The following is a 461,373-nucleotide window of genomic DNA, read 5'->3' as shown; positions in this document are numbered from 1 at the left end:
CACGGATTCGCGGCGACCATCACGCTTTATGACATACATAGACATAGTAATGTGGTGTTTGATAGAACGTTAGTGATGTATATTGTTGGGAGAACAGTCGGAAATGACCTTCAAAAATCTCTTGAAATAACACTAAAGAAATCAGATTCGCAATCGGGATTCTGCTATAAAACCGGGCCTTATCAGCATAGTCCAAATTACTAAATTGTTAAGAAACTAATAACTAGTTGTTTACGGAAAGCTTACACTAAATTGTTTCAAAGAAAAATTTTTAAGAAAAATGTGTTTCAATTTTTGCAAACTTTTTTGGAAGAAAATTTCTAATCAAACTAATGCCACAAAAACGGTATCCCCTGCAAATCAATGCATTAATTCGATTTTCATTATTTATAGTCTTTCTAAACTCGAAAACTTTATAGCGCCTAACCTGTTTCATTTCAACACAAAATATCAATCATTAGCAAATAAAAATTCTCGGATATGAGCACGATTATCGAACAGGCCGACCGCCGGACATTCCTCAAAACGACCTCAGGGCTGGCAGCCGGCCTTGCACTGGGCGGGTCGCTAACAGACGCCGTGGCCAAAGTCGTCGGAAATGCAGCTTACAGCATCCCGCTGGGTGTGTATGCGGCCTACGACAAAGCCGACTTTTTACGCAAATCGGGGTGCGCGTATATCGAAGAGTCCGTGGCAGGCTTCCTGATCCCCGAGGGCGGCGATGCCGGTTACGAAAAGAACCTTCAGCAACTCAAAAGCGAACATTTTCCCATCAGATCGTATGTGATCCTGTTGCCCGCAAGCCTGAAAACGCTTGGTCCCGACGCAAACCATGAAGCAATCCTTCAACGGACCGACACAGTCCTGAAACGTGCCAAAGAATGCGGCTCCCAGTTTATCGTATTCGGTAGCGGTGCTTCAAGAATCATACCCGAGGGCTTCGACCGCGCGAAAGCAAAGGCGCAGCACATCGAACTGACACAAAAAATGGCGCCTCTTGCCGAAAAATACGGGGTTACCATTGCGGTGGAGCCGCTCAACCGCGGAGAAACGAACTTTATTAACAGCCTGGCAGAAGGCGTCGAGATTGTGGATGCCGTAAAAAGCCCCCGTGTGAAGCTGCTTTGCGACATATATCATATGTTAAAGGAAGACGAGCCGGCTTCGGAGATCGTCAAATACGGCAAACACATCGTGCATTGCCACATTGCCGAGAAGGAAAAGCGCACGCCGCCAGGCGTGGCAGGCGACGATTTCAGGGCATACCTGGCCGCTTTGAAGAAAATCGGGTATAAAGGCGGGCTCTCCATCGAATGCTTCGTATACAACGACTTTGAGAAAGAAGCCAGACGTGGCGTGGAGGTGCTCAAACAGCAACTCAGTGAAGTTTAGGCCATTAATTTTCGCCGTATTGTATTAATATTAAAAAAAGATAGCGTTCCGATGCTTGATTTACTAATCAGGATTTTTTACTTTTGCAATCCTTTTGAAAATCGTATCGAAACAAATAATACATATACCGATGAAAAAAGATATTCATCCCAATTACAGAGAAGTAGTTTTCTGGGATCTATCAAGTGACTTTAAATTCCTTACGCGTTCAACCATAGACACTAACGAGACCATTACCTGGGAAGACGGCAAAACCTATCCTGTGTACAAAGTCGAAGTTTCGTCTCAGTCGCACCCTTTCTATACCGGCAAAAACGTACTTGTTGACACAGCCGGCCGCGTCGACAAGTTCAGAAAGCGTTACGGAAAATAAGCGACGCTTGCGGCGGTTACCTGCGTGGTCGAACACAGCAGAGAACGCGAAAAATACAGTGGCAGTCTCCCGACAAATATGCTCGGGAGACTGCTTCTTTTTTTGCCGTAACCAATAAAATGCCCGAACTTTGGTGCGCACATACGTTTTAAAACATGCCAGATATCATTCTGTTCGACGATCCAACGCTTAGAGTTCAACTTTTACCTTTTACATACACAAGACCTGTCGCAGGCATCCGCTGCGGCATTCATACGCTGGCCGAGAAGTGGGCCGACAGGTGCCATTCCCCGGTTTCGTTTCAAACCGAAACCTATCTTTCAGAGAAATATCCGCAACACACCTCCGACGACAACCTGTACATCAACGGCGCATTATGTCCGGATGAGCATCTTACCGGCATTGTCAAAGGATTGCCCTATGGTACGGCCCTTGTTTCGAAACAGGACGAAATCCTGGCCGTCAGAACCCATGCCGCCTGGAATGTATTGAAGGGCACAAGCGGTCTTTCAGTGGTGACCTATGAAGAGCCGTTTACGATGATCCGCCGGCTATGGGATATATTCGGCCAGAATGGGGCACAAATCAAAGCCGATTACGAACGCATTGTTTCCCTTCGGAAATCGGCGGGCATTAATGACCCCTTTACGCATTGCTACGAGCCGGAGCGGATATTCGTGGAAGAGGGCGCGGTAATCAAAGCCTCGGTATTGAATGCGGAAAACGGCCCGATTTATATCGGCAAGAATGCATTGATCCAGGAAGGGTCCATGATTCAGGGGCCATTTGCGATCGGCGAAAACGGCGTTTTGGCGCAGAGCACTAAGATCCGCCCGAATACGACTGTCGGGCCGTTCTCGAAAGTCGGCGGGGAAGTGAGCAACTGTGTGGTCTTCGGTTACAGCAACAAGGGCCACGATGGTTACCTCGGCAACTCGGTGCTGGGGGAATGGTGCAATCTCGGGGCCAACACTAATAATTCGAACCTCAAAAACGACCATACGAACGTTAAACTTCATAGCTACGTCACCAATGCGCTGGCCGACACCGGGCTGCTGTTCTGCGGGCTCATGATGGGCGACTATTCCAAAGCGGGTATTTCGACCATGTTTAACACCGGGACGGTGGTGGGCGTGAGCGTGAATGTGTTTGGCGGAGGATTTCAGGCGAAACATGTGCCTTCGTTCACTTGGGGAGGAGCGGCCGAGGGATATCGCGAATACCGTTTCCCAAAGGCGGTTTCCGTAGCAAAAGATACTGTGAGCCGTCGCGGCGCAACATTCGGAGAAACAGAAGAAGATATTATGCGGGCGGTTTTTGAAAATACGCAAACCCAGCGCGGCCAGTAGGCATTTTTCACCCATTTATCAATTGATTTAAACCGTGCTTTTCAGAGATATTCCGGGACTTGACCATATCAAATCGACGCTCAGGCGCTCGGTCCGGAACAGCCATTTAGCCCATGCGCAGCTATTCGACTACTCCGCCGGAGGCGCTGGTCTGGCGATGGCGCTGGCATTCTCTACCTATATTAATTGTGAAAACCGGGGCGAGGAAGACGCCTGCGGCACGTGCGCGTCGTGCGTGAAGATGGGCAAGCTCGCCCACCCCGATTTCCATTTCATATTTCCCATTGCCACCTCCAAAAAAGTGGATGGCAAAACCAGCGAGGCATTCCTGCCGCTCTGGCGCTCCTTTTTACTCGAAAACCCCTACCGCGTCCTACCCGACTGGCTCGACCACATCGGTGCAGATAACAAGCAGGGCAACATTTCGGTGGAGGAAGCACGCGGGATTTTGCGAAAATTATCCGTTAAAGCGTACGAAGGCGAGTACAAGATTTTGCTGATATGGAAGGCCGACATCATGAATGCGGCTTCTTCCAACGCTATTTTGAAAATTCTCGAAGAGCCCCCTGAAAAAACCTTGTTCATTCTGGTAAGCGATCAGTCGGATAAGTTACTGACCACCATCATTTCGCGGACCCAGCGCATCACGATTCCCGCATTCACCGATCCGGAAATCAAAGCATACCTGAAACAGCAGGACGTGACGGACGCCGCCGCCAGCCAGATAGCCTACCTGTGCGACGGAAATATGGCCGAAGCGTTGAAACTTGTTCAGGAAGAGCAGGATGACCGTTCGGCATGGTTCGCCGACTGGATGCGCTCTTCATACAAATTCGATGTGGCGCATCTGGTAAAACTGGCGGATTCCTACGACGTCATGAGCAAGGAAAAGCAGAAAGGCCTGCTCGAATATGCGTTGCGGTTGTTCAGGGATATGCTCGTGTGGAGTCATGGCGCCGGTGAACTTTTGCGCGTTCCGCAGGAAGAACTTACATTCGTGCAGAATTTTTCCAAAACCGTCAATTTCGATTCGCTGGAAAGAATGATCGGGGAAGTGAACACGGCCTATTACCATATCGAGCGGAATGTACGGGCCAAAATGGTTTTTCTGGACCTGTCGCTGACGGTCGCACAGTTTTTCCAGCGCAGATGAAGCGGCCGCTGGAAACCATAGGCGCAACCGATATAGCGGATTTGCCGGAACTGGGCTGGTACAATGTGCCCGTCAGGATCGATTCCGGTGCCGCAACTTCGGCCATCCATTGTTCCCGCGTGAAACTGGTTGAAGCGGCGGGACGCAAAGAGCTCCACGTTTACCTCGACGCCAAACGCGGAGCGCCTCAACATTTCTTTATAGTAACCGATTTCAAACAAACCGTAATCCGAAACTCGTTCGGAGAAGAAGAGAAGCGATTTGTGATCAAGACACCAATCAGGCTGTTTGGCAGGAAAATACGTACCGAATTTTCGCTGGCCAACCGGCAAAAAATGAATTACCCCATTCTACTCGGACGCAAATTGCTCAAAAACAGGTTCATTGTCGATGTTTCGAAAAAGAACCTGTCGGCTGCAAGGCATTCGCTGACACCAACCCGTTCCCAAAATTAACCAGGACCGAATCCGGGTGCGAATCCCGGGACCAACCTCCATTTTTCTGAAACATTTATGAAAATCGCCGTATTATCCACCAATCCGGATCTGTATTCGACCCGGCGGCTTGTGGAGGCTATCAATCAAAAGGGACACGAAGCGGTTGTAATCGATCATGTCAAATGCTCGGTCATGATCGAGGGCGGCAAGCCGTCCGTTATCTACAAAGGCAAATCCGTGATAGGCATCGATGCCGCCATTCCGCGCATCGGGACGTCAGTGAATGCCTTCGGCTGCGCCGTGGTGCGGCAATTTGAGCTCCTGAAAGTCTTTACCACCGTGAAATCACAGGCCATCCTGCGCTCGCGCGACAAGCTGCGCAGCATGCAGGTGCTTGCGAAGGCCGGTATCGACATTCCGAAAACGGTTATTGCCAAAAACCCCGCCCAGGTCAACGAGCTCATTCACCTCGTAGGCGGCCCACCGGTGGTAATCAAACTGCTCGAAGGAACACAGGGGGTAGGCGTGGTCTTGGCCGAAACGATCAAGGCTGCCAAATCGACCATCGAGGCATTCTACGGACTGAAAGCGAACTTCCTGATCCAGGAATACATCGCCGAATCCAAAGGGGCGGATATTCGTGCATTCGTCATCGGCAATAAGGTGATCGCCGCTATGAAACGGCAAGGCGCCGAAGGCGATTTCCGCTCCAATCTCCACAGGGGCGGCTCGGGTTGCATGATCGAACTTTCGCCCGAAGAAGAGCACACGGCCATTGCGGCAGCGAAGGCATTAGGTGTAAAAATCGCAGGCGTGGATATGCTGCAATCCGCCCGCGGGCCGCTTGTGATGGAAGTGAATTCTTCGCCCGGCCTGCGAGGCATTGAAGAAGTTAGCGGAATCGATATCGCATCGCTGATCGTGTCCTACATCGAAGACAAAATCGTGACCGATGAGGGCGACACGGTTGGCGTTTGAAGGAATAGTGAGCGAATGAGTGAATTGGCCGCGGTGGAACAGAAATGGGTTTGATTGTTTAAAAGTCAATGGGTAACGTGATTTCCGGGAGCAGTTTTTCCAGATTGGCCAGTGATTTTCCGAATTCGGCTTCCATTTTATCTTTTTTGAAGAACCTGAATGAAAGTTGTTTCAACGGGTCTTTTTTGAGATAATATTCCAAACTGAGACGTGTCCGGTTTTCGGCCAGCTTATCCAGCACAAAATAGCACACGCCGGTAAATTTCTCGTCCGATTCGCTAAAAATGACCCGTGATTCGGGATCGTACGAGAATCCGCTGGCATACATGATCGTTTCCGAATCCTCGCGTACGCACTTGTGACGCGACCCGATACCGGGGAGAAAGTGGTCCAGCTCTTCGATGGATTTCACGCCGTCCTGCCAGCGGGGCCGCAGTTCGAGGTGGCCCGAGGTGAAGAATACCTTTTTAATATCCACGTCATATTCCCTTGAAACAGACACCATTTTGACCTTTTCTTTCGGTTCGAGCAATGGCGGTTTATAGGGCGGAATGCTGTTCTTCAACGGGCCTATCTGGGTGTATTGAAAAGGGATCTGATCGTTTTCCGTCGTTTTCGAGCCGGGGTGCCATTGCATCCAATCCGTAAAACCGTTGGGGGCCTGCCCATTCAACAGGTTTTGGGTTACCAGCCAGTATTCGTGCTGCTCGATATCGTTTTTGAGCAACTGATGCGCAACGATAATGTCTTTTCCAATCAGTTTTCTAAAATTCTTGACCTGATAGGTCGTAAACTCGCCGTAATGCGCCACCACTTTCAATGTGAGATTTACGGCCGAAATACAGGATTTACATTGACAAAACCGGCGGTTATCGTAGGCGATCAGGTATTTGTGAAAATCACAAAACATCCGCTCTACCTGCCGGTACAGCGTTTCCAGCTCCGGCGCTTGTCCGAATTTGAAGAAAAGGATCGCATCTCCCTCTATTTCCGAAATCTCCAAGCCGATCTGGTTCGCATTCACGAGCGTTTCCAGCAACTCCTGGATAATCTGCCGGCCATGCTGAATTTCGATTTCATGCATAAACTGCGTAAAACCGCTGATATCGGGAATGAAGATGAGGCCTTTATTTTCCATGGTGCTGAGTTTGATCGGTTAATTTACGGGTAATTTTTAGTCATTGTATCAGATGTCTGTCTCAAATAATTAGTACAATTGTCAAAATCGGGCTGGCTCGTCTTGGCATAAACCAGTAACTTCGCCGCCTGAAAAAGAAGCACTTTAATTACTGCAACGATCGACGTTCATGGACATACCCCAAAGCGGAATAATCGCCGCTTACCTGGGACCAGGAGGCCGAATCCGCCGAATGGAATTCTCCGAGTGAAATGAAAGAGCAATACCCGAAATGCGTCGGTGCTCAGCCGGAAACGGGTGGTGTTCAACATCCACGGGAACCTTTACCGGCTGATTGTGGGTATTGAATATAGATCAAAAAGCCGGAGGTGCTTTCTATTCTCGGTTACCGGTCGCGCTAAGTCTGAAATTCTTTCAGGCAAACGAAAATTGAGTTTAAGTACGATCCGCAGGCTGAATGAGAAACTTCATATTCCGGCGGTGATTTTAATACAGGCCTATTAAAACAAAATCCGGCCTTACATTATAGAAATAATCATGCATATCAAAATAGGGACCCGCGGAAGCAAGCTGGCGCTTTGGCAAGCGTATTACGTCGAAGAGCTTTTGCAGCAAGGCGGGATTGAAACGGAAATCGTCATTATCGAAACAAAGGGCGACAAAATCCTCGACCGCTCGCTGTCCAAGATCGGAAGCAAGGGGGTGTTCACCGAAGAGCTGGAAGACCAGCTCCGGAGCGGCGATATCGATATTGCCGTCCATAGCGCCAAAGACCTGCAATCCCAGCTCGACGACGCATTTGAAATCATCGCGTTCACCGAGCGCGAACATGCCAACGATGTGCTCGTAAGCCACGATACCAGCTTATCGCTGAAGAGCGGCGAGTCATTTACCGTAGGAACGTCGTCCACGCGCCGGGTAGCGGTTTTGAAGCACTATTATCCGCATATCAAAACCGTGGACATGCGAGGCAACCTCCAGACGCGCCTGCGTAAACTCGAAGAAGGCCATTGCGATGCGCTCCTGCTTGCATATGCGGGCGTGCACCGCATGGAGTACGACGATAAAATTGCGGAACATTTGCTACTCGACGAATTCACTCCGGCTGTGGGGCAAGGCAGTGTGGCCATCGAATGCGCGGTTTCCCTTCCTTCCGAAAAGAAAAACAAACTCAGGGAATTGCTCAACCACGAACCAACCGAGATTTGCCTGCTGGCCGAAAGGGCATTCCTGAAACGCCTTCAGGGTGGTTGCAGTATTCCGGTTTTCGGTATGGCGACGCTGCACGACGACGAAATCCGCATGACCGGCGGCATTATCAGTCTCGACGGCACCGAACTGATCCGAAAAACGGGAAACGGCGCGCCGGCATTTCCTCATGAACTGGGAACAGCATTGGCGGAAGAACTGCTGGAAGCGGGAGCCGATCGCATTCTGGCTAACATCAGGCAACAGAACGCTTCGCTATAAAATCCTGGAAAAACAAAAGAAGCCCGGTTGATGCTAACCGGGCTTCTATAATTTATGTTCTCTGCTAATTTTTTCGGGTGGAGTCAGCCGGGGTAACCGGTTTCGCCGGAGATGCGGTGGAATCCGCAGGAACTGCCGGGCGGCCGGTACTGTCGGGCTTCACCGTGCTGCTATCCGGACGAATGCGGGTAGAATCCGGCCTGAATTGCGTTGAATCACGCTTCATGGTCGAATCGGGGCGTGTTCCGGGCTGGCCTGGGAAGCCTCCCACGCGGGCCGGACGTGCGGTACTATCCGCAGCTGCCGGTCGCACACCTTGCGAACGACCCTGCCCGCCGTTGTCGCGTCCGCCCGCTGCCGGCGTAATAGCTGGAGTAACAGCAGGCACCTGCGCACCTCCGCCGGCATCCATACCGCCGCCGTCGCTCTTCTGGTCGTCGTTATTTACCGACTTTCTTCGGCGTGGCTTTTGCTCCACGAAAGTCATCTTACCGAAGCGATAAGAGAAATTTACGCGGAAACCGCGGTTATACAGATAATTGGTATTGTTTTGTGTAAATGTCTTCGATTCCAGACTGGTCTTCATTTTGAAAGACGGCGCGAGGAAGTTTTCCATTCCAAAACCAATGCTTCCGCGTTTGTTCTTGAAGTCTTTGCGGATACCGAAGTCGTACATCCGGAAACCTGCCTGCGTACCTTGCAACTGCACATCGCGGCCGCGCATGAAGCCACCCGCCTGCAAGCCCCAGCCATCTTTGATGTTGAGGCTCGTGCGGAAACGGCCGCTCAAAACAAAGCCGCTATTCGAGTTCTTCAATGCGGGATCGGGGCTGTTATTGGAAAGATCGGCATAGTAGAAGTCAAATCCACCGCCCAATTGCCATCTTTTAAAGAATGTCACGTTTCCGAAAATGTTGGCACCATAGTTCTTTTTTGAACCGATGTTGCCATAAGTAGTCGTGATCACCCCGTCGGCGCTGGTTGTACGGATGCTTTCAATGGAGCTATTGGTGAAACGGGCGAATGTGGACACGTTGATGTACATCGTGTTTTTGAAGAAACTCGTCCCCAACTCGATCTGATCCGTGAGTTCCGGTTTCAGGTTCGGGTTACCCACTGTTACGTTTTGCGGGTTGGCGGCATTCAGGTTAGGGTTCAGGAACTGGATTCCCGGGCGCTGCAGACGGCGGTTGTAGGCCAGTTTAATGGTTTGCCCCTTCCCGAACGTCTGCGAGAGGTTAATGCTCGGCACGAGGTTGCCATATGCAGGCAATTTGAGATCTCCCGATTCTCCCTGCGTGGCATCGATACTCGTATACTCGTAGCGCGTGCCGGCTTTTACGGTAAATCGGCTCTTGGTGGTGAATGTATAGGACAAATATCCCGCCGCCACATTCTGGTCGTAATTCAGATTGCTGGCTGGTTGTGCCTGTCCGATCTCGCTGTAATAATCAAAATTACTCACAACCTGCCGGAAAATGCCCTTACCACCGATTTCCAGCATCTGGTTGTCCCTGATAGGCGTTTGATAGTCGACCTGTACGGTGCTCTCCTGGTTATGGCTGCTATTGTTGTTGCCCAGCGCGCCGAGTAGTTCTTTCAGTTGGGAATTGCTCAAAGCATAAACATCGGCGTCGTAATCGTTCGTGCGGTTATTCCGGCTGTATTGCGTCGAAATACTCAGTTCCTGGCCCGGTTTAGCCAACGTCTTCATATAATCCACATTCACGTCCCACGTACCTGAAAGGTCTTTGCTGCTCACGTCGCGGAAACTGGTCCGGGTGGTATCGTTTACGGTATTAAACGTGTAAAGTTCCTGGTCGGCTTTGTTGTTACGCATTCCGTAGCGTACGCCGGCCGACAATGACGTTTTAGAGTCGATTTCCCAGTCCCAGCCGAAGTTGTACGAACCGAATGCCATTTTGTTCTTGGAATCGCTTTTCTGCTGAACCGAGAAATCACTCAGCTTACCCACCTGCAAATTCTCCGATTTACCCGGCATATTATAGTTGAACCGGCCGAAACCGCCTAGACTGAAACCCATCTTGCCTACACGGTAGTTGCCCCGCAAACCCAGGTTGGAACCACGGTTACCGATACCCGTATCGAGATTGAGCGTACCGCCCTGGATAGTGCTTTTTTTAGTAATGATATTGATAATACCCGCCGAACCTTCCGCATCGTAACGCGCCGACGGCGAGGTGATCACCTCCACCGACTTGATCATATCCGCGGGAATCTGCTTCAATGCGTCGGCCACACTGGTTGCAATGATAGTCGAAGGTTTATTGTTAATCAGAACGCGCACATTGGAACTACCGCGAAGCGAAACGTTGCCATCGAGGTCGACGGTCAGCATCGGCACTTTCTTCATCACGTCCGAAGCGTCACCGCCTCTGCTGGTAATGTCTTTTTCGGCATTATAAACGAGCCGGTCGACCTTCTCTTCTACCATCTGCGCCATGCCTACCACCTCGACTTCATTAAGCTGGACCACATCCGGTACGAGTGTGACCGTCCCCAGGTTCAGCTCCGTCCTGCGGTCGATTTTGACATTATCGATGGTCTTGGTTTTATAGCCAATAAAAGAAATCAGGATCTTGAAATTACCCGACGCGACTTTCGTCAGGGTAAATTCCCCCTTCTCGTCGGTGGTCGTACCGTCGATAGGGTTATTGGTTTTGGTATCGACCAGAGATAATGCTGCAAATTCTACCGGTTTTTTGGAAGTCGAATCCACGAGCACGCCGGTGATTTTTCCGTTACCTTTAGGAGTATCTTCTGCCGTTCCCGGAATGACCGTCTGTCGCTGCTGCCTGTTGCCACCACGGAAATCTCCGCCACCACCGCCGCGAAAACCGCCCCCACCGCCTCCTCCGCCCGGAAACTGGGCGAAAGCCGATGTAAGCCCCGAAAACACAGCCAGGAATGTTAGTTGTAAAACAAGTTTCATGGTTTGGGTTTTAAAAGTGTACTATTCGAATTTCAAAATAACAACCTAACTATTTGCGATAAAAAAGGAATAGATGGATAGGTTAGATGTACCGATCAAAGGGCATTTTCGGACGATATATTCCTGGAAATGACAGGCCAGGCGTTCGATCGCGGCAAAGTCACGGGGTATCCGGAGTTGACACCGGGGGCACGTGTCGCTTGTTGGTAGATTGCAGCGCGGTATCGGTCGGTATTCGGGGTACTTTGATCGATTGAAATAGGGGATTTGCCAAATTCCCCGTAAGATTGCAGCGATGTGATGCGTTCAATGCACATTGAAACTAACTAATTGTTAAATGGATACGCGTGCTGCACGGAAATATCCTCCGTTATTCCTCCATTTGTTGGGATGGAGTTTTCTGGCCCTGTTCTTAATGTGGCAACCGCTGAGCTGGCAAATCCAGTTTCCCGTGAGTTTCTGGATCAAACAGGCGGTGCTGTTTTCGTTGCTCATTATCATATTTTACCTCAATTATTATTACTGGTTCCCCCGTTTCCTTGCCAGGAACAGATATTCGCGATTTATTCTTTTCAACATCGTGTCGGTGGTAATGCTGGCGGTGATCACCGAGCAGGTGAAAATCGCGATCAACCATGGCGAGCAGATGGACCGGGCTTTCAAACTCGCCCGTGAAGCAAATGGCGACAAGAAGCGCCACGACAGGCTGGATTACTTCGCGTTATTAACCGCCCTGATGATCATCGGGTTGAGTACCAGTGTGGCAGCCGTGCGCACTGCACAACTCGATAAACAATACCGCCAGAACCTCGAAAAGGAGAAAATCAACTCCGAACTGTCGTTCCTGAAAGCGCAGATCAACCCGCATTTCTTTTTCAATACCCTAAATAACATTTATGCACTCACTGTGATCGACGTGGAGGCTGCGCGGGAGGCATTGCATAAGCTCTCCCGCATGATGCGTTATGTCCTGTACGAAACGCAGCACGGCACGGTGATGCTGAGCCAGGAAATCGCATTCGCACAGGATTATATTCAGCTTATGCAACTGCGCCTGACCGACAAGGTTACGGTACACCTCGACCCGCCTAACCCGCTCCACGACGTTTCCATTGCCCCAATGCTATTCCTGCCCTTTATCGAAAACGCATTCAAACACGGTGTAAGCGCCGTGCAGCCCAGCCGGATCGACATCCAGATCCGCCAGGAAGGGCACAAGATATTTGTAGAAGTGAAAAATACCCTGTTTACCGACAAGCGCGCCATTCTCGACGAGAGCAACGGCATCGGCCTGGCCAACACCCAGCGTCGCCTCGATCTTCTTTACCCCGGCAAATACCAGCTGGAAGTAACGGAGAACAAGGAGGAAAGGGAGTTTGAAGTGCACCTTGAACTGGAAACGGCATGAGCATAACATTGGAATGCATTGCCGTAGACGACGAGCCGCTCGCCCTCGGGCTGGTGTGCGCATTTATTGAAAAAACACCTTTTCTGAACCTTGCAGGACGGTATTCCAATGCCGTGGAGGCGTTGCAGGTGATCAATACCAGGCCCGTCGACGTTATTTTTCTGGATATTCAAATGCCGGACCTGACGGGTATCGAACTCGCAAGAGTGCTTGAAAAAGCGGGAAACAAAGCGCCAAGGATCATTTTTACAACCGCATTTAACCAATACGCGCTCGATGGCTTTCGCGTGGACGCTATTGACTATCTCCTGAAACCCTTTAACTATGAAGAGTTCCTCCGTGCCGCGTCGAAGGCGCAGGCTTATGTAGAGCTGGTGCAAAAGGCCTCGTCGGTCGGTTCTACGGAACCAAAAGATGAGTACCTGTTCCTGAAAGTGGAATACCAGCTGGTACGCATCGCCTACGACGACATTTTGTACACGGAGGGACTCAAAGATTACGTGAAGGTCCATCTCAAATCGGATCCGAAGCCTGTTCTCTCGCTCACGAGCCTGAAAGCACTGGAGGAGAAATTACCAGCCTCGAAATTCATGCGGGTACACCGTTCGTTCATTGTTAATCTCGACAAGATCAGTGCCGTAACGCGCAATACGATCCAAATAGGTGCAATTTCGATCCCTGTAAGCGATCAATACAAAGACGCGTTCAATCAGTTCCTGAGCAAGTGGATGTAAACGAAAAACGCCCGGTATAATTCCCCGCCACAGAAAGTCTTGATCGACCCGGTTCCGTTTTGAGTGAAATAGAAGTCCGTTAAATACAAAATGCCCCGCATTCGCTGGAATGCAGGGCATTTCAATATATAAGGCATCCTACTTCAATTCTTCCTGTAAAAAGTAGCCGGTAAAGCTGCCCTTCACTTTTGCCACTTTCTCGGGGGGTACCTTCAGCGATAATGCGCCCGCCCTGAGCTCCACCTTCGGGGCCGACGTCGATGATATAGTCGGCGACCTTGATCACATCGAGGTTATGCTCGATAATCAAGACGGTATTTCCCTTTTCAACCAGTTTGTTCAGGACATTGAGCAAATGGCGGATGTCCTGGAAATGCAGGCCGGTGGTAGGCTCGTCGAGAATGTACAGCGTCTTGCCGGTGTCCCTTTTCGACAGTTCTTCGGAAAGCTTTACACGCTGTGCTTCGCCCCCCCGACAATGTGGTGGCATGCTGGCCGAGGGTGATATACCCCAAACCTACATCGTTCAATGTCTGCACCTTACGAAGCAACCGCGGCTGGTTTTCAAAGAACTCCAAAGCCGATTCTACGGTCATATCCAACACGTCGGCGATCGATTTCCCTTTGAAACGAACTTCCAGCGTCTCGCGGTTGAAACGCTTGCCTTTACAGGTCTCGCAATTGATATGCACGTCGGGCAGGAAATCCATTTCGATCTTCTTCATTCCCGCGCCTTCACAATCCTCGCAGCGGCCGCCTTTGACATTGAACGAGAACCGGCCCGGTTTGTAACCCCGGATTTTCGCTTCGGGCAATTCGGCAAAAAGTGTCCTGATATCGGTAAACAGATTGGTATAGGTCGCCGGGTTCGAGCGCGGCGTGCGGCCGATAGGCGATTGGTCCACTTCGATTACCTTATCGATATGCTCAAGCCCTTCTATGGACTTATACGGAAGCGGCTCCCTTCTCGATTTATAGAAATGCTGGTTCAAAAGCGGGAACAGCGTCTCGTGGATCAGCGACGATTTACCGCTGCCGCTGACGCCCGTCACGCAGATCATCGTTCCCAATGGAATCGAAACCGAGACGTTTTTCAGGTTATGCCCTGTACAGCCTTTCAGCACGATCGATTTCCCCGTGCCTTTCCGGCGCTTTTTGGGCACCTCGATCGTCTCTCTTCCGGCCAGATAATCGGCCGTCAGCGAACCGTTATTCAAAAATTTCTCCGGCGTCCCGGCCCCAACCACACTTCCACCATGGCGCCCTGCCCCGGGGCCAATGTCGAGAATATAGTCCGAAGCCAGCATCATATCCTTGTCGTGCTCTACAACCAAAACGGTATTGCCCAGGTCCCGGAGGCTTTTGAGGGAATTGATGAGCCGAACGTTGTCGCGCTGATGCAACCCGATGCTCGGTTCATCCATAATGTAAAGTACGCCCGTAAGTTGCGTGCCGATCTGCGTTGCGAGGCGGATGCGCTGCGCCTCCCCGCCCGACAATGTTCTCAGCGAGCGGTTCAACGTCAGATAATCCAGTCCTACATCCAGCATAAACCCGACGCGCTTCCGGATTTCCTTCAACACCTCATGCCCGATGACGCGCTGTTTTTCTTCCAGGCGATCTTCGAGGCCCACGAGCCATCCGGCCAGGTCGCGTATGTCGCTGTCCGCGAGTTCGGCGATGTCTTTATTATCAATTTTGAAATGCAATGATTCCTTCCGAAGTCGCTTACCTTTGCATTCGGGGCAGGTTTGCGTCACCATAAAGTCTTTGAGCCAGTCCTGGATCTTCTCGTTCCCCGACTCCTGCTGGCGTTTCAAGAAATTGATAATCCCGTCGAATTTGGTCTCCCACTCCGTTCCCGGATATTTCTTCGAAGGCACGGGAACCGCCTCTTCGCTTCCATAAAGCACGAGCTTCAATGCCTCCTCGGGGAATTTTTCAAGCGGCGTCGTGAGCGTGATCTTGTATTTTTTCAACAAGACCTCCAACTGCTTGAAAATCCACGCTTCGCGGTATTCGCCCATTGGCGCAATGCCCCCCCCGACTAATGCTCAGGGATTTATCCGGCATAATGGAATCTTCGGTGATTTCTTCGATGATGCCCAAACCCTGGCAGGTAGGGCACCAACCGTAGGGCGAGTTAAAGGAGAATGCGTTCGGCGCCGGGTCGTCGTAGCTGATCCCCGACTCCGGGTCCATCAGGTTTTGGGAAAAATAATGCGTATTCCCTTTGGCGTCCAGCACCATTAATGCGCCCTTACCCTGCTTGATGGCCGTCGCCACCGACTGGCTCAGCCGGTACCTCGACTGCGGGTCTTCTTCTTCTTTTTTAGGCACTACCCGGTCGATTACAATCTCGATGTCGTGCACCTTATAGCGATCGAGCTGCATTTTCGGAGTAATGTCCTGCACCTCGCCATCGACCCGCACTTTGGTATAACCCAGCCGTGCGATTTGGACGAAAAGCTCCCGGTAATGTCCTTTACGGCCTTTTACCGCCGGCGCGAGCAATATGATCTTTTGCCCGGAAAACTGCGTCATGAGCTGGTTCACGATCTGGTCCTGCGATTGTTTGATCATCCGCCTGCCCGTCACGTACGAGTACGCCTCGCCTGCCCGCGCGTAGAGCAGCCGCAGGAAGTCGTAAATCTCGGTAACCGTCCCCACCGTCGAGCGCGGATTGCGCGACGTGGTTTTCTGCTCGATGCTGATCACGGGCGACAGGCCGCTGATCTTGTCGACATCGGGGCGTTCCATCTCGCCGATAAAACCCCGGGCATAGGAGGAAAAACTTTCCATATACCGTCGCTGTCCTTCTGCGTAGATCGTGTCGAATGCGAGCGACGATTTCCCGCTTCCGCTGATACCTGTCACCACCACGAGCTTGTTGCGCGGAATGGCTATGTCGATGTTTTTGAGATTGTGTTCGCGGGCGCCCTGTACCTCGATGAGGTCCTGTTCCGCCACTTCGAGGCCATTTAAGTATTCCAAAGTCCTGTGATAGTTTGTGAGTTAGTCTGTATGATGATAAAGCGTAATCAGATAACCGCAAAAATAAGGTTTGAGTTGCAAATATTTTTGATGCCGGCACATTACGTATAGCATTGTGGGGATTGATTCTTTCCAAGTTTTGACTCTGGATGCAATCGTTTGCACAGTTATACTTTTCAAAGAAGCAATAATTAGTAACCAACAGTTCATTAATATTTATTCTCAAAATCATACCAAAACAAGTCATACTTGTCACCATATTTTGTAATTTCATATCAAAAACCATCAAAATACAGTCAAATTCTATCAATCCACTTTTACCATTTGTTTTTATGCGCAAACATCTACTGCGAAAGCTTTTACGTGCTTTTGTAATGGTTCTTGGTGTAGCCGGGGCCTTTACTGCACAAGCCCAGGATCGCCGGGTTACCGGCAAGGTCGTTGCAGCTGCCGATGGCCAGGGGCTACCGGGTGTCAACGTTCAGGTGAAAAACACCACCACCGGGACCGTGACCGACGCGAACGGAAGCTACACCATCGACGTCAAGTCCGGTGATGCGGTCCTGGTTTTCTCCTCCATCGGTTTCGCCAAACAGGAAGTCACTGTCGGCTCTCAATCCATTATCAACGTTTCGCTTGGCGATGACGTCAAAAGCCTGAGCGAAGTGGTCGTGACGGGTTATGGTACCCAGTCCAAGCGCGACATTACGGGAGCGGTGGCTTCCCTGGATGCCAAGCAACTGCTCACGACGCCATCCACCAATATCGGCCAGGCTTTGCAGGGCAAGGTAGCCGGTGTGACGGTCGGCAACGAGAACAGCCCCGGAGGCGGCGTGATGGTCCGCATCCGCGGGTTCGGTACGATCAACGACAACTCTCCCCTTTATGTCGTGGACGGCGTTCCCACCAAAGGCAACCTGAACACCCTTAATCTGAACGATGTGGAAAATATGCAGATACTCAAAGATGCATCGGCAGCTTCCATCTACGGTTCAAGGGCGGGTAACGGCGTGGTGATCATCACGACCCGCCGGGGCAAGGTCGGCAAACCGGTATTTACCTACGATATGTACTTCGGCACCCAGCGTCCGGGCAAAATGCTGGACCTGGTGGGTACCGAAGACTGGGCGAACATCTACTGGAAGTCGAAAATCAACTCGGGCGACCTGAAAGACGGCAACCCGAGCAGTGCCCAGTACGGCAACGGGCCTAAACCCGAAATCCCCGATTACATTTTCCCGACCGGCGTTAAGGAGAACGATCCCAGGGTAGCCAAGGACGCCAACGGCAACTACGTGAATTACAGCAAGGACATCGACGCCGCTACATTTAACTCTACGAAATGGCTTATTACGAAGGCCAATAAAGAGGGTACCAAATGGCTGGACGAAATCTTCGATCCCGCACCCATCCAGAATCACCAGCTGGGCGTTTCGGGCGGCAATGAGAATGGTCGCTACGCCATGACGCTCAACATGTTCGATCAGAAGGGTATCATGATTTACACCAAATACAAGCGTTACAGCCTGCGCGCCAATACCGAATTCGATATCAACAAGCGCATCCGGGTCGGTGAGAACTTTCAGATTGCATACGGGCAACGCGTGAACCAGCCCGAGGGTAACAACCACGAAAGTAACCCCACCACTTTTGCCTACCGCATGCAACCTATCATTCCGGTTTATGATGTAACAGGAACCCAGTTTGCGGGCGGACGCGGTTCGGAGCTGGGTAACAGCCGTAACCCGGTGGGCGACCTGTGGCGCAATAAAGACAATGTACAGAAGGAAATGCGCCTGTTCGGGAACGCCTATGCCGAGGTGGATATCTTGAAGAACCTGACAGCCAAGACCAGCTTTGGTATCGATTATAACAACTATATCTTCCGGAACTTCACGATCCGGGATATCGAATCGCCGGAAGCCAGGGGTTCCAATTCCATGACGACTACGAATAATAACGAGCTGACATGGACCTGGTATAACACCCTGACTTACAACCTAAATCTGGCGGACAATCACCGTTTGAACATTCTACTTGGTACGGAGTCCATCAAGAGCCAATTCGAAAACTTCGACGCGAGCCGCACACGGTTCCTGATCGAGGACCTCGAAAACCGCTATCTGAGCGCAGGTACAGCCGGCCAGACCAATAACGGTTCCGGTGGCGGCTGGGCACTGGCTTCGGAATTTGGAAAGATCAATTATGCATTCAAGAACAAATACCTGATCGATGCGACTTTGCGCCGCGACCGCTCTTCGCGTTTCGCACCTGCCTACCGCGTAGCGTATTTCCCGGCTGCGAGCGCGGGCTGGATTGCCTCCGATGAAGAGTTCATGAAGGGCGTCAACTGGCTTTCTTATCTGAAATTACGCGCGGGATGGGGACAAACCGGTAACCAGGAAATCGGTAATTACAACTCCTACACGCTTTTCAGCCTGAACCCCATCACCTCGTTCTATGACCTGAACGGCTCGCGGAGCTCCGCCCAGCCGGGTTATGAGCTTACTCAGTTCGGTAACATAAAGGCAAAATGGGAAACTACGACGTCTACCAACCTCGGTTTCGACGCCCGCGTCCTGAATAACAAGCTGGACGTAGTGTTCGATATTTACCAGCGTATTACGACGGACATGTTGTTTCCGGTCCAGCCGCAATACTCGCTGGGTGTCGCTACCGCGCCGTTCCAGAATATCGGTAAAATGCGTAACCGCGGTTTCGACCTGGGCCTCAGCTACGACAGCAAGCTCACTTCGGATTTCTCATTCACCGTCGGCGCGAATATCAGCCTTTACCGAAACCAGGTGTTGAAAACAACCGGTAACAAGGAATCCAAATACTTCGGGATCAACGACGAACGGATCACCGATTTCGTCGTGACACAGGAAGGCCATCCGCTTTCCTCGTTCTATGGATATATTATCGACGGCATTTTCCAGAGTGACGAAGAGGGTAAGGCGGCGCCATTGCAATTCGGAAGCGTTAACGAGAACAAGGCGGGACGCTATCATTTCCGCGACGTAAACGGCGACAAGAAGATCGACCAGAACGACCGCACTTTTATTGGCAACCCGCACCCGGATTTCTCATATGGTTTTAATTTAACACTGAATTACAAAGCATTCACCCTCGCGTTCTTCGGGCAGGGAGTACAGGGTAATGATATTTTCAATTACACCAAATACTTCACCGACTTCCCCACCTTCCTCGGTGCGAAGAGCCGCCGTGTTTTGGAACAATCGTGGGAACCCGGAAAAACGGACGCGATTCTGCCGCAGCTGAAAACCTCAGATCAGGTAAGTATCCAGCCATCGACCTACTACATCGAAAACGGCTCCTATTTCCGTGCGAAGAACATCCAGCTGACATACAACCTGCCTAAGGTAGTTACCTCGAAGCTCGGCCTGGGCGCCAGCCGGATTTACGTGCAGACCCAGAACCTTTTCACTATCACGAAGTATTCGGGAATGGATCCGGAAGTTAACCTGCGCAACTATAACACAGGTAGCGACCGCCAGATCGGCGTAGACGGAGGCGCTTATCCGGTGGCGAAACAATTCATCGTCGGTGTAAATCTGAGCTTCTAATCCAAACAAAAGCCATTAAAATTCTGAATCAATGAAAAAGATTGTCACTCTAACCATACTTCTTTCCGTTGGGCTGATCAGCTCTTGCAGCGACTCGTTCCTGGACGTCAAACCACAGGGATCGCTGGGTGAAGCCACTCTCACCAACAAAGCCGGTGTCAACTCCCTGCTCGTGGGGGTATACTCCCTGCTCGATGGCTGGGCAACCTCCGGTGGCCAGTTCCGGTCGTACCAGGTAGGTGCCGATAACTGGGTTTACGGCAGCGTAGCGTCGGATGATGCCTATAAAGGCACCAATGCCGGTGACCAGCCCGCTATTTCGCTGATCGAGCAACACCAGATCCTGCCGGCCAATATTTACTTTCTCGGAAAATGGCGGGGAATGTACGATGGTATCGCCCGTGCGAACGATGTGCTGCACGTGCTGGCAAAGGTGACCGACGCAAGCGATGCCGAAAAAGCGCAAATCACAGCCGAAGCACGGTTCCTGCGCGGACATTTCCATTTCGAGCTGAAAAAGATGTTCAATATGGTGCCTTACATCGACGAAAAAATATATAATCCGAACGACCTTGAAAGCACCAAAATCCCCAATGACAGGGACATCTGGCCGAACATCATCGACGATCTGAAGGCTGCTTACGACGTACTTCCCGTCAACCAGGCTCAGCCGGGACGCCCTACCAAGTATGCAGCGGGCGCAACGCTGGCCAAAGCATATATTTTTCAGAAAAAATACGAAGAGGCAAGGCCATTCCTCGAAGAGATTGTCAAAAGCGGTAAATACAAGCTTATGGACAAATACCATGACAATTTCAAAGCTGTGACGAACAACAATGCAGAGTCGATTTTCGAAGTACAATATTCTGTTAACGATGGCGCCTCCGGCGGCGAAAACGGCAATATCGGTTCCACATTGAACTACCCTTACGGCGGAGGTGGTGTGACTACCTGCTGTGGCTTCTTCCAACCATCGCAAAACCTGGTAAATGCATTCAAAACCAAAGACGGCTTCCCGATGCTGGATGATTTCAATAAAGTCGACGTAGTCAACGATCAGGGCATTCCTTCCAACAATCCTAATTTCACCCCGGAAACCGGACCGCTCGACCCTCGTCTGGACTGGACCGTGGGACGCCGCGGCATCCCTTATCTGGACTGGGGCGTGCATCCGGGCAGCAACTACATTCGCGACCAAGCCTACGCCGGCCCTTACTCGCCCAAGAAACACGTAATGTATCGTTCGGATGTCGGCTCCAACACATTCAGCGGCAACCCCCGTCTGAATGCGAACAACTATCGTATGATCCGCTATTCGCATGTTTTGCTATGGCTGGCCGAAGTGGAGGCGCAGGCAAACAATCTGGAGAAAGCCCGTGAGTACGTGAATATGATCCGGAAAAGGGCCGCCAATCCCGACGGTTTCGTAAAAACGGCTACGGGACAGGCAGCAGCCAATTACTCGATTAAGGAATATCCGGCAGGACATCCCTACTTCGCTTCGAAGGATATGGCTATGAAAGCAATCCAGTTTGAACACCGGCTTGAATTTGCGATGGAAGGACACCGCCGTTTCGATCTGGTTCGCTGGGGCATTGCGGCGCAAACGTTGAACGCCTATTACGCCGTGGAAGGTAACAAGCGTACCTACCTGAAAGGCGTTCAGTTCGAAGCCAACAAGCACGAGTACTTTCCGATTCCTTCGGACGAAATCACTTACAGTCAGAAAAACGGGCAGAATGTTCTGATCCAAAATCCGAACTATTAAGCGCTTCGAACCCGGATAAAGCACAAAACCAGCCAGGCAGGCTGGTTTTGTGCTTTATTACATAATCGGTAATTTTACCCGCTAACGGATCATAATATGAAAATTACGAACGAAACCGAATACGAAAAGGCCGCCGAACGGGCCGATGCCTTGGAAGGTGCGAAGAAGGGATCTCCGGAAGAAAAGGAGCTGAAAGAGCTATTGAAAGCCATGAAGGAATACGAAGACGATTTCGTAAGAATGCTTCGTGACAACAACTAACCGAGAAGTTTCGCCTCCAGTCCGTCGACTTTTCCCACGCGCGCCACAAAGCGCTCCACGAGCGTAGTTCGCACTTCCACCACCATTTCACATTCCATTTCAAAAGATTGCTCCCTCACCGGCATTTCCATTTCTTTTACAATCCGCATTACGTCGTTCATCAGCACATATTGAAAGGTCAGCCGGTAAAGATTCATATAGTGCCGCGTAACGATTTCCGCAGAATCCAATGCAGCTTCCGTTGCGGTTTTATACGCGTTGATCAGCCCGGGCACGCCCAGCAAAGTTCCGCCGAAATAACGCACAACTGCAACGAGCACATTCGTCACGTTTCTCGAATATAATGTATTAAGAATTGGCCGCCCGGCTGTTCCTGACGGTTCGCCGTCGTCGCTCATGCGGTAGCTCATTCTGTCGGCACCGAGGCGGTAGGCATAACAATGGTGGACCGCTTTCGGATGCAGCTCATACAAGTCGGCGAGGTGCGATCTGGCTTGCGAATCGTTTTCGACGGGAAATGCGTAAGCAAGAAATTTACTGCCCTTATCCTTGAAAATTCCTTCCGCCGGGCTCGCGATGGTTTGATAGGTATCGTCAAATAACACGGGCGCGGCGCTTTTTAAACTGATAGATTATTGTTGTATAGGCAAGCGCCGCCAGGGCGAATGCGGCCATGCAGGAAAACACCAGCGGGAGATTCTGACGTTGGTTCCCAAAAAGTTCGGCTGAAAGGAATGCCCCCAGCCCGATACCGGCTTCGAGCGAAATAAACATCGTCGCAATTGCCCGGCCACGGTTGTCGTCGCCGCTCAAATCGACCGTCCACGCGGAAAGTACCGGCGAGAGAATGCCCATTGCGACGCCAAAAAACGCGGCGCCGGTCAGAAACATCGTCACCGATTCGGCGAAGCCCGTGATGACCATCGCGATGATCAGAACGACGCATCCTACGATCGTCACGGGCATCCGGCCATGACGGTCGGATATTTTCCCTGCGAAAAGGCGGACCATGATCGACGATATCGTGAACATCATAAAATACAACCCACGATTCTGCAGGCCCAGGTACCGGCTGAAATCCGGGGTGATAGTGGCCACTGCGCCGAAACCGAAGTAACAAAGAAATGTGACAAGCGCCGGACTGAACACATTGGGCTCGAAAATGTCCCGCCAGGTAATTTGAAACGACTTTAAAGACAGCCGCTGCTTTTCCTGCAAAGTTTCCTTCATATTTAAAAGAATACCGATGGAGAGAAATGCGAGAAGCGACGAAGTATAGAAAAGTGCGTTCAATGAGAATGCCTGGCTGATCATGCTTCCTATCGCCGGCCCGAACGCCGAGCCCACGCTCATGCACATCCCGTGGATGCCCATTGCCTCGCCCCGCCTGTTGGCCGGCACGATATCCGCCACGTAGGCGGCTGTGCCGGTAGGTTTAAAGCCGGTCGAAAAGCCGTGTACGAGCCTGAGCAGCAGAAAGGGCATTATAGTGGTGAAAATCGGGTATAAAAACCCGCATACAAAACACACCAGCGATCCGAACGCCATTACCGGAACGCGGCCAACACGGTCGGTAAGCCGGCCGCTGAATGGCCGGGAAAGTCCAGCCGTCAAAGTAAACAAACCGATGATTGCGCCCTTGTATTCGTCACCGCCCATGCTGGAAAGGTACGCCGGGAGCTCGGGAATCAGCATATTGTAGCTGGAAGAGAATAAAAACGAGCTAAGGCCCAGCAACCAGAACTGCGTCGTCAATATTCCCGAAGAAGCTGTATTTTGCATTACACAAAAATACGACACTTTACAGAAAGACCGGAATTTACTTTGAGTTATCGTCGAGTATGGCTTTTTTTCCCAACTTTAACCCATGGTACGCATATTCTACAGAGACGGCAAAGTCATTAAACGCGAGAACGATATTCGCGAGCTTGGAAAGATTCAGAACCTGGTTTGGGTGGATTTGCAGTCGCCAAGTGCAGAGGAAGAGGAATGGGTCGAGAATAAATGCAATATCAGCTTCCAGACACCGCAGGAAATCGTGGAGATCGAAAGCAGTTCGCGTTTTTTCGAGCAGAACGAAACGATCAATGCCAACTCCAACTTTCTTAAAATCGAACGCGAAGGCTACGAAACTTACCCCGTATCGTTCATACTCCACCAGAATGTGCTTTTCACCTATCGCCGCGGCGACTCGAAAACTTTTGCCGATACGGTCAAGAAGATGAAGGTAAGCCCCGAAGGCATTCAGGGAGGCGTCGATTTTATGCTACTCCTGCTCGAAACGCGCATAGAAGCCGACGCGGACGCGCTGGAAGGCATTTCCAGGGACATTTCCGCAATCAGCAGAGACCTGACACACGAACAGAAAACACGGCAGGAAACGCTGATCCGGATCAGCGGCTTGCAGGAAATTACGATGATGCTCAGGGAAACCAGCATCGACAAGCAGCGTGTGCTTTCGGGTATCCTGAGGAGCCAGTATTTTCCCGAAGACCGCAAAGAGCACCTTCGCATTATTCTGAAAGATATCAACTCCCTCCTCGAATACACCACATTCAATTTCGAACGGCTCGAATACCTTCAGAACACATTCATGGGCCTGATCAACCTCGAACAAAGCCAGGTGATCAAAATTTTTACGGTGGTAACGATTATCTTCATGCCTCCGACGCTCATAGCGGGGATCTTCGGCATGAATTACGACCATATACCCTCTACCGGAGAACCATGGGGGTTCTGGCTGTCGCTGTTCCTGATGATCTTCTCATCCCTGGTTGTTCTTTGGTTTTTCAGGAGAAAAAAATGGATTTAGCGAAGAATATCGCGGTATACATACCTTTTTCTTAACATTATACGTCACGGGCATAACTTTAATACAGCCATTTATGTTATGAGGAAATACAATAAAAAATTCATCGTAGTGTTAGTATAGAAGTTATATTTCGGCAGCCAGGTTCATATCTGGAACAATCGACCCTCTTCCAACCATTTCCCTAACAATAGAGTCATAAGTCCAGGCAGCGGAGCTCGACAAACGCTGGCTTGATATTTGTACAGAACGTATCCGCAACGGGTATTGGAAATGAGCTATATAATTTCACCAAAGGAGAAGACCATGAACGCCATCCTGTTAAAAGGAAGTATTAAAGAATCGGGTATTGAAAAACTCTCAACTAAATTGATAACCGATTGTCTATGAAAAGTATATCAGTAGTAATCCCCAATTATAACGGGAAACACCTGTTCGAGAAATATTTTGAGCATAATTATAAGGTCCTTCAAAAACTTGAAACCAGTGTTCAGATTATTGTAATTGATGATGCATCCACAGATGATTCCGTGGCATATTTACAGGAACATTACGGCGACAAAATCACTCTGATCCGCAAAGAAACCAATTCCGGATTTTCAGATACCTGCAACATCGGCATCCAGAATGCCACAAACGATTTGATCTTTCTCCTAAATACCGATGTAACCCTTGAACCCGGTTACATGGAAAAGCTTTATAAGTATTTTGAACTCGAAGATACATTTGGCGTAATGGGACGGGTTATCGGCATGAATGATGATCTGATCCGTGAAGCAGCGAGAGAACCCAAAATTTTGGGAAGAAAAATAAAATCTTCGGATTTCTTTCATTTGCAAAACATTAATGCCTTTACACCGACATTTTATTTATCGGGCGCGATTGCATTAATGGATACCCAAAAGTTAAAGGCGATCAACGGATTTAACGAAATGTTCAATCCGTATTATGGCGAAGATCAGGAGCTTTCGATCCGTGCCTGGCGATTGGGATGGAAATGCTATTACGAACATGATGCCGTTTGCCGTCATGAAGTTTCGGCCAGCACCAAAAATCATAATCATAAGAAAGCAATTAAAAGAATCCATTTCAGAAACCGGTACTATGTCCATTACCTACACTTGCAAGGTATCGACCTGAAATTGTGGCATTTGCAAATCCTGCTTTGCGACGTATTGATAGGTTTGCTGACGTTGCAGTTCTTCAAGGTAGAAGCCTATTGGGATTTCCTTAAAAATCGCGGAAACCTGCAAGCGAAGAAGGTAGCTTTTAACCGCGAAATGAAAAAGCACCAATCGGATATCGGCATTATCGATGTGATCAATAACTTCCGGATGATGCTGAAATACCAGCAGGTAATTAAACTGAATTAAACCAGGCTACGATATAACGTCAGATATTCGGAAGCTGCCCTGTCCCAGGAAAAGAATCTTGCCCGCTCTTGGATTCTTTCCCTGGGTTTTGTTTGGTTATAGTGTTCGAGGCTTTCTTTCAGGACGCGGCGCATGTGATCCGGCTCGAAACTATCGAAATAATAAGCGCAATCCCCCCCGATTTCCGGCAACGACGTACAGCGCGACAAAATCACCGGTTTCCCGTAATACATCGCTTCGATTACAGGTAACCCGAAGCCTTCCGCAATGGACGGAAAAACAAAGGCCGTACAGTTACTGAGGTACCATTTCTTGTCATTTTCCGATACAGGTCCCGTGAAAATAACCCTGTCCAGCACGTTATTTTTTTGCGCTTCCCTAATTATTATCTTCTTATATTCCTGGCTAGTTTCAACGCCGGCAATAACGAGTCGAAAGTCATTGTCCTTCAATAATGCGGGCAACACGTGAAAGTTCTTTTTCCCGGCTATCGTACCGATCGTAAAAAGGAACGGTTGTTCGATGGCCCGTTCCGGCGGGGTTATCACACCGCTTTCGTCAATATTACAGCCATTATAGATCACCGACGTGGGTTTCTCTCCCAGGTTTAGGTGCCGTTTCAAATCTTCCAGAACAAAAAATGAAATGGCAACGATGTGATCTGCCCTGTCTATTTTTTGCTGCAACTTGTTCAGATATCTGTTGATACGTTTTTCGGACCTGCCGCCGTCATAAAGAAAATTAAGGTCATGAACCGTCAAAACCACGGAAACTTTTTTTCCGAAGGGATAATATTTTGATCCCTGATACGTGCAATGCCAGATATCGACCGATTTTGTATCGGGAAAAAACAGTTTATGAATAAAATGCTGGGATACGTAATTGGCCTTCTCCCCAAAAACATGCTCCGCCGAGTTAGGTAAATAGAAGGCAATTTTTTCCTGATCTTCGCCGGCATTTTTCAGAATTGAATTTCCGAGTTGAAAACAATAATGATAAAGCCCGGTATGAGGATGCCTCATTCTTTCACAATCAATCAGAACCCTTTTTAACATAAACTGACCATTCATTTTTTGTACGCTTCCAGGGCATAACAAAAACCATTTATGGGACTATAATTCACATCGTATCCCAATTCGCAAAGATATCGGCCAAGCTTCCGGACATTATATTGATTGTCAACATGATGTACTTCAATCCGCATGGTTTCTATCCTACGAATCATATCTGGCGGCGTATTTAAGATAATTTCATACTCGCTTCCCTCACAATCCATTTTCAATAAATCGATTTTTTCCCGTGGCATTCCGGCCATGATTTCCGACAAAGAAATCGCCGGGACCCACAGCTCTTTTGTATTGTCATTATTAAATTCCTTTAACGAAGAAGCGACGACCTGATTATCCTCCGTGTCCTGTGCGTATATCCGTAACATTTCGCACGCCGCGCCGGTCACGGCAAAGGGATTGATGATCACGCTTTTATCAAATATGCGATTGGAGGAGGCTATGGAACGCATTCGTTCGACATTACTGCTCAGCGGCTCATACGCATAAATTTGGGCATTCTTTATCTTAGATAAAAGCAATATATCAAAAAAACCGGCGTTCGCCCCGACATCGATCACAAGAGCGTCGTCAGGCAGTACGCTTTTCAGGCCCCGGATGTTGTACACATCGGCCATGAATATTTCCTTGAACACCTGAAAGAGGCTCGCCGGGACTTCAAAATCCAGCTTGTTGGGTTTCGTAACAAAATGTAGCGTTCTGCTACGGGCATAAAGCTTGTCCAGGACGTATTCCAACGGATTGCCGATGTTACGAAACAAATTGAGGTACCTACTCGGGCCGGTGGCGGGCATAAGCGCTGATTTTACAAGATACGAATGAAATATTCTCGGGGTAGTCAGCCAAAGAAACACCTCCGCCCTATTATACCCGGATCGCCGTTCGCTCACCGACTATAATTACCTAACGGACAAAATCATCGTCTTTTTTCGACAGCCGCAACCCTCAACTTTATTTGAATTCTAGCCCAAAGCATGTAGCTTTGTTTTCTTCCGTCCCGGCCTTCAAAGCCATCGGCAAGTACTAACGTTATATCATTCAGATCCCCGTAAAATACTCAAGTTAACTATGTCACAAGAACTTACCAGACAGGAGCCCTTGCTGATCGAAGATCCATTGCGGTTTGTTTTGTTCCCCATCAAACATTCCGACATATGGGAAATGTACAAACGCCATGAAGCTTCTTTCTGGACAGCCGAGGAAATCGACCTGTCGCAGGATATGAAGGATTGGGAAAACCTCAATGACGGTGAAAGGCATTTTATTTCCCACGTACTGGCATTCTTCGCGGCATCCGACGGCATCGTCAACGAAAACCTGGCGGTTAACTTTCTTAGTGAAGTGCAATATGCGGAAGCTAAATGCTTCTACGGCTTCCAGGTGGCGATGGAAAACATCCATTCCGAAACCTATTCGCTGCTGATCGATACTTATATCAAGGACCCGATTGAAAAGGACAGGCTGCTGCGCGCGATAGAAACCATTCCCTGCGTGCAGAAGAAGGCCGAATGGGCCTTGAGGTGGATCAACAGTCCCGTTTTTGCCGAGCGCATCATCGCGTTTGCGGCGGTGGAAGGGATTTTCTTCTCCGGGTCCTTCTGCTCGATCTTCTGGCTGAAAAAACGCGGCCTCATGCCCGGGCTCTCGTTCTCGAATGAGCTGATCTCCCGCGATGAGGGCTTGCATTGCGAATTCGCATGCCTGCTTTATACCAAGCATATCGTGAATCAACTTCCGAAAGAGCGCGTGATCGAAATTATGCTCGACGCCGTGGCCATCGAAAAAGAATTCGTGAGCGAGGCGCTTCCGGTGTCGCTGATCGGTATGAATGCCGACCTGATGAAACAATACATCGAATACATCGCCGATTTCTGGCTCGAAAGGCTTGGCTGCCCGAAACAGTTCGGTTCAGCTAACCCATTCGATTTCATGGAGCTGATTTCGCTTCCCGGCAAAACCAACTTCTTCGAGAAACGCGTGGGAGAATATCAGAAAGCAGGCGTCATGAGTGGTGTAAAGGACAAAGAATCCGCGCATAAGATTTCGTTCGATTCTGATTTCTAACGGTTTGTCGCCCCGGGGCGGAGTTGAAGCACTTGCGCTACGCAATTACCCTTCGACTTTGCTCGGGGGGCGACACCCCTCATAGTTCCCCCAACTCCTTCCACACCAATTCGCTCTCATACCCTTTTCCGAGCGCGAACCTTACCAGTTTTTGTTTTAATCTGAATGTATCCGTTTCTGTTTTCGAAAGCAAGGCTTTCTTTTTTGCCAGAAGCTCCCGTAACCCGGTAATGTAATCCTCGTCACCGATTTCGTCCATTCCCTTTTCGATACTGTATGCGCCCAGTCCGCGGCGGTTTAGCTCCTGCCGGATTTTCATACGCCCCCAGTTTTTGACCCTGAACTTGCCTCCGGCATATGTTTTCGCAAACCGTTCCTCACTCAGATAGTTCATGGAAATCAGCTCGGCAATGATCTCATCGGCTTCATCGCCCCACACGTTCCATTTTTTCAGACGTTGCTTCACCTCATCCTGCGTCCGTTCCTGATAGGCACAATACGAAGCCGCTTTTTGCAGAATCAGCCGGTCCATATATTCCGTTTTTTATTAAATTATTCTTAACAACGTGCAAGATTAAGGAAAATATCACGGATGAATAACTATTTTTGAAATAACAAGAAACCCCTGTTCCCGTTCATCCAAACCCATTAACTTATGACTTTCCAGCGTCGGTCTTTTTTAAAACTTCTACCTGCATTATCCGGAATTCCCTACTTGTCCGAAACGGCCAAAACGCAGCCTGCCGCGAATATCGCATTGCGGTTCATCGTCGCGTCGGACGGGCATTACGGACAGCCCGGCACAGAATTCAAGACCTTCCATTCGGATCTGGTGAGTTGGGTAAATCGCGAGAAACTGCAAAAGGGTGTAGATTTTCTGTTTCTCAACGGCGATCTTATCCACGACGATCCCACTTTGCTGTACGATTTCAAAAACACGATCTCGAACCTCAGCGTGCCTTATTACGTAAGCCGGGGCAACCACGATAAAGTAGGGCTCGACGTGTGGCAAAGCACTTGGGGTTACCCGACCAATCACAGCTTTGCGAAGGGCGAATATGCATTCGTGGTGGGCGATACGTCAAATGAGAAAGGCGAATATGTGTGTCCCGATGTAGCCTGGCTGCGCACGGAACTCGCCAAATACAAGGATAAAAAAGGCATTTTCGTATTCCTGCACATCACGCCGGCCAAATGGACTGTAAACGGCATCGACTGTAAGGAAGTAATCGAGCTTTTAGAAAACACCCCGAATGTGAAAGCCATTTTCAACGGGCACGACCACGATCAGGACAGCACGAAGATCTACGGAAAAAAGCCCTATTTCTTCGACGGCCATTTCGGCGGCAATTGGGGCACGGCTTACAAGGGCTACCGTATCGTGGAAATCTACAATGACCATTCATGGCAATCGTACCAATACAACCCCACGGCCGCACCGGTTCTGAATACTTTTTCGGGAAAGGGCTGATTTAATCGAGAAGGTTTTCCAGGTCGCGCAAATCCTGTGGGCGGCCTGCCGCTCTTTTGTGTAGCCATGTCTGAACATTACTTTCAATAATTTCTCAGCATTCTCGTCGGTAGGATTCACAAAAATGTCGACGTCGCCGGTAGTCCGCAAGTAGCCATGCGCTATCACCGCATGCCCTCCCAATACGACATATTCAATGTTTTCCTCGTTCAATAGGCGTATCAGATTAAATATTCCTTTTCCATGATTTAATGGCGGATTGAGCGGGTTGGCATTGTAAATTGCCCTGGCACGCAGGATGAGCTGCAAAGCGGCATCTAAACGCTCTTGTGGCGTTTTTGATCGCCAATATGCCTTTTCCCTGGCATTTGCTTCTCCGAATATTGCCGATTTAATTATCATGTATTAAATATATGATATTAAAGATGAAGCTCAGACCGGTGTACAGAATTTTAACCATCCAATTCATCAAACCAGCTTAAACTCGCGATGGATCTCCTCAGTGGCCAGCCTCATTGGTTTTATAAAAACGGGGCATTGCATGCTTACCCCGCTTTGTCAGAGAACCTAAAAGCGGAAATCGTGATCATGGGCGGCGGCATTACCGGCGCATTGCTGGCCTGGTACCTCACACAAGCCGGTTTTCCGGTAGTTGTCCTGGAAAAACGGCACATCGGAATGGGGAGCACTTCCGGTTCCACGGCATTGCTCCAATACGAGATCGATACCATGCTGACCGATTTAATAGGACTCGTCGGCGAAAAACATGCCGTGCGCAGCTACTTGCTTTGTGTCGAAGCGATTCACAAAGCAGGTGCAATTGCGGATTCACTGAGTGCCAAAACAGATTTCTCGTTTGCAAAAAGCATATACTATGCCTCCAAAAAGGAAGATTTACCCCTGCTGGAAAAAGAATTTGAAATACGGCGAAAGATAGGCATCGATGTGGAATGGTGGGACCGCGCCACTTTGCGTTCACATTTTCCGGGTATTCATAAAAGCGGAGCGGTCCTCTCGCACGATGCCGCGCAGGTAGACGCCTACATGCTCGCGCACGCACTTTTCCAGGCGTGCATAGCCAGGGGCGCACGTGTATACGACACCGTCGAAATCACCGACATACGACATGAGCGCAAAGGTGTGTCGCTCGTCCTGGACAATGGGAGCGTTGTCAGGACAAAAAAGCTGATCGTGGCCGCAGGTTACGAATCCCAGAAACTGATTTCGCATAATTTCGTGCGCCTGCATTCGTCGTATGCGATCGTCAGCAAACCGATTCCCGGAAGAAAGGAATTATGGTACCGGAATGCACTGCTTTGGGAAAGCGCCCGGCCATATTTGTACCTCCGCACTACGGAGGACCACCGCGTACTGATCGGCGGCAAGGACGAAATGTTCCAAAGCGCCGTCAAAAGGGACAGGCTGCTTTACCGCAAATCCAAAGAGCTGGAAACGATTGCGCGCAGGATGTTTCCGGATTTGCCTTTTGTTACCGATTATGCCTGGTGCGGCACCTTCGCCGAAACGAAGGACGGCCTTCCTTTTATCGGTGGGGTAAAGGAGCATCCCAACACTTATTTCGCGCTGGGATTTGGCGGGAACGGCATTCTTTTCAGCATAATCGCCGCAGGTATAATCACGGATCTTATCGCCGGAAAAAAGAATAAAGACGCCGCGATTTTCAGTTTTGACAGGCTTAACAAAGCATAATTCCCCGCTAAACCTGTCAAATAATATCAAATTACCTTAATCAAATGGTTCTTCTTCCCTTTCGAAATCAGCAGAAACCTATTTTGCAGCAATGCGAAATCCCCCAACGGCTGCTCGGCGGAAGTTACCTTCGATTTGTTCACACTCACGGCGTTCTGCTGGATTGCCCGGCGCGCCTCGCCTTTGGAGGTATACACTTCCGATCGGGTCACCGTCGAAATCAGGTCCGTAATATTGGCGCACTCGTCCCATTCCCGGCGGCTGATTTCCGTTTGCGGCACTCCGTCGAACACCGTCTCAAACTCGTCCTCCGCAATGCTTTGGAGCGTCTCGAGCGTCGCCTTACCGTACAAAACCTCGGATGCCTTCAGCACCAGGTCATATGCTTTTTGTGAATGAATGCGGATCGTCAACTCGGATGCGAGGGCCTTTTGCATAATGCGCAAATGTGGCTCGGCGGCGTGGCTTTTCTCCAGTGCCTCGATTTCCTCGCGGCCTTTCAACGAGAATACGCGCAGATAGCGCGGCATATCCTCGTCGCTTTGGTTGAGCCAGAACTGGTAGAACTGGTAGGGCGACGTACGCTCGGGATCAAGCCAGATATTCCCGCCCTCGCTTTTACCGAATTTGGAACCGTCGGCTTTCGTAACGAGCGGAGTGGTCAATGCATACGCTTTAAAGTAGCCTTCCTCGTCGCCCTCCTTCCGGCGGATGATTTCAGTACCGGTCGTAATATTCCCCCATTGGTCCGAGCCGCCCATTTGCAGCCGGACGTTTTTGGTTTTATATAAATGGTAAAAATCATAGCCCTGCAAAAGCTGGTACGAGAATTCGGTAAATGAAATCCCGGTTTCGAGACGCTTTTTCACCGAATCTTTGGACATCATATAATTGACGCTCAAAAACTTGCCCGCATCGCGCAGGAACTGCAAAAAGCCAATGTCCTTAAACCAGTCGTAATTGTTCACCATTTCAGCGGAGTTCTCGCCCGAATCGAAATCCAGGAACGATTCCAGCTGCTTGCGGATACCTTCCTGGTTGATACGCAACGTCTCCTCGTCGAGGAATGAACGCTCCGCTGCCTTGAACGAAGGGTCGCCGATCATCCCGGTGGCACCGCCTACCAGCGCGATGGGTTTATGGCCGGCACGCTGGAAATGCACCAGCAGCATAATCGTGGCCAGGTTACCGATGTGTAGCGAAGGTGCCGTGGGGTCGAAGCCAATATAGCCGCATGTCATCTCCTTCTGAAGTTGTTCATGTGTTCCCGGCATCATGTCGTGCAGCATGCCCCGCCAGCGCAGTTCCTCTATAAAATCAATCGCCATTCTAAAAACTGTTGCTTATTTCAAATCGACCGCAAAGGTAAAGGTTATCAGGTTGAAAACGCCTTAAAGACGCGATGGTTTTACGGAAGGAAAAGATAATTAAGGCAAAAACAGGTAATTTTGCATGATTACAGGATTAACAAAACCCCTACCATCAACAAAATCATGTCGTTAAGCCCAATCCGGATTTTTTTTGGAATAATACTCCTGCTGAACTCGCTGGTGGCATCCGCACAAACCACCTATTGTAATCCGATGGACATCGATTACAAATACAATTTCGAGCAGCTCAACGAAAACATCAGCTACCGTTCCGGCGCCGATCCGGTGATTATCAACCATAAAGGCGAGTACTTTCTTTTCGTGACCATTTCGGGCGGTTACTGGCATTCCAAAGACATGCTGAACTGGAAATACCTCACCGCCAACCGCTGGCCTTTCGAGGACATGTGCGCGCCGGCGGCAGTATCTGTCCGCGATACATTGTTTTTGTTCCAATCCACCTTCGAATCACGCCCGATACTCTACTCCGTTGCGCCCGAGAAAGGCATTTGGGAGTTCTACAACCGCTGGACACCACGGTTGCCCAAAGACATAGGCCCCTGGGACCCCGCATTGTTCCACGACCCGGATACCGATAAATGGTATATGTACTGGGGCTCTTCCAATGTCTACCCCATTTTCGGTTCCGAGCTGGATTATTCCAAACGGCTTGCATTCAAGGGACAGTACCAGGCCATGTTGTGGCTCAACCAGTACGAGCATGGCTGGGAACGCTTCGGGCCGAACCACTCCGATCCGTTCAAGCCGTTCACGGAGGGTGCCTGGATGACGAAACATAAAGGAAAATACTACCTGCAATACGGCGCGCCGGGTACCGAGTATAATGTGTATGCCAATGGGACCTATGTCGGTGATGATCCGCTTGGGCCATTTACCTATGCGCCTTACAACCCCGTTTCGTACAAACCGGGCGGCTTCGCGACCGGTGCAGGGCATGGCAACACATTTCAGGACAATTTCGGCAACTACTGGAACACCGGAACCTCCTGGATTGGCCTGAACTGGGCCATGGAGCGGCGTATCGTACGCTTCCCGGCCGGTTTCGACAAAGATGGGCAAATGTTCGCCAACACCCGTTTCGGCGATTTTCCTCATAAACTTCCCACCAAGACCTGGACAGGCAAAGGCGACGAGCTATTCACCGGCTGGATGCTGCTATCCTACAAAAAGCCCGCAACCGCCTCGTCGACGCTGGATAGTATGGCCGTGCAAAAGATAACCGACGAAAATCCGCGGACATTCTGGGCCGCAAAACAAAACAAGCCAGGCGAGACGTTGACGATCGATTTACAGGCGGAGCAGGAAGTAAAAGCGGTGCAAGTCAATTACTCCGATTACAAATCGGATATTTTCGACAACAAACCGGAAAAAGTCTACACACAGTTCAAAATCTGGGTATCGAAGGATGGCAAAAAATGGGATCTGGTCAGCGATCTTACCAAAGGCCCCAGACGCGACCGCCCCTGTGCCTATATAGAGCTTCCCGCGCCCGTCCGTGCCCGCTATGTGCGTTACGAGCACGTCTATGTGGCGTCGCCTGTATTGGCGATCAGTGAATTCAGAATTTTTGGAAACGGCTTCGGGAAGGCCCCCGAAACGCCCGCAGGTTTCACGGCCGTACGCCAGAAAGACACGCGTAACGCCGATCTGAAATGGGAAAAAGTACCCGGGGCGGTTGGCTATAATGTACTATGGGGAATCGCTCCCGACAAACTTTACCAGACCTACCAGTTCTGGAACGACGAGCCCAATACCTTTGAACTACGCGCATTGAATGTAGGCGTGCCTTATTATTTTGCGATCGAGGCGTTTAATGAGAATGGGGTATCAGTAGCAAGCAAGGTAATTTCGGTAAAGTAGGAATTTTTTATTGTACGATCTCCGGCTCAAATGTGATGTCTTCATAAAAAGCTTTAAGGCTTATCTCAAAACTAAATGCTTCAAAGCGAATTACATCCTCTACATTCTCAAATGAACAATAGGTCCAGAGGTTACTGCCTGCCTTCGAGTCACGAATATAACTCGACACTGCACTCAAGCTGAGAAACAAGCATATAATACTGTAAGGATGGTATGGTCTTGTATTGCTTGAGCTTAAAACCCCGATCTTTCACATCGGAGTTTTTTGACGTCACCTCCACCAAAATACTGGAGTGTTCCACAACATAAGTTCCGGAAACATCCTTTAGTGCGCAAGTAACAATCACATCGGGATATAGATAACAGCTATCCGATACTTTTAACTTGATATTCTCGAAAAAGACACGGAGACCCCGCGACCGTAAAATGCCCTTGAAAGCGGCCCACACATTCCCCACAATATTATTGTGATTCAAAGTGGTGCCAGCCATAGCGTAAATCTCGCCATTGTTATACTCGTGGCGAATTTCGCTTGCCTTCTCCGATTCGAAGTATTCTTCGACGGTCATTCCCTGTTCAACCAATTGTAACTGCCCCATAGATTGTCTATTAATTATATAAACAATTTTATGGGAAAACATATTAAAAGATATTCTCATTCAACACCATTGAGCCAAAGGAGCGACGAATCACCATAACTTAGAAAACGGTAGCCGTTCTTTAACGCCTCGGAATAGATCGTTTTCCAGTCATTTCCCACGAATGCGGCTACCAGCAGGATCAGTGTAGAGCCGGGTTGGTGGTAGTTAGTAATTACCCCGCGGCAAAGACGAAAACGGTATCCGGGGAAGATAAAGATTTCAGTTTCTCCTACGACCTCTTCCAACCGCGCCTTATCCATATAATCGGCAACAGCCCGGAGCGATTGCTCGGCCGAGGGCAGCTCTTCTTCCTTCCAGGGATAGGGGTAGAGTTTTTCGATATTGAAAACGGTGGCCTCACCTTTGAAAAGCTTTACACCAAACCAGTACAAACTCTCCAGAGAACGCAGCGAGGTGGTTCCTACGGGCACGATACTTCCAACCGACCGCAGCAATTCGTCGATCAACGCCCTTGTGAATACTACCTGCTCGGAATGCATCCGGTGCTCGGTGACCTTTTCCACTTTAATAGGCTGAAAAGTACCGGCGCCGACGTGCAACGTCAGGAACGATCTTCGGATACCCTTCCTTTCCAGAGCTTCGAATACACGCGGCGTGAAATGCAATCCCGCCGTAGGTGCGGCGACGGCACCGTCGTGGTGAGCGTAAACAGTTTGATAACTTTCTTTGTCGGGCTCCTCGGTGCCGCGGTTGAGATAAGGCGGCAGCGGGATCTCTCCTAACGCCTTCAACAGATCCAGGAATGTCACATCTGCGTCCCATGCGAGCGTTACCATATTACGCTCGTAATCGTGGAAGGAAGCCTGTAAATGCACTTCCAATCCATTTACCGGAACGACGTTCGATAACGTGTCACCTGTTTTCCAACGTTTTTTATTACCGATCATGCATTCCCACACGCAGGAATGCTTCACCAGCATCGCGTCGTTAATCACGCGGGTAGGCAGCTCGGGGTGCAACAACAGCAGCTCTATCACCGCCCCAGTTTCCTTTCTGAAATACGCGCGCGCCGGAATGACTTTGGTGTCGTTAAAAACGAGCAACGTATTTTCAGGTAACTGCGAAGCAATATCGGTAAACCGCAAATGACGGATACCACCATTTTTATACACCATCAGCTTCGACTGGTCCCGGATTTCCATCGGGTACCTGGCAATCCGCTCATCAGGCAGGTCGTAGATGTAGTCCTGCAAATCGATCGCCTCAGCTTCTCTCCGCCACAATGCATCCACATCCTCCACGGCCGTTCTTTTACCTTCCATACCTTGTCAGGTTACAGTTTATCGTCGTGCAAAGGCGGCCAAAGCAGGCGCAGGGGAAGCAGAAATACGAACAAAACCAAGACAAGACTTGCGTAGTAAAGCCACGAAAAATCGAAAACGTCCAACTTGTAGTTGGTACTGTTGATCGTCGCGAGTGCGAGCAAACTGAAACCCATAATGGTATTGATTACCGCTACGAGACAGAAAAGCCAGTTGGTGAGATGCTCATTCAGCTCGGCACGATGCTGAGACCATTCCCTGCGTTTCAGAATCGGCAGGTTCATCGGGTCCACATTCGGAATGTGGCGGGCGATGCCGGTAATCACCACGTTGTTCAGCAGGAAAAGACCCATTACAATGTAAAAAATATGTCCTTTTTCGACATACCTCTCCGCCAGGCCGCTGTCAGCGAAGTCGACGGCGACCATTTCCGGGAACAGCGAGTATGTCCAGACCAGCGCCCCGATAACGAATAATAAAGATGCCCAACGCCAGATCTTTATTGCAAATGTTGTAACTTTCATGAATTAGTAACCCAAATAGAGGTCGTTTCGCCATATAAAATCAGGGTGCAAAATTAGGTCGGGGAGTTTCCAAAACCTAATTGGGAGCCAACGATCTCGATGGCGGCAAACTTCATAAGCTGCTAAGGGTTGTCCGAAGACGCCGTAATTCGCCTGGTTTGGCATCACACACACGTTAATAAAACTTAAAATGCAATTTGAATGGGATTCAAATAACATTAAACATGTAAGTCAGGACGATCCCGAAAGAGAAAACACATTGCAAGAGGTTGAAAGTATCTTCAATGATCCTAACCTGATTATTAAGACCGGCAGAACAAGCGGTAAAGAACAGCGGTTCGACGCAAATTGGCATGGGAAACTCGCAGAAAGTAAAAGTCGTTATATTCACGATCCATAATGGCCGCATCAGACCAATCAGCTGCTGGCCAGCTAACAAACAGACTATCCGGTACTACCATGAAAACATACAAGGCCAGTAAGGTAGCTGTCATTAAAAACAGTCATACCTCCGAAGAGAAGCGTGAAATTGAGGAACAATTGACCCAAGCGGACACTTTGAAATTCTCCTTGAAAGACCTTCTCCAATCCCAGCCCGCGAAAAAAGCGAAGGCATAAATCCATTATGAAAATCTACACCAAAACCGGTGACAAAGGCACCACTGCCCTCATCGGGGGTACACGCATGAGCAAGGCGCATGCGCGCATCGAAGCCTATGGGACAGTCGATGAGCTCAACAGCTACGTCGGCATGCTCCGCGACCAGCCGGTGAACGAAAGCCGTAGAGGCCTGCTCAAAGAAATCCAGGACCGGCTTTTCACAATCGGCTCGCATCTCGCTTCGGAGCCCGACCAGAAAAAAGAATTTTACCCGATCTGTACGACGAGGACGTTGCGCAACTCGAAACGGAAATGGACCTGATCGACGCAAAGATCCCACCATTGCGGGCGTTCGTTCTGCCGGGCGGGCACCCTTCGGTTTCATTCGGGCACATCGCCCGGACCGTCTGCCGCCGCGCGGAGCGTGCGGTGGTCCATTTGCAGCAAAGCGAGGAAGTTGAACCCATCGTGATCCGCTATCTCAACCGCCTTTCGGATTATCTGTTCATGCTGTGCCGCGCCATGACGTACGAGCTCGGAATCGAAGAAGTTACGTGGCAACCAAGGGTCGCGGGGAGAAAATAATTGTTATACTAAATATCCGCTTTTTATAGATTAAATTCTTTAAATTGCGGGACTTACGGAAGAACGCGCGGGAAGCTTCAAATCCGGCCTTCTTTCAAAGTGTAAGCTTCGGAAAGCGTTTGAAAAATTAAATTTTTGGCATCATGACAGCCGACACAGTACAAATCGAAGTTCAGCAAACCACCAAATCCCGTTTGCAGGAGGTTGACTTTAATAACCTCGTTTTTGGACGGAACATCTCCGACCATATGTTTATCGCCGAATATAAGAATGGCCAATGGCAAGACCTCCGCATTGTCCCTTACGGCGACCTATCGCTTAGCCCTGCAACCGCCGCGCTGCATTACGGTCAGGCTATTTTCGAGGGAATGAAAGCTTACAAAAATGACGCCGGCGAAGTGTTGCTTTTCCGCGCCATCGATAACTGGAAACGTCTTAACAAATCGGCGGAACGTCTTTGCATGCCGACGATCCCCGAGGAAATTTTCATGAATGGCCTCACCGAGCTGCTCCGTCTGGACGCCGGTTGGGTGCCGTCACAGCCCGGCTGTTCGCTTTATATTCGTCCATACATGTTTGCCACCGACCCCTATATCGGCGTAAAAGCATCGGATTCATACTATTTTGTCATTTTCACAAGCCCGGTAGGTACTTATTATGCCAAGCCGCCGCGCGTGAAGGTGGAAACGCATTTCATCCGTGCCGCAGAGGGCGGCGTAGGAGCGACCAAATGCGCTGGTAACTACGCAGGCTCGCTTTATCCCGCAAAATTAGCCCAGCAGGAAGGTTACGATCAACTGATCTGGACCGACGCCCGCGATCATGCTTACATCGAGGAATCGGGAACCATGAATATCATGTTCATGCTGGACGGCAAATTACTTACGCCGCATGTTTCTGAAACAACGCTCGACGGTATTACGCGTAAAAGCATCGTGGCAATCGCGCAACATTGGGGTATTCCCGTGGAAGAACGCCGCATCAGCGTAGCCGAAATCATCGACGCATTGAAAGCCGGTAAACTCGAAGCCGCATTCGGCGCGGGAACAGCGGTAGTAATCTCTCCGTTCGCAACCATCGCTTATGAAGGTGTAGATTACGCATTGCCTGAAATCAAGGAAGATTCATTCGTAAACAAGGTCAAAACGTACCTCACCGACCTCCGCACCGGCAAGGAGGAAGACATCTTTGGCTGGATGTTGAAAGTTTAATGATTGACTGACTGACTGAATGAATGAGCCGCCGTGGAACGGCTCGTTCATTCAGTCAGTCAGTCCCTCTCACACAAACGTCCGCGTACCCGAATAGTTGTCACGGAATTCTTTTGGCGTGCATCCGTTCCTGCTTTTAAAAATACGGTTGAAATACGACAGGTTATTGAATCCGCATTTATAGGCGATCTCTGAAATTGTATTGGTAGTATTGATAAGCGATCGCGACGCATGCCCGAGGCGGATTTCATTCAAACTTTCAACGAATGTCTTGCCTGTACGCTTCTTGATAAACCTGCTGAATGACACTTCCGACATTCCGGCCAGCTTCGCGACGCCGGCAAGGTTCACATCCTTGTCATAATTATCACGCAGGTAGGAGAACACCTTTTCGATACGCCTGCTGTTATAGTGAAAATTCTCGTCCGTGAATGTACTGTTTGATAGCATGCGCATATCGCGCGACACCGACAGATCGTGCAGGATCGACATTAGTTCGAGCATGGAATCAAATCCGCTTTTCTGTGCCAGGGTGGTAAGCCTGGGCTTGATCCGCTCGATCGTTTCCCGCGAGAATGCAATACCTTTGGACGACTTTTCGAGCAGGGAACGGACGAAAAACAACTGATTGCGTTTGAGGAACTTATCATCGAACAGATCCTTATGGAATTGCACGGTCACTTCGTTGATCTCCGGCATTCCTTCCTCCCATTTGTAGGTGTGGGTGAGCCAGCCATGCGGCAGGTTATTACCCACCAGAACCAGCTCCGCGTCGTCTATTACCTCGGTATGGTCACCAACTACCCGCTTTACGCCTTTTCCCGACAGGATCAGATTTAACTCGAACTCCTCGTGGCTGTGGAGCGGGAAATCGAAGATTGTCTTTCTGCGGTCGAAAACGGTAAAACAGTCGTACTGGGTCAACGGGGTAATTTCTCGGTAGATTTCACTCATAGGCTAAATCGGGATTTTAAATTAATTTGAAAATAAACTGATCAGTCAAACTCACTGGTGCTATATTCAGGTAACAATTTAAAGATTAATTATCAATATTTCCATCCCACATTCTTCCAGGAATCTCACAAACTGTTAGTATTGGCCTAATCATGGTTAAAAAAGTATTATATCCTGCGGCAGTTTTGTCAATAAGTTTGTACCATACGCGGATCGATTTGCAGGGCCACCGATGAAAATCAAAGCGATCGACCTCCTCGTCATATTCATTTACCTGCTAGCGGTCCTTCTGATCGGATTTTACCTCAAGCGGCAGGCTGCGAAAAGCAAAAACGACTACCTGCTGGGTGGGAAATCCATGCCGTTCTGGATGCTCGGCATTTCCAACGCATCGGGCATGTTCGATCTCTCCGGCACGGCCTGGATGGTCGCGATAATGGTCGTGTACGGTGTAAAAAGCATTTGGCTACCCTGGCTGTGGCCGGTATTTAACCAGATATTTATGATGGTCTATCTCTCAATGTGGCTCAGGCGCTCCAATGCGGCTACCGGTGCGGAATGGATGCTGTTCCGTTTCGGCGACCGGCGCGGCGCTGACCTTTCGCACAAGATCATCATCATTTTCGCGCTATTGAGCTGTCTGAGCTTTATGGCTTACGGCTTTATCGGCCTGGGCAAATTCATCGGGATATTCATACCCTGGCATGTCGTGAAGCCTTTCCTGCCCTTTGATCTGCCGGCCGGCTATTCGGCACACTTCTATGGGATACTTTTTACTGTTTTCACAGCCTGCTATGCACTGCTTGGAGGCATGAAAAGCATCGTATGGGCCGATGTCCTGCATTATCTGATCATGGTGATCGTGTGTGTATCCGTCGCCGCCATGGCATATCCGGCATTGTCGGATGTGAGGCAACTGGGCGTACCTTCTGGCTGGACCGATCTGTTTTTCGGTAAATATCTGGATCTCGACTGGTCGACACGCCTGCCAGCCGCCGCCGATAAGCTGAAAAGCGACAATTTCGCCCCATTTGGCTACTTTTTTGCCTGGATGACCGCCAAGGGTATTCTCGCGAGCCTCGCCGGCCCGGCCCCCAATTACGACATGCAGAAGATCCTGTCGACCCGCTCGCCCCGGGAAGCCGCGTTAATGAGCATGATCGTCAATATTGTGCTGTTACCAACCAGGTATCTTTTCATCACCGGCATTGCGGTTCTGGGATTGCTGTATTTCCGCCATGCGGGCACCGCCGCAGCCATCGGCACCGATTTTGAAAAAGTGCTTCCCGCAGTGCTCAACACGCACGTCCCGTCAGGGCTGCTCGGACTGATGCTGATAGGGTTGATGGGAGCATTTATGGGCACCTTTGCAGGTACATTCAATGCAGCCCAGGCCTACTTTGTGAACGATATTTATCTCAGATCGGTCAACCCCGACGCCGACAGCCGTGAGATAAGCCGCGTAAACTATCTGTCAGGCATTGTCATCGTTTTGATCAGTGTCGTCCTCGGCCTGCTGGCAAGGGACGTGAACAGCATTTTGCAATGGATCGTATCGGCGCTATACGGGGGCTATATCGCTTCCAACGTGCTCAAATGGTATTGGTGGCGGTTCAACAGCGCCGGTTTTTTCTGGGGAATGCTGGCCGGGATTGTCTGCGCGCTGGTTTGCCCGCATTTGTTCCAAAACACATTGCCGCTGCGTTATTTCCCGCTCATACTCGTCATTTCGCTAATCGGGGCCGTTGCCGGTTCGTTGGCTACGGCCCCAACCGACATGGAGGTTCTGAAAACATTCTGCCGGACGGTCAATCCCTGGGGCTTTTGGGGGCCTGTCCGCCAGGAGATCCGGAAAAGCGACCCATTGTTTGTCCCTAATAAACAGTTTTCGAGGGATTTGTTCAATGTCATAACCGGCATTGTCGCACAAACAGCCATTACAGCCATTCCCGTTTTCGGAATACTGAAAATGCCCGCCGAAACGCTTATTGCGACCGCCATATTCCTGGCCACCTCGGCCATTCTGTGGAAAACGTGGTATAAACACCTTCCCTTTCACTAAGCATTCAACAAACCTGCAAATACGCAATGACGATCTTCGAAGAGCGTTTTCAGCTGATTAAAAGCGAGAAACAGCGGCTTATCGGGACTCCGAACGAAAAGCTCGCCGCCGGCGACGGCGTCTGCGACCGTTACAAATTTCCAGTACTTACCGCTTCACACGTGCCACTGTTCTGGGAATACGACCTGAATCCCGAAAGCAATCCGTTCTTTATGAAGAGATTCGGAATCAATGCTGTTTTCAATGCAGGCGCGATCAAGCTTGGAAAGAAATACCTGCTCGTCGCGCGTGTGGAAGGCTATGATCGTAAGTCGTTTTTTGCCATTGCGGAAAGCACCAGCGGCATCGACCGGTTCGAGTTCCGGAAGTACCCCATGGCAATACCTGAAACGTCGGAGCCGGATGTCAATATTTACGACATGCGCCTTACGGCTCACGAGGACGGCTGGATTTACGGACTGTTCTGCACCGAACGCAAAGACCCCTCCGCTGCGGCCGGAAACGAATCCCAGGCCATCGCGCAATGCGCCATCGTACGTACCCGGGACATGTGCCGTTGGGAAAGGCTTCCGGATCTGAAAACCCGATCGCCCCAACAGCGAAATGTCGTTTTGCATCCCGAATACATTAATGGCCAGTACGCATTTTATACACGCCCGCAGGACTCATTTATCGAAACGGGCCTGGGAGGCGGCATCGGGCTGGGACTCGCGCCATACATCGAAAATGCGCAGATAACAAGCGAAGTCATTGTCGACCCCAAAAAATATCACACCGTTTATGAATCCAAAAATGGTCAGGGCCCGGCGCCTATCAGGACACACCTGGGCTGGCTTCACCTCGCGCACGGCGTACGACAAACCGCGGCCGGCCTGCGTTATGTGCTGTATCTTTTCATGACGGACATTCGGGACCCTTCCAAGGTCATTTACAAACCGGCCGGCTATTTTCTGGCGCCGGGGGAAAGTGAGCGGGTTGGCGATGTATCCAACGTCGTATTCTCCAACGGCTGGATACTTGACGACGACGGTTCGGTGTTCATTTACTACGGCTCCTCCGACACCCGGCTGCATGTGGCAACAACGTCGATAGAACGGCTTCTCGATTATATTACCCACACCGCTCCCGACGGATTTACATCGGCTTCTTCCCGAAAAACACTTACCGGCATTATCGACCGTAACCTTTCTTTCATGGAAGCCGCGGCAACTATGGAAAGCCCATTACCAGGACGAATCAGGTAGACACGTATATATCATACCGTAGTCGTCTGCCGGTCATCCTTCCTTCCAATACTAGAATTTATATTACAGGACCGTAGCCAACATTTGTAATTATCGAAAGCAATAGAATAATCCATTTTTATATTGGAATAATTTTAACATACTATTAAAAACCTGTTAAAAATGTGTTATTTTTAGATAAAAAAGCACTATGTAGATATGGAGTCAACCACGGTATATTTGGCCTGATTTTTAGCTTTCAATGCCTCTATTTAAGTATCCAGTTTAACCTATCAGAAGTACGGACTGTATGAAAAAAAATCTACTAGTTAAGATGCTGATACTGTTCTCTGTGCTCTCCCTCAAAGGGGTATGCGCAGGAAATGACGGTATCCGGGAAAGTAAGCGACGCCACCGGCGGTGACATTGCCGGTGTAAACGTAGTCGTGAAGGGTACCACCAGGGGTACCACCACTAATGATAAGGGCGAATACAGCATTACCGCCGAAAAAGGTAAAACCCTGACATTTAGCTATATCGGTTATGTAACAAAAGAGGTGGTAGTAGGCAACGCTACCGTTATCAACATCTCGTTGACCGCCGAAGCCACCGCGCTGAGCGAAGTGGTGGTTACGGCATTGGGTATCAGCCGTGAAAAAAGGTCTCTCGCTTACTCCATTACGGAGGTAGCCGGCAGTAATATGACCGCCGCGCGCGAGGCCAACCTGGGTAATGCGCTCGCCGGGCGCGTAGCAGGGGTTAACGTGAGCAAAATCGCATCGGGCCCTGCCGGCTCTTCCCGGGTGATTATTCGTGGTAACAAGTCTCTTCAGGGCAACAACCAGCCGTTGTACGTGATCGACGGTATCCCGATGGATAATAACAACTTCGGCCAAGCCGGCCTCTGGGGCGGCTCCGACGAAGGCGACGGTCTGTCGAGCATCAACCCGGACGATATTGAATCGGTAACAGTATTGAAAGGTGCTAATGCAGCGGCTTTATATGGCTCCCGTGCGTCGAATGGCGTTATTAATGTAACCACCAAGCGCGGCTCGAGAAGAAAGGGTATTGGCATCGAGTTTGGTTCCAACTATGTGGTTGAGAAACTGAACGATCTGTCCGATCTGCAACATTCTTACGGCAGCGGTTCCTATGTGAACGGCGTGGCCTCCAAGCCAACCACACAACAGCAAGCCTACGAATGGGGCGATGACTCCTGGGGACCCAAATACGACAACAGTCAGGTGATCGGCTTCGATGGTAAAATGAGGCCTTACGCCTATCAAGGCGACAATTTTTCACGATTCTACAAAACAGGGCACGCATTTACCAACAACCTGGCACTCTCGGGAGGCAATGAGACCCAAAACTTCCGGGCTTCGGTGACCAACCTGAACAGTACCACCATTGTTCCCAACTCGGGCTACGACCGGATCAACCTCTCGCTTTCGACCAACGCCAAATTCGGTAAACGTATTACGTTGGATGCCAAGGTGTTGTATTCGGAAGAAAAGGCTAAAAATCGCCCGAACGTATCCGACTCCCCCGGCAACGCAATCCAATCCGTGTGGAGGACACCCGGCAACTACAACATCCTTGATTATTATGGCGATCCCGCCAAGCCCGGCGCAATTCCGGCGGGAACCGATACTACCAGCCTCAGTATATTTGGTAAACAGGTGGGCGAAGAATTCCAGCAGGCCAACAACAACTGGGGACAAAATCCCTACTGGGTTTCTTATCAGTTCATCAAAACCGACAAAAAGAACCGGATCATCACGTCGGGCGCATTGAAATACCAGTTCACAGACTGGCTCTATATCCAGGGACGCGTCGGTCTCGATAAATATACGCGCCGCGCCGAGGCCCTCACACCGGAAGGTACCGGTTATCAGCGCGGCGGAGCACGCAGCATGGGAACATGGAATGTCTCCGAGTTGAATGCGGAATATACGATCGGCGTCAATAAGGACTTTGGCAAAATCGGCATCAACGCATTTGCCGGTGGAAACCGTATGAGAAGGAAATATGATTACGTCAATATTTATGGTAATGGTTTCAATGTCCAGTTCTTCCCTGCGATCAACAATGTAAAGGGCAAATCATGGGATTATAATTACTGGGAAACCGGCATCAATTCGCTGTTTGGATCCATGGAGCTCTCCTGGGATGGTTACCTTTACTTGAATGCTACCGCGCGCAACGACTGGTTTTCGGTATTGAATCCGGCTACTAACAGTACGCTTTATCCGTCGGTCGGCGTCAGCTTTGTTTTCTCGGACGCATTCAAGGGGCTGCCGTCGTGGTTGTCGTACGGAAAAATCAGAGCTTCCTGGGCACAGGTGGGCAATGCTACAAACGGGGCTTACACGACCGATTTGACCTACTCTTTGAACGGCAACCCGCACCTGGGCATTCCCATGGCATCTTTCTCACAGGCGATGGGTAATGGAGGTAACATCCCCAACCGGAAGCTGAAACCGTTGACCGTAACAGAGACAGAATTCGGTATCGACTTCCGTGTGTTCAATAACAAGCTAGGTGTCGATTTCACCTACTATGACCAGCAGACGACTGACGATATCCTGGATGCTACAATCTCGCGCGCAAGCGGCTTTGCCACCACTTCGGTAAACCTCGGCAAAATGCAAAACAGAGGCATTGAACTGCTTCTCACCACTACTCCACTCAAAACCAGCAATTTGAATTGGGATGTAACATTGAACCTCGCGAAAAACAATAACAAAGTAAAAGCCCTGATCGAAGGTTCGACCGAGTTGGTAATGGAAGAGCCACGTACTCGCAACTCGTTCATTAAGAATATCGTAGGGCATCCCTATGGCATGATCACCGGCCGCGTTCAGAAACTGTCGCCGGACGGGCAACCCGTATTTTACAGCGACGGCCGCCCGGTGGGATCCGCAGGATATGAGATCATCGGTAACGGTGTTGCCAAATTGACCGGAGGGTTGACCAACGCATTCAATTACAAGGGCATCGACCTCTCCTTCCTTGTCGACTTCAAATGGGGCGGTGACATTCTGTCGGGGACCAACATGCGCCTTACCCAATGGGGATTGAGCAAGAAATCGCTGCAAGGACGCGAAGGAGAAGCCCCTCTGACGGTAACCGGCGTAACGCAGGAAGGAACAGAATACAAACCATTTACCAAAACGCTGACGCCCCGTGAGGCCTTCGACTACTGGAACTCTGTTGGCGGTGAAGCCGACGCGGTAACGCCCATGTTCCTTTACGATGCCTCCTTTATCAAACTGAGGCAGTTGACTCTCGGCTATACTTTCCCGAAAAAGCTTCTCGAAAAAACCCCGCTGCAAAACCTTAGCATCTCTTTTGTTGGGCGTAACCTGGCCATCCTGTTCAAGAACATCGATAACGTGGACCCGGAATCGACCTATTCCAACGGGAACTCGCAAGGTTTCGACTACTTCGGTTTCCCATCCACACGCAGTTACGGTTTCAATCTGAGAGCAACATTCTAATTATCGAGACATGAAAAATTTCACCAAATATTTGAAATACGGATTGGCGGGCCTGCTCGCGGCGGCGTGCGACACCAAAGAACTGCACGACCTGAATATTAATCCGCAGGCCCTGAATCAGGTGAACCTCAACTTCATATTCACTTCGGTGGAGTTGGGCATCGCTTCCAATGGTTCAGCCGGCGACAACCGCTACATCGACTGGCGTACCAACATCGGCTGGTGTGCCTATGCAATCCAGCAGCTTGCCAATGCGGGTGGTGGTATTGCACCGGGCGATAAGTATACGGTAAACGCCGAAACCAATGCCGCGCCGTTTGAATTTACTTACAACGACCAGCTCAAAAACATCGCGGAGATCCTGAAACAATCGGGGCCGGGCGGTTTTGCGGAAGGGAAATATGTGAATATGCGTAACGCAGCCCGCATCTTAAGAGCTTTCAGCTTTGCGCGCCTCACCGACTTTTACGGTAATGTCCCGTATACAGAGGCCAACAAGGGGACGGAAGGCATATTCTTCCCGAAATATGATACTCAGGATGCGATTTACGCCGACCTGCTGAAAGAACTCGACGAGGCATCGGGGGCGTTAAGCACAAGTAATCCGGATGAAGGTTTCGCCGCAGCCGACTTCATTTATAAGGGTAATATTGCCAGATGGAAGAAATTTGGTTACTCACTCATGCTGCGCCTGGCCATGCGTATTTCCAATGTAGACCCAGCGAAGGCAGCTACTTATGTAACCAAGGCCGCCGCGGGGGGAGTATTTACGAGCAATGCAGACAATGTCTGGGTGGCTATGGCTGACGGACCGAGCGAATGGGTAAACCAAAATGGTATTTCCCGTGCATTTGACCCCGGCGATGGAGGACAACCGTCGTACATGAGTGCCACTTTAATTAATTTCCTTAAAGGTACGAATCCGAACAGTGTCGCCGATGACGACCCCCGCCTGATGATCCTTAGCGGCGGTATCGGCGAATGGACAGCCACAGGTTTCACGCCTATTACCGTCGACCCATTGAAACAGAAGGGCATGCCTAACGGTTACGATCAGGCCATGCTCGACAAACTGGAAGGCACGGCTGTGAACCTCGCCAAAACCTACTCCCGCATCAACGTCAAGATGTTACAGGATTCCGATCCCTACATGATCATGAATTACGGCGAGGTGGAACTCTTGTTGGCCGAAGCCATCGAGCGGAAGATCGGAAGCGGTATTACCGGAACGGCGAAATCACATTACGAAGCCGGTGTGAAAGCTTCCATGCAAATGTACACACCGTATGATGCCTCACTGACCGTTTCGGATGCCGCGGTAGCCACTTATCTCACCACTTACCCTTACAGCACCGCCAAGCCGGCACTCGAAATGATCGGCGAACAAATGTGGGTGAACAAGTTTTTCAACTGGTGGGAAGCTTGGAACGATTGGCGCAGGACCGGCTATCCCAAGCTGACGCCAACCAACTACCCCGGCAATGTCACCAACGGAACGATCCCGGTAAGACTCAAATATCCGACTGGCGAAGTGGCAGGCAACCCGAACTATCAGACAGGCGCTACCCTGCCCGACGATTTCACCACCAAAGTATGGTGGGACAAATAGTATAAATTAGTAGATATAATTCAAAAGGTGCCCTGAATATTTTGGGGCATCTTTTTGTTTTTTATCCTAATTTTGAAACTCACCCGATTCACAAATTATTCCCGGTTATGATACAATCGTTTGCGGCTGATGCCGATAAAAGTGAGGTTTTTGCAAAAGTACAGCAGTTTATAGATGAGCAAGGTTTCACCGTTGTCGCGAAAGACCACTCACGTCCGTGGGGCGGTTTTTTTGTGCTCGATGAAAGCCAGGCCCCCAAATTCATCTCCACATTTTTCCCGCATTTGTCATTGGCCGACTTCGCCGGTTACGAAAAGCTGAGCCCTAAAATCCTCGTGGTAGCGCCCAACAAACGCCTTTCATGGCAGTATCACCACCGCCGGGCCGAAATCTGGAAAGTAATCGGCGGAAGCGCAGGCATCGTAATCAGCGATACGGACGAAGAAACCGAATTGCGGCAACTGCCGATCGGTACGGTTGTAAACCTCAAAAAAGGGGAGCGTCACCGCCTGGTTGGAGTAAACGAATGGGGATTTGTAGCGGAAATATGGCAGCACACCGATCCTTCCAATCCTTCGGACGAAGACGACATCGTGCGTGTTCAGGACGATTTCGGAAGATAATCCGCTCCTTTCGGTAACCTGGCAAGTCGCGACGGCTTGCCGGATTTATATTTGTTCATTCTAATCCCGCCAGTCATGAAATTCGGAAAAGTTGAAAATCCCGATGATATCGATTTCACCTTGCCAGCCGATGCGCCCGCCAACAAAGCGCTGCTGAATGCCACCAAAACAGCCGGAAAGCCGGAAGTCTATATCGGTTGCGCCAAATGGAACAAGACCGACCTGAAAGGATTTTATCCAAAAGGTACAAAGGATGAATTGGCGTATTATGCGACGCAATTCAACAGCATTGAACTGAATGCAACTTTTTACAATAACTTTCCCGTCGAAACGATCGAAACCTGGTACACCAAAACGCCGGCGGGTTTTAAATTTTTCCCCAAACTCCACCAGGGGATCAGTCACTGGAAACGACTGAAAGACGCAAAGGAACAGACGGATATCTACCTCGACGGTATTGCGCATTTGCAAGACAAACTCGGCATGCTTTTCCTGCAAATGCCCGATAATTTCGGCCCTAAAAATTGGGATGTGTTGAAGGCCTACCTCGAAGAGTGGCCTTCCGGCTTCCCTCTGGCGTTGGAGTTGCGCCACACGGGCTGGTACGACGGCTCGTTCAACAGCGAAGATCTTTACAGCCTTCTGGAAAGGAAGAATATCACGCATATCGTAACCGATTCGGCCGGCCGCCGCGACCTGCTGCATATGCGGCTCACCACACCGACGGCGTTCATCCGTTACAACGGCGCCAACGTCGATTCGGATTACACCCGCCTCGATGACTGGTTCGAAAGGCTCAAACTATGGACCGAAGAAGGCATTCAGAAAATATTCTTCTTTGTACACCAGAACCATGAGGAAGCATCGCCATTGCTGTCATCCTACCTTATCCAGAAAATGAACAAGGAATTGGGTATGGAACTGAAAGTGCCCTACGATCCCAGGGTAGCAAGCGGGCAAGTGACTTTGTTCAAATAGCAAAGACGGGCCGGTGCCCGTCTTTTGTGTTTCTATTTCAGATCGAATTTTACGCCTTGCTCAGGGAAGATGAGACGCAAGCCGAGGGCATTTCCGGCTTTCAGCTCACTCCGAATCGTTTCTTCGTTATTGCCTGTCGGTTTAATGTGCGTAACAACTACTTGCAGGTTCCGCAAATGCTTTTTCCCCGCCAATTCCGCCAGCGTTTCAAATTCCTTCATAAACCATTTCGGCGTCAGGTGCCCGTACAAATGTCGGTCGGGCTGTGCATTGGGATAGGAAACTTCCAGAAATATCCCCTTCAATTCGCCCGATTTCACCAGCGGTGCCACAGCCGTCCAGACACGCTTCATGTGCCCGGTCTGCTCCACTTCGTCGGGGCCGGTATCTCCGAAATACAGCGCATACGCTCCTCCGGATTTCACCAGAAAAGCGGTGCTCGAATAAGGTTTAGAATGGCTGAGCGGGAAAGCACGAACGGACATTTCGGTACCTGTGAGAGCTGTCTCAACGCCTTCTTTCAATAGTTGATAGCGATATTTATTTAATGCGGGGGCATTTCCTTCGCTGGCGAGATTCGGCCAGCTTTGCCAATTGAAATAATGTGCTTTCATTGTGTTGATGCAGTGCTCCATGGCATATACCCGCTTCACCGTATCGTCTACCGAATTGATGATCATTCCGGAAATATGATCCAGATGCGGGTGAGAAATAAGGTAGCCCTTGATGTAGTTCTTCAGAACCGTTTCGGTGCCAACATCGAATGCCCGCTCGGAAATAGCCCTTCCGATTCCGTTGCTGACGGTTCCCGCATCCAGGCACACGTAGGCATCTGAGCCAGCCGGCGCGAGCATGTATGCTGAAAGGTTTCCGTCAGTTGTACCTCCTTTTACGCCCAGGGGAACGACCTTGAAACCCGTTTGCGCGAACCCGTGCCCGACGCACCCCAAAATAAAAACAAGCAGGCAATAAGTATACTTCATACAGCAAAGGAAGGTTACCAGGTGCAAAGGTACCCGATGTGAAACAAGAACATAGGCAGGGATCAAGCTGCTGCGACGTTCACTGATTACAACAACGAACCGAAATGGCAATGTCGGCAAATTAAATGGTTCCGTCCGTTAGTTATCGCTACAAGGTGATTCCTATTTTCAAAGGACAAAGCGTACCTTCGCAAAAATCATCAACCATTGCACATGTTTCAACTCATTCGCACCACCAGCGACAATCCCGATTTTCAAAACCTCACCACCGAGCTCGACGACGAGCTTTGCCGCATTTATAACACCAACAAGGAAGATTACGAAGAATACAACCGCATCACCGGCCTGCCGACGGTCGTCCTGGCCTATGAAGACGGTATCGCCATCGCCTGCGGGTGTTTCAAGCCATACGACCCGCAAAGCATCGAACTGAAACGAATGTTCGTAAAACCCGGATTCCGGGGCAGGGGCATAGCTTCCATCATGGTTTCGGAGCTCGAACAATGGGCCCGCGGGCTCGGCTATCGGGCCGCGATTCTTGAAACCGGCAAAAGTCAGCCGGAGGCCATCGCATTGTACCGGAAGCTTGGTTATTCGGACATCCCGCATTTCGGTGAATTCCCTGAAGAGTCGCGGAGCGTTTGCTTGGGGAAAGATTTAATTTAACGGTAAAACCAATCTGTTCCGTTTCGTCGACTTGGGAAGGCGGGACGCAAAGAAGAAACCAGCCGTGAAAAGTTTCACGACCGGTTATTGGTGTCAGCTTACAAATTGCTTGGTCTCCACAACCGCTTTCAAGTCATGCAGCAGGCTGAAAAGCCCGAAGAATGTGCGGTTGATATAGATAAAATGCTTGGAGCCGCGGTTCATGTTCATTTTGCGCAACTCTTTGTCGTTGGCATATTTCTCGCCCAGTGCGGCCAGTTTCTGAAAAAACACTTCGTCGGAAAAATCGAAAGTTTCGGCCTGGAACGGCTGCGTAAGCAATGCGAGTATCTCCCGGAAAAGGTTCGAGAAATAAACGGTTTCTGCCTTTGAGTCCTTGTCGGTAAGGATTTCGAGTTCGGTTAGTTTGGCGTGGAAAATCGCGGGATTGTTCAGATTTTCCGGTTCTGCGAGTTCGAAATAAGGAACATAAAAATCCTCCGGTATTTCCTTGATACAACCAAAATCGATGGCGATCAGGTTGTCATCTTCGTCGATCAGGAAATTGCCGGGATGCGGATCGGCGTGGACTTTGCGAAGCTGGTGCACCTGGAACATATAAAAATCCCACAACGCCTGACCGATCCTGTTGGCCACATTTTGATCGGGACCGGCTTTGCAGAATTCGGAAAGGTGCTTGCCGTCCATCCAGTCCATCGTGATCACACGCTCGCAGGAGAACTGCGGGTAGTATCTGGGAAAACGGAGGTTCGGAATATGCTCGCAAGCTGCCGCGATTTCGGTGCTCTGGGCTATTTCAAGAATGTAGTTCGTTTCCTCGGTCAGTTTCGTCTCGACTTCCTTGAAATATTTATCCGAATCCTTGGCCTGAATATTGAACATTTTCATGGCAATGGGCTTTACCAGCGCCAGATCCGACGAAATGCTCTCAGCCACGCCGGGATACTGGATCTTCACCGCCAGCTCCTTCCCCTGAAATGTCGCCTTATGTACCTGCCCGATGCTCGCCGCATTGATCGCGTTCGGATTGAATGTATCGAAAAGTTCGAGCGGCGATTTCCCGAAGTATTTCCGGAACGTCTTCACGACGAGCGGCGCCGAAAGCGGCGGTACCGAAAACTGCGAAAGCGAAAACTTCTCCACATAAGCCTGCGGCAGGAAGTTTTTCTCCATACTCAGCATTTGCGCGAGTTTCAAGGCACTACCTTTCAAGCTTTTGAGGCTATCGTAAATATCCTCCGCATTGTTACTATTGAGATTGTCCCGCGCCGTTTCCGGGTTGGTGATCTTCTCTCCATAGTATTTCAGGTAATTTCCACCAATCTTGACCCCCGTCGAAATAAGCCGGGTGGCACGCCGTATTTTGGAAGTAGGGATACTGTCAATTGTCTCCATTCCTACCTCAATTTTTCTTTAATCAAAAATTTCCCGAAGTCGATCACGCTTTCCAGTGGCGTAGTATCGATCAGGTCGAACGTGGCGCGAATCGACTTTTCGATGAACAGGTCTGTTTTTTCAAAACCTACGGATTCATCGTCGATCCAGAATTTCAATGTAAGTAACAACTGAATCCATGCGCCTTCTTCCAAAGCGTCCTGCTGTGCCTTGCGGATGCGTTCGCTTTTCGCTTTCAGGTAGCCGTCGCTGATCTCATGGATGAATTCCTTGAAACTGCTCCGGAACTCTTTCAGTTTCAGGATGCCGTTCAGCTTGTTCTTTTCTTCCTTCAATGCAAAAATCACATAGCTGCGGTTGGCCGTCAGAATTTCGAAAAGGGTGAAGTAATAGGTCAGCAGTTTGTCACGGAAGCCCAGTCCGTCGACCTCTCCGCTCTGGTTTATCAAGTTCACGGCCAGGTTATGAAAGCTCACAAAAACGCGCTTTTCAAGCGAATCGATGGAAGTAAAGAACTTGTAAAAATCCTTTTCCACGAAACCGTGCGCTTTCGAAAACAAGTACACCGATTCCGGTTTCCTATGGTTTTCCAGGCAGTAATGCATATATAATTCGGTAATCTTGTCGGCAGTGAGCTCCACGCCCGCAGGTGGTAATGCCTTCGTTTTGGTAGCCATCAGAAGTATCGGTTTACTTATGGAAGATGAGTCACTTTCAGGTAAACGCTCCGGGCATCCATTTAATTCCGTCGGGACGGGAGGAAGCTCTTGCCTCAAACGCTCTATTTATTTATTTTTTAAACACATTCAAATTCAAAAATGCATTGCGGAATTTTCCTTTCGGGTCCATTTGCGCAGCCAGCTCCCTGAACTCGGGCAGTTTTTCATACCGCTTTTCCAACAAGCCCGGCGAAACGGTGAACAACTTGCCCCAATGCGGCCGCGGATCGAATGGGGCCAGTTCTTTTTCGATCACCGGCAACAACTTGCTCACCGCCGGCCAGTCCTGCTTCCAGGTGAAATGGATCGCCACCGAATCCTGCCTGTAACACGGGCTCAGCCACAAATTATCCGCCGCGATTGTCCTGATTTCGGATGTGAATAAATGCTGGCTGATCCGGCTACCCATTTTTGAAATGGCTAGAATAGCTTCCACCGCATTTTTCCTCGGCACAAAATACTCCGATTGCAATTCCTTCCCGCTGCTGGGGGTGAAACCCATTTTGAAATGCGGCATCCGCTCGTACCACGGCCCCGGAACACCCATTTGCTCCGTGCAATTTTCAGCCGAAAGCTCGGGAATCGGATGCATGTTTTTAGTGGCGAGCTTGGCACCGAATAATTCCTTATCCGGCATTGCTTTCAAAGGTTTACCGCTATTCGTTTTGAACTTGATCCACACTTCGGTGATATCGTCGGTAGCCCAGTTGGTAAAAAGGCTTACACTATAACCTCTCGATTCAATTTCATCGAAATGCTCCCTCAACTGGCTTAACGGGAGGTTTTCATAGACAACCTGGCCCATGAAAAACGTTGGCTGCACATCGAGCGTCACCTTCGTTACCACACCCAATGCACCCAGATGCACCGCTGCCGCATTGAATTTCTCCCCGTCTTTTTCCCTGTTCAATTTCACCACTTCCCCATCCGCCGCTACAATTTCCATCCCCGAAACGGCCGTCGCCAGGTTCCCGTTCTTATCGCCCGAGCCATGCGTGGCCGTAGCGCACGCTCCCGCAACGGAGATGTGCGGCAGCGAAGCCAGGTTATGCAGTGCAAATCCTTTTCCGTGCAGGTAAGGCGCCAGCTGACCGTATTTCAAGCCGCCATTCACAGTCACGGTTTTGTTTTTTGTGTCCAAATCCATGAAGTCCTCCGCTCCCACGACGGAAATGAACTGATCTGCCGTATCCGCAATGTCGTTGAAGCAATGTCTGGTACCAAGCACTTTCAGCTTTGGATATTGTTTCACGATTGCCTGCACCTGCTTCAAATCTTTACCGAGAGCCAGCTTGTCGGTGCTGTATTCGAGGTTGCCTGCCCAGTTGCGAAGCTTGTCGCCATTGGCCCAGCCTGCGAGCGGGGAAAGTAAAGGAGCCGTCATCAATGCGGATGAAAGTTTAATGAAAGTACGTTTGTTCATGCGGCAGTCAGGTTGAAATGCACGAAATTGGAATTTATCCCAAATTAATTGAATAAATCAGCATTCCAACCGCCTTCGGTGCCTCAGGCGGTCTTTTCCAGGGCTGTTTTCAAAATGGAGGTTGCTTCCCGCAGCTCCTTTTCGTCCAGGTTACCGAAGCCGAGCCGCATGGCGCTGAGGCGGCCGGTCTGGAAGAGTAACGTTTGCGGCAAATGCAGGTTTTCGCGCAGACATTCCTTGCTTACACGCATGAGGTTAATGTCACGCCGCCATTCGGTCCAGATCGCCAGTCCGCCGGGTGGCGCTTTGAACGATAAACAGGAGCCGAGCTCCGTTTCCAGCAATCCGGTAAACAAATCCCTGCGCTGGTGGTAAACTTTCCGGGCTTTCTTGATATGCCGCTGGATTTCCCCTTCGTCGAGCAGTTCCGCCAGCGCCTGCTCCATCATCAAATCGCCCTGACGATCGATGATACGGCGCATTTTACCCAGCTCGCGGATCAGATTCTGCGGCGCAACCACATACCCCGACCGCAACCCAGGGGCCAGTGCCTTGCAAAACGATCCCACATAAACGACCATCCCCGCCCCGTCGGCACTCGCCAGCGGTAACACCGGACTGCTGTTATAGTGGAAATCGTAATCGTGATCGTCTTCCAGGATGATAAACCCGTATTGCACCGACAGATTCAGCAACTCCATCCGGCGCTCGGCGCTCAGTGTTACGGTGGTAGGGTAATGGTGGTGCGGCGTAATGTACAGCATGCGGATAGCCGTACGTTCGCAAAGCTGCCGAATGGCCTCTACTGAAATACCCTGGTCATCCACCGGCACGGAAAGGATATTCGCACCGGCCTGCTGGAAAATCATATTGGCGACATAGTAGCTCAGGTCACCGACAACTACATTATCACCTTTTTTTAGCAACAACGTCGATGCAAGGTAAATGCCCATTTGGATGCCCCGGGTCGTAATGATATTCCCGGCGCCGATATGCAGCCCGCGCGTATTGTTCAGATACGCCGCCAGGCGCTCGCGGAACCAGATATTGCCCTCCACATGCGAATAGGTCAGGTATTTCCGGTTGTTGTTTCTTCGCAAAACACCGGAATAGGCCTTCGCCAGCTTGTCCATAGGCGCGAGGCGCACATCCGGAAGGCCATCGGTGAATTCCAGGTCCACACGTGAAAGCGAAACGGGCCTGTCGAGCAGCATACTTTCCTCGAATGCAAAGCCGGTCCGCTGTGGGTATTGTTTCAGATCGCTCACACTTGCCGGCAATGCGCTCCCCCGGACTACCGGATTTTTTCTCGTCACGAACGTTCCGCGGTTCGGCAGCATTTCAATCCAGCCCTGGGCGTCGAGCTCGCCGTACGCGGCGACGACGGTTTTGCGGTGCACGTCGAGCATATCCGCAAGCACCCGTGTACCAGGCAGTTGCACACCCGACACGAGTACGCCACGCTGAATGGCGTTGATCATCTGGTGTGCGATTTGTAAATAAACAGGCGTGCCGGACGCACGGTCCAGCAGGATTACATTTTTAAAAGGTATTTCAACCGGACTACTCATTAGATTCAAACCGGAGCATATAAACGGTCCGGCAAGATAATAGTTTTGTAATCGATACCAATAACCCCCAAATGAAAGTACATTACTTAGGCACAGCGCTTTTATCATTGATCGCCGGCGGGGCGCTCGGCCAGGAAATATCCCTGGACCCGGTCACGGTTACCTCTTCGCTCGTCGAGAAACGCGCATCCCAAACCGGTCGCAACATCGCCGTCATCAAAGGCGAATATTTTCAGCAGCTGCCGGTGCACAGCATCGACGACCTGCTACGCTATGTTCCCGGCGTCGAAATCCAGGCGCGCGGGCCGCAGGGTTCGCAAAGCGATATCGTTCTGCGCGGCGGCACGTTCCAGCAAGTGCTGGTAATCCTCGACGGCCTCCGGCTCAACGACCCCAATACGGGACATTTTAACAGCTACATTCCTATTTCACCCGCTGAAATCGATCGGATCGAGGTTTTGAAAGGCGCTTCTTCCGCATTATACGGCTCCGACGCCGTGGGCGGGGTTATCCACGTAATTTCCAGGACATTCGCCGCGCGGCTCGCCGGCAATGCGGAGGACAACCCGAAAAAAACACAAGTGAACGGTGGCATCAGCACCGGCGAATATGGCCTGTTCAATGCCAATATCGGTGCATTTGTCCAGCGCAACAGACTCGCCGTTTCAGGTGGATTTCTTTCCAACAATGCGTCGGGCGTCCGGCAACGCGGCATCAAAGGCTATTTCCATAACAATACCGCTTCGCTGTCGCTCAGTTATGCGATTTCCCCAAACTGGAACCTGGCCGTCCGCAGCGCTTACGACCATCGTGATTTCGCCGCGCAGAACTTCTACACCGTTTTGAAATCCGATACGGCGAGCGAAAAGGTAAAAATGTCATGGAACCAGGTAAGGCTGAGCTATCAGAAAAACAAAACCGCGTTTTCGATCGACGGCGGGTTCAAATCTGTACAGGACACCTATTTGTTTAACCCGCATTCTATCGCGAACAGCAGCAAGTCGCGATTGTGGCAAGGGCTTGCCATATTACAGCAAGGCATTACACAGGGCACCAACCTGATCGCGGGCGTCAATTTCCAGCAGCGGAATATCGAGTCGAACGACCGCGGTAACCATACATTGAACCAGCTCGCGCCGTTCGTCTCGGTGGTGCAGAATATTGGCGGGCATTTCACTGTAACGCCCTCGGTCCGTATGGATTGGCGCGAGAACATAGGCACTGAAGTTTCGCCGCAAATCAATTTGTCATACAAAAAATCAGGCTGGCAGTTGCGGGCAAGCGCCGGCAAGACCATTCGCGACGCCGATTTTACCGAACGCTTTAACAACTACGCCAAAACGCTCGTCACCGGCGGCAGCGTGGGTAACCCCGACCTGAAAGCCGAGCGTTCGTTCAGCTACGAAGCCGGCGCCGACTGGTTCCTCACCGGCAATGCGAATTCCCAACTTAAAGTATCGGGCACATTCTTCCAGCGCCGTCAGAAAGACCTGATCGATTACGTGACCACGCCGTATGCGCAAATGCCGCGCAAAGAGAACCTCTCACCGACGGGCACATTCGGCCTCGCGCTTAATATCGCGGAGGTGAATACGACCGGCTTCGAACTGGATATCCAATCCGCCAGCGCGATCTCCGACAACCAGAAATTACTCCTCAATGCAGGCCTTACCTGGCTCGACAGCGACAACAAAAGCAATATCCAGTCGTTTTACCTGTCATCGCATGCCCGGTTTCTGACTAATTTCTCCGCTATTTACCAGATAGGCGCCTTTTCCGTTAGCTTGAACGGATTGTATAAAAAGCGGGCGGAGCGCGAAGCATCGGCCATCGAGGCATCCATTTCAAAAAACTACTTTATCCTGAACGCCCGCGCCGAATACAGCTTCCTGAAACGGCAACTCGGCGTGTTTATTCAGGCGGATAACACATTCGACAGGGAATACAGCGATATATTGGGCTCGGTAATGCCCGGCCGTTGGGTGATGGGCGGCGTGCGCTTCAATTTTACCAAATAACACGGCATTATTTTTGCAGGAGTTCGTATATCCGAAGTGAAAGCACCCGTTTATGTTTTCGAAAATACGTAACTCCTGTTTCCTTTTGACAATCCTTTCATTTTCCGCCCCCCGGGCCATGAGCGCAACCGACAGTTCCGCGGTAGATCCCTCTGTAAAGAAAATGAACGTCTACTTTATCAGCGGCCTGGGCGCCGACGAGCGCGTGTTCACCAAGCTGAAACTCGACCCGCGGCTGAATGTGAAGTATATCAAGTGGGTAAGGCCTTTAAAAAAGGAAACATTGCAACATTACGCAGCCCGCCTGAGCAAGCAAATCGATACTTCGCAGCCTTTCCAGCTGGTGGGCCTTTCTTTCGGGGGGAGTGGTTGCGTCGGAAATCGCGGATGTGGCTTGTCCGCAACAAGTTACGCTCATTTCGAGCATGTCGACGGGTGTCCCGCTTTCGAAATTTTATCAGTTAATGATACGGTTTTTACTCATGTCGCCTCTGTCGGCTCCGTTGCTGAAATCCGCTAACCGGATTACCTACGGATATTTCGGGGCCGACACGCCGGAATTGAAGACGTTGCTAAAAAAAATCCTGCACGACACCGATAGTAAATTCCTGAAATGGGCACTGATACGCATGAGCGGCTGGGACCGTAAAGAGAAGGTCGAAAACCTGTTCCATATCCATGGCTCCGCCGACAAGCTGATTCCCATCGTGATCGTAAAGCCGGACATTGTAATCGAAGGCGGCGGGCACTTGATGGTGTACGCGCAAGCCGATCAAATCTCGAAGATCCTCAACGACCGGCTCACGACCATTCATTCAGCAGAATAATTTTGCCGATATGATCGCTGCTCTCCATTAATGCATGTGCTTTCGCGGCATCGGCAAGGGGAAAAGTGGCGGCAATTACGGCTTTGAACTGCCTTCTTTCCAAAACCGGCCACACATGTCGGTATATTTCCGATGCCAGCGCGGTTTTAAATGCATGGTCACGGTTCCGCAATGTGCTTCCTGTAACCGTCAAACGCTTGCGCATAATCAGGCCAAAATCCGCAGCATCCGGCCCAGGGACCTTTCCTCCTTTCATCGTATTGATGAAAACCAGCCTGCCTTCCTCGCGCAGCAAACGGAGGTTTTTGGGAATGTAATCGCCACCGACCATGTCGAGGATCACATCTACGCCTAATTTTCCCAGCGCTCCTTCGAAATCGGAAGTTTTATAATTAATGCTAATATCGGCGCCCAATGCATTACAAGCCGCGCATTTTTCATCCGACCCAGCCGTGGTAATGACTTCCGCACCGAATGCTTTGGCAAGCTGAATGGCGGTAATGCCAATACCGCTGCTGCCTCCGTGTACCAAAAAGCGCTCGCCTGCCTGCAACCGGCCCCTTTGGAACACATTATGCCAAACGGTAAATACAGTTTCGGGCAGCGAAGCCGCCTGTGCAAAATCGAAACCCTCGGGTACCGGCAGGCAATGCCCCGCCTGTGCAAGTGCATATTCCGCGTACCCCCCGCCCACGAGCAATGCGCATACGCGATCCCCCGGCTTCCACCGGGCCGCATCCGCTCCGACTTTTTCTATTATCCCGGCTACTTCGAGTCCGGGAATGTCCTGCGGCGCACCGGGTGGCGGCGGATAATTGCCTTTTCTCTGAAAAACATCCGGCCTGTTAATACCCGCGGCGTAAATCCTGATCAATACTTCCGAACTGGTGGGCTGCGGGATTTCGCGTTCCTGCGGCTGCAAAACTTCCGGTGCGCCGGGATGGGCTATCACAATGGCTTTCATGAATAGATCTCCTTACCGAAAGGTGCAAACGAAAGGCTCATCAATTTAAAATGCTGTTTCGCAAACGGCAGGCCGATAATGGTGATGGCAAGCAAAATGCCAAAAACCAAATGCGTCAGCGCGATCCAGATGCCGCCCAGAAAAATCCAGATAATGTTGAAAACGGTCGACAAACAGCCCGAATCGCCGGGCACCTCCCGCACATGCTGCCCGAACGGAAAAAGCGTCATGATACCTATTTTAAAGCATTGGATACCGAAGGGAATGCCGACGATCGTCAGACAAAGTGCGAGCCCCGCGGCCATGTATTCGATAAAAACGACAAATCCGCCGAAAATAAGCCAGATAATGTTCCCAATGAGGTTCATGACGCGATCGGTTTGATGTAAGCAACAGGTTAAAACTAATTCCGGCAGCAACTAATGTGCCGGATTTTAGATAAGCGGCTCTTCTACAAAACGGTCGGCCGAAATCGCTGACTTCCAGTTGTCTATTTTCAACAACCTGAAAAACTCCTCTTCTTCGATTTCCTTCACCCCGCCGGGCGGCAGGTCGCCCAGTTCCAGGTCCTCGATACTGGCCCGAACCAGGCGTTTGCAACGATGGTTGGCTTCCCGCACCATCTTACGCACCTGGTGATATTTCCCCTCCGTAAGCGTAATGCTCAGCCAGGTATTCGGCACATCCGGCTGCGTTTCATTTTTATGTCTGGTCAAAATCGCCGGTCGTTCGATGATTTCCACTTCGCAGGGTGCTGTGGTGTAATACCCGCCCCCTTTTACACGAATGGGAATGCCCGTGCGTAGCAACTCCACGGTTTCAGGCGCCACGACGTGGCCAACATTCACCCAGTAGGTACGCTTGTGTGGCACTTCGCCGAGAAACAGCAAATTGGTAACTCTCTTGTTGGTGGTGAGGATCAGCAGCCCTTCCGAAAGGCTGTCAAGTCGGCCTACTGCATGCGTTCCTTCCGGAAATGCAAAATCCAGTTCCCCCAGCAAACGCACATCGTGCGAGCTGACGAACTGGGAAACCATGTTGGGTGGCTTGTTGATAATGAAGTAGCGGTGCGAAGTCATCGGTCGTTAAAATCCCACTCCAAATTTTCCGGATTCTGATTACTATTCCAAATCGTCAGAATATGTATTTCTGATTCGGTTTCCTTATAATCAGAAAATAATCCCGTACGATCTTGATACCGACATGGTCGACGCTTGTTCGTTTTCCTATATTGGGGAACATAGATATTAATTACGCTGCGTCCTTAAAAAGCCGGTTCAGTCTCCGGCTATAAGCTTTGGATTTGTTTCTTCGAATCCAGTATTCCAATATTTCCTTTCTATCAGTGTGCTCTGGCGGACCAGATTACTTGTTTAGCCATTCGTCTATTTCTTTATCCGCCTCATGATTGGTTAGATATGCACCACTTTTGATTTGTTGTCTTGCTTCTGCTATTGCCTCCGTCTGTTCCCGATTCAAATCGTAAGGCTCCTCGATATCGGTTTCGGCTCCCAGCAGCCGGTAAGCCTCCGCCGGAATATCCTCATTATCGATGCTCCTGATTTTATCGATCAACCGTTCTTTCAATCCTGTTGTAGCCATTTCCCTGATTTTTGGTTATCCGAATATACGGGTTTTTACTCCTATTCCCTCACTTCTTATGTCCCGCCTCATAATGCGCCTGCAACAGGTCTTCCCCGAAATCGCTGGTCAGATCGCGTACTACCGAGTGAATATGGTTGCCGCCGTTCTGCGTGTTGTCGAATTCGATCAGGAATGTAGGGCCGTGGATGCGATAGTAATGCCCGTGGCCGGTACCGATTTCGGGTTGCTGGTCGCCGAGCCAGGCAAAATGGATTTTGTCGAGACCGTTCTTTTCAAGCTCGGCCCACTGTTGGTTCTTTAACGTAACATGATAGCGCTGAAGGTAAGCCATAACCAGTTTTTTGAATATCGCCTTCTGTCCGCATCGAGTTCCCCCATGGCAATGCCTTCCATTTTTGCCAGTGAGGCCTTTCTTGCATTGGAAGTAAATATTTCGTTCGGTGCTTTAGGCCCAAGATTCGCTTTCGCCAGTTGGGAGGCGTCTAAGCTATGAAGCAGCTCGAAAGCCATATCCTGTTCGGCTTTGAGAATACGCCTGCCCTTTTGGGGCACGTCGGCCATTACCACGCCTGGGTTACTGCCCATAAAACTGGGTGTATAGGTGATCTGGTTGTCTATCGACGAAAAATGCAGCGACAAATGGTGCCCTTCGACGCGCCAGCCCCACGGTCCATTGCCTGGTTCGCCAAAAACGAGGAATGCATAGTTCCCGGGATCGCGGTAAGTATCGTTGGCCGGGCGGGATTCCACCACGCGAAGCACATTTTCGAGGTCGATGATCTGCTCGGCTTTGTTGTACCCTTCCTGGCTAAGCACTACGCGGATCATCTCCATGGCGGCTTTGCGCTGGGCGGCGTTCATCGTTTTAAAAGTGATCCCTTTGCGGGCGCGGGGTGTAAAATTCCAGTCAAAACGGGCCAGGTCCGCGTAGGGAAGCTCCGTTTCTTTTCGCTGCCCGGCCGAAAGCGTTTTCAGAAACCCCGTTACTGCCGCCTGCATTTCCCGGGCAAGCTTTTCATCATTCGGGCCATTCCCGGCCGGCGACTTGCTTCCAACAGCCGGATTGCCGGTTTGTGCTAGCATTAATCCGAAAACCAGACACCAGACTAACTTTTTCATATCGTTTCGGTTGAAATAAATCTTTGGTTGTTACCCCTTAAAAGCCGCCGGCGCATTCGTTTCTACCTGGAAACGACCATTGCTTCTTTCCCGCGTATTTTCCCGCGAAAGGCGTTAGTTTTGCGGTTTATCAGAAGAAACAATATGATGCAGTGGGAAAAATTGCTGTCCGCTAAACGCTGGGGCAGTGAAGACAAATACAACTCCGACCCGACCGAAGCGCGCTCGGAATTCCAGCGCGATTACGACAGGCTGATCTTTTCATCGCCGTTCCGCCGTTTGCAGAACAAAACACAGGTTTTCCCGCTCCCAGGCAGCATTTTCGTTCATAACCGGCTCACCCACAGCCTGGAAGTAGCGAGCGTGGGCAAATCGCTCGGACGGATGTTTTACAATCATCTGCAAAGCCACGATCCCCGGGTTGACGAGACTTTACCGCTCATCAGCGAAATCGGGAACATCGTATCGGCGGCATGCCTGGCCCACGACCTCGGGAACCCCGCTTTCGGACATTCGGGGGAGGCGGCGATTTCGCATTACTTCACCGACGGCGAAGGCTCGAAATACCAAAATGACGTGACCGAAGCACAATGGGCCGATCTGACACATTTTGAAGGTAACGCCAACGCCATCCGAATTCTGACACATCCGTATGCGGGTAAGGGCTACGGCAGTTTCGCGCTGACTTATTCTACCCTCGCCGCCATCGCCAAATATCCATGCGAATCACTCGCCGGGCATCGTAAGGCGAATATTTATACCAAAAAATACGGCTTTTTCCAATCAGAACAACCTGGTTTCCAAAAGATCGCCGCGGAGCTCGGGCTTTCGCAGGTTTCGGAATCCCCGCTGGTTTACAAAAGGCATCCCCTGGTATATCTGGTGGAAGCGGCGGACGACATTTGTTACAATATCATCGATCTCGAGGATGCGCACCGTTTGAAAATCCTTTCCTACCAGGAAGTCGAAGCATTGCTGCTCGCGCTTTGCAACGATCCGCGAATGGAAGCCAGGCTTGCCGGCATCGAAGACGATGACGCGAAAATAGGCTTGCTGCGTGCGAAATCGATCAGCACGCTCATAGGCGTCTGCTCGGAGCTGTTTATCAATGAACAGGAAGCAATTTTGAATGGCGATTTCAATGCAAGCCTCATCGACCGCATTCCAGAACCACACCGGTCTGCGATGAAAGAAATCGAGCGTATTTCCGTTCAGAAAATTTACAACTATTCCTCGGTGGTCCAGATAGAGGTGGCTGGCTACAAAGTAATGGGCGGGCTGCTCGAAGAGTTCGTGCCGGCATACCTTTACAACAACTCGCATTATACCCGCAAACTGGTCGATCTGATCCCGAAACAGTTTATCACCACACGAACAGACACTTATTCCAAAATCCAGACGGTCCTCGACTTTGTTTCAGGGATGACCGACCTTTATGCAGTAGAATTGTTCCGTAAAATCAAGGGGATCTCATTCCCGTCTATTTCGTAGGCGGGCACGGTTTTGCTATCACGGCCGGAGAAGCAGCGCATTATCAGGCAATCAGCCGAGCTTTTTCCAGTCGATTTTGTCGGGACGAAGCGGAAGTTCACGTAAACGGCTGCCCGTTGCATGGAAAATCGCATTGGCAATGGCGGCTGCGGTGGGTCCCTGCGCAGCTTCGCCGGCCCCCATGGGTTCCAGTTCCGGCCGATCGATCATAAAAACTTCCGTATCAGGCACATCTTCAAAACGAAGGATCGGATATTTATCCCAGGAGGTACTGGTGATACCATTTCGATCGTAAAGCACCTCTTCCAGCATCGTCCAACTCGCCGCCTGGATCATCCCCCCGGCAGTCTGATTGACTATTCCTGTACTGTTAATAGCCTGTCCGGCGTCGATTGCGCCGCTCAGCTTCGTAATCCTGTAAGTTTTGCGCTGAGGATCGATCGAGACCTCCGCTTTCACCGCACAATAAGCCGCATTGTTTTTATACCGCGCAAATGCAAGTCCCTCTCCTATATGCTCTCTCTTCCTTTTTCTCCATCCTCCTTTCTCCACCAGCAACTCGATCACAGCCCGTGCCCGCGGGTCCTTCAAATGCATTAGCCTGAATGTCACGGGATCTTTTCCGGCTTTAATAGCCAGTTCATCCATAAAGGATTCCAGTGCAAAAATATTGGCGTAGGCACCCAGGCTTCGGAGTGCCGAAGTCCGTAGCGGGCCCTTATAATCATGCAGAGTAATTTTTTGGGAAGCAAAATCGTATAAAGGCACCGAATTCCGGTGGCTACCGCCCGAAAAGCCGCCTGCTTTAAAACTGAATGGCTTTTCAAGATCGCGCGCCGCCAGCAAATACCCGGCATTACCACCCGGGCGCGTGGAATGCGTGTCGGACCAGATTTCCGTTTGCCAGGCATTCACACGACCGTCCCGGTCAATCCCTCCCTTAATTTTCAGGATCATTGCCGAACCATAAGGCTCCCATTGATGCTCGTCTTCCCGCATCCATTGCACACGCACAGGCCTACCCGGCACCCGCATGGCGATCAAAGCAGCGTCGCCGGCCACATCGTCGGCACCATTATGTCCATAGCAGCCGGAGCCTGGTGTACCGATAATGCGGATTTTATTCTCCGGAAGGCCCAAAAGATGGGAAATTGTCCTCCTCAACGGATACACGCCCTGGCTATGCGACCAGATCGTCAGCAAGCCATCCTTCCATTCGGCAATGGCGCACGAAGGCCCGATGGAGCCATGCATATGATAGGGCCGTTTATAGACCGCCTCCCATGTTACCGTCGCCTCCGCCAGTTCTTTTTCCACATTGTTCTTTTCTTCCACCATTTCGGCGGCTGTCCCCTTCCTCAAAATATCGTCGTAAATTCCGGCAGGCTCCGGCGATATCGCCGGAATATCCCATTTAGCCTTTTCCCGCAACAGCCTCCATGCTTCGATGCTCTGAAACTCATCGTCCGCCACCACCGCTATGAAGCTGCCGTTTCTCACCACCCGAGTCACGTGTGGCAATTTCATAACTTCCTCTTCGGGGACAGAAAGCAGCTTTGCGGAATAGGCAGGCGGACGTAACACCCGCGCGTGGACCATTCCGGGCAATCGCATATCCTGGATGTAATAAGGTTTAGCGGCCGCAATTTGCGCAATATCCAACCGGGTAACCGGCTTTCCGATCAATCGAAATTCGGAGGGCTTTTTCAATGGCGCATTGCCAGTCACTTCCGCTTCGAGCTGCTTACCTTTGATCAAATCCCGGTAGGCGGTCTTTTGTGCCCCATAACTTACAACACCATTCGCAACCGTAAGCTTTTCGACGCTGGTATCGAACCTGTCGGCGGCCAGTTTAAGCAAATAACGCCTCGCTTCGGCGGCAGCCTGGCGGATCGAATTGCCGCTGCCTTCAATGGAACCGCTACCGGCGGTGTATCGCTCGTCCTGCGTCTGCGCCGTATCCGCAATGACGATGCGCACATACTCCATCGGCAAGTCCAGTTCCTCGGCTGCCATTTGCATCAGGGCCGTCCGAATACCCTGCCCGAGCTCCATTTTGCCGGTAATGACCGTTAATAAGCCTTCCGAATCGAATTGCAACCAGGAATCGATCGTCTTTCCATTGCCTGCAACCGGGTGGGAGGCGGCATTATCCGAGCCTGGGAGGTCGAGGAACGGCAACATCTGAAACCCGATCAGCAACCGTCCCGAATTCCGGAGAAACGCTCTGCGGCCCGTTCCAGGTATTTTGCCCGGGTTATTTGCTTCGAATGCGTTCATGATTTCCGGGCATTTGGGTTACCATTCATTTGTGCGGCCGCTTTTTTAACTGCATTGATGATCCGCGTATGCGTGCCGCACCGGCACAAAACGCCATTAAGCGCCTGCCGTATTTCCGCATCCGAAGGTTTCGGGTTATCGGCCAACAGCGCCTTGGCGGATATGATCATCCCGTTCATACAATAACCACACTGTGCCGCCTGCTCATCCACGAATGCCTCCTGCACAATGTCCAATTTTCCGTCTTTCACCAGTCCGTCCAGAGTAGTAATCTCGTAAGCCGCCACCGCCGAACCGGGGACGGCGCAGGAAGGCGTCGCTTTCCCGTTCAGCAGCACCATACAGCTTCCACACTGTCCGATCCCGCACCCATATTTCGGCCCGTTCAGTTCCAGTTTGTTACGAAGCAAATACAGAAGCGGCATGCCCTGCTCCGCTTCCACGCGGTGCTGTTTGCCGTTTACTTTGATGTCGATGATGTCCGCCATGGTTTTCGTGCCCGGTTTGTTGGGATTAATTATAAAACCGCTCCAGAGGGCGAGTCTAATGGTTTGGTCGTGAAAGAATTGAATGGAACTCATCCGATTTAAACCTCCAAATCTGCGAGTATGAAAATCAGGGTGGCTGGAAGGTTAATTAAGCCGATAGATAAATGTAAACTGGTATATTTGTCGTAACTACAAATCAGCTTTTTACCTAACCATTTACAATTTGTAGAATACTCCACAAACCGTATATTTGTAACGATGAAGAAATTCTCTTCAATTCCGGAAGCTTTCGATTGGTGGTTGAAAAATGAATATCCGAAGCTCCCCGCCGATTTGAAGAAAGGAAAACCGGTTTCGGCATGGCGTGACTACACCCATGGCGGGGGTGTTTCCGAAAAACGGATGAGAGAGATATTGACCGAGTTCGGCAAATTCAAGATTGAGACAATCATTACTTTTGAACCTTAGGAGGCTTTTTATTTGGCCTGAATTTGTAGATTACTCTACAAATCGTTTGAACTGATACTTTCAATTAAACCGCATTCAGATATGAACACACCCATTGACGATTCGGATGAAATCGAGAAAAGAACATATGAAATCGTCAAGGCATTCTTCCAAACAGACAGCGCCAGCGAAATAATCGGTTCGCTGCATTTCATGGTCGAGAGCCTTCTTTTTACTGAAAATCTGGTAAATGTAGGGCCGGAAATGCGGGTTCATATCGCCAATCAGCTCCGTGTCGCCAACCTCATTTCCCAACTGGGCGAATGTTACCGGCTCCATGCCGGTAAATAAGTGTCAATTCCGGAGGATGCACGGTTACAGCGTTGCGATAACTTCCCGTTCAGGCTCGCGAAGAGCCTCCTTCCCCCCAAACGTCGTTCTAAATACCTCGTGCCAGCAATTCAAACCAATTCAGGACATGAATGCCGCTAGAACGTTCCTCAACCCGATTGCCCGCGTAAGCTATGTAGCCGGTTGTTGCTCCGCTCAATTTGTTCCAATAAGATATGTTGCCAAAAAACTCGTTGTTGACGGTTTGACCGGCCTTGATCTCCACCGGGATCATTGATAGCCCATTGTCGATGATAATATCAACCTCATGTCCCGTTTTATCCCGCCAATAGTAAAGATTGACCGGTTTTCCCGCATTCGTCCGCTGCTTGACAAGCTCCGTTACCACCAGAGATTCAAAAAGCGCCCCGCGTAGAGGGTGCAGCGCGAGTTGGTCGCTGTTGGAAATACCCAGCAATGAACAAACCAGGCCCGTATCGTAGAAATACACCTTGGGCCGCTTGACAAGTGTTTTGTTGAAATTTTTGAAATGCGGACGAAGCAGGTAAATGATAAAGCTGCTTTCCAGAATACCGACCCATGACTGCACGGTTCTCGTATCTACGCCGGTATCAACCGCAAGCGAGGTAAGGTTCAGTTCCTGGCCATTCCGCCCGGCAAGGAGCCGTAGGAATTTTTCGAAAACGATCAGGTCAGTGATGTTTTTAATTTGCCTGACGTCGCGGTCGATGTAGGTTCGCAGATAATTGGGGAACCAGTCCTCAGGCGGGATTCCCGGTTCGTAAATCGGCGGGTACAGGCCTTTAAAGATAATCTGATCTTCCGCAGGCAAATTTTTGGTCCCGCCATAAAGTTCCTCCGTGCTGAACGGCAGCAAGTTCAGGAATGCAACCCGGCCGGCGAGTGTCTGGGAAATATTTTGTTGCAGCAGAAGTTATTGGACCCGGTTAATATGAATCGGCCCGGTTCCGGCGATTCGTCGAGGATTTCCTGCAAGTATGAAAATAGCTCCGGAGCCCGCTGAACTTCGTCAAAAATTGCCCCGGATTGGTATCTCGACAAAAAACCGCGTGGATCTTCCAGGGCAAATCTACGCGTGTCGGGATTTTCGAGCGATAAATAGGCCTTATCGGAACAGCGATTTCGCCAACGTGGTGTTGCCGGACTGGCGCGGCCCGGTTATCGCCACAGACTTGAATACTTTGGCCAGTTGCCGGATTTTTGATGCAGCTATTCTTTCGATCATTTACCAAAAATAGTCAAACCGGAAAAATATGGAATCAGATTCCACATTTTTCCAGTTTTGACATAAAATCTCTTAGAATCAACGTCTAACAAACAGAAAAAATCCGCGTTTCGGTCGTAATGTATATTTTCCGGTCGTCCGCCAGTCCCATTTGGTAACCGCCCGTGAATACGCCAAAACTCGGCAGGATCGCCTGGTATTTGTCAACTACAAAACATGGTAGTCGCACACTCTGCCGGCCTTTACCGTAAGAGGTAAACACCGGATGGACATGCCCGGCAAAGACAAATTTTGAGATGTCGAATTCCAGTTTCGGGTGATGGGTGAAGACGAAACCGGCTTCCTCGTAATCATTCGCGTACACCCGCAGGTCGCATTCGAGAAGCAGGCTTACGGGCAGGATATCGTGATTGCCCATCACGATGATCATTTCGATGTAGTGATGCCCGGCACGCCATTCACGGAAGGTTTCCCATTCCGAATTATACTGGCTGTGAAAGAGGTCTCCGAGGAATATAATGCGGGTTGCACCGGTTTGCCTGACTATTTCATTCAGCCGCTGAAAATTGTTGGCGGCAGCATTGTTCGGAATGGCGATGCCCTCTTTTCTGAAATGCGTCACTTTGCCCAAATGCAGGTCTCCGATCAGTAATGTCTGCGCCTCCTCCCAAAAAACTGCCCTCTGTGTCAATAATAAAAAATGGTTGCCTCTGATCTCAATCTGCATTACCGTACTGTTTGATCATTTTCTGGATCCTGTCGTCCAGTTTTTCCGAAGTTAATTGCTCCCGGAGCCTGTCGACCATGATCGGGAATGAAAATGGCGTCGGCCTGTCGGTGTGTTGTATGACTATTTTCTGATGTTCGATCCGGGCGAGCGCTTCGCGCATCCGGACTTCTTCAAGCTGGTAGGTGAAAACCTCCTGGTATGCCTGTTTGATAAGCAAATTATTATCCTCATACTTGCTCATCACATTGAACAGCAGCGAAGTGGATGCCTGCAATTGCCTCGTTTTGACATATTTACCCGGATACCCCTGAAACATAAGTCCGGCGATGGCCGCGATCTCCCGGAATTTCCGCTTGGCCATTTCCGTCGCGTTCACACTCTGGTAAATATCGTCCACAAGGTGTTTAGTCGAGAAAAGGTCCGTCTCCGCCAGGATTTCGCCTATATCCACGAACTGATCGCTTAGCAACTCGAAGCCGTAATCGTTCATCGCCACCGAGAATGTGATCGGGCGCAGCTGGCTGATCCGGTAGGCGAGTAAAATCGACATCCCTTCATGCACCAGCCGACCTTCAAACGGGAATATAAAGATATGATATCCCTCTCGGGTTTCGCATTGTTCGATCAGCAGTTCATTGGTTTTCGGAATAACGGAACGCTTTTCCTGCAATTCGAGCAGGGGTTGCATTTTGGCAAGTTCCACTTCCTTATGCGGGTTTTCGATCGCATCGGCCAGGCGCTCGCGGATGAATGCGGAAAGTTGCGAAGACAACGGCATACGTCCTCCGGCCCAACGTACGAGGTAGCCCTTTTTACCTTCGGCCTTTTTCACGGTCACGGTCAATTCATGGATACGCACAAATTCCACACTCATTCCCGCGAAGAAAAATACGTCCCCTGCCTTCATCCACGTCACAAACGATTCCTCCACCGACCCAAGGTATCGGCCGCTCTGCAACTTCACTTTCAGCGAAACTTCCGATACAATCGTACCCATGCTCAGCAGGTGCCGGTGTGCGATGCGCCGGCTCGTCACCAGGTAACGCCCGTTCACACGCTCTACTTTCCTGTATTCGTCATAAACCGTGAGTGACGGGCTGCCCGTGGTAATATATCCCAAAAGCCACTCCCATTCCCCGCGGTTGAGATATTGGTAACCATACGCATTCCGAACCTCCTCGAATAGCTGTGCCTCATCAAAACCTTCCCCTACCGCCAGGGTAATCATCCATTGCGCCAGCACATCGAAAGCGTGCGCCACCGGCGGTCTGTCCTCGATCATATTTTTGATTACGCCCTCACGCAACGACACCGCTTCTATGAGCTCCAGTGCATTGGTTGGACAAAAATAAATCTTGCTATCCACACCGGGGCGATGTCCGCTCCGGCCCGCTCGCTGCACAAAACGTGCAATGCTTTTGGGGCTTCCTACCTGAATAACTGTGTCTACGGGCCGGAAGTCGACGCCCAGGTCAAGGCTCGCCGTGCAGATCACCAATTTCAGACGCTCGTCGTGCAACGCTTCCTCCACCCAATCGCGGATCTCGCGGTCGAGCGATGCGTGGTGCAATGCCATTATACCGGCGAATTCGGGGTATTTTTCAATGATCGTCCGGTACCATATTTCCGTTCCCGACCTCGTATTGGTAAAAAGCAACGTCGTACGGCTCCGGTTCACGACTTCAACCACCTTGTCGACCAACCTGATACCCATATACCCTGACCATGGCAGGGTTTCGACCCTTTCCGGCATAATGCTCTCAACCAGTATCTTTTTATCGGTGTTGGCACGGATGGTTATCGCTTTTTCCTGCGGGAAATGCATGCCCAGCAGCACCTGCCTGGCCTCGTCGAGGTTACCGATCGTAGCCGAAATGCCCCAGGTCTGAAGATCGGGGTTAATCGTGCGAAGCCGGGCCAATGCGAGCTCCGTCTGGGTTCCCCGTTTGCTGCCCATAAGTTCGTGCCACTCGTCTACCACTACGGTGTGCAGGTTTTTGAAAAGCGCGGAAGCGTCCTTTTGCGTAAAAAGCATATGCAGGCTTTCGGGCGTAATGATGAGCGCATCGGGCATTTGCTTTTTCTGTTCATTACGCTCCCGTGCACCCGTATCGCCTGTGCGTATGCTCACACGCCATGTGAGGTTCATTTCCAGCGCCGCCATTTCCATATTCCGGAAAAGGTCCTTCGAAAGCGCCCGGAGCGGTGTGATCCAAAGAACTTGCAGGCCTTTTTTCGTTTTTAACGGTTTTCCAGGAAGCGAATCGATATGCCGGATCAATATCGGCAACCACAGCGAGTATGTCTTTCCGCTACCTGTGGGAGCATTCACCAATCCGCTTTTCCCCGCCAGATATGCCTTAGCCGCCTCTTTCTGAAAGGCCGCCCACTTCCATTTTTTATCTTTAAACCATTGCTCAACAATGCTATGTCCGCGGGATTTGGTCAAGGGATAATTTGGTTATATTTGTTAAACGGGATCAACTACTTAAAGTTATGCTGACAACTGTTGAAGGTGTTTATGAAAACGGAAAAGTGATTTTAAAAGAATCGCCGCCCGTCAAGACGGCCAGTAAAGTCTTGGTAACCTTTATGACCGAAGACAAACCAACATCTTCTGTCCGGAAACGTAAGCTCGGTACCATGAGCGGAACAATTAAGATGGCTGACGATTTCAATGATGATATGAGTGATTTAGATGAATATATTTAATTAATGGCCTACTTGTTAGATACACACACTATACTTTGGAGCCTTGGACAACATCATAATCTTTCTAAGACCGCCAAAACTATCATCGAAGATATCAACTCCGTTTGCTACGCGAGCACCCTCTCCTTTTTCGAAATGTCTATTAAAAAGAAAACCGGCAAGCTTGAACTGTCAGCCAATTTCACGGTACTATGAGGAAATACAAAAAATTGGCGTTCAGATCATCTCTATGAAACCGGAATTTTGATTGTTACGATCAATTACCCTTGTTCGAGAATCACCGTGATCCATTTGACAGAATGCTGATAGCAACCGCCATCACCGAAACTCTGTATGTTATCACGATCGATCAGAAATTTAAGTTTTACGACACTCTAAAAGTAATATGGTGAACAACAGGCAGGCAGATTTAACATTTGATGTCATTTATTTGAGATAAAATCAAAATTATCATAGCAAACACCAGGTCATTTATAATTACCCAAAATCTTCCGCAAGCTGTCCAAACTATCCGCCTCCTCCGCCTTTTTATCCTTCCGCCATCGCAAAATGCGCGGGAAACGGACGGCGATGCCCGACTTGTGCCTCGACGATTCGTTAATTCCCTCAAAACCAATTTCAAAAACCAGCTCCGGCTTTACCGTACGCACAGGGCCAAACTTTTCGAGGATATTGCGTTTGATGAAATAGTCGACCTGCCCGATTTCAGCGTCGGTTAGGCCCGAATACGCTTTGGCAAAAGGCACCAGCTTCCCATCGTCGCCCCATACGGCGAAGGTGTAGTCGGTGAATAGCTCAGCGCGGCGGCCGGAACCTTTCTGCGCATAAATCAACACCGCATCGACGCTCAGCGGGTCGATTTTCCATTTCCACCAGTCGCCCTTTTTCCTGCCTACTAGGTACGTGCCCGTTCTGCGCTTGATCATAAACCCTTCGGCGATGTTTTCGCGGGATGAAGGGTGAAGGTCGCGCAGCTGTTGCCAGTCTTTAAAATCGATCAATGGCGATAAATTAAAATAGGATTGAGCAGGCACGCTCGCATGAATCGCTTCCAGTTGGGCCCGGCGTTGTTCCTGTGTGAGCCCGCGGATATCTACGCCGTTCGCTTCCAGGATATCATAAGCCAGAAAGGCTACGGGCGCCTCTTCCAGTATTTTTTTGGAAAGATTTTTGCGGCCAATACGGGTTTGCAGGACATTGAACGGCATCGGCCGACCATTGGAATAGGTTACGATTTCACCATCGAGCACGGTTCCGCCCGGAAGAACGTCGTTAAGAAAATGCAATTCCGGAAATTTTTCGGTGGATAACTCCTCGCCTCTGGTCCAGATGAAAAGTTCTCTGTTCCGGTGAATAATCTGCGATCGGATGCCGTCCCATTTCCACTCCGCAAACCAGTCGGCTGCGTCGCCAAGGTCGGCCACGTCGCCCTCGATCGGATAAGCGAGGAAAAACGGATAAGGTCTCGACGCATTGTCGTTTTCGCCTTTATCTAATATCAGTCGTTCAAAAGTAGTCTCAATCGGATCCCACTGGCCCATTACGCGATGGGCTATTACGTTGGAATCTGTTTCCGTCGCCTCCGCGAGCGCGCGGATAACGAGCGTCTGCGACACGCCGATACGAAAGCTGCCCATCAGCAGTTTGTTGAATACGAATGTCTCATGTTGCGAGAGCTGTTTCCAGGCCCGGACAATATGATCCCGCTTTTCATCGTCGGCCATACGGGGAAGCATACCGAGGTAACCAAACCATTCGGCCAGCGATTTATCGGAACCGCCTAAACCGGTGCGCGGCAAAAGCAGCGAAATGGTTTCCCCCAGATCGCCTACGCTGTGATAACTTTCCTGGAAAAGCCACATCGGAATTCCCGCCTCTTCCGCCGCCCATTCTTTCACCTGCGTCCGGTTGACTTTAAAGGATGGCCTGCGTCCCGTAAACAACGTCAATGCCCATAATTTGTCATTATCCGGCGCTGAGATGAAATAGTTTTTCAGCAACTCGACTTTCGCATTGGTTTTGTTCGTACGGTCGAGGTTCATGAAAAGCTCGGCAAACTGCTTCATAGCCCGACACTGTTTTTATCCGTATTCGCACCTTCGTCGAGCTCTTGCTTATGCTCTTCATAAGCTTCCAGCCCGGCAGCGGCGTCCTGCACCATCTCTTCTTCCTCATTTTCGTCTTCATTGCCATACATTGTGCTCACTTCCGCGGCTTCGATGCCGTTCTCGTTCAGCCAGCGGGAGAAAATACTGGTATAGCCGTGCGTCACAAATACTTTTTCCGCCTCCGTTTCCCTCACGGCGCGGTTCAGGTCCGGCCAGTCGACGTGGTCGCTCAACACAAAACCCTGATCCACCGCGCGGCGGTTCTTGGCTCCCCTCAGCGCCATCCAGCCCGAGCAATAACCGACCGAGTAAGGGGCGAACTTTTTTATCCAGGTTGTCCCGTCTGCCGACGGCGGGGCAAGTACCAATGCGCCCCGGAACAACTTCCGGTCGGTATCCTTGGTAACCAACGTAAGTTCAGGCAAATCGAAACCTGCTTCACGCAGTCGTTCATTCACCGTGTAAATAGCCCCGTGTGCGTAAAGCATCGAATCCTGCAACCGGATATTTCTTAAAATCCGCTGCATTTTACCCAGCGAATAGCCCATCAGCACGCTGGCTTTGCCCTCCGTACGGTTTTGGGCCCACCATTCGTCGATCTCCGAAATGACCTGTTGCTGGGGCTGCCATTTATAAATGGGCAATCCGAATGTGGATTCTGTAATGAACACGTGACATTTGACCGGCTCGAACGGCGCCGCGAAATGGTCGTCCTCCAATTTGTAATCCCCGCTCGCCACCCATACTTCCCCCTGATATTCGACCCGCACCTGCGCCGAACCGATGATATGGCCGGCAGGATGCAGCGAGAACTTTACGCCGTTGATCATAAATTTTTCCCCGTAGCGCACCGTCTGCAGGTTGATATCCTGTCCTAACCGCAGCCGCAAAATCGGCGCACTGTCGTGATGCGCAAGGTAATGCCGGCTTCCCCAACGCGCATGATCGCTATGCGCGTGCGTAATGATCGCACGGCCGACGGGCATCCAGGGATCGATATGGACATCGGCGACGGCACAGTATATACTTTTGCCGGTAAACTGTAAAAGAGGCTGTTTTGGCATAATCGGGAATTTATCAAAAGTATGCCAAACGTCCCAACCTGTTGCCTCCAAATGCTTTAACCAGCCGGTTGAAAGCAACTTATATTCCAAATGCGCCAGAATTACACATCGCTTTACGAACTAAATTCAAAATTTATCGCCAACTTGAATGTTACCTTATCTGAAAATGTTCGCATAAAGGTTCAACACATCACTATGGCACAGCCGAAACAACACGAACTATCCCTTACGCCTACACAGGAAGCAGAGCGGTATCTTGAAAATGCCCGTCAGCTGCTGAGCGAGAAAGCAGGTAAGAAAGATGGCCTTTATAAGGATGTGACGAATATCTCAGGCAGAAAGAAGGCATTCATTTTACCAAACCGAAGAGTATCGAGGATTATATGACACGAATAAGAATGCACGATAAAAAACTATTGCGGCTTCTTGCCAGTGCATACGACGAGCTTCATTTGGCTGGTTATTATCATGGTACCCGTTCAGTAGATACCATGCAAAATGGTATGAATGGTGTCAGACAAATGCTGAATTACATTTAAAACCCAGTGTCTGCTTATGCTGTTATCCGCGGATTGAACGATCGGTTTGCTACAAAGCCGTCAGGAAATAACTAATTTTGGCCGGGTCGCCGAAACAATGAACGGGCCGCCCGATTACGGATTCACCGATTATCAGTTATGCCCAGAATATCCAGCCTGCTCATTTTCCTGGCCTTTCTCATTCAAACTTGTACCACGTCGAACGAGCAACGGGAACAACAGACGACGCCCGCCGACACGGCCACACAATTTACCCGAACCGGCATTCACCACGCAAAGGGGTTTACTATCCGGTATTTCAATGACTTCAAACTTGTCAATATTATCAATCCTTTCGGTGGGCAGGGCGATACTTTGCGATATATTCTCCAGAGAAAAGGGGCAATAACCCCTACCGGTTATCCGAACGCCCAACACATTGAAATACCCGTAAAAAGTCTCGTGGCAACGTCTTCCATGCATGTGGGCCTGCTCGGATTTTTGGGCACGGAAGATGTGTTGACCGGCCTCGGAAACCTGCAATATGTGTATTCCCCGAAAGTGGTGGACATGATCAAAGCGGAAAAAATCGTTGAAGTGGGCCGCGATGGGGGGGCTCAACGACGAAAAATTAATCGAAATGCAGCCGGATGTGGTAATGACGATCGGCAATCCCGGGGCAAAAATGGACCACTATCGCATGCTGAAAGAAGCGGGCATTCCGGTATTGATCAACTCCGAATGGGTGGAACGAACGCCGCTGGCGCGGGCGGAATGGGTGAAGCTGATGGCGGCATTGCTGGACAAGGAGGAACTGGTAAACGAAAAATTCGCGCAGGTCGAATCGGAATATGCACGGCTCGCTTCACTGGCAGGAAAGGCGGCCACAAAACCGACGGTATTATCCGGCCTGAACACCAAAGATGCCTGGTTCGTCCCCGGCGGCAACAGTTACATGGCGCGGTTTTTCAAGGACGCGGGCGCTTTTTATCCCTGGCAAAACGACTCCGCTACCGGAAGCCTTCCCCTGAGCTTCGAAGCGGTATCGACAATCGCCCTCCAAGCGGACTATTGGCTCAATGTCGGCTTCGGCGGCCACGACACCCGAAAAAGCATCATTGCCATGGATACCCGTTACGCCAATTTTAAAGCGGCGAAAACAGGCGATTTATACAGCTATAACCGCCTTGTTAACGACCAGGGCTCCAATGACTTCTTCGAATCGGGTAGCGTGAACCCGCATACTGTGCTGGCCGATATGATCCGGATTTTTCACCCTGAGCTCCTTCCGAATCATCAGCTCGTGTATTACAAAAAGCTTCCCTAATGATGCAGACGGGTCACAACAAAAACTGGATATTCAGTTTGCTAGGAATATTTGCCGTCGCCTTTTTCTGCCTCGACATCATGCTCGGTTCTGTGGCGATACCTTTTAAAGAGGTTTTCCGCATCGTGACAACCGGCGAGTCGGAGAACCGTGCGTGGCTTTTCATCATTGAAAAAATACGTTTACCCAAATCCATCACCGCGATCCTGGCCGGCTGCGGACTGTCGGTCAGCGGCTTGCAAATGCAAACGTTGTTCCGAAACCCGTTGGCGGGGCCGTCGGAGCTGGGCATTACCGCCGGGGCGGGGCTCGGCGTGGCGGCTGTCATGCTCGCGGGCGGGAGCAGCGCGAGCATGTACGCGATCAGCCAGTTGGGCATTTCGGGCAGTTGGCTCGTTATCGGCATGGCTTCCCTGGGATCAGCTCTGGTTTTAGCACTTATACTCCTGATCGCCGGAAGGATACGCGACAATGTGATCCTGCTGATCGTCGGCGTCATGATCGGCACCATTACCCTTTCGATCATCAGCATCTGGCAGTATTTCAGCCAGCCCGAGCAATTGCAGGAATACATTATGTGGACGTTCGGGTCACTGGGGGGTGTTACCGGTTACCATTTATATGTATTGTCCGGGGTAGTTGTCGCAGGCCTATTGCTGGCGTTCGCTTCCTCAAAATCCCTTAACGCATTATTACTCGGAGAAAATTATGCGAGAAGCATGGGACTTACCGTCGGGCGGACGCGCCTGCTGATCATGCTCAGCACCAGCTTACTCACCGGCAGCGTTACCGCATTCTGCGGGCCGATCGGCTTTGTGGGCATAGCCATTCCGCACATTACCCGTTCGCTTTTCGGCACATCCAATCACCGCGTACTCATTCCGGCAACCTGCCTCACCGGGACGGTATTACTTTTATTGTGTGACATCATTGCGCAGCTCCCGGGCACACAAACCGTGATCCCTATCAATATAGTCACGTCGTTGCTTGGAGCGCCCGTGGTGATCTGGATCATTATCCGGCGCAACAACTTACGTTCAGCATTCTCATGAAAACCCCGGCAGCCATACTCGAAACCCATTCGCTGACCATCGGCTACCGGTCGGCCGGTAATGAACGGACGGTTGCGTCGGACCTCAATGTCACGCTCCGGTCGGGTAGCCTGGTATGTCTGCTGGGATCGAACGGAGCGGGAAAATCGACGTTGATGCGTACTCTAAGCGGTTTACAGCCAGCGTTGGAAGGCCAAATCGTCATCGACGGACGGAGACTCGGCACGTTGAAACCCGCAGAACTGGCACAAAAGCTAAGCCTAGTGCTTACCGACAGGATCGACGCAGGTAACCTCAGTACCCGCGAAGTGGTGGCACTGGGACGCACACCATACACAGGGTGGCTGGGAACACTTGGCCGGGAGGATCATTTCAAAATCGCGCAAAGCATTGAACAGGCCGGTATTACCCCATTGCTCGACCGCCGGATGAGCCAATTGAGCGACGGTGAAAGACAAAAGGTAATGCTTGCACGCGCCCTGGCGCAGGACACGCCGTTGATCCTCCTCGATGAGCCCACTGCCCATCTCGACCTGCCCAACCGGGTGGAAATGATGCGTTTGCTGCACAAGCTCGCGCGCAACACCCGCAAGGCGATCCTGCTGAGCACGCACGAGCTGGACCTTGCGTTACAGACCGCCGACGAACTCTGGCTTATGCGACCCAACGGTCTGCTCACGACAGGGTTACCCGAAGATCTGGTGTTAAATGGTGCTTTTGAGGCCACATTTTCCCAAAACGGTTTCGCTTTCGACCGCTCCACCGGCATGTTTATCATTCATCAGCCTGTCGGGAACGCCCACGTTTATCTCGAAGGCCCTGAAAGACCCGTTTTCTGGGCTAAACGTGCCCTTCAAAGGGAAGGGCTGGGGATAAGCAGGTACCGCGACGCACCATGCCGTATCACCGCCAGCGAAACAGAGAACGGATTTGAAGCTGAAATAAATTTTGAAAACCGGCTGTGCAGGGTTACCTCTGTGCAAGAGCTTGTCGGCCAAATGCGGTTATATTTTTCAAATGACTTATCCAATTGATTTATATGCTTTTAAAAAACAAGAAAAACCTGTTGTTGCTCATGCTGGCGATCATTATCGGCTATATCGTTTATGATTCGACATCCCAGCCGACCGTTGACGATCTCCAGGGCGGATTCCGGGAAGTGGCGATGTACCGGAACGAAAACAATACCGGACCGATCGTCCGGGTGTATGCCGTGACGGTCGAAGATACGCTTTCAAAGGACATGGCCCGATACGGAGACCTTATGCCTTACACAAAATACGGCACCACGACAGTCTATTTTTTCGACGCGGGAAAACCGTTTCCTAATTCGCTGACGGCTACCGAGCCGCATTTTGACAAAAAATTTGCGCCCAACTGCCTGGCTGTGTACCGGAAAGACGCGAACGGACAGGTTTCACTGGACAAAAGGCCGCATAAGAGCGAATAGCCCATTATTTTTGTCCAATTAATTTTTTGAATAAATACTGAAAACAATGACTGCACTGGAAACCGTCCGGCAATACTACGAAGCCTTCAATGCAAAAAACTGGCAGGGCATGCTCGCTTTGCTCCATCCCGAAGTAAGGCATGAAGCGAATCAGGGCGATGTCCGTATCGGAGTGAAGAAATTCACGGAATTCCTTAAAAAAATGGATGAAGCCTACGAAGAGACGCTGACCGACATGGTATTCTTCAGCGAGCCGCAGGACAGACGCGTTGCTGTTGAATTTACCGTGAACGGCATTTACAAAAAAGCAGAAGAAGGACTTCCCGAAGCACACGGGCAGTCCTATGTGCTACCCGCCGGGGCGTTTCTGGAAGTGACCGATGGCAAGATCAGCCGTGTAACCACTTATTACAACCTTCCGCTCTGGATCGAGCTGGTTTCGAAACCATGACCGGGGAACTGACATTTGTGCGCAAGACCGGCGCAGGGATCGCCGAAGTTTTCGACGACCTCGCCGGGCTTCGCATCGTCGTTTTCAGAGAATATCCCTATCTGTATGAAGGAAGTGTGGAATACGAAAAAGGTTATTTGCAAACCTATCTGCAATCCGAACGCTCGTTTTTATTTGCCGTTTACGCGGGTGGAACGATGGTTGGCGCCACCACCTGCATTCCGCTGGCAGATGAAACCGCCGAAATCAGGAAGCCATTTCAAGACGCCGGTTTCGACGTCGGATCGGTCTTCTACTTCGGGGAAAGCATTCTTCTGCCCGCCTATCGCGGTATTGGCCTTGGGCACCGCTTCTTCGACGAGCGCGAAGCACACGCACGAAGTTTTAACCATTTCACGACCTGCTGTTTCTGTTCCGTCGATCGTGGCGACAGCCACCCGCTGAAACCCGCCCATTACCGTTCCAACGACGCATTCTGGCTGAAACGCGGTTATAAAAAGGAGCATGTATTGCAAAGTACCATGGAATGGCCCGATCTCGGGCAGCCGGTTTCGACCCCAAAAACCATGATTTTCTGGACCAAACTACTCAACGACCAGCCATGCAAGTAACCATTGCCTCGGCACAATATCCTATTACCGAACACGTCGATTTCGCTTCCTGGCAGCAGCACACCGAAAAATGGGTAGCCGATGCCGCGATCCGGGGTGCGGAATTGTTGCTGTTCCCGGAGTATGGGGCCATGGAGCTCGTTAGTATTTTCGATGCTGAAATCCGCAATGACATCCGGCGGCAGATCCACGAGCTAAACGCATTGAAGGATAACTTTTGCAAAACTTTTGAAATGCTTGCCGCGAAATACGGCGTCATCATCGTCGCTCCAAGCATCCCGGTGATCGAAGAGGACAGGAATCTGAACCGGGCTTTTGTATTTTCCTCGGATGGCCTTGCAGGGTACCAGGATAAATTCTTCATGACACGCTTCGAAGACGAGCACTGGGGTATCGAAAGTGCGCCTAAACAACTGACGGTTTTCGAAGCGTCCTGGGGTAAATTCGGCATTCAGATCTGTTACGACGTCGAATTCCCGTTAGGCGCACATAAAATGTGCGAAGCCGGCGCCCAGCTGATTCTTGCCCCAAGCTGCACCGAAACCATTCGCGGCGCCACACGTGTGCATGTGGGCGCCCGTGCCCGCGCACTCGAAAACCAGGCATTCACAGTAGTATCCCAAACCGTCGGCGAGGCATTATGGTCTCCGGCCGTCGATCTCAACTACGGCTATGCCGCATTTTACACCACACCCGACAAAGACATGCCCGAAGAAGGCATTATCGCCAAAATGCCCGCACAGAAGGAAGGCTGGCTGGTGCAAACCCTCCATTTCGGATTATTGGAGGAGGTAAGAAAGGACGGACATGTATTCAATTTCAGGGACCAGGTACAGCTGGCTATCGGGCTGGCGGAAAATAAGGTTTCTATCGTTTTGAAATCCATCTAAAGACAAAATAGCGGCATTCAAATTAAATGCCGCTATAAAACGTCGCCTTCAAAGTTCTATTTTGCAGTCCTGTCCGGGGAAGTTTTCAATAGCTGATCAAGTTTTGATTCGAGACTTGTCAACTGATCCCGGAATACCTTGTTATCAACTTTAAAGCTCGCGTTTTCCGCTTCCAATCTCGCATTTTGTTTCGCCAACTCCTTCACGGATTCGATCAGATGCGGGATCAGGCCCATGTAGTTGAGCGATTTGAAACCCTTTTCATCGGTTCGGACCAGCTCCGGGAACAATACTTCCACATCCTGGGCGATCAGACCTGTTTGCAATGATTGGTCGCGCTCTTTGTCCTTCCAGTAATAATGATAGCCGTTCAGACCGGTCAGTCTTCCCAAACTGGCGGAAAGCGGAGTAATGTCACGTTTAAGCCGGCGATCGGAACCTTGCGACAATGTACCTCCCAGGGTTCCGTTACCGGCATTGTCGATCCAGAAACGCCATGCATTATTGATCCAGAAGCCGATCTGGGCATCCGTTTTCATACCCATAAAGCCATCGACTACATTTTGAGAGTTGTTAAAATGAATCCCTGACGTCGTCGCGCCGTCATGTCTTGTACGAATGCGCCCACCAACATCAAGAGGGTATCCGGGAGAATCAATGTCCAGCTTTATGCCGGTATTTCCGTTCCGCAATACTGATACCGCATTCGATTTATTGTTACCGGCGGTTCCGTTCCCCACCTGAAAAATCGCATCGTCCGCGGAAGGCGCGTTACTTCCTCCCGATCCTTGAGGTGCGTTGAACATTCCGACAACGAAACTACCCTTGTAGTTGGATTGTGTTTCAAATCCAAATGCGGTCGAAGTATGTCCTGTTGCAAAGGCATCAAAGCCTATCGCCGCAGAGAAGCTGCCCGCCGCAGAAGAACCAACTCCGGAGGCAATGCTCGCTAATCCTTTTGCCGAATTATCACTCCCAAATGCCGCAGAATACTCACCCATCTCTGACCCCTCCCATTTACCGTTCACGGAACTCCCCGCACGGAAAGCCCCTTTCAGCGGGTACCATATTAATCTGTTTCCTTCATCGATCGAGGGCAATAAATACTTAACAAGATCCGGGTCATTTACCACATCCGGATCATTGATATCTATGTCGGGCCCGAACTGCATCTTTTGTACCACTGGATAACCGTCATGCCATTTGGTTGCTTCCTTTGCCTGCGTTGCATAGGGAACACTCAGTAGCTGAGTAGTACCCATGTCGATATACGTGGTACCTCCCTCCGGATCCATTTCCAACTGTAAGAAATGAGGGAATGATTGCCAGGAAATATTGCCAAATGCGCCGCTCACCACCGTTCCCCCACCGATGGGAATATTGAAAATTCCCGCGGCATTCGTCTGCACTGTGTGCGTTTCCTGATAAACGACTGTCCCCGATGAATTTTCCGAGCGAATGGTAACCCGAATACCCACATTGGCATTACTCGCCAATTTACCATCCGCCTTTCGGGCTACTCCCTGGAAGCTGAATTGCTCGGGAACCTGCGCCAGGGCAAGCATATGCCACAACACGAGCATCATGCAAAACGAAAGCATTTTCATAGTCTGCATTTTTAAAGAACCATTGATGGGAAGAATCATCCGGAACTTCCGGAGCCGGCCACAAAAACAGACGTTTGTAAAACGATTGTCAAAAGCAATGATCGAATGGCCTATATAAGTTAGCTAATGGTCAAACACTTACTGTGTCTCAACAGACCTGTAATAGGGAAATTCAACCTACGCGGCAATCGGGGCACTTTTGTACCCATCGCGGTAGCCGAATTGTACTTTTCTAATAAACACCCCCCCCCCCCATTCAACTTATCTGCTTTGCCTTCCATGTCGATTCCCAAATCCACTACCAACAAAATTGCAAGCAAAAAACAAACACTTCAACAATAGCACAAACTACTTATATTCACTTTAATAAAAGTAAATTGCGCTTATTTAAGGAACGTTTTCTACGTATATAGCCAACAAATTTCCGCTGTTTAATATTAGTTATACAAAAGCAAATTTGCAGATACAGTATAGTAAAAAATACTATCTCCACTTTTCGAAATTTTAATTATTTCAAGATATTAGACGTATATTGACCCGTCATTTTTCAGTCACTAAACGTCCTCTATCATGAAAGCCTTTACCTCTGGGCCTGCATATTGTTTGCAGCCACGGCAGTTCCTTTCAAGTCCTCCGCGCAATGCACGCTGGTAGATCCGGCAATTGAATTAAACAGTGTTTCCGATATCGGCGGAAGTTGCATGGTAAACATCAACCTTTCCTTCACGATCGACAAGAACAACGGAAACAAATTCACTTACGTACACCTCTGGAAACCAAGCGGCTACCCAAGCATTTCCTATGAATCCAAAGGCCCGAAAGTTACCCAACTGGGAAGCGGTTTACTTGCCACACTTGCAATCGACACCGACGGAGACGTGTCGCTGCTGTCGACATACAGCGCCGACCCAGCCAATGTGATCCCGCTTTCCGCCGGTCTTAACATTAATGAAGAACCTCTGAGCGGCACTTTGTCCCGGATCACGATCGACAACGTCCAGTTCCCGGTGCCGGGCGCATGTAATGCGCTCCCTATTCTGAAAGGGTATGTGTGGTCGACGCAGGCAGCGAGCGCCAATCCGAACATTCATTGCTACAACAAAGGCTTCAATCTCCGGATCAACGACCCGGTCATAACCGGCAAGATCAACTGTAACGAACCCGAAGGCCCCCGGACATACGACCTCGACATTATTTCGACCAGCCCATCGGCATTCCAGGTTACCTATAAACTGTATCTGGACGACGGCGTGTTGGTAGACGGCCAAACGTCTTTCGGCGCAGGAGACGATCTTTTTTACACAAGCCCGGCTACCAACCTGTCGTCATCGGAACCGATCCGTAGCAAAGACGAGAATTATCCGTACGCATTCCTCGAAGATAAACGCTCGATCTGGGTGGAATTGACAGGCCCGAGTCTGCCCAATGCCATTATCGCCGAGCTCAAAAACGGTTGCACCATCACTTTACCGGTTGTATTGGCGCGCTTCAACGGGTCCCTGCTCGACAATGCGGTGAGCCTTTCATGGACCACCACCGAAGAGGCGGGTGCCAGTCATTTCGATATCGAGAGAAGTGCGGATAGCCGGGAGTTCATCCAGCTCGGCCGCGTGCGGGCGAAAGGTAACTCGTCGGTAAAGCAGCAATACGGTTTTGTGGATAACAAGCCCCTGAACGGCAATAATTATTACCGCCTCCGGATGGTCGACGCAGACGGCAGCTCGGACTATTCGAGGATAATCGCGGTCGATAATGGCGCTAACAGCATTGCATTCGAGCTTTTGGGAAATCCGGTAGCTAACCGCGAGATCAGATTCCTGCTCAAAAATGAGAACGCGTCGCATATCGGCCTTTTCGATCTGTCGGGAAAAGCAATTCGGTTCTCGCTCAGCCAGTCGGGCAACGAGTTTGTACTGAAACCCAAAAATACGTTGCCGTCGGGCCTCTACGTACTTTCGCTGAAACGCGGCAAAGCCGGCGCCATCACAAAAAAGGTATTGGTACCGTAAGCGGAACCCTTTCAAAAAGAGACCGCCGGAACAGATCCGGCGGTCTCTTTTTCATTTACCCAATACCTGTCGTACGTCACTCGCCGACACCGCATCCGCATCGTTTCCAAAGTTCTTTCTGATATAGGTAAGCACCTGGGCTATTTCCTCCGGTTTGAGGAAATCATGCTTCGGCATCAGGTCGTTATAAGGCTTACCTGCCACCTGAATGGGTCCTTCCAGCCCGTTGGCAACTACTTCAATGAGGCGCTTTTTATTGCCTGTCACCCATTCCGAGCCGCCGAGTGGCGGAAAACGGCTGCCATCGCCCAGCCCGTTGCGCTGGTGGCAGGGGGTGCAGTAGGTATTATAAATGCGCTGCCCCGATTCTTTGGTTTTGATATCCAGATTATCCGCAACTTCGTCGGGGGTGCGTATGTGTGCGAGCTGTTTATGCTTTTCCATCGCCGCCAGCTGCGCCGCACCGAAACGGCGTTTATCCCCCTTGAACATGATACGCCACACTTTTCCCTTGCGCGAATCGGTGATGTAAAGCGAGCCGTCGGGGCCTTCGGCTAGACCCATCGGCCTGAATTTGGCATCGCTGACGTTGATGATCGGATCCACTCCCGCAAAACCGTCCGCAAACACCTCCCAGTCGCCGGACGGCTTTCCATCCCTGAACGGTACGAAACATACGAAATATCCGGCCTGCGGGTAAGGTGCGCGGTTTGTAGAGCCATGAAAGGCAATGAATGCGCCGTTTTTGTATCGCTCTGGAAACTGGCTACCCTGATAAAACAGCATGTCGTTCGGTGCCCAATGCCCCGGGAACCCGATAAGCGGCTTCTGGTACCTGGCCCCATCGCCCTCTTTTTTACCGTCGCCGCCATATTCCGGATTGAGCATTTTCTTGCCTTTCATCTGGTCATAGTAATAATACGGCCATCCGACGTTGGTTCCCTGCGTCACCTTCACAAACTCCTCCGAAGGCAACACCGCGCTTTGCCAGGATGTAAAAAGGCCGGGAAAAAGACGATGCAGATTATCGCGGCCATGAACGACGGCATAAAGGCTTTTATCAGCAGGATTCCAGCGCATTCCTACAATGCTTCTTAAACCGGTGGCATACAGCGTACCATCGGCCTGCGTCTGACCGGGCTTGTCGGCACTGAACTTCCATATTCCCCCGTGCTTTTCCAGATCGGGGCATGGATTTATACCCGGACTCCCCGGCTTCCCGCCCGGCGAGTTAACCATATCTTGGCAGGCATCCGACGGCGCCCCGAACGGGACATACATATTTCCCCGGTCGTCGAAAGCCATGGGTTTGGTAATATGCCAATGGGCACCATGCTCGTGGTCGTCCCGGAGAATGAGCTCCGTCTTTTCCTCGGGTAGCAACTGGCCGGGAATGAGCTTGCTGCGGTACACGGCCAGGGAGGAACTATAATAAAGATACCCGTTTCGAATGGTGATCCCGTTGGCGAGGCTGCTATGGTCCCGGTAATTGCCGAAGTTTTGAATAATATCCGCCTTTCCATCGCCGGTGGTATCCCTGAGCGCCACGGTACCGCCGCCCTGGCCTTTACCGAAGTAGCGCAACTTGATGTAAATATCGCCGTTGTCGTTAACCACGATATGGCGGGCCAAACCGGTGCTGTCGGCCACAACGAGCGTTTCGAAGCCGCCGGGCGTGGAGAGGCCGCCATTGTCCGGATCGCCGGCAGGAAGTCTGTCCTGGGGCGAATAATTTGCCCCGGCGAGTGCGAGCGTAAAGAGTACGAAAATCAGGCATGTGCCGGTCTTTTCGAATTTCTGGTTATAAAAATACATGTCGGGTTCGATTAAAATCCTTTTTTCCTGGCTGCGATACCATTCAGGTCCCATACTACTTTGCCCTGACGTACGGTCAGTTCCACTTCCAGCTTTCGGGCGCCGCCAATGCTGCTTCCTGCCGAATCCATAAAACCGAAAGCGCCTTTGCGTAGGCGGAACAATACGATATCGGCAGGGTTGCCTTCTTTCAGATTACCCAACTCGGGATGGCCTATGGCTTTGGCGGCGTTCCAGGTCGCGATTTTCACGACCTGTTCAAGGGACAACCCCATTGCCATAAACTTCGACATCACGTTGGCCATGTCCTTCATAGCCGAATTCATACTGAAACGGTGCAGGTCCGTTCCGAAAGAATTAGGATAAAACCCTTGTTTCACGGCCGGCATGGCCTGATCGAACCAGAAGCCCGCTCCGCCGTGCCCAAGGTCAAACAAAATACCTCTTTCACGGGCTTCGAGCACAAACGGGTGCACCCGCCCGTTCGCGTCCACGATCGGCATGCGCTCTTTTATGTTCTCGAACGTATGGGTAATCATGTCGCCCGGCCGCATTTTGGAGAGCTGGTCTTCCAGGGAATACTCCGGCAAATGGCATTCCACAAAGAGCGGCTTACCAACCAGCCCAGCCGCCTTCAATGCGTTTTCAAATGGCGTCCACTCCTTTCCATTATAATGGCCGATCTTCACCCCTGCGATTATCCCGGGATATTGCCGTATCACGGCAACAGCGGAATCCACATTCATATCCGCTAAATTTTGCTCGTGACCGGCACCCGTCATGCCCCCTCCGGCAATGTTCAGAAATGCCAGAATGCGGGTTTTGGACTGATCGATTACCTGCTTTTTGAACAGCGGGAAGCTGCGCCAGCCGGAAGTACCGGCGTCCACGACGGTCGTTACTCCCGACCGGAATGTAAAATCATCCGGCGAAACGCTGTTTACGCCGTTCGCAAATAGCCCCGGCAACGGCCCCACGAACACATGCGTATGCGGGTCGATGAAACCGGGTGTGAGATAGAGGCCATCGGCCACGACCACCTGCGACGCGCTGTCGTTGATTACCGGCGCCACTTTGGCGATCTTACCCTGGCCGACGGCAACGTCCATTACCGCATTCAGCGAATTGGCCGGATCGATAACATGCGCCCCTTTGATGACCAGCTCATAGGATTGCGCAAAAGCGGCAGGGGCCGTCAGAGCAGCAAATGCAAGCCATAAGGCGGAAAAAAACGGGCGATGGATTTTAAAGAATTGCTTTTTCATACCTATTTGCCCTGCATTTCAGATTCCCAACCCGGAACGCTGATGCCGTTCAGGTCCCACACCACTTTGCCTGCACGGATCGTAAGCTCGGCTTCCAGTTTCTTGTCCCCTTTCATCCTCAGTCTCCGGGTGTCCATAAAACCGAAGTCGCCCGTCCGAACGTTGAAAACCGTGATATCTGCCTCGTTACCTACCGTGAGGCTCCCCAGGTCGGGACGCCTGATTACCTGCGCGGGGTTCCACGTCACGCGCAGAATGGCGTCGGCAAGCGAAACTCCCATATTCAGGAATTTCGAAATCACATTGTCGAGGCCTTTCATGCCTCCGTTCATACTGTCGGTATGCAAGTCAGTACTGATGACATTCGCAAGAAAACCTTGTTTGACGGACGGGATGGCCTGTCTCCATGCAAACGCGCCACCGCCATGGCCGACATCGAACACCAGCCCTTTCTTTTGCATTTCGAGCACGAAAGGCTTCACTTTACCGTGCTCGTCCACCACCGTCTCGCGGTCGTTGGGCCCGTGGGCGTAAGTATGCGTGAAAATATCGCCCGGCCTGAGGTATTCCCTGAAAAGCTTCTCGATCGACAACGGCGGCCGGTGCTCGCCAAAATCGACCATAACCGGCACATCCGCCAGCTTCCCCGCTTCGACAGCACGCTGTACCTGGCTATAATCACCCCAGTAATGGGCTGATTTGATGCCGACGATCAGATTCGGGTACAGGCGCCTGATCATATTCGCCACCATTACCGGGTTCATGTCGCTCAGATCCTGCTCTTCATAGCGGCTGGCCATCCCGGCACCTACGATATTCAGGAAAGCCAGTACGCGCGTCTGGGAGCGATCGATCGTTTGCGCTTTGAAAAGCTTGAAATTACGCCAGCCCGACGAGCCGGCATCGACAACCGTCGTGACGCCCGCCCGGAAGGTGAAACCATCCGGCGCTACGCTCGTATGCCCGTTGGCAATGTAAGCGTCCGGGCTTGTCCCATTGAAAACATGGACATGCATGTCGATAAAGCCCGGTGCGACGTACAGTCCTTTGGCATCAACCACTTTTTTGGCATCGGATACGGGAATACCGGCGGCTACCTGTGTAATCTTCCCGGCGGTAACAGCCACGTCCATGATCGCATCGATGCGGTTCCCGGGGTCGATGACATGGCCGCCTTTGATGAGCAGGTCGATGGGCTGGCCAAACGACGCACCGGCAAGGAGGGGCACAAGCAGCACCCCTGCCGGAAAGCGGATACCCGCACACTGCGACCGAAGCAGTTTGAAAAAGTTCATGAGATGTTGGTTAGGATTTAGGTATTTAAACACTTTTAGAAAGCATGCTTCTATAAAAATATAGCCATTCATTTCGAAAAAACAGCAAATAGCCAATTATAATATGGTCATTAACCATCATCGCCAACAAATAGGCACCCTCTTACTTTTTTTCGCCAGACTGTCGCTATACTATAAGTTACTTGTAGTATAAACCGGGCTTCCGGCGCCGATGCATTGTGTAATTTTTAAAAGAACATCTTGAAATATCTGGATTACTAAAAATAATATGCATTGATTTACAGCGAGTTAACAATTAGCCGCAATAATTTTATTTTGAAATTGAAATCTAATCCCTTAAACTTGTTGTAGATTTTATTTTACACAAATGAGTTAGACCGTAAAATAACGTCGACAATTGCTAGTGGAATTCTGTTAAAGCGGAAACTCTGTCTGGATAATAACTTACTCAACGTTAAAAGACATGATGGAAAATCGTTATCAATGGCTTTCGCCACGAAGCAGCGTGTGGCCCGTTTCAGGGCAACCGAATTCAGGGCACCCTTACCTAGGGCGACCCAGTGCAGAGCGTCCCCGTTCAGGGCGCGTCGGCAATCCTACCCTATCTGTTGACTATTCTGTTTCAAGGACGTCCGGCCAAGGGATGTCCGGTCATCTTCCTCTTACTGATAATTGCGAAAATTCCTCCTGGGATGAAGGAAAGGCACGTGCGGCGCTGATCATGCTTTGCAGCCAAATGGGTTGTATTATGGCATGACAGATTACATATAGGCGTATCCGTTCGCGCAGGCGGCCGGCATTGTGAAAGCAATACCCCGGCATTACCGTGCGATTGGGGATACCAGACTGTTTACATCCGGTAATCAGCCATCGCTTGGTCAGGCCTTCGCAGGCCCGCTGACCCGGGAAGATAGTGTACTTAGTATAAACCAATTTAATAATCCGCCATAATTCTTTTCACTAAATCTAACTCGTATGAAAACACGTACACTGAGGTTACTCACCCTTCTGACGTTCCTTACATTCTTCCTTTATGATTGTAAGGACAAAGAAGCTGATTCACTCGAACCTGCCAACACAGAGCTTTCCAACCAACTGGACAAGCTGGAACTTGCACCTACCACACTGCAGGAAACACCGGACATCAAACTGGTACCCGGAAAAGTGGAGCCTTCGGCCAAGACTCAGGAGTTAAACAAGTCGCTGAGCACGGTTACAGCCGGCAACATTCCCGCGAGCGTTTCAAAGGCTGCCGAAGAGGTATCTTCTTCGCTTTCACAAGCCGAAATCAAGGCTTTGAACGAAGTTTCGCCATCGCAGGCATCCAAAACAGTACTCAATTCGGACCAGGTGCGTTCGATCCTGAACAAAGTGTCGGCCGATGCGAAACTTCAGGGCTATCTTTCGTTGCTTACCGCTGCGAAGGTAGACGGGCTTCCTGACGGCGGCAGAACCGGTGCCGTAACAGAAAGCACCGCCAAGCCAGGCCCGGCCGTTGAAGCACGCGACGCCGACGACTGTATCGCCCGCGCTAACGAGAAGTTCGAAAGGACCAAAGAACGCCTCGACGAAGGCAAGGCAAGAGAGCTTGCGAAAATCAACGAAGCTTATGCCAAAGACCTGGAACGCATCCAGAAAAACCTTGAAAAATGTACCGGCGAAAACAGCGCCGAGCGTTTCGAGGCACTTCGCCAGGTAGGCATCAAAATCGCCAACGAAGCTTTGGCAGCACTGGAAAAAGCGAAGCCTTTCCTGCGCCCGGGCCAATATGAATACCTGAAAGCGCTGATCAACATCCAGTTGCTCGACTACCTGGATAAAGTGAACCAGCTCGAAGCTGCGAAAACCGGAAGCTGTACAGAGATCGCTGCCATCGCGAAAGCACGTGCAGAAGAAATCAAAAACACCAATACTGCGGCCGTTGAAGCAGGCTATAACGATGCACTTGCCAAAGCGATCGAATTGAGAGACAAAATGATCGAAAACTGCCACAACCAGGGCAGCGGTATCTAATCGTCAGGCGGATGATTCAATTTGTTAGAGGCAGAAGGGGAAATACGTTATTTCCCTTTCTGCTTGCTCTTTGTATGGGCTTTCGCGTACACGCACAAACCAATATTTCCGGTAAGCCGGGGCTGATCTACATTCCGTCCGCTCAACAGACCAGCGATGGGGCATTTCAGTTCGGCTACCATTTCAACCCGATCCGGTACGGTTTCAGATACAACCGCCGGAATTCGGAGGGTATCTATTTCGCCAACCTGACGGTACTGCCAAGGCTGGAAATCAACGTTAACCTGCTGCGCATCAACAACGAGAAGAAACGCGGGCAAAAAGGCATCGGCGACCGGCAGCTCGATATCAAGTATCTCCTCTTCAAAGAAACCGACAAACGCCCTTCGGTGGCGATTATCCTTTCGGCTCCGTTCGGGATCGACAACTCACTATCCACCAACGCACTCGTAGGGAGCAAAACGCTTCGCCTGGGGAACCGGCTTTACGCGGACGTTACCGCCGGATTCGGCAGCCCCGTTTTCATACAGCGCGACGAATCCGAAAAAAACAACTATAATATTTTCGAAAACCTTGAAATCGTCAAGAAAAAGGACCTTGCCTACCGCTACTTGTCGGGGCCGTTCGGCGGTTTCAATTTGCGGTTCGATAACATGGCGGGTTTCATGGCGGAATGGGACAGCCAGCATTTTAATGCGGGCCTTTACGCTACACTTTTCAAACGCTGGACCATACAGGCCGGCGTGCTGAACTTCGATCAGGTTACTTTCGGAACATCCTATGCCGTGAATATGCTGCGGCTGCCGAAAAGAGTCCGCAGTTACCAGGATCCCGAAAAGGCCAAACCGGCACCCGATGCCGAACGGCAAAAACTGCTCAACAATTTTGAAAACCTTAGCATTGATTCTACCGCAGGCAAAGTAGTTTACGAACAGCGGCTTTACCGCAATCCCTATATCGGCATGCTCGAAATCCAGCGCGCATTAGCGGACTCGGCCCCAAAAGAGCTCATACCTATGTTCCAGGGCGTTCCCATTGGCGCCTACCGGATGGGCAAACGGATCAGCTATCGCATACCGGGAAAAGATGAAATACGGACATCCCGTTTTTTACTGAATAAATATAAACTGGATTTCTGGCTGCAACCTGTATTCGCGGCCAATTTCGGTTACCGCGAAAAGACATTACAAAGCAATACCAGTCTGTTGCTCCAAACGCAGTTCTACCTCTGGAAAGGGATGGCGCTCAATGCGGGCGTGCTCTTTCCGATCACCAACGACCTCGACGACCGTCCACGAATCATTCGCCCGGCACCGGTTTTCCTGAACCAGTTCCTGGCATTCGGCAAACATTTTGTTAGCGCGTCGGCGGGTTATTTTTACAATGACCAATACGGCGTGAATGTACAATACCGCCGCCACGACCTGGCCGGGCCATGGTCGTTCGGGCTGGAAGGCGGGCTTACAGGCCTGTATTATTATACGAGAAGCGGCATTTATTACGAAAACATGGATAACCTGCTCCTCATCGCCGATGTTGCCTACCGGCTTCCCCAGCCGGATGTGACGCTGAAATTGTCGGGCGGAAGGTATCTTGCCGGCGACGAAGGCGGACGCCTCGATCTGATCCGGCAGTTCACGAATGTGGAAGTGGGTTTATATGTGATGAAAACCAATAACGGCACCACGGCGGGTTTCAATTTTGCAGTGCCTATTCCGCCCGGCAAAATCGCCCAGGGCAAAAAGCTGCGGTTCCGGACTACAGACGAGTTCCGCTGGGAGTACAGCTATACACGTGGTTTCCGGATCGGAGAACGCTACCGCACAGGCTACCAGCTCGACCAGAAACTGCGACAATATCATACCGATTACCTCAACAGACAAAAACCGTAAAGCAATCGCCCCCGTGAAACCGAAAGCAGTTTGACGGGGCGATTTGCTTTTCCAGAGCACGCTATGGCCCAAAAGTAAAGCTCTTGATATCCCCGTAAGATACCGAGCCGTCGGAGAGCAATGCATAAGCGCGGTAAAAAAAGAAGTACTTGCCCTGAAAAGCATTGCCGGTATAAACGTAGCTGTTAACACCCAAAGCGACCGGCTGGTCGAACTGCATTCGTGCTCCATGCTCGATCCGGGGTGTGTAATCGGTATCGTTTTGTGCCCGGAAAAAACTGAGATGTAAAATTCCGTATTCGGTCACAGGCAAATCACCCAGCGAATCGACCTGTATTTTAAATCGCATTTTGAAATCGTCGGTGTATTCGAATTCGGGTGTACTGAGCTTTATTTTGCGGGGAGCGACATGGTCCTGCATGGTGCAGGCATGCAGGCCAACAACCAGCAAGCAAAGCGCAAAAAAGGTTCGTAAATCACATTTCATGACATCTTTGTTAATGATAAAACAAACTTCCTATCATTACAGACCAGGATGCCGATAAAACCGCTGCGTATGCCGCCTTTCAGGCCAATTTCGCCTTAAAGAAATCGATCGTACGTTTCCACGCCAGCTCGGCAGCCGCCTTATCGTAACGGGGAGTCGTGTCGTTATGAAAACCGTGGTTCACACCAGGATAAATGTACGCTGTGTATTCCTTGTGGTTTTCCTTCAATGCCTTTTCATACGCCGGCCAGCCTTCGTTCACGCGCGTATCCAGGCCCGCATAATGCAAAAGCAGCGGTGCCTTGATTTTCGGAACATCCTCCGTTGCCGGCTGCCCGCCATAAAACGGCACCGAGGCTGCCAGATCCGGAATGCGCACGGCCATCATGTTGGCGATAGCCCCACCAAAACAGAAACCTACCACACCGACTTTGCCATTGCAATCCTTGTGGTTTTTCAAATATTCATATGCTGCGATGAAGTCCTCCTGCATTTCACCGCGGTCGCGCTTGCTTTGTAGCTCACGCCCGGCGTCGTCATTCCCAGGATAACCACCCAATGGCGAAAGCGCGTCGGGCGCAATGGAAATAAAGCCTGCCAATGCAGCACGACGGGCGATATCCTCGATGTGCGGGTTCAATCCCCTGTTTTCATGGACGACCACAATTCCCCCAAGCGTCCCTTCTGCATCCACCGGCCTGGACAATAAAGCTTTGATCGTCTTTCCGCCTTTCGGCGAATCATAATTGACATAATCGGATTGCAAACGCGGGTCGCCTGCCTGCACCTGAACAGCACCCTGATAGTCGGGCATTAAAAAGCTCATCAGTGAAGCTATCGTCACGCCGCCTACCGCATAAGCGGACAAACTCTGCACAAAATTGCGGCGATCGATACGGTCATGCGCATAGTCGTCGTATAGGTCGAATACTTCCTGTTTGATGTCTTCTTTTCTGAGCTGTGCCATTGGTTTGGGGGTTGGGTGAAGTTGACTTTCATAAAGTTCTAAAGTTAATGAAAAAAGGCACAGACAATATTCCAAATGCTTCTTGCATTGGTCATGCCGGGGCCAGCGGTGCTTCGCATACGGGCGAGAAGGGCCGTTAAGCTGAGATGTGCATCGAAAGGTTTTATACCACAACTATCCATCAATAAAGCCATCGTTATTTCTGATTATTCACATCCATTCACCCGATAAAAAAAATAAAATAGGAGAAACAAAACGATCAAATGTATTGAATTACATTTTTTCGTATCATTTATCTTTAGCCAAGGGATTAGCAAGAAACTAAATACCTTTTGATAACTATAAATGTGCTTACAATAAACGCTACATTTATAAAGAGCATTTAGATGGGAGTTTGAGTTATCAAAAGACAAACACACTTACATACACCTGATTATCAATTATTTAACTTCCCGTTAAATAAATCACTTCCGTATTCTACAACTTGCTCAAAATAAAACTTCTACGTTTGCCAAAGTTATAACGCAAAGCACTTTTGTTCACGTCAACTGTATCTGCTCAGCTTCATTTATTACGATTCGACCACCCCGATCCATCTCAAAAAAAAAACAGGGTTGGAATATAGCCCGGGAATAACCATTTGAATGCACATTTCTTAATAAAACCCCGAAACTATTCAAGTTATCTTTTTCTCCACCACTATCTAAGTGTTAAATTTTCGGTATATGAACAACCGTTACAGCCAAAACTCGCCGGCGTTCAAAACATTCAATCAAATTGGCAAACTGCTCCGGGTCCTGATAATCTTTACTGGCTTCGCTTCGACCGCTCAAAACGTCACCTATCAACCTCTATACACGGGGGCCACCTTCGACGGCCGGGCAATTAACCAAAGTCTGCCTGTGGGGAGCATTTCCGGCGGCGGCAATGTTGCGTCGGCAGGTGCGACCTATTCGATAGCACTCGTTATTCCGCCTGGAACCAACGGTATCAGCCCGACCGTCTCGATAAATTACCATTCCATGGGCGGAAATGGGGTCCTGGGCCAGGGCTGGGATATTGGAGGGTTGTCAAAAATCACCCGCACCACGCGGAACATGTATTTTGACAACGAGACAAATCCTGGTGTGATGACCAACAGCGACAGGTTTGTTCTGGATGGCACCAGGCTGATAGCCAAAGCAGGCAGCTACGGAGAACCCAATACCCCTACGGGCCTGAAACTGAAAATTTTGCAACTATCACCTCTAAAAGCACACAAGGGAACGGCCCCGAATGGTTTGAAGTAATTACCAAAGAGGGAATAAAAATGGAGTATGGGAACACCCCGGATTCCAGGCATACCGGCCAGTTCGCCACCGTGCTCACCTGGGCGCTCTCCCGCATCCTGTACCCTGATGGGAATTATATTAATTTTAAATATAAGAGCGTTGGTTTCGCATTGCTGATTGACGAAATCAACTACACCGGTAATGCGGTACAAGGATTAGCCCCTTATAATCAGGTCAAATTCGATTACAAGATCCGCACCATCGATGAAAACGCTGGTTTTGAAAACGATACGCGTATCGAGAGCAAGTATTTGCTGGATAAAGTAACGACCAAAGCCGAGGGGTCGACCGTCAGGACTTACCAATTCAATTACGGGCATGATAACATCAACTCCTATTTGAAGGAGGTCATCGAGGCGGGAACCGATGGCACACAGCTCAATGCCACTATTTTTAAATACGGCGACCCGCCTGCGGAATTCAGCACCGTAACGACAGAGGGGTATGAAGACCCTTCATCCACAACGATCACAGGAGATTTCAACGCAGACGGGTTGACCGATTTTCTGGAAGCAAGCCTTATTCCGAATCCTGCCGTATATAGGATGATCGTTTACGTCAAGTACCCTGCGTACATCGGGCAGCCCAACAGTTTCTTTGCGGATAATGTAACTGACGCACCCGTTACATACAGCGTTGTTAAAAAACAAAGCATCCCCAATTCATTCAATTTTCTGGCCTATGATTTCACCGGCGATGGCGCAGACGATGTTTTGATGACCAACGTTGCCGGATCAGGCAAAAATCGCACTTTAAACAGTCTCCGCATTTATCGCACCGTTCAAAATTACAATGGGCAAACCAATGGACAACTCGCCATCCAATTCGATGAACTGAACATTTCTCCCTACCCTGGCTATTCTAAAATCCATCCAAGTGGGCACTTCATTTTCCCCGGTGATTACGACGGGGATGGTGTTCAGGACATATTGACGATGCTGGGAAACAATGCCGTTAATTACAATTGCCACCTGTACAATGGAAAAGTTCAGCCCGATTTCGGGTCAATTGTAATTTCAGGCGTATTCGCGCTTGCAGTAAGTGACTGGCCGACCGCCGACAAAGTACATATCGCAGATTTCAATGGTGATGGCAAGAGCGATGTAATGTTGATTAAGGGCTCGAATTGTGAAATCTTCACATTTGACGGGTGGACCGCACGCCGCATTCATTACTCTGGCAATTATCTGACCAAAGATCACCTCTGCTATTTCGGTGATTTCAATGGTGACCGGAAAACGGATGTTCTTGCCAAATCAACCACTTCCGGCACATGGAAGATATTGATCTCTAACGGAATTTACTTCTACGAATCGCCTTTTACGTTTAACACACTCCCTAATACAGATCCTTTCACCGGCGACCAGCTCGCCGTTGCCGACATCAATGGCGATGGGAAATCGGATATTTGCCATGGCTGGCAATTATCACAGACAGCGAATTTTGATGTTTACTATGGAAAGGGCTATTCGTGGAGTACCGGGACCAGTTTCTATCGTGTAAACAGCACATATCTCCTATACCTGGGCGCGCCGCCTCCCATGATCGGCGACTTCAACGGTGACCATCGGGCCGATATTATCAACTTCAAGAATATTTCCAATCCAATGGATATATTCTATTTCAAAAAAGAAGGCAGGGAAAATCTTCTTGAGAAGGTAAAAAACGGCTACAACCACGTTACCGAGTGGGTTTACAAAAAGCTGACGGATGAAAACGGGTTCCATATCCGGGGAAACCTCACGGCTTACCCTTTCAATGCGGTCCAGCCACCACTGTATGCCGTCTCCGATTTCAAATTGCAAAATGGGGTTGGTGGCTACAATTCCATTCAATACAATTACGAAGCGACGAAATTGCACCGCGCGGGAAAGGGCTTTCTGGGTTTGGCAAGATAACGGCCAACGACCTGGCTACGGGCATTAAAACTGTCACCGAAAATGAATTCAATACCACTTACTACACAGCCATCCCTTACCGGACGTCGGTCTATCTCGCGTCGACAAGCGCTCTGCTGAGCCAGACGACCCACACTAATGTATTTACTTCCCCGGCTGCCAAACGCTTCTGGGTGCAAACTACCAATATCCTTGAAAACAAGGCATTGGAGGGCAGGACTACGACCACGGTAAATGTGTATGACAATTTCGGCAACGTTACGCAAAGCACGGTCAACAACGGGGTCGAAACCGCGGTAACCAGTACCGTTTACGGCGCCTATCCGGCCGGGATCCTGAACAAACCAACATCAGTGACGGTTTCCAACACCCGGTCCGGCCAGCCTGCGCACACTGTTGCAACCAGTTTTGGATATAACGCCATTGGACAACTTACTTCCAAAACCGACTTTAATGGGTCAGCCAAAAATGTGGTTACAGCCTACGAATACTTTCCGCTCGGAAATTTGAAAAAGACGACCGTTACACCGAATGGCCCGGGCGCTTTCCCTCCACGCAATACGTCGTCCGTATACGATCCGAAAGGCCGCTATGCCGAATCCAGCGTCAACGAGCTTGGCCAGACTTCCAGCGCCACCTATGACCCCAGGTGGGGCAAGCCGCTGACTTCGACGGGCGTCGATGGGCTGGTTACAACTTACCAATATGATGTGTTCGGAAGACCTACGGTTACCGCGCCACCGGCACCGGTTGCATATAACATCACACAAAGCTACGGCTGGGACCTGGCTGGCGGGGCGGTATGGTACAGCCTGGTCTCACATCCCGGCAAGCCTAATGTCAAAATATGGTACGATCTGTTGGGCCGCGAGATCAAAAAAGAAACCGAGGGCTTTGGCAACCAGCCGATCACACAGGTCCAGGCGTATGATGCAAAGGGCAATATTGTTTCGAATACCCAGCCATACAAAGCAGGCGAAACCTATATCACCACCACTACCCAATACGACCAATACAACAGGCCTAATAACATCAATAGCGGCGCGCTGGGTACCAAAACGATCAGCTACTCCTATGCCGGCGGAGAACTTACCACCACCACAGTTACCCCAACAGGCACGACCTCTCAGAAGACGGACGCCAGTGGGAAGGTAATCAGTGCAACCGACGATGGCGGAACATTGGTATACACCTATTTCAGCCACGGCGGGATCAAGGATGTCAAAAATGGCGCTCTTACGCTTGCCAGCAATCAATACGACGCTTACGGCCGTCAGACCCACCTGACCGACGCCAATGCCGGCACGACGCAATATGATTATAACTCGCTGGGCGAGCTGGTGACCCAAACAAATGCCAACGGGGCAACCTACACATTGGCTTACGACGTTGCCGGAAGGATCGTCAGCAGAGCAAAGCAGGAGAGCCCGCAACAACTTACCAGTACCGGGCTTCGGGGAACGGGATCAATCAGATCGAAAAAGTAACTGGCTTTGCAGGTAACCTGGAAGAATATACTTACGATGCCTATGGGCGAATGCTGACGATTAAAGAAACCGTCGACGGCAGCCTGTATACAACCACCTATATTACAATAATTACGGGGATATTGCCTCTGTTCTGTACCCTTCCGGGTTTGGTACCAATCACGCTTATGATGCCAACGGCTATCCGACGACCGTTAAAAATACCAATAGCTCCGTAACCCTTTACACCAATACCGCCATGAACGGGCTGGGGCAAAATACTGCCTACACGCTCGGCAACGGCAAATCATCGGTGATCAACTACGACTACGGCATTCCGAAGCTGTTTTCTACTGCCGGGGTCCAGAACCTGGAACTGACCTAGGATTATCCCAAAGGCAACCTGACCAAACGCAAGGATTACATTAAAAACAAGGAAGAGAGCTTCACTTACGACAACCTCAGCCGCCTGCTCACGGCAACCGTAACAGGCAAGCCCGCACAGACGGTCGCGTATGAACCTTCGGGCAACATTGTTTCGAAAACCGATGCCGGACAGCAGTTCAGTTACCATCCCGCGAAACTCAATGCGCTCACGGGCATCATAGCGCCCACCACCGCACTGCCGCAACTCACCCAGGACATTACCTACACGTCCTTCAACCAGCCCGATAAGATTACCCCGAAAAAGGTTCAGGTCAGCCTTACGAGCTCACCTACACCTACGACGCCGGTTACCAGCGCATCAAAGGCGTTATGAAAAAGAACGGCGTATTGATCAATACGCATTACTATTTCGGCAGTTACGAAAAGGACATCACGCCCGGAGTCGCCGACAAGCACCTGCATTACATACACACGCCCGCAGGCCTTTCCGCCCTCGTCATCCGCGAGAACGGCGCCGACCAATATTACTACACCTATACCGACCACCTGGGCTCGCTGCTGACACTGACCGCCGTCAACGGCACCGTCATTCTCGATCAAAACTTCGACGCATGGGGCCGCCTCCGCCACCCAGCCAACTGGGATTACATCAATGTTCCGGCTCCGACTAGCTACTTGTACCGCGGATTTACGGGACACGAGCATTTGACGAATTTTAATTTGATCAATATGAATGGGCGGATGTATGATCCGGTCGTGGGGAGGGTGTTGAGTGTGGATAATTATGTGCAGAATCCGTATTCGACGCAGGATTATAACAGATATAGTTATGTGATGAATAATCCGTTGAAGAATGTTGATCCGAGTGGGCAATTTCTCGTATCGGGCCTAATGGGCTTTTGGCACGGATTAATTAAAACAGGCGGGCTAAAAGGAGCTTTTGCCGAAGCGACACATAGAGTAAGAATGGAGGGTCGAATCTGGAACGGGTTGTTTCAAACCGATCCGAATAAAAGTAACAAAAAGAGATTCTGGGAATTAGTATCTCGTTTTACCTGGCAAGCGCCCCAGGTTCTCGGTGGTCAATCGGCAGCGCATGTGGTAAACACCATTTTCGGAAATGTAAATTCTGTGGAGTACAAATACGGAGCAACAGTTGTCAGGACCTCCGGAGACTGGGGAGCCCTTACACAAGGTAACTACATTATCGGCGATGCGAGCATAGCACCCGACGCGAACAATCCACTTTTTCAGCATGAGTACGGTCACTATATCCAAAGCCAATCGATGGGGCCAGCCTATTATCCAAGAGTAGGCATAACAAGTGTATTAAGCAGTGGGGAGCACGACTTTCACCCGGTTGAACAAGACGCGAACAGACGGGCATTTCTTTACTTCAATAAGAATATAGCGGGTTTTCAAAATGATGGCACAAGTAGGGATGACTGGACATCCCGAGATCCACGAACAAACTTAGGATGGGACTTCGATCGAAATCCTCTAAACTTTGATGGCTCCAACACGCGATTACAATATGTAAACTATGCAAGCGGGCTAAATGTAAGTCGCCTCGAGAGTTTACATGTAAAGGCAAATTTTTGGGACTACTTTTCTATGCTCAACCCTGGAATGGTAGATCCCGTTGTGCATGGGCTAATTAATGCATGGAGATACAACAGATAACCAGCAAAATACTATGAAACTGAAATTACTTCTATTAATAAGTACAATTGCTCTCTTCGCGAGTGCCTGCCATCGCGAGGGTCCAAACTGCCATCATAACATCATTTTCAAAAAACAATTCGAGTGACACTATAATTTATGCACTTAAAGGAACTAACGGCAGTGGCCTCTGCACTATGGTTTTTTATTCCAACGCGGCCCCTACCGACGAGGTTATTTTAGACTTACCAAGATACTGTTGGGAGCAAGAACTGGGAAACGGAAAAACTGCTGAAATGTACGTAATTGATCCAAGAAAATTTATTTCAGGCGTCGGCTTCTACCATTGTGATTCGATACCGATCAAAAATAAAGTATTGAAGCATTACGAGCTCACTCTTGACGACTTAAAGAGAAATAATTTTATTATAACCTATGACAACTGATCATCCAAGGACGTCCATCAAATTCAAACTATTCCTATTGTTGCTATTGGTCCCACTTTCTTTGGCGAACACCTGTCATCGAGAAGGCCCTGATTGCCATCACGGTATTGTAATCGAAAATGCATCATCTGATTCCATAATTTTTGCTCTAAAATTCTATAATCTAACACACAATAATCTAACACATTGTGGCTTAGACGGAGAGGTTTTGCTATCTAATTCGAGACTAGATTGGCATAATTCTAGGGTTTGCTGGGAAAATAGGCTTTCCAATGGAAAATCGGAGGAAATTTACTTCATTGATTCACACCATTTTTATCAAGGAGGCAGGTTTTATGATTGCGACTCGATAGAGATAAAGAGCAAGGTGTTGAAACATTACGTATTCACTTTGGAGGATCTGAAAAAGAACAATTTTACAATTACCTATAAGTAGACAAATAGAAATTCTCTACGGCGCAAAGCATAGATATTAGCTTCTCTCTATATCCGTTATTGTCCCTTACGTTTCAATAGTGAATGTCCGTCATCCCAAAAAGTTAAATTATGAACAATATCTTTTTCCCTCCTATTAATTTTCAGAAATAAGACATAAACTTTACTTGACTTTATTGGCAATAGCCTGCTGGCATTACTCCTTTGGGCAAGACCAATATTTAAGTTTTAACTTTACTTGCTCTGGCAAGCAAACTCGGAATGGCATGATTTCGATTGACCGAAGAACTAATCACCTGCTATTGGGCTACATGCCCATTAAAGGCTATTCCGGCCTGGCTAACATTAGGTTTAAGGGTGCTCTTGCTGATAGCATTAGCAACTTCTTCACGAGCCAATTCGCTGATCAAAACAGGGAAGGCGTCCTCATCCTGGAGAACTTCTTCTTAAACTGTGGTTCCAGCCCGGCAAAGCTGATATTATCCATGAGATTATACTCCCAAACCGGCGAAGATCAATATGCTCCGATTTGTTCAATTGATACAATCTACCAGCTGAGCAGCGGCGATCCCTTTGGGCGGATAAACGAACTATTCTGCGAGGTATCGAAACAGGTTCATACGGAGATTGCAAAGCCGGCGTATGATACTTTGTTTGTCCGGCGGGTCGACCTAAATCATCTGGATAGCCTGGAAAAACTCAACGTACCTATGTATGTAGCTACCAAGCCTGCTGCTGGCATTTACAGAGACTATACACATTTTAAAATGAATAAACCGGATATCAGCACTGACATATTTATCACTATCACCAAAAAAGGTGTTATTGAAGTAGACAGAACATACAAAGGTAAAAAGAGAAGAGTGAAACTAGATCCCTCAGGAATCTACGCGGTCTCGGATGGCGATCGGATACTGAAAGTTAGTTCCTCTGGCGAGTATTTTCCAATCACTAAACTTGGGTTTGATTTCTATTATGATCGTCCAGGATTTTTCCACGAGCAACCAAATGCCTTTTCGCCGTATTATTTTCCCGGCGGTGGGAGAATCGGAACGACAGGGTCAGGCGATTTGGCAATTCGAATAGGAGGTCCCAAACAGATAGATATAATTCCAATTTATCGATTCAAAATCAACCATAAAAAAGGAAATTCGATGCCTGTTGGTCTCGTCAAATAGCTAGTGTATTTCCGATTGGACATCCATCATGCCATTTTGATCATCGGTTTTGTAAATCAAACATAAAATACCTGAACTTGGTCAAGTTATACTCTCGCCTCGGTTGCGTGTAAAGTAAATTCCATTTTCCGAAAATTCATAACTATTAATATAACTATACCACCATCATCATGAAAATTATATTACCCTTCGTGCTAACGGTTCTTTTGTCCCTTTCGAGCTTAGCTCAGGCTCCTGCCGATTCAATGGCGAACGTGCAAAATCCACAACTGTACACATTAAAACAACCGGAAGATTTGAGCATTAAAGGCCAGATCGACGCAGCCCGGCATTATAAACGATATAAAGGTGCAGCGACCGGCACATTGTTAACCAGTCTCCTTTCACCGGTAATCGGTCTTATTCCCGCCATCTTATGCTCTTCTACTAATCCTAAAATTGAAAACCTGGGATATTCCTAATGAAGAATTATTCAAGCAAGCCTCATACTATAAGGCTTACACTAAAAAGGCAAAGAAAATAAAACAGCGAAAGGTCTGGTCAAATTGGGGTATTGGCCTGGGGGTAAATCTGGTAGTGATCCTGATTTGGGCTAATTAAAGAATGGAATTTTAATTAAACGTTGTAGGAAATTTTCATCTCCTGTCTCATTATCATTATGCAAAAATACTTTCTATTAACTTTTATAACCATCGGGTTGGCACCATTTTCTGGATGCGACAATCCCGTCCAAACTTCTACAATTGAAACAGTTCACGGGGATATTGTGTGGGATAAAAGCTTCGGTGGAGAGGGATCGGAAAAGTTCTCCGCCATAATACCGACGCCGGATGGTGGGTATTTGCTGGGCGGCGATAGTTTCTCGAATATTTCGGGTGACAAGTCTCAAAACCATTTTAGTGGAGGAGATTACTGGGTTATCAAGATAGACGCTAACGGCAATAAAATCTGGGATAAGACATTTGGCGGGTTCAGGAGTGATGTTCTGAAATGCCTTGTAAAAGCTTCCGACGGGGGATTTTTACTTGGAGGATATAGCCAATCCGGGCCAACAGGAAACAAAACTACCGGCAGTAATGCCAAGCCCGACTATGACTACTGGGTTGTGAAAATCGACGATAATGGCAACAAGATTTGGGAAAAAAGCTTTGGAATGGAGGCTAATGATTATTTAAGAGGCGCCGTTGCTACCGAGGATGGTGGATTTTTATTGGCCGGAAATACTATCATTCCGGAGACTGGAACGACAATCGGATCAAGTGACTTTTGGGTTGTAAAAATAAATGCATCAGGCGAAAAAATCTGGGATAAGGTTTTCGGAGGGGCTGGCTGGGAGACTTTGTGGAAGATTATACCTACGAACGACAAAGCGTTTTTACTCGCTGGTAATAGCAGCTCAACATCATCCGGAGACAAATCCCAAGAAACAAACGGAGGTTCGGATTTTTGGGCTATAAAAATCGACGCCAATGGCCATAAAATTTGGGACAGCGCCTTCGGAGGTTACAAGGACGAATCTATATTGGGTATTGCGAACTCACAAAACAGCGGCCATATTTTCGTGGGCATAACTGACACCGACTATTCGCCATCAGGTGATGTTACAGATATTACCAACGGCTTTATGGATTATTGGATAGTCAGAACTGATGAAAAAGGTAGCAAGCTATGGGATAAAACGTTCGGAGGAACCTTAGACGATGTTCCAGACTGCAATCCAGTTTCCTATAATGGGGGATTCCTGGTAGGTGGATACAGCAATTCAGGCAATTCTGGCAGCAAGACCTCGCTTCCCCTTGGCAATACTGGCGACTCGGATTTTTGGCTTATCAATATCGATTCTGATGGGAACAAACTTTGGGACAAGTCTTTCGGAGGGACCAGTACAGATCATTTGTTTTCAATGATACCAGGAACCGATGGCGGATACCTGCTAGCCGGTAGCAGCGCGTCTCCGAAATCGGGGCAAAAAAGTTCTGATACAAATGGCTCTTTTGATTTTTGGATAGTCAAAATTAAGTAATGCCGAAGACTTTACATTTTATCACCAAAACATGCACTTGTATGAAAAGTTCAATTTTACTATTACTTCTGTTCGGAGCTGTCGGCACATCCTTGAACCAGTCTGGCAGGAAGCCCGTGCCCGAAGAATACGAATCCTGCTGCGGCACCCAGCCCGTCGAATTTTCTTATGAAAAGAAGCGGATCTACGTACCAAATGTATTCACTCCCAATAAAGACGGTGTGAATGATTATTTCTACCCTGTCGTCAATGATGTCGTTACAAACGTTTGGGGCTTCGCGGTATACAGTGCAGAGGGAGATACGATGCTCTACCAGAAGCCCTATTTCAATTCCAAAATGCCTGTTCATGAGTATGGTTGGAACGGATTAAGGCCGGATGGATCCCGGTATAAAGGAGCGTTCCGATATAAAATGCGTGTGGACGATATTCGAGCGAAAAAAGACATCGTCGAGGGCCACGCATGCGCCATCATCTGCGGAAGCGGGGCGGAAGTATTCCGAACAAAAAGTGGATGCTACTTCCCCGTTCAAGCCGGTAAAGAGGGCACACTCGACAAATCGGTAATGAACGGAGAAACCGATTGTTTTTAACATGTCACAATATTAACCCTAATCATTTCGCTTATGAGCACACACTTCACGAGAATGATGACTCTCGCCGTCGCAATAACTTTCCCGGTATCATTCAAGCACAGATCAAATTTACCTATGACAATGCCGGCAACCGGATCAAAAGGGAGTTGAATAGCAGCCTCGTTCAGCTCGATACCAAAGTACTGCTCATAGGCGCTTACCGCCAGGGGCAGGCGAACATGGCCAGCAGTCTGCAAACCTATTTTAGCGCGAAGTCGGGCCTACTACCCACCACCGATCCCTACGGAGGAAATGTCGTTTACAACAACATCGGTAATCCGGCGGGAGTAGCCGGTCCCGTGGTAGACTGGATCAAGATCGAAATTCGCGATGCCGCAAACCCTGCGGCAAAACTCCAGTCGAAAAGCCTCCTTCTGAAACCCAACGGGGCCGTTGTCGATGTAGATGGTACGCTCCCTAAATTCGTCGGGCAAAGTTCGCCGGTACGGGTAGCGGTTTTTCATAGAAACCATGTTGCCATTCTGAGTAACCCGATTGCTTCCTTCAATGCAGGCACAGCTATCTACGACTTTACAACAGCCCTTAGCAAGGCCAGCCAGCTGCCTGGCGATCCTGCCCAAATGGGCCTCATCAATGGAAAATGGTACATGTGGGCGGGAGACGTAAATAGCGACGGGGCCGTCGATGCCACGGACATGTCGATCGCTAACAACGATTTTCTGAAAGGCACTTTCGACCAATACCTCTTTTAGCGATCTGAATCTCGACGGTGGCGTGGATGCCACGGACGGGAGCATTATGAATAACGCATTCATGAATGGATATTATTCAACTTTGATAAATTATATGCCTTAAATCGTTCGCCTGTTCATAACATGTGCAACAAAAAAAGTGCCTGATAACTCATTGATTATCAGGCACTTAAAATCAGGTTACTCCCGAAGCTGGGCTCGAACCAGCGACCCTCTGATTAACAGTCCTACTCATACCTTTTATTACTGTTTGTTAGCGCTTATTGATGTTAGTATAATTTACTAATAATCAAACATTTACACTAAAAACAGGCAACAAAATTTTGTACCTTTTAGTTAGCCTTTGTAGCTGCTGTTTGTAAAAACGCTTGCAAATTTTAAACAGTAAATAAAAATGGAACAATCAACAGTCACCGCAAAGGTGGTACTAGACACTCGCCGTATTAAGCAAGACGGCACCTACCCTCTCAAGCTCAGAGTTACCTATCAAAGGACGTTCAAAGACTACCGACTTGGAATCGATCTTACGCCAGAAGACTATCAGCAAATGGTGAATCCCAAGAACCGGAATGAAAAGCTCCGAGAGGCAAAACTCAAAGTGCTTGCACGTGAAAACGAAGCGCATCAAATCATCAGAGCACTTCCAGTATTTTCGTTCAAGGCCTTCGAAAAAGCAATGCTAGGGGATAAAGCCAAGAGGGGCGCGAAAAGTATCTATGAGTTAATGGAAGACTACATTGCCAAACTCCAAGAAGAAGACCGAATATCTACCAGCAGCTCATACCAGACAGCACTTAACTCACTGAGGGAGTTCTCGAAAAAAATCCGGTATGAAGACATCACGCCTGATTTCCTTGAGAAGTTCTGTAAGCATATGCTCCAAGAGGGGCGATCTACTACAACCATTGGGATATACTTGCGCAGTTTTCGCACAATCGTGAATCAGGCAATCGAGCAAGGCTACATGCACCGGGATGACTATCCATTCAAGAGGAACAAATTCCAGATCCCAACAGGCAGGAATATCAAAAAGGATCTCAAAAGCAACCAGATTGAACAGCTCTTCAACTACCAGACTATCCCTGGCACAAATGAAGATAGAGCCAAGGACATATGGTTGTTCTCTTATCTGTGTAACGGCATTAATATCAAGGATATTGACGTGGTTCCGTTTTGGTTTACACTTCTGCGGGTTAGTAAATATTAAAAACTTCAATTCTTATCCGGTTTGCCGATAGTATTCTGCTTCAAAAGCTACCGGATTTAGGTAGTTCAATGATGAATGTAATCTTCTGGTATTGTAATATCCATCAATGTATTCGAACAGAATCGTTTTCAGCTTATCGATACTCTCATATCCGCCTTTTGGTATAGCTAATTCGGCTTTTAGTCTACTCCAAAACGACTCAGCCCAGGCATTGTCATAAGGATCATCAGCGCGTGACATGCTCTGTCTCAATTTGAAAGTCTTGACGACCTTTTTCATTTTGCCGGATAAATATTGTCCGCCACGATCGGAATGTATTACCATGCCGCACTTGACTCGTCGCTTCAAGAGTGCTCGTACCAACGGTTCTCTGACAAGACTTTCCTGCATATTGTCACTGACCTGCCAGCCAACGATTTGCCTGGAATATAAATCCATCCAAGTACACAGATAAGCCCGCAGCGGCGGACCGTCATTTCCCGCCTTTCAGTGGCATGTATGTAATGTCCGATGTCCAAACAGCATTGGGCCGAGTTGGCTTCGGTTGATTAGTTAGCAGGTTGCGACAAACTCGTTTTCCGTGTTTACTATCGGTCGTCCTTGGAATAAACCTTGGCGGCTGAATGGCCCTCAGACCTTCTTTTCGCATGATTTCAGCGATTTTCCGGCGACCAATCCTAATACCTTTTTGTTTCAAGGATTCTTTGATTCGTCTGCTACCGTATCGCTTCAGGTTGCGGATAAACTCGATCCGTATCTCATGCTTTGGGCGGTTATATTTTTTGTCCGCATTATGACTTCCGCCTCTCCGATACCGATAATAAGCTGTTCTGCTCACTTCGAAAAGAGTGCAGAGGTAGCTCACTTTATTCTTCTCGGATAGAGACGATATCAAGTCATAGACGTCCCTCAGTCGGACTTGCTGAAAAGACCTAACGCCTTTTTTAGGATCTCGCGGTCCGTTTTAAGACGTTCGTTTTCCGCTCGAAGCCGCGCATTTTCTGCAGAGAGCTTTCCAGCAGCGCTATCCTCTTTTTGCCCGTCCTTTGTTTTTGTCTTCATAGTTGCCATTCTCTTCCAACGATATAGAAGATTTTCAGCAATTCCAAACGACTCGGAGATTTCCTTGGCGCTTCGACCTGATGTCAGCATTCTGGTTACTTCCTGCTTGAAATCAAGGTCGTAGCTCCTACGAGTCTTTACAGTTTTGGGGTCTTTCATTTTGCATCAAGATGTGCAAAAATGTGTGCCGCTTTTAGGAGCCACCTCATATATGCCGTCTCCGATACAGGGACGTTAAAGATGGTGTCATAACCTTCATCCGTGCAAAGACTGAAAGAACTTCGAGAGGAAACCTAGCACCTGTTGTGGCGAAGCCAACGGAACATGCATTCCAGATAATTGCAAAATGGGGCAACCGCGAAACAACCAAAGACACCTATGTATTCCCATTCCTCAATGAATCAAAGAATGCAGTCGATGAACGGCGGATTGTTCAGAATATCACCCGGAATGTCAACAAGCACATGTCTCAAATCGGAAAAGAGCTTGGCTTTGAAGCGAAATTAACGACGTACGTAGCACGGCACTCATATAGCACGGTTCTCAAACGCAGCAACGAGGTGTCTATTGATTACATATCCGAAAGCTTAGGGCACAAAGATCGCAAGACAACTCAGCACTACCTTGATAGCTTCGAGCACGAAGATTTAGAACGCTATGGCAAGTTACTGGTGGCATTCTGATCACGAGTTTACTGGTAAAAATCGAGGGTATCCGCACATACTTCTTCAAGTATTCGGCTCCTTCGATTTTTACATTACGCGGTATTTACAACATTTTTTTCTAAAAACAAAGCGCTTCAATTGCAAATTGATCGCTATTCCCTTATAGTTACATCAATAGATTTTACTCAACGAAACTGACGATGAAAACTTTCTCCAAGTGGATGCTTGCCCTTATTCTTGGGCTTCTTTACATTAATACTGCAACAGCACAAACCGCTGATCCGATACGCTACTCAATGCAAACGACTGCGTCATTTGTAGGCCTTGGGGAAGAGATCGAGATCAAAGCGGAGCGCATTAAATAAATACCCATCCAAAACAGTCTTCATTTTTAAGGAAGACCACTTTTTGACCTTATATGATTGCGATTTTTTTAACAATTTACTGGCTTCGAGACTTATTTCAATTAGATATATGCCTATCACCCGTAGAGATTCGCCCTGTAATTAAACTCAGGTTTCAGGTTTATCTTTACTTTTGTCATTTTAGTAATATCCTTACACTTTTTGTTTCGTTGTTTGAGTTTGCATCCTGTTTTGCATGAAAGTAATATGTTCCGCGTGGCAGGTCTGCTACGTTGATAATATAAGTCCTAGTACTTTTGATGTTTTCGTGCTTCATCACATCATCTCTTGTCAATGACTTTACTGTTTTTAAAGTAGTTTCGCTTACAAGTGTCATCTGGGATGGAATGTTTTCGTTCTTGTCAACATTGTCGAATATTATTTTTAACTCGGTTGTGGCCGGATTTGGTGCAAGCGTAAAGGATGAGTTTGCTGTGAACGAAAGGGAGCGGTTTGCGGTTCCACAAACGTTGGTAGATGAAACTGGATTGAATACTACCGTAGAGCCAGGATTCAGTGAGAAGTCAAATTGGGAGAATCCCATGCCATAGCCATAGCCAATGTTTGGGTTTGGGTTCCAGTTTGTATTAGTTACGTTAGCTTTTATGACGTTCTGTTGATCCAAATATACTGTATGGTTGGAATAGGGTGAAACATAATTGCCCCGCCAGCCGATATCCCATTGTCGTATTTTATTGTGGACACGTCTGGAGTGCCAACCCAGATTTCCTTGGTTATATCGTAGGTAGTCGAAAGTACTGAATATCTCATCGTAATTGTGACCGGGCCACTTCCGCTTCCTACCCGTGTGGCGACTCCCGTGACGCTATTGATGGTTAGTATAGATGTATTGCTACTATACCAGGTTTTGGGAACATTCGGTTTGAAAGTCAGGTTGAACGTCCCAGAGGTGCAAATTATCGATGGGCCGGTTATGTTACTATTTCTCATTGCAATCAGTGTGTTGTTTACATTTACTCTGCCATAGCCGACCTCATTATTCCAGGCTCCATTATTTTGATTAGGTGTACTGGCATAACTATATGTTCCTAACGAAATTTTGTCGGTAGTAGATTCTAATAGCATCCGCGCTTGGCTAATGGTTAGATTTGGATTTACTGAAAGGAGTAGAGCAAATGCACCTGAAACGGCTGCGCTAGCAAACGATGTGCCGCCTACGGCCGCATAGTCACCGGTATTCGCTCCTGTTGCTCCAGTAAGATCTGTTGTCCAAATGTCGACGCCTGGTGCAACAAGATCCAAGCCTGGGCCATACTGCGAATCCATGAATCGCAAATCCTGATTTGTTGTTCTTCCCACTGATACAACATTTTGGTTTATAGACGGATAACCAGGTGTTGAACCGGCATTGTTACCTGATGCAGCCACCAAAATTACGCCTTTCCCCCCACGACCAGTTGTGACGGCTTGGCTTATTTGTGTGTCAACGGTAGAGGATGGGGCTGCGAGTGTAAACGACATATTTATGATTTCTGCGTTATTTCTCGCATAGTTGATTCCGCTTGCTACCCAGTCGGCGTTAGTTAGGGTTGTTCCTTGAAATACTCTGACTGGAACGATCTTAGAGCCATATGCAACTCCAGTTACACCTACGCCCGTACACCCGACGGCTGCGGCTACGCCTGCAACCCAAGTCCCGTGTGCATCACCTGCGCACCAGTTTGGATTGCCATTCGTGGCTGGGTAGGCACATCCGCCAGAGCCGCCGGTAGCATCTGACCCACCTGTAATATTTGCGGTTAGATCTGGATGGTTTCGTTCAGTACCATTATCGAGAATTGCAATTCTAACAGAAGGGCTTCCGCTAGTGATTGCCCAAGCCTCGGGCGCATCAATATCAGCATCGACAATGCCGCCCGATTGCCCGGTGTTGTTTAGAAGCCATTGCTGTGGGTAGTATTGGTCGTTTGTGCATATAACCAAAGGTCGTTTTTTGTGATCGCTAGCTGTTTCGACAAATAGCCAAAATTTTGGTTCGACATACTCGAATATTTGGCTTTGATACAATTTTTCGGTGAGCTCGAATATTCTATCGGTATCAGCTAAGGACGAAATTAAATAAGTCAAGGAGTCATATTCGGTCTTTCGATCTATTCTTGCGTCATGTTTCCTTATGATGTCCTCAAATGTGGCGACTTGCGTACTCGGTTTTAGTCGGACTATTATTTGTTCGGATAGAAATCCCAGTTCCTTTCCATCAGCGGTGTGCAAGACCGGATTGATACTGTTTATGTCAGTACCGAGATTTACTGCCTGCCGGAGGTCATTGTTTGCTCCATTTTTATTAAATACTAGGTAAAGGTTCTGATCTGGTAGTAGTTCTTTAAGCGAATCAATTAAAGGATTGTTCTTTAATAAAGTTGAGATATTGGCCCCCTTCTTTGTTTGAATAACGGATTTTTTTCCGATTTTATTACCTTAATCTGATTGCCGTTGTGCCGATAGAAAAAGTCCTGTGCGTCGGCAGAAAATTGTATTAAAAGAACAAAAATGGAACTAAATAGAGCGACCGTTTTCATAGGCTATTTATTTTATGTATTTTGGAACAAACTCAATAGTATAAGATTTAAGTTTTGGAACAATAGCAAAAACGCAGTTGACAGCATCTACCGGAATAGATGCACTACGGAGTTCCGCCGTTACTTGGATCCTATTGTTATTGCAATCGGCCACCACAACCTGCGATTCAACGGAGACTGGTGGGTTTGTTTTAAAACTTATTACGACCAAGCTTTTTTTATCAAAATCAATCTTTTTTTTTAGAAAGACAATTTCTAATTTTTTGTATAGCTCGTTTTCATTTTGAATGATCTGCGAATTTATACTACTGGTTCCAACCTCTTTAAGACGTACTTGCGGGTTTAACTCATCATTCAACAATTCAAAATTCAAAACGCCATCTGTACATTCGAACTCAAATGGTTCGTCATCTTTACAAGTGACAAATACACTGCTAAGTAGACAGAGCACTATAATCACATTTTTTTTCATATTATTTAATTTATACAATAGTTTGCAGTATTCTTCCTGCTTGGCGATAGTAAGTACGCAAGTAAATTCTTTGCCCAAATTTGGACATATGCTTCCCCTGGAGCTTGTACTATATTAGTTTCATGTTGAAAATAATATAGTAAACTCAAAGAATATCGTTTGTAATCGAATGAGAAAATAGGGCGCGCAAACCTCCCGCCGAACATTAAAAGTGTTCAGCTGTAAGTTTCATGTTTGATGGGTGCTATGATCTGTCAGATCTTAGTTATTGTAGAACAGAAGGGTTGATACAATTATAGATAAAAATAATTACATAATAAAAAGAGCCGAGATTTTTTTTCTTGAATGTGCTCTGTTATTCTGAGGTACTTTGTCTAAACGATTATTGATGTTGGTACCATGTCCCTAAAACAGTGACATTTGGAAAACATCCCCTCCGTCATTCCCTAGTGGCGGCAAATTATCATATTTCCAAATTCAGACTTAGGCTTGCCGTCCGGTCGCGGTTTTTTTCTTCTGACGCTGAAGACGGTATGAACATTCAGCAGCTCTGAGGGCAGGCAATAGTCAAAAACGGCTTTCATATCATCATCGGAGAAATGCTCGGAAACCCAAACTCTTCCAATTCGGATGTGAGAAACAGCGGCATCCTGTGGCGGAACTCGCCATCGTTGTGAATGTTTGTCATCAGCTCGTTGGCTGGGCGGGTGAGCATCCCAAAGCTGCCAACTTGTATTTTTTCACCAGCTGGCCCGACGGACTCAAAGAGCTGATAAAGTCCAGGCAAGAACTGGATCTTACGGTCTTTGGGCCAGATGTAGTAGGGGACTTTCTGGGCCCAGCCTTGGATGGCGCGGTGCTCATAGGTGCCGGATACAGGGATCAGACAAAGCTCAGACGGTGGAAAGAATGCCGCTAAGATTGAGCTATTTGCATTACCGGGATATGAGGCGTTACCCCGTCCAAAGAACTATCAGTCTGACACAGCGAATATCCGATCTGAAAATTTTTCATTCAGAATCTGGGACAAAAAAAATCTAGAGGATCGATTGAGAATGGGGGTTGATTTGCCGCCAGTGAGTTGCAAGCCTTCATGGGGCTTGTTTGTTTTCCGCGTTAATGGCTTAGGGCTGGTTGATAGCACACGGTACGATGGCAACCTAGCACCAATTACTTCCAGCAAAATTTTGGCGAACATATGTGCTACGGAGGGCAATTGGATAGTAAAACCAGGGACTAAACCCAATCAAGTGGCTTGGTTCGTCTATCCTTTTTTTGACATAAGAGGGATGTATTCAAAACAATTAGAATGCTCCGCAAGTGATAAAGAGCTTTTTAAAGCCATTTCCTTCTTAAGCCACATGTTTGGGGTCGTTTATTACAAAATTCGCCGTGACGGCCAGAAGGCTACACTAATCCAGCCAACTACAATTGATATTCCCAGAATTTACTGATCCGTTCCCATGACCATAAGCGAAGCCTCCGCTTTCCCTTGCACAAAACCAAAAACTTCGTCCACTAGACCACAACCTCTTGTTCTGTGTTTTCTCATTTAACATAAAATGAGTTATCTGAACGGCACCGGCAATTCTAGGTTTGTCTTGAGTCTTCAACACGATCGAAACGATCAATTTGCACTTTTCAAATAGGCTCACTTTATTAACGCTCTTAGCAATTCCCTAACTTAGCAAGAGTTAGTAGTTTAAACGAATTTACTTTATACTTAAAAAGTATCCTGTTTCTCCAAGATCCCTAATTAATACACTTTTATTAGGGATAAATGTAAAACTCGTTGAGAGAACCATAGCCTTGTTATCTGAATTATAATATTTATCTAAATCTTCGATCTCTAATTTTGATACTATACCATTATTAGAATAGATTGTAACCGGGCCTAACGGAAAAACCATTCGTTCTAATTTCAGATTTTCTTCTTCATCCCTTATTTTGAGTATTACTATTTTTCCGTTAGACACATATAATGAATCGCACACATAATCCATTGATCTTCCACCGTTTATGGAAGATTTATAAAAAACTCTTTTGATCGTAAAATCTCCAAGAGTTTCATATTCCACACGACTTGGGAACGTATCCGCATCTATTCCAGGCTGTTCCAGCTCATTTATTAATATTGTATCCTTGGATTGCCAACCGCCCAAACCATAAGGAAATTTTTTACCCGCATTTTCAGCAAAACGTTCTTCCTTTTCTAGTAATCTATACCCTGTAATATCACTTGAAAAAGCCATACCACCATATCTAGCATAGTGGTAAATATAATATCTTTTATCAGGCGTTAATTGTCTTGTCAACTCGTAGTATTCGGATTTATCTAAATACTCCCTATGATTTAAGAAGTAAAATATACCTCCCATAAAAATTAAAATAATAGTAAAGTAGCCAACTCGATTTTTAATTTTTTTCAAAATCATGTCAATTGTCTAATATTTTACATAAAAGAAGTATGGGTTACATTTATTGAAAGCTGGCTACTATATTCCTAATCTCCTATCTAACTTCTTCCCCGTATCCAGCCCCTGCTGACCCAGCTGCTGTCGGTATCCGGCCAGCTCCATTGCATTTTAGCAGTGTGCGTTTCTAGCCATTTCTTAGCATACTCCGCGTCGGTGTCGGCAGGGCACTGTCCTGGACAACGCCCTGGCAGATCTTCCCCAGGCTTTTCAGGTAAGTTGACATTTGCAAAGCACACCCTTTGAAACTAACTAAGATTCCGCTCATCGCTCTGTCAGTCCCCTATATAATCACTTTGGGCGGCTTTCTAGATTAGCCCCTTAAAGCGTGACTTTCTCCCAAACTGTGATTTATTGGATTATTGACGAATATTAATCAAATTTCCCCGGTCGATAATCCTCCTAAGTAATGGCAACCAAATTGTAAGTACCCCGTTTCTCAGACAGTCATTTGTTGGTGAATTTTCTTTTTCGCCAGCGATTCCTTCCATTCAAATGGTGTCAAATTGCCCAGTCCTTCGTGTGGTCGTCGCTGGTTATATTCTTCAATCCATTCCGTTGTTAATTGCCGGACCTGATCCAGGTCGAAGAACAAATAAGCGTCTAATACTGCTTCTCGGTACAGTCGATTAAATCGTTCGATATAGCCGTTTTGCGTTGGCTTGCCTGGCTGTATAAATCTGGTTTCTATCCCTTTCTCCTCACACCAGATTGCGAAATCTTTGGAGCGGCCCGCCGCAGCGGGTGAATTCTGGCCCATTATCCGATCGGATCGCCTTTGGGAACCCTCTGCTTTCGCCGAGCCTATTTAAAGTTCTGATAATTCGCTTTGAAGAGAGTGAAGTATCCACATCTATGGCCAGAGCCTCCCGCGAGCAGTCGTCGATAACATTAAATCCGGGCCGCCGGTGCGGTGCGAAACTTGCGGTTGCCAATCATACTATCGCTCCGCGCGGCGTCCGCATAAAATCGACACTCCATACTTCATTTACCTGTGCAGGCTGTGCTAACGGTTGCCTAACCCGATCGGGTAATCGCCGCTTTCCCTTTCGCCTCTTATTCAGCTTCAAAACTTGATAAATGCGGTGAACTCGTTTATGAGCGCAGCGGCGCACCGCTCCATGGCTTACCTGATCTTCGCAGGTAGGCAAACAGCTTTCTAAACCCGTATGAAGGGTGTTTGAATGCCAAGTCCTGCAACGACTCAATTACCTCAGAATCATCTTTCTTACTGCTGTAATAATATTGAGAGCGAACAAGGCTAACGATTTTACAGGCTCTGCTCACAGCGATGTCGTGCTCGCGAACAATCTCCTCTGTCAATTCCCTTTTTGCGGCAGAGCCCAGCCCTTTTTTGCGAAGATCTCCTTCAAAATCTGGTTATCAAGGCTCAGGTCGGCGAACATCCGCAGCGGCGGCCGCTTTTTCAATCGCGAATTCTCCTCCTCCAAATCCTTCAACCGCTTGACGTCAGACGCTTCCATGCCACCGTAACGGCTTTTCCAATTATAAAATGTGGCCTCGGAAATGCCATGCTGCCGGCAAATCTCCTTGGTCGGGATGCCAGCTTCCTGCTGTTTGAGGATCGAAACGATGGCACGGGCCACCCCGCTGCGTCTCTGTAAATCTCGTCTTTTTCATCAGTTTAAAATTAAGGTTTAATCTCTAATTTCAAACTGTCTGTCGTTTCGGGACACTTACAACTCTTTCACTACAAGTGTCAGGAGTCAGCAGAAAATTCTTAAATTCAATGTACAATCAGCGCCAGAACAAGTATTGCGTTAACAGTAGTCAGCTCAAAGAAAAGGAGCGCCAAGGACTAGAAGGGAGGATGTTTGCGAAATTGTTTGCAAATAAAAAAGCACTTACAAGTTTTATCTCATAAGTGCTTGATTTTCAAGCTCCCGAAGCTGGGCTCGAACCAGCGACCCTCTGATTAACAGTCAGATGCTCTAACCGGCTGAGCTATTCGGGAATCATTATCCGGTTGTTGTACTCGAATTGTGGTGCAAATCTAAGGATTCAATTTATACAGCGCAAGTCTATACTTTAAAAATTTATTACGACTGGACCTTCGCGAGAATTAACTCCTTGACTTTCTTGGCGTCTCCCCTTGTAAAATTGTTGATAATAATTTCCGGACGCATGCGTGGAATGATGCGGATTGTCGAAAAGAAGACGCCGCTCTCGATTTCCACTCCCGAGATATCCGAATAAAACACGAAGTTATCGTTGCTCTTGAAAAGTTTCCTGACTTTGAAAGTTACGCCCTTTTCTCCGAAAGTTACCTCATCGGGAAAAAACGGGTTCATGAGCCCACTGGCGCTGAATCGTTCGTTCATATATGAATAGGTTATTAGTAAAATGCTTCACAAAGGTACGTATACGACTTTCTTAGTTTCAAAGAATTCCTCCATGAAAAAGTCCGAAAGCGCGTAAACCTGCGGCTTTTCCCTGATCTCCGAGAGCTCTTCCGCCAGGTCGCCACCTTTGAGATATAAAATTCCGTTCCTTCGGTTATGGAAGGAGTTGCGGCTGATATTCTTTTTCACCCAGCCCACAAATGGCGCCATGCGGGTCACGGCACGGCTTACTACGAATTCATAGCTCTCGTCCAGCTTTTCCGCACGGACTTGTTCAACACGCACATTCCCCAATTTCAATGCCGTAACGACTTCCTGCACAACACGGATTTTCTTGCCGATACTGTCGACCAGGTGAAACTGCGCTTCGGGGAACATGATAGCCAGCGGGACGCCAGGAAAGCCTCCGCCCGTGCCTACATCGAGAATGCTGGTGCCGGGACGAAATTGCTGCACTTTGGCGATGCCCAGCGAATGCAAAATATGGCGTTCATATAATGTGTCTATATCCTGACGCGAGATCACGTTCACCCGGGCGTTCCAGTATTCGTACAACTCGCCCATCTGCCCGAACTTATCGCGCTGGTCTGCGGTCAGGTCGGGGAAGTATTTATTGATCAATTCCATGATTTACGGGGTTTTCTGCTCGTCATGGTCAAAAATCCGAAAACGAGGTAATAAACAAAAAGCGCAAAGTCCATCAGTAAAAAGCTGAACCATTCCACAGTCTTATCCAGCTTTATATTAATGATGACCAGCAAGAACCATTGAATGGCCCATCTTGCACCGAAAACGATGCCCAGGTATTCGAGCAACAAATAGTCTCTCGTAAGCAGCCCCCACCCCAGCGTAACGAATCCGAGCAGCCACGTCGCAACATGCGCGCCGGAAAGCATCCCAAGCAACACCTTGTTACGCGGCTTGTAATACCGGCTTACGGACATATGCCGGCGCTTTTGGCGAAACCAGTCTTTCCAACTGGTTTTCGGAAACGAATACACAAATGAATCTTCCTCTATGGAGATCGTGGTATTGGAGCTGGTCGAAACCTCGTTCAGAAAAATATCGTCGTCGCCACCGAAGATATGTTTGTGTGTATAAAAACCCTTGTTGGCAAAAAACACCGAGCGCTTATATAATATGTTACGGCCAACGCCCATATAGGTGAGTCCGGCCAATGCAAACGACAGATATTGGACAGCCGTGTAAAAGGTTTCGCAGCGGATAAACCAGTTGAGCAGGCCCTTTCGTTTGAAGTAAGGCGAAAAACCCAGGACTATATCCCTATCTTCACTTATCCGGGAGGTCATAGCAGTGATCCAGTGGTTCGAAGCAGGGCGGCAATCGGCGTCGGTCATAAGCGCGATAGGGTATTTGGCCTGCTTCATACCGACGGTCAATGCATATTTTTTGGGTGTTACATGGTTGAATTGGTCGTTGATGCGGATATAGCGGATATTCTTCCATCCGTTGATATTCTCCCGGATATACTCTTCACTCCCGTCGTCGGAACGATCGTCCAGCAGGATCACCTCGTACTCGGGATATTCCTGCGCATCCAGCAAAGGGATTAGCTCCGTCAGATTCTCCCTCTCGTTCCAGGCACACACCAGAACCGTTACGCCGGGCATTGCATTGCCGTAATTAGCGCCCTTTCCGTAAAATGCCAGCCGTGTAAAAAAGAAGAGATAATAGAATAACTGAACAGCTACAAACGCCCCCAGCGCATAGAGTAAAGAATCGGCCACAACAGAAGAGAGATGTAAAATTTTTCCATATTCATGCAAATATACTGTCATTGACAGGAATGTTCGAGACGTTCCTTCTATTTTTGCACATCAGCAATTTAAAACCTTTTAATGAAGTTTACATTACAAGTCGAGGATCCCCATTCGAAAGCGAGGGCCGGATTGATCGAGACGGATCATGGGGTTATCCAGACGCCCATTTTCATGCCCGTGGGTACCGCGGGAACCGTGAAAGCGGTTCATCAGCGTGAACTTAAGGAAGATGTCAAGGCTCAGATCATTCTGGGAAATACCTATCATTTATATCTCCGTCCCGGACTCGGCATTCTTGAAAAGGCGGGCGGGCTGCATGCATTCAACGGCTGGGACAAGCCGATACTGACCGACAGCGGCGGTTATCAGGTGTATTCGCTGGCTGGGACCGGCCGTAAGATAAATGAAGAGGGTGTGGTATTTAAGTCCCACATTGACGGTGGCGTACACACATTTACACCCGAAAATGTGATGGATATCCAGCGTACGATCGGTGCCGACATCATCATGGCGTTCGACGAATGTACGCCTTACCCGTGCGAATTTACATACGCGCGGAAATCGATGGAGATGACGCACCGTTGGCTAACCCGTTGCTGCCGCAGGTTCGATGCAACCGAGCCGCGTTACGGTCATAGCCAGACGTTATTCCCCATCGTTCAGGGGAGCGTCTACAAAGACCTGCGCAGGCAGTCGGCCGAGTTTATCGCCTCCGCCGGGCGCGAGGGCAATGCCATCGGCGGGCTTTCCGTGGGCGAGCCGGCGGAGATTATGTACGAACTCACCGAAGTGGTCTGTGATATTTTACCGAAGGACAAGCCACGGTACCTGATGGGCGTAGGCACCCCTGCAAACATCCTGGAATGCATTTCGCTGGGTGTGGACATGTTCGATTGCGTGATGCCGACGCGTAATGCACGCAATGGCATGATTTTTACAACGGAGGGAATCGTCAACATCCGCAACGAAAAGTGGCGGGACGATATGTCACCGATAGACGCCGGCCTTGGCGGGTACGTTAGTACATTTTATAGTAAGGCGTACCTGAGGCACCTTGTAAAATCCGGGGAAATGCTGGGCGCGCAGATCGCCAGCATCCACAACCTGACGTTCTATTTGTGGCTGGTAAACAGTGCGAGAAAGAAAATTATCGACGGAACTTTTGCCTCGTGGAAGCGCGAAATGGAAAAAAAATTGAATCAACGGCTTTGAAAGTTCAAAAAAGGAGGTTTCTTTCGGGTAAAATTTGAATTAATTATCAGGAAACTTTTCCATTTGTATCAACTTGCGGTTGATTAAGTGATATTGTTAACCTATTTTTGTGCGCACTAGGCATTTGGTTAATGTTGCGATTAGCCGTGAAATGAATATATAACTTTACTCATAAAATTGGATATAGATCAATCCTAGTTAATCTTAATAACGCTAACTTGAATAGTATGAAAAAAGTATCCCAGTTGATTGGTTCGTTTGCCTTGGGAGCAATGATGGCGCTGCCTTCATTCGCACAACCGCTGGTGCAACCGAATTCTCCGGATTACAATCCCAAAGCGACGTACGATGGCCCCTACAAATTGAACACATGGTCAATTTCAGCACACTTTGGCCCGACGCTCTTTTTTGGCGATTTAAGAGAATATGACTTCTGGCCTGTTACCAAAACCAATTCTGACAGCCACAAGGAATCCGGGACTTTTCAAGGAGGCCTCACACTGAACAAACAACTCTCGTACCTGTTCGGCGCCCGTCTGGACGCATCTCTGGGTAACCTGAGAGGTATGAAGCGTCGCACCTACTTCCGTTACTTCGAGGGCAACTATTTCGATGTCTCAGTTTCAGGAACCGTTAACCTGAAAGGACTTCTGATGGGCCCTAACAAAATGAAGCGCTGGAAAATCGATGCGTATGCAGGTATTGGTCAGGTGTTTTACGACGCTACGGCATACGACCTGACTGGCGGCGTGAAGCTTCGCGAAACCGGCAAAATGAATGACTGGATGGTTCCCACAGGTCTGAATATCAACTACGAAGTGACACCAAGAATCGACATCGGTCTCGACTTCCGTTTGACTCATACCAACTCCGACTTCCTTGACGCTACTTACGGCGGCGACTACGACAGAACCCCGAATACCGTTGAGATCAAAGATCAGCAGAAAACTTCCCGCAAAGGAAACTCTGAGCTCGACAGCTACGGATACGGTGCGATCCAGGTAACGTACAAATTGGGCAAAAAGCCTTTGAAAGTACAAAAAGTGGATGGCAAATGGGACTACAAACCGGAAGAAGGCGGATACTACCACCTGCGTTACACAGATCCACGTGTATTGGTTAAGCCACCGAAAATCCTTACACTCGAAGAAATGGACTCCGTTGCAAAAGCAAACCGTCCGAAAGATATCGACCCGCGTTTGCTGCTTGATACCGACGGTGACGGTGTATCCGACTTCTTCGATAAAGAGCCAAACTCACCCGCAGGAAGCATTGTTGACGGTGCCGGTCGTGTACTCGACTTCGACTCTTACGTGAAAAATGCACTGGCAACCGGTGCTGCTTGTAGCGAAATCTTTGCGAACGTTACATTCGACACTGATAAAAACGTAATCAAACCTGAGTTCCAGGAATTGCTGAAAAACGTAGCAGCATTGATGAACAAAAACGGATGCCGCCTGCAACTGGCTGGTCACACCGACCGTCGTGCATCTGACCGCTACAACATCGCGCTCTCAAAACGCCGTGTTGACGCAGTGAAGAACTTCCTGATCAACGAGGCTGGTCTGCAAGACCCAAGCAAAGTGATCGTCGACTACTTCGGATCTTTCAAACCGATCGCCGACAGCGCAACCCGTACAGGCTTGCAGAAAAACCGTCGCGTAGAATTGAAACTTCTTCCCTGATAGTTGAAGAAACGACTGAAAGAGAAAGGCTCCCGTCGGGAGCCTTTCTCTTTTTTAATATATTCACACGCGAAATCAATTAGCCACATCATAACAACGCAACGGGGAATTAATGAAACAATATGATTATCTGGTAGTGGGTGCAGGTTTGTGGGGATCGGTATTTGCTCACGAGGCAACGAAACGAGGAAAGAAGTGCCTTGTAATCGACCGCCGCGACCATATCGGCGGCAATGTGTATTGCGAGAACATCGAGGGAATTAATGTGCACAAGTACGGCGCACATATATTTCACACAAACGACAAGGAGATCTGGGAGTACGTTAACTCGTTTGTGGAGTTTAACCGGTATACCAACTCTCCGGTAGCCAATTATAACGGCGAGCTTTACAACCTTCCCTTCAATATGAACACTTTCTATCAGCTATGGAAGGTGCGTACACCGGAAGAGGCGAAGGAAAAAATCCGCAGGCAAGTGGAAGAAGCAGGTATCACAGAGCCTAAAAACCTGGAAGAGCAGGCTATCTCACTCGTTGGAACCGACATTTACGAAAAGCTGATCAAAGCATATACCGAGAAGCAATGGGGCAGGAAAGCTACCGAACTGCCTGCATTTATTATCAAACGGCTTCCCGTACGGTTTACATTCGACAATAACTATTTCAACGACCGTTATCAGGGCATTCCGATAGGCGGCTACAACAAGCTGACAGAAGGGCTATTGAACGGTGTAGACGTCCGTCTCGGTGTCGATTTTTTCAAAGACAGAGAAGCCCTTACTGCTCTGGCCAACATAATCGTTTACACCGGCCCCATCGACGAGTATTTCGATTTCCGCTTCGGCCAGCTGGAATACCGCAGTCTGCGTTTTGAAAATCAGCTGCTCGATCAGGAAAATTACCAGGGGAACGCGGTAGTGAATTATACCGACGGCGAAACACCATTCACCCGCATCATCGAGCACAAGCATTTTGAATTCGGCACACAGCCCAAAACTGTGATCACACACGAGTACCCGCAAGAATGGGTGAAGGGTGCCGAGCCCTATTATCCGGTGAATGACGATAAGAATACCGCGGTATTCAACCAATACAGAGCACTTGCTGCCGAGGAGCAAAATGTGATTTTCGGTGGGCGGCTCGCTGAATACCGTTATTACGACATGCACCAGGTCGTCGCCTCGGCTCTCAAAAAAGTGAGAGTGCATTTCGATTCGTAGAAAAAATATTTTTTTACAAAATCCCCGTTTCAGCGCCCTGAGACGGGGATTTTTTATTTTCCATTAAAATTTTGAAAAAAATCTTTGTAGAAGTCGCGTTACCAAAATTACAAGTTGACGTCTAAATGATACGAACCTAAACCGTATCAGATGCCGGCAGCCAAATTTTCGATAGCAGAATTCAGCCCACTTCAGGACTGGGCCGTTAACCCGCTTTGGAGGTCCATCCAATTCAGATGGTACTGGATTCCTCTTTCGACATTCCTGTTCGCCGCGCTGGGGTTCGTGTTTCTGCGATACAAAACGCCACACTATCACATCGCTGCGTCGCTACTTGTACAGGATAATTCACGGGGAAGCGACTTCCGTGAAACCGCCCTGCTGGAAGAGCTTGGACTCCCCGACGCCACCAGCAGTGTGGAAAACGAGATTGAAATACTCAAAAGCCGGACGTTACTGAACCGGGTCGTCAACGACCTGCACCTCACCACGCGATACTTCGCCACCGGCCATCTTAAAACGACTGAGATTTACGAAAAAAAAACCTTTCGCCGTTCGTTTCCTGAAACGGCGGTCCGCCAGGCCGGAAACATATCGCATTGAAAAAGCAAATGGGCAATTATTCACACTCCATACGGCTTCTGCCAGCTACAAAGGCGCATTCGGAAAAATAATAGCGCTTCCTCACGGAATCGCTATCGTGGATACCACTAGTTTCAAACCAGCCGCCGATTGCGATTATACCTTTACGATTTCCTCCAACGAAACCATTCTTGAACATTACACCCGTGCTCTGACCATTCAGGCTTCCAACAAAACAGCCAGCCTGGTAAACATATCGATACAGGATGTGCTGCCCCGCAAAGGCGAGGCTATACTCCGGCAGCTGATTTACAGATACCAAAAAGCGAGTATCGAAGAGAAGAACAAAGTTGCCGACAATACGATCGCTTTTATCGATGTCAATCTGAAACGGGTCTCATTGGAACTGACCAAAGTGGAGACGGATATTGAGCGGTTTCGCAGGAAACACAGATTTATCGATATGGCAGAGGACAGCCGCCTGGCAATTCAAAAACTGGCCGGCAATGCAAGCGAGGAAAAAACACTGACAGTCCGTTTGAAAATTATGCAAAAGCTGGAAGAGCATCTGCGGAAACGACCTGCATCGGTAATCCCTTCGGCGTTGTTCCCTCAGGAAGGCAATTTTTCCGCACTAATTGCCCGATACAACGAAATGCAACTCGACTATGTAAAAGCCCTCGCTTCGCTCTCCGCCAATCACCCCGAAGTCAGGTCCTTATGCAGCCAGATCGAGGCCGTCAGGGCCAGTTTATCCGACGCCATCCGGCATCAGCAACAGGAGCTGGCCATCAGTATAGCGGCTGCCCGAGAATACGCCGGTATTTCCGAAACCGAAATTGCGCATATACCCGGCTACCAGCGCACGTTCCTGGCACGATCGCGGGAACAGGGTATCCAACAGGAGCTCTATTTATTTCTCCTCAAAAAACGGATGGAGACGGCCATTTCCCGTTCCGCAAATATCGCCAACGCGCGAATAATCGACGCGCCCCAAGCCAGCGCGGTGCCGGTATACCCTAACAGGCGGCTAACTTTGCTGCTGGCTTTCCTCACAGGCCTGGCGGCGCCTGTCGTCGTTCTGTATATCCGGCAACTGCTGAACGACAAGATCACGTCGAAGGAAGACATTTTGCAACAATGCAATGTGGCTGTCATTGGAGAAATCAGCCAGCAAACGCGGTCCCCGCTTTTTACAAAGGCGGGTAACAAGGGCCTGATCATGGAACAGCTCCGTTCATTGCGTACGAACATTCAGTTTGCAAGCGGCTCGGAGCTAAATACTGTGATTTTGCTCACCTCTGCGATGGCCAACGAGGGAAAATCATTTATCGCCGCGCATCTCGCACAGTCTCTTGCGCTCGCATGCAAGAAGGTTTTGCTAGTCGATTTCGACCTCCGAAACCCTACCCTCGCGGGATTGCTGAACCTGAAAAACGAGGGAGTTACGGAATCCATAACATCGGGTGGCGAACCCTGCATTCAGCGATGCGGTACAGTGCATTCCTTCGACTTTCTGGCATCCGGAGAGCGTTGCCCGGGAGCGGGCGAAATACTGCTGTCCCCGAAAGTCGGCGAGCTTATTTCGATGCTGAGGAAACGATATGACTACCTGCTGCTGGACAGCCCTCCCGTCGGCCTGGTTGCTGACGCCCGGTGGCTGGGTCATCACGCCGATATGACGCTTTACGTTGTCCGGCAGCACTTTACTTACCTGCATCAGCTTGCGGGCATCCGGGAGCTTCACAGTGAATCGCAACTCCCCAATATGCACGTCGTACTTAACGGCACCCGGGAGCTGCATCGCTATCAATATAATTACTACCAGTAGCACTTTAAATCAAACCACATACACTTATGAAACGACACACCTATATCATTGGCGAAATTGGCCAGGCGCACGAGGGAAGTATCACGCTCGCGCATTCGTACATCGATGCCCTCGCTCGCGCAGGTGCGAACGCAGCCAAGTTCCAGGTACACATCGCCGATGCGGAAAGCAGTGTTTACGAAGACTTCAGGGTGAAAATTCCTTATCAAAACGGCTCCCGCTTCGATTACTGGAAGAAAATGGAGTTTACCCTGGCCGAATGGGAAGAGCTTAAAAAACACTGTGAAACGGTTGGTCTCGACTTTCTGGCAAGCCCGTTTTCGCTGGCAGCGGTGGATTTACTGAACGAAATCGGCGTGTCGGGATTCAAAGTCGGGTCCGGCGAAGTGGATAACCTGCCGATGTTCGACAAGATAAGCGCAAGCGGCAAGCCTGTCATGCTGTCGTCCGGAATGAGTTCGTGGGCGGAGCTTGATCATGCCGTGGCATTTTTGCAATCGCGGGGCGTCATTGTTTCCCTTCTGCAATGTACCACCGCCTACCCAACCAAGCCGCAGCAATGGGGATTGAATGTGATGAAGGAAATGAGCGAACGCTATCATATTCCGGTAGGATTCTCCGACCATTCGGGCGACATTTTCGCGCCGCTTGCCGCCGTTGCATTAGGTGCCCGTATTCTCGAATTTCACATTACGTTCGATAAAAGGATCGCCAATCCCGATGCGTCCTCCTCCTTAAATGTACGGCAGGCAACCACCCTGATCGCGGGTGTCCGCCGGATCGAAACTGCATTGGATTTTCCGGTCGATAAAGACAAACATGGTGCTTTTTCGAGATTAAAGAGCCTGTTCGGGAAATCGCTGGCTGTAAACCGGGACCTGCGCAGCGGTGAAAAGATTCAATGCCACCACCTCGAAACCAAAAAACCGGCCGGCTTTGGCTTACCCGCTTCGCGCTATCGGGAAATACTGGGCAAAACGCTTACCCGCGACATTTCACAATGGGAATTCCTCACCGAAGCTCACCTTCGCCATGCGTAAAATCTGCGTAGTAATCACCGCCAGGGCCAGTTTCAGCCGTGTCAAAACCGTGCTGACCGCCATTGATGCGCATCCGGGGCTCGCATTGCAGATTGTGGTAGCAGCCAGTGCCTTATCCGAACGGTATGGCAATATCCTGCCCCACCTCAAAGAAGAAAATTTGCCGGTTACCGCTGTTATTCCCAATATGCTGGATGTCGAAAATCCGACCGCCTCAGCCAAAACGACCGGACTGGCGGTGATCGAGCTGGCTACATTTTTGGCTAATCACAGTCCCGACGTGGTAGTGACCGTCGCCGACCGTTTCGAGACCATCGCCACCGCCATTGCTGCCGTGAATATGAATATTCCGCTGGCGCACATTCAGGGCGGGGAAATTACGGGAAACATCGACGACCGGATCAGAAACAGCGTCTCACAACTTGCCGATCTCCATTTTACAGCTACGGAAAAAGCGCGTAACCGGCTGATCGCAATGGGACTTCCTCCACACAAAATACATTTCACCGGATGCCCGTCCATTGATCTGATATACCATCACAAGACGATTGAGTTCGATCCCTATAAAATTTACGGCGGGGTAGGATCGCAGCCAGATTTGAATGAGCCGTATCTGGTGGTACTTCAACACCCCGTAACCACCGAAAGCAACCATTCCAAATGGCAGATAGAAAATACATTGAATGCTCTGGCGCCCCTCGACATGCCCGTTATCTGGTTTTGGCCCAATGCGGATGCGGGAACGGCGGGTACAGCGCAGGGTATGCGGGCCTTTCGGGAACGGCATTTCGGGCTCCCGTTTCACTTTTTCAGACATATGGAATCCCGCCATTTTATCCAGCTCCTTAAAAACTGCGCATGCTTTGTAGGCAATTCCAGTGTCGGAATACGCGAATGCGGCGCATTAGGCGTTCCGGCAGTGAACATCGGAACCAGGCAATGCGGCCGTGAACGTAGCCCGAATGCCGTGGATTGCGCTCCCGGGACCACGGCGATCGTATCGGCGGTCAGATATCAGCTCGCTCATGGGCATTACCCGCCTTCGGGCCTTTACGGTAACGGAGGGGCCGGTCAGCGCATTGCCGAACAGCTTGCGACAGTCCCGTTCATTCTCAAAAAACATATTCTATCGGCATGACAACACCTTTTCCCAAAATCCTCGGCCTGATTCCCGCACGAATGGGGTCACAAGGTATTCCTGGCAAGAATATGAAATTACTCGGCGGAAAACCGCTTATTCAATATACCATCGGAGCGGCCCGGAAATCGGAGTTACTGGCGACGGTCGTCGTCTCGACCGACAGCATTGAAATAGCCCGTTTTGCGAGCCAGTTTGACGGAATCCTGGTACCCGGCTTACGTCCTGCCCACCTGGCCACCCATCGGTCGCCTATGATCGACGTCGTCGCCCATGCGTTGGAACACGCTCCGGGCCAATCGCATGCCTTCCAATATGTGGTACTTCTCCAACCAACTTACCCATTTCGCACGCCGGACCTTGTCGATAGGACGATCAGGCATATTATCAGGGAAGAAGCGGACAGCCTGGTTACGGTACGACGAATCCCCGACGCGTTCAACCCGTTCTGGGCATATATCCGGTTAAACAATCACCTTGAAAAAGCTCTCCCCGATTGCGCTGCCATTACCCGGCGGCAGGATCTCCCCCATGCATATTACCGCGACGGGGCGATTTACATTACCCGGACGTCACTCATACACGAAGGGCAGATTACCGGCGGAAAACTGTCCGCATGGCTCCATGAAAATGAATTTGAAGTCAATATCGATACACAGGCCGACTGGATAAAGGCCGAAAACCTTCTCGAAAAATGGAAAAATCAGACAAACAACATCTATTAATACTGGTTACCAACCCCTTCGCGATTCTCAACCTTATTCATTCGGGGCTGGCTGGCGAGCTTGACAAGACCTTCCGGATTTCGATCATGTCGGACCTGCTCACCAAAGTGGATGTGAACCGTTTCAACGAGCATTTTCACCTGGAAATGCAATGGTTGGCAACGCCTGTTCCAACGCTTTCGATATTGGATAAATGGCTGCGCACTTTACAGATGCTGATTTTCGGATACTACTTCGATCTGGCGACGCTTCGTATTAAACTTACGGAATACCCTGCCCTGCATTGGCTGTTTTCTGTAATATGGCAAGCATTGCTCCTCCGGTCGTTCTGTGGCCGGCTCCTGGTTTTCATGAGAACATGGTTAATCCGCCGCACAGGCCGTCCGGCACGCTACGGTTCCCTTCCTGAGCAGGAATTCTGTGCGGTTTTGTCGTCGTCCCCGCTCGACCTCCGCGAGAACAAAATCGTTAACTTCCTCAAAGCAAAAGGCATTCGATGTATTGCAATGATCATAAGCTGGGATAATCTGACCTCCAAGGGCGTTATGAATATGCAACCGGATCTGGTCCTGGTCTGGAACAAGCTGATGTCCCTGGAATATCGCCGGCTCTATTCATTTTGGGGAAATACCGGTTTGGTTCGTATTATCGGCATTCCGAGGTTTGATATTTATTTCAAAGAAGCTGTCTTCACTCAAAAACAATCCGATTTCAAACGGCTGTTAGGTATCAGCTGTGACACGCGTATCATCCTGTATTCTACGGGGGCAGCCAAACACCATATTTGCCAGAATTATATTATCGAAGATCTTCTCACGTACGCACGGGCGAGACAGGACATGATGGTCGTCGTAAGATGTCACCCGCATGATGCGCCCGAGCGGTACCTGCGATACGACGGCATTCAAAATCTCCGCATACTTTGGCCGATGGGCGAAAACGATACGTCCATACCTCCACCCGACTTTCTGGAAATGTTAGCGTCCCAATTGGCCGCCTGCGACGTGTGCGTACAAGTAGCCTCGACAATATTCCTGGAAGCGGCCGCTTGCAACAAACCGACTATCGGCATCGCTTACGACGAAGATCCCGACATTCCGTACATTCGTTCGGTACGACGGTTTTATGACTATTCTCACCAGTTACCGCTCGACGAATTTTTACCAGACCACACTGTCAGGAATAAACGGGATTTGTTCGAAAAGCTGGACGAAATACTGGCCGGCGGCCACTCACGAAAAAATTTACGTGAGGCCATAAAACCATTCATTCATTACGATACTCCGGATTCTGTTCGCTTCACCGCTCAATGCATCAGGGAATGGTTAGATTAGTGGCCGAGGTTGGTGTCAAGGCAGCATTGGCCCTTGGCGGAGCCTGTCTTTTTACGTTGCTTTCGAATCCGTTACGCCATTTTAGCGAAAACAGGACTCAAACTGTTGTCGTCCTGGGGTTTTACATTTATTGTGTACTTACATTGGCAACCCCTTCGCGGCATAAACTGTTCCACGTCCTGAGCATTCCCACCCTGACGCAATTTTTACACCTCTTCCAAAAATACGACTTCCCTCCCGGCGCCAACTCCGTTTGGCGTCTGTTGCCTTTTTTTCTAACTGATTTTTACCTGATAACCATACTGCTCCGCCTCAAATCATCCCGGACCATACGCGAAAAACTGGTTGTCGTTTCATGGGTGGTCCTGAACTATTTTTTCCTACTTATCTCGCCCAATCTGCCCGGTACCGCAGTGGGAGCATTTACCTTATTTCTTATAACCTTACCCGTGTATTTTCTGTATCTAGGTATCCTCTCGAAGAGCCCGTCATTTAAAGCCGATCTGGAACAATACCTTTGCCTGTCATTTGTAATCCTTGCAATGGGCACATTCGGGCTGGTCGTTTTCGGGGCACAATACAAGGGCTCGACTAATCTGCTGGTCACACGCAACATTACAGATACCAATGTAACGATGGCCTACTTTATCCTTCTTTGGCCGTTTGCGCTATTGCACGTTAAAAGATATCGCAGGCCGGTTCTCGCGACGATCTTGCTCATTTTGTTGTTCCTTAGCATCGTCATGCTGTCATTTTCGAGAGGTGCCGTCCTTATTGTCGTCCCTTATCTGATTATTTCCCTTGCAATCAGCGAGGGAATAAAGCGATTTATGTGGGTGACGGCGGCTGTATGCGGGCTGATCCCGGCATCGGGCAATATCGCGGGGTTGGTGAACGAGGAACTGTCCTATTCATGGCATTTGCGTTTTGAGGAATTACACACAGCCGGGACGGTTCTACAAAAATTACGGGAGACGAGCGGAAGAGCGGATATTCACCGGCTCGCATTCAAATTGTTTCTTGAAAGTCCGCTCTTCGGGCATGGTACGGCCAGTTTTGAGATACTTGGCCCGGGTTATCGCGAAGCACACTCGCTATTTTTTACAATCCTGGCCGAACAGGGAATCCTCGGGTTGACATATATGTATGCACTCTTTCTGGGCATGGGTTATTACCTGCTTAAATCCGTGAGGTCGGGGGGGCAAAAATCGGCTGCTTCCGCTCGCATTCTCGGCGTATTTGTTGTTTGTCCACTCGGTAGGGTCCGTTTTCGTGATCATTCCCTCCAAAAGCCTTACCATTAACTGCATTGCCCCGATATTGCTGATGTGCCTTTATTACCATGCCCAAAATGCCGCCCCCGAAAACATCAATGGCTGAGGTCCTGATAATCGGCAGGACATCCCCGCCCGTCGGCGGCGTGACCACACACGTCGGAAGGTTGACCGAGGCACTACGGCAAAACCACTTCGATTTCAGCTTTTGCGATCTGAATAATGAGAAATTGCCCGGCATAATTTATCGGGTATTGAAACACCCGATTATCCATATACACTTCTCAAAACCTCTTTATCAAATTCTTGCCGCTATTTTCTGCCGGTTTACGGGTAAAAAACTAATCATCACCTACCACGGGTGCTGGGGGAGGTACGGTCCGCTCGGGAACGTTATGGTGAAGGCATCCGCGCGTCTTGCGGCTGTGCCTGTCGTACAGGAACATGCGGGCTTGCGGCAGGCACTTGGCTGCAATCCGCGCTCACGACTGATATCCACCTACATTCCCGGTCCGCCGATAGAACCACTTATAGCCACAACGCATTCGGAAATTGTGGCAATACGCAAATCTTACCAGGCTACGTTCTGCACGAACGCCTGGGACCTGACTTTCGACAGGTACGGCAGGGAAATCTACGGGATCTCCGAGCTGGTCAGCCGCTTTGCGGACTATCCCGAATACCTGTTACTGGTCTCCGATCCGTCGGGCAACTACCGGTCGTACATCGAGCGGTGTTTCTTGCACATTCCCGAAAATATATTTTTTATCAACCGCTTACATGATTTCAGAAGCGTGCTCTTGCTTTCCGACGCATTCATCAGAAATACCACCACCGACGGTGTTTCGCTTTCTATCCACGAGGCACGGGAGTCGGGAGTCGCGGTCATCGCCTCTGATGCTGCGGAGCGGCCTTCGTTTTGCAGTATTTTCCGGGACATCGCGAAAGCGGATTTGAAGGAGAAGCTGAAAGAGGCCAAGCGGCACATTGCCTTGCCCGGAGAGCCGGCGAATGCGGCGGGCAAGTTGATAAGTGTGTATCGCGAGTTAGGAAGCCGCACTATAACTAGCTCATAATCAATACATAAAAACAAAGGCATAGAAAAATTTCCATGCCCTGTTTCACACTATACACACACTATATTTTTAATATCTATATATCGCTCAGATAAACTTCAAGTTGAATTTCAATACCGCAAAATAACAAACTAAAGTAATCAGAAAAAAACTTTAGGCTGCGAATTTCTAAATTCTAATGAGAAAATAATGGACATTTCCCTAAAAATTTTTCGGGACATTGCCTGAACATTCAAAATTACGGAAAATTGGCTTAATTATTGTTCAAACTCCTCTCCCTGATTACTTTCGTGCAACTAACGCTCACCAACTCATTACATGGAATCACTTTTTACTACGGATGCACTCATCAGTTTGCTCACGTTGACACTCCTGGAAGTTGTCCTCGGTATAGACAACGTAATTTTCATCACAATTGTTTCCGGAAAACTCCCTGTCGACCAGAGAAAAAAGGCGCAAAACAACGGCTTGCTCATCGCGCTGGTGCTTCGGATAGCGCTGCTTTTCGCAATCTCATGGGTTATAGGCCTTAAACAGGACATTCTGACGCTTTTCGGGCACGGTTTCAGTGGACGCGACCTGATCTTGCTCGGAGGTGGTTTATTCCTGCTTTACAGCACCACGAAAGAAATCCACCACAAGCTGGAAGGCGAACCGGAAAATTTGCCGTCCGGGGACATTTCCGGGAAAAAGTCGATGTCGTTCGGCGCTGCGTTGGTGCAAATCGCCATGCTCAACATCATCTTCTCGTTCGATTCCGTACTCACGGCTGTCGGGCTTGTAAAAGAAGTGCCGATCATGATCGTAGCAGTGATCCTGTCGACCTTCATTATGATTGCCTTTGCGAGCAAAATCGGAGATTTTGTAAATAATCACCCTTCCATTAAAATTTTAGCGCTCTCATTTTTGTTGATGATAGGCACGCTGCTGGTGGCGGAAGCATTCCACTATGAAATTCCTAAGGGCTATGCCTATTTCGCAATGGCCTTCTCGTTCTTTGTGGAGCTACTGAATATGCAACTGGATAAAAAGAAAGATCCGGTGAAGTTGCGCGACCGTGTGAACTGAACTTGCCAGAATTATGCGGATTAATCCCGAAACCGTCGAAAGAATCAAGCACGCCGCAGACATTGTGGAGGTGGTGGGGGATTTTGTGTCCCTGAAAAAAAAGGGGGCTAATTACTCTGCCTGTTGCCCGTTTCACAACGAAAAAACGCCTTCCTTCAACGTTAACCCGTCGCGTCAGATCTACAAATGCTTCGGATGCGGGGCTGCGGGGGATTCCATCAAGTTTGTGATGGATATCGACGGGATCGGATACGGGGAAGCCCTTCGGTACCTCGCGGGCAAATACAATATCGAAATCGAGGAGGAGGAGCTTACCGACGAGGAAACTATCCGGCAGAATGCCCGGGAGAGCCTGTACATTATCCTCAATTTTGCCAAAAACTATTATCAGCACCAGCTCCACCACAGCGAGGAAGGCCAGGCGATCGGCCTGAGCTATTTCAGGGAGCGTGGTTTCTCAAATGAGATCCGCAAGAAATTTGAGCTGGGTTACAGCCTCGATAACTGGGATTCATTTTCCAGGGAAGCATTGGCAAAAGGCTATTCCGCCGAAGTACTGGAAAAGGCGGGACTGCTCATCCACAAGGAAGGCAGCCAGACGGCCGGCTACGACCGTTTCCGCGGGCGGGTGATTTTCCCGATCCACAACATTGCCGGAAAAACGATCGCATTCGGGGCCAGGATATTGAAGTCGGATAAAAACCAGCCGAAGTATCTCAACTCGCCGGAAACGGAAGTTTACCATAAAAGTGAAGTCCTCTACGGCATTTACCAGGCCAAAAACGCGATCCGGCAACTCGAGCATTGCTATCTGGTTGAAGGTTATACGGACGTCATTTCGCTTCATCAGGCAGGCATCGAAAACGTTGTGGCGTCGTCGGGCACATCGCTCACGGTTGAGCAAATAAGGCTTATCGGTCGCTTTACCCCGAACATTACCATTCTCTACGATGGCGATATGGCCGGTATCAAGGCCGCTTTGCGCGGTCTGGATCTCGTTCTGGAAGAGGGACTGAATGTTAATATCGTCCTCTTTCCCGACAACGAGGATCCCGACAGCTATGTTCGAAAAGTAGGTGCGGAGGCCTTTAAGGCACATTTGAAAAAGGCATCCAAGGATTTTATTACTTTCAAAACCGAAATCCTGTTGCAGGATGCCGGCAACGATCCTTTCAGGCTGGCGGCGGTAATCCAGGAGGTGGTTAATAGCATCGTCAAGATCCCCGACGCGATCAAGAGGCAGGTATTTTTCCACCGGATCTCCGAAATGATGCGGGTGGATGAACAAATGCTGATCACGGAAGGCAACAAGCTGCTCAGGAAACAGCAATCCGCCAAACCGGCAGATCGGCAGCCGCGGCAATCGGGTGCGGCGCCGGGGGGGGGGCCAACGACCTGGACGCCTTGTTCAGCGATCGCCCGTTTGCCGGCGAATCCGCCGCCGATCCGCCCGTTCCGGAAGAAGCTGCGCCGGAAACGTTTCAGCGCACGAAACTGCATTACCAGGAAGAGGCATTCGTGCGCCTGCTCGTAGTGCATGGCGCGCGCGAGCTCGAACCCGGCATTACAGTTTGCCAGTATGTGCTGGGCCAGATCGAGGGGATCGATTTGCGCGACCCCGTTTATAACCACCTGTTGACGCTCTTCCGGGAAAATTTTTCGCGGAACCACATCCTCACAACCGACTATTTCCTGCAACATCACGAACCGGAAATCAGGAACCTGACCATCGAATGGCTGACGCAAAAACATGAGCTCAGCGAGTTGTGGAAAGAAAAGTATGAGATTTATGTGCCGTTCGAAACCGACGTCCTCGACAAAACGGCATTTAACAATATTCTGAGACTGAAAAAGGCATTCATCGAGGAGAAAATGAAAATTTGCCTTCAACAGGCCGCCCATGCGCAAACAGAGGAGGAGCAACATGCCATCATGACCGAGTTCATGTTTTACAAAGGCATCAGCATGGCGGCGGCCAGGGAATTGGGAAGCGTCATCGGATAATTAACCTAAATATTCGCTCTTATGAAAAATGTACTGGCGCCGGTTCTTCTGTGCTTCACCATTTTGATTTCTGCGTGCAGCCCTTCCTATAAATTGCTGAAAGTCAAGAAAGAAGACACTTTCAAACTTGCCGACTATCCGACATACGGCTTTTTCGACATCGAGGCGACGGGCGACACTGTCTCCAAAAACTTCGAGAAAAACGTGGGGATAATCAAGGAAGCGATCGCTAAAAACCTGCAAGCCCGTGGCCTCGACGAGGCCCGCGACCCGAGCCTTAAAATCAACATCGCATTGAATGTGCGGGAACAACTGCAAACCCGCCAGACCGATTTCCGCACCGACGGCCTGCCTCGCTATATGGGCCAGCGCCGCTATTCGTGGAAAAGCGAGGAGGTGGTGACCGGCAAATACCGCGAAGGCACGATCGTGATCGATCTCGTTGACGCCGCCAACAACCGTATGGTATGGCAAGGCGGCGCAAGCGGTATCATACCTGAAAAAACGAAGAACTTTACAGAACAGGTGAACCAGGCGATCGCCGAAGTAGTGGCTAAAATCCCTTGAACACTAAAAAAGGGTCGCTTCTTTATCTGAAACAACCCTCTCAATGTCGTGAATATCGGAGTAATTAAGCATTGTTGTTGGCGACGCCGCGAACCTTCTCGCTCACGCTGTCAGCCACGCCATTAGCTTTTTCTTTTGCAGTACCAGCATTTTTCAGGAACCCTTCTTTGAGCCTGTCGGCGAGATGCGACAGTTCTTCAAGGCTTTTTTCATACTTATCCTTTGCACTGCCGCCAAGGTCGTTCGCCTTATTTTTGATCAATTTGCGGGTCTCTTTTCCGTTTTTGGGAGCTACCAAAAGGCCAATCGCGATGCCTGTCAACAGTGCTCCGATCGAGCCAATCAAAAATTTTTGGTTCTTGTTCATATGAATCCCTATTTTGTGTTAATAAACATTAGAACTGAAAATAACAAAATACTGTGCCACTTCGCAAACAAATGTCCCGATTTCCATTAAATGGCCTTTTTGTCCTCCTGCTCGCCATAACCCTCTCGTTGATGACGGCTGAAAGCAAGGCTCAATGGAAGATCATCGATATCAAAACGAAGATCCATATGCGCGCAGTACACGCGGTAACGCCAACAATCTGCTGGATCGGGGGCACACAGGGCACGGTACTGAAAACTGTCGACGGCGGGCACACCTGGACGACCTACAAAGTCGCCGGCGCCGATTCCCTCGACTTTCGCGACATTCATGCATTCGACAAGCAGGTTGCCGTTGCTATGAGCGCCGGAGAATCGGAAAAAGACAAGGCGAAAATTTACAGGACCGAAGACGGCGGAGAAAGCTGGAAGCTTGTGTACCAAACTACACAAAATGGGGTTTTTCTGGATGGAATCGACTTTTGGGATAAAAACAGAGGCATTTGTCTCGGCGATCCGACGCAGGGCAGGCTCTTCATTTTGACAACCTCGGACGGCGGAAATTCCTGGCAGGAGCTGCCGCTCGACAAACGCCCGGTAGCCGAACCCGGCGAGGCATGTTTCGCGGCCAGCGGGACCTCCATTCTGGTAAACGGGAAAGGAACTGTTTTCATCGGCACAGGCGGCGGCAAAATGGCGAGGGTTTTCAGATCGGAAGATTACGGCCAAACGTGGAATGTATCTTCCACTCCCTTACCTGCCGGGCCTACCGCGGGCATTTTCGGGCTCAGGTTTTGGTCTAAAAAGAACGGCATAGCCGTTGGCGGCGACTATAAAAAGACAACAGATTCGACACAAAACGTGCTTTTGACCAACGACGGGGGCATCACGTGGACGTTGTCCGGCATGACCAGGCCCGCCGGCCTGAAAGAAGCCGTGGCGATTTACCACAAAACCAATGCCACCTGGAACGGCGACACTCAAATTCGCTCCGACAACTACGCATTGGTCGCTTCCGGCCCCTCCGGCAACAGCGTTTCGCCCGATCGTGGCAAAAGCTGGTTTTTGCTCGGTAGCGAAGGTTTTCATTCCCTCAGCTTCGCCGGAAACGTAGGTTACGGCGTCGGAGCGAACGGTTTAATTGGCAAAATCGAAAAGATATCCTCTTCTAAAAAGAAAAAGAGGAAGCTGGTGCTGGTCGAGCAATAACTTCTTCGTGTCCATTCACGGTCCGCCTCTGCGGTGTCTTCGTGGCATTAAATCCGATCGATCAGCTCTTTCACCTTCCGGACTTCGCGCCCGGCCAGATGATCAGCGATCGCAGCCGCATGTTCACGGCCATTCTCGATAAATACCTTTTCAGTAAACACACCAGCTAAAACAGTCCCGCACAAATACAATCCGGGCACATTCGTTTCAAAAGTCTCCGAATCATATTCCGGCACCTTCGTGACGGGGTCGAGCGTCACACCGCAGCGTGCCAGTAAATGCTCGTCGGGCAGATAACCCACCAGCAGGAACACAAAGTCCGCCGGCAGCCATTCCTGCGCGCCCGTTTCCGTATGCTCAATCAGCATTCTTCCAGGTTCGATCGCCCGCGTCACGCAGTTAAACCGTGTATGGATCTTTCCCTCTTTCACCCGGTTTTTCACGTCCGGCACCAGCCAATATTTGACCTTCGTGCGGAAATCCGCCTCCTTGTGCACGATCGTCACGTTCGCATCGTGGCGGTATAGCTCAAGAGCTGCTTCCACCGAAGAGTTGGAACCACCTACGAGCACCACATTAGTATACGAGTATTTAAAAGGCTCATCATAATAATGCGAAACATGCGGCAAATTCTCGCCCGACACATTCAGCATGCGCGGCACGTCGAAATAGCCGGTCGCCAGTATCACATTTTTGGATTGAAAAACCTGGCCGTCATTTGAATATGTAAGAAACGTGCCGTCCGCCTGCTTCTCGGTCCTGTCGACATCGACGAACAGCTTAAAATTCAGATGATAATATCCCGCCACCTTCCGGTAATATTGCAGAGCCTCGTTCCTGTTGGCCTTCACATCCGAAATCGCAAACGGAATGCCGCCTATTTCAATATTTTCGGCAGTGGAGAAAAACTTCATCCGCCTGGGATACCGGCGGATCGACTCTGTGAGATTTCCTTTTTCGAGTATCAGGTAGTCGAGACCGCTTTTGGCCAGCTCGATACCCATCGCAAGGCCGCATGGGCCACCTCCGATAATGATTGCGTCGTAAATGTGCATTGTACAGGCAGGCGGTCCCTTTTGCTTATGGCCGCCGTTAGTCTTTTAACCCTCTAATTTAGCTATTGGTTTCTGAACTTTGTAAATTAGCCAACTGTTCAGGAAGTCTGATAATACCACATTTTAGCTTGGAAAACGCGGCCGGGGACTTTACGAAAAAACTGAATGAATGGGGCAAAGCAAAAACCCCGTTCTTTTTTTTGGTGGACTATCAATTCCAAAAACCGCAAGCGTGGAAGCTCGACGAAGTCATCCCGGACGGGATTCTTTTCAGCCTGAATGGTTTTTCCAATTGCAATGCCGGACTTCGCGACGAGTTGCCCGAGCACATCCGATTCGAAAAACATCCGCCTGCATTTGAAGAATACCAACCAAAATTCGACTGCGTACTGGGCCATTTGAATGCCGGCAATTCATTTTTGGTAAACCTTTCGGTGCCGACCCCGATTGAGACCAACCTGACACTCAAACAGATATTCCTGCACAGCGACGCGCCCTACCGGTTGCTTTTCGGCGACCAGTTCGTTTGTTTCTCCCCTGAGATATTCGTCCGCATCCGGGGCAACCGCATTGCTTCGTTTCCGATGAAAGGTACCATCGACGCCTCTGTCCCGGATGCGGAGCAGGTGATCCTCTCCGATTTCAAGGAAGCCGCCGAGCACGCCACAATTGTGGATTTGATAAGGAACGATATCAGTATGGTGGCGGAAAAGGTTTGGGTGGAGCGCTACCGCTATATCGATCGCATTCAGACTTTTGACAAAACGCTTTTACAGGTAAGCTCCGAAATAGCGGGCACCCTGCCGACCACTTTCAACGGCCAATACGGTGATCTTTTGAAAAAACTGTTGCCCGCGGGTTCCATTACCGGCGCTCCGAAACCACGCACCCTGGAAATCATTCAGGATGCCGAACAATATAATCGTGGTTATTACACTGGCGTGATGGGTTATTTCGATGGACAAAACTTTGAAAGCGCAGTAATGATCCGGTTCATCGAGCAGCAGGATAACGGACTGGTTTTCAAAAGCGGCGGCGGCATTACGGCATTGAGCAATGCAAAAAGTGAATATCAGGAAGTGATTGACAAAGTTTATCTCCCATTTAGCTACGTTCCGCATGCTGTGCTTTGAAACGATCTGCGTTGAAAACCGACAATTGAAAAGTTTGCCATATCACAACGCGCGCCTGAACAAAACACGGCGTGAGTTGTGGGGCTATGACGACATCTGGGATTTGAATGCGCTGCTCGAAATACCGGATTGGGTCGATGAAAGCATGCACAAATGCCGTGTAGCTTACAATAAGGGCATCGATAACATCAGATGGGAGCCCTATTACCGCCGCACAATAGGCAAAATCCAGCGGGTGTATCACGATGAAATCGATTACCGATATAAGTACGATAATCGCGATACGCTGAATGCGCTTTACGCGCAGCGCGGCGACGCAGACGAGATATTGATTATTAAAAAGGGATTGGTAACCGATTCCAACTTTTGCAACGTCGCATTCTTCGACGGCAACTACTGGCTCACACCCGCGAGCCCACTCCTGCCGGGCACGCAACGCGCGTTCCTGCTTGATGAGGGCATTATCAGGCCAGCCGAAATCCGTGAAAGCGACATTCCGGCATTCAGCCGGATACGGCTTTTCAATGCGATGGCAGACTGGGCGCACGCCGCTACCCTCGATGTTTCGTTGATTGCTTGACCACAAATTGCGAACTTGCGCCCGAATTAACGCATTGAACCAATGACCTCCTTATTCGAGGAAGAAATCACTCTTTTTGCCGATCTGATCCTGCCCGTACCCATTCCCAGCCTGTTTACGTACCGGGTTCCGAGGGAAATGGCTTCGCTGATCAAAATCGGGGCGCGGGTGATTGTACAGTTCGGCCAAAAGAGGGTCATTACAGCCGTAGTAGCGCAGCTGCACGCGAATCCGCCGGTTAAATACCAGGCAAAATACATTCTCGAACTGCTGGATGAGCAGCCGATCGTTACGCAGCACCAGCTCGAGCTTTTTGCGTGGGTGGCCGAATATTATCTCTGCAATATCGGCGAGGTGATGAACGTCGCATTGCCCGCCGGGTTGAAAATCACCAGCCAGTCGCGCATTCAGTTAAATCCTGAATTTGAATATGAGGAACTTCTGACAGATCAGGAACGCATTATTTTGGACGAGATCAGAAAGCACCAGACGCTTTCTTACGAGGAAGTGGAAAGGCTTTTGCAAAAGTCGAATATAACCTCGATTATAAAATCACTGGTCGGAAAGCGGGCGGTGATTTTGTATGAGGAAGTAAAAGAGCGCTACAAACCCAAGGTTGTAAAGAAAATCAGGCTGACGGCCGCTTACATCACCAACGAAGCGCTTTCAAAACTCGCCAGCGACCTCGACAAAACGCCGAAGCAGCAGGAAATCCTTATGAAATACCTCAGTTTTATTCCGGTTTATAATAATCCGGAGCTGAATTATAAGGGTTTGGATAAATCGGTATTCAGCCAGGACGATACCCTTTCGGATGCTTCTTTGAATACTCTTATTAAAAAAGGCGTCTTCGAGCAGTTCGAGATATTTGTCTCCCGCTTCGACGAAATTCCGACGGGTAATATGGGAGCCATTACGCTCACAGAAACACAAAAAGAAGCGACACGGCAAATCCACGAGCTTTTCAGGGAGAAGGAAGTGGTGCTGTTGCACGGCATTACCGGCAGCGGAAAGACCGAGGTGTATATCGAGCTTGTCAAGCAGGCGCTCGAAAGCGGTTCGCAGGTACTATTCCTGCTTCCGGAAATCGCATTGACAACGCAAATAGTAGTCCGGTTAAGGAAAGTTTTTGGCGATGTAATGGGTATCTACCACTCCAAATTCTCGGATAATGAACGCGTCGAAGTTTGGAAAGGCATTCTGGATGGAAAGTTTCAGTTTGTGGTTGGCGTACGGTCGGCGATTTTCCTGCCATTTGATAACCTTGGTTTAATTATCGTCGACGAGGAGCATGAAACTTCCTACAAGCAGCACGACCCGGCCCCGCGCTACAATGCACGCGACGTGGCGGTAATCATGTCGTACATGCACAAAGGCAAAACGCTGCTCGGCTCGGCGACGCCTTCCCTGGAAAGCTATTTCCATGCGCGAAATGGCCGATATGGGCTGGTGCAGATGAAACAGCGTTTCGGCAATGCGGCATTGCCGCGTTTCGAGCTGATCGATACCAAGAAGGAGAAGCGGCAGAAGCAGATGAAAAACGAGTTTTCTTCCGTGCTGCTCAGCCATTTGGAATACAACCTTAAAAACAAGGAACAAACCATTCTTTTCCAGAACCGCCGCGGCTACTCGCCTTATCTGCAATGCGAGGAATGCAACTGGATTTCGGAATGTGCCAACTGCGACGTGAGCCTTACCTACCACATGAAAGCGCGCGAACTACGCTGCCATTATTGCGGGCATAAGGAGGAAGTTCCGCGGACATGCCCGCATTGCGGCTCGCCCAAAGTGAAAACCATGGGATATGGCACGGAAAAGATTGAAGAGGAAATCAATGTAATGTATCCCGAGGCCCGCGTGCAGCGCATGGACCTCGATACCACCCGTGCGAAGAATGCCTATCAGCAAATCATTTCGGATTTTGAAGAGGGCGGCATCGACATACTGGTGGGGACCCAGATGGTCAGCAAGGGCCTGGACTTTGACAATGTGAGCGTTGTCGGCATTTTCGATGCCGACCGGATGATCCACTTCCCCGAATTCCGCGCTTCGGAACGGGCATTCCAGATGCTCACGCAGGTGAGCGGGCGGGCAGGCAGGCGGGCCGACAAGCCCGGGAAGGTTTTGATACAAACCGCCAACCCTTCACAACCCTTGCTCGAAAAGATCATCAATAACGATTACGAGGGCATGTACGAGACGGAGATCGCCGAGCGGGAGAAGTTCAGCTATCCGCCATTTACCCGGCTCATCAAGGTTACCGTGAAGCATATCGACGAGGGAACGGCCCACCGCGCGGCCAAAGTGCTTGCCGAAAAACTGACCGCTCATTTGGGCGCCAGCAGGGTTCTGGGACCGCAGCCGCCCCTGGTCGAAAGAGTAAGAAATCAGTTTTTGTTCGATATTCTCATCAAACTTGAACGAGAAAAGATTAATTTTAAGGCGGCAAAGTCATTTATACAGGAAAAAGTAATTGACACTCTTACTGACAAGACGCTAAAAAGCATCCAGGTCGTGATCGACGTGGACTGTTTATAAAAACATCATTTACTGCACATTAACTTTATGTCTTCCAAAAAAACCAGAATTGTTGCAACCGTAGGCCCTGCCTCGGAATCGAAAGAAACATTATATGCATTGGCCAAAGCGGGAGTGAACGTGTTCCGCCTCAACTTCTCTCACGGCACCCACGCCGACCACCTGCAAAGACTCACCAATATCCGCGAGATCAACGAAGAGCACGGCCTTAACCTGGCTATTCTTCAGGATTTGCAAGGCCCTAAAATCCGTATTGGTCTCGTTGCCGAAAAAGACGGCGTTCTGCTCGAACCAGGCAAGAAACTGATCCTTTCCAATACCGAAGTGCTGGGTACCGCCGAGAAAGTGAGCACGCCTTATGACGGAATGTACAATGATGTAAAGATCGGTGACCGCGTGTTGATGGACGATGGTAAACTGGAAGTGCTCGTTACCGGCATCGAAGGAACGGATGTGATCACGGAGGTTATCTACGGCGGTTATCTGAAATCCAAAAAAGGTGTTAACCTGCCCAATACGAAGGTTTCGATGCCTTCCGTTACGCCCAAGGACTATGAAGACCTGGACTTCGGCCTGGAAAACAACGTAGAATGGATCGCATTGTCGTTCGTGCGTACGGCCGAAGAAATCGCGAAAGTGAAGGAATACATTGCCAACAAAGGCAAGCATGCCCGTGTAGTCGCCAAAATCGAGAAGCCGGAGGCAATCCTGAATATCGACGAGATCATCGAGGCAACCGACGGTATCATGGTGGCCCGCGGCGACCTTGGCGTTGAGCTTCCTGCGGAAGAAGTTCCGATGATCCAGAAAATGATCGTTGAGAAATGTAACCGTGCCGGCAAGCCCGTCATCGTGGCAACTCAAATGTTGGAGTCGATGATCGAAAGCCCCCGCGCGACCCGCGCCGAACTGAACGACGTAGCCAACTCGGTACTCGACGGCGCCGACGCCGTGATGCTTTCGGCTGAAACCGCATCCGGCAAATATCCGATCCTGGCCGTGGAGAGCATGAGCCGCACAATCGAGAAAGTGGAGGCGTCCAGCAAAAGTATTTATTTTAAACACCACGCGGCTGTTAACGACACGCCGGGCGCTTACAAGCTCAACGACAATGTCGTAATGAGCGCATGCCGTCTGGCCCGCGACACACAAGCTGCGGCTATCATCGGTATCACCCGTTCAGGCTACACCTCGTTCCGCCTGTCGCACCACCGCCCGAAAGCGAACCTGTTGATATTCACGTCAAACAGAATGCTGATGAACCAACTGGCGCTTTATTGGGGAACAAAAGTGTTCTACTATGACCGCGACCAAGGCGTTTCAACCGACGACCTCATCGAGGATATCAAAACTTTCCTCGTTGAAAAAGGCGAATTGCAGAAAGGCGACGTGTTCATCAATACATTGAGCATGCCGGTTTCGAGACAACGCAAAACGAACACCGTGAAGTTGAGCGTGGTAGAGTAACCATCACGAACAAATACAGTTTGGAAAAGCAGCCGGGCAATAGGCTGCTTTTCTGCATTTATACCTTTTGCAAAACAGGTGCTACCAATGGAAGAAAAACAGTTGCAAGCAGCCACCTCTTTTTGTCAACATTAGGAATCTAGTGACAGGCGATATCATGGTTTTCGAAAGCATAAGCTGCCGGTCGATGAAAATATGCTCAAATAACGCTCGAAATAGAGCCCTACGGTATGAATACCTTCGCACGCAGATATAAGTAAAAACACTTTCAACCATTTATCACCAGAAATACCACGCTTCGATGTGGTATTTTTATTTTTTGAAATAACTAATAAAATAGTTTTGAAACTAATAAAATAGTCATACCTTTGAAACAAGCATCATTAATAACCCATTTTAACGAAGAACAACATGGAAGTAAGAAACCTGACAAGGGCCGAGGAAGAGGTCATGAGGATTCTCTGGCAATTGAAAAAAGCATTTGTGAAAGACATCCTTGCCGAAATGCCGGAGCCGAAGCCCGCGTATAATACTGTGTCGACGATCGTCCGCATTCTCGAAAAGAAAGAGGTGGTAGGATACAATGCGTATGGAAAAACGCACGAGTACTATCCGCTCATTTCCGAAGAAGAATACAAGCGCCACGAGATGAAACAGCTTATGGCCAATTATTTCGACAATTCTCTACCTAACCTGGTCTCATTCTTTGTGAAAGATAACAACCTCGATACCAAGGAGCTGGACGAGATCATGAAGCTGATTAACCAACATAAAAACGACCAGTAAACCACTGTTAGTCATGGAAACGCTACTATACATCGGCAAAGTGAGCCTTTACTGGGTGTTGCTATATCTCTGTTATTGGCTGATGCTGCGGAAGCACACGTTCTTCCAATGGAACCGCTGGTACCTGATCGGCTCGCTTTTGATCGCTTTCGCGCTCCCGGAAGTGATCTATCCCGCCTCCGCACCCGAGCTTCCGGCGATATATGAGGTGAACGCCTCTGCATTCGCAGTCATAAAGGAAACTCCCGAAGCCTCCCGGACATGGACGTGGATGGAAATTCTGACGGCGGTCTATGCCGCGGGGTTACTCGTGTCGGTAGCGCAACTGGCCCGTAATATGACGCAACTGGTGAAATACCTCCGCTCGGGCGAACTGATCGAACTGGAAGACTGCTCGGTGATCCTGATCGACTCGAACCGGGTGGGTTCGTTCTCGTTCCTGAAATGGATCGTTATCAACCGCAATGACTACGAAAACCATTTCGACGCTATTTTGCGGCACGAAATGGTCCATACCCGGCAACGGCACAGCCTCGATATCTTGCTGATTGAAATCATACGGACCGTCTTCTGGTTTCACCCGGTGCTGCCATTGTACAAGCGGTCATTGCAGGAAATCCACGAGTATCTGGCCGACGCGCAAGCCGCTAACCGTGAATATTATGCGCGATTTCTCGTCGCATATGCGCTGAATGCACCCGCCGCGTCGCTGACCAACCACTTTTTCAAACCATCTCAATTAAAAAACCGTATTCAGATGATCTACAAGAACCGTACATCCAAATGGATGCTGGGCACCTACGTGGTTGCCGCAACACTGATCGGGGCCAGCGCACTTTTTTGTCGCCGGCTGCGAAAGCCAGGTTTCGAAGGAAAATGAAGTTGTGAAAACCAAATCCGAAACGGCAGGCAACGACCCCGTTTTCACGGAAGTGGAGGTACAACCGGAATACCCCGGCGGGAATACGGAAATGTTCAGGTTTCTGGGCCAGAATATCAAATATCCGACAGCCGCAGTCAAAGCCAATGTACAGGGGAAAGTTTTCGTCAACTTTACGATCACCTCGGATGGCGACATCAAAGATGTAACGATCCTAAAAGGTATCGGCCACGGCTGCGATGAAGAAGCGGCCCGTGTGGTTTCCAAATTTCCGAAATGGACTCCCGGCAAGCAGAACGGAAAAGCCGTCAATGTAAAATACACTGTTCCCATCAACTTCATGCTGGCTGAAGAAGGCGAGGACACAACTACCGGCAAAGAGACAACGGTTGTAGGTTTCAATCCGGTCGCTCAGGCATTTGATCCGCAGCCATCCGATACCAAAATTACAATTCGCGGCACATCAGGGCCTTTTAGCGTGGAAAACCAGCCGCTATATATACTGAATGGCGAAACATTGGAAAACGGCGATTTGATCAAAACAATAGACCCGAACACCATCGAAAGCGTCAACGTTCTGAAAGGAGATGAAGCCACCAAACTCTATGGTTCGAGAGGTGTCAATGGAGTAATTTCCATCAGTACCAAAAGCAAATAGCGCTCTGCTATGTGGCAAAAGTCAATGGCGCTTTCTTTACCCCGCCGTTGGCTTTTGCTTTGAAAGCATTTTACCCACCGCACCCGGGAGCCCTCCCCGACCGGTGATTCGGGCGCACCAAACGAATAATTGCTGATATTTGGAAGTGTAAAACACTTATCCTTCCAAATCCATGGCCATCCTTAAAGCCGCCATTATCGGTGGCGGGCATATTGCCGACAAGAATCACCTCCCGGCATTAGCCAAACTGGCTGACCGCGTCAAAGCCGTTTCCATATGCAGCCGCGATATTCACAAGGCCCAGGCATTGGCCGGCAAGTACGGCGTCCCATTTGCCTACGACAATCCCGATGAAATGTACCGGAGCGAAGGCAAGCCCGACATTGTCATCAACTGCACGGCCAATAACCTGCATTACCCGCTTACCGTGCAGGCGCTGGAAAACGGCTGCCACGTCTTGTGTGAAAAACCACCGGGTATGAATGCCAGCGAAGCGTGTGAAATGGCCGATCTGGCCCAAAAGAAAGGGTTAACGCTCGCATACAATTTTCAGCGTCGACACGCGCCGGAGTACACCACATTGAAAAACTGTCATCGGCTGGGCCATCTCGGGGACATTTACCACATTAAAGCGTACTATCTCCGCCGCCGCGGCATCCCCGGTTGGGGTAATTTTACCAACAAAACCATCCAGGGAGGCGGTGCGATGATCGACCTCGGCATTCATATGCTCGACCTGGCGCTGGGTTTAACCGGCTACCGGCATCCCGACCGCGTTGTAGCCAACATTTACGATTTTATTGGGAGAACCGGCGGGAAGGGCCTTAAAGGCGAATGGGACCCGGTCCGCTTTGAAGTCGAAGACGCGTGCTTTGCCCACTTGTCGTTTCCTGACAATGTGAGTATAATGCTGTCCACGTCGTTTGCGCTGAATATGGAGCAGGAGGAAACGGTCAATCTGGAAGTATTCGGGACAAAAGGCGGTGCAAAACTCTTCCCGTTCTCGGTACACACCGAAATGGCCGGCGAACTCGCCGACATTCGTTTTCCGCATCTGGGCCACGTCGATATCCAGCTGCAAAACACCATCGCATTCCTGGATCTTTGTGAAGGGAAACCTGCCAATATCTGCGATGCGGCGCAGGGCGCCGTTCTACAATCTATCGTAGAACAAATCTACCAAAGCGCCGACAACCGGTAGAAACAGAAAAAGGGTTTGAAGATCAAGACCTTCAAACCCTTTCATCCTTACTCCCTCGCCCTTTCTCTCCAATTATTTAGCCGTAGCCATCACCATTTTAATGTCGTTCTTCGCACCGATTTCGAGCACATCCACGAGGTCCTGCACGGCAAGATTCTTATCCACGCGCAGCACAACGGTGCGTTCTTCCACATTGGCAAAGATATTCTGTAATTCAGCTTCGAGGCGATCAAACGGAATGGGCTCTTTATCGATAAAATAGGCCTTATTCTCATCGACCGACAAGGTGATTTGCTTCTTATACATCTGCTGCGTGGCCGATGCTTTCGGCAGCATCAGTTTGATCACGTTCGGATTGGACATCGTCGAGATGATCAAAAAGAACAACAGCAGGAAGAACATGATATCGTTGAGCGAGTGCGTAAACACCTCCGGGGCAAACCGGCTCTTCCGACGTATTTTCATATTGGAAAATGTAATGGGTTGTCAGGTTCGGCGAGTGTTGAAGCTCCCCAATCCATAAATATCTATTTTGCCGCAACAGGCTTTTGAAGCACATCCAGAAAATCGGATGCCGCCATTTGCAGGCGCAATGCGAAACGGTCGATTTTCATGTTCAGCAAGTGGTAACCCGCATAGGCAATCAAACCGATGATCAGACCGGAACCGGAAGTGATCATTTTTTCATACATACCACCCGCAATGGTGCTGATATTGAAGTCGTTGGAAATCGAAATATCGTAGAAAATACGGATAATACCGGAAATCGTACCCACGAACCCGAGCATCGGCGCGATACCCGCTATCACTCCAAGATACGGCAGGTTGCCTTCCATGCGCTGGATTTCGATCTGGCTGGCATTTTCAATCGTTGTTTCAATGTCTTTAATCGGGTAACCGATGCGGCCGATAGCCCTTTCGAGAATGCGGCCGGCGGCGTTACGCTGGTTTCTGCAAAGCGACTCCGCCGATTTCAGGTTTCCCTGCTGAATAAAATCCTTCACATTATCCACAAATTGCGGCTCGATCTTACCATTGGCGCCGATTCCCAGGAAACGTTCGATAATGAGGAACAACGTGGCCAGGAACAACAATCCGAGCGGCAACATTACCCACCCCCCTTTGGCGAGCAGATCGATTACAGAAAGGCCCTGCTCAGCGACGGGTGCGGCCGCAGTAGAGTCAGTAAGTGCTTGCAGAAGCATCATATCAGAAATAAAAAGTGAATGGTTAAGCGAATGAAACAGAGGTCGATTCTATTCAAAAAACAATTTTGATCTTAAACGGAGCGAAAAGCCCCTTATTGTTCAAAGGGCAAATATAGGAAAATTACTCTTCGGGTGGGGGTAAGAGACTGCTTACATTCTCGGTACCGTCATAAAGGTCGGCCATTTGCAGCGTCGCACCAATGGTTTGATGGTAATTGTTTCGGTTAGGGAGAATGCGTCGTCGGCCAATATCCACTGATTATCGGGCATCCGGCGGAAAACCTGTGCGTCGGCTTTCCGGGAGTCTATCGTCACATATTCCTGTAAGGTTTCGATGTCGCGGTACAATTTGAATTTCAGTCCGCGGTCATACTCGGTAGATGGAGAAAGAATTTCAATAATCACCGATGGGTTAATGATCGTGATACGATCCAGTTTTGAAAACTTGTTCGGCCCGCAAACGATGATAATGTCAGGATAGGTGTAAAGCGAATTGGCAGGTATGTGAATCCGCTGCTCGCTCGAAGAGCTCCGGCAGGATTTGTTCTTTTTCAAAGCCGGATAAATTTCTCCGATTACATTTTCCTTAACCCTGGTGTGATTCGGTGCTGCCCCGGCCATTTTGATAATCTGCCCCTGAAAGTACTCGCTCTTTTCAAAGGCGTCGTTTTCAAGGCGGAGATATTCCTCTTCTGAGTACATGGTCGGTTGTGAAAGTGCCAATGCCTGTGCCAATGCCATAGTGTGTATTTTTCTCAAATATACCTTTATTGATTCAAATCCAATGCGCTAAAAAATGGCGATTATCCTGCGGCGGCAACGTTATGTCAGAAAAATGTGTCTACCGGTTATCTAAACCTCCCGGACCATTTCGATGAAACAACTTCTACCCATTGTCCTTATTTTGTCGATAATCGGTGCCCAAAGCTGCATCGATTGCGGCCCGCAGGCGGAACTGTCGGCAATGGTTTACTTCCAGGGTGATTCGCTGAAACTGGATTCGGTTTATGCTTTGAATGCAGTGAGCCAAGAGGCGATCGATCAGCAATTGAAAGACCTTTCGTCGGGACTCCACTACCCGATTACCCTGCCTATTTCACTCGTCTCCGACACCACCACTTACGTTTTCCGGTTCGCCGAACGCACCGACACGCTCTCCATTTACTATCAGCGCATATTCCGGTATAAGGGCGGCTGCGGTTTTATTACCGATGCGCGAGAACCGGCCACCGCCAGGCAATATTATTCCACTTTCAGCAAAACAAACATTTACTACGACACCTACGTTACGCCCGGCAGGCAATCCTGGACAAATGCCGGACCTGGCGCTGGAATCTCAATCCGGGTCGAGCCATGAAGGGATTGGCTATATTTATCGTTTTTATAAACGCCTGCTTCACCGCACAAGCGCAGGACACACTTGCCAGCAGGGCCTCCTACATTGGCCTCGACGTGATCAACAGCCTGCCCTCATTCGTCTTGCCCAAGGACTATTACATTCGCAATACCACCATTATAGAACCCTATTACCTCCTCGATTTGAAGAAGCCTGGCCGGCGATTGTACCTCGGAGCGGGCTTTGCAAATGGCTCCACGCGCCAACATTCCGATTTCAATCCTTCGCAGTCATTCAGGGGCACATATCTACGCGCCGCATATGAGGTAAGGCGAATGCGAAGCACACGCAGAATCCTCTATGCCGGCTATGGCCCGGTCATTGCCATTGCCGGATACAAAGGCAAGTATCGTTTTAAGGGCCCGACGTTTGGAGATTACGAAGGTGGATTCAGGGAAATAAACAATATCGCATTAGGCTTCGAAGGCTATTTCGGGTTTGATTTCAAATTGGCAAAAGACTGGCTCCTTCGTTTAACTTTCCGAAATATAATGGGCCGGAGAACGGCTGCTGATACCTATGTTCAGTATTTTCCCGGGTTCGGCTACACACCGGAGGGAGTCAACAACCGCTTCTTGTATTCGGGCGGTTTGTCGATGCAAATCCACTACAAAATCCGTTAAAACGCGGGAAAGGTTCAACATTTCGACATTTTTCTACGTATTCATCATTACCTTTGCCCCGAAACACCATTTCCACCGGTTTGTTCGTTTCTGAGATTGTGAGAAATTCTGCAAAACAATGGATATCCCTCAGCCTGCTGGGTCTGATGCTCATCAAAGTATGGGTGATCCCTTTGTTGTATCTGGATTACGAAATCAGACGCGAATACATCGCCGCTAATTTCTGCGAAAATAAAAACCGGCCGCAGATGCATTGCAATGGCAAATGTTACCTCGCCAAACGCATCGCCTCGCTTGACGAGCAGGAAAAACGGCAGGCCGAAAAAAATTACCTGTCCAGGCTGATCGACCAGGCGATGGACCAGCGCGTTGATTTTTTCTTTACTCGACAACCGGTTACCGTCGGGTTATTGCCCCGAACCGGCTTCCCGATTACATCATCCTTCACGCCACGAATCGCGGCGGACGATATTTTTCATCCTCCGCTCGTTTAATTTTAGCATAAATCACCCCGTTTACGTTCTGTCCTTGGTCAGAACAAAATCTCTTTGCAATTTTTGCCGGCTCGATCGTCGGCCAATGGCGGTATGGAGCTGTTATTCTTACAAAACATAGATCATGAAAAGAACATTTTCATTTCTGTCTGCATGGGCGTTCATGTCGGGGTTGCTGATGGTCTCCTGCTCATTTCCGGACGAGAAGGACAATACCGATCCCATTGAAACCGGCACCATTCAACTGCAATTCGATAACATGGTAGGTAGCCAGGATTTGCAGCTCGACAGCGCCAGATACCTCAACGCCGCAGGCGAGGACTTTACGGTCAGCAAGCTGAACTACTATATTTCGAACATCAAATTGATCCGGATGGACGGCAGCGTGTTCACGGTCCCGCAGGATTCGAGCTATTTCCTGATCCGTGAGGCGCATCCGGAATCGCAAAAACTGACAATCCGCAATGTGTTGACCGGCGACTATACCGGCATCGAGTTCGTAGTGGGCGTGGATAGCCTGCGCAGCGTAATGGACCCGTCCGAGCCCGGGCGCAAAGGCATTCTCGACAAGGATAAGGGCCCTACCAATGAGGAAGCCATGTATTGGGACTGGAACCCAGGCTACATTTTTCTGATGCTAGAAGGTTATTCCGATTCGGCAACAACTTCCAACGGCAAGTACTATTACCACATAGGCGGTTTCGGTGGCAGAACGGAAAAAACGCTCAACAACCTCAAAACCATCAAACTGACTTTCCCCGGTCAGAAGGCGATCGTCACGACGAGCATTGTCTCCAATGTGCATATCCAGGCCGATATTCTGAAAATTTTCAATGGCCCTACGCAGTTAAGTATCCGGAAAAGCTCCGGGATTATGTTTTCCGACTCTTCGAAGTATGTCGCCGACAATTACGCCGATATGTTTAGTGTCAAGGAAATCAAAATCAATTAAATATCGCGTTCAGAGGCGAAATGAGGAAGGTTACAGGCATATTGAGCTTTTGGGTGGTATTACTGGCACTGGCGGTTTCCTGCAAGAAAAGCGGCACCGACGAGCCGGAACCCAGGCCGCCGGGCAGTTCGCCTACGCCTCTGCAATGGACAAAACCGTCGTATTTCCCTGATCCGGTTTATGATTTATCCAGAAATCCACTGACGGTCGAAGGCGTCGAGCTCGGAAAGTTTCTGTTTTACGATGGTATACTTTCAAGAACGGACAATATCGGTTGCGGTACATGTCATCAGCAGCAGGCTGCATTCACACATCACGGCCACGACCTGAGCCATGGTGTGGATGACAAGATCGGCACACGAAATGCGCCTTCGGTACAGAATATGGCCTGGAATACTTCCTTCTTTTGGGACGGCGGCGTGCATGAGCTGGACATGGTGCCGCCCGTACCCATTCAAAACAAGGTTGAGATGGACGAGCGGATCGGTAATGTGATCGAAAAGCTAAAAAAAACGCCGGTAGCAGGCGCCGCCAAGCAAGTAGATTACCCTAAGATGTTCAAAGCGGCATTCGGTAGCGACAGCATTACCGCCGACCGGATGATGCAGGCGCTGTCCCAGTTTATGATGACGATGGTTTCGGCCACGTCCAGGTACGATTATTTTGTAAGAGGCGACGCTTCTGCGCTAACCGCTCAGGAGAAGGATGGATTATCGATTTTTAAACAAAAATGCGCCTCCTGCCATGCCGGAGAACTTTTTACGGACCAGAAATTCAGGAATAACGGTCTGACGCCCAACCGAATCAACGACCAGGGCAGATATGCCATTACATTGAACGACGACGACCGGCTGAAATTCAAGGTGCCGAGCCTGCGGAACGTGGGCTTGACGGCCCCCTACATGCACGATGGCCGTTTCACGACACTGGAGCAGGTGCTCGACCATTATGCCAACGATAAGCCGGGCAGCAAGGACAGCATTTATGTTTCACCGACGCTCGACCCGCTGCTGAATGTAGCCGGCCGGAAACGTGGGATCAGCCTGACAAGCGCAGAAAAGCAATCGATCATTGCCTTTCTGAAAACACTGAATGACGACGATTTTATCAAAGACAAACGTTTTTCCGATCCCGGCGTCGGGACATCGTTTTAAAGTACTTCGGCAATCGGCCGTCGGCAGTCAAACCTTCGTTTGAACAAAAAAGCCGACGGCCGACTGTCGAAAGCCGAAGTAAAAAATATGCGCTCCGTTATAGCCTACATACTGCTCGCAGCTATCATGCTTCCTACGCTCAGCCCGTGGGGGACGATCGCGTATTTTAAACTGAACCGGGAATATATCGCCAAGGTGCTTTGTGAAAACAGGAAACGCCCCGAGCTGCATTGCGACGGCAAGTGTTATCTGGCCAAAAAACTCAGGCAGCAGCAGGAAAAACAGGATAAGGAAACTTCCGAAAAAGTGCACAACACTCCTGTAATCCAGCTCTTTACACCGCAACCCTGCTTTTACTATTTTGAACCGCAAGCCACAGAATTCCGCGAACCGGTCCGCTTCTTCCATCAGTTATCTTTCTATTCAGCGCCAACCGGCAAACCGCTGCGCCCGCCCAGGAGATCGAATTCATAATACCTGACTGAATTTCAATCTCTTAAAGCATCACAATGAACCTGAAAATATTTTTACAGGCGCTATTCCTGTATATATGCACGCGTGCGGCCGTCGCGCAGGGCATCGAGGGCAATGTATTTGATTCCCAAACCAAGGAACCCATTCCCGGCGCAACCGTGCAGATCGTCTCCGCCAACCTCGGCACCACTACCGACAATAATGGGCATTTCGCATTCAATAGCCCGGTTCCCAACGCCGTACTCCGCATTTCCAGCGTTGGATTTTCGGCGAAAGAAGTGCATCTCGATGGTGGTAAGAACATTAAAATAGGGCTGGATGCCGCGTCAGAAAACCTGCAATCCGTAGTGGTAACCGGTAACCGGGAGGCCACTTTGCGTACGGAAAGCCCGATCGCCATTTCCAAACTCACACCGCGGATGATCGACGAGGCCAAACCTACCGCCATGTACGAAATCGTGAACAAGGTGCCCGGCGTAATGATGGTGAACCTGGGCAACGAGCAGCATTCGATGGCGATCCGCCAGCCGTTTACGACCAATGCCTATTTCCTTTATATGGAGGATGGCGTTCCCGTCCGTCCGATGGGCGTTTTTAATCACAATTCTATTCTCGAATTCAACCAGTTCGCGGTCAGCTCGGTCGAGGTCGTGAAAGGCCCGGTCTCTTCCATTTACGGTCCGGAGGCTGTGGGCGGCGCGATCAATTTCATTACCCAACGGCCCACGATCTTGCCGACCGCCAAAATTGGCGTCCAGGCCGACCAGTGGGGCTACAAACGCATTCAGTATGGCGCCGGCGGCATGGCTGGCAAGTTCGGCGCGTACGTGGGCGGCTTCGTGGCCAACCAGCGCGATGCCTGGATGAAAAGCTCAGATTATGATAAGAACGCGATCAATGCGCGAATGGAATATCACTTCTCGCCATCGACGAGGCTTATTTATACCCTGGCTTACAGCAAATACGACTCGCAAACCAGCGGTAGCGTGGACAGCCTCGCATTTTACTCCCGCCAATATGTGAGCACCACCGATTTTACCTACCGCAAAGTGAGCTCGCTGCGCAGCCGGCTTACGCTCGAAAAAGACTGGAAAAACGGCTCACAGACTTTCATAACCGCATTTGCAAGAAAAAATGAGCACGGCCAAAATCCGAATTACGGCATCCGCTGGACGACCGGCCAGGAAACTGCCAGGGGCGAGATCAATTCCAGCAACTTCAAAAGCCTCGGCATACTTACCCAGCATAGCCAGAAATTCGATTTCCTGAACTCCAAACTGATCACCGGCGCTGTTTTTGACTTTTCGCCATCCGATTACTGGTCCTATCAGATCGACCTCGCCGCGCAGCTGCGGGCGGATAAAAAGTCGGTGGAAAAGTATACCATCATCAAGGAGCGTCCCGACATCAAAAATGCGGATTATGACGCCGACATCAAAAATACGGCCGCTTATGCACAATATGATTTCGAATTGTTACCGAAGCTCCGCGTTTCGGCTGGCTTGCGTTACGACCGGATGTCATTTACCTACAACAACTTTCTCGATAGCACCTCGGGCGGTAAGTCTTACAGCAAGGTTACCCCGAAAATCGGCGCTACTTATGATTTGGGCAAGGGAAAAGGGATTTATGCCAACTATTCGAGAGGTTTCTCGCCGCCCGGGCTGACGTCGGTATTCCGCAAACGCGCGGTACCGGCTGAAAACGGCGATTTGTTTTACTACAATCTGAAACCGGCGGAATTTAACAATGCGGAAATCGGCGGCTGGGCCTCGTTGCTCGACAACAAAATTTATATCGACCTGGCATTCTATCAAATGAATGGAAGGAACGAGTTGCTGAATGTGAGGCTGCCGGATAATTCCTACGATTATCAGTCGGCTGGAAAGACGTTGCATCGTGGGGCCGAATTCGGAATCACCTATAAACCGACGAAGGAGTTTTTCTTCCGCTTCGGCGGAACCACGGCCATTCACCGATATGAAGAATTCATTTTAAGCAGCCGTGAATCCGATGCTATAAAAAATGTAAACGGCAAGGACATGCCGTCGTCGCCACGCTGGCTGTGGAACACCGAATTCAGCTATTATCCCAAATGGTTTAAAAACTTCCGCTCTTCGGTAGAATGGCAGCACGTGGCTTCCTACTACCAAAATCAGGTCAATACCGTCAGATACGAAGGTTACGATATCCTGAACTTACGGCTTGGTTATAACTGGAAGGGCATCGAGTTGTTCGGCAATGTCATGAACCTGACCGATGTGCTGTATGCCACCAATGCCACACGCGGTAACAATGCCACCGACCGCACCACGTACAATGCGGCCGCACCACGCACGTTCGTTTTCGGCGTTCAGTATACATTCACCGGTAAAAAGTAGCAGATTATGATAGAGGAAATCGCTATTAAACCGAAAGAGTCGTTCAGGGCGAAAGCGAAAAAGACTATCCGCAGGAACATTTACCGCTGGCATCGCTGGCTGGGCTTGCTGGCGCTCGTACCGACGATTTTTTGGACAGCGTCCGGCGTAATGCACCCGTTCATGTCGCATTGGTTTAAAACGGCCATTGCCCACGAATCCTTTAAAGCCGAACCGGTGCAGTCTGCCGCCGTAATATTATCGCCCGGGCAGGTATTAACCCGAAACAGGATCACGGAATTCAAGAATTTCAGGTTGGTCAGATTTCAAGAAAATGCCTGGTATCAGGAAAGGTGTGGATGATAAATTAAGGTATTTCAACACCGCCACTGGCCTTGAACTACCCGACGGCGATCGCATATATGCCGAACACATGGCACGCTATATGCTTGGCGAGCCGGAGTCGATGATCATTTCGAGCACATTACTGACGGAATTCACCGATCAGTACAAATATGTCAATCGCTTTTTACCGGTCTGGAAAATCAGCTTCGACGACGATCGCGAAATGGATATTTACGTTGAAACCGGCCAAAGCCGTTTTGCCACGTTCAACGACAGGGGACGCAAGGCTTTCATCCGGGTGTTCAGCACGTTCCATAACTGGGGCTTTATGGATATGATCGCCAACAACACAGTCCGCATTGCGGTAATGGTCGCGTTTCTGAGTCTCATTATTCTATCGGCCGTCGCCGGTGTAATGGTGTACGGGTTAATGTGGAAAAAATTTAAAACCGGCCGTTCGGGCAACCGGCGCGGCATGCTGCGCAAATACCACCGCTCAATCGGCATCTGGTGCAGCATTTTCACATTCGCATTTGCATTCTCGGGTGCCTACCATGCCGTTCAAAAGCTCGATCCCGACCAGCGGCAGAAATACATTTACGATCCGGTGATCAAAACCGAGGAAATCGCACAGGCGTCGATGATCGACCTCAAAGGCGTTTCCAACATCGGCCTGATCAAATGGGGCAAAAATATTTTCTGGCAAACCGTGCGGAAAGACTGGGAAACCGATAAAACCATCGTGGATTACATAAATATTCGTGACGGCCAAAAGCTCGACGACGGCAACATCCGTTTCGCGAAGTACCTGGCACGCAAGTTTGCCGCGCAGGAAGCACGCAATGCGGAAAGCTGCTGCGACCTGATGGAAGCGCAAATCTCATCGCCTATTTCGGACGCAGAAGTTGAGAAAGCCTCGCTGGTAACCACTTTCGCGGGGGAATACGGCTTTGTGAACAAGCGGCTGCCGGTAGTAAAACTGGCGTACGACACGCCTCAACATACCACTTACTATATTGAAACGACCACAGGCCGCCTTGCGGCGAAGGTGGAAGACCACGATCGGCGCGAAGGTTTCAGTTTCGCATTTTTCCATAAATACAGCGGACTGGATTTTCTCGGCAAAAACGCACGCGACGGTGTGATGACTGCCGCCGCAGCGAGCGTTTTGATTGTAAGTGTGCTGGGACTGCTGGTGTTTTTAAAGATTAAATAGCTGAATGACACATGGCGGAGATGGCTACCGGGGTCGCGGTTTTCGGACAATCGTCACCCCGGCATGCCGCGTACGCCTTTCACGAATTCAGCCATTAAACCTTTATTAAAACCAAGGATTTTTGCGATCCGCGTTGTTTCTTTGCAGGAAATTCAGTTGCAGTCAATACAGTACATATATGCAAAGCGGAGAAAAGAATGCACAGCCCTGGTTGGGCAAAATGCAGGAAAAATGGGGATTGGAAACAACCAGGCAGGTTTTATTGGTACTCGCGGTTTTCAGCTTGTCGGGCTCTACGGTGGTGTGGCTTCGAAAAGGGCTTTTCTACCTCCTGGGTTATGACGACGCGACGCCGATGTGGCTAAAAACCATTACCTACATCCTCTTCATTTTCCCGACTTACCAGAGTTTATTGCTATTGTATGGTTTTCTGCTGGGCCAGTTCTCTTTTTTCTGGGAAAAGGAAAAGAAAATGTTCCGCTGGATTGCCGCCAGGTTCAAAAAATAAACGACTTTCAAAGTATACACAAGAGGGTGAGCAGATGGTAACCAGTCATCGCTCACCCTTTTTTCATGATACTACTATAACATGCCGATGAATTTCTACGAAACATTTTACGCTTTCCGATTGCTAATATCCCGGGAATAAATGACTTTGCAACCGGAAGGCACTCAAATGCCCGTCAACTTTTCACACATCTTACCACCAAAACCTCTGCAACACATGGATTTTGACATTATCAAGGCGCAGATCTGGCCGCTGGTCACGCTCTACGGCGGCAAAATCGTATTAGCCATTGTCGCATTTATCATCGGCAGGCTCATCGTCGGGAAAATCAGTTCGATGCTGAGCAACGTCATGGAAAAACGCAAGGTCGACCGTGATGTACAGCCGTTCCTGAGCTCTCTGATCGTCGTCCTGCTCAATGTTATGCTGCTGCTGAGCATCGCGGGCATTGTAGGTATCGAAACATCCTCTTTTGTGGCAGTACTCGGTGCGGCGGGTCTGGCCGTAGGCCTGGCATTGCAGGGAAGTCTCGCAAATTTTGCGGGCGGTGTCCTGATCCTGATTTTCAAGCCCTATCGCGTGGGCGACCTGATCAGCGCGCAGGGCTTCACCGGCACCGTGGAAGGAGTGCAGATTTTTAACACGATACTTGTAACACCCGACAATAAAACCATTATTCTACCGAACGGCGCACTTTCTACTTCCCCTATTACGAATATCTCCGGAAAAGGCAAAATCCGGGTCGATATGGTTTTCGCAGCGGGAAGCCAGAATGGTGTGGATAAAATCAGGGCTTCCGTGCAAAAAGCGATCGATGCCTGCCCTACTGCCCTGAAAGACGTTCAACACGATATTTTGGTCACCAAGCTGACTGAAAACGCCATTTTCTTCGATGTACGTGTTTGGACGCCCAGCGCGACTTATTGGGAAACTTATTACGACGTACACGAAGGCATCAGCCGCCAGTTCGCACTGGATGGCATCCAGGCCCCGAAGCCAGCCGAGTTAAGCGTTGCCGTAAAGCAATAATACCGCCCGGCGCAATCTAATAGTGAGGAGTATGGGACTTACCTTCCCGTACTCCTCATTTTATTTATACCTTTGTGTTTTATTTCAAATTCAGGTTCAGATTCATAGATATTATTCCATGTTTGAAAACTTACAGGACAAACTCAACAATGCCTTTCGCACACTAAAAGGAAAGGACAGGATATCCGATATAAATGTAGCCGCCACCACCAAGGAAGTACGCAAAGCGCTGGTCGATGCCGACGTTAACTTCAAGGTAGCCAAAGAAATTACCGACCGCATCCGCGACAAGGCCATCGACAGGAAAATTCTGATCTCTGTTGAACCGGGGCAGATGTTCGTCAAAATCGTGCAGGAAGAACTGACCGAGCTCATGGGCGGCCAGGCCGAAGGGATCAATATCAAGGGCGATCCGGCCGTGATCCTGATTGCCGGTTTGCAGGGCTCCGGTAAAACGACTTTCTCCGGAAAACTCGCCTCGTTGCTCAAAAAACAAGGCCGCCAGGTTCTTCTTACCGCCTGCGACGTGTACCGCCCCGCGGCGATCGACCAGCTGAAAGTGCTCGGCGAGCAGATCGGCGTGGAAGTATACGCGGAACCCGAGAATAAGAATGCGGTCAGCATCGCCCAGAATGCGGTTGCGCACGCGAGAAAAGTAGGTAAGAAAATCGTGATCGTCGATACGGCGGGCCGTTTGGCGGTGGACGAAGTAATGATGCAGGAGGTACAGGACATTAAAACCGCCGTAAAACCCTCGGAAATCCTCTTTGTGGTCGACTCCATGACGGGTCAGGACGCGGTGAATACGGCCAAAACGTTTAATGAAAGACTCGATTTCGACGGGGTCGTTCTGACCAAGCTCGACGGTGACGCCCGAGGCGGTGCGGCGCTTTCGATCCGCCAGGTGGTGGAGAAACCGATCAAATACATCAGTACCGGGGAGAAAATGGAGGCGCTCGACTCCTTCTATCCCGATCGTATGGCAAGCCGCATCCTCGGCATGGGCGACGTGATTTCCCTTGTCGAACGTGCCCAGCAGGCGTTCGACGAAGACGAAGCAAAGCGCATCAACGCCAAAATGCGCCAGAACAAATTCGACTTCGACGACTTCCTGGGCCAGTTGCAACAGATCAAAAAGATGGGTAACGTAAAAGATCTCATCGGTATGATTCCCGGTATGGGCGCCGCAGTGAAAAACCTCGATATCGATAATGAGTCGTTCAAACCGATCGAGGCAATTATCCAGTCGATGACCAAAAAGGAACGCGAAAACCCCGATATCATCGACGGAAGCCGTAAAAAGCGCATTGCGGCAGGTAGCGGCACCACCATTCTGCAAGTCAACAACCTGATCAAACAATTTGATGAAATGCGGAAGATGATGAAAAAAATGAATACCATGCAGGCCGCCGGGAAACTCGGTAAAGCAATGCGCCGCTAACAACCATTCCACGATGAAACGTGTTCTTTTTGTACTGATGCTGGTAACCCTCCCCGGCCTTGAAAAAGCGCGGGCACAGGCGTCGGTAGGTTACTATCCGTGGAGCAGTTTACTGACTGTGAGCACCAATGCGAAAAAGGCGATCTGGCTGGATACGCGCTTGCAGACCAACTCGCTGTTCAGCAGCCTGAGCATCGACCTGCTTCCGATGATCAACCTCAAGCGGGGCGAAGTAGCACAATGGTACCTCGGCGGAGGACTACGGCTTAATCCGCTCTACCGCATCGCCGATGCCGATGCCGACCTGATTACAATTGACGGCTACTCGGTCAATTTCGGCGTACGAATAGCACCACTGCCCATGAACCGCCGTATTCAACTGGCCCTGGAACTGAACCCGTATGTCAAGGATAAATTCGATAGCGGTGTCCTCAAAAGCCATTTCGGATTGATTTATGCATTTGGCAAGAAAAAGAAAACGGACGCGGCACCCGAGCAGACGGTAAGTCCATAGAAGACAGAGAAGAAATTACGATTTGATAATAATTTCTTTGTACTGGGAATCCCTCAAATCCGGCGAAATTGCCGTTTATTTGAGGGATTTTTTTATTAAACAGTCATTCAATTTATGAAAACCCGCCTTTCCTTACTGCTATGGCTGATGCTGGCCGCAGGCATTACTCCAAATGCCCTTTCTCAGGCTGCTAAAAACAGAAAAGTCGTCTTTGTGATCGTAGACGGCATTTCCAGCGACAGCAAGGAAAAAATCGCGACGCCGCACCTGGACGCGATCGCACAAGCGGGTGGCTACACACGTGCATACGTAGGCGGCGGCAAAGGCACCTACTCGCAAACACCGACGATCTCCGCCGTGGGTTACAATAGCTTGCTGACCGGCACCTGGGTGAACAAGCACAATGTTTGGGATAATGATATTAAAGACCCGAACTATAACTACTGGACGCTCTTCCGCTTTTTGGAAGAACAATATTCACAAAAACGCACCGCCATTTTTTCCACCTGGCTCGATAATCGTACGAAGCTGGTAGGTACCAACCTCCTACAAACCGATAAACTGCAAATCGATTATTCTTTCGACGGTTTCGAACTGGATACGGTGCATTTCAAGCACGACAAACAGAGCGAATACATTCACAGGATCGATGAAAAAGTGGTGGACGAAGCGGCCACTTACATACACGACAATGGCCCCGATATGTCGTGGGTTTACCTCGAATACACCGACGATATGGGTCATAAATACGGCGACAGCGAGCAGTTTCATAAAGCCATTCGAATAATGGACGACCAAATGGGCCGGATTTGGAAATCCATCGGCTATCGTGAAAAGAATTTCGACGAGGATTGGCTCATGGTAATCACCACCGACCATGGCCGCGACGCCAAAACCGGCAAATGCCACGGCGGCCAAAGCGACCGCGAACGAAGCACCTGGATCGTTACCAATGCGAAGGACTTGAATTCCAACTTTAAGGCTACGCCCGGGATAGTCGACATTTTCCCGACCGTGGCGCGGCATATGGACATTCACATTCCCAAAGAGCAGGCATTCGAAGTAGATGGCGTCGCATTTACAGGCAAACTTTCGGTAATGTCGCCAGTCATGCAGAAATCGGTGGGGAAAGTCACCATTTCCTGGAAAGCCGTTGAAAAAGAAGGCAAGGTGAAGATTTGGCTCGCCACGACAAATCATTTCGAAAAAGGCGGTCGCGACCTGTATTACCTGATGGACGAAGTGGATGTGACCAGCGAAAAAGCCGAAATAGATATTTCGAAATATCCTTCCGGCTTTTTCAAGATTGTTCTCGAAGGAAAATACAACAGTGTGAACCGCTGGATCGTGGAAAAATAGGTTTAGTTGCCTCCCCGGCCGGCCTTGTAGGAGTCATATTCCTCCAAAAGCCGTACAAGGTCGTCTTCCCCGGCAAAATCCAGTTGTTGCTCTTTGATGACGTAATTCAATTTGTTTCGTTCGTCGCCGAGTAGTTTCAGGAAACTGTTGCGATTACTGAGTTGTACAGGGTTCATTTTTCCGTCCTTCAACAAATAGAGTTTCGCGCCGGCGTCCATAGTCCTTGTGGCGCTGGCTTTTTCTGCTTTAATGGGGTTGGCATATCTCTTCAGAAGTTTGGTATTTCCATCGTAAAGCACGCGATAGAAGCTTTTTTCGGTCAGGTTACCCACAGGCGGATAGCCACTTCGGAATGTGTACAAATCGACACCGCTTGGTATCGTAAATTCCTTCACACCCGATGCGACCCGGTAGAGTCCCGAGCCTGCCTTGTATTCGATTTCGTCTTTCTGGTAGTCATACCGGAGCTGGACGCCGTCATGAACGCGATCGTCGCTTGTCCTGACTGCCCCCGTATACCATTCTTTCAGAAGGTACGGAGACTTGTCCCCGGCGGCCAGCTGGGTTTCCTGATAAGGCGTTCCTCCCAGGCCCGTCGAATCCTGTGCATGTGCCTGGATAGTCGCGATACAACATACGAGCGCGAAAATTCTTAGCAGATATTTCATGATTTAAGTTGGTTAATTTGATAAGTTCGAGGTTTGGGAGCCGAAGGACTGGATTCCCTGCCATCTTTCCGTACTTTTGCACAAAAATTGTACCTGCTCTCTTGGACATCAACGATCAGCTTCAACATATACGCCAGAGCCTCGGCGGCACTATCCCCGAGCTATTCCTGGCTGTATTCTTCTGTGTGTTCCTGCTCGCCGAACTGATTTTCGTCAAACGCTTCGGCAAGGAAAAAGCTACGTCCTATCTGTTGAACCTGGCATTCGCGGGCAGCCTGGTATCGTTGGTATTAGTGGCAGGCCAATGGAATGCCGCACCCTCCTACCGGTTCGAGCCGTTGCTTTTTCTCGACAGGCAGGCCGTGTTTTTTAAAATCCTGGTTACTATGGCCTGGGCTTTCACGCTATTACATGTCCGGATTCTAAAATACGATTTCCCCGCCGAATTCCATGCATTGCTGATCGCCGCCGTGGCCGGCCTGCATTTGCTGACGATGGCGACTCATCTGCTGTCGATTTACCTTTCACTCGAACTTATTTCGATCAGCTCCTATCTGCTGGTTGCATTGTCGCCCTACAAAAAGGCAGCGGAAGGCGGCATCAAATACCTCCTCTTCGGAACGGCCAGCTCGGCGGTAATGCTCTACGGCATTTCCCTGATCTACGGCCTCAGCGGTACGCTCGATATTACCGACGACGCCCTGACCGTCGGACTGAGCAATAATTCCGATCTGGTAGTAACGGTCACCATTGTACTAACGCTCGCCGGACTGCTCTTCAAGCTCTCGCTTGTACCGTTCCATATCTGGACGCCCGACGTTTACGAAGCCGCGCCCACGCCTTTGGTATCGTTTCTTTCGGTAGCACCCAAGGCGGCTGTTGTATTGGTACTTATGCGCCTGGCAGGCATTTTACCGGTCCAATTTTTCCCTGTTCTCGGCGGGATCGCACTGATCAGCATGACTGTCGGTAACGTAGCAGCCCTTTGGCAGAAAAATGCGCGGCGCCTCCTGGCTTATTCCTCCATCGCGCAGGCCGGCTATCTGCTGGTCGGGATTGCCGCATACAGCCGTTTTGGCTTCGAGGCAGCTGTTTTCTACACCGCCGCCTATCTCATCATAAACCTGGCTGCTTTCTTTCTGGTTGACCTGCTGCAACCCAGGCAAGAAACCGAACTCAAAGATTACGAAGGCCTCGGGCGCAGTTATGTCTGGATTTCGGGCATTCTCACAATCGTAATGGTGGCTCTCGCTGGCTTACCTCCCACCGGCGGGTTTACCTCCAAGCTGCTTGTTTTTTCGGCTCTCTGGGAAAGCTACCACGACCAGGAACTGACCTGGATGCTGTGGCTGCTTGTAGGCGGGATCTTAAACGCCGCTATTTCCCTTGCATATTATATGCGCTTGCCGTATCTGTTATTTTTCAGGACTGTCAGAGCAGAAGCGGTCAGCACCAACAACAGTGCCTCCGGAAAACTGGTCGCCGGGCTTTTCCTCGTAGCCCTGCTTATGCTATTTTTCAGTCCCGAGTGGCTGACGCGCTGGATTTCGTCGTTTTGAGAGGCTACTTTCCTTCCGCTTTTCTCTGGGTAATAAGTGCTTTGGAATAGGGCTTTTTTCCAGAATGTCCTTCATCATTTTGTCCTTTCTGAGAAGAAACGGGTCATTGGACAAATCAGGCAACGGCCTACTAAATGTTTTCGTTTGATTTTCCAGTGTTTTCGACTAATAAATTCGAATCGGTTACGCTCCTCGTCCGCAATCAGTTCATATCTTTCCTGATCCATATTTTACCAGTGTGTGGAGAGTTTAAAACTCAAATTTATCTCCTACCTCCTAAAATCACGCACTAATACACCATGAGTTTTCAAACGGCTATTGCGAGTACCTGTAACCGAAAATGGCGGCAAATTCACTTCACCGCCCTTACCTTAAACCCCTCTTTCCGCAGCAACGCGATAACACCTTTCTCACCCCCGAGATGCGCCGCTCCAACTGCGAAGAACGTTGGCTTCCCGCCCGCGATCCTGCGTATGCGCGGCACCCACTTCCGGTTACGGGCAAAAAGCATTACTTCTTCGTTACCTTCCATCCCAAATTCGCTTTTCAGCGTCATCCGGTAGAGTTCGTTGATGTCTTGCGCCTTATATAGGGCCACAAGGCTTCTGAACTCTTTTCGTGCGGCGGGCAGGCTGTCGATTAGATTGAGTAGCATTTTCGCCTGGTCTTGATAGGGAATGGTATCAAAAATGGCCATTTGCTCTTCCAGCGTCTCGATACCGATCACCTCCGACTTCTGCTTTCCCGCCAGTTCCATCAGCGCCATTTCATAGGATTGCGGCTGACAATCCAGCACCGTATTAAACAGCGGCCCCATCAAAACGAATGGCTTCGCCCGTTCGAACATGGACAGACCGACGTGCACCGAATCTTTGAAAAACCGGTCAAGCCGGTCGTATTCCTGTGCGGTAACGAGCTTTTTCAACTCGTTACCCGCAGTCATATTCATTGTTTTCATCATCCCGGCCATCATCCCCGGATCGTCCATATCCATTTCCAACGCCACCTGCTCCGTACGTGCGAGGGCAGATTTCAATGAATCGCTTAACCCGAAATCGGTCGGACAAATGAGGTGAATGGTTCCGAACAGATAGGAGGGCTTCGATAATCCCGGTCCTGTGATTTCCCAAAGCAGCGAATGTTCGGCCGGCACCTGCGCTTTCGACAATGCGCAGAAAAGGCAAAACAATAGCGGAGACAATATCTTTTTCATAATCAAGCCTTTAAAGATTTCCTCCCATTCCTCCCCCGCAATTTCCCCAAAACCTAATCCTTATGGCTATCCACCACAATACGCTCGTCACGGTTTACCAATTCCCAGGCGGTGTAAAATACCAGTTTTACAATTTCCGACTGCTTGTCGAAGAGGATTTTTTCGACGTCGTCGCCCGGGCGGTGGTAATCTTCGTGGACGCCTGTAAAATAGAAAATCACCGGAATGCCCATTTTGGCAAAATTGTAATGATCCGAGCGGTAGTAGAAGCGGTTGGGGTCTTTCGGGTCGTTGAAAGTGTAATCGAGTTTGAAATTGACATATTTTTTGTTCGCTTCCTCGCTGATTTCGTGCAGTTTGGAGGAAAGTTTATCCGAACCGATCAGATATACGTACCGATGGTCATTCTTATGGGCTTCGTCCACCCGGCCGATCATGTCGATGTTCAAGTCCGCGATGGTGTTTTTGAGCGGTAACAGCGGATTTTCAGAGTAATATTCCGAACCGAAAAGGCCCTTTTCCTCTCCCGTCACATTCAGAAACAAAATGCTTCTCCGCGGGCCTTTACCGTCCGCTTTCGCTTTGCTGAACGCCTCCGCAAGTTCCAGCAACGAAACCGTTCCCGAACCGTCGTCGTCGGCACCGTTATTGATTTCTCCGTTTTCAGAAATGCCGATATGGTCCAGATGCGCGCTGATCACCAGCACCTCATCCTTCTTGTCGGAGCCTTCCATGAAAGCAGCCACATTCTCGGTATCGATGGTTTCGCTCACACGCCCGACCTTCAGAGAAGCAGTCCCCGTAAATTCCTTTGACACCGGTTTGCCCGATTTATCAATTTCAGCTTTCAATTTGTTGAGTTTCAAAGGGGAAGTGCCCAACATTTCGGCCGCTACGTTGCCCGAAACCACAAACGCCGCTATCCCGGACGGGTTTTCCCGGACCGGCTTCAACGTAGGCGCACTGAACCGCCGGGCCATTACCGCGCGCTGCCGGATCTCCTTGTCGAGGTCTTCGCCGGTTTTGTCGGTAATCAAAAAAACGTATTTGGCGCCTTTTTCCTGCGCGAGTTTTGCCTTCACCTGCCACGAAACCGGCCCGCTCCATTTGGTCTTTTCCGTGTTTCCGCTCAACAGATATTTACCCCCCGAAGATTTCGGTTCTCCGTCAAAAACCACCACCGATTTGCCCTTCACATCCAGGTCGGCATAATCGCTGTAACTGCCTTCTTCGATTCCGTAGCCTGCGGTGACAAGATTTGTAGTTACCTCATCCGGAATATCGAGCAATCCATTGAGATAAAAGTCTTTATTAAATTCATATTTCTTGGCTCCGGCCTTTACATACACTTCGCCCCAGCTACGCTTGTACAGCTTATATTTTTGCAAATAGCTCTTCGAACCGTCGGCGTCGGTCGCAATGGGTTCCAAGCCATATTGTTGGTAGTATTTCGAAACATACTCGGCCGCCTTCTTCTGGCCGGGAGAGCCGGTATCGCGGCCTTCGAGACTGTCCGACGCGATAATCACCAGGTGTTTCTTCAAATCGGAGGGGGTAATGCTTGCCGCATATCGGGCTACATCATCCTGCGGCAGGCGTTCCTGCGGCAGGCGTTCCTGCGGCAGGCGCTCCTGTGCCCATGCCAGGGTGTTAACAGACAGGAGTAATCCAGCCAGTAGGTTCTTATTCATCATGAGGTTTAATGGTATTTCAATCCTTACAAATAAACGAAACGTGGCGGCGAATGCAAAACGGCCTTGCTACCGCATGTCCAAAAAAGCAACTGCTTCTCTCTGATATTCCCTTCCCTTTTGCACTTCTTTTAGTTTAAAGGCTGTTTTTCACAGGATAACAATAAATTAATTGTAAAATACTGTTATTCAGGGAAAAAGTGCGTACATTTGCACCCTGTTTGGCAAATTACACCCAGACGAAAGCCAAATCGGCCCTGACGCGCGATCGGAGCATTCCGCAGCAGTGCCGTAAACAACTGATCTATAAAACAATGCAAGCCATTCGTAACATCGCAATTATTGCGCACGTTGACCACGGCAAAACCACTTTGGTCGACAAAATCATCCACGCGTCAAAGCTGTTTCGCGACAATCAGGAATTCGACGACCTGATTCTCGACAACAACGATCTGGAACGTGAGCGTGGGATTACAATTGTTTCCAAGAACGTATCGGTACGTTACAAAGATGTCAAGATCAATGTAATCGATACACCGGGTCACGCGGACTTCGGTGGCGAGGTAGAACGCGTACTTAAAATGGCGGATGGCGTATTGTTGCTGGTCGATGCATTTGAAGGCCCGATGCCCCAAACCCGTTTCGTGCTGGGCAAAGCCATCACGCTCGGCCTGAAACCGATCGTGGTTGTAAACAAGGTAGATAAGGAAAACTGCCGTCCGGAAGAAGTTCAGGAAAATGTATTCGACCTGATGTTCAACCTCGGTGCTACCGAGGACCAGCTCGACTTCGTGACCGTGTACGGTTCGTCGAAACAAGGCTGGATGGGCCCTGACTGGCAGAAACCGACCGAAGATATTACATTCCTTCTCGACACGATCATCGAGCAGATTCCTGCTCCAAAAGTAACGGAAGGTAACCTGCAAATGCAGATCACTTCACTGGATTATAATGCATTCGTAGGCCGTATCGCCATCGGCCGTGTACATCGTGGAACGATCAAGGAAGGATCAACCGTGACGCTTTGCAAAGCCGGCGGTGTAATGAAGAAGGTGAAAATCAAAGAAGTACAGCTGTTCGAGGGTTTGGGTAAAACCAAGGTAACCGAAGTAAGCGCTGGCGATATCTGCGCGGTAACAGGCATCGAAGATTTCGAAATCGGCGATACGATCGCCGACGCCGAAAATCCCGAAGCATTGCCACGCATCGCGGTGGACGAGCCTACCATGAACATGCTCTTCACGATCAACAATTCGCCGTTCTTTGGCAAGGAAGGCAAATTCGTTACCTCGCGGCATATCCGCGACAGATTGTTAAAAGAAACTGAGAAAAACCTCGCATTGCGCGTGGAACCAACGGATACGGAGGACAAATTCCTCGTTTACGGCCGCGGTATCCTCCATTTGTCGGTATTGATCGAAACTATGCGTCGTGAAGGTTACGAATTGCAGGTAGGGCAACCGCAAGTTCTCTACAAAGAAGACGAAAACGGCCAGCGCCTCGAACCGATCGAGACATTGGTTGTGGACGTACCGGAAGAAACCGCCGGAAAAGTGATCGAACTGGCGACGCAGCGCAAAGGTGAGCTATTGGTCATGGAACCGAAAGGCGATTTGCAACACCTCGAATTCGAAATCCCTTCACGTGGCTTGATCGGGCTGCGCTCGAACGTGCTCACCGCTACCCAAGGCGAAGCCGTAATGACCCACCGTTTCAAGAGCTTCGAGCCATTCCGCGGACCGATTCCCGGCCGTCTGAACGGATCGATTATTTCGAAAAACACAGGCCCGGCAACCGGTTACACCCTCGATAAACTGCAAGATCGCGGACGTTTCTTCGTGGATCCGGGCGATGAGGTTTACGGCGGACAAGTAGTAGGCGAACACAACCGTCCGAACGACATCGTGGTGAACTTGCAGGAAGCGAAAAAGCTGACCAACATGCGTGCTTCCGGCTCGGACGACGGGTTGCGTATTGCCCCGAAAATTAATTTCTCCCTGGAAGAATCAATGGAATACATCCAGAAAGACGAATACCTGGAAGTGACCCCGCAGAGCATGCGCATGCGGAAAATATACCTGGATGAAAACGATCGCAAGCGTTATGCGTCCAAACTGGAAATGGCCTGAGAAAGGTCCGATATTCCAAACCCGAAAAGGAGGCAAATTCTGTCTCCTTTTTTTATTTTTTCTGCATTTCACCTTTTGCCCCGATCCCGCCACAAAATTTGGGATAATCGCTAAATTCCCCGGTATAATTTTAGCGTTTGTCACTCCCCTGAAACATTCTATGCCAGCCATTTTTTATTACTATTTCAAGAAAAACTAGTTTTTTGCTTTTATACCAGCAAATAGCGTAGTTTGTATCGCCAGCTCGGACATACCGAGATAACTAATTTATTATCAACATATTATAAATCAAATAATGTCTTACATAGAACCAGCTCCGATTAAGGATAAAGACAATCCGTTGGAGTCAATGATGCAGCGATTCGATAAGGCCGTAGACTTGCTCGGCATCTCCGAAGAAATGTATTATATCCTCAAAGTCCCCCGCAAACAAGTCACGGTAGGGCTGCCCGTAACGATGGATTCCGGCGAAATCCGGACTTTCGAAGGCTATCGTGTGATCCACTCCACCATTCTCGGCCCGAGCAAGGGTGGGATACGTTTCGATCCCGACGTAAATCTGGACGAAGTACGTGCATTGGCGGCCTGGATGACCTGGAAATGTGCGGTAGTGGACATTCCCTATGGCGGTGCGAAGGGGGGCGTCGCATGTAACCCGCGCGAAATGTCCCCCGGAGAAATCGAACGCCTTATGCGTGCCTACACGACCGCATTACTCGATGTTTTCGGCCCCGACCAGGATATTCCCGCGCCCGACATGGGCACTGGTCCGCGCGAGATGGCGTGGCTGATGGATGAATATTCCAAATCGAAGGGCATGACGATCCCGGCTGTGGTAACGGGCAAACCGCTCGTCCTCGGCGGCTCGCTGGGCCGAACCGAAGCGACCGGCCGCGGTGTAATGGTATCCGCACTGGCCGGGATGGAGAAGCTTCGCATTAACCCCTATCGTGCCACGGCGGCGGTCCAGGGTTTCGGCAACGTAGGCTCGCACGCGGCCCTGCTCCTGCGGGAACGCGGCGTGGCTATTCACGCAATCAGCGACATTTCGGGCGCATATTATAATGCCAAGGGAATCGATGTGGCCGATGCCATCGCCTATCGCGACGCTAACAAAGGATCATTGGAAGGTTATGCCAAAGCGGAACCCATCTCGGGCGACGACCTGTTTACATTGCCCGTCGATGTGCTCGTACCTGCGGCGAAAGAAGATGTCATCACCCGCAAAAATGTGGCCGGTATCCAGGCGCGGCTGATCGTGGAAGGCGCCAATGGGCCTACTTCCGCCAAAGCCGACGACATTATCAATGAAAAAGGCATTATGGTGGTGCCCGACATTCTCGCGAATGCAGGCGGCGTAACCGTTTCCTATTTCGAATGGGTCCAAAACCGTATTGGCTACAAATGGACGCTCGAACGCATTAACCGCCGTACCGACCGCATCATGAAGGACGCCTTCGACAAAGTGTACGAAACGTCGTTGAAATATAAGGTGTCGCTACGCATTGCCGCATACATCGTCGCAATCGATAAAGTAGCAAGCACATACAAGTATCGGGGCGGATTTTAAGGTCGTTCGGCGTCGGATGTAGATTGGATTGTCAGATTTGGTCAAGTTTGGTCAGGTATGGTCATTTATTGTCAGGTATGGTCAAGTATAGTCAGGAATGGTCGGGTGTTGGTCGGGTGTTGGTCAGAGGCAGCTTTAAAATGCTATTAACCACAAATACCAACACCTGGCTATTCCTAACCACACCTGACAATCCATGACTCCCTGACAATAAATGACCACACCTGACTACACCTGACAATAAATGACCACGCTTAACAATTTCTTAACAAGCCACTTCGGAAGCGGAACCGAATCTAAACCGGCTTCAAAGTGTTAACTTTAAGGCTAAAATCTCAATCGACTCGCTGCATGCCGGAGAACACGCCCCGGCGTGCAGCAAGCTTTAAAGTATCATGTCGCTAAGTCCCCGTTTCATTGCCGTCATCCTGGCGTTCCTGATTTCGCTTATTACCACTACATTCCTGGCGTTTGTCGATGGCGTTTCGAAAGGGATGCTCTTCGTTTCGGCTATTTCGTCCTTTATTTCCTCGTTTTTCCTCGTGCTTTACGCCGTCGATATCCTTGTTTTCCGTGAAGTCAACAAGATGTACCGCACGATCCACAAGCTGAAAATGAAGGATTTTAATATGGCTCCGCGCAAAAAACTTATCCGTGAATCGAATCCCTTGAAGACGATCAACGACGAGATCTTTGTTTATGTAACCAAAAAACAAAAGGAGATTGACGAGCTCAAAAAGCTGGAATTGTTTCGCAGGGAATTTCTGGCCGATGTTTCACATGAATTCAAAACGCCGATTTTCGCGGCGCAAGGCTTTATCCACACACTGCTCGACGGTGCGATGGAAGACGAAAACGTACGCGAACGGTTCCTGAGGAAGGCGGCGAAGAATCTCGACAGTCTGGATGTTTTGGTAAAGGACCTGCTCGTGCTCTCGCAGATGGAGACGGGCGACATTAAAATGAACATCGTCCCGATCGATATCCGGCATCTTACGGTCGGCATTTTCAGCAGGCTCGAAAATATCGCCAAAAGCCGAAATGTGGCATTGAAAGTTAAACCAGAAGACATGCCGGAAGTATGGGTAAAGGCCGATGCCGACCGGATGCAGCAGGTCATGCTGAACCTCATCGAGAATGCCATTAAATACGGCAATGAAAACGGCAAAGTAATCGTGCATTTCAGCGAAAGCAAAAAATATATCGAGGTGGAAGTGAAGGACAACGGACCCGGCATTCCCCATGAACATTTGAACCGCATTTTCGAGCGTTTCTACCGGATCGATAAAAGCCGGAGCAAAGAAATTGGCGGCACGGGCTTGGGACTTGCCATTGTAAAACATATATTGAATGCCCATGATACCAAAATTGCCGTCATGTCCAAGCCCGACAAGGGTACCACGTTTTCGTTCAAGCTCGAAAAGGCTTATCACCAGCAGCTCCCGGAAGGAAAAACGGACGATGCCGTCAATCAATCGAATCCATAATTAATTTCTAACACCATAAACCATAATTCATGTTTATCCATAATGTATTCTTCTGGTTGAAGGAAAAGGACAACGAAGAAGCAAGACAAGCCCTGCTGGCCGGCATCAAATCACTCGAAGCAATCGAATCCATCGAATCGGCTTATATCGGTTCTCCGGCTGCGACCCGCAGACCTGTCATCGACGCCACTTATGACTTTGCCGAGATACTGATTTTCAAGGACGAAGCCGCTCATGACGCATACCAGGTACATCCGCTCCACAAAAAATTCGTGGAAGAATGCGCTCACCTCTGGGAACGTGTGCTTATCTACGACGTGGAAGCATAATCCCAATATTTGTTAACAAGTTATCCACAGTCAAAATGTGAATAACTTGTTAACAACTTCAAAATACATTCATTATCAGATAATTGACCGATATTTAAAAGAAATCCACAATGTGGATAACTCGGTAAGCGCTGTCGATTCACTTTCCTTACGGCACTATTCGCCTATTCAATTCGTTCTTTGAACAGTACAAAATGAACCAGAACCGTGAAAAAGAACAGAATTTGGTTGCCGGTCGTCATGACGTTGATCGCAGCTGTTTCCATATCGTCCTGTACTTACCGTTCCTATAGCCCGGGCTATGACTACGGTTACCGGCACGGGTACAGGTATTACCACGTTCCCCCTCCGCCACCACGTGTCGTGGTTGTGAAACCGGCCCCGCGGCGCATCATCTATGCCGACCGCCACAAATACCGCCGGCACGACGACCGTGCTTACCGCAAACAATATCGCCGGAGCGACCGTTACGGACAAAACGGACATCGCCGCGGACCCAGATAATTATTAAGTCTTTCAATAAAAGGCCGGATACTGTGCACAAAGCCACGTTTATCCGGCCTTTTCTTTTTATTTTGCAGTTGTGGATGTATGCCCCGTGGGCCGGCTCCATGCCGGTTATTATCGCGGTACCGAATTCGGAGCCACGGATCATCGGACTTTGAATATCAGGTGCTATACCCGTTAAAATACCATTCTCCACGGCAACGATGCTTGTTACAAAACTTCGACTAAATGAGTAAAACATTTACTGACATCGAATTAAGCCCGTCCATTTTCCGGGAAATAAGTACCGTCAGCGCAGCCACGCAGTGGAGTGCAGAACACCAGAAAGCCTGAAAACATGTTGGCCTTCTCTATCCTGGCATACCTGCTCGCGAACCTGGGAATCGGTCTCTGGGCCTCCGGAAGGATCAATTCCACGCAGGATTTTGTGCTCGCGGGAAGGCAGTTGCCGCTGATCCTGGCGGCTTCCGCTACATTTGCAACCTGGTTCGGGTCGGAGACGATCATGGGGGCGCCCACCGAGTTTGTCGAGCACGGTGTACTGGGGGGTTATCGAAGATCCTTTCGGAGCATCGTTATGCCTTTTCTTGGTGGGGATATTCTTTGCCCGAAGATTTTACAAAATGAATATTATCACATTTTGTGATTTTTTCAGGCTGCGCTACGGACGCCATGCCGAACTGCTTTCCGCTATTCTCATTATCCCGTCCTATTTCAGTTGGATCGCCGCCCAGTTGCTCGCCATGGGTATCGTGCTGAAAGTAGTGCTGGGCTGGTCGCTGCTGGTGTGTATTCTGGCGAGTTCTTTTGTCGTGATTCTTTATACGATCTGGGGCGGTATGTGGTCGATATCAATCACGGATTTTGTGCAAACGGTCATGATCGTCGCAGGCCTGCTCATTGTCGCGGCGGTGTTGTACGTAAAAGTCGGTGGTTTCCAGCCTCTGATCGACGCCGCCCCGAAAGGTTTTTTCCGCTTTTTCCCTGAGAATACTCTCAAAGGGCATCTCGAATATTTCGCGGCCTGGATCACAATCGGGCTGGGGTCGATCCCGCAACAGGATGTTTTTCAGCGGGTAATGTCCGCGAAATCGGCCCGCGTTTCGGTGCAATCGACGCTTCTGTCATCCCTGATGTACCTGACGATCGCATTACTGCCGCTCTTCATCGGACTCTGCGGGCATCATTTGTATCCCGGAGAAGAAGCGGACGGCCAGATGATCATCCCGAATATGGTTTTAAAACATATGAACCTGCCACTTCAAATCCTTTTCTTCGGCGCATTGGTATCGGCCATTCTCAGTACCACCAGCAGCGCAATTATGGCGCCGGCGGTAGTCCTGGGGGAAAATATTTTCAAGTTCTTCAAACCGGACCTGAACGACCGGCAATTGTTGAAAATCATCCGTACAGGCATCGTCGGCATCACAGTGGTGTGCATCTTCATGGCCTCGACGCGGGAAAGTATTTTTGAACTCGTAGCCGAATCGTCGGCATTCAGCCTGGTGTCGTTGTTTGTGCCTTTGGCAGCGGGGCTTTACTGGAAAAGCAGCAATTCGCTCGGCTGTATACTGTCGATGGTGACCGGGTTGGTGGTCTGGCTTGTTTGTGTTTTTATAGAAACCGAATACCCGGCCCTGATTTACGGCCTTCTGGCCAGCCTCTCGGGAATGGCGGCGGGCTGGCTTTGGGAAAAGGCGACGAACGGTACCCGTATGGCTTCCTGAACCCAATCAGGCCGTTTCCGCTTCCGCCTTGCGGTCCCAGCCTGCCAGCGCGTTCAAATGCACCGCTTCCCTGTCGGCTTGCATAATCATTTCCAGCTCTTCCATATGCTGGCGCGCCGCGTGAATATATTCCTCGTCATTCCGGATGCTCGACAGGTGCTTCAATGTCCTTTCGTCATGAATAAAAAATGTTTTGGCCATTCGTGTGGCTTCATGCGCCCGGTGACCGAGCAGTTTCAGCGCGTCGACCCCCAATCTTAAACTCGTGTCGAAAGTTTCCCGGTAAATATGCATCATACCCGCGTTCATAAGGTCATAAGCGTCGTTACGGTTGGTAGAGCGCACCAGCATGTGCAGGTTAGGAAAATGCTTTTTCACGGTTTCGATCAATTCCAGCCGTTTTTCCTCGTCGCTGATCGCAATGATGATCATTTGCGCGCGGCTTGCCCCGGCAATATCCAGCAGCTCGTAGCGCGTAGCGTCACCGTAATATACTTTCAGGCCCATTCTGCGCAGGAAATCCACATTGTCGCTGTCGTTGTCGAGAACCGTCGCTTCTACGCCATTCGCCCGCAAAAAACGTCCGATCGTATTCCCGAAATGTCCATAGCCGGCTATGATCACCGGATTGTCCTCCTCTTCCACATCGCTGGGCCGCTGCGGCGCCTGCAAGCCCGCGCTCACAAGGCAGAAACGGGTCAGTATGAATTTCTCGTTAATAATCATCGCCAGCGGTGTCATGGCCATGCTAATGGCTACAACGGCCGTCATCGTATCGGACAGTTCTTTCCCCAACACCCCATGCTGAACCGAGAAACTGAGCAACACGAACGCAAATTCCCCGATCTGGCTAAGGCCAATGCTGAAAATGAAATTCTGTGCATTCCTTACCTCGAATATTTTACCCAAAACAAAAAGAATGATCATTTTCAGCACCATCAGCCCGGCCACTAACCCAATGATCGCCATGGGCTTTGAAACCACCAGTACGAAGTCGATAGACGAACCGACGGAAATGAAGAACAGCCCCAATAGTAATCCCTTGAACGGGTCGATGGAGCTTTCGAGCTCGTGCCGGTATTCGCTATTGGCGAGTACGACACCCGCCACAAATGCGCCGAGAGCGGGACTTAAACCGACGGAAGTCATCAGCACTGCGATACCCACGACCAGCAGCAACGCTGTGGCGGTAAACATTTCCCGCAATGCGGTGCGCGCCATTGTGCGGAAAACAGGTCGTAAGAGGTATTTCCCGGTTACGACAATCGCCGAAACCGATAATAAAACGACCACCGCCTGCTGCCATGCCGGTAGCGAGCTTACCAGCGATCCGCCATCACCGTGCCCGCCTGCCGGCGCTGCATGTTCTGCCAGCAACGGAAACAACGCGAGCATAGGGATAATCGCGAGGTCCTGGAACAACAGCACTGCAAACGAGCTCTGGCCGGCTACCGTTTTCAGCCAGCCTTTTTCATGCAATGTCTGCATTACAATCGCGGTAGACGACATCGCGACGATCATCCCCAGGGCAAGCGCCTCCTTCCAGCTTACCCCGAAAAGCATGGCGATGCCTGCAACTATCACCGTAGTAACACCCACCTGCAACCCTCCGAGGCCGGCTATGCTCTTGCGCAAGCGCCACAAGCGCGAGGGTTCCAGTTCGAGGCCAATTACAAAAAGCATCATCACGACCCCGAACTCGGCGAAATGCATGATGTCCTGGCCCTCCATTCCAATGAATTTCAAACCAGCCGGACCGATAATCACCCCTGCCACCAGGTACCCGAGCACCGATCCCAGCCCAAGCCGCTTTGCAATAGGCACCATCACGACCGCGGCCGCCAGGTATATCATTGCCTGAAAAAAGAAGGTCTGCTGCATTTCGGTATCGGTTAGTGTGGAAAGAGTTCGTTCATATATTCAACACCGGCGAATTCGTCCGCGGTAACGCGGTCGTTTACCAGCGCTTCCAGAAGGCCGGCATATTGTTCGCCGTAAGCCCTCAGTGTATAATCTTCGATGGTGTATGTTTCGTGCACGGCGAAAGGCGGCAGATAGTCCATCCGGCACAAATAGGCCGTTTGGTTGAAAGGCAAAAGGTATTGGCCGAGCGGAAAACGGTTATACCCTGTTGAAGTATAGGCTTCGCGCCCACCCCCGCATGACACAGCATTGAACATTTTTTTCCTTTCAATGCGTAACCTTTCGGCCCGTAAGCCCAGTTGTATTCCAGCACGAGGTCTTGCCATTGTTTCAGGATCGGCGGACTGCTGTACCAGTAGAACGGATGCTGGAATACGATGATATCATGCTTCGCCAGCAGTTGCTGCTCTCTTTTGATATCAATGAAAAGATCGGGGTAATGTTCATAAAGATCGTTGAAAGTCACCCCTCTCACCGTACGGGCGTACTTTTCCAGCGTTTTCTGGACATTGGATTTGCTCAGCGTCGGATGAGCAAACTGAATAAGGACTTTGGCCATGATGATGAACGGATGCGACTCAGGGTATGAGAATAACGGAGCCTGTCGTCTTCCGTGCTTCGAGATCGGCCTGCGCCTGATTTGCTTTTGATAACGGATAGCGCGTGATAGCCAGTTCGCCGAAAATTCCGCTACGCAGAGCGTCGAAAGTATCCGCCGCATATGCTTCCAGCGTAGCGTGGTCAGTAATGTACGCGCTGAGCGTCGGAGTGGCCATCACGATCGATTTTTCGCGTAATGCTGCGTGATCGATATGCTCCGGCTGCCCCGACGACGACCCGTAAAGTACAATTTTGCCCCCTTTCCGGATCACATCCAGCGAATAGGAGAAAGTGTCCTTACCGACGCCATCAAATACGGCGTCAACTCCCCGTCCCTCTGTAATTTCGAGCACCGAATGCACAAATTGGCTGCATTCGGCGAGAAATACATGGTCGGCGCCGTTGGCCAGCACAACCTCTTTTTTTCCTCCGAACCCGTCGTACCGATCACCGTCGCACCCAGGGCTTTCGCCCATTTCGTAACGAGTGTTCCCACACCGCCCGCGGCGGCATGTACCAGTACTATATCGCCGGGCTTAACCGGACTGACCTCCTTCACCAGCATTCGGGCTGTGAAGCCTTTGACCAGCACCGCAGCCGCCTGCTCGGACGTAACTCCTTCCGGAATGTGGATGAGTTGCTGCGTCGACACGACACGGCTCTCCGCATAAGCACCGGGAATGAAGTGATAACCTACGTGATCACCGACCTTGAATTCGGTAACCCACGGCCCAACCGCCTCGATAACGCCCGCCGCCTCCACGCCCGGCGTGTAGGGGAAGGATTTGACGGGGAACTTGCCGTCGCGGTAATAAGTATCTACAAAATTCAGCCCGATGGCTTCCTGGCGTATCCTCACCTGGCCGGGTCCCGGTTCTGTAATCGACTCTCTTTCGTAACCCAGCACAGAGGGCGCTCCTTGTTTGTAGATTTTTACAATACCTGATTTATTTGCTATTTCTGTAATTAACCCTGACATGTCCGTAACCATTATGGAACGCTCGTTCCACCATTAGACAAAATTTATTTTTTGACAGATTTTATTAAAAATTCGGCTTGCTGCTGAACCAACTCGCTGTCACCATACACCAGGTAAAATTGCCAGAAGCCCGTAAAATTCGAAACGATGAAATTCGCAAGCATTTCCGGGTCCCTCTTACCGTTGATCTCCCCGGCTTTCTGGGCCTTTTTGAGAAGATCTTTCAAAACAGCCACCAGGCGGCTGGTGTTTTCCTTTAATATGGCATGCACTTCACTATCCACCGATGCGAGTTCGAAAGTCGATTTGACACCCAGGCAGGTTTTTTCCTCGTCTATCGTTCTGAGAGCGGCTTTTCTGATGATCTTTTCTACGGCCTTCAAAGGTGATTTCACCTCCTCGGCCAATTTGCGGTAATCTTCAAAGACACTTTCGGTATAACTCCGCAGACACTGCAGAAACAAGCTGTGCTTGTCGCCGTAAGTATCGTATATGCTCCCGCGGTTCAGGCCCATTGTTTCCACCAGATCCTGCATGGAGGTTGCGTTGTAGCCTTTTTGCCAGAAAAGGCATTTCGCCTTTTCCAGCCGCTCTTCCGGTTCGAATGCTTTGTTGCGTGCCATGACTATCAGACAATTATTTCAGAATGAACGTTCCAAAATAGATACATTATCGCTCGGTTTCCATGCAAGCGTGTGGGTGTCAGATGATGAACTTGGCAACCCCGCCGTCGACTTTCAAAGCGGAGCCATTCGTACCCGACGATAACGGGCTCGCCACGTAAGTCACGAGGTTGGCAATTTCCTCTACGGAGGCAAACCGCTGCAATAGCGACGTAGGCCGTGCATTTTTAAAGAAGTCCTTCTCCGCCTGCTCCGCCGACATATTGTGCGCTTCGCCCAGTTGCTTCACAAAATCGGCGACACCCTCCGATTTCGTCGGGCCGGGCATAACTGTGTTCACGGTGACGTTCGTCCCCCTGGTCAATTCTGCCAAACCACGGCTCACAGCCAGCTGGGCCGTTTTGGTCGTGCCATAGTGAATCATTTCTTCGGGGATGTTTACGCCCGATTCGCTGGAAATAAAAATGATACGGCCCCAGTCTTTGGCAAGCATTTTCGGAAAGAAATACCGGGCCAGCCGAACGCCACTCAACACGTTCACTTCAAAAAACCGGAACCACTCTTCGTCCGAGATTTCCGTAAATGGCTTTGGCTCGAAAATTCCGGCATTATTCACGAGAATATCGATGTCAGGCAGCTTTTCCAGCAATGTATTCACTTCTTCCACTTTCGAAAAATCGGCAGCGAAGCCGGCCACATTGCCGGTACCCGGTAATTCTTTCAATTTACGGACCGCCTCCGCCACTTTGCTTTCCGAACGTCCGTTGATGATGACATTGGCTCCTTCCTTCAAAAGGCTTTGCGCGATGGCGAAACCGATCCCCTGCGTAGAACCACTGATGAAGGCGGTTTTCCCGTTGAGCTTTAAATCCATAATAGTTTGATAATAAGAGCGTGACGATAATTTGGACAGGCAGGAACCGGCAACGTTGCAATCATGCCCGGATTCCCTAATTTTATAACACCTCACCTTACAAAATCATCGCATGAGAAACGTTTATCTTTCATTCCTGCTCCTGCTTTCGCTCGCCGCACACGCACAAGGCCCACGCGTACTGATCGTTACCGCCCATCCTGACGATGAAACAATGTTTCCGGTTACTATCTTTAAAATTACCCGCGAACTGAAAGGCGCGGCCGACCTCGCGCTGATCACCGATGCTTCCGGCGGTTATAACGGGCTCGTTGCTTCCAGTTACTACGGCCTGAACCTGGTGGATTCCGCCACGGGCCGGAAACATTTGCCGCTAATACGCAAAAAGGAGCTGATGGCATCGGGGGAGATCATGGGAATCGGTAATTTCTTCTTTCTCGACCAGCTCGACGATTACTATAACCGCAACGAAAAACCTTATTTGCAAGGCAAAAACTGGGATATTGCATATGTGGAAAAGAAGCTCGACAATATCCTCGCCAATGGTAATTACGACTTCATATTCTGCCTCGTTCCGCACGAAGGCCAGCACGCACACCACAAAACAGCGTCCATTAGTGCCATAAGGGCAGTACAGCGCTTCAAAGGGGCCAACAAACCGATTGTTTTGGGAAGCCAATCGCAGGACAAGGGCTATGCATTCCGGTTCAACGGGCTGGGCGGCTATCCCGAAACGGATATCCTGAAAACCGCACCCGTGTTTGAACTGGATCGTTCTTACAGTTTCGGGGAAGATAAAAAACATAGCTACATGATTGTTGCGGACTGGGTGAAGGCGGCCCACAAGTCACAAAGCGGCGATATGAACCAGGCAATGCACCGCGGCGACTTGGAAGTTTTCTGGTATTTTGCGATCAATGGCGAAGCCGGTGTTGCGAAAACCAGGGCATTGTTCGATGCCGTCAATGCATCCGGATATTCCGGAAAATAAAGCGGGAACGGCACCGGGTTAATCCGGGCGCATTGTCATAAAGAGCGAACTGCCAAAAGGAGCACTGCCGAACAGGACGGATTCCGTTTTGGTTACCGCCTTCAAAATCGTATTCACGACGTCGCCAGGGTACCCGACGTCCGAGTCGAGTTCGTTCACATTTACTTTCTGGTTCCTGATCCGGTATTTTTGCCACTGCCGCACGAGCAAGATCGGTAACGAGAGCGCGAACGGCCAGTAAGTGCTGTAATCGATGCGCAGCCCTGCCGCTTTGCTGAACGCCTCAAATTGTCCGAGTCTGAAACGGCGGGAGCTGCCAACCGCCAGGTCGTGGGTACCGGAGAATGCCTCAAATGCATGTATATTAATGATTATCAAACCATTGGGATTAAGCCGATCCTTAAATGCGCTTAGCGCCCGGACGATTTCCGCGTCGGTGAGGAAATAAAGCGCGTCGTTGCAGATTATGACGTCAAATGTTTCGCCCGGTTCAAATGCGTCCACATTCCGGAGATCTCCGGAGACGACATTCAACCCGCGTTCATTGGAGAACCCGATGGCATCTTGCGAATAATCGAAGCCGTGCAGGTTGGAATAACTATTTTCGTTCAAAAAAGAAAGTAATCCGCCCGTTCCACAGGCGGCGTCGAGGATCTTCAACGTGCGCTTTTCACCGCCGAAATGTTTTTGAATCCGGTTCAAAACCTTGCCATGAAGGGCCTGGTACCACCATAGTTTCCGCTCGGTTTCGTACATACGCTGGTATTCGAGCCGGTTGCCGATCATACGGGTTCGGAGCTGTTGTATTTGATCACATATTGCGGCTGGCCACTCTGCGCCATGAAGCTCTTGCCGATATATTCGCCCAAAACACTCAGCAACATGCATTGGATGCCGCCGATGAAAATGAGCGTAGCGGTAACTACCTGCCAACCTTTCGGGTCAGGACCAATGATCCACTGGATGGTAAGAAAAAGCAAAAGGAAAAACCCCAGACTGAACAACCCGACGCCAATGGGTACAAAAAGCCGGATTGGAAGCGATGAATAGCAGAAAAGGATATTCAGAAAAAGCGATACGAGTTTGTGCAATGTATAATTGGAGGCTCCTTCCTCCCGCTTTTGATGCGCTACCTGCACTGTACCGATATTGCGCGTAATGCGAAAAATGAGGCCGTCGATGTAGGGATAAGGGCCGTGGTATTTGATAATCTCCTGCACAACCTCCTGCCTGATCAGCTTGAAACTCGACAGGTACAGGTCTTTGGGTTTATTCAGAAGGTAGCTCGTGATCCAGTTCACGAACCGGCTGCCCAGGTTACGGCCCAGGGAATGCTGTTTCTTGGCATAATAGGTGTAAACCACATCGTAATCGCCCGTTTCGGCGGTTTCTACCAGTTTCAATATCTCTTCCGGCGGGTTCTGGAAATCATCATCGATCATTACGCAATAGGTGCCGTAAGCCCAGTTCAAACCGCACATTACCGCATTGAATTCACCATAGTTCCTTCGCAGGGAAAGAAAACGGACGTTGGGATAGATATCGGACAACTCCCGGCAAACTTCCTCGGAACGGTCGCGGCTACCGTCGTTCACCATCACAATCTCGAATGAAACCTGTGACAAAGTGGCTTGTAGCTTTTCGATCAGCGGCCGGATGGTTTTTTCGCTGTTGTAAACCGGGATAATAACCGATAGCTTCATGAATGATCGAATTGATTGACGGTTTGGATGATATAGCTTACCTCGTCGTCCGTCAGCACCGGATTGAGTGGCAAACTGATCACTTGCCGATGAATTTCCTCTGTTAAAGGCAAATGTAAATCTTTAAATTCTTTGTAGGCTAATTGTTTGTGAATTGGTAGCGGGTAATGAATGTTCGTTTGCACGCCGTGCCTGTCCAGAAAGGCGGTTAAATCCGCGCGACGCGGGTGCCGCACGACAAACAGGTGCCAGGCATCCTCCGCAAGGCGGTCGCCAGGCGGCAAGATGAGGTCACGGCATTCGAGTTCTGCAAGATAACGTCCGGCTATTTCTCTGCGGCGGGTATTCTCTGCATCCAGGTACGGCAGTTTTACGGCGAGAATAGCGGCCTGCAACTCGTCCAACCGGCTGTTAACCCCCCTGGTATTCATTTTGGTAGCGGATCACCGAGCCATAGTTGCGCAAATACCGGATTTTTTCGGCTAAAACGGGATCGTTGGTTGTAATGGCTCCCGCGTCGCCCAACGCGCCGAGGTTTTTCGTGGGATAAAAGCTGAATGCGGTGGCATCGGCCCACGAACCCACTTTCCTGCCCGCGTAGGTAGCGCCATGGGCCTGCGCGGCGTCAGTAATCACTTTCAGGCCGTATTTCCGGGCAATTTCGAGAACAGGACCTATTTCACAGCTTCTTCCGTAAAGGTCCACGGTAATAATAACCTTCGTTCGCGGCGTAATAGCCTGTTCGATCAGCGACGGATCGATCAGCATCGTGCGTGGATCGGGCTCGACGAATACCGGTTTCAAATGGAGGTAGCTGACCGGAAGCACCGAAGCGATATAAGTATTGGCGGGAACGATCACCTCGCTGTTTTCCGGCAAATCCAGCGCCAGCAGAACAAGCGTGATCGCATCCAGGCCGTTTGCGGTACCTACGCAATGCTCCGCCTGGCAATATTCCGCGAAAGCTTTTTCAAACGATTTCAGCTCATTGCCGAGGATATACCAGCCCGAGCGGATTACCCGGCGGGAAGCATCCTCGATCGCCTGCAGGTAAGGAGCATTTACCTGGTTCAAATCCAGAAACGGGATCATTGAGATACGGTGTGATTCAGCTGGTTCAGCGGATACGGCTCATCGATATAATCGGCCCTGTCGTAATATTCGTTCGACAATACCAGCAGAATTGCGTCGTCCGAGAATGAATCCATTATGTGCCAGTCCTTTGGTTCCAGGATAAGGCATGAAACGGGATTGTCGAGAATGAAAACCTCCTCTTTCTCGCCATCATTGGAGTATATACGGCAGCTTCCATGAATACAGATCAGGGCATTCCACGTTTTGTGATGCCTGTGGCCGCCTCTCTGTGTCTCGCCCGCGCCGTAAATGTAAAAAACACGCTTGATGGTTCCCGGGATAATTTTTTCAAAGACTGTGAGGTTACCTGATCCGGTATTAAATGTATCCAGCTCTACTAATAGCGGCATATGGAAATCTTGTTGTTAGGGTGTGTCAGGTCTTTTTCAGAAATGCGATCCTCTCTTCAAAAGTACCGTTTAGTAAATGTCAGACATTTTTTCCTTAAAATACAAAAATACCTTTCATATAAAAAAATCGGTTACTCCGAGGCGCAACTTAATGATCTTTTAACGCATATCCTCCAAATCCGGATCGGCCATTGTTTCCGGTGTGGTTAGCAGAGGACGAAAACATTCGGTACATGCCCCTAACTGAACAATCCCCATTGCATACGGTGATCGATCAGCATGAGCAACTTTACAGGCAGGGGTTCCAGCCAGAGGATTTTGTTATAACCCATGTAAAAAACCTGCGGATGGCACACGCAGATAACCATCGTCAAAAACAGGATAAGACGGATCGTCGCGGTGGAAGAAGTTTCGATGAGAATAAACGCGGCAAGCAAGATGAAGGGGAATCCGTACGATAATGCCCTGTCGATATCGTGTACATAAATACCTGTGGCAACCAGCACCGCGAAACCGGCCATAAGCGCCAGCAGTAACCAGAAGCGCTTGGCCAGATACAGTACGAGGAAAGCGGCGATCAGAATAAGCCAGGTTCCTTCGAATGCGCCCCAAATGCTGCTGCCCAACCCGTTACGGTGCGCATTTGCCAGCAACACGGGCGTACCGATCGTGGAGTAGGTGTGATGCGGGAAGTAGGTCATCTGCACATATTCGCGGATCGTGAAGTAGATCGCCCATGCGACCCACACAACCAGGCTTTCACCGGTAAAAACTGACTTCAACAGCCCGGGAACACTGAAATCGTTGTTTCGAAAGGCTTTCGTACCCATCCACCAAAGCAACAGGTACCCCCCGGCCACCACCGCCCGCTCGTCAGTAAAAAAAGCAATTTGCAACGAAAGAAATATTACCAGCGGGTTTTTGCTCAGCAATGCGAGCAGGAGGAAGAAAAAAGCGTATTCGTCGCCATACCCATGCACGTCCGCGAACGCCCACACGCTTACGAAGATGTTGGCAATGGCCGTCACGAAGAGCGCGGTGACGACTTTGTCACCGGAAACCGAGTACGTATATCGCGCGATTTTGTATAAAAACAACACGCCGAGCACGCCCTGGATGATCAGGATAAGCAGTACGTTGTGACCGGTCAAAAACGATAATAATGGAAGTGTCCAGCGAAAAATCATATTCTCGCGGCGGACATCGTAGTCCATGTCTTTCGGATGCAGCAAATCTTCCGCCTGGTTTCGGATAAAAACCCAGGCATCGAGACTAACCCCATTGTGTGTCAGGTGATTAAAAAGAAGCGAATAAGGCGGGAATGCAAGGAAAAGCGATAATGCCACGGCAAAAAGGGTGAGCTTCCACAACCAGTTCTTTCCTGACAAGTGGGCTTCGATCCAGCGTAGGGACGAACCGTAAAAGTTTTCCAAAAGCATAGGGCGGCTTGGGCAAATAGGCCCAAATATACATTTAATGTGTGATACTCATTTCCAACTGGGTTCGATCCGGCTGCCTTCTTCGCTTTCGGTAATGCGCAGATACATCTGGATTTCCTGTTGCAGGTCCTCCACGTGACTGATTATACCCACGATCCGGTTTTCCCTGCGCAGCGATTTCAAGGTTTCGAAAACGGTTTGCAGCGCATTTTTATCCAGCGAACCAAACCCCTCATCGAGGAAAAAGAAGTTGTGACTCGACTCGTTCCTGACGTGAATATGGTCTGCCAGCGCGAGCGCGAGCGATAATGCCGCCTGAAATTTCTGTCCGCCCGAGAGCGTTTTAAGCAACCGCAGATGTCCGCCGTTCAACAAATCCCTGACCCAGAAACTATTGCCTTCGCCGAGTTCCAGGTGAAGCTGCTGATGTGTCATCTGGTGGAAGCGGTGATTGGCCGTCTGAATGAGATTTTGCAGGTAAATGCTGGATGCATAATCCACGAATCCGCTGGAACGAAATAGCTTCGCGAGGTCGTCGAGATGCTCCTTCCTGAGTTGCAAACGGCCTTTTTCGGCAAGGAGTACCGCTTTTTTTGCCAGGTCTTCCGCCATTTGTTTCAGCCGTCCGCCGATATTGCCCTCTTCCTTTCGCTGAGCGTTCAGGTTTTCGGTCAATGCATTTTTCAATGCGGTTACCTCTTCGTGCCTTGCCGCGTCATATTGCTCGCCGGCATGATCTTCCAGCAGGCTTTTCAGCTCGGCGCCGGTCGTTTCCAGCGCAAGTTTGAACTCGTCGATCGCCTGCCGTTCGGTTTCGATCCGGATCGGCTTTTGCAATATTTCCTTCACTTGTGCCTCCGATTCAAACGCAAAAGCGGCCAGTTGCCCATCGATCTTTTCCTGTACAGCCGCCAACTCGCGCCGGCTGCCGTCCAAGGCGGCCAATAATGTCGTTTGGCTGCCGGAAAGCGTATTTCGATCCTTTTCGAGCACATCAACTTGTTTTTCGGCTTCGGCGAATGCAGCGGAAAGCTGTTGGTAATCGGCTTTCAGTGCGGCGATCTTTTCTGAAATTACATTCTTTTCAACCGTTTCGAAATCCCCGAGATCAACTCTCGATAACTGCCCGGAAAGCGTCTCAACGGTATTTTCCAATCTTAAAATTTCATCCTTCAACACTTGGAGCGGCTTTTCGATCTGCTCGGTCTTTTCCCTGGCAGCGGCCTCGATCTGCTCGGTCAGCGCCTTCAATGCGGCTTCTCCGGCTTTAATTTCAACCTGCAACCGGCTGCTTTCGGCAAATCGCCTTTCGAAACCTTCCCGGTCCGACTTATTGAATGCAGCCCAGATGAAAGCCTCATCATGCGTTTTCAATTTGCCCTGCGCATCGGCATACCGCTGTTTGATCGATGACTTCTGTTTTTCAAGATTTTCGATCTGGCTAAAAACACGTTCAACCGGTGATTGCAACCGTCTTAGCAGCCTTTCCTGCTCATCCAAGGCATTCAACTGCTTTTCAATCGCCGCTATTTCTGCGGACAAAGCGCTGTCGGCGGTCAGGACTTCGGGATGGTGCAGCGAGCCGCAAAGCGGGCAGGGCTCTCCATCTTCAAGATTACCCGCGTACTGGTGCAATGCGACCCGGGTATTCATATGCAGTAACTGGCGGCTCAGCGCTTTCCGGCTTGCATCCCCGGCTTCCAGGTATCCGGCAATGCCCTTTTGAAAGGTTTCCAATGAATGCCCCTCGCCGAACTGAATGCCAAAATCGTTGGTAATCTCTTGTAATCGCTGTCCCAGTCCGTCCGTCAGAGCCTTGATCTCGGCGGCGAGCGTTTCTGCTTCTATTTTAATAGCCTGGCGGTTTTCGGCAAGACTATCCGCCGTTGTAAACCAGGATTTCACGAGCCCCATTTCGAGCACATCCCCCATCCCGGCCTTGCGCCGCTCGTTTGCCACTTCCAGTTCCTGTTTTTGCTGTTTTAGTATTTCAATGGCATTTTCTTTTTCCTTCAACTGCTGTTCGCCGCGTACCAGCGCGTCTTTCCTCTTGCTAACCGCCTGCGAATGTTCGATAATCCGCATGACCTTTTCGAGCTCTTCGGCGGTAGCGAGTAACTCTTCGCGCTTTTCGTAGCGCGGTTTCAGCATTTGCCATGTTTCCCGTTGCTTCGCGAGCAATGTCCCCAGTTCCGCCAGCCGGGCCTGATTCGTCGCTGAAATGCGCCCGTCGCGTGTGATGGCCGCCAACAGGTTGCTTTTCTGGTCGAAAACGGATTTGAAATGCAGCGAGCAAGTCTCAAAAGTCTTTAATGAGGCCTCGCGTTCCTGCATCGCCGCCCGCTGCGAATCGAGCGCCGCAAGCCTGCTTTGCAGCATCTGTATTTTCTCACCGGCGAGTTTGAGCTTCTGAAAATTGCTTTCCAGCTCCGCCTGGACCAGCAGCTCATCCGCTATTTGCTGAATTTGCTTCCGGAGCTGCTCCAACCGCTGTTCCCCCTCCGCGAGCATATCCTGCGTCACTTCGCCGAGACCCATCAACTGGCCGTCCACATTCGATAATGCGAGGTCATTTTGCTTGCTCAGCAATCCTACATTCCGGCTGAGGTCATATTTTTCGAGCTGGAAGAGCTCTTTCATCATCCGCGTTCGCTCGGCGTCCTTCAATTCGATAAATTCCTGGAAACGCCCCTGCGGTATGATGATCGTCCGGCGGAAATTGTCGTAGCTCAGACCGATGATGCTTTCGGTCGATTCGTTTTCAGCCAATGGCACCCAGTCGTTTTCGTGCCAGATATAACCCTTTCTGTCAAAAGTTTTTACGTCCTTGAAATTCTTGCTGTTCCGCTTTCCGCGCACCGTGAACCGGTAACGATCGCCCTTTTTTCCTGCAATGCATTCAAAATCAATCAGCAAATCATCCGACCGGAGGTTCATCATGTTATAAGTCCGGTCGTCCCCCGATTTATTCAGTCGCTCGGTATCGCCGTACAATGCAAATGTGATCGCTTCCAGAATGGAGGACTTCCCGCTACCCACCGCGCCGAATATCCCGAACAACGAAGCGTCGGTCAACGGATCGAAATCGATTTCCTGCTCGGTTTGATAAGAATATAGTCCTTTGATTTTTAATCGTTTGGGAATCATAGGTGGCTGTCGGCTGTCAGCTTTCGGCTACGGGCCATTAGCGTCCGGCTATCAAATACGGTTTCGGTAAAATTATGGCTTTAAAATAAGTCCGACAGCCGGTAGCCGACTGCCGAAGTGTCATAAACTGGTAAGCAAATCATCCAGGTATTCGCGCGTATTGCTCAAACGCGGTACTTTGTTCTGGCCCCCGAGCTTATGTTGTTTGCCAAGCCACGCATAGAACGTTCCCGCGGGAGCGAAATGGACTTGCGGGGGCGTGAGGGCCATGTCTTTGTAACGTTTGGCATCATAGTCGGAGTTGACTTCGCGCAATGCGGTATCCAGCGCCCGCACGAACGCTTCACGGTCCTCGGGCTCTCTGGTAAATTCAATGATCCATTCATGACAGCCCCTTGAGCCGTCGCCCATGTATACCGGTCCAGCCGTGTAGTTTGCCACCAGCGCGTCGGTTTCATGTGCCGCTACCTTAATAGCGTGATCGGCATTCTCTACAATCACTTCTTCCCCGAATGCATTGATAAAATGTTTGGTGCGCCCGCTCACCTTCACGCGGAACGGATAGGTTGAAGTAAATTTCACGGTATCGCCAATCAGATAGCGCCAAAGGCCCGCATTAGTCGAAATCACCATTGCGTAGTTTTTCCCTACCTCCACTTCGTTCAGCAACAATGCTTTGGGATTTTCCTTGCCAAGATCCTCGATCGGCACGAATTCGTAAAAAATGCCGTAATCGAGCATCAACAGCATTTCACCAACGCGGTTGATATCATCCTGTATCGCGAAAAAACCTTCCGACGCGCTGTATGTTTCGAGATATAATACCTGATCCGAGGGGAAATATTTGGTCATGAACAAATCGCGGTAGGGCTCGAATGATACCGCCCCGTGCACGAATACCTCGAAATCGGGCCAGACTTCGAGCATATTCTTCTTACCGGTCCGTTCCAGAATCTGGTCGAGGAGTACGATCGTCCAGGTCGGGACGCCGAGAATGCTCGTCACGTTCTCCTGTGAGCATATCGACGCCATTTTATCCAGCTTGCTTTCCCAATGATCCATCAAAGCCACTTCCAGCGGCGGCGTACGCATAAATTCCGCCCAGGAGGGCAGATTCTGCATAATGACCGCCGATACGTCGCCGATCTGTGTGTAATCATCAAATGGGTTCGCATGCAAAGTCCCTCCGATCGACAGCCCTTTTCCATCGAAAACACGGGTATCAGGCCGGTTATTGATCAGCAACGTCATCATATCCTTGCCACCTTCGTAATGGCACTCTTCCAGTGCCTCGGGCGAAACGGGCAGAAATTTACTCCGCGCATTGGTCGTACCCGACGATTTGGAAAACCATTCGATCTGCGACGGCCAGAGCACGTTCGGTTCGCCTTTCAATACCCGCTCGATATAGGGGTAAAGTTGCTCGTAAGCCGAAATAGGTACCTGCTCCTGAAATTCCCTTACCGATTTGATCTGTCCGTAGTTGTAGCGGCTGCCCCATTCGGTGTAGCGGGCGGTCTCGATCAATTCCGAAAATATACGCTGCTGGGTTTCAATAGGGTACTTCATAAACTGTTCGATCCGTTCGAAGCGCCGCTTCATAAACCAGACAGTCATATCGTTTACCAGCTTCATAAAGGTCAATTAGTTAGAATACGCAAGTCTGTAAAAATAGCAATAAAAAATGGTGCGAGAACAGTCGGATACCGTTCTCACACCATTCAAAAAATTTTATCAACCGGTCGTTATCTGTCGTAGAACATATTGCTGCCGCCGGCCTTCCGGCTGATCGACGACGATAGTTCGGCACTTGCTTCTTCCTGCAACGCGCGCGCGCTACGCAGCTGACGCGTTACATGTGTGCCTGTAATCTGAAATAACGCCTCGCCCAGCAAAGGGTCGCGCGGATCGCCGTAAGGATAGAGGATATTGCCTTCGTTCACTTTCACATCCGGCTCGAAACCAACATGGTAATCCGACTTTTTATCCTTATTCAATGATTTCGACACGATCGGCTGCAAACCTACCCGGATACCGTTTTTCTCATCGCTCAATGTTACCGAGCCGACGTTCTTTCCGACCGTCCTGCCACCCACTAATGTCACGGTCATGAATGGCTTCAAACCATTGATCAGCAGCTCGCTCGCCGAGGCCGTGCGGGACGATACCAGTACCACCAGGTGTTTCAGGTTACTGCCCACATTCTGGCTTTTTTGAATGAACTTATCGTAGAAATAGGACTCGCCGTATTTTTTGAGACTCGTTTCGGTGACCTGTTTGTTGTATTCCTTGTAATAAAATACGTCGTTGGCCGTGACCTTGCCGATGAGGCTTGCCAGGTTCGTCGCAGAGCTGACATAGCCACCGGGGTTGTAGCGCAAGTCGAGTACCAACGCATTGATGTTGCTGTTTTTAAATTCCGAAAAGATCGCGTCCAGCTTTTTATCATATGCCTGGTTATTTGCCTGATAAGGCTCCGGAATAAACTGGTGATAAACCACATAGCCGATTTTACTCGCCCCAACCGTGTATACGGAATCGAAAAATACCGGATCCTCCTGCAACACGACGGGCGTCACGTCTCTGGTAGTTGTGGTCTCCTTCAATGTACCGTCCTCGATATCGGCCAGGGTGTAGGTTAACTTATCCTGCGTGTTCAACAATTTGGAATAATTGGAGTCCGTCAGTTTCTGGCCATTTACGCTGCTGAAAACATCGCCCCGCACAAAGCCGGCCTTCGCGGCAGGTGAGCCAGGGATCACATAGAGTACGATACCGACTATATTACTCGTGTTAGCCGGAAAATATACCAGCTTGTACTCCATGCCGCTGGTTTTCGACTCGCCTCCCAAAGACGCTTCCAATTCCTTGGCATCTTCCTGCATCCACGAAAACCGGTCGCCGTCGGGGCGGGCGGTTGCGTCGTACTTGTAAAGCAACGAATTGAAAAAGTCGCCGGGTGTTTTATTGTAATCGGGCGATGCCGTAATGTGGTCGGTCCAGTAATACCAGTATTTCATATTGGAATAAATCCACTGGTTGGTTTCGGTATCATTCTTGGGGTCTACGTTTTTCTCCTTGCAGGAAAAAACGAAAGCGGCCAGGAAAAGTACAGGCAGGAAAAGTCTCAGTTTCATAGATTTCCGTTCATTTCTAAAAATACCTCTTCGAGAATACGACAAGCCTCCTCCGTTTGTGCCTCATTGATGACCAATGGCGGCGCGAAACGTATTTTGTTACCATGCGTAGGCTTGCACAAGAGCCCTTTCTCCATCATTTTATAACAAAGGTCCATGGCCGTGCCGCTATCCTCCGTGTCGTTGATCACAATCGCGTTGAGCAACCCTTTTCCTCTAACGTTTTCGATCAGAGAACATTGCTTTTGAAGGCGCTGCATTCTTTCGCGAAAAACCCGGCCCATTCGTTCGGCATTTGTGGCGAGATTTTCCTCCTCTACGACCTGCAATGCGGCGATGGTGACCGCACAGGCCAACGGATTACCGCCGTAAGTAGAGCCATGTTCGCCCGGCGCGATGGTGAGCATTACCTCGTCATCGGCCAATGCGGCCGATACTGGCATGGTACCACCGGATAACGCTTTCCCGAGAACGAGAATGTCCGGCTTCACACCTTCCCAGTCACACGCCAGCCGCCTACCCGTGCGGCCGATGCCGGTTTGTACCTCGTCGGCAATGAAGAGGACATTATATTTCGTACACAAATCCCGCACGCCCCTCAGATAACCTTCGTCCGGCACTACTACACCGGCTTCGCCCTGGATAGGTTCCACCATGAACCCGGCAATATTGGGGTCGCTTCTCAGCAGGCCTTCCAGCGTATTCAGGTCATTGTAGGGAATGATTTCGTAGCCGGGCAGGAAAGGGCCGTAGTCATTCGTAGAAGAAGGGTCTGTCGAGGACGAAATCGCCGCCAGTGTACGGCCCCAGAAGTTACCGGCTGCGTACACCGTTTTGGCCTTGCCCGGAGCGATTCCCTTTACTTTATACGCCCATTTACGGGTCAGTTTCAGCGCCGTTTCGCCGCCTTCAACGCCCGAATTCATCATCAGCGCCTTATCATACCCGAAATATTCGCAAAGAAACCTCTCGCATTCGCCGAGGCGGTCGTTATAGAATGCGCGTGACGTGAGCGTCAGCTTTTGAGCCTGTTCGATCATTGCATTCACAATTTTCGGATGGCAGTGCCCCTGGCTCACCGCGCTGTAAGCCGAAAGGAAATCGAAATACTGCTTTCCCTCTACATCCCACAAAAAAACTCCCGAGCCCCGTTCGATCACTACCGGCATTGGTTTGTAGTTGTGCGCTCCGTACCGGTATTCCAGTTCCATCGCATGCTGGGAAGCACTGATATCCGTCGTGTCTGTATAGTTTTTCATTGTAATTCAGGCAATTAATAAGTCAGCATTGAAATATGTAAAAATAAGGAAAACGCCGCTAAAATGCGGATAAGCGCAAAATATGTATTGAATTTAATTGGTTATATTTGTTAGACAGCAAGTGCAAACATTGAAAAAAGAATCGTCATGAAACTCAGATATATTTCAGACAGAAAAGGGATAACCCGGGGCGTATACATTCCTATCGCAGATTGGAATGCGCTTAAATCAAAATATCAGGACATTGGCAAGGCCGAAGAGTGTCCAATTCCTGAATGGCACAAGGAATTGCTGGCAGAAAGATTGGAGGCCTACGAGAACGGGCTGGAAGACGTTTTCGATTTAGAAGAAGCCATCAGGGGATCTGGCACACCAGTCAGGACCCCGATAAAGCAGAGAGGTGGGAACAATAGCAGCCCATTGCTAGTATCTTCCACTCCCAACCCTTAATTTTGCAGCATAATCTCAAGGGGTGCCCTACCGAACGGGCTGAGATCATACCCATTTAACCTGATCCGGGTAATGCCGGCGTAGGGAGAGAAAGCCGGAACCGGCTGTTTTCTGTTAATATTTTATCGAACTTTTGATAGGTGGCCCCTGCCTGTTGTAATTATTGATCGCAATGCGAAAAATTACTACCTATCTGCTGACGCTCTTGCTGAGCGCTTCTTCACTCCTGTCTTTTGCCCAAAAAACAATCTCGGGCCGCGTGACCGACGCGGAAGACGGCAAGCCGCTGCCCGGCGCTACTATTAAGGCCGGCGAAATCCGCGGCACAAGCACCGACAAGGACGGCCATTTTGTTTTAAAAAACATATCCGAGAATATCGATGCGCTGGGCATTTCCTACATCGGCTATCAAACTTCCAAAATTCCGCTCGGCGCTTCAAACCAACTGGAAATCAAGCTCAGCAAAAGCACTTACCAGGCCGACGAGGTGATCATCAACGCCACTCGTGTGAACGATAAGACGGGTATGGCCTATACTAATGTAACGGCCGCGCAAATCGACAAACAAAATCTCGGGCAGGACCTGCCTGTACTCCTCAACTTCTCGCCCTCCCTCGTGAGTACGAGCGACGCGGGCGGGGGCGTGGGCTACACGGGCATGCGCATACGTGGCTCCGACGCGACCCGTATTAACGTGACTGTGAATGGCATTCCTTACAACGACGCTGAAAGTCAAGGCGTTTTCTGGGTAAACATGCCGGATTTTGCCTCGTCGGTAAGCAGCATCCAGATCCAGCGCGGCGTGGGCGCTTCCACGAACGGTGCAGGCGCATTCGGCGCTTCGGTGAATATCAATACCAATGCATTCCGCGAAGCGGCTTATGCGGAGCTGAACAATTCCTACGGCACTTTCAATACATTTAAAAATACATTGAAAGTTGGCTCGGGGCTGATTAAGGATAAGTTTACATTCGACGCGCGGCTGTCGCGGGTGTCTTCGGACGGCTTTGTAGACCGGGCTTCTTCTGAATTGCATTCCTACTACCTTTCAGGCGGGTACTTTGGCAAGAAAAGCTTTGTGCGAGTGAACGTTTTTTCCGGAAAGGAACGCACTTACCAGTCGTGGAACGGTGTGCCGGAAGCGAAATTGCGCGGTGACCGCGAGGGTATTCTGGCCTATATCGACCGGAATGGCCTTGGCGAAAAAGATGCGCAAAATCTGCTCAATTCTAATAATCGGACTTATAATTCTTACACCTATAAAAACGAGGTGGATAACTACCGCCAGGACCATTACCAGGTCGTTTCGTCCCATAATCTTAGTAACAAACTGACATTCAATCTGAACGCATTCCTCGTACGCGGACTGGGTTATTATGAACAATATCGTATGGCAGACGATTACGCCAATTACAATCTTCCCAATGTAGTCATCGGCAAAGACACGCTCACCAGCACCGACTTCATCCGTCGGCGGTGGCTCGACAATTACTTTTACGGGACCACATTTTCCTTCGATTACAACAGTTTCAAAAAGCTGACCGCCAGCTTTGGCGGCGGCTGGAACCGGTACGACGGCGACCATTACGGCCAGATTATCTGGGCACGCAATGCGGGCAACATCGAGAACGAGCACCAATACTATTTCAGCACGGGTAAAAAGAAGGATTTCAACTTGTACGGGAAACTGTATTACGCATTCACCGAGAAGCTCACGGCATTCGCCGACCTCCAATACCGTCGCGTTAGCCACGCGATCCACGGGACCGACAATGATCTCGTTCAACTCGCATTCGACCAGTCCTATTCGTTCTTTAATCCAAAGGCTGGCCTTACTTATCAACTGGCTGAGCAAAGTTCGGTTTATGCATCATATAGCATCGGCAACCGCGAGCCTAACCGCGATGATTTCACTTCATCCACAGCGAACTTGTTCCCAAAAAGCGAACGTTTGCAGAATGTAGAGGCCGGTTTCCGCACGCAACAGGGAAAGTGGGCATTTGCCGCAAATTATTACCTGATGAGCTACAAAAACCAGCTTGTACTTACCGGCCAGATCAACGACGTGGGCGGCTCCGTGCGCGTGAATGTGCCTGAAAGCTACCGCACCGGTATCGAACTGGAAGGCGCAGTGGTTTTCAACAACCATTTGAAATGGAATGCGAACGCGACTTTCAGCCAGAACAAAATCAAAAACTTTACAGAATACATTGTAGACTATGATAACGGTGGTTATAAAACCGTAGATCACGGTAAATCGGATATTTCGTTTTCTCCGAATGTGATTGTCGGGAGTCAGGTGGCTTATACACTGCATAAAAACCTGGAACTGGCATTACTCACCAAATATGTAGGCAAGCAGTATCTCGACAACACCTCGACAGAAACCCGCAAACTCGATGCCTACCTGACCAACGATATCCGCCTTTCCTGGACCATCAAGCCATCCTGGGCGAATGAAATTGGCTTCAATTTACTGATTAACAATGTGCTGGACGAAAAGTATGAGTCGAATGGCTACACGTATGGCTACATTGCGGGCGGCGCGCTTACGCAAGAGAACTTCTATTTCCCGCAAGCGGGAAGGAATTTCCTGGTCGGGGTGAATTTCAGGTTTTGATAACCACTTTCTCCCTACCTTTGCCGCATGAATCTGAAAAATGACCTTTTGCTTCGGGCGGCGCGGGGGGAGAAGACCGAACGCACGCCCGTTTGGATGATGCGCCAGGCCGGACGCATCCTTGCCGAATACCGGGCCGTTCGCGAGAAAGCCGGAAGTTTTATCAAATTGGCCACTACACCCGAAATGGCGGCAGAAGTGACCCTTCAACCTGTTGATTTGCTGGGCGTCGATGCGGCCATTATATTTTCCGACATTCTTGTGATCCCCGAGGCAATGGGCCTGCCCTACGAAATGGCGGAACAGCGCGGGCCGGTTTTCCCGAGCACCGTGCACACCTTGAATGATTTGCAAAAACTGCACATCGCGGAGCCGGAAACGGATTTGAAATATGTGCTGGACGCCATTAAAATCACGAAAGAAGGCCTCGCCGGCCGCGTCCCGCTGATCGGCTTCGCGGGCGCGCCGTTCACGATCTTCTGCTACATGACGGAAGGCAAAGGCTCCAAGACGTTCTCGGTAGCCAAAAAGCATTTATACACCGATCCGGAGTTTTCACATACATTATTGCAACAAATCACCGACAGCACGATCGCCTATCTGAAAGCGCAGATCGCGGCCGGTGCCGATATTGTACAACTTTTCGACTCCTGGGCGGGCATTCTGTCGCCGGAACAATACCGCGTTTTCTCTTTGCCTTATATCAAACAGATTTGCGACACCATTACCGAAGTGCCCGTAACTGTTTTTGCCAAAGGCGCATTTTTCGCCAGAAAAGAAATTGGCGCGCTAAGTTGTTCGGTTGTGGGCCTCGACTGGAATATGGACATCGCCGAATCGCGTGAACTGATCCCGGACAAAACATTGCAGGGCAACCTCGATCCTTGCGTACTCTATTCTTCCTTCGACCAGATCCGGGCGGAGGTCAGGAAAATGCTGGAACAGTTTGGCACACAACGCTACATTGCGAATCTCGGCCATGGCGTCTACCCCGACACTGATCCGGACAAGGTAAGATGCTTCATAGAGGCGGTTAAAGAGTATTCCTCCCTGTAAATATGGTTTTGAATCAAAATAAATGTGTATTCCTCGATCGCGACGGAGTACTGAATGAGGATTGCCCGGATTATTTGTACAAGCTGGAAGAGCTCGTTATACCCGAAGGTGTCGTCGAAGCATTGCAAATGCTGAAAGAGGCGGGTTATCTGCTAATTGTCATCACCAACCAGGCCGGCATTGCCAAAGGACTTTATACGGCGGAGAACGTATATGCCATTCACGAAGCGATGCAAAAGGCCTCCGGTAACGCACTCGACGATTTGTATTTCTCGCCTTACCACCCGGCCTATTCCGGTAACTCATTATCGCGGAAACCGGGCTCGTTGCTGATCGAGAAGGCCATGGCCAAATATGCTATTGATCCAGCACAATCGTGGATGATCGGCGACCGGGACCGGGATATGGAAGCAGGAAAAAATGTAGGCTTAAAAACGGTTCACATCATCCCGAATGCAGAAAAATCGACGGGAGACTACGCCGCTGTGAATTTGCTGGAAGCCGCCAGGCTGATATTGCAGCAGTAAATTAAGCTTTTACTACCGGCGCGGGCTGGGTTTTCTGTACTGATCCGTAAGCAGGACAGGCGTGTTTGGTGCAAGATGATGCTACCGCCAATGTTCCACAAACAGCCAGGAGAAGTAAGATCTTTTTCATTTTCCAGTTCGTATAAGTTTTTGTCACTACAAAAATATAAAATTAAGTTCTTTGAATGAGCGTTTTAGCCTGACTAATAACGAACTCATTCAAAGAACTTTATATCCGGTATCAGATTTTTGTTTCCGCTAATTCTTCCTCCGGTTCCACATGCGGCTTTTCAACAGCCGGCTTGCTATCCTGCGCTCCGAAAGGCTCCTCTTTGAAACCTAAGATCCGCAGCATCGAATCGCTGTTTTGCTCATCGGCGAAGACGCGCGTCGTAATGCGGCCTTCTTCGTCGCGATCCACCAGCACATGTTTCGGTGCAGGGATCAGGCAATGCTGGATGCCGCCATAACCTCCCAGTGATTCCTGATAAGCTCCTGTGTGGAAGAAACCAATGTATTGCGGCTCGTTATCTTCGAAAATAGGCATATACAAATCGGCGCTGTGCATTTCTGAATTATAAAAATCCTGCGAGTCGCACGTCAGGCCACCGAGGTTCACCTTTTGGTAAGGATTATCCCAGTTGTTGATCGGCAGCATAATGTATTTCTGGTTCATTCCCCACGAATCGGGCAGCTGGGTAATAAACGAGCCGTTGATCATGTACCAGAGCTCTTTGTCGTTTTGAAGCTTTTTGTCGATGATTTCATAGATCACCGCGCCGCTTTCACCGACGGTGTAGCTTCCGAACTCCGTGAAAATATGCGGCACCGGAACGTTGTTCTTATTGCAGATCCACTGAATATTCTCGATGATCTCGTCGATCATCTGCTGGTAATCGTAGTTCGATTGCAGTGAAGTCTGGATCGGAAGGCCGCCGCCGATGTCGATCGAGTCGAGATCCGGGCAGATTTTCTTCATTTCGCAGTACTTGAACATAAAGCGGGTCAATTCGCTCCAGTAATAGGCGCTATCCTTGATACCCGTATTAATGAAGAAATGCAGCATTTTGAGCTTGAAACGAGGATTTGGCTCGATCTTCTCCTTATAAAGCTGCTGAACATCATTATAACGGATTCCCAGACGCGAAGTATAGAATGCAAAATTCGGTTCCTCGTCCGTCGCAATGCGCATTCCGAACTGCACCGAATCCGCCGTCACCTGTTGTTCGTACGATTCGATCTCTTTGAGGTTGTCCAGGATAGGCACCACGTTGAAACCTTCGTTGATCAGCTCGCTCAGGTATTGCGTGTAGCGCGGCAGTTTATAGCCATTTGCCAGAATGTAAGTACTCTTATTAACCTTGCCACGGCGGTAAAGCTCCCGGATAATGGGGATATCGAAAGCCGATGAGGTTTCGATATGGATGTTGTGCTTCAAAGCCTCTTCCAGCACAAAGCTGAAATGCGACGATTTCGTGCAATAGCAATAGGTATAGGTGCCTTTGTAGTTGTGTCTTTTGAAGGCATTCCGGAAGAACATGTTCGCATTCTCGATGTGTTCCCCGATCTTGGGCAGATAATTGATCTTTAACGGCGTACCATGTTCCTTGATGATATCCATCAGAGGTACATTGTTGAACAGCAACTCATTATTATCAACGTTGAACTCCATGGTGGGAAACTCGAACGTCTGCTGAATCAGGTCAATGTAGCTTTTCATTGATTTGTTTGTCGCGATGGCAATTAGTGAATTGGGTGTTAAAAAATAGGAACGAAAATGACCCGAAAATTGGTCAGAATATACATCATTTCCAAACACGGATCACCGGCAAATCATTCCCGGCCGAAAGCAATTTATCTCTCTATTTGCCAAGTTCATACCTGAAAATCCCCGCTTAATAATTTTTTAATTGACCAACCGGTTGACTGCTGCCTATTTTCAGGCCGTAATTCGAAAACCGGCCCATGAGGCGCCGGCATAAGTCGCCGCCTTTGCCGCTTGATATCCTGAATAATCATTCTTAATATAATCCTATTATTTCTCAACAACTAAAAACCATTTATTATGATACTCCCCAAAATGGCGGCGCTTGTAAAACGGCTTAGAGCTCGTCAGACCCGCTAAAAATCAACATTTTCGCACCTTTGTTCATTGCTTTTGTGCCTTCTTTCCGGAGAATTGTCACTAATCGGCAGGAAACTTTAAACATTCTTAAAGTTTCCTTAGTTTTTTTCATTCGAAAATTTCAAATTTGCCGCTGTGAAAGAGCGAATTATCAAATCGGCACTGAACCTTTTCTGGCGCTACGGGATACGAAGCGTCACGATGGACGACATTGCCCGTGACCTCGGAATTTCGAAACGTACCATTTACCAGCATTACTCCGACAAGGAGGCCATTCTAGCCCTGGTGATCCAGGAGGAGATCCGGATGCAGAAATGTCAGATGGAAAAACTGGAAGAGCTTGCGGAAAACCCGATCGAAGAAGCAATGTATGCCACAGTGCAGATGCAAGAAACGCTCGCCGACATGAACCCGACGCTCCTGTACGACCTGAAAAAATATTACCCCAATGCGTGGGAGCTTTTTCAGAACTACAAACACGAGTACATCATCCGGAATATTCGTGACAACCTGCTGAAAGGCATCGAAATGGGCCTGTACCGAACCGACATCGACATAGATGTGCTTTCGCTCCTGCGCGTGGAGCAAATCGTGCTCGCTTTCGACCCGACCGTTTATCCCTCAAAGCGATTCAACATGATGCACGTACAAACGCAGTTCCTGCATCATTTCCTGCGGGGCATACTTTCGGAAAAAGGATTTGAATACTACAACACCATAAAAGATAAACCAGCAACTGAATTCAATACCCATGAAAAATGCCAGAACAATACGTAGCTCGTTGATGCTGCTCACGGCACTAATAAGTTTCACTTCGTTGCATGCACAAACCGGTTATTCACTCAAAGAAGCGGTCGATTATGCCGTAAAGCATAATCTGAACGTAAAGAATGCACAGCTGGACGCCGTCTCTGCTGAAGCCCGGATTGGAGAGATTCGTGCGACCGGGTTGCCACAAGTGAATGCAAACCTTTCGTTGGTGGATAATGTGATTATCCAACGATTCTTTCTTCCAGCCAATTTTGCAGATCCTACCGCCCCGGAAAACGCCCCTCCGGTAGCCCTCGAATTCGGTATTCCGTGGCAAGGTTCTGCCTCGGCTACTTTAAACCAGCTCATTTTTAACGGCTCTTATTTTATTGGTCTGAAAGCAGCGGCGACTTATCGCGAGCTAGCACAGAAGAATATCACATCTTCAAAAGTGTCGATTGCGGAGGCGGTAACCAAAGCTTACTATTCCGCTCAAGTCGCGGAAGAGCGGGCTAAATTGTTGGATTTAAACATCGCGCGTGTTGATTCGTCCATGCGTGAAACAAAGGCCATGAATGCAAGTGGTTTTGTAGAGTTGCTTGATGTGAACCGTCTTGAGGTACAGATTAACAATCTGCAAACCGAGCGTCAGAAGGTACAAAACCTGATAGAGCTCAGTTATGCACTACTTAGGTTTCAAATGGGAATGCCGGCAAATGAACCTATTAAATTAACCGATGATATTAATTTGGTCAACCTAGATGAATTGCGGGCGCAATTAGCTAATACAGATGTGAGCTATGAACGACGCATCGAATATTCACTGCTGAATACCCAGGAAAAGCTTGCGAATCTTGACCTACGGAATGTCAGAAGCGGGTATTTACCCAGTATTTCTGCTTCAGTTGGTTACGGACATAACAATGGTACCGACACCTTCGCAAAGTTGTGGACCTCCAAGTGGTTCAACAACTCTGCTGTAACCTTGAATGTCTCCATCCCGATTTTCGACGGCTTTCTGAAAAAATACCAGATCAACCAGAAAAAGATTGCAATCGATAAAGTTAAAAACAGCCAGGCCTTGCTGAAACAGTCGATCGACCTGGAAAACAACCAGGCAGCGATCAATATCAAAAATGCATTTGCCACGCTCGAAACACAGAAACGCAACTTGGCGCTCGCCGAAGAGATCGTGCGTGTTTCGAAAATCAAATACAAGGAAGGCGTAGGCTCCAACATCGAGGTAATCAATGCAGAGTCTTCATTGAAAGAAGCACAGACTAATTATTTCACGGCATTATATGACCTGATGATCGCGAAAGTGGATCTCAGCAAAGCCAGGGGCGAGCTCTATTCCGAATAATACGATTAACACTTAACAAAATTTGAAACAGCTACTTACGAATACCATGAAAAGCAATATTCTGATCATAACCGCCTTCGCCTCGTTGCTGGCTGCCTGCTCGGCCAAAAAAGAAGGCCTGGAAGGAAAGAAAGAAGAGCTTGCGCAACTCAAAGCACAACAGGCCGAGAACGACAAGAAAATCAAAGCGCTGGAAATCGAAATCGGCAAACTGGACCCGAAGAAAACGACGGAAGCCAAAGTAAAACCTGTTTCGATAGATACACTGAATGCGGAGACTTTCAGGCATTATGTGGAATTGCAGGGCACGGTGGATGCTAAAAATAATGTCATGATTACGCCCAAAACTGGCGGTGCCGTCGTGGCGATGTATGTAAAAGAAGGCGACGCGGTTAAAGCGGGAAGCGTTATCGGTAAAATCGACAACAGCATCCTGGTAGAAACCATCGAAGAGCTGAAAACATCGCTGAGCCTGGCTAATACGCTTTATGAAAAGCAGAAAAACCTCTGGGACCAGAAAATCGGCACGGAGCTTCAATACCTGCAGGCGAAAAACAACAAGGAGTCGCTGGAAAAGAAACTGGCCACTCTGAATACCCAACTTTCGCAGACCAACATCGTATCGCCGATGTCCGGTGTTGTGGATATGGTAAATGTAAAAGTAGGTGAAATGGCTTCTCCCGGCGTGGGCGTGGTGCGTGTGGTGAACCTTAGCAACCTGAAAGTTTCAGCCAAAGTATCGGACGTTTACGCTGCCAGCGTGAAAAAAGGCGATGAGGTGATTATCAAATTCCCTGATCTGAAAAAAGAGTACAAGGCCAGAATTTCCTTTGTGAGTACAGCCGTGGACCCATTGTCGCGAACTTTCACAATCGAAGCCAACCTGCCCTCCGACCGCGACATTAAACCCAATATGATGGCACAGGTGCAGATCAACGACGCTACCCGTAAAAACGCTTTGGTAATAGACCAGAATTACGTTCAAAGCACGGAAAAAGGGAATGTGGTTTACGTAGCGGTGACCGAAGGAAACAAGAAAGTAGCCAGGGCGAGGGAAGTAAAGACAGGCCTGAGCTACAATGGTAAAGTCGAAATCCTTTCAGGTTTGTCGGCCGGAGATCATCTGATCACGCTCGGTTACCAGGAAGTTTCCGACGGCCAGCCGATCAGCTATTAACAAGGAGAGTGACGACCGTCGCAGGTCAATTGTAGTCAGGAATTGTCAGGGATTGTCAAGAATGCACAATTTCCCTATTCACTCATTCAGTCATTCAACATTATGAAATTTAACGAATATAAAACCCTTGGATTCACCAACTGGTGCGTAGAGAACAGGACGACGATCTACATCTTTACGTTCATCATCACGTTGGCGGGGTTTATGGTGTACAATAACTTGCCGAAAGAGCAGTTCCCGGACATCAAGATCCCGCAGATTTACATCAACACGGTTTATTTCGGAACTGCACCGGCCGATATCGAAAACACGATCAACAAACCGATCGAGAAACAGCTCAAATCCCTCAACGGGGTTAAAAAGATCAAATCCAATGCATTGCAGGACGTTTCGGTAATCCTGGTGGAATTTACGCCGGATGTGGCCGTCGAAGTGGCTTTGCAGCGGGTGAGGGACGCGGTGGATAAGGCGAAGACCGACTTGCCCCAAAACCTCGACTCCGGCCCCACGGCCCAGGACGTGAATTTCTCGGAGTTCCCGATCATGAACGTCAACATCGCCGGCAATTATTCTCTGAAACAACTGAAAGAATATGCCGAAGATTTGCAGGATGGGATCGAAGCATTGCCTGAAATTACCCGTGTGGACATTCTCGGTGCTTTGAACCGCGAAATCCAGATCAATGTGAACCTGGACCGTATGAAGGCGACCGGTCTCACATTTTATGACATACAAACGGCGGTCCAGGGTGAAAACATCAACGTTTCGGGGGGCGAACTCAACGTGGAAGGGGTACGCCGGACCTTGCGGGTGAAAGGCGAATATACCAACGTAAACGACATGGCGAATATCCGCATCCGCACCGCAACAGGCGCCACCGTCCGCCTTGGCGACATTGCGGAGGTAGTCGACAGCTTTGAAGAGCAACAGGATTTCGCACGGCTGGCCAACAAATCGGTAATCACCCTGAACGTAATCAAACGGTCGGGCGAAAACCTTGTTGACGCGGCGGATAAAATCGAAGATGTAATCGCCGATTTCAAGGAAAACCGCTTTCCTGCCGGTTTGGACATTAAAATCACTGCCGACCAGTCGATCCAGACCCGCGCCGATTTGCATGACCTGATCAACACCGTCGTACTGGGCTTTATTTTCGTGGTCCTTGTACTGATGTTCTTCATGGGCGTGCGCGACGCGATCTTCGTGGGGCTTTCGGTGCCGTTATCCGCGTTGGTTGCATTTGTATTGATGCCGATTATCGGCCCGATGGTCGGAACGGAATTTACATTGAACACCATCGTGCTCTTCGCATTCCTGCTCGGTATCGGGCTTGTTGTGGACGACGCGATCGTGGTAATCGAAAACACGCACCGCTTGTTCAACCAGCACAAGGACTGGACGATCCAGCAAGCGGTAAAAGCGGCGGCTGGCGAGGTGTTTATCCCGGTACTTTCCGGTACATTGACAACCATTGCGCCGTTTTTCCCCCTGCTTTTCTGGTCGGGAATCGTCGGAGAGTTTATGAAATTCATGCCTCTGACGCTCATCATCACACTGGGAGCGTCGCTTTTCGTAGCCTATGTAATGAACCCGGTATTCGCCGTGTCGTTCATGGGCCGCCATGAAGAGGAAAAAGAGGCCCACGATACAAGTTTCAAGGCTATCCGCAGGCCCGTGATCATACTGGTGGTAGCTGCATTGCTGGGCTATCTCATCGACCGTGGTATCGGCAATTTCTTTGTATTCATTCTGATTCTCTGGATTTTCAACCACTACATTCTGACACCGAGAATCCTCGTTCCCTTCCAGGATCACCTCTTACCTGCCTTGAAAAACGGCTATCGGAGGCTCATTGACTGGCTTTTGAGAGGTTGGCGGCCGGTATTCGCGATTATCGGTGTTTTCCTTCTGCTGATTGCCACATTCATAATCACCGGCATTGCCCAACCCAAAGTATTGTTCTTCCCCAGCGGTGACCCCGATTATGTGTATGTTTATAACAAACTGCCTATCGGAACCGACGCCCGCGTAACCGACTCTGTGACCAAGATCATCGAAAAACGTGTTTTTGAAGTGCTGGAAAAAGAAAAGGCGATGGATATGGTCAACTCCGTGATCGCCAACGTAGGTAAAAACGCGGGCGACCCATATAACCCCGATCGTTCGGCTACGCCGCATAAATCGAAAGTGACGGTCGCGTTCGTGTATGGCACCGAACGCGGCGGCCGGTCTTCGGAGGTAATCCTGCGCAAGATCCGGGATGCTGTTTCGGGCATTCCCGGGGCCGAAATTTCCGTGGAGCGCGAAGCGGTAGGTCCTCCTACGGGTAAGCCTATTTCTATCGAAATTTCGGGCGATGAGTTTGAAGTACTTCAAAAACTGGAAAAAGATGTTCTTAAAAAGGTACAGGAATCGGGCATTGAAGGCATTGACCAGCTCCGTTCCGATCTCGTTACGAACAAGCCTGAAATTGTAATTGATATCGACCGGGAGAAAGCGCAGCGTGAAGGCATCAGTTCGCAGCAGATCGCCTTGGCCGTTCGTACCGCGTTGTTTGGTCTGGAAGTTTCCAAATTCCGTGACGACAAGGATGAATATCCGATCATGGTAAGACTTGAAAAAGACGACCGCGAACAAATTGAGAAACTGTTGAGCCTGAATGTGGTTTACCGCGATATGAATATGGGCGGTGCATTGCGCCAGGTACCCATTACTTCGGTGGCGAATATTCATTACTCGACCACATTCAGCCAGATCAACCGTCAGGACCAGCGACGGATCGTTACCTTAGGCTCGGATGTATTACCCGGTTATAACGCCAACGAAATCGTGGCCCAGATTCAGAACCTCGTTGAGGAAATGGAAGTCCCGAATGGCTATACCATCAAAATGGGCGGCGAACAGGAAGAGCAGGCCGAGTCCATGGCGTTCCTCGGGACCGCATTCGGTGCCGCTATTATGCTGATTTACCTCATCCTGGCAACGCAGTTCAACTCGGTTATCAAGCCATTCATTATTTTCTTCACCATCGTGCTTTCACTGATCGGCGTATTGCTGGGCTTTGTGATCTTCCAGAAAGACTTCTCGGTGATCATGTCGGGCGTGGGTATCATCGCATTGGCCGGTATTGTGGTGAAAAACGGAATCCTGCTCATCGAATTCATCGAAGAGCTCCGCGGGCGCGGGTACCCGATGCGCGAAGCCATTATCGAGGGCGGCGCGATCCGTCTGACCCCCGTACTGCTGACAGCCTCCGCGGCGGTACTTGGCCTGGTACCGCTTGCATTGGGGATAACAGTCGACTTCGTGGGCCTCTTCCGTGATCTGGAACCGCACCTGATCGTCGGCGGCCCGAGTTCGGTTTTCTGGAATATTCTGGCCTGGACGATTATTTTCGGTCTTACATTCTCCACCATACTAACTCTCGTAATGGTTCCTTGCATGTATTATGTCAACGAGCGCGTCCGCGATAAGTGGTTCAGGAAAGGAGAACCGGAGGCGGTGAATCCGAATTGGCGGAACGAAACAATCTAAATGCGACAGGGTTATTGTTCATTTCAGGTTATTTCAAATTTTTTCAACCTGAAATGAACAATAATCCAAAACATTCTTAGATTTGCAACCCCAAAGAATTGCTGAAAGGCATTCAGGAGAATCCGGGATGTAGCGCAGTCCGGTAGCGCATCCCGCTTGCAGCGGGAGGGTCGCCATACACACACGGATTTTTGAGCAATGGCCTACGTAGTTTACATCTTGTTTAGCGATGTTTTGAATAAGTACTACGTTGGGCAAACGCAGGATCTGGGAAGTAGGCTGCAAAGGCATAATGAAGGACGCGTTAATTTCACATCAAAGGGAGTCCCTTGGAAATTGATTCAGTCGTTTGAATGCCCGGACCGGTCAGAAGCAGTCCACTTAGAATCGAAAATTAAAAAAAGGGGATAAAAAGATATTTGCAGGATATTAATCTGTAAATCTCGGGATGTAGCGCAGTCCGGTAGCGCACTAGCATGGGGTGCTAGGGGTCGCAAGTTCGAATCTTGTCATCCCGACATTGAAAATCAGCCACTTATGACCGAGAGTTGTAAGTGGCTTTTTCATTAGGTCGAACATAGGTCGAACATTTTTTCTCAGGTTCATTGAGTTTTTCTTGTTGTCGTCGTACTTATCGCGCCTAATTTAAGACTTCGACTTCCATAAAAGGCATCAAAATCTTTGATCGACTAGCTCGACCAGTGTTCGATTATACGGTCGTGGCCGTTGCACAACTAGCAGGAAATTTCTGGTGAGTGAATTTCAATAGGTACTTTACCGAGAATTTCATGAGGTCAAGTCAACGCGATTAAAAGGCACTAGGAACGTAGCATCACAATGCCCTACGGCCTCTTTTGATGCACTCTGCACCCATTTCCTATTAAATGTTTTAAGGTACTTTTTAAGATTGAAGCATATGGCCGACATCAGCATCACCTTGTGAGCGGCAGCTTTTCCTAGAACATTGATTTTGCTTAACCCGTAATGATGAACCAGGCTTCCAAAGACCGGCTCAATTGTACTCTGTCGCAGTCGTTTCATCTGTTTGCCTTGCCTGCTGTGTTGCCTTTCATGAGCTCGATAGTAATAATCTTCATAGGTTGTTGTGAATATTCTTTTAAATAGGGACTTAGGGGTACAAGAATCTTTGAGAACGCAGGGAATGCAATCTTTTTTAGAAGCCCGATAATTCTTTATTGGCTGTCCATCGGAAGTTCGGCCGAAGCCTTTAAATGGAATTTTCTTATTCATTGTGCAGATAAAAACATCCTCTTGCCTGTCGTAGGTGACCCATTCCCTTTCCGGTTTGTACTTTCCAAAAACAGGTATCCAGGCTGTGATGTTTCGTGATTCCAAGTATTCATAATTGTAACCGTTGGAGTAACCGCCATCTGCTAGCAGATCTGTCATGCACAGTTCATTCACCTTTAGCCGGCTTTCGACCTTTTCAGTCATTGCTGGCAAATACTGACTATCTCTCCCATCGGCAAAATCTGCCTGTATATGGCTGATTACCCCTTGGCCTGTATCGACTGCCATACTACAGTGATAATTGAGTTTTCTTGCTTTGCCAGGCTTTACTGAAATCCGTGCATCTGGATCGTGGGGATTGTAATGTGTCTTATTGCTGAACAGCTGTGCTCTTTCGTGAGCAGCGCCGCTAGCACTTACAGGGTTTTCGCGAAGTTTTTCCTGGTGAGATTTCATGCGCCTGAGATGATGTGAGGGCGCAGTTATTAACCCCACGGGCGAAGCTATGCCAGTGCTTATCTGCTGTTGATTTTCAGCATCAACATTCTCAAAGTGGTTCTTGATTGATTGAAATGGCCGTTTCAATTCAAGACTTTCCATTGAGGCATTCGCTTTGACGGGGGCGGAATCCAAGGCTTGAGTATGTCCACTGACCATCCCTTTGTCAACACACATAGCAAAAACCTTATCGAACAGACTTTCAAAAACGGTGGCGGGATATAGTTGCCTGGTTCTGCTGATAGTCGAATGCCAAGGCAGCTGCTCATCAATATCGTAGCCTAAAAAGTAAAGAATGTCCATTCGCATCGAGCAATGCTCGATCAGACGACGATCAGATGTGATGTTCTCCAAATAACCGGTCAGCATTAACTTGAAGAACACAACGGGATCGATCGATGGGTTGCCGGTTTTACCGTAAAGGTTGCTGGTATCTCGGTATAATGAAATACTCCCGGTTTGCTGGACAGCCGACGGATGAAATTAAGTTTAATTAGGATGCTTTTGCATTGATCTGGAAAAACAATTCATCGGGAATGTACCCGGTTCCTGTGTGTTTGCGTCGACGGTTGTAAAATTCCACATATGCTTTTACTCCCCGATACAAATCCATCCCGCCATTTGGAGGATTTAAGTATATGTACTCTTGTTTGAGCGACCTCCAAAATCTTTCGATGAAAACATTGTCTAGGGCCCGTCCTTTTCCGTCCATAGAAATTTGTATCCCTTTCTCTAAGAGCGGCTTAATAAAACCCTGACTTGTGAATTGGCTACCCTGGTCGGTATTGAATATTTCGGGCTTTCCCTGTGTACGGATCGTATCCAAAAGCGTTTCCCGGCACCATTCCATACTCATTGTATTGGAGATACTCCATCCCACAATTCGACGGCTGTAAACGTCAATAATGGCGAACATGTACATAAATCCTCTGAACATTGGAATATAAGATATATCGGCTTGCCAGACCTGATTGGGGCGCTCAATCTTCAACCCCTTCAGCAAATATGGATATTTGTAATCTGTTGGTTTGGATTTGCTTAGATTGCGCTTGGGATAAATTGTGCGCAAATTCATAAGTCTATAAAGTCTTCTCACCCGCTTCACACCAACAGGATATCCCAGTCCGATCAGGTAATCACGCATGCGTTCTACGCCATAAAACGGGCACTCTAGAAACTGGCGATCAATGGCCTTCATCAATCGCTGGTTTAACAGAGACTGACCTCTCGGCCTAAAGTAATAGCTACTACGCTGTAAACCAATCAATTTGCACTGTGCCGAGACGCTTAGCTCAGGGTACTCAGGGGAAACAAGTCCGCGTTTCTCCATAACACTCATTTCCCCAAGACCTTTTTTAAAAAATCGACTTGGACTTGAAGTTCACCGATTTTAGAATACAATTCCTTCTCTTTTGTGTTTTCGGATTCATTACCAGTGGTGGGTGCCTCTTTACTGAAAACTAATTCAGCCTTTTCCAGAAACTCTCGCTTCCAGGCAGCTATCTGTGTTGGATGAATCTCGTACTTGGAGGCCAATTCCTGCACGGTCTGAACCTCTTTAATCGCTTCAATAGCCACTTTGGCTTTGAAGCTCGCACTGAATTTTCTACGTTCCTTTTTCATAGTCAGCTACTAAGTTAGAAATTTAAGCAGCTGTCCAGATTTCTGGGAGTATTATAATAAAAACTGCATGTCGAGTGTTTCACCGATCCTTCGATAAAAGTTTTCCTTCGGAATACGATCTGAAAGTTGGAAGCTGACGAACAGCTTTTCCGAGTAATTTTTCTTTCCTTGCATTCCTGAAGTTACAAATTTTCACGTTGACAATGAAGTATTTAATTTGATTTATTCAACTAAAATGATAGGAAAATCACTTAATAAGAAGGTATATAATTTAATATCAAAGTGCGAGTCCCTAGGGTTAACTGAAAAAGATTGCACCGAGGCACGGTCACTTCTTGAATGCAATGAAGTTGGTTTGGCATTCGATACCATCCTAACACAAATGTATGAATACGACATTTTGATTGATTCAGAACTGTACCGTCAAATAGAAGCCATCGCCTACGGAATGTCATTGAACAGCGAAGGCTACGAATTTATGTCAAAACTCATACGGCCTGCGAAGTAGCATCGCCACCACCCAAACATGATATTTTCCGAGTTGTGCAACAGCCACGGTCGTTAAAGTGTAATTTCAAGCTCGTCCAGAAATCTGGCTGTATATCATTTGGACAAAGATTTGGGTTCACTTAGCGCGGAACAGTACACATTAATCTGTACTTTCCCATTGACTTCGGGAGTACACAAGCAAACGCTCATATGTATGTGGACGAGTCGGCTATTGCAGTGTCTTCGTCGCAAGGTAGGAGCGTTTTGTGAGATCTTATTTTATCCCATCTCAGTAAGCAGAATTCACAGTGATTCTTACATCATTCACAGTCCTTCTAAAAAGTATTCTTCAAATGGGTTCTTTTGTTGTTAAAAATTTTGCAACATGAAAAAAGGGCTCCTGTTATTTGTCGCTGTCATATCTTGCTTGTCTTCTGTGAATGCCCAAGTTAAATGGGACGAGTATTCCCACAGTTTTCTGAACAACGGCACTAAACCATCGGTGCCTGCGTTAATTGTTGCTGTCAGGAAAGAGAATAATTCATTTTGGGAAACACACGAACGAAGTCAGCATTTTGAGACCTTGAAGAAGGATAAAGAATTTCTCCGGTTAAGACCAAAAGAAATGATTGCTCGTACTGTGTTCGATACCGCGTGCGCACAATTTTTCTTGAAAAGCGTTGATCATAGGAATAGGGCTGCATATCAGTTCAGGGTTACAGAATATCCCAGCAAAAAAGTGCTTGTTCCGTGGAATCCGATTCAATCCTTTACTGACTCAATGCAGATGCGGGAGTCCGGCTTGCCCCAAATGGCTTATCTGGGAGGATACCGTACCTCGCTAGGAAATATGCTGATCATAGATGTCAGAATGGTAAGGAGAGAAGCAATCATCGCTACAGCAATGGTGGCTTGGGAGGCAATCAGGCCTGAAATAATGAGCATCCATACTTCCGAAACCCTAGATAAGTTTTTCCAGCAGATACGATCGCCCTGGCTTCCCGACAAACAGTCCGCAAGCAATTTCCCGTTAGGCTTTACCATGTCTTCCAGCAATAAAAACCTGGTTTTCGCATTGCAAGATGGTGTATTTAATAGAAAACAGATACAGTATAAGCTAATCCGGAATGGGCAGCTGCATACGGACTGGCGAGATAATGATTATGACAATTCATTTATCTGGCTGAAAGACTTTTCCCCTGGCCACTACGCGATCCAAATCCGGTACTCAGCTCAGCCGCAGCATATGATTGAATATCCATTTCGGGTTAAGCCTGTATGGTATCAGACAATTTATTTCCGGGTTTTGGCCTGCATGCTGTCGGTACTCCTGGTGAGTTTGCTAGCTATGTTTGGCCGGCAACGGCGTAAAATTAAGCAGGGGCGAATGGACAGATCGCGGTTGCAGCTTGAACTGAAGGCGATTTACGCTCAGTTGAATCCTCATTTTATATTCAATGCGCTCAGCTCGATCCAGGCGCTTATGAATAAACAGGATATGAGGGCAGCAAATGCCTATTTATCCGACTTCGCGCGACTGACCCGGGATTCACTCGTTCATAGCCAAAAGAGCGAAATTTCTCTTTACGAGGAAATTCAGACGTTGGATACATATTTGAAATTAGAGAAGCTGCGGTTTAGTTTTAGCTATCATATCAAGATAGCGCCCGATGTGAACACATCTGAAACGGATATTCCGGCTTTATTGCTACAACCGTTGGTTGAAAATGCGGTGAAGCATGGTGTCGCTTCCATGGGCGAAAAAGGATTAATCCAGCTGTCAATAGCCCGATCTGGTCCTGCAATGATCATAAACCTAACTGATAATGGTATCGGTATGGTCGAAGGGAAACCAATGACAGGTTTCGGTTTAAAGCTTACCAATGATCGGATCAGATTACTGAATCAAATCTACCCTGACCGGTTGATCACAATGGACATCAGCAATGTTCTCCCAGCAGGGTTACGGATTACGCTTACTTTTAATCACTGGTTTGATGAGAGCTTTATTGATAGATGACGAACAGTCAAACCTGGACAATCTCCAGATTTTAATTGAGACCTATTGCCCACAGGTCAACATTTGTAGTGCTGCTGCCGATACCCGATCTGCAACCAAATTGCTTCATACGCACCACCCAGATCTGGTATTTCTCGATATTCAGATGCCAGTACAAAATGGGTTCGATTGGCTACGTAGTCTGTCTCATATCGACTTTGAAGTTATCTTCGTGACAGCTTACGATCAGTACGCAATCCAGGCAATGCGGCTTTCCGCGATCGACTACCTGTTGAAACCCGTTTCAATTGAAGAGCTACAAGCCGCTGTCCAGCGGGCGAACCAGCAACATTCTTTGAAAAAGGAAAATCATCTTCTGCACAACCTGATCCATTTCCTAAAAAATGACGATAAATCTACCGAGCAACGTATTGCATTAGCAACTACTAAAAGAAACGCGCTTTGTAAAATCCAATGAAATTATCCGATGTGAATCGGATAACAATTACACAACCTTTTACCTCGTAGGCGGGGAAAATCTAGTTATTTGCAAGCCGATTTTCTTTTACGATGACTTATTAAAACAATATGGCTTTATTCGTTGTCACCAGTCTCATTTGGTAAACAAAACGTCAATCAAAAGCTGGAAGAGAGAATTTGGCGATTTTTTGTTGCTAACGGATGGATCTGAGATCCCTGTAGCAAGAAGTAAAAAGGAAGAAATAAAACAATTACTAAAAAGTTGAGTGAGTATCGCGTCACAGCTTTACCGCCTTATGAAACGTCTCATTCCTGACTGCCTTGGGACTAATAGCGATCAAACCCAGCAGTTTCGCAATTGGAGGGTTTTGAGAGAATACCTGTTTCCAACGAATCGGACACTGAATAAATCCTTTTGTAGGGATACTCTTGATTCAACATCTCGCGAAACTTTCATGAAGGATATAAACCAAACCGACTTATGAACCGCCTTTTAATCGCTAGCATATGCATGCTAAGTTTACTCAATTGCAAACAAGACAAAATCAGCCCAGTTGGATTAGAATGTTATTCTGGGTTTGAGGGATTATCGCGTGACGAAAATGTGACTGACGCGCCGGTTGTTGTGCAGCTTAGTGGCGGAACGGCTATTGGTAGCCAATTGGTAGCAACTAACGGCGTTGCTTGGGGCGGGTGTAATCTTCCAAAACAATTTATGCAAGACAGTTTAGCCATTTATGTGACAGGCTATTTCGTGACTTCCGAAGCATTGGAAAGAATGAATATAACACCTTTACCATTTGTAGTTACTTCCGCAAAGCTCCGATAATAACGATCAGAATCCATATGAGGGCTGCAGATGGTAGGCAAGGATGTCCGTTAAAACACTGCAAAACAATTCTGAAATGTCAGGTGTTTAAGTTATCCTTGCGAAGCTATAAACCATCAGGCCGATCAGCGCCCGATCCCGCAACCCAATCGGTGGAGATATCAATTGCATCTAGAATCGCCCGCGCTTCGACCGGGTCTAGTATAGGCGTCTTGCCCCGCTGAACCGAGTGACGCGGCCCCTTGACCGATGCCGCCGGGTTATGAGGGATTACCTGGCCAGTCGCCAGCCAATCCAGTAAATGCCGCACGGCCGCCAGCCGCAACTTAACAGTAGGGGAGGATACAGACCGGCAAAGTGTTTCCACCAAGGCTGCCACATGCAGCGGCATGACCTGGTCGATGGAGCCGACGCCGAGCTGCTCACAGTAGCCCAAGAAATCCGTGGCCGACCGCCAGTAGGACCGCCGGGTGTTCGGGTTCCGGATTGGAAAATTCGGTGAAATTGACCACCCCATTTCAGTTTAAACTGACCACCTGTTCCGGCTGAAATTGACCACCCCGTTTCGGAGCAAACTGACCACCTGTTTCGGAGGAAACTGACCACCCTGTCAAGCAGAAAAATGCTGTAGAATCACCCATATTTTTGGCGGATACCAACCGTGGAAAGTATGGCTAATTCGACTATCAGCATGAATAAGATAAGACAGATCCTAAGGATGTACAGTCAAGGGCGCAGCAAGCTTTTTATTGCTGAGCAAACGGGCGTTTCCCGCAATACGGCCAAGAAGTACATGGCTACTTTTGAAGCGAGCGGTCTGACTTTCGAGCAGATCAACGGCCTGAACGATAAAGAGCTGGACGAGTTTTTCGGTGCAGTTAGACAGATGCCGCCGCAGGATAGGCTGTTGAACTTACAGCGCTGTTTTCCCCGGATAGATAAAGAGCTCAAAAAAACCGGCGAGACACGTTATTCGCTCTGGGAGAGCTACAAAAAGGAATTCCCTGACGGTTTTGGCTATACCCAGTTCTGCTTCCACCTGGCTCAGTGGAAGGCCCGGGTAAATCCTGTTATGCACCAGGACCATAAAGCGGGCGATAAATTCTATATCGATTTTGCCGGTGTAAAGCTGAGCTTCGTAAACAGGGAGACTGGCGAAGTAATTGAGGTTGAAGTCTTTATTGCCATCCTGGGCGCCAGCCAGCTCACCTATGTGGAAGCGGTCATGAGCCAGCAAAAAGAAGATCTGATCCTGGCTTGTGAGAATGCTTTTCATTACATCGGTGGCGTTCCGGCAGCCGTAGTCCCGGATAATCTCAAGGCGGCCGTCACCAAAAGCAACCGGTATGAACCTACCCTGAACGAGACTTTTGAGGACTTTGCCAACCATTACGGGACCACCATATTACCCACCAGGGCTTACCGGCCACGCGATAAGGCGTTGGTCGAAGGGGCTGTTAAAATCGTTTACAGCCGGATCTATGCGCCTTTAAGAAAGCAGGTTTTTAACTCACTATCCGAGCTAAACGCAGCCATATGGGCGGCCCTGGAAGTCCATAATAATCAGCTCCTACGCGGTCGCAATTACAGCCGCAGGCTTCAGTTCGAAGAGATCGAGCGAGGCGCACTCTCTCCGCTGCCGCTGCTCCGCTACGAGTTCAAAAAGCAGTCACATGCGACCGTGATGAAAAACGGGCACGTGAACCTGAGCATCGACAAGCACTATTACAGCGTCCCGTACCGGTTCATCGGCAAGAAGGTCAAATTGCTGTTCTCGGGCACGTTGGTCGAGATTTACTACCGTTATGAGCGCATAGCCCTGCATCAGCGTGTCAAAAGCCCCTACAATTACTCGACCGATAAAGAGCACCTGGCCAGCACGCACCGCTTTTTGACCGAATGGACCCCGGATAAGTTCGTCGAATGGGCTTCTTCGATCCACGATGACGTAAGGCTTTATATCCTTAAAATACTGGACCGTAAGCAGCATCCCGAGCAGGCCTACCGCTCTTGCATCGGCATCTTGTCCTTCGCAAAAAAGGCCGGCGAACAACGGCTGATCAGCGCATGCCAGCGCGCGTTGAGCTATGGTATTTATAACTACAAAATCATCCAGATGATATTGGAAAAGAAGATGGACCAGTACGAGGACAGCCTGTTCGCCGACGAGCTGCCGATGCCTAACCACGACAATATCAGGGGTGAAGAATATTATCAGTAACCTTTTAAACAATCTATACAATGAACAATGACACCTTGGAGAAGCTGCGCAAGCTTAAATTTTATGGCATGTTCCATGCCTTCAAAACCAGCCTGGAAAGCGGAAAAACCAATGATTATACGGCAGATGAGCTATTAGGGTACCTTGTGGACGCCGAGTGGGACGATCGCAACAACCGCCGCGTAGAGCGGCAGATCTACCAGGCCCGGTTCCGTTATAAGGCCGTCGTCGAAAATATCCATTACCATGCCGATCGCAGTCTGGACCGTAACCAGGTCATGCGCCTGGCTGATTGCTCTTTTATCACCCGCAATGAGAACCTGCTGATCACCGGCAGCACCGGGATCGGCAAAAGCTATGTGGCAACTGCCATCGGCCATCAAGCCTGCATCCAGGGGTACCGCGTACTTTACGCGAGTACCCCAAAACTGTTCGCCCGCTTGAAAATGGCCAAGGCTGACGGCTCTTATATCAAGGAAATCGCCAGGATCGAACGGCAGCACCTGTTGGTGCTCGATGACTTCGGTATCCAGCCCTTCGATGCACAGAGCAGGGCCGCCCTGATGGAGATCATCGAAGACCGGCACGGAAAAGCATCGTTGATTATTACTTCGCAGTTGCCCGTCAGCAAATGGCATGAAGTGATCGGAGAAAAAACCATTGCCGACGCTATCCTGGACCGCATTGTTCACGACGCGCACCGCATAGAACTGAGAGGGGAATCGATGAGAAGAAAGAAAAAAATAGAGCCCGAAAACAGCTACCAATAATACGACCTTAATTAACTAATTTTGAAACTGCTTCTGCAGCTTTTTTCTGCTACCGGCCGCCAGACAATTAGGTGGTCAATTTGCCACGGAATCAGGTGGTCAACTTCTCCGAAATACCCATCCGGATCGTGGCGGCAAAGAATTCCAGGAAGCGCACCTGTGCCCGGTCGCCGGCGCTGGCCACCAAGCCGACACGGGTAGCGTTGCTACTTCTAAAATCAGTTCACTCATAAATCCATTGTCATCAAACGATTAATAAAGGACGTTGTCATATAAAGTATACAACCTGCTTGTATTAGGTATAGAAAATATCTATCGTAGCATTGCGACTAATTATTCGGTCGTTTAAGTGAAATCTCCATGTGCTGCCGAAACCTATCATACTATCCTTCCAAGGGATGTTTGGTTCATTATAAGTGCTGTACTGCACTTTAATCTGTACTTTCTTCGCCTTCTTTGTCCACATACAAACGGTCGTATGTATCGGGACAAACAAGATCAAGGCGACACCCTTCGTCGAAAAAGCACGTGTTATATCAGGAGTATGATTTTCATTCTAGCGTGTTGGCTGATCTGAACTATTCCGGAATTGCTTGTCTTTGAATACAGACACTACCGCATCAAACAATTCTTCCTTATTGGCCGGTTTAAAAAGATGTTTGTCGAAGCCCGCCAACCTAAATTCAGTTTCCTCAGAGAGCAAGTCTCGACCGGTAAATGCAATAATGGCCAAATCTCTGCCCCATGCTTGGTCTCGAATATGCCTGCACACTTGAAAACCGTCCATCTCCGGCATATCAATGTCCAGCAGGATCACGTCTGGTTTGGCTTGCTCGGCAATCAAAATACCGCCCTTTACGCTATTACAAGTTTGAACTTGGAAGCCTGAGTGACGCAGAAGCGCTCCATTTACAAAGGCTGCATCCTGATTGTCATCCACAACCAAAATCTTAAGTGCCGGAAATCCGATATTATTAGCTGCCATTGCGAATAATTTGATGGGGCTGCGCCGCTTACAAATCCCATGCCGGTCCATCCTTAATCTAAGATGGCGCGCTTCATTGATTCCCGGTTAAATTGAAAATAACCATACGAGCTCGCGTCCAATCTGGAAAATAAATTAGTTACCTTTGTTACAACCCCACTCTCTAAAACAATGTAGCCTGGACGCCTAATAGGGAGCAAACATCCGGACAACCGCCCTGCCGGATGCAGGCAACTCCCAAACAAGTTAGGTGATGACATTTTCTCATAACCCTGACGGAACTGCCGTCAGTAATCTCGCACATTATCTTGTCGTCAGGCGGCCGCAGCTGCTTGATGATTGGCACAATGCTTGCCAGGCCGATCTATCTCTCAATGCTGGCACCAGCCTAAGCAGCAAACAGTTTCGGAACCAAATCCCGCTTATGCTTGATATGCTCGGGCTGCGACTTGAAAGCAGGGATGACGGAGCACAGTTCAATGTTTTAGCGTCAAACCACGGACTCCACCGCTGGCAAAAAGGCTATTCTCTGAGCGAATTGGTGGCTGAAATGCAGCATCTTTGTCGGCTCCTGTTAGCTCAATTTCGCTCGTTCTGGCAATTGCAACCTTCAAGCGATTGCGATGGAATGTCGCACAGCTATGAACAATTATTCGAATTTGGAAATCAGGTAAACACCGGCAGCATTGCCCAGTATGCCGATTTGCAAAAGCAAGCGGCATTCAGGCGGGTGGACGCCTTGCAAAAAGCCCTGGATGAAATTAACGAAATGGCTAAGCAGCGCAGTAATTTACTCCGCCATTCTTCCCACGACCTTCGCGGTAGCTTCGGGGCACTTCTGGGAGCGGCCTCGCTTTTGGAATTAACAGATGTTCCCGAAAGTGACCGCAAAATGGCAGTAAAAATCTTGCACAGTAATCTTTCCAATTGCCGTTCATTGATTACTCAATTGATGGATCTGGCAAGACTAGAGGCCGGCCAAGACGTAGTGGATATTCAGGCGGTAGACGTTGGCCAGCTGCTTACCGGACTGGTGATGGCCTATCAGCCCCTGGCCAATGAGCGCGGAATTTTACTAAAAGGCGAAGGCCCCGCAAGCTTGCCAGTTGAATGTGATCCCGTACAGCTTCAACGCATCATACAAAACTTGGTACTCAATGCACTTAAACACACCACGTCCGGTTGGGTCGCAGTGTGCTGGGAAAAACTAGACAACCATCATTGGATGGTCAGCATCCAGGATACGGGCCCTGGCCTTCCAACTTCCATGCAATCTCATCCGCTGGATCAGGTTCAAGTAATGGAGACCGTTTTCACCCAGAAGGGTGAAGGCATTGGCTTATCCATTGTTAAAGGGTTATGTGAGCTTTTGCGTGCGAATCTGCAAATTGAAAGTAAGCCGGGCGAAGGCACCAAGTTCAACATAAGACTTGCTATTGGCTGGCAGTCGTAAGCAATCGCTTAAGACAAATAAGCAAGTGACGCCATCTTATAATGGACGTTAGCATTTATACTATGTTCAACCTTAAAGTCTGATTTCAAGAAAATAGCGAAACATTATGAAAGATTGAAACAAGACGGGTATTTGCATACAACCTGCTTGTTAGGTATAGAAAATATCTATCAAAAGATTGCGACTAAATATTCGGTCGTTTTTCTGTACTCCGCGGCATGAATTGCATTCGGGTAGTTTTTCGCGAAAACCGGCCTTAAACGGTACAGTTTAGTGGTACATGAAATCTAATTACAGTGTATTGCAGTTACCGACGTTAAACCGTACTTCGTTCATCGTCGTTTCCGCTTGCCACTTTCAGGCTTGCGTGAATTCGCATCCAGCAACTCCCACGCACGCCGAAGTGAATCTACCGAGGGTTCAGCTGCTTGGTCGAAGGCTTTATCAATCATGCTGGTTAGACGAGGAGATAATTGCTGAGCCACTTCATACCTCGCGGCAGTTCGGCTCGCCTGTTCAATTTTCTCATTCGAACATCTAACTGTCGCAAGGGAAGCAGCGGTAGTACAAAGCAGTACCGCTAATGAAACGAAATAGCTTTTAGCCTTGAAGTCGAACGTGACTGGCTTAGGATTTTCCTGAAATACTCCCGGTTTGCTGGACAGCCGACGGATGAAATTAAGTTTAATTAGGATGCTTTTGCATTGATCTGGAAAAACAATTCATCGGGAATGTACCCGGTTCCTGTGTGTTTGCGTCGACGGTTGTAAAATTCCACATATGCTTTTACTCCCCGATACAAATCCATCCCGCCATTTGGAGGATTTAAGTATATGTACTCTTGTTTGAGCGACCTCCAAAATCTTTCGATGAAAACATTGTCTAGGGCCCGTCCTTTTCCGTCCATAGAAATTTGTATCCCTTTCTCTAAGAGCGGCTTAATAAAACCCTGACTTGTGAATTGGCTACCCTGGTCGGTATTGAATATTTCGGGCTTTCCCTGTGTACGGATCGTATCCAAAAGCGTTTCCCGGCACCATTCCATACTCATTGTATTGGAGATACTCCATCCCACAATTCGACGGCTGTAAACGTCAATAATGGCGAACATGTACATAAATCCTCTGAACATTGGAATATAAGATATATCGGCTTGCCAGACCTGATTGGGGCGCTCAATCTTCAACCCCTTCAGCAAATATGGATATTTGTAATCTGTTGGTTTGGATTTGCTTAGATTGCGCTTGGGATAAATTGTGCGCAAATTCATAAGTCTATAAAGTCTTCTCACCCGCTTCACACCAACAGGATATCCCAGTCCGATCAGGTAATCACGCATGCGTTCTACGCCATAAAACGGGCACTCTAGAAACTGGCGATCAATGGCCTTCATCAATCGCTGGTTTAACAGAGACTGACCTCTCGGCCTAAAGTAATAGCTACTACGCTGTAAACCAATCAATTTGCACTGTGCCGAGACGCTTAGCTCAGGGTACTCAGGGGAAACAAGTCCGCGTTTCTCCATAACACTCATTTCCCCAAGACCTTTTTTAAAAAATCGACTTGGACTTGAAGTTCACCGATTTTAGAATACAATTCCTTCTCTTTTGTGTTTTCGGATTCATTACCAGTGGTGGGTGCCTCTTTACTGAAAACTAATTCAGCCTTTTCCAGAAACTCTCGCTTCCAGGCAGCTATCTGTGTTGGATGAATCTCGTACTTGGAGGCCAATTCCTGCACGGTCTGAACCTCTTTAATCGCTTCAATAGCCACTTTGGCTTTGAAGCTCGCACTGAATTTTCTACGTTCCTTTTTCATAGTCAGCTACTAAGTTAGAAATTTAAGCAGCTGTCCAGATTTCTGGGAGTATTATATCCAGAGCAGATGATAATGTGTCAAGACGCTTTCGAATACCAGCAAGCTCAGAAAGCATAATGTTTCCTGACGGCATTTTTGCCATGCTGGCTTGAATATCAGCCAGCATATGGCGTGCTAAATCATCAACCGGAACTTTGGGATCAGTTAATAGGCTTTCCATCACTGAGATCTTTTTTACCAGGATGGCCAGTACCTGCTCGAAGCCATCAAGTTTATCTTCAATATCTTTCATAAATGTAGTCCTCTTGATTTTTTTCGTTTGTGTTTTCTTTTAAGCTCTGGATTAATCGTCTCGTGTTGATGTACCGGATCCATCAAGTCTTTCAGCACGTTTTCTTCCCTGAAGTGCGGCAACCCATATCGGTGAGTAATCATTTTGTTTTGCGCGGGTGGTAGTATCCCCTGATCCAACATCCGACGCCTCACCGCCAGCTGGTGCTGAAAATTTTCCCGCAGCTTTCTATCAAGTGCCAGAAAACTCATGCTTCGGTCCACTTTCGAACCCTTCAACACCGTTCCGTCTTTTTCAAAGCTGATACCCTGCATTTGATTAGTCCCAGACTTATACTTGTAAATGATGCCAATCCCCCTCGATGAAAGCGCGTCCTCCAATTGCTTCCAATTCACTGCCGATCTGCTGGCCATCTTGATCTGATCTGCCAGCTCATAACGCGTTTTATCAACCCCTTTAAGCATGCCCCTGTTAACCAGCGTTTTTCCTTTGCCTATGTAGTAGCCGTGTTTCAGGGTCATCTCTTTGCAAACCTTCTGATTGATTCGCTTCTGAAAGCGGTCCGAAATGGATTTGCCAGCGTTATCAACCCGGTTGTAGAGAATATGAATATGCGGCTGGTTGGTATCGCGATGTTCAACGATGAGATATTGGGTGTTCTGGATTTTCATTTTGGCCATATATTCGGCAGCCCTTTCGACCATAATCTTTTGTGAGAGCTTATCCTTATCGAACGCACTCCAACTCAGCACCAGGTGGCCGACAGCCTTGCCCAGCTCGGGATTCATCTGGCGCTGAGCATTGAAGTCATGGATTGCTGACTTTACATCCTGGGTCCTGACCCCTTCGCCATGAAGCACGATAGCCTGCTCCTTCTGCATGACATATCTGACTGCCCCTCCGAAACTTGATCCTATCATTATCTTACCGATCATCGTTAGTGAGCCTTTTGAGTAAATGATCAATGTCTGATAGAAGCTGCGCGGCTTTTCTGGTCTCGTAAAGCAGACCCTGCATATTCGTAAACCTAAGCAGCTGGTTTAAGTTGTTGGCCAGACCAGCCAGCATTCTTACAAAACCCGCTTCCTCCGCTGAAAGCCGCGCAACAACCCTGGCTTTCCTGGCAGCTTGTCTCAACCAGGTGCTTGGACGCAGGCCTGCTTCCCGGGCTTTGGACTCGATCAAAAACCGCTCGGTCTCTGAAAGTCGGACCATCAGTTGCGCATTTCGTTTAACCTTCTTGGGCGGTCTTCCGCCTCTGGATTTGTGTGATTTTTGCTCCATGCTTTCTACCTCTTTCATTCATTGACAAAATCTGTTGATTACCTTTTGCGACCATCGGGAGTAAAAGCAAGTTTAAGTTCCGGCGCGGCCGGAACGAGTTTTTGCGAAGCGAAAACACAAACTTGCTCCCTTAAAGAAACTTAGAGGCCCAGACCTCGGGACTTCCTGTGACGGTACCGATGTTGTGGCTGTTTTTCCTGATGTTTGCTTGCAACCAGCATCTGGTTCAGATCTTTGTAATCCTGATAAATCCCCGACGTATCAACACCATTAATCCCTGCGCTCTCGAATCTTTCGAGCAACTTTTTCCCAGCTGCATCATGATCCGGATATAGAAAAGCGGTGCTGTAACCTTTGACAATGTCCACACTTCGCTCTGCCAGACTTACCGAATTGAGCACCACAAAGTCGGTCTGGACCTGCTCCTGTTTTCGAAGCGAGAGAAGCGACAAAAAATCCATAAAGCCTTCCAACACGCAGACCGAGCTATGACCATTCTCGATATGGGATATGTCTTTCGGAGATGTCGAGCCCTTGAAGTAGGCACTTCTCAGCTCATAGCCGCCCGACCGGTTTTCGAAGCCAGCAGCGAAATAATTCTTGTCGCCGACCCGGTAGTATACCTCCTGACAATATGATTTAGCAACGGCCAGATCGATACCGCGCGATTCCAGGTACTGGGTAACTGCAGGGTTAGTCCCTAACTCTTTCAAAGCAGTAATTTGGATGGCAGGCTGATCGATTGCTCTGGCTGGTGTAACGGCACTGTCTATATGCAAGCCAGCCGATTTTGGGTCTTGCGGTTGAAATAGAAAAAGACCGGAATCCAATTTCTCCAACAACGCTTTTGTATCGCAACGAAACAGGGCGCGCCCTAAATCAATGATATCTCCTCCCTGACCGCTTCCATGGTCATAATAGAGATTCAACCGCGCATTGACCTTAAAAGAAGGCGTTTTCTCATTCCTGAATGGAGAGAGGTACCAATGGTCTTGTCCCCGGACATATTGGGGGCGGATATGGCATTGTTCCAGCAGGTCTACCATAGATATCTGTTTGGCTTGCTCGCAAGTCATAATTACAGGGTCTTGAAGGTGAAAAAATTGATGAATTGATGCGGAGAGCTTGCAACTGATTGGTTTCTAAACATTTAAGACCGCATCAGAAAAGCATCAAAATGCATCATGGGCCGCATTGCCGTTTGGGGATTGATGCGCGTTGATGCAGATTTTGATGCGCTGTAATTATTTACTAATCAGGCAATTAAATATGATGCGCATCAAAGCATCAAAAAATTAGGGCAATTCGTTGAGCTCATTTATGCGCCCTCGGGATAGGGTATAGAATCTGCCCTTGCCGGTCTGCTCGAAGATTGAACCGTTGGTTAAAAATTTGTATTGCGGGTAAGTCAGTGAATTACTCGCCGGGCTCAACTTCCAGGCATTTTGCAGGATCCGCTTGATCTGTGAGAGGTCTTTGAAACGAATGTGTTTTTTATTGAGCCAGTCCTGGACATCCCCGGTGCAAAACCGGATTTCATCCAGCTCCTTTTCATCTGCGATCGTCAGCAGGATATGGGCGATCTCCACTTCCAGCTTATTCCGATTTTGGTTCAGCAGCTTTTTCAATGCAGGTGTCGCAATTTGATCCGCAGTAAACCACATTCTTGTTTTACTGGGATGGACGAAGTCACGGCTCACCAAAAAATGCAGAAAGTACGGGATCTGCGCCCGAAGCTGGGCAAGCAAGTGGTGATTCTCTGATTTTAGTGGTGGCACCTTTCTCACCCAGTATCGGATTTCCCCTGGCTCTGCGATGATAAAGTGATCTTCGTTGTTACTGCACAAAATGAATTTTCCGAAAAACTCCACTTCCTGCCGGTCATGGCCTTTGGCCTCTACTTTGTAAAATCTAGCCGTGCTCAGATTCTTGATCCGCTCTGAATCCTCCTTTCTATCCAGGAATGTTTCGTCAACGCCGATGACCAGTTTCTGTGCCCATTCGATGTTGAAATTGGAGCGGAAATCCTCATTGCTGTTGATCGTCATGTTTTCGCCGAAGATGGATTTGACAAAATGCAGGAATGTAGTCTTTCCGGTTCCGCGCTCCTCGCTCACCAGGCACAAAATTGGAAGGATTTGGGTCGGACGTTCGAGCAGGATTTTAAAGTAGTCATAACCCATCTCGATCTGCTCACCGAAAATGTGACTCAGGAACTGAAAGATCACAGAGGCATCGCCCTGCCGCGACTCATGTTGGAATGGCTGGTAGCGGTTGTAGAACCCGCCGACCTTCTGTTGGTAGTCCAGATGGCTCGGAACAAAACAAAAGCCGTCGTAACAATCTACCCGGTCCTTCAAGTAGTCACGGCTGTGATCCAGCCGAATGCATTCAGCCGACCAGGGGATCAAAGAGGAAATTGTGTCGCCGGAGGATAATGGCCGGTTGACTTTCTTAAAGTAACTGGTACCAATGCGCAGGTAAACCGGATTATCTTTCATGGCTACCTCCGATTTTCTGCTGACCATTGGCTATCCATTCCAGAAGCTCCTTGCGTGAAAAGAGTAGCTTGCCTTCCATTTTACAGAACGGGATCTTTTTTCTTTTCACCAGCCCATAAATGGAAGTCTCCTTGTATTTGGTAAGGCGCGCGGCCTCCTTGGTGTCCAGCAAAGTGTCACTGGTATCGGCGGCAGCCTCCGGTTTTGACTCTAAAACCCGGCGCAGTGAAGACTCGATCAACTCTGATAACTGCTGATCGTTCATTGAAACTAGAACTGTTGTGCTCATCCCTTTTGCGTTTTGGTGATGGGCAAAGCAAGGCCAGAAAATCGGGGAAAAACAATATGAAGTTGACTAAGTCAGGTCATCGACGCCGTACTCGTTTATTTTCCTTAATGTTTTCAAAACATTTTTAGAATGCGGGCTGTCAGTCAAATTACCAATGCTCTGCACGATGTTGCCACGTGCTTTATTGATGTTACTGCGAAGGCTTTCCAGCTTCGTTTTCGAGTAGCAGGAAAAAGTATCGAGCAGCAATTGACAGTATCTGTCAAGCCCAATATTGTTCCTATGTGTATTCAGCTTGTAGGTGGCATGCATAAGCAGGTTTAAAACCCGCTCGTAGTTTCCCGGAGGCATTTCAAAATACTTGTGTTCAGGTCTGGGCAGTCGGCCTCCTTTTTCTTCGAACATCATCCCTAACAGCTGCAACACTTCCTCTTCTCCGGTAAAAACCTGAATCGAGCCCACTGCCTTGCATTTCCACGCATCAACTAAAATCAACCACATGGATATGATTTCGTCAATGGCATAGTCCAGTGGAATCCGCTCCGGCCCGTTCGATTGCGCTTCGGCCACTGGCAATTCTTGCTTCTTTGAAACAACCTGATGTTGGTACTTAACCAGGCGAAGCGCATTTACTCTATCGCCACACGCTCGCACAAGGTAAGCCTGAATGAATCCGAGCGTGTATATACAGGATGGAACAGCAAATCCCTCGAAGTATAAATGATAGGAGCAAAATTCAATGAATTGCTCCAAATGAGTGATTTTACTTTCACTATCAGGATTACAAAGAATGGAGACTATTTGTTGTGGATATTCCTTCATCGCGTCGAAGTAACCTCTGTCAAATTGCGCTCTCAGTTCGTTGGCATAAGACTCCGAGATTGGGCTATGATGATCTACGATGACATTCTTCCGGTCTTTGTAGTCGAAAATGGCTTTGAGATTCGGTTCACTGAGGAAGACCGGCGGCATTGTCTTGTCAGCAATGTTCTCAAAGTGGAAGTTCTGTGATAAGTAGTCAGCTTCTCTTCTGCGAAAAACGTGATCCACGAATCTCAAATACGGAAACCGCCCCTGATCGTCCAGGTTTATACCAAGATCAGGATCGAAGCCTGGCAAATTGAAAAAGTACATCCGTTCAAAGCGTTGAGTTAATCAGATCATCCAGGACAGGGTCTCCAATGTCTTCCAGATAAATATCAGTGGTCTTCAAGCTATCGTGACCCAATGTTCTCCCGATATTCTCCTTGGATATTCCATTTCGGCGAAGGGTTGTCGCATACGAGTGCCTGGCCACATAGGTCGTTAAAGGCTTCAAAATACCGAGGGATATGCCCAACTCTTTAATTTGCTTGTTAACCCTGGTCAAAATCTTCTTCTTCCGATCCCGAACCGATTGAATCGTTGCGTGACGCTTGTACAGGATTGGGAACACAAAGCCAGCATCGCTGTTACCTTTCAGATCTTTGTAGTAATCCAGTATTTGAGCTGCCCAGGGGTGCAAACGAAACCGGAACTCTTCCTTTGTTTTTGATCTCACATAATGGAGCTCACCATCCACAATGTTCGTCCATTTCAATTCGGCCAAATCTGTAAAGTTCAGGCCTCGGCAATAGAAGCTAAACAGGAAGTAGTTACGCGAGTTGATCAGTGAATCATTTTCCGGATCGATTTCAGCTCCGGCAATCAACTCGATCTGTTCCTTCGTGATCGCCCGCTTCTTTGTGCGAGGGTTATTGTATTTAGAGAACGAGAAGTCTTTGAAGGGATAGTGCGTTTCCGGATAATAGTTTTCCTTGATCCCGACTTTCCACAGTGTACGGAAGGTTCTCAGATAAAAACTTCTCGTGACGATCGTGCAGCCTTTTTCGATCAGCCATTGCTCATAACGGTTGATGAATGGCAAACCGATCGAGAGGATATCCTGATCCTTCTGATTCATAAAGTGTTTAAGGCTTTTTAGGGTCGAGTTATGTGATTCAGCGCTGCCCAGCCGGTTTTGGCTTTTTAGCTTAGCGATGTGTTCTTCAAAAAGTACAAACAGCTTTTTCTTTTCAGGTTCCGTATGCCCGCAGTCAGTTTTTTGACCAGCGCCTTGATCTCGTCAAACGAGGGGCGCTTATTTTGCTTCCCGTAAGAGATGATCATGAAGTCTACCTCCGACTCAATGGTGCGAAGCAGAAGGTTAATTTCCTTGTGCTTCAAATGTGTTTTTGCAACGGATTGAAACTTCGGCTGCCATTGAACTTCCGAACATATCTTCCTCGTACTCACCAGAAGGTTCTTTCTGTCGATAATGATTTGCAGCATTATCGGGAACTGAGTTTCCTCCGAATCACGTTTCTTCCGTAATACAAACTTGGTCGAAATAGCCATAGCACTACATCTTTAGGTCGAACATAGGTCGAACATTTCGTGTCTAACGTAAGTTAACCAAAGTTACTAAAAATAATCAAAATGCTCATTCAGAGCATTTTATGATAATCATGCTCAATAAAACTTCTTGGAATAATACAATAAATATCCAATGGGGTGCTAGGGGTCGCAAGTTCGAATCTTGTCATCCCGACATTGAAAATAAGCCACTTACAGCTTTATGTTGTAGGTGGCTTTTTCGTTATGTCGAACTTTCTAACCAGAATGAGTGAGACTTTCCGAGTAGGCAGGCATCCGTCGAGCCTTGTTTCAGACTCCATTCCATGAAAGACTTCAAACTTCTGCTTCCGCAAAAGGCTTCAAAATCAAGCTATCAATCAAATGGATTCTATTAACCTAGTGTCCCATTATGCGGTCGTTTTTATGTACTGCTCCGACACTAAGTATAACAATCTATATTTCAAGAGATCAATTCGCCTGACAAACGAGTGCCAGCACATGAAGATAAAAAGAGAACGAGGCAAGTGGAATTCGTTTCTGGACAACCAATTAAAGATTTGCAGGCTCGGCTTTTTCTAATTTTCCCCTTCCCGCGGAAACAATTAATTTCCCACTTTATTAAGCTCGTGATCTTACTAAAACTCTTAAAAAAAGTTAATAAGATTAGACAATCCCTTGATTGTGTAATTTTGGCCCCTCACGTTCTTGAAAGAATTTGCATTTCTTAATTTGTATGTTTATCTCTCGTTGATCAACGAGCAATTTTAATTCAACACATGAAGTTCATATACTTTCTACTGTTACTATTTTTAACTGGCTGCAAAGAGACCGATCTTAATATCAATATCCCTTACTCAGGCGATAAGCTCGTTTTGTGGGGAAAACTCAGAGCAGGGTTCCCTGTAAGAATCCAAGTAACCAAATCTTTAATCCCGTCGGAGTTATTCCAATGGATGTTAACATTGCAGATGCTACTGTGCATTTATTAATGAATGGTAAAGAATACATTCAATTATCTCAATCAGGTGAAAGAGGTATTTATGTATCCAATCACGTAGTCCAGGCGGGCGCCTCTTATATAGTAAAAGTCTCGGCACCGACATTGCCTCCAGCCGAATCAGAACTTATATTCGTTCCTTTGGATTTACCGGATGTCAGCGTAATAAGAACGCGCAATGTTCCAGGAGAAATCAACCATCAGACGCCCCAGGACTTAATAAGCCTATATTTTACAAGGAACCAAAGCCAGGTAGAAAAATATTTCGCACTTACATTCTTATCCTACTACGAAAAGGATACTGTATCGGCTAATCCATACGGCGCCTTGAACAATATCCCTGCTAAGGAAAAAGATTGCCATACCTGGGCCAATGAAAAGATATCAACCTATTACAATGAAGTCGCCGGAATTACATTCGATCGCTTCGCATCTATCTTTTTAGTGAAAAGTCTATGTCTACCGGATCCTAAAACACCAATCAAATTCTATATTGAAACCAACAAAGGAACCTTCAATAATCCGCAACCCGCATCCAAGGTTACCATGAGAGTTGAAGTCGTTACAAGAGAAGCATTTGACTATGCCAAAATAGAACACGACCAACCTGAGGGTGTCGATCATCTCATGCTTCCTCCACAAAGAGCTTTGACCAACATTAAAAACGGCTATGGGCTAATTTTTGCTTCCAACGAAAAGACGATAGAAATACCATGACAAAATACCTATTAATGGTCATTTTCGTCGTAATTACGCATGCTACCTTTTCTCAAAGGATGACCATCAGCGGAATCGTCCGCGACGCAACGAACGGAGAACTCTTGGCAGGTGCTATCGTACAAGACAGTCTTTCTCAAACGGGCGTACCAACGAATGCCTATGGATTTTTCAGTTTGGAAATTCCCGCTGGAGATCATCCGCTCAAAATTAGTTTTGTGGGCTATGAGTCTTTGTACATAAACGGCGTTGCTAAACACAAATCCCCCCTGCAAATCAAACTAGTACAGGCCAATCTTCTTAAAGAAGTAACGATCAAAGAAATAAAAAATACGGATGTGCTTATCGGAAGTTTATCTATCCCGATGAACAAATTGAAGTCAATGCCCGCCTTACTGGGTGAGGTCGATGTACTGAAGGCACTAAGCTTTACACCGGGTGTTTCGACAGGCGTCGAGGGTAGTGCAGGGTTGTACATCAGGGGTGGAACACCCGATCAAAATTTGATTTTACTAGATGAGGCCCCCGTTTACAATGTGACGCATCTGGGTGGGTTTCTTTCAGTCTTCAATCCAAGTTCCTTGAAATCGGTTGATTTATACAAGGGAGCGTACCCCGCCCGGTATGGCGGCAGGCTTGCTTCGGTGATCGATCTTACCATGAAAGACGGAAACAACCAAAAGTTTGGTGGCGAAGTGGGTATCGGCATTTTGAACCAAAATTTGACGTTGGAAGGACCCATCATTAAAAACAAGGCTTCATTTATTGTCTCGGGAAGAGTTTCTACGCTGGGGCTTTCATTCTTATTGCAACCAAAGAAATCCAGCGGATATGGAGAAACCCGGAAGTACCGTTTTCACGATCTTAATGCAAAGTTCAACTACCAGATTAATAAAACGGATCAAATTTTCCTCAGTGTTTATAATGGCTTTGACCGCTTTACGTACGGTGAATGGACCGCAAATGACGGGAGAGAAACAGAAACCGCTGTCAGTAATAATTGGGGAAATACCACCGCTACCCTCAGGTACAGCAAGGTCTTTTCTCAAAAGCTTTTTGCCAGGTTCGCTATGCTCTATTCCAAATACACCAGTGAGCTGGCCAATAATTTTGATGATACTAATGAAAATATCGAACCCGTAAGACTTTATCGAAACACCAATGCAGGCGTAACGGATTTGGGTGGTAAAGTCCAGTTCGACTATTTCCTGAACAATCGTATAAATTTGAAGTTTGGTATCGATTTAACCAGGCATTTATTTAGTCCGTTTGTTACCAAAAGCAATTATAATAACTCTCCCGACGATGCAAAGAAGGAAAGGCTTCCAGCAACGCAGGTGGACTTCTATGTCGATGGCTCTATCGCCATAGTGCCGGCGTTACGTTTTAACCCTGGTCTCAGATATAGTTTATATCACGTTGAAAACCGCACATTTTCCAATCCGGAACCACGCCTGGGGTTGAACTGGTCACTTCCAGCGAACTGGACTATTAAAAGTGGATACACGCTTATGAATCAATATGTTCACCTGCTCACCAACAATGGTTTCGGGTTTGGCTATGACGCCTGGGTCCCTTCAACAGAAAAAGTAAGACCTTCACGCAGCTCGCAATTATCCGTCGGACTATCCAAGACTTTTCCTCAACTAGGATTGGATCTGTCAATTGAAGGCTATACCAAAAAAATGAAAAACCTGATAGATTACCCTGACGGCACCAATTTTACAGGCTTGCTTGCTGGCTCATGGGATGATATTGTTATTAAAAAAGGTATGGGCCGTGTGAAAGGAATTGAGTTGATGTTGAATAAAAAAGCGGGCCACTTCAATGGATGGATTTCCTATACCTTGTCAAAATCGGAAAGAAAATTTTCGGAAATCAATAATGCTGCGTGGTATCCTATGAAGTATGACAGGCGACATCATTTAGCGATAACTGTGAACTACGATATTGGCAAAAAATGGACGTTGAGTGCCAGTTTTATTTACCAGACCGGACATGCCGTTACTTTACCGGAAGCTGCCTTTATTACCGACAACAGTAATGGTCCCAGATTTATTTATGACAAGAGAAACAACGGTCGCATGCCTGCGTTTCACCGGCTGGATATTGGCGCAAGCAAATCGCTAACAACTCCTCATAAACGCAATGCAGAATTGCGACTAGGCTTATACAACGCTTATAACAGGAATAATCCTCTATATCTGGATATGAAGACTGATCGGAATCAGGATTTCGTACCAACCGGTATTACATTAAAACAAATTTCATTTTTCCCAATATTGCCATATGTTGGCTATACACTTAGATTTTAGCATATCATCACCAACATTAACCATGAAAAAAATACTCCTTTGTGCTTGCTCTCTGATACTTTCGAACAACCTGATTGCACAGCAAAACAATAATTCTGGTCAAACTGAGGACTCAATAAAAATTCCGGTTTATAAGAATTTAGAAAAGGGAGCTTTTACCTTTTCATTGAATGGTTCCGCAAATAATAGTGATCAAAAAGCGGGCTGGTCTCTGACGCCACAAGCTGGCTATTTGGTCGCTGATCGTCTGGCGGTTGGGCTCCAATTGTCTGTGGCTAATCGGTTTTCTAAGGAAGAAAGTGGCTGGATGAGTCTGAAACGTGGGGGAGTGAGGGAATATGCTTTCACCCCAGAGGTATACGCCCGTTATTATGTACTTCCGTTTCGGTTGACTCCATTTGTACAATTATCATCAGGTTACAATTTTGGTAAATTTAGAGCCAACGATGATTTTTTCGGCAGCAAAGTTTCCGTCAACACCAATAATTACGTCATGTTCGGAGCGCTTGGTTTAAGCCTGCGAGTCGGGAAGTACGTGGGGTTACAGACGCAATATAACTTGCCCATCATCGTCGACTCGAAAATAAACGATATGATTAGAGGCAATCGCTTTCTACTTGGATTTTCTCTGTATTTCAAATAGTTAAAGCATCTTACGCAACCGGTACAATGCCAGTCATAAGCCGGATGGTATGCAATAGACCCTCATTATCCTGGTCGGAGTACTCTTTCCGACAGGCGCAGCCTATTGGGTAGTGGTGGTTTATGACATTCCGGCGAGGAAGTATTTAAGCAACAAATGAACTGGAGGGACCTTACAAACAAAAACAATCGGGCACTCACTTCATCAAAATTACCCTCCCATTAAAAGTTTGTACCACCTTCTCACCATCATCGAGCAACATTACTTTGTACATATACTGATCATGTAACCCATCAGCAGGTTGCCAATACCATTCGGTAATAGACGATAAAGAGTCTGTTGCAAGGGTTTTATCTTCCACCAGCGTCCCCCGCTGACTATAGATTTGATAGCGAACCGATGAAATACCCGCATCTTTGGGCGATTTCAACTCGAATCGTAGATAGGAATTAGCCGGATTCGGACTCACAATCAATTCAGAAGACCCAGTTCTTTGATCGATAATTTTGAAAGGCATCCTATAAGAAGTTGCGGACGAATTGCCCGAGCCGTCTCTCGCACTGATCAATATCTCATATGATCCGGCGGCCCAATCTGTGTCGTAACGCAAGCGAAAAGATTTCGGGCCATCCGGCTCCAAAGAGAGTTTGTCTTGCAGATAAATCAACTTTTCGAAATTGCATTGTTCATCAGGGCAACGTTTGAGGAACACATCAACCAGGGCAGCATCGGGATTCAGTGGTTTATCGTCCGATACCAAGATCGCCAGAACAGGCTCAGGATTCACAATTTCGTCCTTTTTCAGGATTCTGCTATTCAATTTCACACTAATCAGCGGCGGCACAATGTCGCTGACGTGTTGACCAGAGAATGAAGTTTCGTGCTTCACCAGTTCCCAGTCCACATCCAACTCAGCGATATTGTTCTTTTCATCGAGCTCAGTTATAACTCGCCCCGGATCCACTTCGACACGGATGTTCTGAATGTCTTTCGAATTACGGAACGGAACTGTGAGTGTATCTTCATATGGGAATGGCTTTACAAGTTCCTGTCTGGTGGTCACTCCTTGCTTTCCATTCCAGGTTATTTTGACAGAAATTTCCTCGCCAATCCTGAACCTCCCGTAATTCCCCATAACTATCCGCACGCGTAGCGAATCAGAACTCTCCATGGATTGGTCTGGCGACTGAGATAACAACGCTATACTGTTGTCAGGATCAAGGGCATAATCAGGCTTGTCGATGGTGATAACCTTCAATGCCGGATCGCCTTGAAGGATCGACTGATGCGCATTGGCGATGCTGTAAGTATCTTTTTTCAGAATAATATCCCTCGCAACAGCCCACTGGATCTTTCCGATCGGCAGATCGGCCGTAGCAGGATTAGAAAACATATATTGATACAGTTTGGCAAGATAGGCCGATGCAGGGTTTACGAAGCTCTCGAACGAATTCGCGACAATCGCAATTGCACCACGCCTGGCAGCCAGCAACCAATCCAGCGATAACGGGAGCCGGTCACTGGCCCGGGGAGTTTTTGGAGCCGGATTAGAACGGCCGCTAAAAATGTTCCCGACTCCGCAACCATTGAAATACATCATCGGGTAACGATTGACGTTATTATATCCTCTGGCAACATCCGTCGCATACCCTATGTCCGGGTCGGATTCGAGGGGGGAGCCGTGCCCGAAAAATGTGATTAGTCCGCACCCGGCATTTATATCCGTAGTAATGTTCACCGGTTCTACCTCCTTCATCGCTTGCTGCTTTACATATTGCGTCGCACTTCCGCCGACGATCCCATTCCGGACCAACGGCTCCAATGTCTTCAACATGTCTCTGAATTGCGTTATTTCTGCGATATCTCCTCCTCCACTCACATGCAGCACGTTTTTTCGCCAGCGGTAGTCGCCCGCGCTGTTGTGTTCGTAATCCTTTATTTTCTGAACGTAATCGAGTACTTGCTGTTCCGTAAAAGCGGAGAGCCGCCCCACTGGTATGGCGGGCACATCTCTTTCTGCTCCTGCGAGACCCTCAACCAGCAGCAGATCCGATGCAGGATAGCCGATCGTCGGGACCTCATCGGGTAACTCGCGCTTCATTTTCTCGTTTTGACTAATGGAATGTCCAATGAGAAAAAGCATTTTATCGCTCCCTCCCTCAGTAAGCATATAGGCCATAAACTTCTTGATAGCAACCGGACCAGGTTCTCCGTAGTTGAATTGATTATACAAATCCCTTACGTCGACCACTAGAGGTTTATAATTTCCGCCCGGTTCCGAGGCACGGTATTCTGCCAAATGCGTAGCCGCGTTCCATAATCGCTCTGTCGTAACCACGATGTAATTGGGCTCCTTGGCCGGATATTTCCTAAACCTAATTTCCTGTATCTTCGAAGCATTTACTTTCACAATTTCGTTGGTGGCAAGCAAAACCTGACGTTTGCCTGCGTGCCGTGGCACCATTAGATTGTCCGGTTCCGATTCGATGACAACCGAACTGTTTTCATCTGAAATATCAAGGAACATCGCCTTCGGAGGCGCGCCTGTAACCGCGATTCTGCTCCAAGCTTCGTTTACCGGTTCCAGCCTGAACTCCTTGCCCGACTGCCCATCCATACGAAACTCCTGCGCATATTCCAGGGTATAATAAGTGAGTGAAAATCCACTATAACTGTCGGTGCTCGTCGATTTCAACCTCAAAACACCGTTCTGATTGCTATCCAGGTCCCCGGGTTGAATTTCCACGGTACATTTCGCGAAATTAAAACCAACGATGTCGAGCGTTGCCGCCAACCGCAAGCTTTGCGTCGTTTTGCCGATATAAATTCCGACCTTACGATCAGTACCGCTCCTTCCATGTAATAGCAAGTGTAAATAAGCCTTGCCTGCTTCTTTCGCTCTGTATTTCAGGCTGAAATTCCGGGTGTATAACGAATCCGGGTAAACGACTTTGCCTGTGCGGCTCGCTCCCCACTCAAAATAGCTATTAAAGAATTTGGGCCGGTTGAACACCAAAGTAGTCAGCGAATATTCATCTTTCAACAGGATCGCGGTCTTTTCGACGTGTGATGGTAATCGCGGCAGCTTCTGATCGACTGGCTGATGAACTCTCGGAGCCCTCTTGCCCGGCTTATCACCTACCGTCAGAAAATACGCCCCTTCATCCCCATACATACTGAAATACGGGTTCACGCGCGAGCTCATGGGCCGGTACAGCAGCGAATCGCTTGCCCCATCGTTGGGAACAGCATAAAAGATGATTTCCTGATTCGCTGTACTGATGATGGATACCTCTTTACCCCGATGCCAAAGCTGCAATTTTTCCGGGGAGCCAACTGGAAAACCCTTTGGCAAGGAGGAGAATGCAACGCTGTGCAAGCCCTTTTTCAGTATTCCGATCTTTACGTAAGGTCTATTGTAGTCGATCCAGCTGTTGGCATAAGGTGGAGCCCACTGGGCTTGTAGTTGATAACCAATCAGCAAAGCCACCATCAACAGCGGCTGCTTTGTGAAATACCACATATTTTCGAGAATGTCTGATGAATCCTCAATAAAACACTGCTTGACGATTTCATCCGAATCCTTCCAGCGAGCGTGATATATGGGTTAGCCACTGGATTTCGCTGTCGACGCATCGCTGCCGTTATCCTGTTGAAATATTTCTACTCATACACCAACAGAGGTACTACACCCTATGCTGCTCTTGAAAATGTGTAATTTCTGGCACATGATTTGATTTTTCCGCTCCTGAATAAATCAACTCATGACCGATGAATACTTTTAAGTTTATGAAAGACGATTGGGTGAAAGAAAAAAGCGGCAACCAGCTGATGCGGGTTGACGAATACCAGATCGTCGAGGCCGTAGTGAATGCTAGCGGATCGACCTCGCTTCCGGTCACAAAGCGGGTATTCAGTGGCAAGGTCTGGTGTACCTGGGTCAATGAAAACAAGGCGGTGATCACGCAACCATTTTGGGAAGATGACCTGGAACCGGCCGTTTACCAGCAGGGAAATATGGTTTCCCATCCTTCCTTTAACCACGCGCATTGATCCTTAACCCTCTAAGGACACTAAACCAAAGCCCGGAATGTTTCCGGGCTTTGCTATTTTAACACAATATTTCCACTTCAAGGCTTTACCGCCGGGTCGGACTGTGGCTTGGCCGACGTAGTATCATCGGTTTCTGACGTCCCTTTGCGGCTTTTACGGCGCTCCGTACGTTCCTCGCGTTTACGATCGGTAGCCGGCATGAGCGTGTCGTGTATCACGGCACCCGAGCTTCTCTGACCTTTGATTAATGTATCTTCTGACGGGATCTGCGCCGGCCGGGCAGGCGATTGCGGTGAATTAAATTCAGGCTTCGTTTCGGGCCCTGTTGCAGGCACGGGGCTCGTTTGCGGTACTGGCTGTGGTACAGATGGTTCCGGCGTCACCGGGTTCTGTGCAAATGCCCCTGCAATCCCCAGAAGCATTGTGAATATGCATGCGAGGTATTTCATGGTCCATTCTGTTTAGTGAATAAAAGTTTACCAATAAAATGGCACTTGTTTCACTAAAAGCGTTCCAATCCATCGCCACCGCCGGACATAATTTTTTACATAACCATATAATGGCGACAACGCCCCACTTAACGAAATACGAGGATCGACAAGTACATCGAAAGACTACCGGAAATAGCTATCCACAAAATGCGTAGCGATATACCCAAAATGACGATAAGCCGCTGGGTAGGTGCAAGTTCTGAAATATATTTTTTGTACGAAATACTTCGCAAATGATGTATCAACTGTACACCCTCCTCATCCGGATTTTTTCGCTCGGTGTTAATACAAGAGGTACTTTTTCGATCTTCACGGAGCTACTGTCGAGACCAAACCATTTATCCTCCGAAGTTGTAATGCTCTTAATTGCAAAATAGATTTTCATGACCAGTTCTTCCATGAACGGCAGGTTGTTTTCGAGCGACAGATAGCGTTCGAGGACAACGAAGCGGAAATCACCGGTAATGTTCTGGCGGTTCAGCGACTCGTAGCGGCTGGTAATGTCTACTTCCTTATTAAGCACCATATCCTCTACAACCTTTCGGAAAAACAGGTTGATGCGCTGCTCGATCCGGAAACCAAGCCGGAACGTGACCTTGATCACATCGTCCTCCGCCAGGATATTTACGTGATAGTCCATTGTGTAGGGCTCATCGGTAGTTTCCACATGCACGAACCAGTAAATATCCGCACGTTTCGGGCGCTTGTAGAAAATCGAGTAGATGATCTTGCTCTCGATCTCATTCTCCCGCGAAGCGTTCGACATGAATATCAGGTGCGTCGAATATTTGGGAATACTAATGTCGTTACTCAGCTCCTTCAACGGCCCGATGTATTTTTCGAGGTTTTCAAATTCCGTCAGACGCAGTTTGATATAATACGCTTTAAGCCAAACGGTGATTACCAGGCCGATAACCGTGGCAAGTACCAGCGAAACCCAGCCTCCGTGTGTAAATTTCAAAAGGTTAGCGGCCAGAAACGATCCTTCGATAGCCAGGTACACGATCAGAAAAACCGCTACGATCCATTTCGCGACCCTTTTGACGTATAGATAAACCGACATCAGGATCGTCGTCATGATCATCGTCAGCGTGATCGCGAGCCCGTAGGCGGCCTCCATGTGCGAGGATTCTTTGAAATACAGCACAATGCCGACACAACCCGCCCAGAGCAACCAGTTCACGCTCGGCACATAAAGCTGCCCTTTCTGGTCGCTTGGATAAATCAACCGCACTTTCGGCCAGAAATTCAGCCGTATCGCTTCCGAAATAAGTGTAAACGAGCCGCTGATCAAGGCCTGACTGGCGATAATGGCGGCGGTAGTGGCGATACCAATGCCCGGTAAAAGCCACCAGTCGGGCATGATTTCGTAAAACGGCTTCCGTCCGTTCAACAGGTCGCCAGAATGTACGATCAGCCAGGCACCTTGCCCAAAATAGTTGAGTATCAAACAGGTTTTCACAAAAACCCAGCTGATCCGGATATTGCCGCGACCACAATGCCCCAGATCACTGTACAGGGCCTCGGCACCGGTAGTACAAAGGAATACCGCTCCCAGCATCCAGAAGCCTCCTGGATGGTTGGCCAGAAGCTGGTATGCGTAAAACGGACTTAGCGACTTCATAATTTCCGGGTGATCGACCACCTGCGAAACGCCGAGCACAGCCAGCATCAGGAACCAGATCATCATCACCGGACCAAAAGCCCGCCCTACAATGGTCGTTCCGAACACCTGAATAATGAACAGCAGCGTGAGAATGCCTATAACAATGGGAATGGTCTGGATTTCGGGATAAAGAATGCGCAAACCTTCAACAGCCGAGGAAACGGAAATCGGCGGGGTTATGATGCCGTCGGCCAGCAAGGTGCTGGCCCCGATGATCGCCGGGACCGTGAGCCAGGCAGCGCGGCGGCGGACGAGCGCATACAATGCCAGAATACCACCTTCCCCTTTGTTATCGGCCCGGAGGATCAAAACCACATATTTGACCGTCGTTTGCAAAGTAAGGGTCCAGAAAATACACGAAACCGCGCCGTAAACAACATCGTCCGTGATTTGGTTGGTACCGATAACGGCCTGCATTACGTAAAGCGGGGATGTCCCGATATCCCCATAAATAATCCCCAATGCTACCAGTAATCCTGCGGCCGATGCTTTATCGAGGTGTTTGTGCGAACCCATTGGTTAGTTGTTGAATGCGGTGCGAATTTAGAAAATTCTGCTTGCTTATATTAAAAGGTATAAAACTCGTAACTGACTTTCCACCTGATCTCCTCACCGGGTTGGGCAGCGATTTTAATATAAGGTTCGGGGCAGGAGGTAGTGGGGCAGGCCCAGTACACGAGCTTTTCCAATGGCTGGTCGCAGGTAATCCGTACACCTGCCTTCGTCCTTGTATTCTCGATCCGGATATCGTAGTCCTTCGGAGTAGGCCCGAACCCCAGCAAACCGGCGCTGAAAACCTGGTCGCCCTTGGCCACTTCACGCGAGTAGGTCAGCATTTTGCCCTTTGCATTAATAATGGTGCCAAAGCCTTTCCCTTCTCCTTTCACGTCAAATGGGAATACAATGCGGATATTCTCGTTGGATGGCTCATTGTCTATCATGAAGAAATTGTGATTGTAGGTGCTGGCCGAAATCGGTTTTGAACCGGTATTCTTCAACACATGCTCCAAAACAAGCTGTGGTTTTCCTTTTACCAGTTTCAAGGTTTTCTGATAATTGTAACCATAACCCGTTTCGTCTTTCAGCTCATGGGTAAACGCCACCTGGTTCTTACCCTTGGTTACCGACCATTTACCCGGGTTACTGATCTCGTAATTGGTCGCAAATGAATACTTTTTATCATCCGGTTTCGTCAAAACCCCGACACCGATTTTCACGAACTGTTCCCCGGGCTTTGCCTCATCAAAATTCAACGGTGTGAACTCTTCCACCGGCCCCATGATCGCGTCGTGCAGTTTCGGGTCGTAAGGTGCCGGGTTCCATGCGCCGAAATAGGTGTGCCCTTTGTATTCCAGGCTGGGCATCACACCAGCCCAATCGAACCGGACACCTCTGTAATACCCTGCATTTGCGTCCGGCAGGTATAGCTTCGCCTCGATTATGCCATTGGAAATACCGGTTTCAGGAAAATCGGCGATTGTAAATGCGGCTATGCCCAGGCAAAGCAATGCAGACAGGAAAGCGAAAGTTTTTTTCATATGTATTTCAATGGTTCAGGAATAAAAACGGGTCAAGGGCATTACAGCCCTGTTTTGTTCTAAATAAAAAACAGTAAGATAAAAATGTGGTAGCACATTTTTATCTTACTGTTCCGTAATCCGGCATGATTTAATACTTACGAAATACCTTTGAATGCCTGTTCATTAATAAAAGGCTGGTTTCTAAGGCGCTGCTTGGTGGCTTTATAAAACGCATTAGCCACTGCGCCTCCGGCCGGCGGCAATGCCGGTTCTCCCAGACCTGTCGGCGAGATGCCATTGTCCACAAAATGCACCTCGACCTCGGGAATCTCGTTCATGCGGATCAGGCGGAAGCCGTTGAAATTACTTTGATCGGGCACGCCCGCCTTGAAGGTCATGTTACCGAACATCGCATGCCCGATACCGTCTACAATACCGCCACGTACCTGTTGCAGGGAGCCGCTTTTGTTGATCACGATACCGCAGTCGACCGCAGCAATAATATTTTTCAACGCCGGTTTTCCTTTCTCGACCACCACTTCTCCCACCTGCGCCACGTAGGACCGGTGTGAGAAATAGACCGAGAAACCCTGATAAACGCCTTTTTTCTTGCCCCAGTTGCTTTTTTCAGCAGCGAGCTTGATCACCGCAATCATCCGGTCGACATCGTACTTAACTTCGCCTGCCGGCGATTTCTTGGCTTTTTCCAGCAATGCAAGCCTGAATTCAACGGGATCTTTTCCCGCCGCTTCCGCCACCTCGTCGATAAACGACTGCTCGGCATAGGCAAGGAAGTTGGTGATCGGCGCGCGCCACGGACCGGTCGTGATGGCCGATTTATGCTCCACCGAATCAATCAAAAGATTATCCACAGAGCCTGACGGAAAGTTGTCCTCCCGGGTAGGGTTTCCAGAATTAATCCCCACACCACGGAGCTTGTAACCGATCATTTCTCCGTTTTTGTCCAATGCGGCCTCGAACCGGTAGCGCACTGCCGGACGGTAAGTACCACCCGTCATGTCGTCCTCACGTGTCCAGATCACTTTAACGGGTGCTTTCACAAGCTTCGACACATGCACTGCCTCGATCGCAAAATCAGCCGAAAGCCTGCGCCCGAAGCCGCCTCCCTGCCGCGTAATTTCGACCGTGATCTTCTCCGGCGGAAAGCCGGTTATTTTGGCGGCTTCGCCCCGCGCGCGGTCGGGTGTTTGCGTCGGGCCTACGAGCTCCACACCGTCCTCCCGAACGTGCGCGAAGAAGTTCATTGGCTCCAATGGGCTATGGGGCAGGAAAGGACATTGATATTCGGCCTTAACGATCTTCGCCGCGTTTTTGAATGCGGCCTCCACATCGCCATTTTTACGACGCACGGTAGCTTCTCCGTTATCCATCAGATTGGAGAAAATGCGGTTATGGTCTTCCGAGCTTTCCAGATCGGCCGCTTTCTCATATTCGATTTTCAGCGCTTCGCGTGCCTTTTTGCATTGCCAGGTAGACTTGCCGACCACCGCTACACTGTTTTCGAAAGTAACGACGTCCACAATGCCCGGCATTGCCTTGGCCGCGGCGGAATCAACCGATTTCAATTTATATCCGAATGCCTTGGGCCGCTGAATAATGGCGTAAAGCATCCCCTCTCGATAGAAGTCGAGACCAAACAACGGCTTACCTGTGGCTATATTCTTATTATCGACATTTCTGACCGACTGCCCGATCAGTTTGAAGGACTTTTCATCCTTCAATTTAATGTCCGTCGGCGCGGTAAGCTTGCCTGCCGCCTCTGCAAACTCTCCATAACTGGCCGATTTTCCGGAAGCTTTATGAAATAGCTTGCTGTCGGCTGTTGTGATTTCCGAAGCAGGTACGCCCCATTTGGCTGCTGCGGCATTAATGAGTAAATAGCGTGCGGTAGCGCCGGCCTTACGAAGGCGTTCCCAGGAATGCGGCACAGCGCCGCTTCCACCCGTCACCTGCCGCTCGAACTGCGTATTATCCAAATTGCCCTGCACCGTTTTTACCAGTTTCCAGTCGGCATCGAGTTCTTCGGCTACTACCATCGGGAATGCCGTTTTGATACCCTGCCCTATTTCCGGGTTAGGGGAAACGATTGTAATGCTGTTATCAGTGCCTATCGACAAATAACTGTTGAATTTTACCGATCCGGCTGCAATTTGCCTGGCATCTACTACCGCCGGTGCTGCCGTCGAATCCGACCAGTTGAATCCCAGGAACAAACCGCCACCGGCCGCAGCCGCGATCTTCATGAAGTCTCGACGCGATGTCTGATTAAATGTACTCATGGTCAGTTCGTTTTGGTGGCTGCAACTTTTACGGCTTCACGGATGCGGTGGTACGTTCCACAACGGCACAGGTTGCCGCTCATCGCTGCTACTATCTCCTCGTCTGTCGGCTTGGGCTTCTCTTTAAGGAACGCCGCGGCAGTCATGATCTGACCTGCCTGGCAGTAGCCGCATTGCGCCACGTCTACTTCGTCCCAGGCTTTCTGGACCGGATGATCGCCTTTTTCGGACAATCCTTCAATAGTAGTGACTTTCGCTTTACCCACTGCTGAAACCGGCAGCACACACGAGCGGACGGCCTTGCCATCCAGATGAACGGTGCAGGCGCCGCATTGCGCGATACCGCATCCATACTTGGTACCTACGAGGCCGAGATTGTCGCGTAACACCCACAGAAGCGGGGTATCACTATCGACATCGGCGCTGTACGCACGGTTGTTGATTGAAAGTTTGAACAATGCCATGGTGAGAAAATTGAGTTTAGAAATAATCCTGTGAGGGCGGCTGATACCGAAGTTAGTCAAATTGTGGTAAACTTGCTTGTTTTCACCTGATTATCCTCCCAGAAGTTCTGGATTTCAAAAGTTTACTTATAGTTGACGAGCCGTCGCCCGCTGCATTTAATGCGGGTATACCTGCAAAAAACCTGAAATCCCGGTATTATAATGCAACTTGGGTTACTTAGAAAAATATTAGTTACCTCTACGCTGTTTTTCTACACCGCATTCGCTGCCCTCAACTCGTTTTTTCACTGCGATGCCCTCAGAACCCGCCTGTCCGGCAGCCATTTGTCAGATTGACATAATCAGGCCTCTCCTCCGGGCCCGCCGAAGCTGATTGGAAAATTGAATGTAGGCTCGTTGTCCTGTGAACTCTGGATAGTTCCGTATTGGTCCTCATATTTCTGGATGTTATCACGCAACGCGGCCACCAGGCGCTTCGCATGCTCGGGCGTGACGATGATGCGCGCCTTCACTTTCGCACGTGGGACGCCGGGCATAAGGCGGATAAAGTCGAGAATGAATTCGCTGTTGGAATGTGCGATCATGGCCAGATTGGAATAAACCCCCTCTGCCATTTCCTCCGACAGTTCCACATTGATCTGTTGTTCGTTTTCCTTGTTTTCTTTCATTGCTGGTTTTTGAGTAGCGGCGCTATTGATCCGGAATTTACTTTTAATGGGAAAATTACTAAAAATACCCCGCTTGGAAAAGCAAGAAGCCGGTCCTGCATGTGCAGGCCGGCTTCCTGATTACTTATAGTCAGTCGGGTTACGCCAACTCTTTTTTCTTGCGTGATTGTCTCTCGCGGGAATCTGACAGCGCATCGAATTCTTCTTTCGATCCGACGATCAGGTTTTCGTACTGGCGCATACCCGTACCGGCCGGGATCAGGTGACCTACGATCACGTTCTCCTTCAAGCCTTTCAGCTCGTCGCGTTTTCCACGAACAGCCGCTTCGCTCAACACTTTGGTAGTTTCCTGGAACGATGCTGCGGAAACGAAGCTCTCGGTACCCAAAGAAGCCTGTGTGATACCCATCAGGGTTGGTCTTGCCACCGCGGGCTGTGCATCACGGGCGGTAACCAGTTTCAGGTCACGACGTTTCAGGCTCGAATTCTCATCGCGCAGGCGGCGTACCGAAATGATCATCCCCGGCTTCAATGTTTCGGAGCTACCAGCATCCTCAACTACTTTCATATCCAGGATTTTGTCGTTTTCCTCGCGGAATACCACGCGGTCGACTGCCTGCATTTCCAGGAAGTTGGTGTCACCGGCATCGAGGATCTCTACTTTCTGCATCATCTGGCGCACGATACATTCGATATGCTTATCGTTGATCTTCACACCTTGCAGGCGGTATACTTCCTGAATCTCGTTCACCAGGTACTCCTGAACCGCGGTTGGCCCTTTGATAGAAAGGATGTCAGCAGGCGTGATCGCACCGTCGGAAAGCGGGTCACCGGCTCTTACGAAGTCACCATCCTGAACGAGGATGTGTTTCGAAAGAGGTACCATGTAACGGCGTTGTGTTCCGTCTTTCGATTCGATATGGATTTCACGGTTACCGCGTTTTACGCCGCCGTAAGATACCACACCGTCGATCTCGGAAACCGTTGCAGGGTTGGACGGGTTACGTGCTTCGAACAATTCGGTCACACGTGGCAGACCTCCCGTGATATCGCGTGTTTTACCAACAACGCGCGGGATTTTCGCCAGCGGCTGACCAGCCTTGATGCTCGCACCGGCTTTCACAACCAGGCGCGCTCCAACAGGAAGGTTATAGCCTTTTTCAGTCTGATCTTTCAACAAGGTAGACTTCCCTTTCACCACGATCGCCGGGTTTTTGGTTTTGTCGCGTGTTTCGATGATCACCGACTCCTGGAAGCCTGTTTGTTCGTCAAATTCTTCACGGAATGTGATGCCTTCTTCGATCGCGTCGAAGGAAACAGTTCCTGTAAATTCTGAAAGGATTACCGCGTGGTAAGGGTCCCAGGTACAAAGTTCCTGTCCTTTGAATACAGTATCGCCTTCTTTCACTTGCAAATGCGCACCGTAAGGTACGTTGTTCGAGATCAGCAGTTGTTTTGTTTCAGGGTGAACGATTTTCACCTCACCCGAACGACCCATTACTACGGTTACTTCGTCGCCTTCCGAGTTCACGGATTGTACGAGACGAAGATCTTCGAACTGGATCAAACCGTCGAATTTCGCTTTGATATTGGCCTCAACGGAGATGTTGGAAGCCGTACCACCCACGTGGAATGTACGGAGTGTCAGCTGTGTACCCGGCTCACCGATCGACTGGGAAGCGATTACACCTACCGCCTCACCGATATTCACCATCTGGGCAGACGCCAGGCTGCGTCCGTAGCACTTCGCACAAACACCGTCACGGGTTTCGCAAGTCAGCACCGAACGGATTTCAACTGTTTCGATACTTGTTTCATCGATTTTACCTGCGATTTCCTCGGTGATTTCTTCACCGGCCGAGAGGATCAACTCATTGGTCAATGGATCGAACACATCGTGAACGCTTACACGTCCGAGAATACGCTCCGACAATGGTTCAACGATATCCTCATTGTCTTTCAACGCCGAGATCGCAATACCACGTAGCGAGCCGCAGTCTTCTTCTACTACCACCACATCTTGTGCAACGTCGTGCAAACGACGGGTCAGGTAACCCGCATCCGCAGTTTTCAACGCTGTATCGGCGAGACCTTTACGTGCACCGTGGGTAGAGATAAAGTATTCCAGAACGTCGAGACCTTCCTTAAAGTTGGAAAGGATCGGGTTCTCGATGATTTCACCCGCACCACCAGCGATGTTTTTCTGAGGCTTGGCCATAAGCCCCCCTCATACCACCCAACTGACGGATTTGCTCGCGTGAACCGCGGGCTCCGGAGTGCATCATCATATAGATTGAGTTGAATCCGCCTTTATCTGTTTCCAGCTGCTTCATCAACGTTTCTGTAATGCGTGAGTTAACGCGCGTCCAGATATCGATCACCTGGTTGTAACGTTCGTTTTCGGTGATCAGACCCATCAGGTAGTTGTTCCAGACGTTTTCAACATCGCCTTTCGCCTGCTCGATGAGTTTTTCTTTTTCACTTGGAACCATTACATCGTCCAATCCCATCGACAAACCGCCTTTGAAGGCCATTTGGAAACCAAGTTCTTTGATTTCGTCGAGGAATTGAGCGGTACGGGCCACACCAGCCTGTTTGAATACCAAACCGATGATCTGCTGAAGTTTCTTTTTAGTCAACAATTCATTGATATAACCTACTTCCTCAGGAACGGCCTGGTTGAACAGGATACGTCCTGCTACGGTATCAACCAGCTTGGTTTCGAATGTACCGTCGTCGTTGCGCACGCGCAGACGGCATTTGATATTGGCATGTTTCGAAAGCTTGCCTTCGTTAATCGCGATGATTACTTCATCCGGACCGTAGAAGATCTTGCCTTCGCCCTGGATCGGATATTCAGGCGTACTTACGCGGCCTTTGGTCACATAATACAGACCCAAAACCATGTCCTGAGATGGTACCGTGATCGGCGCACCATTGGCAGGGTTGAGAATGTTATGCGAAGAAAGCATCAGCATCGACGCCTCCAATACAGCTTCCTGGCCCAGTGGTACGTGTACCGCCATCTGGTCACCGTCAAAGTCGGCGTTGAATGCCGTACACACCAACGGGTGAAGCTGGATCGCCTTACCTTCGATCAGTTTAGGCTGGAATGCCTGGATACCCAAACGGTGAAGTGTCGGAGCACGGTTAAGCAATACCGGGTGACCTTTCAGTACGTTTTCGAGAATATCCCAGATCACAGGGTCCTTGCGGTCTACGATCTTCTTCGCTGATTTCACCGTCTTAACAATACCCCGCTCGATAAGCTTACGGATAATGAACGGCTTGAAAAGCTCGGCGGCCATATCCTTAGGAAGACCGCATTCGTGCAATTTCAATTCAGGACCAACCACGATAACCGAACGACCGGAATAGTCGACACGCTTACCAAGCAAGTTCTGACGGAAACGGCCTTGTTTACCTTTCAGCATGTCTGAAAGTGATTTCAAAGCACGGTTACCTTCCGAACGTACCGCATTCACTTTACGGCTGTTGTCGAAAAGGGAGTCAACCGCTTCCTGCAACATCCGTTTTTCGTTACGCAAGATCACCTCGGGTGCTTTGATCTCGATGAGGCGTTTCAGACGGTTGTTACGGATAATTACACGACGGTAAAGGTCATTCAAATCCGAAGTCGCGAAACGGCCACCATCCAGAGGTACCAATGGGCGCAATTCTGGTGGAATAACCGGTACCATTTTGATCACCATCCATTCAGGGCGGTTTTCGATACGGGTATTCGCATCACGGAATGCTTCTACCACTTTCAGACGTTTCAAGGCTTCCGCTTTACGTTGCTGGGAAGTGTCGGTAGCAGCCTGGTGACGGAGCTCGTAAGAAAGTTCGTCGAGCTTAATGCGGCTCAACAGCATTTCCAACGCATCGGCACCCATCTTCGCGATGAATTTGTTGGGGTCCGTATCCGGAAGCAACTGGTTCTCGCGTGGGAGTTTGTCGATGATATCGAGGTATTCATCTTCGGTCAGGAAGTCGAGGTAGCTAACGCCGTCCTCTTCTTTGATACCTGGCTGAACTACCGCGTACCGCTCGTAATAAATGATCTGGTCGAGTTTCTTGGTAGAAAGACCCAGCAGGTAACCGATTTTGTTCGGCAAACTGCGGAAGTACCAGATATGTGCAACAGGAACCACGAGTTCAATATGACCCATGCGCTCGCGGCGAACCTTCTTCTCGGTTACCTCCACACCGCAACGGTCGCAGATGATTCCTTTATAGCGAATGCGCTTGTATTTCCCGCAGTGACATTCCCAGTCTTTGACAGGACCAAAAATACGCTCGCAGAACAGACCGCCCATCTCCGGCTTGTAGGTCCGGTAGTTGATGGTCTCAGGCTGGGTTACTTCACCGAAGGAGCTTTCTAGGATAGACTCCGGTGACGCCAGACTGATCGTCATTCTGGAAAAGTCGCTGTTTAATTTTTTATTCTTTTTGAAAGACATAATAAAGAGTCGTTTGTCTGTTAGTCGAAACTAATTCAATTGCATTTCTGGCGCCTTTCGGCGCCACGACTAGAAATTAGTCCAGTGTAATCTCCAATGCTAGTCCACGAAGCTCGTGAACGAGTACGTTGAATGACTCTGGGATATTTGGTTTCGGAAGGTTTTCACCTTTCACGATCGCTTCATACGCTTTCGCACGGCCCACCACATCATCGGATTTCACGGTAAGGATCTCCTGAAGAATGTGCGATGCACCGAACGCTTCAAGCGCCCACACTTCCATCTCACCGAAACGCTGTCCACCAAACTGCGCCTTACCACCCAATGGTTGCTGGGTAATGAGCGAGTATGGCCCGATAGAACGCGCGTGCATTTTATCGTCAACCAAGTGGCCCAATTTCATCATGTACATCAGTCCGACTGTTACCGGCTGGTCGAACTGCTCACCAGTCAAACCATTGTACAGGTAAGTACGTCCCCACGCCGGCAGACCCGCCTCTTCCAGTTCGGCAGCAACTTCCGCTTCTGTCGCACCGTCGAAGATCGGTGTCGCATAACGACGGCCGAGTTTCAGACCAGCCCACGCCAGGATTGTTTCGTAAATCTGACCGATGTTCATACGGGAAGGTACACCCAGCGGGTTCAATACGATATCCACCGGCGTTCCATCTTCCAGGAATGGCATGTCTTCGTCACGTACGATACGGGCAACTACCCCTTTGTTACCGTGGCGACCCGCCATCTTATCACCTACTTTCAGCTTGCGCTTCTTAGCGATGTAAACTTTGGCCAGTTTCACGATACCTGCCGGCAATTCGTCACCTACTTCCAATGCGAAACGATCGCGTTTGAAGCGGCCCATTACTTCACTGCGGGCATTCAGGTAGTTTTTCAATACAAGCGAAATCTGACGGTTCGTGTCCGGATCGTCGGTCCAGGAGTCGGTCAGCACATCCCCGATGAGGTTCACCTCTTCAGGCACCGCGTACTGGCTTTCGTCGCGATACGGGTTGTTGGCAGGGAAGAGGTTCTCGGAGATATTTCTCACGTTGAACTTCATTCCTTTGCTGATCAGCTCGTCACCGAATTTGTGCTTCACACCTGAGCTGGTTTTGCCGTCTGTGAGCGTCACCAGTTTGTCGATCACGCGTCCGCGCAATGCAGTCAGGTCACGGCTGTATTTTTTCATCAACAGACGCAGCTCGTCTTTATGTTTTGCACGTTCTTCTTTGGTTGGGCGGGAAAAAAGTTTGGTATCGATTACCACACCTTTCATCGATGGTGGCGCTTTTTTGGAAGCATCCTTCACATCGCCAGCCTTGTCGCCGAAGATCGCGCGAAGGAGTTTTTCCTCTGGAGTAGGATCAGATTCTCCTTTTGGAGTGATCTTACCGATCAGAATATCGCCTTCTTTTACTTCGGTACCTACTTGTACGATACCATTTTCGTCGAGGTTCTTAACGGTTTCCTCGCTCACGTTCGGAATTTCAGCCGTCAATTCTTCTTCTCCGCGTTTGGTATCACGCACTTCGAGTTCGAATTCTTCGATGTGAATCGAAGTAAAGATATCGTCGCGTACTACTTTCTCGGAGATTACGATCGCATCCTCGAAGTTGTATCCCTGCCAAGGCATGAACGCAACCAAAAGGTTACGGCCCAATGCCAGTTCACCACCTTCTGTGCCATAACCCTGGCAAAGCGGCTCGCCTTTTTTCACTTTCTGACCTTTCAACACCATTGGCTGGAGGTTCAGGCAGGTATCCTGGTTGGTACGACGGAATTTCACCAGATTGTAGGTTACGCTGTCGTCGATAAAGCTTACGAGACGTTCCTCATCGGTTCTGTCGTACTTCACAACGATTTTCTTCGAATCAACAAATTCGATTTCTCCATCGCCTTCCGCTACGACCAACGCCCGCGAGTCCATTGCCACGCGACGTTCCAGACCAGTTCCCACGATAGGCGCCTGCGGGCGCAACAACGGTACCCCCTGGCGCTGCATGTTAGATCCCATCAAGGCACGGTTCGCATCATCGTGTTCAAGGAACGGAATCAGCGAAGCCGCAACGGATACGATCTGGTTGGCAGCAACGTCCATGTATGACGCTTGCGAAGGATCCACCATCGGGAAGTCACCTTCGAAACGTGTTTTGATTTTATCAACAGTAAAGTTTCCTTCCGCATCTACGGAGGCGTTCGCCTGCGCGATGTATTTGGAATCTTCTTCTTCCGCTGTCATGTAAATCAGCTCGTCGGTCAGCTTACCGGAGCTGTCGATCACCCGGTAAGGCGTTTCGATGAAGCCCATGCCATTCACTTTCGCGAATACGCAAAGTGACGAGATCAAACCGATGTTCGGACCTTCCGGAGTTTCAATGGTACAAAGACGTCCATAGTGGGTGTAGTGAACGTCACGGACCTCGAAACCTGCGCGCTCGCGGGAAAGACCACCCGGCCCAAGCGCCGACATACGGCGTTTGTGGGTAATCTCGGCCAGCGGGTTGGTTTGGTCCATAAACTGAGACAGCTGGTTGGTACCGAAGAACGAGTTGATCACAGATGACAATGTACGGGCATTGATCAGGTCAACCGGTTTGAAATCTTCGTTGTCGCGTACGTTCATACGCTCCTTGATGGTACGTGCCATACGTGCGAGCCCCACGCCGAACTGTGCGTAAAGCTGCTCGCCCACGGTACGTACACGACGGTTCGACAAGTGGTCGATATCATCGACTACCGCTTTCGCATTGATCAGGCCGATCAGGTATTTCACAATCGAAACAATATCCCCGGTGGTCAGAACACGAACGTCGAGGCTGGTATCTGATCCCAGTTTCTTGTTGATACGGTAACGGCCTACGTCACCCAGATCGTAGCGCTTATCCGAGAAGAACAAGCTCTGGATCACGTCGCGTGCAGTTTGCTCGTCCGGTGCTTCCGCGTTACGCAACTGGCGGTAAATTTGCTCTACGGCCTCTTTGTCGGAGTTTGAGCTATCTTTTTGAAGCGTGTTATAAATGATGTTATAATCCGCTACGTTCATGTCCTCTTTGTGCAGGATGATCGACTTCTGGCCTGATTCCAGGATCACATCGATATCATCCGCGGAAATGGTAGAATCCCGTTCCAGCAACACTTCGTTACGCTGGATAGAAACTACCTCGCCGGTATCCTCATCCACGAAGTCCTCGGTCCATGTACGGAGAACCCTCGCCGCCAACCGGCGCCCTACTGCCTTTTTCAGGTTAGCAGGTGTTGCGCTGATTTCCTCCGAAAGGCCGAACAGGTCGAGGATATCCTTATCAGATCCGAAACCGATCGCTCTCAAAAGGGTGGTTACCGGGAACTTCTTCTTACGGTCGATGTACGCGTACATCACGTTGTTCACGTCCGTAGAGAATTCGATCCATGATCCCTTGAATGGAATAATCCGCGCGGAATATAACTTGGAACCGTTGGTGTGCTTGCTCATGGAGAAGAACACGCCCGGTGAACGGTGAAGCTGAGAAACGATTACGCGCTCAGCACCATTGATCACGAACGAACCGCGTTCGGTCATGTAAGGAATGTTTCCGAGGAATACTTCCTGCTCAATGGTTTCAAATTCTTCATGATCGGCGTCGTTACAGATCAGACGCAGCTTCGCCTTCAGAGGCACTGCGTAAGTCAGACCGCGATCGATGGATTCGTCGACAGAATACTTCGGAGGCTCAAGCAGGTAATCGATGAACTCGAGAACGAAGTTCTCACGAGAGTCGGCGATGGGGAAGTTTTCAGCGAAAACTTTGTAAAGTCCTTCTCCGGAACGGTCTTCTACCGATGTATCCAGACTAAAGAAATCGCGGAACGACTGCACCTGGATTCCCAATAGATCCGGATAATCGATAATCTGATTAATCCTCGAGAAGTTCTTTCTTGGTGTTTTTGAATTGATTGTAGCCAAGGCTATGTGTGATTTGGGTTAGCAGAAAAACTAATTAGTTTTAACCTAATCTATTGCCTCGTAGAAAAAGGTTAACCGTCCCTGTTCTTCCATTCTACGAGTAAGGAAGTGTTTCGGACAAAGTTAGCCGGAAGGAGATTTTGGCGGTAAACCGGTTACCACCTCTAACCAGAACGATAAAAAAGCATTTTTCGTTTGGTTGGTATAGAAAACAGGAAAAGACCTGACGGTCGTCAGGCCTATTCCCTAAGAATTATCTTCTAATGCTGTGGAGCAAATTACTTCACTTCAACTTCTGCACCAGCTTCTTCTAGTTGCTTTTTCAGAGCATCAGCTTCGTCTTTAGCAACTCCTTCTTTAACTGGTTTTGGAGCACCGTCAACGAGTTCTTTCGCTTCTTTCAGGCCAAGACCGGTAAGGTCTTTAACCAGCTTCACAACAGCAAGTTTACCTGCACCAGCTGATTTCAGGATTACATCGAAAGATGTTTTTTCTTCAACAGCAGGAGCATCAGCGCCACCACCAGCAGCAGGGCCTGCTACCATTACTGCACCAGCAGCTGCTGGTTCGATACCGTACTCGTCTTTAAGAATTGCAGCCAATTCGTTCACTTCTTTAACCGTAAGGTTAACAAGCTGTTCTGCGAAAGCTTTCAAATCTGCCATTTTTATTTTGATTTTTTTGATTATACAATAAGATGATTTAAAAAGGCTCCTTTAATTATCAACCCGGAGAGCTAAGCCTGGCTATTTAGTTAGTCTTCTTTTTCAGATAAAGTTTTCAGAATACCAGCCAGGTTCTGTCCGCCGCTTGTAAGAGCGCCGATAACATTTTTGGCAGGCGATTGCAGCAATCCGATCACTTCGCCGATCAGTTCTTGTTTCGATTTCAATGAAATCAGAACGTCAAGCTGGTTCTCTCCAACGAAAACAGATGAATCAACAGAGGCTCCTTTGAATTTAAGCTTGTCGCTACCTGATTTCTTTTTGAATTCTTTGATCAGTTGTGCAGGTACTTTACCTGACTCCGGGTGAAACATTACTCCGGAAAATCCTTTCAACACTTCGTCGAAAGAAGAATAATCCGTATCAAGTGTTTCGAGCGCTTTTTTAATCAATGTATTCTTCACAACACGATACTCCACGCCACGCTCGAAGCAAAGTCTTCTCAGAGAGTCGACCTCGCTCACAGACATTCCTGCCGCGCTCGTAATGTAGAAGTATGGGGTGTTGGAGAATTTCTGACTTAACTCGTCAATAATTACTGCTTTTTCTTCCCGTGTCATATTACAATCCTGGAATCGTGTTTTTGTCAATAATAACACCCGGGCTCATCGTGCTTGACAAGTGAATGCTTTTTACGTAAGTACCTTTGGCCGATGAAGGCTTCCAGGCGGACCAAGGTATTGATAACCTCCGTTGCGTTTTGCGCAAGCTGTTCTTTTCCGAAAGATACCTTTCCGATGCTGGTGTGAATAATACCGGTTTTGTCAACTTTGAAGTCGATTTTCCCCGCTTTCACTTCCTTCACAGCTTTGCCTACTTCGGGAGTTACAGTTCCAGACTTAGGGTTTGGCATCAGACCGCGAGGACCCAATACTTTACCAAGCCTACCTACTTTTGCCATTACACTCGGCATTGTAATAATCACGTCGATATCAGTCCAGCCTTGCTCGATTTTTGTGATATACTCGTCAAGACCAACGTAATCTGCTCCTGCCTCTTTCGCTTCTGCCTCCTTGTCGGGAGTACACAACACCAATACGCGAACTTCTTTTCCGGTTCCGTGCGGCAATGTTACCACGCCACGCACCATCTGATCCGCTTTACGGGGATCAACGCCCAAACGAACGTCGATATCCACGGAAGCATCAAATTTGGTATAGGAAATCGTCTTCAGAACATCCGCAGCTTGTTCCAGGGTATAAGCCTGGGTTGCGTCGTATTTTGAAAGAGCTTCTTTTTGCTTTTTGGTCAATTTTCCCATGTTCTTTGTTTCTTTGGCGTAACGATTAACCTACGCTCAGTTGTTTTCTTCCCATGGGGCCTTGCCAGCCACGGTGATACCCATACTACGAGCCGTTCCCGCAATCATTTTCATAGCAGACTCTACGGTGAAGCAGTTCAGGTCGGGCATTTTAGTTTCAGCGATCGTTTTAACCTGATCCCATGAAACTGATCCTACCTTCACACGGTTGGGCTGAGCCGAACCTGTCTTTACTTTTGAGGCTTCCAGAAGAAGAATAGCGGCCGGGGGGGTTTTGATGACGAAGTCGAAAGACTTGTCTTTGTAGTATGTAATAACTACCGGCAATACCACACCCATTTTATCCTGGGTACGGCCATTGAATTGCTTGCAAAACTCCATGATATTCAAACCCTTCGATCCTAGTGCAGGACCAATCGGAGGTGATGGGTTGGCTTGGCCACCTTTCACCTGCAGTTTGACGTATCCACCTATTTCTTTTGCCATTGTTTTGGAATTTGTCGGTTCATCGATTGACTAGCGGCTCACATGCAGTTGGAAGCCTACCTGCCCGCTATTCGCTCAACTATCCTTTTCTACTTGTGCGTAACTGAGTTCAACGGGTGTATTACGCCCGAATATTTTTACAACTACATTGAGTTTTTTCTTCTCGTCGAATACTTCTTCCACCAGACCGATAAATCCGCTGAACGGACCATCTACGACTTTCACAGTCTCGCCTTTGATGAAAGACATGCTTGGCGCTTCTTCGTGCTGCTCTGCCTCGTCGACCTTACCGAGGATCCGGTTGATCTCCGACTGACGGAGCGGAATGGGCACTTTGGAATTTCCTTCAGCATTACCAAGGAAACCGATTACGCCGGGAATGCTTGTAATAATGTGCAATACCTCCCCTTTGGACAGATCCGCTGAAATGATAATATAGCCGGGAAAGAAGTTCTTCTCCCGTACACGCTTTTTGCCGTTACGCATTTCGTAGATCTTCTCGGAAGGGATCAGGATCTGCGGAACGTATTCATTCAGTTTCTGGCGTGTGATTTCATTTTCAATGTAGGACTTGATTTTCTTCTCTTGCCCGGACACTGCCCTTAATACAAACCAATTTAGACTACTCATACCTTTCGGGGGGTTATCTTTGATAAAATAGCCTTAGAAAGACTGGTAAAACAGTTTCAGTGCGTTTTCGAAAACGAAATCCATCACACCTACCACAAAGGCAAAAATGAGCGAACCTACAAGCACCAGGGTAGTGTTAGCTTGCAGCTCGTTGAAAGGCGGCCATGTTACATGCTGGGTCATTTCCTCCCAGGACGCTTTCAAAAAAGAAGTAAATTTTTCCATTTCACCTTTTCGATTTATGCACGGGTGGAGAGATTCGAACTCCCATCAACGGTTTTGGAGACCGCTATTCTACCCTTGAACTACACCCGTCTATCGTGCGACCACCCTTTCGGGGCTGCAAAGATACGACTTTTTTTACAAAAAAACAAGTGCATTCCAAAAGAAATGCACTTGTTTTAATATTGCTATCTTGATTAGTCAAGAATTTCAGTTACCTGACCAGCACCTACGGTACGTCCACCTTCACGGATCGCGAAACGAAGACCTTTTTCCATAGCGATTTTGTTGATCAGCTTCACTTCGATAGTGATGTTGTCACCTGGCATAACCATTTCAACACCGGCAGGAAGTGTGATTTCACCTGTCACGTCAGTGGTACGGAAGTAGAACTGAGGACGGTATTTGTTAAAGAATGGAGTGTGACGTCCACCTTCTTCTTTCGACAGTACGTAAACTTCACCTTTGAAGTGTTGGTGAGGCTTAACGGAACCTGGCTTACAGATAACCATACCACGACGGATATCGGTTTTGTCGATACCACGGAGGAGAAGACCTACGTTGTCACCAGCTTCACCGCGGTCGAGGATTTTACGGAACATCTCAACACCGGTTACGGTTGATTTGAGACCTTCTGCACCCATACCAAGGATATCAACAGGATCACCAGAGTTGATCACACCACGTTCGATACGACCAGTTGCAACAGTACCACGACCAGTGATCGAGAATACGTCTTCAACAGGCATCAGGAATGGAAGATCTGTCATACGTGGAGGAATTGGAATCCAGTTGTCAACAGCATCCATCAGGTCTTCGATTGTTTTAACCCACTTAGGATCGCCGTTCAGACCACCCAAAGCAGAACCCTGGATTACAGGAATGTTATCGCCATCGAATTCGTAAAAGCTCAGAAGCTCGCGAATTTCCATCTCAACAAGCTCAAGAAGCTCAGGATCATCAACCATGTCCACTTTGTTCATGAACACAACCAGCTGAGGTACACCTACCTGACGAGCCAAAAGGATGTGCTCGCGGGTTTGTGGCATTGGACCGTCAGTAGCGGCAACCACGATGATCGCGCCGTCCATCTGAGCAGCACCAGTTACCATGTTCTTCACGTAGTCAGCGTGACCTGGACAGTCAACGTGCGCATAGTGACGGTTGGCTGTTTGGTATTCTACGTGAGAGGTGTTGATTGTGATACCACGCTCTTTCTCTTCAGGAGCATTGTCGATCGATGAGAAGTCGCGTTTCTGTGCATAACCTTTTTCAGCCAGCACAGTTGTAATCGCCGCTGTAAGGGTAGTTTTACCGTGGTCAACGTGCCCGATAGTACCAATATTTACGTGGGGTTTCGAGCGGTCAAACGTCTCTTTTGCCATGACTTAAGTACGCTTAAAAATTAAAAGTTATTACGAATTTATTATACACTACTAATTGATCCTCGCTGGCCTGCTGCAATCAAAACACCGCAATCGTTAACCAAACCAGGATCAAAACATTGCAGGAGAACCCGCCTTTTGAATCTCGACGATCCAATTTCTTGAGCCTTTGAGGGGATTTGAACCCCTGACCTCTTCCTTACCAAGGAAGTGCTCTACCCCTGAGCTACAAAGGCGTTATGCCTAATTATCGTTTCACTTCTCTTTTGAGCCTTTGAGGGGATTTGAACGGCACCGGCCGCCCGGCCCTGACCTCTTCCTTACCAAGGAAGTGCTCTACCCCTGAGCTACAAAGGCGTTAATGCCATATTTGTCTTACCTTCTCCGGTTAGTCCCAAATCCTGACCTCTTCCTTACCAAGGAAGTGCTCTACCGCGCGGCGGACCGTCCCTGAGCTACAAAGGCAATCATTATTAGAATCAAAAAGCGACTAGCGAAAAAGTCTCTATTGAATGTTTTCGCTAATCGCTTCGATGATGCTTCTATTGGAGCGGAAGACGAGGTTCGAACTCGCGACCTATAGCTTGGAAGGCTATCGCTCTACCAGCTGAGCTACTTCCGCATTTGTTTTCGTCTTAACCTCAAAAACTGGTCTTAATTGAAGCTTTTTCTCAGACTCAAACTGTGGGGGCGGATGGATTCGAACCACCGAAGACATACGTCAGCAGATTTACAGTCTGCCCCATTTGGCCACTCTGGTACACCCCCAGACAACATTTCAACACAAGCGTGAAAACCGTTTGTTTCACAATTTGGAGTCGCAAAATTATACCCATTTTTTAGATTCTCAAATTCTTTTGAAAATTTTTTGAAAAAAAATACGCCCTGGAACCGAAAACTGCGATTCCAGGACGCACGGGCACTTTTTGGACCTAAAACAATCTTACACCAAAACTAAGCATCCTGACCGACGGGCCCCGGTTAGCCTCGTAAAGATTGTTCAAATCGTAGTTCACAAACAAGTCAGGAAAGTTACGGATACCTATCTCGGCGGCCAGGCCGTAGCGCAGATCTTCGATATAAAAATTCCGCCGGTCGTGGTCGACGTCCTTCGTTCCTACCCGTCGGACTTTGGTATAGCTTCCAAGCCGGTAACCGCCGTAAACTCCCGCACTGATGTACGATATGAACGATCTCGGAAAACTCAGCGTCGGCATGATCGAAAGGTTAACGTACGGTACGACGAGCTTCGACTTCCCGAGTTCCACGTTATTGCCCTGATCGTCTTTCACGTCCGGGAATTCGACCCCGTCGTCTGTTTTGATGATGGTATTATCGCCGTCATACATCATATTGTACCAGGAGAAATCAATACCAAAATCCATGTGCAATCTGGCCCCTTCGCCCCTGATCAGACCGGCGCTCGCGACGTAGCCTAAACTCACATAACGCGAACCGAACGGTTTGAGGTCATATTGAGCCTTGTCGAAACCGGCGGTAGTTTCATTGGTGCCGTAAGTATTGAGCCCCAATGCGACGTTGAATCCCTTTCGCGGGCTCGAACCACCCCATGACCTCCTGTGAAATCGCTTGCCAATACGGCGATAGGCCGAGTCGGAGGCCACCACTTCGTCCCCTTCCTTCACTTCTACGCCCCTTCCGTCGATCGAAACCCGCGTGTCGCCGTCCTTGATATGGATACCACGAAGCCCGATCCTGACATAATCCTTTTCGGCCGGATCGCCCGGATTTTTCAGGTATTTATTGCCATCGAATTCCTCCCGCAAAAACGTCGTGTCGGCCCGGGTGCTATCCAATCTCACTTTCAGGTCTCTCAGCAATGCATTCAAATCATACTTCATGATCTTGTCCAGCTCCTGACGGTTCTCGCCGTAGATGATCAGCCTCGTTTTGTCCCCGAACGTTACGATGATCGAGTCCTTTTCCAGGTCGCCGGACCGTGAAAATTCATCCGATTTCAATGAACCGGCGCGTGCGCCAACGGCAATCGACAGTACCAGCATTGCCATTGCATATATTTTACTTTTCATGGCACAATAGATTACAGTTTTGTCTTCTCTTTAGGGTGATCTCTTTCTGAACTTTTTCCATCCTTGCCACGCAGGCGATCGTCCACACGTGCCACAAGGTTTTTGGGATTGAAGCCTACCTCGTCCCAGTCGACTTTTTCACCTGCCCTCGCATTTTTGAGCTGGCGGAAAACCCTCGCCAAACGGGTATTACGCGGTTTGTCTTCCACTTCATCAGTACCGGTCTCCACGGCCACGACAATCGTTCTTGTCGGTTCCGGCTCCGGTTTGTTCACCCGACTAACAGCTGGCTCATCGGGCAAAATCTTTACTTCCTGCGCAACAGGGATATTTACTGGCTGGATTGCATTGGCAGAAACCGCCGGCTTTTCTATAATGGCCAATGCCGGTGCGTCCTGAGCAGGCTCTTGCCGCATTGTCTCTGCGGGCGCTGTTCGTGGCAGGGCCTTTTGATACCGGGCAATTTTAGCCTGAACAACCTGCGATTGTATGACTTGCGCTTTCCGAATTTCGGATACTTTTGAAGCCAGGCCAGTCGCTGCATGTCCTGTCGGACCATTATCTAGTTTTTCAACTACTGCTAATTGTTCGACGGACTGTTTTGCATTATCGACCGGAGCAACTGCTGAATCAATCCGGGCAGGTTGATTTGCCGCAATCGTCTTTTGCGGCTGAATGGCCTCCGGTGAAGCGCCCTGCTGATTCTGCCAAACCAGGTACCCACCCATCACCGCAGCCGCCACACCGGCCGCCGCAAACCATCCCCACACAACCGGACGTTGTCGGGCCGTGCGACCACTCGCCGATTGCTTTTCCTGAATTCTCAGCCACGCATTTTCCGAAGGCATTCGCTCCAACCCTTCGAGTTTGCGCTTGAAAAGATCATCAACAGGATGCTTTTTCATAGTCTACTTTTTTTATAATCATGCTGCCATTCCGCGACCATTTTCTGCAACAATGCCCGGGCGCGGTGCAATTGTGATTTCGATGTACTTTCAGTGATACCCAGCATCTGAGCGATTTCAATGTGAGCGTAGCCTTCGATCGCGTACAGGTTAAAAACCGTCCGGTAACCGACCGGCAATGCTTCGATCAGGGTCATGAGCTCTTCGGTCTCCAGATTCTGGTCGGCATGGATGTAATCCGGAATATTATTGGCTTCGTCGGAAAGGTTGTCTTCCAAAATGCGCTTTTGCTTCCGCAGATAACCCAGCGCCTCATTCACCATAATCCTTCTGATCCATCCCTCGAAATTCCCTTCACCGCTGAACTGGTTTATTTTTTCAAAAACCTTTAAAAATCCTTCCACCATTACATCTTCGGCCGCCATTTCGTCGCACACATACCGGAAGCACAACGCCAGCATCCGGCGACTGTATTTATCGTAAAGCTGCCGCTGCGCCTTTGGATCTTCCTTCCTGAGGGCTTTGACGAGCTGCGCTTCCTGGCTAAATAGTGCTAAAATTCGACCCATTCTAATCGGTGGTTTCGACAGCAAGATGCGCATTCCTCCGCGTGAGGTTGCACGTGCGGGAAAAGTTTTTTGATATTTTTTTAGCTTTGATGCGAATATCACTTTCTGACCATTTCACAAATGCTCGACTCCTCTGCGCCCATCGGAATTTTTGATAGCGGAATCGGCGGTATGACCGTCGCCAGCGCCGTTACCGGATTACTCCCCCAGGAAAACACGATCTATTTCGGCGACACGGCGCATTTACCCTACGGCGACAAATCCACGGCAGCCATTCAGGCCTATTCGATCAAAATCTGCAATATGCTTTTACAGCAGAACTGCAAACTGATCCTTATCGCCTGCAACTCTGCGTCCGCGGCCGCTTATGAGCTCGTACGCGAGTACGTAGGAAGCAAAGCAAAAGTTTTGAATGTGATCGATCCGGTGGTGGATTACGTGAAGGAACACTATGAGGGAAAAACGATCGGCTTGATCGGTACCAAGCAAACAGTCCTTTCCAATGTTTACAAAAAGAAAGTCGACGCTTTGGACAGGAACATTCACCTGAAATCGCTGGCTACACCATTGCTGGCGCCGATGATCGAGGAAGGTTTTTTTGACAACAACATCAGTGAAAGCGTAATCGCCAATTACCTGTCCGATCCTGCATTGAGTGGTATCGAGGCATTGATACTCGGCTGCACGCATTATCCATTGATCAAAAGCCAGATCCGTAAATTTTACGGCGAAACGGTGGAGACGCTGGACACTTCTGAAATCGTCGCGCGCTCGCTGAAAGCGTGGCTCGAACAGCATTACCTGATTAATGAAAAGGGCGAAGGCAAGCGGCAATTCTATGTTTCGGATTATACGCTGTCGTTCGAGCAATCCACAAAAATATTCTTCGGACGGCAAATTCAGCTGGAACACTACCCATTGTGGGAGTGATGCATCAGTAAACCAGCTTCACCGGCCCGAGCAGCCCTGATGGCATCGGCTTCCATCGGGTAGCATCGAATTTTTTATAGGTAATGTCCACGATGTTGATATCGTAAAATTTCTTCCAGTCGGGCTGCTGCTGATCGCGCAGGCGCATGTAATTGGCGGAGAGGTTGGTTACTTCGATTTCGAGGATATTGCCTTTTGATTTCAATGCATTTCCTATCGGAAGCATAAATGGTATATGCCAAGCTACGCCCAAATCCTTCCCGTTCAGCTTCACGCTCGCAACCTCGCGCACATCTCCCAAATCCAACGCTGCATTTGCATAAGTTGCAAGCGGGCCTTGCACATCGAAAGTAATGCGGTAGCGCGCTTTGCCTGAGAAATAGTCGGCGGAATCCGGTAACATCGTCCAGGAGGTCAGTTCCGTTAGTTGTGCGGGTGCAGGTAACCTGGGTTTACCATTTAAAAATACGAGTTCCCATTTGCCTTTAATATCGAAATGCTTGCCCGAGCTGCCTATTACCGGCGCGTCATGACCATCCGCAGATATCGTCAAAAAACACGATTCTCCCGGGAGGAGCCGGAGGAAAATCTCTTCGCTTCCTTTTTTGCCGCGCGTTTTAGGCATCGACACCTTGTTGAGCGGATCTGACTTGAAGAATTGGCCCCCTTTTCCGATTCTTACCCAGCCCTCGGAGAATGTATTGCCAAGGTTCGTCACGAAATAAAGCGGTAACCCTTCCCCTTGTTTCTTGCGAATAAAAGTCAGGCCTTTCCCAGTCAGTTGCTCCCGCACAACTCCATTCGCGGCAAGGTCTGCATGAAGATCCGTCGAAACTTTCACGTTTTTCAGCTTCGAAATTTGTGTTACAGCCTCGATAAATGCCTGTTGACGCCCATCATGGTTTGCGTAGCCAGTCACCGCAGCAGGTAACTTGTTATCAAAAACGATCTTCGCGCCGCCATTAGCCAAGCGTTCCAACTCTTTCAAAGTTTCTTCGGACAAATAGGTTGCTGACGGGACGAGCAAAGTCTTGTAAGTAGCATTTCCTGAACTCAAAACACCATTTGCATCCACCGTAAATTTCTTCAACTGCAAATCCGACACAAAATCGAATGCGTATCCTTCTTTCCAAAGCCTTTCCGACAATTTCCCAAACGGCAAATCCAGCAACCAGCGATCGACATGGTGAACTTCCAGTAAATGCACCCCTCCGCCAGACCTGGCTTTCGTAGCCCACAAATCATGGATCGGGAAATATACGAGCACGTCGTTATCCGGCTTGCTGTCTTGCAATAATTTCTGACACCACTCCACATATTCGTTCAACAATGGAAAATGCTCCGAGAAATGGGACGTTTTGCCAAAATTGGTCGATGCGTAGAATAGCCAGCCGGGGAAACCCTCCTTTTCGGGAGAATAGGTGGAACCGTGGTAAAAAATGTGGTTGATACCGGCCGTAAAAAGTTCATCGATCTGCGGCTTCACCTGCGAAAGTGAGACCTTGAAATGATTCGCCAACCAGGTGCCGGTTTCCGAACTCACCAGTTTCTTACCCGACAAATGCGCCGCGGAAGATGCAAATTTCATCGCGAGCGGGTTGGGCGTCCCGAATTGTTCAATCGAATAATCCGGATCAACGCGCAAACCGGGAATGCTGAAACGGCTCGTCCCGAACGATTCCGTTTCGGGAATGTCGGCGGCTTCGTAGAGATCAAGCAGGTTACCCGGCGAGCCATGTGCCTGGTAGCGGGTTTTGAAACCGTGCCAGCGGCTCCAGGCGGTCCAGGGCTTTGCGTATCTTTCCAAAAGCATTTCGGAAAGCGTCTGATGATAATCGATTTTGACCAATGTGGCTTCCGGGTTTCCGGTCGAGTCATTGAGTAATGTGAGTTTGCTTAACAAATCGTATTTCCTGCGTGCCTGGAACTGCTCTGCAAAATCCGCCGTCCAGTTCGCGCCGTAGGCTTCATAAGAATCGTTGTACATGGATCTTGGTTTTTCCGGCAATTGAGCCAACGCTGAATCAAACCGCGAGAGATATTGCGACATTCCGCTTGCATTGAATGGATCGAGTACCAATCCTTCCCCTCCGGGTGCAGCGCGTTTTACTTTCTGTCCGGTGGGCTTCACGGAAGGCTTTCCCGCTGAAATTGTCATGCTTTGCGCCGCAATCGCGGGCGTCACGTTCGGCCCGCCGAAGGGCCAGCCGGTGCCTGTGGTCATATCAACACCCAGTCCAAGGCGCTTACCCTCCCGAATGGTATGCTGCATCACTTCCAGCCATTGATGGCTAAGAAATGCGATGTTTGCATTCTCATAACCTTTCACGCCATAAATGGGAATAATATGTACCCCTCCGACGCCCGATTTACTGAAATATTCAAGTTGGGCGGTAATGTCGGCTTTGTTGACGGCGCTGCCCATCCACCACCAGTAAGTCCAGGGCCTGGCCGTGGACACTGCTTGCGCATAGGCATTTGCAAATTGGACTAAAAGAAGGGCAAGACAGATAATGAGCCGGCGCATAACAGGATTGTGTTTTTCTCAAAAGGCACACAATGCATTATCTACGCCATCGCAACGCATTATTTTATCCACAAAAAAGGGCGAAACCGCATCGGCTTCGCCCTTCATATCTTCGTTGGCGGATCAGTTGTCGAATGCCTGCCGCACACGCGCCGCGACGAACTGCCGCTCTTGTTGTGCACGTTTCGAATTGCGGTACCAGAGGTAACCGATCACCGCAACCAGTATGTAAGGGATCACAAACAGGAACATAATGCCGGTATTCAATCCTACTCCTACATTATTCCTTCCATTACCCATAGAACTTTCCACCGTTCCGCGGCACATCGCACATTGCGCGAATGCGCCCGCGCTGTTCAACACGAACATGATTACCAATCCGGATATTGCCAGGAACTTTTTCATACGTAATAAGGACTAATCATCAAATAAACGATCACACCGGTAACACTCACATAAAGCCAGATAGGCATCGCCCATTTCACCGCCTTCCGGTGCTCGGCAATCTGGTTGGTATAACCAAAATACACGGCCCGCAATACAAACCAAACGACCCCGATCGACAACACGATATGCGAAATCAGTAAAAAGTAATAAATCGGCCGGATAAAACCCGTTCCGCCGAATGGCGTCGCCTCGTTCGAAATGTGATAAAGCACATAGCAAACCAGGAACACGGCGCCCAGCACGAACGCGCCCGTCATCATCTGGCGATGTGCAGCGATATTCCTCTGCTTGATAAAATAAAAGCCCATAATTAGCAACATGGATGTCAGGGTATTTATCACGCCGATCACATGGGGAAGGACTTTGGTCCACGAGCCAAGATCGATTTTTTGCCGGATGCCCAGCAACAACGCAACCACTACCGGAATGGCAATGGCCAAAATGTTGATAATACGTTCGTATTTCGGTTTTCTTTCGATTGTTAATGTAGCCATACTCACTTATTTCTCATTCTTCTTTTCATAGTCGAGGATCCTGATTTCGGCCATAAGCCGGTCGGTTTCCTCTGCGTCTCCGGCCTTGTAAAAGCCTCTCACGTGCCTGTCGCGGTCTATCAGTACGATTTGCCCCGCCGGGCCATTCAACACTTCGCTTCCCTTCGCGACGTCCGTTAATTCCTTCGCAAAACAGTCCTCAATCGTCGCACTATCCGCTTTGACCGGCAGCCAGTCGCCCCGTCTTGCCGTGTCCGCCGCAACCGACAGCACCTGCAACTCCGGTATGGCTGTCTTCAAGGCGGCGACCCGTGCCAGTTCATCGCCCGCCTTTCCGCACGGTTCCCCACAATTCGATGGAATACGGGCTACGACTGTTAAACGCCCATCCAGACCTGCGCCGCCAAATATGCCGCAGTTCCCGGATATCCGGTGAAACAGGGTATCGCCGTTTTGCACGACGGCCGCGCCGTTACCATCCTTCTCCGCCACGAAATAGGGGAGGTCGTAATGGTTTGTTCCAAACAGTCTCAGTAAGGCAAAAATCAAAGCCGGAATTACTAATGTGACAATCAGTAACCCGGCTTTGGGGATTTTTTTCATCGTAATCTATTATCCGAAAATCGCCTCGAAAATCGCTTGTCCTTCGAGAAGGAGCGCCAGGATCAACCAGGCCACGAATATCACCGGTACGAGTATGGACCAGATCAGCGATTTTGTTTCATGTTTCAAGTGCATAAACTCCCCGACAATGTAGAACGCCTTCACGATCGTCATCACGATGAAGATCGAAACCTTCAAAACGCCGTGGGGAATGGTAAATGCGATCAAGAACTCGAGTGAGGTAATGATCAAAAGAATCCAAAAGGTCTTCCAGATCGCTTTACGCTGCTCGGCCCCTGCTTCGGGATCCTGGTTATGTACGTGGTGATGATGTACTTCCGCCATTTTACTTCAATTTTAATATTGTCCTATAAATTAAACCAGGTAGAAGAATGTAAATACAAACACCCAAACCAGGTCTACAAAGTGCCAGTAAAGACCCACTTTTTCCACCATTTCATAGCTTCCCCTTTTGTCGTAGAAACCTGTCGCCGCGCGGAAGAATATCAGGATGTTCAGGATCACACCGGAGAATACGTGCGTTCCGTGGAAACCTGTGATGAAGAAGAAGAAATCGGCGAATGCGGGAGGGCCGTACTGGTTCTCGGTCAGGTTCGCCCCGTGAATTGTTTTCTCGACCCAGGTACCGTTTTCGATTACTTTCATCACGGTTCCGGTGTCGGTACCGTGGATAAAGTGCGTCCATTCCCAAGCCTGACAACCAAGGAAGGTAAAACCGCCGAGGATTGTCCAAAGCATATATTTTTCAACATTCGCACGGTCCATGCGGTGACCGGCCTCCACTGCAAGTACCATGGTTACGGAGCTTGCGATGAGGATGAATGTCATGATACCAACGAATACCAACGGCAACGAAACACCGTGAAGGAACGGTACGGCTTCGTAAACCCTTTCAGGTACCGGCCAGTACATATTGGAGAAGGTGAAATCTTCGTGTTTTCCGGTGAATGCTGGGAAACTGAACCGGGCTGTACCGTAGGCCACCAGCAAGGCAGAGAAAGTAAAGGTATCGGAGATGAGGAAGAACCACATCATCAGTTTACCGTAACTTGCTTTCATAGGCTCAATACCCCCCAACCACATTTTGGGTTCTACCGCGCCGGGTGTTGTTACATGTGCCGCCATTGATAAAAGGAATTATTTAATTAAAGGTCAATAAAAAAACAAAAAGGTATAACCAGAGTATATCCAAAAAATGCCAGTAAGTGGCACTGATCTGAATTCTTCTCAGATTTTTGGAATGCATGTTCAGCTTGAATGCTGCTATCAATGCGAATACCAAAACAATCAGGCCGGTGATAATGTGGAAACCATGAAGCCCCGTGAACACGTAAAAGAACGAACCGGACGGGTTTCCAACAAAATAGACATTCATAGCTACCAGCTCTTTCCAGCCCTGAAACTGCATGTAAAGGAAGATCAGGCCGAGTACAAAAGTAATAGAAATTGCTATTTTCAATTGTTGGAACTGATCTTTTTTTGCCGAGAAATAGGCCCATTGCATTGCTACGCTGCTCATTATGAGTACCACCGTGCTGTACCAGAATATCTGCGGCATTTCAAATTCGAGCCAGTTCCCTTCGGCGCGGCGTACGAGGTACGCGCTGCTTTGCGAAGCGAAAAGCATGATGATCGTTACAAGGAACAACCAAAGAATAAACTTCTTCGGGTCCATCGAAAGCGTCTCCTGAGGCTCTCTCTCCAATTTATATTGCTGAACGTTTTCCATTTTCACTCGATTCTATTTCACAATTTATCCAACAAAAAAGCAATTTGCACGATAGGCAGGTAAATGAACGATCCGAACATCAACTGCTTCGCGGTCTTGTCCGTGCAAGTGCGCATCAGGTGGAACGTTTGCGCAAGGAACAGCACCCCGAAAACCGTCGCGATGAATGCGGAATTGATACCTGTCATTCCCAATTCGTACGGCAACCAGCCAATCGGAAGCAGGAACAAGGTATAGATCATAATCTGCAATGTCGTATCCGAATCTTTCAAACCATTGGCTGGCAACAATTTGAAGCCTGCTCTCTTGTAATCTTCGTCCAAAACCCAGGCAATGGCCCAGAAATGCGGGAACTGCCAGAAAAACTGAATCGCAAACAAAATGCCGGGTTCCAGTCCGAAATGGTTCGTTGCCGCCACCCATCCGATCATCGGAGGAAATGCGCCAGGGAATGCCCCTACGAACACGGCAATCGGACCGACGCGCTTCAACGGGGTATAAACAAATCCGTAAAGCACCAACGACAGCAGGGAAATCAACCCTGTTGTCAGGTTAAAAAACATTACAAATATCGCCAGAGACGCTACACCCAGGACCACCGCCCAGGTCGCAGCTTGCTCCACTGTAATTCTTCCGCTAGGCAACGGCCGAGAAGCCGTTCTTTTCATCATTTTGTCCAGGTCCTTTTCGAGAATCTGGTTGATGATGTTCGCCGCACCGGTAATACCGATCGACGCGAAAATAAACAGCACCAGGTCGCCGGTTTTTACATCCCGCGAGCCCAGGCAATATCCCATTGCTCCCGAGAATGCAATCAATGACGCCAGCCGGAACTTTAATAATTCAAATAAAACCCCTAATCTCTCTCTGATCTTCCCAACCCCGCTTGCGCTTTCCTCTACTGAAATCATTATTACAGAAATTGAAAATTCTAAACCCGGCTATCGCCAGACAAGGCTACGCCATTGTATTTTAAGTATTTCCTGCCATTTACGATCAGCCAAACAATAAATTGGAGGCCGATCAGCAGTATCGCGAATGTGAGGTGTATGGGCTGGGCAAATGCCGGCACTCCGAAATATGCCATCACCACCCCCGTTACGATCTCCGCGATCAGGATCCAGAGACAGGCTATTGCAATTTTGCCCGCTACCGTTCCCTTGTTTCCGGTTTTCAACACCCTGTTGATCCAGATTACATTCACCACGAAGACCAGTATCGAAAAGGACCGGTGAATGTAAAAATTGGCGCCCAGTTCATCGATCCACTGCGAACGTGCGCCGTAGCCGAGCTTCATGATCGCCAGATCCATGGCCTCACGCACCTGCGTTCCGAGCAGGATCTGAAACAGCGACAAGGCCATTACCGCGATCCCGATTCCGCTGAGCACCTTTTCGCTGCCTTCCCGCAACGTCAGTACTTTTTCGACGTATCCGGCCCATGTGAACACATAAAGCAGGATAAAAACTATCACGATGGCCAGCAACATATGCAATGTCACGATCACCGGATGCAATTCAAAAGAAACTACCTTGGCTCCGAGCCATCCCTGGAAACCGGTCAACAAAAAAGCTGTAAGGCTTAGAAAAAAAATCCGTTTGTTCCCCGATTTCAAAAACGGAATGGATGCCAGGAGCGTCAGGAAAATCATGATGCCGGTGAATACCCCGACAAGCCTGTTGATATACTCCGTCCAGGTCTTGGATGCATTGAACTCGACCTCCCCTTTCAGTTTGGCACCATAAATTTCCTTGTAATTCGCAGGAAGTTGTGATGCCTCCGTGGGTGGGACCCATCTGCCGAAGCATTTAGGCCAGTCGGGGCAGCCCATTCCCGAGCCCGTACTTCTCACAACGCCGCCGGCTATTACCACCGAATAGAGCGTAATGAGCGTATTTAAAGCCAATCGCCGGAACCGGCGATTGGCTTTAAGATCAATGATGTGTTTTGAACTGGTCATTAAAGTTCTGGGACTCAATCACCTTCTCCAGTGCGATCAGCTCATTCTCATGAGGGAAGTTCGACTCGGGTGTTTGAGAATACGGGATGTTCTGAGGAATGAAATCTTCTTTCGCACCCGGTTTGCTGTAATCATATGACCAACGGTATACCGCAGGAATTTCGCCTTCCCAGTTTCCATGACCCGGATTGATAGGAGCGGTCCATTCCAGCGTATTCGAACGCCAGGGATTTTGCGGCGCTTTTCTTCCTTTGAAAATGCTGTAAAAGAAATTCCAGAGGAATATAAACTGCGCGAGGAACGTGAATATCGCCGCTATGGAGATAAACATGTTCATATCCATGAACTTATGCGTAAAGTCGTAGCTGGTGAACTGATAGTAACGGCGAGGGAAGCCCGCGATACCCACATAGTGCATTGGAATAAACACCATGTAAATCCCGATGAACGTCAACCAGAAGTGTACCTGGCCCAGCGACGTGTTCATCATACGGCCGAACATTTTGGGGAACCAATGGTAAACCCCCGCAAACAGACCGAACGCCGACGCCGCGCCCATTACCAAGTGGAAGTGAGCTACTACGAAGTATGTGTCGTGCAATTGAATGTCCAATGCACTGTTACCAAGAATAATACCTGTTAAACCACCCGATACGAACAGGGAAACCAGACCGATCGAGAACAGCATACCCGGCGTGAATACAATATTACCTCGCCAAAGGGTGGTGATGTAGTTAAAACCTTTTACCGCAGAAGGTACCGCGATAATGAGCGTCAGGAACATGAAGACCGATCCGAGGAATGGGTTCATACCTGTTACGAACATGTGGTGCGCCCATACGATAAACGCCAGGAAGGCGATACCGAGCATGGATGCGATCATCGCACGGTAACCGAAGATCGGTTTGCGAGAATTCGTCGCGATTACCTCGGATGTAATACCCAAAGCAGGCAAGAGTACGATATATACCTCAGGGTGACCTAGGAACCAGAACAAGTGCTGGAACAGGATCGGGCTACCACCCACGTTTGGCAGCGCTTCACCATTGATATAAATGTCGGAAAGATAAAAGCTGGTACCGAAATGACGGTCGAAAATCAGCAGCAATACGGATGAAAGCAATACAGGGAACGAGATCAGACCCAGCACCGCCGTGATCAGGAATGACCAGATCGTCAGAGGCAGCCGGTCGAACGACATACCTCTCGTACGCAGGTTGATAACCGTAGTAATGTAGTTGATACCACCCAATAGCTGCGACACGATAAAGAATGCCATACTAGCCAACCATAACGTCATACCCATGCCTGAGCCAGGGTGTGCCTGTGGTAATGCGCTCAATGGTGGGTAGATTACCCAGCCACCCGCGGCAGGTCCCTGTTGCAGGAACAAAGAGGCGAACATGATAATGCTGGCCAGAAAGAAGAACCAGTACGAAAGCATGTTCATGAAACCCGACGCCATATCGCGCGCTCCCACCTGAAGGGGAATCAGGAAGTTGCTGAAAGTACCGCTCAAACCGGCCGTCAATACAAAGAATACCATGATGGTACCGTGCATTGTTACCAAAGCCAGGTAGAAGTTAGGGTCGAGCTTACCCGCATCGCTGATCCATCCACCCAACACAGGCTTTAACCAGGACAGGTTGGAATCGGGCAAACCGAGCTGGATACGGAAGATCACCGACATGGTAATCCCGATAACAGCCCACACAATACCCGTGATCAGATACTGCTTGGCAATTACCTTGTGGTCTTCACAAAATACATATTTCTGCCAAAAGCTTTGTGCTTCATGGTGGTGGTCATGCTCGTCTGCGTGGTGGTGAGCTGTTTCCAATCCTTCAATAGCTGACATATACTTTTATTGTATTTAATTAATAGAATTATCGTAGACTAGAACTTGCTCCGGCACCGCCGGCAGATGTTGCTGAGCTGTCAGCCGCAGGAGCAGCTGCTTCGGCAGGCACATATTTCATGGCCTTCGCTTTCAGGTTCTCAGGAACTTTCGCAAGATACTCAGGGTATGTTTGCAGGAAAGTCGCCTGCTCTGAAACCCATTTCTGGTATGTAGCCTCGTCGTCTACGATCAATCTCATTTTCATTGAAAAGTGACCTTGTCCACATACCTCCGTACAAGCAATCTCATAGTCAAATTTCGGGTTACCGGTTTCGGCGCGCATATCGGCGGTTGTTTTGTCGGGTACGAACCAGAATTTGGTTGGCAAACCTGGCACCGCATCCATTTTCACACGCATATGAGGAATGAATACGCTGTGCAATACGTCGCGGGCGCGGATTTTCAGCAATACAGGACGGCCCACCGGAATGTGCATTTCGGAAGGATTGGTAAAGTCGTCGAATGAATTCTCGTCCGACAAATCGATACCTACTTCGTTTTGCGCGTCAATCAGTTTATAGTTATAGTCACCAAGCTTGTTATTATCGACACCGCCGTACCGTGCGATCCAGTTGAATTGCTTACCCGTGATTTCGATCACCTCCGCATCGCGTGGTGCTTCCGCGGTAATATCCGACCATGCTTTCCAGCCTGTGAATACCAGCAACGCCATCACTACGGCGGGGATGATAGTCCAGATCAGTTCAAGCTTGTGATTTTCGGGATAGAATGTAGCACGGTTTCCTTTTTTATGTTGGTATTTCCAGGCAAAGAAGAACACCAGGAAGTTAACCAAAATGAAAGGGATCGTCAGGATTCCCATAGAAAACCAGAACAGGTCGTCGGTTCTTCTGCCGTGAACGGATGATGCTTCGGGAAGGAAGAACTCTCGTGAATGCAGGTATGACCAGGTAATTGCCACAGCACCAATCAGCAATGTCACGATAAACATGGCACCGTTGAATTTATTACCAGTCGTTACAACTTCCTCTGAATCGGTTTTGTTGATACTCTTCAAAACACCCTGCAACCTGGCTATCACTACCCCGGTGAGGACAATAAATACAAGAGCAACTAATGCGATAATAATATACATGATGATTTACTGTTTTTGCAATTAGGCGATATCGTGGTGCAATGACTCCTCCAACATCGGGTGATTTCTCGGGATCAGGTTTGCCTTGGTCAATTGCGTTGCGATTGTATAGGTAAATGCACAAAGGAACACCAGGAAGAAACCCCACTCCAAAGGTCCAAGTTCAGCGCTCGCGCCAACAGTTCCCGGCATAATATTCGTGTAGAAATCAAACCAGTGTCCGATAATTACACTCCAGCAAGCCACTTTCAGGATCGAGTGTGTGAACTTCGCATCGCGTGTCATCAACACGAGGAATGGGAAGAAGAAGTTCAGGAACAGGTTGATGAAGAAAGGTGCCTTGAAGAACCCACCGTGTCCGCGGAAACGCTCGATGAAATAGATCGTTTCTTCGGGAAGGTTGGCGTAGTAGATCAAAAGGAACTGCGCGAACCACACGTAAGTCCAGAAAATACTGAACGCAAATACAAACTTACCCAGATCGCGCAGGTGGCTTGAATTAACCGCCCTCAGGTAACCTCTTTCGCGCAGCATTACCACGGTGAGAGTAATTACAGCCAATCCGGCCACGTGCCAGCTAGCCAAAGTATACCAGCCGAACATCGTACTGAACCAGTGTGTATCGATCGACATTACGAAGTCCCATGCAGATGTGGAAGAGGTGACACCAAACACCACCAGAAATGCGGTTCCAATGCGGATAGATTTCTCGTAGAACTCCGTTCCGCCGATTTCGTCCTCCTGCAATGACAGGTTACGGATTACTCTCCATAGATAATACCAGATTACAAAATAGATTACCAGACGTGCCAGGAAAAAAGGCGTATTCAAGTAACCATGTTTACCGGCAATAACTTTGTCGTATTCAGGACCACCCACTTCGTAAAGGCCCTCATGCGTCCAATGGAAAAGATCATGGCCTCCCAAAAGGAATGTAATGATCATTACTGCTCCTGTGAAAGGCAGGAATGCGGGCATAGCCTCGGGTATTCTTTTGAACACTGCCGACCAACCGGCTTGCGCCAGGTAGTTATAAGAAAGGAAGAACATCCCCACAACGGACATTCCGGTAAAATATACACCATTTACCCAAAGGTTAGCCCAAATGCGCGCTACCCAGCTCTTGGCATGGTGACCGCCCTCGGCCGCAGCGCCGTGCGCGTCTGCGCCATGTGCCGCAGCAGCTGCTCCATGCTCGGCAGCCGCGTGGCCTGCCGCTGCAGCGTGCTCCGCTCCGTGCGCAGCCACCTCATGGCCACCACCGCCATTGGCTGCGAGGTATGCTCCTAATAGTACAAGAGCCAGTCCTACACCGCCACCAATGAGCAAACTTCTCTTAGCTCCTGATGTAAATTCAAACCGTTCTTCAATAGAAGGAATCGAATGTGCTGATGCCATTATTTAAATTATTTCTCTGTTTTCAAAATTGTACTTAGGCCCCTTTCTGCAATTTCTGTACGTAGTGTACGATCTTCCAGCGTTCCTCCGGGTTGATCTGCGACCCGTGAGGCCACATGCGTGCTTTTCCGTGTGTGATGACATGAAAAATATGCCCTTCATTCAGGTTTTTGTATGCATCGCTGGCGTAATTGGGAACACCTTTGTACATCGCTCCTACTTTACCGTCACCGGCACCAGTTGCACCATGGCAATGCTGGCAATACCTGTCATATAACACCTTGCCTTCCGCCAGCGTCTTCTCGTTCAGCGGAACGGGGTTTTTCAAAACTTTCTCAGCGATTTCGATGCTGTCGGCGGGAATGTTATAAACCATCAGGTCAACCACAGCGGAATCCGACTCGCCGAATTGGGTATGGTAGTTACGTCTCGCAACGGTACCGGCCACAGGCAGACGCATGGTAAGGCCCTGAGGATTGATAGGATTCGCTTTCTCCTGCTTGTACGGCTCGTAACCTACCGGCAGGTACATATTCGGCGCATATTCTTTCCCCGGGTTGTTCGGATCTCTCTTACAACCAGCAGCAGCGGTAAGCAATACGGCAGCAACCAATAGATATCTATATAAACTTTTAAATTTCATTGCTTTAAACTCCATTAGAATTGCTTAATGTTGACTTCTTCCGCGCCGCTGTCTTTCAACGCTCTCGATATCTCTTCTTCGCTCAGTGAGTTTCTGCTCATGTCGATCGCCATCACAAACTTGTTGTCTGTGGCGCGTACATCGAACCTCGGATGGAAATGCGTACCAGGCCCAAGTCCGTTGGAAATAAAGAATGTGATCACCATACCGAACGCAGTGAAGAGCACCGTCGCTTCGAATGTGATGGGGATATAGTTGGGGATCGAGATCGGGTCCTTACCGCCGATGATCATCGGCCAGTCAAATCCCATTGTCCAGATCATCAAAGTCAATGCGCAGCAGCAACCTGTCACACCGAACATAAAGGCAGCGATACCGATACGTGTCCTCGGGTGGCCCAGTGCCTCGTCCAACCCGTGAATCGGGAATGGAGAATATACTTCCTTGATTTTCACACCGGCTTTTCTCAGTTTAGGTACCGCGTGAAGAACAGTATCGTCATCGTCGTAAACTCCGACCAAATATTTACCAGATAATTCTGCCATACTATTACTTAATTATAATCTCTATAATTCGCTTTTACGCAATGCTTTTATTCCTGATCCTTGTTATAAGCGGGTTCAGCAGTTCCACGCTGTCTTACTTTCGCAACCCCGGCGATCTTGGCAGGCAGCTGCGCAGATGTTGAGCGCAATACCGCTTTTACTTCCGCCATGTTTACTACCGGCAGGTATTTCGAGAACAGGAGGAACAATGTGAAGAACAAACCGAAGGAGAAAATGTAATCCCCAATGTCGTAACGAGTTGGCGAGAACATCGACCAGCTTGAAGGAATATAGTCACGGTGCAGGGAGGTTACGATAATTACGAAACGCTCGAACCACATACCGATGTTTACTACCACAGAGATGAAGAATGTAAAAGTAATGCTGCGACGCAATTTTCTCGACCAGAAAAGCTGCGGAGAAATTACGTTACAGGTCATCATTGCCCAGTACGCCCACCAGTAAGGACCGGTCATACGGTTGAAGAATGCGTAATATTCATATTCGACACCACCGTACCATGCGATGAAGAACTCGGTGATATAGGCCACACCCACGACAGACCCCGTCAGTGTGATTACCTTATTCATTGTTTCGATGTGCTCGAGGGTAATGTAGTCTTCCAGCTTGTAAACCACACGTGTAATGAGCATCAGGTTTTGAACCATCGCAAATCCGGAGAAAATCGCACCCGCAACGAAGTACGGAGGGAAGATCGTCGTGTGCCATCCCGGAATTACCGAGGTAGCAAAGTCCATACTTACAATGGTGTGTACCGAAAGTACGAGTGGGGTTGAAAGACCGGCGAGGATCAGGGAAACATATTCATAACGAGCCCAGGTTTTTGCGGAACCGTCCCAGCCCATTGCAAACGTTCCGTACATGAAACGGGAGATTTTGCTGGTAGCACGGTCGCGGATGGTCGCGAGGTCAGGGATCAGACCGATGTACCAGAAAACCAACGATACGGAGAAGTAAGTACTGATCGCGAATACGTCCCAAACAAGCGGCGAGTTGAAGTTAACCCAGAGTGAACCGAATGCGTTTGGCAATGGAAGAGCCCAGTAAGCCATCCAGGGACGACCCATGTGCATCAAAATAAAAGAAGCAGCACAAATAACGGCGAAGATCGTCATCGCTTCCGCTGCACGGTTGATGGAAGTTCTCCATTTCTGACGGAAAAGCAAGAGGATCGCGGAGATCAGCGTTCCCGCGTGACCGATACCCACCCACCATACGAAGTTGGTGATGTCCCAGGCCCAACCTACTGTTTTATTCAAACCCCAAACTCCGAGGCCTTCCCACCAGGTCCAGGCAAGACACACAGTTCCATACGCCAGAACGATAAGCGAAAGGCCGAAAGCAATCTTCCATTCTTTCGTTGGAGTCGCCTCCACATGGCGGCATATGTCTTCCGTTACGTCCGCGTACGTTTTCCCACCTTGGATCAGCGGTTCTCTTACAGGTGAAGTAACATGCATACTACTATTTATTTATAATGATTGGATCGTCTGTTATTCTAAACTATCAAAATTAAGCGTGCTCTTTCTCAACCTTTTCCGCCTTGGCGGCTGCATCCTTATTACGGATTTTGGTCAGGTAAGAAATTTGCGGACGAACGTTGATTTCTTCCAGCATGTGGAATGCACGTCCCTCTCTTTCCACTTCCAGCAATTTCGAAATGCGGCTTTCAGGATCGTTCATGTCGCCAAAAGTAATCGCGTCTGTCGGGCAGGAAGATGCACAAGCCACGTTTACTTCACCATCGATAATGCGTCTTCTTTCTTTCTTCGCAGTCAGTTTTGCCTCCTGGATTCTGTGAACACACATCGAGCATTTCTCGATTACCCCTCTTGAACGTACTGTCACATCAGGGTTGATGACCATTTTACCGAGGTCATTGTTGAATGCGTAATCGAAGTTGTCGTTATCAAAATATTTGAACCAGTTGAAGCGACGTACTTTATATGGGCAGTTATTTGCACAGTATCTTGTACCTACGCAACGGTTGTAAGTCATCTGGTTCAATCCTTCCGAGCTGTGGGTAGTCGCCAATACGGGGCATACCGTTTCGCACGGAGCGTTGTTACAGTGCTGGCAGAGCATCGGCTGGAACGTAACTTCCGGATTTTCAGAAGCAACTTCCAATCCGCGAAGATCTTCCACGTCGGCATCGCTGCTGTAATAACGGTCGATACGCAGCCAGTGCATTTCGCGCGCGTTAATGATTTCCTGACGGCCAACCACAGGAATGTTGTTCTCGTTCTGGCAGCTGATCACACAAGATCCGCAACCGAAGCAGGTGTTCAGGTCGATCACCATACCCCACGAGTGGTTCTTGTATTTGTGGCCATTCCAGAGCGACAGGTCGGTTGCATCAACTTCTCCTTCCGAAGTCTGGATTTTCGGAACGAAACGTCCGGCCATCGGATCTTTCTGGAAGTGAGAAAGGACTGTTTCCTGCAAAACCGATTTACGGTTCATTACCGTATTGTGCGTCTGAGTCTGAGCGATTTCACGGGTATCGCCTGTCTTTGACAGCGTTACTTCTCCGGGCGTGAAGTTCAGGAAGCCGTCTGTGAATACTGCGAACGGATATACGTTTTTACCAACGCCGTTTGCTGATTTACCGGCTTTCTCGCGGCCGTAGCCGATCGCAACAGCCACGGTACCTTGTGCCAGACCCGGCTGAATGATCACCGGCAATTCCACCGATTTGCCTTTCACATCCACCTTCACCACATCGCCTTGAGCCAGCCCAAGTTCAGTTGCTGTTTTTTGTGAAAGACCGGCGTGGTTGTCCCAGCAAGCTTTTGTGATCGGATCGGGATTTTCCTGCAACCATGGGTTATTCGCCGCAAAACCGGTACCCATGCCTACATTTTCGAAAATTGCGAGTTCGAGGCCCGACGAAGATGCTTTGTATCTTTTGGCAATACCTGCGGCAGCAGCGGCCAGATTTCCGGAGAATGTCGCCCCGGAGCCTGTTGCAGCAGCCGAAGCCACATCGAATACGCCGTCATGCAGGGATTTGATCCAGAATTTCTCGAAATCTCCTGCTCCGCTTTGCGGATAGATATTTTTTCTCCAGTAAGCTTTTACATACTCGTGGTAGTCGGAAGATGCACCTGCCCATTTCAAAAGGCTGGATTGTGCCTGACGGGTATTGAATATCAGGCTGATAGCCGGTTGCATCAGACTGTATGATCCTGCGACGGGCTCTGCATCGCCCCATGATTCGAGGTAGTGAGGTGCAGGGAGGATGTATTTCAAAAGTGAGGAAGTTTCATCCGGTCGATCGTTGAACGACACGCTCAATGAAACCTGTGGCAAAGCTGCCGCCAGTTCCGCACCACGCGGATGATCGTAAACCGGGTTAGCGCCCCACAAAAGCAATGCTGAAACTTTGCCGCCTTTGATCTCGTCGATCAACTGGTTGGTCGCGATATCGTTACCCTGACGGTAATAGGCAGGTTTGTCGAGATTGATGGTGGAACCGTAGCTTCCCAGCAGGCTGTTCAGTGCATTCACGATCACTTGTACCGATGGATCGTTCACACCCGATACAACCAACGCCTGTCCTTTCGCAGCAACGAGGTCCGCGGCGGCTTTGTCCAGATTATCGATGTTCAATGCAGGCGTTGCAACAGGGGCCCCGCCCAATTTCGCCGCTACCTTATTATATAGCGCAGCCGCAATCAGACCGATCTGCGAAGGTTTCACCGCTGTACGGTAATCCGCATTGGCACCTGTCAGCGACAGTGTTGATTCGAACTGATACAGACGGGACATTTCTTTATTACCGTCTTTCTCGCTGCTGACGCGGCGGGTATCGGCGAATTGCTTCGAAAATGTATCGGGAGCAAGCCATGTTCCGAGGAAATCGCCGTCGATACCTACGACAACTTTCGCTTTGCTGAAATCGTAGGATGGAATAACGGCTTTACCGAACGACAACTCATTGCCCTTTACAATAGCGTAAGAAGAGTTGGCATCGTAAACTACGTGGGTAGTGGTCGGATATTTTGCAGTGAAGTCCGCGATTACCGCCTTGGTCGACGGGCTCAATATCGTGGAAGTAAGAATACGGATCGCGCCGCCTTTTGCTGCGATCTGCGCAAGCTGATCGGCGATCTCCTTGTCGACAGTTTCCCAACTTACTTTAGTATCTTCTCCTTTTTTAGGGCCTCTCAGCTTCTCGTTGTCATATAAGCCAAGCAAAGAAGCATGCGCGCGTGAGCTTACGCCGTAAGATACTTTCGAGAGAGAGTTGCTTTCTATTTTAACCGGCCGGCCCTCGCGGGTTTTGACCAGGATACTCGCGTAATCTCCACCTTCCGCGTAAGTGGATGCATACCAGTTAGATATAGTCGGAAATTCGCCTTCCGGCTTGTTAACGTAAGGGATGGCCTTCTTCACCGGCGCTTCGCAAGCTGCCAGGGACACAGCTGCCATTCCAAAGCCCAGTACTTTAAGGAAATCACGACGGTGGGTACCTACGCCGTCCACCAGGCTTTCATACTGACTTTCGGTCGGAGCGCTTGGGAACTCAGAACCTGCATCTTTGACAAACTTTTCGTCATTCCTCAGCTCTTCAAGTCCCCGCCAGTATCTTTTATTAGTATTTTCCATAAAACTATTCAATACAATGAGTTGTATCCGGTATTAATTTCTTGATTAGTAGTGGCACTTAGAACATTCTAAACCACCAATATCCGCTACTTTCAAAGCCTCTTTGCTTTCAGAAGCGTGCAACTGTACCAGCTTATCGTAGTACTGATTGTCTTTGGTATTTACCTCAGTTTTACGGTGACAATCAATACACCATCCCATCGTCAGTGACGAACGTTGCTGTATTACTTCCATTTTCTCCACTTCGCCATGGCAGTTCTGGCATTCCAGGCCGCCCACGTTTACGTGCTGTGCGTGGTTGAAGTAAGCCAGGTCGGGCAGGTTGTGAACGCGCACCCATTCGATAGGCTGGTTGTTCTCTATGGAAGAATAAATCTTTTGAATCTCAGGAGATTCCTTCTTGATCACACCGTGGCAGTTCATACAGATGTTGGCAGAAGGAATGTGTGCCGACTTGCCGCGGTTAACGCCGGTATGGCAGTAGTTACAGTCGATTTTATATTCGCCTGCGTGGAGTTTGTGGGAGAATGAAATAGGTTGCTTAGGAGCATAGCCCTGCTGAACGCCTACATTAAACGCGCCGTCCAGAGTTGACTTCAAAACGAGGAGTACAAAAATCCAGAGTGTCGCAGAACGGATCGCCGGATCAGCGGCGATTCTTTTCAGCAATCCACCAAAGCCTTCACCCGCAGGTGTCTCTGCATCAGCAGCTCCGCCTTTAACAGCTTTCGAAAGAAGCGATACAATAACAAGTAGAACCCCCAGCACCAGTACCATTACAACTACCAATGCAACCAGTACGATCACGAACAAGTCGGAAGGAGCACCACCTTTGGCATCACCCGCAGCAGCAGCGCCACCGGCAGGAGCAGCACCACCTGCAGCAGCGGCAGGAGCAGCAGACGCCTGGTCTACATAAGCGAAGATCGCTTTAATATCGTCGTCTGAAAGGTTCGGGAAGCTCGTCATTTGAGCTTTCGAATATTCGTTGTAAATTTTTACCGCATAAGGGTCGCCCGATGCGATCACGGCTTGCGAGTTGCGTACCCATTTGGCAAGCCATGCAAAATCGTGGCGCGAACTTGCACCTTTCAGGCCCGGGCCAACTACACGCTCGTCGGTAGGCGCGTGGCACTGGGCGCAGTTGTTTTTGAAGATCGATTCACCTTTCGCAACGTCGCCACCTCCGGCAGGTGCAGCAGCGCCGGCAGCGGCGGCAGTGCTATCCTGAGCAGACACTAACGTGGGTACGCTTAATAAGATAGCCAGAAGAACGGCTAAAAAGGTTTTTGAGTAATTAAAGAAGGAACAAAACTTAGCGTCCATTCGGAATGGTATATTCATAATCAACTATTCATTATTCTTCAACAGACAAAACTAGCTCACGATTTTTTATCCACAAAAGTATTTCAGGGATATTTTACCCCACCTTCTTATTTATAATTTGTCTAATTTATAGGCTTAATTTAACATGAGTTACATTTCTATTAAACACTGATTTTCAATCAACTAGCAAAAAAAATACCATTTGGAGCTCCTTCAAAAAGCTTGTTCCAAATGGTATTTTTCAGACATTTAATTGTGCGCTAAAATTGGGGAAAAGCGCCACAAATTCAGGTGAGGTTCCGAGCGGATTCGAACCGCTGTACGAGGTTTTGCAGACCTCTGCCTAGCCACTCGGCCACGGAACCATTTTGAGAGATTAGCTGCCCACGTGAGGGCTGGCAGCTAATCCGGGTGCAAAAGTATTAAAAAATTCTTCCGCACCACATTTTATTTTACTTTTTTCCTTTTTTCTCGCTCTCTTCAAGCTGCTCTTTCAACGCTGACAGAACGCTAAGGTCTCCGAAAGTGGATTTCTCAACCTCTTTGTTCACAGTTTCAGCCGCAGGCGCTTTTGCCGCTTTGGCTTCTTTTTTCTCCTCAGCAGGAGCACCTTTTACTTTAGAGTGAGTCAAAACGATTTTCTTCTCGTCTTTCAGGAATTCGAGAACTGTGAAGTCAAGGCTCTCGCCTACCTCAGCAAATGTTCCGTCTTCTTTCTGAAGGTTTTTGATCGAAGCAACGCCTTCGATTCCGTAAGGAAGCTCAAGGGTAGCGAATTTATCGCCTTTTGCCACGATAGTACATTTATGTACCGAGCCTACTTCGAAGATCGTCTCGAAAGTATCCCATGGGTTTTCTTCAAGCTGCTTGTGACCCAGCGCCAGACGACGGTTTTCCGCGTCCAATTCAAGAACAACTACTTCCAGCTCGTCGTTTACTTTCACGAAGTCGGAAGGATGCTTGATTTTCTTAGTCCATGAAAGGTCGGAAACGTGTACCAGACCGTCGATACCTTCTTCGAGCTCGATGAAGAGACCGAAGTTGGTCAGGTTACGAACAACGCCTTTATGACGGGTACCGATCGCGTATTTCTCTTTCAATGAACCTTGAGTCCAAGGATCTTCGGTGAGTTGTTTGATACCGAGAGACATTTTGCGCTCCTGACGGTCAAGCGTCAATACAACCGCGCTGATCTCGTCGTTCACATTCATGAACTCCTGAGGGTTGCGCAGGTGCTGCGACCATGACATTTCAGAAACGTGGATCAGACCTTCAACACCTGGTTTGATTTCAAGGAAAGCACCGTAGTCAGCAACGTTCACGATGCGACCGGTAACTTTCGATCCAACCTGGATTGATTCGTCCAGAGAATCCCATGGATGAGACTGAAGTTGTTTCAGACCCAAAGAAATGCGTTTTTTCTCTTCGTCGAAGTCGAGAACAACCACGTTCAGTTTCTGATCCAACGAAAGAAGGTCAGACGGATGGTTGATACGGCCCCATGAGATATCGGTAATGTGCAACAGACCGTCAACACCGCCCAGGTCGATGAACACACCGAAGTTGGTCATGTTTTTGATCACGCCTTCCAGTACCTGACCTTTTTCGAGGTTATTCAGGATTTGCTGACGCTGTGCTTCGAGGTCTTTCTCGATGAGGATTTTGTGAGAAACGACTACGTTATCGTTCGCGTAGTTGATTTTCACAACTTTTACTTCCATACGCTTTCCGACGAAAATATCGAAGTCGCGGATTGGTTTCACATCGATTTGTGAACCTGGCAAAAATGCTTCAATGCCGAAAATGTCAACGATCAAACCACCTTTGGTTCTTCTCTTCACATTTGCATCGATCACCACATCCTCATCGAACGATTTCTGGATGTTATCCCATGCAGTGATCACTTTCGCTTTTTTACGTGAAAGCACCAGCTGGCCTTGCGCGTCTTCCTGGTTTTCTACGTAAACTTCCACTTCGTCGCCGATTTTCAAACCTGGCAGGTCGCGGAATTCATTGGATGAAACGATACCATCGGATTTGAAACCGATGTTCAGGATTACCTCGCGGTCTGTAATACCTACTACAACACCTTTAACCACTTCTTTTTCCGAAACGGGAGAAAGCGTAGTCTCATACATTTCTTCCAGACGGGTACGGTCAGCAGATGAATAAGCGGTTCCGAAACCTTTGTCTGATGCTTTATCCCAATCGAATTCGGGAAGCGGTTGATTTTGTTTTTCCTTTGACATAAATAGGAATAATTGCTCTTGAATACATCAGCCGCCGAGCTAATCGGCTGAAAATTAGTTCAACAAGTATTTTTGGAAAATTAGGACGCAAAATTACGCGATTCGAAAGCAATTTCCGAATGGTTGGGCAATTAATTTTACTCAAGGGTGGTATGATGCCGTTTGGGCGTAAAACGGTCAGGGTTAGTCAGGTATAGCCAGGAAATTGTCAAGTGTGGTCAGGAGTAGTCAGGCGTCGTCATGAGGTTGTCAGGTGTGGGTCGGGAAGATAATTGGAGAAGAATTTGATCGGTGATATCATCGAGCACGATTAACAACCATGGCAATCCATGACCACACTTGACCATATCTGACTAACCCTGACATCTCCTTCAACCTCCTACAATACTTGACGATACCTGACTACAAATGACGGTCCGCAAACCGGCACTATAACCGAACGAAGTTAGCAAGACCGCTCCTTCGACCCGAGGTAAGGCAGCCATTCGTCATCGGCCATGCCTGAGAAATCACGAATGAACATTAAAAAAGAAGGCCGGAACGGTCGCTGCTTTAACGGCATATCAACCTCTTCCGGCGTATGGTCTCCTTTGCGGGAGTTGCATCTTTTACATGCGGTGGCCAGGTTATCCCAGGTGGTTTTCCCTCCCCTTGATTTCGGGATCACGTGGTCCAGAGTCAGATTGTCGTGGGTTCCGCAATACTGACACCTATTGCCGTCCCGCTTGAAGAGGTTTTGCCTGGTCATGACTACGCCTCTGTACGGTATGTGTATGTAGCGATGGAGACGTATGACGACCGGCATGGGATACCTGTCGTTGACAGTCCTGAGATGCTCCTGTTGAGACTCTGCGAGCATTTCCGCTTTTTTCATGTAAACCAGCAGAAACGCCTTAGGAACTGTGCAAACACTTAATGCGCTATAATCTTGATTCAGAACCAGTACTTTACCCATGAGCCCTGTGGTAGTTAATTCCCACAATATAAGAATATTTCAGCAGAAAAAACGCTCCGGGTTTTTCAAATATTGTCGAAAAAATTTACCGGAAAAGCCCAAGGATCACCATATTAGCGCATTTTACAAGACAAAGCAGCCGGTTGTTCAATAACCCGCCCGATCGTTCTCGCGTTTCACGTCCCGCTCCTTGATGGTCTCGCGCTTGTCGTAGAGCTTTTTGCCCTTTGCCAATGCGATATGCAGCTTGGCCAAACCACGCTCGCTGGTAAACAGCCGGACCGGTATAATCGTAAGGCCCTGATCCTTCAAGCCCTCTATCAACTTTTTTCGCTCTCGCTTGGTAATCAACAGCTTGCGATCGCGCATAGGCTCGTGGTTATAATGCGTACCCTCTGTGTAAGGCGAAATGTGCAGGCTGCGAATGAAGAGTTCCCCATCCATAAACAAACAGTAAGCATCCTGAAAATTGACTTTGCCCTGCCTGATCGACTTGATTTCCGTGCCTGTGAGCACCATACCGGCTGTGAACTCTTCCAGAAAGAAGTACTCGAATGACGCCCGTTTATTCTTTATATCTACTTTTTTAACTATTTTTTCCGACATATCGATTCCCAAAATTTTGCAAAGGGGCTTAAAATTAAGTTTTTGTTAAAATATACCAATGAAACCTATTAGCCATTTCCTGACGTCCGCACTACTTTTTACCATTGCCGCATCCGCCGCAAATCGTGCATGCGCGCAAGCGGAAGCCACCGCCGCGCGCGACGTCGTCGATAAACTGTTCGATGGAATGCGCAACGGCGATTCGACCGCCGTCAGAAACGTGTTTACCAAACAATGCACACTGACTTCCATTTCCAAAAACGCCGCCGACTCGGTCGTTATCCACAAAGGCAGCGTCGATGGTTTCGTGAAAGCCGTAGGCACGCCGCATAAGGAAAAATGGGACGAACGCATTTACGACGTCAAAATCTCCGTCGACGGGCCGATGGCCCTGTTATGGGCGCCGTATAAATTTTACCTCGGCGAGAAATTCTCGCATTGCGGCGTCAATGTTTTTAACCTCATCAAAACCGGCGCCGGCTGGAAGATCAACGATATCACCGACACGCGCCGGAAAGACGCTTGCCCCTGATCCGCAATGCAAACAGCATTATTATATTAAATGCGAAGCGGCCCGCCAGATAACCTGACGGGCCGCTTCGCTCAATACTATTGCCTATTTCAGCATATTCAGCAGGCTTGTCAATTTATCTTTCAAATCCTTGCGATCGACGATAAAGTCCAGGAAACCATGTTCCAGTAGGAATTCCGCGCTTTGGAAACCTTTCGGCAGGTCCTTACCGATCGTCTCGCGAATTACCCGTGGACCGGCGAAGCCGATCAACGCTTCGGGCTCCGAAATATTGAAGTCGCCGAGCATCGCGTAAGATGCTGTAACACCGCCGGTTGTAGGGTCTGTTAACAGCGAAATATACGGTATCCTGGCCTCCGACAATTGCGCCAGGCGTGCCGAGGTCTTGGCCATCTGCATCAGTGAAAACCCTGCCTCCATCATCCGGGCCCCTCCCGACTTGGAAATCATCAGGAAAGGGATCTTTTTTTCGAGGGAGTAAGAAATCGCACGGGCGATTTTCTCTCCTACTACCGAACCCATCGATCCACCGATAAAGCTGAAATCCATACAGGCGATGACGAGGTCCAGTCCATTCATTTTACCGTGACCGGTACGAACCGCGTCTTTCAACCCTGTTTTTTTCATCGTCGACTTGATCCGGTCCGGATAAGCTTTGGTATCTACGAAACCGAGCGGGTCGCCGGAAACGAGGTTGGCATCGAGCTCGATAAATTCATCGTCATCGAAAAGCAGGTTGAAATACACATCCGACCCGACTTTTTCGTGATAGTTACAATGCGGGCAGGTAAAAGCATTCTGCTTATGTTCCCTGGTAGGAGTGATTTTTTTGCAATTGGGACATTGGTACCACAAACCGTCCGGCGCTTCGCGCTTCATTTCAGTCGGTGTATTGATACCTTTTTCTTTGCGAATAAACCAGGACATATTTGTATGTGGGTTGATTTATGTATAACAATCTGAAAATCAGATAATTACTTTAATTTCACGGTGAATAACGGGCTCAAATATAAGAATAATTGTCGTGTATCATGAAAACTGCCTGGTAACGTGTCGGTTTGGCAGTTAGTTTTGCCTCGCAGAACTGCTCTGTCAGAACAATTTTATCCATTATTTGTTACTAATGACAACCAACATAACCGGCCGTACCCGATAAGCCGTTCATCCGAGTTTTCAAATGACTCCATCTACATCGCCCATAGTCATCATTGTTGGCACCAACCGGCCCAACTCGATGTCCAGGAAAATTGCAGATTATTACCAGGGCGTACTTCAACAGCTCGGAGCCCGGAGCATCATCCTCGATCTGGTAAACCTCCCCGACGATTTTACCGTCTCCGCATTGTATGCCAATACAGGCAAAAACGAGGCCTTCAATAATCTGAAATCCTTACTGGAACAGACCGACAAGTTCGTATTCATCGTTCCCGAATATAATGGCTCTTATCCCGGTGTTTTAAAAGCGTTTATCGACGGCCTGCCGTATCCCAACAGCTTTTCCAATAAGAAAGCCGCATTGGTCGGGCTTTCGTCGAACATGCAGGGGGCAGCCATTGCATTGAGCCATTTGAACGACGTTTTCAGCTACCTGGGCATGAACACCCTCGCACTGCGCGTAAAACTCGCGCACATACGCTCACATTACAGCGATAATGTGATTTCAAACGCATTATACAAGGAACTGCTGGAAATTCAGGCCGGGCAGATCATCCATTTCTAGCCATAAAAAAGGGAGCTCGAAGCTCCCTTTACAGTAATACTATTTCAACCAGTGCTGTTCCATTTCGTGGGCCGGAATGGCGGGCCGCTTCCAAAGCTCTACCCTGCTCCTGCGGAACGCCGGGCCTTCCAGGTCGGAATATTTTACGAGGCCCTCTTTGAAAGAATTGATCATCATCTCCATTTTCAATGCGTCCTCGTCGGTCCATTCGTCCTGTGGTTCCAGTTCGGTCAGCGATATATTGATAGGGTCGAAGCCGCGGGTCACGGGCTCGTCTTCCAGAACAATATCGATCGAGCCGGTCGGCGTATTTTCTTCCAGTTCACCGGTCAAAACCAGTTCTTCTTCCCTTACAGGTTCGGGGACCTCCACTTTTGGTTCTTCCGCCACCACTGCCGGTTTTTCTTCCTGCCTGCCTTTAATTCCTTTCAGCTGAATACCCGGTATCGGCGATTCGATGCTGTCAAAACCAGCTGCGACGATCGTGACGCGCAGCCTGTCATCCAGCGAATCGTCGGTGATAGTGCCGAGTTTGAACATCCGGGCTTCGCCGCCTACCTGCGAGAGCACGTACTGCCAGATTTCGCGCTGCTCCTTCATGGTGGCTTCCTTTTTTTTGCTGGTTGCCAAAGTCACGAGGATGCGTTTTGCGCCACGAATGTCGCGGTCGTTCAGCAATGGCGAGTCTAGCGCCTCTTTGATAGCTTTTTGAGCGCGTTCCGGGCCAATTGCCTCGGCTGTTCCCATAACCGACTGGCCGGCGCTTTTCAACACTTTCTCCACATCCTTGAAGTCGGTGTTGATATTACCGTTCGTGGTAATGATCTCGGAAATACTTTTTACCGCATTGAGAAGAATGCCGTCGGCCTCGGCAAATGCCTGGGTGAGGGTCATATCCTCATAAAGCTCTTCCAGCTTGTCGTTCAAAACGACGAGAACGGTATCGCTGTACTCTTTCAGCTGCTCGATACCTTCGAGCGCCTGCTCTTTCTTGTCGAGTCCTTCCCAGGTATATGGCGCTGTTACGACGGCGACGGTCAGTTTGCCCATTTCCTTCGCCAACTGTGCGATTACCGGAGCGGCTCCTGTACCTGTGCCGCCGCCCATACCGGCAGTGATAAATACCATTTGCGTAGATCCGCCGAGCAATCCCTTGATCTCCTCGATGGTTTCCAGGGCCGCTTCTTTTCCTTTCGTCGCATCAGTACCAGCCCCGAGACCTTGCGTGAGGGTAGCACCCAGCTGGATCTTCACCGGAACCGGACTGTTGGCCAAAGCCTGCCTGTCCGTGTTGCAAACCGCGAATTCTACATCTTTGATTTTCTTTTGAAACATGTAGTTCACAGCATTGCTACCGCCTCCGCCGACACCGATCACCTTGATGATAGCCGGGTCGCCGTGGCCCTCTCCGTCTGGCTGGTCTTTGACGATTTCGTTCACTATATAGTCCTGGTCTAATGCGTGCAACAAGCTTTTGTTCATATTCTTTCCGGGGTTGAGTATGTGATTTGGCTGTTAATAATCTCCAAGACTATCGTCTTTCTTTCCGATAATACCGGTAAAGCTGTCCCAAAACGTACCGTTGCGCTTCGGAGTCTCTTTTACTTCCTTAACCGGCTCTTTCTGAACCACGTTGCCTGTATTGAATGCAGATGCTGGCTTACAGACCGATTTCACGCGCGGATCGACCGATTTCAATCCGGCCCAGGCCAGGCCGATCGCCGTGTTGAAAGAAGAATTGCTCACTGCATCCGCTTTGGCTGTGCGTTCCAGATTTTCGGGATAGCCCACGCGTACCGACATGTCTGTGATTTTCTCAAACAAAACCTCTATATCCGGAATATTGGCAGATCCCCCCCGTAAGTACTAAACCGCCGATCAGCCGGTCGCCATACCCCGATTTGATAATCTCCGCATAAACCATCGCAGCGATTTCTTTCAACCGTTCCTCAATGATCAGCGCTACGTTCTTTTTAAGAACCGGTTTAGGCTGGCGGCCCGCCAGGTAATTGATCAGAATTTCTACATTCAAAGGCACATCGGCCGAAACCGCCGAGCCATATTCTTTTTTCAGTTGTTCGGCATTCTCGAACTGAATACCGCACCCTACTTCAAGGTCGGCGGTAATGTGCCTTCCGCCGATAGGAAACGAAGCGATGTGGCGCACAATACGGTCGTGGTAAATGATCAGGTCCGTGGTATGGTCGCCGATATCTACCATCGCGATGCCCGCCTTCATTTCATTGTCTGTAAGAACCGCCAAGCTGGTTGCCAGAGGTGCCAGTACCAGTTTGTCGCATTTCAGCCCCTGGTCCGCATCCGCCAGGCTTTTCTTCGTACGCAAAATCGACTGGCTGTTTGCCGAAACCACGAGGAAATTTCCGCCGAGCTTAATGCCGGTGCGCCCCACCGGCTCGCGTACGCCCGTCGAGTTATCGACCGTAAAATCCATGGGCAGGACATGCAGCACATCGAAATTCGGCTCGATCTTCGCACGGTACATGTCGTCGACAAGCTGGTCCACATCCCGCTGCGTTACTTCTTCCCCGGATGATGCCGACGGGCGGATCACGCCGTCGCTTTGCGCGCTCACTTTTACGTGCGTGCCGCCGAAGCTTACATTTACGATACCAATATCAAGATCCGAACGCGAAGACGCTTCCGCGAGCGCTTCCTTGATCGCACTGCCAACCTGTTTAATGTTTTCAACGGAGCCGTTCACCACTGCTCCGGCCGGCACGGGGACTTCGCTGAAGCCCAGAATCTCGATATTGTTTCGCCGTGCAGCCGATCCCTGTGCGGCCACCACGGCTATTTTGGTACTTCCAATATCTACCCCAACTACAATCTTATCGTGTGCCATGCTGATGGTGAATTATTATTCACAAACTATTTGATCTTGAAACTTAACACTAATTCTCTTGTACCGACTCCAGTCCTTGCTCAGCACCTTGTCATAAAAGATGCGGAGTTTTTTGAACTTGGACTCGAAATTCTCCGCCGTTCCCAGCTCGACCCGCTGGTCGCCCAGCAACGTCATCAGGTCTATCTCACCATCCTTATCCACATTCAGCTGCGTAACCTGCGCTTTCCAGAACGGGTCGGTGTTCAGAAAGCGCAATAACTCCAAAACCTGAGCGCCCTTTTCGGACCTCAGCTTTTGAGGGTTGTTGAAATACGCCCCTGAAACCAGTAACGTTCTTGCTGAATAACTTTCTGATAGAGGAAAAAAAACGCCCTCGTGGTTGATATAGTATCCCGATGTGTTCCGCATTTCCCCATTTTCCGAAGTGTTAATCCAGCGCGCAAGCGGTTTCTCCTGCTCTACTTCGACTACTATATTGCCCTTGAGGTCACGAAAAACCTGACATTTCTTGATCAGTTTATTGCGCGTAACGCGGTTTTCCAGATCGTGCAAGGCGACATCTTTGAGCCTTGCCCCGATCAGCGGATCGCCGCCGTTCTCGGTGAGCAGCATTTGTACATCCATTGGGTTCAGGAAACGTGTACCCGAATCACCCTGGATCGATATTACGAGATTTGTACAACGCTGTTGTCCCAGCTTGCTTTCTGCCATGCCGATGCCGGCAATTGGCAGAATGAGCCACAAACTACGTTTCAACAAAAGCCATGAATAGTCAAATTTACGTAACATCTTAGTAATATTAAAAATGCTTTGACTAATTATTCGCAACGGTCTTTTGAAGCAAATTCTTAATCGGACCGACCAAAGTATCGATATCCCCGGCACCGATTGTAACCACAATATCCGTATTTAATTCTTTTAAAAGTTGTAAAACTTCTTCTTTTGCAACCAGTTGTTTATCGGCGGCGGTCACTTTATCGAGGATCATCCGGGAATCGACGCCCTCGATCGGCAACTCTCGTGCGGGGTAAATATCCAGCAACAACAGGCGGTCGGCCAGCGACAAACTTTCGGCGAAACCATCTGCAAAATCTCTTGTCCGTGTGAAAAGATGCGGCTGGAAAATGGCCGTCACGTGGCGCCCGGGGTATAGCCCCTTCACCGACGACAGGAATGCCTCGATCTCCGTCGGGTGGTGTGCGTAATCATCGATATACACTTTGCCCTCTTCCTCAACCTGGTATTCGAAGCGACGTTTCACGCCTCCGTAACTTTCCAGCGCTTCCATGATCTTCTCCGGTTCTACACCAATATATAACGCTACCGCGCTGGCGGCAATCGAGTTTTCGATGTTATGGTAACCAGGAATTTTCATCGCAATGCCCCCGATCACCCCGTCCGGATAAATCAAGTCGAATACAAAGCGGGCATTTTCGATGCGGATATTGGCGGAGCGATATGGGCCGCTGTTTAGGGAATAGGTGAATACCTTCGCCTTGCAGCTGTCCGCGATTTCCAGTCCCTCGCGCATAAACAATGCGCCGTGTTCGTCGACCTGACTTACGTAGTCGCGGAAGGACTCGAGTACGGCTTCATGTTTACCGTAAATATCGAGGTGATCGGCATCGGTGGAAGTCACGATCGCTATTTCGGGAAACAATGTCAGGAACGAGCGATCGAATTCGTCGGCCTCCACGACACAGAAAACCTCTTCCAGCCTGTCGGTCGGCTCGTTCAGAAGGAGGTTAGTGCCATAATTCTGCGTAATGCCTCCCAAAAACGCCGTGCTGTTCACATGCGCGTGGCGCAGGATATGCGCAATGAGCGAGGACGTGGTCGTTTTCCCGTGCGTACCCGCAACGCCGATCGTTCTCAGATTCTGGGTCAGGATGCCCAATACCTGCGAGCGTTTCAGGATCATAAAATTCCCGTCCCGGAAATAATGCATCTGCTTGTGCCGGACCGGTACCGCAGGTGTGTAAACAACGAGCGTTTGCTGTGAATCGGCTGTAAATTCGGCGGGGATGGCCGACACTTCGTCTTCCAGCGTTACCGGAATGCCTTCCTCGATGAGCTTGCCTACGAGCGGCGTCATGGTTTTGTCATAACCCGCAACTTCAAATCCATTGGCCTTGAACCATCGTGCGAGCGCACTCATTCCGATCCCGCCTATTCCTACAAAATAGATATATTTCCAGTTCGTCACAGAGGATGACATCATATTTGAATCTTGGGGTTACTGTATCAATTTTAAAACTTCCGCGGCAATGTCGTCCGCCGCGCCGGGCCTTGCCAGTTTGTTGATATTCATTTGTAACTCACGCTGACGCGCCACATCGTCGAGCAAGGCCAATGCCTGGTCTACCAGCTTCTCACGCGCTTCCGGGTCTTTGACGAGGATGGCCGCGTCACCGTCGACCAGGTTCATCGCATTCTTTGTCTGATGATCTTCCGAAGCATACGGAAATGGCACGAGAATGGCCGGCTTGGCGGCCAGGCACAACTCCGAAACTGACAATGCGCCCGCACGTGATACGACCACATCCGCCACCGCGTAGGCGAGGTCCATGGTATAGATAAAGTCGAACGCCTTCACCCGGTCGGTACCGAGCTTTTCGATGACTGCTTTGGCTTTGTCAATATCGTTTTTGCCTGTTTGCCAAAGTACCTGATGACCCGCGTCTACCAACCGGCCGAGGCCTTCGGTAATGCTTTCGTTGATCGAGCGCGCGCCCAGGCTTCCACCCATGACGAAAAGCGTTTTCAAGCCCTCGTTCAGCTCAAAATGTTCCAGCCCTGCGCTCCGCTTTAAATGCACATAAGTGATGTCGCTCCGTACTGGATTGCCCAGTAATGTAATTTTCTCTTTCGGGAAAAATGCTTCCATTCCCGGGTAAGCCACACATATTCTGGCAGCCCTTTTGGCGAGGATTTTATTCGTAATGCCTGCGTAGGAATTCTGCTCCTGAATTAATGTAGGAATGCCGGCCATGGACGCCATCATCAGCAACGGTCCGCTGGCAAAGCCCCCCACTCCCACAGCAACGTCGGGCTTGAATTCCCTGATGACCTCCTTCGCCTTCATCAGGCTGCGCAACATTTTGAACGGCAACGCAAGGTTTTCAAGGGAAAGGCTCCTCTTGATGCCGGCAATAGGCAGGCCTACGATCTTATAACCGGCGCGCGGTACTTTTTCCATTTCCATTTTACCCAACGCACCCACGAATAATATCTCGGTAGCGGGCTCCCGGTGCTGCAATGCATTGGCAATGGCTATCGCCGGGTAAATGTGCCCTCCTGTACCGCCTCCGCTTATAATTACTCTCTTTGCCATGTCTAAATGCGTTTTTCCTCCACGATCTCACCCCGGCTCACGCTCAGGATCATTCCCATCGCAATACCCGTAAAAAGCAGCGACGTTCCACCCTGGCTGAAGAACGGCAACGTCTGCCCAGTAACCGGCACAAGCCCGACAGTAACGGCCATCGCCGAAAATGCCTGACTGACCACAATGAATGTGAGCCCGGCCGACAGCAACCCGCCGAACGGCCGCTTGGTCGCCTCGATTGCTTTGAGGCCGCGGTATAAAAGGATCAGATAAAGGATAATCAATGTAGTGCCGCCCAATGTGCCATATTCCTCCACTGCCACGGCGAAAATGAAGTCCTTCTGCGGCTCGGGCAAAAAGCGGCGCTGGCGGCTTTTGGAAACACCTTCCCCGTAAAGCCCGCCGCGGGCCATGGCCATGTAAGATTGTTGTGACTGATAAACCACCACATCCTTGTCAAAAAACGTAGAAATCCTGCTTTGGGCCGTGCCCGAACGTTGTGTCGAATTGAGCAGGATCGCGATGGTTGCGAAAAATACCAGGCCAAGAGCCGTAAATGCGAGGTAATGCAACGGCACTTTGCCTACGAACATCAGCAAAAAGCAAATGCCTGCCAGCATGACGGCCGTCGATACGTTACTCACGAAAATTAACCCGCACACAACGCCTACGAGCGCGAGTGGTTCCATGAAAAGCTCGCGGGTATTCCAGCCGCCTTTGATGTGCCGCGCCAATATCAGCGACAAATGCGACACCAATGCTACCTTGGCCCATTCCGAGGGCTGGAAACGTTGCCCGATTACCGGAATTTCGATCCAGCGGGCCGCATCGTTCACCGATGTCCCGAAAAACATGGTGAATATCAAAAGCAGAATCGAGCTCCACACGGCCAGGCGCGTCACGTAAACAAACTTGATGTACGGCACGCGGTGTACGAAATACATCACCATGAGCGACAGCACACAAAGCAATGCGTGTTTGTAAAGATAATATTCGGTATTACCGTCCATCTGGCTGTACGCGTCCTTTACGGAAGCGCTATACACGACCACGATGCTCCACATCAGCATGATAATGCATATGCCCCAGATCCAGGGGTCGCCTTTCAGGTTTTTGCTAAACCACGCCTGGGTATCTTCCCTTAATCTATTCAGGAAATCCATATCGTTTGGCGGCTAATGAAATTGTTGTCAGGTATAGTCAATAGTTGTCAGATGTTGTTATCGAACAAGGTCTCTGACGGCAGCTTTGAATTGATCGCCCCGGTCCTCGTAGTTTTTGAACAGGTCAAAACTCGCGCAGGCGGGCGAAAGCAGGACGATATCCCCGGGAACGCCCCATTCCCGTCCTTTGTTCACGGCATCCCGGACATCCTCGGTCGCGTATATCTGCGGGACTTTACCTGAAAAGTAGTTTTGAAGCTTCTCGGGGTCTTTACCCAATATAATAAGCCCCTTCACTTTATCCCTGACCAGGTTTTCGATCTGTGAATAATCATTTCCCTTATCAACACCTCCCGCAATAAGGATCACCGGCTGGTCGAAGCTTCCCAGTGCGTAGAAAACCGAATCCACGTTAGTCGCTTTCGAGTCGTTGATATATGTCACGCCGCCGATCACCTCTACCTGTTCGAGACGGTGCGGCGCATTGGTAAACGACCTCAGGCCTTCGCTGATTTTCTCCGCACGAATGTCCAGCAGTTGCGCCACCGATATCGCCGTCAACGCGTTGATCGCATTGTGCGGGCCTTTAATCGGCAGTTCGCCGAATGCTTGTTCGAATGTGTTTCCATTGATATTCGAAATCAGCTTTCCGTTTTCGAGATACGACCCGGATGCCAGCGGCGTTTCCAGCGAAACTTCGACCCGGCCAACTTCCGGCCTTCTCTTTTCCAACTCCCTGCTAATCACTTCGCTTTCTTTATAATAAATGAAATAATCGTCGGCTGTCTGATTCCGGATAATATTAAACTTGGAATCGACATAATTCTGAAAATCATACCCATAACGATCCAGGTGATCGGGAGTGATATTCAGGAGAACCGAAATATATGGATGGAAATCAACGATATTATCGAGCTGGAAACTGCTGATTTCCAATACATAATAATCATATTGCTTTTCAGCCGCCGCCCAGGCGAAACTGTCGCCGATATTGCCGGCCAAGCCCACATTCAGGCCTGCGTTTTTAAGCAAATGGTAAGTCAGTAACGTGGTGGTCGTTTTGCCGTTGCTGCCGGTAATGGCGATCAATTTTGCATCGGTATAACGGGAGGCAAATTCGATCTCGGAAATAACCGGGGTACCCTTTTCCTTCAATGCGACGATCAGAGATACTTTGTCGGGGATACCGGGGCTTTTTACGACAAGGTCGCTTTCGAGGATGCGCTCCTCCGAATGCCGTCCCTGTTCAAATGGAATGTTTTCACTCTTCAGAATATCGATGTACTTCTGATGCAACTGGCCCTTATCCGATAAAAAAACTTCAAAACCTTTGGATTTCGCAAGAATAGCAGCACCTGTGCCGCTCTCTCCCCCACCCAGAATAGTCACCTTTTTTTGCACAAGAATCGATTTAAAACGTTGAACAATCTGCCTTAACCACGAAGGTAAATCTTTTGCCGAAAACTTCTTTTAATGCCCTCCCAATAACATGGATAAAAAAAGAGGCACATGTAATATGCCTCTCTCTTGTTATTTGCAAACCTTAAAGTAGTTCTACTCTTTCTTCAGCGATTCGGATAATTTCAATCGGTTGGCCGCTTTTACGATCAGGAATATCACCCAGGCGATGAGCAGGAATTGAATGAGGACCTGGATAAAGTTTCCGTATCGGATCGCTACCTCCGGGGTTTCACCGACAGCTTCTTTCAGCACAACTTTAAGCTGTGTAAAATCCACTCCACCGAGAATGAGACCCAGGACCGGGTTGATGATGTCTTCCACCAATGAGGTAGTGATTTTACCGAATGCGGCACCGATCACCACACCGACAGCAAGGTCGAGCACATTCCCTTGTGCAATAAACGTTTTGAATTCCTTGAGCATAACAAGTTGAGGTTAGTTGAACAGATTAAAAAGCAAACAAAAATCCGATGCTGAGGGCCTGGGCAAACTGGATTTTGTCGCTCTGGTCCTCGTCATACACCATAATGGCTCCCAGGTTCACGTTGACATATTTGTTGATCTTCGCCGTAAGCTGGGCGTCGAGACGGTTGTCTATATTCAAAGGATGCTTGAAGCTGGAAAACATCAAGTAACGGAATTTCAGGTTGACATCCTTGGCGATGTCCTTATCGAAGTTCGCCACAAGCTGGATCAAAGCCGCCTCGGTACGCACACGCTTGCCGATGGGCACCCCGTAATTCTTCTGCTCCGGCGTATTTACATACAGATCTTTATCGACAACGATAGTTTGCCGCAACGCACCCGGCGCGAGGTCCACAAAGAAATAAGGAACGGGGCGGTATTCGATACCGATCGCTTCCGTCAGGTAGGCGGGCGAGAATATTCCCGACACTTTCTTTTTCACATTAATGGAATCCGGGTTCGACGAATATTCGTAGCCGTTGCCAAACTGCGACAGGAAGTTGACATTGGCGAAAAGACTCCATTTCGCCGTTAGCTCGCGATTATATTTGGTGTCGAAGAAAATCCGGTCGACGTTCTTGCGGCTTTGCTGGCCTTTGTTCCGGACGATACCGTACTGGCCCTGGAAATCGTTCCGCCATGAGTTTTTGCCCACTTTTTTTTCACTCAATGCATTCAGGAAAAGCCCCAGTGCAATTGAATTCACACCACCGCCCGTCCAGTTGGAGCTGAAAGAGCCCTGGTTCAGGTTAGCGCCGAATTCGATTTTGCGCCAGGCGGTGTCGTTAGCGGTTTTCAACCGGCCGGCGTTGATCGTATTGGAAAGATCAACCTTGTTTTGTGCGAAAGCCGGGAATGTCAGAAGTGCGAGTAGAGAAAGAGCAATAAAGGATGTACGTTGATGTTTTTGGTTCATTGTAAATGTGTTTAGTGGACCATACTCATTGATTTCCTATTTTTTCAAATCAGCGAATGAGGAGGTGTGCGGGTAAAGTAAAGCAATTTTCGAACTTTTAAAAAAAATCGTCTTCTCCCGATAACTTTCGATACCACTGGCGGAGCTTTCTGCGGCTGCGCAACAACCGCATCTTCGCGGCACTTTCCGACGTCCGGAAGATCCGCGCAATGTCGCGGATGCTACGGTTGTCAAGATATTTCAGATAAATCATCGCCTTATCTTCCAATTCCAGCTGATCCAGCGCCTCCTTCAACATTGCGGGCGTCACGTGCTCGTCGAGGACACGGCCCAGGCCGCTTTCCTCGCATTCTTCGAACTCCGGGCTTTCGTCGTGCACGAGGATAACCCTGCGCTTGCTCACGCGCGCCAGATCCATACAATGGTTATGGGTGATGGTAAAAAGCCAGGTGGAGAATTTAGCGCCGGTCTTAAACGTGCTCATCTTATTGATCAGTTTCAGGAAGACATCGTGCGTAATGTCCTCGGCGCGGGCCGCATCCCCGGTCAGCGTTACACAGCGTTGATAGACCTTGACGGCATAGCGCTCGTAAAGCTTTTCAAAATGACGATTGTCCTTTGATTCAATGAAAAGTTTAACTAATTCTTCGTCTGTCGAATTATGATCCGGGTACGAAGCGTTCCCTGTTCCAACCATTCTGCCTGATGAAATGCGCCGATAGTGTGCGAAAAAATAAAATTGCATTTAACTTTCCGTAAATATGAAAAAACAACGCCTGGTATACAAATAGATACCAAGCGTTGTCAATATATTTTGTTACAGATTGGCTTAACCGCCGATCGCTACACGTTTGAATGTGGAAACAGTCAATTCCTTGCCGGTTTTCTCGAGCAGCTGACGGATAGTCAACGAAGAATCCTTAACGAACTCCTGGTTCAGCAGCGTAAATTCCTTGTAGAATTTCTGCAATTTACCCTGAGCGATTTTTTCCAGCATAGCTTCTGGCTTACCTTCCGCGCGGGCCTGCTCTTTACCCACTTCGATTTCGCGCTCGACAGTAGCAGCGTCGACACCGTCTTTATCGACGGCAACCGGCTTCATAGCCGCGATCTGCATCGCTACGTCTTTGCCCAGTTCGGTCACATCCGCACCGTTTACGCCGGTGAATGCTACCAGCACACCCAGTTTACCGTTCGAGTGAATGTAAGGAACCACCTTATCGGCTGTGATATTCTCATAACCGACGATTTCGAGTTTCTCGCCGAGCTTGCCGGTGAGTTCCACCATGTGCTCGCTTACCGGACGGCCGTCAGCCAGAACTGCCGAAAGCAACGCCTCTTTGTCGGAGATATTATCTGCAACCGCTTTGTCGAGAATGCTCTGAGCAAGCGTCTTGAAATCTTCCACGTTTGAAACGGGCTCCGTTTCGCAAGCAAGCGCAACGAGTTTACCGTTGGTACCGTCAGCGCTGATGTTGATCAGCACAGTTCCTTCCGATACGGCGTTGTCGGCACGTTTTGCGGCAACTTTTTGTCCTTGTTTACGGAGAATATCAACGGCTTTGTCGAAATCGCCATCTGCTTCCTGCAGGGCTTTTTTACAATCCATCATGCCCGCGCCGGTCATCTGGCGGAGTTTGTTTACATCTTGTGCGGTAATTGCCATGATCGTGATAAAAATTATATTTTAATGTTAAAAAAATATAGCCCATAGCAAGAGGCTATGGGCTACCGTATGTCAAGTATGGCGAATCATCGAAAATTACGCCATATTGCCCTTTTTACTCTTCGTCACTTTCAGCAACCTCTACTTCGTCAGCGACCTCGGCACGAGGGGCTGCCTCCTCGCCTTTGTCGGCTGCGCGTTTTGCCTCTTCTTCTTCTACCAGGCGCTGATCGTCCTTATCTTGTTTGCGTTCCATCAAACCTTCTTCGATAGCCTTACCGATCGCCAGGGTGATCAACGAAATCGCTTTGTAAGCATCGTCGTTCGACGGGATCGGGAAGTCGACCAGTTCAGGGTTCGAGTTGGTATCGCAGATGGCAAAAATAGGGATATTCAATCTCTTTGCTTCTGCAACCGCAATGTGCTCGCGTTTTACATCAACGATGAAAAGTGCCGCTGGAAGGCGAGTAAGGTCCGCTACACCACCAAGTACTCTTTCCAGTTTTTCCTTTTCACGGGTAAGCATCAGGCGTTCTCTCTTCGCAATATTGTTAACCGTGGCTTCGTCTTTCAGCATCTTCTCGAGAGTCTGCATTTTTTTCAAAGACTTGCGAATCGTGCCAAAGTTTGTGAGCATACCACCCAACCAGCGGTCGGTCACGTAAGGCATTTTAAGGCGTTTCGCCTCTTCCGTTACGATTTCCTGCGCTTGTTTTTTAGTAGCTACAAACATGATCTTACGTCCTGAACGAACGATCTGTTTCAACGCAGCTTCCGCTTCGTTGAGGCAGCTCAGTGTTTTGTTCAGGTCAATGATGTGGATCCCGTTCTTCTCCATGAAGATATACGGAGCCATCCGTGGATCCCACTTGCGGGTAAGGTGACCAAAGTGGACACCTGCATCCAATAGTTCTTTATATTCTATTTGTGCCATTGCCAAATTTGATTTTAAAATATTTTAGACTTGTTACGCAGCACGAAGCATCGGGCACGATAAGCGACGTCTGGACAATTTTTAGTCAGGTATTGTCAGAGATTGTCATATTTAGTCAGGTATTGTTTTAATAAAGCAGAAAACAACACATGACCATTCTTGACTATAAATGACCACATCTGACCACTTATTAACGTTTCGAGAACTGGAATCTTCTGCGGGCCTTGGCGCGTCCGTATTTCTTACGCTCAACCATACGTGGGTCGCGGGTAAGGAATCCTTCTTTTTTCAATGCGCCGCGGAATTCTGCATTGTATTGAACCAGTGCACGTGAAACCGCCATACGGATAGCCTCCGCCTGGCCTGAGATTCCACCACCTCTAACGTTTACTTTGATATCGTAACCATTTCCACCTGAGATTGTTGCGAACGGCTGTTGCAACACGATCTGGTGTACTTCAAATGGGAAATATTCTTTGTAATCACGACCGTTTACTTTAATGTCGCCTTTACCAGGTGTAAGGTAAATACGCGCAACGGCTGTTTTTCTTCTACCTATTGTGTTGATCACTTCCATGAATTACAATTGGATTTGCTTTGGTTGCTGTGCGCTGTGCGGGTGTTCTGCGGCAGCGTAAACAAACAGGTTTGTAAATAAACGACGTCCCAAACGGTTCTTTGGAAGCATGCCTTTTACGGCTTTCTCGATCACACGCTCAGGGTGTTTTTCGAGCAACTCGCGGGGAGTTTGAAAACGTTGACCTCCCGGGTAACCAGTGTGACGAACGTAAATTTTGTCCGACATCTTCTTACCTGTCAACTTGATCTTATCGGCGTTGATAACAATTACGTTATCACCACAATCAACATGCGGAGTGTATCCTGGCTTGTGTTTGCCTCTGATGATTTTCGCAACTTCACTGGCCAGACGACCAAGAATTGCATTTTCAGCATCCACAACAACCCACTCCTTGTTCACTGTGTTTTTGTTCGCCGAGATGGTTTTGTAGCTTAACGTATCCACGATTAACAAAAAATTAAATTGATTTTCAATTATTTACACTGTAACAAGACAGTCCATCGCAAAATGGGAGTGCAAATATAGAGTTTAACAAATTGAATTACAAGTATGTTGAGAAATTCATTTATCGATTCCTCAGCGCGAACGACAATGCGATATAGGGAATGCCGTAAACTTTGGATACATGCCGCTGCTTGTTGTCGAGGTAAACACTCAAATCGTCGACCTTCCTTGTTGTGTACGTAACCCGCCCATAGGTGTAACCGAGCTTGACCCCGAGGGTCCGGGTGGCGAGGAAACGCACGAATGCTTCGGATTGTCCGCTGTTCCTGCGCAATGCGAGCGGCAACGCATTGAATAAGGTAGGTTTGGAAGCAAGCCACTGGTTGTAATACGGCGCACCGGTGCCGCCCGTCGGTACTTCCTTTTCATAATATCCATGCCTGTTCGTGCCGTAGGTCAGCGCGAGTAAATCCGTGTCGACGCCGATATCCAGTTTCCAGAACGTAAGATTAACCCCCGCCAGAAAGCTGATACCGTTGAGTGAAACATCCCGGTATTCGAGATAGTCCTCGATTCCTCCGACCCGCCGGGTATGCAGATTGGTACGGCCGGCATAATAGCCCCACGTTCGGAAACCGAGGCCAAATCGCAGCCAGGGAAGCCGCTGCGGGCCTATTTCTTCGTGATACATCAACGACGGGCTCCATGAATTACTTCCGAAACCCGAACCTACGTCCACACCTGCTGCGATAGGTGACGTGTACTGCGCGTGTGTGAAGGGGGCATTCAGTAATAAAATAACAACCAGTACTTTTAAAATTCTCATGAGATGAACCAGCAGTTTAGATGATGTTTTTTAATCAGCAGATACAATGGATGCAGTCTTTTCTACAATAATAGCTGATACCCGCAAGAAATTAAGCCACAGGTTGCCACAACTGGCAATATTGTTCCTCCTCGTTCTGCCGGTCGACCGGCTTTTAGCCCAGGGTAATGGCCAACTGGCATTCGTCCCGCTGTTCAATGGCAAAAATCTGGATGGCTGGGTGGATGTAAATACCTCCAAAGAAACCTGGAAGGTCAAAAACGGAACCTTGATCTGCTCGGGCAAGCCGATAGGCGTCATGCGCTCCGACCGCCAGTATGAAAACTTCGTCCTGGAAGTGGAATGGAAACATATGGAAGCCGGCGGCAATTCGGGCATCTTTATATGGAGCGAAGGCACTCCTCAGGAACACGACCCGCTCACGAAAGCCATCGAAGTACAAATGCTCGAACTCGACTATGCCCGCCAGCACAACGCCACCGACGACTACGTACACGGCGAGCTCTTCCCTACCATGGGCATGACCGCGATACCCGACAATCCGCGTGGTATCCGCAGCAAATCGCTCGAAAAGCGCTGCAAAGGCAAGGGTGAATGGAACAAATATGTAGTCGTGGCGGTGGACGGCACCGTAAAACTCTCGGTCAATGGCAAATTCGTCAACGGCCTCCGCGCCTCCGAGCGTAAGAAAGGCTACATCTGCCTCGAAGCGGAAGGCGCCGAGATCCACTTCCGGAATATGCGGATTATGGAGCTTCCGGGCGGCATCACCACACCGGAGCAAGTGGCGCCGGTGGTGCATTGATTTGGGAAGTTGCCTTTCTCCGAATATCTTGTTGAAGATTTCAATCATTTGACATGAAAATCTCCTTCATTGGCGCTGGTAACGTTGCCTGGCATCTGGCGCAGGCGTTCGAGGACGCGGGGCATTGGATCTGCGAGGTATACAGCCGCGACACGCAGAAAGCGCGCCAACTGGCTTCGTCGTTGTACGATACCAACATCCAGCCCGACCTCAATTTTTCGGAAAGCGAAGCCGAAGTGATCGTGATCGCCGTCACGGACGACGCCATCGAGAGCATTATCGAACGGGTTGTGCTGCCCGAAGGCGTGATCCTCGTGCACACGTCGGGCACGCGGTCGCTCGCTGAATTTCAGAAACTTGTGGAGATTTACAGCGACGTATATGTCCACACGGGCGTTTTCTATCCCTTGCAAACGTTCACGAAAGGCGTCGAAATGGATTACAGCGAGTTGCCGTTCTGCATCGAGTCGCGTAATGAGCTGATCGAAGGCAAACTCATGCAGCTCGCATCGAGCGTGAGCGGTAATGTGACGCGAATGGATTCCGACGAGCGCTTCATTTTGCACGTGGCTGCGGTATTTGCAAGCAATTTTACCAATTACATGCTCACAATCTCCCACGACCTGCTCGAACGCGAGCAACTCAGTTTCGACCTGCTGAAACCACTCATCCAGACAACGATTTACAAAGCCCTGGCTTCCGACGACCCGTCGATCGGCCAAACCGGCCCCGCACGTCGCGGCGACTGGAAAACCACGGCGCGGCATCTCGAATATTTGCAGGAAACAAACGAGGATTACACGGAAATCTACCGCCTGCTTACCGACAAGATCCGCAACCTCTACATTTCAAAATAATAAGAAGCCGCATCGTCCCGAAAAAAGTTAGGCTATATTTGCAGGATTCACAATTCCGCTATTCATGGATTCGACTTTACGGGAACGTTTCAAGCGCATTACCACCTTTATTTTTGATATTGACGGCGTCATGACCGATGGTAGCGTCATCGCCCTCGAAACCGGCGAGCAACCCCGCATTTTCAATGTACGCGACGGCTACGGTATCAACCGGGCGCTCAGAATGGGCTACCGGGTAGCGATCATCTCCGCGCAAAGCCAGGTGGGCGTTCGCAAACGGCTCGAATACCTGGGCGTTACCGATATCTTCATCGGCACCTCGCCCGACGGTAAGCTGCCCGTTTTTAAAAAATACCTGGCCGAGACCGGTCTCACGGAAGACGAAATCGTATTCATGGGCGACGATTTGCCCGATTATGAGGTCATGCGCACGAGTGTAATGGGTGCCTGCCCAGCCGATTCCGCCGACGAAATCCTCGCTATCGCCGACTATATTTCTCCCAAAAACGGAGGAGGCGGCGCCGTCCGCGATCTGATCGAGCAGGTCATGAAGGTACAGGGAAAATGGATGGCCTGGTTTGAATAAAAAGCTTGGTAGTGGACAAGAAAAAGCGCTATTTCCCGAATCTGAACGGTATCCGTGCCATTGCCGCGTCGCTGGTGGTATTCCATCATCTGGAACAGGCCAAACATGCATTGGGCATCACCAATGTGTACGATATGCCCATTATCCAGCATGCGGGCAGACTTGGTGTGGGGCTTTTCTTTGTTTTAAGCGGGTTCCTGATCACCTATCTGCTCCTGGAAGAGCGTGGACGGTTCGGCAATGTGGATGCAAAAAAAGTTCTACCTCCGCCGCGTGTTCCGCATCTGGCCCATTTACTTTCTGATTATCGGATTATCGTTCTTTGTTTTCCCGCATATTCCCATTTTCGATTATCCGGGTATTGAAGAAAAGCTGACTGTAAATCTGCCTGAGCGCCTTACATTGCTGCTGCTGGTTCTGCCCAACTTTGCGTTCGTTCTCTACGATCTCCCTTATTGGTGCGCGCAAACGTGGTCTATCGGCGTGGAAGAGCAGTTTTACTACCTCTGGCCCTGGCTGATCAAATATCCCAAAAGGCGCATTCCGATATTCGCTTTCTTCCTTTTACTAACCGCCGGCCTGCTTTACCTGGGACTCGAAATGGCTGACCCGCCGGCGGAAGCACGCCAATCGATGATCACGACATTCCTGGGCCAGTTTCGCATTCAGACCATGGCACTGGGCGGCTTGTGCGCGTGGCTGGTTTATAACGACAAGACAAAGTTCCTCGACTTCATTTTCAGGAAAGATGTACAAATCGTCGCCTATACCATTCTGCTGGTGTTATTCTTTTCAGGCGTCCATTTTTTCGGTTTTCTCGAAATTTATGCATTGTTCTTCGCCTTCTTCGTACTGAATGTTTCGTGTAATCCCAACACGATTGTGCGCCTCGGGCACCCGGTAATGGACCACCTGGGCAAGATTTCCTATGGCCTGTACATTTACCACGTAGCGGTGATCGTGGTGATTATCAACCTGTTCGAAATGTATGCGCCCGGCTGGCGTGGGACGGGTTATCAGGTGGTGCTCTATATGTTGAGCTTTGTTGGCTCCGTGGCGGTGGCTACTTTTTCTTTTAATTATATCGAAAAACCGCTCCTCGCGTACAAGGACCGCAAGTTCGGCCGCTAGCTATCTCACTTCCGGCAGTTCCGACATTGTGTAGAATTTCAGTTTCTGCCGGTGTGCCTCTCGCAAAACCGCCGCCAGAAAGCTCACATTGAAACCATATTCACCATTAACCGGAGCGCTGTATAACGGTTCATGCCCGAATATCATTAATGCGGTGCCGTTCTCCTTCGCTTCCCGAACAGCCTCCGCAATTTCTTCTTCCGTCACCTCGTCGTAATCGATCATCAAGGCATCCACTGCCCGCTTTCCGTCGAATGCATAGTAAATGGAACTCATCCACTTCGGCGGCCACGCGTAGAGCTGAAAGCCTTTGTATTTTCTCCTCGAAATAGCCACATCACGTAAAATTGTAAAATCATTCGCCAGCAGCACCGAATCGACGCGGTCGTTATGGTTCCCCCCCCGGGTGCGCGTAGGAGGTGGGCTTAAAACCTGCTGCATTCATATGGTGCAAGCCCGGTTCGAGCTCCGTTTCCATGTATCCTTTCGGTCCGCCCACGGCCATAAGTTCGGTGGATTTGGCATGAACAGTTCCATGAAAGCCGATTTCGTGGCCTTCCTTTTCCAACTGCTTCAACATGGCAACTTCTTCGGCATTCAGGCTGTCGGGGCAGGTGACAAAGAAGGTGGCTTTGGCGTTGTATTTCCGGAAAAGCGGCCGCAATTCGTACCATTCTTTGATAAAATGGTCATCGAATGAAATGGCGATACCACCCGCGCCGGGCTTCCCGGCCGGACTTCCGCAACTGCAAAGCGTTCCGGCTATCACGGTCGCCAGTAATAAAAGAAATCCGCGGGAAGAGGTTTTAATGTATTTCAAAACTTCGGAAATGATCTGTTATTTTCGCTAAATTAACGACACGGATGAAAATACTGCACACCGCCGACTGGCATATCGGCAAAAAGCTCGACAACTTTTCCCGCCTCGACGAGCAACGCCTCGTGCTCGAAGAAATCTGCGAAATAGCGGAGCGCGAGGCCGTCGACGCGATCGTCATCGCCGGCGATCTATTCGACAACTTCAACCCGTCGTCGGAGGCTACCGAGCTTTTGTACAGCACATTACACCGCTTATCGGCCAATGGCACCCGCGCGGTCATCGCCATCGCAGGCAACCACGATTCCCCCGAGCGCATTCAGGTACCCGACGCGCTCGCGAAGGTGTGTGGTATCCTGTTTGTCGGCTTTCCCAACACGGAGGTGAAGCCATTCTGCACGCAGGGCCAGGTGGATATTGTCAGAACCGCGCCGGGTTTTATTGAAATCAAACTGCCTAACGCCCCCTTCCCCCTGCGCGTGCTGCACACGCCTTACGCGAACGAGCAGCGCTTAAAAACCTTTCTGGGCGTAGAAGAATCCGAAGAAGCATTACGCGTGCATTTGCAGGAGCATTGGCAAAATCTCGCTGATCAATACCTTGACAATGAGGGCTTCAATTTGCTGGCCACGCATCTGTTCGTCATGCAAAAAGGCGGCCCCATGCCCGAAGAACCCGACGATGAGCGTCCGATCCTGCACATCGGTGGCGCCCAGGCCATTTACACCGAAAATTTCCCGAAACAGGTGCATTACATTGCGCTGGGTCACTTGCACCGCTTCCAGCAGGTCGACAAGGTACCCGCACCGGCGGTGTATTCGAGCAGCCCGCTGGCTTACAGCTTTTCGGAAGCCAGTCAAAACAAATATGTGATATTAATTGAGGCTGAGGCCGGGAAATTGGTCGGCTACAAGCCCATAGAATTATTGAAAGGTAAAAAGCTCCGCCGCAAAAGTTTTCACAGCATCGATGAAGCGATTGAATGGCTCGGCGAGCATTCCGACGATTTGATTGAACTCACCATTATTTCCGATAACTACCTCGAAGCCTCCGATAAAAAGCGTTTAATGGAAGCGCATACGGGTATTATCCAGATCATTCCGCAGATTAAGAAGAGTGAGGTGGCAGATACCTCGTCGGACGTCGATCTTTCGCTGAGTATGGAGAAGTTGTTTCAGGAATATTTCAAATTCAGAAACAAAGGCCAGGAGCCATCGGAAGAGCTCATGGAGGTTTTTCGGGAAGTATTGGGCACAGACGGAGAATAAAAACCGGAGGCCTTCCCAGACCTCCGGACGTTATCTACTTTGCATTTACCACTTCAATACCAAACTTGTAAGGTGCCTCGCTGACCATACTAATTGTATACAGCTTTCCTCTACGATAAAACACAAATCTGGGTGTGCCTCGCAAGAGAATCTCGTTATCGCGCGTTAACTGCGGATAATGCGCGATCTGGATCGACTTCCGGTTTTGCGTTGCGGCATAAATCGTTTTGCCGTCGTCGCTGAATGCAAAGTCGGAAAACATCAGGCTCCCGCGCTGGATCATGCCTTTGTATTCCATGGCCTTGGTGGTCAGATATACCGCGCCTTCCCCGCCGGTAACCAGGTAATCGCCACTTCTGGAAATCCTGAAAATATTCGGGTTCAGAGGATAATCCCCGTGCTGGGTATCGTCCACATGCAACAGAATTTCCCCCTTGGCATTCAGTTCAAAATACTCCATGTCTATCGGGCTGACGCTACGCGAGATGGAGATGATTTTTTGCTGACCGGGCACAAACCGCAACCGGTCGCCTTCAAAGCCGCCGTTGCCGCCGATATTGATACCCGTTGCTCTGGAATAAGTCCGCACGGGTTGTTCCCACCAGGGAGATGGCGTCACCGAAGCCGCAAGGTAACCGCTGCCGTTAGTCACCACACAGGGTGTCGGCAGCCCGGTGTTAATCGATTTTTTCAACGTCAGCTTGTCCGCGTCATAGACATAAATCCAGCCATCGCTGCTCGGCACGTAAACCTCCATTCCAAAGCCATTATCACCTACATCGATGAAACCAGGTGTGCCTTGCAACGTAATGCTTCCCGTTTCTTCGAATGTATCGATATTAATCATCCGCAATTTCCCGGCCCCTTTATCCACGGCATAGAACCGGTTCAACGTCGGGTGCATAACTACGTCTTCGGGATTGAACAGGAAGACCGATCCGGCCGGGTTGTCCACCTTGATCGAATTACTGTTCCGCGAACTTTCAGTCTTCGTAACCACTCTCAGATAATAGAAAATCTGGGTCGAGAATGGCGCGAGCGAATCCACCATGGTTAACGTGTTGATATTGTCAATCGTAGCGACCAATGTCTCATTCGAGGAATTCTCCGCTTCACTCCGGTAAATTTCATAAGACCTGAAATCATCGCCAACATACTTTGTCCATGCCAACGCGATATTGGATTCCTTTTTGACGGCGCTCGTCAAAGTAACCGGTTTGGGAGCAGTTGTAGAAAGCGCAAAAGTGAATGTCGACGAATATTGATCCTTGTCCGTCGCGGTTACGGTAATGGAATGCTGTCCCTTAGACAACCCTTTGGTGAAGGCCACATTCCCTTTCTGATCGGGCGAGGAAGTGTGAAAAACCCCATCCAGGCTACTTTCCCACTTCACGGTGATATCGTTCGGAGAAGTATCCTGATCAGTAATGTCCGCCGAAAAATTGATCTGATCATTCGGTGAATAGGCCGCGGGGAGCGCTGGTAATATGAGTTTAATCTCCGGTGCAATGGCAGTCGTAACGCCCTTGACAATGTTGATAAAGACCTTCACCAGGGAATCCCTCCGGATTTCCACCACACTTTTGCCCGAACCAAAACCGGATTGGCTGGCAAATACTTCATACGAACCGGGCGTGATGCCTTTCAATAGCACACTTCCGAACTCGTCGGTAACACCCTGAATGCTTTGAGGCTTTGTGAACACATTTACATTCTTGGCCGGCACCTGATTGTAACCTTCGGAGGAATAGACCGTTACGAAAAGGTCGCCAGTAGTAACTTTTGGATCGACTTCCTTTTTACAACTGCCAAGCAACATTACACACGCCGCGAGCATGTGCAGGAGGGGTAATTTTTTAATCATGTATCACTGAAAATCAAGGGTAACAATGGTTACAAATCTATCTATTTTGCTTAAATAGTTACAACTATTTCGTCGTATTTAAATAATAAAAAGACTGCCTGTTTCGCGCGAAGACGATATTGAATGAACGGCTCCGGAGGAGCAACCTGTTTATAGAAACCCCGTTCACCAGCGACGCACGACTCCGGCAGGAGCTCCTAGCGGAGACTACGTTACCGTGTGACGTTGCTTTTGCTATAAACAGCAGGCCACTCCGTGGCCGCATTAAAACAAAAGAGGCTACTCCATCCGGAATAGCCTCTTTTGCGTCCTATTGGTTTTGATAATCTCAGCTGGCTCTTTTCAGCTTCGCTTCAATGGTTTGCTGTGTATGAGGTACGATGCGCAGGCGCTCTTTCGGGATCAGTTTGCCGGTATCGATGCAAATGCCATAGGTACCGTTTTTGATGCGGATCAGCGCGTTTTCGAGCTGTACCGAATATTTCTGAAGGCGCGCCGCCAGCTGGCTCAGATTTTCGCGTTCGCTGGCATCCGCCCCGTCTTCGACAAGCTTGGCCGCACCGGAAGTTACGTCGGTACCGCTATCGTTCTTTTTACTCAATCCTGTTTTAATGTATTCGAGCTCACTTCTTGTCGCTTCCAGCTTCCCACGGATCAGCTCTTCAAACTCCTTTAATTCTTCCTCTGAATATCTTGTTCGTTCTTCTTGCATAATCTGAATTGATTTGTTGGTCTACATCAAGGAGCGTTCAAAGCACAAAAGTACTAGTATTCTGCCTATTTCGGAATAGTATTTAATTAATAACCACTTTCAAATGAGAAACTTACTAACACTGACATTCAGGGAATATAACCAACAAAGCCAAAACCTGGTTCGGTATTGGCTTTGCTTTGAATCTCCGGGGGTTATTTATAAAGCACCGATTTCACGGCGTCCACGGTCCGCTTCACGCTTGGCAGGACCTCTTCGATCAGCGTCGGCGCATATGGAAGCGGCACATCGCGGCTGGTGACGCGGATCACCGGCGCATCCATATAATCAAATGCATGGCGCTGGATGTGGTAGGCGATTTCCGAAGAAATGGAAGCCAATGGCCACGCTTCTTCCACTACGACGCAACGGTTGGTTTTCTTCACCGACTCGATCACCGCGGGGTAGTCGATCGGGCGAACGGTGCGCAAATCCACCACTTCCACGTCGATACCTTCTTTTTCCAGTTGAAGTACCGCCGGCATCACCACGCGAGGCACCATTTTACCGAAAGAAACGATGGTAACGTCCTTGCCCTGGCGCTTGATATCGGCCTTACCCAGCGGAATGAGGTATTCTTCCTCGGGAACCGCCATTTTATCGCCGTACATCAGCTCCGATTCCATGAAGATCACCGGATTGTTGTCGCGGATGGACGATTTCAGCAAGCCTTTCGCGTCGTAAGGGTTGGAAGGAACGACCACTTTGAGGCCGGGCGTGTTGGCAAACCAGTTTTCGAAGTTCTGCGAGTGCTGTGCGCCGAGCTGACCTGCATTACCGGTCGGGCCGCGGAACACGATCGGGCAACCGTACTGGCCGCCTGACATCGAAAGAATCTTAGCCGCGCTGTTGATGATCTGGTCGATCGCCACCAGCGAGAAGTTGAATGTCATGAATTCGACGATCGGGCGAAGGCCGTTTCCGGCAGCGCCCACCGCAATCCCCGCGAAGCCCAGCTCCGCGATAGGCGTATCGATCACGCGCTCAGGGCCGAACTCATCGAGCATTCCCTGACTCGCCTTATAAGCACCGTTGTATTCCGCAACCTCTTCACCCATCAAAAAAATACTCTTGTCAAGGCGCATCTCTTCCGACATAGCGTCGCGAATGGCATCTCTAAATGCTATTTCTTTCATTCGTAATTCTGATAATTATTAATTCTTAGAAGAAACCACCGCAAAATCATTGCTTCTGAAACAGACCGACCTGCGCGGTTACATTAAAAGAGGTTTTGTACACTTATTTCAAAATGATCTGGTAAAATTAGGCAACACCGGTCAATTCTCAAATTCTTTACCGGAACCATTCCGTTAAAAAACATTGTAAATGCGGCGCATTCGGGTATTAAATCGGGATCACATCCACTTCTACCGAAAGTGTGTGTTTCCCGTAACTGAAAATAATGCCTTTCAGCGGCGGCACATCGCTGTAATCGCGGCCCCACGCCGTGACGATATGGCGCTCGCCGGGCACCACATCATTGGTCGGATCAAAGTCGCACCAGCCGTAATCGGGGATAAAAACCGAAATCCACGCATGCGAAGCGTCGGAGCCCTGCAACTTGGGCCTTCCGGGCGGCGGCAGCGTTTCCAGGTACCCGCTCACATAGCGCGCCGCAAAGCCGAAACTACGGATACAGGCAATGGCCAGATGCGAAAAATCCTGGCAAACGCCTTTTCGGGCAGCCAATACTTCTTTGACAGGCGTATTAACCGTCGTGAAATCGGGCACGAACCTGAACCCGGTGTAAATCTTCCGGCAAAGTTTCGCGATGCATTCGTACAAAGGCACATTGTCGTCGAAACAATCGGCCGCAAATGCTTTTATTTCCGCGTCCCATTTCACCAGCGGACTGGGCAATGTGTATTCCAAAACGGAGATTTTCGTCGCGCGGTCGCCCGTGAGCCGCTCCCTGGCCTCACCGCTCGTTACCGACGACGGAATGAATAGCGAGCCCGTACGTTCTTTCAGCCGCTCGACCACCGCCGTAGTGAGCACGGTGAGCGTTTTGTGCGGCGAATGCAGGGAAAAGTAATGCGTAGTATTACCGTAAAAATCGACACGCTCGCTGACCTGCGCCGGCTCCGGGGTAATTTTAATGCTGAAATCCCGGCAAAGCTGATCGGGTAACGTGCGCGGTGTGAGGCATACGAGGCTATGGTAGTTGTTCACGGCCTCGGCGTATTTGTATTCGGTTTTATGGATCAGCTTATACTTCATCCGTATCGTAGTCCATCGGTTCGAAAGAGTGGTGTATCAAAGTGTGGCTGAAATACTGGTTCGTCAGGTAAGTGGATACCGAACTCACCAGCCGCGCTACTTCCGCGAGCAGGTTAAAGAGCTCTTCCCGTTCGTCGTCCGCATTGCATTTCGTCAGGTCCTGAATATTTGAAAGTTTGATCAATGTCGATGCCCTCAATGCAAGCTTTTCCGCTTCGCTTAATCTTTCACCACTTGCCGTCGCAGGTAATGCGGCCAGGTTTTTACCCAGCTCATCGAGCATGTACGCCAGCGAATATGGCAGTCGTGTTTCAAGCAAAATCATATCGAGCATTGTCTCCACGCTCAGATGCGACTTGTAGATCTGCCGGTAATTCACCAGCATATGATGGTTGATCAACGTCGCCTCGATCAGCTCGTTCTCCACCGCCGCATTGCGCCCTACGCCGAAATTCGATTGAATGACACTGATTCTCGACAATATTCGCTCGATCAGTTTGCCCGTTTCCAGCAGCAGATAGCTGTTGTCCCGCGGCATACTTTCCGCGATCACGCCCAGGAACGTGAACATATTGTTGAACAGCCCGTCGAGCGTACGCTGGATATTGCTGCTGTTCATGTGCGACGCATTCCGGATCTCATGGTAACCGTTGTCGATCAAGTCCACGATCCGCCATATTTCCAGTTCCCATTGATTTCGCACCGCCGCTACCGCATTCAGAAACGAGCCGATATTGGCAGCCACGGTGCCTGCCCGGCAATTGTCCGAAATCAATGCGATAATCTCCGGGTAGGGATCATTCAGCTTGTCGTCTCCTTCTAAAAATCCGGGATAAGTAGCCGAAACGTGCGTGAGCGACTGCAAAAGCACTTTAATGTGCTCCTGCTTGGCAGATCCTCCGAAATTTCGGTCGAGATTAAGGACATTAATCGTGATGTTCATGAACTTGATCACCGCCATCGCCCGCTCGCAATATCGTCCCACCCAAAAAAGATTCTCCGCGCTCCTGCTGGGAAGCGACACCTGCTTATTGACCGCCGCGGGCGTGTTCAGTACAATCCGCTCCTGCGGCTCGTCGGATTTGTCGGAAACGATCCAGGTATCTTTCGAAAAACCACCCTGCTGGTTGGAAATTACAAACCGGTCCTTCACCGCCGAGCTGCGTGTGAGCCCGCCCTGCATGACGTGATACCCGTTCTCATCGGCCACCATAAATGCACGCAATGCGGCATAACGCGGCTCGATCGCGCCATTGATCAGCGATGGCGTGGTAGAAAGGCTTACCTCCTGCTGGGCGATAAAATCGTGCGGCCGCTGGATAATCATCGCTTTCAGCTCGGCTTTCTGCGCCTGTGTGAGCGTCCGCCCGTAAATCGACCTGAACCTGGACTTCCGGTTGGCTTTCTTGACGATCAGCTCATCGATATGATCGAGCACATAGGTCAGTTCTTTCTGATGGCCGCACCACCAGGTGGCCACGTTTGGCATAAGCAGCTTTTCACCCAGGAAGTACTGGCAGATATTCTCCATAAATGCGAGAAATGCGTGGTTTTCCAGCACGCCGGAACCCGGCGGGTTCAGCACCTGCACATTTCCGAGGCGGATCGCCTGCAAAAGCCCGGGCACGCCCAGGCGGGAATCTTCGCGCAATTCCAGCGGATCGCACCAGTCGTCGTCGACGCGGCGGACGATCACATCCACTTTCTGTAACCCGTCGATGGATTTCAGCCACACGCTCCCGTTGCGCACGAGCAGGTCGTCGCCCTGCGCGAGTGTGTAACCCAGGTAAGATGCCAGGTATGCGTGTTCGAAGTACGCTTCATTGCCAGGCCCCGGTGTGAGATAGACGATATTCGGGGCATCGCGGCTTTTATCGGCCAGCCTGAGTACGGTGTTTTGAATGCTGTTAAAAAAGGGGGAGAGTTTGCTCACGTACATGCCGTCGGCCAGTTCGGGCAGGAGCTTGCTCATTACAATGCGGTTTTCGAGCGTGTAACCCGAGCCGGACGGCGCTTGCGTGCGGTGGTCGAGTACCCACATTTGCCCGTCGGGGCCACGCGCCATGTCGGCTGCAAACAAGGTCAGTTGCCGGGGCCCGGGGATTTTAATATCGATACAGGGCCTTAAGAATCCCGTATTTTCAAAGACCAGCTCGGCCGGGATAATGGCATCCTTCACAAGGTTTCTCGGCCCGTACAAATCCTTCAAAACCAGATCGAGTATTACCGCCCGCTGCTGCAAACCCTTCGAAATCTGGCCCCATTCCCGGTGTTCGATCAGGAACGGGATCGGATCGAGCTGCCAGGGGCGGTTCATGCCGTCGGGACTGCCATAGACATTGTAGGTCACCCCATTCTCGCGCAGCTTGCTGATAATTTCCTGATTACGGCTTTTCAGCTCCGTAATCCCCAGTTTTTCTAACGTGGCAAAGAGCGCCTGCCAGTGCGGCTTCCATTTTCCGTCGGTATCCAGCACCTCGTCGTAGGAAGTCAGGCTGGCTTGATAAGTTTGTAACAGGTTCAGGGAAGCCTCGGTAAGCATATTCAAAAACAGGGGTTATAATACAAATCTACCGCGATTTCCAGAATTTGCGTAAATCCAGCGTATTCGGGTACTCGGGGTTGATCAGTTCGATGGGTGTGTCGCCGCGCATTTCTTTCTTTGTCTCAGCCACAAACCGGGATACGCCCGAAGACGTTTTCTCCACCACCGGCACCTCGCGGGTAGCCGAGGGCGTGTGCCCGAAGCCTTGAAAGAGGCTGATCTTGCGTGATTCGGCCTCGAAAGCATTGACCGGATAAGTATCGAAACTGCGCCCGCCGGGGTGTGCAACGAAATAGGTACAGCCGCCCAATATACGGTTATTCCAGGTATCCACAATGTCGAACACCAGCGGCGCGTCGGCCCCGATCGTCGGGTGCAATGCCGATGGCGGGTTCCAGGCTTTGTAACGAATACCCGCTACATATTCACCTTTGATGCCCGCACTCCGGAGCGGCACCCGGCAGCCGTTGCAAACCAGAATGTGTCTTCCCTCTACAAAACCACTCACTTTGACCTGCAACCTTTCCAGCGACGAATCCACAAACCGCGCGGTGCCCGCATTCGACAATTCCTCTCCCAAAACATGCCAGGGCTCGATGCCCAGGCGCAGTTCCAGCTGAATGTTGTCGACCGTAATGCCGCCGTAGTGCGGAAAGCGGAATTCAAAGAATGGATCGAACCACGAAATATCAAAGTTATAGCCCGCCGCTTTCAGGTCGTTCACCACGTCCACCATATCCAGGTAAGCGAAATGCGGCAGCAGGAAGCGGTCGTGGAGCTCGGTGCCCCAGCGGATCAGCTTATGCTTGTAAGGTTCTTTCCAAAATTTCGCGATGAGCGCGCGTATGAGCAGCGTCTGAACGAGGTTCATGTGCTTGTGCGGCGGCATATCGAATGCCCGGAATTCGAGGATCCCGAGCCGTCCGCTCGACGAATCGGGCGAATACAATTTATCCATACAAAACTCGGATCGGTGTGTATTCCCCGTAATATCCACCAGCAAATTCCTGAAAATGCGGTCCACCATCCAGAATGGCACTTCGCCTTGCTCGGGAATCTGGTCAAATGCAATTTCCACTTCGTAAAGGCGCTCGTCGCGGCCTTCGTCGATACGCGGCGCCTGGCTGGTGGGACCGATGAACGGCCCCGCGAAGAGGTAGCTCAATGCGGGGTGGTGCTGCCAGTAGGTCAGCAGGCTCCGGAGCAGATCCGGGCGGCGCAATATCGGGCTGTCAGCCGGTTTAGCCCCGCCGATGGTTACGTGGTTGCCGCCACCGGTGCCGGTAGCCCGCCCATCGACCATAAATTTCTCGGTGCCGAGACGTGAAAAGAATGCTTCTTCGTATAATGCGCTGATGTTATCCACCAGCTCCTGCCAGTTTCTGGCCGGATGGATATTCACTTCGATCACACCCGGGTCGGGCGTCACGATCAGTTTCTGCACCCGGTAATCCGAAGGCGCCGGATAACCTTCGATCCGCACGGGCATTTTCAGTTTCTCAGCCGTCGCTTCAATGGATGCCAGCAGGTCCAGATAGTGTTCGAGGTAATCGGTCGGCGGCAGGAAAACGTAGATGATGCCGTCGCGTTCCTCTACGCAAATCGCGGTTTTAATTACAGGAACATCAAAAAGCAAGTTGCTTTGCGGTTCTTCTTCCTTCTTTTTCTTCAAATCTTCTTCCTCATCAACCGGCTGGATATTCAGCGGCAGCTCGTACCCTGGCGCCACCGAGCCGTAGCGTGCCTGCACAATAGGCTGGTAATCGGCCAATGCGGGCAAATCCTCGAACGGACTGCGCTCCACCGGATACTCACGGCGCTCTTTGGCGATTTCAGGGAGCGAATTCAATGGCAAACGGTAACCCATTGCCGAATTGCCGGGGATCAGGAAGCAGTTACCGCGCCGGAATTGCCAGGCGCTGCTTGTCCAATGTTTGCCTTTTTCCTCCCATTTAACGGGTACTACAAAACCGGCAGGATTATTCAAGCCCTTTTCCAGCAATTTGGCCAACGTCCTCCGTTCAACCGGATCTTTCAAATTCACCTTCAACGGATCGACATTAACAGGCAGCTTACCCTCCTCCATGGCCCAGTAGACAGGATCTTCATAGGCCGGGGTGATGTTGTTGGTATCGAGGCCAAGGTATCGGGTTAATTCATTTGTAAAAATCTCCGCGTCGCTGAAAGTGTATTGCGTCTGTCCCTCTTTGGCAACGAGCTCGTCGTTTTTCCACATCGGAACACCGTCATTCCGCCAATACAATGCATATTGCCAGCGGGGGAACAATTCGCCGGGATACCATTTGCCCTGGCCGAAATGCAGCAATCCGCCGTGTGCAAAGCGGTTTTTGAGCCGTAGCGAAAGGTCATAAGCCAGTTGCCGCTTCAAAGGCCCGTCGGCGGCCGTGTTCCATTCCGGCGATTCGTAGTCGTCGATAGAAATGAAAGTCGGCTCGCCGCCCATGGTAAGGCGCACGTCGTTTTCCTGTAAATCTTTTTCCACATCAAAACCCACCTGCATAACCTGCGCCCATTGCTCCTCGGTATAGGGTTTGGTGACACGCGGATCTTCGTGAATACGGAAAACCTTGTTATCAAACTCAAAAGTAACCTCGGCGACGTCCGTAGCCCCCGTTACAGGCGCGGCGCTGGCGTAATCGGGCGTGCAGCAAAGCGGAATATGCCCCTCGCTGGCAAAAAGACCGGAAGTTGGGTCCAGGCCGATCCACCCCGCGCCCGGCACATATGCCTCCGTCCACGCATGCAAGTCCGTAAAATCCGCTTCCGGCCCGGAGGGCCCGTCGAGCGACTTGATATCCGAGGTAAGCTGCACCAGGTATCCCGACACAAACCGTGCCGCAATGCCCAGATGCCGCAATATTTGCACAAGCAACCACGCCGAATCCCGGCACGAACCGCTGCGGATCGTGAGCGTCTGTTCGCAGGTTTGCACGCCCGCTTCCATCCGGATATTGTAATGAATAGCCTTATACAGTTCCTGATTGAGGTACACCAGAAAATCGACCGTCTTGATATCCCGCTGTATTTTCAGATTTTGAATGAAATCCATCAAAAGCGGGCCGGCCTCGCGTGCGTCGAGATACGGGCCGAGTTCCTTTTCTAGGGTCGGTTCGTATTTGAAAGGATATTTCTCCGCATAATCCTCCACAAAAAAATCGAATGGGTTGATGACCTGCATTTTGGCGATCACCTCCACATCGATGCTGAGTTCGGTTGCTTTCTCGGGAAACACGACGCGCGCCTGGTAGTTACCGAACGGGTCCTGCTGCCAGTTGATAAAGTGGTTTTCGGGTGTAATTTTCAATGAATACCCCTCAATGGGCGTGCGTGAATGCGGCGCGGGACGAAGCCTGAAAATATGGGGCGAAAGCGAAACACTCCGGTCGAACTTATATCTTGTTTTGTGCGAAATAGCAACTTTTATAGCCATAATAGGAGTATTATTATAAAATCATATAATTTGGCACGAAGGAAAATACATTACCCTAAACAAATGCTTTACGCTTATTTTTCAAAATATAAGATTGAAGCAAATCTCCAATACAGAATTTTCTTTTAGCACACAAATGGCACCCGCCGGAGCGGCACGGATAATTCCTTAAAAGTTACGTAATTCGCCAAAATCCTTACGATACCATTAGTTTTAGTCCAAAAATGAAAATCGCTATCATCGGCTGCGGCAACATGGGTATGGCCTTCGCCCGCGCCTTCCTGAAATTTGACCTCGTCAAAAACCAGGACTTTTTACTGGTTGAAAAAAGCACCGACCGTATGGAAAGCCTTACGAGCTTCCAGCCGGGCGTGATCACGGGCGTTATCGGCCCGCAGATCGGCGACTATGACCTGATCATCCTTTCGGTGAAGCCGCAGGACTTTCTTTCGGTAGCCGGTGCGCTGAAAGAGGTCATCAAACCCGGTCAGGTCGTGCTGTCGATCATGGCTGGTGTGACGATCGAAGGCATTCAGAACGCCCTGAACCATAAGGCGGTGATCCGCGCGATGCCTAATACGCCCGCCATGCTCGGAATGGGCATCACGGCCTATTCCGCGTCGCCGGAGGTGGATATTCATCAATTGCGCAAAATCGAGAACCTCATCAATGCGACCGGCCGGTCGGTGTTCCTGGAAGACGAGGACCAGCTGAATGCGGTAACGGCGTTGAGCGGCAGCGGCCCGGCTTATTTCTTCTACGTGGTGAAAGCGATGATCGAAGCGGGCAAGCAAATGGGCTTCGAGGAAAATGTAGCCGCATTGCTGGTGAAACAAACAATGCTCGGTTCCTATCACCTCATCAATACGGCCGATAAATCGCTCGACGACCTGATCAAAGCAGTAGCATCCAAAGGTGGGACCACCGAAGCCGCATTGCGTCAATTCGAGGCCGGAGGACTGGATAAGACACTAGAAAAAGGCATTTTCGCGGCGCAGGTACGCTCGACGGAATTGTCGAAAGGATAAAAGGCCTGTCAGCCTGAGCGCAGTCGAAGGCCGTTTCAGTACCGGCCTTCGACTGCGCTCAGGCTGACAGCTGAAATGCGCTCAGGCCGAGAGCTTAAATGCTTTTGAACATCAAAATCACACTTCATTAAATCATCAACCTTTGAAATATGGAAACGTCAACCGGCAGACTCGCAACTCTCGATATTGTTCTGAGCGGATTAATGCGCCGCTACAAGGAGCGCGTCCCCGACGTGGGCATTATCCTGAATGCAATGATGCACGACGGCGTAATTAAAAGCGCCGACGACATCGAAAACGACCATATCGCGTTCCGCACGATGGGCGTTCCGCAGCTGGGTGTGAAGTCGTTCGAGAAAATTTTCCTGCATTACGGCTACGAAAAACGCGACCATTATTTTTTTGAAGGCAAAAAGCTCGACGCCTGGTGGTACGCCCCGCCCCGTGAAACCGATCCGCGCATTTTCGTGAGCGAGCTGCGCGTCGGCGACCTCTCGCCCGAGAGCCAGCGCATTATCCACAGCTACACCGACGAAGTCCTCACAGATCCCGTCGATTCCCTCGACCTCGACAATGGCGAAGCCGTGGACGCATTCCTGCACCAGCCGCTATGGCGCACACCCACCGTAGCCGACTACCAGTCGTTGCTCAAAGAAAGCGAATATGCTGCCTGGGTGATCTACAACCGCTACTACCTCAACCATTTCACGATCAGTGTCCACAATCTGCCGGAAGGGTACAATACCGTTGCTGCGTTCAACGATTTCCTGGAAAAGCACGGCATCAAGCTGAATACATCCGGTGGCAAGATCAAAGTAAGTCCTGATGGAGGTCTGTTGCAAAGCGCTACCGTCGCCGAAATGCTGGACGCCGAGTTCGCAAATGGAGAAAAGCTGCGCATTTCAGGCTCTTATGTGGAATTTGCGGAGCGGAAAGTGCTACCCGAATTCGCGAATCTTCCTGCGAGTGAAGTTAAAAGAAAGCACCGCCGCGATGGTTTCGAAGCCGGGAATGCGGATAAGATTTTTGAGAGTACTTATACGACGCAGACGGGACGTTAGGTCTTCGCTATTTACTCATTAACCAGCAAATGCACAACCCGCAAAGCATTCCCCTCGCTCTTCTCGTTCTTCTCCCCGGCAATCGTCAAATGTAACTTATGTTTCCCGGCCGACAGCTCATCCGCCAGCATTAAATACCACGGCAAATGCAGCTGATTACTCCAGGGCGTGTAGGTATCGAGCGTTTGCGGCTTTTTGCCGTCGATGGTATAGGTAATCTTCCCCGCATCCGGCCCGGAAATGATGGCAATCCCCACGCCACGCCCTTTGAACTCAAAATCGAATGAAGATCCCGCCGTCTCGCTTACCAGCATAGGCACATTCACAAAACCTTCGCGTGTCGGGAACCTGGTTTTCGGTTTCCAATCGGGGTCGAGGGTGAAACCTTTCAGGCTTTTAGCTTCTTCGAGTTTATGGTAGCTGCCTTTGTCGTAAGTGAAACGGTCCATTGTGGCAGGCAGTTTAATGTCCCCGGTCGCAGGCGATTCCATTTTCAGCATTTCCTTGATGGTCTGCGCATAGATTTCCTGTCCGAAGGGCGACGGGTGCAGGTCCTTAAAATCATATTTCCAGGTGAATTCCCCGGCTTTGATGCGGTCGTAGACTTCTTTCGCCAGGTTGATGTAAACGGCGCCGTAATGTTTTGCCACACGCTCATGTACGCCTACTTCGACAGGCTCCTTACCCACGTCATAATCATCATTTTTTTTCGGCTCGGCGAATGCCATCATCACCACATTTGCTTTGGGATTTGCCGCATACATTTGCCTCAAAATGCCATCCAGGGCCCTTATCTGCGCCTTTTCGCTGAACCCGTTGCCCCGGTCGTTCACGGCTGCTTCTACAAAAAGCAGATCGGGCGTGCCCTTTGCGAGCACATCACGGCTGAAACGCATCGAATGCGGCGTGCTGCCGAGCGACGGAATGCCTGCTGCTATGAATGTAAATTCCGTATCGGGAAAATGCTCCCGCAAGTATTGGGACGTTTTATCGCGCCAGCCCGGATTGTGGGTAATGGAGCCCCCGAGAAATGCGACGGTGCCCTTTTTGCTCGTGCGAAACTTCTCAAATGCATTACCCAGGCCCTTATTTAATGCGATATAAGGCGTATGAAGCAGCGGCTGTTGCACTGGCACGCTGTTCTGTTCGATAAAATTGGCGAAGAATTCGGGATGCTCGATCGGGAAATGGTGACCTTCCATCTGCTGCTCGCCACGCGTCATTGGGTACACGCCCGCGGGACCGCCCAATGCGAGATAGTTTTTAATCAGCACGTCCGTATTTTCTGCGGCCGGGACGTGCTCGTCCTTCAAACCTATTACATGCACAACGGGTACTTTGAATGACGCCAGCCCGGCGAGGTCGTTCAATGGGATGTCGGTGAAATTGGCGGCCTGCTCTTCGGTGAGGTTGAAAATCTTTTTCCATGCCTCCCAGTCTTTAGGCGAACCTTTGCCCTTTCCTTTGCCGCCCGGCCAGCTTTTCGGGTCGGCAACGGGCGCTTCGGCGTAAATGCAGCTTACCTTGTCGGGATTACGTTTTGCCCAGCCGTACACGTACAGTCCGCCGCGACTGACGCCTTCCAATGCCACTTTCGGAGCGAAATGCTTTTCCTTCACGAGGTAGTCATAAAATGCATCCCACACCTGCATCGCTTTCGGGTGGGCGAACATGTCGTTCGTGTTGACATACGCCACGTGAAACCCGCGTGAGAGTAAGATGCTGTCCATATCGGTGTGCCAGGTGGGAAAATGTGCCCGCCACACCCACGGGTTGCCGTCAATCGCTTTTTGGGGTTTTATGTACCAGGCATCGCGGTCCCGGAATGTGAATTCAATTTTTTCGAAACCCTTCCATCGGGTTGTTTTTTCGGGGGTTTGAGCAGAAATACAGGGTGCAGATAGCAGTAAAACCGCCAGCCAATGCCATGCGAAGCTTTTCGTTTTCATAGTTCTCAAAAGCATTTCCGCAGCGGATTTTACCGGCAGGCATAGTTGCTTTGGTATGATATTTTAGCCACTCTTATGAAAACAATCTCGAAAAGACCTATGGACAAGATCGAAAAATATAAGACCATGGAGAAGATCCTGCGGGAGATCGAGGATTTGAAAAACAGTGAAACTGCCGTGATCAAGAAAATCGGTCAGATCGAAACCGAAAATATGAACATCAACGTCCAGAACCTCGACAAGTCGTTGAACGAGATTTACGACGGTGTTTATAAAAATCTCCAGAACGTGGAAAATCTTCAAAATTCATTCTCCGAAACCGTGGCCGACTTCAAGGAAAAGAACAAGATTACCGATGAGATGTTACTTGAATTAAGAGAATAAATTACCGTGATATCAACAGACAAAAAACCACTGAAAAGCTCCGGTTCGCATGAATTGGGGCTTTTCTCCTTTTTCCCTACTATCGCAACTTTAATGTAGCCAGCGTTAAAATCGCCAGGATAATACCGACAATCCAGAAGCGCGTCACAATTTTTGCTTCGTGAATTCCCTTTTTCTGGTAATGGTGATGCAGTGGCGACATCAGGAATATCCTTCGGCCTTCGCCGTATTTCTTTTTGGTGTATTTAAAATAGCTGACCTGCAATATCACCGAAGCGTTCTCTACGATAAAAATGCCGCACATCACCGGGATCAGCCATTCTTTCCTGATCGCCAGGGCCACTACTGCAATCACACCTCCGAGCATCAGACTGCCCGTATCGCCCATGAAAACCTGCGCCGGATAGGCGTTGTACCACAAAAACCCGACACAGGCCCCGATAAACGCCGCACAGAATATCACCAGCTCTCCCGAATTGGGAATATACATGATGTTCAGGTATTGCGAGAACTTGGTGTTACCCGACAAATAGGCCAACACGCCGAGCGTCAATGCGATAATACCCGAAACGCCCGCCGCGAGGCCGTCGATACCGTCGGTTATGTTGGCGCCGTTGGAGATGGCGGTAATGATGAAAATCGCGATGATGGTGTAGATTACCCAGGTATATTCTTCCGGCAACCAGCCGAAAAGCAATGTTTTGTAGTCGAATTCATTGTTTTTGATGAACGGGATCGTGGTTACCGTGGGGTGGATGATATCGCGGTAACGCTGCACTTCGCCCAGACTGGAGCTAAGCACCGGCTGGTCGTAAACCCGGATCTTCACATTGTCGTTGAAAGATAAAGTGATGCCGACGATCAAACCCAGACCAACCTGCCCCACGATCTTGAAACGGCCATGCAGCCCGTCCTTATTGTTCCGGAATTTTTTCAGATAATCGTCCAGAAACCCGATGCCGCCCGTCCAGATGGCCGTGATCAGCAGCAAAACGATATAGACATTGCTTAATTTGGCAAACAACAAAACGGGGATCAGCAGCGACGCCAGGATAATGAAACCACCCATGGTAGGCGTTCCGGCCTTCTCCATTTGCCCGGCCAGCCCGAGGTCGCGGATCGACTCGCCCATTTGCTTTCTCCGCAACAGATTAATGATAGACTTTCCATAGGCGGCGGCGATAAATAGTGACAAAACCGTCGCGCCCAACGCCCTGAACGAGATGTACTGGAATACCCCGGCCCCGGGAATGTTGAATTGTTTATCTAAATAATCGAAGAGATAATAGAGCATGAAAAAGCGTATTGGGATGACGGCTGCAAAATTGGTTTTTTTAATAGACTACGCCAAAAGCCTGCTGATTTTTAATTGCCCGCCCGTTTCGCGAACACCTCCATCAATACCTCTTTATCGTCGAAATGATGCTTTACGCCCTTAATATCCTGATAATTCTCGTGACCCTTGCCGGCGATCAGGATAATATCGCCCGGCGCCGCTTCGAGGCCTGCTTTCATAATGGCTTCGTGGCGGTCCTCGATCACCGTTGTTTTTTTGTAATCCAAGGGCGGCACGCCTTTCCGCATTTGATCGAGAATATCCATCGGGTCTTCAAAACGTGGATTATCCGACGTCAGGATCACGCGGTTGCTGTACTGGCAGGCAATTTCCGCCATTTTGGGCCTTTTTTCGGCGTCGCGGTTCCCGCCGCAGCCTACGACGGTAATTACCTGTTCATTGCCATTCCGTAAATGCGTGATTGTTTCCAGCACGTTTTCGAGGGCATCGGGAGTATGGGCATAGTCGACGATCCCCACGACGCGGTCCGCCGAGTGGAATTGCTCGAAGCGGCCCGGAGGGCTTTTCAGGTTCGAAAGTTCCGTTAAAACGGCCTCTTCTTTTTCTCCCAAAAGCACCGCTGCACCATATACCGCGAGCAAATTGTAAGCGTTAAAACGGCCGATCACGCGAAACCACACTTCCCGCTGGTTGATCTCCATGTGCATGCCCGCGAGTGTGTCCGAGATGATTTTGCCTTTAAAACCCGCCAGCGTTTGCAGCGAGTAGGTTTCTACATGCGCCCTCGTGTTCTGCACCATTACGGTCCCCCGGCGGTCGTCGATGTTTACCAATGCGAATGCGGATTTCGGCAATGCGTCGAAAAAGCCTTTCTTAGCTTTGATATAATTGTCGAACGTCTTGTGGAAGTCGAGGTGGTCATGGGTAATGTTGGTGAAAATCGCTCCCGTGAAATGCAGGCCGGTAATGCGGTGCTGCACCACCGAATGCGAACTCACTTCCATAAACACATGGCTGCAATGGCGGGCGGCCATCTGGGCAAGCAGCGCATTCAGCGCCACCGCGTCGGGTGTGGTGTGGGTAGAAGCGATGATTTCGTCCTCGATCTGGTTCTGGACGGTCGACAGCAGGCCGCAGCGATAACCCAGTGCCCTGAACAGCTGAAAAAGGAACGTCGCAACAGAAGTTTTGCCATTGGTACCGGTTACACCAACCAATTTTACTTTTTTCGAAGGATGCCCGTAGAATGCCGCCGCTATCAAACCCATGGCGGCGGCGGAATCGCCTACCTGCACATAGGTAATGTCCTCTCTTACATTTTCAGGCAGCTCTTCACATAAAATGGCCGTCGCGCCCAGCTCCGTGGCCGTTTGGATAAACCGGTGTCCATCTACCTGTGTACCGCGCAAAGCCACGAAAAGGCTTCCCGGCAGCACTTTTCTGGAATCCAGAATGATGTTCCTGACTTTGACGTCGGCATAGCCGTGAATAACTGCTCCTTTTAATTCGCCGAGCAGGCTGCTCAAAATTGGATCGTTTTCCATGAAGGATTATTGTAATGTAAGCAGGATCGTCTTGCTTCCCGATTTATTGGCGCCCGGAGGCAGCGATTGTTCCACAACCTTGCCCGAGCCTTTGAATGTTACCCTGAAACCTTTATTTTCCATTAAATACAAAGCATCCCGCATAGACATTCCCTGCAAATTCGGCACCTCGCGTGACGCCACATCGCGCGGGTTCCACTTGGTTTTCCCCTTTTTATAAAGTGACCCCGCCGCATATTCGCTCTCTTCCGGCACCGGCGTCATATTCAACGATTTGCTGATCACATTCAGGTCGCTTGTCATTCCCGCCCATTTCACATCCACCGACTGTTCGGGGATCGAATCCCTCACCGGTTTTTGAATCGAAACGTCATAGGCATAAATACGGTCGGCGACCTCCTTGAAAACCGGCGCTGCCACGCTACCCGCGTAACGGGTGTAGTCGGCGCCATTGCTTTTGGGATTATCGATAATCACAATGCAACTGTACTTAGGTTTGTCGGCGGGGAAATAGCCGGCAAACGAGGTGTAATTTTTCCCCTCCGTATAAACCCCGTTGATCAGCTTCCGGGCAGTACCGGTTTTTCCGGCAATCTGGTATAGGTCGCTCTTAATATGCTTTGCGAGGCCCGCATTTACCACACCTTCGAGCATTTTTTTCACCTTTCGTATCGTTTCGGGCGAGCAAATCGGCTTTTCTTCCACATAGGGCGGGATTTTGTCTTCTATTTCCTCGGCATTACGGATCTCGCGCACGATCATGGGCCTTACCCAGTATCCGTTATTGGCAACGGCGTTATAAAACGCCAGCGTTTGCAAGGGCGTCATCTGCATTTCGTAGCCGTGCGCCATAAAATACATCGAGTAGCTGCTCCACTGTTTCGACCGGCGGTCACGGATCAACGGCGGTTTCTCGCCTTTCATATGAATGCCCGTGGGTTCAGTAAGATGGAATTGTTTCAGATATTGCAGGTATTTGTCCGGTTTGTTGGCGAAATACCGCTGCATGAGCTGCACAATGCCGATGTTGGATGATTTCTCCAAAACCTGCGAGGCGGTAATGGTACCGAAGCCCCCACGGTGTGCGTCGCGGATCACGTGGTTGCGGAACTTCATTGCCCCGTTGCCCGTATTGACGGTCACCTGATCGGGGTCCATATGCGTTTCTTCGAGTAGGGCCATCATGGTCGCAAGCTTGAAGGTAGAGCCCGGGTCGTTGCTCCCCGCCAGCGCGTAGTTGAAAACTTCCTCGTATTTTCCCGGGCCGCGTTTGGTCAGGTTAGCCATCGCCTTGATTTCCCCGGTAGCCACTTCCATAATAATCACCGAACCGAAGTCGGCGTCCATTTCCAGCAACTTCCTGCGCAAGGCGATCTCGGTGCGCTCCTGGTAATTCATGTCCAGGGTAGTATAAATGTCCCTTCCGGCCTCCGGTTGTACATTAAAAGCGTCGCCTACCGGTATTTTCAGTCCTCCTTCGACCTTTTCGACCCAGCCGATGCCGGGCCTTCCTTCGAGCTGTTTGTCAAAACTCGCTTCCAGGCCGATATAACCGCGGCCGGTTTTGGGATCGATGCCTCCGATCGTCCGGTCGGCCATAGGACTGAATGGCTTGTAGCGTTTATAGATCGTTTCAAACTTGCCGCCCCCGCCTTTGCGGTCTTTGGCGAAAAACGGCCATTTCTTGATCCGTTCGCGTTCCAGATGCGTGATTTCCTTGCTTTTCAAGCGCAGGTACCGCTTGCTTTTGCTTACACGGTAACGCATGATTTTGCTCTTGTAGCCTTCGGCGGTGTTTTCCCTGAAGTTTTTAGCAAGAAGCGCCGCCAGTTCGTCGATATGGTTATAGAAATAGGCCGAATCGGCGACCTTCGTGTCAAAACCTACATAATAATAGGGCAGCGAGGTCGCGAGCAAGCTATTGTCGCTGGCGTAAATATTACCGCGCATCGCCGGGATCGTATCCAGTTTCAGGTCGTTCTTCTCCGAATATTCCGCCCAGGTTTTACCTTTGAATGTATCGTAATATTGTACCCGTATCAGCTTGACGAACACCATGATCGCCAGCAAAAACAGCAGCCAGCCAACCAAACGGGCCCGGTTGATCAGCGCTTTTTTATTGTTCTGACCGCTTTCGACTTCGTTTTTCATGAGGCGTTGAGAAAAAACGGCTTATTCTTCGTCTTCTTTTAAAATGATTTTTTTGGGAGGCGTCAGATTTTCGACCAGACCTTCCGCCTGGACTTTTTCAACAACCACCGACTGCTTTCCCGCCCGCTCGTATTCCGCGTGAATGGAAGTGTATTCGGCTTTCAGGTCGTCGACCTCCTTTTTGAGCTTTATCGTCTTCCGTACATAATCTTCGGACTGGAACCCGATCCGCTCGTAAGCGACGAGCAATATGATCACCCACCCGAAATAATAGAAATATTTAACCGGCAGACGCTCTTCCTGCCCCGGTACCTTTTCCCCGAATACCTTGTCGAGCGGTAAAAATCTGTTCAGCCAGTTGAATAAAGAATATTCCCGTTTCCGCTTCGGCGGTTTTGGCGGCACCGGCTTTGGGCGTTTTCTATTTTCAGCCATCGTATAACGTTACGTTAAATATTTGATCGGGATGCGGTTTTGTCAGGTGTTGTCAAGTAGGGTCATGTGTGGTCAGGTATGGTAATTCTCACTCAATAGATATTAGAAATATTAGTGATTACTTCTACTACACCCGACTTCCTGATCATCCGTGACAACATTGCTACAACCGACCATCCCTGGCAACACCTGACTACGCTTGACAAAACCTGACCACACCTGACTACACCTGACCATCCCGGCACCATCACGCCCTGGCCGCAATGCGCAATTTGGCGCTCCGGGCACGTGGGTTTATGGCTACTTCTTCCGCTGTGGCTTCGATCGGCTTGCGCGTCACGCTTTTCAGCGGCTTGATCTCGTTCCCATAAAAGTCCTTTTCGACTTCTCCGTAAAACTTTCCCTTTTGAATATAATTCTTCACCAGCCTGTCTTCCAGCGAATGGTACGACATCACCACAAGCCTTCCGTCGGGCGCGAGCACCTCGGGAACCTGCGTCAGGAACTCTTCGAGCACCGCCAGTTCATCGTTCACCTCGATCCGCAATGCCTGAAACACCTGCGCGAAATATTTGTTCTCGCGATGTTTGGGCGCATAACGCATGAGAATGCCTTTCAGGTCATTAACGGTTTCGATGGGTGAATTGTATCTGGCAGCAACGATCGCCTCCGCCGCGGTGCGGGCATTGGTTACTTCGCCGTACATACCCAGAATGCGCTGCAATTCCCCTGCCGAGCGCGTTCTGACCACTTCCCCGGCCGTTTTCTCGATATTAGGGTTCATTCGCATGTCCAGGTCAGCGTCAAAACGGGTAGAAAAGCCCCGGTCGGGCGTGTTGATCTGGTGCGACGAAACGCCGAGATCGGCCAGGATACCATTCACCTGTGTCGCCTTGTTCAGTTTCAGATAACGTTTAAGGTGCCTGAAATTGGCTGGAATGAAGGTAAACCGGCTGTCGTTCCCGAATTCCTGTGCATTAACCGCCGCGTCCGGATCCTGATCGAATGCCAGCAGCCGGCCCGTCGTCAGCTTTTCCAGGATAGCCCTCGAATGCCCGCCACCGCCGAAAGTAACGTCGACATAAACCCCATCCGGCTGTATTTGAAGGCCTTCCAAACACTCAGGCAACATGACGGGAACGTGGTAGGTACTAGGTGAATCCATTTGTTAAAAGCAATGTACTAAGGAACTATTTCCGGCTAAGCGGCAGTTACAAACTTAGCAATTTTCAAGCGTAGGAATTACGCCCCCTCGGGGAATTTAATTTTGGCACCACACATCGCCTTCAAGGCCAGTAAATTGTATATGAAACTCCTGTTTTCGTTCGTAATACTTTCATTTTCCATTCTTTCCACGGCTTTCCGGTCTGGCCCCGTAACGGCTCCGAAGAACGGGATCTGGCGTGCGACGCTCAGCCGCGACAACCAGAAACTGCCCATTTTGCTCGATATCTCCAAAAACGCCGACGGCAAGACCTACATGGTCCGGATCGTCAACGGAACCGAGAAGCTGAACATGGACAGCGCCTATTTCCAGAACGACTCGCTGGTAATCCCGATGATGATGTTCGATGCTAAAATCGTCGCCAAATCCACCGGCGACAAGCTGAAAGGTACTTACTACCGCTACGCCAACGGTGCCGTAGCGGGCTCGTTGCCTTTCGAAGCCGAGCAGGGGGGCCGATTATAAGTTTTTCAAAAAAGGCGAGGCCAAAAGCAGCCGTAATGTGGGCGGCAAGTGGGCCACTACATTTAAAAACCCGGCAACAGGCGACGAGACCGTCGCGGTCGGAAACTTTACGCAGCAAGGCACCGACGTTACGGGCTCGTTTTTGACCCCTACCGGCGACTACCGCTTCCTGACCGGCAGCGTAAACGGCGACAGCCTTTATTTATCCACTTTCGACGGTTCCTTCGCAATGCTTTTCAAGGCGGGTTTCCAGCCCGACGGGTCGCTGAGCGGCAACCTGTGGTCGGGTGTAAAGGCATTTAAGACCTGGACGGCCCGGCCCGATCCCCAGGCCAAGCTTCCCGACGCTACCAAATTGACTTTCCTCAAACCAGGCTTTGAAAGCGTGGACTTCTCATTAAAGGATACCAAAGGCAAAACCTGGACATTAAAGGACCCGCGTTTCGCCGGCAAGCCTGTCATTATCCAGATCATGGGTTCGTGGTGCCCCAATTGCATGGATGAAACCAATTACCTCGCGCCCTGGTACAAAAAGAATAGAAGCCGCGGCGTCGAAATTATCGGCCTTTCATTCGAGCGCTCCGATAAACCGGAAATCGCAAATCCCAAAATCGACCGGATGGTAAGCCGGTTCGGCATTGAATATCCCGTGGTACTGGCAGGAACGAGTTCCGAAGAGTCCACAGCCAAAGCCCTGCCGATGCTGAACAAGGTGATGTCGTACCCTACGACCATTTTTATCGATAAACACGGCAAGGTCCGTGAAATCCATACCGGCTTCAACGGCCCGGGTACCGGCCATTATTACGACGAGTTTGTGGCCGATTTCAATACTTTAATGGACAAGCTCATCAGCGAGAAATAACAACGACACACCGCCCCGGAATGAGGCGGTGTGTTTTTTATGGGCATCAATTAGTATGCTTGCATAATACCAACCGCATTGCTTACATTTGTGCTAAGGGCATTACCGACACTAACTGCTTTTGAGACGATGCGCAAGGAAAAAACCGTCGACTTCCAGATCAAATGGGCATGGCATTCGATATCCAGAATGTACAATGCTTATGCCGCGCGTTTTGACACGACCATGGCCGTCGGGTATGTCCTGCTGAATATCGATATCGAAAACGGCACGCCTGCCACCAAAATAGCGCCGTTGCTCGGTATGGAACCCCGCAGCCTCGTGCGGATGCTCAAAAATCTCGAAGAAAAAGGGTTGATCCGCCGCGAAGTCAGCAAAAACGACAAGCGCTTCGTACGCATTGTGCTTACCGAACTCGGCAAGGAAAAGCGCGAACTGGCGCGCGAAGGTGTGATCTCGTTCAACACGATGATCCGCGACAAGATACCGCTCGACAAGCTGGTCGTCTTTTTTGATGTCATTAAAGAAATAAACAGACTGGTGGAAGAAGAAAACCAGAAGCTGAAAGCGGGGGAAATCACCGAAGACTTCTGATCGCCGCCAATCCGATCCTGAAACCAACCTTAGTAGAAATGAATCGTTCCATTCGTAAAGTAGCTGTTCTTGGTTCGGGCATTATGGGCTCACGCATTGCCTGCCATTTTGCCAATATCGGCGTGGAAGTACTCATGCTCGACATTGTGCCCAAAGACCTTACCGACGCCGAAAAAGCAAAAGGCATTACCACCGATCATCCGGCGTTCCGGAACCGGATCGTGTATGATTCGTTCCAAGCTACGCTCAAAGCGACGCCGGCGGCATTGTACAGCCCTGCATTCGCTTCGCGTATCAAGGTCGGCAACTTCGACGACAACCTGGCCGATATTAAAAATTACGACTGGGTGATCGAGGTCGTGGTCGAGAGGCTGGACATTAAAAGAAGTCTTTACGAAAAAGTGGACGCCCTCCGCAAGCCGGGAACACTCGTAACTTCGAATACTTCCGGTATCCCCATTCATTTAATGGCCGAAGGCCGGAGCGAGGACTTCCGCAAGAATTTCGCCGGTACGCACTTTTTCAACCCGCCGCGCTATCTGCGCCTGCTCGAAATCATTCCGACCGCCGATACCGACCAAAGCGTCGTGGATTTCCTGATGCATTACGGCGACCTGTTTTTGGGAAAAACGACGGTTCTCTGCAAGGACACGCCGGGCTTCATTGCCAATAGACTGGGCATTTACGCATTGATACAAACCATCCGCGTGGCCGAAGAAATGGGGCTGAGCGTGGATGAAGTGGATAAACTGACCGGCCCGGTTGCGGGAAGGCCGAAATCGGGCACTTACCGGCTTTCGGACGTAGTAGGGCTCGATACTACGGTGCACGTGGCGAACAACCTGTATGCTTCCGGCGAAGGGAAAGACGAATCGCGCGAGGCATTCGCGTTACCCGGAATCATGCAAAAGTTGTTCGAAAACAAATGGCTGGGCGATAAAACGGGTCAGGGTTTTTATAAAAAGATTAAAGACGAAAAAGGCAAGTCGGTAATTCTCGCGCTGGATTTCAAGACTTTGGAATATGTACCGTCGGGTAAGGTAAAATTTGAAACGCTCGAAGGCACAAAAAACATCAGCGATGTTTACAAACGCTTTGCCGCTCTCGTAGCTGGCAAAGACAAAGCGGGTGATTTTTACAGAAAAACCTTCGCGGACGTTTTTCGCTACGCGACCTTCCGCATTCCCGAAATTTCCGATGAAATATTCCGCATCGACCAGGCCATTACCGCGGGTTTCGGCTGGCAATACGGCCTTTTTGAAACCTGGGACGCGATCGGCTTGAAAAACATGCTGGCAATCATGGAATCGCTGGATTTGAAACCCGCCGATTGGGTTTACGAAATGCTCGCAGCAGGTAACGAGTCGTTCTACAAAGTCGAGAATGGAAAACGGCTGTATTATGATATTCCTTCCAAAACCTACAAACGCATTCCGGGCCAGGACAGCTTTATATTGCTCAGCAACCTTTCCGACAATATCGTATGGAAAAATGCGGGGGCTAACCTGTACGACATCGGCGACGGCATCCTGAACCTCGAATTCAAATCCAAAATGAATACCATGGGTGCCGAAGTGATCGAAGGCATTCAGAAAAGCATTAGCCTCGCGGAAAAGGATTTTCGCGGGCTTGTGATTGGTAATGAGGCGGTGGAAGCATTCTCTGCCGGCGCAAACCTGGCCATGCTGTTCATGTATGCGGTGGAGCAGGAGTTCGACGAGATTAACCTAGTGATTTCGCAGTTCCAGCAAACCATGATGCGGGCCCGGTATTCGTCGGTACCTGTGGTAGTAGCGCCTCACACGCTCGCGCTCGGGGGCGGCTGCGAACTCACATTACATGCCGATAAGGTGGTTGCGCATGCGGAAACTTACATTGGTTTGGTCGAATTTGGCGTGGGGCTCATCCCCGCGGGCGGTGGTACCAAGGAAATGGCGCTCCGCTGCTCGGACATGTATCAGGCCGGCGACCCGGAGCTGAATATCCTGCAAAATGCATTCATGAACATCGCGCAGGCGAAAGTATCCACGTCCGCGCACGAGGCGAAGGCGATGAATTATTTGCAGGACAAAGACCAGATCGTGCTCAACCGCTCAAGGTTGATCGCGGAGGCTAAACAGGCCGCGATAGACCTGGCCGATAACGGGTACACACAGCCCAAACAGCGGAACGATATCAAAGTTCAGGGCAAAACCGGTATCGCATTGTTCCTGGCGGGCATTACCCAAATGCGCCTCGCCAATTACATTACCGACCACGACGCTAAAATCGCGGAGAAACTGGCGTACGTAATCAATGGCGGCGACCTGAGCTACCCGCAACTTGTTTCCGAACAATACCTGATCGACCTGGAAAGGGAGGCGTTTCTGTCGTTATGTGGTGAGAAAAAGACATTGGAGCGAATGCAGGGGCTGCTGAACGGCGGAAAACCTCCCAGAAATTGACGATGGAATTATTGTTTCACCGAATTGTGTTCTGTTGGATAGGATATTTGTTTAAAAATCCGAAATTTAGAACTAGTCAAAGCAGAAATTTGCCAAAACCGGTTCATCTTTACGCTTGCTGACCCCAAATGTACATTTGATCAACAATGATTTCAAAAAAAGCAAAATACGCGCTGAAAGCCCTCAAAGTTCTGGCAGAGCAATACGGAAAAGGACCGGTATTGATCTCTTATATTGCTGAAAAAGAGAAAATTCCGAAAAAATTCCTCGAAGCGATCCTGCTCGATCTGCGGAATAACGGGGTTTTACAAAGCCAGAAAGGGAAAGGCGGCGGCTACCTGCTTCGCGTCCCGCCCGGAGAAGTAAACTTTTCTAAGGTACTGCGGATCATCGATGGCCCCATTGCCCCGGCATTATGCGTTTCCATGTTTTTTTATGGCAAATGCGACGATTGCAAGGACGAAGAAACCTGCAGCCTCCGCACTGTCCTGGAAAGATGGCGGGATGCCAACCTGGCTGTACTGGACAAAACAACCCTGAACGATCTGTTGCAAGCGGAGAATACGGCCGCAACCGACATTGTATCGTAATCAGCGGCGATCGTTGCGAACGTACAGGCGCACGTCGTCGAACTCACCGGCAAGGGTATAACTACTACGAATATATTGATTCAACTCAGGGTAGCTTTCGATGCCCTGAGTTTTTTTGTCCTGCACCCAAAGGCTGTTCTTGCCCACGGCATCCAGGACAAAGGCCGGCTGCGTGCGGGCGAGGTCCGACAGGTAGCGCTTCCGGTAAACTTCCCGCATCGGATGTTCGAAAATCGATCGCTCGGAATGGTTTTCGGCTGTTCCCTCCGCCAGTTGCGCTTCTACATAATAGCTGCAATTCCAACCCCAGACAACCATATAATCTCCGTCCTTCCGTCGTTTCAGGATTTCGGCCACCACCGGACTCTCGTGCAGCTGCGTGTTCCCAACCGAGTCGAATGCGTTCAAGCGGCGCTCTTTTACGAAATGTAGCGCGTCGTAGCCCCCGAACCACAGCACCATCATCGCCGGAAACGCAAGAGACCAGCCCTCGACAGCTGAAAGGCCGTATCCGGCGAGCAACGTCCAGGGAATGATACAAAAATTGAGGTAATGGATAAAATCGTTGCCCGATTTGGTGACTGCGTAAATACAGGCCAGAAGGAAAAAAAGAATTGTAAACGGCACATGAAAACCCATTTTGCCAGGCACATAAAGCCGTACGATCCGCATGAGCCCGATTGCCATCGGCACGGTTAATGCAAAACTGAAAATCTGGAAATCGGTGGACAGCGAGATTATTTTAAGGAATTGTGAAGGAATATCCGTAAATGTGCTGCCACTCGCGTAAATCGCATTTCCGAGAATATAAAAATCGATCAAATCATCGAATACGCCGAAAGAGAGCGTGAATACCAGGAAAAACACGGGGACCGTGAGCCCGCCCAGAATCAATGCGGCCACGGATTTCAGTTCACGATATCGTTGGAAACGTTGAAACAGCACAGCAAACGCCGACAAAACAAGGACGATTGCCAGCGGTGCCGCCTGTAATTTACCGAACGGCACGGCGCCCGCCGCCAGTCCGAGAAAATAAAGTCCGGGAGCCGTGGGAGTTGTCTTAGGGTCAAGGCGGGAAACTTGCCAGGCGCAAAATGCAAGCAGCAATACCGGCAGCTGTTCACTCGAATAATGGACAAAATCAACTTCCTGCGTGAATGCGACAAAAAGCAGCGGGACAATAGAAATACGTCGTGCGATGCTGGCCCCGAACCAGTTCTTTAACGCGGAAAACAGGAAAATCCACGCACCTGCGACACATAGCAGCCCCATAAAGCGGCCGGAACTGTAATCGATCGGGAACCCGAATAACTTCGGAAGAACCAGCAGATAATTATCCAGCGGGCCGATGGTCGTACCGTCCACAGACCGCCAGTAAACAGGGTCCTGGTAGAGCGTCAACGCATGGCTGAGCATCTGGCTTTCATCCGGATTGAGCTCCCGGTTGAAAACGATTACGGGCAAACGCATGAAAACCAGCAGAACGACGCCGGCCGACAGATATGCCCTCGTCGGCAGCGAGTTGTTTTGGGAAGCGAAAACGACAAAACCCGCCAGCACATAGCCGATAAACCAGTATACTGTGGGTGAATTGTCGAAGCTCAACATACGATCAGCTGAAAGACTCTACTTTTTCGACAAAGTCACGATAGTGAACGGCGGGAATAAAATGTTGCTGCGAGCGATATTGCAGCACCATAAACACCAGAAACAGCGAAATCAGGAAGGATTGCAGCATGAGGATCATCAGCGTGCTTCCCAGCGTCGATGCCCAGCCAGGGGTGGCATTCCCGATCAGTTTCAGGAAAAGAATAAAGAAAATGAATGCGATGGCAATGCCCGACATGAAAATAGAGAAGATCAATATCCGTACAGCCGTGGTATCGACCATCACCGAAATCGCGCTTAAACCATGCAATACCAGTGAAACAAAATTCATTTTGCTCTCGCCTGCCAGTCTTTTGGCGCGGTTGGTAAGCACCGAATCGTAAGGAATCCGCGACTTGATCACGCCGCCGGGATAATTGTTCCATATCTCGGAAACGCGCACAAGGTTTTGCAAGCGGCTCTGAGGCACCAGGCTGAAATTACCGAAAGTGATCACCTTGCCCGTCAGCAGCTTGAATATATATTTATAAATCACATAAAAAAACCGGAACATGAAGCCCTCTGTACGCTTGTTGCGCTCCGCGAAAATGATCTTGTCGGGGTCGGCGACCGATTTTTCCGCCATTTTGTTGATGTCGCCGGGCGCATCCTCTCCATCCGCGTCCATAACAATCACCTTGTCCGCCTCCATGTTTTCGGCCGCGTACGAAAGCCCGATCGCAATCGCCTTCTGGTGGCCGAGGTTACGGTACAGCCGCAGCACTTTCAGCTCTTTTCCGTTGAAAGCAGCGAATGGCTGGGTCCTTGCCCGCGAAGAGCAATCATCCACAATGAGTAGCGTCGTATTTTGAAGGATTGGAGTGTTTAAATCTGCATTAATTTTTTGTATCAGCAGATTCAGCGCCTCCCAGTCATTGAATTGGGGTATAATAATGACGTAATTTTCTGGCATGGGAGAGAGTTAGAAAGCCCCCCGGAAGGTGGTTCCGGAGGCCCTGAATGTGATTTTAAACCGTTTTAACTCCTAATCGCGACGCGATTCCGTCGTGGATCTGCGTGAGCGTTTCCACCAGGCCGAATTCCCAGTTCCAATCGGGGTAATGCGACTTGAATTTCGAAAGATCGCTTACATACCAGATGTGGTCCCCGATACGGTTGGTTTCAGAATACGAGTAAGAGAGTTTGTTTCCGGTAATCTGCTCGCACAATGCAATGGCTTCGAGCATCGAACAATTGGCGAAACGGCCGCCGCCGGCGTTGTAGACTTCGCCCGGACGCGGGTTTTGATAGAAATGCCAGAACATGTTCACCAGGTCGTGGCTGTGGATATTATCGCGGACCTGCTTGCCTTTGTACCCGAAAATGGTGTAATGCGTTCCGGTAATGGCACATTTCATCAGGTAAGCCAGGAAGCCGTGCAACTGTGCGCCGGAGTGGTTGGGGCCGGTGAGGCATCCGCCGCGGAAAACAGCCGTTTTCATGCCGAAATAGCGGCCGTATTCCTGCACCATAATGTCGGCGGCGACTTTGGAAGCGCCGAAAATCGAGTGTTTCGTATGGTCGATGCTGTGGTTCTCGTCGATACCGTTTTTGAAATACGGGTGGCTTTCGTCGATTTCCCAGCGGGTTTCGAGTTCCACCAATGGGAGATAGTTCGGATTATCGCCGTAAACTTTATTGGTAGATGTAAAAATAAATACAGCCTCAGGAGCGTGCTGGCGGGTCATTTCGAGCATGTTCAATGTTCCCACCGCGTTTACGCCAAAATCGGTGAAAGGCTCGCGGGCTGCCCAGTCATGGCTCGGTTGCGCCGCGGCGTGGACGATCATCTTAATATCCGTTCCGTACTCTTTGAAGATCGGTTCGAGCTGGCTGACCTCGCGGATATCGGCAGAATAATGCTTGTAATTTCCGTAAGCTTCCTCGATGCGGTTACGGTTCCACTCGGTGTTACCGTCGGCCCCGAAAAAGTATTGACGAAGGTTGTTGTCGATTCCGATGACCAGATCAAACTTGTCAGCCAAAAAAGCAACCGATTCACTTCCAATGAGTCCGGCCGAGCCGGTGACCAAAGCTATGTTCATGTTTTGAATACTTTTTAATCGCTTATTTCTTTCTAAAATTTCGGTTTCGCCCTGCCTCGAATACGTAAAGTAAATTAAAAATGTTCAATCGACCCAACATCACTTAGTCAATGGGCGGAATCCAGAAGGATAATACGCGTAATGCAATATTAAAATTGTTCAATAATCGAATAAGCAGCGCAAAAAAAAGATATCCCTATTTCGTGGGGATATCTCGTATATTTTCTCAATGAATGGCTGCTATTCTTTCACCAGCGAGCTTGGAATTTTACCACCGTAAAGTTTCGCACGGATGTCGTTCACGCGCGCGTCGAGCTCAGGCTTGGGATCATACTTGAATGACATTTGGCGCGGCAGGGAATCGGGGCTTACGCCGTACACCCATTCGTTACCGGCATTCACGTCTTTCTGATCCTTGTGATTATATTTTTGGTATTCACAAGAGGAAAGAAGCACCACACACGCAACAAAAGCAACTATTTTATTGAATTTCATTTCTTTGATCGTTCATAGTATTGTGCGCAAAAATAACCGCCAATTTCATAACCACCAAATTGCGGACTGCTGAAATATTATTTTTTTAACTCGGCCAATTCGTCGCGTACGAACTGCATCAGCTCGGCGATGTGCCGCTCCGAAAAATCGAACGGAATGTTCGCCGCCTGGTAAATTTCGCCGATGGTGGCGGTGTAACCCAGCTTCAATGCATTCAGGTAACCCTTCAAACCGGCGGCCGGGTCTTGCCGGTAGTTTTTCCAGACACCGATGGCCCCGAGTTGCGCGATACCATATTCGATGTAGTAGAATGGCACTTCGTAAATATGCAACTGCCGCTGCCACAGGTACTTTTTGAAGTTTTCTAACCCCGACCAGTCTATGACCGAATCGGTAAACTCCTCATAAATACGCACCCACGCCCCGGTACGCTGCTCCGGCGTATGCTGCGGGTTTTCGTACATCCAATGCTGGAACTTGTCCACCGTCGCTACCCACGGCAAGGTCTCGATGATCGATTCCAAATGCGTGATTTTGGCACGTTTCAGGTCTTCTTCATTTTCAAAAAACTCGTCCCAGAAATCCATGGTGATCAGCTCCATCGACATCGAAGCAAGCTCGGCCACTTCCGAAGGCGTGTGTTTGAACGAGTTGAGCGCCAGGTCGCGCGTTACGAGTGAATGCACCGCGTGCCCGCCCTCGTGCAGGAGCGTGACCATATCGCGCAGGTTCGACGTCGCATTCATGAAAATGAACGGCACGCCGATCTCGTCGAGCGGGTAATTATAACCACCCGGCGCCTTGCCCTTGCGCGATTCGAGGTCGAGATGCTTCATGGTTTTCATTATCCGGAGGCAATCGCCCAGGAACGGGTCGAGGCGCGAGAATACACGGATCGTTTTATCGAGCAATTCTTCCCCGGTTTCAAATGGTTTCAAGGGCGGCAACCCCTTCGGATCGACCTTTGTATCCCAGGGGCGCAATGCATCGACCTGCAATGCAGCCTTACGTTCGGCTGCCATTTCATTCAAAACCGGCACCACCGCCTTTTTCACGGAACCGTGGAAGTTGAAACAATCCTGCGGCGTGTAATCGAAACGGCCCATGGCCGCGAACATATAGTCACGGTAATTGCTGAAACCCGCATTACGGCCCACCTGGTCGCGAAGGCCAACGAGCCTGTTCAGCAAATCGTCCAGTTTTTCATGATCTTCATAGCGACGTTCGCTGATGGCTCGCCATGCCTCTTCGCGCACATTGCGGTCCGTGGATTGCAGGCGGTCGGCAGCGCGCTGCAGCGTCATTTCCTCGCCATCGAGCGTAACGGTCATCGCGCCCGCGATAGCACCGTATTTACGCTCCTCGGTCTGCATTTCTGTGATCAGCGGGATATTTTCGTCCCGAAAAATCTCGATCGCCTTCTTCATCCCGCGCAATGTGATCGCAAAGCCGGGTTCCGTCAATTCGCCCAGAAACGGGTTGTCGACGATCTTCTTATCGAGCGCATTGCCATATTCCGCCAGTTTCGGCTGGATTTCCGTGATAAAGAATTGCAACGCGTTGATCAGGCCGGTGTTAGCCGTATCGCACGTCTGACGGATATAACGCCAGGCAAAATTTTCCGAGAGGTAGGATTCAATCTCGCTGCGGTCCGCGAACCATTGCCGCAGTTCCTCAACCGAGTTGATTTCCCTGTTTTTCAGATTTTCGAAGAACGGCTGAACATCATCCCATTTCTTCAAATCAAATTCTTCCCCGATAAAAAGGCCGCTTCGCGCGGGTCGGTATATGGAGTGTTTCCTGATTGGACATATAAAAGGTACTTTATTTTAAAACGCAAATTTATAGTTGAAAGACCGACGCAGCCTGATGCATTCCCCGCTTAGGCCGGGATACATTATGATTAAGTCGGAAGCCGTCGCATCCCTACGCATTTTTTTGAATCAATTCAGCTATCAATCGGGTTCCCTTAATCACCGGTTTTCCGGGCATGATACGCGAATCCGAAATAATAGAATCTTGATAGTTCATTTCAGGAATCGCCTTTAAATACTACAACTTGGTCCCCTGCGGCTGGGTAACATCGCTCAGATTATCCGTTACCACATTCTCCGTCTCCCGGATATTATTGAATGCATATTCCATTTTGCTGCGATCGAACTCCTTTTCATTATTTGCAAGCCAGATGGTGGCGACGCCATTGCCGATAAAGTTGGTAATCGCACGGGCCTCCGACATGAAACGATCGACTCCGAGCAGCAATGCCAGCCCTTCTACGGGGATTACTTTAATGGCCGTTAATGTTGATGCCAACACCACAAAACCGCTTCCCGTTACCCCTGCTGCACCTTTGGAAGTGACCATCAGAATACCGATGAGCGAAAATATCTGCCCCATATTCAAATGCACATTGAAAACCTGCGCCAGGAAGATCGTTGCCATCGAAAGGTAAATCGTTGTCCCGTCGAGATTGAAAGAATATCCCGCAGGCACCACAAGGCCGACGACCGGCTTGGAACAACCCATCCGTTCCAGTTTCCCCATTAACGAGGGCAATCCGGCCTCGGAAGACGAGGTGCCGAGCACAATCAGCAGCTCTTCCCGGATGTATTTCAAAAAACGCCAGAGACTGATTTTATAGGTTCTTAAAATCAATCCCAGAACTCCGAAAATGAACACGGCCATCGTCGCGTAAACGGTTCCCATGAGCTTGGCAAGCGGCAGCAGCGTATCAATACCATATTTGCCGATCGTAAATGCCATCCCGCCGAACGCACCGATCGGAGCGAATAGCATAACCAGGTGCAGGGCTTTAAAAACGTATTTCGAAACGAAATTCAAGCCGTCGACAACGCGCCGCCTGGCTTCGATGCGGCTCAGTACCGAACCGAAAACGAGTGCGAACAGCAGTACCTGCAGCGTCACATTATCCAGGAAAAATTGCAGCCAGCTGAAATCGTGCGCCTTCCCGGCATATTTGGAAATATCCCCTTTTTCGAGCGCGCCGGTGACGACACCCTGCCCGGGACGGATGATATTGGCCACGATAATGCCCACAACGAGCGCCAGGGTCGTTACCACTTCGAAATAAAGCAGCGCCTTGGCCCCTACCTTGCCCACCTTTTTCAAATCGCCCATTCCGACGATGCCAAGGGTGATGGTCAGGAATATAATCGGGTTAATGAAAAGCTTCACGACCGAAATAAAACCTTCGCCGAGGAACTTCATTTCAACCGCCTTGTCGGGCGCATAGTGGCCGAGCAACGCGCCGGCGGTGATGGCGGTCAGGACCCAGAAGGTCAGGTTGGTAACAAGCTTTTTCAACGGCGGTCGGGTATAGGAATGAAACAGTTCGTACGACGCGTTACCCATAGCCGTTGGGCAACTTATCAATTTACAATAATAAGAAGTCTGACAGAGGATTCCGGAAACGAAGAGTGAAATTTTTATTCTTTATTTATATTTGGTCTAAATTAATATCATATATTTGCTCCCGGTAAATGGCGGAACCCAGGAAAGCATTTACATCCACGATCATTTAAAGGTTATGCAGGAAGACCCGCATTCATACAACTCGTTAAGGATTTTGAGCCAGACAGCCAAAGGTTACATCGGGCAGTGCCACTGCTGCACGCGTTTCAATTTCGCCTACGGCAATGTGCTCTTCCTGTTCACGGAAGATGGCCTGAGGGGATTTCAATCCATATTGTACGACCAGTACCACCTCCACAGCCCCGGCGAAGCGCTTCCCCATGGCAAAACCCGTTTGTTACCATCGCCCATCCCGAACTTCATGCTTTCTTTCGACGATACCGAGCTGGAAGAGATCCGGACCATGTTCCAGGAGGCGCTGCTGGTTCTGGAAGTAGATAAAATTTTTTCCTATAAAAAGTAGAGACCCTGAAATGCGACCTGTTTCGAGATTCTTGATTTGTTTACTGGTAATGCTGTGGACGGCGGAGGTCGGCTACCCGAAAGCGCTCCGGATCGTGTCTGCGAACGGGACATTGAGTGAAATACTGGTGGGTCTTGGCCTGGAAAAACAGCTCGTGGGCGTGGATGTGACGAGCACTTACCCCGCCTCTCTCCAAAAACTGCCGAAAATCGGGCATAACCGCACGATCGCGGCGGAAGGAATCCTTGCATTGAACCCGGATGTGATCGTTTATACCGACCAAAGCATGCTACCGCCCGGGGTCGTGAAGCAGCTAAACAGCAGCGGTAAAAAAGTTGTCGCGTTCAGGCACGAATATTCCAAGGAAGGTGCGATCAAACTGATCCGCGAAGTAGGCGCCTATTTTAATGCCGGTACACAGGCTGAAAAAATGGTCAAAGCGCTGCAAGCCGATCTGGCGAAGATCCCTGTGCCGGCAAATCCCAAAAAATTGCTCTTCATCTACGCCCGGGGAGCGGGCACATTAATGGTTTCGGGCACAGGCACTTCACTGGACAAAATGTTCGCATTGGCCGGGCACAGGAATGCCGTTAGTGGCTTCACGGATTTCAAACCACTCACCGCGGAGTCGCTTGTCAGCACCAATCCCGACGTGCTTGTACTGTTCTCAAGCGGCCTCGAAAGCCTCGAAGGAACAAACGGCTTGCTGAAACTGCCGGGCGTGGCTAATACCAATGCCGGCAAAAATCGCAGGATCGTAACGATGGACGGTCAGTTACTGACCGGCTTCGGGCCCCGGCTCGGTAAAGCGGCCCTGGAACTTTCTCAAAAAGTTAATTAAAATGCGATGCTGACAGACACGGTAAATGAGCGGGAAACAGTCAGGAAGGAAACCGCGCGAAAGCACATTCTACCTTCTTCAACGGGCAAAATGGCGTGGGTCCTGGGGCCGATCCTGCTGGCTTGCGTTGTGTTCGCCGCCTGCACAGGTGCATTGCCGATTTCCGTACGCGAGCTTTCAGAGATTATCGCATTCAAACTCGGCTGGATATCCGAAACGCATGTCGGGGAACAGAAATCGATCGTTTTCTGGATCATCCGCCTGCCGCGGGTATGCCTGGCGGTGCTGATCGGAGCGGCGTTGGGGATAGCAGGTGCGGCATTGCAGGGACTTTTCCGCAATCCCATTGCCGACGCCACGCTCATCGGTGTAACTTCCGGCGCTTCGCTTTTTGCCGTTTTTGTCATTATGCTCAATGTTAAATATTTCGGAATGCTGAACGAAGTCGCGGGCGCATACGGCATTTCGTTTGCGGCATTTCTGGGCGCAGCTTGTACGACCTTCCTGGTGTACCAGCTTTCCAAAGTCACGGGAGAGGGAGGCATTGCCACACTGCTGCTTTGCGGGATAGCAATCAATGCATTTGTAGGCGCCATGACCGGACTGATGACCTACCTCGCCGACGATGCACAACTGCGAAATATTACCTTCTGGAACCTGGGCAGTCTCGGCGGGGCCAACTGGACGTCGGTGATGGCCGTAGCGCCGTTTGTAGGAGTTTCTATCATTTTCATGCCCTATCTTTCCAAAGCGTTGAACCTACTCGTGCTTGGAGAGAGTCAGGCGGCAAGCCTGGGGGTGAACATGACATCTTTAAAACAAAAGGTGATTATCCTGGCAACCCTGGGCGTAGGCGCGTCGGTGGCTATTGCAGGGACTATCGGCTTCGTCGGACTTGTCGTTCCGCACATTATACGCACATTGTTCGGACCGGACCACCGGACGCTGATCATCGGATCGGCTCTTTCCGGCGCCGTTGTACTAACCCTGGCCGACACCCTCTCGCGTACCATCGTAGCGCCGTCGGAACTCCCGATCGGCATCCTCACGGCCATGCTCGGTACACCTTTCTTCATTTATATTTTGCGGGAACAAAAACGGAAACGGCTATGATCGAGGTACGCGATGCGGGTTTTGAAATCAGAGGGCGGAAATTGTTGGAAAACGTGAGCTTTTGTGCAAAACCTGGCGAGTTCTGGGCGATTATAGGCGCAAATGGGGCGGGCAAATCCACCTTGATCAAAATACTTTCCGCCGAACTGGGTACCACCTCGGGTACCGTACAGCTCCATGGCCGGGACCTCCGCCGGTATAAACTGAAAGACCTGGCCAGAAGGCGGGCAGTGTTGTCGCAACAAAATAATATCACCCTCTCGTTTACTTCCCACGAGATCGTGCTGATGGGCCGCTATCCGTTCTACGACGATGCCCCCGCCCAGCGCGACCTGGCGATCGTCGACCAGTGTCTGAAAAAAGTCGGTATTGGCCATTTGAGGAACCGGCATTACCCGGCGCTATCCGGCGGCGAACAGCAGCGCGTACAACTTGCAAGGGTACTCGCGCAGGTGTGGGAAATTGAAAACGGCCTGCTCCTGCTCGACGAGCCAACCACCGGAATGGACCTCCTGCATCAATACGAGACATTCGAACTGGCAAAAGAACTGACCCGCAAGAATTTCGCGGTAATCGCCGTGATCCACGATCTGAACCAGGCGTTGCAATATGCCGACCGCGTGTTGATGCTGAAAGGAGGACGCATCCGTGCCATCGGCCCGCCCGATAGCGTATTGACCGCACAGGCGATCCACGAGGCATTTGGGTTGCCCGTACAGATTATCAGATTCGAAGCCATGCCTTACCCCGTAATTGTGCCTCATGCGACACCCATTTATGACATATCCTGATTAATCACTATTCATCATAATAAAGAAATGAAGTCAACCCTTTCACCCGACAGAACCGAACTGAAAGAACGCTGGGCAGCATACAAGCTAGCGAATCCCAAAACGCGCATCCGCGACGCCGCGAAAGCGCTCGGCACCTCCGAAGCCGAACTCCTGGCCACAGGCCTTGGAGAAAATGTACAACTGCTCGACGGCGATTTCAGAGAGCTGATCAAGGAAGTGGGCTCGCTCGGGCACGTAATGGCGCTCACGCGGAACGACCACGTGGTGCACGAGCGCAAAGGCGTTTACGAAAAAATATCTTTCAATAACCATGTCGGGCTGGTACTCGGCGAGGATATTGACCTTCGCCTGTTCCTCGGCGACTGGAAATTTGGCTTTGCCGTTTCGGAAGACGGCCGTTACAGCCTGCAATTCTTCAACAGCTTCGGCGACGCGGCGCATAAAATTTACCTGACGGAAAAAAGCAACAAGGAAGCCTATGACGCCCTGACGACCAAATACCTCGCCGCCGACCAGGATGTTAACCTGTTTGTAAATGAGAAAAAAGAGAAGCTGGCCGAGCCGGAAGAAGCTGTGGAGCCCGACAAAACTGCGTTCCGGCAGGAATGGCTTGCCCTGAAAGACACCCACGACTTCTTCACACTGCTTCGCAAATACAACCTGTCGAGGAAACAGGCCTTACGCAATGCCCCCGAAGGTTATGCACATCGCATCAGGCCCGAGAGCATGAAGCCGCTCTTCGACGCAATTTCGGAAGCGGAGCTACCGGTTATGGTGTTTGTTTCAAATCCTAACTGCATTCAAATACACACCGGCCCGATCAAAAAGATATTTGTAATGGGCCCATGGCTGAATGTGATGGATCCCGAGTTCAACCTCCACCTCCGCGAAGACGCGATCGACGAAGCATGGGTAGTGAGAAAACCGACCGCGGACGGCGTCGTCACCGGCATCGAACTCATCGACAAGGACGGCGTGATGTTCTGCCAGTTTTTTGGAAAACGCAAGCCCGGCATTCCCGAGTTGGCCGAATGGCCCGCACTGATCGAACGGTATTCCGTCAAACTCCAAGCAGAAAAGCAATCGTAGCAACGATTTGACATAATTTCGCCATAGTAATTAAAAATTGCCGGTCTCGGATGAGCCGGTTTTTTTTGTAACATATTTAAAAGCAGCTTTTAGAAGAAAATCAAAATTTGCAAACTTTTCAAAAATTATTAAATGTTAATCAATTGAAATACAATGAGTTAAATTTTATTTTTTGTAAACTTTTTCTAGGAAAAACTTTCTTTTAATCTCCAAAATATATACATTTGAAGTTCTCAACTTCTTCAAAAAGCCTGATACCAGCCAATGGAAACCATAAAATCTTCACAATCAGAACGAACCTATACTGCTGACGAAGCTTACCAGGCTTCGCTGGAATATTTTAAGGGCGACGATCTCGCTGCCCGCGTTTGGGTCAATAAATATGCATTGAAAGATTCCTTCGGGGCTATCTACGAAGCCACGCCAGACGATATGCACCGCCGCATCGCATCGGAGATCGCGCGCATCGAACAGCGCTATCCGAACCCCATGAGCGAAGCCGGGATTTTTGACCTGATCAGGGATTTCAAATACATTATTCCGCAAGGCAGCCCGATGACAGGCATCGGCAACCCTTACCAGATCGCCTCCCTTTCGAACTGTTTCGTGATCGGCAATAGCGGCTCGTCCGATTCATATGGCGGCATTATGAAGATCGACCAGGAGCAGGTGCAACTGATGAAACGCCGTGGCGGTGTAGGGCACGACTTGTCGCACATCCGTCCGAAAGGCTCGCCGGTGAAAAACTCGGCGCTGACTTCCACTGGTATCGTGCCGTTTATGGAACGCTTCTCCAATTCGACGCGCGAAGTGGCGCAGGATGGCCGCAGGGGCGCATTAATGCTTTCGGTATCGATCAAACATCCGGATTCCGAAAGCTTTATCGACGCCAAAATGGAGCAGGGCAAGGTTACAGGCGCCAATGTGTCGGTGCGGATCGACGACGAATTCATGAGAGCGGTGGAGGCAGGCACAACCTATCGCCAGCAGTATCCGATCAAAAGCGACAATCCGACACATATCAAGGACATTGATGCAACGGCGCTCTGGAAGAAAATCGTACATAATGCATGGCAATCGGCCGAGCCGGGCGTCCTTTTCTGGGATACCATTATCCGCGAGTCCGTCCCCGACTGTTATGCAGACCTCGGCTACCAGACCATTTCGACCAATCCTTGCGGCGAAATCCCGCTATGCGCCTACGATTCATGCCGGCTCCTGGCCATTAACCTGTTCTCTTACGTCGAAAACCCGTTCACCGACAGGGCGAAGTTCAACTGGGACCTGTTCAAAAAGCACATTGCCGCCGCTCAGCGCATGATGGACGATATTATCGATCTCGAACTCGAAAAGATCGATGCCATTCTTCAGAAAATCGATGAAGACCCGGAGGACGACGAGGTCAAACGCGTCGAGCGCAACCTCTGGCTGAACATTCAGACCAAAGCCCGCGAAGGCCGCCGGACCGGTATCGGTATCACCGCCGAGGGCGATATGCTCGCCGCGCTGGGCCTGCGCTATGGCAGCGACGAAGGCAATGCGTTCGCGGTTGAAATCCACAAAACCGTTGCATTGGAGGCCTACCGCGGGTCGGTCCATACTGCGAAAGAGAGAGGCGCATTCGCCATTTTCGATTCGGAGCGTGAGAAAAACAATCCGTTTATCCTCCGACTGAAAGAAGCGGATGCCCAGCTTTATTACGAAATGCTGGAATACGGACGGCGCAACATCGCATTGCTGACCATCGCGCCGACAGGAACGACCAGCCTGATGTCGCAAACCACGTCGGGTATCGAGCCTGTTTTCCTTCCGGTTTATAAAAGGAGAAGAAAAGTGAATCCGAACGACAAGGATGTCCGCGTCGATTTTGTCGACGAAGTCGGCGATTCCTGGGAAGAGTATGTGGTTTTTCACCACCGTTTCAAACAGTGGATGGAAGTTAACGGCCTGGACACCGCCAAAAATTACTCGCAGAAAGACCTGGACGAGCTGGTCAGAAAATCGCCCTACTACAAGGCGACGTCCAATGATGTGGATTATCTCAAAAAGGTGAAAATGCAGGGAGCGATCCAGCAATGGGTGGACCACTCGATCAGTGTGACTATCAACATGCCGAACGACGTGACCGAGGAACTCGTGGGCGAATGTTACATGGAAGCCTGGAAAGCCGGTTGCAAAGGTGTTACCGTTTATCGCGATGGCTCCCGCTCGGGCGTGCTGGTCTCCAATACGGACAAAAAAGAAGAACCGGCGGCACCAGGCATGCCGGCCCCATTCCCGACCGAGCGACCGCAAACGCTCGAAGCCGATGTGGTGCGTTTTCAGAACAAAAAGGATAAATGGATCGCGTTCATTGGCCTCATCGACGGCCGGCCATATGAAATATTTACCGGTTTCGCAGACGATGAAGACGGGATTTTATTGCCCAGATGGGTCAATGAAGGCCTTATCATCAAAAACCGCGAACCCGACGGCAGCTCGCGCTATGATTTTCAATATAAAAATATGCGTGGCTACAAAACCACGATCGAAGGGCTCTCTTACAAATTCAACCCCGAGTACTGGAATTATGCAAAACTGATTTCGAGTACATTACGACATGGAATGCCGATCGAAAAGGTCGTGGACCTGATCAGCAGCCTGCAACTCGACGAAGCGATCAATACGTGGAAAGCCGGCGTGGCACGCGCATTGAAACGCTACATCCCGGATGGTACCGAAGCTGTGAAGCAAAAATGCCAGAACTGCGGATCCACCAACCTGCTATATCAGGAAGGCTGCCTGACTTGTAAAGACTGCGGCTCTTCGAAGTGTGGGTAAGATTTAATTTTGAATGACTGAATGATTGAATGACCGAATAGAAATCATTCAATCATTCAGTCATTACTACTATTCACGTCCTCTCGTACCACCAAACGTCCCGCCCGGTTCAAAGCACCACCGCTTTAAACCGACGCTATGCTTGTTTCAGAAATCCTGATTACCTACCGTCAACGCAACGGGTTGACGCAAAAACAGATGGCCGATTTACTGGGCATTTCACAGGTGGGTTACCACAAATGGGAGACCGGTACTACGAAGATCGAATTAGAGCATTTTTGCCGCATTGCGACACTCTGCGACGTAAGTTTGATGGATCTTCTCCCGCGCGATTGGCAGGAGAAGATACGGGAAGACCTGGGTGTGTAAGTTCCTGCTAAAAGGTATCTTCCACAACTCCCAGATAATTGAATGGGCTCAATGCGCGAAGTTCTTCGCGTATTTTTTCGGACACATCCAGCGTCTCGATGAAACGTGAGATAGCATCGTGGTTGATTTTCTCGTTGGTGCGGGTGAGCTCTTTCAATGCCTCATAGGGTTTCGGGTACCCCTCCCGGCGGAGAATGGTCTGGATCGCCTCCGCTACAACGGCCCAGTTATCTTCCAGGTCCGATTTCAGCGCTTCGCCGTTCAACTCCACTTTGCCTAATCCTTTTAAGAGGGAATTCAGGGCAATGGCCAGATGGGCAATAGGGACGCCGATATTCCGCAGAACAGTCGAGTCGGTCAGGTCGCGTTGCAGGCGGGAAACAGGCAGTTTGGATGCGAAATGCTCGAACAACGCCGATGCCAGGCCCAGGTTCCCTTCCGAGTTCTCGAAGTCGATCGGATTTACTTTGTGCGGCATCGCCGACGAGCCAACTTCTCCCGCTTTGATTTTCTGCTTGAAGTAACCCATCGAAATGTACGTCCACATGTCGCGGTTAAGGTCGGTAAGGATAGTATTGAGGCGTTTCAGGCAGTCGAATGTTGCAGCCAGATTGTCATAATGCTCTATTTGCGTCGTATGACGACTTCTTTTCAGGCCCAGGCTTTCCACGAAATGGTGACCGAAAGCCATCCAGTCGTGCTTCGGATAGGCAACCGTATGGGCATTGAAGTTCCCCGTCGCCCCGCCGAATTTTGCCGAATGCGGGATCTTATCGAGCATTTCCAGCTGGCGTTCCAAACGTTCCACAAACACCAGGAACTCCTTACCCACGCGCGTAGGCGACGCGGGTTGCCCGTGCGTGAATGCGAGCATCGGAACATTTTTCCATTCGATCGACATGCGTTTCAAAACAAACAGCACCTGGCGGAACAACGGCTTGATTTGCCGCTCCATCGCGTCTTTCAGCGACAGCGGTATGGCCGTATTGTTAATATCCTGTGAAGTAAGGCCGAAATGAATAAATTCCTGGTAGGACTCGATGCCCAGCTTTTCGAATTGTTCTTTGATGAAATACTCGACAGCCTTCACATCGTGGTTGGTCACCTTTTCGATATCTTTTATATGCAATGCATCGGCTTCGGTGAAATCCTCATAAATCTTGCGCAGCGATGCATATTTCTTTTTGTCAAATTCCGATAGCTGTGGGAGGGGAATTTCGCAGAGTGCAATGAAATATTCAACTTCCACATACACCCGGTAATAAATCAGGGCATATTCCGAGAAATAGGCCGAAAGTTCGGATACTTGTTTGTAATAACGGCCATCAACCGGAGAGATCGCCGTAAGCTGATTTAATGACATGATTTTCAATACAAAAATTGATTATCACGCAAAGTTAGCAGAATTCAGCGTGCTAAAATGGTAAAAGAGGAACGAAAAATTCTTTTTGGGATTGGAAAGAGAAATAATAAAACTATTCGCATATTCGCTCACTAACCTCATTATACCAGCACATGCAACCTTCGCCTTTCATCGGAGAATTAGTAGGAACCATGGTTCTCATTTTATTGGGCAACGGCGTCGTGGCCAATGTAGTATTGAAAAAAACAAAAGGGGAAAACTCCGGATGGATCGTGATTACGGCGGGATGGGCATTTGCGGTGATGCTCGGAGTGTTCACAGCCAATGCGTTCGGCAGCGCCGCCGCACACATAAACCCGGCAGTAACAGTAGGATTTGCCGTACTTCAAAACGATTACAGCCTCATGACCACTTTCATTCCGGCGCAGCTGATCGGCGCATTTCTCGGCGCGGTGCTGGTTTGGCTGCAATATCTGCCGCATTGGAAGGCTACGGAAGACGGCGGCGCCAAGCTCGCGTGTTTTTCTACCGATCCGGCTATCAGAAGTACCGGGGCCAATTTTCTGAGTGAATTTATTGCCACCATAATGTTACTGGTCGGCGTAGTAGCTATTGGCTACGCAGGCACTTCCGACCCTGAAAAAGGCGGCATTCCGTCCGGCGTAACCCCCTACCTTGTGGGAATGCTCGTGTGGAGTATCGGTCTGTCGCTCGGCGGTACAACCGGCTACGCCATTAACCCCGTTCGCGACCTCGGCCCACGGATTGCCCATGCCATTCTGCCCATTCCCAACAAAGGCAGCTCCGACTGGGGTTACGGCTGGATCCCCGTAGCGGCTCCCATTGCGGGAGCCATCATCGGCGGATTGCTGCTGCGTAGTTTTTCCATGTAATCATTCGACCGTTAGCATCCCGCCGCCCGAATAGCTGCGGTATTCGCCGCGGTACATCGCATCGGCAGCGGCAGGACCTACGGTGAATGTACCCTTCGAAACAACCCTCACCTGATAGTAGAACGACTTTTCCTGTGCGTCGGCGGTTGTGAAGAAATGGATACGGTCGTCGCGGATATCGTAATATTCCGGCACGGCGGCTTTGGCGATCCATGGCATGTCGCGCGGCTCGGTGATACGTGGGTTCTCGATTTCAAAGCCGGAAGGAAGCAGGTCGGTTACCACGACATTCTCGACCGGCAAGCCGTTGGTGCTGGACAGCGTCAGTTTCACTACAACCAGATCATTTTGATGAAAAGCCTGCACAGGTGCGCCGTTACGGGTGAGAAACTGCCTGCGAATGCTGATACCCTGATCTTCTTCCACGAAACTGCCCGTTGCCGACATACCGTCCGTTTGGGCAAACCAATACAAATCCCCCTTGCCTTGCGCTTTGACCAGCAGCTTTTGGTTAGCGATGCCCTTCGAAAGCTTCAATTCCTTACCTGTAAACTGCGCCAATGCCTTCCCATTGACCGAAACCGAAGCCGTTACTGTCGAATTGGAGGTCTTTTTAGCCAGTTTACCCAACGCCAAAACTGCAAATGCCGCCTCCTGCGTATTCAGGTAGGAGGCCGATTGAACGGCCTGCGAAAGCTGCCGGCCCAGCACCGGAATCTGCACGTTCGACGGATCCGATTCAATCAAGGTGTTCAAAACCAAAGATATATTCCTGAGCGGGGATGAATAGCTGTTGTCGGAATATTGGCTTGCGTGTTCGGCGATGTATTTTTTAGGCAGCAATGCATTGAAACTCCGTGAATCGCCAGCCAACTGAAACGCGCCGGCCAGCAGATATTTGGAGTCCTGTGTTAGCAAATGCGGATTTTGTTTGTAATAATTCATGGACGCGCGGTTCGGATGGCCATTCAATGCCAGCACATAAAGCGAGTAAATAGCTTCCCGGCGGGCCATCGTTTTTCTTGTCTGTGTGCCCGTCGGACGGCCTTCGTAAGCCAGCCCGTGGTTTGTGCTTGCGATAACGACTTCCCTGTTCGCCGTCGTTCCGCTTTGCGCAGTCAGATATTCCACGGCGCGGCTGAGCGTTTTGGCATTTACTTCGAAACCGGCCCTGCGTGCCTCTTCAAGAAAATGGAGCGCATAAGCGGTTGCCCACCAATCTTCCTGCGTCGCGCCGGGCCACATGCTCATTCCGCCGTTGAAAAGCTGCTGCGACTCAACTTTTCGGATGGCCTGCTGCACGTTGGTCATTGGATTAAAATCGCTTTCGCCGCTCTTCACCGTGTAAACCGGTGCCGCCATTGCTTTGGTAAGATCGGCGAAGTAAATCTGCGGAAATGCTTTTGACACGGTCTGTTCCAGGCAACCGTAGGGGTAACCCAGCAAAGTCGACAATGCCTTTCCTCCTCCTTGTACGAGCGGCGAACGGCTTAGCACCACCTGCGCGCTGCTTGTAGCCGGAATGAATGATGATTTCAAGTCAATCGTCCCTTGCTTTTCACCCGCAATGAGGCCGGATGTGCTCGTTTTCAGCAGCGGCGACGCCGGACGTACGGTAATTTCAGTTTGATTAATGAACGTCTCTTTAAATGCATTCACTTTCACAGTCACCTTGCCAATGCCAATCGCAGTCGCAGCTTTCACCGTAAACACCGCACGGCTTTCTTTTCCGGCCGGTACCGTTATATTTTGTGTGAGCGGAGCGGCACCAGCTGCCAGTGGTCCCGCCAACTGTACAGAGACCATTGCGGCAGTCGCTTTCGCTTCGGTATTACTGATATTCACCGGCAGCACCAGCTCATCGCCGGGGCTCAGGAAACGCGGTAAACCTGCACTGATCACGATCGGATCGGCGACTTTCATGTTTTTGGTGGCGGAGCCAAATGCTTTATCCTTATAGGCAACAGCCATAATGCGCAAATCGCCGCTGAATTGTGGGATATTCACGTCGAAAGTCGCTTCTCCGCTTCCATTGGTTTTCAACTGGCCGCTCCAAAAGGATACCAGTTCCGTACGGCCATTGCTGAGCGGATTAATCCTTCTTTCCAGATCATAACCGTCACCACCGGAGCTGGATGTTCCTGAAATCGTCAATTCCGGGAAAAGCTGCGCGTACAAATCGTGGCTGGAAACTTCCAATGCCCGTTTCTGGTAAAAGTGCCCGTGAATATCCGGCGTTTTGGAATTTTTGATCTGTAAAATGCCTTCATCCACCACGGCCAGCGTCACCTCTGCATTCGGCTCCGTTTTGATGCGGATCTGCTGCTTTGTTTTCGAACGCGATTTTTCGACCGCCGTGATAGTAACCGGCAGCTTTCGGTCAGGATCTTCGACCAAAACAGGCTGAAACCCGTGCGCCACCGTCAGCGGCATGTCCGACGCATCCAGCGGCCTGATCAACGTCGCTGTCACGAACACGTTCGGCAAATGCTCTTCTTTTATTTTGAATGTAAGCTCGGCTGCTTTTTTCTCCGTCATCAGCATATACTGTTCGAGCACATTATTTCGCTCCACAGTCACCAGCAACCGACCATCGAATGGCGTTTTGAACAATACTTTCGCCGATTCGCCGGTCTTATACCGGTCTTTATCGGTTTCCATCAACACCCGGCCTTCGTTGCTCACTTCGAAGGACGAGTACTGGGTGTAACCATAACCATATGCATAGAAATTCGCGAGCGTGTAATGCGCAGCGCCCGGGCGTCGTACGCGTACCTCGTACTCACCCGAGACTGTGGGTACGTAGCGGAACGTCCCTTTTCCAGCGGGAAGCGTCAGTTTATTGGAATACACCAGCTTTTCGTGTTTGCGGGAGGTGTATTGCAACCGGTCGTATTTCTTTTCCACGACGGTTTGATATTCAAGCCGTACCACTTCGATGCTTGCTACCGCGTTATTTTGTAATGCACCATTCTTGTTAACACCGACGATATCGACAGGTACAGGTGCATTCGTCCCTACATAGGAGTCGGGCAAGCGGATGCCGTAGAATACCGGCTGGGTGTACACGTCGAAGCGCTGCAACCTGTTTACAGGACGCCCGTTCTCGTCGAAAACCGTTACGTAAATCTTGCCTTCCAGTACGCCGATGTCCTGCAAGCCGGGCAGTAATGTAAACTGCTCGTTAGCCACACCCTGCTCATTGGTTGTGCCATGGCGGCTATCGCGTTCGAAAGTTGCTTCGGCGGGGATGTCAAAGATGTATTCAGGAAAACCTTTGGCGGAAAAGCCTTTTCGCTGCAACTGGAAATCCATTTCGTAAGTGCGGTTACTGGCAGGAGGGCCAAACAAATTCACCGCCGTGGCCGTCAACGACACTTTCTGGCCCGAAACATAATCCTTGGCAGCGCCGCTGAGATCTACTTTAATGCGGTCGGGCATGAATTCTTCCACACTTACCGCCTGCGAACCCAGCAAAACCTCGTTGGCATTGTATACTTCCAGAATATAGGTCCCCGTCAGTACGCCGGCGTCGAGCGGGATTTCCGACTCCACCGCCCCTTGTTCGTTGGTCGTCTTGCGCCATGTCCGGAATTCTCGACCGTTCGGCGTCAGTAAACGTAATTTCAAAGGTACTTTTCCGGCTGTTTTCCAGTCCTGCGCCCTCAGCACGGTGTTGAAATGCATGGTTTCACCTGGACGGTAAATATCGCGTTGCCCGTAAATAAACACCTGGTATCCTGATGCATTGTCCCGCAAGCCTTCCACATCGAACCGCGACGTAAGCACTTGTGAATCTTCGAGTAGCAGGTAGTTAAAATCGTCCTCCGAGCTCGCTGTAATCATTGCAATCTTAAATCCCGGCGCTTTTTCGCTCAGTTCATCGACATGTGCAATACCATCGCCGTCTGTTTTGATTGTATGTACGGTTTGATTATTCGAGCTGACGAGCGTCAGTTCAAGGTCTTTAATGGGTTCGTTCGTTTTAATGGAATTGGCAAATACCCAAAGCTCATCCTTGCCCTGCTTGGCGATGAGGCCAATATCCGAAATGGATATGAGTTTGGTGGCACCCAGGTATGCCTCTTCCTCGGAATTTACTGCCACCAGATATACTCCTTGCCGCTTATTGTCCTCCGGCAATGCAATATTCAGTGCAGATACTCCCTTGTTTTTGGATAAATTTTCGGTCTCGACGATCTTGTTGACGATCACGTCGCTCAGTTGGCTTTCCCGGTCGTCGCTGTAATTAAAATTACCGGTAGGCTGCCAGTCGTCACCTACGTAAGCATAGTCGTTCCAGCGGTTATTGTGAATGTAATGCAGGATATTATTGGCATACAACTTGGAAATGCGCACCTGCACTTTGGGTACATTCACAATGTTTACTCCAATATTTCTCGAACTTTTGGACGACAAATACAATCCTTTTTTGTTCGCAAACGAGATTGCCGCGGGCATTTTGCCAAAAAACAGGTCGCGCGAGGTTTCTTCCTCCAAATTTTGACCCAAAATGCCTTTCAACGACTGTTTCAGTAGCAGCACATACGTTTCCGTTTCATTAAAAGACCCGCGAATGATGAAGCCGTTCTCGGTTATTTCTGTTTCCGCCGCGGCTTCGGGATTTATCGTAAAACTGTTGGCAATGCTTTCCTTGTCGAGCTCCTGCGTGGCCACGATCCGTGCGTAACCCGCATTGTTTTCAAAACCGGTTTTAATATCCACCACTTTCAGATGTAGCGGCGACGGAATACTGACGATCTTCGAAAGAGCTTCCTGACTCGTATAAGAGGTATTCAACACCTTTACACCTTTGTCGATGGCGATATTGACAGGCGTTTCATTATTGTCCGCCGCTCCTGTCTTCGTCAATGCCAGTGTTACCGCCGATTCGTCCTGTGAAGGTAAAACCTTGTATTCTACTGCCTGGCTTCCCGATAAAACCTTCAACTTTTCGACTACATTCTGCGCATTTACCCGATAGTTGAAATGCAATCTCAGTCTTGCCTCCTGCCTGCCGGTTTCCTGTGATAATGTCCACCAGCTTTCCGTTTCAACGAGCTGCAAATAAGGTGTATGAAAAGCGATCGGGTCCTGGGCAAGCTTGTATTTCTTTTCCTTGTCCGCTTTTTCCGTGATCAGGTCCGTTAACTGCGCCTTGTATGCCGTAGCCGCTCCAAAGCCGGCAACCGGCGAAAAAACCAGCTCGTTCGGCGCAGTCCATTTGAATTTCCCGCGCACGGCCGGCTCGAACGTCACGTACTGCGTCGAATCCCAGTTGTTCAGGTCTGCCGTCGAAACGAGGTCCTTGTTGAAGGTAAATACGAGGTTTTGCGATTGTCCTACCTCTTCCGTGAAATTGGTGCCCGCCACGCGGATTTCATTGAAAGAGGAGCAGCTAATGAAAACCCAGGTAAAAAAGAAGAAGCAAAAAGAACACAGGATGGCAGTCTTTTTCATAGGAAAGGAGATATAAAAAAACGGATGATTTTTGTAACCAAAACCATCCGCCTAAATTAAACTATACAAGTTAATTCGCTTTAAATAACCGCTTTCAAATGATTCAACGGTGCCGCTGTGAGATTTAGCGGTAACATTTCGTTCAGAATGCCTCCATTACCTCCTCGATCGGCTTCGCCGCTTCGAAAAATGAAAGCAGCCGAACGAGAATCCCTTCCACCACCGCATCCGGGCACGACGCGCCGCACGTGAGCATGATACGCACGGGAGTTTTTGTCGGAATATAATTTTCCGTCACGATTTCCTCCTTTTTGTGCAGGTCAAAATGGCGGATCAGTTGCCTGTCCAGTATTTTATTCACTGATTCGATAAAATAAGTCGGGAACTTCTGTTCACAGAGCTCGACTAAATGGGAGGTGTTCGAGCTATTATACCCACCCGCAACGACCACCAGATCGGCGTCATGCGTGAGCAATGCATAGGTAGCGTCCTGATTATCGTTGGTCGCGTAGCACAGGGTGTCACGCGTGTTCGCAAAGCGGTCCTCTACCTGCTCCGGGCGCAGGCTGTAATGGCGGATCATTACATTTTTGAGGTAGTCGGCAATGCCTTGCGTATCGGACGCCAGCATGGTCGTCTGGTTCACGACGCCGATGCGCTGCAAATCCTTTTCGGGGTCAAAGCCTTCGGAATATTGGTTTTTGAAATCCTCAAAAAACTGCGGAGCCGGCCTTGCACCTGTCATATATTCAGCGAGAACCTGTGCCTGCTTCATATTCTCGACCACGACGGTCGGGGCATTTTCCTTGCTGTGTGAGAATGTAGCCCGGGTTTCTTCGTGATTGGGCTTTCCATGAACCACGATTGTATAATCCTTCTCCCCGATTTGTGCCGCACGGTTCCAGACTTTCTCCACAAACGGGCAGGTCGTGTCGTACACATACGCATTCACTCCGAGTTCCGACAGTTTCTGCTGATTTTCCACCGTGGTACCAAATGCTGGGACAATTACAATATCCTCTGCCGTAAGCTGCTCCCAGCCGATGAGCTGGTTGCCTTTCGTATCCATGATAAACTGCACGCCGCGTTCCACCAGGTCCCGGTTCACGTCCGGATTGTGGATCATTTCACTCAAAAGGAAGATCCGCTTGCCAGGGTTTTCGGCGATGGCCTTGTAAGCAATGTCGATCGCATTTTCCACCCCGTAACAAAAGCCGAAATGGCGCGCGATGAGGAACTGTACCGGTCCGAAGTCGAGCAGCGTGGGCGAATAATCCCTTTTCAGCTTGTCGTTCTTACGTCGGAATTCCTTGATCGGCGTGATAATGCGGCTCCGGTAAAAATCGGGGATATTGAAAGTTTTCATGTACTAAAATCGGTAGATTGCATCAGGCAGCACAAAGATAATCCCGCCTTTTTCTAAGAACAACACGGTATACCCCTTTGTTCGGTATGCGGCATTTTGAAAAAATTTTTAAAATGAATGCAACATGCAGCAGAAACGCTTGTCTTTGATTCAGAACGTTCAAAATATAAACCTTCTGCTTGAAAACACAAATTTACCCCGACCGGCACGTCGAACTGGTAGAGCGTTGTAAACTCGGCGAGCGCAAAGCGCAGTACGAGCTTTATAAACATTACTCGAAAGCCATGTTCAACATCTGCATGCGGATACTGAACCATTTGGGAGAGGCTGAGGATGCTTTACAGGAGGCTTTCGTGGATGCATTCACGAACCTGCACCAGTTCAGGCAGCAGTCGACGTTCGGGGCGTGGTTGAAGCAAATCGTGGTCAATAAGGCGATCAACCACATGCGTAGCAGAAAGGTTAAATGGGTGGAAATCGACGAGTTCCACGAAACATTGGAGCAAAGCGACCGGAATGAGGATTCTTTCGGACTGGATGAAAGCGACACGACGCTCGAAATAGAAAGGGTCCGTAATGCGGTACAAAAATTGCCGGACGGTTACCGGGTGGTGCTGAGCCTGTATTTGTTCGAAGGCTACGATCACGAGGAGATCGGCGAAGTGCTCGGGATCAGCGAAACGACCTCCCGGACGCAGTACATGAGGGCTAAGCGTAAATTGACCGAGATGCTGGTACGGTAATGGAATGGTCGGATGCGGTCAGGGGTAGTCAGGAAGTGGTCAGAAGGCAGTCAGGTGTGGTCATGGATAGTCAAATGGGAGAGAAACAACAAATGACAATACATGACTAAAAATGACAATACTTGACAACACATGACGACAAATGACTAAAAATAAATTGTGCAGAACACGAATTGCGATACACCTTAAACTATTACGGATTTGAGACTATTATTTACACTTGACAAGTTAATTAATCTATGAAAAATTCTTCTGATAAAAAGGATCGATTGGAGCGGTTTGTGCGAGATAACAGGGATGGATTTGATGCTTTCTTACCGCAGGATTCTTTGTGGAGTCAAATTGAAAGTCAGCTACATAACGAGATTCCGTTAGTGCCCGAGAAATCGAAAAAAAAATCAGGCGACTGAATAATCCTTATTTCGACTGGCGGATCGCTGCGGGGGTGTTCCTCGCACTCGGGATTGGATTTCTGGTTTATCTCAATAACGAATACGGCATCACCCGTGATCCGCGCGTGGCCCTGAAAGTTCCGGCATACGCCCGTGAATTCAATCAATACAATGTTGCAATAGACCAAAAAAGGGAGGAGATCATCAAACTCGCCCGGAACAATCCGGAGCTCTACAAGGATTTCTCCGCTGATTTGGAAAGTCTGGAAGCGAGCTACAAAAACCTGCGCTCCAACTTATCGAACGCCCCCAACCAGGAAGCACTGCTTGAAGCAATGGTTCAGAACCTGCAATTGCAGGTGGATCTGCTGAACCGACAACTGGAAATTTTGCAACGTATTAACAAAGTGAAAAATGATAACGATAAAGAAAATAGCGACGCTCCTGTTATTTAGTGTGATCGCCACACTGCCGCAGGTAGCCAGCGCAGCCCTCGACTCCGAACAAAACGGATTGATAGAGAAACGAAGGAATATTGTAAAGGTTTTTGATGTCAAAAAAAGCGACGCGCTTGAAGTTGACAACCAGTTTGGGCTGGTGAAAGTGAATCTGTGGGGCAAGGAAGAAATCAAGATCGAAATTGTCGTTACCGCCAGCGCTCCTTCCGACGGCCGCGCTTCGGAATACCTCAGCTCGGTGAATATCGATGAAAAACGGGTTAAAAATCTCATCAGCATCACCACGCGCATCGATCGCAGCCAGTTTGGCGGCAATGGCTGGAACAAAGGCAAAGGCGACAAGAATTTCATTCAGATCGACTACACGATCTACATGCCCAAAGAAAACTCGCTGACCGTGCGCAACAAATTCGGGAATACCGACATCCCTTCTTTCTATGCGCCGCTTACAGTAGATTCCAAACACGGGAATTTCATGGCCAGTTTGCTTGAAAACCCCGACAACGTGATTGACGTGCAGTTCGGTAGCGCCAAAATCGGGAAAATGGATGGGGGAAGACTGGATTGCCAATATTCCAATGTGAAGGTAGACCAGGCCAAGAAAGTAATGCTAAGCAACAAGTTCGGTGAGCTTACCATTGGCGACGTGGTAAATCTGGACGCCGCTATCGATTATTCCGGCGCCAAAATCGGTACCATCCGCGGTACAGGCAAGATCAAACTCAACTATTCTGGCAATTTTAAAATCGACGAACTGACGCATTCCGCGCAGAATGTGGATATCCAGGCGCAATATTCGTCGATCGTGCTGCCGGCGGAGCCTAACCAGTTCAATGTGAGCGTGACGTATGGCAAGTTTAGTTACCCTACCGAAAATGTAAATTTTTCAATGCAGCCAAACAAAGACGGCCGTCCCGACAAAATGAAACATTATCAGGGCAAGGTTGGCTCCGGCGGAGGCCCTAAGATTACCGTCACTTCGGTATTCGGCGATGTGAAACTGAAAAATTAACCCCCCTCCTATTCCTCCAGCAGCACATTGTACCTGAAATCCAGCGGATCGAAGGCATTGTAAAGCTTCTGAATGAACTGGGGATCGTTGATATAAAAATTCAGCAAATTATCATACCGTTCCTGGGCGACTCCGTTCGGGAACAGTTTGTTTTTGAGGGTCAGCAATTGCTCGATTTCCGATTCGTGATTACGCTCTTCGGCACGAATAATGCGCTTTTCAAGGTGTTTCAACGAATTCAATAGGCGTGTCTGCTCCGCTTTCACCGCTCCGTACATGGTTTGGTCCACTGCGGTAGCTTTGGCGAGGATTTGATCGAAAATCGCATTGAATGCCTCTTTTTGCTCACTCAGGTCAAGGACATGTTCCGTATTGCGTTCGACGAATGTTTTACGCAATGCGACTTCGTCGAGGAACAGATCTTTGTAATCGATTTTCAGCTTTTGTGCTTTCTTATACTGGTGGCCGTTCATGTATAATGCGAAATTGCGGGGCATAAGCATCGGGTACGGCACGCCGAAATGGTCGAAAACGCCTTTCAGCTGCATCCAGTAGGGCACTTCTGACGGCCCACCTATATACGCAAGGTTTGGCAAAATCACTTCCTCGTACAACGGCCGGAGGATTACATTCGGGCTGAAACGCTCGGGATTCGCCTCCGCAAGCGCCAATAGCTCCTGTTCTGTAAATTCCAGCCCGGTATTCAGCACTTTGAAAACGTCGCCTTCACGCACGATACGTTCACGCAGGTTGTCATCGAGGTAAAAGAAATTGATTTCGCGCGCATGCAAGGGCGTGTGGTAGCCAAGCGCATTCAACCGGGAGGTGGTTTCTGTAACGATTTTCTCCGAAACGGAATCCTTCAATTCTTCCCGGATCACCGGCAGGAAGTGCCGTTTCAGATCTGCATTATCGGCGTCGAGACTTACCAGTCCGTAACGTCCGAAGAGCTCGTGCATGTAACATCGCACGGCGTCGGCCAATGTGTTATTTTCGAGATAGGCCTTGGCAAAAAGCAGCGGTTTGTCCGGCAATTGCTTCAAAATACCCGCCAACTCCTTCGGATTCAGCCTACCTACGGCACCTTTGTGTTCGCCCGTCCATTTATGCGTCTGCCCGAACAGGTGGAAGGTTGCGATTTCCTCGAAATCGTGGTCTTCCGTCGCCATCCAGTAAACAGGTACAAAATTGTACGCAGGGTACTTCGCTTTTAAGGCTTCGGCCAGCTTAATGACCGTTACGATCTTATAAATGATATAAAGGGGCCCGGTAAAGATGTTCAGTTGGTGGCCGGTTGTTACGGTAAAGGTATTGTCTTCCAATAAAACAGAAAAGTCAGGCAGGTAAGGCAAGCCGTGGTATTGCCTGGTCAACACATCCACGAGCGTTTTTCTCTTTTCGGGCTCGAAACCCTTTTTGTTCAAAATGGCCTTCTCAGCATTCTCCAACGTAGGAAAAATGCTGTAAAAAGATTCAAGCGTCGGTTTCTGATCCAGGTAGTCGAGTAATAATGCAGGAAACTGGCCTGTGGTACGCAGATCCACGGAATGCAATGTCATGAAAGGTGGCTTTTCAGTAGCGAGTAGAGAATCCAACGTGATTATTTTTGCGATTTTGAACCAAAAGAAACCTCATACCTAACGAGAAAGATGTTGTTTTTGGTTTCCCAAAATTGCGCATTTTGGCCGATAATCGAAAACCTTTTAGCAAGATACAAAAAAAGCCGCATCTGAGTCAGATACGGCTTTCGACGTGTACATTTTGGTTTTCAGTTGTAGCAGGTTATTCACCTGAGATATTCATGATATTTTAAAAGACGTAATCGTTTCGGACGATCAGCCCGGCGGCAATGCGGCGGCGGGCATCTTTCAGGTTCATCGGCTCGATTTTCGTAAATCTTTTCAGCCCCATCAGCATTACTCTCAGTTCGTCGCTTTCCGCAAAGCTGGTAATCGCGGCCCGACCGGCGTTATTTACCTTTTCAACCGTGCGGTGCAGGTAAACAAGCGCCATATCCCTGTGTAATGCATTCGCGTCTTCCCCCTGCAATCCAATGCGCTTTTCTACCCTCAATAACACCGATTCGGCTACGTAAATTTCAATGACCATATCGGCGAGGTTCATAATAATCTCCTGTTCCTCAGAAAGTTTCATCATAAACTTCTGCACCGCCGCTCCCGCGATCATCAGAGCGGCCTTTTTCAGGTTTTTAATGACCTTTTTTTCAGCCGCGAACAGGGATTCATCTTCGTCGGTGCTGAAATCGGGTATCGACAGTATATCTTTTCCTACCGCCATCGCCGGGCCCATTAAGTCAAGCTGGCCCTTCATAGCACGTTTCAAAAGCATATCTATCACCAGCAGGCGGTTAATCTCGTTGGTACCTTCGAAAATCCGGTTGATCCGGCTGTCGCGATAGGCACGATCCATAGGCGCATCCGCCGAAAAACCCATCCCTCCGTACACCTGCACGCCTTCGTCCACTACAAAATCCAGCACTTCCGAGCCGTGCACTTTCATAATCGCACACTCGATCGCAAATTCTTCCAGGGCCTTCAATTTCGCTTCCGCATCGCTTATTCCCTTCTCTTTGAAGGCCTGGATCAAGTCATCTATATTTTGACCCACGCGGTAGGCGGCCGATTCCGTCGCGAACATCTGTACCGCCATTTCGGCCAGTTTATGTTTGATAGCACCAAAATTGGCAATAGCGGTACCGAACTGCTTGCGTTCGTTGGCATATCGAATCGCCTGCGAAGCCACACGCTTCGCGCCGCCCAATGCAGCCGCGGCCAGCTTGATCCGACCGATATTGAGGATATTAACCGCTATTTTAAAGCCATTGCCCCTTTCGGAAAGCATATTCTCCACCGGCACCTGGCAGTCGTTGAAAAACAGCTGCCGCGTATCCGACCCTTTGATGCCCATTTTGTGCTCGGGCTCGTTCATCGTAATACCGCCAAACGATTTTTCGATGATGAAGGCCGTCAGGTTTTTATCTGTTTCACCATTCTCCTCGATCTTGGCAAAAACAATGAACACGTCGGCGAAACCGCCGTTCGTGATCCACATCTTTTGTCCGTTGATCACGTAATGTGTTCCATCGCTGCTCAATTTAGCCCTGGTTTTCCCCGAGTTCGCGTCCGAGCCTGAATCCGGCTCAGTGAGGCAGTAAGCCGCTTTCCATTCGCCGGAAGCCAGCTTCGGCAGGTATTTACGTTTTTGCTCCTCGTTTCCATAGTAAACGATCGGCAATGTTCCGATGCCCGTATGCGCCGACAGCGCCACCGAAAACGAGTTTCCAGCTCCCGTAGCCTCGGCTACAAGCATCGAAGTATTGAAATTCATTCCGAAACCTCCAAATTCTTCCGGAACGGCCGTTCCGAGCAATCCCAGTTCGCCGGCCTTGTCCATGAGCCCTGAGATCAATGCAGGACTTTTCGCCTCATCGATTTCATCCAGACGCGGCCATACCTCCTTCGAAAGGAAATCACGGCAGGTCTCAGCGATCATACGCTGCTCTTCATTGAATTCTTCCGGAATAAAAATCTGGTTCGCGAGCGTTTCCTTGATCAGGAATTCGCCTCCTTTAATGGATGCCTGGTTTACTGCTGCAACGGACATAATCTGAACGCGGGTTAATCGGAAAACATGTGGGTATGCTTGCATACCATCACAGGTTAATGCAAATATAGGAGGTTAAAATTATTATGCAAGCATACTATTGCCAAAATAAACAAAAAAGGCGGCCATCGGTTTTGGCCGCCATTGTCGGAAATACATCTTAGGCTATTTCTTAAAAATCCTGAATTGCTTCACAAACTCCCCGTTATTCTCGATCCTTATAAAATAGGTGCCCGACGACAGGCCCAGAGCGTCCAGGTCCAGATTCACCAGGCTATCCGACACCTTGATCTGCGAACCGGCTAGCGGCATCCGCTTGCCGGCCGTCGTCACAATTTCCCAGGTAAGACTGTCGCCCGGCTGGTATTGGGGAAGTTTGATATTGACGATGCTCTCTGCCGGATTGGGGTAAAATGCCCAATCTTCCATGTTTTTGGTAATATCTGCTTTATCTCCCGCAGAAATGCCGAATTCAATGGAATTGGTAACTACCGCCGAATCGTCTTTAAATGCGGTAACCGTCAATGTATACCGACCCACATAAGGCGCAAAACCGGAGGCGTCCTCGTACAATGCGTATGGGAAAATAGCGGTTGTCGCTTTTCGGCGATATGGTCCGGCCAGGTCGAACGAAACTTTGTCATATTCAAAATTTCCATAGGCGTACATATTGAGCGCCGGCGGAAGGGAATCATAAGGAATCACGTCGTCACCCGAAAGCCTCCTGATCACGCGCTGGTCGACCTTGCTGCCGGCCTGGACGAGCTCGAAACGGAGTTCAGGAGTCTGCACCAGCAAAATGAGCGGGATTTCCACGTATGCACCCGCATTGTCGTAGGCCCGGATGATCAGGCGGTATTCCCCTTCTTCCGAGGGAGTTCCTGAAAACTGGTTTAGTGCAAAATTGAGCCACGAAGGGCGGTTTTGCACAGTAACAGACGAAATGTAGCCGTCGGGATCGCCAAAAAGATTCGTCGGCAGAATGTAATTGAACGGCATATTGACCTGCGCATACTTCACAGGCAAAGTGCTGGTCGCGAATGGCGGCGCGTTCAGGAATTGCGGCTCCACCACTTTAATCGTAAAATAGGTTTCCACGAAGGCATTCAGATCATCGTAGGCTTTGAGGATAATGCGATAATCGCCCAGTTTATTGGGCGTCCCGCTCAACACACCATTGGAGAAACTCAGCCAGGAAGGCAGTTCGCTGGCCTCCACTTTCGTAATCTGCCCATCGGCGTCGGTGAAAGCGGTCTTTGGAATGGTAATGGTAAATGGCTTATCCACCGCCACCAACTGGTTGGAGAAGTTGGCGTCGACGGTCGGAGGCTTGTTCGCATTTTCGCGCGTATCCACACGTATCGTGAAAAACGCTTCGGCGGAACCGCCCTCGTCATCGATCCCTTTCACTGAAATGCGGTAGTCGCCCAGCGTCGTAGGCCTGCCCCGCAAAACTCCGTTTTCATAGCGCAACCAGGCGGGCAATGCGCCTACTTCCACGCGTACGACCGTCCCGTCCACATCGGAAAACGTGTCGATAGGGAGCCGATATTCAAAATCCTTATTCACCGGAATAATTTGCATCGGTACCGGCCTGAATACGTAAGGCATGTAGTTGGACGCATCCTCCCAATAGCTGGGCGACAATATATCTTCGATCAACCGGATACGCACCGGCCTGGGCTTTGCCGGGTCGGCATAGGCGCGTTTGGCCCATTCGTCGTAAATCACACCTTGCGCCCCGCCTTTTTCAGTAGCAGCCGACAAGCGATACGACACCGAATCGGCATACACGATCGGGGTCATGGGTTTATTCAGCCAGGTGACGGCGCCCTGGCGCAAAAAGCCTTCCGCACGGGCCATCTGCTCTTTTTGCGAGATCACCACCGCCACGACATTGGCACCGTGCTCGAAATTCTCGTTAATCTGCTTCATATGGGCCGCATTGTCGAGATACGAACTCACAAACAGTTCGTTAGCCGTAATAAAACCCGGGGGCGCGTCGCTTTTGAGGATATCCACCGACCAGCGGTGGTCGTGCGAAGCAAGGTTGTCGTTAACCTTGATACCATCTGTCTTTTCATTCAGGTTACGGAAACCCAACGTGCCCCGCGAGGCCGACTGCGAGTCGAATACCGAGCCGTAATCCGACACATATTTGATATTGGGATCGACCCCTTTGACCGCACTGACCATCTGCTCCGTAAATCTTTTGAGCATCATATGCCGGTAAATGTACCAGTCCTTACCATAGCGCTGGCGGAAAGAAAGGTTCGGCTCCCAGGCGGTTGCTGGCGGATTGGCCTCATCGAACGATTTGAAGGTCATCCCCCAGAGAAAATTAATCCGCTCGATTTTTTTATATTTTCCTTTAACAAAATCCTTGAAGCCCTTCACCATGGAAGGCGAATAATCGTACACAGCCGCGTTTTCCTTGCCGTTCTCGATCAAACCGCCCGCATACTCGCCTTCCTGTGTGCCCGTGCAGGTCACTGATACGTAAAGTAATTTTTTCTCCGTCTGCAGGTGCCTGTAGCGGGTCATCACCTCTTTCACAAAGGCAACTCCCTTATCGAGAATAGGCTGATTATCGAAGCCGAAAAAAGTATCCTGATAGCCGCTTAGCATCGGCTTGTTGGAATGACTGAACTGGCTGTCCGAAACCTCCCAAAAGCCTTTGATACGCGTGCTGTGCCGACCGAGGTGAATGCGCAATGCGACTTTCATGCCCAGGTCGGTTGCGATTTTGATTTGCTGATCGTACTTCGCCCATTGCGGCGTTTCGGTCGGGGAACTGTAATAAACTTTGTCCCAGGGAATAGTAATGTAAACAGCATTGAGCCCGAACTCCCTGGCCGAGCGGATCAGGTCCGGCTCGGGACCGATGTTGTCCGGATCGGTAAGGTTCAGGAGCATCAGCGCCAGATAGCGCTGGGTATCGATCTCCGTCGTTCGCTGCTGATTTTGCGCCGACGTCCGGCAAGTCACCGCCAATAAGGCCAGCAATAGGGAAATCCTGGTAAAAAACTTAAATACACGCGTAGAATTGAGCATACTAACGGGTTTTGTCAATTAATTCAATCCATTCCTTATAACCGTTCTCCACATTGAACCGGCTCGCCACCTTTATGCTAACGGCGCTGTCGGTCTTCGTTTCGCCGCTCATGACCGAACGCATTGCCGCAACCATCTGCCTGACGCTCAAGTCGTCGGTAACGACACCCATTCCATCCTTGACAAACTCTGAAACGCCTCCCGATGGGAAAGCGACAATAGGTTTACCCAGCAGCGCAGCTTCGATCATCACCAGCGGAAAAGGGTCCTGCCGGGATGTAAGCAGAAAACCATTTCCCATATTAAGGTAATTATAATAATCTTCTTTTTGCTTACCCGCCAGGTGAATTCTGGTCGCCGATTTGTTATTTGCACAACGCTGCTCGGTATAATACACCAATCCGTCGTCGATCGTTGCACCCACCCATACGAGATGTACGCGCGGATCGTTCATCCCGGCGGCGATATCGGGCAGCATATCGAACCCCTTACGTTCGGAAGTCATGCCCGACAATATCCATACGAACGCGTCGGCGGGAATGCCCAGTTTCTGTCTCAGCCCGGCAGAACGAATGTCGTCCTTTTTAACCAGCGACGGATCGATGAATGAATAAAGTAACGCCACATTTTTCCCTCCAGCGTCTTTGATCGAATCGCAGGTTGTCTGGGAGCAGCCTATCAGCAGCTCCGAGTAATCGATAATGCTTTTGAAATCGGGGGCGCTCAGGTAGGTGTACGTGAGCGGCATCTCGTGGAAATGAGTGATCACTCTGATACCAAATTCCCTGGCCACCACGATCGTCTCGGGGATCATCGTCGTATTCACATACCAGAAATCCGCCTTGAAGCTCCTGGCGAACTTGCGCAATGCCCGGAGCGTAGGGTTGATACCCAGGTGAAAGGAGATTTTTTCGATGGTATTGAACTTCCGCGGGGCGATGTGGACGGGAATGTCCCGGGGGAAATCGGCCAGCAATTCGCCGTTTGCAAAACTGACGATCCCAACGTCGAAACGGGAACGGTCTATCTGTTTCAATATGTACAACAGCATCATTTCTGATCCTGTCCGTGTGGCATAGGGCGTAAAAAAAGAGGATTCTTTTTTTTGGATTGATTCATGCAGAGGCTGTTAAGAGGTCGATGTTCTCCTGGGGTTTGATTTTATACAACCCCTCTCTGAGGAACAGCGTTTTCCAGAAATATTTTAAAAGAACGCGGGTCTTCCTTACATATATATGCTGTGTACGGAGCTCCGAGAACGGATTTCCGCTTTTTTTCAAATTCAGCAGCATTTTCCATCCATAAACGACCGGCACCATCAAAATATAATGCAGGATCAACAGAATGTATTGAAACACACCATACTGCTTCCGTACCCACAGGAAGTTGGAAACCTGCATTTGCGTACTGAAACGGTTGATCCATGAAATGTGCGTCCGCCGAAACGGATTGTTGTTTTCGAGGTGAATAAATGTACAGTCCTGAAAATAGCACAGCTTGCCGAGCTTTCCCAACCGGCCCGACCATTCGACATCCTCGCCATACATGAAAAAGTCGCTGCTGAACCCGCCGGTTTTCTCAAAACCTTCCCTTCTCACGAACATGAATGCTCCCACGAGCCAATCGTGCTGCTCGGGATCGTCATAAGCCGGTTCAGGGTAAAGTTTGTTAACTACCTTATCCAGCAACGCACTCGGCGGGAGTATAAAAAACGTCTTCCGGAACTCGTTAAAACTGCGATAAAAAGGCATGGGTGTGCCGTCGGGATAGTATTGCAACGCACCGCAGGCAATGATGTCGGCGCGTTGGTTCATGCGCCCGAAACAACGGCCGATCACATTGTCGGTCAGCAGCGTATCCGCATTGAGCAGCAGCAAATATTTCCCCCTCGCAATTTCCATTCCCCGGTTATTGGCGATGCCAAAACCTGCATTGTATTCCATGTCGATCCACCGCACTTCAGGATGGGCCTCTCTCACCAAAGCGCCGCCGCCGTTCGCCGGGTCGTTGTCGACGATAATCACTTCGAAAGTCACTCCGGACGTAAATCGTTTGACGGAATCTAGGCAATTGATGATGAGTTGAGGAGTCCTGTAATTAATGATAACAATGGATACATCCATGAAAGCGAGCGTGCATGATGAAAGGGCAAAAATAAAGAATCTCCCCGGAAGATGGGTAACACTTCCAGGGAGACGTTCAAATTCGCCGGGTTTGTTAGTTTACGGGCTAATAGAGCCTTTCGTAAATCCCCGCAACCCCTTGCCCGCCGCCTACGCAGGCTGTAACCATGCCGTATTTTTGTCCGCGGCGCTTCATTTCGTTGAAAAGCTGCACCGAAAGACGTGCCCCCGTGGAGCCCAGTGCGTGGCCCAAAGCAATTGCGCCGCCATTCGGGTTCACAATTTCCGGGTCGATGCCAAGCTCCTGGATTACCGCGAGCGATTGGGCCGCAAACGCTTCGTTCAATTCCACCTGCTCGATATCGCTCAGTTTCAATCCGGCCTGCTTAAGGGCTAACGGCACGGCCGCCACCGGACCGATCCCCATAATACGCGGATCCACACCGGCGGTCGCATACGACATCATGCGTGCGATCGGTTTCAGGCCCAGCTCGTTCACCATCCTTTCGGACATCACCAATACAAATGCGGCGCCATCCGAAGTCTGCGAAGAATTGCCGGCCGTCACCGAGCCGCCCGCCGCGAAAACCGGTTTCAGTTTGCTCAATGCTTCGATCGTCGTGTCGGCACGCGGACCTTCGTCCTGGCTGACGACCGTTTCTTTCGTCTTTTTCTTACCCGAAGCGGCGTCAAAATAGGTCTCCTTCACAGTCACCGGTACGATGCCGTCGGCAAACCAACCTTCCTTCTGCGCACGCAATGCTTTCTGATGCGACCGGAATGAAAACTCGTCCTGCTTTTCGCGGCTGATATTGAAATCCTTCGCTACCTGTTCTGCGGTCAGGCCCATGCTGAGATAATAATCGGGATTGGTATGGGCTATTTCGTAGTTCAATGCGGTTTTCCAGCCCATCGTCGGCACGAGCGACATGGATTCGGTTCCTCCGGCGATGATGCATTCGGCCATTCCGGCATGGATTTTCGCGGAAGCCATCGCGATCGCCTCAACACCCGAGCCACAGTAGCGGTTGATGGTGATACCGGACACATTTTTAGGTAACGAAAGCAAAGCCACGTAACGGCCCATTTGCATGCCTTGCTCGGCTTCCGGTACGGCGTTTCCCACAATCACATCGTCGACGCGCGCCGGATCGAGCTGCGGGGTTTGTTCCAGCAAATGCCTGATCACCGCCGCACCGAGGTCGTCGGGACGCGTAAACCGAAACCCGCCTCTCGGCGCCTTGCCCACCGCGGTGCGATAGCCCGCCACAATGTATGCGTTCATATTGAAACTGGTTTTGGAATCGACATTAAAGCAGGCCATTTCAATTTAGTATGCCTGCATACCATTGGTAAAAATAGGTATTAATCCTAAAACAACAAACCGCCGGAGTTTGTTTTCCGGCGGTTTGCAACTACCAAGTCTTTGCTGATGGAGTTTTAAATTTCAGGAATGGATGTGCCCTTGTTCCAGCTCTTTGGGTCGTTTTGCGATATCCGGCATAACGATCCAAAGGATGATGTAAAACAAAATGACGGGGAATGTCACCGGAATGAACACGGCAAGAACGAGCAACGCACGGACGATGGTGACGTCGATCCCGAAGTAATCCGCTAACCCTGAGGCAACTCCGCCGATCATTTTATTGCTGGTGTTACGGAACAATCTATTGTGGTTCATGGCTAAATCTGTTTATGTCGTTGGATGCTTCAAAGGTACTATGCATTACCAAGTAGCGGTCACAAAACTGTACAGGCGGTGCCATACCGGTAGCACGGGTCATTTTTAATGATAATAAAACATTAGATATGCATTAGGAATATGCCAGTTGTTGCGTAATACTATTGGCAATGAATTACCTTTGGGATTACAAATGCGAGTTTTGCTGACAATGTGACACGCGATTTGTGGCAGGCTCAATATTTTTCGAAGAAAAAACCGGTTAAAAAACATACATCACATCATGTTTAAAATATTTTCCAAGCTGTTTGGCACGAAGTCGGAGCGGGATCTGAAAGAACTGACCCCGTACGTTGAGAAGATCAATGCCGAATATGCACTGCTGGCCTCCCTGTCGAACGATGAGCTCCGGGCACAATCCGCGGACCTCAAAAAGCATATTGCCGATCAACTTCAGTCCATCGACGAGCAGATCGGCGCATTGAGGCAACAGGCCGCCGACGAACCGAATGTGGACAGCAAAGAGGCGATCTTTAAAAAAATAGACGCTCTCGAACTGGAAAGGAATAAAGAACTGGAAAAGGTGTTGCTGGATATTCTTCCAAAAGCGTTCGCGATCGTAAAGGAAACCGCCCGCCGTTTTACAGAAAATGATAAACTGGAAGTAACCGCCAACTATTTCGACCGCGAAATCGCTACCAAAAAGGCGAATGTGACTATTAACGGCGACAAAGCCTATTGGAATACGACCTGGGACGTGATCGGCCAGCCTATCAAATGGAACATGATCCACTACGATGTGCAGTTGATCGGCGGCGTGGTACTGCACCAGGGCAAGATCGCCGAGATGGCTACCGGTGAAGGTAAGACCCTCGTGGCGACGCTTCCGTCCTTCCTGAATGCATTGGCCGGACAGGGCGTTCACATCGTAACAGTGAACGATTACCTCGCCAAACGTGACGCCGAATGGAATGCACCGCTTTTCGAATTCCATGGACTGAGCGTCGACTGCATCGACCGTCACCAGCCCAACACCATTGCCCGTCGTAATGCCTATAAAGCGGACCTTACTTACGGTACCAACAACGAATTCGGGTTCGACTACCTGCGTGACAATATGTCACGGACGCCGGAAGAGCTCGTTCAGCGCAAGCACCATTTCGCGATGGTCGATGAGGTCGACTCCGTTTTGATCGACGACGCGCGTACGCCATTGATTATCAGCGGACCGGTGCCGCGTGGCGACGAGCAGGAGTTTCTGGAACTGAAACCACGCGTTGCGAGGATCGTGGAAGCGCAGAAGCGCCTCGCGATGGATTTCCTCAACGAAGCCAAGAAAAAAATTCAGGCCGGCGATAAGAAAGAAGGAGGTTTGGCGCTGTTCCGCGCGCACCGCGGTATGCCGAAATACAAGCCTCTCATCAAATACCTCAGCGAGCCGGGCGTCAAGGCCATTATGCAGGAATCGGAAGCGATTTATCTCGCTGAAAACCAAAAACTGATGCCGCAAGCCGACGCTCCGCTTTACTTTACTATCGACGAGCGCCATAACAGTATCGAACTGACCGAAAAAGGGATTGACTTCCTGACCGGCGAATCGGAAGAATCCAATTTCTTTATCCTCCCGGATATCGCCGTCGACCTCGATGCGATTGAAAAAGACCCGTCGCTCAATGAGCACGACCGCGTGATTGCGAAAGAAGCGTTGATCCGCGATTATTCCGTCAAAACAGCTCGTATCCATACTGTAAACCAGCTTTTGAAAGCATTTACGCTTTTTGAAAAAGACGTGGAATATGTGATTATGGACGGGAAAGTGAAGATCGTCGACGAGCAGACTGGTCGTATCATGGAAGGCCGCCGCTATTCCGACGGCCTGCATCAGGCGATCGAAGCGAAGGAAAATGTCCGCGTGGAAGACGCTACGCAGACATATGCGACCATTACGCTGCAAAACTATTTCCGGATGTACCACAAGCTGGCCGGTATGACCGGTACGGCAGAGACCGAAGCAGGCGAGTTCTGGGAAATTTACAAACTCGACGTGGTTTCTATCCCTACCAACAAGGGCGTTATCCGGAAAGACCAGGAAGATAAAGTATATCGCTCGGTTCGCGAGAAATACAATGCGGTTACGGACGAGATCGTAGAACTCGTGGAAGCCGGAAGACCGGTACTCGTGGGTACCACTTCGGTTGAAAACTCCGAGATCATCAGCCGGATGCTCACGCTCCGCAAGATCCCGCACCAGGTTTTGAACGCGAAACAACACCAGCGCGAAGCGGAAGTCGTGGCGGAAGCGGGTAAACCGGGCACTGTAACCATCGCCACCAACATGGCGGGCCGCGGTACTGACATCAAGCTGACACCAGAAGCAAAAGCAGCCGGAGGTCTGGCGATCATTGGTACGGAACGCCACGAAAGCCGTCGCGTCGACCGCCAGTTGCGTGGCCGTTCGGGGCGTCAGGGTGACCCCGGCTCGTCCCAATTCTTCGTGTCATTGGAAGATAATCTCATGCGCTTGTTCGGTTCCGACCGGATGGCCAAGGTAATGGATCGCATGGGCCTCGAAGAAGGCGAGGTGATCCAGAGCAGCATGATCACCAAGTCGATCGAGAGAGCGCAGAAGAAAGTAGAAGAAAACAACTTCGGGATGCGGAAACGTCTGCTCGAATACGACGACGTGATGAATTATCAGCGTGACGCGATTTATACCCGCCGCCGCAATGCATTGTTCGGGGATCGCCTGGCCGTGGATATCGCCAACACATTGTACGATGTGTGCGACGAAATCGCGACTACCGCCGGAAGTTACGCGGAACTGGAACTGGCGGCCATTACCACGCTTGGAATGGAAGTGCCATTCACCGAAAATGAATACGCGGCGCTGAAACCTGCCGACCGCTCTCAAAAGTTATACGAAGCAGCCGAGAAGCAATACCAGGATAAAAACGCAGCCATCGCAAGCAAAGCATTGCCGGTACTACGCTCGATTTACGCGGAGCGGGGTGCGGTGATTTCCGAAATCATGATCCCGTTCACCGACGGTATCCGTCAGGCTGGCGTGGTGGTGAGCTTGCAAAAGGCCATCGAAAGCGAAGGCAAGGACATCACCCGCGAAATGGAGAAGGCGATTGTGCTTTCGCTCATCGACCAGGAATGGAAAGAGCACCTGCGTGAAATGGACGATCTGAAACAATCGGTTCAAAATGCGGTATTCGAGCAGAAAGATCCATTGCTGATCTACAAATTCGAATCCGTAGAACTGTTCAAACGCTTCCTGAGCAAAGTGAACTTTGACATGATCTCTTTCCTCATGAAAGCCGATATTCCACAGGAGGAAGCTGCTCCCGCAACCGCCGTGCAACAACAGGTTCGCAGACCGGAACCCGCACCCGAGCTCCACACCAATCGCGAAGAAGACTACGACCTGGAAACCGATACTTTCCATTCACAGGAGTCGACCACAAAAGCACAGCCTGTCCGTGCGATCAAGATTGCCGACCGAAACCAGCGCGTATCAGTTCAGTACCGCGATGGCCGCATCGTTCGCGACGTGAAATTCAAGAAAGTGGAGCACGAGGTCAAAAACGGTGACTGCGTCGTGGTTGACGTGCATGAGGAATAGTCGCTTTTGTCAGTTTTAGTCAGGAGTGGTCATTTATGGTCAGGTATTGTCAGGAGCGGTCGTTTATAGTCAGGAATTGTCATTGTTGTCATTTCTAGTTATAAATCCAACTAAACAACAAATGACAATAAATGACCTCCTGACCACACCTGACCACATTTGACTACACCTGACCACTTGACGATAAATCCCCCGGCAATACCGGACCCTGACTGACAACAATTAACACAATACGGCCCTGGCGTGATGCGTCGGGGCTTTTCGTTGACGGAAAATCAGGATTTATGCGATATTTGCATTTCAGAGACCATCATTAACGAAAATAAACCTGCATGAAACTGCATAGAGAAGGATATACGATCATGGCTGTAACGGCCATTGTGCTGATCATTATTAATTTAGGGATCAACTATCTCCTTCCCGACGGCTACTGGATCCCGCGCCTGGTATTGATCGCCAGCATTATCATTTTCTTTCTGGTCGTGCAGTTTTTTCGCGTTCCAACACGGGTTGTCCGCAAAAGTGACCGTGAAATCGTAGCGCCCTGCGATGGTAAAGTAGTGGTGATTGAGGAAGTGGTCGAGACGGAGTATTTCAAAGGCCCCCGCCGGCAGATCAGCATCTTCATGTCACCATTGAATGTGCACGTTAACTGGAACCCGATCAGCGGGGTTGTCCAGTATTTCAAATACCACCCGGGCCTTTACCTGGTGGCCTGGCACCCCAAATCAAGTACAGAGAACGAGCGGACCACGATAGTAATCCGCAATAGAGAAGGCGTCGACGTCCTGTTTCGTCAGATCGCCGGCGCGGCTGCGCGGCGTATACGCTGGTATGTGAAGGAAGGCGATCAAGTGGAGCAAAGCACCGAAATGGGCTTTATCAAATTCGGGTCCAGAGTAGATATTTTCGTTCCCCTGGACGCCGAAATCAAGGTTAATCTGCAAGACAAGACCGTTGGTAGCGTTACGGTGCTGGCGACATTAAAATAACCGCCAGCTCAGGATTTGCTCAAAAAACTGGGGCACCGCACCAGGATACACCACGGCCATAAAAACCATCCCGAAAATGGCCCCGTACATGTGCGCGCTGTGGTTTACATAACTCGTGCCGCGCCGCGCTTCATAAAACGAATATCCGAGGAACAGCAGCCCGAAGATGAAACCCGGCATGCAGATGAAAAAATAGAGGCAAATTTGCAGAAGCGGCGCATAGAGAATGGCTGCAAAAAGTACCGCCGAAACGCCTCCCGATGCCCCCAGCGAGTTATACTTCGAATTTTTCCTGTGCTTCAAAAAAGTCGGAATATCGGAAACGATAATGCCCACCAGGTACAGGAACAGGTAGTAAAACGTACCGCTCGGGCCGAAAAGCATCGCAAAAAGCCGCTCGATGCTTTCGCCTACAAACCACAAACTGAGCATGTTGAAAATCAGGTGCCCTAAGTCGGCATGCACAAATCCGGATGTTACAAACCGGTAATATTCATGGCGTTGCGTAACGCGGTATGGATTCAGGATCAGCTTGTCCATCAAACTGTAATTGTTGAAGGCGTAATAGCTGATACCCGAAGTTATAATCACCAAGATCAGGGTTATCGACATAAATGGGTTATTGGTTAAATAAAACTACTTTTCCCGCGCAACGAGCTGCTCCACAAACTGCAAAAGCACTTCTTTCTGAACGCTATCCGTACGCAACTGCCGTAAACTAGCTATTCCCCGCGAAAAATATTCATTTATTTTATGTTCGGTAAATGTACGGATACCCAGCGCGTCGTAAATACCCGTTACCGCGGCTACTTTCTCCACATTATCGAAGGCGTCAAGCCCTATCCAGCGGTTCAGTTCCACTTTCAGTTCGCCTTCCGCTTTTGACAACGCTTCGATCAGCAGGAATGTCTTCTTGTTAGCGATAATGTCGCCCCCCACCTGCTTTCCGAACTTCGCGGGGTCGCCGTACACGTCCAGCAGGTCGTCTTTCAACTGGAAACCAATACCCATATTTTCGCCCGCAGCATAGAGCAGCCTCACCGTTTCATCATCCGCCCCGGCGATCATCCCTCCCAGTTCGAGCGCAAAACCCAGGAGTACCGACGTTTTCAGGCGGATCATACCAATGTATTCCTCCTCCGTCACATCCCAGCGCGTCTCGAAATTCATGTCGAGCTGCTGGCCTTCACACACTTCCGCAGCCGTCTGGTTAAAGCGTTTCAGCACCGAAGGCAATTTATCCTTCGGCACATCCAGCAGCAGGTCATAAGCGCGGATCAGCATTACGTCACCCGACAAAATCGCGGTGTTCGCATTCCATTTCTCGTGCACGGTAGGCATACCCCGGCGCAATGGCGCGCGGTCCATAATGTCGTCGTGCATGAGCGTGAAGTTGTGAAATACCTCCACGGCCATGGCCGGTTTCATGGCCTTTTTAATATCCGTATCAAAAATGGAAGCGGCAAGCAGCGTCAGCAATGGCCGGAAGCGCTTTCCGCCGAGCGACATAATATAGGTTATCGGCTCATAAAGTTCCGCAGGAGTTTCTCCGTAGGAATGCCTGTCAAATTCACTCTGAAGTTTTTCAAGTAATGATGTGGGTTGGATCATGCGAGGCGTAATATTGACGGACCCGGTACCGGCCAGGTTATGTGAGCTGCAAAGATAAAGCCTAAAAATTGGCATTTACATTTACCAAAGCAGTATTTGAAATACCTTTATCGATAACTTTATTCCAACCAACAAATCCAGCATTCAATGCCCTATTACCAATATTTTAATGGCGAAATCATTTCCCTCGACCAGCCGGTCTTTCAGACGAACGACCTCGGGCTCCTGCGCGGTTATGGCTTGTTCGACTTTTTCAGGACATATAACGGTGTGCCCTTCCGGTGGGATGATTATTGGCAGCGCTTCGAGAATTCGGCGCGACTGCTGAAACTACCGCTCCCGGTGACACAGCGCGAAACGGAAAAAATCCTGGCAGATTTGCATTCCATAACGGGAGAGCCGGAAGTCGCGTTCCGCTTTGTGCTCACGGGCGGTTACGCGCCTGACGGCGTGCATGTGGTGCAACCCAATTTCCTCATCCGCACGGAAGCGTTGCCGCAGGATAATCCGGCTGGCCGTTTGAAAGGCATCAAAGTGCTTCCCTACGAATATGTTCGAGATCTGCCGGAGGTTAAAACAACCAACTATGTACATATGGTATTAATGGCCGATGAGCTGAAACGCCGGCAGGCGGCTGATTTGCTATTCCACAAAGACGGTGAAGTAAGCGAACTCACGCGTAGCAACCTGTTCGCATTCCGGGGGGATAAACTCATTACTTCCGACCGCAATATCCTCAACGGCGTTACCCGCCGTGTGGCGATCGAGCTTGCAAAAGCGGATTTCGAAGTGGAAATACGGCCGGTGTCCTACAAAGAAGTCATTACCGCCGACGAAGTGTTCACTACCAGCACTACCAAATGGGTAATGCCTGTGGTGCAGATCGGCGACCAGCCCGTTGGAAACGGACAGGCCGGAGCCCGGACATTGCATTTGCAGCAGAAATTCGAAGAACTCGTCGCACGCTGGGGCAAGTAAAACTGTCGGTGGTAGCCATTATTGCCGATAAACTAAAGTAGCCACCCAGCGCGGGATGGCTACTTTTCACTGCACATCGTAATAAGCACTTATCTAGTTAGGCGCATTCGGTGATTGCGTGTTGACGATCGGCCAGATACCCGGTTTTGGAACGCTTACGCCTTTGGTAGCACCTCTGGTTGTTCCATCCAGACCGAAATAATAAAGCGGCCAACCTTTATAGGTAAGTTGTTTTTTCCCAAATACATCGATCGTGCCGAATAGTGTTTTATCAACGCCGGTCGGTAACGATTTCAGGTCGGCAGTGTAAATAGGCCACACGGTGTCGTTCGAAAAATCGGGCTTGGTATAGTTGTTCTTGTTGTTTTTATCATTGACAAACGCATACAATGTCCGCCCCATTCCATCGGTGAAGTACGGTGTTTCGCCCGTTCCTTCGGTGTAATCCGATTTATACGATTTCCCGTCATTACCTACGAGCTGACCGCTGGCAATCATGATGGTATAATCGGTTTTCGCCACAAACCAAACTTTGTTCGAGTTCTCTCCTTTCACATCTCCCTCGACTACGTCGTCTTTATAATAGTAAAGCGGCCAGCCTTTATAAGTAGTTTGCGACTGCCCATTCGTTGTGATTGTCCCGAAATCTGCCTTGTCCAGGCCGGCATCGAGCTTGATCGACGCCAGGTCGCCTGCCGAATAGATCGGCCAGTTGATTAAGCACTGCCCGGAGCAGGCAGATGCGCCCGAAGCGTCTTTCGAGAAGAAATAAAGCGTTCTGCCTTTGTTGTCGGTCAGGATTTTGCCCAATGTCGCATTGTCTTTCAATTGAACATCGTTGGTGGGGGTTGGTGGGGGATTGTCGTCATCGTCGTCGGAGCAAGAGAAGCTGACGGCCATTAACAGTCCCAATGCAACCAGCATTCTGGAAGTTGAAAAGATTTTCATCGGATTGAAATATGATTTGTTAGAGATGAATTGGATACGTCGCGATTACGAGCAAATCAATCCGATGGTTGCGTGTATGCGTTAAAACAAAAAGCATAACCGGCTGGGGTCATGCTTTTCGAATAATTGTCGGCAAACGACCTATGCGTTCCAGCCCTGGGCCGTGAGCGGCACACGGGTACCTCCTTTACTATGGAGTTCTACCTGGCCTTTTTGATCCGTAATATAACCGACCACGACGATCTTGGGATTGTTCTTGATCTTTTCGTAAGCCGATTGTGAAACCGTAAAAAGCAATTCATAGTCTTCTCCGCCATTCAATGCGGCGGTAGCGGCACCGATGTTCAATTCGGACGCCGCCAGGTATGTCTGCTCGTCGATTGGCAAATGCTCCTCGAAAACAATCGCGCCGACGCCCGACTGCGCGCATATATGCAGCAGATCCGAGGCCAGGCCATCCGACACGTCGATCATCGAAGTGGGGATTACACCTGCCTCGTCGAATTCGTAGATTACGTCCATGCGTGCTTCGGGACGCAGCTGGCGCTGGATTACATAATCCTTTCCTTCCAGCTCCGGCTGCATGTTCGGATTGGCGAGGAACACCTGTTTTTCCCTTTCCAGCAGTTGCAATCCAAGGTAGGCGCCACCCAGATCACCGGTGACGCAAAGCAGGTCGTTGGGCTTTGCGGTGTTCCGGTATACGATCTTGTCTTTTTTAACCTTTCCGAATGCGCTCACCGAAATAATAAGCCCCGACCGGGAAGAAGTAGTGTCGCCGCCAACCAGATCGACTTTAAAATCCTTGCAGGCAACTTTCATACCCGCATAAAGTTCGTCGACCGCTTCCACCGAGAACCGATTGCTCAGCGCGATATTCACCGTTACCTGCCTTGGAACACCGTTCATAGCCGCGATGTCGGCGATTCCGGCGGAAATGGCTTTGTAACCAAGGTGTTTGAGGGGGAAAAACGTAAGGTCAAAATGGATGCCTTCGAGCATCATGTCGGAGGTTAGCAACCCGAACTCCTCTCCCAGGTCAATCACCGCCGCATCGTCGCCAATGCCCCTGACCGTATCAGGGAGTTGCGTCCGGATTTCTTTATTTATTCGTTGAATCAGCCCGAATTCACCCAGGCTGCTGATTTCAGTTCTTGTTTCCATACCGCAAAATTAGACAAAAAAAACGAAGCCATTTCCGCATTGGAAATGGCTTCGCCTGATATCGGGGACGACCTCGCCTTACGGGTTGGTCAATGTGTATTCGTTAATCGTATTTCCGGTTTTAGGACTAGCTTTCAGGCGGGTAAGCGTCACTTTCGAGTCTCCCAGGCCTGAAATGGTAAATTCAATGGTCCCTCCCGAGCCTGTGGGCTGAGGGGTAAGGTCTTTCAGGATCAGTTTGGTATCTCCCTCGACATCCCAGTTCCCATTGAACGTTTTGTTATCCACGTCGGTAAGGCTGGCTGTTTTTGTACCGTTCGTATTGGTCAGCGTGAGGCGGAAACCGGAATAATCCGTTTTGTTACCCGAACCGCCACGTGTGTAAACCACCACATTGTCATGCTTGGCGGACTCCACCGTCCAGGCCTTTGCAATTCTTTCGGAAACAGGCTTGGCGTCCTTTTTGCAGCCGGCGGCCAACAATCCCAAAACCAATATTGAACACCAAAGAAGAGCGTAACTTTTTCTCATATTTTATTTTACGTGAATGTCTTTTCAAAACGCCAAGTTCTTACTTTTTAGTCTTATAATCAAAATATTCATGGCAGATCGCTTTTTAAATTTTCCAACGGAATACCCGAATCATTAAATTGCGTGCTAAAACAATACAATGAAAGTATATACCAGGGCACAGCTGGCGCTTCGAAACGGGCAGGACCGGGAAGAGATATGGTGTGCATATAAAGGAATGATCTACGATGTGAGCGCATCGCGCCTATGGCGAAACGGGCACCATTACGAACATTGGGCCGGCCAGGACCTTACCCGGGAACTCGGCGACGCCCCGCACACTGAACGCGTTTTCGAACGGTTCCATATTATCGGCAAACTGCAATTGCCCGAACAATCGAACTAGATTCCGATGCCTTCCAGATATATCCTGATCGCCGACAGCGGCTCTACCAAAACTGACTGGGTTTGTATCGACCCGCAAGCCGGCCACCGGCAATCCCGGCAGTCGGCGGGCATTAACCCATTCTACCAGACCGCAGACGAAATCATCCCTGTTCTGCTGGAGCAAGTCGTGCCGGGCATTGAGGGCGAAGTCGGCGAAATACATTTCTATGGTGCGGGCTGCGCCGATGAACGATCGGGCATGCCTGTAACACGCGCATTGAAGCATTGTTTTCCCTCGGCAACCTCCGTGGAAGTGGCCTCCGACATGCTTGGAGCGGCACGCGGATTGTGCGGGCACGAGCCGGGGCTCGCCTGCATACTGGGTACGGGTGCGAACAATGCGTTTTTTGACGGCGACCGCATCGCGCATTCCATCGGCTCGCTGGGTTTCTGGCTGGGCGACGAAGGCAGCGGTTCCTATCTGGGAAAAACGCTGGTGGTGCATTACTTGCAAAACGAGCTGCCGCCGGACCTTCATAAAAGCTTTATCAAGGCATATCCCGGTCTCGACCGCCTGACTGTCCTCGATCATGCCTACAAAAAACCTTACCCAAACCGCTATTTCGCGTCTTATTCCGCATTCATTGCCCAACATCGCGATCATGAATTTATACAAGAGCTCGTGCGTAATGCATTCGGGTTATTTGTAAAAAAATATATATTGAAACATACCAACGCCACACAATATCCCGTGCATTTCACCGGTTCGATTGCCTATTACTATCAGGATATCCTTCGTCCGGTGCTTGAAAGTAATGGTTTGCAAACCGGCCGCATTTTGAAATCGCCCATCGAAGGGTTGATCGGCTACCATCTGGCCTGAATGATAAAAGTTAATAAAATGTTAAACAACGCCCTTCCGGTTATGTTACGGCCAGCACAGCTGTTTAATTGGACGAATGACCTTATATTTAATGGTCATTTCGAGTAAGTTATGTCAAGACGTACCATTCAATCCCTCACGGTTTTTTCTGCCCTGCTCATTATCGGCGTGGTAATCACGCAGATTTACTGGGTAAAACAGGCGCTCGATCTCCGGCACCGGCAGTTCAACCAGAATGCGCACATTGCATTGCAGGACGTGGCCGGGAAGCTCGCGGATGTGTGCGGGGTAATGCAGACCACGAACCCGGTAGAGCAACTTTCGCCCGAATATTTTCTGGTCAATACCAATGCCACCACCCAGCCCGAAATGCTGGAACATTTTATCAGGGACAGTTTTCAAAAACATAACCTGATCACCGATTTCGAGATCGGTATTTACGACTGCACCACGAACCGCATCCGTTACGGAATGTCACTGAGCACCAAAAACAACGATAAGGTGCCCACGAAAACGACCAACTGGATTAAAACCAACAAATATCCCTATTACTTCGGCGTGCGCTTCCCCGAACAGGAGACCTACTTCGCGGGCAGCATCAGCGGTGCCATCTGGTCTTCGGCGCTTGTTTTGGTGGCGGTTTCGTTTTTCGCCTATGCGTTGTTTGTGATTTTAAGGCAGAAACAGCTTTCCGAAGTGCAGCGCGATTTTGTGAATAACATGACCCACGAGCTGCAAACGCCCATTTCGACCATCCGCATTGCCGCCGATGTGCTCAATACCGACAACATCGTGTCGCAACCCGCCCGCCACAAGCGTTACGTGCAAATTGTGCAGGACGAAATCCTGCGCTTGCAGGGCCAGGTGGAAATGGTACTTTCCATGGCCAAAGCCGAACGTAATGCGCTCACATTGCAAAAAGAGCGGCTCGATGCCCGGCAAATGATCGAATCCATTCTGCTGCCTTATGAGGACAAAGTTCGGTTCCAGGCCAATGCGACGAACTACGAAATCGACGCCGACCCGTTCCATTTGCGCTGTATGATCAACAATCTGGTCGATAATGCGCTGAAATATTCGGATGATGTGCCGGATGTGGTCGTCGAAGCATACAATAAAGGCAACAATCTCGTTATAGCTGTCCGCGACCAGGGCATAGGCATTGCGCCCGAATACCAGAAGAAGGTTTTCAACCAGTTTTTCCGTATTCCCTATGGCGATGTGCATAATGTGAAAGGTTTCGGGATCGGCCTGAGCTATGTTAAACAGATCGTCCGCGCACACCGCTGGCACCTTGGGCTGGAAAGCGCCCTCGGCAAAGGCAGCACTTTTAAAATCACTATTCCGCAGAAACACGCTTGATGAAAAAGAGAATCCTGTACGTCGAAGACGACCCTAACCTTGCATTTGCCACGAAAGACAATCTCGAAGAATACGATTACGAAGTCGTTCACGCCACCGACGGCGCCGAAGCGCTGGATTTTTTCGGCAAAGAGCATTTCGACATTTGCGTGCTGGATATTATGCTGCCCAAAATGGACGGTTTCACGCTCGCCGAGAAGATCCGTAGCGCCGACAGCCATGTACCCATTCTCTTCCTTTCCGCCCGCTCGATGCAGGAAGACAAGATCAAAGGCCTCAAACTAGGTGCCGACGATTACATTACCAAGCCGTTCAGTATTGAGGAATTGAAACTGCGTATCGACGTTTTTCTCCGCCGCAGCAAAGCGGATTCTCCATTGACGGTAAAACCCGGCAGCAAGCAAATAGGCAAATATATATTTGATTTTCAGAAACTTACACTCACTCTCGACCGCAAACCGCAGAGCCTTACATTCCGTGAAGCCGAAGTCCTGAAATTCATGGCCGAACGCACCGACCAGGTGATCCGCCGCGATGAGCTTCTGAAGGCAATATGGGGCGACGACGATTATTTTATGGGAAGAAGCCTGGATGTATTTATCTCGCGGCTGCGTAAATACCTCTCGGGCGATCCCGACATCCGCATCGACAACGTGCATGGCGTCGGCTTCCGGATGCGATGGTAAATGGATTTTTTCAAAAATTTATTTTGCCGTTATTTGCTCAACAAAAATTAATTACGCATCTTTGCACCCTCATTTGGAAAAATTGTAAGGTCATGGCTAAGGTTTGTCAAATTACAGGTAAAAGAACTCGCGTCGGAAATAACGTTTCCCACGCTAACAATAAAACAAAACGCAAATTCTACCCGAATTTGCAAAAGAAACGTTTCTTCCTCCCTTCCTCAGGCGAGTGGGTTACGTTGAAAGTAGCAGCTTCTGCCCTTCGTACCATCAACAAAAACGGTATCGAAGCAACTATACAAAAAGCTTACGACAAAGGCACGCTTACGTTCTAAAAAGGAATTTTACGAATTTATTGGAAAAGGACTTTCCTCCGATCGGAAAGTCCTTTTTTTCGTGGATTGGTATTTCAAAACGGTCATGCAATGGCGGCAAACGGCCCCGTCTTCCTGTTACTAGGCTCCAACCTGGGCGATCGCACGCAGGTGCTCGCGGCTGCGCGCGAAGCCATTGCCCGGCAGGCCGGACCCGTGGTTTCCCAATCGGCGGTCTACGAAACCGAGCCCTGGGGCATTACGGACCAGCCCGCTTTTCTGAACCAGGTCGTCGAAATCTCCACTTCCTTCCCGCCTGAGGACTTGCTCAGGATCATCCTCAACATCGAACATGACCTCGGGCGCGTACGTTACGAGCGCTGGGGCGCACGGGTGATCGACATCGACATACTCTATTTCGACGACATCGTCATGGACAGCGCACGCCTTACGTTGCCACACCCGCGCATTCAGGACCGTCGTTTTGTACTCGCCCCTCTCACCGAAATCGCGCCCGATCTACTCCACCCGGTTTTACTGAAAACTTCCTCAAAACTCCTGGAAGAATGCACCGACACTTCTGCCGTATCAAAAATATCTTAAAATAATACCATTATTCGATCACCCTCTTTATTTCGGTGTTCCGGCCATTTATTCAGCTTTTTGGTCAGTTCATCATTTTTTGCTGTCATTTTAGGCTGATTAACACGTGCTTTGTTGGCCTTTGAAAAAGTTATCCAAATATTTTTCAGCATTTGAAAGGGGGTAAATCCACACTGAGTTGTCACGGGGAAAAGGAAAAATTCAATTTGATCGTCTGACGGAATGAATGCTTTCTTCGACAGCAACACAAACCAATTTGTTAGTAACCAATTCCAGTCCATGAAAAACAGCATACTCAAATGCCTTCTATTAGCCTTGATCAGCCTGCCGGCCCTCGCCCAGAACCGGCATTCGGTGAGCGGTTACGTGAAAGACAACTCGAATGGCGAGGGGCTTATCGGCGTCTCGGTGTACGTGCGCGAAGCCGAAACCGGCGTCGTAACCAACCCTTACGGTTTCTATTCACTAACCCTCCCCGACGGCAAATACACGCTTGTATTTTCCTACATCGGTTACCAGAAAGTGACGCGCGAAGTGACGCTGGACGGCGATAAGACCGTCAGCATCGAAATGTCCGACGAAAGCAACCAGCTCGCGGAGGTGACCATTTCGACGCAGAAAGAGGACGAGAACGTCCGCAGCATCGAAATGTCGGTCAATAAGGTCGAAATGAAAACCATCCGCAAAATGCCCGCATTGCTCGGAGAGGTGGACCTGATCCGTAGCATTCAACTGCTTCCGGGCGTAACGACCGTCGGTGAAGGTGCTTCGGGTTTCAATGTGCGCGGCGGGGACGTTTCGCAAAACCTGGTGTTGCTCGATGAAGCCCCGGTTTACAACTCCTCGCACTTGTTCGGGTTTTTCTCGGTATTCAACCCGGATGCCGTGAAGGATGTGAAACTGATCAAGGGCGGTATCCCGGCCCAGTACGGCGGCCGCATTTCGTCGATCCTGGACGTTCGTATGAAGGAAGGCAATGCCAAAAAGCGTGAGATCAATGGCGGTATCGGTTCCATCTTCTCCCGCCTGACTTACGAACAGCCTTTTGCAAAAGGAAAAGGTTCGTTTATCGTGGCCGGTCGTCGTTCGTACATCGATATTCTGGCGAAGCCATTTTTGAACTCCGATTTGAAGGATTCCAAATTCTACTTCTACGACCTGACGGCGAAAGTGAATTATCAATTGGGTAACAAAGATACCTTTTATGCCTCGGGATATTTTGGAAAAGACGTGTTCGGCGGCGGCGATTTCGGCTTTGGCTGGGGTAACGCAACGGCTACTGCGCGCTGGAACCACATTTTCTCCAACAAATTGTTCATGAACCTGACCGGTTATTACAGCAACTACGACTATAACCTGGGCCAGAACCAGAACAAACCCGACGCCAAAGACCGGTTCGACTGGAAATCGAAGATCATCAGCACCAGTATCAAACCTGATTTTACGTTTTACATTACACCCAACAATCAGCTGACATTCGGTGGCCAATATATTTATTATGATACCCGCCCGGGCAAAGCGACGTTCGTTTCCGAAGGCGATATGCAAGACATCAGCCTGGAACCGCGCTATGCCGATGAATCCGCATTATATGTAGGCAATGAACTGAAATTCGGCGACCGCATTTCTTTGCAATATGGCGTTCGTTACTCCTATTTCCGCAGCCTCGGCCCTGCAACCGAATACGAGTATGCCGATAAGGGCAAAGGCATACGTAAAGAACCGATTTTCCCGGGGACCGAATATAAAAGAGGTGATGTGATCAAAAGCTACGGTAACCTGGAACCGCGCGCTGCGTTGAACATCGGTATTACCAGCAGCACGTCCATCAAGGCCAGCTATAACCGCACTTCGCAATACCTGCATTTGCTTTCGAACACGGCGGCCAGTTCACCACTCGACGTCTGGACGTTGAGCGGCATTAATATCAAGCCGGAAAAGGCCGACCAGGTCGCATTAGGCTGGTTCCAGAACTTCCAGGATAATACCTACGAAGCTTCGGTGGAGGTGTATTACAAAAAACTGTACAACCAGATAGACTATGTACCGGCGTCCGACCTGCTGCTGAACGAATATTTCACGGGCGACCTGCTGTTCGGCAAAGGTCGCGCTTACGGAGCGGAATTTTATGTGAAGAAAAACAAAGGCAGACTGACCGGTTGGGTAAGCTACACGCTTTCGAGAACAGAGCGTTTGGTGGAATCTATTAATAATGACGATTGGTTCCCCGCCCGATTCGACAAACCGCATAACATTACCGCAGTAGCCATTTACGAACTAAACAAGCGGTTGTCCCTGTCGTCGAACTTCACGATCCAGAGCGGCACGCCAGCCACTTTCCCGACCAACCGTTATAGCACCGGCGGCTTCGAGATTGGAAACAATTACAATGGCCTGCGCAACAACAGCCGCATTCCGTCTTACCACCGCCTGGATTTGGCAGCGACTTTGAAAGCGAAGAAGAAATTGTTTAAAGTAGGCGAGGGCGAATGGGTATTCTCGGTATATAATGTTTACAACCGCCGCAACCCGTTCTCTGTCTACACGAGAGTTAACGAAGATAACCCGCTTAAAACAGAAGCCGTGCGTTATTCTGTGATCGGGAACTTCATTCCTTCCGTGACCTACAACTTCAAATTCTGACACCAGCAAACTGAAATCACGCCAGAAAAACTGAAATGATGAAAACATTAAAATATATCAAATACCCTGCACTGTTCGCGCTTGCATTGATGTCCCTGACAAGCTGCGAGGATGTGATCGATCTCGATACGGCGAACGGCCCTTCTCAACTCGTAGTTGATGCCTGGCTTACCAACCAGCCCGGCGAGCAGGCCATCAAATTGACATGGTCGCAAGCCTACTTCGATAACAACCCACCCAAACCTGTGCTGGGCGCCACGGTAACTGTTACCGACGATAAAGGTAAAGTCTACAAATTCGAAGACGCCGACGGCGACGGCAAATACACCTGGGGGAAAACCACGGCCGACACGCTTGGGCATGTAGGCCGCACCTACTCGCTCAAAGTCGTGAACGGCACGGATACTTTCATTGCCCAATCAGAGCTGAAACGCGTTCCAACCGTGGATTCTGTGGTATACCGGCACGAAAAATGGCCGTTTGAACCCGATAAGGGCCCTCGCGAAGGTTTTGTGGCGTCATTCTACGCCCGGGATCTCGAAGGTGTAGGCGACACATATTGGATCAAACCGGTGATTCGCGGCAAAGCGGTGGTGGACAAGGCTGCCAACATTTCCATTGCCTACGACGCTGCATTCGGTGCCGGCGCGCCTTCGGACGGGCTGATATTCATCCTGCCATTACGTGAATCGATCACTACCGACTCGTTATACTCGGCAGGGGCACAAATAGGCGTGGAGCTGCACAGCATTACCTATGAGGCATTCGAGTTCCTGAAACAGGTAAACGAGCAAGGTACGAATGGCGGATTGTTTGCTACTCCCATTGCTAACGTAAGGTCAAATATCATCAATGTCGATCCGAAGGGCCCGAAAGCGCTGGGCTTTTTCAGCATGTCGGCGGTTAGCCGCAAGGAAACGGTGATCGATCCGGAAAAGGCACGCCCGGACGACGATTAAGATTACACTTCAACAGCAAATGTATCCACTGGCGGACCCCGGTCCCCAGTGGATTTTTTGTTATATTTCATTCATAATCGAACCAGCCTATGAAGAACCTGCTGTCACTCCTGCTCCTGCTGCCGCTTACCCTTGCCGCCCAGAAACGCCCGCGTGAACTGGGCATCAAAATCGGCGTGCTACCCACCGGCGCGTTGAATGCGATCACAGATGTGCCCGGCGTCAAGGTGGGCCAGGTGACGCTCACGGAAGGCGCCGACGTACGCACCGGCGTAACGGCCATCCTGCCGCATGACGGCAATATTTTCCAGCAAAAGGTCCAGGCTGCGATGTACATAGGCAATGGATTTGGCAAAATGACGGGCTATTCCCAGGTTGAAGAACTTGGAACCATCGAGTCCCCCATTGTTTTGACCAACACGCTAAGCGTTCCGACGGCGGCCGACGCGGTAATCGACTGGACGCTTGCCCAGAAAGGCAACGAGAATGTAAAATCGGTAAACCCGGTTATCGGTGAAACCAACGACGGCTTCCTGAACGACATCAGGGGACGGCACGTGCGCAAGGATCACGTGTTGAATGCCCTGGCACAGGCAGAGAGCGGCCCTGTTGCGGAAGGGAATGCAGGCGCGGGCAACGGAACGGTTTGCTTCGGATGGAAAGGTGGCATTGGCACTGCATCAAGGAAACTGCCTGAAAAACTGGGTAATTACACGGTGGGTGTTTTGGTACAAACCAATTTTGGCGGCGTCCTGAAAATTAACGGGGTACCTGTGGGGCAGGAGCTGGGCAAATATGCGTTCAAAGAATCGCTCGATAAATCGTCGGACGGCTCGTGTATGATGGTCCTGGCCACCGATGCGCCCCTCGACGCGCGCAATCTGAAACGGCTGGCCAAACGGGTTATGCTCGGCATGGCCCAAACGGGCGGCATTGCGGCCAACGGCAGCGGCGACTATGTGATCGCCTTCTCGACAGCCAACAAGGTTTTGCATGAAACCGCGGAACCGGTATTTAGCGCCGCTTACCTGCATAACGATTATGTATCGCCGATCTTCATGGCGGCGATAGAAGCTACCGAGGAAGCCATTATCAATTCGCTTTTTATGGCCCGGACTTCCGAAGGCACTCAGGGGCACAAAGCAGAAGAACTGCCCAGGGATAAGGTAATGGAGATCATGCGCAAGTACGGCCGCGTCAAGGAATAACCGGAGGAATATTCCGACGTATAATGTGTACGGTCAGTGAAAACCAGTAAGGGTTTGCCTTGGATTTGAACAATCACCGGCGATTGCTCAGGATTTTAACTAAAAATCGCTTATTTTCAACCATTTACGAAACCAGGTAATCTTACCCGGTTTTTCCTGTACTTTCCCGTATTGACCGGACCTGTCGCTTAGGATTAATTTTGACATGTAAATTCTAGTACTCAACCCCGAAAAGTATGGAACATTCTATTACACATGCGTGCCTCGTTCATCCACATCCATTAGAATGCGAGGCTGTTGCGGAGTGGCTGAGGAGGAGGTCTTACATTGAACTGGTTGGTAAGTGCAACCACCTCGAACAAATCACCCAGTTGCCCTACTTAAAGGAAATCGATATTGTGGTTGTATTCGCCCACCACGCCGAGAAAACGGCAGACCAGATTTTAAAGATCAGAAAACTCTACCCAAAACTGAAATTCCTGCTGCTGGCACCGAGCCCGTCGGGCGAATCGGTACGCGAGGTGGTACGCTCGGGCGTGAGCGGCTACATTGTTTTCGAAGCCGAGCTCGATGAATGGGAACGTGCTATCAAAGCCGTCTCCGACGGGAAAGTGTATTACGGGCAGGAAGTGATGCTCAAACTGGCCGAGTCGTCCGTGGATAAATACATTCAGGAGCCCGCGCCGTCAACACGCGATTTTTTAAGCAAACGGGAAGTCGAAATCCTCCGCCTCGTAGCAAGCGAATACTCTACCAACAAGATCGCCAGCGAGCTCTGTATCAGCGACAAAACCGTAGAAACACACCGCCGGAACCTCTTTCAGAAACTCGGCGTCCGCAACTCGGTTGGCCTTACCAAAATAGCCGTCCGTATGGGCGTAGTGTAACCCCTTCATTGGTTTTATAGTGGAAAACCCTTAGGAAAAACTGTCAGGAACCATTAGAAAAATCAGGGTAAAAATTCCGAAAATTCAGGGTATCCGCCGATTGAAATAGCGCCCGCGCCGCGACAACTTTGTCTAAGTGTTTTAATTATGGAACTGACAAAGCGCGAAAAGGAAATCCTGGATCTGATCATGGACGAACTGAGCTCCAAGGAGATCGCCGAAAAGCTGCAAGTGAGCATTTCGACGGTGGAAGCCTATCGCAGAAGCCTGTTCAGGAAATTCGGTGTACGCTCGGTGATAGGGCTGGTAAAAGCAGCCATGAAATTGTAATACTTAATTGCAAACTGGTATGGCAGATATCCGTCGCATGGCCGTCAACTGGGTCGACGGGATGAAAATCTCTCGACAACATTTTATCGAAACAGATCATTACCACACCGATCAGGTTCGACGCGCCGGGGCCGCATTGTCAGCGCCGCTGAACTACGGTTTGTTGTTTCCGGAAGAAGGGACCGATCCGCTGGAAATGCAGGTCCTGGGCGACGCGGGAAATCAGATCAGGATCAGAGTGAACCGCTGCCGGGCAATCACGCCAGATGGAAGCCTGCTGGAAGTAGAAGAACCCGACGAACTGAAACTGGACACATCGCTGGCCGGAATAATGGAGCAATACCGGCTTCCGATGGCACAGCATATCGAGATATACGTTGTACTCGGAGTAGGCATGTTCGAAAGGCAACCAGCGGGCACGCCCTCCGAGTCGGAAATTCCGGTGCGGCACCCTTATACGCTCCCGCTGTACCGCGTAAGCCTCGTGCCTTCGGAATTCATCAATACCGGCCAATGGGGCGGACCGGCGCTGATCATCGGCAAGCTCGCTTACAGCAACTCCGAGTTGCGTGTAATGCACGATTTCGTGCCGGCCAGCCGCGCGGTACGCAGCCACAAAAACCTGCGCGAATGGCACAGCCGGTGGGCCGGATATCTGAACGATATCGAAACGTGCTCGTTCCGTATCCTGCAAAAGATCAAGACGAAAAGCCAGAAAAGCGCGCTTTCCGATAGCGTACAATTGCTGGTGGAAAGACTGGTGACAACGATGACGATAGTCGGTATCGGTTTCCAACGGATGGCCCCTTTCGAGCCGCCCATACAGATGGTAACGTCGATGAGCCAGATTGCGCAGGCGATCCGCGTTTCGATGGAATGCCTGACCGACCGGGAAAAGGAAGAGCTGCTCGGCTACCTCGGCGAATGGGCCGACGATTCGCCCGGGAGCATCGAAAAGCAACTGATAGCCGTGATCCAGGCACCATATAACCATAATGACATGTTGCCTTGCCTGCGGATTATCGATGATTTTTACACCATGTGGACGGCCCTGTTCCTGAAACTCAGCCAGCTCGAATTCATCGGAAAAAGAAAAGGACAACAAGTCTTCATTATCGAAAGCCCGGTGCACGAGCCACCCGTGCAACCCGAAAAAACAAAATCCAGGTGGAGCCCCCTTTAGCCGTCGGTTGGAACCGACGGTAATAGATAGCGCAGCAAAAGCAATCCTATTGCACCGGGTTGAAACCCGGGGAAAGATTGGAAGGATCAGAGAGATCTGAGAGAAATTAAAGATTTAGAGGGATCACAAAGAACAGAAGGTCGAAAAGATCAGAGCACAATAGCGGCATCGATGCTAATGGAACCACTCAATAAAATCCAGCGAAAAACAGCAATAGGAAGGTTTGTAGGCATGTACGTGCTCTCACTTACATTCCCGCTCGCAGCCGTGTACCTGCTCGTACGCGTGCCCGACTCCGTTGCGGCTTCGGAAACACGCCGCTACCGCGAGATCGTAGAAGAACAAGATCCGATGCTAACCGACACGGACACGCTCAGCCAGATCTCCCGTCGGCTCATCCAGCTCGACGGCCTGTACAGCAGTGCCACCGACGAAATGGCCAAAGCCACGGCCCGCACCCAGTTGGTGGATATCGAAAGCCGCGTCAACAGCATTATGAGCCATTTCAATAACCTGGCGGCCACAGCAGCCCATGATCAGAATAAACGGCTGTCGACCGGCATTGCGAAGCTGACCGAGGCGCTCGCCACCTACCGTCAGACAATCGGCGAACTCCGGCGGACCCTGGACGGCAAGGGCATCGATATGCAAATGGTAAATGACCTTCGCAACCAGATCAACATGAAAGACCTGGAAATCAAAGGCATGGAACGCCAGCTGCTCACTGCTGCCGGTGGTGGTGGCGGAGGAGGAGGAGGTGGTGGTGGTGGTTCCGACAAGGAGCTGCAAACCAAACTCGCAAACCTCCAGCGGGACCTCGACAATTGCAAAAGTTCCAGATCCGGAAGCGGCGATATCACTGCTATTCAGCGGCAACTGGATGAATGCCTGGCAGCCAAAAGCGGCACTGCCGTTACTTATCGCGAGTGGCTGCGGTATTCCGAAGCGGAAGGTTACTATCAGCTGCTGACCCAGGGGAATCTCCGGAAAAATGACCGGAAAACATACTATGATCAGGCCAAACAGATATTTGACGGCTTGCAGGTCTCAACCGCGAACAAGGAAATGAAAGCCAGGGCGACGGAGCGGCTCCTGGCATTACAAAAGAATCAGCCCTGAAAAAAACGTATCAATTCATCCTATTTGTCTATTCCATGCAAACCGAAGCACTCAGATACGCGATTACGATCGCACAGTCGCTGGCGCGCGAATACCGGCAGGAGCGGTTCGGCCCGGCTCATCTGCTCATGGGCCTGTTGCACAATGACGTAGGCCTCGCTTCCGAACTCGTGATGGCCGGTAAAGACCTGCCTTACCTGCGCGACTGGGCCGAGGTACGCCTGGAAGAAAGCCCCAAATCGGTAAGAGTACCCGAGCTTCCCCCGCCGGATAATACGGCCACCGCGGCACTTGAACTGGCGGAGCTCATCGCGTTACAGCTCAATATCGACGCCGACCCGCTATGTGCATTAGCAGCTTTACTCAAACCCGGGGTAGGATTTTCGGCCGATCAATTGCGATCCCTTCCAATTACCCAGCGGGAAGTACTGGCAATTCACAATGCACCGGTAGCCGGCGGAAATGGGGAAAAGCAAGGGACCAAACAGTCGACACAGGCTGTGCCGGAAGCGAAAGGTAACGGCTATCTGGGAAAATATACTTCCGACAAGACGCAAAAAGCGGCCGAAGGCAGAACAGATACCATTATAGGCCGCGACCGGGAAATCCGGCAAATGGCCGAAATACTGGGAAGGAGAAGCAAGCCGAACGTAATCCTGACCGGCGAGCCGGGCGTGGGCAAATCGGCGCTGGTAGAAGGTTTTGCCAGGCTCATTGCGGAAAGAAAAGTACCTCAGTTGCTCCGAAATGCCCGTTTACTCGAACTCGATACCGGCGCCCTCGTAGCAGGCGCTTCCTACAAAGGGGAAATTGAAGAGCGGGTAAAGGGTATTCTGAATGAACTGAAGGGATTTGATAAAGCGATCCTCTTTATCGACGAAATTCATATGCTGCTCGATCCGAAAGGCTCGATCGGTGCCGGGGTTGCCCAATTACTGAAACCCGAACTTGCGCGTGGCGAACTCACATTAATAGGTGCGACAACGCAGGAAGAATATCGTAAGTACATCGAAAAGGACGAAGCGTTCTCCCGCCGGTTCGAAATCCTGCACGTGGAAGAACCCGACGAGGCGACGGCCACCCGGATGATCGAGCATATGCTGCCGGTTTACGAAACGCACCACGGCCTGAAAGTCGCCGAAGGCACCGCAGCCGAAGCCGTGAAACTGGCAAAAAGATATATGAAGGACCGGCGTCTGCCCGATGTAGCACTCGACCTGCTCGATCGCACGATGGCGGCTATGCGGCTGATGGGTGAAGTTTCGGAAAATGAACTGGCCGTTTTGCAAACGGATCTCGACACCCTGATGGCCGTGGATGAAGCCGAAAGAGTTCATGAGCTCAAATGGTTTGCAAGACAGCTCCCAAACCGCCTGAGCCCCCTGCTGACCGGCCAGCTCGACGTAGACGGTGAATCCGATGCGGAAACATCCGAAGGAATGCATAACCAATTGAGCAACAAACTGGCGGCATTACGCACGCTCGCTTCGCGGCGCTCGGATACGATCGGCAAGAACGATGTGGCGGCCATTATCTCCCATAAAACAGGCATTCCGCTCGGCAAACTCCAAAGCCCGGAACGCGACAAGTTGCTGGGCATCGGCGAGGTGTTGAGCAAAAGAGTGGTGGGCCAGGACCAGGCGGTGAAGGCATTGAGCGAAGCTATCCTGGAATCGCGCTCAGGACTCATTAAAGCGGGACAGCCCATTGGATCATTCTTCCTGCTGGGCCCGACGGGAACCGGCAAGACAGAAATCGCGAAAGCGCTGGCCGACTTCCTGTTCAACGACGAGTCGTTCCTGATCCGGTTTGATATGTCCGAATTCAAAGAGGAGCATTCGGCGGCGCTGCTCTACGGTGCGCCTCCCGGTTATGTAGGTTATGAAGAAGGAGGCTTGCTGGTTAATAAAATCCGTCAGAAACCCTATTCGGTGGTTCTTTTCGATGAAATTGAAAAAGCACACCCGTCTGTTTTCGACCTATTCTTACAAATTCTGGACGAAGGCAGGCTTCACGACCGTCTGGGCAAAGAAGGCGATTTCTCAAATGCGGTAATCCTTTTTACCTCTAATATCGGGCAAGAGCACATCGTGCAGGAATTCGGCAAAGGCGGTATTCCGCAGTCGTCCGATCTGATGGAAATCATGGCTGCATATTTCCGGCCGGAATTCCTGGCCAGGCTAACCGAAATAGTACCATTCGCACCGATTTCCGAAGATAATGTCGTTAAAATATTCGATATCCATCTGCGCAACCTCACCGACCTGCTCGACAGGCAGGGCATCAGCCTCAATCTGACACCCGACGCACGCAAAACTATTGCCATGCAAGGTTTTACGCCGAGATATGGCGTCAGGCCGCTGAAAGGGGTAATCCGTAACCTGCTGAGACGGCCCGTCAGCCGGATGATCATTTCGGGAGAGGCCGCCAGGGGTTCGGTCATCGACCTCAGCACCAACGATCAGGGCGAAGTAGTATGGAGTGTCCATCAGGCCGAAAACGTACTTGAACAGCAATCATTTTAAAACAACTATCCACACCTTCCGACATCAACGATGAGTGTACTCGGCAATGCAGTCGCGCAGTTTGCGCAAACCAATCTGGGCAACCAGGTTGGAAACGGAGAATGCTGGACCCTGGCCGAACGCGCCCTCCAGAGCGCAGGCGCCAGAACGTCCACGGAGATTATGGGCCGCATCGGCCCGGATGATAATTATGTCTGGGGCGATGCGGTTACGGCGGCCAGTCTCGAAGTGGGCGATATTATCCAGTTCCGTAACTATTCGTTCCGTTTCGAGGGATCGGACGGTTCATGGAGCGAAGAATCGCGCCCGCATCATACGGCGATCGTCGCGTCGATCGACACTTCGGGTGCAGTGGAAGTATTCGAATGTAATGTAAACGGCAGCAAAAAAGTACAACGAAACCGGCTGTACCTGCGGACCGGCGCCCTGAGCGGAGGAAGCGTGACCGTCTCCGGACAAATGTGGTTTTACCGCCCTCAGCCACGGCAAACCACCTGATCCTCCCACAAGAAGTTAATCACACAGGCATGAGCCGACAGGCCCGATGCCGAAAATTAAAACATTATGCACATTCACCTGTTCAGAAACGCGAGGCGGTGGGATTCGTGCCTTGTTCCTATCGATGACACGACATTCGGGATGATCCTGCAATTCAAGGTACACCTTGTTCGCGTCGAACCGACCACCCGGTTCTTCATGGCGGATACCTATGCCACGGGCAACGGCATTATGCACGACACCTACGGCCGTTTCCATCTCGAAAGCTGGTCCGACAGCGAATGGGAGGAATACAAGCGGAAATTTGTGACGGTAGTACAGCGGCATTGGAGCGATAAATTTATCCTCGACCCTAATAAGCCCTGGTACACGCCGCGGAGCACAACTGCAAGGAATACAGCTACGATACAATGCGGATTGTCCATTCAGCTCGTCGACTCGGCGTCGCAAGCGCATCAGACGTACCGGATCATCCACCCGCGTGAGCACACATTCCGGTCGTATGTGGACGAGGATAACCGTACCGGCTTATTTACCCATAATGACCTTGAATCCCACTGGAATACGCGTTTAACCCGTGTGGGGGCTGAAATGCACAGTGTTTCGTTTCTGCAAACGACCGTCAACCACGAGTTCGGGCACACGCTAGGGCTGGCGCATGTCAATGGTGCAGGGAACAGCGATAGCAACTATGGCGTCAAATTATCGGAGCGGGAAAATCAGATGGGTATGGGCGGCTTGCTCACACCGCGACACGCGCAGCCGTGGATCATGCGCCTGCGCAATCACCTGATCCCGCAAACGCATTACGATAGCGGCGTTACCTTCCGGGGTAGGGTTGCCAGCCCGCAACTGATCGAATATTGGGACAACGACTGGCGGCCTTCTGCCGCTGCCGCATCCTGAGGATTTTAAAAAGCATTAATACGCTGGACAAACAGCGATCAAAGCCATGCGAAAATTTATCAGTTCACTATTCATTACGGCTATTGCCTTTCTCCTGTACGCGTGCGACATGTTCGCGCCGGTAGACCCGCTCGCACCCGCAGCCTCGGAAACGACCGTCGTGCAGGTGTGGACGTCGGGTGCGGTGGTAAGGGGAAAAGTCGATAACCTCGACCCGAAAAACGACCGGCAAGAAAAGAAAAGCGGCAAAATACTTGAATACGGCTTCGTTTGGGGGACACAAAACCAGCCCACGCTGGAAGCCGGAACGGTGATTAAAGTAGGAGAGGACAATCCGCCGGCGCCATTTGAATTCGAAAGGGAAATCAGCCGGCTTGCTGTGCTAACCACCTATTATGTACGTACTTATGCCAAAAACGAGGGCGGAGGCGTAGGCTATGGCCCGGTAGCTACTTTCAAAACGGATGATTATGTGTTCGCGGAACTGGCGATAGGCAAGGTAACCACCACCTCCAAGGCCTCTGCCGACATTGTGGTCAACATCCTTTCGCTGGGCAATGCTGAAATTTCCTCGTTCGGCGTTTGTTACTCGCCTACAAACAACGAACCGACGACCAAAGACACGCGGGTGACTATCAATGCCAAAGCGGCCAGGGCCAGCTTCACGGCCAACGTGGGCGGGTTATCGCCGGGAACCACCTATTATATCCGGGCTTTCGCCATTACGCTGGGCGGGATCATTTACAGCGACGCCACCACCTCGTTTACTCTCGGCGAGCCCTCTGTTTTTACACCCAAAAAATCATTTACGATGTCGTATTCCAATCCCTACGACCTGGATTTGGGGCAACTGGTATCACAGAACGGCTCCGACGATTGCTGGTGGTATCCCTACAACGAAAGACCGGGCATTTATCCCAAGAACGGGGCGAAGTTTGCGGTTTTAGGCAAGGTGAATTTCGACCAGGTAAAATACGGCGATCTCGCACGGGCCAATCTGTCTGCCGATTTTATCAATGGCAGCTATACCGACGCTAAAGCCAACCAGCTCGAAAACGAAACGGTGATCGCCTTCGTGACCAATCAGGGCAGATATGGGAAAATGCGCATCGACGCCCACGGAGAGGATCGCACCCCCGGTACTGCTTATGGCGGCGACATGGAAGTGACCATTCTAACCTATGACAAAGAGTAGGCGTATATGTATATCCGTAAGGTGACATTTTGATGAGCCTCATCACTTACGATAACCGATGCAATGATGAAGAAAAGCTTTACATTCCTGATGATGCTCCTTGCCGTGCAAACGCTGGCCCAGGACCGGATATGGCTCGATAACGGCAATCCCGTTCAGGCAAAACTGAGCCGGGCCCTGGACAGCAAACTCGAATGGATCGCATCCGACGGCATTCCGCGGGTTTACCACCGGAAGCGCTTCCTGGTCGTATTCGCGTCCAGCGGCCAGTTCATGGTGATTTCGGAGCTCAACGAAAGTCCGGGCAAGGCGCAAACGCAGATCGAGGCTTTTTATAAGGCCCCGCCCCGGAATGTGAGCCAGGATATTATCATTAAAAGCGTTCCGCTGACGGTCATTACGGGTAATATCTCCTACGAAAGCGACGATGTGATCAATTACCTCACGGCGGAAGGTAATGCGGCATCGATCAACAAGGAGGAGGTAGCGGCGGTAATTTACCGCGACGGCAGGCATGAGATCCTCCGCGATGTGGTAGATGTGGCCCCATTACTGGCATTGGCCCATAAAGAAATCGAGAAAAAAGAAAGGGAGATCGTCAGAAAAGAGCAGGATGGCGCCCAAAACCAGCCTGTGGCCAAAAAAGATGTCGCGCCACCGCCGAAAGAGCAAGCCAGGCCCGTCCTTACCGACGCCGAGTACAAGGAATACAGCGCCAGGGGCATTCGCCGCGTGGACGAATTTACCTCCTACCTGCGCATTATCGGGGATAAAAGCCAGAAATCGGAGGAAAAAAACAAAGCTGTGCAACAGGCGCTCAGCCTGTTTGAACCGCAAGCGACGGTGGCCGTCAGTTCGGCAAAAGGTGTGAAGAAATATCCGGTGAAAGAATATCTCAACCGGCTGAAACTTCTGCCGTATGCCAAAATCAACATCACATGGAACGAGGTCAAGTATGTGAGCGAACTGAAACAGGAGGCCGACGGCAACTATTACGGCATCATCGCCGGGCAGCAGGTTTTTGAAGGCTACGCAGCCAATGGAAAAGTGGCATACGGGGATATTACACGCAAAAATATCCGCGTGAAACTCGAATCGTATCAAAAAACCATCGATGGCAGGGATACGGTGAACTGGGAAGTTTTATTGGGAAATATAGGGGTCGAAACCAACGAAGGACAATGAAAACCGGGTTATACATCATCCTGCTTTTGTTTCAGCCGGTCACCGGTCTGCTGCATGCGCAATGCGGTTTCCTGGCGGGTAGGATCACCGACATTTCAGGTACGACGACGCTTGCAGCGGGCCTTTCAGCGAAAACCGACCAGGGTAAGCAGCGGCTCGGTAAGTCCGACAGCCTCGGTGTGTTCAATGTGGAAGTACCCTGCAATACGACCGGGCTGGTTATCGAATGCCCCCAGTTCCAGACGCAACATATTCCGGTTAATATCGAGGGCAAAACAGAAGGCACGTTTTTCATCCCGTTAGCCATGATGCCTTTGGGCAAACAGACCAGCGACGAACCCTATGCGCAATCGGAACAAAAACATTTCGAACTAAGGGATTCGCTGAAAGCCGTGTCGATCGTACGACGGATCGAAGTGCGGGATGCATTGTCGGACGAGCGGTTACCGGCCGAAATATGCCTTTATTACACCCAAAAGCTGAAAAAGGATTGTTTCGGGCTGACCACCGACCGGCCCAGGGCTGAAATCGTGTTCACGGAAAAGGACATCGTAGCCATTGAAGTCAAATCGGGGGGGGTACCAGCCTTATAACGGCAACCTTATTCTTGATAAAACCGATCAGGAGCCGCGGACCTACATTATTAAACTCAACCGCCAACGCACCTTTTTGTCTATCAACATACTGAAAGCACAGGAAGGAACGCTATGCAGGCTTTGGAGCGAAAGTCAGGCGGAAATCTCGCTTACGAGGGTGAACGACGGCCATTATTTCGCGGAGCTCACGCCCGGCAGAAGCTACAAGCTCGGCATTGCCGCTACATCCGGCCAGCCCGAGCTGGTGACAGCCATGGCGTCGGTCAGAGAAGGCATTAATCTTAAAACCCTGCGACTGGCCGAACGCCCCTCGCCGGTGGCTGCGCGAGAGGAACCTCCGGTCGCGAAGGGCATCACCGCTACCGATAAGACCCTCTATTTTCCGAGAAGCGAATACAAATTACCCGTGCAGTCGCGGACCTACCTCGACTCGGTGGCCCTGTATATTCTCGAACACAAGAACAAAGGCCTGCGCATTACCGGCCATACCGACAACGTGGGCAACCCGAGCCTCAACCTCACGCTTTCGGAATATCGTGTGCGGGTGATCTCGAGGTACCTCATCGGCAAAGGCGTACCCGAGGGCGTGATCGCGGCGGTGGGCCTGGGCAGCAAGTTTCCGGTGCGCCCGAACGATAGCGAGGAAAACCGCCGCATGAACCGGCGCGTGGAAGTGCAGATTATCGATTTGGATTCAAAAAGTAATTGAAAACATGACAACGGGAATGAAAAACAGTTTCGAATGGCGCATTGCCTTGCTGTTATTGGGCGTAATGTCATCCGTTTTGCAGGCCCGCGCGCAGGTGCTCACACGCAGGGACGCCGACGAAATACGCGTACTCGCACGCGAGAAGGTCAAGGGACTGAACGATCTGCTCAATGCCATTGCCAATGAAGATCTAAGCAACTACGAGCGCCGGTACCTGATGATGAACAGCTATATGCCGAGCAACGACCAGATCTTCATCAATGACGGCGTGATCGTGGAGGACGACGTGGACCCGAAGCATAATGCCGCCGCGCCCGGACTCGATACACCGGTCGAAAAGTACCTGAGCAACTTCGACCTTTTTTATACCAAATCGGAAACCAATACCATTGAATTCACCAACCTGGTGGTTTCGGACGTGAAAGTCGATAAATATCCTTTCGTAAAGGTTTTTTATACCCAGCATTTCAAAGGGAAAAGCAATAAGGACAACACCGCCTACCAGCCTATTGCCCGCGTAGCGGAACTCCGTGCCGACAAATCGGGCAACGACTGGATCGTGTTTCTGACGCGCGTCGCATTTAACTCCGCCGAAAACGCAAAATCGGTCCCGGTAACGCCGAAACCGTCCGCGACCTATGACTCCCTGCAACGCAGAAAAGACCCGGTTGTAAGCCAGGCCTCCGACCGCAAGCCGGTGGCATCGCCCGAAGACGCCAAAGAAGGAGAGCGTGTTTTTAAGGAGCTCAACAAACCCAACGCCGCCGCCGCAGCGAATGCCCGCAAATGGGGGGGCTATTAAACTCGGGGCGGGTGTGGCCGCACTGGCATTCGGGGCGGTGACTTACAGCATGCTCAATAAGGATTACAAGGATTACAAGAAACGGATCGATAACCCCGAAGGGCTTACCAGCTACGCAAAACCGGGCATTTATATCTCGGTAGGTGCGGCGGCGGTGGGGATCGGTGTCTCGCTCACCTCGCTTTTCGATTTCAAGCGGGCGAAGCAGCTGTCAAAATAGCTGAATACGCTTAGACAAATCTCAATATCGATGTCAGGCCGATGGCCAAAAGCCGACCGCCGATAACTCAATAAACCATGTCTCAACCCGCAGCAAGAGTAGGTGATATGCACGTCTGCCCGATGGCTACCCCAGGAACGCCTCCGGTACCTCACGTAGGCGGACCCATGCTGCCCCCAGGCACCCCGACTGTGCTCATAGGCGGGCAGCCGGCCGCTTGTGTCGGCGATATGTGCGTATGCACCGGTCCTCCCGACTCGGTCGTGGCCGGTTCGACGTCCGTACTCATCTGTGGAAAACCGGCAGCGCGCCTCGGCGACCCGACGGCCCACGGGGGGCAGCATTGTAGCGGGTTGCCCAACAGTTTTAATCGGTTAACAACAGTATTTACCTAATCACATACAACCATGTTCAACTACGGAATAGGCGGTAACGAACGCAAAATTGACCAGTCCGGTGAAGGGATTGCTGATATTCCCCAAAACCGCACCCTTTTTGCCGCGCAACTAACCGGGGACCCGCCGCCCCGGCCCGAGATGGTTTACGACCTCAAAACTACCGAAGAAGTTTTCGCGCATTACCAGCCCGAAGCGGAAGTGGAATTTATCACGTCCGACGGCAGCTTCATCAATGAAAACCTGCGGTTCCGGAATCTCGGCGATTTTGGCAAGAAAGGAATCATCGCCCAAAGCGCATTCCTGCAAGACCTCGACGCTCGCAACGAAGCTTATCAACAGGTAGTCAGGCACCTCAAAGTGAATAAAATACTGAAAGCCGCCCTCGAAAAACCCGAAGCCAAAGCCGCATTGCTAGGCATATTCCAGACGCTGATCAGCGAGTTGGAGGAAGCGGGGTAGAGGAATAAGTGAGTTTTAAATGAGTGAATGACTCCCCAGTCACTCACTCATTCGGAATTCACTCATCGACTCATTCGCTGTTCCACGGCAGATCATTTAACATCCGGTCAAATCAGTCATTTACCGTTCTACGGCGGATCATTCAGTTATTCAATCATTCACTCAGTCATTCAATCATTACCCATGTCAATCGATACAAAAACATCCAACGGCGCCACACCGGCGCTCCGCGAGCGGGTGGCGGTTCCGCTGGAAACCGGCTTGCCGCTTCTGGCGAAATATGGCAGCTACGACCTTGTAGAAACGATCATCGAGGGCGCTGCGAACATTAATCCGGAAAAAAAGGCCCGGAAAAAGATCTTTCTCACCGAAGCCGACAAAAAGAAGGAACGGCAGCAGCTGAAAAAGCGGCTGGAACTATGGTCGGAACTGCTCGGCAGTGCCGATACGGTGCCTGAAATGATCGAACTAGGCCAGAAACAAGCGGATTCCGCATTTGAACTGCTGAAAGAAAACCTTGGGAAAGCTGTCGAGCAGATTCGCCCGCTGGAACAATCGTACCGCTCGGTGGCGATGTTCTTCAAAAATACGGAGCAGGACAAAGTCAAAAACGTCACTTTTCTGAATGCGGCGCCGGACCAGTTACAGGACCTGGACGTTACCACGTTCATCGACGCCGTCGGCGAGGAGCTTGCCTCGAAATATGATCGCCTCGACCTCCGCGAAAACTACTCCATCCTGAATGTGCCGGGTTACCTCGGCTCGGGAAAAGTAGTAGACAAATGGGCGAAAATGGCACATAAGAACAAGGTGATGCTCGTGACCGATTTCATGCACCTGGATGCACCCGAGGACGTAATGGAGCTTTTCGAATCGGCTAACCTCACCGGAGGCGCGGCGCATTTGTCGAACGTGATGATGACCTGCAACTGGCTGGTAGGCCGTGCGAAACACGACGACCTGGGCGAGGAAGACGACCTTTACATTCCGCCATCGACCGCGTTGGCAGGTAATGTGTACAAAACATTGATGTCGCAGGTAGCGGCTGGTAAAAAACACGGAACGCTCAGCGAAGTCGACGGCGTGCGTTTTCCTCTCAAGAAATCGGAGATCGCCGATCTGGAAAAAATGGGACTAATCCCGATGGTAAACGAATACAATAAGGTAATGGCATTCTCGGCCAAAACGTTGTTCAATGGCGACAATGTTGGTTTGCAGACCTATTCGGTAGTCCGTGTTTTCGACTATATCACGAAAGTGCTGATCGACTTCCTGAACCGCCGGGCATTCGAAAACTTCGACTACAACACCAAGAACGACCTGAAAAAGCAGATCATCAAGTTTCTCGACAGCGTAACCGGCCCCGGCAAGCTCATCGAGAAGTTTAGTGTGATGCGTTTCGAGCAGGACAAAGACCAGAAGGACAAAGTTTACCTCGACATCCACATGGTACCTTATTTCCCCGCCAAAAACTTCATGATCGCCCTCACCGGCCAGAAAGGCGACGATCTGGACGCAGCAGCCTGGGCGGCGGAGTATGCTCAGCAATAGTAATGTTGAATGAGTGAATGAGTGAATACCTCCGGTTGGATAACTTCCAGATTTTCAATCACTATTAAACAAAAAAAAAACATTCGGTCATTCAATCATTCGGTCATTCAAAATTCAATTCATTCATTGACTCATTCACTCATTAAAAACGCCCCCGTTCAACACCATGCCATTCAGCACGAACGTAAAAATCGACGGCGAACATGAGTACAGCGTCATGTTCATGGAGTTTGAGTTGCATCAGACTGTGGATGACGCCATGTCCATCACGTCGCCTATTCAATGGGCGCATTTGTACATGGAGCTGGAAATGGTCCTCGATGATTTTTTGGTCGAATGGGCCAACAAGCCTTCTCAGAAATACGATCTCACGGTGGAACAATTTGGTGAAACCGGCTCTTTCAAGACGCTGAGTTTCAAGGACGCGGTTTGTATTGAATTCATAGAAATGTTTGACGACGGTACCGACGACCTCGACAAGGCACTCGCTGGCAGGTTGCAAAATTTCATCACCTGCATTACTGTGACCGCCGGCAATGTGGAAATCAACGAAGCGAAACTGGAAAACTTCTAGACGATGGCGGATCAGGACGCTACCATAGGCGTAGAGGCACATCTGACGCTCGACGGAAAAGAGTTCAAAGTCAGGAAAATGGCATATGGCTGCAACCGGAATGCCGACGAGCGCGGCAGTCCCACGGATTCGCCCAAAGCCCGGCTGATCCGCATGACGATCGCGCCGACGCAAAACGACGATTTCGCACTGCTTTACGACTGGGCGTTCAAAAATGACCGGCAACTGAGCGGGCAGGTCGAATTCAAATACGATAATGACTCGCAAATCCTGCGGAAAATGGAGTTCGAAGAGGCCTACTGCGTCGGGTTCAGGGAGTCGTTCCGGGCAAAGGAATCGACCATCCGGGGACACAGGCTGGCGCATGTACCCGACACGAAAAATTATTTACCACAACACCGGGGAAAGGATTATTTCCTGCGCGATAACAGCGTCGCACTGGTTTACGAACTGGTGATTTTACCGGGGAAAATGAAAATCGGACAGGTTGAAATAAGCAGCTAAATGGCACGGCAGGTTAACACGGACATTGAAATCGAAGGGGGTATCGAAATTACGCGGCACCTCGGGCTGGTGATCGAGCAGGATCTGTTTGCACACCATTGGTTCGAGCTGCTGGTCCCATTCGACCAGCTGGAAGACGAAGGCGAGCATTTCTTCAACCGCTCGCACCGGGCCGTAATGGGAAAGAAAATCACATTTTCATTCAGTCCTAGGCTCGGATCGGATTCATTCGACTTCGTTTTCCAGGGCATTGTAACGGAAATCCGGTTGCGGAGCCTCAGCGACATGAGCAGCGCCTTTGCGTTGAAAGGGTACAGTCCGACGATCGTTCTGGAAGACTCGGTACAACGCCGGTCGTTTCTCCGCGGGACGGTTCAGGGCATTTTCGATACCGTATTGCAACCGTACCCACAGAACCTGCTCCGAAAGCAGTTAAACCCGGAAAATGGCGGAAGGCATGTCCCATTTATCCAATACAACGAAAGTAATTACAAATTCCTCTGCCGTGTAGCCGACCGCTGCTGCGAATGGTTCTACTACAACGGCCGTGAACTGGTACTGGGCAACAACACCGCTCAGGAAGTTGATTTCCTGGTAAACGGGTTGCAGAACTTCGATGTCGCATTAAAACTGCAACCGGCCGCATTCACTTTCGAGGGATATAATTACACGATTCCCGAGACATTCGACGGCCAATCGTCGTCGCAGAATGTGGACGGGCTCACGTCTCTCAGCGAGTTTGCATTGGAGCAGTCCGACAGCCTTTTTGCCCAGGCCTCCCTCCTGCCTTCTCCCGAGCTGGTAGGCGGCCAAAGCGAGATCGATGAACTGACGAAAATGGAACGATCGGCGAGGGTAGCTTCGATGGTCGATTTTAAGGGCTCCGGAGAAACGCCTACCATGAGCGTCGGCACGGTGCTGGCCGTGAAGGGGCAGCGGCTGAATGAACGCGGCGAGGCTTATGAGGAGAATTTCGGCAAATACCGCGTCGTGCACATCCGTCATGAGGTCAATACGGCCGGAAGTTACCGGAACACATTCAATGCGGTGCCCGAGTCGGCGCAGCATCCGCCCAATAATCCTTATGTGCGCAATCCGCCGGGAGAAACCGAGCAGGCGGAGGTGATTGACAACGATGACCCCGAAGGCCTCGGACGCGTACGTGTGAGGTTCTTCTGGGGCCAGAGCCGGCAGCAGGACCAGGAGTCGGTGTGGGTACGCGTGGGAACCATACACAATGCCACGGGCCGTGGCGTCAATTTCATTCCGGAAGTCGGGGCGATGGTGATGGTCGGCTACGAAGGCAATCTGGCGGAAAATTCGTTTGTATTGACCTGCCTGTATCCGAAATCCGGGGAAGATATCAACTACTCGCCCGAAAATAACGATTTGAAGGTAATCGCTACGCGCTCGGGAAACATGGTGATTTTCGTAGACGAGGAGGGTGATCCCAAAATCCAGATCAGTAACCGGAACAAAACCGACACGTTCCTGGAATTCGCATTCAAGGACGACGGCAAGATCACATTGCACGTCGAAAACGGTCAACTGGAAGTCAAATCGAAACAGGTGACGATAGAAGCCACGGGGGACATTTCCGTCAGTGCGGGCGGGGAGTTCGCATTGAGTGCCAATGACATTTCATTGAAAGCCAAACAAGGTATTGAGGTGGAAAGCGGTACCGACACCAAAATCAAAGCTACCGCCGAATTTCAGGCCGAAGGCACGGCCGGTGCGAAAATCAAGGGTGCTCAGCTGAACCTCGAAGCCGACGCCCTGGCCGAGCTGAAAGCCAGTGGCCCGGCCGTCGTACAGGGCAATCCCATTATGCTCAATTAAGTCAATATATCCATAATCAATTCATTCACTTTTAAACACTTACAACTATGCCAGCTTCAAGTTTTGACGCTTATTTCACCTGGGATGGCGGCCCGTCCGGCGACGGCATTGCCGTGATCTCGTGCAGCTACGCTTTGTCCCAATCCACTGACGATAAAGGACGCGTGTCTTCCAAAGTGTACGGAGGAACCGTTTTCATACAGGTCGATTCCTCCAATGCCAGCGACAGCAAGAGCCTGTGGGAATGGATGGTGGACCCGGACGGTAAGAAATCGTCGGCGAAGATCACGTTCAAAAATGTGGACGAGGAGCAAACCCAGAAGGAGCTCGAACTGGCCGATGTGTATTGCGTGCAGTACAGCGAAAGTTTTGTGGAAACGGGTTCAATGCCAATGACGACGAGCCTGACGCTCTCGGCTCGGGAAATCAAGCTTTTTGGCACCCCGCACACCAACCGGTGGTAACAAACTGTCAGCCTGAGCAAAGCGGGCGCCGCTTCGGCCCGGGCTGACAAGCAACTACGCACGCACCGCCACGATCGTCTCATTATCGACGATGTGGTTGGCCTGAAATGTAAGGTCGGGATCCACGTAAACGCGGCGCTTATACCAGGGCTGTTTTTTGTAAAACAACCATCCGTAAGGAACGCCGTCGGGCGAGAGGTATTCGACAGGACTTCCCGGATTGCGGTCGTTGTAGTCGTTCAGGAAGATAAAAAACAGCTCTCCGAAGAGCATGGAATGCGGCGCTTTGGCACGGAAGTTCGTAAATGCGGCTTCGTCCGCTTTTTTTGGTAAACTCGAACTGGATTACCAGCACACGCGACAGGTCGAGCAGGTCCATGTCCGGCAGCGGCTGTCCAACGGGATAGTACCACTTTTTGAATTCTTTAAGTGGAATTTCGAGGTAGTTCTGATAAACCCGGGCAACGAAAACAGGGAAAAGGAAACCTACGAGCGCTGTGGCCATACCCACACCCTTGGAAAGCTCCCGGGCGAATTTATGGTAAAGAAAAATAACCAGGAGCCCCGCAAAAAGCGTGATCAGCAATGTAAAACCGATTGCCCGCGCCGAACGGTTTTCGAACAAGCTCCTGAACCATTGGGATAACAAATACACATGAAGGACACCGAAGACCAGAAAACACGCCATCGCCATAGGATAAGCGTCACGATAATCGATGATCCAGAATCCCAGTGCCCCTACCAGTATAAGCAAGGCTATCAGCACAACCGCATACAATAGTTGAAGACGTTGCGCGACAGTTTTTACAAACGGCAGGTTCATCGGGGCGCTTTAAAGTTGGTGACCAGACAAAAATAAGGCAGACTTTAATTAATACAACCACAATTTATTAAACGCCGGATGGAAGATCAAAACTATTCGCTACCTCTCTCGCTCGACCGGATCGTAGCCGGCCTGCCGCACCCGAAATGTCCCGACAGAGAGGCGATCCATCAGCATTTGTACCTTTTAATGGTGACCCATTTCGATGAAAACCGCTTCGACAGTCGCTATGGCTGTGCGCTCTGGGACCATGATTTTTCGGTTTTATCCCAAATCAAATGGAAGGACCTCATCCGGGAGTCACTCGAAGACGCTGTAAATACTTATGAACCCCGGCTCACGAATGCCAGGATCAGGGTTGAAATGGAGGAATTCGAGGTGCTGACAAAAACCAATAACTATGTTCGCAAGCGTGTGGGCATCGAGATCAAAGCCACGATCCGACGAACCAACGAGCCGTTTATGTTTTTCGAACGCATTTTCATATCCCCTTTATCCATAGAATGACATGCCCGAAACGATGACTTACAGCAAGGAAAACATCTCGCGCAGGCTCATCAGGCGTTGCGCCGAGCTCTGGGGCTTCGACGACACCGACCATTTCGATCCGCTTGTGCGGTTGCTGGTGGAGGCATGCTCGGTGGAATTTGAAAAGGTTGGCCAGGAAATCCGGCAAACCGAACTCCGGCTCATGACGCGCCTCGCCGAAATCCTTTCCCCCGAGACCCATAACAGCCCCCAACCCGCCACAGCGATCGTGCAGGCGCGCCCTCACGAACCAACCGGCTGGATCGGCCCCGAAAACCAGCTGACCGGCAAGCGTATCAATGCCAGAAAAGGTGAAACCACCGAGGTGCATTTCGCCCCCGCCGGCCACTACCCGCTGGTGAATGCGACCATTGCGCAATATGTGACGCCGCTGGCCCTCTATTCCATTGAAAAGGGCTTAAAAACACAGGTTGCCAAAACGCTGCCACAGCCGGAGGGCGAACAGCACATCTGGCTGGGACTCGAAATCGATCCGGGCATCACTTCCTGGAAGGGTTTCCGTTTCTTTTTCGATTGGGCGGGCGACCCGGCCGAATACCAGTACCGCGTTTTCCTGCCCGCCACCGGCTGGCAGGAAAACGGCAAAACGCTGCCGGTTCTGACAGGCTTGCAGGACAGTGCCGTGGATGATTCCATTCTGATATATAACGACAGCTTCGTCCGCATCGACAGTCCCGATACATGGGAAAAGGGTAGACTAAAAGCCGAGCCGTATCCCGGCGCGTTCGAAGGCATGTTCGATGCCCGTACATTGCAGATGATGAAAAAGCCGCTCACCTGGCTCCGGATAACATGGCCGGCTACGTTTCCCCCAGCCGGATTCGAGCAAATGAATGTCGCGCTCAATGCATTCCCTGCCCGAAACCAACAGCTGAACAAAATTACATACCGCCTGCAAACCGGCCTGAATGGCATTGCATTACCCACGGGCGACGCGTTTATGGGTATTCAGACTATAGTCGATCAAAAGAACCAGGTTTACGTCCCTTCCGGAAGAAACCTTTATACCGAAGAGGAAGATACACGACGCTCATCGAACCAGGACACGCCGCGTATTTACACGCTTCGCAGGCAAGGCATCGGCCGGTTCGACAAACGCGACGCCCGTGCCGTGTTGTACCAATTGCTGGAGCTTCTCCGCGACGAAGTTACCGCATTCAATGCGATCGGGGAGGATTTTCTGGCGTCCATTCTTCGCGAAATCGCGCAGAATATGGCGCGTATCGAACAAAAATTAGGTGCTAAAAAAGCCGGCGAAACCACCGCACAGCCGTTTCTGGTAATCCGGGGCGATAAGAACCCCGAGGTGCTTTTTATTTCGTATTGGAGCACGCCAGGCGAGCAAGGCAATGGCATTCCGGTCGGTACGCGTCTGCAATCCTATTCGGCCTCGGGCATTGGTGGTGCCGATATCGTAACGCTCACCCGGTCGGCGGGCGGGAAAGCCAGGCCGGAAGAAACGGATTACGTCGACCAGCTCAGAAAGAACATCGTGACGCGCAACCGGCTCGTGACGCTGGAAGATATGCGCGCATTTTGTACGGCCGAGCTGGGCAACAGGCTCCGGCATGTGCAGGTGAAACCGCATTTTATGCCAAGCAAAATGCCCGGGCAGGGCTTCATTCGCTGTTTGCAAATCGGCCTCACGCCTGCGGCCTCCGCCCGCGAAAGCAACGACTGGGCCCGTGAATGCGAAATACTGCAATTGAAAGTAAGCCGCCTCTCCACCGGCATGTACCCGATCCAGGTAGTCACACTCCCCTGACAATCCATGGTTATTCACATCCGCTCCTGACAATTCATGACTACTATCCTGGCTATCCCTGACAACTCCTGACCATCCCTGACATCAATGCACACCCACTACCCCACCTCTCACTCTCCACAACCCGACAACCTAATCTCATACCAATGGACTCACCTGCCGACCTCAAAGCTGAATTTATTGCAAGTTCCTGGCTCGAAAACGGCGTTCCCGCCGAACAGGTTCTCTTCCGCCCGCTCGGCGATTTCAGGCGGCGCTGCCACCGCGATGTGGAAGACACGCAGGAGCTGGAAATAGGGAATTTCAAAGGCCGGGTAATCGAATCCAACCGCAGCGGGATTTACGATCATTTACCCGAACAGCTTTTTCACCTTCCCTCGTCGACCAACCTGCATTCATTGAAAAAGAAAGTCGATGAAATCCGGTTACAACGTGAAAAAGAGCAGAAGGCACGGTTGTTTTTCCTGCCGATCGAGCAGGAGTTTTTTCTCCACCGCGTGAGTCTCGCCCGTCTGGAACAATGTGCCTGGGAACTCGCGGCCGGTTCCACATTACTTGGCGAACTGAAAGCGTTCTGGCAGGCTCCCGCTGCACTGGACGAGTCAGTGTTCGTGCAGCTTCTGCCAATCCTGCCCCTTATTTCCGAAAATCGCGGCAATCCCGGCAAAGCGTCGGAAATCCTTTCTCTCGCATTGCGGCTGCCTGTCGAAATCCGGCAGGTTTTCGGGCTAAAATATCGATTTGAATCCAGTGCGGGCGTTGGTGATGCTGCGCTGGGTAAGGATACTTCCCTGGGCGGCGACCTGGACGCTTATTTACCGCAAATCCGGATCGATATCGAAGTCGCGGACCCTGCCGATCTCGATAAATACCTCCATGACAAGGATTTCGACACACTGGTAACCTGGCTGCTCGGCTGGATCCTTCCGGCAGAGTACGATTTCGCCGTTTCGCTGAAACTGCCTCCTGAAAGGTCGGCATTGACGTTAGCCTCAGGCGATGGCTACCCGGTGCCCCTGGGCTATGCGACGCTGGCAGCCGGCTAACCATTTGTTTCTTCTCCTGCTTATCACTTTTTATTTAATTGATAATCATTTGCTTATAAAACGTAGCTTAAAATGGCCGTTTTCAATGAAGAAACCGGCAGAACACAAGTTAATACCGAAATAGTAACATAAGTCTCCCGGAAATTTATCTTGCGTTTCTGATTTTTTAAAATCAAATTTGCGGTTTCATTGAAATCCCGAATCTGAAAGTGAAGACCATACGAGTGATTAACCAGGCCATCAGCTTAATGCTAGCCGTCATGCTATTGATGGCGGCAGGGGCGCGGTCGTGGTCGGATCACGCGGAGCGGGGAGGCCACCACGATGCCAAAACGGAAGCCGGCAGCAAAAGCCTTGATCAGAAGGCGGATAACCGGGCGGACCAGCCCGAAGTGGGCGCGTTGACATTGAATGCGGTTATTACCCCCGCCATTTCATTCGATTTTTACCAATACTTCTACTTTTTACCGCAACCTGTCTGGCATTTCGTTGCCCGGAAACTTGTTGTCCGCGCTGCATTCAGCGAGCCGGTATTCCTCGTATCATGTTTCCAGCGGGTTTTCGGCAGATTTATCGTCACCAACGCTCCGTAACGCACCGGCAGGCCATTCATGCTTCGGCCTGTTTCGTCCGTAAAGCCCGGCGGTTCCCAAACCACCTACCGGGCCGTTTCAGTTGTATTTCAAGATTTTAATTAAATTTTTCTTTTCAAAATGACCAACAAGAACGGGATAATCGCGTTGACGATCGTCATCGCCCTTATTAGCGTCTATTATCTCTCTTTCACTTTCGTGTCGCGCAGCATCAAGAGCAAAGCGGTTGCCTATGCGACGGACGCGAAGGGCGAGGTGGATATGACCAAGAAACAGCATTACATCGACTCCCTGTGGCGCGAGGATGTGTACCTGGGCCATACTTTGCAGGAAGTAATGGAGCGTGAACTGAACCTTGGCCTCGACCTCCAGGGCGGTATGCACGTGGTATTGGAAGTAGCTCCTGCCGATATTCTGAAAGGAATGGCCGGCGGCAACGCACGTAGCGCAGCATTCCAGAACGCATTGAAAAAAGCAGGTGAAGACAAAGCCGCCAGCAACAGCTCGTTCATCAACCGTTTTGTGAAGGCCTATAAAGAGGCTGCACCGAATACCAGCCTGGCCTCGGTATTCGCTACCAGCGCCAACCGCGGTAAAATCAACAGCAACTCGTCGGATGCCGATGTGATCAAAATGCTGAATACCGAGATCGACGGTTCCATCGACCGTGCATTCCAGATCACGCAGGCGCGTATCGACAAGTTCGGTGTGACCAACCCGAATATCCAGCGCCTGCCGGGCCAGAACCGCGTATTGGTGGAGCTTCCCGGTGTGGATAACCCCGAACGCGTTCGCCGCCTGCTTTCGGGTGCCGCAAAACTGGAATTCGCGGAAGTATACCTGACCAATGAACTGGCGTCGGGTCTCGACGGCCTGGGTAAATACCTGACCCGCCAGGCTGAAATCGAGAAAGCGGCTGCCAAACCCGCCTCGGCAACAGCCACTTCGGCCGACACAACCAAAAAGCCGGCCACCGGCGGCCTGGCTGCGCAATTGGAGCAAAAATCCGACTCTACCAAAACCGACTCCGCCGCATTGGCTGCACAGAGCGCCGCATTAACGAGCCTTTTTGTACCAATGCCGCAAGGCCTCGGCGTGTACCTGAAAGACACCGCACGTGCGAGCGAAATCCTGAGCCGCCCCGAAGTACGTTCGCTTTTCCCTGCCGATCTGGTATTTATGTGGGACCGCAAAGGCACCGAAGCCGGCGGCAACCAGATGATCCTGCCGTTATATTTCATTAAGAAAACCAATGGGGAAGCGGCAATGGAAGGCGACGTGATTGTCGACGCAACCCACGACTATGACGACCGCGGCCGTCCGGAAGTAACGATGCGTATGAACGGCGAAGGCGCCCGCAAATGGCGTTCACTCACAGCGCGCAACATCGGGCGCCCGGTTGCGATTATCATCGATAACCTCGTTTACACCGCGCCGACCGTGCAAGGCGAAATCCCTAACGGTAACTCGTCGATCACCGGTAGCTTTACGGTGGAAGAGACCAAGGATATGGCTAACGTATTGAAAGCTGGTAAATTACCAGCTCCGACACATATTGTGGAAGAAGCCGTGGTAGGTTCTTCACTCGGTGCAGAGGCGATCAACGACGGCCTGTGGTCGTCGGCGGTAGGTCTTCTGATTGTGCTCGTATTTATGGTGGCTTATTACAACCAGGCGGGCTGGATCGCCGATATCGCGCTTTTGATCAACCTGTTCTTCCTGTTGGGTGTAATGGCTTCGCTCGGGGCTGTGTTGACGCTCTCGGGTATCGCGGGTATCGTGCTTTCGATCGGTATGGCCGTGGATGCCAACGTACTGATCTATGAAAGTATCAAGGCGGAACTAGCGAGCGGAAAAGCATTTGCACAATCGATCCGCGACGGTTTCAAGCATTCTTTGACGGCGATCATCGACTCCAACGTAACGACCCTTCTGACAGGTATCATCCTTTATACATTCGGTACAGGTCTGGTGTTGGGTTTTGCAACTACGCTCGTATTGGGTCTTCTCACCTCCCTGTTCAGCGCAATCTTCATTACCCGGCTGCTGCTCGAACAAAAGATCAAAAACGGTAAAACTTTCGCATTCTCGACAGCCCTGACCAAAAACTGGTTCCAGGACAACCATTTCGACTTCGTATCGCAACGCCGCCGTTTCTACATCATTTCGGGTATCATCATCGCGATCGGTATCGGCTCGTTCATCTTCAAAGGTTTTGGGCTAGGTATCGACTTTAAAGGTGGCCGCTCTTATGTAGTGCGTTTTGAAAACAATGTGGATGCGGATGCGCTTCGCACCAATATGGACGAGGTACTTGGCTCGACTACCGAAGTAAAAACATTCGGAGGCCAGGATCAGGTGAAAATCACGACTCCTTACCTCATCGACGATACAACTCCGGAAGCGGACCAGAAAGCGGAAGCGAAAGTTCTGGAAGCAACCAGGAAAATCGCCAACAATCCCGCGAAAATCGTAAGCTCGAACAAAGTAGGTCCTACAATGGCGAAAGACACGCTTTGGAGCGCGGTTTACGCGGTATTGCTTGCATTGGCGGCTAACTTCGTGTACATCCTCATCCGTTTCAAACGCGTAGCATTCTCGTACGGCGCGGTGATGTCGCTCGCGCACGACGTTGTGATCATTCTGGCGATCTTCTCGTTGTTCAACGGCTGGCTGCCATGGTCACTGGATATCGACCAGGCGTTCATCGGTGCAATCCTGACGATGATCGGTTATTCGATGAACGACACCGTCGTAATCTACGACCGTATCCGCGATTACCTGGCCGACGAAAAATCGCGTGGGCAAAACCTTTCGACCGTTATCAACAACGCTTTGAACAGTACTTTGAGCCGTACTGCGGTAACCGGTATTTCGGTAATCCTGGTGTTGATCGTCCTGATGATCTTTGGTGGAGCTGTTATCCGCGGGTTTACCTTCTGTATGCTCCTCGGAGTAATTGTGGGTACGTACTCTTCACTCTTCGTAGCGGCACCTATCGTGGTTGACCTGCTGCAACGTTCGAAGAAGAACGAGCCTGCTCCGGCGGTAGCGGCAGACGCGACGGTGGCGGCGACAAAAAAAGTTAAGGCTTAATTTTAAAGAATAAAAGAGGGTAAGTTTTGCACTTACCCTCTTTTTCTTTGGTGTCTATACGTAGTTAGCAAATTTTCTTTTAGCTTTATCAGACCATCATTTCTACAACAACGAACCTAATATATGGCAAGTCAACTCTGGATTAAAAAACCACTTGAAAAACTATTACAGGAATCTACCGGAGAAGGAAACCAGCTGAAACGCACGCTGGGCCCGGGAAGCCTGGTGGCACTGGGAATCGGTGCGATCATTGGCGCGGGCCTTTTTTCGATTACCGGCGGAGCGGCTGCCAACCAGGCAGGGCCTGCGATCACCATCTCCTTTATCGTAGCGGCATTGGGCTGTGCGTTTGCCGGTCTTTGCTATGCCGAATTCGCATCCATGATCCCAGTCGCGGGTAGTGCTTATACCTATTCTTACGCTACCATGGGCGAGTTTATCGCCTGGATTATAGGCTGGGACCTTGTACTGGAATATGCGGTAGGTGCCGCCACGGTAAGTATCAGCTGGAGCCGGTATCTGGTCAAGTTTTGCGAGGGGTTTGACGTGCATTTACCGGCGGCCCTTACGGTGGGGCCCTGGGATGGAGGCGTGATCAACCTCCCTGCTATTTTTATCGTCATCCTGATGAGCTTGCTGCTAATGAAAGGGACCCAGGAAAGTGCATTGGTGAACGGCATTATCGTAGGCTTGAAAGTGGCCGTTGTCCTCATCTTCATCGTCCTGGGCTGGAAATACATCAACGAATCAAACTACGTACCTTATATCCCCGACAATACGGGCAAATTCGGCGAATACGGATTCAGCGGGATCATCCGGGCCGCCGCCATCGTGTTCTTCGCCTACATTGGTTTCGACGCCGTGAGTACCGCAGCGCAGGAAGCTAAAAACCCCAAGAAAGACATGCCTATCGGTATCCTGGGCTCATTGGTGATTTGTACAATCCTGTACATTCTCTTTGCACATGTGATGACCGGTGTTACCAATTATACTGCATTCAAAGGCCAGGACGGTATCGCGCCGGTTGCGGTGGCGATCGAATCCATGGGCACGCCCGACGCATCCGGAGCAATCCATCCCGATTATCCCTGGTTGAACCGCGCGATCATCGTCGCAATTCTGGCAGGTTACGCCTCCGTAATCCTGGTAATGCTTTTGGGCCAGAGCCGTGTGTTTTTCAGTATGAGTAAAGACGGGCTGTTGCCACGCGTGTTCTCCGCAGTACACCCCAAATTTCAGACGCCCGTCAAGAACAACACCATGTTCCTGGTGTTCGTAAGCCTTTTCGCGGCGTTTGTGCCCGCGCGTGTAGTGGGTGAAATGACCAGTATCGGCACATTGTTCGCGTTTATCCTCGTTTGTATCGGTATCATCGTTATGCGCAAGCAAATGCCGGACGCGCCGCGTGCATTCAAAACACCGCTAGTGCCGCTGGTACCGATCCTCGGTATTTTCACCTGTTTCTTCATGATGGCATTCCTGCCGCTCGATACCTGGATCCGTCTGTTCGTGTGGATGATCATCGGTTTCGATGTGTATTTGTGGTATGGCATCAAAAACAGTTTCCTTTCGAACAAACTGCCGGCTGCGATTGTCGCTGGCGGCAAAACGGTAGGATTGGTAGGGATTGTACTCGCCGTGCTCCTTGCGGTGGTAGCCTATTTCCACCACGTACAAACCGACGGGGCAGATACGGGGATCTATTACTTCTCGATGGTCTTCGCGGTCATTCACCTCGTAACTTTCGGTATGACGCAAACCCGAAAAGCGTAATTGAGCTGATATACAAAAAAGAGGCCGTTCCGTAGTGGAATGGCCTCTTTTTTGTATACAGACAACGCTATTCTAAAATCTCGACAAAACTTTTTCCGAGACCGTCTGCCCGATGGATAGCGACGACGTCGCCGCGGGAGAAGGCGCGTTGCAAACGTTAATAGCCGTTTTGTTTTCGATAATCGAAAAATCGTCCAGCAAACCTCCGTCGTGGTCACATGCCTGCGCGCGTACACCCGAGCCTCCCGGTATGAGGTCGTCGCTTTGAATTTCGGGGATCAGGCCTTGTAAAGCCCTGGTAAATGCGGCCTTGGAGAATGAGCGGTAATATTCGCCCAGGCCGGTGCGCCAGTACTTCATGGCGACCTTCTGAAATCCAGGCCAGGAGAGCGATTCGAGCATTTCCGTCACATTGACGTCCAGCTTTTTGTAACCTTCTCTTTTGAATGCAAACACGGCGTTCGGCCCTGCTTCGACGCCTCCCTCGATCATACGTGTGAAATGCACGCCAAGGAACGGGAAGTTGGGATCAGGTACGGGGTAAATGAGGTTTCTGACGAGATAATGCTTCTCCGGCCGGATTTTATAGTATTCGCCCCGGAAAGGAATAATGCGAACATTGATATGCTCCGGTTGCGTCAATTGTGCCACTTTGTCGGAATACAATCCGGCGCAATTGACGACCAGTTTTGTTTCAAATACGTTTCCGGTGGCTGTTACCACTTCCGAATGGGTGTTTCTGTTCTTTACGTCTGTCACTTTTTCGCGGAAACGCACTTCTCCATCCAGCTTCCGGAAATTTTCGGCATATTTTTCACACACCGTTTTGTAATCGATAATGCCGGTATAAGGCACCCAGATACCTTCGAGGCCCTTCACATGCGGTTCGATTTCCTTCATTTCAGCTTCCGAAATCATACGGTTTTCAGTTAACCCGTTCTGATTTCCGCGCTCGAAAAGGTTTCGGAGCAGTGGCCGCTGCTCTTCGGTAGTTGCTACCACTATTTTCCCACACAAATCATAAGCAACACCTTCCTTCTCGCAGAAATCGATGAGCATCCGGTAGCCACGGATACAGTTTGTCGCTTTCAGGCTGCCCGGTTTGTAATACAATCCCGAATGGATTACGCCGCTGTTATGGCCGGTCTGATGTTTGGCTACTTCGTTTTCCTTTTCGAGCAGAAGCACTTTTAATGAGGGTTTCTGCTCCTTGATCCGGAGGGCTGTTGCGAGGCCTACAATGCCGCCGCCTATAATGGTAATGTCGTACATATCGTAAATACTTTGTCCTTACTTAACCTGGAAAGGAAATTTTTCCCATCGAAACGCCAGGTACGCCTTTCTTCCCTCCGAAATGCACGGCCTCACCGGCGACCGCCTCATTGGCCAGCACGGCGAACAAAACCGCTTCCTTGGCATCCCCCGCCACGCCGAGCTCGTCGATCAAACGGATATTCCGGCCCAGTAATTTGCCGATCGCGCCCATAAGCACCGGGTTATGCGCACCTCCTCCGCTTGCATAAATTTCAAATACCTCGCCCAACCGCATCGTGTTACCGATGGCCTCGGAAATCGTTTCGGCGCTGAATTGGGTCAATGTGGCGATCAGGTCCTTCGGATCGATTGCGTTCCTGCCGGCGAGATGCATTGCATTTTTCACGTAGTCTGTGCTGAATACCTCCGGGCCCGTTGTTTTAGGAAAAGGCTGTTCGAAAAAAGGCGCATCTTTAAGGGCGTTAAGCAACGCTTCATCGACAACGCCGTTCGCTGCAATGCTTCCATTTTCGTCATACGGCAGTCCGAAATGATGGCGGGTAAGCGCGTCGATCAGCGTATTTCCCGGTCCGGTATCGGTTGTAAAAACCAGTGAAGCGTCCAGGCTCCCGGGCAGGAACGTGAAATTGGCAATGCCGCCCATGTTGAGCAATATCCTGTTTTTGTCTTTTTGGGAGAACAGAAAATAATCGCCATAAACTGCCAACGGCGCGCCTTCTCCACCCGCCGCAATGTGCTTCTGCCGGAAATCGCTTACGGTGATTATACCCGTTTTAACAGCAATATGATCGCCGTCGCCGATTTGCAGGGTAGCATTCGGAAAGCCCGCAAGTCCGTGCTGTTTTCGCGGCGCATGAAAAACTGTTTGTCCGTGGCTAGCTATCAGGTCTATTCCGGATGGATCGATGCTCCATTCGGTGAGGCATTCGAGAATCATTTCTCCGTGTTGCAAACCTATGACGGGATTGAGCAGGCAAAGTTGCTGAAAATCGATCTGCCTTCGGGCAAAAACCTCCCGCACCGCATTCCGGAAACTATCCTCGTAAGGCAGCGTTTTGAAACGTTCTACCTCCAATCGTGTTTCCGGTCCATTGCCCGCGACGCGGCAAAGTGCTACGTCGAGCCCATCGAGCGACGTGCCGGACATGAGCCCGACGATCCTGCGCGAGGGCTTCCAGGCTCAGCGCGTGTAGTTTTTCAACGTGTTCTTTCACAAATGATAATGCTAAAAACGGGCCAGCCTTTGAATGAGCTGGCCCGACCGGATTCATTGGAAACGTATCAACCTTCGTTACGCTCCGGCTGTGGTCCGCCGGAAGGCTTCTGGGGCTTTCGGTTATTGTTTCTGTTATTTCTGTTTCCCTCGTTATTTCCTTTGTTTCTGGGCTCACCGCCAGGGTTGTTACCCTTGTTTTTCGGCTCGCCGGCAGGATTGTTGCCCTTGTTCCGCTGGCCTTCGTTAGGGTTGTTGCCCTTGTTTTTGGCCCCCTGACCGGGATTGCCGCCTTTATTGGCGGGTTCATTACCGGCATTATTTACCGGGTTATTATTACCGGCAGCTTCGGCACTGCTGGTCTCGGCACCGCCGCCATTTCCACGGTTCTTCCCCGACCGGTTTTTCTTCTTTTTCTTTTTCTTCTGCTCGTCGCTGTACTTTTTGTCCAGATTTTCCAGATCGCTGTTGAGCCTGCCAGGCACTTTGTCGATACTTTTCTCCGGCTCGGGCGTCAGGATTTCGAGCGACTCGGGAATAATATCCTTTTTATTCAGCTCGATGATTTCAAGCACCTTATCGATTGGCACGGGATACCAGTTGGTGTCCTTATCGAAGCCGAACCACATGATTTTCTTGAAAATATCCGTCTTCTGCAATGTGGCTACGCCCTTCCTGGTTTTTAGCGGCGCATCCACCGTCGGAATGTCGCGCAATGCGTCGATATAGGTTTCCAGCTCGTAATTCAGGCAGCATTTCAGCCGTCCGCATTGTCCCGAAAGCTTCGCCGGGTTCAGCGAGAGGTTCTGATAACGTGCCGCGGCAGTTGAAATGTTCTTGAAATCGGTGAGCCAGGTAGAACAACAAAGTTCACGGCCGCAGGAGCCCAATCCGCCCAACCGGCTCGCTTCCTGCCGCAGGCTGATCTGCCGCATTTCGATCCGTACTTTGAATTCCGAAGCCAGCGTTTTGATCAGTTCACGGAAATCCACACGCTCTTCCGACGAGTAGTAGAATGTCGTTTTGGTATTATCCGCCTGATATTCAACATCCGAAAGCTTCATATTCAGCTTCATATCGCGGATGATCTCGCGCGTACGGTATAGCGTAGGCATTTCGCGCGCCATCGCCTGCGTAAACTTGTCGAGGTCCTTCTCCGTTGCGATGCGATAGATCACATGCAGGTCGTCGTTGACCTGGATATTCTTGCGCTTCATTTGCAGGCGAACAAGTTCTCCCTGCAACGATACCATTCCTATATGCTGGCCGGAAGCCATTTCGCACACGACAAAGTCGCCCGTGACGAATTCCAGCTGGTTGATATTCCTGAAATATTCCTTTCTGCCTCCTTTGAACTTGACTTCGACCACATCAAAACGCTGTCCCGACGGCACGTCCATGTGACTCAGCCAGTCGAATACGTTCATTTTATTGCAACCGCCCGTTCCGCAGTTTCCTTTACTTCCACATCCGGCCACAGCCGTACCATTAGTACCGCATCCGCCGGATGAACATGATCCACATCCCATAATTACTCCGCTTCATCAATCGTTATATCGAATTAAATCCACGCCTATGTCGTGCCGGAAATATTTTCCCTCGTACTGCACCGCCTGTGCGGCCCGCTGTGATTTGTGCACGGCGTTTTCGAGGGAATTGGCGAGGCCCGTCAGGGCCATTACGCGTCCTCCGTTGGTCACGACTTCGGCGTTTCCGTTGAAAGTGGTACCTGCATGGAACACATGCACATCCTCCACTTTATCTGTTCCCGAAATCACTTTCCCTTTTTCGTAATCCTCAGGGTAGCCGCCCGATACCACTACCGTGGTTACGGCTACCTGCGGCGAAATCTGCAAATCGAAATCCTGCAACGTGCCTTTGGCCGTCGATGCCATCAGCATCGCGAAGTCGGACTGGATACGCGGGATAACTACTTCGGTTTCGGGATCGCCCATCCGGACGTTATACTCAATAACATAAGGCTCGCCTTTTATATTCATCAAACCGATAAATATGAACCCTACATATTTGATGCCTTCGCTCTGAAGGCCATGCAATGTCGGTTTTACGACCTTTTCCTCTACTTTTCTGATAAAGTTCGCGTCGGCGAATACTACCGGCGACACCGCGCCCATTCCGCCCGTGTTCAGGCCCGTGTCGTTTTCGCCGATACGTTTATAATCCTTCGCTTCGGGCAGGATCTTGTAATGCTCACCATCAGTAAGCACAAAAACCGACAATTCTATCCCTTTCAGGAATTGTTCGATCACCACTTTATTTCCCGCCTTGCCGAATTTGCCGTCGAGCAGCATTTCCCGGAAGGCCTGGATCGCATCGGAATGTTTCTCGGCGATGATCACGCCCTTGCCCGCCGCGAGGCCGTCGGCTTTGAGTACGATCGGTAGCGAATGGTTTTCGAGGTATTCCAAACCTATTTCAAGTTCTTCGGCTGTAAAAGTGCGCGAAGAAGCGGTTGGAATGCCATATTTCTCCATGAACTGCTTCGAGAAATCCTTGCTTCCTTCGAGTCGTGCGCCGGCTTTATCCGGTCCGATGATCCGCACTTTGACAAGGTCTTCCCGGCCGTTGAAATAATCGACCACCCCGTTCACCAGCGGTTCTTCGGGGCCTACGATCACGAGTTCGATGTTATTTTCAATTACCGCGTTGGCGATGGAGTCAAAGTCATTGTAAGAAATCGATAGGTTCGTTGCTATTCCCGCTGTTCCGGCATTTCCGGGAGCCATATACAAGGTGTCGCAAAGAGGGCTTTGGGCTATTTTCCAGGCAAAAGCGTGTTCTCTTCCCCCTGATCCCAAGATGAGTATGTTCATAACTGGTTTTAAAAATTCAAAAATATTGACTTCCGGCGTTATCGCCGGGGGTGCTAGTTGGCGAGCTCCGACAGGAACTTGATGCGCATCAGCCGCAATTCTTCCTCGCTGACCTCCTCGCCCTCGAATTCACTCAGCGCGGTGGCGATATTGTCCGTCTCGGCGGTCATAAAATAATCGTAAATGTCCCGTTGCCGCTCGCGGTCGATCACCTGGTTGATATAGTAATCCAGGTTCAGTTTCGTGCCGGAATAGCAAATATGCTCTACCTCTTCGATCACATCCGACAGCGCCAGGTCCTTTACCTCGGCAATTTCGTCGAGACTCACCTTCCTGTCGACCTGCTGGATGATAAAGATCTTGATCTTCGACTTATTAACCGTGGATTTGATCACCACGTCCTTTGCCGTTTCGATTTCGTTCTCTTCCACATACCGTGAAATCAGCTCGATAAACGGCTTGCCGAATTTCTGCACTTTACCCATTCCCACGCCGTTGATCTGCGCCATTTCCTGCTGGGTGGTAGGGTAGGTTGTGGCCATCTCTTCCAGCGAAGGGTCCTGGAAAACTACGTATGGCGGCAGGTTTTTCTCCTTCGCCACCTTTTTACGCAATGCTTTGAGCATGCCGAGCAATGTCTCGTCGTAAGCATGCGCGCCCCCGTTCCCGTTCCCCGATTCCTTATCGTCGTCGTCGGCCTTCACTTCTTCCTCATCGAAGTTATGGTCTTTGTGCAGCGTCACAGGGTAAGGGTCGTTCAGGTATTTGGCGCCTTTCTCCGACAGTTTGATGACGCCGTAATTCTCGATATCCTTTTCCAGGTACCCGAAAATCACCAGCTGACGGATCGCCGAAACCCAGTACTCGCGCGACTCATTCAGTTCCAGCCCCTTTCCGTACACATCCAGCTGGTCGTGCTCGTAGCTTTTTACATACTGGTTATCGGTGGCGGTCAGCAGATCCGCAATGTGGTCTGCATCAAAGCGTTGCTCGGTGAGTAATACCGATTTGAGGATCAGGACAATATCGTCCTGTACTTTGATTTTTTCGGTCGGCTTGTTGCAGTTGTCGCAGTAGCCGCAATCCTTCTCGAGATATTCCCCGAAATAGCTTAGCAACTGCCGGCGCCGGCAAACGCCCAACGTCGAGTAAGCCACCATTTCATTCAGCAGATGTCGTGCATTGTCGCGTTCGGTTACCGTTTTGTCCTTATTGAACTTTTCGAGCTTCTGAATGTCATCGTAGCTGTAAAACATCAGGCAGTTACCTTCCAGCCCGTCACGTCCCGCGCGGCCGGTTTCCTGGTAATAGCCTTCGAGCGATTTCGGCACATCGTAATGGATCACAAAACGGACATCCGGCTTGTCGATCCCCATTCCGAATGCGATCGTCGCCACGATCACATCGCATTCTTCGTTCAGGAACGCGTCCTGATTAGCCATCCGTGTGTTGGCGTCGAGGCCGGCGTGGTACGGTAGTGCACGTACGTCGTTGACGTTCAGCAGCTCGGCCACTTCTTCCACCGTTTTCCGGCTCAGGCAGTACACAATGCCCGATTTGCCCTTGTTGTTGCGGATATAGCGGATAAGCTGCTTCTTGATATCCTTTTTGGGTCGGATCTCATAATAAAGGTTTTTCCGGTTGAACGACGATTTGAACGTCTCGGCTTCCTCCATTTGCAGGTTTTTGCGGATATCCTGCTGCACCTTCGGCGTCGCTGTGGCCGTCAGCGCGATAATGGGCAGATTGCCGATATTCTCGATAATGCCGTGAATACGGCGGTATTCGGGCCGGAAATCGTGGCCCCATTCGGAAATACAATGGGCCTCGTCGATCGCGACGAACGAGATTTTCACTTTTTTGAGAAAATCGAGATTGTCCTCTTTCGTCAGCGACTCGGGTGCAATATAAAGCAGTTTCAGGCTTCCGTCGAGCGCGTCGGTCTTGACGCGCGTCATTTCAGCCTTGGTAAGCGTGGAATTCAGGAATTGGGCATTGATACCGAACGCGGTAAGCTGGTCGACCTGGTTCTTCATCAAAGCGATCAGGGGGGAAATAACGATGGTCAGTCCGTCGCTGACAAGTGCAGGAAGCTGGTAGCAGAGTGACTTGCCTGCGCCCGTAGGCATGATCACGAATGTATTTTTACCTAAAAGTATATTTTGTATGATAACTTCCTGATCTCCGCGGAATTGACTATATCCAAATATTTCTTTAAGCTTCCCTTTCAATGTGTCTGTAATGACTTTATCGACCTGCTGTACCATACTCTGTTCACAAAATGGTTATTCCAAACTTCCCTATCTTTGCGCTTTGAAATAAATAATGACGTTTTCGTCGCTCTAAACTGTGTTTCAGATTTGAAATTAATAAAAAATATTCAGTCAATCGCAAAAGAAGTATTACGTCAGGAGGCGGAAGCAGTACGCAATCTGGCTGAATTGATTGACGATGAATTTGAAAAATGCGTATATGCTATTCTACATTCCGGAGGGCGGGTCGTAATCTCCGGCGTTGGCAAAAGCGCCATTGTGGGACAGAAGATTGTAGCCACACTGAATTCCACCGGAACGCCGGCACTATTCATGCATGCGGCCGACGCCATTCACGGCGACCTGGGCATGATCCAGGATAACGACGTGGTGATTGTAATATCCAAAAGCGGCGATACGCCGGAAATCAAAGTGCTTGTACCGCTGCTCAAACGCACCGGCGTGCAGATGATCGCGATGGTGAGCAATAAGGACTCCTATCTGGCCAAAAACTGCATTCTCACGCTCCATGCGCATGCTCCCGCGGAAGCGGACCCGCTCAACCTCGCGCCTACGACGAGCACTTCCGTAACGATGGCCCTTGGCGACGCCCTCGCCATTTGCCTGCTCGAAGCGCGCGGGTTCACACATGACGATTTCGCTCGCTACCACCCCGGCGGCTCGCTCGGCAAGCGGCTTTACCTCAAAGTATGCGACATTTACCCGCACAACGCATTGCCGGCCGTGAACGAGCAGGCCACATTGCAGGAGGTAATTCTGGAAATGACCTCCAAACGACTTGGCGCAACAGCCGTTCTGAATGATAATGGACTAATGGCGGGTATTATCACCGACGGCGACCTTCGTCGGATGCTGAAAACCTATGGCGCGGCGGGGTTACTCGACCTGCATGCGAAGGACATCATGACCCAATCGCCGATTACGGTGTCTCCCGACGAATATGCGGTGAATGCATTGGAAGTAATGCAATCCAAAAGCATTACGCAGGTAGTGGTCGTGGAAGATGGTAAGGCGCTGGGTTTTGTGCATTTGCACGATCTATTGCGCGAAGGGTTGGTGTAGCGCATTTGTCACGCTGAGCGGAGTCGAAGCGCGGTAACAGTACCGCGCTTCGACTCCGCTCAGCGTGACAAACTATATCATCTGAACCGCTTCGACTGCTGCACCTCGCGCTCGTCCTTGCGGATAAAGCGGTTGGCGAAAACATTGGCTAGCATAGCGCCTACTAATCCGTAGAAACCAATATCGTATTTGCCCGTCAGTTCAGGATCGAAAAGTTTCGCTGTTTTGTAAAATGTGAAATAGATCACCAGACCCATTGTCACGGTCATCAATATCGAGTTCACCGCGCACAGTGCCGACTGCAGAATGCGGTTTTTGAACTGAAAAATAGCATAGGCAGCTACACCGGCTGTCAGAATGGCGAGCACTACAAGATAATATACCGGCTGAACATTGGATTGCACTTCGTTGATCTGGTGATGAAGCCTCAGGGCCGTCAGATCGGCACTTTGTCCTCCCGTTAATGCTACTTTCGACCAGATCGGGAAGGCGAGGAAAATACCCATTCCGATGACAACCATAGCCAGGAAGATAGTTTGAATACGTTGTAACATGCTTTTTTAAGAATTATTCTTTTTCAAATGATGGGCAAATTTAGGTAAAGACGCCATTTGCCCGAAATAGCATCAGGAAATCACTTCGCCATAAAGGTCAAATTCCTCCGCGGAAGTTACTTTCACTTGCGCAAAATCGCCCAACCGCACATACTGGCTCGCGGGCACGAGTACTTCATTATCCACCTCGGGGGGAGTCGTACTCGGTACGGCCGATGAAGTAGCCGCCTTCCTTCCGGTCGAAAAGCACTTTGAACGTTTTACCGACTTTTTCCTGATTGAGCTCCGCCGAAATGCCTTGCTGTAACTCCATAATGCTGTCGGCACGCTCCTGCTTCACTTCCGGCTCGACGTCGTCTTCCATTGTGAACGAATGCGTATTGTCTTCGTGCGAATACTGGAATGCGCCCAGGCGGTCGAAACGCATTTTTTCCACAAACTCATAGGTTTCACCGAACAGCTCTTCGGTTTCTCCCGGGTGGCCGACGATCAGCGTCGTGCGCAATGCGATATCGGGGACTTTGTCGCGGATCGAGTGGATCAATGCCTCCGTTTTCTCACGGGTAATGCCCCGGCGCATCAGTTTCAGCACTTCCGTCGAACCCGATTGCAGCGGCATATCGAGGTATCTGGCGATGTTGCCACGCTCGTTCATCACGTCGAGAATATCCATCGGGAAACCCGCCGGATAGGCGTATTGCAGGCGGATCCATTCGATGCCTTCCACGTCGGAGAGGTTACGGAGCAGGTCTGAAAGGTTTCGTTTTTTGTAGATATCCAGGCCGTAGTAAGTCAGGTCCTGGGCAATGAGGATAAGCTCTTTGGTACCGCGTTTGGCAAGCGATTTCGCTTCTTTTACCAACTCGTCGATCGGCCGGGAAGCGTGACCTCCGCGCATGAGTGGGATCGCGCAGAATGAGCACGGACGGTCGCAGCCTTCGGCAATTTTCAGGTACGCATAATGCGCGGGTGTGGTGAGCAGGCGCTCGCCTACGAGCTCGTGTTTGTAATCGGCTTTCAGGGTTTTGAGCAGGCGGGGCAGCTCGTTGGTGCCGAACCAGGCATCTACTGTGGGTATTTCAACCGCCAGTTCGTCCTTGTACCGGTGCGACAAGCAGCCTGTAACATACACCTTATCCACCATACCGGCAGCTTTAGCGTCGGCATAGCGCAAAATGGTGTTAATCGATTCCTCTTTCGCATTGTCGATAAACCCGCAGGTATTGATCACGACGATCTGCGAATCATCCTTTTTCGACTCGTGGTCCACCGTGAACCCGTTGCCTTTGAGCTGCGTGTAAAGCACCTCCGAGTCGACCAGATTCTTGGAGCAACCCAGCGTCACGATATTGACTTTATTCTTTACTATTCCTTTGGTTTTCATTGAAATGGGCTGTCGGCTATCGGCTGTCAGCTATCGGCTTTAAATGTTTTGGCGCGGCGTTCATGTCAAAAGTGACTGATAATGAACGGCGAAATGGGGTGCAAAGTTCGTGAAAAAATGGTTAGGAAGCACTATCGGATGAAAGGAAACCTTTGGACGACGTACTCGACCGGGATCTTCCTGAAGTATTCCCCAATGACCCAATCGCCCCGGGTATAATTCGGAATAATGAAATGGTCGCCATTCGTGAGGTAACATTTGGCATAACCCAGCGGCATTTTGTGGTTGTTGTTATGATAGAGCACCATTTTTTCGATATCACCATCTTGCAGGCGCAATACCACATCTTTGAATGCGATTTCAAGCTCGTGTTTTTCTGGAAATGTCTCAATGGTAATGTCTTTGACATAGTACCAATGGTTCAGTTTAAGCGCCAATGTTAAAAGCCCGAATGCCAAAAAGAATACGGAGGCTACGAACATTCCAAACCTTATTAATGTCTGATAATCCACTGTGTAGGAAAAGTACCCGAAGAGCGAGATTTTATACAAAAACACGCCTACAAAAAGCGCATAAAAAACGAACAGGTTATCCATCCGAACAAAGTACCACCAGGCACTAGTCTCATAAAACCTCGAAACTTTCATCGGTGAATTACGGCCGATGGTGTCCCGCGTGTAACGCAGCACTTTCCACATAAACCATCCGAACGGAACGAAAACTATCAGAAATACAATCAGTGTTTCCATGAAAAAAGGGTATCCTGAGGCGAGAATGTCATCAAGATACCCTTTTTAAATATTCCTTAAAACAGCAATAGCCGAACGGTTACATTGTCCGACCAGCGGCCATTATCCTATTTTCTTAAACAGCGAATCCACAAACTCCGCGCGGTCGAAAACCTGTAAATCGTCCATTTTCTCGCCTACGCCGATGTATTTGACCGGGATTTTGAACTCATCCGAAATGCCGATCACTACGCCGCCTTTCGCGGTGCCGTCGAGCTTGGTGATGGCTAATGCGGTAATGTCGGTTACTTTGGTGAATTCGCGTGCCTGGATCACGGCGTTCTGGCCGGTGCTGCCGTCGAGGACGAGCAATACTTCGTGCGGTGCTTCGGGGAGGATTTTCTGCATCACGCGCTTGATTTTCGAAAGCTCGTTCATCAAATTCACTTTCGTATGCAGGCGGCCTGCCGTGTCGATGATAATTACATCTGCATTCGACTCGACACCTTTTTTGATCGCGTCGTATGCGACGGCCGACGGGTCGGTGTTCATGCCGTGATCGATCACCGGCACATTCACGCGCTGGCCCCACAGTTTCAGCTGGTCGACGGCCGCGGCACGGAAGGTATCCGCCGCGCCGAGCACGACCTTGTGCCCACGCTGGTGAAACTGGTGCGCCAGCTTGCCGATCGTCGTCGTTTTACCTACCCCATTCACGCCCACCACCATAATCACATAGGGTTTCGGCAAATGTTCGGTTTCGAAGCTGTCCCTGATGTCGACCGACTTGTTCTCGGTCAGCAATGCGGCGATTTCCTCGCGCAGGATGCTGTCGAGCTCGGCGGTCGATGCATATTTATCCCTGGCAACGCGCTCTTCGATGCGTTTAATAACCTTGACGGTCGTTTCCACGCCTACATCCGAGCTTACCAGTATGTCTTCCAATTCGTCCAGAACGTCCTCGTCGATCGTGGTTTTACCCACAATAGCCCGTGAAAGCTTGCCAAAGAAGCTGTCCTTGCTTTTTTCGAGGCCCTTATCTAATGTTTCTTTTTTCTCCTTTGAAAAAAAGCCAAATAAACCCATAGTGCTGATTAGTTATGGCCCAAAAATAAAGAAAAAAGTCCCGGAAAGGGACTTTTTACAATTCAATATCAAAACCGGGGATACCTTAGTTTTTCAATGCACCCTGCACGCCATCCAGGGGAACGATTTCTTCTTTGAAGGTGTAAGCTCCTGTTTTAGGAGATTTTACGGCCTTAATCACTTTGGCAAATGATTTACCGCCTTCTTTTTTCAGGGTAGCAACTACTTTCTTTGCCATGTCTGTATATCTGTTAGAAGTTGATTATGTTAATGATTAACTGTTGCGCGCTTACCCATTATTGTTCAGCTTCACGTGACAGTTAACGGGTAACAAAACGAACTTACTTAATTTCTTTGTGGACTGTATAACGTCTCAGGAAAGAGTTGAATTTCTTCAATTCCATACGGCCTGGCGTATTCTTCCGATTTTTTGTGGTCACGTAACGTGACATGCCTGGAACACCGCTCTCTTTTTGTTCTGTGCATTCCAATATGACCTGTACTCTATTACCTTTCTTAGCCATTGCTTTACATCGTTTTACAAATAGGAGTGCAAAAGTAAAGACATTTTGCATTAATCGCAACAATTACAGACAAATAAACAAGAAATTTTCCTGAATTTGGTCAAAGCCGCCCGCGGGTAAGCGGTTGTCGGACAAGCGAATAGAATTCGGCGATTTCTGGAATCGTCCGAATTTCTGTCCGGCACATGACGGAAATCTAACGCAAACTTGCTTTCTTCGTGGTCGATTTGGTATCGCAACCTTAATCTGGCGAAAATTCTTAAAAATTAACAAAATGACACTCAAAAAAAGCGCTTCTTTGGCCCTGATGGCCCTGGCAGTTTCTTTCTTCATCGGTTGTTCTTCCAAAGAAGACCGTGACAAATATGATCAATGGTATGGCTCAGGTAGCAAAGCGCGGGAAGAAGCGGCCCTCGTGAAGCTGCAAAGCGATAGAAAAGCGGCGGCTGAAAAAGCAGAAGCGGAAGCAGCCGCAAAACCCGCAACTCCCGCGGCAACCCCGGCGGCGGCCGGCGACTCCGCAGCAGCGCCCGCAGCCGAGGCAGCAGCCAGTGCCGCACCGAAACGCAAACCTGTTCCCGCCGAAGTTTCCGCATTGCTGAACAAACATACCTGCTTCGCATGCCACCAGGCTTACGACAAAGTAGTGGGCCCTGCCTACGCGGAAGTTGCAAAGAAAAAATACACGGCCGATCAGATCGTGGAGCTCGTGCACAGCCCCAAACCCGAGCATTGGCCTGGCTATCCCCCCCATGGCGCCGCTGCCACACGTTCCCAAGGCCGACATCGTAGTGATCGCCAACTGGATCAACTCGCTCTGATCCCTGGCAAAACCGGACATATTCCATAAAATACGGGCCGTTCATGCTATGGACGGCCCGTATTTGTATCTTTGCGAAAGCATTAGTAATCTAATATGAGTCAAACCGCACTTCACCCCGCCGACGTTACCGATGAAATTCTGGCCGCTTATGAAACCGTAATCGGTCTGGAAGTACATTGCCAGCTTCTGACGGAGTCCAAGCTTTTTACCCGCGATTTCAACATTTTTGGTACGGAGCCCAACACCAATATCGGTCCGCTGACGATCGCATTGCCGGGAACTTTGCCCAAGGTCAATAAAAAGGCCGTCGAATATGCCATCCGCCTCGGCATTGCCTGCGGATGCTCCATCAGCAAAAGGACCATTTTCGACCGTAAAAATTACTTTTACCCCGACCTTCCGAAAGGTTACCAGATCTCGCAGGACAAAAAACCGATTTGCGAGCAGGGCGGCGTACATATTTCTTTCAAACACGAAGGAAAATTCACGGAAAAAACCATTCGTTTTCACCATATCCATTTGGAAGAAGACGCCGGCAAATCGGTGCACGACGGCAGTCATACCGAAACTATGCTCGATTATAACCGCGCCGGCACACCGCTGGTAGAGATGGTTTCCGAGCCGGATTTGCGTTCGGCGGAAGAAACGGGCGCATTTGTGACGGAAATCCGCCGTCTTGTGCGCTATCTGGGCATCAGCGACGGCAATATGGAAGAAGGTTCCCTGCGCGCGGACGTGAACGTGTCGGTACGCAGGAAGGGCGCTGAAAAATATGGCACGAAAGTCGAGATCAAGAATATGAACTCGATCCGGAACATGATGCGCGCCATCGCTTTCGAGGAACGCCGCCAGGTGGCATTGCTCGAATGCGGTGAGCAGGTGCAGCAGGAAACGAGGATGTTCGATGTGGAAAGCGGGCAGACGTACGGAATGCGCGTGAAGGAAACGATGAACGACTACCGCTACTTCCCCGATCCCGACCTGAGCCCGGTAGTGGTTTCGGACGAATGGCTGGCAAGCATTAAGGTGACCATGCCGGCATTGCCGCACGAATTGCGCGAAAAATTTGTGAATCGATACGGTATCCCGGCCTACGACGCCGCGGTACTGACCGATACCCGTGAGCTGGCCGCATATTTCGAAGCCGTTTGTGCTCAAACAAGCCATTTCAAGGCGGCGTCGAACTGGCTGATGGGCCCTGTGAAATCGTTCCTGAACGATCATCACGGCGACATTGCCCATTTCCCGATCAGCGCCGCTAACCTGGCGGCCCTGATCGAGCTGAACGAGTCGGGCGCGGTGAGCCACTCGGTGGCCGCGCAGAAGATTTTCCCGGTCATGCTGGCCGAGCCTGACCGCGAGCCTTCGGAGATCGCATCGTCAAATAACTGGCTGCAAAACAGCAATACAAACGAGCTGGAAACGTTGGTAAATGAGGTAATCGACGCAATGCCCGACAAGGTTGCGGCATACCGAAAAGGTAAAAAAGGGCTTATGGGGTTATTCGTCGGCGAAGTGATGAAAAAATCGAACGGAGCCGCCGATCCGAAGCTCGTCAACCAGTTGCTGGCGCAAAAGTTGTAAACTCACACATTTGAAACTCAGATACAGAAGATCATGAAGGAACTATTAAAACGGAGTGCATTGGTTTTGGGCAGCGCGTTGCTGAGCTTCCAGGTCATGGCGCAAATCGAACCGAAGGGCTTTACCGTCAATGGAAAGGTCAAAAGCGGTTCCAAAGGCGAAAAAGTCATCCTGTCGCAATCCACAGCCGCCGGGTCTTCTGTTAAAATAGATTCCGCCCAGCTTGCGGCCGACGGTAGTTTTACATTGAAAGGAATCGAGAAGGACCGCGGCAGTTTTTTTACGATCAATATCGCCGACCGGCAGAAATTCCCATTGCTCGTCGAAGGCGGGGAGACATTCACTGTGACGGCCGACGGCACCCCGAAAGACGACAAAGGCAATGGCGGAAAAGTGAGTGTTACCGGTTCCAGAAACATGGAATATTACGCCAAAGTGGACCAGCTCATGCAGACATTCTCGGCCAAAGTAACCGGTTGGAATGAAGCCTATGCCACTGCGGAGGAGAAAAAAGATACCAAAAAAATCCAGGAGATACAGCAGGCCTACCAGGCTGCGGAAAAGGAGCGTGTAATGGCCTTGCGCCAGATGATCCCCGAAATGGGTACATCGCTCATCGCCCTTTTTTCGGCCAACAACTTCCTCTCGCCCGAGACCGATCTCGACATTCTGAAAAAGCTTGCCGATGATTATTCCAAAGTCGACCCGGTGCCTACGCTCGCGAAAGGTTTTATCGGTTCCGTCAAAAGAATGGCCGGCCTCGCGGTAGGTGAAGTAGCCCCTGATTTCACGCTCAACAGCCCTGAGGGCAAACCGATCGCGTTGTCGTCGTTACGCGGCAAATACGTGCTGATCGACTTTTGGGCGTCCTGGTGCGGCCCTTGCCGGATAGAAAACCCGAATGTGGTGCGTATGTACGGCAAGTTCAAGGACAAAGGCTTCGACATTTACGGCGTTTCGCTGGATGATAACGAAAAGGCCTGGAAAACTGCCATAGAACGCGATAAACTCACCTGGCTGCATGGTTCGGAATTGAAAAAATGGAATTCCGGCGTAGCGCAGACTTACGGCGTCAACGCGATCCCCGCCACATTCCTGCTCGATAAAGAAGGAAAAATCATCGCAAAAAACCTCCGCGGCGCGGCGCTCGAATCGAAGCTGACCGAACTGCTAGGGGCTCAATAATACACTTTTTGGTTTATAAATAATAAAATCCGTAGAGTTGATCCTGCGGATTTTTTGCATTTCCGGGGAGTTCGGGAGTTTATGAGTTTAGAGTTTAAGGTTGATGAGTCTATGAGTTCAGGGGTTCAGGTTGGCCAGTTTAAAGTTCAGGGTTAAGAGTCTGAAAGTAATGTTATTGGATTTAGATCTTAAACTGATCAACCCGCAAACTCCATACTCACAAACCCTAAACTCATAAACCTTCTTCCGGCTCGTAATGAAACAGCAGCGGATCGGGGTATTTGAATTCGTACCGGTAGGTTTTCGAAAATTTATCCCCTGAAATCAGTTTAAATGCAGGATGTTGGGCCGGCATTTTGAATGTCGGCGCTTCCCACCCGAACTGCCCGCAGGAATCGACATAAACTTCGCTGCGTGTCGGGTGAAATGGTGCCGTGATGTTGAACGTTTCGTTTTGAATGCCCTGCTCGATAATAGCCTTGATGATCCCGACCGCATCGTCGCGATGGATGTAATTCACGGAAATATCGCCCGTAGTCAGGTCTTTCTGTCCCTGCACATATTTTCCGGGAATACGGTTGTACCCCAGCAGGCCGCTTAACCTGAGAATAGTTACTGTTTTTGCGGGCCTTAACTCGGCTAGTGCATTCTCCGCCGCCACCATTTCCGGCTGGGACGAATGCCCGGGCAATTGCACGTCCGGTTCGACGGCGGTTTGATTCAAATCGTGGTAGACGCCGGTCGAACTGATAAAAATCACCTCCTTCACCGGCGATTGTCGAACCGCCTCGGCTACCATCCGCATCTGCGCGGGGTAATTTCCCGGTACATTTTGCGCCCTGCGCGGCGGAACCGAGATCACGATCACGTCGGAATCAAAAAAAGGCCCCGAAATGCTCGCATCGATCCCGGCTTCGGGGTTTAACGGCAGCAGGTAACCGTCGATTCCGGCCCCTGCAAATCGCTCTAATTTGCCCTCCGACGTGGTGCTGCCTTTTACTACCGATGTAATACCGCTGCCCAGTAACCGTTTAGCTAATGGAAATCCGAGCCAACCGCAGCCCAGGATGCTTATGCGTTTTTTTCCTACTTTTGAAACTTGTTCCGACATATATTCTCTCCGCCAAATGGTTTATTTCAAATCCTTATTGTGCATTCTGTTTATAGCTTTCCTCCAATTTTCATGTAAAACCGACCAGCGCAAGGAGGCCGATACCAGCAATATCCGGTTTGAACTGGTTTCCAAAAACCTCGACGAAGAGCTGTTCTCCTGCAAATCGGTCGAGGAGGTACAAAAGTTCCTCGATAGCCATCCCTATCTTGCGCAGGTTTACTTTACGGATGCGCCGGTAGAGCCCGCTAAACTGGCCGCCCACCTGTTTACCATCCTCCAAAATCCCGATTTACAGGCATTCCGCGCACAGCTCGACTCCGTTATCGGTGACCGGAAAATCCGCATTCTCAATCCGCTTACCGATGCGTTCAAGCAGATCAAAGCATATTATCCAGGGTTTCCGGTTCCGGAAGTGCAGTTTATCATCACCGGCTTTACAGGCAGCGATCTTTACATTTCGGATTCGCTGATTATCGTCGGCCTCGACTATTTCGGCGGACCGGCAGCCCGTTACCGTCCAAACGTATACGACTACCAGCTCCGTCGTTATCAACGCGAGTACATCGTTCCCTCCATCGTTTTCTTCGAATCCAATAAATACAACCGCATGAACCCCGACGACAAATCGCTGCTTTCGGATATGATCGGTTATGGCAAGGGTTACGAATTTGTAAAACAGATCATGCCGCAAACGCCCGACAGCCTGATTATAGGCTATTCAGACAGTGATTTGAGAAAGACTTATAACAGCCAGACGGATATCTGGGCATATTTCATTGCCAGCAAGCTGCTCTACGAGAAGAGCGATTTGAAAAAGCGCAAGTTCATCGACGACCGTCCGTTCACAACTGAAATCGGCAATAAGGTGCCTGGCGCCATTGGCCGGTGGGTCGGATGGCGGATTGTGAGCAGGTTCATGGTCGAAAACCCCGACGTTTCCCTGACGGAACTGATGGAAATCGATAATGCCGGGCGAATTTTGCAGGAATCGGGATATAAGGGGCAAACCGACGAAGACTAGTAAGTTTTTTACTTACTTTTGCGCCAGACCATTGTCCAGATAGCATTTAAATGCCTTTTACGCTCATCATTTTCCTCTTGCTTGTTCCCGGTTTCGTGGTCATCGGCGTGTACCTCGAAAGAAAGGTCTCGGCCTTCATTCAGGACCGGCTCGGACCGATGGAAGTAGGGAAATGGGGCTTGTTGCAGCTTTTTGCCGATTTGCTCAAACTGCTTCAAAAAGAGGACATTGTGCCTAAGGCTGCCGACCGCAAGCTCTTTCTGATCGCCCCTTTCGTCATATTCATTTCTGTTTTTGCGGGTTTTGCAGTAGTCCCGCTGGCTCCCGAATTAGCCGGATCGGGTGCGGCCATCGGCGTTTTTTTTCTGCTGACGATCGTTTCCGTTGATGTAATCGGCCTGCTGATGGCTGGCTGGGGTTCGAATAACAAATTCGCTTTGTACGGCGCCATGCGTGCGGTGGCGCAGATCGTTTCCTACGAAATACCGCTGGGCTTGTCGATTCTCTGCGTGATAATGTTGACCCAAACGCTCGATTTGCAGGCTATCAGTTACCAGCAAGGCATTTTTGCCCCTGAAACCATTTACCTCTTCGGAATGCGCGAACTGGGCATCGATGTGACGGGCGTAGGAGGGTTTCTTTCCTGGAATATCATCCGCAATCCATTTCTGCTGATCGCCTACGTCGTTTTCTTCATCGCATCGCTGGCCGAATGCAATCGCGCGCCCTTCGATCTTCCGGAAGGCGAATCCGAGCTCGTAGCCGGTTTTCACACCGAATATTCGGGAATGCGGTGGGCGTTGTTCATGCTGTCGGAATATGGCATGATGCTGCTGGTGTCGCTGCTGGGGGCTATTCTTTTTCTGGGAAGCTGGAATACGCCATTGCCGAATATCGGTCCGGTGAAACTCGCCGACTGGACCAGCGGCGAGCCGGGAACCTTTTTCGGCTATGTTACCGGCATTTTCTGGCTGCTTTCCAAAGCTATGTTCGGCATATTGATCCAGATGTGGGCACGCTGGACGTTACCGCGCCTGCGCGTGGACCAGCTCATGTACCTCGGCTGGAAGGTGCTTACGCCTGTGGGACTTGTACTGTTCTTTATCTCGGGAGTCTGGCGTCTGATCGGCGTCTGATCATTTCGCAATCTCGGCGCCGTCCAGGATGTAGTTCATCTGGTAAATATCATCGGCGTTGAGCTTCAATGTACCTGTAAAAGTAAGGCGCTCGTCGGTTTTGAACTTTCTGCCGTCTTTTTTCTTGAAATTTAGGGTCATTACCGTTTCCGGGCCTGCGCCGCCGCAGAAAAAGCACGCGCTGAACGGAAATGCGGAGAGCACGTACAAATTGGCCTCCAAATCAACCGGCAGGATATAGCCGGTAATGGTAACCTGCTGCCCTTTCAGCTTCTGTACGCTCGGGCCAAACGTCGGGTGCAGCATATAAATCGACTCCTCGGCATACCATTTCTTTTTGAAAGTGACGTCCCGCAGGGTTTCCCAAGTCAGCTTTACCGGCTCAATAGCCGGTTTGAAGGCGAACAATGAGACTATGCAAAGGAACAATATGCTGATTTTGACAGATTTCATCAGTATTCAATTTTGTATTTCAATGATTTGTACCGGTTTAACAAATTTACACACATTATTATTCCTCCGCCAGTGTCCGCGAGATATTCAGGCGGTAAATACCGAGCGACGGTAATGCGGCCGCCACCACGCCGATCGCCAAGGCGCCGAAAAACAGATAGATTTCCTCCGGCAACAATGCGAATTTGCCCAGCGAGTAATGAAAGTCCTGCTCCGCCGATTTTGAAAATATCCACAAACCGACGCGGCTGGCCATAATACCCGCAAAAAAAGCCGATTACAGCGAGCGATAACCCCTCGATCAGCAACATCAGGAAGAGCCTCGTGCGCGTCGCGCCCATGGAAAGCATTAGCGCCATTTCATATTTCCTGTCTTTCAACGAATTATAGAGAGAAATAAAAACGCTGACACCGGCGATCGAAATAATGATCAGGGCCAGTGTGCGTAACGTTTCGATGCCAACGCCTAATAGCGAAAACAGGCGGTTGATTTCTATACTCGGTAATGCAGCCTGCATAGATGTATTTTCATTGATATGCCGCGGGATCGTCATCAAGCCCATCGGATTCCGGAACTGGATCAATGCGCTGGTCACGTCCTTACCTTCCTCGTCCGGTTCCGGGTCGACATGCGTTTGGCCGTCGCTATGCTCGACTTCCGCGACAGCGGGGGCTTTTTTTGCTTCATCAGAATGCTCATGAATGTCCCAAACGCTCGAAAGCCGGGTGATAATCAGCTGATCTACGACGGTGCCGCTCGGCTTAAATATGCCAACTACCTTGTATTTCTTGTCCTCATGCTTCTCTCCCTCCGAATCCAGCCCGTGCGAACCGGAAAACTGGTCGCCGATTTTCAGTTTGGAATCCCGCGCCACTTTGCTGCCAATCGTCACCTCCATCGAAGCATTATATAAATGTCCTTCGGCCAGTTCTGCATTGAAATGCTCGACATATTTCGGAGTCGTTCCCAGAATGCGGAAGCCCTGGTAATTGTCGCCCATCGAAAGCGGGATTACCGTTTTCACGAACGGGTTTTTGCGCAATGCGTTTACCTCCGCCAAAGGAATGTTACCGGTAGGCGCGTCGATCTGGTAAATGCTGGAAAGGATCACCTGTAAAGGGCTGCCTTTTGCGCCTACCACCATGTCAATGCCTTTCAGATTGCGCTTGAACTGCTCGTCGAGCTGCTTGTTCAGCAGTAAAAGCAGGGAAATCATACCGATACCGAGGGTGAGCAGCAGGGCGCTCAAAAAACTGTTGAGCTTTTTTTCACGGAGATTGGCGAGGCTGATCTTGAAAAGATTCATTCGGAAAAGGGTTTTGCGCGGGCAGCGGCAAAGCCGTCGCGCTGTTTTTTACAGAAAGACCTGGTTAGAGAATTCATCCTTGAGGCGTTGGTCGTGGGTGACCACCACCAGGCTCGCCCCGATTTGCGCCGATTGTTTTTTCAGCAACTGGATCACCCGCTGGCAGTTGTCGTCGTCGAGGTTGGAGGTCGGCTCGTCGGCCAGAATAATATTCGGATTGTTCATCAAGGACCGTGCAATGCTCACCCGCTGCTGCTCGCCCTGGCTCAGCTGGTTTGTTTTCTTCGAAAGATGGTCGGCAAAACCCAGTTGTTCGGCTAGTTGGCGTGCCTTTTGCCGGTCTTCCTTCCGGTTGGCCAGGTAGTTGGAGAGCAGAATATTGTCCATCACCGAAAGTGAACTTACGAAATGCGGCCGCTGGTAGATAATGCCGATATTCCGGGCCCGTGTGGCTGTGATTTCCCGCGGCGTCAGGTTTTTCACCGACTTGCCTGCGATTACGACGTCGCCGGATTCGGGTTCCAGCAACAGGGCCAGCAGGTGCAGCAATGTTGTTTTTCCCTTGCCCGACTGCCCGAGGATCAGCAGGGTTTCCTTGTCGTCGCAATGAATATCGGGAAAACTGAACCGTTTCTGAGGGGAGTAGGCAAACCTTAACTGATTACTCGAAATCATTTTTTGTGGCGCTTTTTGAGTACGCAATGATAGTGAAGTTTTGCCTCGTTTCCAGCCAAAACGTTTGCATAAGTGCGGTTTCAAACGCTTATTCGCAATCTTTTAGTACTGCTCCTCTTCGTCGTTCCTAAAAAATCATATCCACACAAATAAAACATTATTAAAATCGTTGAAATGGTGTTGCATCCTGAAGAAAACCAACAACTATTCTATTTTTGCAAAAAAATCGATCTGAAAATGCGTAGAAATTTCGACTTGAGAAGAGTATCCGGAGCATTGGCTATGACCCTGATTTTAGGGCTTTTACTGCCTGGAAAGGGCGTTAAAGCGCAAAGCAGAGGCTTCTTCGTTCCTTATTCTACGGCAGGTTTTGGTATTGGTACTTCCAGTTATTACGGCGACCTCGCTCCCTATCGCCGCCCGCTGGCCTCTACCTTTAAAATGATCCGCTGGAGTGTCGGCGGGAACTACACACGCCACTTTACGCCACGGCTGGCCGCACGCGCCAGCTTTATTTACGCCCGGATCGCCGGCGACGATTACATCATGAACCGCGATTCGAAACATCAGACCAGCATCTTTTACGCGCGGAACCTGCATTTCCGCAATGATTTGAAGGAATTCTCCGTCCAGGGTATTTACAAACTCACTCCGGACAACCGCAGCTACGACCGTCGCCCGCAGTTGGGCGCATACCTGTTCGCGGGCGTCGCGCTTACCGCGCACAACCCCAAAGCGCTCGACTCACTGAAAGGCGACTGGGTAAAATTACAGCCGCTGGGCACCGAAGGACAGGGTAATGAGGGTTATGCCAAGCCATATTCACTGGTCCAATTCGCTATCCCGGTTGGCATAGGAGTTCGGTATAAAATCAATTCCAAATTCGATATTTCCGCGGAACTGGGCTATCGTAAAACGTTCACCGATTACCTCGACGACGCCCATGGGAACTATGCCGACCCCGCTCTGTTTGCCGACGACCCCCTGGCAGCTCATATGGCAAACCGCTCCGCAGAGCAATTTGCGGTTCGTAAAGGCGTAGACCGCACGGAGGGCATCAGGAACTTCATGCAGGTAAACTACCCCACAGTCGACAACAGTAATCCCATGCAAGCGCTGCAACAGGTGGGCTTTGCGGCACCCGGCACCGCCCGTGGCAACAGCCCTACCCAGAAGGACGCATACCTTTTCGGCATGATCCATATTCATTATATGCTGCCTTCGCAAGTGAAATGTCCGCCACTGAGATAATTGACTTACCGCATTGAAATATACTTTCAAACATTTGAATGGCCGGCCATCGTGGCGGAGATACTTGCCGGCAATGCTGCTGGCAGGTATTTGTTTTTTTCCTGCGAGCCCACATGCACTCGCTCAGCGGGTGGAGATTGGTGCGGGCGTCGGAGGCTTCAACTACCGGGGGGATATTTCACCTACTTTTCGTTTCCGTTTTTTCAAGCCGGCCGGAAGCCTTTTTTTCCGGTATAACCCCAATCAGGCTTTGTCGCTCCGTGCCGAAATAGCAGGCGGTTTTATCGGTGCCGACGACAAACACAGCGACGATCCGTTTCAGCAAGTCCGGAATATGTCGTTCAGGACTACCGTATTTGAGGGAAGCGCCGTTGCGGAATACAACTTTCTGAATTACCACGACCGCCGTTTCGCCGTCAACTGGAGTCCGTATGTTTTCGGAGGTATCGGGCTTAACAAATTTGACCCGAATATCCAGACGAGCGCATACAAAACATCCGGCATTGTCCTGCCTTACGGTGTCGGGATCAAATACCAGATCCGCCGTCCCTGGAATATCGGGCTGGAATACGGCACCCGAAAAACTTTCACCGATTACCTCGACAACCTGGGTGGCGATCCGACTTCCACGGACAAGTTCCAACAGGGCGATCCTTCCGTAAAAGACACCTATTTTTATGTGCGCCTTTCGGTGAGTTATACTTTCTACAAAATCTTTTGTCCCTGATTATATGAAAAAAATTCTGCTGATTGTTTTTGCCTTGATTATCGTCGCATTGGCAGGCTTTTGGGGAGTTAGAAAATACACGAAATCGTTCAGCCCCGAAGCTGTTGCGGAGACCAGCGCTAATGGTATTAAAATCAGGGTATCATATGGCCAACCGAGTAAAAAAGGTCGCTTGATTTTCGGCCGGGAGCAGGATAAAGCGCTGCTTCCCTATGGCAAGGTCTGGCGTACAGGCGCTAACGAGGCAACGGTAATCGAATTCGAAAAAGACGTAATTATGGGCGGAAAGCCCGTTAAAGCTGGGTCTTATTCGCTTTTCTCTGTTCCGGGGCAAAGCAGCTGGAAAATCATCCTGAATTCGGAAACAGGGCAATGGGGTACGGAATATAATGACGGCAAGAATGTCATGAACGTGGAAGTACCCATCCGTATCCGGCCTGCTGTTCAGGAAGTATTCCATATTTACTTCGAAGAGATCCCCAACGGTGTCAATATGGTCCTGAGCTGGGACCAGACGGAGGCACTGGTTCCTTTTACCCATCCTTAGTACATGCGGCTACGACCAGTTTTTTATGTTTGTTGATGCTATTGAAAAAATAGATCAGTTCACCCGCCCGGTCCATTTTATCATACGTTACTATGCAGGGAGCGATATCGTACCCGGCACAGCGACCTTGTTCTTTGTAAACGAAGACGGCTTCGCAGTAACCTGCCGGCATGTGGCGAGGCAAATACTTTATGCCAACAGCATTTATGAAAACTATCTGAAATTCAAAGGAGAGCTGCGCAAGTTCGAAAAAGACCCGGGCTTCGGCACGCAACGTAATCTGCTTGAAACGAAATACAAAATCACACCTGGCAGCCCGATCCGCATACTTTTCAATTTTATCCATTGCGTATCGGCATACAAGGGGCTAACGATCCATCTGCATCCTACACAGGACCTGGCCATTATCCACTTCAGGAACTACGAGGTGAAGCAATACCAGGGCCATGCCCAATTCCTGAAAGATTCACGGCTGGTCCGACAAGGAAGGTATCTGTGCAGGTTGGGTTACCCGTTTCCCGAATTCACCAATTACCGGTACAACAAAAATACTGCCGACATCGAATGGACGACCGAAGGGAAAATCAAGACTCCTAGCTTTCCCATCGACGGCATCATTACCAGACATATCGGCGACAACAATGAAATCGTGGGCATTGAAATGAGCACGCCCGGGTTACGCGGACAAAGCGGCGGCCCGTTGTTTGACCCCGGTGGCATTATTTACGGCATGCAGAGCTCCACGCGGCACCTCCACCTCGGTTTTGACCAGGTCAACCGGGAAGTAACAATAGACGGCCACCGGAAGAAAGTTTCCAACTACCCTTTCCTGAATGTCGGGCAATGCGTGCACGTGGATGTGATCAAGCAGTTTTTAAAAGAAAAGAACATCCGGTACTACGAAACCGACCCTGCCTGAAAATTATCGAATCAGAGCACCAGCATCAGTTCCTCCAACCGCCGGATATCATAGGTCGGTTTCTCATCGAACTGCAAACCGGCCGGGTTGAGGTAAACGGTATCCATCCCCACTTGTTTGGCGCCGAGGATGTCCGCAATCCAGTTGTCACCCACCATCAGGCTCTCCTCTGCGGTTGTTTGTGCGGTGTGCAATGCAAACTCAAAAATTTTCCGGTCCGGCTTTTTGGCATTAGCCGTTTCGAAAGTCACAACGTTGTCAAAAAAATGCCCTATTTCGGAGCTCGCGATTTTCCTTGCCTGGACTTCATTGAAGCCATTTGTAATAATATGCATTCCGTAACCGGCCGCCGCCACGTAATTGAGCAAATCCAGCGCGCCATCCAGCAAATGCTTCTTATCGGGAAGGGACCGGAGGTAGAGTTCACCAATTTCCGTATGATCGGGCGGGCATTCCGCGCCCAGTTCTTCAAAAACCATTCTGAACCTGTTCTCGCGTATATAGCTATGGTGCAACTGGCCCCTGTCGAAAGCATCCCACAAAGCGGTATTAATTTTAAGGAAGGAGCACACAAAATCCTCACAGGATGTAATTCCATACCTTGTCAGTTCGTGTTGATGGAAAATCTCTTCGAGCGACTCCGAAGAATTTCTTTCAAAATCCCAAAGTGTATGGTCGAGATCGAAGAAGATATGCTTGTATCTCATCTGAGAAAAATTCAATTTTTATAAGAAAAGTGAAATTACGACATGTGACTGAAAAAAGTAGAGCTTGCGGAACCAAATTCGACCTAAATCGACAGTCGTGTCGTAAATTATTCGTTAAGTTCTATTATTTATTTTAATCGCCCAACGCTTGTGCCTCAACGAACGCCGGGTGCTAAAAACATGCACCACTTGTTAACATCTGTTAACGGGAAATAATTTTTCTGCAAAAAGAAACTCAAACATTTGCAAATTATTTTCCAAATCTATTTCTTTGATTCGTATAATTCGAAATACCGAAAAGTCACATCTGAAATTTCACCAAACAAGAAAGGAGAAACAATATCGACGAACTGCTCTACGTTAACTAAATCGAATAGTAAAATGGAGAAAGTCCAAGTTAGCGACAGTGAGTTGGTAACATTGTATATCCGGGGCAATGAGAAGGCTTTCGAAAAGCTTGTTCAGCGCCACAAGTCGAGAATATACACCACTATTTATCTGATTGTCAAGGATCAATATGTAGCCGAAGATTTGTTGCAGGATACATTCATCAAAGCCGTTGACACGATTAAGAGTGGTAGATACAACGACGAAGGTAAGTTCCTGCCATGGATTATACGAATCGCACACAACCTCGCCATTGATTATTTCAGACGCGATAAGCGCTACCCCAATGTAGTGTTCGAAGATGGGAGCAGTGTTTTCAACACGCTGGATTTTTCGGAAGATTCCGTTGAGTCGATCCAGATTCGTCAGGAAACACATGAGCAGCTGCGGGAGATGATCCAGCGGTTGCCCGACGTGCAGAAGCAAGTGCTGATCATGCGCCATTACGAGGACATGAGTTTTCAGGAAATTGCGGATGCCACCGGTGTGAGTATCAATACGGCATTGGGAAGGATGCGTTACGCGTTGATAAACCTGCGTAAGCAATTTAACCAACGTGCCCCACAGTATGACAAAAACCTTTACTTACGATGATGTTGTAAGGTATTTATATGCCGAAACAACTGAGAATGAAAATGAACAGATTGTTGAGGCGCTCGCACTTGACGATAACTTGATGAACTTTTATCTCGATTCCCTGGAAATCCGGAATCAGATGAATAAAATCACGCGGACTCCTTCCGAAAAAGTGGTTTCAGAGGTTTTCAGATATTCGCGACAATTCTCTTCTAAAAGGCCTGCCGCACTCCTGTTCTAAGGTGAGTCGGCAGGTTTTTTTATTTCCAGCTATCGATCCGTTAGCTGGAAATTGTCATTATTTTAAGATGAAGCGGCCAGTGCGCCGGTTCAATCAGATTTTTCTGCGTAGGAACCCATCCCTTCGCAGGACCGTAATACTATTATGCAAAGAAAAGAACGCTATAAACATTTTCTGGAATACTTCACCCAGAATTTCCCCGAACCGGAAACCGAACTGCATTATTCCAACCCGTATGAACTGCTGGTCGCCGTAATCCTGTCGGCGCAATGCACCGACAAGCGGGTAAATATGGTTACCCCCAAACTTTTTGAACGCTTTCCGGACCCCGAGTCCCTGGCGGCTTCCAATGCCGAAGAAGTGTTCACCTATATCCGCTCCATTTCTTATCCGAACAATAAAGCGAAACATCTGGTAGGAATGGCCCGCATGCTGGTTGAACAGTTCCATTCGGAAGTTCCTTCCACGGTGGAAGACCTCCAGAAAATGCCGGGCGTGGGCCGGAAAACCGCTAATGTAATCGCATCGGTGATTTTCAGTATGCCGGCTATGGCTGTCGACACGCACGTTTTCAGGGTATCGCGAAGGCTGGGCCTCGTTCCGCTCACCGCTAAAACGCCCCTGGCCGTGGAGCGGGAGCTCGTGACGCACATTCCGAAGCATTTGATCCACAAAGCGCACCACTGGCTGATCCTGCACGGGCGTTATGTATGCACCGCACGTAACCCGCAATGCTTCCAGTGCCCGCTGTCGCCATTTTGCAGATACTTTGAAAAAAATGTAAAAATCGACGTTTTTCATTCCTGATTACAACCAATTCCGTCCACGGGGCGTCTACCCTGAAACTAAAACTATCCCATTAATTACTTACAAAAGAAATGAAGCGTATTAATTTGCTGTGGTGCACGTTGCTCGCATTGGTGGTCGGGCTGTCCGGATGTATGAATTCGGACAATAAGGATGAAGAGAAAATCGCCGAAAACGAGACTCAAATACAAGCGTTTATCGCAGCAGACAGCCTTGGGTCGAAAGCCGTCAGAGATAGCAGCGGTATGTACTATATCATTCGAAAATCCAACCCGTCGGGCGTAAGAACCCAGGTTGGAGACGCGGCTACCGTTAAATTGACCGGATATCTGCTGGATGGCAGTAAAGTGTTGACTGTCGAGAAAGACTCTTCGATCAGTTTTCCCGCTCTCGGTTATACGGTATTTCCAGGCCTCGAACGTGCGATATTTTTAATGAGAACCGGTGAAAAAGTCACATTCCTGATTCCTTTCTACCTGGCTTTCGGTAACGTCGACCGCGTTAACATTCCGGCTTACTCCGTTATCCGCCTTGAACTGGAGTTTATCAAGACACGCACGGAAGTTCAGCAAATAAATGAATTCATCACCAAAAAGGGTTTCACGGTTTCCGACAGAACACCGGATAATTTGGTGATAATCAGGGCCAACACGGTGACCGGCGACACTATCGGTGCTGGTAAAGCGGTGAACGTCAAATATGTAGGCAAATTCCTGAATGACACTAAATTCGACGAAAGTACCAATGCCAGCTTCATTACGGGCAGCGCTAACACCGTGCCTGGCTTCGACCGTGCAATCAGAAAAATGAGAAAGGGAGAAAAAGCTATTGTTATTTTTCCTTCCGCGCTTGGCTATGGTAAAAACGGCAGTAAAGTAATACCGCCTTATTCTCCGCTTCAATTCGAAATAGAGATATTGCCCTAGAGGATTCTCTGAATACTAAAAAGCAGCCTTCGTTGCGGGGGCTGCTTTTTTAGTAGCCGGTAAACTCGCAACTTTATCCGCGATCATCGTCCAAACAGACCCGAAAGAATGGCAGAAACTTGCCTCAGGGACGATTTGCCCAGATTTGAACCCGACGGCAAACAGATTCCCCATTCAAATAATTTCTCCGAAACGCTGCGTCCAAACCGGGGCAGCGTTTTGTATGCTTCCTGGCAATGCATTGGTTTCCAGATCGGGCGTGATTCGATACCTTCCGCTGAAAGTGCATTTTGAATCTGAAAAGGGGTTATTTTGCCGCCTCCCGCGAACAGAGCTTGTCAGCCAGCGGTTCGAAAGTGCGCCAGCAATGCCCTTTTGAAAGCTGTTGCCCGGGACATCATTTAAAGCATGTTGATAAAACTGAAAATTAGTCCTTCGCTGCGTTACCCTCTCCTCAATCACCTCCAGTTGCCCTCGCCCTATTCCCGCGCACACATTGCTCATCCGGTAATTGTATCCAACTTCGTGATGCTCATAGTGAGGGGTAGCCTCGCGCGCCTGTGTGGCGAGAAATTTCGCTCTTACAATGTGCCGCACGTCATTTGAAAGCATCGCGCCACCGCCCGATGTGGTAATAATTTTGTTTCCGTTAAAGGAAAGAATGCCGATATCCCCGAAAGTTCCCACCTTCCTGCCGCGATATTCCGAACCTAATGCTTCTGCCGCATCCTCAATCAATGGAATAGCATATTTCCCGCTTAAATACATGATTTCATCAAGCATCGCCGGCATTCCGTACAAATGTACCACGACTATCGCTTTGGGCCTTATTCCTTTGTGCTCGTAATGGCGAATAGCCTCCTCCAACACGTTAGGGCACATATTCCAGGTTACCGGTTCGCTGTCGATAAAAACCGGCGTCGCGCCTACATACCTGACCGGATTCGCGGTCGCCACGAAGGTGAGCGATTGGCAAAGGACAATATCGCCCCTTCCGACGCCCAATGCCAGCAATGCCAGATGCAGCGCCGCAGTGCCGGACGATACCGCCAATGCATGTTTGCTGCCGGTGTAACGACATAGCTCTTCCTCAAAAGCATCGATATTCGGCCCCACCGGCGCAATCCAGTTGCTATCAAATGCCTCTTGAATGTACCGCATCTCGCGCCCGCTCATATGCGGGGGCGACAAATAGATTTTGTAAGACATAGTGTGTTTTTTATAAAATGATTTTCCCCGGATTTCCCGCTATCCGTGTATGGTCTGGCACATCGTGGACCACTACGCTGCCTGCGCCGATCAGGCATTCCCGCCCGATACGCACGCCGGGAACCACAACGCTTCCCGCTCCGACGAGTGTACATTCGCCCACACGCACACCGCCGCAAAGCACTGCCGCGGGACCCACGTGGACGAAATCTTCAAGGATACATTCATGGTCGACAATCGCTCCAGTGTTGACTACAACATGGTCTCCAATGCAACAACCGGCCTGAATAACCGCATTATGGATTATTACAACACCCGGCCCGATGGAAACCGACGAGTCAACGATCGCAGCGGGATGGACTATCTGCCCAAAAGAATGGATTACGCCCGACGCTACCCGCCTACGTACCTGATTGTCGCCAATAGCGACGATCAGCTGTTCTTCTGAATCAAATGTAGGCTGGTACTTACGTACCGGGTGCGACGCCAGCACCGGTATGTTTTGCCAGTTATCGTCAAATATGCCGCTGACCTGCTTCCCGATAGTCCGTAAAATGCTCAAAATAACCCTTGCGTGGCCGCCCGCACCGTAAATCAGCATATCGTGTTTCCGTTGAATGATCTTGTTTCGACTCCGCAACCATTCTTTTTCCGCATCGAAAGCACTTTTAGCGCCGTGGCGCCGATAATCCGTAGATCCAGCAGGAACGACAGGTTATCGACATAATGCAAATCGTATCCGAACTTTTCGCCCCAGGTCAGCGCATTCCGGCCGTTGATCTGCGCCAGACCGGTTATACCAGGTTTCACCGTATGCCTCCGGCGTTGTTCAACGCTGTATAATGGAAGATATTCCGCCAAAAGCGGCCTCGGGCCGACGATACTCATATCGCCCCGTAGCACATTCCAGAACTGCGGCAGCTCGTCCAGCGACGAACGGCGGACCAGCTTTCCGGTTAACGTGAGCGGCCGCCCGTCGCTATACATCGTCCTGAATTTCAGAATCGTAAAAAAGCTTTCCGTTCAACCCGGGCCTCTTTTGCAAAAAAAACGGGCTGCCTTTAAAATGAACCCATAACCACAGCGGCAGGACCATAAAAAACGGCAACGAGGTAATCAGCCCCGTTGCCGCCAGTAGAATGTCTAAAATTCTTTTACCTTTTGAACGATACATAAGATCATACGTTAAACAGCTCCGGATATTTATCTGGTGCCGCTTCTCGCATGATTTCGTAAACAGTTTCAAAAATGTCGTCCATATTCGGCTTCGAGAAGTAGTCGCCGTCCGACCCGTAAGGCGGGCGATGATCTTTCGCAGCAATGGTTACCGGTGCCGAATCGAGCCAGCGGTAAGCCTGCTGCTTTTCCAAAACCTGTTGCATCATAAAACCCGATGCGCTTCCGGGTAAATCCTCATCGGCAAAAACGACCCGGTTCGTCTTTTTAATGGACTCCACTATCCGGTTGTCGACATCGAAAGGCAGAAGTGTCTGCACATCGATGACTTCAACTTCGATGCCTGATTGCTGCAATTGAGAAGCGGCCTCCATTACTATACGACACATTGAGCCATAAGTAACAACCGTAAGGTCATTTCCTTCCCTCAAAATTTCGGGTTGCCCCAAAGGAATGCAGTATTCGCCCACATTGTCCGGCAAAATTTCTTTTTGCCGATACGAATTCAACGGTTCAACAATCAGCGCCGGATCGTCGCCTTTCATCAGAGTATTATAAAAACCGGCCGCCTGTGTAAAGTTTCTCGGCACGATCACATGCAAACCGCGCAAACTGCTCAGCATCGTGCCCATAGGAGATCCCGAATGCCAGATTCCTTCCAGGCGATGCCCTCTCGTGCGGATAATCAACGGCGCCCGCTGGCCGCCTGCCGTCCGGTAACGGAGTGATGCAAGGTCGTCGGTAAGCGTTGCCAATGCGTAATAGATATAATCGAAATATTGTATTTCGACAATCGGGCGCAAGCCGCGCATCGCCATACCTATTCCCTGGCCTATAATGGTCGTTTCGCGTATTCCTGTGTCGGTGATGCGGACTTCGCCATATTTCTCCTGCAATCCGGCGAAGCCCTGGTTCACATCGCCGATAAGGCCGATATCTTCGCCGAGAGCCACCACACGCGGGTCCTTTTCGAACAACGCATCGAAGTAGGAACGTATCACTTCGCGGCCGTCCACCGCAGGGCTGTCGTCCGAAAACACGGGGCTTACAGGCTTGACCAGCATTGGCGAGTATTTGGTTTCGCTATACAGGTGCGTATTGAAACGCTCCCTGTTAGCTTTCAGGTTTCCTTGCAAAAACTGTTGCAAGGCATATTTCTGGGGGTTTTCTTCTTTTCCGATAATCCTCAAAACCCTACGCACGATGGCAATCATGTCCCTGCGCACAGGCAGATAGGTTTTTTGAAGTTCGAGAATTGCGCTGTTGACTTCGGCCGCGAAAGAACTGCCGCCCGCTACCGCCTGCAAGAGCCGGATCGTGTCGCTGTATTCGGCATCCAGTTCTTTCCGGTAAGCCTGCCATGCAGCATTGCGCTCGCGAAGGGCCTTGTCTTTGGCTTCGCGTTCAATTTCTTCAAGTTCCTCGTCGGTCGCATAACCGTTTTTAAGAATCCAGTCACGGAAGCGGGCATTGCAATCGTGCTCGCGTTCCCAGAGCAAACGTTGTTTCGATTTGTAGCGTTCGTGTGAGCCGGAGGTCGAATGCCCTTGGGGCTGAGTAAGTTCCGTTACATGTACAAGCACCGGAACGTGCTCTTCCCGGCTCATTTTTGCAGCCTTCTGATAAGTTTCCACCAGCGCTGGATAATCCCAACCATTTACCGTCAGGATTTCAATCCCTTCACCATCCTCATTCCGCTGCAAGCCTGCCAATGCCTTCGAAATGCTTCCTTTCGTAGTCTGATATTCAACCGGAACCGAAATTCCATAGCCATCGTCCCACACCGAAACGACCAGCGGGATCTGCAAGACCCCCGCCGCATTCATCGCTTCCCAGAACATTCCTTGTGAGGTGGAAGCGTCGCCGATCGTTGCAAACACGACTTCATTTCCCTGGCGGGAAAAAGTGGTCATATGATGCAAATCGGGGTTTTCACGGTATAATTTGGAAGCGTATCCGAGGCCGACGGAACGGGGTATCTGGCCAGCCGTGGACGAAATGTCGCAAACGGAATTGTGCAATTTTGTCTGATCGAGCCAATCACCGTTTTCATCTACCCAGCGCGTCGAGAAATGGCCGTTCATGGATCTCCCGCCTGTGTTCGGCTCATGTTCCAGATCGGCATGAGCATACATCTGGGCAAAAAATTGCTGCCAGGTGAGATTCCCTACCGCCGCTTCGATGGTCTGGTCCCGATAATATCCCGAGCGGAAATCGCCCGGTTGAAATGCTTTGGAAAGTGCAATTTGCGCTACTTCTTTGCCATCTCCAAAAATCCCGAATTTAGAACGGCCGCCCATCGTATCCTTCCTTCCCAGCAAACTTACCTGCCGACTCTCGCATGCGAGGCGATAATCGTCGATAATATCTTCTTTACTCAAAACACTGGAACCGGTCAAACTATCATTTTGAAGCATAAGCAAAAATCACGGGTTTTAATCCGTTAGTTAAATTACGTTTTTTTGAATGCAAGCCAAAATTATGCAGGAAAATAATAACCCGTGCACCGCAGCACCTACTTTTGGGGCATTGTTAATATTGGTTAATGATTATTATATTTAACTTTTTAAGCGTTAATCTTGTTTAGCAATAAGTTTTTTCACCACTTAAAGTATAGTTACAACTATGAAAGTATTCTTTTCAGCGCTGGTATTGATCCTCGGGCTGACCACCGTAAGTTTTGCACAGAAAGGTGTTCTGAAATTCAAGGAAGAAACACACAAATTCGGCAAAGTACCACAAGGCACTCCTGTTACGCACGAGTTTGTATTTACCAACACAGGTACTGATCCTGTAATCCTTTCGAACGTAACCGTTTCATGCGGATGTACTACACCTGTATGGTCGAAAGAGCCGGTACTTCCAGGTAAAACCGGTTCGGTAAAGGCTACTTTCAATGCTGCCGCGGCAGGGCCCTTCAACAAGCCTGTAACTGTTTTCAGCAACACCGAAGGTGGCTCGATTACGCTTTACCTGAACGGGGAAGTGGTTCCGAAAGCAGCTGCGAAACCGTCTTCGAAGTAAGGGTAACCATAAAGCATTTGCAGTGGCCGCTCCGGTTTGGGACGGCCATTTTTTGTTGCAATATTTCTCCCGATCAATAAGCGGATCTGTCGTAGAACGACCGCCGGCGGGTCACTTTCAGGTCTTGCAGGATCGCGGATTTCACTTTCAATGTGAAATTGTAATTGCTCGCACGTGCGGCGCTGCCGGCGAATGGCGTCCAGTTGAACGACATGTCCCAGCAATGCAGGTCGCGCGCGAGGCCTATCTGCGTGATGGTTGGCTCGAAAGCTACAAAATCGAAACCGGTGCTGAGAGTTACTTTGAGATTTTTGGATAAGCTAAGGTCGCCCGTTGCCTGCACAGCCTGGATGATCGTTGCTTTGGAAAGACCTGTCTTTGTCATTCCGAAGTTATAGTTCAGCGACACATTCCAGGGGATATTGAAATCCACATACAAATCGGGATTCTGCTTTACAAACTCCATAGCCTCCTTTTTCGCAGCGGCATTCGGGTCGTTCGGGTTCAGTTGGTTATTATTGCTATTGCTGGTATTACCGGATGAACCGCTTTTGGGAGAGAAGCTGGTTCCCAATGTAAACCCGAGGCTCTGCAAATTGGCAAGCCCCTGGCCCGATGTGACCGCATACTTATTAATTTTTGTACCAATCTGATTCCCGGTAACATTCGGATTGGCCACGTAAGTGTACGGGTCCAGGTTCATATTAAAGTTGAGGTTCAGGTTCCGCCCGATCCGAGCGTTCGCATTGACGGTAATATTGGAAAGGTTCAGGGAGTCGGCCAGCAGGTTATAGCTCCCCCCCGATGCTCAGGTTGTCGAGCAGCGACACTTTCTCAAACTGTTGGGCAGCCGTGTCGCTCTTCGTTTTGAGCTTCATTTCAAACGAGTTATTCAAACTGAACGAAATCACGCTCGAAGCCCGGCCGTTACCAGCACCGGAACTAACCCCGCGGAACCGGGAAAGCGACAGGTCGCGCACCTCGCCCTTCCGGTTGGTGACCTGGATACGCTCGTAAAAACCGAATGCATCACCGGTAAAGTCCGGTGTATAGGTAAATGAAACGGAGGGGATCACCGTATGCCGGATCGCCTCGAGCCGCTTTCCGCCAAAGAAGAATGTCCCGTAAAAACGGGTGTTCATCCCCGCACCGAAATTGTAGGAATACTCCGTTCCGACCTTGTTCAAAGTATCGATCCGGATCGAATCGCGCCCCGTTTTGGTGTAGCGGTATTGTTTGGTAAATACTTCACCCGACAGCGACATGCTCGGCGTAATATTCACAAAACGAAGGACTTTGAAGTTGGGAAGGGATATGGGAAGGCTGTACCGGCCGGTAAACTGCGCATCTTTGAGCATGTCCGGCAGGTTATTCAGGTTGAAAGAAACGATTTTTGTCTTATTGAGGCGGCTGGTATCAATTTTCGCGTCGGTCACCACAAAACCCAGCCTGCTGTAAGAAGTATCTACGGCCGTCAGCGCATTGGCCAATGCGTAATTTCCACTAAAATCCAGACCGAGCCGGAAGCTTTCATACCACCGCCCGCGACCACCCTTCAATGCGAACGGGGCGATCTGGTTCACACCGAAACTGAAATCGGAAGAAACGTTGGTCTTGCCGTTCTCACGTCGTTGAGTCCTCGGGTTGATCTGCCCGAAGTTCTGGTTCACGCGCAGGGACGCGGCCGCACGCATATATTGCCCGAATGTGCGATTGTACTGAACCGAGGAACTCGCTACGTTGGATGTATATTTGTTTACATTAAATTCCTGTTGCTGGTTATAGGTGTTGCTGCTCACGTTCACATTCGCCGAAAACTGGGAATTTCCACGCGGTTTGGGGGCATGGGACCACACGATGCTGAAATCGTTGGTACCGCCTATTTTGAGAAGTTTTTGCAGCTCGTCGCTCGGCTTGTTTCTGTTGAACCTCAACGAAAGGTTACCCGAATACTGGTAGCGCCGGATATACGTCGACTGCACGCCAAGCCCCCAGCTTCCATTGGAATATATCTGACCAGTCAGGATCGCATTGACGTACTCGTTGATCGCGAAATAATAGCCGCCGTCGCGCAGGTAAAACCCGCGGCCATTGGGTTCCTCTCCATATGTCGGGAAAATGATCCCGCTCGTGCCGTTTTCCTTCTTTTTGGGAAACGGGAAAAAACCGAAAGGCAATGCGATCGGCAAGGGAACATCGCTGATAACCAGGTTGAACGGACCTGAAATCACCTGCTTTTTGTTCACCATCTTGATCTTCGGCGCATTGATGTAATAATGCGGGTGCGTCAGGTTGCAGGTTGTGTAAATCGAATGACGGATGTAGAAATTGCCTTCCGTATCCTTTTTCACTTTTTCGCCCCGGATGTTACCGTCGCCTTCCTGTGTGACGATGCCCTGGATCAGCGCTTTTTTAGATTTGAAATTATAGCGGATTTCTTTCGTATTGTAAGTTTCCGGCCCGTCCTGAAAAATAGGTTCCCCCGCCATTTTCTTCGCCGTGGAATCATACGTTCCGACAGCGTAAACCTCGTTGGTAACCCAGTTCAGACGGATATAGTTGGCTTTGAGATTGATCGTCCCGTAGTTCACCTCTGCATTCCCATATAAATGCACCTGCTTCAAAACAGCGTCCATAATCGTGGAATCCTCGGCCGTGTATTCCACGGTATTTTCAAGATCGTCGGGGTTTTTAAGCGTATCGGCCGCCGTCGAGTCTGCAGGTAATCCTTTGCCCGCCAGCGTACTGTCTGCATTGATACCGCCTCTTGGAACGGACGCACCGGCTTGCCCGGCGCGGGAAGTGTCCGCGCCCGTCTGCTTTTGCACTGTAAGAAGGGAGTCCGCTGATTGCTTTGCAGAAGTCGAACTTTTAAGCTTACCCTGATTTTTCCCGGAACCCTTGGAGCGTTGCTGCACACATGCCACAGTGCTGAACAGGAGAAACGCCGCAACTACCGACGATATAATAATCGCCTTTCTTTTCAGTTCTAACAATTAGCGTATTTTTGCATAACGAATTTCAAAATTAGCAGAGAAACCCCTTTCGCGTAAGGCCCCAACTAAAAAATAATGTTAAAACTTCTTAAATTAGTAATTGTAGCAAGTTTCCTGCTGGCTAGCGTCGCCTTTGTTTTTCAGCAAGAACCGGTTACTGTGAAATCGGGAAGCAAGGTCAATACAGTTGTGATAGACGCCGGTCACGGCGGCAAAGACCCCGGCACCAGGGGCAAATACACCAAGGAAAAAGATGTAGCGCTGGCCGTAGCTTTGGAGCTCGGTAAGAAAATCAAGGAAGAAACGCCCGATGTAAAGGTGCTCTATACGCGCTCTACCGACGTCTTCATCGAACTCGGCGAACGTTCCGCATTCGCCAACCGCAACAACGCCGATCTTTTCATTTCTATCCATTGCAATGCCACACCCCGTTCCAGGTCCGTGAGAGGTACTGAAACGTTCGTCATGGGTTTGCACAAAACCGAGGGTAACCTGGAAGTTGCGAAACGCGAAAACTCGGTAATCTTGCAGGAAACCAATTATAAACAGAAATACAAAGGCTTCGATCCCGATTCGCCGCTGGCCCACATTATGCTCGCCAATTACCAGAGTGCATTCATTTCCAGCAGCTTACGTTTCGCCGATCTGATCGAGAAGAAATTCCAGTCGATCTCCGAACGGGAAAGCCGGGGCGTGAAGCAGGCCGGGTTCCTTGTGCTATGGCGCTGCGCAATGCCGAGCGTACTGATCGAAACAGGCTTCCTGTCGTCACCGGACGAAGAGGAATACCTGAGCTCGGAAGAAGGCCAGGAAGAAATAGCCAAATGCATTCACTCGGCATTTATGGCGTATAAAAAAGATATGGACCGGTAGCTAACCGGTCACATAATGCTTTGATTTGTCAAAACAATTTTTGATACTTTGGTGTTAAGCCTGAAAATCGCTGAATTCTGAAGTTTAATACCGATTACGCCTGCGCCGGTCAATGCAGGTCAAACAGATAGTCCATGAAATTATCAAGAGAAGCAAAAGTCGGAATTATGGCGATTCTCGCCATCGTCATGCTGTATTTCGGCTTTCATATCCTCAAAGGTTCCGACGTTTTTTCCAGGACATATAAATACCACGTCGTTTACGACAATATCGACGGGCTGACGGTATCCAATCCCGTTTTGTTGAATGGTTTGAATGTGGGACGGGTGCAGGAAATCAGGTTGCTTCAAAACCGCCAGAACCATTTGCTGGTGACCGTCGATGTCCAAAAAGGCATTGTAGTGCCTCAGGGAACAGGCGCGGTACTCGCCGACGGCGGGCTGCTCGGTGGGAAGGTGATCCACCTTGCCATGGGTAACGGCGCACCGATGAAGGATGGCGACACGCTGGTAGCGCGGAAGGAGTCGGGTATTTCTGCTGTTTTGCAGGAAAAGGCGTTACCGCTCGTTTCCCATGCCGATTCGCTCATCAAGAACCTCGATCTCGTTGTAGGCGGCTTTCAGGAAACGGGGCTGATCCTGAACCAGGTTTTGAAAAATTATAATCAGACAGGCACCAGCCTGCAAGGGCTCCTCGCCGAAAACCGGGCGAACCTGCTGGCCATGACCTCGAACCTGAACAAACTGACGACATCGCTTGTAGAAACCGAAAAAGAACTGAAACCACTGCTCGCCAAAACCGGCACACTGGCCGATTCGCTGAATGCATTGCGCCTCGGCGAAACCGTAACGAGCGCGCGGAAAACGATCGAAGAGCTGCATACCCTGCTGGCAAGTGTCGAATCGGGCAAAGGAACCGCTGGCAAACTCGTGAAGGACGAGACATTATATAACAACCTCAATCGCACGATGATCAGCATGAATAAGCTGCTCACCAACTTCCGCGAGCATCCGAAACGTTATATTAATGTTTCTGTTTTTGGTAAAAAAGACAAAGGGCCGGCCGAATCGCCGCTGGACACGGCCACGACCATTAAATAGGGCCTTACATTTTTAAATAAATATGAAAGTCGTTTGCTTACCGGTAAACGACTTTTTACATTTGAAATAAGCCCATTTCAATTATTCACACCATTCTTCATCATCATGACCAGCCAGGAAAGCCTACCACACCTCATCGAAAT

The 461,373-nt window shown here is 49.8% G+C and carries 407 protein-coding genes, 8 tRNA genes, 14 pseudogenes and 1 riboswitch (2 of these 430 cut by a window edge); of the genes and pseudogenes, 211 read left to right on the top strand and 218 right to left on the bottom strand.

The features are described 5' to 3' along the window. Window positions 1-39, bottom strand: the 5' end (the start) of a protein-coding gene (locus ABV298_RS16940) for a ribonucleoside-diphosphate reductase subunit alpha (RefSeq protein ID WP_353717378.1). Its footprint begins 2,406 nt before the window's first position; only the first 39 of its 2,445 coding nucleotides appear in the window; it begins with the start codon at window positions 37-39; its stop codon lies off the left edge, out of view. Between the two features lie 441 nt (window positions 40-480). Between ABV298_RS16940 and ABV298_RS16935 the strand changes: the two genes are divergently transcribed. From ABV298_RS16935 to rimK, 6 genes are all read left to right on the top strand, one after another. Beyond that, window positions 481-1,392 (top strand): sugar phosphate isomerase/epimerase family protein, encoded by a 912-nt coding sequence (locus ABV298_RS16935; RefSeq protein ID WP_353717377.1) that lies wholly within the window; start codon window positions 481-483, stop codon window positions 1,390-1,392. 130 nt (window positions 1,393-1,522) lie between these two features. Next, window positions 1,523-1,765 carry a type B 50S ribosomal protein L31 gene (locus ABV298_RS16930; RefSeq protein WP_353717376.1) on the top strand — a complete coding sequence of 81 codons (243 nt, stop codon included), beginning with the start codon at window positions 1,523-1,525 and terminating at the stop codon, window positions 1,763-1,765. Between the two features lie 155 nt (window positions 1,766-1,920). Continuing rightward, window positions 1,921-3,114, top strand: coding sequence for a putative sugar nucleotidyl transferase (locus ABV298_RS16925; protein WP_353717375.1), 1,194 nt, complete (start codon window positions 1,921-1,923; stop codon window positions 3,112-3,114). 34 nt (window positions 3,115-3,148) lie between these two features. Beyond that, on the top strand, window positions 3,149-4,267 hold the full coding sequence (locus tag ABV298_RS16920) for a DNA polymerase III subunit delta (RefSeq protein ID WP_353717374.1): 1,119 nt from the start codon (window positions 3,149-3,151) through the stop codon (window positions 4,265-4,267). Beyond that, window positions 4,264-4,722 carry a RimK/LysX family protein gene (locus ABV298_RS16915; RefSeq protein ID WP_353717373.1) on the top strand — a complete coding sequence of 153 codons (459 nt, stop codon included), beginning with the start codon at window positions 4,264-4,266 and terminating at the stop codon, window positions 4,720-4,722. Before ABV298_RS16920 ends, ABV298_RS16915 begins: the two co-directional genes overlap by 4 nt. 57 nt (window positions 4,723-4,779) lie before the next feature. Further along, window positions 4,780-5,682 (top strand): 30S ribosomal protein S6--L-glutamate ligase, encoded by a 903-nt coding sequence (gene rimK, locus ABV298_RS16910; RefSeq protein ID WP_353717372.1) that lies wholly within the window; start codon window positions 4,780-4,782, stop codon window positions 5,680-5,682. 58 nt (window positions 5,683-5,740) lie between these two features. On the opposite strand, the gene ABV298_RS16905 is transcribed toward rimK, so the two are convergent. Continuing rightward, on the bottom strand, window positions 5,741-6,820 hold the full coding sequence (locus tag ABV298_RS16905) for a DUF2652 domain-containing protein (protein WP_353717371.1): 1,080 nt from the start codon (window positions 6,818-6,820) through the stop codon (window positions 5,741-5,743). A 279-nt stretch (window positions 6,821-7,099) separates the two neighbouring features. Between ABV298_RS16905 and ABV298_RS16900 the strand changes: the two genes are divergently transcribed. Then, window positions 7,100-7,324, top strand: a complete 225-nt coding sequence (locus ABV298_RS16900; RefSeq protein WP_353717370.1) for a type II toxin-antitoxin system HigB family toxin — start codon at window positions 7,100-7,102, stop codon at window positions 7,322-7,324. 33 nt (window positions 7,325-7,357) lie between these two features. Further along, window positions 7,358-8,290, top strand: a complete 933-nt coding sequence (gene hemC / locus ABV298_RS16895) for a hydroxymethylbilane synthase (RefSeq protein WP_353717369.1) — start codon at window positions 7,358-7,360, stop codon at window positions 8,288-8,290. Between the two features lie 64 nt (window positions 8,291-8,354). Here the strand turns inward: hemC and ABV298_RS16890 are convergent, their stop codons facing one another. Continuing rightward, entirely contained in the window at window positions 8,355-11,243 is a 2,889-nt protein-coding gene (locus ABV298_RS16890) for a TonB-dependent receptor (RefSeq protein ID WP_353717368.1), read from the bottom strand. A 337-nt stretch (window positions 11,244-11,580) separates the two neighbouring features. Between ABV298_RS16890 and ABV298_RS16885 the strand changes: the two genes are divergently transcribed. Next, window positions 11,581-12,651: a histidine kinase gene (locus ABV298_RS16885; protein ID WP_353717367.1), complete on the top strand. Its 1,071-nt coding sequence runs from the start codon at window positions 11,581-11,583 to the stop codon at window positions 12,649-12,651. A 2-nt stretch (window positions 12,652-12,653) separates the two neighbouring features. Continuing rightward, window positions 12,654-13,385, top strand: a complete 732-nt coding sequence (locus ABV298_RS16880) for a LytTR family DNA-binding domain-containing protein (RefSeq protein WP_353723201.1) — start codon at window positions 12,654-12,656, stop codon at window positions 13,383-13,385. Window positions 13,386-13,523: 138 nt separating this feature from the next. Here ABV298_RS16880 and uvrA read toward each other — a convergent pair. After that, a pseudogene (uvrA, locus tag ABV298_RS16875) lies at window positions 13,524-16,379 on the bottom strand (excinuclease ABC subunit UvrA). A gap of 332 nt (window positions 16,380-16,711) precedes the next feature. Between uvrA and ABV298_RS16870 the strand changes: the two are divergent. The 3 genes from ABV298_RS16870 (at window position 16,712) to ABV298_RS16860 (ending at window position 21,995) form a co-directional block, all read left to right on the top strand. Beyond that, complete coding sequence (locus tag ABV298_RS16870; protein ID WP_353717366.1) at window positions 16,712-19,966, top strand: TonB-dependent receptor; 3,255 nt, start codon at window positions 16,712-16,714, stop codon at window positions 19,964-19,966. Between the two features lie 31 nt (window positions 19,967-19,997). Continuing rightward, on the top strand, window positions 19,998-21,734 hold the full coding sequence (locus ABV298_RS16865; protein ID WP_353717365.1) for a RagB/SusD family nutrient uptake outer membrane protein: 1,737 nt from the start codon (window positions 19,998-20,000) through the stop codon (window positions 21,732-21,734). Between the two features lie 96 nt (window positions 21,735-21,830). Then, the gene (locus tag ABV298_RS16860; RefSeq protein WP_353717364.1) at window positions 21,831-21,995 is read left to right on the top strand and encodes a hypothetical protein; all 165 of its coding nucleotides are present in this window, start codon (window positions 21,831-21,833) and stop codon (window positions 21,993-21,995) included. Here ABV298_RS16860 and ABV298_RS16855 read toward each other — a convergent pair. Together ABV298_RS16855 and ABV298_RS16850 are read right to left on the bottom strand one after the other, a co-directional pair. Then, entirely contained in the window at window positions 21,992-22,600 is a 609-nt protein-coding gene (locus ABV298_RS16855; protein WP_353717363.1) for a YigZ family protein, read from the bottom strand. The genes ABV298_RS16860 and ABV298_RS16855 overlap by 4 nt on opposite strands. Continuing rightward, window positions 22,590-23,777 (bottom strand): MFS transporter, encoded by a 1,188-nt coding sequence (locus ABV298_RS16850; RefSeq protein ID WP_353717362.1) that lies wholly within the window; start codon window positions 23,775-23,777, stop codon window positions 22,590-22,592. The genes ABV298_RS16855 and ABV298_RS16850 overlap by 11 nt, the downstream gene beginning before the upstream one ends. 85 nt (window positions 23,778-23,862) lie before the next feature. Here ABV298_RS16850 and corA point away from each other — a divergent pair, with 85 nt between their 5' ends. Both corA and ABV298_RS16840 read left to right on the top strand, forming a co-directional pair. Beyond that, window positions 23,863-24,807 (top strand): magnesium/cobalt transporter CorA, encoded by a 945-nt coding sequence (gene corA / locus ABV298_RS16845; protein WP_353717361.1) that lies wholly within the window; start codon window positions 23,863-23,865, stop codon window positions 24,805-24,807. A gap of 383 nt (window positions 24,808-25,190) precedes the next feature. Next, window positions 25,191-26,177 (top strand): glycosyltransferase family 2 protein, encoded by a 987-nt coding sequence (locus tag ABV298_RS16840; protein WP_353717360.1) that lies wholly within the window; start codon window positions 25,191-25,193, stop codon window positions 26,175-26,177. Here the strand turns inward: ABV298_RS16840 and ABV298_RS16835 are convergent. Together ABV298_RS16835 and ABV298_RS16830 are read right to left on the bottom strand one after the other, a co-directional pair. After that, window positions 26,174-27,199 carry a glycosyltransferase family 1 protein gene (locus ABV298_RS16835; protein ID WP_353717359.1) on the bottom strand — a complete coding sequence of 342 codons (1,026 nt, stop codon included), beginning with the start codon at window positions 27,197-27,199 and terminating at the stop codon, window positions 26,174-26,176. The genes ABV298_RS16840 and ABV298_RS16835 overlap by 4 nt on opposite strands. A gap of 44 nt (window positions 27,200-27,243) precedes the next feature. Continuing rightward, window positions 27,244-27,879: an FkbM family methyltransferase gene (locus ABV298_RS16830; RefSeq protein WP_353717358.1), complete on the bottom strand. Its 636-nt coding sequence runs from the start codon at window positions 27,877-27,879 to the stop codon at window positions 27,244-27,246. A 433-nt stretch (window positions 27,880-28,312) separates the two neighbouring features. Between ABV298_RS16830 and ABV298_RS16825 the strand changes: the two genes are divergently transcribed. After that, window positions 28,313-29,308, top strand: coding sequence for a ribonucleoside-diphosphate reductase small subunit (locus ABV298_RS16825; protein ID WP_353717357.1), 996 nt, complete (start codon window positions 28,313-28,315; stop codon window positions 29,306-29,308). A 79-nt stretch (window positions 29,309-29,387) separates the two neighbouring features. On the opposite strand, the gene ABV298_RS16820 is transcribed toward ABV298_RS16825, so the two are convergent. Next, the gene (locus tag ABV298_RS16820) at window positions 29,388-29,840 is read right to left on the bottom strand and encodes a regulatory protein RecX (protein WP_353717356.1); all 453 of its coding nucleotides are present in this window, start codon (window positions 29,838-29,840) and stop codon (window positions 29,388-29,390) included. A gap of 123 nt (window positions 29,841-29,963) precedes the next feature. Between ABV298_RS16820 and ABV298_RS16815 the strand changes: the two genes are divergently transcribed. Continuing rightward, entirely contained in the window at window positions 29,964-30,779 is an 816-nt protein-coding gene (locus ABV298_RS16815) for a metallophosphoesterase (RefSeq protein ID WP_353717355.1), read from the top strand. Here the strand turns inward: ABV298_RS16815 and ABV298_RS16810 are convergent. Further along, the gene (locus ABV298_RS16810) at window positions 30,711-31,181 is read right to left on the bottom strand and encodes a hypothetical protein (protein ID WP_353717354.1); all 471 of its coding nucleotides are present in this window, start codon (window positions 31,179-31,181) and stop codon (window positions 30,711-30,713) included. The two genes, ABV298_RS16815 and ABV298_RS16810, sit on opposite strands and share 69 nt — an antisense overlap. An 87-nt stretch (window positions 31,182-31,268) precedes the next feature. On the opposite strand from ABV298_RS16810, the gene ABV298_RS16805 reads away from it, so the two are divergent. Beyond that, window positions 31,269-32,489, top strand: a complete 1,221-nt coding sequence (locus ABV298_RS16805; RefSeq protein ID WP_353717353.1) for an FAD-dependent oxidoreductase — start codon at window positions 31,269-31,271, stop codon at window positions 32,487-32,489. Between the two features lie 26 nt (window positions 32,490-32,515). On the opposite strand, the gene tyrS is transcribed toward ABV298_RS16805, so the two are convergent. Beyond that, entirely contained in the window at window positions 32,516-33,811 is a 1,296-nt protein-coding gene (gene tyrS / locus ABV298_RS16800) for a tyrosine--tRNA ligase (RefSeq protein WP_353723200.1), read from the bottom strand. A 171-nt stretch (window positions 33,812-33,982) separates the two neighbouring features. Between tyrS and ABV298_RS16795 the strand changes: the two genes are divergently transcribed. Next, on the top strand, window positions 33,983-35,740 hold the full coding sequence (locus ABV298_RS16795; RefSeq protein ID WP_353717352.1) for a discoidin domain-containing protein: 1,758 nt from the start codon (window positions 33,983-33,985) through the stop codon (window positions 35,738-35,740). A gap of 149 nt (window positions 35,741-35,889) precedes the next feature. Here the strand turns inward: ABV298_RS16795 and ABV298_RS16790 are convergent, their stop codons facing one another. Genes ABV298_RS16790 through ABV298_RS16780 form a run of 3 tightly spaced genes read right to left on the bottom strand, consistent with a single transcriptional unit; the run spans window position 35,890 to window position 38,188 of the window. After that, on the bottom strand, window positions 35,890-36,339 hold the full coding sequence (locus ABV298_RS16790) for a Uma2 family endonuclease (protein WP_353717351.1): 450 nt from the start codon (window positions 36,337-36,339) through the stop codon (window positions 35,890-35,892). A 56-nt stretch (window positions 36,340-36,395) separates the two neighbouring features. Beyond that, the gene (locus ABV298_RS16785) at window positions 36,396-37,664 is read right to left on the bottom strand and encodes an S-adenosylmethionine:tRNA ribosyltransferase-isomerase (RefSeq protein ID WP_353717350.1); all 1,269 of its coding nucleotides are present in this window, start codon (window positions 37,662-37,664) and stop codon (window positions 36,396-36,398) included. An 11-nt stretch (window positions 37,665-37,675) separates the two neighbouring features. Beyond that, on the bottom strand, window positions 37,676-38,188 hold the full coding sequence (locus tag ABV298_RS16780) for a hypothetical protein (protein ID WP_353717349.1): 513 nt from the start codon (window positions 38,186-38,188) through the stop codon (window positions 37,676-37,678). Window positions 38,189-38,647: 459 nt separating this feature from the next. Here ABV298_RS16780 and ABV298_RS16775 point away from each other — a divergent pair, with 459 nt between their 5' ends. The 3 genes and pseudogenes from ABV298_RS16775 to ABV298_RS16765 all read left to right on the top strand — a co-directional run bounded on the left by ABV298_RS16775 (window position 38,648) and on the right by ABV298_RS16765 (window position 40,584). Continuing rightward, entirely contained in the window at window positions 38,648-38,806 is a 159-nt protein-coding gene (locus tag ABV298_RS16775) for a hypothetical protein (protein WP_353717348.1), read from the top strand. A gap of 7 nt (window positions 38,807-38,813) precedes the next feature. Beyond that, window positions 38,814-39,373: pseudogene (locus ABV298_RS16770) on the top strand (cob(I)yrinic acid a,c-diamide adenosyltransferase). Between the two features lie 143 nt (window positions 39,374-39,516). Further along, on the top strand, window positions 39,517-40,584 hold the full coding sequence (locus tag ABV298_RS16765) for a branched-chain amino acid aminotransferase (RefSeq protein WP_353717347.1): 1,068 nt from the start codon (window positions 39,517-39,519) through the stop codon (window positions 40,582-40,584). A gap of 69 nt (window positions 40,585-40,653) precedes the next feature. On the opposite strand, the gene ABV298_RS16760 is transcribed toward ABV298_RS16765, so the two are convergent. After that, a complete protein-coding gene (locus ABV298_RS16760; protein ID WP_353717346.1) occupies window positions 40,654-41,538 on the bottom strand; it encodes an AraC family transcriptional regulator in 885 nt (294 codons plus the stop codon). A 232-nt stretch (window positions 41,539-41,770) separates the two neighbouring features. Between ABV298_RS16760 and ABV298_RS16755 the strand changes: the two genes are divergently transcribed. The 6 genes from ABV298_RS16755 (at window position 41,771) to ABV298_RS16730 (ending at window position 51,533) form a co-directional block, all read left to right on the top strand. Next, on the top strand, window positions 41,771-43,600 hold the full coding sequence (locus ABV298_RS16755) for a sodium:solute symporter family protein (RefSeq protein WP_353717345.1): 1,830 nt from the start codon (window positions 41,771-41,773) through the stop codon (window positions 43,598-43,600). Between the two features lie 26 nt (window positions 43,601-43,626). After that, window positions 43,627-44,844 (top strand): glycosidase, encoded by a 1,218-nt coding sequence (locus ABV298_RS16750; protein WP_353717344.1) that lies wholly within the window; start codon window positions 43,627-43,629, stop codon window positions 44,842-44,844. Between the two features lie 362 nt (window positions 44,845-45,206). Then, on the top strand, window positions 45,207-48,323 hold the full coding sequence (locus ABV298_RS16745; protein ID WP_353717343.1) for a SusC/RagA family TonB-linked outer membrane protein: 3,117 nt from the start codon (window positions 45,207-45,209) through the stop codon (window positions 48,321-48,323). A gap of 10 nt (window positions 48,324-48,333) precedes the next feature. Then, window positions 48,334-49,932, top strand: a complete 1,599-nt coding sequence (locus ABV298_RS16740; RefSeq protein ID WP_353717342.1) for a SusD/RagB family nutrient-binding outer membrane lipoprotein — start codon at window positions 48,334-48,336, stop codon at window positions 49,930-49,932. A gap of 107 nt (window positions 49,933-50,039) precedes the next feature. Further along, window positions 50,040-50,555, top strand: coding sequence for a phosphoheptose isomerase (locus ABV298_RS16735; protein ID WP_353717341.1), 516 nt, complete (start codon window positions 50,040-50,042; stop codon window positions 50,553-50,555). A gap of 75 nt (window positions 50,556-50,630) precedes the next feature. Next, window positions 50,631-51,533 carry a DUF72 domain-containing protein gene (locus ABV298_RS16730; protein WP_353717340.1) on the top strand — a complete coding sequence of 301 codons (903 nt, stop codon included), beginning with the start codon at window positions 50,631-50,633 and terminating at the stop codon, window positions 51,531-51,533. A 32-nt stretch (window positions 51,534-51,565) separates the two neighbouring features. Here the strand turns inward: ABV298_RS16730 and ABV298_RS16725 are convergent, their stop codons facing one another. Then, the gene (locus ABV298_RS16725) at window positions 51,566-52,516 is read right to left on the bottom strand and encodes a 3',5'-cyclic-nucleotide phosphodiesterase (RefSeq protein WP_353717339.1); all 951 of its coding nucleotides are present in this window, start codon (window positions 52,514-52,516) and stop codon (window positions 51,566-51,568) included. A gap of 213 nt (window positions 52,517-52,729) precedes the next feature. On the opposite strand from ABV298_RS16725, the gene ABV298_RS16720 reads away from it, so the two are divergent. Beyond that, window positions 52,730-53,182 (top strand): GNAT family N-acetyltransferase, encoded by a 453-nt coding sequence (locus ABV298_RS16720; protein ID WP_353717338.1) that lies wholly within the window; start codon window positions 52,730-52,732, stop codon window positions 53,180-53,182. 93 nt (window positions 53,183-53,275) lie between these two features. On the opposite strand, the gene ABV298_RS16715 is transcribed toward ABV298_RS16720, so the two are convergent. The 4 genes from ABV298_RS16715 to ABV298_RS16700 form a co-directional block, all read right to left on the bottom strand. After that, window positions 53,276-54,577, bottom strand: a complete 1,302-nt coding sequence (locus ABV298_RS16715; RefSeq protein WP_353717337.1) for an AarF/ABC1/UbiB kinase family protein — start codon at window positions 54,575-54,577, stop codon at window positions 53,276-53,278. 2 nt (window positions 54,578-54,579) lie between these two features. Continuing rightward, a complete protein-coding gene (locus tag ABV298_RS16710) occupies window positions 54,580-55,254 on the bottom strand; it encodes a TetR family transcriptional regulator C-terminal domain-containing protein (protein ID WP_353717336.1) in 675 nt (224 codons plus the stop codon). Window positions 55,255-55,366: 112 nt separating this feature from the next. Further along, the gene (locus tag ABV298_RS16705) at window positions 55,367-56,719 is read right to left on the bottom strand and encodes a D-arabinono-1,4-lactone oxidase (RefSeq protein WP_353717335.1); all 1,353 of its coding nucleotides are present in this window, start codon (window positions 56,717-56,719) and stop codon (window positions 55,367-55,369) included. Between the two features lie 83 nt (window positions 56,720-56,802). After that, window positions 56,803-58,290, bottom strand: coding sequence for a PLP-dependent aminotransferase family protein (locus ABV298_RS16700; RefSeq protein WP_353717334.1), 1,488 nt, complete (start codon window positions 58,288-58,290; stop codon window positions 56,803-56,805). 71 nt (window positions 58,291-58,361) lie between these two features. Here ABV298_RS16700 and ABV298_RS16695 point away from each other — a divergent pair, with 71 nt between their 5' ends. From ABV298_RS16695 to ABV298_RS16685, 3 genes are read left to right on the top strand one after another with little or no spacing between them, the layout of a single operon-like run. Then, the gene (locus tag ABV298_RS16695; protein ID WP_353717333.1) at window positions 58,362-60,308 is read left to right on the top strand and encodes a TonB-dependent receptor; all 1,947 of its coding nucleotides are present in this window, start codon (window positions 58,362-58,364) and stop codon (window positions 60,306-60,308) included. Between the two features lie 52 nt (window positions 60,309-60,360). Further along, window positions 60,361-60,828: a hypothetical protein gene (locus tag ABV298_RS16690; protein WP_353717332.1), complete on the top strand. Its 468-nt coding sequence runs from the start codon at window positions 60,361-60,363 to the stop codon at window positions 60,826-60,828. Then, on the top strand, window positions 60,791-61,135 hold the full coding sequence (locus ABV298_RS16685; protein WP_353717331.1) for a hypothetical protein: 345 nt from the start codon (window positions 60,791-60,793) through the stop codon (window positions 61,133-61,135). The genes ABV298_RS16690 and ABV298_RS16685 overlap by 38 nt, the downstream gene beginning before the upstream one ends. Here the strand turns inward: ABV298_RS16685 and ABV298_RS16680 are convergent. The 5 genes and pseudogenes from ABV298_RS16680 to ABV298_RS16660 all read right to left on the bottom strand — a co-directional run bounded on the left by ABV298_RS16680 (window position 61,110) and on the right by ABV298_RS16660 (window position 64,703). Beyond that, window positions 61,110-62,099: an NAD(P)H-quinone oxidoreductase gene (locus tag ABV298_RS16680; RefSeq protein ID WP_353717330.1), complete on the bottom strand. Its 990-nt coding sequence runs from the start codon at window positions 62,097-62,099 to the stop codon at window positions 61,110-61,112. The genes ABV298_RS16685 and ABV298_RS16680 overlap by 26 nt on opposite strands. Further along, on the bottom strand, window positions 62,096-62,467 hold the full coding sequence (locus tag ABV298_RS16675; protein WP_090157140.1) for a YccF domain-containing protein: 372 nt from the start codon (window positions 62,465-62,467) through the stop codon (window positions 62,096-62,098). The genes ABV298_RS16680 and ABV298_RS16675 overlap by 4 nt, the downstream gene beginning before the upstream one ends. A gap of 66 nt (window positions 62,468-62,533) precedes the next feature. Continuing rightward, the gene (locus tag ABV298_RS16670; RefSeq protein WP_353717329.1) at window positions 62,534-63,178 is read right to left on the bottom strand and encodes a pseudouridine synthase; all 645 of its coding nucleotides are present in this window, start codon (window positions 63,176-63,178) and stop codon (window positions 62,534-62,536) included. A 286-nt stretch (window positions 63,179-63,464) separates the two neighbouring features. Continuing rightward, the gene (locus tag ABV298_RS16665; protein ID WP_353717328.1) at window positions 63,465-63,701 is read right to left on the bottom strand and encodes a hypothetical protein; all 237 of its coding nucleotides are present in this window, start codon (window positions 63,699-63,701) and stop codon (window positions 63,465-63,467) included. Between the two features lie 49 nt (window positions 63,702-63,750). Beyond that, window positions 63,751-64,703 (bottom strand): annotated as a pseudogene (locus tag ABV298_RS16660) (DUF3500 domain-containing protein). A gap of 147 nt (window positions 64,704-64,850) precedes the next feature. Here ABV298_RS16660 and ABV298_RS16655 point away from each other — a divergent pair. Beyond that, on the top strand, window positions 64,851-66,314 hold the full coding sequence (locus ABV298_RS16655) for a deoxyguanosinetriphosphate triphosphohydrolase (protein WP_353717327.1): 1,464 nt from the start codon (window positions 64,851-64,853) through the stop codon (window positions 66,312-66,314). Between the two features lie 51 nt (window positions 66,315-66,365). On the opposite strand, the gene ABV298_RS16650 is transcribed toward ABV298_RS16655, so the two are convergent. Both ABV298_RS16650 and ABV298_RS16645 read right to left on the bottom strand, forming a co-directional pair. Then, window positions 66,366-68,594 (bottom strand): molybdopterin cofactor-binding domain-containing protein, encoded by a 2,229-nt coding sequence (locus tag ABV298_RS16650; RefSeq protein WP_353717326.1) that lies wholly within the window; start codon window positions 68,592-68,594, stop codon window positions 66,366-66,368. Next, complete coding sequence (locus ABV298_RS16645) at window positions 68,591-69,082, bottom strand: (2Fe-2S)-binding protein (RefSeq protein ID WP_353717325.1); 492 nt, start codon at window positions 69,080-69,082, stop codon at window positions 68,591-68,593. The genes ABV298_RS16650 and ABV298_RS16645 overlap by 4 nt, the downstream gene beginning before the upstream one ends. 258 nt (window positions 69,083-69,340) lie before the next feature. On the opposite strand from ABV298_RS16645, the gene ABV298_RS16640 reads away from it, so the two are divergent. Together ABV298_RS16640 and ABV298_RS16635 are read left to right on the top strand one after the other, a co-directional pair. Further along, the gene (locus ABV298_RS16640) at window positions 69,341-69,550 is read left to right on the top strand and encodes a hypothetical protein (RefSeq protein WP_353717324.1); all 210 of its coding nucleotides are present in this window, start codon (window positions 69,341-69,343) and stop codon (window positions 69,548-69,550) included. Between the two features lie 81 nt (window positions 69,551-69,631). Then, window positions 69,632-69,880 (top strand): hypothetical protein, encoded by a 249-nt coding sequence (locus ABV298_RS16635; protein WP_353717323.1) that lies wholly within the window; start codon window positions 69,632-69,634, stop codon window positions 69,878-69,880. An 88-nt stretch (window positions 69,881-69,968) separates the two neighbouring features. Here ABV298_RS16635 and ABV298_RS16630 read toward each other — a convergent pair whose 3' ends face one another. The 4 genes from ABV298_RS16630 to ABV298_RS16615 all read right to left on the bottom strand — a co-directional run bounded on the left by ABV298_RS16630 (window position 69,969) and on the right by ABV298_RS16615 (window position 74,305). Beyond that, window positions 69,969-70,757, bottom strand: coding sequence for a DUF4143 domain-containing protein (locus ABV298_RS16630; protein ID WP_353717322.1), 789 nt, complete (start codon window positions 70,755-70,757; stop codon window positions 69,969-69,971). Window positions 70,758-70,759: 2 nt separating this feature from the next. After that, window positions 70,760-70,963 carry an AAA family ATPase gene (locus tag ABV298_RS16625; RefSeq protein WP_353723199.1) on the bottom strand — a complete coding sequence of 68 codons (204 nt, stop codon included), beginning with the start codon at window positions 70,961-70,963 and terminating at the stop codon, window positions 70,760-70,762. A 248-nt stretch (window positions 70,964-71,211) separates the two neighbouring features. Further along, window positions 71,212-71,817 carry a ligase-associated DNA damage response endonuclease PdeM gene (gene pdeM / locus ABV298_RS16620; protein WP_353717321.1) on the bottom strand — a complete coding sequence of 202 codons (606 nt, stop codon included), beginning with the start codon at window positions 71,815-71,817 and terminating at the stop codon, window positions 71,212-71,214. A 25-nt stretch (window positions 71,818-71,842) separates the two neighbouring features. After that, on the bottom strand, window positions 71,843-74,305 hold the full coding sequence (locus tag ABV298_RS16615; protein ID WP_353717320.1) for a ligase-associated DNA damage response DEXH box helicase: 2,463 nt from the start codon (window positions 74,303-74,305) through the stop codon (window positions 71,843-71,845). A 47-nt stretch (window positions 74,306-74,352) separates the two neighbouring features. Here ABV298_RS16615 and ABV298_RS16610 point away from each other — a divergent pair, with 47 nt between their 5' ends. Next, window positions 74,353-74,568, top strand: coding sequence for a hypothetical protein (locus tag ABV298_RS16610; protein ID WP_353717319.1), 216 nt, complete (start codon window positions 74,353-74,355; stop codon window positions 74,566-74,568). A gap of 467 nt (window positions 74,569-75,035) precedes the next feature. On the opposite strand, the gene ABV298_RS16605 is transcribed toward ABV298_RS16610, so the two are convergent. Both ABV298_RS16605 and ABV298_RS16600 read right to left on the bottom strand, forming a co-directional pair. Continuing rightward, complete coding sequence (locus ABV298_RS16605; RefSeq protein ID WP_353717318.1) at window positions 75,036-76,634, bottom strand: ATP-dependent DNA ligase; 1,599 nt, start codon at window positions 76,632-76,634, stop codon at window positions 75,036-75,038. Continuing rightward, complete coding sequence (locus ABV298_RS16600; protein WP_353717317.1) at window positions 76,631-77,740, bottom strand: ligase-associated DNA damage response exonuclease; 1,110 nt, start codon at window positions 77,738-77,740, stop codon at window positions 76,631-76,633. The genes ABV298_RS16605 and ABV298_RS16600 overlap by 4 nt, the downstream gene beginning before the upstream one ends. 90 nt (window positions 77,741-77,830) lie before the next feature. Here ABV298_RS16600 and ABV298_RS16595 point away from each other — a divergent pair. Next, window positions 77,831-78,279, top strand: a pseudogene (locus ABV298_RS16595) (DUF5618 family protein). Window positions 78,280-78,411: 132 nt separating this feature from the next. Here the strand turns inward: ABV298_RS16595 and ABV298_RS16590 are convergent. Continuing rightward, window positions 78,412-78,879, bottom strand: coding sequence for a hypothetical protein (locus ABV298_RS16590; RefSeq protein ID WP_353717316.1), 468 nt, complete (start codon window positions 78,877-78,879; stop codon window positions 78,412-78,414). Between ABV298_RS16590 and ABV298_RS16585 the strand changes: the two genes are divergently transcribed. Genes ABV298_RS16585 through ABV298_RS16555 form a run of 7 tightly spaced genes read left to right on the top strand, consistent with a single transcriptional unit; the run spans window position 78,851 to window position 84,039 of the window. Beyond that, on the top strand, window positions 78,851-79,585 hold the full coding sequence (locus ABV298_RS16585; RefSeq protein ID WP_353717315.1) for an ABC transporter substrate-binding protein: 735 nt from the start codon (window positions 78,851-78,853) through the stop codon (window positions 79,583-79,585). The genes ABV298_RS16590 and ABV298_RS16585 overlap by 29 nt on opposite strands. Further along, window positions 79,585-80,637 carry an iron ABC transporter permease gene (locus ABV298_RS16580; protein WP_353717314.1) on the top strand — a complete coding sequence of 351 codons (1,053 nt, stop codon included), beginning with the start codon at window positions 79,585-79,587 and terminating at the stop codon, window positions 80,635-80,637. Before ABV298_RS16585 ends, ABV298_RS16580 begins: the two co-directional genes overlap by 1 nt. After that, on the top strand, window positions 80,634-81,671 hold the full coding sequence (locus ABV298_RS16575; RefSeq protein ID WP_353717313.1) for an ABC transporter ATP-binding protein: 1,038 nt from the start codon (window positions 80,634-80,636) through the stop codon (window positions 81,669-81,671). Before ABV298_RS16580 ends, ABV298_RS16575 begins: the two co-directional genes overlap by 4 nt. A gap of 5 nt (window positions 81,672-81,676) precedes the next feature. Continuing rightward, a complete protein-coding gene (locus ABV298_RS16570) occupies window positions 81,677-82,087 on the top strand; it encodes a hypothetical protein (RefSeq protein WP_353717312.1) in 411 nt (136 codons plus the stop codon). 46 nt (window positions 82,088-82,133) lie between these two features. Beyond that, window positions 82,134-82,538 carry a ketosteroid isomerase-related protein gene (locus ABV298_RS16565; protein WP_353717311.1) on the top strand — a complete coding sequence of 135 codons (405 nt, stop codon included), beginning with the start codon at window positions 82,134-82,136 and terminating at the stop codon, window positions 82,536-82,538. After that, complete coding sequence (locus ABV298_RS16560) at window positions 82,535-83,149, top strand: GNAT family N-acetyltransferase (protein WP_353717310.1); 615 nt, start codon at window positions 82,535-82,537, stop codon at window positions 83,147-83,149. Before ABV298_RS16565 ends, ABV298_RS16560 begins: the two co-directional genes overlap by 4 nt. Next, window positions 83,140-84,039 carry a carbon-nitrogen hydrolase family protein gene (locus ABV298_RS16555; protein ID WP_353717309.1) on the top strand — a complete coding sequence of 300 codons (900 nt, stop codon included), beginning with the start codon at window positions 83,140-83,142 and terminating at the stop codon, window positions 84,037-84,039. Before ABV298_RS16560 ends, ABV298_RS16555 begins: the two co-directional genes overlap by 10 nt. Window positions 84,040-84,095: 56 nt before the next feature. On the opposite strand, the gene ABV298_RS16550 is transcribed toward ABV298_RS16555, so the two are convergent. Beyond that, window positions 84,096-85,646 carry a tail fiber domain-containing protein gene (locus ABV298_RS16550; RefSeq protein WP_353717308.1) on the bottom strand — a complete coding sequence of 517 codons (1,551 nt, stop codon included), beginning with the start codon at window positions 85,644-85,646 and terminating at the stop codon, window positions 84,096-84,098. A gap of 701 nt (window positions 85,647-86,347) precedes the next feature. Between ABV298_RS16550 and ABV298_RS16545 the strand changes: the two genes are divergently transcribed. Next, on the top strand, window positions 86,348-87,655 hold the full coding sequence (locus tag ABV298_RS16545; RefSeq protein WP_353717307.1) for a T9SS type A sorting domain-containing protein: 1,308 nt from the start codon (window positions 86,348-86,350) through the stop codon (window positions 87,653-87,655). A 51-nt stretch (window positions 87,656-87,706) separates the two neighbouring features. Here ABV298_RS16545 and ABV298_RS16540 read toward each other — a convergent pair whose 3' ends face one another. The 3 genes from ABV298_RS16540 to ABV298_RS16530 are packed head-to-tail and all read right to left on the bottom strand — an operon-like array spanning window position 87,707 to window position 92,030. After that, window positions 87,707-89,470: a c-type cytochrome gene (locus ABV298_RS16540; RefSeq protein ID WP_353717306.1), complete on the bottom strand. Its 1,764-nt coding sequence runs from the start codon at window positions 89,468-89,470 to the stop codon at window positions 87,707-87,709. A gap of 11 nt (window positions 89,471-89,481) precedes the next feature. Continuing rightward, the gene (locus ABV298_RS16535; protein ID WP_353717305.1) at window positions 89,482-90,735 is read right to left on the bottom strand and encodes an amidohydrolase/deacetylase family metallohydrolase; all 1,254 of its coding nucleotides are present in this window, start codon (window positions 90,733-90,735) and stop codon (window positions 89,482-89,484) included. 2 nt (window positions 90,736-90,737) lie between these two features. Next, window positions 90,738-92,030 (bottom strand): amidohydrolase/deacetylase family metallohydrolase, encoded by a 1,293-nt coding sequence (locus tag ABV298_RS16530; protein ID WP_353717304.1) that lies wholly within the window; start codon window positions 92,028-92,030, stop codon window positions 90,738-90,740. A gap of 975 nt (window positions 92,031-93,005) precedes the next feature. On the opposite strand from ABV298_RS16530, the gene ABV298_RS16525 reads away from it, so the two are divergent. Both ABV298_RS16525 and ABV298_RS16520 read left to right on the top strand, forming a co-directional pair. Then, window positions 93,006-94,043, top strand: a complete 1,038-nt coding sequence (locus ABV298_RS16525) for a hypothetical protein (protein WP_353717303.1) — start codon at window positions 93,006-93,008, stop codon at window positions 94,041-94,043. An 11-nt stretch (window positions 94,044-94,054) separates the two neighbouring features. Beyond that, on the top strand, window positions 94,055-95,935 hold the full coding sequence (locus ABV298_RS16520) for a YjbH domain-containing protein (protein ID WP_353717302.1): 1,881 nt from the start codon (window positions 94,055-94,057) through the stop codon (window positions 95,933-95,935). 61 nt (window positions 95,936-95,996) lie between these two features. Here ABV298_RS16520 and ABV298_RS16515 read toward each other — a convergent pair whose 3' ends face one another. Continuing rightward, window positions 95,997-96,422 (bottom strand): hypothetical protein, encoded by a 426-nt coding sequence (locus ABV298_RS16515; protein WP_353717301.1) that lies wholly within the window; start codon window positions 96,420-96,422, stop codon window positions 95,997-95,999. Between the two features lie 79 nt (window positions 96,423-96,501). Beyond that, window positions 96,502-97,389 carry a dienelactone hydrolase family protein gene (locus ABV298_RS16510; RefSeq protein ID WP_353717300.1) on the bottom strand — a complete coding sequence of 296 codons (888 nt, stop codon included), beginning with the start codon at window positions 97,387-97,389 and terminating at the stop codon, window positions 96,502-96,504. 725 nt (window positions 97,390-98,114) lie between these two features. Between ABV298_RS16510 and ABV298_RS16505 the strand changes: the two genes are divergently transcribed. The 11 genes from ABV298_RS16505 (at window position 98,115) to ABV298_RS16455 (ending at window position 110,770) form a co-directional block, all read left to right on the top strand. After that, a complete protein-coding gene (locus tag ABV298_RS16505) occupies window positions 98,115-98,678 on the top strand; it encodes a SpvB/TcaC N-terminal domain-containing protein (protein WP_353717299.1) in 564 nt (187 codons plus the stop codon). Window positions 98,679-98,698: 20 nt separating this feature from the next. Then, window positions 98,699-100,618 (top strand): FG-GAP-like repeat-containing protein, encoded by a 1,920-nt coding sequence (locus ABV298_RS16500; RefSeq protein ID WP_353717298.1) that lies wholly within the window; start codon window positions 98,699-98,701, stop codon window positions 100,616-100,618. 173 nt (window positions 100,619-100,791) lie between these two features. After that, window positions 100,792-102,105, top strand: coding sequence for an RHS repeat domain-containing protein (locus ABV298_RS16495; RefSeq protein ID WP_353717297.1), 1,314 nt, complete (start codon window positions 100,792-100,794; stop codon window positions 102,103-102,105). 238 nt (window positions 102,106-102,343) lie between these two features. Further along, window positions 102,344-102,469: a hypothetical protein gene (locus ABV298_RS16490; protein ID WP_353717296.1), complete on the top strand. Its 126-nt coding sequence runs from the start codon at window positions 102,344-102,346 to the stop codon at window positions 102,467-102,469. 371 nt (window positions 102,470-102,840) lie between these two features. Beyond that, the gene (locus ABV298_RS16485; RefSeq protein ID WP_353717295.1) at window positions 102,841-104,154 is read left to right on the top strand and encodes an RHS repeat-associated core domain-containing protein; all 1,314 of its coding nucleotides are present in this window, start codon (window positions 102,841-102,843) and stop codon (window positions 104,152-104,154) included. 1,126 nt (window positions 104,155-105,280) lie between these two features. Beyond that, window positions 105,281-106,192: a hypothetical protein gene (locus ABV298_RS16480; RefSeq protein ID WP_353717294.1), complete on the top strand. Its 912-nt coding sequence runs from the start codon at window positions 105,281-105,283 to the stop codon at window positions 106,190-106,192. Between the two features lie 170 nt (window positions 106,193-106,362). After that, window positions 106,363-106,653 (top strand): hypothetical protein, encoded by a 291-nt coding sequence (locus ABV298_RS16475; RefSeq protein WP_353717293.1) that lies wholly within the window; start codon window positions 106,363-106,365, stop codon window positions 106,651-106,653. 197 nt (window positions 106,654-106,850) lie between these two features. Beyond that, complete coding sequence (locus ABV298_RS16470) at window positions 106,851-108,215, top strand: hypothetical protein (protein WP_353717292.1); 1,365 nt, start codon at window positions 106,851-106,853, stop codon at window positions 108,213-108,215. Between the two features lie 41 nt (window positions 108,216-108,256). Further along, the gene (locus tag ABV298_RS16465) at window positions 108,257-108,808 is read left to right on the top strand and encodes a hypothetical protein (RefSeq protein ID WP_353717291.1); all 552 of its coding nucleotides are present in this window, start codon (window positions 108,257-108,259) and stop codon (window positions 108,806-108,808) included. Beyond that, the gene (locus ABV298_RS16460) at window positions 108,799-109,563 is read left to right on the top strand and encodes a hypothetical protein (RefSeq protein WP_353717290.1); all 765 of its coding nucleotides are present in this window, start codon (window positions 108,799-108,801) and stop codon (window positions 109,561-109,563) included. Before ABV298_RS16465 ends, ABV298_RS16460 begins: the two co-directional genes overlap by 10 nt. 394 nt (window positions 109,564-109,957) lie before the next feature. Then, window positions 109,958-110,770 (top strand): phage integrase SAM-like domain and Arm DNA-binding domain-containing protein, encoded by an 813-nt coding sequence (locus ABV298_RS16455; protein WP_353717289.1) that lies wholly within the window; start codon window positions 109,958-109,960, stop codon window positions 110,768-110,770. 12 nt (window positions 110,771-110,782) lie between these two features. Here ABV298_RS16455 and ABV298_RS16450 read toward each other — a convergent pair whose 3' ends face one another. From ABV298_RS16450 to ABV298_RS16440, 3 genes are all read right to left on the bottom strand, one after another. Continuing rightward, window positions 110,783-111,208, bottom strand: a complete 426-nt coding sequence (locus ABV298_RS16450; protein ID WP_353717288.1) for an integrase core domain-containing protein — start codon at window positions 111,206-111,208, stop codon at window positions 110,783-110,785. Window positions 111,209-111,242: 34 nt separating this feature from the next. Then, window positions 111,243-111,608: an IS3 family transposase gene (locus tag ABV298_RS16445; RefSeq protein WP_353717287.1), complete on the bottom strand. Its 366-nt coding sequence runs from the start codon at window positions 111,606-111,608 to the stop codon at window positions 111,243-111,245. A gap of 71 nt (window positions 111,609-111,679) precedes the next feature. Then, window positions 111,680-111,991, bottom strand: coding sequence for a transposase (locus tag ABV298_RS16440; protein WP_353717286.1), 312 nt, complete (start codon window positions 111,989-111,991; stop codon window positions 111,680-111,682). A gap of 50 nt (window positions 111,992-112,041) precedes the next feature. On the opposite strand from ABV298_RS16440, the gene ABV298_RS16435 reads away from it, so the two are divergent. Both ABV298_RS16435 and ABV298_RS16430 read left to right on the top strand, forming a co-directional pair. After that, the gene (locus ABV298_RS16435; RefSeq protein ID WP_353723198.1) at window positions 112,042-112,515 is read left to right on the top strand and encodes a tyrosine-type recombinase/integrase; all 474 of its coding nucleotides are present in this window, start codon (window positions 112,042-112,044) and stop codon (window positions 112,513-112,515) included. Between the two features lie 182 nt (window positions 112,516-112,697). Beyond that, window positions 112,698-112,862 carry a hypothetical protein gene (locus ABV298_RS16430; RefSeq protein ID WP_353717285.1) on the top strand — a complete coding sequence of 55 codons (165 nt, stop codon included), beginning with the start codon at window positions 112,698-112,700 and terminating at the stop codon, window positions 112,860-112,862. A 175-nt stretch (window positions 112,863-113,037) separates the two neighbouring features. On the opposite strand, the gene ABV298_RS16425 is transcribed toward ABV298_RS16430, so the two are convergent. From ABV298_RS16425 to ABV298_RS16380, 10 genes and pseudogenes are all read right to left on the bottom strand, one after another. Beyond that, window positions 113,038-113,526, bottom strand: a complete 489-nt coding sequence (locus tag ABV298_RS16425; RefSeq protein WP_353717284.1) for a hypothetical protein — start codon at window positions 113,524-113,526, stop codon at window positions 113,038-113,040. Further along, the gene (locus ABV298_RS16420; protein ID WP_353717283.1) at window positions 113,505-114,989 is read right to left on the bottom strand and encodes a S8 family serine peptidase; all 1,485 of its coding nucleotides are present in this window, start codon (window positions 114,987-114,989) and stop codon (window positions 113,505-113,507) included. The genes ABV298_RS16425 and ABV298_RS16420 overlap by 22 nt, the downstream gene beginning before the upstream one ends. A 459-nt stretch (window positions 114,990-115,448) precedes the next feature. Further along, window positions 115,449-115,913, bottom strand: a complete 465-nt coding sequence (locus ABV298_RS16415) for a hypothetical protein (protein WP_353717282.1) — start codon at window positions 115,911-115,913, stop codon at window positions 115,449-115,451. 580 nt (window positions 115,914-116,493) lie between these two features. After that, a complete protein-coding gene (locus ABV298_RS16410) occupies window positions 116,494-116,796 on the bottom strand; it encodes an SOS response-associated peptidase family protein (RefSeq protein WP_353723197.1) in 303 nt (100 codons plus the stop codon). Between the two features lie 829 nt (window positions 116,797-117,625). Then, entirely contained in the window at window positions 117,626-118,348 is a 723-nt protein-coding gene (locus tag ABV298_RS16405) for a hypothetical protein (protein WP_353723117.1), read from the bottom strand. A 478-nt stretch (window positions 118,349-118,826) separates the two neighbouring features. Next, window positions 118,827-120,028: pseudogene (locus ABV298_RS16400) on the bottom strand (IS3 family transposase). Window positions 120,029-120,288: 260 nt separating this feature from the next. Further along, a tRNA-Asn gene (locus tag ABV298_RS16395) sits at window positions 120,289-120,362 on the bottom strand. 85 nt (window positions 120,363-120,447) lie between these two features. After that, the gene (locus tag ABV298_RS16390) at window positions 120,448-120,729 is read right to left on the bottom strand and encodes a hypothetical protein (RefSeq protein ID WP_353723116.1); all 282 of its coding nucleotides are present in this window, start codon (window positions 120,727-120,729) and stop codon (window positions 120,448-120,450) included. 27 nt (window positions 120,730-120,756) lie between these two features. Continuing rightward, window positions 120,757-121,377, bottom strand: coding sequence for a 16S rRNA (guanine(527)-N(7))-methyltransferase RsmG (gene rsmG / locus ABV298_RS16385; RefSeq protein ID WP_353723115.1), 621 nt, complete (start codon window positions 121,375-121,377; stop codon window positions 120,757-120,759). Next, entirely contained in the window at window positions 121,368-122,498 is a 1,131-nt protein-coding gene (locus ABV298_RS16380; protein WP_353723114.1) for a glycosyltransferase, read from the bottom strand. Before ABV298_RS16380 ends, rsmG begins: the two co-directional genes overlap by 10 nt. A 111-nt stretch (window positions 122,499-122,609) precedes the next feature. Between ABV298_RS16380 and tgt the strand changes: the two genes are divergently transcribed. The 15 genes from tgt to ABV298_RS16305 all read left to right on the top strand — a co-directional run bounded on the left by tgt (window position 122,610) and on the right by ABV298_RS16305 (window position 139,286). Further along, a complete protein-coding gene (tgt, locus tag ABV298_RS16375) occupies window positions 122,610-123,743 on the top strand; it encodes a tRNA guanosine(34) transglycosylase Tgt (RefSeq protein ID WP_353723113.1) in 1,134 nt (377 codons plus the stop codon). 227 nt (window positions 123,744-123,970) lie between these two features. Beyond that, window positions 123,971-125,428, top strand: coding sequence for an OmpA family protein (locus tag ABV298_RS16370; RefSeq protein ID WP_353723112.1), 1,458 nt, complete (start codon window positions 123,971-123,973; stop codon window positions 125,426-125,428). Window positions 125,429-125,540: 112 nt separating this feature from the next. Next, entirely contained in the window at window positions 125,541-126,647 is a 1,107-nt protein-coding gene (gene glf, locus ABV298_RS16365; RefSeq protein ID WP_353723111.1) for a UDP-galactopyranose mutase, read from the top strand. A gap of 150 nt (window positions 126,648-126,797) precedes the next feature. Then, window positions 126,798-127,250, top strand: coding sequence for a Wzz/FepE/Etk N-terminal domain-containing protein (locus ABV298_RS16360; RefSeq protein ID WP_353723110.1), 453 nt, complete (start codon window positions 126,798-126,800; stop codon window positions 127,248-127,250). A 97-nt stretch (window positions 127,251-127,347) separates the two neighbouring features. Further along, window positions 127,348-129,060 (top strand): GNVR domain-containing protein, encoded by a 1,713-nt coding sequence (locus tag ABV298_RS16355; RefSeq protein ID WP_353723109.1) that lies wholly within the window; start codon window positions 127,348-127,350, stop codon window positions 129,058-129,060. A gap of 26 nt (window positions 129,061-129,086) precedes the next feature. Next, a complete protein-coding gene (locus tag ABV298_RS16350) occupies window positions 129,087-130,100 on the top strand; it encodes an N-acetylneuraminate synthase family protein (RefSeq protein WP_353723108.1) in 1,014 nt (337 codons plus the stop codon). After that, window positions 129,997-131,238, top strand: coding sequence for a UDP-N-acetylglucosamine 2-epimerase (gene neuC / locus ABV298_RS16345; protein WP_353723107.1), 1,242 nt, complete (start codon window positions 129,997-129,999; stop codon window positions 131,236-131,238). The genes ABV298_RS16350 and neuC overlap by 104 nt, the downstream gene beginning before the upstream one ends. Further along, window positions 131,235-131,963, top strand: coding sequence for an acylneuraminate cytidylyltransferase family protein (locus ABV298_RS16340; RefSeq protein WP_353723106.1), 729 nt, complete (start codon window positions 131,235-131,237; stop codon window positions 131,961-131,963). The genes neuC and ABV298_RS16340 overlap by 4 nt, the downstream gene beginning before the upstream one ends. Then, a complete protein-coding gene (locus tag ABV298_RS16335) occupies window positions 131,933-133,297 on the top strand; it encodes a CDP-glycerol glycerophosphotransferase family protein (RefSeq protein WP_353723105.1) in 1,365 nt (454 codons plus the stop codon). The genes ABV298_RS16340 and ABV298_RS16335 overlap by 31 nt, the downstream gene beginning before the upstream one ends. Further along, a complete protein-coding gene (locus tag ABV298_RS16330) occupies window positions 133,285-134,601 on the top strand; it encodes an O-antigen ligase family protein (protein WP_353723104.1) in 1,317 nt (438 codons plus the stop codon). Before ABV298_RS16335 ends, ABV298_RS16330 begins: the two co-directional genes overlap by 13 nt. Before the next feature lie 68 nt (window positions 134,602-134,669). After that, a complete protein-coding gene (locus ABV298_RS16325; RefSeq protein ID WP_353723103.1) occupies window positions 134,670-135,647 on the top strand; it encodes a hypothetical protein in 978 nt (325 codons plus the stop codon). Window positions 135,648-135,965: 318 nt separating this feature from the next. Further along, a complete protein-coding gene (locus tag ABV298_RS16320; RefSeq protein ID WP_353723102.1) occupies window positions 135,966-136,715 on the top strand; it encodes a TerC family protein in 750 nt (249 codons plus the stop codon). A 13-nt stretch (window positions 136,716-136,728) separates the two neighbouring features. After that, window positions 136,729-138,249, top strand: coding sequence for a DNA primase (gene dnaG, locus ABV298_RS16315; RefSeq protein ID WP_353723101.1), 1,521 nt, complete (start codon window positions 136,729-136,731; stop codon window positions 138,247-138,249). Then, a complete protein-coding gene (locus ABV298_RS16310) occupies window positions 138,234-138,719 on the top strand; it encodes a hypothetical protein (protein ID WP_353723100.1) in 486 nt (161 codons plus the stop codon). The genes dnaG and ABV298_RS16310 overlap by 16 nt, the downstream gene beginning before the upstream one ends. Before the next feature lie 21 nt (window positions 138,720-138,740). Further along, window positions 138,741-139,286 (top strand): DUF4136 domain-containing protein, encoded by a 546-nt coding sequence (locus ABV298_RS16305; protein WP_353723099.1) that lies wholly within the window; start codon window positions 138,741-138,743, stop codon window positions 139,284-139,286. 64 nt (window positions 139,287-139,350) lie between these two features. Here ABV298_RS16305 and ABV298_RS16300 read toward each other — a convergent pair whose 3' ends face one another. After that, window positions 139,351-139,653 carry a YtxH domain-containing protein gene (locus tag ABV298_RS16300; protein WP_353723098.1) on the bottom strand — a complete coding sequence of 101 codons (303 nt, stop codon included), beginning with the start codon at window positions 139,651-139,653 and terminating at the stop codon, window positions 139,351-139,353. Window positions 139,654-139,724: 71 nt separating this feature from the next. Here ABV298_RS16300 and ABV298_RS16295 point away from each other — a divergent pair, with 71 nt between their 5' ends. Then, window positions 139,725-140,861 carry a YCF48-related protein gene (locus ABV298_RS16295; protein WP_353723097.1) on the top strand — a complete coding sequence of 379 codons (1,137 nt, stop codon included), beginning with the start codon at window positions 139,725-139,727 and terminating at the stop codon, window positions 140,859-140,861. Between the two features lie 47 nt (window positions 140,862-140,908). Here the strand turns inward: ABV298_RS16295 and ABV298_RS16290 are convergent, their stop codons facing one another. Then, window positions 140,909-141,916 (bottom strand): YpdA family putative bacillithiol disulfide reductase, encoded by a 1,008-nt coding sequence (locus ABV298_RS16290; protein WP_353723096.1) that lies wholly within the window; start codon window positions 141,914-141,916, stop codon window positions 140,909-140,911. A 128-nt stretch (window positions 141,917-142,044) separates the two neighbouring features. Between ABV298_RS16290 and ABV298_RS16285 the strand changes: the two genes are divergently transcribed. From ABV298_RS16285 to ABV298_RS16250, 8 genes are all read left to right on the top strand, one after another. Next, window positions 142,045-143,049 carry an aminodeoxychorismate synthase component I gene (locus tag ABV298_RS16285; RefSeq protein ID WP_353723095.1) on the top strand — a complete coding sequence of 335 codons (1,005 nt, stop codon included), beginning with the start codon at window positions 142,045-142,047 and terminating at the stop codon, window positions 143,047-143,049. 34 nt (window positions 143,050-143,083) lie between these two features. Further along, on the top strand, window positions 143,084-143,629 hold the full coding sequence (locus tag ABV298_RS16280) for an aminotransferase class IV (protein WP_353723094.1): 546 nt from the start codon (window positions 143,084-143,086) through the stop codon (window positions 143,627-143,629). A 42-nt stretch (window positions 143,630-143,671) separates the two neighbouring features. After that, entirely contained in the window at window positions 143,672-146,167 is a 2,496-nt protein-coding gene (priA, locus tag ABV298_RS16275) for a primosomal protein N' (protein WP_353723093.1), read from the top strand. A 27-nt stretch (window positions 146,168-146,194) separates the two neighbouring features. Continuing rightward, entirely contained in the window at window positions 146,195-147,634 is a 1,440-nt protein-coding gene (pyk, locus tag ABV298_RS16270; protein WP_353723092.1) for a pyruvate kinase, read from the top strand. Window positions 147,635-148,045: 411 nt separating this feature from the next. Beyond that, window positions 148,046-148,420, top strand: a complete 375-nt coding sequence (locus ABV298_RS16265) for a BlaI/MecI/CopY family transcriptional regulator (protein ID WP_353723091.1) — start codon at window positions 148,046-148,048, stop codon at window positions 148,418-148,420. Between the two features lie 13 nt (window positions 148,421-148,433). Beyond that, a complete protein-coding gene (locus tag ABV298_RS16260) occupies window positions 148,434-149,300 on the top strand; it encodes a M56 family metallopeptidase (protein WP_353723090.1) in 867 nt (288 codons plus the stop codon). Between the two features lie 4 nt (window positions 149,301-149,304). Beyond that, on the top strand, window positions 149,305-149,958 hold the full coding sequence (locus tag ABV298_RS16255; RefSeq protein WP_353723089.1) for a TonB family protein: 654 nt from the start codon (window positions 149,305-149,307) through the stop codon (window positions 149,956-149,958). Between the two features lie 172 nt (window positions 149,959-150,130). Then, complete coding sequence (locus tag ABV298_RS16250) at window positions 150,131-151,159, top strand: Gfo/Idh/MocA family oxidoreductase (RefSeq protein WP_353723088.1); 1,029 nt, start codon at window positions 150,131-150,133, stop codon at window positions 151,157-151,159. A gap of 72 nt (window positions 151,160-151,231) precedes the next feature. Here the strand turns inward: ABV298_RS16250 and ABV298_RS16245 are convergent, their stop codons facing one another. From ABV298_RS16245 to ABV298_RS16235, 3 genes are all read right to left on the bottom strand, one after another. Then, window positions 151,232-151,624 carry a biopolymer transporter ExbD gene (locus ABV298_RS16245; RefSeq protein WP_353723087.1) on the bottom strand — a complete coding sequence of 131 codons (393 nt, stop codon included), beginning with the start codon at window positions 151,622-151,624 and terminating at the stop codon, window positions 151,232-151,234. 62 nt (window positions 151,625-151,686) lie between these two features. Beyond that, window positions 151,687-152,367 (bottom strand): MotA/TolQ/ExbB proton channel family protein, encoded by a 681-nt coding sequence (locus ABV298_RS16240; RefSeq protein WP_188938436.1) that lies wholly within the window; start codon window positions 152,365-152,367, stop codon window positions 151,687-151,689. Between the two features lie 150 nt (window positions 152,368-152,517). After that, entirely contained in the window at window positions 152,518-153,126 is a 609-nt protein-coding gene (locus ABV298_RS16235; RefSeq protein ID WP_353723086.1) for a Uma2 family endonuclease, read from the bottom strand. 115 nt (window positions 153,127-153,241) lie between these two features. On the opposite strand from ABV298_RS16235, the gene ABV298_RS16230 reads away from it, so the two are divergent. The 14 genes from ABV298_RS16230 to ABV298_RS16165 all read left to right on the top strand — a co-directional run bounded on the left by ABV298_RS16230 (window position 153,242) and on the right by ABV298_RS16165 (window position 166,232). Then, window positions 153,242-153,724 carry a hypothetical protein gene (locus tag ABV298_RS16230; protein WP_353723085.1) on the top strand — a complete coding sequence of 161 codons (483 nt, stop codon included), beginning with the start codon at window positions 153,242-153,244 and terminating at the stop codon, window positions 153,722-153,724. Next, window positions 153,721-154,386 carry a hypothetical protein gene (locus tag ABV298_RS16225; protein WP_353723084.1) on the top strand — a complete coding sequence of 222 codons (666 nt, stop codon included), beginning with the start codon at window positions 153,721-153,723 and terminating at the stop codon, window positions 154,384-154,386. Before ABV298_RS16230 ends, ABV298_RS16225 begins: the two co-directional genes overlap by 4 nt. A 98-nt stretch (window positions 154,387-154,484) precedes the next feature. Next, entirely contained in the window at window positions 154,485-154,880 is a 396-nt protein-coding gene (locus ABV298_RS16220; RefSeq protein WP_353723083.1) for a hypothetical protein, read from the top strand. A 124-nt stretch (window positions 154,881-155,004) separates the two neighbouring features. After that, window positions 155,005-155,832, top strand: coding sequence for an MbnP family protein (locus ABV298_RS16215; RefSeq protein WP_353723082.1), 828 nt, complete (start codon window positions 155,005-155,007; stop codon window positions 155,830-155,832). Between the two features lie 20 nt (window positions 155,833-155,852). Then, complete coding sequence (locus tag ABV298_RS16210; RefSeq protein WP_353723081.1) at window positions 155,853-156,986, top strand: cytochrome c peroxidase; 1,134 nt, start codon at window positions 155,853-155,855, stop codon at window positions 156,984-156,986. 87 nt (window positions 156,987-157,073) lie between these two features. Beyond that, window positions 157,074-157,460, top strand: coding sequence for a hypothetical protein (locus tag ABV298_RS16205; RefSeq protein WP_353723196.1), 387 nt, complete (start codon window positions 157,074-157,076; stop codon window positions 157,458-157,460). 35 nt (window positions 157,461-157,495) lie between these two features. Beyond that, a complete protein-coding gene (locus ABV298_RS16200) occupies window positions 157,496-159,841 on the top strand; it encodes a TonB-dependent receptor (RefSeq protein WP_353723080.1) in 2,346 nt (781 codons plus the stop codon). A gap of 6 nt (window positions 159,842-159,847) precedes the next feature. Then, complete coding sequence (locus ABV298_RS16195; protein ID WP_353723079.1) at window positions 159,848-160,183, top strand: hypothetical protein; 336 nt, start codon at window positions 159,848-159,850, stop codon at window positions 160,181-160,183. Continuing rightward, window positions 160,155-161,381 carry a PepSY domain-containing protein gene (locus tag ABV298_RS16190; protein WP_353723078.1) on the top strand — a complete coding sequence of 409 codons (1,227 nt, stop codon included), beginning with the start codon at window positions 160,155-160,157 and terminating at the stop codon, window positions 161,379-161,381. Before ABV298_RS16195 ends, ABV298_RS16190 begins: the two co-directional genes overlap by 29 nt. 178 nt (window positions 161,382-161,559) lie before the next feature. Further along, window positions 161,560-161,889, top strand: coding sequence for a DUF6787 family protein (locus tag ABV298_RS16185; protein ID WP_353723077.1), 330 nt, complete (start codon window positions 161,560-161,562; stop codon window positions 161,887-161,889). Between the two features lie 216 nt (window positions 161,890-162,105). Next, window positions 162,106-162,918 carry a mechanosensitive ion channel domain-containing protein gene (locus ABV298_RS16180; RefSeq protein WP_353723076.1) on the top strand — a complete coding sequence of 271 codons (813 nt, stop codon included), beginning with the start codon at window positions 162,106-162,108 and terminating at the stop codon, window positions 162,916-162,918. A 118-nt stretch (window positions 162,919-163,036) separates the two neighbouring features. After that, window positions 163,037-164,359 (top strand): signal recognition particle protein, encoded by a 1,323-nt coding sequence (gene ffh / locus ABV298_RS16175; RefSeq protein ID WP_353723075.1) that lies wholly within the window; start codon window positions 163,037-163,039, stop codon window positions 164,357-164,359. A gap of 13 nt (window positions 164,360-164,372) precedes the next feature. Continuing rightward, the gene (locus ABV298_RS16170; RefSeq protein WP_353723074.1) at window positions 164,373-164,873 is read left to right on the top strand and encodes a hypothetical protein; all 501 of its coding nucleotides are present in this window, start codon (window positions 164,373-164,375) and stop codon (window positions 164,871-164,873) included. A gap of 114 nt (window positions 164,874-164,987) precedes the next feature. Next, window positions 164,988-166,232 (top strand): alkaline phosphatase family protein, encoded by a 1,245-nt coding sequence (locus ABV298_RS16165; protein ID WP_353723073.1) that lies wholly within the window; start codon window positions 164,988-164,990, stop codon window positions 166,230-166,232. Window positions 166,233-166,234: 2 nt separating this feature from the next. On the opposite strand, the gene ABV298_RS16160 is transcribed toward ABV298_RS16165, so the two are convergent. Then, window positions 166,235-166,900: a hypothetical protein gene (locus tag ABV298_RS16160; protein WP_353723072.1), complete on the bottom strand. Its 666-nt coding sequence runs from the start codon at window positions 166,898-166,900 to the stop codon at window positions 166,235-166,237. 101 nt (window positions 166,901-167,001) lie between these two features. Here ABV298_RS16160 and ABV298_RS16155 point away from each other — a divergent pair, with 101 nt between their 5' ends. After that, a complete protein-coding gene (locus ABV298_RS16155) occupies window positions 167,002-168,459 on the top strand; it encodes an NADH-quinone oxidoreductase subunit N (RefSeq protein WP_353723071.1) in 1,458 nt (485 codons plus the stop codon). A 352-nt stretch (window positions 168,460-168,811) separates the two neighbouring features. Here ABV298_RS16155 and ABV298_RS16150 read toward each other — a convergent pair whose 3' ends face one another. Further along, the gene (locus ABV298_RS16150; RefSeq protein WP_353723070.1) at window positions 168,812-169,672 is read right to left on the bottom strand and encodes a TraB/GumN family protein; all 861 of its coding nucleotides are present in this window, start codon (window positions 169,670-169,672) and stop codon (window positions 168,812-168,814) included. A gap of 53 nt (window positions 169,673-169,725) precedes the next feature. Next, on the bottom strand, window positions 169,726-171,363 hold the full coding sequence (locus ABV298_RS16145; RefSeq protein WP_353723069.1) for a M28 family peptidase: 1,638 nt from the start codon (window positions 171,361-171,363) through the stop codon (window positions 169,726-169,728). Window positions 171,364-171,677: 314 nt separating this feature from the next. Here ABV298_RS16145 and typA point away from each other — a divergent pair, with 314 nt between their 5' ends. From typA to ABV298_RS16115, 6 genes and pseudogenes are all read left to right on the top strand, one after another. After that, the gene (typA, locus tag ABV298_RS16140) at window positions 171,678-173,492 is read left to right on the top strand and encodes a translational GTPase TypA (protein ID WP_353723195.1); all 1,815 of its coding nucleotides are present in this window, start codon (window positions 171,678-171,680) and stop codon (window positions 173,490-173,492) included. Between the two features lie 295 nt (window positions 173,493-173,787). Then, the gene (locus ABV298_RS16135; protein ID WP_353723068.1) at window positions 173,788-175,062 is read left to right on the top strand and encodes a Glu/Leu/Phe/Val dehydrogenase; all 1,275 of its coding nucleotides are present in this window, start codon (window positions 173,788-173,790) and stop codon (window positions 175,060-175,062) included. Window positions 175,063-175,457: 395 nt separating this feature from the next. Next, complete coding sequence (locus ABV298_RS16130; protein ID WP_353723067.1) at window positions 175,458-176,549, top strand: ATP-binding protein; 1,092 nt, start codon at window positions 175,458-175,460, stop codon at window positions 176,547-176,549. A 29-nt stretch (window positions 176,550-176,578) separates the two neighbouring features. Further along, complete coding sequence (locus tag ABV298_RS16125) at window positions 176,579-176,878, top strand: Dabb family protein (protein ID WP_353723066.1); 300 nt, start codon at window positions 176,579-176,581, stop codon at window positions 176,876-176,878. Window positions 176,879-177,085: 207 nt separating this feature from the next. Next, window positions 177,086-177,382 carry a hypothetical protein gene (locus ABV298_RS16120; RefSeq protein WP_353723065.1) on the top strand — a complete coding sequence of 99 codons (297 nt, stop codon included), beginning with the start codon at window positions 177,086-177,088 and terminating at the stop codon, window positions 177,380-177,382. A 340-nt stretch (window positions 177,383-177,722) separates the two neighbouring features. Further along, a pseudogene (locus tag ABV298_RS16115) lies at window positions 177,723-179,112 on the top strand (sodium:solute symporter family protein). Window positions 179,113-179,118: 6 nt separating this feature from the next. Here ABV298_RS16115 and ABV298_RS16110 read toward each other — a convergent pair. From ABV298_RS16110 to ABV298_RS16080, 7 genes and pseudogenes are all read right to left on the bottom strand, one after another. After that, entirely contained in the window at window positions 179,119-180,993 is a 1,875-nt protein-coding gene (locus tag ABV298_RS16110) for a monovalent cation:proton antiporter-2 (CPA2) family protein (protein ID WP_353723064.1), read from the bottom strand. An 11-nt stretch (window positions 180,994-181,004) separates the two neighbouring features. Further along, window positions 181,005-181,151 carry a hypothetical protein gene (locus tag ABV298_RS16105; protein WP_353723292.1) on the bottom strand — a complete coding sequence of 49 codons (147 nt, stop codon included), beginning with the start codon at window positions 181,149-181,151 and terminating at the stop codon, window positions 181,005-181,007. Between the two features lie 6 nt (window positions 181,152-181,157). Next, a pseudogene (locus ABV298_RS16100) lies at window positions 181,158-181,594 on the bottom strand (NAD(P)H-dependent oxidoreductase); the annotation flags it as partial. Between the two features lie 19 nt (window positions 181,595-181,613). Further along, a complete protein-coding gene (locus ABV298_RS16095) occupies window positions 181,614-182,111 on the bottom strand; it encodes a zinc-binding dehydrogenase (RefSeq protein ID WP_353723063.1) in 498 nt (165 codons plus the stop codon). Between the two features lie 266 nt (window positions 182,112-182,377). Beyond that, a pseudogene (locus ABV298_RS16090) lies at window positions 182,378-182,614 on the bottom strand (quinone oxidoreductase); the annotation flags it as partial. A gap of 44 nt (window positions 182,615-182,658) precedes the next feature. Continuing rightward, window positions 182,659-183,237, bottom strand: a complete 579-nt coding sequence (locus ABV298_RS16085) for a TetR/AcrR family transcriptional regulator (RefSeq protein ID WP_353723062.1) — start codon at window positions 183,235-183,237, stop codon at window positions 182,659-182,661. A gap of 79 nt (window positions 183,238-183,316) precedes the next feature. Next, window positions 183,317-184,111, bottom strand: coding sequence for an SDR family oxidoreductase (locus tag ABV298_RS16080; protein ID WP_353723061.1), 795 nt, complete (start codon window positions 184,109-184,111; stop codon window positions 183,317-183,319). Window positions 184,112-184,223: 112 nt separating this feature from the next. Between ABV298_RS16080 and ABV298_RS16075 the strand changes: the two genes are divergently transcribed. Then, window positions 184,224-185,102, top strand: coding sequence for a PIG-L family deacetylase (locus tag ABV298_RS16075; RefSeq protein ID WP_353723060.1), 879 nt, complete (start codon window positions 184,224-184,226; stop codon window positions 185,100-185,102). A gap of 18 nt (window positions 185,103-185,120) precedes the next feature. Here the strand turns inward: ABV298_RS16075 and ABV298_RS16070 are convergent, their stop codons facing one another. The 9 genes and pseudogenes from ABV298_RS16070 to rocD form a co-directional block, all read right to left on the bottom strand. Continuing rightward, window positions 185,121-185,888, bottom strand: a complete 768-nt coding sequence (locus tag ABV298_RS16070) for a class I SAM-dependent methyltransferase (protein ID WP_353723059.1) — start codon at window positions 185,886-185,888, stop codon at window positions 185,121-185,123. Further along, window positions 185,885-186,805, bottom strand: coding sequence for a glycosyltransferase family 2 protein (locus ABV298_RS16065; protein ID WP_353723058.1), 921 nt, complete (start codon window positions 186,803-186,805; stop codon window positions 185,885-185,887). Before ABV298_RS16065 ends, ABV298_RS16070 begins: the two co-directional genes overlap by 4 nt. Beyond that, window positions 186,802-187,897, bottom strand: a pseudogene (locus tag ABV298_RS16060) (DegT/DnrJ/EryC1/StrS family aminotransferase). The gene ABV298_RS16065 and the pseudogene ABV298_RS16060 overlap by 4 nt, the downstream one beginning before the upstream one ends. Then, window positions 187,894-188,289 carry an FdtA/QdtA family cupin domain-containing protein gene (locus ABV298_RS16055; RefSeq protein WP_353723057.1) on the bottom strand — a complete coding sequence of 132 codons (396 nt, stop codon included), beginning with the start codon at window positions 188,287-188,289 and terminating at the stop codon, window positions 187,894-187,896. The pseudogene ABV298_RS16060 and the gene ABV298_RS16055 overlap by 4 nt, the downstream one beginning before the upstream one ends. Before the next feature lie 239 nt (window positions 188,290-188,528). Continuing rightward, on the bottom strand, window positions 188,529-189,728 hold the full coding sequence (locus ABV298_RS16050) for a hypothetical protein (RefSeq protein WP_353723056.1): 1,200 nt from the start codon (window positions 189,726-189,728) through the stop codon (window positions 188,529-188,531). 48 nt (window positions 189,729-189,776) lie between these two features. Then, window positions 189,777-192,875, bottom strand: a complete 3,099-nt coding sequence (locus ABV298_RS16045; RefSeq protein ID WP_353723055.1) for an SMC family ATPase — start codon at window positions 192,873-192,875, stop codon at window positions 189,777-189,779. A gap of 120 nt (window positions 192,876-192,995) precedes the next feature. Next, window positions 192,996-194,510 carry a GH3 auxin-responsive promoter family protein gene (locus ABV298_RS16040; protein ID WP_353723054.1) on the bottom strand — a complete coding sequence of 505 codons (1,515 nt, stop codon included), beginning with the start codon at window positions 194,508-194,510 and terminating at the stop codon, window positions 192,996-192,998. Window positions 194,511-194,620: 110 nt separating this feature from the next. Further along, window positions 194,621-196,012, bottom strand: a complete 1,392-nt coding sequence (locus tag ABV298_RS16035; RefSeq protein WP_353723053.1) for a S41 family peptidase — start codon at window positions 196,010-196,012, stop codon at window positions 194,621-194,623. Then, the gene (rocD, locus tag ABV298_RS16030; protein WP_353723052.1) at window positions 196,009-197,271 is read right to left on the bottom strand and encodes an ornithine--oxo-acid transaminase; all 1,263 of its coding nucleotides are present in this window, start codon (window positions 197,269-197,271) and stop codon (window positions 196,009-196,011) included. The genes ABV298_RS16035 and rocD overlap by 4 nt, the downstream gene beginning before the upstream one ends. 147 nt (window positions 197,272-197,418) lie before the next feature. On the opposite strand from rocD, the gene ABV298_RS16025 reads away from it, so the two are divergent. From ABV298_RS16025 to ABV298_RS16010, 4 genes are all read left to right on the top strand, one after another. Further along, window positions 197,419-197,721 (top strand): addiction module protein, encoded by a 303-nt coding sequence (locus ABV298_RS16025; RefSeq protein ID WP_353723051.1) that lies wholly within the window; start codon window positions 197,419-197,421, stop codon window positions 197,719-197,721. Window positions 197,722-197,729: 8 nt separating this feature from the next. Continuing rightward, window positions 197,730-197,824: riboswitch (TPP riboswitch) on the top strand. Window positions 197,825-197,893: 69 nt separating this feature from the next. Next, window positions 197,894-200,341 carry a TonB-dependent receptor gene (locus ABV298_RS16020; RefSeq protein ID WP_353723050.1) on the top strand — a complete coding sequence of 816 codons (2,448 nt, stop codon included), beginning with the start codon at window positions 197,894-197,896 and terminating at the stop codon, window positions 200,339-200,341. Between the two features lie 27 nt (window positions 200,342-200,368). Then, complete coding sequence (gene hemE / locus ABV298_RS16015; RefSeq protein ID WP_353723049.1) at window positions 200,369-201,397, top strand: uroporphyrinogen decarboxylase; 1,029 nt, start codon at window positions 200,369-200,371, stop codon at window positions 201,395-201,397. 2 nt (window positions 201,398-201,399) lie between these two features. Then, entirely contained in the window at window positions 201,400-201,924 is a 525-nt protein-coding gene (locus tag ABV298_RS16010; protein ID WP_353723048.1) for an HAD family hydrolase, read from the top strand. 241 nt (window positions 201,925-202,165) lie between these two features. Here ABV298_RS16010 and ABV298_RS16005 read toward each other — a convergent pair whose 3' ends face one another. Continuing rightward, window positions 202,166-203,644 carry an arginine decarboxylase gene (locus tag ABV298_RS16005; RefSeq protein WP_353723047.1) on the bottom strand — a complete coding sequence of 493 codons (1,479 nt, stop codon included), beginning with the start codon at window positions 203,642-203,644 and terminating at the stop codon, window positions 202,166-202,168. Between the two features lie 540 nt (window positions 203,645-204,184). Here ABV298_RS16005 and ABV298_RS16000 point away from each other — a divergent pair. From ABV298_RS16000 to ABV298_RS15975, 6 genes are all read left to right on the top strand, one after another. Continuing rightward, complete coding sequence (locus ABV298_RS16000; protein ID WP_353723046.1) at window positions 204,185-204,826, top strand: TetR/AcrR family transcriptional regulator; 642 nt, start codon at window positions 204,185-204,187, stop codon at window positions 204,824-204,826. Continuing rightward, window positions 204,801-206,162: a TolC family protein gene (locus ABV298_RS15995; protein ID WP_353723045.1), complete on the top strand. Its 1,362-nt coding sequence runs from the start codon at window positions 204,801-204,803 to the stop codon at window positions 206,160-206,162. The genes ABV298_RS16000 and ABV298_RS15995 overlap by 26 nt, the downstream gene beginning before the upstream one ends. A 46-nt stretch (window positions 206,163-206,208) precedes the next feature. Next, window positions 206,209-207,339 carry an efflux RND transporter periplasmic adaptor subunit gene (locus ABV298_RS15990; protein WP_353723044.1) on the top strand — a complete coding sequence of 377 codons (1,131 nt, stop codon included), beginning with the start codon at window positions 206,209-206,211 and terminating at the stop codon, window positions 207,337-207,339. Window positions 207,340-207,441: 102 nt separating this feature from the next. Further along, entirely contained in the window at window positions 207,442-210,873 is a 3,432-nt protein-coding gene (locus ABV298_RS15985; protein WP_353723043.1) for an efflux RND transporter permease subunit, read from the top strand. Window positions 210,874-211,071: 198 nt separating this feature from the next. Further along, window positions 211,072-211,284 (top strand): GIY-YIG nuclease family protein, encoded by a 213-nt coding sequence (locus ABV298_RS15980; RefSeq protein ID WP_353723042.1) that lies wholly within the window; start codon window positions 211,072-211,074, stop codon window positions 211,282-211,284. A 33-nt stretch (window positions 211,285-211,317) separates the two neighbouring features. Continuing rightward, window positions 211,318-211,391, top strand: a tRNA-Pro gene (locus ABV298_RS15975). Between the two features lie 268 nt (window positions 211,392-211,659). On the opposite strand, the gene ABV298_RS15970 is transcribed toward ABV298_RS15975, so the two are convergent. From ABV298_RS15970 to ABV298_RS15960, 3 genes are read right to left on the bottom strand one after another with little or no spacing between them, the layout of a single operon-like run. After that, a complete protein-coding gene (locus ABV298_RS15970; protein ID WP_353723194.1) occupies window positions 211,660-213,072 on the bottom strand; it encodes an IS1182 family transposase in 1,413 nt (470 codons plus the stop codon). A gap of 43 nt (window positions 213,073-213,115) precedes the next feature. Next, on the bottom strand, window positions 213,116-213,952 hold the full coding sequence (locus ABV298_RS15965) for an IS3 family transposase (protein ID WP_353723174.1): 837 nt from the start codon (window positions 213,950-213,952) through the stop codon (window positions 213,116-213,118). A gap of 5 nt (window positions 213,953-213,957) precedes the next feature. Beyond that, the gene (locus ABV298_RS15960) at window positions 213,958-214,245 is read right to left on the bottom strand and encodes a transposase (protein WP_353718731.1); all 288 of its coding nucleotides are present in this window, start codon (window positions 214,243-214,245) and stop codon (window positions 213,958-213,960) included. A gap of 235 nt (window positions 214,246-214,480) precedes the next feature. On the opposite strand from ABV298_RS15960, the gene ABV298_RS15955 reads away from it, so the two are divergent. The 5 genes from ABV298_RS15955 (at window position 214,481) to ABV298_RS15935 (ending at window position 218,042) form a co-directional block, all read left to right on the top strand. After that, window positions 214,481-214,753: a MafI family immunity protein gene (locus tag ABV298_RS15955; protein ID WP_353723041.1), complete on the top strand. Its 273-nt coding sequence runs from the start codon at window positions 214,481-214,483 to the stop codon at window positions 214,751-214,753. Between the two features lie 366 nt (window positions 214,754-215,119). Then, on the top strand, window positions 215,120-216,754 hold the full coding sequence (locus tag ABV298_RS15950) for a histidine kinase (protein WP_353723040.1): 1,635 nt from the start codon (window positions 215,120-215,122) through the stop codon (window positions 216,752-216,754). After that, window positions 216,732-217,211, top strand: a complete 480-nt coding sequence (locus tag ABV298_RS15945; protein WP_353723039.1) for a response regulator — start codon at window positions 216,732-216,734, stop codon at window positions 217,209-217,211. Before ABV298_RS15950 ends, ABV298_RS15945 begins: the two co-directional genes overlap by 23 nt. A 1-nt stretch (window position 217,212) precedes the next feature. Then, window positions 217,213-217,479: a LytTR family transcriptional regulator DNA-binding domain-containing protein gene (locus ABV298_RS15940; protein WP_353723193.1), complete on the top strand. Its 267-nt coding sequence runs from the start codon at window positions 217,213-217,215 to the stop codon at window positions 217,477-217,479. A gap of 215 nt (window positions 217,480-217,694) precedes the next feature. After that, window positions 217,695-218,042, top strand: coding sequence for a hypothetical protein (locus ABV298_RS15935; RefSeq protein ID WP_353723038.1), 348 nt, complete (start codon window positions 217,695-217,697; stop codon window positions 218,040-218,042). A 106-nt stretch (window positions 218,043-218,148) separates the two neighbouring features. Here the strand turns inward: ABV298_RS15935 and ABV298_RS15930 are convergent, their stop codons facing one another. Then, window positions 218,149-218,559, bottom strand: a complete 411-nt coding sequence (locus tag ABV298_RS15930) for a site-specific integrase (RefSeq protein WP_353723037.1) — start codon at window positions 218,557-218,559, stop codon at window positions 218,149-218,151. A 174-nt stretch (window positions 218,560-218,733) separates the two neighbouring features. Here ABV298_RS15930 and istA point away from each other — a divergent pair, with 174 nt between their 5' ends. Both istA and istB read left to right on the top strand, forming a co-directional pair. Further along, window positions 218,734-220,263, top strand: a complete 1,530-nt coding sequence (gene istA, locus ABV298_RS15925) for an IS21 family transposase (RefSeq protein WP_353721905.1) — start codon at window positions 218,734-218,736, stop codon at window positions 220,261-220,263. 20 nt (window positions 220,264-220,283) lie between these two features. Beyond that, entirely contained in the window at window positions 220,284-221,033 is a 750-nt protein-coding gene (istB, locus tag ABV298_RS15920) for an IS21-like element helper ATPase IstB (protein WP_353718797.1), read from the top strand. A 556-nt stretch (window positions 221,034-221,589) separates the two neighbouring features. Here istB and ABV298_RS15915 read toward each other — a convergent pair. Next, the gene (locus ABV298_RS15915) at window positions 221,590-222,018 is read right to left on the bottom strand and encodes a response regulator (RefSeq protein ID WP_353723036.1); all 429 of its coding nucleotides are present in this window, start codon (window positions 222,016-222,018) and stop codon (window positions 221,590-221,592) included. Window positions 222,019-222,271: 253 nt separating this feature from the next. On the opposite strand from ABV298_RS15915, the gene ABV298_RS15910 reads away from it, so the two are divergent. Then, window positions 222,272-223,471 (top strand): HAMP domain-containing sensor histidine kinase, encoded by a 1,200-nt coding sequence (locus tag ABV298_RS15910; RefSeq protein WP_353723035.1) that lies wholly within the window; start codon window positions 222,272-222,274, stop codon window positions 223,469-223,471. Window positions 223,472-224,159: 688 nt separating this feature from the next. Here ABV298_RS15910 and ABV298_RS15905 read toward each other — a convergent pair. The 11 genes from ABV298_RS15905 to ABV298_RS15855 all read right to left on the bottom strand — a co-directional run bounded on the left by ABV298_RS15905 (window position 224,160) and on the right by ABV298_RS15855 (window position 232,031). Next, window positions 224,160-224,996, bottom strand: a complete 837-nt coding sequence (locus tag ABV298_RS15905) for an IS3 family transposase (protein ID WP_353723174.1) — start codon at window positions 224,994-224,996, stop codon at window positions 224,160-224,162. A gap of 5 nt (window positions 224,997-225,001) precedes the next feature. Beyond that, entirely contained in the window at window positions 225,002-225,289 is a 288-nt protein-coding gene (locus tag ABV298_RS15900) for a transposase (protein ID WP_353718731.1), read from the bottom strand. Between the two features lie 22 nt (window positions 225,290-225,311). Next, the gene (locus tag ABV298_RS15895; RefSeq protein WP_353723034.1) at window positions 225,312-225,581 is read right to left on the bottom strand and encodes a hypothetical protein; all 270 of its coding nucleotides are present in this window, start codon (window positions 225,579-225,581) and stop codon (window positions 225,312-225,314) included. Further along, entirely contained in the window at window positions 225,578-226,501 is a 924-nt protein-coding gene (locus tag ABV298_RS15890; protein ID WP_353723192.1) for a relaxase/mobilization nuclease domain-containing protein, read from the bottom strand. The genes ABV298_RS15895 and ABV298_RS15890 overlap by 4 nt, the downstream gene beginning before the upstream one ends. A 4-nt stretch (window positions 226,502-226,505) precedes the next feature. After that, on the bottom strand, window positions 226,506-226,883 hold the full coding sequence (locus ABV298_RS15885; protein ID WP_353723033.1) for a hypothetical protein: 378 nt from the start codon (window positions 226,881-226,883) through the stop codon (window positions 226,506-226,508). Between the two features lie 122 nt (window positions 226,884-227,005). Beyond that, window positions 227,006-227,911 (bottom strand): toprim domain-containing protein, encoded by a 906-nt coding sequence (locus tag ABV298_RS15880; RefSeq protein WP_353723032.1) that lies wholly within the window; start codon window positions 227,909-227,911, stop codon window positions 227,006-227,008. 249 nt (window positions 227,912-228,160) lie between these two features. Then, window positions 228,161-229,366, bottom strand: coding sequence for a primase-helicase family protein (locus tag ABV298_RS15875; RefSeq protein ID WP_353723031.1), 1,206 nt, complete (start codon window positions 229,364-229,366; stop codon window positions 228,161-228,163). Continuing rightward, window positions 229,356-229,655: a helix-turn-helix domain-containing protein gene (locus ABV298_RS15870; protein ID WP_041735500.1), complete on the bottom strand. Its 300-nt coding sequence runs from the start codon at window positions 229,653-229,655 to the stop codon at window positions 229,356-229,358. Before ABV298_RS15870 ends, ABV298_RS15875 begins: the two co-directional genes overlap by 11 nt. Window positions 229,656-229,721: 66 nt before the next feature. Then, entirely contained in the window at window positions 229,722-230,789 is a 1,068-nt protein-coding gene (locus ABV298_RS15865) for a hypothetical protein (RefSeq protein WP_353723030.1), read from the bottom strand. A 4-nt stretch (window positions 230,790-230,793) separates the two neighbouring features. Further along, entirely contained in the window at window positions 230,794-231,648 is an 855-nt protein-coding gene (locus tag ABV298_RS15860; protein WP_353723191.1) for a tyrosine-type recombinase/integrase, read from the bottom strand. Window positions 231,649-231,662: 14 nt separating this feature from the next. Continuing rightward, window positions 231,663-232,031: an Arm DNA-binding domain-containing protein gene (locus ABV298_RS15855; RefSeq protein WP_353723029.1), complete on the bottom strand. Its 369-nt coding sequence runs from the start codon at window positions 232,029-232,031 to the stop codon at window positions 231,663-231,665. Between the two features lie 949 nt (window positions 232,032-232,980). Between ABV298_RS15855 and ABV298_RS15850 the strand changes: the two genes are divergently transcribed. The 3 genes from ABV298_RS15850 to ABV298_RS15840 are packed head-to-tail and all read left to right on the top strand — an operon-like array spanning window position 232,981 to window position 236,703. Next, window positions 232,981-233,745, top strand: a complete 765-nt coding sequence (locus ABV298_RS15850; protein ID WP_353723028.1) for a DUF4249 family protein — start codon at window positions 232,981-232,983, stop codon at window positions 233,743-233,745. Next, entirely contained in the window at window positions 233,742-236,060 is a 2,319-nt protein-coding gene (locus ABV298_RS15845; protein WP_353723027.1) for a carboxypeptidase-like regulatory domain-containing protein, read from the top strand. The genes ABV298_RS15850 and ABV298_RS15845 overlap by 4 nt, the downstream gene beginning before the upstream one ends. A gap of 22 nt (window positions 236,061-236,082) precedes the next feature. Then, entirely contained in the window at window positions 236,083-236,703 is a 621-nt protein-coding gene (locus tag ABV298_RS15840) for a hypothetical protein (RefSeq protein ID WP_353723026.1), read from the top strand. A 196-nt stretch (window positions 236,704-236,899) separates the two neighbouring features. Here the strand turns inward: ABV298_RS15840 and ABV298_RS15835 are convergent, their stop codons facing one another. Further along, entirely contained in the window at window positions 236,900-240,226 is a 3,327-nt protein-coding gene (locus ABV298_RS15835; protein WP_353723025.1) for a C25 family cysteine peptidase, read from the bottom strand. A 248-nt stretch (window positions 240,227-240,474) separates the two neighbouring features. On the opposite strand from ABV298_RS15835, the gene ABV298_RS15830 reads away from it, so the two are divergent. Next, window positions 240,475-240,756, top strand: a complete 282-nt coding sequence (locus ABV298_RS15830; RefSeq protein ID WP_353723024.1) for a hypothetical protein — start codon at window positions 240,475-240,477, stop codon at window positions 240,754-240,756. Between the two features lie 77 nt (window positions 240,757-240,833). On the opposite strand, the gene ABV298_RS15825 is transcribed toward ABV298_RS15830, so the two are convergent. The 23 genes and pseudogenes from ABV298_RS15825 to ABV298_RS15715 form a co-directional block, all read right to left on the bottom strand. Further along, entirely contained in the window at window positions 240,834-241,205 is a 372-nt protein-coding gene (locus ABV298_RS15825; RefSeq protein ID WP_353723023.1) for a hypothetical protein, read from the bottom strand. A gap of 283 nt (window positions 241,206-241,488) precedes the next feature. Then, complete coding sequence (locus ABV298_RS15820) at window positions 241,489-243,429, bottom strand: KUP/HAK/KT family potassium transporter (RefSeq protein WP_353723022.1); 1,941 nt, start codon at window positions 243,427-243,429, stop codon at window positions 241,489-241,491. Window positions 243,430-243,479: 50 nt separating this feature from the next. Next, entirely contained in the window at window positions 243,480-244,451 is a 972-nt protein-coding gene (locus ABV298_RS15815) for a hypothetical protein (RefSeq protein WP_353723021.1), read from the bottom strand. 137 nt (window positions 244,452-244,588) lie between these two features. Further along, the gene (locus tag ABV298_RS15810; protein ID WP_353723020.1) at window positions 244,589-246,733 is read right to left on the bottom strand and encodes a molybdopterin cofactor-binding domain-containing protein; all 2,145 of its coding nucleotides are present in this window, start codon (window positions 246,731-246,733) and stop codon (window positions 244,589-244,591) included. 2 nt (window positions 246,734-246,735) lie between these two features. Then, window positions 246,736-247,197 (bottom strand): (2Fe-2S)-binding protein, encoded by a 462-nt coding sequence (locus ABV298_RS15805; protein WP_353723019.1) that lies wholly within the window; start codon window positions 247,195-247,197, stop codon window positions 246,736-246,738. 341 nt (window positions 247,198-247,538) lie between these two features. Further along, window positions 247,539-247,865, bottom strand: coding sequence for a DUF3467 domain-containing protein (locus ABV298_RS15800; RefSeq protein WP_353723018.1), 327 nt, complete (start codon window positions 247,863-247,865; stop codon window positions 247,539-247,541). A 139-nt stretch (window positions 247,866-248,004) separates the two neighbouring features. Next, window positions 248,005-252,328 (bottom strand): annotated as a pseudogene (gene rpoC, locus ABV298_RS15795) (DNA-directed RNA polymerase subunit beta'). 76 nt (window positions 252,329-252,404) lie between these two features. Beyond that, on the bottom strand, window positions 252,405-256,271 hold the full coding sequence (gene rpoB / locus ABV298_RS15790) for a DNA-directed RNA polymerase subunit beta (RefSeq protein WP_353723017.1): 3,867 nt from the start codon (window positions 256,269-256,271) through the stop codon (window positions 252,405-252,407). A 278-nt stretch (window positions 256,272-256,549) separates the two neighbouring features. Next, complete coding sequence (rplL, locus tag ABV298_RS15785; protein WP_353723016.1) at window positions 256,550-256,936, bottom strand: 50S ribosomal protein L7/L12; 387 nt, start codon at window positions 256,934-256,936, stop codon at window positions 256,550-256,552. Window positions 256,937-257,025: 89 nt separating this feature from the next. Further along, the gene (rplJ, locus tag ABV298_RS15780) at window positions 257,026-257,556 is read right to left on the bottom strand and encodes a 50S ribosomal protein L10 (protein WP_353723015.1); all 531 of its coding nucleotides are present in this window, start codon (window positions 257,554-257,556) and stop codon (window positions 257,026-257,028) included. Window position 257,557: 1 nt separating this feature from the next. Beyond that, window positions 257,558-258,257 (bottom strand): annotated as a pseudogene (gene rplA / locus ABV298_RS15775) (50S ribosomal protein L1). Window positions 258,258-258,293: 36 nt separating this feature from the next. Continuing rightward, window positions 258,294-258,743, bottom strand: a complete 450-nt coding sequence (rplK, locus tag ABV298_RS15770) for a 50S ribosomal protein L11 (RefSeq protein ID WP_015812907.1) — start codon at window positions 258,741-258,743, stop codon at window positions 258,294-258,296. 75 nt (window positions 258,744-258,818) lie between these two features. After that, on the bottom strand, window positions 258,819-259,373 hold the full coding sequence (gene nusG / locus ABV298_RS15765) for a transcription termination/antitermination protein NusG (RefSeq protein WP_353723014.1): 555 nt from the start codon (window positions 259,371-259,373) through the stop codon (window positions 258,819-258,821). Window positions 259,374-259,406: 33 nt separating this feature from the next. Further along, a complete protein-coding gene (secE, locus tag ABV298_RS15760) occupies window positions 259,407-259,598 on the bottom strand; it encodes a preprotein translocase subunit SecE (RefSeq protein ID WP_138368217.1) in 192 nt (63 codons plus the stop codon). Window positions 259,599-259,617: 19 nt separating this feature from the next. Further along, a tRNA-Trp gene (locus ABV298_RS15755) sits at window positions 259,618-259,688 on the bottom strand. Between the two features lie 104 nt (window positions 259,689-259,792). Next, entirely contained in the window at window positions 259,793-260,980 is a 1,188-nt protein-coding gene (gene tuf, locus ABV298_RS15750; RefSeq protein ID WP_353723013.1) for an elongation factor Tu, read from the bottom strand. A gap of 164 nt (window positions 260,981-261,144) precedes the next feature. After that, window positions 261,145-261,216 (bottom strand) — tRNA-Thr (locus tag ABV298_RS15745). 33 nt (window positions 261,217-261,249) lie between these two features. Beyond that, window positions 261,250-261,337, bottom strand: a tRNA-Thr gene (locus tag ABV298_RS15740). Between the two features lie 189 nt (window positions 261,338-261,526). Continuing rightward, a tRNA-Gly gene (locus tag ABV298_RS15735) sits at window positions 261,527-261,602 on the bottom strand. Window positions 261,603-261,665: 63 nt separating this feature from the next. After that, window positions 261,666-261,748, bottom strand: a tRNA-Tyr gene (locus ABV298_RS15730). A gap of 164 nt (window positions 261,749-261,912) precedes the next feature. Next, window positions 261,913-263,031, bottom strand: coding sequence for a hypothetical protein (locus ABV298_RS15725; RefSeq protein WP_353723012.1), 1,119 nt, complete (start codon window positions 263,029-263,031; stop codon window positions 261,913-261,915). An 11-nt stretch (window positions 263,032-263,042) separates the two neighbouring features. Continuing rightward, window positions 263,043-263,936: a hypothetical protein gene (locus tag ABV298_RS15720; protein ID WP_353723011.1), complete on the bottom strand. Its 894-nt coding sequence runs from the start codon at window positions 263,934-263,936 to the stop codon at window positions 263,043-263,045. Then, window positions 263,933-264,505 carry an RNA polymerase sigma factor gene (locus ABV298_RS15715; protein WP_353723010.1) on the bottom strand — a complete coding sequence of 191 codons (573 nt, stop codon included), beginning with the start codon at window positions 264,503-264,505 and terminating at the stop codon, window positions 263,933-263,935. Before ABV298_RS15715 ends, ABV298_RS15720 begins: the two co-directional genes overlap by 4 nt. A 120-nt stretch (window positions 264,506-264,625) precedes the next feature. On the opposite strand from ABV298_RS15715, the gene murI reads away from it, so the two are divergent. Further along, window positions 264,626-265,435 carry a glutamate racemase gene (gene murI, locus ABV298_RS15710; protein WP_353723009.1) on the top strand — a complete coding sequence of 270 codons (810 nt, stop codon included), beginning with the start codon at window positions 264,626-264,628 and terminating at the stop codon, window positions 265,433-265,435. 4 nt (window positions 265,436-265,439) lie between these two features. Here the strand turns inward: murI and ABV298_RS15705 are convergent, their stop codons facing one another. The 21 genes from ABV298_RS15705 to smpB form a co-directional block, all read right to left on the bottom strand. Continuing rightward, entirely contained in the window at window positions 265,440-267,962 is a 2,523-nt protein-coding gene (locus ABV298_RS15705; RefSeq protein ID WP_353723008.1) for a glycosyl hydrolase, read from the bottom strand. Window positions 267,963-268,085: 123 nt separating this feature from the next. Beyond that, complete coding sequence (locus ABV298_RS15700) at window positions 268,086-268,367, bottom strand: hypothetical protein (protein ID WP_353723007.1); 282 nt, start codon at window positions 268,365-268,367, stop codon at window positions 268,086-268,088. Beyond that, window positions 268,364-268,903, bottom strand: a complete 540-nt coding sequence (locus tag ABV298_RS15695) for a DUF420 domain-containing protein (RefSeq protein WP_353723006.1) — start codon at window positions 268,901-268,903, stop codon at window positions 268,364-268,366. The genes ABV298_RS15700 and ABV298_RS15695 overlap by 4 nt, the downstream gene beginning before the upstream one ends. Window positions 268,904-268,909: 6 nt before the next feature. Beyond that, window positions 268,910-269,506 (bottom strand): hypothetical protein, encoded by a 597-nt coding sequence (locus tag ABV298_RS15690; protein ID WP_353723005.1) that lies wholly within the window; start codon window positions 269,504-269,506, stop codon window positions 268,910-268,912. Window positions 269,507-269,515: 9 nt separating this feature from the next. Next, entirely contained in the window at window positions 269,516-269,851 is a 336-nt protein-coding gene (locus ABV298_RS15685; protein WP_353723004.1) for a cytochrome C oxidase subunit IV family protein, read from the bottom strand. A 30-nt stretch (window positions 269,852-269,881) separates the two neighbouring features. Continuing rightward, window positions 269,882-270,652, bottom strand: coding sequence for a cytochrome c oxidase subunit 3 (locus tag ABV298_RS15680; protein WP_353723003.1), 771 nt, complete (start codon window positions 270,650-270,652; stop codon window positions 269,882-269,884). Window positions 270,653-270,668: 16 nt separating this feature from the next. Continuing rightward, window positions 270,669-271,256, bottom strand: coding sequence for a cytochrome c oxidase subunit 3 (locus ABV298_RS15675; protein WP_353723002.1), 588 nt, complete (start codon window positions 271,254-271,256; stop codon window positions 270,669-270,671). Between the two features lie 17 nt (window positions 271,257-271,273). Then, window positions 271,274-272,167, bottom strand: coding sequence for a heme o synthase (gene cyoE, locus ABV298_RS15670; RefSeq protein WP_353723001.1), 894 nt, complete (start codon window positions 272,165-272,167; stop codon window positions 271,274-271,276). Window positions 272,168-272,187: 20 nt separating this feature from the next. Continuing rightward, the gene (locus ABV298_RS15665) at window positions 272,188-273,162 is read right to left on the bottom strand and encodes a COX15/CtaA family protein (protein WP_353723000.1); all 975 of its coding nucleotides are present in this window, start codon (window positions 273,160-273,162) and stop codon (window positions 272,188-272,190) included. A gap of 28 nt (window positions 273,163-273,190) precedes the next feature. Next, complete coding sequence (locus ABV298_RS15660) at window positions 273,191-275,074, bottom strand: cbb3-type cytochrome c oxidase subunit I (RefSeq protein ID WP_353722999.1); 1,884 nt, start codon at window positions 275,072-275,074, stop codon at window positions 273,191-273,193. 28 nt (window positions 275,075-275,102) lie between these two features. Beyond that, window positions 275,103-276,212, bottom strand: a complete 1,110-nt coding sequence (locus tag ABV298_RS15655) for a cytochrome c oxidase subunit II (protein ID WP_353722998.1) — start codon at window positions 276,210-276,212, stop codon at window positions 275,103-275,105. A 21-nt stretch (window positions 276,213-276,233) separates the two neighbouring features. Beyond that, window positions 276,234-277,610, bottom strand: a complete 1,377-nt coding sequence (locus ABV298_RS15650; protein WP_353722997.1) for a quinol:cytochrome C oxidoreductase — start codon at window positions 277,608-277,610, stop codon at window positions 276,234-276,236. A 34-nt stretch (window positions 277,611-277,644) separates the two neighbouring features. Further along, window positions 277,645-278,268, bottom strand: coding sequence for a cytochrome c (locus tag ABV298_RS15645; protein WP_353722996.1), 624 nt, complete (start codon window positions 278,266-278,268; stop codon window positions 277,645-277,647). After that, the gene (locus ABV298_RS15640; RefSeq protein WP_353722995.1) at window positions 278,268-278,798 is read right to left on the bottom strand and encodes a DUF3341 domain-containing protein; all 531 of its coding nucleotides are present in this window, start codon (window positions 278,796-278,798) and stop codon (window positions 278,268-278,270) included. Before ABV298_RS15640 ends, ABV298_RS15645 begins: the two co-directional genes overlap by 1 nt. 47 nt (window positions 278,799-278,845) lie before the next feature. Continuing rightward, window positions 278,846-280,279, bottom strand: coding sequence for an NrfD/PsrC family molybdoenzyme membrane anchor subunit (nrfD, locus tag ABV298_RS15635; protein ID WP_353722994.1), 1,434 nt, complete (start codon window positions 280,277-280,279; stop codon window positions 278,846-278,848). A gap of 52 nt (window positions 280,280-280,331) precedes the next feature. Beyond that, window positions 280,332-283,430 (bottom strand): TAT-variant-translocated molybdopterin oxidoreductase, encoded by a 3,099-nt coding sequence (locus tag ABV298_RS15630; RefSeq protein WP_353722993.1) that lies wholly within the window; start codon window positions 283,428-283,430, stop codon window positions 280,332-280,334. Between the two features lie 45 nt (window positions 283,431-283,475). Further along, complete coding sequence (locus ABV298_RS15625; RefSeq protein ID WP_353722992.1) at window positions 283,476-284,756, bottom strand: c-type cytochrome; 1,281 nt, start codon at window positions 284,754-284,756, stop codon at window positions 283,476-283,478. 294 nt (window positions 284,757-285,050) lie between these two features. Continuing rightward, window positions 285,051-285,121 (bottom strand) — tRNA-Cys (locus ABV298_RS15620). 87 nt (window positions 285,122-285,208) lie between these two features. Continuing rightward, window positions 285,209-287,005 (bottom strand): 30S ribosomal protein S1, encoded by a 1,797-nt coding sequence (gene rpsA, locus ABV298_RS15615; protein ID WP_353722991.1) that lies wholly within the window; start codon window positions 287,003-287,005, stop codon window positions 285,209-285,211. Between the two features lie 445 nt (window positions 287,006-287,450). Continuing rightward, complete coding sequence (locus ABV298_RS15610) at window positions 287,451-287,960, bottom strand: HNH endonuclease (RefSeq protein ID WP_353722990.1); 510 nt, start codon at window positions 287,958-287,960, stop codon at window positions 287,451-287,453. Between the two features lie 147 nt (window positions 287,961-288,107). After that, entirely contained in the window at window positions 288,108-288,566 is a 459-nt protein-coding gene (gene smpB, locus ABV298_RS15605; RefSeq protein ID WP_353722989.1) for an SsrA-binding protein SmpB, read from the bottom strand. A gap of 58 nt (window positions 288,567-288,624) precedes the next feature. Between smpB and ABV298_RS15600 the strand changes: the two genes are divergently transcribed. Further along, entirely contained in the window at window positions 288,625-289,098 is a 474-nt protein-coding gene (locus ABV298_RS15600) for a nuclear transport factor 2 family protein (protein WP_353722988.1), read from the top strand. 84 nt (window positions 289,099-289,182) lie between these two features. On the opposite strand, the gene accD is transcribed toward ABV298_RS15600, so the two are convergent. Beyond that, the gene (gene accD, locus ABV298_RS15595; protein ID WP_353722987.1) at window positions 289,183-290,025 is read right to left on the bottom strand and encodes an acetyl-CoA carboxylase, carboxyltransferase subunit beta; all 843 of its coding nucleotides are present in this window, start codon (window positions 290,023-290,025) and stop codon (window positions 289,183-289,185) included. A 250-nt stretch (window positions 290,026-290,275) separates the two neighbouring features. On the opposite strand from accD, the gene ABV298_RS15590 reads away from it, so the two are divergent. Further along, the gene (locus ABV298_RS15590; RefSeq protein WP_353722986.1) at window positions 290,276-290,818 is read left to right on the top strand and encodes an NAD(P)H-dependent oxidoreductase; all 543 of its coding nucleotides are present in this window, start codon (window positions 290,276-290,278) and stop codon (window positions 290,816-290,818) included. Window positions 290,819-290,857: 39 nt separating this feature from the next. Here ABV298_RS15590 and ftsZ read toward each other — a convergent pair whose 3' ends face one another. The 16 genes from ftsZ to ABV298_RS15510 form a co-directional block, all read right to left on the bottom strand. Beyond that, window positions 290,858-292,300, bottom strand: a complete 1,443-nt coding sequence (gene ftsZ / locus ABV298_RS15585; RefSeq protein ID WP_353722985.1) for a cell division protein FtsZ — start codon at window positions 292,298-292,300, stop codon at window positions 290,858-290,860. 33 nt (window positions 292,301-292,333) lie between these two features. Further along, entirely contained in the window at window positions 292,334-292,642 is a 309-nt protein-coding gene (locus tag ABV298_RS15580) for a hypothetical protein (protein ID WP_353722984.1), read from the bottom strand. Next, the gene (gene ftsA, locus ABV298_RS15575; RefSeq protein ID WP_353722983.1) at window positions 292,635-293,681 is read right to left on the bottom strand and encodes a cell division protein FtsA; all 1,047 of its coding nucleotides are present in this window, start codon (window positions 293,679-293,681) and stop codon (window positions 292,635-292,637) included. The genes ABV298_RS15580 and ftsA overlap by 8 nt, the downstream gene beginning before the upstream one ends. A gap of 15 nt (window positions 293,682-293,696) precedes the next feature. Next, window positions 293,697-294,473: a cell division protein FtsQ/DivIB gene (locus tag ABV298_RS15570; protein WP_353722982.1), complete on the bottom strand. Its 777-nt coding sequence runs from the start codon at window positions 294,471-294,473 to the stop codon at window positions 293,697-293,699. Between the two features lie 25 nt (window positions 294,474-294,498). Further along, entirely contained in the window at window positions 294,499-295,905 is a 1,407-nt protein-coding gene (gene murC / locus ABV298_RS15565; protein ID WP_353722981.1) for a UDP-N-acetylmuramate--L-alanine ligase, read from the bottom strand. 15 nt (window positions 295,906-295,920) lie between these two features. Next, window positions 295,921-297,018 (bottom strand): undecaprenyldiphospho-muramoylpentapeptide beta-N-acetylglucosaminyltransferase, encoded by a 1,098-nt coding sequence (gene murG, locus ABV298_RS15560; RefSeq protein ID WP_353722980.1) that lies wholly within the window; start codon window positions 297,016-297,018, stop codon window positions 295,921-295,923. A 2-nt stretch (window positions 297,019-297,020) separates the two neighbouring features. Further along, the gene (locus ABV298_RS15555) at window positions 297,021-298,175 is read right to left on the bottom strand and encodes an FtsW/RodA/SpoVE family cell cycle protein (protein WP_353722979.1); all 1,155 of its coding nucleotides are present in this window, start codon (window positions 298,173-298,175) and stop codon (window positions 297,021-297,023) included. Window positions 298,176-298,232: 57 nt separating this feature from the next. Then, window positions 298,233-299,576, bottom strand: a complete 1,344-nt coding sequence (murD, locus tag ABV298_RS15550) for a UDP-N-acetylmuramoyl-L-alanine--D-glutamate ligase (protein ID WP_353722978.1) — start codon at window positions 299,574-299,576, stop codon at window positions 298,233-298,235. Window positions 299,577-299,729: 153 nt separating this feature from the next. Then, window positions 299,730-300,059, bottom strand: a complete 330-nt coding sequence (mscL, locus tag ABV298_RS15545) for a large-conductance mechanosensitive channel protein MscL (RefSeq protein WP_353722977.1) — start codon at window positions 300,057-300,059, stop codon at window positions 299,730-299,732. Window positions 300,060-300,084: 25 nt separating this feature from the next. Continuing rightward, complete coding sequence (locus ABV298_RS15540; protein WP_353722976.1) at window positions 300,085-301,017, bottom strand: DUF3078 domain-containing protein; 933 nt, start codon at window positions 301,015-301,017, stop codon at window positions 300,085-300,087. Between the two features lie 97 nt (window positions 301,018-301,114). Continuing rightward, window positions 301,115-301,714, bottom strand: coding sequence for an RNA polymerase sigma factor (locus ABV298_RS15535; RefSeq protein ID WP_353722975.1), 600 nt, complete (start codon window positions 301,712-301,714; stop codon window positions 301,115-301,117). Window positions 301,715-301,846: 132 nt separating this feature from the next. After that, on the bottom strand, window positions 301,847-302,683 hold the full coding sequence (gene tsf / locus ABV298_RS15530; protein WP_353722974.1) for a translation elongation factor Ts: 837 nt from the start codon (window positions 302,681-302,683) through the stop codon (window positions 301,847-301,849). 115 nt (window positions 302,684-302,798) lie between these two features. Beyond that, window positions 302,799-303,617 (bottom strand): 30S ribosomal protein S2, encoded by an 819-nt coding sequence (gene rpsB / locus ABV298_RS15525; RefSeq protein ID WP_353722973.1) that lies wholly within the window; start codon window positions 303,615-303,617, stop codon window positions 302,799-302,801. Window positions 303,618-303,807: 190 nt separating this feature from the next. Beyond that, the gene (gene rpsI / locus ABV298_RS15520; RefSeq protein ID WP_353722972.1) at window positions 303,808-304,194 is read right to left on the bottom strand and encodes a 30S ribosomal protein S9; all 387 of its coding nucleotides are present in this window, start codon (window positions 304,192-304,194) and stop codon (window positions 303,808-303,810) included. A 3-nt stretch (window positions 304,195-304,197) separates the two neighbouring features. After that, window positions 304,198-304,641, bottom strand: coding sequence for a 50S ribosomal protein L13 (gene rplM / locus ABV298_RS15515; RefSeq protein ID WP_353722971.1), 444 nt, complete (start codon window positions 304,639-304,641; stop codon window positions 304,198-304,200). Window positions 304,642-304,762: 121 nt separating this feature from the next. After that, complete coding sequence (locus ABV298_RS15510; RefSeq protein ID WP_353722970.1) at window positions 304,763-305,467, bottom strand: hypothetical protein; 705 nt, start codon at window positions 305,465-305,467, stop codon at window positions 304,763-304,765. Window positions 305,468-305,570: 103 nt separating this feature from the next. Between ABV298_RS15510 and ABV298_RS15505 the strand changes: the two genes are divergently transcribed. The 5 genes from ABV298_RS15505 (at window position 305,571) to ABV298_RS15485 (ending at window position 308,846) form a co-directional block, all read left to right on the top strand. Beyond that, window positions 305,571-306,272 carry a DUF1080 domain-containing protein gene (locus ABV298_RS15505; protein ID WP_353722969.1) on the top strand — a complete coding sequence of 234 codons (702 nt, stop codon included), beginning with the start codon at window positions 305,571-305,573 and terminating at the stop codon, window positions 306,270-306,272. 53 nt (window positions 306,273-306,325) lie between these two features. Further along, complete coding sequence (locus ABV298_RS15500) at window positions 306,326-307,129, top strand: Rossmann-like and DUF2520 domain-containing protein (RefSeq protein ID WP_353722968.1); 804 nt, start codon at window positions 306,326-306,328, stop codon at window positions 307,127-307,129. A 64-nt stretch (window positions 307,130-307,193) separates the two neighbouring features. Further along, entirely contained in the window at window positions 307,194-307,715 is a 522-nt protein-coding gene (locus ABV298_RS15495; protein WP_353722967.1) for an HAD hydrolase family protein, read from the top strand. Between the two features lie 11 nt (window positions 307,716-307,726). Then, window positions 307,727-308,080, top strand: a complete 354-nt coding sequence (locus ABV298_RS15490; protein WP_353722966.1) for an acyltransferase family protein — start codon at window positions 307,727-307,729, stop codon at window positions 308,078-308,080. Further along, a complete protein-coding gene (locus ABV298_RS15485) occupies window positions 307,989-308,846 on the top strand; it encodes an acyltransferase (protein ID WP_353722965.1) in 858 nt (285 codons plus the stop codon). The genes ABV298_RS15490 and ABV298_RS15485 overlap by 92 nt, the downstream gene beginning before the upstream one ends. Here ABV298_RS15485 and ABV298_RS15480 read toward each other — a convergent pair whose 3' ends face one another. Both ABV298_RS15480 and ABV298_RS15475 read right to left on the bottom strand, forming a co-directional pair. After that, complete coding sequence (locus tag ABV298_RS15480; protein WP_353722964.1) at window positions 308,847-309,287, bottom strand: hypothetical protein; 441 nt, start codon at window positions 309,285-309,287, stop codon at window positions 308,847-308,849. It lies immediately after the preceding gene. Then, window positions 309,235-309,666 carry a polysaccharide deacetylase family protein gene (locus tag ABV298_RS15475; RefSeq protein WP_353722963.1) on the bottom strand — a complete coding sequence of 144 codons (432 nt, stop codon included), beginning with the start codon at window positions 309,664-309,666 and terminating at the stop codon, window positions 309,235-309,237. The genes ABV298_RS15480 and ABV298_RS15475 overlap by 53 nt, the downstream gene beginning before the upstream one ends. A gap of 44 nt (window positions 309,667-309,710) precedes the next feature. On the opposite strand from ABV298_RS15475, the gene sbcD reads away from it, so the two are divergent. Next, a complete protein-coding gene (gene sbcD / locus ABV298_RS15470) occupies window positions 309,711-310,931 on the top strand; it encodes an exonuclease subunit SbcD (protein ID WP_353722962.1) in 1,221 nt (406 codons plus the stop codon). Window positions 310,932-310,965: 34 nt separating this feature from the next. Here the strand turns inward: sbcD and ABV298_RS15465 are convergent, their stop codons facing one another. The 6 genes from ABV298_RS15465 to ABV298_RS15440 all read right to left on the bottom strand — a co-directional run bounded on the left by ABV298_RS15465 (window position 310,966) and on the right by ABV298_RS15440 (window position 321,762). Continuing rightward, entirely contained in the window at window positions 310,966-312,795 is a 1,830-nt protein-coding gene (locus ABV298_RS15465) for a hypothetical protein (protein ID WP_353722961.1), read from the bottom strand. Between the two features lie 328 nt (window positions 312,796-313,123). Then, the gene (locus tag ABV298_RS15460) at window positions 313,124-313,510 is read right to left on the bottom strand and encodes a TraR/DksA C4-type zinc finger protein (RefSeq protein ID WP_353723190.1); all 387 of its coding nucleotides are present in this window, start codon (window positions 313,508-313,510) and stop codon (window positions 313,124-313,126) included. Between the two features lie 191 nt (window positions 313,511-313,701). Next, window positions 313,702-314,682, bottom strand: coding sequence for a pyruvate dehydrogenase complex E1 component subunit beta (locus tag ABV298_RS15455; RefSeq protein ID WP_353722960.1), 981 nt, complete (start codon window positions 314,680-314,682; stop codon window positions 313,702-313,704). Window positions 314,683-314,890: 208 nt separating this feature from the next. Then, window positions 314,891-315,766, bottom strand: a complete 876-nt coding sequence (locus tag ABV298_RS15450; RefSeq protein WP_353722959.1) for a transglutaminase family protein — start codon at window positions 315,764-315,766, stop codon at window positions 314,891-314,893. Further along, window positions 315,756-318,308: a circularly permuted type 2 ATP-grasp protein gene (locus tag ABV298_RS15445; RefSeq protein WP_353722958.1), complete on the bottom strand. Its 2,553-nt coding sequence runs from the start codon at window positions 318,306-318,308 to the stop codon at window positions 315,756-315,758. Before ABV298_RS15445 ends, ABV298_RS15450 begins: the two co-directional genes overlap by 11 nt. Before the next feature lie 28 nt (window positions 318,309-318,336). Further along, window positions 318,337-321,762 (bottom strand): transglutaminase family protein, encoded by a 3,426-nt coding sequence (locus tag ABV298_RS15440; RefSeq protein WP_353722957.1) that lies wholly within the window; start codon window positions 321,760-321,762, stop codon window positions 318,337-318,339. Between the two features lie 224 nt (window positions 321,763-321,986). Between ABV298_RS15440 and proC the strand changes: the two genes are divergently transcribed. Together proC and ABV298_RS15430 are read left to right on the top strand one after the other, a co-directional pair. Continuing rightward, window positions 321,987-322,790: a pyrroline-5-carboxylate reductase gene (gene proC, locus ABV298_RS15435; protein WP_353722956.1), complete on the top strand. Its 804-nt coding sequence runs from the start codon at window positions 321,987-321,989 to the stop codon at window positions 322,788-322,790. A gap of 149 nt (window positions 322,791-322,939) precedes the next feature. After that, a complete protein-coding gene (locus tag ABV298_RS15430; RefSeq protein ID WP_353722955.1) occupies window positions 322,940-323,851 on the top strand; it encodes a DUF1338 domain-containing protein in 912 nt (303 codons plus the stop codon). Between the two features lie 11 nt (window positions 323,852-323,862). On the opposite strand, the gene ABV298_RS15425 is transcribed toward ABV298_RS15430, so the two are convergent. After that, window positions 323,863-325,800: a GDSL-type esterase/lipase family protein gene (locus tag ABV298_RS15425; protein ID WP_353722954.1), complete on the bottom strand. Its 1,938-nt coding sequence runs from the start codon at window positions 325,798-325,800 to the stop codon at window positions 323,863-323,865. Window positions 325,801-325,875: 75 nt separating this feature from the next. Here ABV298_RS15425 and ABV298_RS15420 point away from each other — a divergent pair, with 75 nt between their 5' ends. Continuing rightward, a complete protein-coding gene (locus ABV298_RS15420) occupies window positions 325,876-326,184 on the top strand; it encodes a hypothetical protein (protein WP_353722953.1) in 309 nt (102 codons plus the stop codon). A gap of 79 nt (window positions 326,185-326,263) precedes the next feature. Here ABV298_RS15420 and mraY read toward each other — a convergent pair whose 3' ends face one another. The 5 genes from mraY to rsmH all read right to left on the bottom strand — a co-directional run bounded on the left by mraY (window position 326,264) and on the right by rsmH (window position 332,776). Continuing rightward, a complete protein-coding gene (gene mraY / locus ABV298_RS15415) occupies window positions 326,264-327,478 on the bottom strand; it encodes a phospho-N-acetylmuramoyl-pentapeptide-transferase (protein ID WP_353722952.1) in 1,215 nt (404 codons plus the stop codon). Between the two features lie 71 nt (window positions 327,479-327,549). Continuing rightward, on the bottom strand, window positions 327,550-329,025 hold the full coding sequence (locus ABV298_RS15410; RefSeq protein WP_353722951.1) for a UDP-N-acetylmuramoyl-L-alanyl-D-glutamate--2,6-diaminopimelate ligase: 1,476 nt from the start codon (window positions 329,023-329,025) through the stop codon (window positions 327,550-327,552). Window positions 329,026-329,031: 6 nt separating this feature from the next. Continuing rightward, window positions 329,032-331,176 carry a penicillin-binding transpeptidase domain-containing protein gene (locus tag ABV298_RS15405; RefSeq protein WP_353722950.1) on the bottom strand — a complete coding sequence of 715 codons (2,145 nt, stop codon included), beginning with the start codon at window positions 331,174-331,176 and terminating at the stop codon, window positions 329,032-329,034. Window positions 331,177-331,197: 21 nt separating this feature from the next. Next, window positions 331,198-331,611, bottom strand: coding sequence for an FtsL-like putative cell division protein (locus ABV298_RS15400; RefSeq protein WP_353722949.1), 414 nt, complete (start codon window positions 331,609-331,611; stop codon window positions 331,198-331,200). 247 nt (window positions 331,612-331,858) lie between these two features. Continuing rightward, window positions 331,859-332,776 (bottom strand): 16S rRNA (cytosine(1402)-N(4))-methyltransferase RsmH, encoded by a 918-nt coding sequence (gene rsmH / locus ABV298_RS15395; protein WP_353722948.1) that lies wholly within the window; start codon window positions 332,774-332,776, stop codon window positions 331,859-331,861. A 141-nt stretch (window positions 332,777-332,917) separates the two neighbouring features. Here rsmH and ABV298_RS15390 point away from each other — a divergent pair, with 141 nt between their 5' ends. The 5 genes from ABV298_RS15390 (at window position 332,918) to ABV298_RS15370 (ending at window position 337,794) form a co-directional block, all read left to right on the top strand. Next, window positions 332,918-333,301 (top strand): hypothetical protein, encoded by a 384-nt coding sequence (locus tag ABV298_RS15390; protein ID WP_353722947.1) that lies wholly within the window; start codon window positions 332,918-332,920, stop codon window positions 333,299-333,301. A gap of 37 nt (window positions 333,302-333,338) precedes the next feature. Beyond that, window positions 333,339-334,166: a TlpA disulfide reductase family protein gene (locus ABV298_RS15385; RefSeq protein ID WP_353722946.1), complete on the top strand. Its 828-nt coding sequence runs from the start codon at window positions 333,339-333,341 to the stop codon at window positions 334,164-334,166. 129 nt (window positions 334,167-334,295) lie between these two features. Beyond that, a complete protein-coding gene (locus tag ABV298_RS15380; RefSeq protein WP_353722945.1) occupies window positions 334,296-334,760 on the top strand; it encodes a MarR family transcriptional regulator in 465 nt (154 codons plus the stop codon). Window positions 334,761-334,798: 38 nt separating this feature from the next. Continuing rightward, entirely contained in the window at window positions 334,799-337,204 is a 2,406-nt protein-coding gene (locus ABV298_RS15375; RefSeq protein ID WP_353722944.1) for a 3-hydroxyacyl-CoA dehydrogenase NAD-binding domain-containing protein, read from the top strand. A 146-nt stretch (window positions 337,205-337,350) separates the two neighbouring features. Beyond that, window positions 337,351-337,794, top strand: a complete 444-nt coding sequence (locus ABV298_RS15370) for an Rrf2 family transcriptional regulator (RefSeq protein WP_353722943.1) — start codon at window positions 337,351-337,353, stop codon at window positions 337,792-337,794. Here ABV298_RS15370 and ABV298_RS15365 read toward each other — a convergent pair whose 3' ends face one another. The 6 genes from ABV298_RS15365 to dctA form a co-directional block, all read right to left on the bottom strand. Then, entirely contained in the window at window positions 337,795-339,402 is a 1,608-nt protein-coding gene (locus tag ABV298_RS15365) for a hypothetical protein (protein WP_353722942.1), read from the bottom strand. Between the two features lie 4 nt (window positions 339,403-339,406). Beyond that, window positions 339,407-340,354, bottom strand: a complete 948-nt coding sequence (locus ABV298_RS15360) for a glycosyltransferase (RefSeq protein WP_353722941.1) — start codon at window positions 340,352-340,354, stop codon at window positions 339,407-339,409. A 55-nt stretch (window positions 340,355-340,409) separates the two neighbouring features. Next, on the bottom strand, window positions 340,410-341,486 hold the full coding sequence (locus ABV298_RS15355) for an NAD-dependent epimerase/dehydratase family protein (RefSeq protein ID WP_353722940.1): 1,077 nt from the start codon (window positions 341,484-341,486) through the stop codon (window positions 340,410-340,412). A 240-nt stretch (window positions 341,487-341,726) separates the two neighbouring features. Next, on the bottom strand, window positions 341,727-341,981 hold the full coding sequence (locus ABV298_RS15350) for a hypothetical protein (RefSeq protein WP_353722939.1): 255 nt from the start codon (window positions 341,979-341,981) through the stop codon (window positions 341,727-341,729). Between the two features lie 77 nt (window positions 341,982-342,058). Further along, window positions 342,059-343,723, bottom strand: a complete 1,665-nt coding sequence (locus ABV298_RS15345) for a M3 family oligoendopeptidase (protein WP_353722938.1) — start codon at window positions 343,721-343,723, stop codon at window positions 342,059-342,061. Between the two features lie 310 nt (window positions 343,724-344,033). Further along, on the bottom strand, window positions 344,034-345,305 hold the full coding sequence (gene dctA / locus ABV298_RS15340; protein WP_353722937.1) for a C4-dicarboxylate transporter DctA: 1,272 nt from the start codon (window positions 345,303-345,305) through the stop codon (window positions 344,034-344,036). A 163-nt stretch (window positions 345,306-345,468) separates the two neighbouring features. On the opposite strand from dctA, the gene ABV298_RS15335 reads away from it, so the two are divergent. The 7 genes from ABV298_RS15335 to ABV298_RS15305 all read left to right on the top strand — a co-directional run bounded on the left by ABV298_RS15335 (window position 345,469) and on the right by ABV298_RS15305 (window position 352,902). Then, entirely contained in the window at window positions 345,469-345,876 is a 408-nt protein-coding gene (locus tag ABV298_RS15335) for a DUF6686 family protein (protein WP_353722936.1), read from the top strand. 49 nt (window positions 345,877-345,925) lie between these two features. Then, window positions 345,926-346,717 (top strand): ABC transporter substrate-binding protein, encoded by a 792-nt coding sequence (locus ABV298_RS15330; RefSeq protein ID WP_353722935.1) that lies wholly within the window; start codon window positions 345,926-345,928, stop codon window positions 346,715-346,717. Window positions 346,718-346,723: 6 nt separating this feature from the next. Beyond that, entirely contained in the window at window positions 346,724-347,830 is a 1,107-nt protein-coding gene (locus ABV298_RS15325) for an iron ABC transporter permease (protein WP_353722934.1), read from the top strand. Continuing rightward, on the top strand, window positions 347,827-348,621 hold the full coding sequence (locus ABV298_RS15320) for a heme ABC transporter ATP-binding protein (protein ID WP_353722933.1): 795 nt from the start codon (window positions 347,827-347,829) through the stop codon (window positions 348,619-348,621). Before ABV298_RS15325 ends, ABV298_RS15320 begins: the two co-directional genes overlap by 4 nt. Before the next feature lie 27 nt (window positions 348,622-348,648). Beyond that, window positions 348,649-349,713 carry a ChuX/HutX family heme-like substrate-binding protein gene (locus ABV298_RS15315; RefSeq protein ID WP_353722932.1) on the top strand — a complete coding sequence of 355 codons (1,065 nt, stop codon included), beginning with the start codon at window positions 348,649-348,651 and terminating at the stop codon, window positions 349,711-349,713. Window positions 349,714-349,977: 264 nt separating this feature from the next. Further along, on the top strand, window positions 349,978-352,533 hold the full coding sequence (locus ABV298_RS15310) for an adenosylcobalamin-dependent ribonucleoside-diphosphate reductase (RefSeq protein WP_353722931.1): 2,556 nt from the start codon (window positions 349,978-349,980) through the stop codon (window positions 352,531-352,533). A 138-nt stretch (window positions 352,534-352,671) separates the two neighbouring features. Continuing rightward, window positions 352,672-352,902 (top strand): helix-turn-helix transcriptional regulator, encoded by a 231-nt coding sequence (locus tag ABV298_RS15305; protein ID WP_353722930.1) that lies wholly within the window; start codon window positions 352,672-352,674, stop codon window positions 352,900-352,902. Between the two features lie 7 nt (window positions 352,903-352,909). Here the strand turns inward: ABV298_RS15305 and purB are convergent, their stop codons facing one another. Then, window positions 352,910-354,265 carry an adenylosuccinate lyase gene (purB, locus tag ABV298_RS15300; protein ID WP_353722929.1) on the bottom strand — a complete coding sequence of 452 codons (1,356 nt, stop codon included), beginning with the start codon at window positions 354,263-354,265 and terminating at the stop codon, window positions 352,910-352,912. Window positions 354,266-354,417: 152 nt separating this feature from the next. Here purB and ABV298_RS15295 point away from each other — a divergent pair, with 152 nt between their 5' ends. After that, window positions 354,418-355,158, top strand: coding sequence for an MIP/aquaporin family protein (locus tag ABV298_RS15295; RefSeq protein ID WP_353722928.1), 741 nt, complete (start codon window positions 354,418-354,420; stop codon window positions 355,156-355,158). Here the strand turns inward: ABV298_RS15295 and ABV298_RS15290 are convergent, their stop codons facing one another. Next, the gene (locus ABV298_RS15290; protein ID WP_353722927.1) at window positions 355,159-360,618 is read right to left on the bottom strand and encodes an MG2 domain-containing protein; all 5,460 of its coding nucleotides are present in this window, start codon (window positions 360,616-360,618) and stop codon (window positions 355,159-355,161) included. Between the two features lie 142 nt (window positions 360,619-360,760). Further along, entirely contained in the window at window positions 360,761-361,984 is a 1,224-nt protein-coding gene (locus ABV298_RS15285) for a 4-hydroxy-3-methylbut-2-enyl diphosphate reductase (protein ID WP_353722926.1), read from the bottom strand. A gap of 179 nt (window positions 361,985-362,163) precedes the next feature. On the opposite strand from ABV298_RS15285, the gene ABV298_RS15280 reads away from it, so the two are divergent. From ABV298_RS15280 to ABV298_RS15270, 3 genes are all read left to right on the top strand, one after another. Further along, the gene (locus ABV298_RS15280; protein ID WP_090384902.1) at window positions 362,164-362,727 is read left to right on the top strand and encodes a sigma-70 family RNA polymerase sigma factor; all 564 of its coding nucleotides are present in this window, start codon (window positions 362,164-362,166) and stop codon (window positions 362,725-362,727) included. Between the two features lie 445 nt (window positions 362,728-363,172). Beyond that, a complete protein-coding gene (locus ABV298_RS15275; protein ID WP_353722925.1) occupies window positions 363,173-363,574 on the top strand; it encodes a hypothetical protein in 402 nt (133 codons plus the stop codon). After that, on the top strand, window positions 363,534-364,589 hold the full coding sequence (locus ABV298_RS15270) for a hypothetical protein (protein WP_353722924.1): 1,056 nt from the start codon (window positions 363,534-363,536) through the stop codon (window positions 364,587-364,589). The genes ABV298_RS15275 and ABV298_RS15270 overlap by 41 nt, the downstream gene beginning before the upstream one ends. An 8-nt stretch (window positions 364,590-364,597) precedes the next feature. Here ABV298_RS15270 and bshC read toward each other — a convergent pair whose 3' ends face one another. The 7 genes from bshC to ABV298_RS15235 all read right to left on the bottom strand — a co-directional run bounded on the left by bshC (window position 364,598) and on the right by ABV298_RS15235 (window position 375,071). After that, a complete protein-coding gene (bshC, locus tag ABV298_RS15265) occupies window positions 364,598-366,148 on the bottom strand; it encodes a bacillithiol biosynthesis cysteine-adding enzyme BshC (RefSeq protein WP_353722923.1) in 1,551 nt (516 codons plus the stop codon). 250 nt (window positions 366,149-366,398) lie between these two features. After that, window positions 366,399-368,213 carry an acyl-CoA dehydrogenase family protein gene (locus tag ABV298_RS15260; protein ID WP_353722922.1) on the bottom strand — a complete coding sequence of 605 codons (1,815 nt, stop codon included), beginning with the start codon at window positions 368,211-368,213 and terminating at the stop codon, window positions 366,399-366,401. 165 nt (window positions 368,214-368,378) lie between these two features. Next, a complete protein-coding gene (locus ABV298_RS15255; protein ID WP_353722921.1) occupies window positions 368,379-371,267 on the bottom strand; it encodes a putative Ig domain-containing protein in 2,889 nt (962 codons plus the stop codon). Window position 371,268: 1 nt separating this feature from the next. Beyond that, window positions 371,269-372,321 (bottom strand): glycosyltransferase, encoded by a 1,053-nt coding sequence (locus tag ABV298_RS15250; protein ID WP_353722920.1) that lies wholly within the window; start codon window positions 372,319-372,321, stop codon window positions 371,269-371,271. A 61-nt stretch (window positions 372,322-372,382) separates the two neighbouring features. Beyond that, complete coding sequence (locus ABV298_RS15245) at window positions 372,383-373,390, bottom strand: glycosyltransferase family 2 protein (protein WP_353722919.1); 1,008 nt, start codon at window positions 373,388-373,390, stop codon at window positions 372,383-372,385. Window positions 373,391-373,496: 106 nt separating this feature from the next. Beyond that, window positions 373,497-374,675, bottom strand: coding sequence for an acetyl-CoA C-acyltransferase (locus ABV298_RS15240; RefSeq protein ID WP_353722918.1), 1,179 nt, complete (start codon window positions 374,673-374,675; stop codon window positions 373,497-373,499). Window positions 374,676-374,837: 162 nt separating this feature from the next. Beyond that, window positions 374,838-375,071, bottom strand: a complete 234-nt coding sequence (locus ABV298_RS15235) for a PspC domain-containing protein (RefSeq protein WP_353722917.1) — start codon at window positions 375,069-375,071, stop codon at window positions 374,838-374,840. Between the two features lie 283 nt (window positions 375,072-375,354). On the opposite strand from ABV298_RS15235, the gene secA reads away from it, so the two are divergent. Further along, on the top strand, window positions 375,355-378,699 hold the full coding sequence (secA, locus tag ABV298_RS15230; RefSeq protein ID WP_353722916.1) for a preprotein translocase subunit SecA: 3,345 nt from the start codon (window positions 375,355-375,357) through the stop codon (window positions 378,697-378,699). A 332-nt stretch (window positions 378,700-379,031) separates the two neighbouring features. After that, window positions 379,032-379,691 carry a phosphatidylserine decarboxylase family protein gene (locus ABV298_RS15225; protein ID WP_353722915.1) on the top strand — a complete coding sequence of 220 codons (660 nt, stop codon included), beginning with the start codon at window positions 379,032-379,034 and terminating at the stop codon, window positions 379,689-379,691. Here ABV298_RS15225 and ABV298_RS15220 read toward each other — a convergent pair. Together ABV298_RS15220 and ABV298_RS15215 are read right to left on the bottom strand one after the other, a co-directional pair. Further along, window positions 379,683-380,303 carry a rhomboid family intramembrane serine protease gene (locus tag ABV298_RS15220; protein WP_353722914.1) on the bottom strand — a complete coding sequence of 207 codons (621 nt, stop codon included), beginning with the start codon at window positions 380,301-380,303 and terminating at the stop codon, window positions 379,683-379,685. The genes ABV298_RS15225 and ABV298_RS15220 overlap by 9 nt on opposite strands. 24 nt (window positions 380,304-380,327) lie before the next feature. Then, entirely contained in the window at window positions 380,328-381,302 is a 975-nt protein-coding gene (locus tag ABV298_RS15215; protein ID WP_353722913.1) for a polyprenyl synthetase family protein, read from the bottom strand. A 147-nt stretch (window positions 381,303-381,449) separates the two neighbouring features. Here ABV298_RS15215 and ABV298_RS15210 point away from each other — a divergent pair, with 147 nt between their 5' ends. Beyond that, entirely contained in the window at window positions 381,450-382,280 is an 831-nt protein-coding gene (locus ABV298_RS15210) for an aminotransferase class IV (RefSeq protein ID WP_353722912.1), read from the top strand. Between the two features lie 93 nt (window positions 382,281-382,373). Here ABV298_RS15210 and ABV298_RS15205 read toward each other — a convergent pair whose 3' ends face one another. The 3 genes from ABV298_RS15205 to ABV298_RS15195 all read right to left on the bottom strand — a co-directional run bounded on the left by ABV298_RS15205 (window position 382,374) and on the right by ABV298_RS15195 (window position 384,923). After that, the gene (locus ABV298_RS15205) at window positions 382,374-383,228 is read right to left on the bottom strand and encodes a hypothetical protein (protein WP_353722911.1); all 855 of its coding nucleotides are present in this window, start codon (window positions 383,226-383,228) and stop codon (window positions 382,374-382,376) included. A gap of 141 nt (window positions 383,229-383,369) precedes the next feature. Further along, a complete protein-coding gene (thiL, locus tag ABV298_RS15200) occupies window positions 383,370-384,392 on the bottom strand; it encodes a thiamine-phosphate kinase (RefSeq protein WP_353722910.1) in 1,023 nt (340 codons plus the stop codon). A gap of 78 nt (window positions 384,393-384,470) precedes the next feature. Next, window positions 384,471-384,923 carry a hypothetical protein gene (locus ABV298_RS15195; RefSeq protein WP_353722909.1) on the bottom strand — a complete coding sequence of 151 codons (453 nt, stop codon included), beginning with the start codon at window positions 384,921-384,923 and terminating at the stop codon, window positions 384,471-384,473. A 139-nt stretch (window positions 384,924-385,062) separates the two neighbouring features. On the opposite strand from ABV298_RS15195, the gene ABV298_RS15190 reads away from it, so the two are divergent. The 6 genes from ABV298_RS15190 to folK all read left to right on the top strand — a co-directional run bounded on the left by ABV298_RS15190 (window position 385,063) and on the right by folK (window position 389,134). Further along, window positions 385,063-385,308 carry a cytochrome b5 domain-containing protein gene (locus tag ABV298_RS15190; RefSeq protein WP_353722908.1) on the top strand — a complete coding sequence of 82 codons (246 nt, stop codon included), beginning with the start codon at window positions 385,063-385,065 and terminating at the stop codon, window positions 385,306-385,308. Window positions 385,309-385,314: 6 nt separating this feature from the next. After that, complete coding sequence (locus tag ABV298_RS15185) at window positions 385,315-386,172, top strand: N-acetylglucosamine kinase (protein ID WP_353722907.1); 858 nt, start codon at window positions 385,315-385,317, stop codon at window positions 386,170-386,172. Between the two features lie 111 nt (window positions 386,173-386,283). Further along, window positions 386,284-387,534: a HAMP domain-containing sensor histidine kinase gene (locus ABV298_RS15180; protein WP_353722906.1), complete on the top strand. Its 1,251-nt coding sequence runs from the start codon at window positions 386,284-386,286 to the stop codon at window positions 387,532-387,534. Then, entirely contained in the window at window positions 387,534-388,220 is a 687-nt protein-coding gene (locus ABV298_RS15175; RefSeq protein ID WP_353722905.1) for a response regulator transcription factor, read from the top strand. Before ABV298_RS15180 ends, ABV298_RS15175 begins: the two co-directional genes overlap by 1 nt. 92 nt (window positions 388,221-388,312) lie before the next feature. After that, window positions 388,313-388,552 carry a 50S ribosomal protein L28 gene (gene rpmB, locus ABV298_RS15170; protein ID WP_019944796.1) on the top strand — a complete coding sequence of 80 codons (240 nt, stop codon included), beginning with the start codon at window positions 388,313-388,315 and terminating at the stop codon, window positions 388,550-388,552. A 90-nt stretch (window positions 388,553-388,642) separates the two neighbouring features. Further along, window positions 388,643-389,134: a 2-amino-4-hydroxy-6-hydroxymethyldihydropteridine diphosphokinase gene (gene folK, locus ABV298_RS15165; RefSeq protein ID WP_353722904.1), complete on the top strand. Its 492-nt coding sequence runs from the start codon at window positions 388,643-388,645 to the stop codon at window positions 389,132-389,134. Here the strand turns inward: folK and ABV298_RS15160 are convergent. Then, on the bottom strand, window positions 389,131-389,415 hold the full coding sequence (locus tag ABV298_RS15160; RefSeq protein ID WP_353722903.1) for a hypothetical protein: 285 nt from the start codon (window positions 389,413-389,415) through the stop codon (window positions 389,131-389,133). The two genes, folK and ABV298_RS15160, sit on opposite strands and share 4 nt — an antisense overlap. Here ABV298_RS15160 and ABV298_RS15155 point away from each other — a divergent pair. The 23 genes from ABV298_RS15155 to tssD (ABV298_RS15045) all read left to right on the top strand — a co-directional run bounded on the left by ABV298_RS15155 (window position 389,414) and on the right by tssD (ABV298_RS15045) (window position 411,888). Beyond that, the gene (locus tag ABV298_RS15155; protein ID WP_353722902.1) at window positions 389,414-391,777 is read left to right on the top strand and encodes a TonB-dependent receptor; all 2,364 of its coding nucleotides are present in this window, start codon (window positions 389,414-389,416) and stop codon (window positions 391,775-391,777) included. The genes ABV298_RS15160 and ABV298_RS15155 overlap by 2 nt on opposite strands. A 38-nt stretch (window positions 391,778-391,815) precedes the next feature. Continuing rightward, the gene (locus tag ABV298_RS15150; RefSeq protein WP_353722901.1) at window positions 391,816-392,736 is read left to right on the top strand and encodes a DUF4249 domain-containing protein; all 921 of its coding nucleotides are present in this window, start codon (window positions 391,816-391,818) and stop codon (window positions 392,734-392,736) included. 89 nt (window positions 392,737-392,825) lie between these two features. Next, window positions 392,826-393,944 carry a P1 family peptidase gene (locus ABV298_RS15145; RefSeq protein WP_353722900.1) on the top strand — a complete coding sequence of 373 codons (1,119 nt, stop codon included), beginning with the start codon at window positions 392,826-392,828 and terminating at the stop codon, window positions 393,942-393,944. Between the two features lie 236 nt (window positions 393,945-394,180). Then, a complete protein-coding gene (locus tag ABV298_RS15140; protein WP_353722899.1) occupies window positions 394,181-394,831 on the top strand; it encodes a response regulator transcription factor in 651 nt (216 codons plus the stop codon). A 99-nt stretch (window positions 394,832-394,930) separates the two neighbouring features. After that, on the top strand, window positions 394,931-395,161 hold the full coding sequence (locus ABV298_RS15135; RefSeq protein WP_353723189.1) for a helix-turn-helix transcriptional regulator: 231 nt from the start codon (window positions 394,931-394,933) through the stop codon (window positions 395,159-395,161). Window positions 395,162-395,180: 19 nt separating this feature from the next. After that, window positions 395,181-396,344, top strand: a complete 1,164-nt coding sequence (locus ABV298_RS15130) for a hypothetical protein (protein WP_353722898.1) — start codon at window positions 395,181-395,183, stop codon at window positions 396,342-396,344. A 177-nt stretch (window positions 396,345-396,521) separates the two neighbouring features. Continuing rightward, window positions 396,522-397,463 (top strand): hypothetical protein, encoded by a 942-nt coding sequence (locus ABV298_RS15125; RefSeq protein WP_353722897.1) that lies wholly within the window; start codon window positions 396,522-396,524, stop codon window positions 397,461-397,463. Window positions 397,464-397,498: 35 nt separating this feature from the next. Then, window positions 397,499-399,988, top strand: a complete 2,490-nt coding sequence (locus ABV298_RS15120; RefSeq protein ID WP_353722896.1) for an ATP-dependent Clp protease ATP-binding subunit — start codon at window positions 397,499-397,501, stop codon at window positions 399,986-399,988. 30 nt (window positions 399,989-400,018) lie between these two features. Continuing rightward, a complete protein-coding gene (locus ABV298_RS15115) occupies window positions 400,019-400,486 on the top strand; it encodes a hypothetical protein (protein WP_353722895.1) in 468 nt (155 codons plus the stop codon). A 66-nt stretch (window positions 400,487-400,552) separates the two neighbouring features. Further along, on the top strand, window positions 400,553-401,392 hold the full coding sequence (locus ABV298_RS15110) for a hypothetical protein (RefSeq protein WP_353722894.1): 840 nt from the start codon (window positions 400,553-400,555) through the stop codon (window positions 401,390-401,392). A 46-nt stretch (window positions 401,393-401,438) separates the two neighbouring features. Continuing rightward, window positions 401,439-402,587 carry a hypothetical protein gene (locus tag ABV298_RS15105; protein WP_353722893.1) on the top strand — a complete coding sequence of 383 codons (1,149 nt, stop codon included), beginning with the start codon at window positions 401,439-401,441 and terminating at the stop codon, window positions 402,585-402,587. A gap of 66 nt (window positions 402,588-402,653) precedes the next feature. Then, a complete protein-coding gene (locus ABV298_RS15100; protein WP_353722892.1) occupies window positions 402,654-403,772 on the top strand; it encodes a hypothetical protein in 1,119 nt (372 codons plus the stop codon). Then, entirely contained in the window at window positions 403,769-404,365 is a 597-nt protein-coding gene (locus ABV298_RS15095) for a hypothetical protein (protein ID WP_353722891.1), read from the top strand. The genes ABV298_RS15100 and ABV298_RS15095 overlap by 4 nt, the downstream gene beginning before the upstream one ends. A 76-nt stretch (window positions 404,366-404,441) precedes the next feature. Then, window positions 404,442-405,077 (top strand): OmpA family protein, encoded by a 636-nt coding sequence (locus ABV298_RS15090; protein ID WP_353722890.1) that lies wholly within the window; start codon window positions 404,442-404,444, stop codon window positions 405,075-405,077. 16 nt (window positions 405,078-405,093) lie between these two features. Next, a complete protein-coding gene (locus ABV298_RS15085; protein ID WP_353722889.1) occupies window positions 405,094-405,879 on the top strand; it encodes a hypothetical protein in 786 nt (261 codons plus the stop codon). Further along, window positions 405,854-406,099, top strand: a complete 246-nt coding sequence (locus ABV298_RS15080) for a hypothetical protein (protein WP_353722888.1) — start codon at window positions 405,854-405,856, stop codon at window positions 406,097-406,099. The genes ABV298_RS15085 and ABV298_RS15080 overlap by 26 nt, the downstream gene beginning before the upstream one ends. 77 nt (window positions 406,100-406,176) lie before the next feature. Further along, entirely contained in the window at window positions 406,177-406,494 is a 318-nt protein-coding gene (locus ABV298_RS15075; RefSeq protein WP_353722887.1) for a PAAR domain-containing protein, read from the top strand. A 12-nt stretch (window positions 406,495-406,506) separates the two neighbouring features. Further along, window positions 406,507-406,956, top strand: a complete 450-nt coding sequence (locus tag ABV298_RS15070; RefSeq protein ID WP_353722886.1) for a hypothetical protein — start codon at window positions 406,507-406,509, stop codon at window positions 406,954-406,956. 183 nt (window positions 406,957-407,139) lie between these two features. Then, a complete protein-coding gene (locus ABV298_RS15065) occupies window positions 407,140-408,507 on the top strand; it encodes a DUF5458 family protein (RefSeq protein ID WP_353722885.1) in 1,368 nt (455 codons plus the stop codon). Window positions 408,508-408,673: 166 nt separating this feature from the next. Beyond that, window positions 408,674-409,081 (top strand): type VI secretion system tube protein TssD, encoded by a 408-nt coding sequence (gene tssD, locus ABV298_RS15060; protein ID WP_353722884.1) that lies wholly within the window; start codon window positions 408,674-408,676, stop codon window positions 409,079-409,081. 3 nt (window positions 409,082-409,084) lie between these two features. Then, the gene (tssD, locus tag ABV298_RS15055; protein WP_353722883.1) at window positions 409,085-409,585 is read left to right on the top strand and encodes a type VI secretion system tube protein TssD; all 501 of its coding nucleotides are present in this window, start codon (window positions 409,085-409,087) and stop codon (window positions 409,583-409,585) included. After that, window positions 409,586-411,424, top strand: coding sequence for a phage baseplate assembly protein V (locus ABV298_RS15050; RefSeq protein ID WP_353722882.1), 1,839 nt, complete (start codon window positions 409,586-409,588; stop codon window positions 411,422-411,424). It abuts the gene before it with no gap. A gap of 47 nt (window positions 411,425-411,471) precedes the next feature. Next, window positions 411,472-411,888, top strand: coding sequence for a type VI secretion system tube protein TssD (tssD, locus tag ABV298_RS15045; protein WP_353722881.1), 417 nt, complete (start codon window positions 411,472-411,474; stop codon window positions 411,886-411,888). A gap of 54 nt (window positions 411,889-411,942) precedes the next feature. Here the strand turns inward: tssD (ABV298_RS15045) and ABV298_RS15040 are convergent, their stop codons facing one another. Both ABV298_RS15040 and ABV298_RS15035 read right to left on the bottom strand, forming a co-directional pair. Further along, window positions 411,943-412,161 (bottom strand): TssN family type VI secretion system protein, encoded by a 219-nt coding sequence (locus ABV298_RS15040; protein WP_353722880.1) that lies wholly within the window; start codon window positions 412,159-412,161, stop codon window positions 411,943-411,945. A 121-nt stretch (window positions 412,162-412,282) separates the two neighbouring features. Continuing rightward, window positions 412,283-412,711: pseudogene (locus tag ABV298_RS15035) on the bottom strand (TssN family type VI secretion system protein); the annotation flags it as partial. A 78-nt stretch (window positions 412,712-412,789) separates the two neighbouring features. Between ABV298_RS15035 and ABV298_RS15030 the strand changes: the two are divergent. The 6 genes from ABV298_RS15030 to ABV298_RS15005 all read left to right on the top strand — a co-directional run bounded on the left by ABV298_RS15030 (window position 412,790) and on the right by ABV298_RS15005 (window position 421,533). Beyond that, window positions 412,790-413,218: a GPW/gp25 family protein gene (locus tag ABV298_RS15030; protein WP_353722879.1), complete on the top strand. Its 429-nt coding sequence runs from the start codon at window positions 412,790-412,792 to the stop codon at window positions 413,216-413,218. A 1-nt stretch (window position 413,219) separates the two neighbouring features. Further along, window positions 413,220-415,025: a type VI secretion system baseplate subunit TssF gene (locus ABV298_RS15025; protein ID WP_353722878.1), complete on the top strand. Its 1,806-nt coding sequence runs from the start codon at window positions 413,220-413,222 to the stop codon at window positions 415,023-415,025. 146 nt (window positions 415,026-415,171) lie between these two features. Beyond that, the gene (locus ABV298_RS15020; protein WP_353722877.1) at window positions 415,172-416,071 is read left to right on the top strand and encodes a type VI secretion system baseplate subunit TssG; all 900 of its coding nucleotides are present in this window, start codon (window positions 415,172-415,174) and stop codon (window positions 416,069-416,071) included. Window positions 416,072-416,280: 209 nt separating this feature from the next. Further along, window positions 416,281-416,664, top strand: coding sequence for a hypothetical protein (locus ABV298_RS15015; protein WP_353722876.1), 384 nt, complete (start codon window positions 416,281-416,283; stop codon window positions 416,662-416,664). A gap of 120 nt (window positions 416,665-416,784) precedes the next feature. Further along, the gene (secDF, locus tag ABV298_RS15010) at window positions 416,785-419,760 is read left to right on the top strand and encodes a protein translocase subunit SecDF (protein ID WP_353722875.1); all 2,976 of its coding nucleotides are present in this window, start codon (window positions 416,785-416,787) and stop codon (window positions 419,758-419,760) included. Window positions 419,761-419,883: 123 nt separating this feature from the next. Beyond that, window positions 419,884-421,533, top strand: a complete 1,650-nt coding sequence (locus tag ABV298_RS15005) for an amino acid permease (RefSeq protein WP_353722874.1) — start codon at window positions 419,884-419,886, stop codon at window positions 421,531-421,533. A gap of 72 nt (window positions 421,534-421,605) precedes the next feature. Here the strand turns inward: ABV298_RS15005 and lhgO are convergent, their stop codons facing one another. The 5 genes from lhgO to recQ all read right to left on the bottom strand — a co-directional run bounded on the left by lhgO (window position 421,606) and on the right by recQ (window position 429,122). Next, window positions 421,606-422,805, bottom strand: coding sequence for an L-2-hydroxyglutarate oxidase (lhgO, locus tag ABV298_RS15000; RefSeq protein WP_353722873.1), 1,200 nt, complete (start codon window positions 422,803-422,805; stop codon window positions 421,606-421,608). 22 nt (window positions 422,806-422,827) lie between these two features. Then, the gene (locus ABV298_RS14995; protein WP_353722872.1) at window positions 422,828-423,955 is read right to left on the bottom strand and encodes an anhydro-N-acetylmuramic acid kinase; all 1,128 of its coding nucleotides are present in this window, start codon (window positions 423,953-423,955) and stop codon (window positions 422,828-422,830) included. A 134-nt stretch (window positions 423,956-424,089) separates the two neighbouring features. Then, complete coding sequence (ricT, locus tag ABV298_RS14990; protein ID WP_353722871.1) at window positions 424,090-425,448, bottom strand: regulatory iron-sulfur-containing complex subunit RicT; 1,359 nt, start codon at window positions 425,446-425,448, stop codon at window positions 424,090-424,092. 117 nt (window positions 425,449-425,565) lie between these two features. Next, the gene (purD, locus tag ABV298_RS14985; RefSeq protein ID WP_353722870.1) at window positions 425,566-426,855 is read right to left on the bottom strand and encodes a phosphoribosylamine--glycine ligase; all 1,290 of its coding nucleotides are present in this window, start codon (window positions 426,853-426,855) and stop codon (window positions 425,566-425,568) included. A 53-nt stretch (window positions 426,856-426,908) separates the two neighbouring features. Continuing rightward, window positions 426,909-429,122 (bottom strand): DNA helicase RecQ, encoded by a 2,214-nt coding sequence (recQ, locus tag ABV298_RS14980; protein WP_353722869.1) that lies wholly within the window; start codon window positions 429,120-429,122, stop codon window positions 426,909-426,911. A 93-nt stretch (window positions 429,123-429,215) separates the two neighbouring features. Here recQ and ABV298_RS14975 point away from each other — a divergent pair, with 93 nt between their 5' ends. After that, the gene (locus ABV298_RS14975; RefSeq protein WP_353722868.1) at window positions 429,216-430,190 is read left to right on the top strand and encodes a KpsF/GutQ family sugar-phosphate isomerase; all 975 of its coding nucleotides are present in this window, start codon (window positions 429,216-429,218) and stop codon (window positions 430,188-430,190) included. 77 nt (window positions 430,191-430,267) lie between these two features. Here the strand turns inward: ABV298_RS14975 and ABV298_RS14970 are convergent, their stop codons facing one another. From ABV298_RS14970 to rpmG, 6 genes and pseudogenes are all read right to left on the bottom strand, one after another. Beyond that, on the bottom strand, window positions 430,268-430,744 hold the full coding sequence (locus tag ABV298_RS14970; RefSeq protein ID WP_353722867.1) for a DUF4293 domain-containing protein: 477 nt from the start codon (window positions 430,742-430,744) through the stop codon (window positions 430,268-430,270). A 72-nt stretch (window positions 430,745-430,816) separates the two neighbouring features. Beyond that, window positions 430,817-432,128: pseudogene (rimO, locus tag ABV298_RS14965) on the bottom strand (30S ribosomal protein S12 methylthiotransferase RimO). Between the two features lie 131 nt (window positions 432,129-432,259). Continuing rightward, window positions 432,260-432,877 (bottom strand): hypothetical protein, encoded by a 618-nt coding sequence (locus tag ABV298_RS14960; protein ID WP_353722866.1) that lies wholly within the window; start codon window positions 432,875-432,877, stop codon window positions 432,260-432,262. A 102-nt stretch (window positions 432,878-432,979) separates the two neighbouring features. Next, the gene (gene ftsY, locus ABV298_RS14955; RefSeq protein ID WP_353722865.1) at window positions 432,980-433,942 is read right to left on the bottom strand and encodes a signal recognition particle-docking protein FtsY; all 963 of its coding nucleotides are present in this window, start codon (window positions 433,940-433,942) and stop codon (window positions 432,980-432,982) included. 85 nt (window positions 433,943-434,027) lie between these two features. Next, window positions 434,028-434,180, bottom strand: coding sequence for a DUF4295 domain-containing protein (locus tag ABV298_RS14950; RefSeq protein WP_138482365.1), 153 nt, complete (start codon window positions 434,178-434,180; stop codon window positions 434,028-434,030). Between the two features lie 103 nt (window positions 434,181-434,283). Beyond that, window positions 434,284-434,466 (bottom strand): 50S ribosomal protein L33, encoded by a 183-nt coding sequence (rpmG, locus tag ABV298_RS14945; protein ID WP_019944752.1) that lies wholly within the window; start codon window positions 434,464-434,466, stop codon window positions 434,284-434,286. Between the two features lie 274 nt (window positions 434,467-434,740). Between rpmG and ABV298_RS14940 the strand changes: the two genes are divergently transcribed. The 3 genes from ABV298_RS14940 to ABV298_RS14930 all read left to right on the top strand — a co-directional run bounded on the left by ABV298_RS14940 (window position 434,741) and on the right by ABV298_RS14930 (window position 438,058). Then, a complete protein-coding gene (locus ABV298_RS14940; RefSeq protein ID WP_353722864.1) occupies window positions 434,741-435,316 on the top strand; it encodes a hypothetical protein in 576 nt (191 codons plus the stop codon). Between the two features lie 66 nt (window positions 435,317-435,382). Beyond that, window positions 435,383-436,873 (top strand): Asp-tRNA(Asn)/Glu-tRNA(Gln) amidotransferase subunit GatB, encoded by a 1,491-nt coding sequence (gatB, locus tag ABV298_RS14935; RefSeq protein WP_353722863.1) that lies wholly within the window; start codon window positions 435,383-435,385, stop codon window positions 436,871-436,873. 33 nt (window positions 436,874-436,906) lie between these two features. Next, window positions 436,907-438,058: a TlpA disulfide reductase family protein gene (locus ABV298_RS14930; protein ID WP_353722862.1), complete on the top strand. Its 1,152-nt coding sequence runs from the start codon at window positions 436,907-436,909 to the stop codon at window positions 438,056-438,058. 232 nt (window positions 438,059-438,290) lie between these two features. Here ABV298_RS14930 and ABV298_RS14925 read toward each other — a convergent pair whose 3' ends face one another. After that, window positions 438,291-439,169: an NAD-dependent dehydratase gene (locus ABV298_RS14925; protein ID WP_353722861.1), complete on the bottom strand. Its 879-nt coding sequence runs from the start codon at window positions 439,167-439,169 to the stop codon at window positions 438,291-438,293. A gap of 37 nt (window positions 439,170-439,206) precedes the next feature. On the opposite strand from ABV298_RS14925, the gene ABV298_RS14920 reads away from it, so the two are divergent. Continuing rightward, a complete protein-coding gene (locus tag ABV298_RS14920; RefSeq protein ID WP_353722860.1) occupies window positions 439,207-440,193 on the top strand; it encodes a gliding motility protein in 987 nt (328 codons plus the stop codon). A 50-nt stretch (window positions 440,194-440,243) separates the two neighbouring features. Next, window positions 440,244-441,329 carry a complex I subunit 1 family protein gene (locus ABV298_RS14915; protein WP_353722859.1) on the top strand — a complete coding sequence of 362 codons (1,086 nt, stop codon included), beginning with the start codon at window positions 440,244-440,246 and terminating at the stop codon, window positions 441,327-441,329. Here ABV298_RS14915 and ABV298_RS14910 read toward each other — a convergent pair whose 3' ends face one another. The 3 genes and pseudogenes from ABV298_RS14910 to ABV298_RS14900 form a co-directional block, all read right to left on the bottom strand. Further along, window positions 441,330-441,782: a DUF3299 domain-containing protein gene (locus ABV298_RS14910; RefSeq protein ID WP_353722858.1), complete on the bottom strand. Its 453-nt coding sequence runs from the start codon at window positions 441,780-441,782 to the stop codon at window positions 441,330-441,332. A 58-nt stretch (window positions 441,783-441,840) separates the two neighbouring features. Beyond that, window positions 441,841-443,089 (bottom strand): annotated as a pseudogene (locus ABV298_RS14905) (FtsX-like permease family protein). Between the two features lie 48 nt (window positions 443,090-443,137). Next, the gene (locus ABV298_RS14900; protein WP_353722857.1) at window positions 443,138-443,764 is read right to left on the bottom strand and encodes an ATP-binding cassette domain-containing protein; all 627 of its coding nucleotides are present in this window, start codon (window positions 443,762-443,764) and stop codon (window positions 443,138-443,140) included. A gap of 237 nt (window positions 443,765-444,001) precedes the next feature. On the opposite strand from ABV298_RS14900, the gene ABV298_RS14895 reads away from it, so the two are divergent. The 4 genes from ABV298_RS14895 to ABV298_RS14880 are packed head-to-tail and all read left to right on the top strand — an operon-like array spanning window position 444,002 to window position 447,208. Then, on the top strand, window positions 444,002-445,015 hold the full coding sequence (locus ABV298_RS14895) for a hypothetical protein (protein ID WP_353722856.1): 1,014 nt from the start codon (window positions 444,002-444,004) through the stop codon (window positions 445,013-445,015). A 13-nt stretch (window positions 445,016-445,028) separates the two neighbouring features. Further along, window positions 445,029-445,742 carry a DUF6089 family protein gene (locus ABV298_RS14890; protein ID WP_353722855.1) on the top strand — a complete coding sequence of 238 codons (714 nt, stop codon included), beginning with the start codon at window positions 445,029-445,031 and terminating at the stop codon, window positions 445,740-445,742. Window positions 445,743-445,746: 4 nt separating this feature from the next. Further along, window positions 445,747-446,289, top strand: a complete 543-nt coding sequence (locus tag ABV298_RS14885; protein WP_353722854.1) for a DUF2911 domain-containing protein — start codon at window positions 445,747-445,749, stop codon at window positions 446,287-446,289. A 25-nt stretch (window positions 446,290-446,314) separates the two neighbouring features. Then, entirely contained in the window at window positions 446,315-447,208 is an 894-nt protein-coding gene (locus tag ABV298_RS14880; protein WP_353722853.1) for a trypsin-like peptidase domain-containing protein, read from the top strand. An 11-nt stretch (window positions 447,209-447,219) separates the two neighbouring features. Here ABV298_RS14880 and ABV298_RS14875 read toward each other — a convergent pair whose 3' ends face one another. After that, window positions 447,220-447,915, bottom strand: coding sequence for a YjjG family noncanonical pyrimidine nucleotidase (locus ABV298_RS14875; RefSeq protein WP_353722852.1), 696 nt, complete (start codon window positions 447,913-447,915; stop codon window positions 447,220-447,222). Between the two features lie 381 nt (window positions 447,916-448,296). Between ABV298_RS14875 and ABV298_RS14870 the strand changes: the two genes are divergently transcribed. From ABV298_RS14870 to ABV298_RS14860, 3 genes are all read left to right on the top strand, one after another. Then, the gene (locus ABV298_RS14870; RefSeq protein ID WP_353722851.1) at window positions 448,297-448,896 is read left to right on the top strand and encodes an RNA polymerase sigma factor; all 600 of its coding nucleotides are present in this window, start codon (window positions 448,297-448,299) and stop codon (window positions 448,894-448,896) included. Window positions 448,897-449,263: 367 nt separating this feature from the next. Then, window positions 449,264-449,926 carry an endonuclease III gene (gene nth / locus ABV298_RS14865; RefSeq protein WP_353722850.1) on the top strand — a complete coding sequence of 221 codons (663 nt, stop codon included), beginning with the start codon at window positions 449,264-449,266 and terminating at the stop codon, window positions 449,924-449,926. 71 nt (window positions 449,927-449,997) lie between these two features. Further along, on the top strand, window positions 449,998-450,852 hold the full coding sequence (locus ABV298_RS14860; protein ID WP_353722849.1) for an FKBP-type peptidyl-prolyl cis-trans isomerase: 855 nt from the start codon (window positions 449,998-450,000) through the stop codon (window positions 450,850-450,852). An 83-nt stretch (window positions 450,853-450,935) separates the two neighbouring features. On the opposite strand, the gene ABV298_RS14855 is transcribed toward ABV298_RS14860, so the two are convergent. The 6 genes from ABV298_RS14855 to ABV298_RS14830 all read right to left on the bottom strand — a co-directional run bounded on the left by ABV298_RS14855 (window position 450,936) and on the right by ABV298_RS14830 (window position 455,654). Continuing rightward, on the bottom strand, window positions 450,936-451,094 hold the full coding sequence (locus ABV298_RS14855) for a hypothetical protein (RefSeq protein WP_353722848.1): 159 nt from the start codon (window positions 451,092-451,094) through the stop codon (window positions 450,936-450,938). Next, window positions 451,027-452,061, bottom strand: coding sequence for an aminotransferase class I/II-fold pyridoxal phosphate-dependent enzyme (locus ABV298_RS14850; protein WP_353722847.1), 1,035 nt, complete (start codon window positions 452,059-452,061; stop codon window positions 451,027-451,029). The genes ABV298_RS14855 and ABV298_RS14850 overlap by 68 nt, the downstream gene beginning before the upstream one ends. 10 nt (window positions 452,062-452,071) lie before the next feature. Further along, complete coding sequence (locus tag ABV298_RS14845; RefSeq protein WP_353722846.1) at window positions 452,072-452,662, bottom strand: acetyltransferase; 591 nt, start codon at window positions 452,660-452,662, stop codon at window positions 452,072-452,074. Then, entirely contained in the window at window positions 452,656-453,048 is a 393-nt protein-coding gene (locus ABV298_RS14840) for a sugar transferase (RefSeq protein ID WP_353722845.1), read from the bottom strand. The genes ABV298_RS14845 and ABV298_RS14840 overlap by 7 nt, the downstream gene beginning before the upstream one ends. Continuing rightward, window positions 453,041-453,157, bottom strand: a complete 117-nt coding sequence (locus ABV298_RS14835; RefSeq protein WP_353723188.1) for a hypothetical protein — start codon at window positions 453,155-453,157, stop codon at window positions 453,041-453,043. Before ABV298_RS14835 ends, ABV298_RS14840 begins: the two co-directional genes overlap by 8 nt. A gap of 82 nt (window positions 453,158-453,239) precedes the next feature. After that, window positions 453,240-455,654 (bottom strand): thiamine pyrophosphate-dependent enzyme, encoded by a 2,415-nt coding sequence (locus tag ABV298_RS14830; protein WP_353722844.1) that lies wholly within the window; start codon window positions 455,652-455,654, stop codon window positions 453,240-453,242. Window positions 455,655-455,862: 208 nt separating this feature from the next. Here ABV298_RS14830 and ABV298_RS14825 point away from each other — a divergent pair, with 208 nt between their 5' ends. Further along, on the top strand, window positions 455,863-456,261 hold the full coding sequence (locus ABV298_RS14825; protein ID WP_353722843.1) for a DUF1573 domain-containing protein: 399 nt from the start codon (window positions 455,863-455,865) through the stop codon (window positions 456,259-456,261). Window positions 456,262-456,334: 73 nt separating this feature from the next. Here ABV298_RS14825 and ABV298_RS14820 read toward each other — a convergent pair whose 3' ends face one another. Beyond that, window positions 456,335-456,964 carry a hypothetical protein gene (locus ABV298_RS14820; RefSeq protein ID WP_353722842.1) on the bottom strand — a complete coding sequence of 210 codons (630 nt, stop codon included), beginning with the start codon at window positions 456,962-456,964 and terminating at the stop codon, window positions 456,335-456,337. Between the two features lie 85 nt (window positions 456,965-457,049). Next, window positions 457,050-459,257: a putative LPS assembly protein LptD gene (locus ABV298_RS14815; protein ID WP_353722841.1), complete on the bottom strand. Its 2,208-nt coding sequence runs from the start codon at window positions 459,255-459,257 to the stop codon at window positions 457,050-457,052. A gap of 75 nt (window positions 459,258-459,332) precedes the next feature. On the opposite strand from ABV298_RS14815, the gene ABV298_RS14810 reads away from it, so the two are divergent. The 3 genes from ABV298_RS14810 to ABV298_RS14800 all read left to right on the top strand — a co-directional run. Then, a complete protein-coding gene (locus tag ABV298_RS14810) occupies window positions 459,333-460,130 on the top strand; it encodes an N-acetylmuramoyl-L-alanine amidase (RefSeq protein ID WP_353722840.1) in 798 nt (265 codons plus the stop codon). A 134-nt stretch (window positions 460,131-460,264) separates the two neighbouring features. Then, window positions 460,265-461,230, top strand: coding sequence for an MlaD family protein (locus ABV298_RS14805; protein ID WP_353722839.1), 966 nt, complete (start codon window positions 460,265-460,267; stop codon window positions 461,228-461,230). 105 nt (window positions 461,231-461,335) lie between these two features. Beyond that, window positions 461,336-461,373: the 5' end (the start) of an acyl-CoA carboxylase subunit beta gene (locus ABV298_RS14800; protein WP_353722838.1), read on the top strand. Its footprint extends 1,576 nt past the window's final position; only the first 38 of its 1,614 coding nucleotides appear in the window; it begins with the start codon at window positions 461,336-461,338; its stop codon lies beyond the right edge, outside the window.

It is taken from the genome of Dyadobacter sp. 676 (genome assembly GCF_040448675.1).
GTDB lineage: Bacteria > Bacteroidota > Bacteroidia > Cytophagales > Spirosomataceae > Dyadobacter.
Note: the sequence above shows the minus strand (reverse complement) of the source record. Positions and strands in the feature narration are given on the sequence as shown.

What these genes read in the sequence shown, in the direction of transcription:
- ABV298_RS15430 (WP_353722955.1), top strand. Translation starts at nt 322,940, where the DNA reads ATGGAAACGTCAACCGGCAGACTCGCAACTCTCGATATTGTTCTGAGC.
- ABV298_RS16690 (WP_353717332.1), top strand. Translation starts at nt 60,361, where the DNA reads ATGTTTTCGAAAATACGTAACTCCTGTTTCCTTTTGACAATCCTTTCA.
- ABV298_RS16810 (WP_353717354.1), bottom strand. Translation starts at nt 31,181, where the DNA reads ATGATAATTAAATCGGCAATATTCGGAGAAGCAAATGCCAGGGAAAAG.
- ABV298_RS15180 (WP_353722906.1), top strand. Translation starts at nt 386,284, where the DNA reads ATGTCAAGACGTACCATTCAATCCCTCACGGTTTTTTCTGCCCTGCTC.
- rpmB (WP_019944796.1), top strand. Translation starts at nt 388,313, where the DNA reads ATGGCTAAGGTTTGTCAAATTACAGGTAAAAGAACTCGCGTCGGAAAT.
- ABV298_RS16815 (WP_353717355.1), top strand. Translation starts at nt 29,964, where the DNA reads ATGACTTTCCAGCGTCGGTCTTTTTTAAAACTTCTACCTGCATTATCC.
- ABV298_RS15695 (WP_353723006.1), bottom strand. Translation starts at nt 268,903, where the DNA reads ATGGCTACATTAACAATCGAAAGAAAACCGAAATACGAACGTATTATC.
- ABV298_RS15215 (WP_353722913.1), bottom strand. Translation starts at nt 381,302, where the DNA reads ATGATCCAACCCACATCATTACTTGAAAAACTTCAGAGTGAATTTGAC.
- ABV298_RS16480 (WP_353717294.1), top strand. Translation starts at nt 105,281, where the DNA reads ATGATTTCGATTGACCGAAGAACTAATCACCTGCTATTGGGCTACATG.
- ABV298_RS16670 (WP_353717329.1), bottom strand. Translation starts at nt 63,178, where the DNA reads ATGACTTCGCACCGCTACTTCATTATCAACAAGCCACCCAACATGGTT.
- istA (WP_353721905.1), top strand. Translation starts at nt 218,734, where the DNA reads ATGAATAAGATAAGACAGATCCTAAGGATGTACAGTCAAGGGCGCAGC.
- ABV298_RS15630 (WP_353722993.1), bottom strand. Translation starts at nt 283,430, where the DNA reads ATGGAAAATACTAATAAAAGATACTGGCGGGGACTTGAAGAGCTGAGG.
- ABV298_RS16680 (WP_353717330.1), bottom strand. Translation starts at nt 62,099, where the DNA reads ATGAAAGCCATTGTGATAGCCCATCCCGGCGCACCGGAAGTTTTGCAG.
- ABV298_RS15125 (WP_353722897.1), top strand. Translation starts at nt 396,522, where the DNA reads ATGGAACCACTCAATAAAATCCAGCGAAAAACAGCAATAGGAAGGTTT.
- ABV298_RS15235 (WP_353722917.1), bottom strand. Translation starts at nt 375,071, where the DNA reads ATGAACCACAATAGATTGTTCCGTAACACCAGCAATAAAATGATCGGC.
- ABV298_RS15570 (WP_353722982.1), bottom strand. Translation starts at nt 294,473, where the DNA reads ATGTTACGTAAATTTGACTATTCATGGCTTTTGTTGAAACGTAGTTTG.
- ABV298_RS16125 (WP_353723066.1), top strand. Translation starts at nt 176,579, where the DNA reads ATGTTTATCCATAATGTATTCTTCTGGTTGAAGGAAAAGGACAACGAA.
- ABV298_RS15220 (WP_353722914.1), bottom strand. Translation starts at nt 380,303, where the DNA reads ATGTCGATAACCCTGATCTTGGTGATTATAACTTCGGGTATCAGCTAT.
- ABV298_RS15640 (WP_353722995.1), bottom strand. Translation starts at nt 278,798, where the DNA reads ATGGCAGAATTATCTGGTAAATATTTGGTCGGAGTTTACGACGATGAC.
- rimK (WP_353717372.1), top strand. Translation starts at nt 4,780, where the DNA reads ATGAAAATCGCCGTATTATCCACCAATCCGGATCTGTATTCGACCCGG.
- ABV298_RS15315 (WP_353722932.1), top strand. Translation starts at nt 348,649, where the DNA reads ATGAAGTCAACCCTTTCACCCGACAGAACCGAACTGAAAGAACGCTGG.
- ABV298_RS14835 (WP_353723188.1), bottom strand. Translation starts at nt 453,157, where the DNA reads ATGGTCCTGCCGCTGTGGTTATGGGTTCATTTTAAAGGCAGCCCGTTT.
- ABV298_RS16600 (WP_353717317.1), bottom strand. Translation starts at nt 77,740, where the DNA reads ATGCCAAAACAGCCTCTTTTACAGTTTACCGGCAAAAGTATATACTGT.
- ABV298_RS15445 (WP_353722958.1), bottom strand. Translation starts at nt 318,308, where the DNA reads ATGCTTACCGAGGCTTCCCTGAACCTGTTACAAACTTATCAAGCCAGC.
- ABV298_RS16490 (WP_353717296.1), top strand. Translation starts at nt 102,344, where the DNA reads ATGAACGGGCTGGGGCAAAATACTGCCTACACGCTCGGCAACGGCAAA.
- ABV298_RS15260 (WP_353722922.1), bottom strand. Translation starts at nt 368,213, where the DNA reads ATGTCCGTTGCAGCAGTAAACCAGGCATCCATTAAAGGAGGCGAATTC.
- rsmG (WP_353723115.1), bottom strand. Translation starts at nt 121,377, where the DNA reads ATGGAATTGATCAATAAATACTTCCCCGACCTGACCGCAGACCAGCGC.
- ABV298_RS15225 (WP_353722915.1), top strand. Translation starts at nt 379,032, where the DNA reads ATGAAACTGCATAGAGAAGGATATACGATCATGGCTGTAACGGCCATT.
- ABV298_RS16775 (WP_353717348.1), top strand. Translation starts at nt 38,648, where the DNA reads ATGAAAACATACAAGGCCAGTAAGGTAGCTGTCATTAAAAACAGTCAT.
- ABV298_RS15880 (WP_353723032.1), bottom strand. Translation starts at nt 227,911, where the DNA reads ATGGTAGACCTGCTGGAACAATGCCATATCCGCCCCCAATATGTCCGG.
- ABV298_RS14895 (WP_353722856.1), top strand. Translation starts at nt 444,002, where the DNA reads ATGCGTAGAAATTTCGACTTGAGAAGAGTATCCGGAGCATTGGCTATG.
- ABV298_RS15930 (WP_353723037.1), bottom strand. Translation starts at nt 218,559, where the DNA reads ATGGGGTGGTCAATTTCACCGAATTTTCCAATCCGGAACCCGAACACC.
- ABV298_RS14820 (WP_353722842.1), bottom strand. Translation starts at nt 456,964, where the DNA reads ATGAACCTGGACCCGTACACTTACGTGGCCAATCCGAATGTTACCGGG.
- ABV298_RS16050 (WP_353723056.1), bottom strand. Translation starts at nt 189,728, where the DNA reads ATGCTTTTGGAAAACTTTTACGGTTCGTCCCTACGCTGGATCGAAGCC.
- ABV298_RS16675 (WP_090157140.1), bottom strand. Translation starts at nt 62,467, where the DNA reads ATGAACCTCATTGGGAACATTATCTGGCTTATTTTCGGCGGATTTGTC.
- ABV298_RS16575 (WP_353717313.1), top strand. Translation starts at nt 80,634, where the DNA reads ATGAAAACCCCGGCAGCCATACTCGAAACCCATTCGCTGACCATCGGC.
- ABV298_RS16065 (WP_353723058.1), bottom strand. Translation starts at nt 186,805, where the DNA reads ATGAAGCTATCGGTTATTATCCCGGTTTACAACAGCGAAAAAACCATC.
- ABV298_RS16210 (WP_353723081.1), top strand. Translation starts at nt 155,853, where the DNA reads ATGAGGAAGGTTACAGGCATATTGAGCTTTTGGGTGGTATTACTGGCA.
- ABV298_RS15465 (WP_353722961.1), bottom strand. Translation starts at nt 312,795, where the DNA reads ATGATTAAAAAATTACCCCTCCTGCACATGCTCGCGGCGTGTGTAATG.
- ABV298_RS16465 (WP_353717291.1), top strand. Translation starts at nt 108,257, where the DNA reads ATGAAAAGTTCAATTTTACTATTACTTCTGTTCGGAGCTGTCGGCACA.
- ABV298_RS16475 (WP_353717293.1), top strand. Translation starts at nt 106,363, where the DNA reads ATGAAAATTATATTACCCTTCGTGCTAACGGTTCTTTTGTCCCTTTCG.
- ABV298_RS16415 (WP_353717282.1), bottom strand. Translation starts at nt 115,913, where the DNA reads ATGAAAAAAAATGTGATTATAGTGCTCTGTCTACTTAGCAGTGTATTT.
- lhgO (WP_353722873.1), bottom strand. Translation starts at nt 422,805, where the DNA reads ATGTACGACATTACCATTATAGGCGGCGGCATTGTAGGCCTCGCAACA.
- ABV298_RS16905 (WP_353717371.1), bottom strand. Translation starts at nt 6,820, where the DNA reads ATGGAAAATAAAGGCCTCATCTTCATTCCCGATATCAGCGGTTTTACG.
- ABV298_RS15380 (WP_353722945.1), top strand. Translation starts at nt 334,296, where the DNA reads ATGCGCAAGGAAAAAACCGTCGACTTCCAGATCAAATGGGCATGGCAT.
- ABV298_RS16085 (WP_353723062.1), bottom strand. Translation starts at nt 183,237, where the DNA reads ATGGCACGCAACAAAGCATTCGAACCGGAAGAGCGGCTGGAAAAGGCG.
- ABV298_RS16225 (WP_353723084.1), top strand. Translation starts at nt 153,721, where the DNA reads ATGAAGGGATTGGCTATATTTATCGTTTTTATAAACGCCTGCTTCACC.
- ABV298_RS15310 (WP_353722931.1), top strand. Translation starts at nt 349,978, where the DNA reads ATGGAAACCATAAAATCTTCACAATCAGAACGAACCTATACTGCTGAC.
- ABV298_RS15590 (WP_353722986.1), top strand. Translation starts at nt 290,276, where the DNA reads ATGACTCCATCTACATCGCCCATAGTCATCATTGTTGGCACCAACCGG.
- ABV298_RS16305 (WP_353723099.1), top strand. Translation starts at nt 138,741, where the DNA reads ATGAAAAATGTACTGGCGCCGGTTCTTCTGTGCTTCACCATTTTGATT.
- ABV298_RS16730 (WP_353717340.1), top strand. Translation starts at nt 50,631, where the DNA reads ATGAAATTCGGAAAAGTTGAAAATCCCGATGATATCGATTTCACCTTG.
- ricT (WP_353722871.1), bottom strand. Translation starts at nt 425,448, where the DNA reads ATGAACGTATTCGACTGGCTGAGTCACATGGACGTGCCGTCGGGACAG.
- ABV298_RS15110 (WP_353722894.1), top strand. Translation starts at nt 400,553, where the DNA reads ATGCACATTCACCTGTTCAGAAACGCGAGGCGGTGGGATTCGTGCCTT.
- nrfD (WP_353722994.1), bottom strand. Translation starts at nt 280,279, where the DNA reads ATGCATGTTACTTCACCTGTAAGAGAACCGCTGATCCAAGGTGGGAAA.
- ABV298_RS15645 (WP_353722996.1), bottom strand. Translation starts at nt 278,268, where the DNA reads ATGGAGTTTAAAGCAATGAAATTTAAAAGTTTATATAGATATCTATTG.
- bshC (WP_353722923.1), bottom strand. Translation starts at nt 366,148, where the DNA reads ATGACATTGCATTCCGTGGATCTGCGTACCACAGGCCAGTTTCCTGCA.
- ABV298_RS15510 (WP_353722970.1), bottom strand. Translation starts at nt 305,467, where the DNA reads ATGAGAATTTTAAAAGTACTGGTTGTTATTTTATTACTGAATGCCCCC.
- ABV298_RS15690 (WP_353723005.1), bottom strand. Translation starts at nt 269,506, where the DNA reads ATGAAAAAAATCCCCAAAGCCGGGTTACTGATTGTCACATTAGTAATT.
- ABV298_RS15720 (WP_353723011.1), bottom strand. Translation starts at nt 263,936, where the DNA reads ATGAAAAAGCATCCTGTTGATGATCTTTTCAAGCGCAAACTCGAAGGG.
- folK (WP_353722904.1), top strand. Translation starts at nt 388,643, where the DNA reads ATGGCGGCAAACGGCCCCGTCTTCCTGTTACTAGGCTCCAACCTGGGC.
- dnaG (WP_353723101.1), top strand. Translation starts at nt 136,729, where the DNA reads ATGCGGATTAATCCCGAAACCGTCGAAAGAATCAAGCACGCCGCAGAC.
- ABV298_RS15915 (WP_353723036.1), bottom strand. Translation starts at nt 222,018, where the DNA reads ATGGCAGCTAATAATATCGGATTTCCGGCACTTAAGATTTTGGTTGTG.
- ABV298_RS16925 (WP_353717375.1), top strand. Translation starts at nt 1,921, where the DNA reads ATGCCAGATATCATTCTGTTCGACGATCCAACGCTTAGAGTTCAACTT.
- ABV298_RS15255 (WP_353722921.1), bottom strand. Translation starts at nt 371,267, where the DNA reads ATGCTCAATTCTACGCGTGTATTTAAGTTTTTTACCAGGATTTCCCTA.
- ABV298_RS16605 (WP_353717318.1), bottom strand. Translation starts at nt 76,634, where the DNA reads ATGAAGCAGTTTGCCGAGCTTTTCATGAACCTCGACCGTACGAACAAA.
- ABV298_RS16390 (WP_353723116.1), bottom strand. Translation starts at nt 120,729, where the DNA reads ATGAACGAACGATTCAGCGCCAGTGGGCTCATGAACCCGTTTTTTCCC.
- ABV298_RS16755 (WP_353717345.1), top strand. Translation starts at nt 41,771, where the DNA reads ATGAAAATCAAAGCGATCGACCTCCTCGTCATATTCATTTACCTGCTA.
- ABV298_RS16805 (WP_353717353.1), top strand. Translation starts at nt 31,269, where the DNA reads ATGGATCTCCTCAGTGGCCAGCCTCATTGGTTTTATAAAAACGGGGCA.
- ABV298_RS15400 (WP_353722949.1), bottom strand. Translation starts at nt 331,611, where the DNA reads ATGGCTGAAAATAGAAAACGCCCAAAGCCGGTGCCGCCAAAACCGCCG.
- ABV298_RS15285 (WP_353722926.1), bottom strand. Translation starts at nt 361,984, where the DNA reads ATGAAAACTTTCAATATCCCCGATTTTTACCGGAGCCGCATTATCACG.
- glf (WP_353723111.1), top strand. Translation starts at nt 125,541, where the DNA reads ATGAAACAATATGATTATCTGGTAGTGGGTGCAGGTTTGTGGGGATCG.
- ABV298_RS14900 (WP_353722857.1), bottom strand. Translation starts at nt 443,764, where the DNA reads ATGATTTCGAGTAATCAGTTAAGGTTTGCCTACTCCCCTCAGAAACGG.
- ABV298_RS16010 (WP_353723048.1), top strand. Translation starts at nt 201,400, where the DNA reads ATGGTTTTGAATCAAAATAAATGTGTATTCCTCGATCGCGACGGAGTA.
- ABV298_RS15145 (WP_353722900.1), top strand. Translation starts at nt 392,826, where the DNA reads ATGAAGAACCTGCTGTCACTCCTGCTCCTGCTGCCGCTTACCCTTGCC.
- ABV298_RS16405 (WP_353723117.1), bottom strand. Translation starts at nt 118,348, where the DNA reads ATGATTTTGAAAAAAATTAAAAATCGAGTTGGCTACTTTACTATTATT.
- ABV298_RS16215 (WP_353723082.1), top strand. Translation starts at nt 155,005, where the DNA reads ATGAAAAGAACATTTTCATTTCTGTCTGCATGGGCGTTCATGTCGGGG.
- ABV298_RS15955 (WP_353723041.1), top strand. Translation starts at nt 214,481, where the DNA reads ATGATAGGAAAATCACTTAATAAGAAGGTATATAATTTAATATCAAAG.
- ABV298_RS15040 (WP_353722880.1), bottom strand. Translation starts at nt 412,161, where the DNA reads ATGCTCTTCGGAGAGCTGTTTTTTATCTTCCTGAACGACTACAACGAC.
- purB (WP_353722929.1), bottom strand. Translation starts at nt 354,265, where the DNA reads ATGTCATTAAATCAGCTTACGGCGATCTCTCCGGTTGATGGCCGTTAT.
- rpsB (WP_353722973.1), bottom strand. Translation starts at nt 303,617, where the DNA reads ATGGCACAAATAGAATATAAAGAACTATTGGATGCAGGTGTCCACTTT.
- ABV298_RS14825 (WP_353722843.1), top strand. Translation starts at nt 455,863, where the DNA reads ATGAAAGTATTCTTTTCAGCGCTGGTATTGATCCTCGGGCTGACCACC.
- ABV298_RS15330 (WP_353722935.1), top strand. Translation starts at nt 345,926, where the DNA reads ATGCTGTGGACGGCGGAGGTCGGCTACCCGAAAGCGCTCCGGATCGTG.
- ABV298_RS14915 (WP_353722859.1), top strand. Translation starts at nt 440,244, where the DNA reads ATGCCTTTTACGCTCATCATTTTCCTCTTGCTTGTTCCCGGTTTCGTG.
- ABV298_RS14970 (WP_353722867.1), bottom strand. Translation starts at nt 430,744, where the DNA reads ATGTTACAACGTATTCAAACTATCTTCCTGGCTATGGTTGTCATCGGA.
- ABV298_RS16885 (WP_353717367.1), top strand. Translation starts at nt 11,581, where the DNA reads ATGGATACGCGTGCTGCACGGAAATATCCTCCGTTATTCCTCCATTTG.
- tssD (WP_353722883.1), top strand. Translation starts at nt 409,085, where the DNA reads ATGGCGGATCAGGACGCTACCATAGGCGTAGAGGCACATCTGACGCTC.
- ABV298_RS16430 (WP_353717285.1), top strand. Translation starts at nt 112,698, where the DNA reads ATGAAAACTTTCTCCAAGTGGATGCTTGCCCTTATTCTTGGGCTTCTT.
- ABV298_RS15850 (WP_353723028.1), top strand. Translation starts at nt 232,981, where the DNA reads ATGGATGTTAACATTGCAGATGCTACTGTGCATTTATTAATGAATGGT.
- ABV298_RS15855 (WP_353723029.1), bottom strand. Translation starts at nt 232,031, where the DNA reads ATGGCTATTTCGACCAAGTTTGTATTACGGAAGAAACGTGATTCGGAG.
- ABV298_RS16190 (WP_353723078.1), top strand. Translation starts at nt 160,155, where the DNA reads ATGCCTGGTATCAGGAAAGGTGTGGATGATAAATTAAGGTATTTCAAC.
- cyoE (WP_353723001.1), bottom strand. Translation starts at nt 272,167, where the DNA reads ATGATTTCAGTAGAGGAAAGCGCAAGCGGGGTTGGGAAGATCAGAGAG.
- ABV298_RS16330 (WP_353723104.1), top strand. Translation starts at nt 133,285, where the DNA reads ATGGTTAGATTAGTGGCCGAGGTTGGTGTCAAGGCAGCATTGGCCCTT.
- ABV298_RS16350 (WP_353723108.1), top strand. Translation starts at nt 129,087, where the DNA reads ATGAAACGACACACCTATATCATTGGCGAAATTGGCCAGGCGCACGAG.
- ABV298_RS16075 (WP_353723060.1), top strand. Translation starts at nt 184,224, where the DNA reads ATGAGAAACGTTTATCTTTCATTCCTGCTCCTGCTTTCGCTCGCCGCA.
- ABV298_RS15210 (WP_353722912.1), top strand. Translation starts at nt 381,450, where the DNA reads ATGCCCTATTACCAATATTTTAATGGCGAAATCATTTCCCTCGACCAG.
- ABV298_RS14995 (WP_353722872.1), bottom strand. Translation starts at nt 423,955, where the DNA reads ATGTCCGGCACGTCGCTCGATGGGCTCGACGTAGCACTTTGCCGCGTC.
- ftsA (WP_353722983.1), bottom strand. Translation starts at nt 293,681, where the DNA reads ATGGCACACGATAAGATTGTAGTTGGGGTAGATATTGGAAGTACCAAA.
- ABV298_RS16915 (WP_353717373.1), top strand. Translation starts at nt 4,264, where the DNA reads ATGAAGCGGCCGCTGGAAACCATAGGCGCAACCGATATAGCGGATTTG.
- ABV298_RS14805 (WP_353722839.1), top strand. Translation starts at nt 460,265, where the DNA reads ATGAAATTATCAAGAGAAGCAAAAGTCGGAATTATGGCGATTCTCGCC.
- ABV298_RS16870 (WP_353717366.1), top strand. Translation starts at nt 16,712, where the DNA reads ATGCGCAAACATCTACTGCGAAAGCTTTTACGTGCTTTTGTAATGGTT.
- gatB (WP_353722863.1), top strand. Translation starts at nt 435,383, where the DNA reads ATGAGTCAAACCGCACTTCACCCCGCCGACGTTACCGATGAAATTCTG.
- ABV298_RS15150 (WP_353722901.1), top strand. Translation starts at nt 391,816, where the DNA reads ATGAAAACATTAAAATATATCAAATACCCTGCACTGTTCGCGCTTGCA.
- secA (WP_353722916.1), top strand. Translation starts at nt 375,355, where the DNA reads ATGTTTAAAATATTTTCCAAGCTGTTTGGCACGAAGTCGGAGCGGGAT.
- ABV298_RS16370 (WP_353723112.1), top strand. Translation starts at nt 123,971, where the DNA reads ATGAAAAAAGTATCCCAGTTGATTGGTTCGTTTGCCTTGGGAGCAATG.
- ABV298_RS16835 (WP_353717359.1), bottom strand. Translation starts at nt 27,199, where the DNA reads ATGAGGCATCCTCATACCGGGCTTTATCATTATTGTTTTCAACTCGGA.
- ABV298_RS15130 (WP_353722898.1), top strand. Translation starts at nt 395,181, where the DNA reads ATGGCAGATATCCGTCGCATGGCCGTCAACTGGGTCGACGGGATGAAA.
- ABV298_RS15655 (WP_353722998.1), bottom strand. Translation starts at nt 276,212, where the DNA reads ATGTATATTATTATCGCATTAGTTGCTCTTGTATTTATTGTCCTCACC.
- ABV298_RS15185 (WP_353722907.1), top strand. Translation starts at nt 385,315, where the DNA reads ATGCCTTCCAGATATATCCTGATCGCCGACAGCGGCTCTACCAAAACT.
- ABV298_RS15965 (WP_353723174.1), bottom strand. Translation starts at nt 213,952, where the DNA reads ATGGAGAAACGCGGACTTGTTTCCCCTGAGTACCCTGAGCTAAGCGTC.
- ABV298_RS16865 (WP_353717365.1), top strand. Translation starts at nt 19,998, where the DNA reads ATGAAAAAGATTGTCACTCTAACCATACTTCTTTCCGTTGGGCTGATC.
- ABV298_RS15725 (WP_353723012.1), bottom strand. Translation starts at nt 263,031, where the DNA reads ATGAAAAGTAAAATATATGCAATGGCAATGCTGGTACTGTCGATTGCC.
- ABV298_RS14880 (WP_353722853.1), top strand. Translation starts at nt 446,315, where the DNA reads ATGTTTGTTGATGCTATTGAAAAAATAGATCAGTTCACCCGCCCGGTC.
- ABV298_RS16200 (WP_353723080.1), top strand. Translation starts at nt 157,496, where the DNA reads ATGAACCTGAAAATATTTTTACAGGCGCTATTCCTGTATATATGCACG.
- ABV298_RS16560 (WP_353717310.1), top strand. Translation starts at nt 82,535, where the DNA reads ATGACCGGGGAACTGACATTTGTGCGCAAGACCGGCGCAGGGATCGCC.
- ABV298_RS15065 (WP_353722885.1), top strand. Translation starts at nt 407,140, where the DNA reads ATGTCAATCGATACAAAAACATCCAACGGCGCCACACCGGCGCTCCGC.
- ABV298_RS16790 (WP_353717351.1), bottom strand. Translation starts at nt 36,339, where the DNA reads ATGGGGCAGTTACAATTGGTTGAACAGGGAATGACCGTCGAAGAATAC.
- ABV298_RS16045 (WP_353723055.1), bottom strand. Translation starts at nt 192,875, where the DNA reads ATGATTCCCAAACGATTAAAAATCAAAGGACTATATTCTTATCAAACC.
- ABV298_RS16645 (WP_353717325.1), bottom strand. Translation starts at nt 69,082, where the DNA reads ATGGCGGACATCATCGACATCAAAGTAAACGGCAAACAGCACCGCGTG.
- ABV298_RS15685 (WP_353723004.1), bottom strand. Translation starts at nt 269,851, where the DNA reads ATGGCGGAAGTACATCATCACCACGTACATAACCAGGATCCCGAAGCA.
- ABV298_RS15030 (WP_353722879.1), top strand. Translation starts at nt 412,790, where the DNA reads ATGGAAGATCAAAACTATTCGCTACCTCTCTCGCTCGACCGGATCGTA.
- ABV298_RS16530 (WP_353717304.1), bottom strand. Translation starts at nt 92,030, where the DNA reads ATGAACTTTTTCAAACTGCTTCGGTCGCAGTGTGCGGGTATCCGCTTT.
- ABV298_RS16555 (WP_353717309.1), top strand. Translation starts at nt 83,140, where the DNA reads ATGCAAGTAACCATTGCCTCGGCACAATATCCTATTACCGAACACGTC.
- ABV298_RS15935 (WP_353723038.1), top strand. Translation starts at nt 217,695, where the DNA reads ATGAACCGCCTTTTAATCGCTAGCATATGCATGCTAAGTTTACTCAAT.
- ABV298_RS16840 (WP_353717360.1), top strand. Translation starts at nt 25,191, where the DNA reads ATGAAAAGTATATCAGTAGTAATCCCCAATTATAACGGGAAACACCTG.
- ABV298_RS16860 (WP_353717364.1), top strand. Translation starts at nt 21,831, where the DNA reads ATGAAAATTACGAACGAAACCGAATACGAAAAGGCCGCCGAACGGGCC.
- rplK (WP_015812907.1), bottom strand. Translation starts at nt 258,743, where the DNA reads ATGGCAAAAGAAATAGGTGGATACGTCAAACTGCAGGTGAAAGGTGGC.
- ABV298_RS15865 (WP_353723030.1), bottom strand. Translation starts at nt 230,789, where the DNA reads ATGTACTTTTTCAATTTGCCAGGCTTCGATCCTGATCTTGGTATAAAC.
- ABV298_RS16515 (WP_353717301.1), bottom strand. Translation starts at nt 96,422, where the DNA reads ATGAAATGTGATTTACGAACCTTTTTTGCGCTTTGCTTGCTGGTTGTT.
- ABV298_RS14930 (WP_353722862.1), top strand. Translation starts at nt 436,907, where the DNA reads ATGAAGGAACTATTAAAACGGAGTGCATTGGTTTTGGGCAGCGCGTTG.
- ABV298_RS15095 (WP_353722891.1), top strand. Translation starts at nt 403,769, where the DNA reads ATGAAAACCGGGTTATACATCATCCTGCTTTTGTTTCAGCCGGTCACC.
- ABV298_RS16785 (WP_353717350.1), bottom strand. Translation starts at nt 37,664, where the DNA reads ATGGAAGGTAAAAGAACGGCCGTGGAGGATGTGGATGCATTGTGGCGG.
- ABV298_RS16135 (WP_353723068.1), top strand. Translation starts at nt 173,788, where the DNA reads ATGTCTTACATAGAACCAGCTCCGATTAAGGATAAAGACAATCCGTTG.
- ABV298_RS16525 (WP_353717303.1), top strand. Translation starts at nt 93,006, where the DNA reads ATGAAAACACGTACACTGAGGTTACTCACCCTTCTGACGTTCCTTACA.
- ABV298_RS15320 (WP_353722933.1), top strand. Translation starts at nt 347,827, where the DNA reads ATGATCGAGGTACGCGATGCGGGTTTTGAAATCAGAGGGCGGAAATTG.
- ABV298_RS16335 (WP_353723105.1), top strand. Translation starts at nt 131,933, where the DNA reads ATGGAAAAATCAGACAAACAACATCTATTAATACTGGTTACCAACCCC.
- ABV298_RS16130 (WP_353723067.1), top strand. Translation starts at nt 175,458, where the DNA reads ATGTCGCTAAGTCCCCGTTTCATTGCCGTCATCCTGGCGTTCCTGATT.
- rpmG (WP_019944752.1), bottom strand. Translation starts at nt 434,466, where the DNA reads ATGGCTAAGAAAGGTAATAGAGTACAGGTCATATTGGAATGCACAGAA.
- ABV298_RS15680 (WP_353723003.1), bottom strand. Translation starts at nt 270,652, where the DNA reads ATGGCGGCACATGTAACAACACCCGGCGCGGTAGAACCCAAAATGTGG.
- murG (WP_353722980.1), bottom strand. Translation starts at nt 297,018, where the DNA reads ATGGCAAAGAGAGTAATTATAAGCGGAGGCGGTACAGGAGGGCACATT.
- secE (WP_138368217.1), bottom strand. Translation starts at nt 259,598, where the DNA reads ATGGAAAAATTTACTTCTTTTTTGAAAGCGTCCTGGGAGGAAATGACC.
- hemC (WP_353717369.1), top strand. Translation starts at nt 7,358, where the DNA reads ATGCATATCAAAATAGGGACCCGCGGAAGCAAGCTGGCGCTTTGGCAA.
- ABV298_RS15945 (WP_353723039.1), top strand. Translation starts at nt 216,732, where the DNA reads ATGAGAGCTTTATTGATAGATGACGAACAGTCAAACCTGGACAATCTC.
- ABV298_RS15365 (WP_353722942.1), bottom strand. Translation starts at nt 339,402, where the DNA reads ATGTTGAGCTTCGACAATTCACCCACAGTATACTGGTTTATCGGCTAT.
- ABV298_RS15240 (WP_353722918.1), bottom strand. Translation starts at nt 374,675, where the DNA reads ATGAACGCATACATTGTGGCGGGCTATCGCACCGCGGTGGGCAAGGCG.
- recQ (WP_353722869.1), bottom strand. Translation starts at nt 429,122, where the DNA reads ATGGTACAGCAGGTCGATAAAGTCATTACAGACACATTGAAAGGGAAG.
- ABV298_RS15205 (WP_353722911.1), bottom strand. Translation starts at nt 383,228, where the DNA reads ATGAAAATCTTTTCAACTTCCAGAATGCTGGTTGCATTGGGACTGTTA.
- ABV298_RS16450 (WP_353717288.1), bottom strand. Translation starts at nt 111,208, where the DNA reads ATGGATTTATATTCCAGGCAAATCGTTGGCTGGCAGGTCAGTGACAAT.
- ABV298_RS15160 (WP_353722903.1), bottom strand. Translation starts at nt 389,415, where the DNA reads ATGGACTGGAATTGGTTACTAACAAATTGGTTTGTGTTGCTGTCGAAG.
- ABV298_RS15905 (WP_353723174.1), bottom strand. Translation starts at nt 224,996, where the DNA reads ATGGAGAAACGCGGACTTGTTTCCCCTGAGTACCCTGAGCTAAGCGTC.
- ABV298_RS15005 (WP_353722874.1), top strand. Translation starts at nt 419,884, where the DNA reads ATGGCAAGTCAACTCTGGATTAAAAAACCACTTGAAAAACTATTACAG.
- ABV298_RS16745 (WP_353717343.1), top strand. Translation starts at nt 45,207, where the DNA reads ATGACGGTATCCGGGAAAGTAAGCGACGCCACCGGCGGTGACATTGCC.
- ABV298_RS14960 (WP_353722866.1), bottom strand. Translation starts at nt 432,877, where the DNA reads ATGGAAACACTGATTGTATTTCTGATAGTTTTCGTTCCGTTCGGATGG.
- ABV298_RS16040 (WP_353723054.1), bottom strand. Translation starts at nt 194,510, where the DNA reads ATGAAGCTGGTAAACGATATGACTGTCTGGTTTATGAAGCGGCGCTTC.
- ABV298_RS16570 (WP_353717312.1), top strand. Translation starts at nt 81,677, where the DNA reads ATGCTTTTAAAAAACAAGAAAAACCTGTTGTTGCTCATGCTGGCGATC.
- ABV298_RS15115 (WP_353722895.1), top strand. Translation starts at nt 400,019, where the DNA reads ATGAGTGTACTCGGCAATGCAGTCGCGCAGTTTGCGCAAACCAATCTG.
- ABV298_RS16150 (WP_353723070.1), bottom strand. Translation starts at nt 169,672, where the DNA reads ATGAAAAAGATATTGTCTCCGCTATTGTTTTGCCTTTTCTGCGCATTG.
- ABV298_RS16485 (WP_353717295.1), top strand. Translation starts at nt 102,841, where the DNA reads ATGAAAAAGAACGGCGTATTGATCAATACGCATTACTATTTCGGCAGT.
- ABV298_RS15290 (WP_353722927.1), bottom strand. Translation starts at nt 360,618, where the DNA reads ATGAAAAAGACTGCCATCCTGTGTTCTTTTTGCTTCTTCTTTTTTACC.
- ABV298_RS15355 (WP_353722940.1), bottom strand. Translation starts at nt 341,486, where the DNA reads ATGAACATAGCTTTGGTCACCGGCTCGGCCGGACTCATTGGAAGTGAA.
- mscL (WP_353722977.1), bottom strand. Translation starts at nt 300,059, where the DNA reads ATGCTCAAGGAATTCAAAACGTTTATTGCACAAGGGAATGTGCTCGAC.
- ABV298_RS16760 (WP_353717346.1), bottom strand. Translation starts at nt 41,538, where the DNA reads ATGAGTGAAATCTACCGAGAAATTACCCCGTTGACCCAGTACGACTGT.
- ABV298_RS16550 (WP_353717308.1), bottom strand. Translation starts at nt 85,646, where the DNA reads ATGAAAATGCTTTCGTTTTGCATGATGCTCGTGTTGTGGCATATGCTT.
- typA (WP_353723195.1), top strand. Translation starts at nt 171,678, where the DNA reads ATGCAAGCCATTCGTAACATCGCAATTATTGCGCACGTTGACCACGGC.
- ABV298_RS15410 (WP_353722951.1), bottom strand. Translation starts at nt 329,025, where the DNA reads ATGGAAAACGATCCAATTTTGAGCAGCCTGCTCGGCGAATTAAAAGGA.
- nusG (WP_353723014.1), bottom strand. Translation starts at nt 259,373, where the DNA reads ATGAGTAGTCTAAATTGGTTTGTATTAAGGGCAGTGTCCGGGCAAGAG.
- ABV298_RS15825 (WP_353723023.1), bottom strand. Translation starts at nt 241,205, where the DNA reads ATGAAATACCTCGCATGCATATTCACAATGCTTCTGGGGATTGCAGGG.
- ABV298_RS16610 (WP_353717319.1), top strand. Translation starts at nt 74,353, where the DNA reads ATGCTGACAACTGTTGAAGGTGTTTATGAAAACGGAAAAGTGATTTTA.
- ABV298_RS16930 (WP_353717376.1), top strand. Translation starts at nt 1,523, where the DNA reads ATGAAAAAAGATATTCATCCCAATTACAGAGAAGTAGTTTTCTGGGAT.
- ABV298_RS16160 (WP_353723072.1), bottom strand. Translation starts at nt 166,900, where the DNA reads ATGAAATATCTGCTAAGAATTTTCGCGCTCGTATGTTGTATCGCGACT.
- rpsI (WP_353722972.1), bottom strand. Translation starts at nt 304,194, where the DNA reads ATGGAAGTGATCAACACAATAGGTAGAAGAAAAACAGCCGTTGCGCGT.
- ABV298_RS15440 (WP_353722957.1), bottom strand. Translation starts at nt 321,762, where the DNA reads ATGGCTATAAAAGTTGCTATTTCGCACAAAACAAGATATAAGTTCGAC.
- ABV298_RS16795 (WP_353717352.1), top strand. Translation starts at nt 33,983, where the DNA reads ATGTCGTTAAGCCCAATCCGGATTTTTTTTGGAATAATACTCCTGCTG.
- mraY (WP_353722952.1), bottom strand. Translation starts at nt 327,478, where the DNA reads ATGCTCTATTATCTCTTCGATTATTTAGATAAACAATTCAACATTCCC.
- ABV298_RS15025 (WP_353722878.1), top strand. Translation starts at nt 413,220, where the DNA reads ATGCCCGAAACGATGACTTACAGCAAGGAAAACATCTCGCGCAGGCTC.
- proC (WP_353722956.1), top strand. Translation starts at nt 321,987, where the DNA reads ATGAAAATCGCTATCATCGGCTGCGGCAACATGGGTATGGCCTTCGCC.
- rplJ (WP_353723015.1), bottom strand. Translation starts at nt 257,556, where the DNA reads ATGACACGGGAAGAAAAAGCAGTAATTATTGACGAGTTAAGTCAGAAA.
- ABV298_RS15960 (WP_353718731.1), bottom strand. Translation starts at nt 214,245, where the DNA reads ATGAAAAAGGAACGTAGAAAATTCAGTGCGAGCTTCAAAGCCAAAGTG.
- ABV298_RS16725 (WP_353717339.1), bottom strand. Translation starts at nt 52,516, where the DNA reads ATGAAGTATACTTATTGCCTGCTTGTTTTTATTTTGGGGTGCGTCGGG.
- ABV298_RS16820 (WP_353717356.1), bottom strand. Translation starts at nt 29,840, where the DNA reads ATGGACCGGCTGATTCTGCAAAAAGCGGCTTCGTATTGTGCCTATCAG.
- ABV298_RS15835 (WP_353723025.1), bottom strand. Translation starts at nt 240,226, where the DNA reads ATGTGGTATTTCACAAAGCAGCCGCTGTTGATGGTGGCTTTGCTGATT.
- ABV298_RS15820 (WP_353723022.1), bottom strand. Translation starts at nt 243,429, where the DNA reads ATGGGTTCGCACAAACACCTCGATAAAGCATCGGCCGCAGGATTACTG.
- secDF (WP_353722875.1), top strand. Translation starts at nt 416,785, where the DNA reads ATGACCAACAAGAACGGGATAATCGCGTTGACGATCGTCATCGCCCTT.
- ABV298_RS16780 (WP_353717349.1), bottom strand. Translation starts at nt 38,188, where the DNA reads ATGAAAGTTACAACATTTGCAATAAAGATCTGGCGTTGGGCATCTTTA.
- thiL (WP_353722910.1), bottom strand. Translation starts at nt 384,392, where the DNA reads ATGGAAACAAGAACTGAAATCAGCAGCCTGGGTGAATTCGGGCTGATT.
- ABV298_RS15675 (WP_353723002.1), bottom strand. Translation starts at nt 271,256, where the DNA reads ATGGAAAACGTTCAGCAATATAAATTGGAGAGAGAGCCTCAGGAGACG.
- ABV298_RS14925 (WP_353722861.1), bottom strand. Translation starts at nt 439,169, where the DNA reads ATGTCGGAACAAGTTTCAAAAGTAGGAAAAAAACGCATAAGCATCCTG.
- ABV298_RS14810 (WP_353722840.1), top strand. Translation starts at nt 459,333, where the DNA reads ATGTTAAAACTTCTTAAATTAGTAATTGTAGCAAGTTTCCTGCTGGCT.
- ABV298_RS16735 (WP_353717341.1), top strand. Translation starts at nt 50,040, where the DNA reads ATGATACAATCGTTTGCGGCTGATGCCGATAAAAGTGAGGTTTTTGCA.
- ABV298_RS16240 (WP_188938436.1), bottom strand. Translation starts at nt 152,367, where the DNA reads ATGATGCTTCTGCAAGCACTTACTGACTCTACTGCGGCCGCACCCGTC.
- ABV298_RS16545 (WP_353717307.1), top strand. Translation starts at nt 86,348, where the DNA reads ATGGTAAACATCAACCTTTCCTTCACGATCGACAAGAACAACGGAAAC.
- hemE (WP_353723049.1), top strand. Translation starts at nt 200,369, where the DNA reads ATGAATCTGAAAAATGACCTTTTGCTTCGGGCGGCGCGGGGGGAGAAG.
- ABV298_RS16455 (WP_353717289.1), top strand. Translation starts at nt 109,958, where the DNA reads ATGGAACAATCAACAGTCACCGCAAAGGTGGTACTAGACACTCGCCGT.
- tuf (WP_353723013.1), bottom strand. Translation starts at nt 260,980, where the DNA reads ATGGCAAAAGAGACGTTTGACCGCTCGAAACCCCACGTAAATATTGGT.
- rocD (WP_353723052.1), bottom strand. Translation starts at nt 197,271, where the DNA reads ATGAAAAACTATACAGACACGACGGATATCAGTGCTTCCCAGCATGCG.
- murC (WP_353722981.1), bottom strand. Translation starts at nt 295,905, where the DNA reads ATGATGTCATCCTCTGTGACGAACTGGAAATATATCTATTTTGTAGGA.
- ABV298_RS16005 (WP_353723047.1), bottom strand. Translation starts at nt 203,644, where the DNA reads ATGAAAAGCTACATTGACCTGATTCAGCAGACGTTCGAGTTTCCCACC.
- ABV298_RS16230 (WP_353723085.1), top strand. Translation starts at nt 153,242, where the DNA reads ATGAAACAACTTCTACCCATTGTCCTTATTTTGTCGATAATCGGTGCC.
- ABV298_RS14850 (WP_353722847.1), bottom strand. Translation starts at nt 452,061, where the DNA reads ATGTCTTACAAAATCTATTTGTCGCCCCCGCATATGAGCGGGCGCGAG.
- ABV298_RS16705 (WP_353717335.1), bottom strand. Translation starts at nt 56,719, where the DNA reads ATGAACAAACGTACTTTCATTAAACTTTCATCCGCATTGATGACGGCT.
- ABV298_RS15885 (WP_353723033.1), bottom strand. Translation starts at nt 226,883, where the DNA reads ATGAAAGAGGTAGAAAGCATGGAGCAAAAATCACACAAATCCAGAGGC.
- ABV298_RS16635 (WP_353717323.1), top strand. Translation starts at nt 69,632, where the DNA reads ATGAACACACCCATTGACGATTCGGATGAAATCGAGAAAAGAACATAT.
- ABV298_RS16720 (WP_353717338.1), top strand. Translation starts at nt 52,730, where the DNA reads ATGTTTCAACTCATTCGCACCACCAGCGACAATCCCGATTTTCAAAAC.
- ABV298_RS15020 (WP_353722877.1), top strand. Translation starts at nt 415,172, where the DNA reads ATGGACTCACCTGCCGACCTCAAAGCTGAATTTATTGCAAGTTCCTGG.
- ABV298_RS16180 (WP_353723076.1), top strand. Translation starts at nt 162,106, where the DNA reads ATGGATTTTGACATTATCAAGGCGCAGATCTGGCCGCTGGTCACGCTC.
- ABV298_RS15705 (WP_353723008.1), bottom strand. Translation starts at nt 267,962, where the DNA reads ATGCGCCGGCTCATTATCTGTCTTGCCCTTCTTTTAGTCCAATTTGCA.
- ABV298_RS15350 (WP_353722939.1), bottom strand. Translation starts at nt 341,981, where the DNA reads ATGAAATTCAATAAAATAGTTGCTTTTGTTGCGTGTGTGGTGCTTCTT.
- ABV298_RS15715 (WP_353723010.1), bottom strand. Translation starts at nt 264,505, where the DNA reads ATGGGTCGAATTTTAGCACTATTTAGCCAGGAAGCGCAGCTCGTCAAA.
- ABV298_RS15985 (WP_353723043.1), top strand. Translation starts at nt 207,442, where the DNA reads ATGAAATTTAACGAATATAAAACCCTTGGATTCACCAACTGGTGCGTA.
- ABV298_RS14830 (WP_353722844.1), bottom strand. Translation starts at nt 455,654, where the DNA reads ATGCTTCAAAATGATAGTTTGACCGGTTCCAGTGTTTTGAGTAAAGAA.
- ABV298_RS14875 (WP_353722852.1), bottom strand. Translation starts at nt 447,915, where the DNA reads ATGAGATACAAGCATATCTTCTTCGATCTCGACCATACACTTTGGGAT.
- nth (WP_353722850.1), top strand. Translation starts at nt 449,264, where the DNA reads ATGCAAAGAAAAGAACGCTATAAACATTTTCTGGAATACTTCACCCAG.
- ABV298_RS16695 (WP_353717333.1), top strand. Translation starts at nt 58,362, where the DNA reads ATGAAAGTACATTACTTAGGCACAGCGCTTTTATCATTGATCGCCGGC.
- ABV298_RS15455 (WP_353722960.1), bottom strand. Translation starts at nt 314,682, where the DNA reads ATGAAAGAAATAGCATTTAGAGATGCCATTCGCGACGCTATGTCGGAA.
- ABV298_RS15625 (WP_353722992.1), bottom strand. Translation starts at nt 284,756, where the DNA reads ATGGACGCTAAGTTTTGTTCCTTCTTTAATTACTCAAAAACCTTTTTA.
- ABV298_RS16665 (WP_353717328.1), bottom strand. Translation starts at nt 63,701, where the DNA reads ATGGCTACAACAGGATTGAAAGAACGGTTGATCGATAAAATCAGGAGC.
- ABV298_RS16360 (WP_353723110.1), top strand. Translation starts at nt 126,798, where the DNA reads ATGCCGGCAGCCAAATTTTCGATAGCAGAATTCAGCCCACTTCAGGAC.
- ABV298_RS16245 (WP_353723087.1), bottom strand. Translation starts at nt 151,624, where the DNA reads ATGAAAATACGTCGGAAGAGCCGGTTTGCCCCGGAGGTGTTTACGCAC.
- ABV298_RS16080 (WP_353723061.1), bottom strand. Translation starts at nt 184,111, where the DNA reads ATGGATTTAAAGCTCAACGGGAAAACCGCCTTCATCAGTGGTTCTACG.
- ABV298_RS15360 (WP_353722941.1), bottom strand. Translation starts at nt 340,354, where the DNA reads ATGCCAGAAAATTACGTCATTATTATACCCCAATTCAATGACTGGGAG.
- ABV298_RS16205 (WP_353723196.1), top strand. Translation starts at nt 157,074, where the DNA reads ATGCGCTCCGTTATAGCCTACATACTGCTCGCAGCTATCATGCTTCCT.
- ABV298_RS15800 (WP_353723018.1), bottom strand. Translation starts at nt 247,865, where the DNA reads ATGAAAGAAAACAAGGAAAACGAACAACAGATCAATGTGGAACTGTCG.
- corA (WP_353717361.1), top strand. Translation starts at nt 23,863, where the DNA reads ATGGTACGCATATTCTACAGAGACGGCAAAGTCATTAAACGCGAGAAC.
- ABV298_RS15080 (WP_353722888.1), top strand. Translation starts at nt 405,854, where the DNA reads ATGCCCGCAAATGGGGGGGCTATTAAACTCGGGGCGGGTGTGGCCGCA.
- ABV298_RS15155 (WP_353722902.1), top strand. Translation starts at nt 389,414, where the DNA reads ATGAAAAACAGCATACTCAAATGCCTTCTATTAGCCTTGATCAGCCTG.
- ftsZ (WP_353722985.1), bottom strand. Translation starts at nt 292,300, where the DNA reads ATGAACAAAAGCTTGTTGCACGCATTAGACCAGGACTATATAGTGAAC.
- ABV298_RS15810 (WP_353723020.1), bottom strand. Translation starts at nt 246,733, where the DNA reads ATGAGTACATTTAATCAGACATCGCGTCGAGACTTCATGAAGATCGCG.
- ABV298_RS15405 (WP_353722950.1), bottom strand. Translation starts at nt 331,176, where the DNA reads ATGAAAAACGAAGTCGAAAGCGGTCAGAACAATAAAAAAGCGCTGATC.
- ABV298_RS16520 (WP_353717302.1), top strand. Translation starts at nt 94,055, where the DNA reads ATGATTCAATTTGTTAGAGGCAGAAGGGGAAATACGTTATTTCCCTTT.
- ABV298_RS14845 (WP_353722846.1), bottom strand. Translation starts at nt 452,662, where the DNA reads ATGCTGATTTACGGTGCGGGCGGCCACGCAAGGGTTATTTTGAGCATT.
- ABV298_RS15870 (WP_041735500.1), bottom strand. Translation starts at nt 229,655, where the DNA reads ATGAGCACAACAGTTCTAGTTTCAATGAACGATCAGCAGTTATCAGAG.
- ABV298_RS16195 (WP_353723079.1), top strand. Translation starts at nt 159,848, where the DNA reads ATGATAGAGGAAATCGCTATTAAACCGAAAGAGTCGTTCAGGGCGAAA.
- ABV298_RS15050 (WP_353722882.1), top strand. Translation starts at nt 409,586, where the DNA reads ATGGCACGGCAGGTTAACACGGACATTGAAATCGAAGGGGGTATCGAA.
- ffh (WP_353723075.1), top strand. Translation starts at nt 163,037, where the DNA reads ATGTTTGAAAACTTACAGGACAAACTCAACAATGCCTTTCGCACACTA.
- ABV298_RS16025 (WP_353723051.1), top strand. Translation starts at nt 197,419, where the DNA reads ATGAAACTCAGATATATTTCAGACAGAAAAGGGATAACCCGGGGCGTA.
- ABV298_RS16325 (WP_353723103.1), top strand. Translation starts at nt 134,670, where the DNA reads ATGGCTGAGGTCCTGATAATCGGCAGGACATCCCCGCCCGTCGGCGGC.
- istB (WP_353718797.1), top strand. Translation starts at nt 220,284, where the DNA reads ATGAACAATGACACCTTGGAGAAGCTGCGCAAGCTTAAATTTTATGGC.
- tgt (WP_353723113.1), top strand. Translation starts at nt 122,610, where the DNA reads ATGAAGTTTACATTACAAGTCGAGGATCCCCATTCGAAAGCGAGGGCC.
- ABV298_RS15845 (WP_353723027.1), top strand. Translation starts at nt 233,742, where the DNA reads ATGACAAAATACCTATTAATGGTCATTTTCGTCGTAATTACGCATGCT.
- ABV298_RS14885 (WP_353722854.1), top strand. Translation starts at nt 445,747, where the DNA reads ATGAAAAAAATTCTGCTGATTGTTTTTGCCTTGATTATCGTCGCATTG.
- ABV298_RS14855 (WP_353722848.1), bottom strand. Translation starts at nt 451,094, where the DNA reads ATGCATTGCCAGGAAGCATACAAAACGCTGCCCCGGTTTGGACGCAGC.
- ABV298_RS16750 (WP_353717344.1), top strand. Translation starts at nt 43,627, where the DNA reads ATGACGATCTTCGAAGAGCGTTTTCAGCTGATTAAAAGCGAGAAACAG.
- ABV298_RS16890 (WP_353717368.1), bottom strand. Translation starts at nt 11,243, where the DNA reads ATGAAACTTGTTTTACAACTAACATTCCTGGCTGTGTTTTCGGGGCTT.
- ABV298_RS16250 (WP_353723088.1), top strand. Translation starts at nt 150,131, where the DNA reads ATGGCCATCCTTAAAGCCGCCATTATCGGTGGCGGGCATATTGCCGAC.
- ABV298_RS16535 (WP_353717305.1), bottom strand. Translation starts at nt 90,735, where the DNA reads ATGAAAAAGCAATTCTTTAAAATCCATCGCCCGTTTTTTTCCGCCTTA.
- ABV298_RS14860 (WP_353722849.1), top strand. Translation starts at nt 449,998, where the DNA reads ATGAAGCGTATTAATTTGCTGTGGTGCACGTTGCTCGCATTGGTGGTC.
- ABV298_RS15175 (WP_353722905.1), top strand. Translation starts at nt 387,534, where the DNA reads ATGAAAAAGAGAATCCTGTACGTCGAAGACGACCCTAACCTTGCATTT.
- ABV298_RS15195 (WP_353722909.1), bottom strand. Translation starts at nt 384,923, where the DNA reads ATGAGAAAAAGTTACGCTCTTCTTTGGTGTTCAATATTGGTTTTGGGA.
- ABV298_RS16710 (WP_353717336.1), bottom strand. Translation starts at nt 55,254, where the DNA reads ATGGCTACCAAAACGAAGGCATTACCACCTGCGGGCGTGGAGCTCACT.
- ABV298_RS15140 (WP_353722899.1), top strand. Translation starts at nt 394,181, where the DNA reads ATGGAACATTCTATTACACATGCGTGCCTCGTTCATCCACATCCATTA.
- ABV298_RS15420 (WP_353722953.1), top strand. Translation starts at nt 325,876, where the DNA reads ATGAAAACAATCTCGAAAAGACCTATGGACAAGATCGAAAAATATAAG.
- ABV298_RS15375 (WP_353722944.1), top strand. Translation starts at nt 334,799, where the DNA reads ATGAATCGTTCCATTCGTAAAGTAGCTGTTCTTGGTTCGGGCATTATG.
- ABV298_RS15895 (WP_353723034.1), bottom strand. Translation starts at nt 225,581, where the DNA reads ATGAAAGATATTGAAGATAAACTTGATGGCTTCGAGCAGGTACTGGCC.
- ABV298_RS16765 (WP_353717347.1), top strand. Translation starts at nt 39,517, where the DNA reads ATGACAGCCGACACAGTACAAATCGAAGTTCAGCAAACCACCAAATCC.
- ABV298_RS15245 (WP_353722919.1), bottom strand. Translation starts at nt 373,390, where the DNA reads ATGGATGTATCCATTGTTATCATTAATTACAGGACTCCTCAACTCATC.
- ABV298_RS15325 (WP_353722934.1), top strand. Translation starts at nt 346,724, where the DNA reads ATGCTGACAGACACGGTAAATGAGCGGGAAACAGTCAGGAAGGAAACC.
- accD (WP_353722987.1), bottom strand. Translation starts at nt 290,025, where the DNA reads ATGTCCTGGTTTATTCGCAAAGAAAAAGGTATCAATACACCGACTGAA.
- ABV298_RS16510 (WP_353717300.1), bottom strand. Translation starts at nt 97,389, where the DNA reads ATGGCACAGCTCAGAAAAGAAGACATCAAACAGGAAGTATTCGACCTA.
- ABV298_RS16070 (WP_353723059.1), bottom strand. Translation starts at nt 185,888, where the DNA reads ATGATCGGCAACCGGCTCGAATACCAGCGTATGTACGAAACCGAGCGG.
- ABV298_RS16055 (WP_353723057.1), bottom strand. Translation starts at nt 188,289, where the DNA reads ATGCCGCTATTAGTAGAGCTGGATACATTTAATACCGGATCAGGTAAC.
- ABV298_RS16505 (WP_353717299.1), top strand. Translation starts at nt 98,115, where the DNA reads ATGAACAACCGTTACAGCCAAAACTCGCCGGCGTTCAAAACATTCAAT.
- ABV298_RS15650 (WP_353722997.1), bottom strand. Translation starts at nt 277,610, where the DNA reads ATGGCATCAGCACATTCGATTCCTTCTATTGAAGAACGGTTTGAATTT.
- ABV298_RS15370 (WP_353722943.1), top strand. Translation starts at nt 337,351, where the DNA reads ATGATTTCAAAAAAAGCAAAATACGCGCTGAAAGCCCTCAAAGTTCTG.
- ABV298_RS15270 (WP_353722924.1), top strand. Translation starts at nt 363,534, where the DNA reads ATGATAACGATAAAGAAAATAGCGACGCTCCTGTTATTTAGTGTGATC.
- ABV298_RS15610 (WP_353722990.1), bottom strand. Translation starts at nt 287,960, where the DNA reads ATGGGTAAAGTACTGGTTCTGAATCAAGATTATAGCGCATTAAGTGTT.
- ABV298_RS15075 (WP_353722887.1), top strand. Translation starts at nt 406,177, where the DNA reads ATGTCTCAACCCGCAGCAAGAGTAGGTGATATGCACGTCTGCCCGATG.
- ABV298_RS15390 (WP_353722947.1), top strand. Translation starts at nt 332,918, where the DNA reads ATGAAACTCCTGTTTTCGTTCGTAATACTTTCATTTTCCATTCTTTCC.
- ABV298_RS15600 (WP_353722988.1), top strand. Translation starts at nt 288,625, where the DNA reads ATGAAACCTATTAGCCATTTCCTGACGTCCGCACTACTTTTTACCATT.
- ABV298_RS16565 (WP_353717311.1), top strand. Translation starts at nt 82,134, where the DNA reads ATGACTGCACTGGAAACCGTCCGGCAATACTACGAAGCCTTCAATGCA.
- ABV298_RS15070 (WP_353722886.1), top strand. Translation starts at nt 406,507, where the DNA reads ATGTTCAACTACGGAATAGGCGGTAACGAACGCAAAATTGACCAGTCC.
- ABV298_RS15890 (WP_353723192.1), bottom strand. Translation starts at nt 226,501, where the DNA reads ATGATAGGATCAAGTTTCGGAGGGGCAGTCAGATATGTCATGCAGAAG.
- ABV298_RS16500 (WP_353717298.1), top strand. Translation starts at nt 98,699, where the DNA reads ATGGAGTATGGGAACACCCCGGATTCCAGGCATACCGGCCAGTTCGCC.
- ABV298_RS15815 (WP_353723021.1), bottom strand. Translation starts at nt 244,451, where the DNA reads ATGAAAAAAACTTTCGCTTTCCTGTCTGCATTGCTTTGCCTGGGCATA.
- ABV298_RS16700 (WP_353717334.1), bottom strand. Translation starts at nt 58,290, where the DNA reads ATGAGTAGTCCGGTTGAAATACCTTTTAAAAATGTAATCCTGCTGGAC.
- ABV298_RS15660 (WP_353722999.1), bottom strand. Translation starts at nt 275,074, where the DNA reads ATGTCAGCTATTGAAGGATTGGAAACAGCTCACCACCACGCAGACGAG.
- ABV298_RS16850 (WP_353717362.1), bottom strand. Translation starts at nt 23,777, where the DNA reads ATGCAAAATACAGCTTCTTCGGGAATATTGACGACGCAGTTCTGGTTG.
- ABV298_RS16185 (WP_353723077.1), top strand. Translation starts at nt 161,560, where the DNA reads ATGCAAAGCGGAGAAAAGAATGCACAGCCCTGGTTGGGCAAAATGCAG.
- ABV298_RS15990 (WP_353723044.1), top strand. Translation starts at nt 206,209, where the DNA reads ATGAAAAGCAATATTCTGATCATAACCGCCTTCGCCTCGTTGCTGGCT.
- ABV298_RS16685 (WP_353717331.1), top strand. Translation starts at nt 60,791, where the DNA reads ATGTCGCCTCTGTCGGCTCCGTTGCTGAAATCCGCTAACCGGATTACC.
- priA (WP_353723093.1), top strand. Translation starts at nt 143,672, where the DNA reads ATGACCTCCTTATTCGAGGAAGAAATCACTCTTTTTGCCGATCTGATC.
- ABV298_RS15840 (WP_353723026.1), top strand. Translation starts at nt 236,083, where the DNA reads ATGAAAAAAATACTCCTTTGTGCTTGCTCTCTGATACTTTCGAACAAC.
- ABV298_RS14940 (WP_353722864.1), top strand. Translation starts at nt 434,741, where the DNA reads ATGACACTCAAAAAAAGCGCTTCTTTGGCCCTGATGGCCCTGGCAGTT.
- ABV298_RS15295 (WP_353722928.1), top strand. Translation starts at nt 354,418, where the DNA reads ATGCAACCTTCGCCTTTCATCGGAGAATTAGTAGGAACCATGGTTCTC.
- ABV298_RS16650 (WP_353717326.1), bottom strand. Translation starts at nt 68,594, where the DNA reads ATGAACGCATTCGAAGCAAATAACCCGGGCAAAATACCTGGAACGGGC.
- ABV298_RS15085 (WP_353722889.1), top strand. Translation starts at nt 405,094, where the DNA reads ATGAAAAACAGTTTCGAATGGCGCATTGCCTTGCTGTTATTGGGCGTA.
- ABV298_RS15450 (WP_353722959.1), bottom strand. Translation starts at nt 315,766, where the DNA reads ATGAAGTATAAGCTGATCCATAAAACCGAATACAAATACGCCGAGGCC.
- ABV298_RS15190 (WP_353722908.1), top strand. Translation starts at nt 385,063, where the DNA reads ATGAAAGTATATACCAGGGCACAGCTGGCGCTTCGAAACGGGCAGGAC.
- sbcD (WP_353722962.1), top strand. Translation starts at nt 309,711, where the DNA reads ATGAAAATACTGCACACCGCCGACTGGCATATCGGCAAAAAGCTCGAC.
- pyk (WP_353723092.1), top strand. Translation starts at nt 146,195, where the DNA reads ATGTCTTCCAAAAAAACCAGAATTGTTGCAACCGTAGGCCCTGCCTCG.
- rplL (WP_353723016.1), bottom strand. Translation starts at nt 256,936, where the DNA reads ATGGCAGATTTGAAAGCTTTCGCAGAACAGCTTGTTAACCTTACGGTT.
- ABV298_RS16260 (WP_353723090.1), top strand. Translation starts at nt 148,434, where the DNA reads ATGGAAACGCTACTATACATCGGCAAAGTGAGCCTTTACTGGGTGTTG.
- ABV298_RS16340 (WP_353723106.1), top strand. Translation starts at nt 131,235, where the DNA reads ATGACAACACCTTTTCCCAAAATCCTCGGCCTGATTCCCGCACGAATG.
- ABV298_RS15995 (WP_353723045.1), top strand. Translation starts at nt 204,801, where the DNA reads ATGAAAAATGCCAGAACAATACGTAGCTCGTTGATGCTGCTCACGGCA.
- ABV298_RS16265 (WP_353723091.1), top strand. Translation starts at nt 148,046, where the DNA reads ATGGAAGTAAGAAACCTGACAAGGGCCGAGGAAGAGGTCATGAGGATT.
- tsf (WP_353722974.1), bottom strand. Translation starts at nt 302,683, where the DNA reads ATGGCAATTACCGCACAAGATGTAAACAAACTCCGCCAGATGACCGGC.
- ABV298_RS16170 (WP_353723074.1), top strand. Translation starts at nt 164,373, where the DNA reads ATGAAACGTGTTCTTTTTGTACTGATGCTGGTAACCCTCCCCGGCCTT.
- ABV298_RS15980 (WP_353723042.1), top strand. Translation starts at nt 211,072, where the DNA reads ATGGCCTACGTAGTTTACATCTTGTTTAGCGATGTTTTGAATAAGTAC.
- tssD (WP_353722881.1), top strand. Translation starts at nt 411,472, where the DNA reads ATGCCAGCTTCAAGTTTTGACGCTTATTTCACCTGGGATGGCGGCCCG.
- rpsA (WP_353722991.1), bottom strand. Translation starts at nt 287,005, where the DNA reads ATGTCAAAGGAAAAACAAAATCAACCGCTTCCCGAATTCGATTGGGAT.
- ABV298_RS15950 (WP_353723040.1), top strand. Translation starts at nt 215,120, where the DNA reads ATGAAAAAAGGGCTCCTGTTATTTGTCGCTGTCATATCTTGCTTGTCT.
- ABV298_RS15830 (WP_353723024.1), top strand. Translation starts at nt 240,475, where the DNA reads ATGAATACTTTTAAGTTTATGAAAGACGATTGGGTGAAAGAAAAAAGC.
- tssD (WP_353722884.1), top strand. Translation starts at nt 408,674, where the DNA reads ATGCCATTCAGCACGAACGTAAAAATCGACGGCGAACATGAGTACAGC.
- ABV298_RS14870 (WP_353722851.1), top strand. Translation starts at nt 448,297, where the DNA reads ATGGAGAAAGTCCAAGTTAGCGACAGTGAGTTGGTAACATTGTATATC.
- ABV298_RS15480 (WP_353722964.1), bottom strand. Translation starts at nt 309,287, where the DNA reads ATGCAGCAGGTTTTAAGCCCACCTCCTACGCGCACCCGGGGGGGGAAC.
- ABV298_RS16095 (WP_353723063.1), bottom strand. Translation starts at nt 182,111, where the DNA reads ATGGGCGAAAGCCCTGGGTGCGACGGTGATCGGTACGACGGGTTCGGA.
- ftsY (WP_353722865.1), bottom strand. Translation starts at nt 433,942, where the DNA reads ATGGGTTTATTTGGCTTTTTTTCAAAGGAGAAAAAAGAAACATTAGAT.
- ABV298_RS16035 (WP_353723053.1), bottom strand. Translation starts at nt 196,012, where the DNA reads ATGAAACTGAGACTTTTCCTGCCTGTACTTTTCCTGGCCGCTTTCGTT.
- ABV298_RS16440 (WP_353717286.1), bottom strand. Translation starts at nt 111,991, where the DNA reads ATGAAAGACCCCAAAACTGTAAAGACTCGTAGGAGCTACGACCTTGAT.
- ABV298_RS16290 (WP_353723096.1), bottom strand. Translation starts at nt 141,916, where the DNA reads ATGCACATTTACGACGCAATCATTATCGGAGGTGGCCCATGCGGCCTT.
- ABV298_RS16935 (WP_353717377.1), top strand. Translation starts at nt 481, where the DNA reads ATGAGCACGATTATCGAACAGGCCGACCGCCGGACATTCCTCAAAACG.
- ABV298_RS15100 (WP_353722892.1), top strand. Translation starts at nt 402,654, where the DNA reads ATGAAGAAAAGCTTTACATTCCTGATGATGCTCCTTGCCGTGCAAACG.
- ABV298_RS16020 (WP_353723050.1), top strand. Translation starts at nt 197,894, where the DNA reads ATGCGAAAAATTACTACCTATCTGCTGACGCTCTTGCTGAGCGCTTCT.
- ABV298_RS16540 (WP_353717306.1), bottom strand. Translation starts at nt 89,470, where the DNA reads ATGTATTTTTATAACCAGAAATTCGAAAAGACCGGCACATGCCTGATT.
- ABV298_RS16640 (WP_353717324.1), top strand. Translation starts at nt 69,341, where the DNA reads ATGAAGAAATTCTCTTCAATTCCGGAAGCTTTCGATTGGTGGTTGAAA.
- ABV298_RS16145 (WP_353723069.1), bottom strand. Translation starts at nt 171,363, where the DNA reads ATGAATAAGAACCTACTGGCTGGATTACTCCTGTCTGTTAACACCCTG.
- purD (WP_353722870.1), bottom strand. Translation starts at nt 426,855, where the DNA reads ATGAACATACTCATCTTGGGATCAGGGGGAAGAGAACACGCTTTTGCC.
- ABV298_RS15900 (WP_353718731.1), bottom strand. Translation starts at nt 225,289, where the DNA reads ATGAAAAAGGAACGTAGAAAATTCAGTGCGAGCTTCAAAGCCAAAGTG.
- ABV298_RS15805 (WP_353723019.1), bottom strand. Translation starts at nt 247,197, where the DNA reads ATGGCATTGTTCAAACTTTCAATCAACAACCGTGCGTACAGCGCCGAT.
- ABV298_RS16295 (WP_353723097.1), top strand. Translation starts at nt 139,725, where the DNA reads ATGTCCCGATTTCCATTAAATGGCCTTTTTGTCCTCCTGCTCGCCATA.
- ABV298_RS15495 (WP_353722967.1), top strand. Translation starts at nt 307,194, where the DNA reads ATGGATTCGACTTTACGGGAACGTTTCAAGCGCATTACCACCTTTATT.
- ABV298_RS15875 (WP_353723031.1), bottom strand. Translation starts at nt 229,366, where the DNA reads ATGAAAGATAATCCGGTTTACCTGCGCATTGGTACCAGTTACTTTAAG.
- ABV298_RS14910 (WP_353722858.1), bottom strand. Translation starts at nt 441,782, where the DNA reads ATGAAATCTGTCAAAATCAGCATATTGTTCCTTTGCATAGTCTCATTG.
- ABV298_RS15540 (WP_353722976.1), bottom strand. Translation starts at nt 301,017, where the DNA reads ATGAACCAAAAACATCAACGTACATCCTTTATTGCTCTTTCTCTACTC.
- ABV298_RS16470 (WP_353717292.1), top strand. Translation starts at nt 106,851, where the DNA reads ATGCAAAAATACTTTCTATTAACTTTTATAACCATCGGGTTGGCACCA.
- ABV298_RS16715 (WP_353717337.1), bottom strand. Translation starts at nt 54,577, where the DNA reads ATGGAGACAATTGACAGTATCCCTACTTCCAAAATACGGCGTGCCACC.
- ABV298_RS15105 (WP_353722893.1), top strand. Translation starts at nt 401,439, where the DNA reads ATGCGAAAATTTATCAGTTCACTATTCATTACGGCTATTGCCTTTCTC.
- ABV298_RS16300 (WP_353723098.1), bottom strand. Translation starts at nt 139,653, where the DNA reads ATGAACAAGAACCAAAAATTTTTGATTGGCTCGATCGGAGCACTGTTG.
- ABV298_RS16320 (WP_353723102.1), top strand. Translation starts at nt 135,966, where the DNA reads ATGGAATCACTTTTTACTACGGATGCACTCATCAGTTTGCTCACGTTG.
- murI (WP_353723009.1), top strand. Translation starts at nt 264,626, where the DNA reads ATGCTCGACTCCTCTGCGCCCATCGGAATTTTTGATAGCGGAATCGGC.
- ABV298_RS16580 (WP_353717314.1), top strand. Translation starts at nt 79,585, where the DNA reads ATGATGCAGACGGGTCACAACAAAAACTGGATATTCAGTTTGCTAGGA.
- ABV298_RS15305 (WP_353722930.1), top strand. Translation starts at nt 352,672, where the DNA reads ATGCTTGTTTCAGAAATCCTGATTACCTACCGTCAACGCAACGGGTTG.
- ABV298_RS15250 (WP_353722920.1), bottom strand. Translation starts at nt 372,321, where the DNA reads ATGATGCTGTTGTACATATTGAAACAGATAGACCGTTCCCGTTTCGAC.
- ABV298_RS16825 (WP_353717357.1), top strand. Translation starts at nt 28,313, where the DNA reads ATGTCACAAGAACTTACCAGACAGGAGCCCTTGCTGATCGAAGATCCA.
- ABV298_RS15910 (WP_353723035.1), top strand. Translation starts at nt 222,272, where the DNA reads ATGACATTTTCTCATAACCCTGACGGAACTGCCGTCAGTAATCTCGCA.
- ABV298_RS15535 (WP_353722975.1), bottom strand. Translation starts at nt 301,714, where the DNA reads ATGGTTGGAACAGGGAACGCTTCGTACCCGGATCATAATTCGACAGAC.
- ABV298_RS16110 (WP_353723064.1), bottom strand. Translation starts at nt 180,993, where the DNA reads ATGCAGCAGACCTTCTTTTTTCAGGCAATGATATACCTGGCGGCCGCG.
- ABV298_RS15700 (WP_353723007.1), bottom strand. Translation starts at nt 268,367, where the DNA reads ATGAAAAAGTTCCTGGCAATATCCGGATTGGTAATCATGTTCGTGTTG.
- rsmH (WP_353722948.1), bottom strand. Translation starts at nt 332,776, where the DNA reads ATGGATTCACCTAGTACCTACCACGTTCCCGTCATGTTGCCTGAGTGT.
- ABV298_RS15120 (WP_353722896.1), top strand. Translation starts at nt 397,499, where the DNA reads ATGCAAACCGAAGCACTCAGATACGCGATTACGATCGCACAGTCGCTG.
- ABV298_RS15500 (WP_353722968.1), top strand. Translation starts at nt 306,326, where the DNA reads ATGAAAATCTCCTTCATTGGCGCTGGTAACGTTGCCTGGCATCTGGCG.
- ABV298_RS16740 (WP_353717342.1), top strand. Translation starts at nt 48,334, where the DNA reads ATGAAAAATTTCACCAAATATTTGAAATACGGATTGGCGGGCCTGCTC.
- ABV298_RS14950 (WP_138482365.1), bottom strand. Translation starts at nt 434,180, where the DNA reads ATGGCAAAGAAAGTAGTTGCTACCCTGAAAAAAGAAGGCGGTAAATCA.
- ABV298_RS15425 (WP_353722954.1), bottom strand. Translation starts at nt 325,800, where the DNA reads ATGAAAACGAAAAGCTTCGCATGGCATTGGCTGGCGGTTTTACTGCTA.
- smpB (WP_353722989.1), bottom strand. Translation starts at nt 288,566, where the DNA reads ATGTCGGAAAAAATAGTTAAAAAAGTAGATATAAAGAATAAACGGGCG.
- ABV298_RS14840 (WP_353722845.1), bottom strand. Translation starts at nt 453,048, where the DNA reads ATGTATAGCGACGGGCGGCCGCTCACGTTAACCGGAAAGCTGGTCCGC.
- ABV298_RS16165 (WP_353723073.1), top strand. Translation starts at nt 164,988, where the DNA reads ATGAAAACCCGCCTTTCCTTACTGCTATGGCTGATGCTGGCCGCAGGC.
- ABV298_RS15555 (WP_353722979.1), bottom strand. Translation starts at nt 298,175, where the DNA reads ATGGATTTCCTGAATAGATTAAGGGAAGATACCCAGGCGTGGTTTAGC.